This is a genomic window from Devosia crocina (genome assembly GCF_900116545.1).
Lineage (GTDB): Bacteria > Pseudomonadota > Alphaproteobacteria > Rhizobiales > Devosiaceae > Devosia > Devosia crocina.
Map to the genome: position 1 here is coordinate 1 of NZ_FPCK01000003.1, position 451794 is coordinate 451794.

The following is a 451794-nucleotide window of genomic DNA, read 5'->3' on the forward strand; positions in this document are numbered from 1 at the left end:
GCGCCTCCGAAAAAGCGCGATAGGTAGTGTACCTCTGAAAAACGTGCACCCATCGAAAGTCTATCAACTTCCACCAGAATTGCTTCCAGCTTCCGCTCGCAAGAACTTCGCCGGCCACGTTTCTCTTTCTTCTTTCTTCACAATGTCAAAGAACTGACCTTCACCCCAAAGGGCCGAACGTCGGTGAGGCAATCGCCCCGGATTTCCACCAACAAAACAAACCTGCATTCCGGTTGCCCGGCAGCACACCCGCCCTGTCAGATTGCACCGATCAGTGGGAACAACTCAAAGCCGTTCACGTCGTCAGTGCCGCGGTATTTAGTGAAGGTTTAAATCACTGTCAATACCACTTGGAGAAATTTCAGCACTGCCGAATTTCTGTATCGCTTAAGTCTCGAAATCTCTTTCGTTTTCAGCGACTTGCTTCCGTGCCCGCCGCCGTTTGGCGCCGCGCTCTTCAGCGATGAGCGGGTTATAGGGGCGGCCCGGGCGCCTGTAAATCCCCCCCATGACAAAAACGACATTTTCGCCGGAACAACCCGGCCGCGATGTGGAAAACTCGACTGAATTGCCAGAGATTGCAGTGCTTTCCTGCCGCCCCGCTTTTTTGCGCCTCCGCGGGCGCAATCGCTTCTTATAAAGACGCCCTCTTTGCTTCCTCTGGCAGAACACTCGCTCCGCTCTCCTCGCCAGGGCCCTGACTCGCAGTTTCGCCGCAATTGTTGGAGATAGGACGGGCATTGAAAAGGGCGGCGCGCCTCCTTAGTGTGCCGCACAATATTCGAACCGATGCGGCGCCGCCCCGGCGCCTGGGGGAAGACCACCAGAACGAAGGACGGCGCATTGAACGCTGCGCAACGAAATCGCCATGCGTCCCAGCTGCGGGCCAGCGGGTTCGAGGATGGGCCGGCGCTCACTCTCCAATCGACCGACGGGGAGATCCCCCAGGGTCGCGAGCTCAGCTTTGCCTGGCTCAGCGGCACGGTGATGACCGGGCTGACCAGTGTCCTTCTTATGGGCGCGGCGCTTTACGTCTCCTTTCAGGGCCAGGACACGTTCTCAACCGCTTACAAAGCCTTGCAGTTGGCCGCCCCGCGCCTCGAGCAGATTCTGCCCACCGACATGACCGCGAAATCCTCGCGCATTCGTCCTGTTGCCGAAACCCGGTCCGATCTCGAAATCGTCGAGGCGTCGATCCGCCAGGTGGTTGAGGGGCGCGAGATCATCCGCAATCAGCCTTTTACGCGCCTCAAGGCAACGCTGGCGACGACAGCCACCTCGTTGTCTGCCGATGCGCCCGCTTATGACCCTGTGGCCATTCTCAATGCCACCCAGCCGCTTCAGGCAGCAACGCTCGACCTCAATGCCGAGGTCTACGGCACCGATGTGGATGGCGAAGTTGCGGTTAAACAGGCCGACATGCCGCTCAGCTTCACCCCGGCCAGCGCCATCTCAGATGAAAATGCCGCCGATTTCGTGCGCGGCATGGCCGAAGCCACCTTCTATACCGAAGACGATGCGCCCCCGCCCACTCTGGCCTATGCCGCCATTGCCCCGAGCCTTGCCGAACTCGCGCCGGAAACCGGAAGCGCCTCGAGCCCGAGCGGCGTTGCAGAAAACGTCACAGTGGTGCCCAAGACCACCCTTGCGGCCAATAAAGGTCCCGGCCGCACCGAGCGCTTCCTCACCGTGCGCGAACTCGGGCCGCTCGCCGAAACCCTGGTGCGCAACGGGTTCAGCCGCGCCCAGGTGTCGATGGTGGAAAACACCCTTGCCAATCTCATTCCCTCTTCGGGTTTGCCCGCCGGCATTAGGCTGCGCATTCTTTATGGTGCGTTGAGCAGCGATTCCACCAGTCTCGTGCCCTACCGCATGTCGATCTACCGGCCTGAAGGCGCGCCGGGCGAGCAGCATATCGCCACGGTCGCCCTTAGCGACAATGGGCAATATGTGGTTGGCCTCCAGCCCGACTGGGTCGACTTTCCGCAGGAAGATATCGAGCAGATCAATGTGGGCAGCCTGCCCACCGTTTATCGCTCGATCTGGGAAACCGGCCGCAAGCACGATCTCGATGACGACACGATCGAGAGGATCATCGGCATGTTCGCCTATGACGTGGACATGACCAAGCGCATTTCCGCCGGCGACACGATCGAAATCCTTGAGACCCAGGACACGCCAGAGGCCAAGCCCGACCTGCTTTATGTCTCGCTGACCCTGGCCGGCACCAAGCGCCAGCTTTATCGCTTCGCCACCGAGGACGGCACCGTGGATTTCTTTGATCCCGATGGCGAAACCGGCAAGCGCTTCCTCAATCGCCGGCCTCTCGAAGGCGGGGGCACGCTGCGCTCGCGCTTTGGCTATCGCATCCATCCCATCTTCAAGACGCGCAAGCTGCATACCGGCGTCGATCTTGCCGCCCGCACCGGCACCCCGATCTATGCCTCGGGCGATGGCACGATTTCCTATTATCGCTGGCAGTCCGGCTACGGCAACAAGATCGAGATCGAACACGTCAACGGCTATGAGACGGCCTATGGCCACCTCTCGCGCTTCGTCGATGGACTGAGCGTCGGCAGCCGTGTGCGCCAAGGCCAGTTGATCGGCTATGTGGGCTCGACCGGCCAATCGACCGGTCCGCACCTTCACTTCGAGATCAAGATCAACGGCAATCTCGTCGATCCGCTTAGCGTCAAACTGCCCAAGGACAATGTGCTTGCCCCGCAATATCGCGACGCCTTTGCCCAGCAGATGGCGCAGATCGATGAGTTGATGGCGCGCAATGGCGAGCCGACCCAGGTTGCCGCCGCCAGCCGCTGACCCTAGCCTTCGCGCGCGACATAAACAGCAAGTTCAGTGCCGCCCGGTTCGCGAAAATGAAAGCGGCGCCCGCCGGGAAAATCGAACTGGGCGCGGGTAATCTCGCCGCCGGCCGCGCGGACCCGCCGTTCAGCATCGTCGAGATCGCTGGTGCGAACAATGGCCATAGTGGCCGCAACGCGTTCGGGCGCCCCGTCGACACCGCCATCGATGCCCGCGCCCTCGATGCCGTCATAGACAGGACCGTAGCTGGTGACGCCCCAGCCAAAAGCGGACTGGAAGAACCCGCTCGTTGCCGCCTTGTCGGTGGAAGGAAATTCGATATAGTCGATCTGGTCAGCCATGCCAGCCCCTTTGTTCTCTCTATGTTCTAATCGGGCGCGGAGCGGCAGGCAAGCGGTCAGCGCGGATTTTCTCGCCCCTTGCCGGGCGCGTCCTTGCCCCGCGCCTGCTGCCAGGGCCAGCGCCCCTCGATCTCGACTTCTAGCGACAGGCTCAGGAAGGTCCGGATCAGCACGATGCCGCCCAGCACAGCGAGGCTTTCGAGCGTGGGCTCTATGGCAACGGTGTTGATGATATCGGCAGCCACCAGCAATTCGAGGCCCAACAGGATCGAGCGGCCGAGCGAGGAGCGCAGGCGATGATAGGCGCTGGGCACGAGCTCAGCCTGCCGCCATTCACTAAGATAACGCAATCCGGCCACGACGGTCCCCGCGACGATCACGACAATCCCCGCAACCTCAATTGCGCGCGTCGTCCAATGGAGGATCTGCGAAAGCAAGTCGTTCATGTGCCACCCCGCCTTTTGCGGGCAACGCCAGCGGGCAAGGCGCGGTTGCCTGGACGAAGAAAAGGCCGGTCCGGGGACCGGCCTTTCTGTTCTAGGCGGCTTCTGTCACAGCGTTTTCGCCACCGGCCCGCAGCACGATGCCGGTCTCGTCGGCATCCACCAGAACCTGACCGCCATCGCTGACCCGGCCCGAAAGGATATCCTCGGCAAGGCTATCCTGCACCGCGCGCTGGATCACCCGCTTGAGCGGCCGGGCGCCATAGGCGGGATCATAACCCTCATTGGCGAGCCATTCGCGGGCACGCGGCGAGAGCACGAGGGCGATGTCGCGATCCCGCAGCAGCGTCTGGAGCCGGCTGAACTGGATATCGACGATTGATCCCATATGCTCGCGCCCGAGCCGGTGGAACAACAGGATCTCGTCGATCCGGTTGAGGAATTCGGGCCGGAACGAGGCTTTCACCATGTCGAGCACCTTGCCGCGCACCAGTTCCACCGAGTCTCCGTCCTTGAGGTCGACCAGATATTCGGCCCCAAGGTTGGAGGTAAGGATGATCACCGTGTTGCGGAAATCGACCGTGCGCCCCTGCCCGTCCGTCAACCGCCCGTCGTCGAGCACCTGGAGGAGAACATTGAACACGTCCGGATGCGCCTTTTCGATCTCGTCGAACAAAACGACCTGATAAGGCCTCCGCCGCACAGCTTCGGTGAGCACCCCGCCTTCGTCATAGCCGACATAGCCCGGAGGGGCGCCGATCAGCCGGGCGACCGAGTGCTTTTCCATGAACTCGGACATGTCGAGCCGCACCATGGCGGTATCGTCGTCAAAGAGAAACTGCGCCAGGGCCTTCGTCAATTCGGTCTTGCCCACGCCGGTTGGCCCAAGGAACATGAACGAGCCGATGGGCCGGTTGGGATCCTGCAGACCCGCGCGTGAGCGGCGAACGGCTTTAGCCACCGCAGCCACCGCTTCGCTCTGCCCGATCACCCGGTCGCCGAGCGAGGCTTCCATGTGAAGCAGCTTTTCGCGCTCCCCTTCCATCATCCGGTCGACCGGAATTCCGGTCCAGCGCGACACGACCTGGGCGATGTCGCTGGGCTCCACCGTTTCCTTGGCCATGACCGGGTCCGGCTGGCCGTCGCCATCAAGATCGTCGGCGGCCTTCAAACGCTTTTCGAGATCTGGAATGACGCCATAGGCAAGCTCACCCGCCTTGGCGAGATCGCCCTGGCGCTGCGCGATTTCGAGCTGGCTGCGGGCGGCATCGAGCTCTTCCTTGAGCTTGGTCGATCCCTGCAGCCGCTCCTTTTCCGCCAGCCATTTGGACGAGAGCGCCTGGGCCTGCTCTTCGAGCCCGGACAGATCCTGTTCGAGCCGGTCGAGCCGGGTCCTCGAGCCGTCATCGGTTTCCTTTTTCAAGGCCTCGCGCTCGATCTTGAGCTGCATGATGCGCCGGTCGAGTTCGTCGAGCGCTTCGGGCTTGCTGTCGACCGCCATGCGCAGGCGCGCCGCCGCCTCGTCCATGAGGTCGATGGCCTTGTCGGGCAGGAACCGGTCGGTGATATAGCGGTTCGACAGCGTCGCCGCGCTCACAAGCGCGGAGTCCGCGATGCGGATCCCGTGGTGCAGCTCGTATTTTTCCTTTAGCCCGCGCAAAATCGAAATCGTATCCTCGACCGTCGGTTCGGACACGAAGACCGGCTGGAAGCGCCGGGCCAGTGCCGGGTCCTTCTCCACATGCTTTCTATATTCATCAAGGGTCGTTGCGCCGACGCAGTGGAGCTCACCGCGCGCCAAAGCAGGCTTAAGGAGATTGGACGCATCCATCGCCCCATCGGCCTTGCCGGCGCCAACCAGGGTGTGCATCTCGTCGATAAAGAGAATGATCTGCCCTTCGGCCGCGGTCACCTCGTTCAGCACGGATTTGAGCCGCTCCTCGAATTCGCCGCGATATTTCGCGCCGGCGATCAAGGCTCCCATGTCGAGTGCGAGCAAGCTCTTGTTCTTGAGCGATTCTGGCACATCGCCATTGACGATGCGGATAGCGAGGCCCTCGGCGATTGCGGTCTTGCCAACGCCCGGCTCCCCGATCAGCACCGGATTGTTCTTGGTGCGCCGGCTCAGCACCTGAATGGCGCGGCGAATTTCCTCATCCCGGCCGATCACGGGGTCGAGCTTGCCCTCGCGCACATCGGCGGTCAGGTCGCGCGCATATTTCTTGAGCGCGTCATAGCTGTTTTCGGCCGATGCAGAATCGGCCGTCCGGCCCTTGCGGATCGCTTCGATCGCGGTATTGAGCCCCTGCGGCGTCACCCCGGCAGAAGCCAGGATCTTGCCGGCATCGGTGTCTTTTTCAACCGTCAGCGCCAGCAGCAGGCGTTCGGCCGTCACATAGCTGTCGCCGGCCTTCTGCGCGGCGCTTTCCGCCGTATCGAAAACGCGCGCTAGTTCGCGGCTGAGGTAAAGCTGGCCGGCATCGCCGGAAACCTTCGGGATTTTATTGAGCGCGGCTTCGACCCCGGCGCGAGCGGCCTTGGCATCGCCTCCGGCACGTTCGATCAGGCCTGAGGCCAGCCCCTGGTCGTCGTCGAGCAGCACCTTCAAGAGATGCACCGGCGCAAATTGCTGGTGGCCCTTGCCCAGCGCTGCGGTCTGCGCGCTTTGGATAAAGCCACGCGAGCGCTCGGTATATTTTTCGATATTCATTCAACTCTCCTTGTCTCGCCCGCCACCCGGCCCTTTTGGCACCGGCATGACGGCGGAAGTGTTGGTGAAGAAGCGCCTGACAGTGCCGTCGGCACGCTCCGTCATCGAAAGGATATATGGGGAGCATTTCGCCCCCAGCAATGGCCGGTCAACGCTATTCGGACTGTCGCACGACTGTCACTTTTCTTCTCCGCGCTATGATTCTCCTAATCTTTGGCTGCTAGAACGGGGACGATGATCAGCGTCGGCATCACGGGTTCAATCTAAGCGGTAGCCTGACACGTAATGAGTACCCGCGCTAAGGTGCATTCGCGCTCCAATCTTGCCTTTGTCGCTCTTGCAGCTTCCTTTGTTCTTGCGCTCGCCGCCTTTGGCTTGTGGGCGGCCAGCCGCATCGATGATCGCTCCATGGCGCGCGAGACCCGCGCCGTCCGCGTCGGCCTGGAAGAGATCCTGGATCGTATTCCCCTCGAGCAGGATACGTCGGCGATCTGGACCGAGTCCGTCGTCAATCTGCGCGCCAACAATGAGCCCTGGCTCGCCGAGAACCTGGCCGAGTGGGTCAGCGAATATTTCGGCCATGACCGGGTTTACCTCGTCGCTCCCGACGGCCAGCCAATGCGCGCAGTGCAAAATGGCGAACAGGTGCCGCTCGGCACCTATGGGGAGGATCAGGCCGTCATTGAGCCAATGATCCGCCAGTTGCGCCAGACCATGGCAAACGCGGCTGAAAGCGATCCCGCTGATTCCACCGCCGCAATCACCGGCCTTGGACTTATAGATGTACGCGTTATGCCTGATGGCCGTGCCGCTATTGTCAGCATGCGCCCCGTCCTGCCCAGCGACGCGACGCTGGTCCAGGCTTCGGGCGAAGAATATCTGCACGTCTCCATGATTGATCTTGGCGCCCGCATCGCCGAGGCCATCGGCACCAAGTTCGAAGTGGACGATCTGCGCTTCGAGCGCGAACTCGCCGCCGATCGCGGCCGCATCGCTGCCCCCGTGCTCGACAAGGCCGGTCGCATCGTCGGGTTCTTCTCCTGGCAGCCCTATGAGCCGGCGTTCCAGCTGATCTGGGAAACCGGTCCGGGCATGGTTTTGTGCGTGCTGTTTCTCGTGCTGGCGGGCACGTTGTTGATCCTGCGGCTCCAGCGCACCACGCGCCGCCTTAATGAATCCGAGGCCCAGGCGACCTTTTTTGCCTATCACGATCCGCTCACCCATCTGCCCAACAGGGCTCTCTTTGAGCAGGATCTCGCCCGCGCCCTGGCAAATGGCCGGCGCAATGGCTGCCGCGTCGTGCTCCACTGCCTCGATCTGGACCACTTCAAGAGCGTCAATGATACGCTCGGCCACCCTGCCGGCGACGCTCTCCTGGTCGAAGTAGCCCAAAGGCTCGGCGCTCTTGTGGGCGAACATGATCTGCTGGCCCGGCTCGGTGGCGACGAATTCGCTCTGATTCAGAAAAACGTCACCGATCTCGGGGATGCCCTCGGCCTCGCTCAGCGCATTGTCAGCAGCCTTGAGGAGCCCTTTGTTCTAGATGGACACGAGGTTCATGTCAGCGCCAGTGTCGGCCTCATGTCCGCCGACGACCCCCTGGTTTCGGCGCAGGACCTGATCGGCCGGGCCGACATGGCGCTCTACCAGGCCAAGAACGGTGGCCGCAATCGCTACATGCTTTATGCTGGCGAGCTCGGTGCCGCCGTTCGGGAGCGGCTTGCCCTTGAAGCCGATCTGCGGTTGGCCGTGCGCACCGGGGAAGGCCTTGAACTGGTTTATCAGCCGATCTTTTGCGCGCAGAGCCAGACCGTTCTTGGCGCCGAAGCGCTGATCCGCTGGCAGCACAAGGACAAGGGACGCCTCTCGCCCGCCATGTTCATCAAGCTTGCAGAGGAGCGCGGACTGATCCGCCAGCTCGGCCTCTGGGCCCTCGAAAAAGCCTGCCGCCACACGGTCGCCTCTTCTCTGCCTTGGGTCGCGGTCAATGTGTCGCCTATCCAGTTCCAGGACGAGCGCTTTGCCGAACGCATCTTCGATATTCTCGAAGCCACGGGTCTGCATCCGCGGCGGCTTGAAATCGAGGTCACCGAAGGCCTCTTGCTGCAGAACTCGCCGCAGGTGCAGGAAACCCTGCGCCTCCTGCGCGCCCGAGGCATACGCGTCGCGCTCGACGATTTCGGCACTGGCTATTCCTCGATCAGCTATTTGCGCACTCATGGCGTGGACAAGCTCAAGATCGACCAGTCCTATACGACGCAGCTCGAAAATAACGTCGAGATCCGCTCCATCGTGCGCTCCATCATTGATCTGGGACGTGCCATGAATATGAAGGTTACCGCCGAAGGCGTCGAAACCGAGGAGCAGCGCGAAATCCTGCTTGCCATGGGATGCAATCAACTCCAGGGCTATTTGCTTGCCCGGCCTATGGCTGCACCCGCGCTCGAAGCACTCCTCACGCAATCGGCCGAAATTGGTCCTCTGATCCTGCGGGCCTGACCCAAGCTTTTGCGGCCAGCAGGCGTCAAATCACGGAACAACCCTGAGGACCGATCATGCGCCTGCTGCTTGCCCTATCCGCTGCCCTTCTCGCCGCCGCCCCCGCCACCGCCGAGGTCGAAACCGATTTCGTCACCGCCAATCGCATCTTCGGCCAGGTCTCGGCGCCCGCCGTCACCGGGGATATTGCCGGTGAGTGGCTGCCGCTCACGACTCTTACCAATGCCATGGGCACCGATCCTGAACCCGGCCTTGCGGAGAGCGCCCTCGAGCGCTTCTGCGGCAACGATCCAATGCGCGGCGCCGTCATCACCGCCATCGACGAGGCCAGTTTCGCCATGACCGAACCCAATTCAGCGGATGAACTGACTTATCGCTTCGACTGGATCGGCGGCGCGCAATTCCACCGCAGCTTCGATCCCGAAGCCCTGTTCCGCCTCCGCCGGTTCGACACCATGGAGGGCGAGCGCGGCATGGAGATGCGCGCCCGCACGCTCGAAGCCCTGTCTCAGCCCACCGCCATCTACCGTATCGCGCCGGACCTGATGGCCATCGCCACCCCACAACGCGTCGAAATCTTCGGCCGCTGCCCGGCATGATGCTCAAGCTCCGCACCCTCGCCCTTCTTCTCGCCCTGGCAGTCCCTTCGGCGGCCATGGCCCAGAGCGCTGTGCCCGCTGCTGTGGGCCTGCTCGAAACATTTGGCGACACCGAAGACCTTGACGGCCGGTGGATCCTTGCCAATGGCACGGTGCTGATCGATCTCAACGCGCCGAGTGAAGACAAAATCCGGGCTGCCATGACCCGCTTCTGTCCCGAAGACAGTTCACCTGTCATGGCCATCGAAACCCTGCCCGAGGGGTTCAACCTCAGCCTGATCGACGCTCCGCCGGACCTTCACTGGCAGTATCGGCGCGACAGTTTCAGCGCCTTCACCAGAAGCATCGACCGCCCAAAATTCTACGCTGCCCTCGGCTACCCGCCAGATCGATCTCCGAGCGAAGAGGTGATCACCGCCAACGAGCGCAATAACGGGCCCGTCACCGTCCTCCGCCCCGGCCCCGATCTCCTCCTGATCACTCACCGCACCGGCTTCGACCTCCTGATCCGTTGTGATTCCTAGCGCGATGGCTCGGACGCGCCCTCTAGGATAAAGCTAAGAATAGGCAACGGGACTGGTTTTGTCCTTTGGCCCAAACAAGACCGCAACGGAGTTTAAGCATGTTCACGCATGTCATGATCGGCAGCAACGACATCGAGCGCGCCCGCACTTTCTACGACGCCACCTTTGCAGCGCTCGGCGGCAAGCCCGGCGAAGTGGATGCACGAGGCCGGCTGATCTATACCCACGAGGGTGGCCGCTTGATGATCACGAAACCAATCGACGGAAAGCCCGCGACTGTGGCCAATGGCGCGACCATTGGCATCGCTGCGGCAAGCCCCGATCACGTTCTGGCTTGGCACAGTGCGGGTACTGCGCATGGCGGCACAGCGATCGAGAGCCCGCCGAACGAGCGGCCAAACGGCGTTTTCGTTGCCTATCTCCGCGATCCCGACGGGAACAAGCTCTGCGCACGAACAGTGTAGGCCAAGAACAAGAAAAGCCTCGCGCAAGCACGCCTCAGGCGCGCTCCTAGGGACGGGCGCATCAAACGACCAGATAGGCCGCACCAACTAGCGACATTGCACCCGCATCGTCTGGCTGGCCGGGCAAGCAATAGGGGTCAAACCACCTCCCCATTCGAACGGCACCAGCTGGATGGGCGGAACACATCGGCGGAGACATATGCGCGTCAGGAGCCTGGCTGATGCACTCCCCCAGAAACAAAAAGCCGGGCATCAGCCCGGCTCTCGTGTTCTCTATTCCGCGGCGTTTGCCGTGCCGGCCGTCAGAAAGGCCGGCAATTCGCCAACGCTAGGCTGGTCGGCATTGGCCGGATCGGCTGGGGCGCCTTCGGCAGCGGTCGGGCGGCGGCGACGCGGGCGGCGTTCGCGCGGCTTGCGCGGGGCGGCCTCGCCTTCGCCGGCCGGCTGTGCGGCGATATCGCCCGCTTCGGCAGCCGGACGCTCGGCGCCATCCTCGGCGGCGGGCACCGGTTGAGCCGGGGTCGCAGCGACGTCCTCCTCCCCTTCGGGAGCGGGCGTTGCCTGCACCGGCTGGGGCGAAGAAAAGCGCGAGTTCATTTCCGAGACATCGTCATCGAACTCGTTGTCGTCCTGGCTCTGTCCCTCGCGCTGGCCATTCATGGCCTGCTGCGCCGAGGAGACGATGCGGAAATAATGTTCGGCGTGCTGCAAATAATTCTCGGCCATCACCGAATCGCCCGACGACTGGGCGTCGCGCGCCAGTTGCAGGTATTTTTCGGCGATATGGGCGGCATTGCCGCGAACCTTCACGTCCGGGCCATTGCTCTCGTAATTGCGCGAGAGCGGATTGACGTGCTTGCGTCCGCCGTTCCGGCCACGCTGCCGGTTCTTGTTCTGGTTTGGTCTCATCGGGTCGCTTTGTCTAACTCTGGTAGTGAAGCGTCACAATTTGGGCGGGCCGGGCCAATGCCCGGTCTGGCCCCACATCCCGCGTTCTACGCCAGAGGATGCGGTTATACTGGTTTCATGAAGACCGTCCGCGGTCGGGCAGCGCCCTCGGAAAAATCCGCCCGGATCATCCACTCGCCCCGGTCATCCGGACAAGCACGGCACTCGGCCGCAGGTTTGGAAATCGGGTGTGGTCGCCGCGGCGCTCATGATGCGCCATTGACAGCACGGTCAAACTAGCCGCTTCCGCCCGGTTTGACCAGCAAAAATTGGGCACCGGCCGCCGCCTAGGCTTTTGCCCCCTCCATGTGGTGCGCCGAAACCACACGATCAAGACCTGAAAGGTCCTTGTGAACCATCACCTTTGCAAACCCCGCCGCGGCAAAGAGCGCGGCAACGGCCTCGCTCTGATCGTAGCCGATCTCGACCATCACCTCTCCGCCCGGTCTCAGCCAGGATCCCGCTTCCGCCGCGATGATCCGATAAGGTGCCAACCCATCGGGCCCACCATCGAGCGCCAGGCGCGGATCGAAGTCTTTCACTTCCGCAGACAGGGTCTCGACAACGGCCGAAGATATATAGGGCGGATTGGAGAGGATGAGGTGGAATCTCTCTTCCTCCGACGCGGAGCCGCGAAGCGCCCCGAACCAGTCTCCCTGTTTCAGGGTCAACCGGCCCAAAACCCCATGCCGTTCGGCATTCCGTTCCGCAACCTCCAGCGCCCCCGGATTGATATCCGTCGCCACACCTTGCGCATCGGGCCGGTTGCTCAGGATCGAGATGGGAATGCATCCCGATCCCGTGCCAAGATCGAGCACCGCTCCCCCGTCGGGCAAAGCTGCAAGTGCAAGGTCGACCACGAGCTCCGTATCGGGTCGTGGCTCCAGCGTCGCCGCACTCAAGTCGAATGCGAGCCCATAAAATTCACGCTGGCCCATAATGCGTGCCACGGATTCACCGGAAACGCGACGTTTCAGCGTTTGAGCAAGGCTTTCTGCTAGCGAGATGCTAACCAAATCGCGCTCGTGCAGCATTAATTGCAGCACGTCGTAGCCGAGCCCGTGGCCCACCAGCAGCTTGGCATCAAGCGTTGGCGTGGGCACCCCGTGACGCGCCAGCTCGTCCCGCCACCGCCGCCACAGCGCGCCAACGGTGATCTCTTCGCTCAGCTGCCGCTCTCCATCGCGGCCAGCTGCGCAGCCTGATTTTCAGTGATCAGCGCCTCGATCAATTCGTCGAGCGCTTCACCCGCTATCACCTTGTCAAGCTTATATAAAGTCAGGTTGATGCGGTGGTCGGTTACCCGTCCCTGCGGGAAGTTATAGGTCCGGATACGCTCCGAACGATCTCCCGATCCCACCTGCCCCTTGCGCTCGGCCGAGCGGGCGCTGTCGCGCTCTTCGCGTTGCATTTCATAGAGCCGCGCGCGCAGCACCACCAGCGCTTGCGCACGGTTCTGGTGTTGAGATTTGAGGGCCGACGTCACGACGATGCCGGTCGGCAAATGGGTGATGCGAACGGCCGAATCGGTGGTGTTGACGTGCTGTCCGCCGGCGCCCGAAGCGCGCATCGTATCGATGCGGATATCTTCGTTTTTGATTTCAATATCAATGTCTTCCACTTCGGGCAGCACCGCAACCGTCGCTGCCGAAGTGTGGATCCGCCCCGAGGCTTCCGTCGCCGGCACACGCTGCACGCGATGCACGCCGGACTCATATTTCATCCGCGCATAGACGCCCCGGCCCGAAACATTGGCGATGATTTCCTTGAACCCGCCCATTTCCCCGGGGCTCTCTTCCATCACCGTGACTTTCCAGCCGCGCACCGAAGCATAGCGCTCGTACATGCGGAAAAGATCGCCGGCAAACAGCGCCGCCTCGTCCCCACCCGTGCCGCCGCGGATTTCCAGAATGATCGACTTTTCGTCCGCTTCGTCCTTGGGCAGCAGCATGACGCGGATCGACTGGGTCAGGGCTTCGATCTTTTCCTCGAGCTCCTCGAGTTCCGCGGCTGCCATCTCCGCCATTTCCCGGTCCGGACCTTTGGCGAGAGCTTCGGCTTCGGCCTTGTCTTTCAACGCTTTTTTGTAGGCGTTGATCTCCCCGACAATGGGAGAAAGGTCCGAGTGCTCCTTGGACAATTTGGCCAGCTCGTCCGGGCTCGCGCCGCCGGACAAGGCAGCTTCGATATACTGGAAACGGGTGGCAAGCGTATCGAGCTTGTCCTCTGGCAAAGCGGGCATTCGCGGTCTTTCATGCAATCAGCGATGAGGGGATAGCGGCGCGCGCCCGCAATCGCAAGCAGAACTAGGCTGGCGCTAACCCATGGGCAGGTTCTGACGGTCCACCCATTCCCGCAGCAATTCCCGGATCGTAACCCCATCCGAGCCAACGCTGAGCGCTGCCGCCACCGACTCCTGGATCGGCTTGAGGTCGAGATTGAGCACGAGTTCCTTAATCGGTCCGATCGAGGCAGGCCCCATCGACAGCCGGGTCATGCCGATCGCCATCAGCGCCAGTGCTTCCATCGGCCGCCCAGCCAGTTCCCCGCACATGGTCACCGATTTGTTGTGCCGGCGCGCGGCATCCACCACCAGCCGGATTGCGCGAAGGCGCGGCAGGGCGATGGGGTCGTAGCTCTTGGAAACCCTCGGATTTGCGCGGTCTGCGGCGGTCAGGAACTGAACCAGGTCATTGGAGCCGATCGAGACGAAATCGGCCTCGGGCATGATCTGGTCGAGCTCGAAAAGCAGCGATGGCACCTCCACCATCGCGCCCAATTCGAGCCGCGAAGGCACGAGCTCGCCGGCACGGCGCAGGCGATCCATTTCCTTTGAAACCACAAGCCTTGTCTGCCGGAACTCGAAGGTCTCGGTGACCATGGGTACCAGGATTTTAAGCGGCCGCCCCTGCGCCGCCATCAGCAGCGCACGGATCTGGGTGCGCAGGAGACCCGGACGGTCAAGACCGAGCCGGATGGAACGATAACCCATGGCCGGGTTTTCTTCGGCCATGGAGCGCAGATAAGGCACGACCTTATCCCCGCCGATATCGAGCAGGCGGAATACGATAGGGCGCTCTCCAGCGATTTCCAGCGCCTCGGAATAGAGCTCGACCTGCTCCTGCAGCCGCGGCAGCTTGCTCGCGATCATGAACTGCAGTTCGGTGCGAAAAAGCCCAACCCCGGTCGCCCCGGTGTCCTCGAGCATGGGCAGATCGGCAACGAGGCCGGAATTGTGCAGCAGCGTGATCTCGACCCCGTCGCGGGTCACGCTGGGCTTGTTCTTGAGCGCCGCATAATGCGCTCTCCGCCTGGCGGAAATCCGGACCTTGTCGACATAGGTCTGCTCGACATCGGGCGTTGGCCTCAGATGCACGGTTCCGGCGGAGCCATCGATGATGATGTCATCGCCGCTTTCGCACATGGAAACGATGGAATCCGCCTGACCAACGGCAACGATCCCGAGCGAACGGGCGACAATGGCGACGTGTGCCGTGGTCCCGCCCTCTTCGAGCACGAGGCCACGCAGCTTCTTGCGATCATATTCGAGCAGTTCCGCCGGACCCATATTGCGCGCGACGAGAATGGCATTGTCAGGCAGTTCGCGATGCGCCGGCTGGCTCGTATTGGTGAGGACACGCAGGAGCCGATTGGCCAAGTCGTCAAGATCATGCAAACGGTCGCGGATATAGGGATCGGTCTGGCGCAGCATGCGCGCGCGCGTGTCGTTCTGAACGCGCTCGACCGCCGCTTCGGCCGAAAGGCCGTTCTCTATCGCTTCGGTCAGCCGGTTCACCCAGCCCCGGTCGTTGGCGAACATGCGGTAGGTTTCAAGAATTTCGCGGTGATCTGAACTCGGCTGCATGTCGCCATGGTCGAGCATGGCATCGATCGACACACGCATGCTGGCCAGCGCCTTGTCGAGCCGGGCTTTCTCCTGATCCGTGTCGTCGGCGATGAAGTTGACGACCACGACACGCGGGTCGTGCAGCACCACCGTGCCGAGCGCGATTCCATCGGTGAAGCTTACGCCATTGAACATGCGGGGACGCCTGAGATCGATATCGGATCCGGGCTTGATCAGATTGTCGAAGTCCGAGGTGGCGATCATTTCGGCCAGGATTGTGGCCGTAGTCAGCATGGCCTCGGCTTCATCCTCGCCATAGTGGCGGCGCTCGGCGTTCTGGACCACGAGAACGCCCAGGGTTTGCCCGGCTCTGAGCACCGGAACACCGAGGAATGAATTATATTTGTCTTCGCCTGTTTCCGGTCGATAAGCGAAGCCCGGATGGCTGGGAGCATCGTCAAGGCTGAGCGGCTCGGCCTCCGAAGCGATCAGGCCCACAAGCCCTTCGCCTAGCCGCAGCGTGGTCATATGAACCGATTCGGCCTTGAGGCCCTTGGTGGCGAAAAGTTCGAGCGCACCATCGTCGCGCAGAACGTAGAACGAGCACACGTCGGCGCGCATATTGTCGGCGATCAGGGTCACGATCTTGTCGAGGCGCGCCTGCGAAGCCAAAGGCTCCGCCATGGTTTCGCGCAATTGCCGCAGCAGCACCCTTGGGCCGCCGATGGTCGTGACCATGCCAGTCTCCGGCGGCCCCGCCGAGCCGCCCCCCTTGATCGGACGCGGCCCCGTTCCCCCTCGAAACGAGATCAGGCGTCCTTCTTGTCCAATCCGTAATAGGTGTGCAGCGCCCGAACCGCAAGCTCGGCATATTCTTCATCGATCAGGACCGAGGTCTTGATTTCCGAGGTGGTGATCAGCTGGATATTGATCCCCTTGTCGGCCAGCGCCTTGAACATGGAGGAAGCGACACCGGCATGGCTGCGCATGCCCACGCCCACGACGGAGACCTTCGCGCCGCCCTTCGAGCCGGAAAGCCGGGCATATTCGAACTTGCCGCCGTTGTTTTCCAACGCCCGGACGGCCTTGTCGTATTCGCTGTCGGGCACGGTAAAGGTGATGTCGGTGGTTGCGCCATCATCGGCAATGTTCTGCACGATCATGTCGACGATGATGCCTTCATCGGCCAGCTGGCCGAAGATGGCGGCGGCCACGCCGGGCTTGTCCTTGACATCGCGCAAGGTGATCTTGGCCTCGGCCTTGGCGAGCGTCACGCCCGAAACGATCTGCTTTTCCATGATCTCATCCTCATCGCAAACAAGCGTGCCGGGAACACCGGGCGACCCATCGGGCGCGATCTGGGGCGCATTCGGGTCATCGAAACTGGAGCGCACCAGAAGGCGAACCTTGTGCGCCATGGCCATTTCCACCGAGCGGATCATCAGCACCTTGGCGCCGAGCGAAGCCATCTCAAGCATTTCCTCAAAGGAAATCTTGCTCATGCGCTGGGCCTTGGGGACGATGCGCGGATCGGTTGTGTAAACACCGTCCACATCGGTATAGATATCGCATCGATCCGCGCCGACTGCTGCGGCCACCGCAACAGCGGATGTATCCGAACCGCCGCGACCGAGCGTCGTCACCCGGCCGTGGGGCGAGATGCCCTGAAAGCCTGTGATTACAGGCACCCAGCCATCCTTCATGCGCTTGTCGAGTTCGCTCGGATCGATATCGGTTATCCGAGCCGCCCCATGGGCGTCATCTGTGTAGATTGGCACCTGCCAGCCGGCGAACGAGCGCGATTGGACGCCCATTTCCGCCAGGACGATCGCCATCAGGCCCGCCGTGACCTGCTCGCCCGAAGCAACCACCGCGTCGTATTCACGCGCGTCGTGGAACTTGCTGGCATCATTGACCCAGCCAACCAGTTCATTGGTCTTGCCCGACATGGCCGAAACGACAACGGCAACTTCGTTGCCGGCATCGATCTCGCGCTTCACATGGGCGGCAGAATGGCGGATACGTTCGATATTGGCCATCGAAGTGCCACCGAACTTGACAACGATACGGGCCACTGGCTTCCCCGGCTAAAGCATTGCCTGCAAAGGTGATCCCCACATCTGCGGCGCGGCAACGCGACAATTCCAAAGCGCCAACCGCCGAACCCGGCGGTACGCTTAGTGTTAGCGCGGGGGAATGCCACAAACCGCGCCGCCGATCAACTGGCTTCGCACCGCCCCGGCTGCGTCACCCCGCGCCTTGAACCAAGCCGTGGCTCGGGGTCATATGGAGCCAAAGGAGCCCACCATGTCTCAAACCACCATCAACGATGCCGAAGTCGCAAAATTCACGGCCATGGCCGAGGAATGGTGGGACCCCAAGGGTAAGTTCAAGCCGCTGCACAAGTTCAATCCCGTTCGCCTCGGCTATATCCGCGATCAACTGGTCCGCCATTTCGGCCGGGATATCTCGGGCATGCGGCCGCTCGAGGGCTTGCGTATCGTCGATATCGGCTGCGGCGGCGGCCTTTTGTGCGAGCCGCTGACCCGGCTCGGAGCAACCGTGACCGGCGTCGATGCGGCCGAGCGCAATATCGCCATCGCCAGGATACATGCCGAACAATCGGGCCTAACCATCGACTATCGTGCCACAACTTCGGAAGCGCTGGTTGCGGCGGGAGAACGCTACGACGTTGTCTTGAACATGGAAGTGGTCGAGCATGTCGAGAATGTGCCACTCTATATGAAGAGCTGCGCCGATCTCGTGGCCCCGGGCGGGCTGATGTTCACCGCTACGCTCAACCGGACAGCTCGCGCCTATGCCCTGGCCGTGCTCGGCGCCGAATATGTGTTGCGATGGCTGCCGCGGGGTACGCATGACTGGCGCAAGTTTCTAACGCCTGATGAAATCCGCAGCCAGTTGACCCGCAACGGGCTCACCGTGACCGATGAGACCGGAGTTGTCTTCCACCCTCTGGCTGATGAATGGAAACTCTCCCCCGACATGGGGATCAATTACATGATCCTCGCCGAGCGGCGGGCCTAGAAAAAAGCCACCGCCTCAGAATGCGGTGGCTGAAATGGTCAAGCCTTGATCAGATGGTCACGATCGACATTGAGCACCAGCGTTTCGCCCTCGACCCGGTCGATATGCTCGGGAAAGATATAGCGATCCCCAGCAAACAAGCCCTTGGCATCGAGGCGTACGAAGCCGTCCCGCAGCGCTTTTTCCTGGAATTCGCGCGGCAGGCCATCATCTGGATGAAAAACATCGGCGAGCAGCGAAGACATACGGTTCTCGCCCTCTTCGAGCACCGGGCTGACCCCTGCGGCGCCATTGCCGCCATTGGTTTCCGGATCATTATCGGTGGCGCGGAATGTATCGACCGTGCCGATTTCGTGCATGGCGCGGTCAACGACCTTCATGCCTTCATGAATGGTGTTAGGAATAGCTTGCATAATTTCCTCCATAACTTGCCCGACCAACGCGAGGATGGGCTGTGCCGTTCCGCCTGTCTCGTTTAGACTGCCGGTGAACCCCTCGGGGATATCGGCGTTGTTGAAGCTGGATCGCAAAGGCCTGATTTGATGAAGCGTGCTCTTTTTCTGCTCTCCACCCTCCTGTGCGGGGTGTCCGTCGCCACCGCTCAAGACAGCACCGGAGCAAATGACCAGAACGTCTTCGTCATGGGCGGACCGCTGACGCGCGACTATTTTTCGGACGCGCTGACCCCTTGGGACAATGTCTACGAATCCAATTTCTTTGCAGGCTTCGGCTACCAGCAGTTCCTGTATCAGTATGGCGTGTTCCACCTGGGCCTCGAAGGTGGCCTCGGCATCCGCGCCGGCGAAAGCGCCTCTCTCGAGCTTTGGGGTGGCGCTGTGGCGCGCCTTGAAGTGTTCAAGATGGGCGGGCTCAACATCACGCCCTCGCTGACCGCGGGTCTGTCGGTGGTCACCGATACGATCGGGGTAGAAACCGAAAGGGCAGCCGCAATCAATCGCGCGGTGCCAGTGCTTTACTACCTCGGCCCGGAAATTGCCGTGTCTCATGATGCGCTGCCGGACTACGAGGGCTTTGTCCGCATTCAGCACCGCTCCGGGGGCTTCGGCACCATTGCCGAGATCGACGGCTCCAACGCCGTTGCGGTGGGCTTGCGCTACAAGTTCTGATCCTTACGGCCGGACAGGCGCGGCGTTCAGAGTGCCGCGCCAATCCCGAAGACCGTAAAACCGTACCGTACGGTACGGTACTGAATATCCTTGATGCTGCCCTGGAATGGGTCTAAACAACATGGCGAATTTCCGGCTCCAACCGGCGACACTATCGAGGATCCGCCATGCCCGTTTATCGTTCCCGCACCACCACTCATGGCCGCAACATGGCCGGCGCCCGTGGCCTGTGGCGCGCCACCGGCATGAAGGATGGCGATTTCGGCAAACCCATTATTGCGGTGGTCAATTCCTTTACCCAGTTCGTGCCTGGTCACGTTCACCTCAAGGATCTCGGCCAGCTCGTTGCGCGCGAAATCGAAGCGGCAGGCGGCGTCGCCAAGGAGTTCAACACAATTGCGGTCGATGACGGCATCGCCATGGGCCATGACGGGATGCTTTATTCGCTGCCGAGCCGCGACATCATCGCTGACTCCGTCGAATACATGGTCAACGCCCATACGGCCGACGCCATGGTCTGCATCTCCAATTGCGACAAGATCACGCCGGGCATGCTGAACGCCGCCATGCGCCTCAATATCCCCGTCATCTTCGTTTCCGGCGGACCGATGGAAGCGGGCAAGGCCATCGTCAAGGGCAAGTTGCAGGCGCTCGACCTCGTCGATGCCATGGTGATGGCTGCCGACGATCAATATACCGACGAGGAAGTCCAGGCCGTCGAGGAAGCCGCCTGCCCCACCTGCGGCTCCTGCTCTGGCATGTTCACTGCCAACTCCATGAACTGCCTCACCGAAGCCTTGGGCCTTTCCTTGCCCGGCAATGGCTCGACCCTCGCGACCCACTCGGATCGCAAGCGCCTTTTCCAGGAAGCCGGGCACCTGATCGTCGATCTCGCCCGCCGCTACTACGAGCAGGACGACGAGACCGTCTTGCCGCGTTCGATTGCAACCAAGCACGCCTTCGAAAACGCCATGGCGCTCGATATCGCCATGGGCGGCTCGACCAATACCGTGCTTCATATCCTTGCCGCTGCCCATGAAGGCGGCGTCGATTTTACCATGGACGATATCGACGCTCTGTCGCGTCGCGTCCCGGTTCTCTCCAAGGTCGCGCCGGCCAAGAATGATGTCCACATGGAAGACGTCCACCGCGCCGGCGGCATCTTTGCCATCCTCGGCCAGCTCGACCGCGCAGGCTTGATCAATCGCAAGGAGCCCACGGTCCATGCCGCAACTATGGGCGATGCGATCGACAAGTGGGACATTTCACGCACTAATTCCGAGAGCGTGCGCCAATTCTATATGGCTGCACCGGGCGGCGTGCGCACGACCGAGGCCTTCTCGCAGTCCAATCGCTGGGCAGAGCTCGACACCGACCGCACCAATGGCGCCATCCGCTCGCCCGACAATCCATTCTCCAAGGATGGCGGTCTGGCCGTGCTCAAGGGCAATATCGCGCTCGACGGCTGCATCGTGAAGACCGCAGGCGTCGATGAATCCATCCTGAAGTTCACCGGCCCTGCCCGCGTTTTCGAAAGCCAGGATTCCACCGTCAAGGCGATCCTCTCCAACGAGATCAAGCCTGGCGACGTCCTCGTCATTCGATATGAAGGGCCCAAGGGTGGCCCGGGCATGCAGGAAATGCTCTATCCCACGAGCTATCTCAAATCGAAGGGCCTCGGCAAAGCCTGTGCCCTTCTTACTGACGGGCGCTTCTCGGGCGGCACATCGGGCCTCTCCATCGGTCACGCTTCGCCTGAAGCAGCCGAAGGCGGCGCCATCGGGCTCGTGCGGGAAGGCGACATGGTCGAGATCGACATCCCCAACCGCACGGTCAATGTGCTGGTTTCGGACGCCGAGCTCGCCACCCGCCGCGCCGAGCAGGACAAGATCGGCTGGAAGCCGGCCCAGCCGCGCAAGCGCAAGGTGACCACCGCCCTCAAGGCCTATGCTGCCCTCGTGACCTCCGCCGCCAAGGGCGCCGTGCGCGACACCAAGGCCATCGACAAGCTCTGGAACTAGAAGACGCGTGCTGTCTTCCCATCGTCGCCACCCGGCTTGTCCGGGTGGACCACCCCGCCATTTCGGGGATGAAATGATGCCCTTCGAGACAAAAGCGTGACAACACCGTCGTCCAGTGCTAAAGCCCCAGCCAGCCACTCAGCGGTCTGCCAAGATTTGCTGATCTGGTCAGGCTCGATAGCGGGGATTCCACCCTCCCTATCGGGCCGACCCAATCCCCTTTGACATCGCTGACGCTTGCCAGACCAGCCCATCGATTCAGGCTGTCTCAAAGCTTTGACGCGGCGGCGCTTCGAGCACAAAGAAGGGCGATGGCCTCGCAGCCACCGCCCTGTTCAGCGCCGAACCCGCGCCGTGCACTACCGCTTGGCAATGGCGTCCAGCGTTGCAAAATCCTCGTCACTGAGCGCGAATGCCGCGGCTGCAACATTATCCTCGAGATGCCTGACCTTGCCTGTACCCGGGATTGGCAGCACGACGGGCGAACGCTTGAGCAACCAGGCGAGCGCGATCTGGCTGCCGCTCGCGCCATGCTTGTCCATGATTGCCCGCGCCTTCTCATGGCCCTCGACGAGATCGCCACCGGCCAGCGGGAACCAGGGAATGAACCCGATACCTTCCTTTTCGCAGTAGTCGAGCACCGCTTCGCTCTTGCGATTGGCGAAGTTGTAAAGGTTCTGCACGGTCGCGACAGAGAAATACTGCTGGGCTTCCTTGATGTCGTCCACGCTCACCTCGGAAAGGCCCACGTGGCGGATAAGACCCTTCTTTTGCATATCGGCAATAGCGCCGAACTGATCCGCGCGCGGTGTCTTGCTGTCGATCCGGTGCAACTGCCAGAGGTCCAGTCGCTCAAGCTTCAGGCGGCGCAGGCTGGTCATCACGCCTTGGCGCAGAAACTCGGGACGGCCTAGCTGGTGCCACTCTTCGGGCCCCGTGCGGGTGAGGCCGCACTTGGTGGCAATGACCGAACCGCGATCGTAGGGCGCCAATGCCTCGGCGATCAGTTCCTCGCTGATATAGGGGCCATAGCTTTCGGCGGTATCGATGAAGTTTACATTGAGCTCTGGCAAACGCTTGAGCACTCTAATGGCTTCGTCGCGATCTTCCGGCGGTCCCCAGATACCCTTGCCGGTAATGCGCATGGCGCCAAAGCCGAGGCGGTTCACCTCTAGTTCGCCTCCGATGGCAAAAGTGCCCGCCAGGGCTGCGTCCAGTTGAGCCATTTCAGTCTCCTTGGATGTGAGCCGCTTGCAAATGCTGCAAGGCTCTAATTGTCTTCCCCAACGTCGGGGAGAGGCAGAAAGTCGACGCCGTCATCGATAAGCCCTGCAACTTCATCGCGCGTCGCCTCGCCATAGATTCCGCGCGCCTCCGCCTCCTCGAAGTGGATCTTGCGCGCTTCCTCGGCAAAGCGGTCACCAACATAATCGGCCTGGCTCATCACCGTCTGGCGGTAGTGCCGCAGCATCTCGCGGAACTTCTGCGCGTCGGGATGCGCCGCGGAGAGCTTCACCCGCTCCCCATCGGTTCGAGCGACAGCCGGCGCCATGGGCGCTTTTTCAACTTCGGCACCGCCGCACTGGGCGCAAGCGATAAGGCCTCGGGCCTTCTGCTCGTCATAAGCTGCGGCATTCTTGAACCAGGCATCGTAGCGATGCCCTTGTGAACACTGGAGTGTGTACTGGATCACGGTCTTGTCGTCTTCTGCTCGGCGCCAGAAATGCGCCGCTTGGATAGAGGTTGCGCCTAGTCTTGCAACGCTGGCGAGGCGAAGTCCCGTGCATTGGCAAGCGCCGGAATACGCTGGCGAGCCTCTACCACCGCCTGTGGGTCGATCTCGGCCACCAGCACGCCTGGCCTGTCATGATCGAGTTCGGCGATCACCTTGCCCCAGGGATCGACGATCAGCGAGTGACCATAGGTCGACCGTCCATTGGCATGGACGCCCCCTTGGGCTGCAGCAATGACATAGGACCCGGTTTCGATAGCCCTTGCGCGCAGCAGCACATGCCAATGAGCTTGTCCTGTCGGCACGGTGAACGCAGCTGGCACCGCCATCAGCGTGGCCCCTGCATTGGCAAGCGTGTTGTAAAGGCGGGGGAACCGCATGTCGTAGCAGATCGAAAATCCAAGCCGGAACTCGCCGAGCTCGGCTGTCACGGCACGCTCACCGCCCCTATAGGTCGCGCTCTCGCGATAGGCGTTAAGCCCTGCAATATCGGCGTCGAAAAGATGAATCTTGTCATATCGCGCACGCTGCTCCCCACCGGGGCCAAAAAGCACCGACCGATTGGCAAAGCGTCCATCCTCGAGCGGAATCGGCAAGGAGCCGATCTGGATAAACAAACCGAGGCGCCTGGCAAGCTCTCCCACCTTTGCCAATTGCGGGTGATCCACGAAGGGAGCCGCCACCGAACGCAACTGATCCCGGTTTTCGGGAAAGATCATGGTGACCTCAGGGGTCAGCACATAATCTGCACCCTGACCTGCCGCCTCTTCGAGGAGAGGCTCAAGAGCGGCAAGATTCTGATCGGGATCAAGACCCGAACACATCTGGATGGCGGCAATTTTCATGAAAAGAACTCAGAAACTGGAAAGTGCCGGAGGCAAGCGGAGCGGCCTGCCGCCGTTATTGCGCCAGAAGGGGATCGAGGCCACCGGCACGGTCGAGCGCAGCCATATCGTCATAGCCACCAACATGGGTCTCGCCGATAAAGATCTGCGGCACGGTGCGCCGGCCGTTGGCGCGCTGCGTCATCTTCTCCCGCAGGCCCGGATCGAGCACTGTGATCTCGGTATATTTGGCGCCCTTTTCGTTCAGCAGCGCCTTGGCAGCGTGGCAATAGGGACAGGTCGGAGTGGTGTAGATCTCGATATTGGCCATGGGGCTGGCTCCACATTGAATTGTCACCCTGCTTATATGGGCACTTCTTCGCCGCTGACAACGCGGGCAAAGGTCAGAACATCGACCGCCTCCACCCCGGCCCGCATCAGCGTCCTTGTGGCCGCCTTCACAGTTGCGCCCGTTGTATAAACATCGTCGATCAAAACGACGCGGCGCCCCTTGAGGCGCAGGAGCATATCGGGATGGACTGAAAAGGCGCCTTGCACATTGCGCGCTCGTCCGTCGCCGGAAAGCCCCACCTGGGAGCGCGTCTTGCGGTGCCGGCGCAGAAGGTGAGGATCAACCTCAAGGCAGAGGGTTCGGCCAAGGGCTCGGGCGAGAAGCAGGGATTGATTATAGCGCCGGAAGCGCATGCGGCTCGAGTGGAGCGGAACCGGCACCAGAAGCGGCGCTGCCCCCCAGAACTCGTGCCCTGCCATTTGCATCAGTCGCGCGCAGAATGCGGCGAGTTCGGTCCGATCGCCATATTTGAGGCGGCTGACAAGACCCTGCGCCACTTCCCCATAGCGAACCGCCGCCCGCGCCCGTGCGAATGGAGGCGCGTCGGCCAGGGCTTCTGCGCTCACGGCGTCTGGCCCCAACGCGATTTCGAAGGGTACGCCAAGGATCGGGCACAGCGGGGCGGTGATCGGCGCCAGCTTCGAAAAACAAGCAGCGCAAAGCCCGTGGCCAGCCTCGATCGGTGCAGTGCACACCGCGCAGGCAGGTGGATAGAGCTGATCGACCACAAGCCGCAGCGCATGGCGCCCCACATCGCGCACCAGGGCGAAAGACGTCCCGGCTTTGACTTCCCTTGTCCCGCTCTCCATAAGAACCATATTGCTTGAGGTTCCCGCCTTGGGCCAGCTCCTTTTCCGTGAGTCCGGCATGTCCCAGCCGCCCCGCCTCTTCGATCCTGCCCTGATTGGTAGCCATCTTGCCCGACGTCCGACACGCGACAATTTCGTGCGCGATCTGGTGTTCGAGGATCTGGCCGACCGGCTCGGCGCCTATATGCGGGATTTTGCCAAGGCCGTGCTGATCGCGCCCGATGTCGATCTGCTGCCGACGACGGTAGCGACCGCCTCGGGAGCTGTCGAGTTCACCCCGGTCGAGGCTTTTGGGGGAAGCGATTTTCCCGACCTGCCCGATGGCGAACTCGATCTTGTCGTCTCGCTGCTCCATCTTCAGGCGGTCAATGACGTTCCCGGCCACATGGCGCGCCTCCGCTCAAGGCTCAAGCCCGATGGCCTCTTGCTAGTCGCCATGCTTGGGGGCGAGAGTCTGACCGAATTGCGCGAAGCGTTTCTTGGAGCCGACATCGCCGTTTCGGGCGGCGCCTCGGCTCGCATTGCGCCCATGGCCCAGGTGCGCGATGCGGGCGGGCTCCTGCAGCGCGCCGGCTTTGCCCTGCCGGTTGCCGATGTCGAAACCCACACTGTGCGCTATGCCAATGCCTTTGCGCTGATGGCCGAACTCAGGGCGCTGGGCGCGGCAAACCCTTTGGTCGACCGCTCGCGCCGCCTTGCGACGCGAAGCCTTCTGACCGCTGCGGCAACTGCCTATCAGGACGCGGCGGGGGATGCCGATGGAAGAGTACGCGCTACACTCGAAATCATCTGGCTGGCCGGCTGGGTGCCACACGAGAGCCAGCAGAAGCCGCTCCGTCCGGGAAGCGCCAAAGTCAGTCTGTCGGACTTGCTCAAGAAGGATTAGAAGTGGACCTTGCCGGTCATATCGCCATCATTTCCGGTTCGCCCGGCTCGGGAAAGACCACGGTGGCCGAAGCGCTTGCCCACCTCCCCGGCTCTGCCAAGGCGCATATCCATTCGGACGATTTTTGGGGCAATATCAAGCACGGGCATATCCCGCCCTGGCTGCCCGAAAGCGACGCGCAGAACCGCATGGTCATGCAAATTGCGGCCGATGTCTCGGGCCATTATGCACGCCACGACTATCTTGCAGTCCTCGATGGCGTGGTGCGCCCGTTCTGGCTCCCCGCCTTTCTGGCGCTCGATCTGCCCGTGCACTATCTCGTCCTGCGACCAAGCCTTGAGGAAGCCGTTGCCCGCTGCACCTCCCGCGGCGGGGACAGCCTGACGGACGCAGCCGTCGTGACCGACCTTCATGGCCAGTTCGCTGACCTTGGCGATTATCAGCGCCACGTGATCGATACGATTGGGCTTGATCGCGCCGGGACGCTCTCACGGGTCATCTCGGCTCTCGAAAGCGGTGCTTACCGTCTCGAATAGTGCCGGGTAACAGCGTTTGCAGACGCCCCCTCACCCGTCTCGGCCTTCGGCCGATCCACCCTCTCCCCAAGAGGGAGAGGAATAAGTTCAGCGCTTCTGGTAAGCACCTCTTATTCTTCTCCCGCTCGGGGAGAAGGTGGCGCGCAGCGCCGGATGAGGGGGCGAACCAACCCGCTAAAAACACAAAAAAGCCGGCATCGCTGCCGGCCTTTTTAGCTTGACGACAGAATCCGCTTATGCGGCTTCTTCGTCGCTTTCGCTCTCGGCAGCGTCCGCCTTGGTGCGCTTGGGGCTCTTGGCAAGCTGCTTTTCGATGAGCTGCACGGCCTCGGTCAGGGTCAGCTTGTTGACCGAGCTGATTTCGCGGCTCATGCGATCCATGGCCTGCTCGAAGAGCTGGCGTTCCGAATAGCTCTGCTCGGGCTGATCATCGGACCGGTAAAGATCGCGCACGACTTCCGAAATCGCGATCAGATCGCCCGAATTGATCTTGGCTTCATATTCCTGAGCGCGACGCGACCACATGGTGCGCTTGACGCGAGCCCGACCGGTGACGGTCTCGAGGGCCTTGTTGACCTCGTCTTCTTCGGCGAGCTTGCGCATGCCGACAGACTTGATCTTGGCAACGGGTACGCGAAGGGTCAGCTTGTCCTGCTCGAAGCTGATCACGAACAATTCGAGCGTCAGGCCGGCAACCTCCTGCTCTTCGATGTTAACGATCAGACCGACGCCATGGGCCGGGTAGACGACATACTCACCCGTCTTGAACCCGAGTCGCTGCTGAGACTTCTTGGCTACCATAAGCTGGAACTCCTTTATGACGCCCCAATGACCGGTTCCTCGCGGCAAGGACCGGGCATCTCACTAACCTACCCGCTCAACGGGCCCTTTGGCAGTACGAACACCCACAGTCTTCGGTTCCGCTTTGTTCCGAAGCACCATGCAACAGATGATGTTGTGTCAAAAAAATCGTGCCTAGCGGCACGGTCTGGGTGAAGGGCTGAACTGCATTTACGAAGACCATAGCACAAAAAATCAGCAAAATCAAAAGGAACGAATCGGTGTCCGATTCATCCCCTTCAAATTGGCTGCGTCTTTATGACGGAACGGCAACAAAGCCCTGCCTGGGCCCAAGTTCTACCCTTTGCAGGCAGAACCAGCTGGCAGATCAGTCGCCTTCGCCGGGCGTTTCGGAGAAGTATTTTTCGAGCTTGCCGGTCTCGCCGTCCCGCTCCTTGGCCTCGGGCAAAGCATCGCGGCGCTCGGTCAGGTTGGGCCAGGCAGCCGAATACTTCCGGTTGAGTTCAAGCCATTCGTCAAGCCCGCTTTCGGTATCGGGACGGATCGCCTCGGCTGGGCATTCCGGCTCGCACACGCCACAGTCGATGCATTCATCGGGATGAATGACCAACATGTTCTCGCCCTCATAGAAACAATCGACCGGACAGACTTCGACGCAGTCGGTGTATTTGCAGGCGATGCAATTGTCGGTGACGATATAGGTCATGAAAGAAGCGGTCCTGAACGGCGCCGGGGGCATGGGGCAGCCCGTGCGGCAGTCTCAACGGCACGGTGCTAAACTCTTTTTCCGGCCCGTGCAAGGCGACAAGGCGGCACGGATTGGCGCGGCCATGCGTGCTTGCGCAAAGCCATTCCTCGGGCCCCTTCACTCCTCGTCAGGCTTGAGTGCGTCGGTTTCGCGCCGCTCTTTCTTGGTAGGTCGCCCCGTGCCTTGAGGGCGGCCGGCAATCGCAGCTTCAAAAGGGGAGCGTTCGGTCCGCGGCGGAGCGGGCGGAGAAATGTCTTCGTAAAGGCCCTGTGCTTCGCTGGCCGGTCCGCGCCGCGTCCCCGGATCGAGAATGCGCCAGACAAGAATCCGGCCATGGAGCGACATGGTCAGCACATCGCCCGCACCGACCTTGTGATCGGAGCGTTCGGTTCGTTCGGAATTGACGCGTATGGCGCCGGTTTCGATGAGCTTTTGCGCCAGGGTGCGCGATTTGACGGCGCGCGAGAAGAACAGGAACCGGTCGAGCCGCTCCTTGTGGGAGCCTGTCTCGCCCGGTCCTGCCAAATTCTACTCCGTCTTGCCGCGCAGGGCGGCAAGGGCAGCAAAGGGACTATCGGGATCGAAGGCCACCTTGCGCTCTTCGCGCGGCGGACGCTGGCGATTTTCATCGCGCGGACGCTGGTTGGCCGGGCGTCCACGCTGCTCGTTGTTTTTCGGACGCGCATTTGGATTGGGCGCTGACCCATCCCCTTCGGGACGACGCGGACCCTTGGGGCGCGAACGATCGGGACGCCCGCGGCCTTCCGACTTGCCTTCACCACCTTCGGCAGCGTCGGGCCGGCGATTGCCGGGACGGCGGCCATTGTGGTTGTTGTCATTGTGACGACGCCCACCGGGGAACCAGATTTCGTCGAATTCCGGCTCGGCAGGAGCTGTTGCTTCAGCGGTCTTGGCCTCGTCGACGACGCCCTCGTCGGCTGCGGGTGCCTCGGCAAGGGCCGGCTCTTCGGCCGGTGCCTGGGCGATCTGCGGCGCGTCTTCAGCAGGTGCTGCAATTTCGGTCGCATTGTCGGTCAAGACGGCCTCGAGTGCCGGCGCTTCCGCGCTGGCCTCAGCGGCAGGCGCTACAACCTTCGGGGTGCGGCGCACGCGATAGCCCAGCGAGGTTAGGATCGAGGCAAAGTCCTCGCCCGAACAGCCCAGAAGGCTCGTCATTTCGACGGTGACGCGGAACCCGTTGCCTTCGGCAGCGCCAGCGGGCGGCTCGCCCTGGAAGCGGGTCGGGTCGATCGCGATCAGCGGACGAATGATATCGGCGAGGCGCTCGAGAATGTCGACGCGAACGGCGCGCTTGCCCGCCACCTTGAAGCCGGCGATTTCGTAAAGGCGCGGATCGACTTCCGGATCGACGAGGAACGAGGTGCGGCCCGAGAGCACGATATGGGGGATGTCGGTGACGCCTGGCTGGCGAATGCCGCCATTCTTGAGCGCAAAGAGAATCAGCGCGAGTTCACGCGGCGCGGGCTTGAGCGAGAGCGGAACATAGATGTGGTAGGCGCCGAACTTGATCCCGAGCTTGCGCATCTTGCCGCGCACGTCCTGGTCGAGACCCTTCACATCGTCAGCGACCTGGGCGCGGGGCAGAAGGCCGAGATGTTCGAAGAGCTGGAAGGCGATGCCGCGGGCCGGACCATCGACGTCGGCCGGGGCTTCGAGAGCCATAACCTGTTCGAGCGTGGTGTTGACGTGGTGGCGCAGCCAGAGCGCGAGGCGATCCTGCACGCGTTCGAGATCGGGGCCGGTCAGGGATTCGTCGGCCAGAATGATGATGCGCGGACGATAAAGGCTGTCCCCTTCGGCAAGTTCTGCCACGACATCGCCGCGCCAGCGCAGGCGTCCGTCGGTCGCGAGGACGAATTCCTCGTTCGGCGCGCCGGCGAGGCGATCGGCACGATTGCGAATCTCGGGAGCCACGACCTGGTCCGCTGCGGAGCGAATACCCTTGGGGTCGAGGTCGCCATCGGAGCGGGCGAGGGTAAAGCGGAAGCCTTCGAGCGTGCCGAGAAGATGGCCTTCGAGCCTGACTTCGCCTTGGCTATTGATCTCGGGAGATACCATACGTTTGTCTTTCAGATGGCGGAGCAGCACGCTGGTGCGCCGGTCGACGAATCGCTGCGTAAGACGCTCATGCAGGGCATCACTCAGTCGATCCTCAATGTCTCGGGTCTTTTCGCGCCAATGTGAAGGGTCTGCAAGCCAGTTTTTGCGGTTGGCGACGAAGGTCCAGGTCCGAATCTGCCGAATTCGGTGGCTGAGCGTCTCGATATCGCCTTCGGCATTGTCGCAAAACCGCACCTGCTCGGCAATCCAATCGGCATTGACCGTTCCCTTTTGTCTCAAATCCGAGAAGATGCGCGTGACGATTTCGCCATGCGCAGCCGGAGAGATTCCCTGATAATCCGGGGTCTGGCAACATTCCCAGAGCAGTTTGACCGCTTCGTGGCCACGGGCCAGTGCACCGGCCTCGTTGCGGGACAGGAATTCAAGGGCAAGCTGGTCCGTTGCTATGGGCACCCGGGTCAAGGTCCGGTCGTCCGGAGTTTTTTCAAGGCTATCGCGCAGGCGGTCGATGGATGAAAAATCCAGCGCCGAATTGCGCCACTGCAACACTTTTACCGGCTCGAAGTCGTGCGTTTCGAGTTGAACGATCAGTTCTTCCTCGAATGCGTCGGTTCCTCCGGTCACGCCAAACGTGCCGTCGCGCTTGTGCCGGCCGGCGCGTCCGGCGATCTGACCGATCTCGGAGGGGGTCAGGGGACGGGTCTGGTGGCCGTCAAATTTGGTGTCGTCAGCAAAGGCGACATGGTGGATATCGAGATTGAGCCCCATGCCGATGGCGTCGGTTGCAACGAGAAAATCGACATCTCCATTCTGGTAGAGCTCGACCTGCGCATTGCGCGTGCGGGGGCTCAGGGCCCCCATGACCACAGCCGCTCCGCCCCGCTCGCGACGGATCAATTCGGCAATGGCATAGACCTGGCGCGCCGAGAAGGCGACGATGGCGCTGCGCCCCGGCTGGCGCGAGATTTTCTTGCTGCCGGCATACATGAGCTGGGAAAAGCGCGGCCGCTCGATAATTTCGGCATGCGGCAGGAGCTTGCGGATCACATTGGCCATGGTGCCCGAGCCCAGCAAGAGGGTCTCATGAAAACCGCGTGCATGAAGGATGCGATTGGTGAAGACATGGCCGCGATCGAAATCGGTCGCAGTCTGGATTTCATCGATCGCCACGCAATCGACGTGAATATCCATCGGCATGGCTTCGACCGTCGCCACCCAATAGCGGGGCTTGGCCGGTACGATGCGCTCTTCCCCGGTCACTAGGGCCACCGCCTGCTCGCCGACGCGCTCGACGATCCGCCCATAAACTTCGCGCGCCAGAAGACGCAGCGGCAGGCCGATCATCCCGGTGGGATGGGCCAGCATGCGCTCGATGGCAAAGTGGGTCTTGCCGGTATTGGTCGGCCCCAGAATAGCCTTGACCGACTGGGAAGCTGAAAAAGTCATCGCCGCTCTATGTAGGGTGCCCGAGGGCGCATGGCGAGGGGCTCGATGCATTGTGTCATGAATGCACGCTTTTTCCCATTCGGCGTCCGCGCCTTAATCTCTGGAACAGATCTGGAACGAACAGGGACAGAATCGGTTTCGAAGCATGGATCAGGTTTTGTTCTCACCCATATATGGTGTGAGCTTGGGCGCTTCGGCACTATGGGCAACGCAATCGACCTGATCGAGAGGCGTGATAGCCCCCTTGCGCTTCAACATTATTGAAAAGTGGTAAAATTCGTGCCGGTCGGCGGGTTTGCTAACGCGGAGCGAAAACAGGTGTCGAGATATTTTCTGTGCGCTTAATGGTTTGCTCCATGTGCTGCGCGATGCTCCATTCGCAAAATTAGTGGTTTTTCGTTTGACGTGTCGTTTCGGGACAGTGGGGAGAAGCCCCTCACCCTAACCCTCTCCCCATAGGGGCGAGGGGACTGGATCCAGTTGCACGCAGGGTCCGTTGATAGCCACAGTACTTGTCCCCTCGCCCCTTTGGGGAGAGGGCTAGGGTGAGGGGCCCTTGTGCTCGTGTCTCACCCCGGCACATGTTTCCCTCTCTCCGCCACCTCCATTAACGCCTGGATCACAGGGAGAACGAACAGGGTCAGAATCGGCAGCAACCGCAGTTTTCGCTCTTTGTTCCGCACCACATTTGGTGGGTCAGTGCGGGTGGAACCGTCAATGGGCATATCAGATGATCAAAAATTGCTCGTCACGGGTTTACCTCTATTACCAAAGACTTAATGCGCTCACGAAACCGCCCATTCCTGCCCAATGGTGAACGCAAATAAAAAGGGCGCCGAAGCGCCCTTAATCTTTATTGGCCCGAACTTTGGGACCGAAAACCTCTAAAATAAACGAAAAACCCTTTGACGGTTTCAGCCTGGCACAATGCGTCAGAACTCAGCTTTGACCAGCACCATCGAAAGATCGCCCATCGAAGTGCCGAGCAGAACGCGATAGGGAATGAAATAGCCGCTTTGCCCCAATGGCGCGTACCAAACGAGAATACGACTCTGATTGGCGAGATAATTGGTCATCTCGTTGCTCTGGTAGTGGCCTGATACCGGCTGATAGTTGAGCGAGCAGAGAACCACAGGCCCCTGATAACCCGTGCGTGGCGAAGTTGCTTGATCGGCGCTCACATAGCTCATGTCGAGATTGAAGCGTTCGACACCGGTGAAGATGCGCATGCGCCGCTCGCAGAGCCCCTTGTCGAGAGCATTACCCTTGAGCATGAAGGAGGAAACGAAATCGGTGACCCCGGTCAGGTGCCCCCGCTCGACCGGCACGCGGTCATATTCGGTTACGGGTGGCTCGACCTTGAAGGACGAGACGTTCTGGCCCGCATAGCCGACATCGACCGAGAAAGTTTCCCCGCCTGCCCGCGTCTCGATCCCAAAACTGTCTGAACGCAGGCTCGCTCCCGAGGAATTGCCCCTTGCAGTCACGCGCGCCGTGCCGCTTGCCACGACCGCGCCGAGCCCGGCAACATTGGCGGAAATGTCGATCTCATATTGACGGCCATCGTCATCGAGATCGACCTTGACTGCGGCGACATTGATGCCGCCAAGGGTAATAACATAGTTCGCCGTGGCATCGACGGGGGCGGCCTGAACCGGGGCAAGGCCGAGAAGGAGGCCGAGGGCGACAAGGCTGGTGCGGATCAAGATAGTCGTCTCGTTTCGTGAAAGCGGGCTTTAGGCGCGCGACTGCGAATCACCGGTAAAAGCTCAAGGTGCAGTCCACATGTGATGCTGGCAAGGCAATCGCGCCTGTTTGAGCTGGCTCGGCTTGACTGGAGAGGCCCTTTTCTATAGGACCGCGCCAGATTTCATCACAATCGAGGCCCGTAGCGGTTTTCCGCCACGCAGGACCTTTACACAAATAGGATCTCAAAAATGGCACGTCGCTGCGAACTCACCGGCAAGGGCGTTTTGATGGGCAACACCGTTTCGCACGCCCTCAACCGTCACCGCCGCCGCTTCCTTCCCAATCTGATCAACGTGACGTTGATTTCGGAAGCGCTGCAGCGCCCGGTCAAGCTGCGCATTTCTGCTGCAGCCCTGCGCTCGGTCGAGCACCGCGGTGGCCTTGATGCCTTCCTCGTCAAGCAGGATGACGCCGACCTGTCCCCGCTGGCCCTCGGCATCAAGAAGGAAGTGCGCGCCGCCCTCGCCGGCTAAGCGCCATTCGCGGAATTTCGAGGCCGTGCAGCCCCAGGGTTGCACGGCCTTTTTGTTGGGCGGTTGCTCAGCTATCCTCGACACCCTCTCCCCTGAAGGGAGAGGTCGGGGCGATAGCATGGGGTGAGGGGTTCAGCGCTGCGGCTCGAGCCGGAAAAATCACCCTCCCACCCTAATCCTCTCTCCTCATGGAAGAGGGGACTGTCTCGCTTGACGCCAAACCTTTGCCCGACTAGGGCATGACCAGCTCGCCCTTTTGCGAGGTCACAATCGCCGCCTCGGTCTATTGCCGAACAGCGGATAACAGAGGTGCATTCCCTTGCTAACTCGCTTTATTGCGGCCGTGGCCGCCATGGTCGTTGTCGTTGCAGCGTCCAATATCCTGGTGCTCTACCCCTTCGCGGTCGAACTCGGTTTGGTCAACCTGGCCGATCTCCTGACCTGGGGCGCCTTCACCTTCCCCTTCGCCTTTCTGATCACCGATCTGACCAATCGCTATGACGGTCCGCGCAATGCGCGCCTCGTCGTGCTGGTGGGCTTTTTGGTCGGCCTCTGCGTTTCCTTTTATCTTAGCTTCAATCCGCTACCTTGGGCTGAAAACAGTGCCTCGGCGACCACCCAGCGCATCGCGCTGGCCTCGGCTTCCGCCTTCGTTGTCGGTCAGTTGCTCGATATCAGCGTGTTTGCGAGGCTGCGCGCGGTGCGCGCATGGTTCGTGCCGCCGCTGGTGGGCTCGTTTCTGGGCTCGATGCTCGATACCGCGATCTTCTTCACGGTTGCCTTCGCCCCAATGCTTGCCGGCATCGATGCGCTCTTTGGGCTCGAAGACGGCTCTCTGGGCTTCCCGGCGCCTTTCCTTGGCATTGGCCCCGAAGTCCCGCTCTGGATCTCGCTGGCGGCTGGCGATTTCTCGGTCAAGTTCCTGGCAGCTCTCGTGCTGCTGGCGCCCTATAGGGCATTGATGGGCAAGTGGCGCCCGCTGCCACCGCTCGGCCGCACCACACTCGCCTAGCAGGACACCCGGATTTCGGCATAGCCGGTGGTGGCTTCGTCGCCACCGGAGGTCACCCCGATCATGCAGGCCGTGCCGACCAATGGAACGGCGCTACCTGATGGCACGGTCGTGCCATCGGTCAGGCTGATATAGCCATTGCTGACATTCATCACCCGCACGGTGGCATCCGTTCCGCACACGGGATACGCATCGCCCGAGGTCACAAGAATTCGCATGCCCGAGGGCAGGCAATCGCCATCGCTCTGGGCAGAAACGGCGGGGCCGGAAATCGGCGGCAAGCTCGCTGGCTGTCCGGCACCCGTGGCTGCGCCCCGCCAGTTTTCCTCAAGGATCGAAAGCCGGTTTTCGAGCGTCTCGATGGCTGCCTGACTTGCGCCGGCACTTTCGGCCACGGCAGAAGGCGAACTGCCTCCATCGCGTTGGACATATAGGTCAAGGCTGAGCCGCAACTGCGCAACGTCTGTCGAGAGTCGCACTATCTCGCGCCGCATATCGGAATAGACCCAGCCTGTCGCGGCAAGGGCCGCGACGCCGACGAGCGCGGCAACGGCAGCGATGGCGACGGGCGGTCGCATGGGACGGCGCCGGCGCCGGAGCGTTGGCGACGGCTGCGCATGCGCTGCCTCGCGCGAAACGCGCATATCCGGCGTTACCGCAATCGGCTCGGCCATCGAGGCAGGCTGCTCGCCCGGTTTGTCGTCCACCACTCGCTCCTTGGCCGTTTGGACCCGATTTTCGGCAGGTCCCATCAAACTGGGGCCGAACTAAGGACCAGCTTTATTGCACCGGCGTTGCAGCGGCGGGTTGCGGTGCCGGTTGTCCGCCGAACATGTTGCCGATCCCCGAGAAAAACCCGTTGACAGCTTCGCCTCGCGCCCTGATGGCAGCCTGCTCGGACGCCTGGCGGTCAGCGAGCGCCATCACATTGGACAGGGCCTGACTATCGGCAGCCTTACGTGCATCGAGCGCCGCATTCTGGATCACGGGCGGACAGGCACCCATCTCATCGAGCGGGCCGGACGCCATGGGATTGAAGACATAGCGCTGTTCACACACGTCCCAGGCGGGCGGCGCCTTGTTGATGTCAAAGAGGTCATAGCCCTCCTTGATGTTCTGCCAGAAGCTTAGATGCGGGCTCGACGCATGGGCGGCCAGGCTTGCCGAGGTCATCCGGAAGGGAAAAATCTGCACCTGGAAATTGGGATTGCCGCCCTTAAAGCTTTCCCGCGCCAGCGCATAGATCTCGGCCATGCCGGCATCGGTCATGGCATAGCATCCGACCGACTTGCAGTCGCCATGCACCATCAGGTGCGAGCCGGTACGCCCATGGGCGCGGTCGAACTTGTTGGGAAAGCCTGTATTGAAGGCAAGGAAGTAGTTCGACTTGGGATTCATCAGCCCCGGCGTAACCGTGTAGAAACCTTCGGGGCTTTGATAATCCCCTTCCTTCATCTTGGGGCCGAGTTCGCCCGAATAGGCGCAGATCGCATATGTCTTGAATAGCTTGTACTGACCCGAACTCGTCCGCTTCCAGACCTCGAGAATTTCCTCGGTCTTGAAGATGCGAATGACCATGGCCTCGCCTGGCGAGGAGCCCATGTCATGGAGCGCCTTCACCAGGGCAGGAGCAAGGGGAATGTTATGGCGATTGTCGCCACCCTTGACGAAGCCGGCACAGGCGGCAAGGCCGAAACCGACCCACACGATGATGAAAAAAGCCGCAAGGCGATGAAAGAAGCTGGCGATCACGACAAGGCCCGAACATTCCGCCCCGCGGGGCACATTGGTTAGCGCAGCTTGAAACGGCTGGGTGAACGAAGCCTTATCATGCCGCCCGTCGCATCGAAAAGCTGACGGTTTTCACGCAATGGTGTGCACGGCGAGCCATGTTGGAAGACACCGCACTCCTGCCCTGCCGCGCTACTTCCGCAAAAACCCTGGGGTCACGCCGGCGGGAAGTCTGAAGGGCGGAAGACCGAACGCGAAACTCCGCCTCATCCTTGATGGCGGAGTGAAAGGCCCCATGATCCCGCACAAGCTTCAGAAAGCAGCAGTGATGCCCGGCATGTTTCCCGGAAAAGACTAAATATTGGTCCCGATCGCGAGGAACTTCTCCCGGCGATGCTCGCGCGTTTCGAGCCGAGACTTGCCGGCGAATTCACTCAGAAAGTCCGAGATCGCGCCTCGGGTCGAATCCATCACCGAGCCATGGTGACGATGGGCGCCCCCGGTGGGTTCGGGGATGATGCCGTCGATAACGCGGAAGGAGAGGAGATCCTGGGCCGTGATCTTCTGGGCCGTCGCCATGTCCTGCGCCTTGGCGGCGTCGCGGAAGAGGATCGAAGCGCCCGCTTCGGGCGAAATTACCGAATAGATCGCGTTTTCCAGCATCAGCACGCGATTGGCCGTCGCAATGGCAATGGCGCCACCCGAGCCGCCCTCGCCGATGACGATAGCGATGTTCGGCACGCCGAGTTCGAGACCCTTTTCGGTCGAGCGGGCAATGGCTTCGGCCTGGCCGCGCTCTTCCGCACCAATGCCGGGATAAGCGCCGGCCGTGTCGACGAATGAGATCACCGGAATGTTGAAGCGGTCGGCCATGTCCATGATGCGGACGGCCTTGCGATAGCCCTCGGGATTGGCCATGCCGAAATTGTGCTTGAGGCGCGTCTCGGTGGAATTGCCCTTTTCCTGGCCCAGAATGGCGACGGACTGCCCGTTGAAGCGGCCGAAGCCGGCCTGCAGGGCGCCATCTTCACCAAACTTGCGGTCGCCGGCGAGCGGGGTCCACTCGGTGATCAGCGCATCGACATAATCGGAGAAATGTGGGCGCTGGGGGTGACGCGCCACCTGGGTCTTTTGCCAGGGGGTCAGCTTTTTGTAGATTTCCACCAGCGCTTCTTCGGCGCGGGCAGAAAGCCGGCTCACTTCCTCGTCGATGCTGACGGCCTGATCGGTCGCAGCGAGGGATTTGAGTTCGGCGATCTTGGCTTCAAGATCGGCAACCGGCTTTTCAAAATCGAGATAAGACTGCATCCCACCCGCCCGTAAGGGTCGTTGTTCTGACCCGGATTGTCATCTGGGCCACGGCTCTTGCGCCCTAAAGTGGCCGGAAAGTGGCGAGGGTTCAACGCCGAGTCAAGTTTTGCCCGCCAAATGCTTTGATTTTCTCCCGCGTTCCACAGGCTCGAACCTAGCCATTGGCAAGGGGGTGATGCGTTTCGACAAGCGTACGCAGCTTTTCGTCAAGGACATGCGTGTAGATCTGGGTCGTCGAAATATCGGAATGCCCCAAGAGCATCTGGACGACGCGCAGATCCGCCCCGCCTGCAAGCAGATGGCTGGCAAAGGCGTGACGAAGAACGTGAGGCGCAACGCGGGCTGAGGAAATACCGGCTCGCCCCGCCAGCGCCTTGAGATCGCGTCCGAAAACCTGGCGGGCCAGATGCCCGATTTCCCCCTTGGCCGGAAAGAGCCATGGTCCGGGCTCGAGCGTTGCGACCCAGGCACGGACCGCGTCGCGGGCCTTATCGTTCATGGGAACGATCCGCTCCTTCTGCCCCTTGCCGGTTACGGTGATGAAGCTGGAATCGCGCATCACCGCGGCGCGCTTGAGCGAGACCAGCTCCGAGACACGCAGCCCCGTGGCATAAAGCATTTCAAGTAAGCAATAGAGCCGGCGCGCGGCTTCCTGCTTGGCCGGGCTCGCCTCGGCATTGGCTTCCGCCTCGGCCAGCGACAAGAGCTTGTCGACCTCGGCAACCGAGAGCACCTTGGGCAGCGGCCGCCGCGTCTTGGGACTAGCCACAATGCGCGTCGGATCATCGCCGCGAAGGCCATCGGCGCACAAAAATTTGTGAAACTGCCGGATGGCGGAGAGGTGCCGCGCGCTCGAGGAAGCAGAAAGCCCCTCGTTCTTGAGCATGTCGAGATAGGCGGTGACAGTTTCGCGCGGACAATCGAGCAGGCTCTGCTTTTTGCCCGCCACAAAACCGGCATAGCTGGCGAGGTCCCGCCGGTAAGCGGCAATCGTATTGGCCGCCGCGCCCCGCTCGGCGCTCATCATTTCAAGAAAGGCGCCCACCAGGTGGCTCATTGGGCCGGCGCCTCGGCCGGCGTGCTGGTCACGTTCGGCGTCGGCAGGCCGGCAGGCCGGGTCGGAGCGGTCTCGCCCAACAACTCGCGCGTGGGAATGCGCACAGCCACTTCCTTGGGCTCGGGCTCGACAAAGGAAACCAGCGCGAACATCCCCGCATAGGCGAGGCCGCCAAGGAAAACGAGTGTGATCAAGAGGCGAAAAAGTGTCGGCATAAGCTTCCCGGTCGGCAATGGCAGCAAAACTTTGCCATAGAAAGGTTTCCGAGGGGTAGGCAAAATCGCGTTTGGCTTGACAGCGTGCATCCGGACCGGTTCAACCCCTCACAGAATTCGGAGGGCGAGTTGAGCAAAACGGACACTGGCGGGCGGTCGCAGCGCGCCAAGGCACTTGTTGAGCGCCTGGGCGATCGTCCGCTCGTGCTGGTGGGCATGATGGGGGCGGGCAAGACCACGGTCGGGCGCCGGATCGCGGCGCGTCTGGGCCGGCGGTTCCTCGACAGCGACGAAGAGATCGAAAAAGCCGCGCAAATGAGCATCCCGGAGATTTTCGCGCAGCGCGGCGAACCCGAATTTCGCGCCGGAGAAACCCGCGTCATTCAACGACTGCTAAAGGAAACCGATCTGGTCCTGGCAACCGGGGGCGGCGCTTTCGTCAACGGAGAAACACGGGCACTCGTCAAATCCGACGCAGTCTCGGTCTGGCTCAAGGCCGATCTTGATGTGCTGTTCGAGCGCGTGTCGCGCCGCTCCAACCGGCCGCTCCTGAAAACAGCCAATCCACGCCAAACACTCCAAAAACTGATCGACGACCGTTATCCCATCTATGCCGAGGCCGACGTGACCGTTCTCAGCCGCGACGTGCCGCAAGACAGCGTTGCTGCCGAAGTCATTGCAGCCGTGCTCCACCACCTTCGCTAGAGGCAGCGCCATGGCCGCGATTTCACACAAAGTTCACGTCGCTCTTGGCGAGCGTGCTTATGATATCCTGATCGGTCCGGACCTGCTGGACCATGCCGGAGCGATCCTTGCCGAGCGCTTTCCCGGCCGGCGCTTCGGCGTTGTCACCGACATCGAAGTTGAAAAGGCGCAACTGCCGCGCCTCCGCAGAAGTTTTGAAAAAGCGGGCCTTGGCTTCTCCGTCATCACAGTGCCGTCGGGCGAAAGCACCAAGAGTTGGCAGCATCTGCAAACGGTGGTGGAAGGTCTGCTTGCTGCCAAGCTCGAACGCAACGATCTCGTGATCGCGCTGGGGGGCGGGGTGATCGGCGATATCGCCGGCTTTGCCGCCTCCATCACCCGCCGCGGCATGGATTTCGTTCAGATGCCGACAACGCTTCTGGCCCAGGTCGACTCTTCTGTCGGCGGCAAGACGGGCATCAATTCGCCCCATGGCAAGAACCTCGTCGGCGCCTTCCACCAGCCCAAGCTGGTTCTGGCGGACCTGTCGACGCTCGACACCCTTTCCCAGCGCCAGTTTGCCGCCGGCTATGCCGAAGTGGTCAAGTATGGCCTAATCGACAGCCCCGACTTTTTCGAATGGCTCGAAGCGCATCAGGCTGAGATCTTTTCTGGCGGTCCGGCACGCGGGGAGGCCATCGCTCGCTGCTGCGCGCACAAGGCCCGCGTCGTCATCGAGGATGAAAAGGAAACCGGTGTTCGCGCGCTGCTCAATCTCGGCCACACCTTCGGCCATGCGCTGGAAAAGGACACCGGCTATTCCGACCGGCTCCTTCATGGTGAGGGTGTGTCGATCGGCATGGTGCTGGCCCATACTTTTTCCGCGCGCCAGGGCTTCGCGCCGGGGCAGGATGCCGGACGCATTGCCGCGCACTTGCACAAATCCGGCCTGCCTACCACATTGGCCGATATCCCAGGAACGCTGGGCTCCACCGACACGCTGATGCATGCCATCGCACAGGACAAAAAAGTCTCGCGCGGTGCGCTGACCTTCATTCTGACACGCGGCATCGGCAAGGCCTTCATCGAGAAAAACGTCGATCCTGACGCCGTCCGAACCTTTATAGAAGACATGCGCCCATGACCCTCACACTTTGGCTGACCACGGCTGGCATCGTGCTGCTGCTGGCCATGAGCTTTTTCTTTTCAGGCTCGGAAACGGCCCTGACGGCCGCCTCGCGGGCGCGCATGCACCAATTGGCACGCTCGGGCGACAAGCGCGCGATGCTGGTCGAAACGCTGACAAGCGAAAAGGAACGCCTGATCGGCGCGATCCTTCTGGGCAACAACATCGTCAACATTCTTGCCTCGACGCTGGCGGCGAGCGTTCTGATCGCCGTCTTCGGGGAGGCTGGCATCGCTTATGCAACTATCGCCATGACCGCGGCCGTCGTTATTTTTTCGGAAGTGCTGCCCAAGACTTTGGCGCTGATGCGTCCCGACGGCTTCGCGCTGGGCGTTGCACCCCTCGTGCGGATCATCGTAGTGATCTTTGCGCCCGTGACCCTTGCAGTCCAGGCCATCGTCAATTCCATCTTGCGCCTCTTCGGCCTTGATGCCAGCAATCAGACCGATATTTCCGGGCACGATGAAATCCGCGGCACGCTCGATCTTCTTCATTCCGAAGGCGGCGTCGTCAAGGATGACCGCGATATGCTCGGCGGCCTGCTTGACCTGCGCGACCTCGTCGTTAGCGACGTCATGGTTCACCGCACGCAGATGACTTCGCTTGACATCAATCTGCCGGTCGAAGAGTTCGTCAACGCGGTGCTTGAAAGCGCCTATACGCGCATTCCGCTCTACAACGACAATCCCGACGATATCGTGGGCATTCTGCACAGCAAGGATATGCTGCGCGCCGTGATGGCCGCCAAGGGCGATCTCACTCAGGTCAATGTGCGCGACCTGATCAACAAGCCCTGGTACATCCCGGAATCGACCCGCGTTCAGGATCAGCTGGCGAGCTTTCTCAAGGGCAAGTCGCACATGGCCTTGGTGCTCGACGAATATGGAGACCTCGAGGGTCTCGTAACGCTCGAGGACATCATCGAAGAAATCGTGGGCGACATCTCGGACGAACACGACGAGCCCGACGATGTCTCAGTCAGCGGCATCAACGCCCAGGCTGATGGCAGCTATATCGTAGATGCCAGTATCCCCATACGCGACATCAACCGCGCCCTCGACTGGAACCTGCCCGACGATCATGCCAACACGGTTGCCGGCATCGTGATCAATGCCGCCAAGATCATCCCCCAGCCAGGCGCTACCATTTCGGCGCATGGCTTCACCTTCCTGGTTCTGGAGCGCGATCGTCAGCGCGTCGCCAAGGTCAAGATTTCGGCTCAGCCGGAATAGCGGGCAAAACCTCGATATTGAGCGCATGGACGCGGTCCTTGAGCTCTTGATCCAGCACTTGAAAAATCGCGCGGTGTTGCGCCACGCGGCTCAAACCGTCAAGATTGCGGGTCGCGATTCTGACCCGGAAATGGGTCTCGCCCCCTTCGCGCCAGCCGGCATGGCCTCGATGCTTGTTCGATTCATCGATCACTTCGAGGCTAAGGGGCGAGAACTGCGCGGTAAGCTTTGCTATGATCGTGTCCCTTATGGTCATGGACAGGCTCCGTTCTAAGACTAATGGCTTTCACCTAGGTGCTATGAAACAGCAATCCAAGATATTTGATTCCATCCGCATCAGGCCGCGCCGGGAAGAAAAGCCCGAGCCAGCAGAATTCGTCTGCGAGTGGGAAGGCTGCGAAGAGGCCGGCGAGTTCCGTGCGCCCAAAGGCGCGCGCAGCAGCGGCGAATACCATCACTTCTGCCTCGAACACGTCCGCCACTACAACAAGGCGTTCAATTTCTTCGCCGGCATGAGCCCCGAGGAACTGGACGAGGCGCTTCATACCCCGCCCCAGGCGGAGTCGCGCTCGAGCTTTGCCACCGGCAATCCGCAGAACGCCCGCGCAGCCGGGCGCCAGGCGAGCACCCGCCCGGGCGACAAATATGGCGACCCGTTCGGCGTTTTCGCCCGCTATCGCTATCAGCAGAGCAAGCGCCCCGCGACCGAGCGGGTCAAGCCGCTCAACGAAAACGATCGCCGTGCCCTCGAGGCACTGGGCTTTTCCAAGCATGCCAAGTCCGACGAGATCAAGGCCGCCTACAAGAACCTGGTCAAGATCCACCACCCCGACGTCAATGGCGGCGACCGATCTTCGGAAGAAAAGCTGCGCACCATCATTGCGGCCTATTCTCACCTCAAGAAAATGGGCTTTGTCGTCCGCTAGGCCACCCTCATCGCTATGAGACTTTGGCTATCAGCACTCTTGCAATGCTGCTATAGAGCCGGGGGCGAATGCGCCTCCTGCCTTCACGAAAAATCCTTGATCCACGAGCCCTTGCCATGACCGAGTTCACCAATCTGCCCGACACCGAATATAAGGCCCGCGACCTTTTCGGCATCGATACCGATATGGTGGTCAAGGGTTACGGGGAGCGCACCGATCACGTGCCGCCGATCGATCCGGACTATCTTTTCGACCGCAACACCACGCTTGCGATCCTCGCAGGCTTTGCCTTCAATCGCCGCGTCATGGTCCAGGGCTATCACGGCACCGGCAAGTCGACCCATATCGAGCAGGTCGCGGCCCGCCTCAACTGGCCTTTGGTCCGCGTTAATCTCGACAGCCACGTGAGCCGGATCGACCTCGTCGGCAAGGATGCCATCGTTCTCAAGGACGGCAAGCAGATCACCGAATTCCGCGACGGCATCCTGCCCTGGGCCGTGCAGAACAATGTCGCCCTCGTTTTCGACGAATATGACGCCGGTCGCCCCGACGTGATGTTCGTGATCCAGCGCGTGCTCGAACAGTCGGGCCGCCTGACCCTCCTCGACCAGAACCGCGTGATCGTGCCCCACCCGGCCTTCCGCCTGTTCTCGACCACCAACACCATCGGCCTTGGCGACACGTCGGGCCTCTACCATGGCACCCAGCAGATCAACCAGGGCCAGATGGACCGCTGGAGCCTTGTGACGACGCTCAATTACCTGCCCCACGACAAGGAAGTCGGCATAGTTCTCGCCAAGAACAAAGCCTTTACCGAAACCGACAAGGGCAAGAAGATCGTCTCCAACATGGTGCGCCTTGCCGATCTGACGCGCTCGGCCTTCATCAATGGCGACCTCTCGACCGTCATGAGCCCCCGTTCGGTCATCACCTGGGGCGAGAACACGCAGATTTTCGGCGGCGATGTCGGCTTTGCGTTCCGCCTCACCTTCCTCAACAAATGCGACGAACTCGAGCGCCCCGTGGTCGCCGAATTCTACCAGCGTGTGTTTGGTGAAGACCTGCCCGAATCCTCGGCGAACCTGGCCGTGACGGCTTAACAAAAGGCCCCTCACCCGCCGCTTTGCGGCGACCTCTCCCCTATTGGGAGCGGTGGGAGTAAAACAAAGTCGCGCAGCGACACCTCTCCCTCTAGGGGAGAGGTCGGCCCGCAGGGCCGGGTGAGGGGGCCTTCCTTGCAACACGGACCAGTCGAGCCATGGCCCAGAACATCTATGATGATGCGGCCTTCTTCGAAGGCTATAGCCAGATCTCCCGCTCGCGGCTGGGCCTTGCCGGCGCGCCTGAATGGTCCGATGTCGAGGCTATGCTCCCGGACCTTGATGGCTTGAGCGTTCTCGATCTCGGCTGCGGCTTCGGCGCCTTTCCCCGCTATGCAATCGAGCGGGGTGCCGCCCGTGTCCATGGCGTTGATCTCTCGCAAAACATGCTGCGCGTCGCCCGCGAGCGCTCGGGCACCATGCCCATTACGTTTGAACAGGCCAACCTTGAGACCTACGAGCCGGAAGCCGGCGCGTTCGATCTCGTCTATTCAGCGTTGGCGATCCACTATCTTGCCGATTTTGATCGTTTCTGCGCCATGGTGGTCCGTGCCCTCGGCCCCGGCGGCGGCAACCTCGTCATAACCACCGAGCACCCGATCTGGGCCGCCCGCGCCGAACCCGATTTTCGAACCGACCCGGATGGTACACGCGTCTTCGCCATCACCGACTATGGTGTCGAGGGACAACGGACTTCGAACTGGATCACCGACGGCATCGTCAAGTATCATCGCAAGCTCTCGACCCTGATCATGACCATGCACCGCCATGGCCTGATGCTCAGAGCGATCGAGGAGTGGACGGCCACGGGTGAGCGCATTGCGCAAAATCCAGCCTTGATCGACGAAAAGACCCGTCCGCAACTTCTTCTGATGGCGGCGCATCGCGCTCCTGAGACCGACCGGAACTGACCATGGCACAGCCCCCGCGCAGCAAGCCCAACAAGCCCGACCAGACCCTGGCCTTCAAGACGGCCATGGGCGCGACGGTCCGTGCCATCGGTGCCAAGCCCGAGCTGGAGGTGACCTTCACCGCCGACCGGCCGCTTCTGACCTCCGACAAGGCGCGCATCGCCAACCTGCCGCGCCTGCCCACCAAGCGCGACATCGCCATCGCCCGTGGCCAGGGCGACGCCATGGCGATGCGTCTTGCAAGCCATAACCCTGAATCCCATCGCAAGCGCGCCCCCATGGATCCGCAGGCCCGTGCGGCCTTTGACGCGCTCGAGCAGGCGCGAGTCGAGTCACTTGGCGTCATCCGCATGCCCGGCATGAGCGGCAATATCCACGAAATGCTGGAAGACCGGCTGTTCCGCGCCAATTTCGCCGAAGTCGACGATAAGGCAGACGCGCCGCTCGCCGAGGCGCTGGGGCTGATGCTGCGCGAAAAGCTCGCCGGTGTGCCGGTTCCGCCCTCGGGCCACGCGCTTGTCGACCTCTGGCGCAAGGAGATAGAAACAAAGGCCGCGCCCTCGATCGAAAAGCTCCTCGCCACCTATGAGGACCAGGAGGAATTCTCAAAGGCGGTGCGCGCCGTCCTGCGCGATCTCAACCTGATCGCCGAAAGCGACATGGATGATCCCGACGCTTCCGATGAAGACGAAGCCAATGATAGCCAGCCCGAACAGGCGCAGGGCTCGGATCAATCACCCGAACAGGGTGAAGGCGAAAACGAGCAGTCCGAGGCCGAAGACGACCAGCAGGCCGGGGAAAGCGAAGAAACCGGCGATGTCGAAGGCATGGAAGCCGATATGGCCGACACCGACGATGATGCGGAAGCCGAGGCAGGCGAAGACGCACCCATGCCCCCGCCCGCAAAGGATGGCGGCGAGCGGCTTTCCAATCAGTTCAACTACAAGGTCTTCACCACAAAGTTCGACGAAATCGTCAAGGCCGCCGAACTCTGCCCGCCCGACGAACTCGACCAATTGCGGACCCTGCTCGACAAGCAGCTCGAAAATCTGGCCGGCGCCGTCGCGCGGCTTGCCAACAAGCTGCAGCGCCGCCTGATGGCCAAGCAGAACCGGAGCTGGCAGTTCGATCTCGAAGAAGGGCTCCTCGACACTGCGCGCCTGACCCGGGTCGTCACCGATCCGCTGCAGGCGCTGAGCTTCAAGGTCGAGAACGACACCGATTTCCGCGATACGGTCGTTACGCTTCTTATAGACAATTCCGGCTCCATGCGCGGCCGGCCGATCACCATTGCAGCCATTTGCGGGGACATCCTGGCGCGTACGCTGGAGCGCTGCGGCGTCAAGGTCGAAATCCTCGGCTTCACCACTCGCGCCTGGAAGGGCGGCAAGTCGCGCGAAGCGTGGTTGGAAGCCAATCGCCCGCCCAATCCAGGCCGCGTCAACGATGTCCGCCACATCGTCTACAAGGCTGCTGACGAGCCTTGGCGCCATGCGCGGCGCAATCTCGGGCTGATGATGCGCGAGGGCCTCTTGAAGGAGAATATCGACGGCGAAGCGCTCGAATGGGCGCGCAAGCGCCTGATGGCCCGCCCCGAGCAGCGCCGCATCCTCATGGTGATTTCCGACGGCGCGCCGGTCGATGATTCCACGCAATCGGTCAATGCCGGCAACTATCTCGAGGCGCATTTGCGCCAGGTCATCGAGGATATCGAAACCCGTTCGCCCATTCAGCTGGTTGCTGTTGGTATCGGCCACGACGTGACGCGCTATTATCGTCGTGCCGTGACCCTGCTCGATGCTGAGGAATTGGCGGGCGCCTTGACCGACGAACTCGCTGCTCTGTTCGACGAGGAATTGCCCGCCCAGGCCAGGCGCCGCGGCCGCTGATGGCCTCGCGCTGGGCTGCCGGCCTCCTCTGTGTCGCACTTGTGGCCCAGCCGGCCGCAGCCATCGACGTGACGGTCAGCGCAGCCCAGGTGACGCGCTTCAAGGGCGTCGACGTCGACGGACAGGTCGACAAATTGATATTTCGCGGCGGCCTGACGCTGCAAGCGCAGAACGACATGTTCGGCGGGCTGTCGAGCATCACCGTCACCGGACCCAACCAGTCGATCGCCCTTGTTACCGATCGCGGCCAGTTCGTCTCGGGCAAACTCGCCTATGATGAGGCCGATCGGCTCCTAAGCCTGATCGGCGTCACCATGGAGCCGATACAAAATTCGGGTGGGCAACCCCTGCCCCGTCAGTATGCGCGCGATGCCGAAGGCATGGACACCATCTACCGCGAAGGCGTACCGACCGCGGTGCGTGTCAGCTTCGAGAACCTCACGCGTGTCGCCGATTTCGCCATCACCGATGGACGCCCCGGCGGCCCGGCCCGTGAGATCGCCATCCCGCAATGGCTCACAGACCTGCGGACCAATCGCTCGCTTGAATCGATCTGCATCGCCCCTCCGGCCTCACCCATCGCCGGCTCGACGCTGCTTTTGACCGAAGAAGCGCTCGACGAGAACGGCAACCATCGCGGCCACTTTCTCGGCAACGCGGACAAGGGCCCGGTGACGTACGTCAATTCGCCCATAGTCAATCCGACCGACTGCGCCTTCCTGCCCAATGGTGACCTGCTGGTGCTCGAACGCGGTGTGGCTCTCTTCAGCTTCGTGATGAACCTGCGGCGCGTTCCGGCCGCCGAGGTGCGCCCCGGCAATTTGATGCGTGGGGAGTTGCTGCTCTCGGCCGAAGGCGGGGAGATCGACAACATGGAATCGCTGATGGTGCACACGAGCCCTGGTGGCGAAACCCGCATCCTCATCGGCTCGGACAACAATTTCAACGACTGGCAGCGCCAGATGCTGCTTGAGTTTGCGCTGCTGGATTAATACTTCGGCCACCCCCGCACTCCCCTCGCCCCTGTGGGAGAGGGACAGCAATTCTGCGTCCAGCAGGATTGCAGGGTGAGGGGTTATCTCCACACGCGCTGCGGCAGGTGAAAGCGCCATAACCCTAATCCCCCCTTCGGGCACCTTCTCCCGCCAGGGGAGCAGGAAATGCGGTGGTTGGGAAAGACCCCAACAAAAAAAGGGCTCCGGAAATCCCGGAGCCCAGAAACTTAAAATCAAATAAAAGCCCCGTGGCAGTGCTTGACCTTCTTGCCCGACCCGCAGGGGCATGGCGCATTGCGCGACAGACCCACGAGCAGCTTGGGATCGAGCGGGGGCAGCGCGCCAAGGTCGGAATCATCGCCCACCGCATCGTTTTCGCCGGTCTGCGGATCGATATGGGTGGTTTCGAGCGCCGCGGTGTCGATTGCCGGAGGCGGCTCGGGCTGGCGCATCTGGATTTCGATATGGCTCATCTGGGTCGTAACGAGTTCGCGCAGATTGGCCAGCAGGCTTTGGAAGAGCTCATAGGCTTCCTGCTTGTATTCGTTGAGCGGATCGCGCTGGGCGATGCCGCGCCAGCCGACGACCTTGGAGAGATGGTCGAGCATGACCAGATGCTCGCGCCAGAGCCCGTCAATCGACTGCAGCAGGATCGACTTTTCGACTTGGCGCATGACCTCGGGGCCGTATTTCGCGGCCTTATCTGAGACGACAGCGTCCGCTGCCTCGCGAATGCGGGTTTCAACCGTTTCCGCGTCAATGCCCTCCTCCTGGGCCCAGGCGCTCACCGGCACAGTGACATTGAGATAGGTCTTGGCAGCAGTTTCCAGCTGTTCGCTGTTCCACTGTTCGGGATAGGCGCGCGGCGGAATGGCCTTGGAGACGATGTTGTCGACCACATCGTGACGCATCTCGGTGATGGTCTCGCTGACATCCTCGGCATCCATGAATTCGAGACGCTGCTCGAAAATCACCTTGCGCTGATCGTTCATCACGTCGTCATACTTAAGGATGTTCTTGCGGATGTCGAAGTTGCGCGCCTCGACCTTGCCCTGGGCGCGTTCGATCGCTTTTGTGACCCAGGGGTGGGTGATGCTTTCGCCCTGCTCGAGGCCGAGCTTGCCCAGCATGGAATCCATGGATTCCACCGGGAAGATGCGCATCAGGTCGTCCTGCAGGGACAGGAAGAATTTCGAGTGCCCAGGGTCGCCCTGGCGACCGGAACGGCCACGCAGCTGGTTGTCGATGCGGCGCGATTCATGCCGCTCGGTGCCGATCACCATCAGGCCACCGGCCGCGAGCGCCTTTTGCTTTTCGTCGGCGATCTTGGCCTTGATCTCGGCAATCTTGGCCTCGCGCGCCTCGCCTTCAAGGTCCTTGGCTTCGCGCTCAATGCGCATTTCAAGGTTGCCACCGAGCTGAATGTCGGTGCCGCGGCCAGCCATGTTGGTGGCGATGGTGATCGCGCCCGGCAAGCCCGCATCGGCTACGATAAAGGCTTCCTGCTCGTGGTGACGCGCATTGAGCACGTTCATCTGCCCAACGTTCTTGGTGCGCAGGATATCGGCCAGCATTTCCGATTTTTCGATCGAGGTCGTGCCCACGAGCACTGGCTGGCCCCGCTCCTGGCATTCCTTGATCAGCTCGGCAATGGCATCGAACTTTTCCGCCGCCGTGCGATAGATCGCGTCGTCCTCGTCGATACGCTGGATCGGCAGGTTGGTGGGGATGGTGACCACGCCCAGGTTATAGATGTCGGCGAATTCTTCCGCTTCGGTCGCCGCCGTACCGGTCATGCCCGCCAGCTTCTTGTAAAGGCGGAAATAGTTCTGGAAGGTGATCGAGGCCAGCGTCTGGTTCTCAGACTGGATCTTGACGTTTTCTTTGGCTTCAAGGGCCTGGTGCAGGCCTTCCGAATACCGGCGGCCCGGCATCATGCGGCCCGAGAATTCGTCGATGATCACAACTTCCCCGCCTTGCGGGGTGTCGCGCACGATATAGTCCTTGTCGCGGCGGAAGAGCTTATGCGCCCGGAGGGCCGAATTGGCGTGGTGCACCAGTGCGACGTTTTCCACGTCATACATGGAGGCACTCTTGAGCAGCCCCGCTTCGGCAAGCGCCGCTTCAAGCTTTTCGACGCCCTGGTCGGTAAAGGTCGCGGCGCGATGCTTTTCATCGAGCTCGAAATCGCCTTCTCCGATGATGGGCATAAGGGCGTTGATCTTGATGTAGAGTTCGGACCGATCCTCGGACGGGCCCGAAATGATCAGCGGCGTGCGCGCTTCATCGACAAGGATCGAGTCCACTTCGTCGACGATCGCATAGGCATGGCCACGCTGGACCATCTGGGTGCGCGCATACTTCATGTTATCGCGCAGATAGTCGAAGCCGAATTCGTTGTTGGTGCCGTAAGTGATGTCAGCAGCATAGCTTGCGCGGCGCTCCTGGTCTGACAAGCCATGAACAATGATGCCGGTCGAAAGCCCGAGGAAGTTGTAGATCTGGCCCATCCAGCTCGCATCGCGCCGCGCCAGATAGTCGTTGACCGTGACCACGTGAACGCCATTGCCGGTCAGGGCATTGAGATAGACGGCCAGTGTTGCCACCAGCGTCTTGCCTTCACCGGTGCGCATTTCGGCAATGGCGCGATCGTTGAGCACCATGCCCCCGATCAGCTGCACGTCGAAGTGGCGCATGCCGAGTACGCGCTTGCTGGCCTCGCGCACGGTGGCAAAGGCAGGGACGAGAATGTCGTCCACCGTTGCACCCTTTTCGATCTGCGCCTTGAACTCGGCCGTACGGGCCCTGAGTTCGTCGTCGGTCAGCTTGGCCAGTTCGGGCTCGAGCGCGTTAATCGCTGCCACCTTGCCCTGATAGCGCTTGACCTGTCGGTCAGACGGCGACCCGAAAATTTTCCGGGCGAGCGCAGCAAGAGCCATTCGTTATCTTCCTTCAATTTCGACTTCGCGGCGAAGGGGGCGGGCGGCTTGCCTTGCGGGCGCCCACGGCCCCGTCTCGCCTCGTCACAACTGTTGGGAAGGCCTGTTGGCTCCCCGTGTGGATTGATCGGTGGAGAACAGGCGGGATCATGCCCGGCTCCACGCTTTGAAAAGCGGCTGAGATGTAAGAGTGGGGTCATGTCTTGTCAATGTGGGCGAAATGGGCGACACCTTGCCGGCCGGGCGCCGGGCGCCTCCCCTTCACCCATTGCGGAGTGCCGGAAACTGGCACAATTTGGCCCCCTTGTTGTGTGAGGCAACGTCCCACCGACAGCGGGCGACCCCACGCCCGATAGACAATCCGGTCGTTTCCGGCCGGCCAAGGAGATCCAGGACGCTCATGAAGACCCTTTCCTCGCCCCTGCTGCGCAGCCTTTGCCTTGCCGCCCTGCTTGTTGCCGCCCCGGCGGCCGGTGCTTTTGCCCAGGAGGCCGCTGCGCCCGAGGCGACGACCACCACCGCGGAGACGGCTCCCGATACGGTTGTCGCAACCGTCAGCGGCGAACCGATCACCGAGGCCGATCTCAGCTTTGCCGCCGAGGACCTGGCCCAGGATCTGGCGCAGATGCCGGCCGAAGAACGCCGCGCCTTTCTTTTGCGCGTCCTGATCGACATGAAGGTGATGGCCGGTGCGGCGCGCGAGGCCGGCATGGACCAGACCGAGCTTTTCGCCCAGCGCCGCAACTACCTTGAGGAACGCGCCCTGCGCCGCGCCTATTTCGCCGACGAGATCGCCGCCCAGGTGACCGAGGAAGCGGTCCGCGCCGAATATGACGCGTTTGCAGGCCAGTTCCAGCCGACCGAGGAAATTCGCGCCAGCCATATTCTGGTCGAGACCAAGGAAGAAGCCGACGCCATCGAGGCGGAACTGACCGCTGGCGGCGATTTCGCTGCCATCGCGGGTGAAAAGTCCATCGACCCCGGTTCAGGCGCGAATGGTGGTGATCTCGGCTTTTTCGGCCAGGGCATGATGGTGCCCGAGTTTGAAACCGCTGCCTTCGCCCTTGCCAATCCCGGCGACGTCTCCGAGCCGGTCCAGTCCCAGTTCGGCTGGCATATCATCAAGCTCGAGGAAAAGCGCATGAGCCAGCCGCCTGCCTTCGAGCAGGTTGCGCCGCAGGTTCAGCAGCAGGTTCTGATGCGTGCCTTCAACGACCGGGTCGAAGAGCTGATGTCCAACGTCACCATCGAAGTGGAAGATCCTGACCTCAAGGCGACGCTCGATGCGCAGGACGCCGCCCAGGCTGCAGCGCGCGAGGCTGCCGAAAGCGGCGCCGCGCAGCAGTAATCTTCCCGGACTTCAGAAGACATTCAGCCATCCGGTTCCGCCGGGTGGCTTTTTCGTGTCGGCAAGCGTGCGCCACCGCTACGCTGCCTCTGTTTCTGCCCGCCCAGACGAACCGTGCCTGTCCAATGCCGACTAACACAGGTTAACCGATCTGACCGTGCCCCTCGCCTCAAGACGGAACCTGCCTCCCCTGCTGAGGCTTTAGGACCTCAAGGGGCGGCGCGATCCGCTTCACAAAGCGTCAACAGGTCAGCGTCATGGTCAAGCCCTTCGTCATCAACAAGCCGGTTTTCTTCGGCTCCGTCATCATCATCGGCCTATTCGCCACCGTAGGGGTGGTCTTTCCCAGTCAGGCCGATGAGATTTTCGGGAGCTTGCAATCGAGCATTCTAACGAGCTTCGGCTGGCTCTACCTGCTGGCCGTTGGCATTTTCCTTGTCACCGTCCTGCTTCTTTGCCTCGGCCGTTTCGGCAGGCTCAAGCTTGGCCCTGACGACTCGACGCCGGACTTCAAATTCGTTTCCTGGATCGCCATGCTCTTTGCCGCCGGCATGGGGATCGGGCTGATGTTCTATGCGGTGGGCGAACCCATGACCCACTTCATGGTGCCGCCCACCGCCGAGCCGCGCAGCATCCCGGCGATGCGCGAAGCCATGAGCGTCACCTTCTTCCACTGGGGCATCCATGCGTGGGCCGTTTATGCCGTGGTGGGTCTGTCGCTGGCCTATTTCGGCTACCGCTATAATCTGCCGCTCACCATCCGCTCCGGCCTTTATCCGCTGCTCAAGGAGCGTATCAATGGGCCCATCGGGCACGCGGTGGACATCTTCGCCATTGTCGGCACCATGTTCGGCATTGCCACCTCGCTCGGCACCGGCGTGACCCAGATCAACGCCGGACTCTCCTATCTTCTTGGATTTCCGGTTGGCCCTATCGTTCAGCTGCCGCTGATCGCCGTGGTTACGGGTCTAGCCACCATTTCGGTCGTGACCGGCCTCGATAAGGGCGTGCGGATCCTTTCTGAAACCAACCTCGTCGTTGCCATTCTGCTGATGATGTTCGTGCTCTTCGTCGGCCCCACCGCCGAGCTGTTCCGCGACTTCGTGCAAAATCTCGGCCTTTATTTCGACCAGCTGGTTCTGCGCACCTTCAATATCTACGCCTATAATCCTACGCCATGGATCGATGCCTGGACGCTGTTTTACTGGGCCTGGTGGATTTCCTGGTCGCCCTTTGTCGGCATGTTCATTGCCCGGATCTCCCGTGGCCGGACCGTACGCGAATTCGTCTGCGCCGTGCTCTTCATCCCGGCTGGCTTCACCTTTTTCTGGATGACAGTATTCGGCAATACCGCGATTTTCATCGACACGGGGATAGCCGCAGGGGAACTTGGCCAGGCCATCGCCAATGATGTCTCGACGGGCCTGTTCGACTTCTTCACCTATCTGCCGTTCACCGGCATCACCTCGACCCTCGCCATTCTGCTGGTCGCGATCTTTTTCATCACCTCCTCCGATTCAGGATCGCTCGTGATCGACTCCATCGCCGCAGGGGGCGAGACCGAGACCACCACCGCGCAGCGTGTGTTCTGGTGCGTCATGGAGGGGGTCGTGGCGGGCAGTCTGCTTCTGGCGGGCGGCCTGGGCGCGCTGCAGTCGGCCACCATCGCCACCGCCCTGCCGTTCACCTTTGTCATGCTGGCTCTGGTGCTGTCACTGATTATTGGGATGAAGGCAGATCTTGCCCAGCAATATGCCCATGAGGTTCAACCAGGGGCCATTCCCGCCCAGCCCGGCGCGGGCCTCACCTGGCAGCGACGCCTGGCGCTTATGCTCAAAGCCCCGACCAAGCGCGAAGTGCTCGAATTCATGGGCAAGAAGGCCAGGCCCGCTCTCGATCAGGTCGCCGAGGAGCTGACCAAGCGCGGCCGCCCCGCCACGGTCGAGCAGGAACCGGACGGCTCCATGCTCCTGCGCTCGCCCGCCGAAGGCGTCCGCGACTTCGTCTATGGGATCAGCCTGGTGGAACTGCCTCTGGCCAGTTTCTCCCCGCTCGATACCAAGCGCGAGTTCCGCTATGAGGCGCGCACCTATTTTTCGAGCGGCGGCCGTGGATACGACATCATGGGCCTCTTGCCCGATCAGCTGATCGCCGATGTGCTGGTTCAGTTCGAGCGCTACCTTGCACTCGTCAATTCGCCCGATGTGCAACTGGTGCATGGCGCGCCCGAGCACCCGGCAGGCAGCTGAGCGATAAACCCGCGCAAGGCGGTGGGATCATCGGGCCCCTGCCTTGCGTCCCCCCAGCCTTTCGGGCAAACCCTAACCATCTCGTTTGCGTTGGAGCTTCTCCGCCATGGCCGCCCATCCGGTTTCCCCGCTTGCCCCCAAATCCTTTCCGGACCTGCCCGCCATCGAGGGCGTGCGCTTTGCAACGGCAGAAGCGGGCATCAAGTACAAGAACCGTACCGATGTTCTCCTGATGGCCTTTGACGAGGGAACCACCGCCGCAGGCGTCCTCACCCGGTCAAAATGCTCTTCCGCCGCGGTTGACTGGTGCCGCGCCAACCTGCCGGGCGGGCGGGCGCGTGGTCTCGTCGTCAACTCTGGCAATGCCAACGCCTTCACGGGCGCCAAGGGCAAGGAAAGCGTCCAGCTGACCGCCGACTACGCGGCAAAGGCGCTCGACTGCACTACGGCAGAGATCTTTCTCGCGTCCACCGGTGTCATCGGCGAGCCCTTGCCAGCCAGCAAATTCGAAGGCGTGCTTGACGAAGCGGCGACCCGCCTCACGCCGACGCCATGGATCGAGCCTGCAAAGGCAATCATGACCACCGACACCTTCCCAAAGCTTTCCGGCGCCGTGCTGGAGATCGATGGCGTCGAGGTCAAGATCAACGGCATCGCCAAGGGCTCGGGCATGATCGCGCCCGACATGGCAACCATGCTCTCCTTTGTGATAACCGACATGCCCGTCAGTGCCGACGTGCTTCAGGCGCTGCTTTCAAAGCATGTGCAGAAAAGCTTCAATTCGATCACGGTCGACAGCGACACCTCGACCTCCGACACACTATTGGCCTTCGCAACCGGCAAGGCCAATGTTGAGCCTCTTGAAAGCCTTGATGATCCTCGCGCCGAGATCTTCGGGCAGGCCCTCTTCGACGTGCTCTTCGAACTCGCCATTCTCACCGTGCGCGATGGCGAAGGCGCCACCAAGCAGGTTGCCGTCAATGTGGAAGGCGCCACCGACGATGCATCCGCCTTCCGCATCGCCAAGGCCATCGCCGACTCGCCTCTCGTCAAAACCGCCATTGCCGGGGAAGATGCCAATTGGGGCCGCGTCGTCATGGCCGTCGGCAAGGCGGGCGAACCGGCCGATCGCGACCGCCTTGCCATCCGCTTCGGCGACCTTCTTGTGGCCGAGAAGGGCGAGCGCGCCGCTGTCTATGATGAAGCGGCAACTTCGGCCTATATGAAGGGCGAGGAACTCGAAATCACCGCTTCGCTCGGGCTCGGCGAGGGCGAGGCTACCGTCTATACCTGCGACCTCACCCATGGCTATATCACCATAAATGGCGATTATCGCAGTTGAGATGATTGCCGTCCCTCACCCTAACCCTCTCCCCAGAGGGCCGAGGGGAAGCATCGCGTTAGGGACCCAATCTGTTCAAGACCACCAGCCCGGTCCCCTCGCCCCTTAGGGGATAGGGGACCGGGCTGGTGGGGCTTCCATCAAAACGGATCCATCATGTCCTTCCCTTCCGCTGAAGCCTTTGAACGTGCCGGCCTTCAAGCCTGGCCCGGAATCGAGGTGAAATGGGACGGCAATTGGGTGCGCCGCGCGGCCGGCGGCTACACCAAGCGCGCCAACTCAGCCCAATGCTTCGACCCTGATGACGACGCCGATGTCGAAGATCGCATTATCGGCGCCAGCTCCTGGCTCGTCGCCCGCGGACAAAAGCCCGTCTTCCGCATCACCCCGCTCTCCGCCCCAGCCCTCAGCGACGCGCTCGACGAGGCGGGCTGGGACGTGATTGACCAATCCCATCTTCTTGCCATGCCGCTCGGCACGCATGAACCGGATAGCGAGGGCAAGCTCTTCCCGCTTCTGGATCCAACCTTCCTCGCCGCTCAGCAAAAGCTGCAAGGACACGGCGAGGCCACCATGGCAGGCATGAAGGCGCTGCTCTCGGTCATGGCGGTTCCCGCCACCGGCATCGTCGTTTACCGAAACGGCGAGCCCGTCGCCTCCGGGCTGATGGCGATCGCCAGTGAGATCGTCGTCATCGGCAATGTCGTCACCGATCCGGCCCGCCGCCGTCAGGGCTTGGCCAGAGCCATGATGCGCACCGGCCTTTCGTGGGCACACGAAAGGGGAGCAAAAACCGCGGCCCTTAACGTTCAGGGCGATAACGAAGCGGCCCTAGCCCTCTACCGTGGGCTCGGGTTCACGCACCAATACGACTATCACTACCGCATTCCGGGAGCGCCCAAATGAGCGAAAAGCCCATCCTGCTCGTCGTTGCCTGCGCCCTTGTCGATGCCGACCGACGCGTGCTCATCGCCCAGCGCCCCGAGGGCAAGCATATGGCAGGCATGTGGGAGTTTCCGGGCGGCAAGGTCGAACCGGGCGAAACACCCGAAGCTGCCTTGATACGCGAACTGCGCGAGGAACTGGCCGTGGAAACCAAGGAGGCGTGTTTGGCGCCCTTGTCGTTTGCGAGCCATAGCTACGAGCACATGCACCTCTTGATGCCGCTCTATGTCTGCCGCCGCTGGCAAGGCACGCCCCAAACAAACGAGCACAAGGCGCTCAAATGGGTGCGTCCGCAGGCCCTGCGCGACTACCCCATGCCCCCCGCCGACGAGCCATTGATCGCCGCATTGTGCGATCTGCTTTAAGGATCGGCGCTGGAGATCGATCAGGAGTCTGCTCAGGCGGAGGAACCGGAGCGCAGCGTGCGTTCCGGCACGTAAGCACCGGAAGCGGAAAGAGCTGCCGTTTACAGGCCCGCATCAGCGGAACGGTCGATCTCAGTTCCGCGCCACGATCTTGTACTTGGCGCCCGCAGTCACAGGATCGCCCGGATAAAGCGAGTTGAGAATAAAGAACAGTTCACGCCCGCCCGGAATATTGGCCATCTGCCGCGCAAGCGTTTCCACAGTATCGCCGGGCTTGGCCGTGATCACCCGCACCGACATGTTGCGGATCTGATTGAGATCGGCTGCCTCTGTCCGCCTGAAGCTCTGGATCGTGCTTTCGGCGCCCTGCGCAAAGCGCGTGCTGTCCGATTTGGCGGCGAAAATGAAGCGGTAGACCGCCCCGTCGAGCCGCATCACCGCCACGCGGAAGAACCACTGGTCTGTCTGCGCCAGGCCCGAAGCCATGTCGATGCCATTATAGCTATGGGACTTGACCGTCTCGGACTTGAGCCCGGCGATCCATCCGGACTTGAGATAATCGGTCAATGCCATGTTTGGCTGCACATCGGCGCTATCGAAGCGCACGGCCTCGCCGTCGCCAGCCACGCCCACCACGGCGCTTTGCGCCACCTGCAGCGAATACCCCTGCGGCACCTCGAAGGTGAACCGGGAGGCCGCATGGATGAATCTATTGCCGACCACCGAGCCTTGCGAAGGGCTGTCGCCGAAGGCAATGCCAGAAATGGCGGCAAGATAGCCGTCTCGGTCAGTTTCGCCCACGCCCGATGAGCCAAAAAGCTGCCGCGCCGTATCGACGGCCGTCTGAATGCGAGCCGGGGTCGACGGATGGGACGAAAGGAAGCCATCATCCCCTGCCCGGTCACCTGCCGAAAAGGCCGCGAACCGGCTCATGACGCCGAGGAATCGAGCGGCAGCCTGCGGGTCGAAACCGGCCTTGCCGGCAAACTTGATCCCCTCGCGGTCCGCTTCCAGCTCCTGTGCCTGGCCGAATGCAGCCAGCGATTGGCGCGTGCGGTTGGCGGTGGCATCGGTCGAGGTGTCGCCACCAAAAATGCCGGTGATGACGCGATCAACGATCTGCGTCGTACGCGTCTTGTCCGTGCGCGCGCGCGCATGGCGCAGCGTCACGTGAGCGATTTCATGCGCCAGCACCGCTGCAAGCTCGCTCGTGTCCGATGCGAGCGCGAGGATCCCGCGCGTGACGTAGATATAGCCGCCGGGCAGGGCGAAGGCATTGACCTCGGAAGTGTCGAGAATGGTGACCTGGAACTGCGCATTGGGCTGGTCGGCAGCCGCAAGCAGCCGCCCGACGATGCGCGCCACCATGATCTCGGCCTTGCGATCGGAATAAACCCCACCATAGGCAGCGATGATACGCGGATGTTCGCGGCGCCCGATCACCACGTCATCGGGCTCGGTTCCCTCGGGCACCACCATGGGCGCCGGCATATCGCCGGTGCGGCTGACGGCAACCGACGAGCCGGTCAGCGACGAGCACGCCGACAGGAACAGGATCGACAGGGTAAGCGCTCCAAGGCGCATGGACTTTGACACAAGCGCCGTCATCGCGTCGCCAAAACCTCGATCTGCTCGGGATGGGTGATCTCGATGCGCGGACCATCCCGGTCGTCCACCCATCCACGGATCCGCACCAGCGCCCCTTCGAGCGCCAGCGGGTCAACTCCGTCGCCTTCGAAAAGGCGCAACGCCGGAGCCTCGATAACTGCGGTGAAGTCTTCTTTCCAGAACCGGCCGAAATTGAGGAAAACGCGAGAACTCCCGCGGTCGGCAAGCAACACCCTGCCTTCCACCAATTCGTAGTGGCCCGCGCGAAGCAACAATTCGTCCGGTCTGTCCGCCGCCCGCACGCTGTAATAGGGATTGGCCCAAATGCCAAGCCGTTCCACGCGCGCCTGGGCCTCTGCGGCCAGCAAGGGCGACAGGCAATTGCGGTTGTCCGGAAAGGAATAAACCCGCGCCAGTCCGCTCGCGACCATGAACAACTGCGCCCAGATCTCGCCGCCTTCGGCTTCGACGAAAACATGGGCGAGAACGCGCTCGTGCCGGTCGATCCTTTCGCCGCCAAAACCGAGCCGGATCGGCTTGTTCAATACCAGATCGGCAAGCGCACGCTGCGATTCAGGCGCCAGCGGCCAGGTTTCGAAATCCTCCCGGCCAAGCGGCAGCTTGGGCGCCTGTGTACCGATCATGCGTATCTTGCGGCCGTCCTCGAGCACGACCGTGTCGCCATCGGTCACCTCGACCACGAGACCCCCGTGGGACATGGTGAGCGCCTCGCATGCAGAAGCGGCGCTTGCCAGAAGCGCAAAGGCGGCTGTCGATAATAGCTTGGTCCCGCGCACGAATCTGCCCCTGCAACCCTTGATTCACCATAAGGGGGAATAAGGCAAAAAAGCATTACCTGAACGATGTGCCCCACCCTCACAAGCGCGAGAGATTGCCAAGCGCTCGAGCCTCCGTCAAAACATGAGCAAAAGGAGAGCCAGGATGAGCGAAACCGGAACGATCCGCACCGGCACGGCAGGCTGGGTCTTTGCTCCCTGGCGGGGGACCTTCTTTCCGCCCGGGCTCGTGCAGAAGCAAGAGCTTCACTATGCAAGCCGGCACCTGACCAGCATCGAAATCAACGCCACTTTCCGTGGTCGTCAGAAGCCGGAAAGCTTCAGCAAATGGGCCGCGCAAACACCGCAAGGGTTCCAGTTCTCGGTCAAGGGTCCGCAGCTGGTGACCCATATCAAGCGGCTCAAGAACTGTACCGACGCGCTTGGGAGTTTCCTTTCCTCGGGCCCTTTGGCACTCGGTAATCGGCTCGGGCCCTTTGTCTGGCAATTGCCGCCCAATCTTGCCTTTGACGCCGAAATCTTTTCGGCGTTCCTCGAACTTTTGCCGCACGATCTCGATGCCTATCTGGGCCTCGCGCAAAGGTCTGGCGGCGACGACAGCGAACTTTATCTTGAGCCGAATGGCAATACGAACTTCCGGCACGCCATCGAAACGCGTCACGCCAGTTTCGACACGGCAGAAGTCGACACTCTCCTGCGCAAGCATAATGTCGCTCGCGTCATCGCTGACACCCCGGACCATCCGCGTTGGGATCTCACGGCCGATTTCGCCTATTGCCGCCTGCAGGGGCCGGCACGAAGCGACGCTCAGGGATATGCAGCGGCAGACCTCGACAATCTCGCCCAAACTCTGGATGGCTGGCGAAAAAGCGGCGTGGACACTTACGCCTACTTCGTTCACGAAGACAAACTTCACGCGCCCGCCAACGCCTTGGATTTGGCGGCAAGGCTCGACATCACGCCTTACACCTGATCACGACACCGTGCGCCGCTGGCTTTCGCCACAAACCGGCACTAATCCCTTTCTCCGAAGCGTCACCCGAGACTTTCTATGGCCCTTGCCGCCTTTCGTCCCCTCGATAAACTCGCCGCCGGATTGGCTTTTCTTCTGGGCCTCGCAACCATCCTTGCCGCCCTGGCAAGCCAATATATAGGCGGACTTTATCCCTGCGAGCTCTGCCTTGAACAGCGCTTGGCTTACTATTGGGGTCTGCCGCTGCTGGCGCTGATCCTTGTGCTCTGGAACCGCCTGCCGCTGCCGCTCTGGTATGCGGGCATGTTCATCGTCACCGGCATTTTCGTCTGGGGCACCTATATGGGATCCTACCACGCAGGCGTCGAATGGGGTTTTTGGCCCGGCCCGACTGCCTGCTCGGGCGTGGGCGACAGCTTCAGCTTCGACCAGCTCAACGCCATGACCCCTGTGATCGGCTGCGACGTCGTCCAGTTCCGCTTTCTGGGCATATCGCTGGCAGGCTACAATGCGCTGATTTCGCTGATCATGGTGGCGCTGCTGATTGGGGCGATAGTGTTCCAGGCAAGGCGGAAAGGCTAGATATCGGCGTCACGCGGTTCGCGGGCGCTGTGTACAACGCGAACGATACGGACTTCGGTTGAGGTGACCCGATAGTATACGAGTTAGCGGCCAGCCGGCATGCGACGGTAGCCTTATGGCTTTTAGAGGAGAGCGTAACGAACGCTATCGGTGGAAAGCGACCTACAGGCAGCCTCGAGCTCGAAAATAAATGTCTCGGCACGCCGTAGATTATCGAGTGCGATAAAGTCGCCTATGTCTCTCAGATCTCGCAGTGCCCTGGGAGAAAAGACGACGCGCATCAGGCAGTTTTGCGATCTTGCGAGTATCGAGATTTTAGCTCATCGAAGACTTTATCAGCGTCGAGCCAGCCGTCTCGGTCCGCCTCCGCTTCAGCCGCGATCAGGCTTGATTCCAAGTCCCGTAGCCTTGCCTCGCGCTCCTGCACCAGACGCACGCCCTCGCGCAGGACTTCGCTCTTGGAATTATAGCGCCCGGTCTCGACAAGATCGGTCACTACCTTTTCAAGGTTCGCACCCAGATCCGCACTGATCGGCATAAATCATTCTCCCGCTGAACTGGCCCAATAATAGTTATTGGATCACCGTTCGGCAAGGATCACGGCTCGAGCTCGATGTCCCAATAAAGATAGTCGAGCCAGCTCTTATGCAGGTGATTGGGCGGGAAGGCTCGGCCATTGTTATGGAGATCATGCACCGTCGGGGCGAACGGGGCTTGATGGGGGAACATCTTGATCTCGCTCGGCAACCGGTTGGCTTTTCGCAGATTGCAAGGGGCGCAGGCGGCCACGACATTCTCCCAGGTCGTCAGCCCGCCCTTCGAGCGGGGAATGACGTGGTCGAAGGTCAGATCGTCACGCGAGCCGCAATATTGGCACTGGAAGCGATCGCGCAGGAACACGTTGAAGCGCGTAAAGGCGGGATGGCGCGCCGGCTTCACATAATCCTTGAGCGAAACGACGCTCGGTAGGCGCATCTCGAAACTTGGAGAGTGGATCACCGTGTCATAGAGCGACACGATGTTGACGCGTTCGAGAAACACCGCCTTGATCGCGTCCTGCCAGGACCATAGCGAGAGCGGATAATAGCTGAGAGGCCGAAAATCGGCGTTCAGCACAAGGGCGGGACAAGCCTCAGGCGACACATGTATGGTCACGTGAGTCTCCCGAAACGGGAAGCGGTGAAGTCCATAGCCCCACTATACTAAGCCCTTTGTGTCAGGCCTGTGAAGCGGGGATGAAAGACTTATTTTACTGTGACACGCCCGAGGAAACCGGAAATGAACTCCAGCCCGTCCGGCGAAATGCCGTGCCCGGTTCCGGGACTGACATGATAGCTGACATCATAGCCCGCATCGGTGAGGACGCCGGCGGCTTCCGCGCTGTGTTCGGGATGGACGACGTCGTCGCGATCGCCATGAACGAGACAGACCGGGGGCTTGGCCAACTCTGTGCCGCCAAAGCCTTTGGACGGCAGGAAAGCGCCGGCCACCCCGATCACACCCATCAACTTCTTGTCCGCAGGAAGCGAAAGCCCGACATGGAGCGCCATCATCGCGCCCTGGCTGAAGCCCCCAAGGATCGTGCGCTCGGGCGTTATCCCGGTTTGCGCCCAGAGGTCTTCGAGCAGTTCGATGACCACCGGCCGCGCCTTGATGATGCCGGTCTGCCGACTGGCCAGACGATCCCCGGACCAGTCGATGGCAAACCATTGATGGCCCGCTCCTGTCATCGTCGCCGGCTCGGGGGCATTGGGGGACAGAAACAGCGCGCCGGGCAAGAGGTGCTGCCAATGGGGGGCGAGGGCGATCAGGTCATTGCCGTCGCTGCCATAGCCATGGAGCAGGATCACCGCGCTATCGGGCGCTTCGCCATTGGCGGGAGCCATCATCGGCCCGGAAAGCTTGGTCACAGCAGAATTCCTTCCTTGTCGCGCAGGAGCGCAAAATAGCGCCAGAACAACAGCGCTGCCGCCGAGCGATGCGGCGACCAGCCTTGCGCAAGCCCGATCATCTCCTTGATCGTCGGGCGTGCGTCAAGGCCAAGCCCGTGATGGGCCGCCTTGAGAAGGGCGAGATCCCCGGCCGGGAAAATATCGGGATGCGCGGCGCAGAAAAGCAGATAGACCTCGGCCGTCCAGGGCCCTATTCCCTTGAGCGCCACCAGGGCCCTGATCGCGTCTTCGGCCGGCAAGGCATCGACCTCGGCAAAGTTGAGGCCTCCCGCTACAACTGTCTCGGCAACAGTGCGCACGGCCAGAAACTTGCCGCGCGAGAACCCGGCGCCGCGGACCGTTTCCTCGGAAAGCAGGAGATAACTTTGCGGCTCGAGAGCTCCCGGCAACTGTTCGAACCGCCCCCAGATCGCTGCGGCGCTCTGCACGGACAGCTGCTGGCCGCAGATCACCTTGGCCATGCCGGCAAAGCCCTTGGGATTGACGCGCGGCAAGACCGCCCCGACCCGCTCGCGCATGGGCAGCAATTGCGGCACCATGGCCATGAGATTGTCGAGATGGGCTGCGACCCCCTCGGCCGTGTCGATCCGCGGTGACGCGCCGGGCGCAAAGATGGTAGTGGCAAGAACCATGTCAGATAAACCGCAACTTCGTTTTGCCCCGAGCCCCAATGGACGCCTGCATCTGGGCCACGCGCTTTCAGCGCTCGTGACCTGGGCGGCCGCCGATCATTTCGGTGGCACGGCGCATTTGCGCATCGAAGACATCGACATCAACCGGTGTAAACCCGAATTTACCGAGGCCATTGTCGAGGATCTCCATTGGCTCGGCCTCTCTTGGCCCGAACCGGTGCTGGTCCAGTCCGAACGGTTTGCCCTTTATGCCGAAGCGGCCGATCGCCTGCGCCGGCGCGATCTCATCTATCCCTGTTTTTGCTCGCGCTCCGAAATCGCCGCCCGGGCCGAGGATAAGGATCCCGATGGCGCTCCGATCTATCCGGGCACCTGCAAGCATCTAACCAATGCCGAACGCATCATCCGCTTTGAGCGCGGCGATCCGGTTCAGTTCCGGCTCGACACAGAGCGGGCGATCGAAGAGACCGGCATGCTGACCTATACGGTCATCGGCCCTACGCTCGCCGATCGCCCGCAGATCCGCTATGCCCGTCCGCAGCGCTGGGGCGATGTGGTGCTCCAGCGCAAGGATATGGGCACCAGCTATCATCTCAGCGTCGTCGTCGACGATGCGGCCCAGGCGATCACCCATGTCACGCGCGGCCGCGACATGGAGGCAGCAACCGACATTCACGTGCTCCTGCAGATGCTTTTGGGATTTTCGACGCCGATCTACCATTTCCACCGCCTTCTTCTCGGCGACGATGGGCAGAAACTGGCGAAATCACGCAGCAGCCAGACCCTCGCCGACCTGCGCAGCGAGGGTTGGACAGCCGGCGATGTCAGGCGCGCAGTTGGGTTCTAGAGCCCAGCCCGACTTTTCGCGAACGGGCCGCTAAGCCGCCTTTTTCCCCCCGACAAGCGCCCCGACCGTTGCCGCCACGGCCGCTTCGAACGGCGTTTCGAAACCGTCCCCCAGGATCGCCCGAAGTCGCGGATCGACCAGTTCCATCTCGTTGTGCCAGAGATAGCGCATGCGATAGATATCGCGCATCACCGGGTTGAACAGTCCCACCGCCCGCAGCCCCCACCAGGCTAGTGGCGCAACCTTGACCTGGTGGTCGAGTGCCGTCTCGATAGCCGCCATGACCTGCCTATTGGTCACCCAGTGGCCGGCAAAGTGGAAATTCTCGAACCCGGCGAGGGTCTGCCGCCGTTCCGCCAAAACGGCAAAGGCACGCGCCAGATCGGGCAGATAGGCCCAGCTATGGCCCAGCTCCAGCGGGCCCATATGGTAGATCCGTCCCTTGCTCAGATCCATCAGCATGGCATCGCCGAACCATTCGCCATGGTTGCCGGGCCCGAAGAAATCACCCGCGCGCAAAATGATGGTCTGGAATTTTCCGGCTGCAGAGGCCTCTTTCAGCATGCCTTCGAGCCGCATCCGAATTTCACCGCGGGGCGCCTCGGCACTTTGCCGCAGGTCCGGGGTGATGCGCCGGTCTCCGGCCCGATAATTGTAGATCGTTCCGGGAAAGAGCAGCGTCTTGCCGCTCGTGCCCAAGGCGTCAATCACCACCTGCAACTGCCGTTCCGAGCGCCCATTGCCCCATTGGTCATAGCGCAGGTGCAAGGCATTGAGAACCACATCTGCATCGGCGATCGCGCCGCGAACCACCGCCACATCGTCGGCATCGCCGGCAATGAACCGCGTGCCGTCTACCGGCTTTCGATTTGTCCGCGCCAAGCCAGTTACCGTCCATCCCGCGTCGCGAAAGGCGATCATGGCGGCATGTCCAATATGCCCGTTGCTCCCCAAAACCGTGACGTTACCCTTGCTCATCAACTGTCTCCAAAACTTGCGGGAGATAGAATTGCCTGCTACGTCTTCTTATGGCGATCTGCCAATTTGCGAGATCGGATATTCAATCATGAATAGAGAGCCGGACTGGTCCTTGTGGCGCAGCTTTGCCGCCGTGATCGAGCATGGTTCCCTGTCTGGCGCCGCGCGCGCACTCAAATCAAGTCAGCCCACGATCGGCCGTCATGTCGAGCAGCTCGAGGACCAGCTCGGGCTCTCCCTATTCGAACGCAGCCTGACCGGCCTCAAGCCGAACGACACTGCGCTCAAACTCTATGGCCCCATAGCAAAGGCGCAGGCTGCGCTGGCGGAAGCCACCATGATGGCCGAAGGCGCGCAGGACGAAACCGGTGGCACCGTGCGGATCACGGCAAGCGCCATGATCTCGAACTATGTTCTGCCCGAAATTCTCGCTGCCATCCGCGCGCTCCATCCGCGCATCGCGCTTGAAATCGTGCCCTCCGATTCAGCCGAAAACATCCTCATGCGCGAAGCGGACATCGCCATTCGCATGTTTCGCCCCAACCAGCTCGAACTCGTGACCCGGCATCTGGGGGACCTCGCGCTCCACCCTGCGGCCCATGAAAGCTATCTTGCCCGGCGCGGCCGACCGCAGACAGCGGAGGATCTCTGGCATCACGATCTTCTCGGCTTTGATCGGTCCGACGCGATCATTACCCATGCGCGAAAGCTCGGCTTTCCCCTGACGCGGGACAATTTCGCGCTGCGTTCCGATGACCAACCGCACCTCTGGGAACTCATGCGCGCCGGCCTCGGCATCGGCTTTGCTCAGGACAAGCTGGTGTGCAAGACGCCCGGCATGGTGCTGCTGCCCATAGACCTCGCCATTCCGCCCTTGCCGGTCTGGCTGACGACACACCGGGAACTATATACTTCCCATCGCATTCGAGCCGTCTATGACGCCTTGGCGAGGGGCCTTTGCGCCTATATTGAGAACTGAACCGCCACGGAGCCAGAACCTATGCAGACCCTTCTCAATATCGGCATCGCGCTGGCGCTTCTGTTTGTGATCATCGTTCTGGGCATGGGCCTTTGGAACATGACCAAGGGCGGCTCGTCCAATACCAGCCAGCGTCTGATGCGTCTACGCGTCATGGGCCAGGCGCTCGCCATCCTGCTTCTGCTCGGCGCGCTTTTTCTGTTCGGCGGTCGCGGCTAGAAAAACACCATCTGGCCAGACGGCAAACCTTATCGTCACCACCGGGCTTGTCCCGGTGGTGCATGCATCGCAAAGATGGATCGCTGGAACAAGCCCGGCAATGACGGCGGAAGGGCCTACCCCACGTGCCGGCTTCATCTATGATGACCCCGGTCCGGTCCGAGGAGACAAACGCTGTTCCTGCCCCTCCACGACGTCAATCCGCATCGTCACGTCGACTTTCCCTACATCACCTATGGGCTCATGGGGCTCACCATTCTGGTGTTCCTGTTCCAGTCACTGCAGCCGCCGTCCGCCTTCAATGACACGGCCGCCGCCTTTGGCATGATCCCGATCGTCGTGCGGGATGTTTATCCCGCCCCACTCCCCTGGCTGCCCGATTGGGCAACTCTGGTCACCTACGCGTTTCTCCATGCCGACTGGCTGCATCTTCTGACCAATATGCTGTTTCTTTGGGTGTTTGGCGACAATATCGAGGACGCATTGGGCCATGTGCGCTTTCTCGTTTTTTACCTCGCCTGCGCGGTCCTCGCGGCCCTTGCCCATCTCCTGTTCAACTGGTCCGGCAATGGCCCGCTGATCGGCGCGTCGGGTGCGGTCGCCGGCGTCATGGGCGCCTATATCCTCCTTTATCCCCATGCGCGGGTTTTCGTTCTGGCCCGCATCGTCTGGCTCATTCCCCTGCCCGTTCCGGCCTTCTGGATGCTGGGGTTCTGGGTGGCGACGCAGCTCTTTTATGGCGTCATAGGATCGGACGAGCCCGTGGCCTGGTGGGCCCATATCGGCGGCTTCCTAGCCGGCATCATCCTTGCTCCGCTCATGCGCCGCCAGGGCGTTGCGCTCTTCGGGGGACGCTGAGACTTTCTTTACGTGCGTTGGCTAAGGTGCCTGCGTCTACTGTATTGCGTCAGGACCTTGCCCATGAATACCGATCTCGCCTCGAGCCTGATGACGGCGCGCACGGCCCAGACGCAGCATTCGATCCAGGTCGCGATCGTCAAGAAGCAGCACGACATGCAGACCCAGCTTCTCGACATGCTGCTCCAGCCCGCGCAGGCGGCCCTGCCGGCCGGCCAGGGCGCGCAGGTCGACAAGACGGCGTAATTTGGTTGGGTAAAATATTGAGGGCGAAGACCCCTCACCCTAACCCTCTCCCCAAAGGGGCGAGGGGACCAGGCTGGTGACTGTGAGCAGAACCTGCCTCACACTGGATCTTATCCCCTCGCCCCTTCGGGGAGAGGGTTAGGGTGAGGGGTAAAGGCCCATCAGCCTGGCCACCAATCTAAACCCCTCATCCAGCCCTAAAGGCCACCTTCTCCCCTCAGGGGAGAAGGAAGACAGAACTTACCCTCGCAATCCGATCAGTGCCTCGACCACGGCCTGGCCGTCCGGGCTGTGCCACTCTGCCGGACCCTGCAATACCGCTAGCTCGCATGCTTCGGGATCGAGCAATAAGGTTGCCGGCAGGCCGACGGCCACCGCCTCGCGCTTGAGGCGTTCGAAGGCAGCAAAACTGTTGTCGGCAAAAAGCGGCAGGTTTTCGAACTGTCCCTCGTCAAGGAACTCCTGCGCCTTGGCGAGCCCACCTTCCCCGATATCGAGATTGATCGGCACCACTTCGAACCTGTCCGAATTATACTGGGTCGCGATCGCATCGAGCGCGGGCATTTCCTCCCGGCACGGCACGCACCAGCTCGCCCAGAAATTGACGAGCAGCGCCTTGCCGGAAAAATCGGCCAGCGTCATGTCCGTCCCATCGGCGCTCTTGAAGGCCATGTCGGCATAGCCGCGACCCTCGCCTGTGCCGTTGACGGCAGCGAGCTCGCCCACCGCTGCCTTATCGATGATCTGCGCTGCCGCCGACTGCACGGGACAGGAGTTGGCCGAGGCGGCATTGCCGAGATAGGCCCACGAAGCTATAGCTACCGCCAAACCGGCACCTCCCAGCGCCACCACCGGCACCCAGTTCCGCCGGCCTTTTGGATTGGGTGCGCTGGTGTCCGACATGGTCTCTCCGAAAGGCAAAAGATGAGCAACAAGATGTGGGGTGGACGGTTTGCATCCGGCCCCGACGCCATCATGGAAGAAATCAACGCTTCGATCGGTTTCGACCAGCGCCTCTTCCGCCAGGATATTGCCGGATCAAAGGCCCATGCGACAATGCTTGCAGCAAGCGGCATTTTGACCGAGGCCGACCGCGACGCCATTTTGAGGGGTCTAGACGAGGTCGAGGCGGAAATCGAGAACGGCACGTTCAAATTCTCGCGCTCGCTTGAAGACATCCATATGAACGTCGAATCGCGTCTGCGCGAAAAGATCGGCGATGCCGCCGGGCGCCTCCATACCGCCCGCAGCCGCAACGATCAGGTCGCAACCGATTTTAAGCTCTATGTTCGCGACAGTCTCGATCATCTGGTCGCCCAGATCCACACGCTGCAGCTCGCTCTCGTCATCAAAGCCGAGGAAGAGGCCGAAACCATCCTGCCCGGTTTTACACACCTTCAGAACGCCCAGCCGGTGACCTTCGGCCATCATCTGCTCGCCTATGTCGAAATGCTGGGCCGGGATGCGGGCCGCCTTCTGGACGCGCGCCGGCGCCTCAATGAAAACCCCCTGGGCTCGGCCGCCCTTGCCGGCACACCCTACCCCATCGATCGCGACATGACCGCCACCGCGCTCGGCTTTGACCGGCCGACGGCCAATTCGCTCGATGCGGTTTCCGATCGTGACTTCATCCTCGAAACCCTTGCTGCATCCGCCATTTGCGCCATGCATCTGTCGCGTTTTGCCGAGGAAATGGTGATCTGGTCCTCGGCCCAGTTCGGCTTCATCCGCCTTTCGGACAAGTTCACCACCGGCTCCTCGATCATGCCGCAAAAGCGCAATCCGGACGCTGCCGAACTGGTGCGCGCCAAGATCGGCCGGATCCTCGGCGCGCTGAATTCGCTCCTCGTCGTCATGAAGGGCCTGCCGCTCGCCTATTCCAAGGACATGCAGGAAGACAAGGAAGTCGCCTTCGATGCGCTCGATGCGCTTTCGCTGTCGCTGGCGGCCATGACCGGCATGGTTTCGGACATGGTTCCGAACCGAGAAAAGATGCACGCCTCGGCCTCGGCCGGCTTTTCCACGGCGACCGACATCGCCGACTGGCTGGTGCGTGAATTGAACATCCCCTTCCGCGATGCCCATCACATCACCGGCGAGGTCGTCGCGCTTGCCGAAAGCAAGAATTGCGGTCTCGAAGGCCTCACCATCGAGGATTTCAAGACCATCGACAGCCGCATCGACAGCCGTATCCATAAGGTGCTGACCGTCGAAGCCTCGGTCGCGGCGCGAAAATCCTATGGCGGCACCGCCCCCATCAATGTCTTGGCCCAGGCCGCTCGCTGGAAGTCGACCCTGACCGGGGAGGAACACGAGCCCCGCGCGCTCTCGAAAAAGAAGCATGGCGGCCATGGCGATGGCGGTGTTGAATAAAGCGCCGAACTAGCCCAGATCTTTCCTTCTCCCCGAAATGGGAGAAGGAGCCCTGAATGCCCAAAACAAAGCGACAGATGCGCCTCACCCCGCGCCATGTCGCCTATCTCCAGCCCGACATAGTGGTCGAGGCCCTGCCCCCGCCACCCGAGGGCATGACGGAAGCGACCGAGGCCGATCATCGGGAAACCATCGCAGAATTCTTTGGCCCGGACGAGCACGAGGAAGTCTGGATCTTTGCCTATGGCTCGCTGATCTGGAACCCGGCCTGCGATTTCGTCGAAGTGCGCACCGGCCTCCTCCATGGCTGGCACCGCGCCTTTTGCCTCGGTTGGAACAACCGCTTTCGCGGTTCGGACGAGAATCCCGGGCTCATGCTCGCGCTTGATCGCGGCGGCTCGTGCAAGGGGGCGCTTTATCGCCTGCCTTCCGACGCACGCGACGAGAACCTCGTCAAACTCTTCGAACGCGAAATGGGCTGGAAGCCCACCGCCTTCCCCCCGCGCATGGTCACGGTGCGCTCGGGCGAGCGCAAGATCCGCGCCCTCACCTTCTGCATCGACCGCCATTCGGGGCGCTATGTCTCGGGCCTTTCGGAAGCCGAGATCGCCGATGTCCTGGCAAGCGCGGTGGGTAGCCGCGGCTCGATGGCCGAATATCTGTTTTCAACGGTGGAGCATCTCGAGCAGATGGGCCTTCACGATCCCCACCTCTGGCGCCTGCAGCATCTCGTCGCCACCCGCATCGAAGCGGTTTATGAGGCGGATCGAGAAGTCTGACTTTTGTTTTTTTGGGCTTTGGCTTAGGGGTTTTCCCGAAAGCCCACCCAGCACTCAGGCTGTCATCCCGGCGCAGGCCGGGACCCATCCTGAGATGCCGCAAATTACCCCGATCTCAAGATAGACCCCGGCCTGCGCCGGGGTGACATCGTGCGGTTGGAACAATCGAGGATGACGCCTTGGTCCACCACTTCAACCACCGCGACGGCACGCTTTTCGCCGAGGACGTCAATGTCAACGAGCTTGCCGAAAAGGTCGGCACGCCCTTTTACGTCTATTCGGCGGCAACGCTGCGCCGCCATGTCCGTGTCGTGCGCGAGGCCTTTGAGGGCATCCCGACGCTGATGGCCTATGCCATGAAGGCCAATTCCAACCAGGCAGTTCTTACGCTGATGGCGCGCGAAGGCTGTGGCGCCGACGTCGTCTCGGGCGGCGAACTGCAGCGCGCCCTTGCCGCCGGCATTCCTGCCGAAAAAATCGTCTTCTCGGGCGTCGCCAAGACCGTCGCCGAAATGCGCCAGGGCCTGACGGCCGGCATCAAGTGTTTCAACGTCGAAAGCGAGCCCGAGCTTGAACGGCTCTCCATGATCGCGTCCGACATGGGCCTGACCGCCCGCGTGTCGGTTCGCGTCAACCCGGACGTCGATGCGCGCACACATGCCAAAATCTCGACCGGCAAGAGCGAGAACAAGTTCGGCATTCCCTTTGGGCGCGCCCGAGAGGTTTATGCACGGATCGCGGCGCTTCCCAATATTGAGGCGGTCGGGGTCGACATGCATATCGGCTCCCAGATCACCGATCTCGAGCCCTTCGGCAATGCCTTTGGCCTCATGGCCGAACTCGTCGAGGCCCTGCGCGCCGATGGCCACACCATCCACCATGTCGATGTGGGTGGCGGCCTTGGCATTCCCTATAATCAGAACGAGGATGCCCCGCCGCACCCGTCCGCCTATGCCGCTATTGTCCGCGACAAGGTCGGCCAATTGGGTTGCAGCCTCGTCATCGAACCGGGGCGGCTGCTCGTCGGCAATGCCGGGATGCTCGTCACCAAGGTTGAATATGTCAAGGAAGGCTCGTCCAACTTCATCATCGTCGATGCTGCGATGAACGATCTGATCCGCCCCACCCTTTACGAAGCCCATCACGACGTTGAACTCGTCAACCAGTCCAATTTGCCGCCCATCACCGGCGACATCGTTGGCCCCGTCTGCGAAACCGGCGATTACCTTGCCAAGGGCCGCACCATTCCCGGCGTCAAGGAAGGCGATCTGCTCTCGATCATGAGCGCGGGGGCTTATGGGGCGGTGATGGCCTCCACCTACAATTCACGCCCCCTCGTCCCCGAAGTGCTCGTCGATGGGTCCCGCTGGCATGTCATCCGCCCGAGAAAGAGCATCGAGGAACTGCTGGCACTCGATTCTGTGCCGAGCTGGATTTGAACTCAATCCACCTAGTCTTCGCGCGCCTGACGCGCCAGCGACAGGACTTCCACCGGCCGCCCTTCGAGTGCGTCATCCACTTTGGCGAGCAGATCGGCCAGCGTAAATGGCTTGACGATCACATCGTAAACCAGTGCCTCGAGCCCATGCGCGCGTTCGCGCTGGTCGGCGAAGCCCGTCATCAGCACGATGGTCACATCGGGAAAGGCCGCGCCCACCTGCAGCGCCAGGGCGATCCCGTCCATCACCGGCATCTTGATATCGGACAAAAGCAGGTCGAAGCGCCCGCCTTCAGCTTCCATGGTTTCGGCGGCCAATCCACCATCTTCTTCGGCCACGACCTCGTGGCCCTTCATGGTAAGCGCACTCACCACGAAAGCGCGGACAGAAGGATCGTCTTCGGCGACGAGAATGCGGGCCATGGAATGTCTCCGGGGGCTGCGGGCCGGCTCGATGACGCCCCTAACGGGCCGCCACAGCGTCAATATAGGAACTTAGAACTCAGTGGTGAACCGCAGGCGCGTGCGCTTCAACAGGCGTTTCCACCGCATGCTCCTGGGCGTCGTGACTGCTGGCCCCATGGGGTGCGGCCGCATGATGCTCAGCCTCATGCCCTTCGGCCATAACCGGTTGCTGTGTCTCTGTGCCTTGGTCGGCTGCACGCGCGACTGCATCGGCATCCTCGCTGCCATTGGCGCCTGAACGTGCTCCGCCGAAGCTGAGGCGAACCCGCGAAGCGTCCGACGGGGGCAAGGGCAGACGCGTGTCAAAGGTTGCGCGTTCCCCCGCCATCAGATCGCGCACGCGCGGCGTGACGCTCCATTCATAAACTGCGTGCCCCGTATCATCGAGCAGGCTCACCAAAACCGGCGGCACCGAGACCGGCCGCGGCATCACGCCCACGATCTGCGCCGAGACGACCAGCACCGGCCGTCCATCGGCTATGGATCGGCTCGATTGCAGGTTCTCGATCTCGAGCCCCTGGACATTCACCCCAAGTCCGATCGAGGCATAAACCCCGGCCATGTCGGGAACGCGCTCGACGATCTGGACCCGGCCGAAATAGCCGCCGAGCACGATCAGCGCCAGCAGCGTTCCGCTGACGATCCGTGCCCCCAGACGCAGGCGCGCCATGGGCAGGCGCGACACCATGGCCCGCTGCCGCCGCGAAAATGCCTTTTGTCGCTCCTGCAGTTCGGCCGCCGATTGGCGCTTACTCCCTTTGGCGGGCAGGACCGGATCGCTCGAACCCGCTCCCTCTGGGCTGCTCGCCTGCTCTTCCTCGGCAAGGGCCCGGTCGAGCGCCTCTTCTTCGATGGCATCGAACAGCCGGTCCGATTCGGCATCGACCGGATCGACGATCCGCAGCTCCGGCTTGCGCGGGGTGACATCGGGCATCGCCGCCTGCTTCCAGGATTTCTGGCAATTTGCGCACTGCACCTTGCGACCCGCCGAGCCGATGGCTTCATAGGTCACCTGATATTGTGTCTGGCAGTTGGGGCAGGTGATGATCATGGAACCGGCTGATACGAGCAAGGCGTTGGCTCGACCCTAACCGGCACCGGGTTAAAACTCCTCAAATCCATGCCAGACCACAATTGTGCCGCTTTCCCCCGTCCAAAGCGGGTGCGATGCCGCCGAGACCGGCGACCACTGCTATGATGGCCCGGTCTTTGATTCGCCTTGCCTGGGCAAGACCACTGGACGAGCTGGGAGCACCCGTTCTTGATCGAATTCGCCGATGTCGGCCTGCGCTATGGCAATGGTCCGGAAATCCTCCGCGACCTCAACTTCTCTGTCGAGCCCGGCTCGTTCCACTTTTTGACCGGCCCCTCGGGCTCGGGCAAAACCAGCCTGCTGCGCTTGCTTCTGCTTTCGCTCAAGCCCAGCCGCGGCAAGGTCACCATGTTCAACGAGGACGTGGGCAAGCTCGACCGCGACAGCCTCCTTCAGATGCGCCGCCATATCGGCATCGTCTTTCAGGAATTTCGCCTCCTTGATCACCTGACGACCTTCGAGAATGTCGCTTTGCCGCTGCGCGTCCTTGGCCAGCCGGAAAGCGAATACCGGCCCAATGTCACTGAACTGCTCGAATGGGTCGGCCTTGGCGAGCGCATGCATGCGCTGCCCACTGTTCTCTCCGGCGGTGAAAAGCAGCGTGCCGCCATTGCCCGAGCCGTTATCGCGCGCCCCAAGATCCTGTTGGCCGACGAGCCGACCGGCAATGTCGATCCAGATCTGTCGAGCCGCCTCGTTCACCTCTTTGCCGAGCTCAACCGCACCTTGGGCATGACGATCATTCTGGCGACCCACGAACTGCCCTTGCTCGATCGCTTCTCCTATCCGCGCATGGTGCTCAACAAGGGGACACTGACCATCCATGACTAGGAGCCTGTTGTCTCGCCTGCCCAACTGGGTTCCCCTGCCCCGCCGCGCCGGCGCCGCACCCATCGTGCCGGAGCATTCGGTGGCCGGACGAACCCTGCTTTTGCTGATCACCATCATGGCGTTTCTGTCGGCCGTGACCCTGGGCGGGGTAGTTCTCGTGCAAAAGTCGGCCATCGCCTGGTCGGCCGATGTCGGACGCGAGATGACCATCCAGATCCGCCCGGTCGAGGGCGAGATCATGGAAAGCAATTTGCGCACCGCCGTCACCTTGGCGGAAACGACGCCCGGCGTCGCCGGAGCTCGCGCCCTCAGCATGGCCGAAAGCCAGGCTTTGCTGGAGCCCTGGCTTGGCGCCGGTCTTGACCTGTCCGCCATCGCCATTCCACGCCTGATCGTCGTTCAACTGGCCGATCCGGTCGACGCCGATATCGAGCAATTGCAGCGCAACCTGCAGGCGATCAATGGCGCAAGTCTTGATACCCATGCCGCCTGGCGCCAGCAGCTCAACACCATGGCTGGTACTGTCGTCGTCTCTGGCCTCCTGGTTCTTGGCCTTATCGGTGTCGCCACGGTTCTCGCCATCATCTTCGCAACGCGTGGTGCCATGGCGTCCAATCGTGAAATCGTGGATGTCCTTCATTTCATTGGCGCCTCCAATCGGTTCATCGCTGGCGAATTTCAGGGGCGGTTTTTGTCGATCGGTCTGCAGGGCGGTTTCTTGGGTGGTCTTCTGGCGGTGCTCTTCTTTCTTCTGATCGGCATGGCTGCCGGATCGGTCCTGCCGACCGAAGCGACCGCACAGGTCGGTGTGCTGTTCGGACAATTCGTTCTGGGGTTCGACGGACTGATCTTTATCGCACTTGTCGTGCCGGTGATCGCCGCCCTGACGGCCATCACTTCCCGCATGACCGTCCGCCGCTATCTCAGCGAAGCCTCGTGACGGGCGCGTTGCGCGCCTGAAACAGCCCTCCCGCCAAACCGCCTCTCGTCAGTGCGCGTTCGGCCCGCTATGGATGAGAAAACTGTGGCCGGAGGACTGTCGCCCATGAGAACCTTATTGCAGGCGATCCGCACGGCGCTGTTCTACCTCGTGTTCATCGGCCAGACCGCCATTATCGCCATCACCATTGGCCTCATAGCCCTTGTCGCCGGCCGCACCCGCTTCACCTGGGGCCTCGCCAAATACTGGTGCTGGTCCAACCTCCAGTTCCTGCGCTACATCGCCGGGCTCAGAACCGAGGTCCGCGGCGCTGAAAACATCCCCAAAGGCGGCTGTATCATCGCCAGCAAGCACCAGTCCGACTGGGATGTGTTTGCAATTTTCCCCCATACCGGCCGCCCCGCCTATATCGTCAAGAAGGAGCTGATGAGCATTCCTTTTTTCGGTTGGGCAGCCCGCTCGCTCGATTGCATCGCCATCGACCGCAAGAGAGGAGCGCAGGCCATTCCCGAAATGATGCGTCAGGCGCGCGCCGCCATTGACCGGGGCTGCCGCATCGTCATTTTCCCCGAAGGCACCCGAAAAGCACCCCTTGCGCCTGCCGATTACCGCCAGGGCATCGTGCGCATGTACTCCGAACTCAATGTGCCCGTCGTGCCCGTGGCGCTCAATTCCGGGCTCTTCTGGGGGCGCAATTCGCCCATCATCTGGCCCGGCCGCGCCGAGGCCGAAATCCTGCCGCCCATTCCAGCCGGCCTGCCGCTCGACGTTTTCACCGAACGCTTGCGCACGAGCATCGAAACCCATTCCGACGCGCTTTCGCTTGCCGCGATCGACAACGGCATTGCCCGCCCGCTCGACCCCACGCTGATCGAGCGTATCGAGGCGGCGCGGCAGCGCGCCAGACCCGACTCAGTTCAGCCATAAACCCTCGCTTATTTCGCCCTGCCGGGCAGCTTGACTGATTCGCGCATTTTGTTCTAATTTTGTTCTATTCCGGCAGGGAGGGATAAAATGCTGTCTTGGATCGATGCGGGCCTTGTTCCCTCTACCGGCCAATCTCGCCTCGGCCACTGGCAGGGCGTATCTGGGAAAATCTACTCGCTCGAAAGCCAGACAATCAGCGACTTCGTGCTGATGGACGGCGATCTTTACCTGATCGCACGGGGCAATAGCGTTCTTTGGGTCGGCTGCAGTGCCGATCTCGTCAGCGATCCGGCAAGCCGCGTGCGCTTCCGCGATGCCCTGGCACGCGCCGATGGCGTGTTCCGCCTCTCGCGCCCAGAGATAGACGATGCACGCCTGTCTCTCGTTGCCGATCTTGAAGGCGCCTTGCCGGCCCGGCTCGATCAGGCCGCCTGATCTTCGCTTTCGAGCCGCCGCGCCAGATCCATCAGCACCCGATCCTCGATACCGAGGCTTTCGAGATGACGCGCGGTGTTGATCACATAGTCGATATTGCGCCCCGAAATGCCGATCCCGGCCCGCACCATGGCCAATTGCTCCTCAAGGCTCAGCCTGCCCGCAAATTGCTCGTGCCTCTCATCGATCACGAAGGTCAGCGCTGATACGCGTCGCCCGTCTTCGAGCGCCACCGGCCGCATCACGTCCCGATAGACCTTGGTCACCTGCTCGCGCGCTTCAAGATATGCCCGGACGCTCGGCCAATCCGCGCCTGCGACCTCGAACACCATGCCCCTGACCGAGCCACCCCGCCGCAAACCGAAGACCAGCCCCGGCCGCTCGACCGTGCCCCTGTGGTGATGAGAGATGATCGAGAGCGAGCGATGTGCGCCCTTGAGCCGCCCCAGATGTGTCGCGACAAAGGGAAAGCCGGGGTTCCAGATCAGCGATCCATAGCCGAACACCCAGTGCGTTTGCCCACCACCCTCGTCCTCTGCCATCCTTGCCACCCGCCTTTCCTCTTGCCCGCCTGCACCGGAAAATCAATCAAAGTTCGGTCTCCGTCACAATACGATCCTTGTCAGGTCTAGTATGAACAAAGGCGAGAGCATGACGACCCGCTTTTGCTTTTGGCCCGCCGGGAGATAAAACCCACTCATGAAGAAGCGAATCATCATTCTCGGCGCCGTCATATTGGTCGTGGTCCTTGGGGCCAGCGCAGCCTGGCTCTATGCAGCAAGCCTTGTGCGCACGGAGGTAGAGCGGCTGGCGCTTGCCGATGGCGAAACCAGTCCGCAATTGACCTGTGGCACCATCGATATCTCCGGCTACCCGTTCGCTTTCGACATCGCCTGCGCCGATGCCGTGGTAGTTTCCGGCGACGTTATGGCGCGTGTGCCGGCCCTGCGGGTCAGCGCCATGGTCTACAACCCCACGCATCTGCTTGCCGGTGCCACTGGGCCCGCCGAAATCTCCGACGCCTTCACCGGGCAACGCACCGCCCTTGCCTGGTCGGGCCTCGAAGCGAGCCTGCGCCTGACCGGAATGCGCATCGCACGTCTTTCCGTCGTTGCCGACGATCTCGCCTGGACCGACATGCTCTTCGGTGACACCACCCTCGCGAGCAGTCCCCATGCCGAGCTGCACCTGCTCGACATGCCCGAGCTGTACGACGGGGATCGGCAGCTTGCCGCTCTCGCGCTTTACCTGCGCGCCGACGCGCTCGCCGTTCCGGGTCTTGCCATCGCAGGCACCGCCCTCGAAGTCGAGGCGGAGATGACGGGCCTGCCGGACGATCTCACGCGCCTCGGCGCGACGCCCTTCCTCCCCACCTGGCAACAATCGGGCGGCACGCTCAAGCTCGTGTCGATTCAGGCGCGCAACGATGAAGCCGATCTCACTGCCTCGGGCGAACTCGCCCTCGACGCGGCCGGCCGCCCCAACGGCACGATCACCATCGATTCCCAGGGCGTTGCCGAGCGCATCGGCCCCATGATCGAGGAACCCTTCCGCACCCTTGTTCTGGGCGTCCCTGGCGAAGACGGTCGCCACGCCAACCAGCTCAATTTCAACAACGGCACCCTGTCCTCGGGCCTTATCCCGATCACCTCGATCCCGCCGCTGTTCTGACTAGCACAGGCCCTACCCACCTCTCCCCTGAGGGGAGAGGTCGCCGCCAAGCGGCGGGTGAGGGGTTCAGAGTTACAGCTCATGCTGGGATGCTGAACCCCTCACCCTAACCCTCTCCCCTCAGGGGCGAGGGGACGATGGGCGCAATGGCGGTGCAAGGGCCAGCACAAATCTCAAAACTCCTGCGTCCCCTCGCCCCTCTGGGGAGAGGGCCAGGGTGAGGGGTACTTGGCGAATAAGTGCCCCGGCCTTCCCTGCCGCTCAGAATCCCAACGCGTCCATGTTGCCAAACCCCGGCAACTATTCTATAGACCCCTCCAATCCCAACAGAGACGAGTCTCTGGGCCGCTCTGGCGGCGCAACGATTTTGATTTCGGAGTACCGACCATGGCAGTGCCAAAACGAAAGACCTCGCCGATGAAGCGCGGCTTCCGCCGCTCGGCCGACGCGATTGCCAACCCAACCTATGTCGAAGACAAGGATTCGGGCGAGCTGCGTCGTCCGCATCACGTCGACCTCAAGTCCGGCATGTATCGCGGCCGGCAGATTCTCGCCGCCAAGAACTGAGCCTGAAAAGGCTGGCGGCGCGGGTGCGCTTGATCTGATACGGAAACGGCCGATCCTTGGCAAAAGGATCGGCCGTTTTCTTTTTCCCAAACCAATTCCCGCCGGCAAGAGCGGCATCAATCTGGAGAGCCTGCCATGACCACACGTGTTGAATCGGACACGATGGGCACCATCAATGTGCCGAACGACAAGTATTACGGCGCACAGACCGCTCGCAGCCTCGCCAATTTCGACATCGGCACCGAAAAGATGCCCAAGGAGATCGTCACCGCCTTCGCCATTCTGAAAAAGGCGGCTGCGATCACCAACGCAAAGCTTGGCCTGCTCGACCCCGCGCTGCGCGATCTCATCGTCGCAGCAGCCGACGAAGTCATCGAAGGCAAGCTCGACAATCATTTTCCGCTTGTCGTCTGGCAGACCGGCTCGGGCACCCAGTCCAACATGAATGTCAACGAGGTCATCTCCAACCGCGCCATCGAGATGGCCGGCGGCACCATGGGTTCCAAAAAGCCCGTGCACCCCAATGACCATGTCAATATGAGCCAGTCGTCCAACGACACCTACCCCACGGCCATGCACATCGCCGCGGTCGAAGCGGTCGTGAACTATCTCTTCCCTCGCGTCAAAATCCTGCGCGACACGCTCCATGCCAAGTCCGAAGAATTCATGGATGTGGTCAAGATCGGCCGCACCCACCTTCAGGACGCGACGCCCCTGACACTGGGCCAGGAAATGAGCGGCTGGGTCGCCCAGATCGACCTTGCGATCGCCTCGATCGAAGCGACCCTTCCGCAGTTGCGTGAGCTTGCCCTTGGCGGCACCGCCGTTGGCACTGGCCTTAACGCTCATCCCGATTATGCCGTCGCCGTTGCTGCCGAAATCTCGACCCTTTCCGGCCACGACTTCATCACTGCCCCCAACAAATACGCCGTCATGGCCGGCCATGACGCATTCGTCGGCACCTCGGGCGCCCTCAAGCAGCTCGCCGTAGCTTTCATGAAGATCGCCAACGACGTGCGCTGGCTCGCCTCCGGCCCGCGCTCAGGCCTTGGCGAATTGACGATCCCTGAAAACGAACCCGGCTCTTCGATCATGCCGGGAAAGGTCAACCCGACCCAGTCAGAAGCCATGACCATGGTCGTCGCCCATGTCATGGGCAATGACGCAGCCATCGGTTTTGCCGCCTCGCAGGGCAATTTCGAGCTCAACGTCTTCAAGCCCGTCATCGCCTACAATTTCCTGCAGTCCGTGCGCCTGCTTGCCGACGCCGCCAAGAGCTTCAACGACAACTGCGCCATCGGCATTCAGCCCGACCGCAAGCGCATCAAGCAGCTGGTCGATCAGTCCCTGATGCTCGTCACCGCGCTCAATCGCAAAATTGGCTACGACAACGCCGCAAAGATCGCCAAGACCGCCCACAAGAACGGCTCAACCCTGCGCGAAACCGCCATCGAACTGGGCCTGCTCACCGGCGAAGAATTCGACGCCGAGGTAAAGCCCGAACAGATGGTCGGCCCGCTGACGATCAAGAAGTAAGGCTGTCCGGCTACATCCCGGCCAAACGGCTATTTCGTCCCCTCGCCCCTGAGGGGAGAGGGTCAGGGTGAGGGGTTCGGTGTCACGGCAAAGGCCACGATGCCGAACCCCTCATACCCCGCTTCGCGTCACCTTCTCCCCTCAGGGGAGAAGGCTGGGCGACCACACCTACCCCCGTCGCGCCGCATCGATCGCGGCGACGTCGATCTTCTTCATGGTCATCATCGCCTCGAACGCGCGCTTGGCCTCTTCCCCGCCAGCCGTCATCGCTTCGGTCAGCGTCCTTGGCGTAATCTGCCAGGAGACGCCCCACTTATCCTTGCACCAGCCGCATTGGCTCTCTTCGCCGCCATTGCCGACGATGGCGTCCCAGTAGCGGTCGGTTTCTTCCTGGGTGTCGGTGGCGATCTGAAAGGAAAAGGCCTCCGAATGCTTGAACGCCGTTCCGCCATTGAGCCCGATGCAGGGAATGCCAAAGACCGTAAATTCCACCGTCAGCACCTGACCTTGCTTGTTCGACGGATTGTCGGCCGGCGCCCGGTTGACAGCCCCGACCCTCGTATCGGGAAATGTCCTGGCGTAAAAATTGGCCGCCTCTTCGGCCTCGCTGTCATACCAGATGCAGACTGTGTTCTTGGGGATGGACATATCGGTCTCCTCGGTTCCGGTTTCGGCCCCCGCGATAGTTCACCGCAAATCCGGGCCACTAGCAACGCGACGTTCATCGCTCTTGGATTTCGACACGCAAAGACGCTATGGAGGGGAATATCCTGGGCGTTCGCGCCTCAAGAAAACAGCTTGCGCAATTGCCCGCCAATTGAGGCATTAAAAGCGGAGCGAACGAAATTTTTGGATTCCGTTCGCTCGACACTTTCCCTTCAAAAGACGACAAAGTCTGTCGAGTAAAGGACTTATCGTGTCAGACCACAAGAACAGCGCCGTGACTGAAGCGGCCGCCATTCGCCTCGAAAACGTCGAAAAGACCTATGCGGCCCGCGGCGACAATGGCGCGGTCACGGCCCTGCATAGCGTCGACCTCGCCGTGCCCGAGGGAAATATCCTCGGCGTCATCGGCAAGTCCGGCGCGGGCAAGTCCACCCTCATCCGGCTCGTCAACGGCCTTGAACGCCCCACGACCGGCCGGGTGATCGTCCATGGCACCGACATCGCAGCGCTGTCCGAACGCGATCTGCGCGATCAGCGCCGCTCCATCGGCATGATCTTCCAGCATTTCAACCTGCTGTCGCGCCGCACCGCGTTCAACAATGTCGCCCTGCCTCTCGAAATCGCGGGCCTATCCAAAGCCGAGATCAGAAAGCGCGTCCTGCCGCTTCTCGACCTTGTGGGCCTTGCCGACAAGGCCGACCGCTATCCGGCCGAACTCTCCGGCGGGCAAAAGCAGCGCGTCGGTATTGCCCGGGCGCTCGCCACCAATCCGCGCGTGCTGCTTTCGGACGAGGCCACCTCGGCCCTTGATCCGGAAACCACCGCACAGATCCTGGCTCTCCTCAAGAAAGTCAACGCCGAGCTCAATCTCACCGTCCTCCTGATCACCCACGAAATGTCGGTGATCAAGGCTGTCGCCGATCGCGTCGCGGTCATCGATGGCGGCCGCATCGTCGAAGATGGCGAGACCTATGATGTCTTCACTCATCCCCGGCACGCAACGACACGGCGCTTCGTGTCCGAACTGACTGGCACGGCCCTGCCCGATCATCTTCTCGCCCGCATCGGCCCGATCCCCGCCCCAGACAAGCGCGCACTGATCCAGCTCACCTTCAAGGGCGAAGGCGCAAACCAGCCCTGGCTCTCCATCCTGACGCGAAAACTCGACATGGACCTCGGTATCATCCAGGCCAAGGTCGATCACATCGCTGGAAAACCCTTCGGAACCCTGGTGGTCAGCGCGGCGGCCGGTCGCGACCAATTGGTGGCCCTCCAGCGGGAAGCCGCAACACTTGGCCTTGAAACCGAGGTGCTCGGCTATGCTTGATATTCTGACCCCGCAAATGGCCAAGCTCTTCTGGGATGCCCTGGGCCAGACCTTTTATATGGTCGCCGTTTCCGGCCTCATCGGCACGCTGATCGGCCTGCCGCTCGGTGTGTTCCTAGCCACGAGCCAGCGCGGCGAGCTTTTTGCTGCCCCTGCCCTTAATGCCGCCATCGGCCTTGTGGTCAATGCCGCCCGCTCGACGCCGTTCATCATTCTCGTGGTTGCTATCGTCCCACTGACGCGCCTGATCGCCGGCACCTCGATCGGCACGGCTGCTGCCATCGTGCCGCTGACCATTGCTGCCGCCCCCTTTATCGCCCGCATCATCGAAGGCGCCATTCGCGGGGTCGACCAGGGGCTGATCGAAGCGGCGCGCTCGGTGGGCGCCAGCCCCATCCAGATCGTCCAGAAAGTTCTGCTGCCCGAAGCGCTGCCAGCCATTACCCTGGGCCTGACGCTGACCGTTGTCAGCCTCATCGGCTATTCGGCCATGGTCGGCGCGGTCGGCGGCGGGGGCTTGGGCGATCTCGGCATCCGCTTCGGCTATCAGCGCTTCATGCCTGATGTGATGCTGGCCGTCGTTCTCGTCCTCATCGTCATCGTCCAGGGCGTTCAGAGCCTTGGCGACTATCTGGCCCGGCGCTTCGACAAACGTTCGCGCCATTAACTCTTCCCCTCAACCAAGACGGATTGCTTTCATGACCATCAAGGCTCTTTCCTCCGCCGTTCTTCTCGCCACTGCGCTCCTGGCAACGCCCGCCCTTGCCGAGACCATCCGCATCGGCGCCACCCCCGGCCCCCACGCCCAGATCCTCGAAGCGGTCAAGCCGATCCTGGCCGAACAGGGCTATGAGCTCGAAATCCTCGAATTTTCCGACTACGTGATCCCCAACGAGGCTCTTGCCTCGGGCGATCTCAACGCCAATTCCTTCCAGCACCAGCCCTATCTCGACAACCAGGTGCGCGATCGCGGCTATGCCATCGAATCGGTCGCAACCACGGTTAATTTTCCGATCGGCATCTATTCGGACAAGGTCGAGAACATTGCCGACCTGCCCGAAGGCGCCAAGATCGGCATTCCCAACGACCCCACCAATGGCGGTCGCGTTTTGCTGCTGCTTGAAGACAATGGCCTCTTGGATCTGACCGATGGCGTCGGCACCGCCGCTTCCGTCGCCGATATCATCGACAACCCGAAGAATTTCGAGATCATCGAAGTCGACGCCGCCCAGCTGCCGCGTGTTCTGCCCGACGTCGATGCCGCCGGCATCAACACCAATTTCGCCGAACAGGCCGGTCTTGATCCGATCAACGACCCGATCCTGCGCGAAGACGCCAAGGGCCCCTATGTCAACGTCATCGCCGTGCGCAGCGAAGACAAGGACCAGCCCTGGGTCAAGGCCCTTGTCGATGTCTACCACTCCGACGAGATCCGCACCTTCGTCGAAACCACCTTCAACGGCGCCGTCCTCGCCAGCTGGTAATTTTGCCTGCTGCGGAAGAACGCACCTCGAACCCCTCGTCCACTGGCGAGGGGTTTTGTCTTGTTCCTGGCCCGGCTTTGGCCTCAAGGGTTTGATTTGCTGCCCACTTGCCTTAGGAAAAGGGCATGGCACGCCGAAGAAAAACCCCCCTGCGATATCTGCGCATACCGCTCGTGGTTCTTGCTCTGCTCGCAGCCATTCCTCTCGTGTTGACGCCGGTCTATCTTTTCGTCCAGCCCATTTCCGTGCCCATGCTGGAGCGCTACCTGACGGGGCGTCCGGTGGTGCGCACCTGGCGCGATATCGACGCCATTTCGGATCGCCTCAAGGCCTCGGCCATCCTTTCCGAAGATGGCCAGTTCTGCCGCCACTGGGGCGTGGACATCTCGGCCTTGCGGGCGGAAATCGATAATTATCTCAGGGGACAACGGGCGCGCGGCGCCTCGACGCTGACCATGCAGGTGGCGCGCAACCTCTTCTTGTGGAACGATCCCGATCCTCTGCGCAAGGCGCTCGAAGTGCCGCTGGCGCTCTATATCGATCTCGTCATGCCCAAAAAGCGGATCATGGAGATCTACCTCAACATCGCCGAATGGGGCCCTGATGGCGAGTTCGGGGTGGCCGCGGGCAGCGAGCGGGCCTTTGGGCGCGAGCCGCAGAATCTTGATTGGCGCACGGCAAGCCTGCTTGCCGTCACCCTGCCCAATCCCCTGGTGCGCAATCCCGCACGGCCCAATGCAGGGCTTCAACGCGTTGCCGGCATCGTCGAGCAACGCGCCAGGCTTTACGGCGAGCGGGCCAGTTGCGTGGGGAGCAGTGGGCGGCTGGCGCTTTGAGCCAGTAGCCTTTTCGTGCTTCTGCCCCCCAGGAAGGAAGGAAGTGTTCAGCCGGTCCAGCCCCTAAGCATCGTCTCCGCCGCCATGGTCCCGCACAATCTTGGTTTCCGGAGCGGGGGGTGCTTCATGAGGGCGGCCGAAATCGGCGGCCGCCGTTTCCTGTCCGGCATTGATGATCGAACGCCGAATGGCGCGGGTGCGCGTGAACATGGCTTCGAGCGAGTCGCCATCGCCATTGCGCACGGCGCGTTGCAGCACGGATAGATCCTCGAGGAACCGGCCCAGCATTTCAAGAACCGCATCGCGATTTGTCAGAAACACATCGCGCCACATGACGGGGTCGGATGCAGCGATGCGGGTGAAATCGCGGAAGCCGGACGCTGAAAACTTGATGACCTCGGACTGCGTCGCCGCTTCGAGATCGGCGACCGTGCCCACGATATTGTAGGCGACGAGATGCGGCACATGGCTCGTGATCGCCAGCACCATGTCGTGATGCGCCGCATCCATGCACTCGACATTGCTGCCCATGGCGCGCCAGAACGCGGCCAGGCGCGCGGTCTGGGCCTCGGGCACGTCCGACCCCGGCGTCAGCACGCACCAGCGCCCGGCAAAAAGCTCGGGAAAGCCTGCCGAGGGGCCGGAATGCTCCGTTCCTGCCAGCGGATGGCCGGGAATGAAATGAACGGTGGGTGGCAGATGGGGGGCAACGACCTTGACCACATGCTCCTTGACCGATCCCACATCCGACACGATTGCGCCCGGTTCGAGCGCCGGAGCAATGGCCTGGGCCAGCGTGTCATAGGCGCCCACTGGGGCACAAAGGATCACCAGATCCGCCCCACGCACCGCTTCGGCCGCATCGCGTGTATAGATGTCTCCAAGGCCCAGCGCGCGTGCTTCTTCAAGCGTTTCTTGCCGGCGCGTCATGACGGAAATGACGTCGACCAATCCCTGCCGCCGCGCGGCAAGCGCAATGGACGACCCGATGAGGCCGATACCGATCAAGGCAAGCTTGCGAAAATGAACGCTCATCGGCCTGCTCCCATCTCGGTCAGAATCCCGGCTACCCCGCGCATCGCCTCTTCCGAGCCAATCGAGATGCGCAAACCATTGGTGATGCCATAGGAGGGGCCAACCTCGCGCACCACATAGCCGCCTTTGAGCAAAGTCTCGAAGGCTTTGGCCGCAGCCGCGGCATCCTCGAAGAGCACGAGAATGAAATTGGCCTGGCTGGGCACGACGCGCATGGCATTGCCGTGCAATTGCGCGGTCAGCCACTCGCGCCAGCGGGCATTATGAGCACGCAAGTCCTCGTTGAACGCGACATCGCGCGTCGCCGCGGCCCCGGCCAGCTGGGCCGGAAGATTGACGTTGAAGGGCCCGCGAATGCGGTGAATGGCGTCCGTGACATGGTCGGGCGCCACCATCCAGCCGATGCGGGCGGCGGCAAGCCCCATCTTGGAAAAGGTGCGGACCATTACGACATTGTCCGCTTGGTCTACCAGCATCTGCCCCACCGAAAAATCGGCGGCGGTGACATATTCGGCATAGGCATTGTCGATGACAAGCAGGATATCGGGACGCAGCCCGGCATGAAGGCGGCGCATTTCGGCGTCGCTGAGATAGGTGCCGGTCGGATTGTTTGGATTGGCGAGCCAGACGATCTTGGTCCGCTCCGTCACCGCGGCCAGCAGCAGGTCGACATCGGCCGTGTAGTCGGTTTCTTCGGCCAGAACGATGCGGGCGCCGGCTGCCTTGGTGATGATGGGATAGACGGAAAAGCCGTAGCGGTTCATCACCGCCTCGTCGCCTTCCCCCAGATATGTCTGGGCCAGAAGGTGCAGGAGGTCATCAGAACCATTGCCGCAGATGATATGCGCCGGATCGATCCCGTGGATCTCGCCCAGGGCTTCGCGCAAAAGCCGGGAAGAGCCTTCGGGGTAGATTTCGAGATGCTCGGCCGCCGCGGCAAAGGCGGCAACGGCCTTGGGGCTCGCTCCGAGCGGGCTTTCATTGGCCGAAAGCTTGACCGCCTTGCTGCCCGGGGCGCCGGACTTGCCCGGCAGATAGGGCGCGATATCGAGAATGCCGGGCTGCGGCGTGGGGCGGTTCGGAGTGGTCATGACGCACTTTTCAGCAGGCAGGATAGGCCGCGCGGACCATATTCAAACCGGCCGGGAAAGGCAAAGGGTCTTCACCCCGACCGCGCCGTTGCCGGCGCCATGCCCGGCAGCCTGACATAGCGCTCGGCGCGCTTGCGCCGTGGAATTGCCGGAAACGCTTCCTTGCGGGCGCGCACGCAGATGACCCCGCTCATCGGAGGGCCGAAAATCCGCCCCAGCCCCTCGAAAAAGCGCGCAGAACGCAGCACCAGCGAGGATTGAACCGGCGGCATGAACAACCCGTCGCGCCAGGCTTCGGGCACAAAGGAATGGTCGCGCAGCAGCTTTTCGAGTTGCCCGCCCGAATAAGGATTGCCCTGGCCGAAAGGCGTCGCGTCGCGCTGCGCCCAGATGCCCCGCCGCCGCGGCACAACCACGATCAGGTGGCCATTGGGCGCCGTGACGCGCCAAAGCTCGCGCATCAGTTCCTCGGCATCGGCGACATGTTCGAGCGCATGGACAGCAATGGTCACATCGATCGCCGCATCGGTCAGCGGCATTTCGAGGGGGTCGCAAAGTACGGTTCGCGACGGGCCCTCGCGCGGCCAGGCCGAAGCGCCCTGGCGTGCCGGCATCAGCGCGATGACCCGCTCGGCAGGCTCGAGGGCGAAGCGCAGATAGGGGCTGGCAAAGCCGAGCCCCATGACCCTTTTGCCCGAGAGATCGGGGGTCAGGGCAATGATCTGCTCCCGCACCAATGTGCGGGTGATGCGCCCAAGGGGCGACTTGTAATAGCTGATCAGGCGGCCGACATCGCTTGTCATGCGAGGGACTTAGCCACAGGCCGCAGCGCTTGTCCAATGCTGCGGTTGTCATCGCTCCAGTGGGGCAATAGCTTGCCGGCACAACCAAGCGACACAGATTCTCAAGCACGGAGCCTTCTCATGGCCTTGATCGTGGATGTTTTTCCCGCCCGTTCGGACAATTACGGCTATCTTCTCCATGACGAGGCAACCGGCCGTACCGCCGCGCTCGATGCACCGGAAGCCGCAGCGATCCGCGCTGCGCTGACCCGTCGCGGCTGGACGCTGACCGACATCTTCATCACCCACCATCATATCGACCATGTCGAGGCCATTCCCGAGCTCAAGGCCGCCTTCGGCGCGCGGGTCGTGGGGCCACGGGGCGAGGCCGACAAAATCGAGGGTCTCGATGAGCTGGTGGGCGAAGGCGACACGGTCAGCCTTGGGGAAACCCGCTTCGATATCCTAGAAGCACCGGGCCATACGTTGGGCCACATCGTCTACCATGACGCTGCCGGCAAGCACCTGTTCTCGGCCGATGCGCTCTTTTCGCTCGGCGTGGGCCGCATGTTCGAGGGAACGCCGGGCCCGATGTGGGAAGGCGTCAAGCGGCTGCGCGCCCTGCCCGATGATACCCTGGTTTATTGCGGCCACGAATATACCCAGAGCAACGCCAAGTTTGCCTTGAGCATCGATCCGGACAATGCGGCACTCCAAGCGCGGGCGGCCGAGGTCGAGGCGCTGCGGGCCGAGGGAAAGCCCACCATCCCCTTCCGTCTTGGGGCGGACAAGAAGGCCAATCCTTTCCTCCGGGCCGATGCTCCGGAACTGGCGCGGTACTATGGCATTGACCCTTCGGACGTTGCAGCGGTGTTCGCCGCCATCCGCAAGGGCAAGGACGATTTTTGACGCCGACGCGCCTTTTCGGATACCAATTCGTTAACATCCTGTTAACGTCTGGCACGTGTCTTGCTACTTATGGAGCATGGGTCGATTGTCCTGTTCCAGAACGAGACAACTGACCCCGTTTGACACAGGCGAGGGTCCGAATGAGCGAAAGTGAAACACAGCGCAATCTTCTTCCGGTGCCCCAGGCACCGGCTGCCCGCCAGTCCTCGCTTTCGCAGGGCGCCCCGAGCGCCGCATTCGTCAGCCAGCTGATCGCCGGGCGCGATCGGCTCCCTCCGCAGCGCGAGCGGCGCCTCGCAAGCCTTGATCGGGCCGTCGGCGCCTATCGCATCGGCGCCGGCATGGCCGTCAAGCGCATGCCGGAAGGCTATCGCAAGACGATCCTTGCCTGAGCCGGTCAGCTCATCGACACATCGCGGCTGGCGCTGGTGATCGACACCGTGAACCCGGCCACCACATCGATCAGGCTCATGACCATGAGCAGGAAAAAGACCGAGCTCGAAGCCGCGCCCACCAGCAGGAATTCGATCAGAAACGCCACGAACACCACCATGGAGAGCATGTGCTCGACAATGGAGTTGCGCGCGATATTGGTCGATTTCAGCACCTCGAAAAACAGCATGACGATGCCGAGCACCAAAAGCAGGTCGCCGGCCGTGATCGCCCAGGGCATGCCCGAGGGCATGGGAACGGAAAACAGCCCTGCGCCCCAATTGATCGGATTGCCGCCGAAAAACAGAAACACCACGAGATTGTAGAGCACGAACGGCACGACCAGCAGCGGCACGATAAAGGGCGTGTTGCGCCGCGGCAGGGGATGGTTGGGCAGGACGACGGTTTCCGTCATGGCGGGCCTCCGGTTAGCGGATGAACCATGCCAGAGCTTGGTGTGCTCTGGAAGGGCCCAGCAGCCCCTTGCCCGGCTTCGGGCAAAGCGCTAGCAACAAGCCATGTATGACTTTTCAGCCGATAGCGCCGATTGCGCCCGTGCCATCGAGGCCGGTCTTTCCGATTATCTGACCGGCGCGCGGCTTTCCGGGCCCGGCCCGGCGGCCGATCGCGTGGTGGCAGCGATGCGCCATGGCGCGCTCGAAGGGGGCAAGCGCCTGCGGCCGCTTCTCGTGCGTCAGGCCGCTGCGATCTTTTCCCTGCCCAAGCCGGCAGCCTTGTCCACCGGGCTCGCCGTTGAAATGGTGCATTGCTATTCCCTGGTCCATGACGATCTGCCGGCCATGGACGATGACGATCTGCGCCGCGGCCGCCCCACCGTGCACAAGGCTTTTGATGAGGCCACCGCGATCCTTGCTGGAGATGCGCTGCTGACCCACGCCTTTGCGCTCTTGAGCGATCCGCTCTGCCATCCGGAAGCCGAGGTGCGGATCCGGCTCGTCTCGGAACTGGCGCTCGGCAGCGGCGCGGGCGGCATGGTGGGCGGACAGATGCGCGACATCGAGGGAGAAAAGGGCGGCTTTTCCCCCGGCGAGATATCGATCATGCAGTCGATGAAGACTGGCGCGCTGATCCGGGCGAGCGTGCGCATGGGCGCGATCCTGGGCGGGGCCGACCCGCGTGCGCTTTCCGCCCTTACCGCCTATGCCGAGGCCGCCGGCCGCGCGTTTCAGCTGGCCGACGACATTCTCGATGTCACTGCCACCCCCGAAACTATGGGCAAGGCTACCGGCAAGGATGCTGAGGCGGGCAAGCAGACACTGGTTTCAACGCTGGGCCTAGAGGGCGCGCGCAAGGTCCTCAACGATACGGTGACCGAAGCCATTCAGGCCCTGCGCACTTTTGGTCCCAAGGCTGACGGACTGCGCGCCACGGCTCGCTATTTCGCCAGCCGGGAGAAGTAACGTGGGAAATCTGCGTGCCGTCTGCATCGGCAAGGCCGAACGGATCGAGGGCTTTTCGCCGCTCACCGGCATCAACAAGCGCCCGGCCCCAGGTCCTGTCGCCATCGGGCGGGAGGGCATTGCACAGGACGCCATCCTCGACCGCAAGCACCATGGCGGGTTCGACCAGGCGATCTATGTTTACTTCCAGGCCGACTACGATTGGTGGGCGGGCGAACTCGGCTACGCTCCGGAGCCGGGACTTTTTGGCGAAAACCTCGTGATCGAAGGCCCGGCGAGCGCCGATACGGCAATCGGGGACCGCTTCAGGATCGGGGAGTGCCTTCTCGAAGTCACCTATCACCGCACCCCCTGCATGACCTTTGCCGCCAAGATGGGGGACAAGTTCTGGGCCAGGCGCTTCCATCGTGCCAACCGTCCGGGCGCCTATTGCCGCGTGCTGCAGCCGGGCACGGTGGAAAGCGGGCTTGCCGTCGAGCTTATCCCCTATGAGGGCGAACGCATCACCGTCTCGGACCTGATGGCATTCGACGTCACCAAGGATATCCCGCTCGATTTCATGCGCCGCGCGGTGACGACGCCCATCCGCGAAAAGACGCGGTTCAAATATGAAACGCGGCTGGCGGATTTGTTTTAGATACGAAACCTGTCATTGCCGTCACCACCCGGCCTGTCCGGGTGTCCAGGCGACCACAAGGTGGAATGCCCAGACGATCTCGGCAATGACGGCATACTGAGAGCACAAAGCAGAACATGAGCCTTGAATCCGTCCGCACCGACCTTGCTGCCCGCGCGCCCGACCTCAATGTCGAAGTGACCGGAGAGTCGACCGCGACCGTTCAGCTCGCGGCCGCCGTGCACGGGGTCGAGCCCGGCCAGATCGCCAAGACGCTCTGTATCCGCATCCGCGACGAGGAGGTGTTGCTGGTGACGCGGGGCGATGCACGGCTCGACAACCAGAAATCCAAGACCGCCTTTGGCGGGCGTCCGCGCATGCTCGGCTCGGAGGACGTGCTGCGCCTCACCAGCCATCCGGTAGGCGGGGTATGCCCGTTCGGTCTGCCCGCGCCGCTGCCGGTCTATCTCGACGCATCGCTCAGGATCTACGATGAGGTCATTCCCGCAGGCGGGGACACCCATGCCTCGGTTCGGCTCAGCGTCGGCCGGCTCGCGGAACTCTGCGGCAATCGCTGGGTCGATGCATGCCAGTTGCCCGACTGAGCGCAGACCTCGCAACCTTCATCAAGGCCAGGTTCTGCCTGACGCCCCTGCCCGTTCGACCGGACATCTCCCTTTACTGCCCGACGCCGCAAAGCGGGCTTATCGACTTTCTCGCCGCACACGGCCATGCCGGCCAGCCGCCCTATTGGGCTTATGCCTGGGGCGGCGGCGCGGCGCTGGCGCTCTATCTCCGGGATCGTCCCGATGCGGTTGCCGGCCGGAAAGTTCTGGATTTCGGCGCCGGATCGGGCCTAGTCGGCATCGCGGCGGCCAAGGCGGGCGCGTCAAAGGTCTGGACGCTTGACCCCGACCCTATCGCGCAATCGGCGATGGAGCTCAACGCCGAGGCCAATGGCGTCGCTCTCCAGCTCTGGGCGGAGACCGTCTTGCCGCCCGTCGACATCATCCTCGCCGGCGATGTGTTTTACGATGCCCGCGTTGCAAAGCTCACGCTGCCCATCCTTGCGGCTGCGGCCGAGGCCGGCAACGAGGTCCTTGTCGGCGACCCGTTCCGTCGCGATCTGCCTCTTGATCGGTTGCAGGTCCTCGCTCGATACGAGGTGCCCGATATGGGCAGTTCAGAGTTGGTGAAGGCGGGGGTTTTCAGCTTGCCTGGGCGCACCCCCTCCTAGCCTCCCCTTCTGGAGGGGGAGGTGAGATGGGGGGCTCTTGCCCGGGTCCAGCAAACCTCTTATATGCACCGCAAGCGAGGACGACCTCCCCCCAATTCCGGGCAATCGACACGGGACGGCCCGAAGACCAGGGGAAATCCCATGCGGACCACCGCAGATCGTATTCGTCACGCCATCAGCTTCGAAATCATCGGCATCCTGATCGCCACGCCGCTCGCCGCCTTCGCCTTCCACATGCATCCGGGCGACAGCGCCGTGATCGTTGTGGGCAGCGCCACGGTCGCAATGGGCTGGAACTATGTTTACAACCTGCTCTTTGACCACGCCATGAACCGCTTGCGCGGCACGACGCTCAAGACCCCGGCGCTGCGGGTATTGCATGCCGTGATGTTCGAGATCGGGCTTCTGATTATGCTCATGCCGCTGATCGCGCTCTATCTCGGCATTTCGCTGCTAGAGGCCTTCTTCATGGATATGGCCTTCGCGCTCTTCTACATGGTCTATGCGCTGGTGTTTAACTGGGCCTATGACCGCGTCTTTCCGCTCGCGGAGTGGCACCAAAAAGCCTGATTGCGGCACTAGGGCTTCGGCAAAACCGGCCACAAGGATCGACCATGCTGAAGCCACTTGCCCTTCTCGCCATTTCTCTGGGCAGCATTACTGCCGCCACTGCATCTTCGGGCGATGCCTGGGCCGAATTCGCTGCCGAGGTGGAAAAGGGCTGCCGCGCAGCGACGGCGGACTATTTCGCTGACCCAACGGTGATCGTTGATCCCTTCGGTAGCGAGAGCTTCGGCCTTGCGATCGTGTCGGGCGACACCGCCAGCATCGTTTGCGTCTTCGACAAGCAAACCAAGACCGTCGAAATCGGCGGCGAGCTCCCGGCCACCGTCACCCTAAAGGCTGCCGACTAGCTAGATTTGGCCCATCAGCTTGAGGGCGCCGAGCACGATGATCAGCATGGCGAGCCAGAAGATGCGGCGCTGATTGCGTCCGGTCATGACTGCCAGCTCCGCCAGCCGCGGGTCAGGCCATAGGCCACAAGTGTCGCGGCGGCGAGACCGGCATCGACTGGTCCCGCAGCAGCCGCCTCGGCATTGTCGGCGATGAACAGCGCCGAGACGCCGAGCGCGGCCTTATGGAAAAAGCTCACCTCCCAGATGCCGGCAGCGCGGCGGGGTCTGAGGGCCAGCATGAAATAAAGCAGCGAAAATACGCCATAGCCGAGCGCGCGCCAGAGTTCGATCCAGAGCGTTTCCGCCGGCACCGAGCCGAGGCTCCACAGCGCCTCGATCAGGGCAAAACCCGCAGCAATGCCGGCAAGGCCCATTAGCGCGCGCCCGATGCCATCGGCGATGCCGTCTATGCGATCAAAAGCCGCCATTACTCCGCCGCGTCCTGTCGTCCTGATCCGAACTTGCGCTCGATGTAATCGGCGACCATGACCTTGAACTGATCGGCGACATCTGCGCCGCGCAGGGTCGCGACCTTTTGGCCATCGACAAAGACGGGCGCTGCCGGCGTTTCGCCCGTGCCCGGCAGTGAAATGCCGATATTGGCGTGCTTGGATTCGCCGGGCCCATTGACGATGCAGCCCATCACCGCCACGGACAATGTCTCGACGCCGGGATAGCGCTCGCGCCATTCGGGCATGGACACATTGAGATGGTCCTGAATGTCCTTGGCCAGCGTCTGGAACGTGGTCGAGGTCGTGCGTCCGCAACCCGGGCAGGCGGCTACGACGGGCAGGAACTGTCGGAAGCCCATGGTCTGCAGCAGTTCCTGCGCGACCTTGACTTCGGTGGTGCGGTCGCCGCCCGGCTCAGGGGTAAGCGAGATGCGGATGGTGTCGCCGATCCCCTGCTGCAGCAAAATGCCGAGCGCGGCCGAGGAAGCAACGATCCCCTTGGAGCCCATGCCGGCCTCGGTCAGCCCCAGATGCAGCGCATAATCGCAGCGCGCCGCCAGATCCTGATAGACCGCGATCAGATGCTGCACGTCCGACACCTTGGTCGAAAGCAGGATCTGGTTGCGGCGCATGCCAAGCTCTTCCGCCCGCGCCGCTGAAAGGAGCGCGGACTGGATGATCGCCTCACGCTGCACCGCTGCCGCGGAGATCGGGTTGGCCGAAAGCGCATTCTCGTCCATCAGGCGCGTCAGCAGTTCTTCATCAAGCGAGCCCCAATTGACCCCGATGCGCACCGGCTTGTTGTAGCGGTTGGCGATCTCGATCAGGGTCGCGAACTGGGTATCGCGCTTGGCCTTGAAGCCGACATTGCCCGGATTGATGCGATATTTGGCGAGGGCTTCGGCGCAGGCCGGATGGTCGGTGAGGAGCTTGTGGCCGATATAGTGGAAGTCGCCGACGAGCGGCACATCGTAACCCATGACGGCCAGGCGATCGCGGATGATCGGCACGGCCGCCGCGCTCTCGTCGCGATCAACGGTGATGCGAACGATTTCCGAGCCGGCCCGCGCCAGCTGCATCACCTGGCGGACGGTGGCATCGATATCGGCGGTATCGGTATTGGTCATGGACTGGACGACCACGGGCGCACCGCCCCCGACCATCACGCCACCCACATCGACCCCGACTGACTGCCTCCGCGGCGCTGGACCGGCCATGTTCTTCCCCATTCACGCGTTTCTCCGAGATAGGCCTTCCTTTGTCCATGCGCAACTGAACAATGGCATGACGGTGTGCGGCAAAGCCGGAGAGGCTCGGCGCATAAATGTGATCGGCGCCATCTTGAACCGGGACGGGGCGGGGCCATTTACTGATCATGATGAACATGCTCCTCCCCCGCCTCATACTCTTCCGCAAGGAAGTCGTGCAGCTCTGGAAGGCTTTCTGGGCGCGCGAGACCCCGCTCTATCTGAAGGCGGCGACGCTGTTCGTTGCCTTCTACCTGATCAACCCGCTCGATATCCTGCCCGATTTCATTCCGCTCGTGGGCTGGGTCGACGATATCATCCTCGTGCCGCTGATGGTCAGCTGGATCGTATCCCGCCTGCCCGTTCCGGTTCCGGTTTATGCCGGCCGGCATGGCAAGACCGTCGATGGTCACGCGCGGCGGCTCTAGTCGCCAAAGATCTGGAAAGGCGCCCGCGGGGTGCCTTTTTGCTTTAGGCCCAAGTTGCCAGGCGACACCTCTCCCTCTGGGGGAGAGGTCGCCTCTACGCGGCGGGTGAGGGAGCCTTCAAAAGGCAATTCTAAGATCACGTACTCGCCGCCCGTGCATTGGCCTGCTTTACCAGCTCGTCGGGGATATCGTCGAAGCTGGCATAGTTCATGTTGTAAAGGCGCGAATAAAGCCCGCCCAGCGCCATGAGCTGGTCGTGATTGCCCTCCTCGATCTTCTCTCCGTTCTGCAGCACGATAATCCGGTCGGCGCCGCGGATGGTAGCGAGGCGATGGGCGATGACGAGGCCGGTTCGCCCTTCCAGCAACTTCTCTAGCGCTTTCTGGATCTGCCGCTCGGTATAGCTGTCGATATTGGCCGTGGCTTCGTCGAGAACCAGGATCTTGGCATCCGCCACGAGGGCGCGCGCGAAGCTGAGGAGCTGTCGCTGCCCCAGCGACAGGTTCGAGCCGCGTTGCTCGAGCTGGCTGTCATAGCCGCCCGGCAGGCGCTCGATGAAATCATGTGCCCCCACCGCCTTTGCCGCGGCGATCACGTCCTCGCGCGTGGCCGAGGCTTTGTTGTAGCGGATGTTTTCAAGCACCGTGCCGGTAAACAGGAACGGCTCCTGGAGAACCATCGCCACCTGTTCGCCAAGGCTCTCCTGAGTGACGTCACGCACATCGTGCCCCCCCACCAGCACCGCACCGCCCTGCACCTCATAAAAGCGATGGACCAGGGCCATGGCGCTGGTCTTGCCCGAGCCGGTGGGGCCGACAAGCGCCACCGTCTCGCCGGGATTGACCCGGAACGACACGTGCTTGAGCACCGCACGCTTGGGATCGTAGCCAAAGACCACATCCTTGAACTCGACCGATCCGTCCATCTCCGGCCCCAGCGTCAGGGCGCCGGGCTTATCGGTGATGGTGACCGGCAGATCCAGCACTTCGGTGATGCGGCGGCCCGAAGTCATGGCGCGCTGCATGATCGAGTATTGCATGGTCAGGGACCGGATCGGATCGAAAAAGCGCTGGATATAAAAGAGGAAAGCGACGATGACGCCGACCTGCAGCGATCCATTAAGGACCAGCGAGCCACCCACGAGCACGACGGTCGCCATGGAAATGCCGGTGAGGCTATCCACGATCGGCACCATCACCTGGGCGAATTTGCTGCCGGTCAGCTGCGTCTGCAGATTACCATAGGCCTTGTCGTCGTAGAGATCGAGATTGACCTGCTGGCGCTCGAGATTCTGCACCGTGCGCACGCCATTGATGCCCTCGGCCATGGCGCCATTGGTGAGCGAATTGGTTTCATGCGCGGCCCAGAAGGCACGCTTGGCCGGCGGCAGCCAGAAGATACGCACGATGAAAAGAATGGGCATGGTCAAAAGCGTCAGGAGCCCGAGCCAGGGGTCGAGCGTGAGCAGCACGATGACGATGCCGAACAGCAGCACCAGATCGCCCACCGAGATCACCGAGGTTTCCAAAAACTCCTGCATGGAATTGACGTCGCCCTGAAGCCGGCTCATCAGCCGGCCGACCTCGGTCTTGTCCATATAGCTCAGCGACACGCTTTGCAGCCGCGCCATCATGGCGCGGCGCATGTCGAAAAGAACGTTTTCCGCGACATGGCCAACCTGGGTCTCCTGCACATAGGAGGCGCCGAAATTGACGAGGACCGCGACCGCAAAGGCCGAAACCGCCCAAAGCAGGTTGGTGGTATTGCCGCCGGCTACCATGCCGCCATCGATAGCCCAGCCGATGATCAACGGGATGGCGAGCTGGGTCGCGGTAAACACCAGAACTGCCGCTACCGACAGATAGATCTTGAGCCGATAGGGTTTGACGAAGGCCCAGATGCGCCGCACGGTTTTCGGGTCATAAGCCTTGCCGAAAACCTCTTCCTCGATGCGGTGACTGCCCACCGAAGCGCGCGGCGGCCGCTGGCCGGGATAGCTGGCGCTGTCGCGTTCGTCGTCTTCGATCACGCTCATTGGGCAGCCTCCTCGTGGTCGAGATCGTCAGCAGGGCGGGTCTGAAGATCATAAAGCGCCTTGTAGCGCCCGCCCTGGGCGAGCAATTCGGCATGGGTGCCGCGCTCGGCCACTTCGCCGTTCTCGAGAAACAGGATCAGGTCCGCATGCATGAGCGAGGACAGGCGATGGGCGATGATGATGGTCACACGGTCGCTCGAATAGGCGCGGATGGCCGAGCGGATGCGATGCTCGGTGCCCGCATCGATGGCGGCGGTCGAATCGTCGAACACCATCACCGCCGGATGCAGTACGAGGCTGCGCGCGATCGAAAGGCGCTGCCGCTGACCGCCCGAAAGCGAGACACCGCGCTCGCCCACGACCGTGCCATAGTCGGTGGGCAGCCCCATGATGTAATTGTGCAGCTGCGCGCTTTCCGCCGCGCGCTCGATCTTGGTTTCCTTGGCCCAGGGATCGCCATAAGCAATGTTGTTTTCGATCGTGGTGGTGAACAAGAACGTGTCCTGCTGCACCACGGCCACCTGACGGCGCAGGGATTCGACCGTTACCTCGCGCACGTCCTGCCCATCGATGGTGATGCGGCCCGCGCTGACATCGTAAAAGCGCGGAATAAGATGGGCGATGGTGGACTTGCCGCTGCCAGGCGCACCGACAATGCCGATGGTCTGGCCTGCTTTGCCCTCGAAGCTGATGCCGCGCAGGGTCTCGTGATTGGCGCCGGGATAGGTGAAATGCACGTTCTCGAACCGCAGCGTGCCGTCACCGACCGCCAGCGGCTGGGCACCGGGTTTGTCCTCGATTTCGATGGCCTGGTCGATAAAGCCATAAAAACGCTGTCCGCAGGTATCGGCGCGGGCAAAGGAATTGACCATCATGCCCAGCTGGCGCACCGGCATCTGCAGAATGGTCATGAAGGTCAGAAAACTGGCCAAAGTGCCGACGCTGATCTCGCCTGCGATGACCTTGTTGCCGCCCACCCAGAGGACGAGCCCCATGGCGGCGAAAAAGGAGAAGGTCATCATCGACGTGTTCTTGACGCGCACCAGAACCCGCTCATGCGCCAGGTGCAAAGCCGACTTGGAGGCGGCGTCGAACTTGCCCAACTCATGCTTTTGCCCTGAAAAAGCGCGCACGACGCGAATGCCGCCAAGGTTCTCGTCCATCACCCGGGTCAGGACCGAAAGCTTTTGTTGCAGCACGAGCCAGGTTGCGCGCAGCGTGAGCTGCGCAACCGAGGAGCGCCAGGCGACAAAAGGCACGAAACTCAGCGCCAGCAGCCCCAGCACCACATCCGTCGTCAGCAGCATATAGGCGCCGGCCCCGATCAGCACCGTCAACAGGATCGTGCGTATGAAGCCGGTCGAAAAGAACATGCGCAGCCCATCGAGATCGAGCAGGCCGAGCGTGATCAGATCGCCCGAATGAATGCGGTCATGATAGGAATAGGAGAGCCTTTGGACCTTGTCGTAAAAGGCGAGCCGCAGCTCGTAGCCGACATGATGGCCCACCGATTCCGAAAAATAGTTCTGGGCGAGCGTAAAGAGCCCACGCGCCACCGACACCAGGAGCAGGGTGGCGGCTGTCCAGACTAGCGCCTGTTCGGCACCTTCCCCTGCTGTAACAAGGATATTTTGTGCCTGATCGACTGCCTGGCCGAGAAGCCGCGGGATCAGCAGCTGCAACACCGCCGCAATGATGGTGGCCCCGATGGCAAGGCCGGCCTGCCAATAGTGGCGGAGGGAAAACATCGTGATGCGCAAAAGCGGGCTCTGGCCTTTGCCAGAATGGACAGCAGCAACATGAGCCCGAGCATCGCCGCGCGAGCGCTCGCGGCCAGCCTTGAGGGTAGGCAAAGGAATATCCAGACTTAAAAATGAGGCCCGAAGGGGAGGCGGGAAACCGTCGACCGACGATCGGGCAAATCAATGCCTGCCTATAAAAAGCGCATTGGGGCTACCATTCAAGGTGCAAATTGCGCAAATTTCGCAAGTTTTCGGCGTCTGCTGCGGGATGAAGTGCTGCGGCACCGCCTTTCAAGCCGAAAAGGCCACGATACCTATGGTCGAGTGGCATGCACAAAGGATGGAGCGAAAGGTACCCCCACCTAACCTCCCCCTCCAGAAGGGGGAGGAATCTGCCGGTTCTTGTCGCGAGATCGAGGGCAACTCGATCTGTTCCCCCCTTCTGGAGGGGGAGGCTAGCAGGGGGTTAGCTCAGATTACGAAGATCGCCAAAAGATAGATCGTGAAAACAATTCTGATCATCCGCTCTACTCCAGCCGCACCAGTAGGTCCTTGGCGTCGATCTGATCGCCCGGCCGAACCAGCAGCTCCGCCACCACGCCATCGACTTCCGCGTGGATTGCCGTTTCCATCTTCATCGCTTCGATCGAGCACAAAACATCGCCCGCCTGCACGTTCTGGCCTTCCTTGACGGCAAGGGTCGAGATGACGCCCGGCATCGGCGCGCCGACCTGCTTGGGGTCGCCCGCCTGGGCCTTGGCGCGCGCCTTGACTTCGCCGGCCTTCAAGCGGTCCGGCACGGTGATGGTGCGCGGCTGGCCGTTGAGATCGAAGAAGACGCGGACTTCGCCCTTTTCATTGGTCGGCGCACGGCCGAGATAATTGACGACCAGCGTCTTGCCCTTTTCGATATCGACAAGCAGCTCGTCGCCTTCCTCGAGCCCATAGAAATAGACCGGCGTCGGCAAGACTTCGGTCGGCCCATAGCGGTCCTGGGTTTTTTCGAAGTCGCCATAGACCTTGGGATACATCAGATACGAGGCGAGCCGGAAGTCATCGACCGGCATGCCCACTTCATCCGAGATCTTCTTGCGCTCGGCCTCGAGATCGACATCCTTGAGATAGGAGCCCGGCCGCTCGGACAGCGGCGTGCGTCCTTTCAGAACCTTGCGCTGCAGCTTTTCCGGAAAACCACCCGGCGGCTGGCCGAGATCGCCGGCGAAGAAGCCTATGACGCTGTCGGGGAACGCGATGTCCTTGTCGGGATTTTCGACATCAGCGCGGGTAATGCCGGCCGAAACCATGGCCAGCGCCATGTCGCCGACGACCTTGGAGGACGGGGTCACCTTGACGATATCGCCAAACATCTGGTTGACGTCGGCATATGTCTCAGCCACCTCGTGCCAGCGCGTTTCAAGGCCCAGCGAACGCGCCTGCTCCTTGAGATTGGTGAACTGGCCGCCCGGCATTTCGTGGAGATAGACTTCCGAAGCGCCGCCCTTGAGATCGCTTTCGAAGGCGCGGTACTGCGTACGCACCGCTTCCCAATAAAACGAAATCTGCCGGATCGCCTTGGGGTCGAGCTGGGGATCGCGGCTGTCGCCTTCGAGCGCTGCGACCAGCGAGCCCAGCGTCGGCTGGGAGGTCGTCGAAGAGAGAGCGTCCATGGCCGCATCGACCGCATCGACCCCGGCCTCAACCGCTGCCAGCACAGTTGCTGCCGAAGCGCCCGAGGTGTCGTGGGTGTGAAGATGGATCGGCAGGTCCGTTTCGTTGCGCAGCGTTTCGATCAGCTTTTTCGCCGCGGCAGGCTTCAGCAGCCCCGCCATGTCCTTGATCCCAAGCACATGAACGCCGGCGGCTTCGAGTTCCTTGGCGAGACTGACATAATATTTGAGGTCATATTTGCTGCGATCGGGATCGAAGAGATCGCCGGTATAGCAGATGGCGCCTTCCGCCACCTTGCCTTCGGCCGCTACGGCATCGATCGAGACGCGCATGTTCTCGACCCAGTTAAGGCAATCGAAGATGCGGAAGATATCGACCCCGCCCCGCGCTGCCTGCTTGACGAAGAATTTGACAACATTGTCGGGGTAATTGGTGTAGCCGACGCCATTGCTGCCGCGCAGCAGCATCTGCGTCAGGATATTAGGCGCGCCTTCGCGCACCTTCGCAAGACGCTCCCACGGATCCTCGTTGAGGAAGCGCATGGACACGTCGAACGTTGCGCCGCCCCAGCATTCAAGGCTGAAAAGATTGGGAAGGCCGCGCGAATAGGCCTGCGCAATGCGGGTAATGTCGAAGGACCGCATGCGCGTTGCCAGCAACGACTGGTGCGCGTCGCGCATGGTCGTGTCGGTAAAGAGCACGCGGCCTTGGCTCTTCATCCACTTGGCTAGGCCGGCCGGACCATCGCGATCGAGCACCTGACGGCTGCCTTCGATTGCCGCGAGCGGCGGGAAATCGGGCACGAAGGGCGCAGCGGCATCGGCCGGGGGGCGCGGCCGGTCGCGCACTTCCGGGTGCCCGTTCACCGTCACGTCGGCGATATAGGAGAGCAGTTTGGTCGCCCGGTCACGGCGCGGCTTGAAGTTGAACAGCTCCGGCGTCGTGTCGATGAAGCGCGTCGTATAGCGGTTCTCGACGAAGTCAGGATGGGTGATGATGTTTTCGAGGAACGCCAGGTTGGTGGCAACGCCGCGAATACGGAATTCCCGCAAGGCGCGATGCATGCGGGCAATGGCTTCCTCGGCCGATGGCGCCCAGCAGGTCACCTTTTCAAGGAGCGGATCGTAGTAGCGGGTGATAACCGCGCCAGAATAGGCTGTGCCGCCATCAAGACGCACGCCAAAGCCTGTCGCGCCGCGATAGGCGGTAATGCGCCCATAGTCGGGAATGAAATTCTGTTCAGGATCTTCCGTCGTTACGCGGCACTGGATGGCATTGCCGTTGAGCCGGATGTTTTCCTGAAGCGGCACACCGGATTCAGGAGCGCCGATCACTGCGCCATCGAGCAGATGGATTTGCGCCTTGACGATGTCGATCCCCGTCACCTCTTCGGTGACCGTATGCTCGACCTGGATGCGCGGGTTGACTTCGATGAAGTAGAACTTGTCCGTATCGGCATCCATCAGGAATTCGACGGTGCCGGCGCCGCGATAATTGGCGGCACTGCCCAAGCGCACGGCGGCATCGGTCAGGTCCTTGCGGACCGCGTCAGACAAGTAGGGCGCCGGCGCGCGCTCGACGACCTTCTGGTTGCGCCGCTGCACCGAGCAATCGCGCTCGAAAAGATGGACGAGATTGCCATGGTCGTCGCCGATCAGCTGCACTTCGACGTGCCGCGCCCGCTCGATCAGCTTTTCAAGATACATCTCGTCCTTGCCGAAGGCTGCCTTCGCTTCGCGCTTGCCTTCCGAGACTTCATTGACAAGGTGAGCCTCGTCCATGATCCGGCGCATGCCACGCCCGCCGCCGCCCCACGACGCCTTGAGCATAAGTGGATAGCCGATCTCGGCGGCCATGCGCTTGACTTCATTCATGTCGTCGGGGAGCGCGTCCGTCGCCGGAACTACCGGCACGTCGGACTTGATCGCCATATTGCGCGCGGCAACCTTGTTGCCGAGATCGCGCATGGTCTGGGCACGCGGGCCAATGAAGATGATCCCCGCATCGTCGCACGCATCAACGAACTCTGGGGATTCCGAAAGGAGCCCATAGCCGGGATGGATCGCATCGGCGCCGGAAATGCGCGCGATGCGGATATATTCTTCGATCTGGAGATAGGCTTCGACGGGGCCCTTGCCCTTGCCAATCAGATAAGCCTCGTCGGCCTTGAACCGGTGCAGCGCCAGCTTGTCTTCCTCGGCATAGACCGCAACGGTCCTGAGGCCGAGCTCATTGGCGGCGCGAAACACGCGGATGGCGATCTCGCTGCGATTAGCGACGAGGATTTTCTTGATTGGCATCGATTTAAATTTCCGAGCAAGAGAGGACTGGGGCTCCCCTCCGGAGCCCGGCTCAGCACTGTCGGTAGCCAGGATGGCGGGCCATCCAAGCCGCCAAAGTCGGTCGTGTCAGCTTCTGGAGAGAATGCCCGCCAGATGGCTCATGTCGTAGCCGGCTTCAGCCGCCTGCGCGATGATGTCGGAGGCTTCCATCTGCCCGGATTGGCTCAGGGCCCAAAGCGTGGTCGAGCGCGTACCGGAGCGGCAGAAGCAGAATACGGGACCAGCACTCCCCTCGAGCGCGGCCTTGGTCTTTGCAACGAGTTCGGGGCTGACCCCGTCCCGGCCCAGCGGAATGGCATAATAGGCAAGACCTTCAGCCTTGGCTGCGGCTTCGATCTCTTCGCTCGCCGGCTGGTCGGGCGATTCGCCGTCGGGACGGTTATTGACGATGGCGGTAAAGCCCAGGGATTTGAGCGTTGCAACATCCTCGGGCATGATCTGTCCGGAAACGCTGACGTGATCGTTGATACGCTTCAAGTCCAAGTCGATACTCCCCGCTTTCGCCCGAAGGCTTTCCTCCTTCTTATATCCAAGCCAAAGCGCGGCATGCAACTGCTGCTTGGGTGGGATAGGGAAAGCTTATGCCCTCATGCCGCGTTTGCAACCTGACGGGCAGCAAGCGGGCTCGGGCGCCCCAGAAGATAGCCCTGGAAGGCCGAACAGCCGGCGCGGCGCAAGAGATCGAGCTGGATCTCGGTCTCCACTCCCTCGGCGATCACCTCCACATCGAGCGAGCGGGCGATGTCGCAAATGGCGGCAACGATCATCGCATCGATCCGGTTGTCCCCCAGATTGGCTACATAGGAACGGTCGATCTTGATGATGTCGAAGGCAAAGCCACGCAGATATTGCAAGCTGGCGTGACCGGCGCCGAAATCGTCGATCGCAACCTTGATGCCGCTGGCGCGCAAGGCTTCGAGATTGGCCTGCTCAATGGCGCCGGCCACAAGGGGCACGGTTTCGGTGATCTCGACGATCAGCCGGTCCGCAGCGGCGCCGCATTCGGCCAGCACATCGGCAAAGCGGCGGGCGAAATCGCCCCGCCTCAGCTGCGCTGCCGAAATATTGACCGCAACGGGCGTGCCGAGCCGGTCGAGATCGGCGCAGGCCCGATGGAGAACCCAATCGCCCAGCTTGTCGATCAGGTCACTCTCTTCGGCAATCGGCACGAACTGTGCCGGTGAAATGGTGCCGCGCACCGGGTGGCGCCAACGCACCAGCGCCTCGTGGGAACGAAGGCGCATCTGCCCGTCGAACACCGGCTGGTAATAGAGTTCGAGTTCGTCCATCAACAGCGCGGCGCGCAGTTCGCGCTCGATGAAACGGCGGTGCCGCTCGTCTCCGAGCATGTCGGGATCGAAGGCGACCACCTGGCGACGTCCCGCCTTCTTGCCCTGATAAAGCGCCAGATCCGCCTTGGCGATCAGATCGTCGACATCGCTGGCATCACGCGGGGCAAGGGCAATGCCGATGGTGGCCGAGAGGCTGGTGGGGCGGCCTGCGATATTGGCTGGCCGATCGAGCCGGCGCAGCAATTCCTCGGCGAGACGGCGCAACGCGCCTTCGCTATCGCAACCGGGCAAGGCAATGCCGAATTCATCGCCTCCGAGACGCCCGACAATGGCGCCCGGCATCACCTGGCCGACAAGCTTGGCCAGATGCACGAGCGCCGCATCGCCTGCCGCGTGGCCTGATCCGTCGTTGATGACCTTGAGATTGTCCATGTCGAGAAGCAGATAGCCCAGGACCTTGTCCGAGCCATGATAGACCTCGGCCCGCAGCGCCTGCATGAAATAGGCGCGGGCAAACACGCCCGTCAGGGCATCCCGGTGCACCAAAGCAAGGCCCGCCCGCATGGCGCGCGCGGCGGCGACAACGCGCAACCGCACCAGCCGGTGCCCCATGACGAGCCCTGCAAGTCCCGCCGTCGTAACGGTCAGTAGCGTCAGCGTGGGAACGGGATTGAACCCGTAGCTAGCAAGGCCGACAACCACCAGCGTCAGAAGCACGCCTGCCTGCACCAGGGCGACCTGACGATAGCCGGCCAGAATGGTATCGAGCTTTTCAACCTGCCCGATATCGCGCTCGGCCTCGCGCCTTGCGCGGGCAACCCGCTCCGGGCGCGAGATCGTGCGGCGGAGAAGAGCCCGGCTGCGCGCAGTGAATGGAGAAGTCATAGAAAACTAAGGGTCTAGCGGTCGTCGTCCACCCAATTCTATACCAGAAGAAGGGCAGTCTCTGTGACACTTGGACGACAAAGGGGTACGCTTTGCCTCCATGGTTTCGCCCGAGTTAACCTCCGTCAGGGCGCGCCGCCGGTCCAGGGCTCCCAAAGGTCGCGCCGATTGGCGACAAAGCGCTCGGCAACGCTTTCGACGCTCGCCTCGGGCTCGTTGAGCTGGGCAAGCAGTGTGTTCATTTCACTCAAGGGAAAGCTCACCCGCTGGAAATAGCCGGCTATGGCGGGCGCTTCGGCAAAGACCCATTCGGCCAGCGCCCCCACCACCATTTCGGAAGGGAAAGCGGAGGGCTGGGGCGAAGCGCATTCGATGCGCGCCAGGCACGCCATGGCCTCTTCCTTATATTCGCCCATGTCGAGCGCCCGGAATTCGACCTGGGCCAGCACGGCATTGGGCTGCCAATAGTAGAAAAAGAAGGTCTCGCGCCGGCTGACCGCTTCGGCGATCAGCGCGTCCATTTCAAAGCGATTGGCCGGCTCGACAAGTTCGGTGACGCCACCAAGCCCGTGAGCCTCGATCAGGTGGCGATTGATCACGGCGCAAGCCCAGTCGGCCGGGCAGGAAATAAAGCGCACCGGCTCGGTGCCCTCCCCTTCGGCAAGGCTGGCGGCAAGCTCAGCCACCGGCACCGACCCAGCGAATGCGCCATTGAGATAGCTGGGGGCGAACCAGCCTTCCATGGTGGCTTCGGCAAAGCTTGGCGCAGCGCTGCGCACCATCTGGCTCTGGATCGCCGCATTCCACACATCGGCCACCCGCGTCACCCACATCTCGGGAGCGATGGCGGGCTGGCCGGTCGAGCCCATGGACGAGGTCGTGGCCGCCAAATCCCCCGGCACGACGCGCACGGTGCAGCCAAAGGCCTCGGCCAGCACGCGGGCGTGGATCTCAGCCAGGAGAGCAGCCGAGGACCAGCTCATGCGCGCAATGGTCAGGTCCTGCGTGCCACATATCGGCGGTGGCGTGTCCGCTTGACTGGCCTCGTTCGACAGCGCCGGCACACCTGACTCGATGAGCCCCCCGCCATCCTGGGCACTGTCGAGCACGGTGATCTGGCCCAGGGCGGGCGCAGCGTAAAGGCAAAGGCTCATCAAGCCGGCTGCAAGGCTTCGTCCGCGCATGCTCAACCTCGTTCGACAGGGCGAGTCTATGCGCAATCACGCAGCGTTAAGCAACCGGCAGGCTTGGGCAAATTGCCTCACAACCCCCGGTGACTTTTGCTTTGGATTTATGCAACAGTCCAGCCAGCGGGGCGCGCGAGGCGCCCCCGGGATCCGCTGCCGCGCTCAAAGGAGGAGGCCATCAAGGCCACCGGGCCGGCAACGACAACAGAGGGACGTCCATGTTCAAGAATACCCTGACCCTGGCGGTCGCCGCCACCACCCTGTCCATCGCCGCTCCGGCCCTGGCCCAGGACAGCGGCGCCACCATCGGTTTCATCGGCGGCTTCACCGGCCCGATCGAATCGCTTACCCCGCCGATCTTTGCCGGCGCTCAGCTGGTCGTCAGCCAGGTCAACGAGCAGGGCGGCATTCTCGGCGGCGATCTGAGCCTCGTATCGGCGGACGGCGCATGCGATGCCACCGCTGCTGCCGCTGCTGCCGACCGCGTCATCAACACCGACAATGTCACCGCTGTGGTCGGCGCCCTCTGCACCGGCGAAACCATCGGCGCCTTTAACGGCTCGGGCCTTTCGGGCAATGTGGTCTTCGTCTCGCCCGCCTCTTCGGCTCCGGCCCTGACAACGCTCGAAGACAACGATCTGGTTTTCCGCACCACCCCCTCGGACGCTCTCCAGGGCGAGAAGATGGCCGCGCTGCTGCTCGCCAAGGGTCTGCAAGACATCGCCATCACCTATGTCAACAACGACTATGGCAAGGGTTTCGCCGATTCCCTGGCGGCCGCTTATGAAGCCGGCGGCGGCACCATTTCCGCCAATGTCGCCCACGAGGAAGGCAAGGCCGATTACCGCGCCGAGCTCGGCAATCTCGTTGCTTCGCAGAACCTTGTCGTCCTCGCCTATGCCAATGCTTCGGGCAACACCATCCTGCGTCAGGCTGTCGAGAGCGGTAATTTCACCACCTATGTGGGCGGCGACGGCATGGTGGGCGACGACCTGCTCAACGGCATCGACGCTTCGGCCGTTGAAGGCATGATCGCGACGCGCGCCGGTGCGCCGACCGGTGAATCCGTCGACATCTACAACGCTTTCACCGCCGATGGCTTCACCGCCAATGCCACCTATGCCCCCCAGGCCTATGATGCGGCCTTCCTGCTGGCGCTCGCCATCGAAAAGAACGGCACCACGGATCGCGAAGGTCTGTCGGCCGCGCTGCGCGATGTGTCCTCCGCTCCGGGCGAGATCATCCGCCCCGGCGAATGGGAAAAAGCCAAGGAGCTGATCGCAGCCGGTACAGACATCAACTACGAAGGCGCCGGCGGCTCGCTCGATTTCGACGAAGCCGGTGACGTCGACGGCATCATCGTCGAACTCGCCGTCGAAGGCGGCTCGTTCGTCGAAAAGGGCCTGATCGAGTAGTCTCGACCACGCTTTGCCACAAAGGGCCCGGGAGCAATCCCGGGCTTTTCTTTTTTGGAGTCCGCCATGTCCGATCCGGCCACACTTCGTTTTTACGCCAAGAATGCGAGCGCCTATGCCGACCATGCAACCGAGCCGACCGGCGCGCCGCTGACGGCCTTTCTTGCCGCCCTTCCCGCCCAGGCCAGGATACTCGAGCTTGGCTGCGGCAATGGCCGGGACGCCGCGCATATGCTGGCATGCGGGTTTGACGTCGAGCCCACCGACGGAACACCCGAGCTTGCGGCGGAAGCACAAAGACGCCTCGGGCGCCCTGTCGGTATCCTGCGGTTCGAAGAGCTCGAAGCCTTCGGGCGCTACCATGGCATCTGGGCCTGTGCGAGCCTCTTGCATGTCGAGGCGGCGCAACTGACTGCTATCCTCGCGCGCATCCGTCGCGCACTCAAACCCTCAGGCGTCTTCTGCGCCAGCTTCAAGGCCGGGAAGGGTGAGGGCCGCGACAGCCTTGGGCGGTACTACAACTATCCCTCGCCCGGAACGCTGCGCGCCAGCTACGGCGAGGCGGGATGGAGCGATGTGGCCTTCGTCGAACAGGAGGGCAGCGGCTATGACGGCAAGCCCACGACGTGGCTCTGGGTCACTGCGACCCGGCAACCGTGATCGCTAGTTTTGGCCCAAAACCTCGACAGAGATCCGGGGATCGTCGGTACGCGCTGCGATAGCGAGATGCTGGGCCTGGGTAACCTCGAGCACTTTGCTGGGACGATAGGCGCAGGCATTGAGCCCGCCGGCAAAGCGCAGGCTGGGATATAGGATGCCATCCTCCCCGCGCGCCCGGGCCGTTTCCCCGAAAAGCTGGCTGGCGCCATATCGCTCCGAATCGCCAAGGGCCGGATCGATGCTGCCGCAAAGGTCGATGAACCTGCCCTCAAGCCGCGCCATATAGACCCGGAACTGGCGCTCGACTGCCGGAACCCCTCTCGCATAGGCTTCCCGCCGCATGTGATGGGCCACCTCGGCTATGCCGGTCTCGATGCTGTCCGCGGCATACCAGGCGCCGAGATCGGGGCCGGAAAACCGCCCACCCTCGGGCGCCGCGTGCAAAAAGGCCGCCATGACGACCGACGAATTGGCCCGTCCGAACACCCACTCGCTCCGGGGCAGCCGCGACAGGCGCTCGACCACGAGCCGGTCGTTGGTCCAGCCAGCAAGCTCCATGACGGGCTCGAGATCAGCAGCGCGCGTCACCGTATCGAAAAGGCCAATGGGCGGAAAGCGCGACGGGATCAGCCGATAGCTCGGATGTGGCGCCAGTGCATGCATGGGCTCAGCGCCAGACGATATCTTGGGCGCGTGTTGGGGGAAATGTCACATCAAGCCCATTGGGCGCCATATAAAGCCCACCCCGCGCCGCATCGAGGAAGCGCCGCACCAGCATGATGCCATCGAGCGATCCCGCCGTGACCAAGGCAAGCGGCGCCTGCCCCCCGAAAAGCGGGGCACCATGGGGCCCCCGCAGCCAGGCAAGCTGCGCCGCGGTTTCGGCATGGAGGACGCCCAGAGCCTGATGAATGCCAAGAACGCCCGACAGCCGCATCAACGCATCGACATCGAGCGTGACATCCTTTTGCTCACGCGCCTGCCTCATCCAGTTGTGATAGGTCGAGCGACTGGGATAGCCCAGCACGAGCCGGCGCTGTTCTTCGGACAGTCCCCAGAGATCGGCGATGCTTGCAAAGGTGCGCAGGGCCGGCGCGCTGAGGCGCCGGCGATGAGCGGGATCGAAGCGCGCGCTGTCGAGCGCTGCGCTCTCGGGAATCAATGCGGCCTGACGTGCTTCACCAAAGCCAATGCCGGACATCTCGATCTCCTTCCCAATCAAGATAGTCCAAATTTGGACATTGTCAAGTTCTAGACTTTACCCTTCCCGTTTCACCACTTCCGGGATCAGCCCGCGTGGCGCAAATCTCAGGGCAATGGTGATCACGAGACCAAGCACGAAAACGCGCATCTGTGCCGAACGGGCTTCGATCTCGGGAATGGCGCCCCAGCCGAAATTGGTCGACCACATGCTCACAAGATCGAACACGGCCTTGCTCAGGGGCTCCGAGATGACCCAGATCAACCAGATCAGCACAGCGCCGAACAGCGCGCCCCAATTGTTGCCCGCGCCGCCCACGATCACCATGACCCAGATCAGGAATGTGTGGTTGATCGGCTGATAGCTCGAAGGATCGAAGATTTGCACGAAGCTGACCAGCATGGCGCCCCCAATGCCCATCAGCACCGAGCCGAACACGAAGATCTCGAGCTGGCGTGAGGTGACGTTCTTGCCCATGGAGGAAGCGGCGATGTGATTGTCGCGGATCGAGCGCATCATGCGGCCCCAGGGTCCGGCATAGGCGCGCGCGATCAGCCAGAGCACGCCCCCCAGCACCACGAGCGCCAGAACCAGGAACCCGGCACGCGCGGCGACCAAGGCCGACAGGTTATCCATGCCGCCCCCGGCAAGGTCCTGCGGCAGGGGCGTCGGCCAGGGAATGGGCGAGACGGTCAGGGTGCCGCGGGTCAGCCAATCCATGTTCTTGATCAGCGCCCGCAGGATCTCGGAAATACCGATCGTGGCGATGGCCAGATAATCGGTGCGCAGGCCCAGGCAGATCTTGCCCACGATGAAAGCAATGCCTGCGGCCAGCAATCCACCAAAAGCCCAGCCAAGCACAGGATGGCCGCCAAGGCCGCCGATCCAGCCGCCACCGGCGCTCGATTCGATATAGGCTGCGGCCGGATCGAGCTGGCTGCGATAAAGCACATAGGCGCCGAACCAGGCGATGACGGTCAGAACGGTCTTCCACTTGCCGGTGATGCCGATACGGTCAGCCTTGCGCGCCCCATAGACCAGCAGCGCCCCTCCGGCAAAGGCAAGCAGCGCCCGTCCGAGCAGGGCCGGACCATCCGAGCCCCAGAACACCGGATTGACCGGCGCGGAAATGAAGGTGACGGCCGCCCCGCCAACCATGAGAAAGCCCATAATGCCGAAGTTGAACAGCCCGCCATAGCCCCATTGGATATTGAGGCCCAGCGCGATCAGCGCATAGGCGGCAGCTTCCACGAGGCGCGAGGAGGTAAAGGGAAGGCCCATGACCCAGCCCACAAGCAGGATCAACACGAAAAGGCCGCCGAAAAGCGTGAGGGAACGCTGGATCATGACGAGGCTCCCTTGAAGATGCCGGTGGGACGCACAAGCAGCACGACGACCAGGATCACGAAGGCGACGGTGAGTTTATATTCGGTGGGCACGAGCGCCAGCGTTGCGGGCAGTTGCATCCACTCGGGCAGGACCGCATTGAGCGGGCGCAGCACCATGGTCCAGTTAAAGACCGCCAGCGATTCCGCAAATCCGATCAGCAGCCCCCCGGCAATGGCGCCATAGGCCTGTCCGAGGCCACCGACGATGGCAGCGGCGAAAATGGGAATGATGATGTTGAAGGCGAGGTCGGGCTTGAGCGTCACATCGAGCGCCAGCATGGTGCCGGCCATGCAGGCCAGCGCCCCGGCCACGATCCAGGTGACGCGCACGACAAGCGCGGTATTGATGCCCGAAACCTGCGCAAGATCGGCATTGTCGGCCATAGCGCGCATCGCCTTACCGAGGCGCGACCGCGTCAGGAACAGGTGCAGCGCCAGAACCGAAACAAAGGTCACGACGATCATGAAGACCTGCGGCTCGGTAATCACCAGCGGGCGGGTGGAGCCGATGGCGCTGAGATCGATGCGGAACACGTCCTTTGGCTCGTTCTGGAAGAAAGAATAGGAGCCGGCTCCGAAAAACAGGCGGATCAGGCCCTGCACCATCAGCGTCACGCCGATCGAGGCGATCAGCAGCGTCACCGGCTTGGCGCCACGCTTGCGCAGCGGGGCATAAAAGCCCTTGTCGATGCCGAGCGCCAGAATGGCAGCGAGCACCATGGCGATGGGCAAGACGACGAAACCGGTGGGAACGGGCGTGACGATGCCCCAGGCGGCAAAGGCCGAAGCAAGCAGAAAGGCGATAAAGGCGCCGCCTGTCATCAGTTCGGAATGGGCAAAGTGCGCAAAGCGCAGAATGCCGAAAATCAGCGTGATGCCGACCGCCCCGAGCGCATAGATGCAGCCCAAAACGAGGCCGGAAATGATCACCTGATTGGTAAAGAAGACGAGTTCGGTCATGCAGGGACCTCAACTAGGCTCGGCGCAGCCACCAGCCACCAACGCGTTCCCGCAAAAGGGGGAAAAGCGGGGCCGATCGAGCCAGGCGAAAGACGATATCGGATAGTGCGGGAGCGGACGCGCGCCGCAAGGCAAACGGACATGGTCAACCCCCAAGGAAACTTTTGGCGACTTCGGGATCGGCGATCAGCTCAGGGCCGGTGCCGGTAAAGCGGTTCTGCCCGCCTGCGAGCACAAAGCCCTTGCTGGCAAAGGCCAGCGCCTGGCGGGCGTTCTGCTCGACCATGAGGATCCCGACGCCTTCCTTGTTGACGCGCTGGATGGTCTCGAAAATTTCGATCACGTAACGCGGCGAAAGGCCGGCCGAGGGCTCATCGAGCATCAACAGGCTCGGCTTGCTCATCAGGGCCCGGCCCATGGCCACCATCTGGCGCTGGCCGCCCGACAGTTCTCCCGCTGGCTGCCGGCGTTTTTCGGCCAAAACCGGAAACATCCCATAAACCCATTGCATGGTCCGGGAAAAATCGTCGCGGCGGGTGAAGGCACCCATCTCCAGATTTTCCTCGACGCTCATCGAGGTGAAGACGTTCTTTTCCTGCGGCACGAAGGAAAGGCCCTTGGGCACGAGCTTGTCGGGCAGGGAATTGGCGATGTTCTCGCCCCCGAAATCGATCGTGCCACCGGTGACCTTAAGGAGGCCGAAAATGGCCTTGAGCGTCGTCGACTTGCCGGCCCCGTTGGGCCCGACGATGACGCCGATATCGCTCTTCTCGATCGCAATATTGACGCCATTGAGGATCGGCGCGCCGCCATATCCGCCCACGACGTGTTTGAGTTCGATCAGAGGCATCAACGGGTCTCCCCAAAAAGTGGGAACCGGTTTTTGGACAATGAGACCCGCACCTATGCGACCTCCACCGGCGTGCCGAAATAGGCTTCGACGATTTGCGGATTGGCGCGGATTTCGGCCATGGGGCCCTCGGCGATCTTTTCGCCCTGCGCCATGACGATCACGGGATCGCAGAGCCGGCCGATCAGGTCCATGTCGTGCTCGATCACGAAAAAAGTGTAGCCGAGCTCCCGGTTCATGCGCTCGATATTACCGGCAAGATCGTTGAGCAGGCTCTTGTTCACGCCGGCCGCAACCTCGTCGAGCAGCACCACCTTGGCATCCACCATCATGGTGCGGCCAAGTTCGAGCAGCTTCTTCTGCCCGCCCGACAGGTTTCCAGCCAGCTCATTGCGGACATGACCGAGCTTGAGGAAGTCGATCACATCGAGCGCCTTCTTGCGAACCTCGGTTTCCCGGCTCTTGACGAGCCCGGGCCGGAACCAGGTCGACACCAGATGCTCGCCCGGCTGGTCGCCCGGCACCATCATCAGGTTTTCGAGCGCCGTCATCTGCGAAAATTCATGCGCGATCTGAAAGGTGCGCAGCATGCCGATGCGAAAAAGCTGGTATGGCTTCATACCAGTGACATCAGCCCCGTCGAAGATCACCTGGCCGCTATCGGGCACGATATTGCCCGCAACCATGTTGAAGAGGGTCGATTTACCGGCCCCGTTGGGCCCGATCAGTCCTGTGATCGATCCACGCTTGACCGATAGCGAGCAATTGTTGACGGCCAGAAGGCCGCCAAAGCGTTTTGTGACGCTGCGAACGTCAATCACCAAATCGGTGGTCAATGAGCCGCCCCGAATTCCTGAAACGATGCCACCCGGTTGAATCCGGGCAAATTTGGGGCATCTGCTCACAACAGGACGGGCCGGTCAACGCGTGCAGCGCGCCAATGCGGACAAATATCCGCCAGCGGCGCCCTTTTTCCTCAGAACGGTTTAGGGAAAATCCGTTCAGTTGGCGAGATGAGCCAGAACCGCGTCGGCGGTCGAGCGATTGTTTGCCAGCGGCACGTCATAGAGGGTTGCGAGCCGCGTCAGCGCCTTGACGTCGACATCGTGCGGCTGGGCCGACATGGGATCGATGAAAAAGATCAGCATGTCGAGCCGCCCTTCGCAGATCATGGCGCCCAATTGCTGATCCCCGCCAAGCGGACCGCTTTTCAAAAGCGCGATCTCGAGACCCGTGGCCGCCTTGACCCGGCTGCCGGTCGTGCCCGTGCCCCACAGCTGATGCCGGGCCAATTTGGCCCGGTGCCGCTCGGCCCAGGCACACATGTCGTCTTTCTTGTCGTCATGGGCCACAAGACCGATCCGCGCCATGCTACACTTCCCTAATCCGGCATCAAGCGTCTGCGTTGGGGGCGCAAGGGCGCCCTGATCCTTGCTCAGAACGCTTCCCAATCCGCGGCGAGGGCGGTGTTGCCGACGACCCGCGGGGCAGCCGCGCGTTTAGGCCGTGCCTCAAGGCGCGGCGCCTCGACCGAACCGGACACCTGGAACACATCGACAATGCCGTCGAGTTCGCTGGCCTGGGCTTCGGTCTGCTCGATCGCGGCATTGGTTTGTTCGACAAGCGCGGCATTGTGCTGGGTCATCTCGTCCATCTGGCGGACGGCGATGGTCACTTCCTCGAGCGCCGATGACTGGTCGCGATTGGCCTGGGCGATGGTGTCGATCAGCGCCGCGCTTTCCTGCGTGCCGGCGAGAATATCGTGCAGCACTTCGGCCGCGCGCGCCACGAGCTGGGTGCCGCTGCGCACTTCGGCGGCGCTGGTTTCGATCAGCGCCTTGACCTCGGAGGAGGCATTGGCCGCCGACTGGGCAAGCCGCCGCACTTCGACCGCTACGACGGCAAAGCCCTTGCCCGCTTCTCCTGCCCGCGCCGCTTCCACCGATGCATTGAGCGCCAGGAGATTGGTCTGGAAGGCGATGTCGTCGATCATGCCGATGATGTTGGAGATCTTGGCCGACGAGGTTTCGATGGCGGCCATCGCGCCATTGGCCGCTGTGATCGCCTGACCGCCGGAGGTCGCGCTTTCCGCCACGCTGCGCGCCTTGTCGCTCGCCGTTGCGGCGCGCCGGGCGTTTTCCACGACAGCGGTTGAAAGCTGCTCGATGGCCGCAGTGGTTTCTTCGATCGTGGCGGCCTGGCGCGTCGTGCGATCGGCAAGATCGTTGGCGCCCGAGAGGATTTCACCCGTCGCTGTCTTGAGCGAGCGCGAGGTCTGCTGCAGCTGCAACACGATAGTGCTGAGCCGTTCGGCGACGCCATTGGTGTCGTGCTTGATCTGGTCGAATTCGGGATCGAGCGCTTCGGTCACGCGCGTGGTCAAATCGCCCCGTGCCACATCCTGGAGCACCGCGCCGGTAGCGGAAACAGCGGCGCGGATCTTGTCGCGTGCAGCAGCTTCGGAATCCTGGGCGTCCTGGGTGAGCTTGCCGAAATAGGCGGAAACCCCGATATCGATATCGAGCATGATGGCCTTGAGCACCGATACCAGCGCCGCGCTCATGGCGGCGACATCCTGCATCACCGCGGCGGGATCAGGCGGCACGCTGCGGCCGAACCGGCCCTTTTTCGGCGCAAGCGCCTCGCTCATATAGTCGGTAATGATGCCGGTCACGAGCGTCTCGACGATCAGGCTATAGCCCCCGATATGCCAGCGCGGCTCGAGGCCGATCTTGGCATGCATCAACCCCACGCGGCTGCTCGCCTCGTAATAGCTGCTGTCGAGATTGCCCGAGGCGATCGCTTGCCAGTGGCCCACCTGCTTGCCCTGGGCGCGATCCATCTGCTTCTTGCCATCGAAAAAGCGCGCCACGGCCGGAACGGTGGCGACATGGGCATAGAAGCGGTCAAGCGCCGGGCCGAGGTGCCTGTCGATATGGGGGCGGATGCGGGCGAGACGCTCCAGCGCCTCGGCGTCGAGCTGGACGAAATCGAGCCGCGATTGCAGCTGGGCGTGGGAGCTGGGCATGGTCAAGCCTTGAAAATTGGCGCCGGCGTCTGGTCAGAGTGATCCGCGGGCAAGTCCCAAGTCTTGATCTGGATCAACGTCCCGCCAGCATGGAACCTTTTGGTAAATTTGGGGTTTAAGAAGGTTATGCTGCGTCTCGGCGGTGCGAAAGCGGCTCTATCCTGCGGAACACATCGACGATATCGTCGAGCTTGGCGGCCTGGGCTTCGGTCTGCTCGATGGCGGCATTGGTTTGTTCGACGAGCGCGGCATTGTGCTGGGTCATCTCGTCCATCTGCCGGATCGCGCCGGCGATTTCGTCGAGCGCGCCCGACTGCTCGCGGCTGGCTCGGGCCATGGCATCGATCAAGCCGAAACTGTCCTGGGCTCCGTGCAGGATTTCGTCGAGCTTGCGCGCAGCAAGTTCCACCAGTTGTGCGCCGGTCCGCACCTCCCCGGCACTGGTTTCGATCAGCGCCTTGACATCGGCCGAAGCCTGAGCCGCCGACTGGGCAAGCCGCCGCACCTCGACCGCCACCACCGCAAAGCCCTTGCCGGCATCGCCTGCCCGCGCCGCCTCGACCGAAGCGTTGAGCGCCAGAAGGTTGGTTTGAAATGCAATATCGTCGATCAGCCCGATGATATTGGAGATCTTGCCAGAAGAGGCTTCGATCGCCGTCATGGCTCTCGTGGCTTGTCCCATCACCTTGCCGCCTTCGGTGGCGTCTTCGGCCAGAACCCGCGCCTTGTCGCTGGCGGAACTGGCGCGCCGGGCATTCTCACCCACGGTCGAGGCCAGTTGCTCCACCGCCGCCGAGGTTTCCTCGATGGTCGCAGCCTGGCGCGTCGTGCGCTCGGAAAGATCGTTGGCGCCAGCAAGGATTTCCCCCGTGGCGGTGCGCAGTGACGTGGACGCGGTGCGCAAGCCCCCAACAATGGTTTCGAGCTGGCCCAGCGACTGGTTGAAGGCCTGCCGCAAGCCCTCGTACTGGCCGGAAAAGCGCGCATCGATACGGCCACCGAGATCGCCATTGGCCATGCGCGCCAGGCTCTCGGTCAAAAGCGCGATGATCCCTTCGGCTCGTTTGCGCTCGGAGATGTCATTGGCGAACTTGACCACCTTGGTCACCCGGCCCGACGCATCGAAGATGGGATTGTATGAGGCCTGGATCCAGATTTCCTTGCCGCCCTTGCCAAAGCGCTGGAACTCGGCCGCGACGAACTCGCCTGCGCGCAGCCTTTGCCAGAACTGCTTGTAGTCCGCGCTCGCCGCATAGCCGGGTTCGCAGAACATGGCATGGTGCCGCCCCACGATCTCTTCGAAGCTATAGCCGACGGTATCCAGAAAATTCTCGTTGGCTTCGATCACCTTGCCTTCGAGATCGAAGGCGATCACGGCCTGGACGCGGGAAATCGCCGCGATCTGGGCGGCGTGATCCGCCGCCATCTGCTTTTGCCGGGTGATGTCGGTGGCGAATTTGATGATCTTGAACGGCTTCCCATCCCGTCCCAGCACCGGATTATAGCTGGCCTGGATCCACACTTCCCGCCCGCCCTTGGCAAAGCGCCGGTACGCCGCGGACTGGAAATGCCCCTTGGCGAGTTCAGCCCAAAAAGTCTTGTATTCAGCGCTTGCGACCAGATCCTGATCGCAGAACATCGAATGGTGCCGGCCCACGATTTCGGCGCGCTCGTAATCCATGGCCGCCAGGAAATTCTCGTTGGCCTCAAGAATTGTACCATCGAGCGCAAATTCGATCACGGCCTGGCTGCGCGACATCGCCGCGCATTTGGCTTCGAGATCGCGCTTCGAAGACCCCTGCAGAAATCTCGGAGACCACATGCTCTGCCTCACTTGTGGGGCAACGCCCCTTGTGCCCCTCACGATCAAGGTTGTGGCCAAGTCGTTAATAGACTACTAATTTTCAGCTGTAGACTATACTTAATCAGCCAGCAGCAGTTATCGACGGGACACTAGATGAGCAATATGCAACACTATTCAGCAGATGCTACGCACTTATTCTGACTTCCGCAGTAAGAGTGCTTTCTGCATCGAACCAATAGTGTTGCAGTGCCTTTTGAAGGCACCTTGTCCCAGGTCGCGAAAGGGGTACCGAGAGGTGCCCCTTTCACACTGCGCACCGTTGCTGCCACACGATAGGACACGAACAAGCGCGCTCCGGGACGAAAGGAGTCCCAGATCGTTTTACCCACGAATGTGCTGGTGACCGACGCATGGCTCAGCACCCCAAGGGCAAAGCAGCAGGCGTTGTGATGCCAGAGGCACTCACCCGAGCCAGATTGTCGGCCCCAACCTGCAATGTTCCTGCGTCATTGGTTCCATGCCACAACCTAGGTTAAGGCGCAGTAAACCTGTGCGTAACACAGACCGAAAACAAAAACGGCGCCCAGTGGGCGCCGCTTTCATGCATCGCTGCGTCAAGGGCCTAGAACTCGTCCCAGTCCGCCGAAATGGCGGCATTGCCCTGGCTCCGGAACGTCTGCGGTGCCGGTGCCCGGGGCGCGGCGCGACGCACCGGCGCCTCGCTTTCGGCGAGCGTAAAGGTATCGACCACCCGGTCGAGTTCGCCGGCCTGCGCCTCGGTCTGCTCGATGGCGGCATTGGTTTGCTCCACCAGCGCCGCATTGTGCTGGGTCATCTCATCGAGCGTGCGCACGGCGCTGCCCACTTCGTCGATCGCCCGCGCCTGCTCCTTGCTGGCTTTGGCAATGGTCTGCATCATCTCGGCATTGCGCGCCACGGCACCCAGCATGCTCTCGAGCCGCTGCGCAGCGGTAGACACAAGGCGCGAACCGCCCGACACTTCCTGCGCACTCTTTTCGATCAGTTCCTTCACCTCGGCAGAAGCCTGTGCGGCGGACTGAGCAAGCCGGCGCACTTCCACTGCGACCACGGCAAAGCCCTTGCCGGCCTCTCCGGCCCGCGCCGCTTCGACCGATGCATTGAGCGCCAGAAGATTGGTCTGGAAGGCGATGTCGTCGATCATGCCGATGATGTTGGAGATTTTCGAGGACGACTGGGTGATGCGCTCCATGGCGTCATTGGCCTGGCCCATGACGCTGCCGGCTTCCTCGGCTTCCTTGGAAACGCTCTGCGCCTGGTGGCCGGCCTCGCCGGCAAGATCGGCATTGCTGGCGACGGTGGAAGCCAGCTGCTCCATGGCGGCCGAGGTTTCCTCGATCGTCGCAGCCTGCTTGGTGGTGCGCTCGGAAAGATCGTTGGCGCCCGAGAGGATTTCGCCCGTCGCGACCTTGAGTGCGCGCGAGGTGGTGCGCAGCCGTCCGATCACTTCACTAAGCTTGTCAGCCACCCCATTGGTGTCGGCGCTCAGTTCGGCAAAAGCACCCTGATACTCTCCCGTCATGCGGTGAGTCAGGTCGGCCTGCGCCAGATGGGAAAGCACTTCGCCGGTTTCGCTCAGGCCCCGATCGACCGTTTCGACCAGCATATTGACGCTGGTTGCCAGGCTGTTGAGCTCGGCATCGGCAAATTGGGCATGGACGCGCTTGGAGAAATCCCCGGCAATGGCGGCATCCACGACTTCACCGAAGGCGGCCTGCAGCGCCACCATCATGTCGGTGCGCTCGATGCGGCGCCGCTGGGCGGCTGCACGCTCTTCCTCGGTCATCTCGGCCATCTTGAGCCCGTTCTGGCGGAACACCTCCACGGCCTTGGCCATGGCGCCCACTTCATTGTTCCGCTCAACATAGGGCACTGCGGTTTCAAGGTCCCCGGTCGCGATATTATCCATCACGCCGGCAAGCCGCGGCACGGGCGCTAGCAGCAGGCGCGACATGGCAAAACCGATCAGGCCGACGACCACCAGCACACCGGCGCCGACCTTGAGCAGCAGGAACAGCAACTGGCTGATCGTATTATCGACCTTGGCCCGATCGACACCGACATAAAGCGCGCCAATCGTTTGGCCTTCATGTCCTAGGATCGGCTGATAGGCCGTGTAATAGGCGGTGCCGAGAATCGTCGCTTCGCCGAAATAGCTTCGGCCCTCGCTGATCGCGGCATAGGCCGGGCTTGCGGAGCCCATGGTCGAGCCGATGATGCGTTCGCCGTCTACATCGACAATAGTCGTGCTCATGCGCACGAAATCCTGCTGCTCGGCATCCCAGCTGAAGATGGTTGCGGACTCGCCGGTCATGCGCACCACGGAATCGACGATGTCGTGATTGATGAAGAGGCGCGGCAAGGCCCAGGCGACAATCCCTTCGAGCTCACCGCTCTCGCTCCAACTTGCCTCGGTGCCGGGCATGCTGTTGGCCAGAATGGTCGCGGCGGCCCGCAGATCCGAATGCTGCTGATCGATGGCCTGTTCGCGCAATTGCGTGCCCAGGTTCATATAAACAGCCAGGATCATGGCTGCGGTCGAGAACACGATAGCCGTGACAACGAGCCAGACAATCGCAGTTGTGAGTTTGATGTTGGCGGCTATCGCTCTGATTTTCTTCAACATTGCTGTCCCCTCGCGCAGCGATTGTCCGCGCGCGCACCATTGGGGAAAGCTAACAGCGGGGTCTTAATCGTCCGTTATGCATGCCACAATCCTGCCCGGAACGAAAAAGGCCCGCTCACGGAGAGCGGGCCTATCAGCCTTCACGAGGGCAGGCAGGCTCAGAATTCGCTCCAGTCGTCTGCCTTGATCGCGGCATTGCCGCGACTGAGATATTCGCGCGCCGCGCGACGCAGTTGACCGGGCAATCCCTCTGGCCCAGGCTGGCCGGCCGCGGGACCGGGCCGCTGCTGGCGCTCACCGGTTGCAAAGATATCGACGATCCCGTCGAGCTTGATAGCCTGCGCTTCGGTCTGCTCGATCGAGGCATTCATCTCTTCGACGAGCGCGGCATTGTGCTGGGTCATTTCGTCCATTTGCCGGACGGCGGCATTGACCTCCTCGATGGAAGAGGCCTGCTCGCGGCTTTCGCGCGCAATGCCGGTCATCAGGGTGTTGGATGCCCGCGCCGCGTCCAGCATCGCCTCGAGCTTGGCCGCGGCATCGGTGACAAGGCGCGTGCCGCCCTGCACTTCAAGCGCGCTCTGCTCGATCAGGCTCTTGACGTCGGACGATGCACTGGCCGCCGACTGGGCCAGCCGCCGCACTTCCACCGCCACAACCGCAAAGCCCTTCCCCGCTTCCCCGGCCCGTGCCGCCTCGACCGAAGCATTGAGCGCCAGAAGATTGGTCTGGAACGCAATGTCGTCGATCATGCCGATGATGTTGGAGATCTTGGCCGAGGAAGCGGTGATCCGCTCCATGGCTTCTGTTGCCTCGACCATGACCTGGCCGCCTACCTCGGCCGACCGCGTCACATCGTCGGCAGCGGTGCTCGCCTCCTGAGCGCTCCGGGCATTCTGCAGCACGGTTACGGCCAGCTGCTCCATGGCGGCAGAGGTTTGTTCGATCGTTGCCGCCTGCTTGGTGGTCCGCTCGGACAGATCGTTGGCGCCTGAAAGGATTTCGCCTGTCGCCGCCTTGAGCGTGCCCGATGTCTGGCGCAACTGGCCCACGACATCGCCTAAGCGGTCGGCGACGGCATTGACATCGGCCTTGAGGCGGGCAAAGGCGCCCTTGAAGTCGCCCTCCATGCGATGGGTCAGATCCGTATTGGCGAGCGCCGAGAGGACCTTCCCCGTCTCGCCCACGCCGCGATCCACCGTTTCCACGAGACCATTGACCGAGCGGGCCAGGGCATTGAGCTCATCGTCGGGGAATTCGGCGTCCACCCGGCGCGAAAAATCGCCATCGATTGCAGCATCGACAACCGCGCCAAAGGAGCGCTGCAACTGCTGCATCATGGCGGCACGCTCGGCCTGGCCGCGCACGATCGCAGCCGCCTCCGCCTCGGTCATCTCCGCCATGCGCAGCCCGTTGTTGCGGAACACTTCGACGGCCCGGGCCATGGCGCCGATTTCGTCACGCCGCTGCGCGCCCTCGACCGCAACGCTGAGATCGCCATCGGCAAGACCATCCATGGTCTCGGTGAGTTTGGAAATCGGCCGGCTGATCGAGCGCGCAAAAAGGAACCCGAGTCCCGCGGCAATTGCCAGCAGCACGCCGCCGACCAGCAGCGTCATGTTGCGCATGCTCACGACAGGCGCGAAAACCTCTTCTTCGGGCTGCACCGCCGCCACCGCCCAGGTGACCTCACCCACCGAAACCGGTGCCGCGCGCACGACCATGGGCGCAGACCGGTAATCGGTGCTCATGCCCTCCCCGGTTTCCCCGGCAATGGCGCGCTCGACCACATCGGCCACGAGCGCCGTCGCCAGCACGTCGCTTTCGGGGCTGCGCAGGGATTCGCTGCGCAACAGGCCATCGGCACCTACGACCACCACCTCGCCGGTTTGTCCAAGACCCGACAGCCCTCCGACGCGCGCGCTCATCGGCTCGGGCGAAATGGCCAGCACCATCACCCCCGCATTCTCGTCCTTGTCATAGACCGGCATGGCCATGAAACTCTGGGCAAGCCCGGCCGGACCATAAAGAGTGAAATCGACAAAGGCCGCCTTGCCATCGGGCAGGTTCCGCGCCGCGGCGAAAGCCTGGCCGAGCCCAGACCCCGACAGGGCGGCATCGCTGACGGCATCGCCGGAAAAATCGTCGTTCTTGGCGACGGAATAAACCACATCGCCCGTCGCACTGATCAGCAGCACGTCGGAATAGCCGCGCTCCTGCTGCAGGGTGCGGAAGCCGGGATGGAACCGCTTGTGCGGCGCGTCGTAGCCGGCGCCCTTGATCCCGACGCTGTCGACGGACGAGCGGTCGGCGGGGTTGGGGTTGTCGGCGACATAGGCCGAATGCAGTTGCGCGGCGGCGCCATCGCCAAGCCCCATGCGCAATTCATCGAGCGCGCGCGTCAGGTTTTTGATCGCCGCCACCGTGTCGGAGCGCTGCACAAAGAGCCGGAGATCGACCTCAACGCCCGAATAGTAGTCGCTGACCAGGGCCCGCGCCGTGTCGAGCGAAGCCTGCATCGACTGCTGGCGCTGCGCCTCGACGGTATTGAGCCCGATCAGGTAGCTTGCGACGCCGACACCGGCACTGACCACCAGCGCCGAGCCCACTAGCGCCAGCGGCAGTTTCTGGGCAATTTTCAATTGCGGAAAAACGCGCATCCAAGCTCCTCCCCCGAGCCGTCCGATCGCCTCTCCCCAGGCAGCACTCCCGGCCCAAAGGGCTGGAGCGGATCGGAAAAATTCGACGCAAACGATATAGCTCTACGTTTAACCACTTATTACGCAGCAGGCATTTCTCCGGCGCAGCAAAAAGCCCGCAGCGCCTTTCGGCAGCGCGGGCTCCAAACTCTGCCGAAGGGGCGTGGCGATCAGGTCAGCGCGCCGATCACCGCTTCGATGCGCTTTTTCATCGTGCCCACGTCGAATGGCTTGATGATATAGTTGTTCACACCGGCCGAGATCGCTTCCTTGACCTGTTCGGCATCGGACCGGCCCGTGGCCATGATGAAGGGCATGGCCTGAGTGCGCGGGTGCTTGCGGATCACCTTGAGCAGCGTCAGCCCGTCGATATCGTCCATGTTCCAGTCGGAAATGATCAGGTCGACATTGGACTGCTCGAGCTTGCCCAAGGCGTCGCGGCCGGACTTGGCCTCGATGATGTCCTTGAAACCGAGCTGATTGAGAATGTACTTGCAGATGCCACGCATAGATTGCTGGTCATCAACGATCAGAACACTGACAGCACTGGCTTTGGGCACGGATCTAAACCTCTTATGCGCCGGGGCCCTTGAGCCCCGATATTGGATGCCATCCTAGGCAACAAGCGTTACAATTCTCTCAATCCGGCGTGCGGGTTTTGCCCCATTCACGCCGCGCTGCGCAGCCGCACCAGCGCATTGGCGAGCTTGCCTGCGATCTGTTCGATGGGCGCCTGCTCGACCACCGCGCCTTCTTCGAACGCCACCCGCGGCATGCCATAGACAAGCGCCGAAGCCTGGCTCTGACCCACCGTATAGGCTCCTGCATCGCGCATCAGCTTGAGCCCTCTTGCCCCGTCCCGGCCCATGCCGGTCAGGATGGCGCCGACAGCCATGGCGCCGGCCGTCTTGCTGACCGATTCAAACAGCACATCGACGCTTGGCCGATGCCCGCTCGCCAGTTCGTCCTGGCTCAGACGCGCCTTGAGCTGGCCCGAAGAGCGTTCGACGCGCAGGTGATAATCGCCCCGCGCCACATAGGCATGGCCGCGCTGGAGCACCATGCGGTCTTCCGCTTCCACCACCTTGAGTGCGCACAACTCATCGAGCCGTGCGGCAAAGCGGCCGGTAAAGCCTGCGGGCATGTGCTGGGCGATCACCACGGGCGGGCAATCGGCCGGCATGCCCGTCAGGACGGTGCGGATGGCTTCGACGCCGCCGGTCGAGGCGCCGATGGCGATCAGCGCGCCTTCGGGAGCAGCCGCGGTGCGCACCACGGTCTTGGGCGCCTCGATCCGCACCGCGGCACCGCGCACATCGGTGCGGGCGGCATTGCGGATCTTGTCGCGCAGGCTTGCCCCGAAAGCGTCGAGCCCGCCGGCAAATTCGGCGCTCGGCTTGGCCACGAAATCCACCGCCCCCAGTTCCAGTGCCAGCAGCGTTTCGCTAGCGCCCTTCTTGGTCAGGGTCGACACCATGACCACCGGCATGGGCCGCAAGCGCATCAGTTTTTCGAGGAAATCGAGCCCGTTCATATTGGGCATTTCGATATCGAGGGTCACGACGTCGGGATTGAGCTGCTTGATCTTTTCGCGCGCTTCGATCGGGTCGGTGGCCGTGCCCACGACGCTGATATCCCCATCGCGCGTCAGCATGCGGCTCAACACCTCGCGGATAAGCGCCGAATCGTCGACGACCAGAACCTTGATTGTCATGCTGCTTCTCGTTTGTTCATGCGCCGGGACTGGTAGATCGTCTTGCCCACCAGCCGAAAACCATCGCCGCCCGATCCCAGGTTTTCCGAATGGCCGATATATAAAAAGCCTTCCGGCGCGAGCATGGTGCCGAACCGGCCGAACACGGCGCCCTGGGTGGGCTTGTCGAAATAGATTGCCACATTGCGGCAGAAGATCGCGTCGAACGGCCCTTTCATGGGCCAGTCCGCGATTAGGTTGAGCGGCTTGAAGCTGATCAGCTCCCGCGCTGCCTGCGGCACCTGAATCGTGCCATCGCCCAGCCGCTGAAAGGGCTTTGCGCGCTCTGGACTAAGACCTGACAGCTCGTTTTCCGGATAGATCCCGCGCGCGGCCTTGGCGATCACGGCAGTGTCGATATCGGTGGCCAGGATCTTGAAGTCCCAGCTTTTCAGCCCCGGATGGGCGGCCAGAAGATCCATGGCGATCGTATAGGGCTCCTGCCCCGTCGAGCAGCCGGCCGACCAGATGCGCAGGCGCGAGCCTCGCGGGCGCGCGGCCAGCAATCCACCCACATAGGTGCGCAGATGATCGAAATGGTGATCCTCGCGATAGAACCGCGTCAGATTGGTGGTCAGGGCGTTGACGAAATCCTGCGCATCGCCAGCTGGAGCGCCTTTTTCCAGATGGTCGATATAAGCATCGAAGCTGTCGAGCCCCAGAGCGCGAACGATCTTTGAAAGCCTTGAAACCACCAGCGTGCGCTTGGCATCGCTCAGCGAAATACCAGCGACCTTATAGACCCTGGCCTTGATCCGGGCGAACTCGCGTTCGCTGAGAGAAATCTCTCCCTGATCCATGAAAACTACCCCGACTGCCCCCGCTCACTATCTGGACCTGCCGACTGTTGAGCGGTGCCGATTGTGGCCGGTTCATTCCTTAGATTGCGTAAATTCGCTTCGCGCCTTTGCCCTATATTTGCGCAAGGCAAGCAATGGCGGCCGACGCTTCAGAAAAGCTCGATATCGTCGACCGGCTGTGGCACCACGACGCGGCGCCGCGCCAGCGCCATTTCTTCGCGCGCGACATTGGCACCCATGTCGCTGTCGAGCCGCTTGACGAAGGCGCGGCCCGAATGGGGCTTGAACAGCACGCGGCGGGCAAAGGTACCGCCCAGATCCTCGCCGGCTGCCACATAGCCTTCATCGACAAGGAACTGACGGACGAATTCGATGTTCTTGGCCCCGACATCGTCGAGCGCCGAGTTGATTTTGCCCCCGCCAAACACCTTGATCTCGAGATTGGACTTCTTGCCTGACCCCATGGAGAGGACCTTGTTGATGAGCTGTTCCATGGCAAAGGCCCCATAGCGGGCTGAAGCGCCATAGCGGTCCCGGGCCGACCCGGATTGTTCGGCAAGCAGGAAATGGTTCATGCCCCCGACCTGGGCGGCACGGTCGCGCACACAGGCCGAAATGCAGGATCCCAGAACTGTCGAAAAGGTGACATCGGCCTGAGCGGAGACATGGCAGTCGCCCTGGTGAACCGTAGTGACGACGCCCCGGTCGAATTCGGGGGGCAGCGAATTGTTCTGGCCCATGGGTCGAGCGATACCTGTCTGCACGATTTTGTTCGGAGCTTAGCGTTAAGTCGTTATCCAAACGCTAACCACGAGGTGAGCCCTTTGCACAGTGCCGGTTTCGGCAAGGACCGTTTAGGATTTCCCGGTTAGATTCGGGCTGAAGTCTGAGGTTATGAACGTATGTCTTTGCAGAAACTTGCGAGAGAGCTCGACGAAACAGCCCGCCAGTCCGCTGCCATGTTGGAAGGCATAACCGAGGCCCTGGAACTGCTTTCGGATTCAAGTGTCGGCAAGGACGCCTCGGTCAAGCAGGCGCTGATGATGATCGTAACCGCCCTTCAGGGCCAGGATCGCATCGAGCAGCGCTGCCGCAACATGGCTCTGGCCGCCCGCCAGTTCTCGCTTCTGCCTCCCACTGCGCCTGAAAGCGTGTTCGACGAGATCTGGCAAAGCCTGACGCTGGACGAATTGCGGGTGCCGTCCCTGTCGGGCGTCGCCGCCAAGCAGGCGAGCGGAGAAGTCGAGCTCTTCTGAGCCCTTCAGTCTTCGATCCCAGCTGTCCGGCTCCCCTGCCCCGAGCGGCTCAGCCGGTCCTCGGTGAACTGGGACCAGACCGCGATAAAGAGCGCTGCCACGAGCGGCCCCAGCACGAAGCCATTGATGCCGAAGAGCGAAAGCCCGCCAATGGTCGAGATCAGCACCACATAGTCGGGCAGGCTGGTTTCCCTGCCGACGAGCAGAGGGCGCAGCAGGTTGTCGATCATGGAAATGACGAGCGCCCCTACCACCAGCAAGACGATCGCCTTGGTCATTTCCCCGCTAAAGCCGAGATAGGCAGCAAACGGCGCCCAGACCAGGCTTGCACCTACCGCGGGCAGAAGCGAGAGCACCCCCATGACAACGCCCCACAGAAGCGGCGCATCGATGCCCAGAAGCCAGAAGGTGATGCCCCCGAGCCCCCCCTGGATGACGGCGATCACGAGGTTGCCGCGCACCGTCGCCTTGACCACCGAAACGAACTTGGCCGCAATATGATCGGTCCTCTTGCGGTCGAGCGGCACCGCGTTGCGCATGGCCAGCGCTAGATTGCGGCCGTCCCGGAACAGAAAGAACAGCAGATACAGCATCAGCGCGAGGATGATGAAGACGTGCAGCGTGGTCTGGCCCACCCCATAGGCCCCGCTCGCAATATTCTGCGCCACCGAAGAAAGGCCCGAGGTCAGGCTCTGCTGGATATCCTCGAGCGTGCTGAGATTGAGATTGCCCAGCGCGTCGTCCGCCCAGTCCGGCAGCATGGCCTGGAACTGGTCGAGCGCGCCGGTCAGGGTCCAGTTGCTGTCCCGCACCTGCCGGTACAGCGCCCTGACCTCGGCGGAAAGCGATACGATCACCAGGCTTGCCGGGATCAGCACGACGCAGATGCAGGTGATGACGCTGATCACCGCTGCAATGCTGCGCCGCCCACCGAGGAGGCGCACAAGCCTTTGATGCACCGGATTAAAGAGAATGGCGAGGATCACCGCCCACAGGATTGCGCTATAATAGGGCAGCAGCAGCCAGCCGAACAGCAGGCTGATCGAAACAACAAGCGCGATGAAGCTGATGGTTTCGATAGTGGTTCTGGACACGGGCATCAGCTCTTTTCATGGGACGTGGCTTTCCGGCAGCAGCGATAGGTGGCCGCGTCAGCCGGGCCGCTCGACAAGACCGAACATTGGCCCGAAACCTCCGTGCCAGGAAAAGTCGTTGCGCCCCTGTTCCGGATCGTAAAGCCCGGTGCCGCGCCCACCATCGAGAAACAGCGCATTCGCGCACCCGAGGTGATCCCGAAAAAGCCGGGCAAAATCATGAAAATTGACGGCCCGGTCGCTGATGGCAAAGCGGATCAACCCGTTCTCGCACACGCCCACGCCGCTGCGCGGCCGGCGATCGGTCGAACCTTCGATAAAGGCGGGGTGCAGCGTGCCATCGATCACCAGCATCGGCCCCGACTGGGTGGCGAAGCGCACCGGCGGCCGGCGCTCGAGATAGGTTTCGGTCGGCAGGATCTGTGCGCCTTGGTCGGTCAGGAGAAAGACCCCATTTGGCTTTTTGTAGAAATTGGGAACGCCCGAGGGCGAGCCCGAAAGGTCGCGCAGATTGGGCGAGCGCAGCTCTTCTCCCGATTCCACATAAAGCCCCATGGGCGAAAAGTCGGACTGGTACATGCCCGCATTCATCGCGAAAACGAGGCGCTCGCCACTGCGCTCGAGCTGGTCGGAAACGGCGCTGAACGAGCGATAGGCGTCCCCTTCCGGATTCTGCCAGAAGAGACGCAGATCGGCTTGGGCCGGATCGACAGAACAGACCACAAAGCCAAGGCGATCGAAATCCTGGTGCTCGCAAGGGCTCGCCGCGCCCGGCTGCGCGAGGGTAACGAGGGCAACAAGCGAGAGCAGCAAGGCCGCAGCTCTAAGGAAAATTCTGGTCATGGTCATGCGCATTCCGCCCCGAAGTGGCAGCCCCACACGGCAGAACCATGCGGGGCTTTGGTCACTTCATCTTAGCGAACCTTGCGGCTACGCTCCAGAACCGGCTTGAAGCCTTCTTGCTCGAGGGCGCCGTCGGTCGGCTTTTTCTCGTTTTCGATGACGGTCATGCCTTCGTCGGCCGTTCGCGACTGGGGCCGGTTGGCCTGCGGATCGGGCTTTGCTTTCTTTGCCTTCAGCGCCTTTTGCGCATTGTTGACGAGGTCCGATTTCCCGTCCTTGGCGCGGCGGCGGGCGCTTTCCTTGTTGACGCGCTGCATGGCCGAGGCGAGGAGCGCACTCTTTTCCACGCTACCGCTATTGTCGGAGGCAGGTTTGGCCCCCTGCGGGGCGGCCTTGCCGCGCATTTCCCGCCTTTGCCGTTGGGCGATGGTCTGCGCCTTGTCGCGCGCTTCGCGCAGGCGCTTGGCGAGCGCCGAAAGATCTGTGTCCGATACCTGGCCGAGCGCAGGCTGCTTGGCCTGTTCGACCAGTTCGCTTTCATCCTTGGAGAGCAGGCGCTCTATGTCGCGGCGGCTTCGGCTCATGTCTGGCTCCTTTCGAATTGTCGCAAAGGGCAAACTGGAACCGCGCGGCGAAGGTTGCACCTGGGGCGCCGCCGGCGCGAAACCCCATGAAAGAAGGGCGCCGCGCGGCGCCCTCGGTCACTCGGACTGTCGGCTGGGCTCAGGCGTCGAGCTTGGCGCCCGAAACCACGGCGTGCAGGTCGATCAGCCCCACCATGCGGCTGTCATGGGTGACGATGCCATTGAGGAGTTCGGTGTCGATGGCATTGCCTTCGGGCACATTGTGGATGTCGTCGCGCGACACGGTCAGGATATCGCTCACCGCATCGACGAGAATACCGACCCATTTGTCGCCCACGCTCATCACCACCACGACATGGTTCTTGGTGGGCGAGGTCTGGCCATCGCCAAAGCGGGCCCGCAGGTCGAAAATCGGCACGATGGTGCCGCGCAGGTTTATGACCCCGCGCACGAAGTCGCGCGTGTTGGGCAGCGGGGTCGCCCCATTCCAGGCGCGGATCTCGCGCACCGTGGTGATTTCCACGCCATAGGTCTGCTCGCCAATCGAAAAGGCGATGAGCTGGAGGGTATTCTGGCCGACAACGGCCGACTTCTCCCCGGTTTCCTCACGCAGGCTAAGGGCTTCCATGTGTTGAACCTTTCTGCGGCCACAGGCCGGCTACTCACTCATGGCGGCTCTTGAGCCGCCTTTACTCACACTGGCCGTCAGGCCGCTTTTTGCTGGATATGGGTCACGCGCAGGCCCTGCACGTCCACGATCAGCGCAACATTGCCATCGCCAAGGATCGTGCCGCCGGCAATGCCTTCGACCTGCTCGAAATTCTCTTCGAGCGATTTGATGACCACCTGCTGCTGGCCGATGATGTCGTCCACCACCAGCGCCACCTTCTGGCTGCCTTCGCTTTCGCAGAGGACCACGAAACGCTCGTCGGGCTGCTTGGTGGAATGCATGGAAAAGCGCGCGGCAAGATCGATCACCTGCACATATTCCCCCCGCACCTGCAGCACCTGGCCGCCCGAAGGAACGCGCTCGAATGTGGCGCCCGAGCATTGCATGGTTTCAACGATCGAGGAGAGCGGCACCACATATGGGCTTTCCCCGACCTTGACCAGCATGACATCGAGCACGGCCAGGGTCAGCGGCAGCCTGAGCGTCATGCGCGAGCCCTTGCCGGTCCAGGAGCGGACATGCACCGAGCCGCCGATCTTCTTGATGTTGGACAGAACCACGTCCATGCCGACGCCGCGCCCCGAAATGTCGCTGACCGCATCGGCGGTCGAAAAACCAGGGGCAAAGATCAGCTGGTCGATCTGCTCGTCGGTGGGGGTGACGTCTGCGGCAACGAGCCCCTTGTCGCGGGCAAGCTGCAATACCTTTTCGCGGTTGATCCCATTGCCATCGTCTTCGACAATAATGAGGATATTGCCGCCGGCCTGCTCGGCCGAGAGGCGGATGGTGCCGATCTCGGACTTGCCGTTCGCCTTGCGCTTTTCCGGGTTCTCGATGCCATGATCGGCCGAGTTGCGGATCATGTGCGTCAGGGGATCGGACAATTGCTCGATCACCGTCTTGTCGATTTCGGTGTTCTCGCCGATCGTCTCGAGCTTGATCTTCTTGCCCGTCTTGGTCGCCAGTTCGCGCACGAGGCGCGGCATGCGGCTGAACACGGATTTGACCGGCTGGGCGCGGATCGCCATCACCGAATCTTGGAGGCCGCGCGTGGTCTGGGCCAGAACTTCGAGACCGCGGACAAGCTCGGTATAGCGGGCCCGCAGATTTTCATCCATCTGCTGGGTCAGCATGGACTGGGTGATGACGAGTTCGGAAACCATGTTGACCACGCGATCGACCTTATCGAGATCGACGCGGATCGACTGCACGCCGACGCTGCGATTGCCACCCTCTTCGCCGGTTTCGCCGGCCGCGGCTGCGGGCTTGGGCGTCTGGGGCGCGGGCTTGGGCGCCGCAATCGGGGCTGGCGCACGCACCGGCTCGGTGGCCTTGATCTCGTCGGCAAGGTCGGCAAAGGACAACGCGGACAACTCAGGCTCGGAAGCGGGAGGCTCCGGCTCCGGACGCACCGGCTCGGCCGCTGGCGCAACCGGCCTGGGCGCTGCGGCCATCTCGTCTTCGGTCAGGGCCAGAAGATCGGCAGGCTTGGGGCTCACGGCCGCCTTTGGCGCGGCCGGCGCGGCTGCGCGGGCTGCCGGCGGAACCACGTGGCCAAGCGGCACGATCTCGATGGAACAGTCGCCATCGACGAATTCAAAGACTTCGCGGATCGCCGCTTCCGTCAGGTCTGGCGCAAAAAGCGTGATTTCCCAGGAGCAATAGACCCCAAACGGCTCGAAATCGCTCAGGGGCGGAATATCGGCCATAACGGCGCGCACATTGATTTCGCCCAGGCTTGCCAGCTCGCGGAAGAGAAGAAGAGGATCGTTGGCGCGCGAATAAAGCTGGCGGAACGGCGTGAACCGCACTTCCCAATGCCCTGGCTCGATCGGCATGGGTGGCGCGTCGAACGCATCCACTTCCGCTTCGGCGGCAAGGGGGGCCGGCTCGTCCTCGTCCGCAAGCGCGAGATCGACGCGGACGGGGGTAAACTCGATATCGAATTCCTCGATGATCTCGCCACTCCACTCGTCGTCATCCGAGCCGCTCTGCCCGCGCGCGATCGCGTCGAAGCGCTGCTTTTCCTCCATGCCATAGCTGGCATCAAGTTCTTCCCCGGTCTGGGCGGCGTTGATGTGATCGGCCACGATATCGTTGGCGCGGATGCACAGGCTCACGACGTCGTCGGTCATCTCGACCCGGCCGTCGCGTACATAATCGAGCAGGGTTTCATAGGCATGGGCAAAGCCCACAAGGCCGGAAAACCCGAAAGCGCCGGCACCGCCCTTGATCGAGTGGATGGCGCGGAACACGGCATTGAGCCGGTCGGCATCGCGCTCGCCACCTTCGATCGCGGCGAACTGCTCTTCAAGCTCGTTCATCAGCTCCGAACATTCGTCGAAATAGGTGGCTTTGAAATCGTCCAGGTCGCTCATGGCGGCTTACCGGCTTTCGGCAAAGAGAAGTGTTAGTGGACCACGCGATTGATGACGCTGATCAGCTTGTCCGGATCGAAGGGCTTGACGATCCAGCCCGTGCCGCCGGCGGCCTTGCCCTGGTCGCGCTTGTCCTGCGATGTTTCAGTGGTCAGGATCAGGATCGGCAGACTCTGATACTGGCCCGAGGCGCGCACATTTTTGATGAACTCGATGCCGTCCATGACCGGCATGTTGATGTCGGTGATCACCACGTCGACATCGTGGCTCATCAGCACATCGAGCCCCTGCTTGCCGTCCTCGGCCTGCAGCACTTCGAAGCCGGCATTGCTCAGGGTGTGATGCAGCATGGCCAGGATAGTTCGAGAATCGTCTACGGTCAGAACGCGCAAGGTCATGGTTTCATCATCCCGGAAAACTGCGCGCCAAGCCCCAGTCGATCGATGGCGGCCAGCATGGCCGCGCTCGGCGCGTCTACAGCAAATTCATTATGGTTGCGGCGGGCGCTCTCGGCTGCGCTGATCAGCATCAAAAGCCCATTGGTGGACACGCGCTGCACCGCGCCTGCCATAAGGGTCACCGGGCCGTCTTCGATTGCGTCGATCAGCTTGTCGCGAATGCCATCCAATGCGTCGAGGTCGATGACCTCTGGCAAGGTAATCGCAATTCCATTCTGATGTGCCATAGCTGGCCTGCCCCCGGAGTTCGCTCCGCAGTCATATTCGAATGGAACGGTTTAAGAAGTGCTAACCCAAAAGCCCCGGAAATCGGGTGTTGCAGCGCCACCCAAGGGCTTGTACCTGTCCCATTCAGAAATCGGACAAAGATCATGACCAGCAAGATTGCCCTCACAGGGCTCGCCCGCGACCTCGCCGCCCGTGCCGACAGCGGCAAGCCGATCCGCGTGGGGGTCATCGGCTCGGGCGAAATGGGCACCGACCTCGTCACTCAGATGAGCCTGATGAAAGGCGTCGAGATGGCGGCCATCGCCACCCGCCGCCCCCATACCGCGCTTCATGCCATGCAGATCGCCTATGGCGACGAGAGCCATGGCGAGGTGGTCGACACCCCGACCCAGGTCGCAGCCGCCATCGAACGGGGCAAGATCGCCGTCACCTCTGCCGATACTCTCGTTGTCTCCGACAATATCGACGTCGTCATCGACGCCACGGGCAAGCCCGGCGTTGCCGCCGATTTCAGCCTCAAGGCGATGGAACACGGCAAGCACCTCGTGATGATGAATGTCGAAGCCGACGTGACCATCGGGCCCTATCTCAAGGCCGAGGCCGATCGGCTGGGCGTCGTTTATTCGGTCGGAGCGGGCGACGAGCCCTCCTCCTGCATGGAGCTGATCGAATTCGTTTCAGCGCTGGGGCTCGAGATCGTTGCCGCCGGCAAGGGCAAGAACAATCCGCTCAAGCATGACGCCGTTCCCGACGACTATCGCGAGGAAGCGACGCGTCGGAACATGAACCCGCGCATGCTGGTTGAATTCGTCGATGGCTCCAAGACTGCCGTCGAGATGACCGCCATTGCCAACGCCACCGGTCTGATGCCCGACATTCCGGGCATGCACGGCCCCAAGGCCGATCGCGACGACATGGCCAAGGTGCTGATCCCCAAGGCCGATGGCGGCATTCTCAATGGCTCCGGCGTCGTCGACTTCACCATCGGCAAGGGCGTGGCTCCCGGGGTATTCGTTATCGTCAAGGCCGAGCATCCGCGCATCATCGAGCGCATGGACGATCTTCATATCGGCCATGGTCCCTATTACGCGTTTTTCCGGCCCTATCACCTGACGAGCCTTGAAGTGCCGCTGACCTGTGCGCGCATCATGCTCACCGGCAAGCCGGACATGGTGCCCCTGCCCCGCCCCGTCGCCGAGGTCTGTGCCGTCGCCAAGCGCGACCTCCTGCCCGGCGAAGGTCTCGATGCGATCGGGGAGACCTGTTATCGCTCCTATGCCATGACCGCCGTCGACGCCCGTGCGGCAGGCGCCATTCCCGTGGGTCTGCTCGAAGGGGGCAAGGTCACGGCGCCCGTTGCCAAGGGCGCGTTGCTGACCACGGCCAATAGCCAGCCCGATACATCGACGCGGCTCTTTGCGCTGCGTCAGGCACAGGACAAGATGCTGGGCCTTTAGGCCCAGCACGATTTGATTCAGGTGCCCTTGATGGCGATCTTGCCCTTGCGGCCCGGCTCGCCGCTGGCTTTTGCGGCTGCGGCCACCTCGCTTATCGGATAGGCGGCTTCGATTTCGAGAACGAGCTTGCCGGCAGCAGCGTCTTTGACCAATTCGCCGAGAAGCTGACCGATCCGCTCGGGCTTGACCGGCGGCTTGGCGCCCCAGAACCCCTTGACGGTGATGCCACGGAAGAGGAGGTCGCTGGGCGAAATCTTGAGCGGCCGGCCGGTCATTGCGCCGAAGCTGACGAGCTCGGCCCCGTCCGAGGCAACGCTGAGCAATTGCACGGCCCCGTCGCCACCGAGGCAATCAATCGCCCGGATGACCGGCGCGCCATTCGTCAAAGCTCTGGCCTTGTCCTGCCAGCCTTCTTCATCGGTCGCGACGACGTTCTTGATGCCAAGATCGGCCATTTCGCCGACCGTCTCGCCCCGGCGCACAAGGCCCAGAACGTTGACTCCCAAAGCCGCGCCATATTGAGCCATCAGCTTGCCCACCGCACCGTTGGCCGCGTTCTGGACGATCCAGTCGCCAGCCTCTACGTCGAGCGTATCGAGCAGCATCTTAGCGCTGAGCGGCATCGACACCAATTGGCAGGCGGTTTCGTCGCTGACCCCTTCGGGCACCGGCACGAGGCGCGCTGCATTGGCCAGATAATATTCGGCCCAGGTGCCGTCCGCGCCCCCGGCAACCCGCTGGCCAACCTTCAGGTTCGTCACATCGGAACCGAGCGCCTCGACAACTCCGACCGCTTCGGTGCCCGGCACGGCGGGCAGTTCCGGCTTGAAACCATATTGGCCCGAAATCGTCATCAGGTCATGATTGTGCACTGGCGAGAGCAGCATTTTGACCAGAACCTGGCCTGGCCCGGGCTCGGGGCGCGACACATCCTTTGTTTTGAGGACGTCCTGGGGCGAACCGAATTGGGAATAAACAGCGCTCAGCATCATTGGCTCCTTGTTTCCGCCCTGAGATAGGCGCTTGTGCCGCCGCCGCAAGTTGCGTTTTGGCAAGTCCTTGACGCAGTTCGGAATTTCAACGCATTCTCCTTACGCCGGAGCCTGTCGGGCAGAACCAGAGGAGAATCATGCGCATCCTGTCTGTTCTTGCGGGCCTTGCCATTCTGTCGACCCCGGCCCTTGCACAGGAAGCGCCGGACCTGTCGCCAGGCTGCCTGCAACTGACCGAGACGCTGGGCGATTTTCTCAGCGCCACCGAAACGAGCGCGATCGAAAACCTTGATGACGGCTGCCGTTTCGTCGATGTTTATTTCAGCCTCGGGACGAGCTTGCGCGTCCGGATCGAGGAAGGGGCCATCATCGCGCCCGATCTCGAAGCGGCCCTGATCCAGGAGCGCCAGTTCGAAGAGGCTGAAATCATGCTTTCCGGCGTTCGCATCGCGCCGGATCTCGGCAGCCCGGTGGCCAATTACGTCAGCGAAATGCAGGTCGAGCCGCTTGAAGTGAGCATGCGCTACCAGTGGAATGTCGACACCGGCGAGACGATGATCAACGCGTTGTCGATTTCGAGCGCAACGCTTGGCAGTTGGGGGCTGACCGCAAAGCTTAGCGACATTCCCGATCTGGGCCTCGCGCGCACGGGCGCGGTGCCGGTGACCGGCGCGATCGAAGAACTGGTGATCGAAGCGGACGAGCAGAGCCTGATCCGCCTGTTTCTGGCGCCCATCCTGATCTATTCCCTGCCCTTTGACGAGGACCCGGTGCCCCATATCGAGGCGGGCAAGACCGACTATATCGCGGCAGTGCGGGCCGTGCCCGAGGCGAATATGGACGATTTGAGCAAGAACACGCTGAGCGCGCTTATCGACACCTTTCCCCGCGTCGAAGGCAAGTTCATCGTGAGTCTATTGGCAACTGACGCGCCCATGCGCCTCGAAGAACTCTTCAGCTGGGGCCCGGCGGATGTGACGCGCAAGCTCTCAAGCGTTCAGATTAAGGCGGCGATGGCTGACGAGCTCTGAGGCCCACAATCGAGGGTCTGCCAGCGCTTGTCACGGGCAAAAGGATTGGCTATTCCTGACTTGCATATTCAGGATTAGACATGACCGAAGCCATCGATCCCCGCGCCCTGCAACGCGTTCGCCATGACACGAGGCTGCGCCTCCTGACTGTCACTGCAGTCACCGACATCACGCCGTTGATGCGGCGCGTCCGGCTCGAGGGCGATATGACTGGCTTTGTGTCGCCGGCCCATGCCGACCATATCAAGGCTTTCTTTTTTCCCGAGGGTGTCACCCCGCTCCTGCCGCCGATGGGGCCCAATGGTGCCGAGTTCGAACCGGGCACGCGTCCTGAAATGCGCGATTACACGCCGCGCTACTGGAATGTGGAAGCCGGCTGGATCGAGCTTGATTTCGTGCTGCACGGAGATGGCCCTGCCTCGAGCTGGGCTGCCGATGTGGCAGTCGGCAAGACGCTGGTCATCGGGGGGCCGCGCGGCTCGATCGTCGTGCCCATGACCTTTGAATGGTATCTGCTGGTCGGGGACGAAACGGCGCTCCCCGCGATCGGCCGCCGGATCGAGGAATTGCCGGACGGTGCGCCGGTCGTTGCCGTCATCGAGGTCGATGCGCCTGTTGAGGAGCAACGGTTCGAAACCCGGGCCGATCTCGATCTGATCTATGTTCATCGCAATGGCGCCCCGGCCGGCACCACCAGCCTTCTCCTCGATAAGGTCCGGGCGCTCAACCTGCCGACGGGTGCGGCTTATGCCTATGTCGCGGGGGAAAGTGGGATGAGCAAGTCGGTCCGCCAGCATCTGGTCGAGGATCGGGGGTTAAACCCCGAATGGGTCAAGGCTGCCGGTTACTGGCTCCTCGGCACGGCCGACGCGCATGAGCCACATTGAGCCATAGTCCAACTCGATTGAGCTGCATCGCACAACAAGAAAGTGCCCCTAGCCTCCTCCTGGATTTTCGGCCAATCTGACGCTCTCTGGGGGGAGCTATGGACATTCTGGCAGCGGTCGGCCTTGTCTTTGTTGCAGCGCTCGCGCTCCTTGCCGCCTTCTGGCGGCGGGGTCGCGCCAAACACAGATCGCCCAAGGCAAAACCCTTATCCCTGCCGCCGCTTGCGCCCAAGAACCTTCCTCGGCGCAGCGCCCCGGATGCTGCCGACCAGCTACGCATCGTCATGCGCGCGCCCTTCACCAGGAAGCGGCTCATGTCTCGCGCCGAACTTGACGTGTTCCGCGCCGTCGAAACGCATTTACGAAAATGCGGGCCGGGATTTCGCCTGATGGCGCAGCCCAGCATGGGTGAATTTCTGTCTTCCCCGGACAAGGACGCCTATTTCTCGATCAACTCCAAGCGCGTCGACATGTTGGTGATCGATACGTTCGGCATGCCCGTGGTTGCCATCGAGCATCAGGGAAGCGGCCATTATCAGAACGACGCTCCGGCGCGCGATGCCGTCAAGCGCGAAGCCATACGCCGCGCCGGGATCGAATTCCTTGAAATCTTTGACTATCACTCGGCAGGTGAGATCGGCCGACTGGTGGGCGAGGCCATCGCCCGGAACAAACCACCAGCCTCGCCCAGCGCCATTCCACCGCGTCAGGCCAGCGATCGGGCTTAGGCGCGCTGCGTCCGGCTGATTACTTGGTCTTGGTCTCGCCCGGTGTCGGCGTTTCGGCTTCTGCCTGCAAGCGATCCATCAGGGCGCGCCACTCCTCATAGGCTGTTGCCTGGTCCGGCAGCGCTTCGCGCGAGCCCCCGTCTTTCACGAGCTGGTTCAACACCGCTTCGACCTTGGGGCCCTCGGCCTCGCAGGTGCCTGGCGCATCGAGCGCGGCAAAGGCCGGTTTGTAATACTGGTCGTCATAAGGGCCGACGGCGAGCTTGAGCTGGCCATAAGCGAGCAGATCTGCCGAATCGGTCAAAAGCGACCACTCCTCGTCAGTGATCTCGTAGCCCGCGCAATTGCTCGACACGACATTGGCGAGCACGACCTCTTTGAGGAAGGTTTTGGCCTCGGTGCCGGAATAGCCGGAGAGGTCGGGCAGTTGCACATAGATCTTGCCGTCTGCCGCCGTCTGACCCATCCCGGCCGCCAGGACGAGACCAACCATTATCATTTTCTTGAACATTGCGGGGTTCCTCACGCTCGAAGGGGCGGAAGGTGAGCGCGCTTCATGGAGAAATAACGGCAGTCTCGCCTTGGGGTTGACCACCGACATGCTGGACGGCCCGCGCGCCATTGGCGACGCCGCGCTCAAGGCAGGTTTCAAGATCGGCTTTTCCCATCAGGCCAGCGATGAAACCGGCGGCAAAGGCATCGCCCGCCCCGGTCGAATCGACCACCCGAACCTGTGGAGCCGGCCGGCTGATCGCAATGCCCGCCGCGCCCCCGCACGAGGCACCGAGCGCCCCGCGCTTGATCACCACCTGGCCGAACTGTTCGCCAAGCTGGCGCATCTGCCTTTCAGAATCGGCCTCGCCGGTCAGGAGCTGCGCCTCGCTTTCATTGGCAAAGAGCCAATCCGCCGTGCCTACCCAATCGAGAAAGTTCCGGGGTCCCACTTCGGCCAGAAACCCGGTCGAGGCCGGATCGATAGCGAGCGCCACATCCCGGGCGCGCGCCCGCTCGATCAGCGATTGCACCGCCGCCCGCGGTCCGGGCGCAAAAAAGCTGTAGCCTGAAATGACGACCAACCCGACCCCATCGAGCAGGTGATCGCCAAGATCTTCGGCCGAGAGGTTGAGATTGGCGCCACGATCGGTGAGAAAGCTGCGCTCGCCGTTCGGATCAACAAGCGTCACGAGCGTTCCCGAGGCGAGCATCGGGTCACCCACAAGGACTGGGGTCACGCCTTGGCGGAGAAACCGGGCTTCGTGCTCTCGCTTTTGTGCCGCGCCGACGCGCGCCGCAAACTTTACCGCAACGCCGCTCGCGCCAAGCCAGACGGCCTGGTTCGCGCCGGAGCCGCCCGGCTTGCTTTCGATCCTCGCGCGCCGGTCCGATCCGAGAACCAGAGGCCCCTCGGGACGGACGATGATGTCGGTCATGACATCGCCGACAACGAGAACCTTTGTGTTCATGCGCGGCGGACGGGCGGCTTGCCGGCCTGCACTTTTGCCAGCGCTACCGCGATGTCGCCGGCCACGCGCGCATTGTTCTTGACGAGCGCGATGTTGGACACGAGGGACTTTCCTTCGGTCAGCTCGAAGATGCGCTGGAGGAGAAACGGCGTCGTCGCCTTGCCGCTGATCCCTTTTTCATCTGCATCCGTCAGGGCCTTGGTGATAAAACCCTCTATGGCGCTGGCCTCCCAGGCATCTGCCTCGGGAATGGGATTGGCGATCAGCACGCCGCCCATGTCGAGGTCGGACTGGATGGCGAGCATGCGCGCTACGCTTTCGGCATCGTCAAAGCGATGATCGACGCCGAACCCGCTTTCGCGTGCCCAGAAGGCCGGGAAATGGTCGGTTCCGAAGCCCAGCACCGGCACGCCGTTGGTTTCGAGTACTTCGAGCGTCTTGGCGATGTCGAGGATCGACTTGGCGCCGGCACAGACGACGGCAACGGGCGTGCGCCCCAATTCCTCGAGATCGGCGGAAATGTCGAAACTGCTTTCGGCGCCGCGATGCACCCCGCCAATGCCGCCGGTGGCAAAGACCCTAATGCCGGCGAGCGAAGCGATCTGCATGGTGGTGGCAACGGTGGTTCCCGCGGTCGTGCCGCTGGCAAGGAGCGAAGCGACATCGCGCCGGCTGGCCTTGGCGGCCGCATGACCCTCCTGGGCAAGACGCTCGAGATCTTCGCCCGAAACCCCGACGCAAAGCCGTCCGTCCATTATGGCGATCGTTGCCGGCACAGCGCCGGTCGAGCGCACCACGTCCTCGACCTCTTTGGCCATGCTCAGATTTTGCGGATAGGGCATGCCATGGGTGATGATGGTGGATTCAAGCGCCACCACGGCCTTGCCGGCACTGAGCGCCGCCTTCACATCCGGCGAGATCGAAAGGTAAGCCTTGCCGCTCATGGAGCACCTCTTGCACATCGGTTGCGGCAGCGTAAACCTGCCATTCTTGCCTGCGCTTTTGCGCTCGCCGTCTTTTGCGGTCAAGCCCCACAAAACTTCTGTTTGGCGGGTCTTGTGGCGGAAAAAGAATGACTTTACGGTGCCATCCGATCAGAGAGGGAAAGGGCACTTCGCTGACCAGGTTTTTTGGTTTTGGCGCCTCGGACGCGCCTCGATTTCAGCCTCGTGCGAGGCAGATCGCAGCGAGCCTTGCGGGTGCCTTTTGGCGCCCTTGGTTTTTGTACCCGTTTTTACCGACACTCCAGCTTTCGGGCACTCAAAGATGAGCGCCCGGGCCTGATCGCGGCTTGCCGCATAGCCTGCCGCCTTGCGGCGCGAACCCATCCCTCGGACCGAGGGAACCGCCTTCACCGACTATTCATAGGAGCCTTTGAGGTATGAACAAGACGCTCGCCCTCGCCATTGGCGCTCTAGTGGCCGCAAGCCCTGCCCTCGCGCAGGAAGAAGCGGTCCTCAACGTCTACAATTGGTCCGACTATATCGCCGCCGATACCATCGCCAATTTCACCGCGGAAACCGGTATCCAGGTCAATTACGACGTTTACGACAACAACGAGATCGTCGATGCCAAGCTTCTGGCCGGCAATTCCGGCTATGACATCGTCGTTCCCTCAGGCAATTTCCTCGAGCGCCAGATCCGCGCCAACCTGATCCTGCCGCTCGACAAGTCCAAATTGACCAATCTGGGCAATCTCGATCCGGCCGTCATGGCGACCGCCGCAAGCCAGGATCCGGACAATGCCCATGCCGTGCCCTACATGATCAACACGATCGGGCTCGGCTACAACGTCGCCAAGGTGACCGAGGCGCTTGGGCCCGATGCAAATCTTGACAGCTGGGACATGCTGTTCGATCCCGAAACCGTGTCAAAACTTGCCGGTTGCGGTGTCGCCGTGCTCGATAGCCCCTCCGAAGTCATGGGCATCGCGCTTCACTATCTCGGCCTTGACCCCAATTCGGAAAGCGAAGAAGACCTCGCACAGGCCGAAGAGCTGATGAATGCGGTCAAGCCTTCGATCCGCTACTTCCACTCGTCCCAATATATCGACGATCTGGGCAATGGCGAGATTTGCCTCGCGCTCGGTTATTCGGGCGACATCTTCATCGCCGCCGACGCCGCCGCCAATGCCGGCCAGGGCAACGAGGTGACTTATGTCATCCCCGAGGAAGGCGCTGCGACGCTCTTTGACTTCCTCGCCATTCCCGCCGATGCGCCGCATCCGGACAATGCCCATAAGTTCATCGACTATATCTTGAAGCCCGAAGTTGTGGCCGAGATCACCAATTACGTGTTCTACGCCAACCCCAACCTGCCGGCGCTCGAATTCGTCGACGAGGAAGTCAAGTCCAACCCCGGCATCTACCCGCCAGCCGAAACCATCGAGAAGGCCTTTGTGATGAATGCGCATCAGCCTGAATTCGAAGAGGTCTTGACCCGCACCTGGACCCGCATCAAAACCGGCCAGTAATTTTCTCGGTCGGGGCGGCTTTTTCGAAGCTGCCCCGCCATTTGCTTTGAACGAGTGCGCCATGGCCAAAAAGTCCCAGCAACTTGCCGTCGACACCCGCCCATGGCGTGATCCGGGCAACAACAAGCCCTTCGTGCGGATCAAGAACGTCACCAAGAAATTCGGCGACGTGCTCGCCGTCCATGACGTTTCGCTCGACATCTATCGCTCGGAGCTCTTTTGCCTGCTGGGCGGATCGGGGTCGGGCAAATCGACCCTGCTGCGCATGTTGGCCGGCTTTGAATCGCCGTCCTCGGGCACGATCGAAATCGACGGGCAGGACATGACCGATGTCGCGCCCTATAATCGCCCCGTCAACATGATGTTCCAGTCCTATGCGCTCTTCCCGCATATGTCGGTCGAGCAGAACATTGCCTATGGGCTCAAGCGCGATCACCTGCCCAAGGGCGAGATCAACGATCGCGTCGCCGAGCTTTTGAGTCTCGTCAAGCTTCAGGATTATGGCCGGCGCAAGCCGCACCAACTCTCGGGCGGCCAGCGCCAGCGCGTTGCCCTGGCGCGCGCCCTCGCCAAGCGCCCAAAACTTCTGCTTCTCGACGAGCCGCTCGGCGCGCTCGACAAGAAACTGCGCGAGGAAACCCAGTTCGAGCTGGTGAAAATCCAGGAAAGTCTCGGCGTCACCTTTATCGTCGTGACCCACGACCAGGAAGAGGCGATGACGCTCGCAACCCGGATCGGCGTCATGAATCTCGGTGAAATCGCTATGATCGGCGAGCCGACCGACATCTACGAATTCCCCAATTCCCGCTTCGTTGCCGGCTTCATCGGCTCGGTCAACATGGTCGAAGGCGTCGTCACCGAGGACGAACCGGGCCATGTGCGTATCCGCTCGAGCGAACTGGGTTGCGACATCTATGTCGGGCACGGCGTCGACTGCGCGCCCGAACAGCTTCTCTGGTGGGCCGTGCGCCCTGAAAAGATGGTGTTGAGCCGGGAAAAGCCGCATACGGATCACGGCGCCAATGTCACCACCGGCACGGTCGAGGAAATCGCCTATCTCGGTGATATCTCGGTTTACCAGGTGGCGCTCGAAAGCGGCAAGCGCATCCGCGTCAGCCAGACCAACTCCATCCGCGGCAAACCCGACGCCATAACCTGGGAAGAAAAAGTCTACCTGTCCTGGGACGACCAAGCCGGCTCGGTGCTGACGGTATGATCTTTTCGCCCTCCCCCTCACCCGTCTTGGGCTGCGCCCGATCCACCCTCTCCCCGAGAGGGAGAGGAAGAGGCATCGCGTTCCGGGCTAGCTCCTCTTGTTCTTCTCCCTCTCGGGGAGAAGGTGGCGCGCAGCGCCGGATGAGGGGGCCGCAACCTCAAGAGTGGAGCAACACTTAATGACCACTCACGACCCCACCTATCCCCCGCCGCGGCGCCTGAAACCTTGGACCACAGTCGAGCGAGGCCTTGCCAAGGTCGGCATTTCAGGCCGCATGCTGGTGCTTGCCGCACCGGTCCTCTGGCTGCTGGTCTTTTTCCTTGTGCCGCTCGCCGTGGTCTTCGGCATTTCGCTGGCCACCAAGCAGTTCGGCCGCCCGCCTTATTCGCCGCTTCTGACCACCGAAGAAGGCACGGTGCAACTCACCCTGCACCTTTCGAACTACATTCGGCTTTTCACCGACAATCTCTATGTCGCCGCCTATCTCTCCTCGATCCGCATTGCGGCCATTTCGACGATTCTTACGCTGATCATCGGCTACCCGATGGCCTATGCCATCGCGCGCGCGCCGGACAAATGGCGCAACATCCTCCTGATGCTGGTCGTGCTGCCGTTTTTCACGTCCTTCCTGCTGCGCGTTTATGCGCTGACCGGATTCATGCGCGGCAATGGCGTCATCAACCAGTTCCTCGGGCTTTTCGGCATCGAGCCACTGGTGATGATGCAGACCGATTTCGCCGTCTATGTGGGCATCGTCTATACCTACCTGCCCTTCATGATCCTGCCGCTCTATACGACGCTCGTGAAGCTCGACGTGTCGCTGTTCGAGGCCTCGGCCGATCTCGGCGCGCGCCCCTTGCGCACATTCCTCTCGGTCACCCTGCCGCTGTCCATGCCCGGCGTCATTGCCGGATCGATGCTGGTCTTCATCCCGGCAATCGGCGAGTTCGTCATTCCCTCGCTTCTGGGGGGGCCAAGCACGTTGATGATCGGGCGCGTCCTTTGGGACGAGTTCTTTACCAACACCAACTGGCCGCGCGCTGCGGCTGTTGCCATGGCCATGCTGGTGGTCGTTGTCGTGCCCATCATGCTGCTGCAGCGGGCGCAAAGCTCGGTGGTGGAGAAGTAGCATGGGTCGCGGCTGGTTTCTCCCCATCGCAGCGGCGCTGGGCTTTTCCTTTCTTTATGCGCCCATCGTCTCGCTGGTCATTTTCTCGTTCAATGAATCGAGCCTCGTCACCGTCTGGTCGGGCTTTTCGACCAAGTGGTATGCCGCTCTTTTCAACGACCCGCAGCTCCTGGGGGCTGCCTGGCTGAGCCTGCAAATTGCAGCGGTTTCGGCCAGCATAGCCCTTGTCCTCGGGACATTGGCGGCCATTGCGCTGGTGCGCTTCCGCCGCTTCCGTGGGCGCACGCTGTTCTCCGGAATGGTCTCGGCACCGCTCGTCATGCCCGACGTGATTACCGGCCTGTCCTTGCTTCTGCTCTTTGTCGCCATGGAATCCCTGCTCGGCTGGCCACAGGGGCGCGGCATGCTCACCATCGTCATTGCGCACGCGACGTTCTGCACCGCCTATGTCTGCGTCGTCGTGCAATCGCGACTGTCCGATTTCGATCGGAGCCTTGAGGAAGCGGCCATGGATCTGGGCGCGTCCCCGGTTCGCACCTTCTTTGACGTCACCCTGCCGATCATTGCTCCGGCGCTGGTTTCCGGCTGGCTCCTCGGCTTCACGCTCTCGCTCGATGATCTTGTGATCGCAAGCTTCGTGTCCGGCCCGGGCTCGTCGACCCTGCCCATGGTCATCTTTTCCAAGGTCCGCCTCGGCGTCTCGCCTGACGTCAACGCGCTCGCCACCATCATCATCGGCATCGTCGCACTCGGAGTGCTTGCCGCAACCATCATCCAGTTGCGCAGCAAGCCGAAAAAACCGGCTTAGGATCGTTCCGGAAGTCGCCCCGGCAAACGTGAAACTTTTGTGACTGGACAGCTCTGAAAAAGGCGGGCAAGCTTTCCCCATGTTCAACCAACGTGAAGGAGGTGATCCAGTGTCTTATGAGCTTTTGGTTCTCGAGGATCTGGGAATGTCGGTGATGTCTGGGAGTGATCTTCGATAGCATCGCCTCCTGCAGGCCTCGAGGCCTGTAACTCAGGGAAGGGCTGCTCCGCGGGGCAGCCCTTTTCCTTTTCTGCGGCGGGGCATGGCGCGACGGGGCTTGACGGGGAGAGGCAAGCCATTGATACCGCTCACGACCATTCTTCTCGGAGACATGCCTTGTCCGCGGCCAATTTCGTTCTCACCCTATCCTGTGCCGACCGGCCGGGTATCGTTGCCGCCGTGACCACCGAATTGGCAGCGCTCGGCGCCAATATCGCTGAATCCAACCAGTTCTGGGATCGGGAAACCGGCCGCTTCTTCATGCGCCTCGCCTTCACTGCTCCGGAGGGCATGGGCCGCGACGGCATCGAAAAGGCGCTCAAATCGCCCATCGAGCGCTTCGACATGAAGACCGCTCTCAGCGACGAAAGCCGCCGCAAGAAAATCGTCGTGCTGGTCTCGAAATTCGATCACACGCTTCTTCACCTGCTCTACCAGATCCGTGTCCACTGGCTCGATGCCGACGTCGCCGCGATCATCTCCAACCATGTTGACGCGCAAAAGATCGCCGAAGATGCCGGGATACCCTTCCATCACCTGCCGGTGACGCGGGACACCAAACCCGATCAGGAAGCCAAGGTGCTTGAGATCGTCAAGTCGACTGGCGCCGACCTGGTCGTGCTCGCCCGCTACATGCAGGTGCTCTCGGACAATCTGTCGACGCGCCTTTATGGTCAGGTGATCAATATCCACCACTCGTTCTTGCCCAGCTTCAAGGGTGCAAAACCCTATCACCAGGCCCATGAGCGCGGCGTCAAGATCATCGGCGCCACCGCGCACTACGTCACGCCCGACCTCGACGAAGGTCCGATCATCGAGCAGGAAACCGCCCGCGTGACGCACGCCATGAGCCCGGACGATCTCGTCGCCGCCGGCCGTGACATCGAAAGCCGCGTGCTTGCGCGCGCGGTAAAGCTGCACCTCGAAAGCCGGGTGATGCTCAACGGCAAGAAGACCGTGGTTTTTGGATAGTTTTTTCGGCACCCGCCCATCGTTCCCTCTCCCCTGAGAGGAGAGGATTAGGGGGTCTGATTTTCGGGTCGGTCCGAAACCTTGAACCCCTCATCCGGCCCTTTGGGCCACCTTCTCCCCTCAGGGGAGAAGGGGAAGTAGGCAGCAACCACGCATTTAGGCCACTGCGTCCACCGGCAAGTCCTGAAGATCGAGTGAATCGGCAAGGCTCGTGCGGTCGAGCACAGCCCGCGTCGCCAGCGTCACCCGCTCGAAGACGTGGCGAATTTCGCAGGCCGCCTCGTCCTGGCAGTCCGCGCATTTGCGATAGGCGATCTTGGACAGGCATGGCAGCGGCGCGATCGGCCCATCGATCAGCCGCAGGATTTCACCATACATGATCTCTTCGGGAGCCTTGACCAGCTCATAGCCCCCCATGCGCCCGCGCCGGCTCGACACGAAGCCCGCCCGCTTGAGTTCGAGCAGGATCTGCTCGAGAAACTTCTTGGGTATCGCCTGATCGCGCGAAATTTCGCCGATCATCCGGCTTTCGCCCCGGCCCGCGCGAGCCAGCGCCACCAGGGCACGCAGCGCATATTTGGCCTTTTGCGAGATCATGGCTCAGGTCCTCGGCTCGGGCTTGACCGGCGGCACGGCGGGCGCGTCTTCGCTCTGCACGTCTTCTGAAGGCGCTTCGTCGTCCGGTGTTGCTGTCTCTGGGGTCGCCTCGGGCTCGATACCGGCCTCGGCCTCAGGCCCAGGCGCGTCGGGCCCCTCGCCACTTCCGGGTGGATCGAGCACCTCGATCCCGTCAGGCTGGTTCTCTGCCAATCCCGGCTGAGCAGGCTCGGCCGCCTCGATCGCTTCGACCGCCGCAGCTGCTTCTGCCGCATCTGTCGGTTCAGCCGCCTCTGCCGTTTCAACAGGCGGCAGGACGATCACCTCGTCCCCTGCCGCCGGCGTTTCGCTGGTGGTCGTCGTTTCATCCTCATCCGGCACGACAGGGTCGACCGGAACAAGTTCGGCGGCAGGAACGGAAGGCTCGCTCACCGGCTCGGCCGGGGGCGGCAATTCGATCACCGGCACCGCCTCCACCACCACTATAGGCGCGACATCAGGCACGGGCGAGAGAGCGTCGACCGGATGGACCGGCTCGGCCACCGCTTGAGCCTCTTCAACCACCTCGACCGGAGCGGGGCTAGGCGCGGCCGGTCCGAGGGCGGCTTCAAGAATGGCTGGCTCGGCCGGCTCAAGCGTTTCAGCGGCGATCATCGCGACCGGTGCAGCCGTCGACAGGCTCGCCGCCGCTTGCGCGAGCAGATTGTCGCCCGGCGGCAGGCGCGGTTCTTCCGGCTCGGGAGCTGCCGGCTGAGCGAGGGCCTCGCCACGGACGAGCTCGAGAATGCCCTTGCCGATCTCGCGTTCGCCGCGAATGACGGTTGTTGCGCCAAGCCCACGCAGGAAGTCCTCTTCCTCTTCGGAATAGGCCCGCGCGATGATGCTGATTCCGGGATTGAGTTTGCGGCCGCTTTCGCAAACCGTGCCGGCTTCGAATGCGTTGGAGATGGCAACCAGCAGGTTCCGCGCCGCACCGAGATTGGCGAGCTTAAGCACATCCTGGCGCGCCGCATTGCCATAAACGACTTCGAGGCCCGCCGCCCGGGCCGCCGCCACGTCTTGATCGGAATCCTCGATCACGACGACACTCTGGTTCGCCTGGCTGAGGCCGTCGGCCACGATGCGCCCCACCTGGCCATAGCCGACCAGCACCGTATGTCCAGTTGCGCTCACAGGTTCGCCTGTATCGTCGTCGGGACCATGGGCGCCCCGCTCGACGGCGGCTTCGGTCGGAATGTCGGTGGTCGCCGGACCCTTGGCCGCCATGGTCGGCTCGTGCGGCTCTGAGCGCGGCTCGGCCGGAGCAGGCCTTGTTCCGCCGAAACGGGCCTCGACGGCCGGACGCATCAGATCGCCGAGCCAGAAGACCACGGGATTAAGCACGATGGAGATCAGGGCACCGGCAAGGATCAGGTCCTGTCCCTCGGGCGGCATGATCGCAAGGCTCACGCCCATGCTGGCAAGGATAAAGGAAAATTCGCCGATCTGGGCAAGGGACGCCGAAATCGTCAGCGCCGTTCCCGCGGGTCGCCGGAACAACAGCACGATCGCGAAGGCGGCCAGCGACTTGCCGATGACGATGATGAACACGGTCGCAATGATCGCCAGCGGCTGACTCAGGATGATCGCGGGATCAAACAGCATGCCCACGGACACAAAGAACAGCACTGCAAAGGCATCGCGAAGCGGCAGCGTTTCATTGGCGGCTCTGTGGCTGAGCTCGCTTTCGGACAGGATCATGCCGGCAAAAAAAGCGCCCAGCGCCAGCGACACGCCGAACAGCACCGCCGACCCCAGCGCCACGCCCAGGGCGATGGCCAGCACGGCAAGGCGAAACAGTTCGCGGCTGCCGGTATGAGCGGTCAGGTGCAACCCCCAGGGGATGATCCGGCGGCCGACGACCAGCATGAAGCCGACAAAGGCGGCGACCTTCACGACGGTCAGCCCCAGAATGCCCCAGATGCCGATATCGACGCCCATGAGGCGGGTAACGAAGGACACGAATGGGTCGTGTACGCCAGTATCTGTGCCGTTGAGGCTGGCAATGGCGGGGATCAGCACCAGGGCAAGCACCATGGCGAGATCTTCAACGATCAGCCAGCCGACGGCGATCCGGCCCTTTTCGCTTTCGATCAGCCGCCGGTCCTGCAGCGCCTTGAGGAGCACGACGGTGGATGCAACCGATAGGGCAAGGCCAAAGAGCAGGGACGCGCCCAGGTCCCAGCCCAGCAACAGCCCGAGCCCCGCGCCGAGCGCTGTGGCAACGCTCATCTGCACTACGGCGCCCGGAATGGCGAGCGCCCGCACGCTCATCAGGTCTTTGAGCGAAAAGTGCAGGCCCACCCCGAACATGAGCAGAATAACGCCAAGCTCGGCAAGCTCCGCCCCTAGCGCCTGATCGGCGACGAAGCCCGGCGTGTAGGGCCCGACGAGAATGCCGGCGAAAAGATAGCCAACGAGCGGCGGCATGCGCAGCCGATTGGCGATCATGCCGAAGATATAGGCCAGCACCAAACCCGCGACGATCGTTGAGATCAGGGGGGTATCGTGGTGCATCGGCCTATCCTTCGGGGTCTAAAGTCTACGGCAATGATGGGGTATGGAGCTGCCCCGCGCAAGACGGAAAGACCCCGCAAGATCAATCCTTTGCCTCGAGGGACCAACCTCTTTCCCAACAACGGGACAAACCGGGCTGAACTGTGGCTTCAGCTGACAATGGTGATGCGCTCGGCTGCCCGTGTGATGCCGGTATAAAGCCAGCGCGCCCGCTCCTCGCGAAAGACGAAACTCTCGTCGAAGAGATAGACATTGTCCCATTGGCTGCCCTGCGCCTTGTGGACCGTCAGGCAATAGCCGAAGGTGAATTCGTCGAACTGGCGGCGCTCTGGCCAGCTCATGCTTTCTTCCTCGCCCGAGAAAAACGCCTTGTGGGTCAGGACGCGCGCTTCGCCCTTGCCTTCGTCATCGGCGAGGAGCAGCGACCATTTCCCGTTCGAGCGGCGCGTCACGTCGGTCGCGATCCAGATCTGTCCGTTGAGCAGTTTCTTTCGCGGATTGTTGCGGAGGCACACCATGCGGTCGCCCACAACCGGCTCGTGAAAGGGCAGGCCCTTCAATTCGCGCAGCCGGTCATTATAGGTCAGGCGCGTCTTGTTGCGGCCCACCAAGACCTGGTCGGCTTCGAGCACGGCATCCCGATCCACCTTGTCGCGTCCCACGACGATGCTTTCGCCATAGCGGCCATGATCGAGAGAGCCGCCCTCGCGCACCGCCATCGAAAGCTGGATGATCGGGTTGTCCGCCGCCTGCCGGTGGATTTCGGTGAGCATGATGTCGGGCTCTTCGGTGGTGAAAAACCCCGCTCCCTGCACTGGGGGCAGCTGGAAGGGGTCGCCCAGCACCAGAACCTTGACCCCGAAGGAGAGGAGGTCGGCGCCAAGCTGTTCGTCCACCATCGAAACTTCGTCGATGACGATCAGATCCGCATCCGCAGCCGGGCTTTCCGGATCGAGCACGAAGCGCGGCTCGCCCTCTTTCTCCGAGACGAGCGTGTAGATGAGCGAATGGATGGTCTGGGCGCCCTTGCAGCCGCGCTTGCGCATGACGAGTGCGGCCTTGCCGGTGAAAGCGGCGTATTTGACCGAACGGATGTCCTGCGCCAGATGCACGGCAAGCGTCGACTTGCCGGTGCCGGCCCAGCCGAACAGGCGAAAGACCTGCGGTCCGTTTTTGTCCTTGAGCCATTTGGACACCGCAATCAGCGCGGCGTCCTGCTGGCCCGACCAGACCGGAGCCATCAGCCGATCACCGTCTTGACGATGCCGACGCCCGCGATCTCGCCCTCGATGATGTCACCGCGCCCGACCGCACCGACCCCGGCCGGGGTGCCGGTCATGATGATGTCGCCCGCCTTGAGCGTCACGAGGCTGCTGAGATAGGCGATGGTTTCAGCCACGCTCCAGATCTGGTCCGAGAGATCGCCACGCTGACGCTCCTCTCCGTTGACCGAGAGCGTGATCGCGCCTTTTTCCGGATGACCGATGGCGCTCGCCGGCTCGATGGTGCCGATTGGGGCGGAATAGTCGAACCCCTTTGCCATCTCCCACGGACGGCCGGCTTTCTTGGCGATGGCCTGGAGGTCGCGGCGCGTCATGTCGAGGCCGCAGGCATAGCCATAAACATGCTCGAGCGCGTCGGCGACGGCAATGTCCGTTCCGTCCTTGCCGATGGCGACGACCAGTTCCACCTCATGGTGAAAGTCGGCGGTCTGCGGCGGATAGGGAATGGCGACACCGCCGACGACGACCGCGTCCGCGGGCTTGGCAAAAAAGAACGGCGGCTCGCGCTCGTCATTGCCCATTTCTCTTATATGCTCGGCATAGTTACGGCCCACGCAATAAACGCGGCGCACGGCATAAAGCCCGCCGCGCGCAATGGGGATCGAGACCGGCGCGTGTGGTTCGAACAAAAAGTCAGCCACGCGAAAACTCCTGGGCATAGGGGCCGATAAGGTCGAGATCGGTTTTGCTCAACCGATCCTGCGCAGAAAAGGACTGGTGCCAATAGGGGTAGAGCAGTGGCGGACGGCTGGCCGCGTCAAGGCGTTCCCGCTCCTCGAAGCTCAGCACCAGATCGGCCGCAGCCAGATTGTCGCGGAACTGCTTTTCATTGCGGCCCCCGATGATGACCGAGGTGACACCTGGCCGGCCAAGGAGCCAGGCGAGCGCTACCTGCGCGCCCGATACGCCCCTTGCTTCGGCGATGGCGACGATCTCGTCGATCACCCCATAAAGCTTGTCCCAGTCATAGACCGGCGGTTCGCGGAACCCGCCGACATGACGGCCGCTTTCCGGCTCGGTGTCGCGCCGATATTTGCCCGACAGCAATCCGCCGGCCAGCGGGGACCAGACAAGAACGCCCAGACCCTGGTCCTGCCCGATCGGCACCAGTTCGTATTCGGCGTCCCGGCTATGGAGCGAATAATGGATCTGCTGGGAAACGAAGCGCTCGCTCTGGCGCCGATCGGCCGCCATCAAGGCTTTCATGATATGCCAGCCCGAATAGTTCGAGCAGCCGATATAGCGCACGTGACCGTGGCGGACGAGGGTATCGAGCGCCTCCATCGTCTCTTCGATCGGGGTCATCCCATCCCACTCATGAACCTGATAGAGATCGATGACATCGGTCTTGAGCCGCTTGAGGCTCGCCTTGCATTGCTCGATGATATGGTGACGCGAGAGGCCGGTTTCGTTCGGGCCCGAGCCCATCTTGAACCGGACCTTGGTGGCGACGAGCGCCTTTTGCCGCCGACCGTTCTCTTTGAGGATATCGCCAAGGATTTCTTCGGAAACCCCGGCATTGTAGACATTGGCCGTGTCGTAAAGATTGATGCCGGCATCAAGGCACAGATCGACCTGCCGCGCCGCATCGGCCGCGCTGGTATTGCCGATCCGTTCATTGCCCCCGAACGTCATTGTGCCCATGGTCAGCACCGAAACCTTGAGACCGGACCGGCCGAGATAGCGATATTCCATCGAGCATTCCTCCTTTGTTCCGCCCAAGAGGGCTAAAGGGCAAAAGCAGTCGGGTCAATCGCTGCCGGACGATATTGCCAAAAAGGCCCTCTCGCCCGCTGGCGTCGCCGCCGACTTTTCTCTTGGAGGGAAAGATGGCCTTCGGCGGGACTGTGCCGGACTTTCAAACGCTGCTAGAGACGCGCAACGCTTCCGAAAGCCCATGCCTTGCGCTTCTCCAGTCTTGCCCTCCCGATCCTGCTCGTCGTCATTGGCATGATCTTTACACAAACCGGCGCCAGCTTCGCCAAACTGCTGTTTCCGCTTGTCGGGGCCAATGGGGCGACAGCCCTGCGGCTAACACTGGCAGCGCTGGTGCTGGTCTTGGTGTTTCGCCCCTGGCGCCATAGGCTTGAGCGGAAGCAATGGCGCGCCGTTCTTATGTACGGCGGCGTCATGGGGGCGATGAACCTCTTCTTTTATGCCGCGCTGGAACACATTCCGCTTGGCATTGCGGTGGCGCTTGAGTTCACCGGCCCGCTCGCAGTGGCGCTGTTTGGCGCTCGACGGCCGCTCGATTTCGCCTGGATCGCCCTCGCCCTTGCCGGCTTTGCTCTTCTCCTGCCCTGGACCGGGGTATCGGGAGACATTTCCCCGCTTGGCGTTTTCCTCGCCCTTTGCGCCGGCGCCTGCTGGGCGGGATATATCATCTTCGGTCAGCGCGCCGGCACGGGCGGTGGCCCGCATATCGCGGCCCTCGGTGTCGCGACGGCTGCCGTCATCGCGCTGCCCTTTGGTCTGGTCAGCGCCGGGCCGTTGCTGTTTGATCCAGCGATCCTGCCCCTGGGTCTCGCCGTGGCGCTTCTTTCGAGCGCCATTCCATACGCCCTCGACATGGTGGCCCTGCCCCATGTTCCCGCCCGGCTGTTCGGCATCCTGATGAGCGGGCAGCCCGCCTTTGCCGCCCTGTCGGGGTTGGTGGTGCTTGGTGAAGTGCTCAGCGCCGGCCAGATCGCTGGCATGTCGGCCATCGTTCTGGCTTCGATCGGGGCGACCATGACGATTGCCCGACCCAAAAATCCTTCCTCCGGGTGACTGGATTTTGCCGCCATGATGCGCATAGTGCTGCCCACAGGAGTGAGGTGCACCATGCTTTATGCCGTTCTGTGCTATAATGACGAAAAGGCCGTATCGGCCTGGACCGCAGAGGAAGATGCCGAGTGCATGGCCCGGCTCGGCGCAGTGCAGGAGCCCATGCGCGCCAATGGCCGTCTCGGTCCTGTGGTGCGGCTCCAGAACACGACCGAAGCCAAGACACTGCGCAAGACCAGCGGCGAGCCGGTCGTTTTCGACGGTCCCTTTGCCGAAACCAAGGAACAGTTCCTTGGCTTTTATGTCGCCGATTGCGAGACCATCGATCAGGCCGTCGATTTCGCCAAGGAACTGGCGATCGCCAATCCCGGTGTCGGGTCCTATGAAATCCGCCCGCTCCGCGTCTATCTGCCGAGCGCTCTCGCCGACGCTGCCGGGGTGAGCTAAGGCGCGCTCACGAGCAAGGGTGGCAGGCTGAGATAGCGTGTCGCCACCCGCTTGCGGGCGATGTCGGCCCAGACCGCGTCGAGCTGCTCGAGCGAAAGCCCGGCAGCAGCGGCCACATCATCACGCGGCACACCCTCGTTGAGCCCATAAAGGCAGAGATCCATGCGGTCATAGGGTAGGGAGAAGTAGAACTCTTCCTGGCTCTGCGCCATCGACCAGGTGTCGGTGGTGGGGGGTCTCACGCAGATGTTCTCGGGCACGCCGAGATGGGCCGCAAGTTGATAGACCTGGGACTTGTAAAGATGAGCGATGGGCTTGAGATCGGCCGCGCCGTCGCCATTTTTGACGAAGAAGCCCTGGTCGTATTCCAGGAGGTTCGGCGTTCCTATGACGGCATAGTTGAGCCGGTCCGCGTGATAATATTCCATCTGCTTACGGGTACGCTGCTTCATATTGGTTGCAGCGATGATGCCCTGATAGGCTTCGGCGGTGAGACGGATCTTCTCTGTTTCGCCTGTTGGCGCCTGGACGACGAGCGAGGAAACGGCAAAGCCGGCGCCAGCGAGCGGGTCGGCGATCACCACCTTGCAGGACCAATCGGTGCCATAGTCGGGCACGAGCGTGCGGATGAAGGTGTCGCGCCGATCGTAGCACCCCATGGCAGCGAGCGCGGGGCCGATGTCTTCAACTTCAGCGGCAAAGCCAAAGGTTTCGGCGACCGACCGGCCAAGCGCCAGGCTTTCGGGATCGGAGTCGTTTTCGGGCATGAAAAGACCGAAGACTCGCTCTGGCCCGACAGCCTTTACCGCCAGCGCCGCGCAGACGCTTGAATCGATGCCCCCCGACAATCCGAGCACCAGCCCCCGGCGCCTGAGGTCGCTGCGCAACTGGTTGCGCATGGCAGCGGTGATGCGCGCCACTTCGGCCTCGGCATCGATCACGAGGCTCTCAAGCGAAAATCCGCTCATTCAGGCTTTCTCCAGGCTTTCGGCGGCAAGGCGTCGGCTGACCTTGCCAGTCTTGCTGGTGGTCATGCCGATGCGGATCTCACACTTCAGGCGGCAGCGCTGCGCTGCTTGTTTTCGACATAGGCGGCGATGGCGCCGACGCTGTCGAGATTGGCCGGGACGATCTCGTTATCGGCCACCTTGATGCCGAAGCTCTGCTCGATGTGGAACACCAGTTCGAGCACGCCGGTCGAATCCACATAGCCATTGTCGATCAGCGACGTGTCATCCTCGATCGCCTGGCTCGTATCGCCAAAGAGGAAGTTGTCGATGATGAAGTCGCGGATAGTAGTCTTGATATCGCTCATGATTGGTCCTGACAGAAGAAAGGAGGTTATTCCGCCGCCACGGCGGCGCTGGTGCGGCCCGCGGAAAATTTCCGGTGCCAGATCTGGGTTGAGAGAATGCCGACATAAGCGGTGTTGTCGCGAAAGCCCTCGACGCCGGTTTCGCCGGCTTTGGCCACGAGCTTGGCCACGGCCTGCGGGTTGAAGAGGCCCGTCTCCGCAACGGCCGCGGGTGCAAGCAGTTCGTTGACATAGTCCCGCTTTTTCGAGGTCGCGAAAGCCTGGCTGTCGGGCGCCCGATAGGGTTGCTTGGTGCGCGACCCGATGCTGGGCGGCAGGAGATGGGCGGTCGCCCGGCGCAGGATGTGCTTTTCGACCAGACCCTTGAGGGTCATGCGCGGCGGCAGAAGCGAGGCCAGCGCCATCACGCGGTGATCGAGAAATGGAAAGCGTCCTTCGACGCCATGCGCCATGGCCATCCGGTCCCCCTGCGAGGCAAGGATATAGCCTGGCAGAAGGTACCGGCTTTCAAGATATTGCGCCTGATGCTGGGGATGCCAGCGCGCGAAGCGTGCCGGCAGCGTTTCGGCAAGCGCAGCGGCGGCGTCGTAGCCCTGCAATTGCGCCCGCAGATCTCCGGAGAAAAACACCTTGGCCGCCGCGGTCGAGCGGAAGCGCGGGCGGTGCGAGGCCAGGGGATCGCTCAAAAGCTCGGGTGTGACCCCGAAAAACGCGGTGAGATAGTCGGCCGACTGGTTCTGGAGACCCGGCAGATAGGGGTAGAGCCGCTTGAACAGCAGCGGCCGGCGCGTTGAGCCAGGCTGGCGCGCGGCGAAGCGGCGGACCTTGTCTTCCTTGAAAAGATCATAGCCGGCAAAGACTTCGTCGGCGCCCTCCCCGGTCAGCACGACCTTGATGCCCCGATCCTGAACGAGCCCTGAAAGCAGATAAAGCGGCGCCGGCGCCGTGCGCACGATGGGCCGCTCGGTATGGGCGATCACCTCGGGGAAAACCCGCGCAATGTCATCATTGCTGCAGGAGATGGCGGCATGCCCCGTCCCCAGCGCCTCGGCCATCACGGCCTGGAAAGCGGTTTCGTCATGTTCGGCGCTCTCGAATCCCACCGAAAAGGTCGAAAGCTGCTGAGGCGTGTGGCGCCTCGCCAGTGCGGCGGTAATGGCCGAGTCGAGCCCGCCCGAAAGATAGGCGCCCACCGGCACATCGGCCCGCATGCGAATGCGCGTGGCATCATCGAGGACGGCCAATACCTCTTCGGCGAGAGCGACCTCGTTTCGCGTGTCATAGCCTTCGCTCATATCGGGAAACTCGAAATCCCAATATCGTTCGAGCCGGGCAACCTCGCCTCCAACCACCATGAAATGGCCCGGCGGAAGTTCAAAAATGTCCTTGAAGCCGCTGCGCGGCGCCAGCGGCGCCCAGAGTGTGAAAATCTCGTCGAGCGCGAACGGATCGAGCGCAGCCTCGATCCCCGGCACGGCCAGGAGGGCCTTGATTTCGGACGCGAAAAATAGCCCTTCGGCGCGCTGAGCATAAAAGAGCGGCCGCACGCCAGCGCGGTCCCTCGCTAAAACAAGACGCCGCCGCGCTCCGTCCCAAAGGGCAAAGGCGAAATCGCCATTGAGCCGCTCGATCGCCCCGGTGCCGTGTTCGGCGTAAAGATGCAGGATGACCTCGGTATCGCTGCCAGTGCGAAACCGCCGCCCCCGCGCCTCGAGCTCGGCCCGCAACTCCACGAAATTGAAGATCTCGCCATTGAACACCAGCACCAGGTCCTCGAGCCCCATGGGCTGCTGCCCGTCCTCGAGCCCGACAATGGACAGGCGGCGATGGCCCATACCTATACCCTCCTGGCACCAGTGCCCCTCGGCATCGGGTCCGCGATGGGAAATGGCGTCGGTCATGTCATGGAGATAGCCTCGTCCCGTCTCCGGGGAAAAGCCCTCCGCTTTATATCCTACAAGCCCGCACATGGCCGTCTCAGCAAGTCGCAATGGCATCATAATAACGCGTTGCGCGGGGATCGGCGCGGCGGGGCCGGCATTATCTTAAAACGTTGTTAACGCGGGACTCCTATTGCAGCCGGTCGCCGTGAAGACGCGGCCAGGCCTCGCCTACAAGCCCGCCCAGCATGGCATCGCCCTCCCGCGCCGCCTTGAGCACCAGAGGGTCCCTTGCGGTGAACACGCAACGCGCCACGCTCGAAAAAACGGCACCGCGCTCCATCAGCGGCTCGATCAATCGTGGCTGCGCACGCCCCCCAATAGCGACTGCGCCGCGCTCCAAGGCGTCGACAAGCAGATGATCGAGCACCTGACCGGCCAGAGCACGCCGCGAAAACACCTGCAGCACCGCGGCCTCCCCCATGGGAGCCAGATGATAGATATAGGCCCCGGCGAACCGCCCGCCCGCATCCGTGACCACCTGCTGCACCGGCTCGCCGAAATCCTTCTTCTGGAGTGCATGGTCAAGCTGAAGCTCGAGACCCGCATCGGACCAGATCGGGTGCAAGGCATCTTCTCCTGCAAGTGCGCGCAGGGCCTCCATCATGCCGCCCCGGTCGGCATCGCGCCGGTGCATGCCCCGCGGCTTGAGGGGCAGTTCGGGCTGCGGCAAGAGCGGCTGACCCCGGCTTGCGGCCAGTTGCGCCAGCAGCCGGTCACCTGTCCGCGCAAGCGGCAGGCTGGGCCGGAGGAGACCGAGGCGCCGCCGCAGCCTGTGGCTCGCCGCTTCGACAGGGCGCAACACCCGTCGCCAGTCCAGACTATAAAAGGGCAGCACGTCGCCTCCCAGGCTGCGCCAAAGACCCGTGCTCACCGGATTGGCGCGGTCGCTGATGGTCAGGTCCTGCGCACCCTGAAATAGCCTGCGGCAAAGCCGGGCGCCCGCCGTGGGGTCGGAGAGGTCCGGACTGACGGCCAAGGAATGCCCGATCGCGGCGATCAGTTGCTGGTCGCCCAACTGCATGCGCTGGGTATAGGCGCCCAGAAATCCCAGGATTGCGCCATCGCTGCCGGCGTAAACAAGGCAGGTGATGTCCGGATGCCTGTCCGGCAGATCGAGCGATATCGTGCCCAGATAATCCCGCATTTCCGCGCTGGCCGTGGCGTCGCGCTTCTGGAACACGCGCACCAGCAGATCCGCCACCTCTTGCAGATCGGCGCGTTCAAGGGCCCGAATTTCGCCCATAGTCAAACTCCGTAGACACCGTCAGGCCCGGCAAACAGACATGCGTTCAACGGCGCTGCCTAGCATAAGCTGAAGCGTTCAAGCAGGATCACTCCCGGAGAGGTTAACGAACATCTTCTTAACTACACGGCCTGAAAGGCGCTGATCTTGGGGCCTCGTCCGTATAGATTGCAGTTGAACGCCGAGAACAGCAGCAATCTATGTATAAGCCGCTCCAGCCCGACAACACTGCTCCGCCCGCCTCCTCCGGGGGTGAGACCGCGCACGTCTATCGGGGTCCCGAGCGCCGCAAGTCTGCCCTGACCATTGCCGGTCTGATCAACAGCATCACCCCGGCTCTTCTGATGGGCTGGCTGCGCCGGTTCTGGATCGGCATTCTTGCCGTCGCCATGCTTGGCGCTCTGGCAGGGCTTGCTGCCGGCATGCTGATCCCGCCGCGCTATACCAGCTATTCCGATATCCTGCTCAATCCCAGCAGCCTGCAGATCGTGGCCGACGATCTTTATGCCAGCAATGTCCAGGGCGATGCGCAGCTGCTCGAGGTCGAAAGCAAGATGCGCGTCCTCGGCTCCACCAATGTGCTGGCCCGCGTCGTGCGCGATCTTGATCTGACCAACAATGCCGATCTGATGGCACCTGGCTTTTCGCTCTCGAGCCTGTTTCTCTCGGGCGGGAGCGGCATAGAGGAAGACCGCAACACCGCCGCGATCAGGGCGCTGTCCGAGCGCATCCGCATCCGCCGCGAAGAACGCTCCTATATCGTCACCGCCTCGGTCTGGGCCCATAGTCCCGAACAATCCGCCATTCTCACCCGGGCCCTCGTGAGCGCCTTTCTTGCCGAACTTGCCGAAGCCGAAGCCGATGGGGCGCGCAGCGCTTCGAGTGCGCTGGGCCTGCGGCTCGACGAGCTGCGCCGTGACGCCGAACAGGCCGAAGCCGCCGTCGCCGATTATCGCCGCGACAATGGCCTGCAGATCGTGGGCACGGATCAGCTGAGCACGCAGTCCGCCGTGCAGCTCAACGGCCAGATCGCAGCCGCTCGCGAAGCGCTTTTCGATGCCGAGGCCCGTTACAGTGCCCTGACCGCCGGCGGCCAGCAAGGCGGGGTCATCGCTGCCGCAGCGCAGGAATCCACGGTTCTTGCCAATATGCGCACCCAATATGCGACCACGCGTCAGCAAGTGGATTCGCTTGCCATCACCCTCGGCCCGCGCCATCCGAGCCTGACTACGGCCCGCGCCCAGCTCGCCACGCTTCAGGAAGAGATCAACCAAGAAACCAGCCGCATCGTCCAGGCGGCGCGGCAGGATCTCGAGCGCGCCCAGCGCCTCCTCGATCAGCTCAACCAGGCCGCGACCACCCAGATGGGCGCGGTGTTCACCGACGACCAGGCCCAGCTCGAACTGCGCCAGCTCGAACGGACCGCGGCCTCCAAGGTCACGATCTACGAAGCCTATCTCGACCGCGCTCAGGAAATCGCCGAGCGCAGCGAATTGAGCACCAACAATGTGCGGGTTATCTCCCCCGCCGTCCCCCCCATCAGCCGCAGCTATCCACCCCGGACCCTGATGCTGATCGGTGCCGGCTTTTTCGCCGGGGCGATGGCGGGCATCATGCTGGCCTTCGGTCTGGGTCTGAGGCGGCTCTACCTGGAAAGAAGGTCGCGGTTGGTCCATGCCTGAGGCCAGACAGCAGGGCGGAAGCGAAGCGACCAGCACGCTCGGTCACGTCCTGTTTTTGGCCGTCTTTACCTTCTACTGGATCACCCTGACCCCCTTTGTCGACCTGACCGGCGCAGCCGCGGTCGATCCCGTCGCCGGCAATTCCAACGCGCTTAACCAGCTCGTCGCGATACTGCTGTTCGGCAGTCTGACGTTGTTCTTCCTGACGCATCGCCGCGGCGTCAGCATCCTCGGCCACGTCTGGATTTTGGCACTGATCCTTCTCTGGGCCATCTTCACCTCGGCCACTGCGCTTCATCCTGACCTCGCGATCAAGCGAACGATTCTGGTGATGATGATCGTGTGCAATGCCGCGATTGTGCTTGTGCTCCCCCGCACGGTGGAGGATTTTGCGCGTCTTTCGGCGATCGTCCTCTTTGCCATGCTCGCCATGTGCTATTTCGGCGTCGCCTTCAGGCCCACGCTCGCCATCCATCAGGCCAGCGAAATCCGCGAGCCCATGCATGCCGGGCTTTGGCGGGGGCTCTTCAGCCACAAAAACAGCGCTGCTGCCGCAATGGTGCTTGCGGTCATCTTCGGACTTTTCATCGCCAGGAGCTGGTCGCGCCTTGCCGGCTGGGCCATCGTTGTTCTGGCTGCATTCTTTCTGTCACAGACCGGAGGCAAAACCTCGACACTAGTCCTGCCGGCCATCCTGATCCTCGGCTGGATTATCGAGCGCTTCCCCGCCCTGCGCTACCCTGTCATTCTGGGTGGCTTGGGCAGCTTCAATCTCCTTGCGGTCGGATCGGCCGTCTCCGAACCGATCCGGGACTGGGTCAGAGGTCTTGGGGTCGACGCCACGTTCAGCGACCGCGCCGATATCTGGCGCTTCGCCTTCGAGGCGATATCCGAGCGTCCAATCCTCGGTCACGGATTGCAGTCGTTCTGGCAGACTGACAATCTTGTTTATAGCGGCAGCACCGTCGAAACCTGGGCCGCAGCGGCCTTCAACGGCCACAATGCCTATATCGACACGGTGGTCGAGCTCGGCCTGCCGGGGCTCTTGCTGACGCTGATCTGGCTGATCTTCTTGCCCCTGCGCGACTATGGGCGGGCACAGCAATCGGACAATAACCCCGCCCTGACGCGGCTATTCATGCGCATCTGGCTCTATGCGGTCCTGCTGTCCTGCCTCGAAACGATCTACTTTCAAGGCGGAGGCGCCTTGTGGTTCTGCCTGCTGGTTTCGGTTTTTGGATTGCGCCTGCAAAGCTCGGCACAATTGGTCCCGGCGCGGTATCGGCAACCGTCCGCCTTTTTGGAAGCACGCCATGCTTGATGCGCTCGCCCACCGCATCGCCAATCAGCTCCTCAAGCGCCTGCCGGGCCCGCAAATCACTGTGGGCACCGGCACTCCCATCGTCAGCTTCACCTTCGACGACGTGCCTGACACGGCACTGAGTGCCGGAGCCCGGATTCTCGAAGCCCACGAGGCACGCGGTACATTCTATATCGCCGCCGGTCTTCTTGGCCGCGAGGAAGCCGACCGGCGCCTGATCGGGGCGGAGGGCTGCCGGGAACTCGCCCGGCGCGGACACGAGATCGGCTGCCACACCTTTGCCCATGGCAATCTGCGCGATCTCTCGCGCCGCGAGCTGACGAGGGATCTCGACAGAAACAGGGAGGCATTGGCCGAAATCGTGCCGGGTCCCGCCCCCCGCAACTTCGCCTATCCCTATAATTCGGCCGCGCTCCGGCATCGTCCCGCACTGTCCCAGCGCTTCCGTTCTGCCCGGGGCGGCGTCACCGGCATCAATCGCGGGCCGACCGACCGCACTTATCTGCGCAGCTTCCCCCTTCAGCAACCCGAGACCAGCGTGGGCCAGTTGCATGCGGTCATCGATGAACTGGTCAGGGCGCCCGGCTGGCTGATCTTTTTCGGCCACGACCTCGCAGAAACGCCAACCCCCTATGGTTGCACACCGCAAAGCTTCGAGGCGCTTGTGCGGCATGCGCGCGACAGCGGCTGCACCATTCTAACGATAGATCAGGCGCTCGACCGCTTCGCTGCCGCTGCCTGAACGGCTCAGCCGCGCAAAGCGGTCACGATTTCGGGCGCGATCCGGGTCCAGTCGTAGCGCAGCGCAACCCTTGCCTTGGCCGCCTCCCCCAGCTGTCCGAGCTTGCCCGAGCCGAGTGCCGCAACGACCGCCTCGGCAAATGCATCGACAGCGCCTGGCTCGACCTGAAAACCATTGACCCCGTCTTCCACAAGACCCTCGTAAAACTGCATGTCCCAGACAACAGGCGGCAGCGCCATGGCCATGGCCTCGACACAGGTGCCCGGCAGTCCCTCGTAAAACGAAGCGGAGGCATAGAGTCGCGACCGCGCAAGCCAGGACACCATGTCGCTGAACGGCACCGCGCCGGTAAAGATCAGGTTGTCCGGCAGGCGCTTTGCAAGCGCGGCCACCCCCTCCTCGTCCGGTCCATAGCCGACAACGGCGATACGGATGGCGGGATCGCGCTCGACGAGGCGTTCGATGATCAGCGGCAGGGACCGTCCGCCCTTGCGCGGCTCGATCCGGCCCGGGAAGATGACGTCGATATCCTTATCGGCCGCTCCCGCCTCGCTGGAAAAAGCCGAGAGGTCCACCCCATTGGGGATGATGCTGATGCGGCCGCCGGCCCGGTAATGCTCGAGTTCGCTCCGGCCCTGCTCGGTCAGGGTGATGATGTGGTCGGCGCGGCGGAACAGCGCCCTTTCCATCATCATCTTGATCCCAAGAGACGCCCGGCCGTAAGAGGAGGGGAAAAGCGTCTTTGGGTAGAACTGCCCGGACATGCCCAGATAGGTCGTATGGGCGGTAACCGCCAGCTTGACCCCGCGCGGTATGGCAAGCAACGGGATCAATGGCGGCACGTGGAGATTGACGAGCTCTACCTGTTCATCGCGCGCCATCTCGCTAAGCAAGCGCCGCACCCGAAGGCTCCAGCTCAGCAGACCCAGCCGCCCCTTGGGCATGGGCACGTGCTGGAGCCTGAAACCGGCGCCCGAGGCGATCCGCACATCGCCCCCGCCATGGAGCACGAGAACATCCCGGCCCGGATCGTGGGGCAGGTTAGCGAGAAAAGATTCGATGTAGCGGGCGATCCCGCCAACGCCCGCAAGCTGCGGATAAACCAGAACGATCACGCGCCGTCACCCTCGACCGCAGTGCTGAACTCACGGATGACGCGGTCCCAGCTGAAGCGCTGTTCCACCTCGGCGCGCGCCGCTTGCCCCAAGCGCTGCCGCAAGCCCGCATCGCCGAGAACGCGCCGCAGGGCCGAGGCAAGGCTTGCCGCATCAGGCGTGATCAGGAGCCCGGTTTCCTCGTGTCGCAGAATCTCGGGAATGCCGCCGACCCGGCTCGCGATCACCGCCCTGCCGGCTGCCATGCCCTCGACCACGGTCAGCGCAAATGGCTCCTGCCACACCGACGGCACCACGACCGCTTCGGCCTGGGCGTAAAGCGCCTCGAGCCGAGGCCGGTCGAGAAAACCGGTAAACGTCACCCGCTCCCCAAGCGCACCCGCCAGAGAACGGATTTTCTCCTCATAGGCTGTGCGCGGCGCATCGGCGAAAAACGAGGAGCCGGCGATCCTGAGATCGACAACGGGAAACTCCGCCGCGATCTGAGTGAACGCCTCAAGCAGAAGATGTGGCCCCTTTTCCTCGACGAGCCGCCCCGCAAAAAGCACGAATGGCCGGGCTTCGTCAGTGCCGGAAACCGCTGGCACCGCATCCGTGCCGTTGTGCACGGTCACAAAGCGTGCCGCATGGCGCGGAAAGGCGGCGGCTGCCTCGGCCCTCACATAGTCGGAAACGAACACCACGCGATCGGCCTTTTCAAGCGCCCGATCATATTGGCTGACCGGCCCGCGCGCCGTCAGATGCTCGTTATGCATGTGGAGCACCACGCGCTGGCCGCGTCGCTTGCGCAGAAACATCAGGGCAACGGGATCGTTCTCGATGATCAGCGTGTCGAAGTCGCGCGCAACCCGCTGCGCCCGCAGACTGTAGGAGAGCGAAGAAACCGCCTTGAAGAGGCTCCGCCGCAGCGAGCCGGCGTGGGCAAGCTGTTTGAGCCGATCGGCAGTCTTTTCGTGCCAATGCCACTTCATCCCGATATAGCGCACGCCGCCGACGCCCTCGACATCGGCGGGACGGGAGATGATGGTGAGTTCGCTCCCCTTCGGCTCCCATTCTTGCACCAGCCGGTGCACCCAATATTCCACCGCACCGCCCTTGACCGGCGGCATGGGCAGCATTTCGGGCATCAGAATGCCGATCCGGCGCGGACTAGCGGACATCGTAGACGCTCAGCGTATGTTCCACGATCACGTCCCAATCGTAGCGGGTGAGCTTTTGCGTCCAGTCCACCCGCTGGCCCTCAGGGGCAGCCAGCGCCCCGATCCTGTCGCTGAGCGCTGGGAGGTCGCCGAGCGGAAAATAGCATTCGTCCGGCAGATCGACCTCGAGATGCGGCGCGATATCGCTGACCAGCACCGGGCACCCCGCGGACATCGCTTCAAGCAGCACGATGGGCAGGCCTTCATGGCTCGAGGGCAGGACAAAGAGGCTCGCCGAGGCGTAAAGGGTCTGGATTTCGTCCCAGGGCCGGGGACCGAGCAGGTGAATATTGCCGTGCTCGGCCGCAACGCGCGCCAACTCCTCGGAATAGGCGGATTGATGATCCGCCCCGCCGGCAATCACGAGGTGAAGCCCGCCCCTGTCCTTGGCCGCAAAGGCCCGGATCAGATCGAGATGACGCTTTTCCGGCACCTGCCGGCCAACGGCCAGCACATAAGGAAAATCGAGCGGCGGCTGCGGCTCGCCCACCGGTACACTTGGCTTTACCCCATTGGGAATGCCATGGACGACCCGCCCACCGGCCCGTGACAGCTCGCCCGAAAGCGAGGTGGAAACCGCGATCACCTCGTGGGCGACGCGCAGGGCAAACCACTCCCCGAGCCGCAAGGCGAGCTTGGCGAACGTGCCCCATTTTTCTCGTTCATAGTCGCGTCCGTGATGGGTCACGACGACCCGCAGCCCCGCCAGTTTGGCAAGAGGCGTCATCAGGGCCGGCCCAATACCGTGAATATGGAGCACATCGGGGCGGCGCCGGATGGCCCAGAGCACGGCGGCAAAAGTGTTGGACATGGCCTCGAGCCGGGAACTGCGCAGCGACCAGAGCGGAGAGCGGCGCACGCCGCCCAGGATGCCCGGCTCCGGCGCATAGGGCAGGCGCTCAACCACTTCCACATCCACATCGCGGCGCGCCAGGCGCAGCGCCAGCTCGCGCACATGGGTTTCAATGCCCCCTTGTGCCTCCATGCTGCGCAGGCCCGCGATCATCACATAAGGCCGGTTGGCGCCGGCGGGCGATGCGCCTTGGAGAACCACGCGCTCGTCGGTATGGGCGGTCATGGCAGGCTTTGCTCCGTTTCAAGGTGCGGCGACACGGAAGGCTCATGCACCACCCGGCTCTCGATCCATTCACCGGGATCGCGCCGCGGCGCAAAAAAACCGAGCGGCAGGGCGGCGGCAACGAAGACCCAAACTGTGACGGCATAGACCCCGAGCGACAGGCTGCGATGCTTGAAGCTCATCACTCCGATGGCCGCCGCGATCGCCACAAGGCAGAGCCCGAGCGCCAGGAGCTTGTCGGGCACCAAAACCATGGTCAGGACCAGCCCGGCGAGGCCCGCATAGACTGCAGCCCAAAGCTTCAGTTCGCGGATCTCACGAACGACCTGGAACCAATGCGGCTTGCCCCAGGCGGCGCGCAGCACTTCGCCGATGCCGCGCAGATATTTGCTCTGCCAGCGCCGCAGCAACAGGGCATAGGCATTCATGCGATAGCCGAAATGCTGCACAAAGGGGATGTCGAGCCGATAGAGGGTAAAGCCTTGTGAGCGGAGCCGGACGGCCAGTTCGAATTCCTCGTAGCCATGCAGGTTCCTGTCCGAGAGGTGCCCGGCCGCCTCGATGGCGCTGCGCCGGTAAAGCCCGCCGCCGCTCAGCCGGTCCACGGCGCCGGCATGGTAGTCCTGGTGGTCGCGCGACTTGCGGCGGGCAAATTCGAGATTGTCGAGGTTCATTTCCTCGACCCGTCCGGCAACGCCGGCGGCCTGCGGATGGCTTTCGAGGAAGGCCTTGGCCGTCCCAAGGAATTCGGGGTCAAGCCGCATGTCCCCATCCATCAGGCAGAGATAGCGACCCTTGCTATACTGAAACCCCAATTGTGGGCCGAGACCGCAACTGGGCACTGCGCCAGGCCCGATCTGCACCACCTTGACCGGATAGCGCGCGGCGATCTCGACCGTGCCATCGCGCGAACCACTATCGGCAATGATCACCTCGTCGTCCGGACCGATCGCCTCGAGCACGCTCTCGATGGTGGCGGCGATGTTTTCAGCCTCGTTGAGGGTTTTGATGAGAACGGAAACGCTCATTTCGATGGCACCGGATCGAGGGGAAAACTCTTGGCGGCACGCCTGTCGCTTTCCGCCAGCCGCATCAGCACCAGCCAGGCGGCAATGCCGGTCAGCAATTCGGTGACATAGATGGCCCCGAACGTGCCATCGATGCCGTAGAGCCAGGTGGCGAGGATGATGGCGCCGCCGCCTAGGGTGACAGCACCATTAAAGATCAGCGCGCGAGGGCCATGGTGGCCGCTCGAGCCTAACGCTTCCACGGCCGTCACCCAAATCGCAACGAGGATGATGGTGGGCGCCAGGATCTGCGAGAAGATCGGCAGCGACACATATTCGGCCCCGAACAGCAGCGGCAGGAACGGCGCGATCACGACGATGGCGAGCGCGGTCAGCACGCTCAGCCCCACTGAAACCCAAAGCACCTTGCGGAACCGCCCCAGGGCCTGGTGGATGCCGCCCCGCGTCGCCGCAGCCGAACCGGGATAAACGAGCCGGTTGAGCGCATCGACGGACAGATAGGCATTGTCCACGATCCGCCGCGCCACCGCATAGCTTGCCACCACTTCGGGACTGGTCAGCGCCGTCAGCAAAAGCAGATCGACATTGCCGCGCAGCGTGCGCAGGACAAATGGGGTGGAAAACAGAATGCCGTTCCACATCTCTTCCCAACGCAGCACCAGACGCGGCGCCCCCAGCGGAACGATCGACCACACGGCAAAGACCGTCACCGCCAGCTGCGCAAAGAAAGCCCAGACGATCCATTCGGCAAGACTGTTCGCGCCAAAGACGATGCAGGCGAGCACTGCCGCGATCAAGCGGCTCAGCGCCAGCAGCACCACGTTGAGATTGGCCGAAAAGAAATTGGAATGGGCAATGAACACCTGCTCCACCACAAAGGTGATGCGCGCCAGAACCACATTGGTGGTCAGAAATAGCAGATAGAGCCCGAAATTGCTCCAGCCGTCGCTGGCCAGCGGATAGACCACCGGCAGGATGGCAAGCCCGGCCGCCATCAGCACGAGCCCCGTGCCGCCCGAAAGCAGGATATTGTGCCCCAGAAAATCGGGATAGAGCCTTGGCTCGCGCGCCACGCGGCGGATCAGCGCCTCGGTGCCCCCCAGCCCGCAAATGGCCATCGCAACTGCACTGACAGCGGTGACGGCGATAAAGACGCTGAATTCATCGACGCCCAGAAAGCGCGCGAGAATGGCAAAGGTCAGCAGCTGCGCCGCGCTCGAGATCAGCAGACTGCCGCTCGAGGCGATGTAGGAGAGCCCAAGAGGCAAGAGGGCTCGCAATTGCTGGAAGACAGGCATAGCGCTTGGCCAATTCAAAGGTTTGTCGAGCCGCTTATGGCATGGATGGTCCGGCGCCAGCCGGGCCAATGCCGATTTGAGTTAATGCGCACTTGTGCCGGACTGCACATGCGCAAGCTTTGTGTGGGCGACCCTGGGCTGCCCCAGAGCATCGGCAATCAGCTCGACGGGTGCGTAAAGTCCCGATCGGCGAAAAAGCAGAGAGATCTGCCGCTCCTGGCCATGGCCAAACTCGAAGGCAAGGCGGCCATCCGGCGCGAGATAATCGGGCGCTTCCGCAATCAGCCTCTGATGAATGGCGATGCCATAGGCTCCGGCATCGAAGGCTTCGCGCGGCTCGTTCTCAAGCAGATGCGCACTTTCCCCCTCGAGCTTGCCCGTCGAAATATAGGGGGGATTGCACACGATCAGATCGGCACGACGCCCCCTGAGCAATGGATCGACCCCGGCAAAGAGATCGCCCTGCCCGACCTGAACCCGCGCACCCAAACCGAGCCGCTCCACATTGCTTCGCGCCTGAGCCACTGTCTCATCGGTAAGATCGCTCATCAGCACTTCGGCGTCCGGCCTTGCATGGGCTATGGCAAGGCCCAGATTGCCCGATCCGCAGCACATGTCGATCACGAGCGGCTCGGCAGTGTCGGCAAGGAGCGCGAGAACCGTGCGCCCCAAAAGCTCGGTTTCTGCGCGCGGCGCCAGAACGCCAGGGCCGGCCAATAGAGAGATAGATAAAAATTGATGCAAGTTTTCAGCGCTCAACACTATCGTTCTCCCCTCATCCACTTAGATCACTCAATAGCGGGTAAGTTCCCGGACAAACAACGAAAGCATCGATCAGAGTTAATAGTCGGACACAGCCGCGATCTTGTTAACCCCATTGGCGATTTGCAGTCCCGCACCGCATGCGCCGGTGCTAAGAGCCAGTGTAAGATAAGGGCGACACGTTTCAGCATGACCATCCCGATGACACAGACAGAGGCACGGCGACGGCGGCGTTTCCGGCTGGCCAGTCGTGCCACTTTGGGCAACGGCATCGGTGCCTTTGAAGGGTTCGTCGCCGCGCTCCTGAGCCTGATGCTTTCCTATGCACATGAGCCGCTCCTGGTGCTGGCCACCGCGCTTGCAGCCGGCGCGACCTATGGCGTGCTCGCATCGGGTGCGGCCCGCAAGTTCCTTGCCTATTCCGACCTGCGCCAGCCCTTTGCGCTTCATGCCGCCCTCAGCTGGCCCGCTGCCGCGGCCGTGGCTTTCCTTGTGGCGCTCGCCGCCTCGCGCTGGAACCTGGCTTGGGGGCGCACCTTCTGGGTCTGGCTCTTCATCACCCCGGTTCTTCTGACCGCACTGCGCGTCGTGCTGTATCGGCAGCTCGCCAGGATGCTGGCTCAGGGCCAGCTGCAGGTGGAGCGTTTTGGCATTATCGGCGAGGCTGCGGCCGTCGCCAGGCTGCGCGCCGATCCCCGGATCTGGCAGCATGGCGGCCAGGTGGTCACGAGCCTCATCCTGCCCCAGGGCCTGTCATCGCCACTGCCCTCGCCCGAGGTCATTGCCAGCTTTGCGCGCAAGTGTATCGACAAGGGCTGCCAGCATGTTCTGCTGATCGGCGATCTCGATAATCTCGATGCTCTGAGCCAGATCGTGGCGCCCTGCCGGCCCTTTGCGCTCAATGTCCTTCTTTATCCGCGCTCGGTCATGCAGGAGCGCAAGATCGATCTCGTCGATATCGTGCCGCTCGCCTCGGTCAATTCCGTGCGCGTCCTGAGCACGCCGCTCAACGATAGCGGGCTGCTGCTCAAGCGTGGCTTCGACATCGTGCTTTCGCTGCTGATCCTGGTTCTGCTGTCCCCGCTTCTGCTTGGCGTCGCCCTTGCCATTCGCCTGACAAGCCCGGGCGCAGCGCTTTATCGCCAGGAGCGGCGCGGCTTCAACGGGCGCAATTTCTATATTTACAAGTTCCGCTCCATGCGCGTCATGGAAGATGGCCGCGCCATGCGCCAGGCCCAGACCAACGATCCGCGCATCACCCCCATCGGCCGCTTCATCCGCCGCACCAGCATCGACGAGCTGCCTCAGCTGATCAATGTGCTGCGCGGCGAGATGAGCCTTGTCGGGCCCCGTCCCCACGCCATTTCCCATGACGACGAACTCTCGGGCAAATTCGAACTCTATGCCCAGCGCCAGCGCATCAAGCCTGGCATTACGGGCTGGGCGCAGGTCAACGGCTATCGCGGCGACACCTCCACCCAGGACAAGATCGAGGGCCGCACGCTCCACGACCTCTACTACATGGAGAACTGCTCGCTGCTGCTCGATCTCTGGATCATCCTTCTGACCGTCTTTTCGCCGCGCACACGGCAGAATGCCCACTGAGCCCTATCCCGTAAGCACCAGCGATTCCACTTAACCATCTCTCCCGTCTCATAGGCCGAATGGCGCCATTCCATGTAAGATAAAGCCAGCCTAATCTTTGTCGCTAACCCTTCTCTTTTCGAGCCAGACCCCTTTGTCCGTCAGCTTCCAGACCATCGATGACACCAATTCGAGCGCAGCCGTCAGCCTGCTCGAAGAGGGCTTCCCCCATCATCGGGCCGGTTTCTGGCGCGATGCGCTCCTGCGCATGGCCGATTATGCGCGGCTGCATCAGTTTCATGGGCTCGGCACGATCATGACCGCAGGCGGTCAGCCCGCCGGCGTGCTGCTGACGCTGCCCGCCCGGCTCAGCGACGGCCGGTGCGTCGTCAATCTTTCAAGCTGGTATGTGCGCCAGAAATATAGCTGGCTTGCCCCACGCATGCTGCAGATGGCGACCAGCGATCCCACCCTGACCTATACCGATCTCACCGCATCGCACGATGCCGCCAAGCTCAATGCCGCCCTGGGCTTTCGCACCGTCACTTCAGCGACCGCCTTCTGTCTTGTGCCTTTCCTTGCCCTGCAGTTCGGGGGAACGGCGCGCATTATCCCTTGGAGCCCGGATACATCAGCGGATCTCGATCCGGCCCAGCGCGATATGCTGCGCTTTCACCGCGATCTCGATTGCCTCTGCGCGGTGCTCGAGGAGCCGGAGGGCACAAGCCCATTGATCTTCAATCGCGCCCGCTGGCGCGGTCTGCCTTGCGCCCGGCTTCTTCACGTCCGGCCCGGCCCGGTCAAACCTGCGCTCGGCGCCATGGGGCGTTTCCTTTTGCGCTCGGGCGTGCCGACCATGACCCTGCCAGCCACAGCCGATGGGGAATTGCCGATCCGCTGGCCGGGGCGCACCGACACACCGGTTCAGGTCAAGGGCGAGTGGCAGGGCGAGCGCGTCGATGCCGCCTATTCCGAAATGGCCTTTTTGCATTTGTGATCGAGGGGAATGAACATGGCTGAAAACGGCGTCGCCGAACGCGAAATCGAAACCGAAATCCTGTCCTATCTGGGCTCGAACTTTCCCGCGCTTCACAACTGCACGCTGGATACGCCCTTGATCGACTCCGGCGCGCTCGACTCGCTCGGCTTTCTAGAACTCATGATGTTTCTGAGCGAGAAATACGGCATCGAGCTGACCGATGGCGATTTCGATCCCAGCAATCTCGGCACTCCCGGCAACATCGTCGAATTCGTTAAGCGGAATATCAGGTGAACCACACGCCCTATCTGCTTCATCACCTGCTCGATGGCGAGGCCACCAGCGACGCCGTGATCCATGGCGAGCAACGTCTCACCCATGCGCAATTGACCCTGGCTGCCCGGCGCTGCGCCGCGCATCTGCGCGCAGCCGGCCTTTCGCGCGGCGACCGTGCCGTCATTTTCCTACCGCGCGGCATTGAGGAATGCTGGGCCATTTTCGGCATCAGCCAGGCCCAAGGGGTCTTCGTTCCGGTCAATGCGCTCCTCAAGGCGCCGCAACTGCGCCATATCGTCAACGATTGCGAAGCGCGCATCGTCGTTTCGACACGGGGGCAGGACGCCATTCTCGCCGAAGCACTCGGCGGCCTCGAAGGCGTGCGCGTGCTCTATGTCGAGGACATGGTCTCCACCGAGCCGGAAGGAGCGACGCCGCACGATGTCGCCATCGGCGAAGATCTCTGCGCCATCCTCTATACGTCGGGCTCGACCGGCATGCCCAAGGGGGTGATGCTCTCGCATCGCAACCTGCTGGCCGGCACGCGCATCGTGCGCACTTATCTTGGCATAACCAGTGCAGACCGGATCCTTTCGATCCTGCCCTTCAGCTTCGATTATGGCCTCAATCAATTGCTCACCGCCATCGAGCAGCGGGCCAGCATCGTCGTTTTCACCTTCCGCTTCGGCGACGAGATCGTCCGCGCCCTGCACGACCACGAGATCACTGGCCTTGCCGGCGTCCCGACGCTCTGGGCGATCCTGACCCAGGGCTCTCCGCTGCTGCGCAGTACCAGCCTGCCGCATCTGCGCTACATCACCAATTCCGGCGGCCGTGTGCCGAGCGAAAACGTCAGCGCCCTGCGCAATCTGCTCGGCGAGACCCGCATCTTCCTGATGTATGGCCTCACCGAAGCGTTCCGCTCCACCTATTTGCCGCCCGAAGAGATCGACAAGCGGCCCACCTCCATCGGCCGCGCCATCCCCGAATGCGAGATATTCGCGGTCAACCAGGATGGGCAGCGCACCCGGCCCGGCGAGCCGGGCATCCTGGTTCATCGCGGCCCCACGGTTTCTCTCGGCTATTGGCGCCGCCCCGAGGAAACCGCCCGGGTCCTGCGTCCGCACCCGTTCCTGTCTCCGCTCGAAGGCGGGGACACGGTCTGTTATTCGGGCGATCTCGTGGTCGAGGACGAAGACGGCTATTTCAGTTTTGTCGGGCGCAACGACGCCATGATCAAATCCTCGGGCTACCGCATCAGTCCCACCGAGGTCGAGGAAGCAATCATGGCGACCGGCCACTTCCAGCAAGTCGCCGTGATCGGCCTGCCCGATCCGGTCGCAGGCGAGAAGGTTCACGCGCTTGCCGTGCTGCGGTCCGAAAGCAGCGGCATCGAAACCAAGCCTGTTCTGCGTGAGCTCGGCCGGACGATTGCCACCTATATGGTGCCGCGTACCATCGAGCTGCTCGAAGCCCTTCCCACCACCCCCAACGGCAAGGTGGACTATAAGCTGCTGGTGCGCCAACGGAGTAGCAAGACCGATGCTTGATAAAGCCCCGCTTCCCCATGGCATGGACCTTGCTCACGAAAACTTCGCCGTTTCCGGTCCCGACCTGATCCTGGGCGGCGTCAGTGTCCGGGCCGTGGCCGAAGAGTTCGGCACCCCCGCCTTCATCTATGATGGTGGCGTCATGCGGCGCCACTATCGCGCTCTTGCCGAAACGCTGTCGGGCTTTGCCGCCGTGCATTATTCCGTCAAGGCCAATCCGCTCCGGGAGATCATCGCGCTTTTCCTTGCGGAAGGTGCAGGTGTCGAGATCGCGTCCGTGGGCGAATATCGCGCGGCCCGCGCGGCGGGTGCCCGTCCCGAACAGATCCTGTTTGCAGGTCCCGGCAAGCGCCAGCGCGAACTCGAAGAGGTGATCGGCGAAGGCATCGGCGAAATCCACCTGGAAAGCTTCGAGGAAGCCGAGCGCGTCGACCGGATCGGGGAAGCGTTGGGCAAGACCATCAAGGTGGGCCTCCGCATCAATCCCGTGCCCTCGGCTCAGGCCGGTGCCATGCGCATGGGCGGCAAGCCCACCGCTTTCGGGTTCTGCGAAGAAGACCTCGCCGAAACCATTGCGCGCATCGGCGGGCATGCCCATGTCGATCTCGTCGGCATCCATGTCTATGGCGGCTCGCAGATCCTCGATGCTCAGGGCCTCATCGACCAGTGGCGGCACGCCATCGGCATTGCCGCCGAAACGGCCCGGCTCCTCGGCCGTCCGCTCGAGACCATCGATCTCGGCGGTGGCCTCGGCATTCCCTACTATGCCGGAGAAAAAAGCTTCGACCTCGCCACGCTCAAGGCCGGCCTGCCGGATCTGGCGGCGCTTTTGGCTGCCGACCCGCTCCTTGCCGATGCACGCGTCGTGGTCGAACCGGGCCGCTTCATCGCCGGGCCGGGCGGCATCTATGTCGCCGAGATCAATGCGGTCAAGAACGCGCGCGGCACCCGTTTTGCCGTCACCGATGGCGGCATGCATCACCATCTCGCAGCGTCCGGCAATCTGGGACAGATCATCAAGCGCAACTATCCCATCCTTGCGCCCGCGCGCATGAACGATGCGGCCGTTGTAGCGACAACGGTTGTCGGCCCGCTTTGCACCCCGCTCGACACCCTGGGGCGCGACGTGATGCTGCCCGAACTCGGTGCGGGTGAGCTTGTTGCCGTGCTCCAGTCGGGGGCTTATGGCCCGACCGCCAGCCCCGGAAATTTCCTCAGCCATCCCCCGGCCGTCGAAGTGCTGGTGGAAGATGGGCGCGCCCACCTGTTGGAGCGCTGACGAAAGGATCCAGTCGCAGCGCCCCGTCCTAGGTAGATTTCCGTAAATCCCGCTTTGCAAATCGCACAAGGGTTTGAGGAAAATTAACCACGTTGCCTCTATGGTTGGGGCGAATGGGACAGGCGATGACCACGACACCTTTTGAGCATGACGACACGGACGCGCAGGAGCAGCCGTTTCTCGCGGCCCTGGTGCCGCACCTGCCGCGCATGCTGGCGGTGACCGGGGTTGCGCTTGCCGGAACGCTTGTGGCGATCCAGCTTTCCCCGCAGGATTTCCAAGCCCGGATCGCGCTTGCCCCGGCGCCGGGCACCCCGGTCGCGGAGCAGGTTGAACGGTTTTTCGCCCAGGAGCAGCTGGCGGACATCGTCTCGCGCATCCCGCCCGAACGCGTCAACGAAATGCGCCTGGCCGGTGGCGGCACGCTCGACAGCACCGCCTTGCTGCGCCAGCGGCTCAGCCTGACTTCCGCCCCCTCGGGGGAAACGCTTGATCTTACGGTGACTGCCGGCAATGCGACGCTCGCCCGCACCATTGCCGATGCAGCCGCCACCAGCTTCATGGTGCTGGCCGGCCCGCCGCCAGCTTTGCCCACCGCGCCTCCGGAAACACCGCAGTCGACCCCAGCCGCCGCCCCGGCCGACGCCACCCATATCCAGCTGCTGCAGCAAAAGCTGAGCCTTGCCTGGGAAGATCGTGTTCGCCTCGAAACTCGCGCTGAGCGCATTGCCCGGCTGGTGGATGACGGCAACTATGCCCTTCTCGCCATGGAAGCTGATGGCTTGCCCACGCTGGGGCAGAAACTTGCACAATTGGCCGATCTTGAAGCCGAGCGCGAAAAGCTCGCCATCACCTTCCTGCCGGCCCATCCCACCATGCGCGCTCTGCTTGACCAGATCGGGGACCTCTCGGCTGACGTTTCGAGCGAAGTCGATGCCCTTCTTGCGCTCACCCGCGCCGATAGTGCATCCGCACGCGATCTCGAAGTCGATCTTCGCGCCGAACTGGCCGCCGCCACCGCGCCCAAGCTCGTCGATGCCGATATCCTGACCGGCTCCACCGCCGCCTTGCCCGAAGCCAGCGTCTCGGCCCTGCCCCGCCCGATCCGCACCGACTTCGCCCTGGCGCTTGCCGGAGGCTTTGCTTTTCTCGGCCAGATCGGCGTTTTTGCGTTCCGCCGCCGTCCGCGCCCCGAAGAAGACAGCTTCGCCATGGCCGAACCGGCGCCCATCGCCGACCCTGTCGAGAGCCCCGGTCCCGCGCCCGTTGAGCCGGCCCTCGAGCCAGCTGTAACCAGCGAGCCCGCCTGGTACATGCCCGCCGCCGCGCAGCCGGTTGCAGTCGAGGCGCATTGGAGCGCAGCGGCCGAAAAGGCGCCTGCCGAAGCCCTGCCGCCCGCACCTGTCTCATCCGTAGAGCCCAGCAAGGCTGAAGCAAAAGCCGCGCGCAAGGCAAAGTCGCGCCTCAAGCTTGCCGAGAAAATCGCCGAAGCCAGCGTCATCGGTTTGCGCGCACCGGGTTCCGCCCTCGGCGGAAGGGAACTGGTCGCCCACCTGATCGGTCAGGAGCGACGGGTCGTAATGATCGATGCCGCAACGCGGCGCCGCACCACGGCGCCCGGCATCAGCGATCTCTCGCTCGGTCTTGCCGGCTTTGCGGACATCATCCATGGCAGCGGGCTCTATGAGGCAGCGCACATCCCTTGGGGTCGGCAGGCCCAGCTTGACCCCACCGCGCGCTCGGTCCGTATCCTCGTCGAGGCTCTGGCCCAGCTCTACGACGTGGTGGTGCTGGTCGTGGCCGACGAGGAAGGGCCCGGCAACGATGCGCTTCTCGGGCTTACCGATCTGACGCTCGACGTGGCCGAACTGGCCCCCGTGCTCAAGAAATCAGCCTAAAGCGACGGCGCCATGGCGCTGCCGGGCGCGGCGACATAGGTGGCCCGCGCCGCCTCCCCCACGAAATGCCAGAAGGCCCGGTCATGCGGCAGTTCTGCATTCCATTCTGGGTGCCAGCTGACCGCAAATACCGGGGCTGCCGAATGGCCCGCCGAAAACGCGGCGACATGGCCATCGCTCCCGTTCGCATTGGACACGAGCCCATCGCCGAGCTTGACAACCGGGGCGGCACTCCCTGCCGCCACCGTCAAGCTTGATGAAGCGGTGAACCGCTGCAGCACGCTGCCGGCAGCCGTCCTGACTGTCTCGGTTGCCTCGGGATCGAAAGCAGTATTCCCCGAAACATCACCCACCGTGCCGCCGAACGCCCTGTTGATGCCGGCAGAACCGCCTCCGGTGCCAAAAACCGGCCGGGCGGCATCGACCGCAGCAACGATCATGTCCGAGACGAAAGTGCTGTGGCGGGCACCATCCGTGCCGAACACCAGAAGCGCATCGAGCCGCAGGGCAAGAACCTTGGCCTCCTCGGTCCCGAGCCCCTCCGGCAGCAGCACCGGGACCGCGGCCGCATGCGCCATGATGGCCGCAACGCTGCGGGTCGTCAAAGTCTCTACGAAAAGGTCGCGATCGCGCGCGCTGCACGCCAACAAGCCGATGACGGGACGCTCTTTTACCATGACAGATGTTCCCGCAGTGCTGACCAGCGCTTTCCGTACGGCGACGGCTCCTGTTAGGGTAACGCCCGAACCACACGAAAAGTCGAAGGATGGCATGACTATCGAAGCAACGACGAACTCCGACATCGTGGCCTGGCTGGAAGAGAACCCGCAGATCGAGGTGCTCCACACCGCCGTTTGCGACCTGAACGGCATCATGCGCGGCAAGCGCATTCCCATCGATCAGGCGCGTCGCATCGTTGAAAACAGCCTGCGCATGCCGCTTTCGATCGTGGGCGTCGATGTCTGGGGCGAGGATATCGTGGGCAATCCCATGGTTTATCGCAGCGGCGACATCGACGGCATCTGCAGCCCCACCGGACGCGGCGCCCTGCCCATCAACTGGACGACCCGGCCGAGCGCGATGATCCCGCTCTGGATGTTCGAGGATACCAACACGCCCTTCCTCGGCGATCCCCGCCAGGCCTTGGCGCTTGTGCTGCGCCGCTATGCCGAGATTGGGCTCAAGCCAGTTGTCGCCACCGAGCTCGAATTCTACCTCGTCGATCCCGCGGCTGATTCCGCTCAGCCGCCCATTTCCCCCTATACCGGCAAGCGGCTCGATTCAGACGCCATTCTCTCACTCGAAGAACTCGAGGATTTCGGCGAGTTTTTCCGCGACGTCTATCTGCAATGCGAACAGCAGAACGTGCCCGCGGATACCGCCGTGGCTGAAAACGGCATCGGCCAGTTCGAGATCAACCTCCTCCATACCGATGACGGGCTCAAGGCCGCCGATGACGCTGTGCTCTTCAAGCGCATCGTCAAGGGCGTCGCCCGCAAGCACAAGCTTGTCGCCACTTTCATGGCAAAACCCTATGGCATGCGCTCGGGCAATGGTTTTCATGTCCATTTCAGTCTCAACGACATCGCCGGGAACAACGTGTTCGACGATGGCACCGATACCGGCTCGGAGGTCATGCATCACGCGGTCGGAGGCCTCTTGGCCGGCATGGCCGAATCCACGCTCCTCTTTGCGCCCCATTTCAATTCCTACCGGCGGCTGCGCCCCGACACCCATGCCCCGAGCGCCATCTCCTGGGGGTACGAGAACCGCACCACGGCCGTGCGCATTCCCGGCGGCAGTCCCAAGGCGCGCCGCATCGAGCACCGCGTTTCGGGGGCCGACGCCAATCCCTATCTCGTGCTCGCAGGCATTCTGGGCGCCGCCCTGGTCGGTATCGAGGATCAGATCAAGCCGCCCAAGCCGTTCAAGGGCCGCGCCTATTCCGAACGCCTGCCCAAGCTGCCGGCCGACTGGGCTTCGGCGGTCAATGCTTTCGAGGACGGCGACATGATCCCGCGCATTTTCGATCCTGCCATGCAATCGATGTTCGTCGCCTGCAAGCGCCAGGAGATCGCCGGCTTCGCCTCCCAGGTGACCGACCTTGAATTTTCTGCCTATCTGGAGGTTGTGTGATGGCCGAACAAGCCTATGCCGGCGACGGCTCCTACCCGCCCAGCTACTATGCCGCCTCGCGCAATATCCATCGCGTGCCGCTGCGCCTTGAAACCGATGTCGCTGCCGATATCTGCGTTCTCGGCGCGGGTTATTCCGGGCTGTCGACGGCGCTGCACCTGGCCGAGGCCGGGTTCAGGGTCGTCGTGGTCGAGGGCGCCAGTGTCGGCTGGGGCGCCTCGGGGCGCAATGGCGGGCAGATCGTCAATGGGCTCAATGCAAGCCTTGGCACCATCAAGCGCCGCTATGGCGGGGAGACCGCCGCCTTTGTGGGCTCGCTGGTGCAGGAGGGCGCCGGCATCATCTACGACTGGGTCGAGCGCTACGGCATCGACTGCGACCTCAAGCGCGGCAATATCTACGCTGCCTATACCGACCAGCACATGCGCGACCTCGAAGCCAAGAAACAGCTTTGGGCAAGCTACGGCATGAACGATCACGAACTGCTCGATCGCCACCAGATTCGCACCCATATCGGCTCGGAAGTCTATGCCGGCGGCATGATCGATCATTCCGGGGGCCATATGCACCCGCTCAATCTCGTGCTGGGAGAAGCGCGCGCTTTTGAAAGCCTCGGCGGGGTCATCTACGAGCATTCCCCGGTCGTGCGGGTCGATCAGGGCGCCGATAATGCCGTGATCTATACCGCCAAAGGCAAGGTGACGGCGAAGGCGGCGGTGATCTGCGGCAATGCCTATCTCGGTCATGTCGTGCCGGAACTGACCGACCGCGTCATGCCGGTTTCCACCCAGATGATGGCAACCGAGCCATTGGGGCGTGAGCGCGCCGAAGCGCTGTTGCCGACCGGCATGTGCGTCGAGGACGTGCGCTACATTCTCGACTATTTCCGTGTCTCAGCCGACCATCGCCTGATCTTTGGAGGGGGCGTCGTCTATGGCGGGACCGATCCCGACGATGTCGTGGCCAAGCTCCGGCCCAATCTCGATAAGGTTTTCCCCCAACTCAAGGACGTCAAAATCGACTATGCCTGGAGCGGCAATTTTGCGCTTTCCTTTTCGCGCGTGCCGCAGATGGGGCGCCTCGGCAACCGGGTCTATTTTGCCCATGGCTATTCCGGTCACGGCGTCACCGGATCGCACCTGTTCGGACGTATTCTCTCCGAGGCGATCCGGGGCGACATGACCCGGTTCGACACCTTTGCCGCCCTGCCCTGGATCCCCTTTCCGGGCGGGCGCATGTTCCGCGCGCAATATTCGACGCTCGGCTCATGGTGGTATGCGTTCAAGGACCGGCTGGGCCTCTAGGCCCATGTCGCGGTTCTGTCATCAAACTGCTCTAGGGCACCTTTCAAAAAGGTCAAAACATCGATGAACGCCCTGCACCAGAACGAAACCGTCCTCACCAACGCCCGGATCGTCCTTGCCGACGAGGTCTATACCGGCAGCCTGGCGATCAATGGCGGCCAGATAACCGATATCGGGGCGCCGAGTGCGCATGGGCAGGATCTCGATGGCGACTACCTGATCCCCGGTCTCGTCGAACTTCATACCGACCATCTCGAGACCCACTATGCTCCGCGCCCCAAGGTGCGCTGGAACCCGGTGGCCGCGGTGCAGGCGCATGACGCCCAGATCGCCGCTTCCGGCATCACCACGGTGTTCGACGCAATTCGCGTCGGGCTCGACGAAGATGCCGATATGGGCATGGACGAGCTGCGGATTCTCGCCGATGCGATCACGGCTGGGGTCGAGGCCAAGCGCTTGCGGGCCGATCACCTCATTCACCTGCGATGCGAAGTTTCGGCGCCCGATTGCCTCGAAAGCTTTGAAAAGATCATGGACCACAAGCTGGTGCGTCTGGCGTCGCTCATGGACCATGCGCCCGGGCAACGTCAGTTCGCCAGCCCCGATGCCTATAAGGTCTACTATCAGGGCAAGCTCAAGATGAGCGACAGTGAACTTGCAGACTTCATCGGCCGAAGATCTTATGAATCAGAGACTTACTCCGACAAATACCGCACGGCGCTTGCTGCTTTGAGCGCCGAGCGCAACATTGCGCTGGCCAGTCATGACGACGCGACCGCGGCCCATGTCGCCGAAGCGGTGGCTCTGGGCATCCGCATCGCCGAATTTCCGACAACGCTTGAAGCTGCACAGGCCTCGCGCGATGCGGGCATGGCGATCCTGATGGGCGGACCCAACGTCGTGCGGGGTGGCTCGCATTCGGGCAATGTGTCGGCGCGCGATCTGGCGGCGGCAGGCCTTCTCGATATTCTGTCTTCCGACTACATTCCCTTTTCCATGTTGCAGTCGGCATTCTGCCTTGCCGGCGAGGTGCCGGGGATAAGTTTGCCTCAGGCCATCGGCTTCGTCACGCGCCGCCCGGCAGAGGCAGCGGGCCTCCATGATCGCGGCGAGATTGTTGTCGGCAAGCGAGCCGATCTCGTGCATTTGCGCATCGAGGACGGCATCCCGATCGTCCTGACGGTGTGGCGCGAAGGGCGACGGGTGATATGAACGGCACTTTCGTCGCCGTCGTCGGCTCAAGCGGAGCGGGCAAGGACAGCGTCATGGCCTATGCCCGCGACCGTCTCCAGAGGGACGTCACGATCGTCCGTCGCGTCGTAACCCGCCCGGCAGACGGGGGCAGCGAAGACCATGACAGCATGACCATGGATCAATTCGTCGCCGCCGAAACCGAGGGGCGTTTCGCCTTGTCCTGGGAAGCCCACGGCCTGCGCTACGGCCTGCCGATCGGGCTTGAGGAAGACCTTCACGCCGGTCGCGTCGTCATCGCCAATCTTTCCCGCGCTGTCTTGCCCAGGCTCATGCTGCGCTACCCCAATGCGGTGGTGGTCGAGGTGACGGCCGATCCGCAGGTGATCGCCGAGCGACTGGCCGGCCGGGGTCGCGAAGACGCCGAAGACATCCAGCGGCGCATGGACCGCAGCGTCGGCGTGCGCATGCCTGCCAGCACGGTGCGGATCGACAATTCCGGGGCGCTGGAACAGGCCGGCGAGCAATTCGTGAGCTTGATCAGAGATTTGCTGCGGGTTGGAGTTTAGATTCCTGCGGTTAGCCCGATGACCGAGTAGCCTCATGGTGAGGTGCGCAGCAAAGCGGAGCCTCGAACCAGGTGGGCGTGGCGCTGAGGCATCGGGGCAAGCCCTCGTCCTTCGAGGCTTCGCTGCGCTGCGCGCCTCAGGATGAGGGCTACTGCTATTGCGGCGATGGGGTCTTCACACTACCAGCTCCATCCGCTCGGCAGGAAAACGACTGAGCGCGTAGGAGATCGCTTCTCCCTCGGGATCTACATCCACGGCTTCGGACACCAGCACGATGGCGCCGGGCGCGAGGGTGAGGGATTGGATTTCTTCGACATCGGCGTGGCGTGCGGAAATGCGGGTCGAGGCGCGGGAATAGTCGGTGATCCCATAGCTCCCGAACACCAGGGTCGTTGACCCCATCTGATTGATCCGGCTGGCAAAATCGGGAAAGCGGCGATAGCTCAGCCATGTGGTCGAGCGTGAGATCGGCACCCCATCGGCGACCGACATGCCCTCGGTGCGCACGACTTTTGCGCCGGGTTTGAGGCCAAGTGCGACGGCAACGCGGGCGGTTGCGTTCTCGATCCTGTCGCTGATGCTGACTGAGGTGAGGCTGGCGGCCTGCCCCTTTAGCCCCTCGCGAAAACGCGTGCGCTTGCCGATGGGATATGAGAGCCGGCGGATCGAGCGGACAAAGGTGCCTCGCCCCTGTTCCGCAACAACGACGCCTTCTTCGGCAAGCACCGCCAAGGCCCGGCGCACCGTGTGCCGATTGGCGGAAAAGCGTTGCGCCAGAAGAGCTTCGGTGGGAAGGCGGTCGCCATTGGCGAGTTTGCCGCCGACAATGTCAAGGCGGATGGCATCGGCGATCTGGCGCCAGAGGGCAACGCCGCCGGCAACGGAATGCATTTTTGTCATTGCAAATTCACATGGGAAGCGTAGAGCAGATTCAGTGAGCATAGTTGTCTAGTTTATTAGACAAATCGAGGCAAGCATGAAAACTGGTCTTTCCCCCGAGGCGACAGCGCGCAAGCACGCACTCGATGTTTTGGCGACGGCCCCGGCCAAGGCACTGGCCGAGCGCTGGGACGCCTATGGCGACAAACCCGAACACCAGCGCCTGCGCGGACCCGAAACCGGGCTCGTCATGGTGCGCGGGCGTGCCGGGGGCGGTGGAGCACCCTTTAATCTCGGCGAGACCACGGTCAGCCGCGCCAGTGTCAGGATTGTAACCGGGGAAGTGGGGCACGGGTATTGCCTTGGCCGCGATCTCGACAAGGCCGAGGCGATTGCGGTGATAGACGCCTTGCGCCAGCGCGATGCCAGCCGGATCGAGGCAGAAATTATTGCGCCGCTTGAAGCACTTGCGCTTGAAAACGACGCAACGCGGAAAAACGAGACGGCAGCGACACGGGTCGATTTCTTCACCATGGTCCGGGGGGACAATTGATGCTTTCCCACGATTTCGGCGCTGGATTTACCGAACCTGTGCGCGATGCGCAAAGCTGCTTCCGGGCCGTACTCGACGCCCTGGCGCACCCTGGAAAAGCGCAAAAACTGTTAGCATCCGGGCAACGTTTGGAGCCGCTTCAGGCGCAATTGGCTAGCATAATGTTGACCCTAAGCGACCACGACACGCCCATCTGGCTCTCGCCGGCGCTTCTTGAGGGTGATGTGTCAGGCTTTGTCGGATTTCACACCGGCGCACCGATCGTGGGCGATCCGGCAAGGGCAAACTTTGCGTTCGTGGCCCTTGGCGACCCCTGGCCGAAACTCGCCGAATGCAATCTCGGGACGGATGAGTATCCGGATCGCTCGACGACCATCGTGGCCGAAGTTCCGGCGTTAACCGGAGGCCCCAAGATGATGCTGGCGGGTCCAGGCATTGCCGGGACGCAAGAGTTTACACCGGCCGGCCTGCCCGAGGATTTTTCCCTCCAATGGAGCGAAAACCGCGCGCTCTTTCCGCGCGGGGTCGACCTGTTGCTGATTGCCGATGATCAGGTGATCGGCCTGCCGCGCTCGAGCCGGATCGTGGAGGGCTAAAATGTATGTAGCCGTCAAGGGCGGGGAAGCCGCCATCGCCAATGCCCATCGCCTCCTTGCCGATCGCCGCCGCGGCGACCGCACGGTGCCCGCGCTCCGGCTCGACCAGATCGTCGAGCAGCTAGGGCTTGCGGTCGATCGGGCCATGGGAGAGGGCTCGCTTTATGATCGGGAACTGGCCGCGCTTGCCCTTATCCAGGCGCGAGGCGATCTGATCGAGGCGATCTTTCTTGTCCGCGCCTATCGTACGACGCTGCCGCGCTTTGGCTATTCCGAGCCAATCGACACCGGAGCGATGAGGATCGAGCGGCGCATTTCCGCAACCTTCAAGGATCTTCCCGGCGGGCAGATGCTGGGGCCGACGTTCGACTATACCCATCGCCTCCTCGATCCCAGCATTGTCGGAGCGGATGCCGATGCGCCGATGCAACGGGAGGCCGGGGACGAAGAGGCACCACGGGTGACGGATCTTCTCGGGCGAGAGGGGCTGATCGAGGCCGATGGGGCCCTTGCCGAAGGTGAGGACGTGGGCGATCTGACGCGCGAGCCGCTCGACTTTCCGCTCAATCGCGATCTGCGGCTGCAGGCGCTGGCGCGTGGCGACGAGGGCTTTTTGCTGGCACTCGGCTATTCGACGCAGCGCGGCTATGGGCGCACCCATCCCTTTGTCGGGGAAATCCGCATTGGCGAGGTGGATGTGGAATTCGACATTCCCGAACTTGGTTTTGCCGTTAATCTGGGGCGTATCCGGGTGACCGAATGCCAGATGGTCAACCAGTTCAAGGGCTCGGCAAAGATCCCGCCGCAATTTACGCGGGGCTATGGGCTGGTGTTCGGGCAAGCCGAACGCAAGGCCATGGCCATGTCGCTGGTCGACCGGGCCTTGCGGGCAAAAGAGTTCGGCGAGGACATCGTCGCGCCGGCGCAGGACGAGGAATTCGTCATTTCCCACTCGGACAATGTGCAGGCGACGGGCTTCGTCGAGCATCTGAAACTGCCGCATTATGTGGATTTCCAGGCGGAGCTCGATTTGATCCGGCGGATGCGGGCGGAGTTCGAGGGGAAAAGGGAGGCGGCGGAGTGATGGGCGTTTTTCCAAATGACATTCCCTCTCGCGCCGTCACCACCGGGCTTATCCCGGTGGTCCATGCGGCGCCGCGGCATGCTGTGGATCGCCGGGACAAGCCCGGCAATGACGGCGCGTTTGGAATGAGCGTATTTTCCGACACGCGCAGAGGAATGTTCCTCTCCTCCTCGGGGAGAGGTGGCTCGGGCAAAGCCCGAGTCGGTGAGGGGGATGCCGCCACTCTTGCTGAGGCATCCCCCTCATCCGCCCCTGCGGGGCACCTTCTCCCCGAGGGGGAGAAGAATAAGAGGGCACCTGCTGCCTTGGAGAGCGTCCAATGAACGCCGTCGCAAATTACAATTTTGCCTATCTCGACGAACAAACCAAAAGAATGATCCGGCGGGCGATCCTGAAGGCCGTGGCGATCCCAGGCTATCAGGTGCCGTTTTCATCGCGCGAAATGCCCATGCCCTATGGCTGGGGGACGGGCGGGGTGCAGGTGACGGCTTCGATCATGGGGCCCGATGATGTGCTTAAGGTCATCGACCAGGGGGCGGACGATACGACCAATGCCGTGTCGATCCGGGCCTTTTTTGCCAAGGTGGCTGAGGTCAAGACCACCACGCATACCGCCGAAGCGACGATCATCCAGACGCGCCACCGCATTCCCGAGCGAAAACTCGAGGCGGGGCAGATCCTTGTCTATCAAGTGCCGATCCCCGAGCCACTGCGTTTTCTCGAGCCGCGCGAAACCGAAACGCGCAAAATGCATGCGCTCGAGGAATATGGGCTGATGCATGTCAAGCTTTACGAGGACATTGCCCGGCATGGGCGGATTGCAACGACCTATGCCTATCCGGTCAAGGTCGAAGGGCGCTATGTCATGGATCCCTCGCCGACGCCAAAATTCGACAATCCGAAAATGCACCGGAGCGAAGCGTTGCAGCTGTTCGGGGCCGGGCGCGAGCACCGGATCTATGCGGTGCCGCCCCATACCGATGTGGTGAGCCTCGACTTCGAAGATCATCCCTTCGAAATCCAGCAGTTCGAAAAGCCCTGTGCGCTCTGTGGGGCGGAAGGAGTTTATCTCGACGAGGTGATCCTCGATGACCGGGGCGGGCATATGCATGTGTGCTCGGATACCGATCACTGCGAGGAGCGGCGGGAGGCGGGGCTTATGGGCGTGATGGGGACGAAGGAGGCGGCGGAGTGATGCGCTTCGATCCTGCAACCAACCGCAGTCCCATTCCTCTCCCCCTCGGGGAGAGGTGGCTCGGCGAAGCCGAGTCGGTGAGGGGCATATCTCCACTCTCGCTGAAGCATCCCCCTCATCCGGCGCTGCGCGCCACCTTCTCCCCAAGGGGGAGAAGAATAGAGTCCGTGTTTGCCTCCTGCTCTGGAGCTTTCCATGTCTGACGAGCCACTCCTCCGCGTAAACAACCTGACCAAATATTACGGCGCCCGGCTCGGCTGCGCCGATGTCAGTTTCGAGCTTTATCCAGGTGAAGTCCTCGCCATCGTGGGCGAGAGCGGGTCGGGCAAGACAACCTTGCTCAATACGCTTTCGGCCAATCTCGAGCCGAGTTCGGGCGAGGCGCTTTATCGGATGCGGGACGAAACTTGGCGCGATATCTATGCGCTGTCCGAGGCCGAGCGCCGGTTTCTGACGCGGACCGATTGGGGGTTCGTGCATCAGAACCCGGCCGATGGATTGCGCATGAGCGTGTCGGCCGGCGCCAATGTCGGCGAGCGGCTGATGGCGGTGGGGGATCGCCATTATGGACGCATTCGCGACACCGCGCTCGATTGGCTCGGGCGCGTCGAGATTGCCGCGGACCGGATCGATGACCAGCCGCGCAGCTTTTCGGGCGGCATGCGCCAACGCTTGCAGATTGCGCGCAATCTCGTGACCGGCCCGAGGCTCGTCTTCATGGACGAGCCGACCGGTGGGCTCGATGTGTCGGTGCAGGCAAGGCTGCTCGATCTCGTGCGGCAGCTCGTGAGCGAGCTGGGGCTTTCCGCCATTGTGGTCACCCATGACCTGGCTGTCGCGCGGCTGTTGTCGCATCGCATGATGGTGATGAAAGGCGGGCACGTCATCGAAGCGGGGCTGACGGACCGGGTGCTCGATGATCCGCGGGAGCCCTATACGCAGCTGCTGGTCAGCTCGATCTTGCAGGTGTGACCCCCCTCATCCGGCGCTGCGCGCCACCTTCTCCCCGAGAGGGAGAAGAATAGGCCTCCACTCCCGCGACACATGCGGAGCCATTCCTCTCCCTCTCGGGGAGAGGGTGCCCGAAGGGCGGGTGAGGGGGAAACGCAACAATCAGAGATGTGTGACATGACCGCTTTACGCGTAAGAAATCTGGCAAAAACTTTCACCATGCATCTGCGCGGGGGGATCAGCCTGCCGGTGGTGGAGAATGTCACCTTCGATGTCGCCCCTGGCGAGTGCGTGGTGCTCGGCGGGCCATCGGGGGCTGGCAAGTCGTCCATTCTGAAAATGGTCTATGGCAATTATGGCGTTGACCGGGGCGCGGTCGAAATCGCGCATGAGGGCGCGATGGTGGACCTCGCCAGTGCCGATCCACGCACGGTGCTGACCTTGCGGCGCGATGCCATCGGCTATGTCAGCCAGTTCCTGCGTACCGTGCCGCGCGTGACCGCGCTCGATGTGGTAGCCGAGCCGCTCGTGGTGCGGGGTGTCGATAAGGTCGAGGCGCAGGGGCGGGCCGGCGAAATGCTCCATCGCCTCAACCTCCCCGAACGGCTCTGGGGGCTGCCGCCGGCGACGTTTTCGGGCGGCGAGCAACAGCGGGTCAATATTGCGCGGGGGTTCATCACCCATCATCCGGTGCTGTTGCTCGATGAACCGACCGCTTCGCTCGATGCGGTCAATCGCGCGGTGGTCGTCGACATGATCGCCGACAAGAAACGGGCGGGCGTTGCCATGCTCGGGATTTTCCATGACGAGGAGGTGCGCCAGGCGGTTGCCGACCGCATTGTCGATGTGACGGGCTTTGCCCCGCGCGCGGCAGCCTGAAGACATCGACGGTCACGGAACCGTCATCGATCTTACATGGGCGCGTTACGTGATGGCCTTAGGTGTCCCCCAACTTAACGGCGGGGGCGCCTCAGCATGCTCAAGATTTCACATGTGACACGCCGGTTCGGCGACAAGCTCGCTGTCAACGACGTGACGCTGGAAATCCCGCAAGGGCAGATGGTGGGCATTATCGGGCGTTCGGGCGCGGGCAAGTCGACGCTTCTGCGCATGATCAACCGGCTCAACGACGTTTCGTCCGGCTATATCGAATATGACGGGGTGAAAACCTCCGAATTGAAGGGCAAGGCCCTGCGCTCCTGGCAGCGCGACTGCGCCATGATCTTCCAGCAGTTCAACCTCGTGCCGCGGCTCGATGTCATCACCAATGTGATGCTCGGCCGGCTCAACGGTCGCAATCCGGTTTTGAACCTTCTCCAGATTTTTACCCCCGAAGAGCAGTTCGAGGCGCTCAAGGCGCTCGAGCGGCTCGATATAGCCCAGACTTCCATGCAATGGGCGCAGACGCTTTCCGGCGGCCAGCAGCAGCGCGTCGCCATTGCCCGCGCCCTGATGCAGAACCCCAAGATGATCCTGGCCGACGAGCCCATCGCCTCGCTCGATCCGCGCAATGCCCAGATTGTCATGGATAGCCTCCGCGACATCAATTCCGAAGGCATCACGGTCATCACCAACCTCCATACGCTCGATACCGCGCGCGCCTATTGCGAGCGCATCATCGGCATGAGCGCAGGGTCCGTGGTGTTCGATGGCACGCCCGACGAGCTGACGACCGATGTCGCGCGCGAACTTTATGGCGCCGATGGGCTCAAGGAAGCTTTTTCCGAGGCCATGACCTCGACGTCCCTGGCTCCGATCAAGGCGCCGGTTCTGCCCAAGACGCCGAGCAATGCGCAGCAGGCGCCCTAGCCCGACCACCTAGATTCATCCCCATTCAGCAGCCGCAAGACGCGGTCTGCCGAAGACTTGGCTCACTCAAGGAGACCTCTCGTGATCCGCAAACTGCTCCTGGCCTCCGTGGCCCTCTCGCTCTCGACCAGTGTTTTCGCCCAGGACAATCTTGTCCTGCGCATCGGCCTTGATGGCGGGGAAAACGAAGCCGACCAGCTGCGCCGTTCCGAATGCGTTGCCGAGCCGCTCAAGGCCGCAACCGGCGCTTCGGAAGTCCAGTTCTTCCCCTCGCCCGACTATAACGGCATCATCCAGGGTCTGCTGGGCGGCACCATCGACATCGCCATCATGGGCGCTTCGTCCTATGCCGCGATCGAGCTGCAAAAGCCTGACGCTGTCGATCCGGTGCTGGTTGCCCAGCAGCAGGACGGCTCGACCGGCTACTACACCATCATGGTCGCCCGCTCCGACAGCGACATCACCGATCTGGCGTCGAGCGAAGGCACAAAGCTCGGCTTTGCCGATCCCGATTCCACCTCGGGCTTCCTGATCCCCAACGTAGCCCTCCCCAATGATCTGGGCTCTTCCATCGAAGACTTCTACAGCGAAACCGGCTTTGGCGGCGGCCACGAAAACCTGGTGCTCGGCGTCCTCGACGGCACCTGGGATGTCGGCACCACCTTTGGTTCAGGCCAGGGCGAATGGAGCGAAGGCTACACCACCGGCAATCTGCGCATCATGGTCGACAAGGGTCTCCTTGACATGGATGACCTCGTGGAAGTCTGGAAGTCCCCGATCATCCCGAACGGTCCGCTGATGGTGTCCAATAGCCTCGCTCCGGAAGTCAAGCAGCAGGTCACCGACATGTTCATGGCCCTGCCCGAAACCGATTTCGACTGCTTCGACGCCTTCACCGCCGGCGGCTACACCCAGTTCGTCGAGGCCGATAAGGCCATGTACCAGACCATCATCGACGCCCGTCGCTCTGTGATCGGCAGCTGATTTTTTATCCTCGGTGGCGGCGCTGCGGCGTCGTCACCACCCTGTTCCCTCACGCGGTGTCACCCCGGCGAAGGCCGGGGCCCATCTCGAGATCTCAGGATGGACCCCGGCCTTCGCCGGGGTGACATCGAGCGTTTGGAAAGCTCTTGCCATGGCTGATGCCACCCAAGGTTCACACGGCCTTTCGCCAGCCACCGAAACCCTGTTGCGGCACTATCGCAGCCAGGTGATGACGCGGCGCGTCTACTCGCTGATTGCAGTCGCGGGCGTTCTGATCGCGCTGTTCCTGGCGATGAACTACGCCAATGCCGCCAATTCCGGGAAGTTCTTCGAACGGCTTCCCTTTATGTTCGATTTCATCAAGAATTTTCTGCCGCGCGATCCCTTCGAGATCTTTCGCGCCATGTTCGATCTGGAATCGCCCTATTTCGACGGTTCGGCCAAGTATAATTACACCGCCTCGCGGGTTTATCTGACCGACACCTTCTATATTCCGCATCTGATCTACCAGCTGATCGTGACGGTCAACATCGCCATCGTCTCGACCATCATCGGTGGATCGCTCGCCTTTGCGCTGTGCTTTTTCGCGGCCACCAATCTGGTTGGCGCTGGCGCCGTCCGCTGGTTCATGCGCCGCACCATGGAAGTGCTGCGTGCCTTCCCCGAAATCGTCATCGCCGGCATGCTGACCGCCATTTTATCGATCGGCCCGATCGCGGCCATCGTCGCCATCTCGCTCCACACGGTTGGCGCGCTGGGCAAACTGTTCTTTGAAGTGGTCGAAAATGCCGACATGAAGCCCGATGAGGGCCTCAAATCTGTCGGCGCCAGCTGGCTCGAGCGCGTGCGCTTTGCCATCGTGCCCCAGGTCATGCCCAATTTCGTCTCCTATGGCCTGCTGCGCATGGAAATCAATGTCCGCGCCTCGACCATTATCGGGGCTGTGGGCGGCGGCGGCATCGGGGAGGTGTTCCGCCTCTCGATCGGTCGCGACTATGCCGCCCAGACCTATGCCATCATCATCATGCTGCTCGTGACCATCATCGTCATCGACCAGTTCTCGGGCTGGCTGCGCCGCCGGCTGGTGGGCAATCAAGGCTTCAACTACGCCAAGGGGAGCGTCTAATCATGTCGGCGATCAGTGCTGCCGAGCGCAACCGGCTCGAACAGAAGTTCCCCGAAGTCTTCAAGACCTCGTTTCTCAAGCGCCATGGCCTGATCATCGGGCTCGCCGCAACCGCGCTCTATCTCGTCTTCTGCTGGTTCTTCTTCAATGTCGGTCCAGCCCTGTCGAACGGCAAATGGGACCGCGCTTCGATCTATGTGCAGGACTGGTATAGCTGGCGCGCCCAGCCGCGCCTGCGCTTTGGCGAGGATGGCTTGGTATCGGCGCAATGGTCGAGCCGCGGCCAATATCCGGCCAATGCTGAAATCGACTGGCTGACCCCGCACGCGGACGGTTCGATGACCGCCGTTTTCGATGGCGAGGCCAATCGTCTCGACATCACGACGGCTCAGGTGGATGTCTGGGTCGATGGCACGGCCTATCCCGTCACGATTACCGAAGACGGTGCTTTTGCCCCCGACAATGTGCCCGATTCCATCGTGCAGGACCGCAACAAGGTCTGGGTCCATTATGGTTTCGAGGGCCAGGCGGAAATCCGTGGCAATCAGGTTGCGGTGCAACGCCGCTTCTTTGGCTGGGCCAATTTCCTTTACGATCCCCGCTCGCCGCTTTGGGGGAATGACCTCTTTTCCACCATCGGGTTGGCCTTTTCCCCTGACCAGGTGGTGGAGGGCAAGCCCAACGTCCAGCTGATCTGGGAACAATGGCTCGGCAATCAGGCCTGGCAGCACGGCGATATTCTGACAAAGCTGTTCCAGACCCTGGTCATGGCTTTTGTCGGCACGCTGCTCGCAACGCTGTTCGCCTTCCCGCTCGCCTTTTTTGCGGCGCGCAACATTGTCCAGAACCGCCCGGCCAACTGGTTCATGAAGCGCTTTTTCGACTTCATCCGCTCGGTCGACATGCTGATCTGGGCGCTGTTCTTTACCCGCGGTTTCGGGCCCGGCCCCATTCCGGGCATTGCCGCGATCTTTCTCACCGATACCGGGGCCCTCGGCAAGGTCTATGCCGAGGCGCTCGAAAATGTCGACGACAAGCAGCGCGAGGGCATGAAATCGGTGGGCGCGAGCCCGGTTTCGGTCAACCGCTATGGCGTCGTGCCGCAGGTCTTGCCGGTCTTTGTGTCCCAGTCGCTTTACTTCTGGGAATCCAATACCCGTTCGGCAACCGTGATCGGCGCCGTGGGTGCGGGCGGCATCGGGCTCAAACTGCTCGAAACCATGGGCACCAATTCCGATTGGGACAAGGTCGCCTATATGGTGCTGCTGATCCTCTTCGTCGTCTTTCTTTTCGACAATATCAGCACAGCCATTCGTCAGCGCCTGATCGGCCCCGCGGCGCATTAAGTTCCTGGGGCCGCTGCGAGCCGGGCTTGGCGCCAGGTTGAACATGGCCCGCAACGAAAAATGCCCCGGCACGATGCCGGGGCAAGGTGGGCCGCCAGACAGGGCATGCGGCCATCAGGAGCTCAGGTCTTGGCGCGTTCGCCGCCTTCCTTGAGAGCAAGAAACTGCAGCGTCAGCGGCTCGATATTGTTCAGGATCCATTCGGCCATGGCTTCCTCTTCCGAAAGGTTCTGCCGCAAGGCCGAACCGGCCTCGGCAACGCCCGCTGCATCGCTGAGCGCCAGGAGCGAGCGATAGGCCGCGATTTCGTAGTTTTCGAAAGCATGGTTGGCAAAGCTGTTCTTAACGATCTCGTCGGGCGCAAAAGTGTGGCCGATCGAGGCCATGGTGCCGCCAAGGCTGAGCGCTGCGTCCTTGAGCGCGGAGCGATCGGCCCCAACCCGGTCCAGCACCTCTTCGAGCCGGGTGACCTGCGCCTCGGTTTCCCTGATATGGGCGTTGAGCCGCTCGGCGACCTGCGGATAGTTCTCGATTCGCTCCACCTGCGGGCGCATGATCGAAAGGGCCTGGTTCTCCATGGCATGGGCATTGCGCAGGCCGGTAATAAAGAGGTCTTGAGCTGCAGTCATGAATTGGATCCTTGAGAAGGTCTGAAAAATCAGGCGCCGAAGGCAAACACGATCATTGCGCCGGCAAGCACGAGAACGATCAGAAGCGGCACGTAAACGACGGGCCCAGCGAGCGGCGTGCGCTCGGTCGGCTCTGCCCTGTGGGGCTGGTCAAGGCTGGGTTTGTCGTGCGGCGAACTCATGGTTCTCTCTCGTCCGGTTGCAGGGCGAACGGCTCCGGTGGCCAAGAGATGCAAAGCAAACGAGACGCTAACCTGAGTTGTCTGGCCAGACGAACGCCGATTTAGTCCGCAAATCGAATGAAAAGATGCATCCTATTGCCCTTCGGTCTATTGTGCTGCCGCAAGGCAGGGGCGAGGCCTTCGCCTGTTGGTCCTTGCGCAACCAGGATGAGGTGAACGCATGGATTTCAGCGGCAAGCGGATCTTGGTGGTCGAGGACGATTACTATCTCGCGCACGACCTCTGCGACGACCTGCGCCGTCATCACGCCACCGTTCTCGGCCCCGCGCCGACCCCGTTTTATGCCTCTTCGCTCATGACCCATCGCAAGATCGATGGTGCGGTGCTCGACATCATGCTGCATCGCGACACCGTTTATGACCTTGCCGACAAGCTGCTGCAGCAGGGCACGCCGGTGGTTTTCGCTTCGGCCCTGGGCAACACAGAAATTCCCGGCCGCTTTCGCGACCTGCCGCATCTGCAAAAGCCGTTCTCGGTCAAGGATGTGCTCGGGGCGGTCGAGCAGATGGTGTTCTCTCCCCGCCACCATGTGCCCGCTGCCGCGGGTCCTATTGGGGAAGCGTCGGCGAGCGGAAGCCGCCCCCTGATGGGGCCTGTCGTTCGGGCGATGGAGAAGCTGATCCAGCGCCGCCTTCGGGCACGAGATAGCGCGCATTGAACCCACCGATCGTTTCGAGCCGCGGCTGATCGAGAATGGTCAGGTTCCGGCTCGACGTGCGGATGACCCCGTCGCGGCGCAGCGCCTGCAGCGTCCGGTTCACATGAACGCTCGACAGCGAAAGATATTCGGCGAGCCGCGGCTGGCTGAGGGGAAAATCGATCACACTGGTCTGGGGCGGCTGACTGGGGCTGAGGCGCCACTGCAGCTCCGCAATCAGATGCGCCATGCGCCCGAGCGCAGTGCGTGAGCCGAGCGAAACCAGGTGCTCTTCGCTGATCGCCTTATCGGTGGCGAGGGCTGCGAGCACGGCCATGGCGAAATCCTCCCGCCAGACGCCGGGACGGAGCAGTTCCTCGGCCTTGAGCGTCCACACCGTCATCGGCGTCAGCGCATAAAGGGAATTGGCCTGCGAGCGGCCATCGAGAAACTGATAGCTGCAAAGATCGCGGGGGACATGGAGCGATAGCATCTGCTTGGCATCGTGCTCGATCTCGCGATAGCGCGCCGCCCATCCGGTCCCGATAATGGCAATATCGACGCCCGTTGAGACTTTATCGCCACGCGCGATGCTGGTGCGGATCCAGGGCAGGCCCATGATGCGCGCAATCGTTTCCCCGCCCATCAGGCTCCCGGCGATCAGCTTGGACAGGAAATCCGCGTTCGGGCTATCCTGTTGTGCCTGCATCATCTTCTCCCCCGCGCCTTGTTCGTGAAACCAAGGCGACAACGGAAAAATGCCGCTTGGGTGCATTTGCCTGTCCTTAGGAGGGGAAGCAGCAGATTTCCGGGCCGTTGGGAGTGGAACAGCGTTAACCCAGGTTACCTTTTCGGAACAATGCAGCCTCCTCCTTGGACAAGAGAATGTCGCCTTTTGGGGGAGCTTAGTGGCGTCTTCCCCGTCGGATACACAGGATCAATCCGGCCGTCGCGAACCCGTTCCCCCGACACGAGCACGCCTAAGCCAGGTTAGGAGCGGGAGTGATCCAGGTTAGGCACCGAACGATCCCGCGGCGGCAGCGCTTGGCTGACTCGATCCAAGCAAGGAGCAAGACCATGCCTGATACCTTTGTCCGCGACGCCCAGACCCTCGTTGACCAGCACTATGCCGCCGGTCCCGACCGCATGAAGGAGGTGGTCGCTGAGGCGCTTCGCGCCGCCGCAACGAAGCATGCTGGCGCCGTTGGCGATCCGCGTGAAGCGCTCAAGCGCGAGCTCGAAACGCTGGAAAGCGCTTCCGAGCGGGGATCCGAATAGATCAGCCCGCCCCTGTCCGGTCATTGTCCACCTTGATCGGCTTGATCGAACCAAAGGCGGGAGCGGGATAGGTGTCCTGTTTGGGGGGCTGGGGCACCGGGTCGCCGGCCAGCGGATCCCGGGCGTGCTGACGCCGCATCTCGCCTTCCGCAAGGCGCTCTGCCACTTGCGGGTTCTGGCTCACGAGCGCTGCCGCCTTGATGGCGGGAATGCCAAATTCTTCGGTCAGGAAGGCAACTTCAGCCGGCTTGTCGAGGGGTCGTTTAAGACCCTTGTTTTCGCTCATCTTCGCTCTCCGGGCGCAAGGGGCGCCAGTTAAGGAAACGAATGAGAGCAGGGAAAAGTGTGATCCCGCCTTGATCAAGGTTAAGGGAAATTTCAGCGCGCAGCTGCGTTCACCTGTGATGGGAGGGGCATCGTCCACAACCGTGATGGCGCAAGGAACTTGGCCCAAGCGGTGCACATTGGGTCGCAGAGAGGTACCAATGCCAGCAGAAAACCAATTTCAGGGTCGACGCGTTCTGGTCGTCGAAGATGATTATCTGATCGTGACCGAACTGGTCGAATCCCTTCATGCCATGGGCGCCGAAGTGATCGGCCCCGTGCCGGACCTGCCCGGCGCCCACCGCATTCTCGAACGCGTTTCCAACATTGCGGGCGCCATTCTCGATGTGAGCGTCCAGGGCGAGCCAGTCTTTCCCCTTGCCGACGAACTCAAGCGCCGCGGCATTCCCTATATCTTTTCGACCGGCTACGACGAAAACGCCATTCCCCAGGCCTATCGGAGCCGTCCGCGCTTCACCAAGCCGGCCGATGATCGCCTCGTGTCCGAAACCATTCTCGCCGAGATCGAGGCCGCTTCGGCCGCCTGACCCGCGCTCCGGCGTGTTCGGCAATCCGGACACGCCTGCCCCAATGTTCGGAAAATCTGACAGATCAGTCGCACCTAAGCCCTGATTTCCGGGCTTTTTCGATTTGGCACGCGGCTTGCGAAACGACCTCCGATCTCTGGAGGTAGGCGTTTCGTGTCACTTGTGACGGTTTTGATTTTAGCGGCTGCAGGCAGCTTCTTGGGCTGGCGGCTTTCGGCATTGGGTGGCGTTGCAGGGCGGCTGCTGCCGGTTTTCGTGCCCGCGGGCCTGTTCGTGTCCTTTCTGTTCCACTGGCCTGTCATCACGACAGGCGGGGTGGTGACGGACATGCATGCCTGGGTGCCCTCGCTGGGCGTGGCGCTCAATCTGCGGCTCGATGGCTTCTCCTATCTCTTCACGCTTTTGATCACCGGCATCGGCTCGCTCGTGACACTTTATGCGGGCGCCTATTTCGCCGACGCGCCCGGTGAGCATCGCGCCCGCTTCATCTTCCTGATCCTGATCTTCATGACCGCGATGCTGGGCACGGTCCTGTCCGACAACCTGATCGTGATGTTCGTCTTCTGGGAAGCCACGAGCCTGACCTCGTTCATGCTGATCGGATTTGATGCCAGAAAGCCCGAGGCGCGCCGCGCCGCACTCCAGTCCCTTCTGATCACCGCAGGCGGCGGGCTCGCGCTGTTCGGCGCCATTTTGCTGATCGGGCTCGAGCTCGGCAGTTTCAGCCTCAGCAATGCCGCGACCAGCGCCGGACAGCTGGCCCAAAGCCCCTATCTCGCCGGCATTCTGGTGCTGCTGTTTCTGGGTGCCTTCACCAAATCGGCGCAGTTCCCGTTCCATTTCTGGCTACCGCAGGCCATGGCGGCGCCGACCCCGGCTTCGGCATATCTGCATTCGGCCACCATGGTGAAGCTCGGCATCTACCTTCTCGGCCGGTTCGACGCCGCCTTCGCCCAGGTGCCCGCCTTTGGGATCACGCTGGTCGTCGTGGGTTCGCTCACCATGCTGATCGCCGCGTTCAACGCCCTGCGCGCCACCGGCTACAAGGCGGTTCTCGCCCAGTCCACCGTGGCCTCGCTCGGCATTCTGGTGATGCTGATCGGGCTCGATGGCGAAGTCGCCGCCGTTGCGACGGCCGGCTTCATCCTGGCTCACGCGCTTTACAAGGCCGCGCTCTTTTTCTGCGCCGGCACCGCCATTCACGCCACCCATATCGCCGAATTGCGCAAGCTGGGCGGGCTCGTCCGCTTTCTGCCCTTTACTGCCGCGGCAGCGGTGCTTGCCAGTTTCTCCATGGCCGGCCTGCCGCCCTTTGTCGGCTTCATCTCCAAGGAATACCTGTTTGAAGCCCAGCTCGAAAGCGGCTGGAACGTCGTCCCTGTGGTGGTTGCCGTGGTGGTCAACGGCATCATGGTGGCCGTCGCCGGCGTCGTCTCGCTACGTCCCTTCTTTCTGGGCCGCGACAAGATCAGTAAGGTCGACCATGGGGAAACCCTGGGCCTGCTGTTCGGGCCGCTGCTTCTGGGCATTCTCGGCATCGTCATGGGCCTGATCCCCGGCCAGGTCACCCGGCACCTTGTCGGCCCCGCCGCGACCGCCCTTTATGGCGCGCCCATCGATACCAGCTTCTCGCTCTGGCACGGCATTACCCCGATGCTGTTCCTCAGCCTTGCCGCGGTCGGCCTCGGAGCCGTCCTCGCCTGGAAGTGGACACCGATCCATGATGCGCTGCGGGCTGCCGCCTGGACCCAGAAGATCGATGCAGACCGGATTTATCACAAGACCGTCGCCGCCATTCTCGGGATTGCCCGCGGCTCGACCCGCTGGCTGCAAAACGGAGACCAGCGGCGCTATACCGCCATCGTCCTTGCCATGCTTCTGGCCAGCTGCCTCTGGGTGATCTGGCGCACGGGCAGCTTCGCCCTGCCCGAATTCGACACCATCCTGCCGCTGCCCGCGCTTTTGCTGATTGCCGCCTTTGTCGGGGCCCTCGTCGCCGCGCAGGCGAATTCGCTGATCGCGGCGCTGATCGGGGTCGGCATTGTCGGCTATGGCTCGGCCCTGCTTTTCGTGCTCAACGGGGCGCCGGACCTGGCCTTGACCCAGTTCGCGGTGGAAACGCTGGTTCTGGTGGTGATCATGGCGGTGCTCCTGCGCCTGCCGACCCGCACCCAGACCACCCGCACCAAAACCGAGCACCGGTTCGACGCGGCGATTGCCATCGGCTTTGCCGGCATCGTCTTTATCGGTCTCGCCGCGATGCTCGCCATTCCGTTCGATGACCGGATCTCTCTTTTCTATGGCGAGACCAGCTACACCGAGGCCCTCGGGCACAACGTCGTCAACGTCATCCTTGTCGATTATCGCGCGCTCGACACCCTGGGCGAAACCGCCGTGGTGGCCTTTGCCACCATGGGCGCCTGGGCGCTCCTGCGCCGCCGTCGTACGGACAGGAAGGGCTGAGCCATGAACTCCATGATCTTTACGGCCAGCGCCCGCATCCTTTTCGCGCTGATGCTGGCCGCATCCATCTTCATTCTCTGGCGCGGCCATGACGAGCCCGGCGGCGGTTTTGTCGGCGGCCTCGTCGCCTCCATGGCCCTTGCCGTGGTGGCGCTGGCCGAAGGCGTGCCCCGGGCGCGCCGGATGCTGCGCATTCATCCCATGAGCCTTGCCGGGCTTGGGGTCTTTCTCGGCTTCGTCAGCGGCCTGCCGGGCCTGCTGATCGATGGCTCCTACCTGACCCACCAATGGGTCTTCTTCCCCAATGGCTTCAAGCTGGGGACCACCATGGTCTTCGACATCGGGGTCTATCTGGTCGTTCTGGGCGGCATGCTCGCCCTGGTTTTCCGTCTTTACGAGGATGCGCCGTGAATTTCGTCTACGCTGCCGGCATTTCCGCAATCATGGGCTGCGGCATCTATCTGCTGCTCTCGCGCCACACCATGCGCATCCTTCTGGGCGTGATGCTGCTTTCCGCCGGGGTCAATCTCGTCATTTTCCTGGCCGGGCGCATCGGCCCCAATCCCCCGCCCATCATCGAGGCAGGCAGCTATACGCTGAGCCCCGAGGCGGCCAATCCCCTGCCCCAGGCCCTGGTTCTGACCGCGATCGTCATCGGCTTTTCCCTTGTCGCATTCGCGTCGGCCCTGGCGCTCCAGACCTTCCGCACGAGCGGCACGCTCGACCAGCGCGAACTGGCTGACGCAGAAGCGCTCGGCTCGCCCTATGAGAGCAAGACGGAGGGTAGCCGATGAACCTTCTATTATCGCAAGCCCTGATCTGGCCGGTGGTGCTGCCGCTGGCCACCGCCGCGCTCTGTGCGCTGGCCTGGCACCGCCCCGCCATCCAGCGCTGGATCAGCCTTGGCGGGCTGACGCTCATGCTCGCCGCCAGCATCCTCCTGCTGGTCCAGGTCGAAACAGAGGGCACCCAGACGGTCGCCTTCGGCAGCTGGCCGATCCCCTTCGGCATCGTCTTCGTGGCCGACCGGCTCGGCGCCGCCATGGCGCTGATCACGGCGGTGCTGGCGCTCGCCATCGCTGTTTTCGGCCTCGCCGATATCCGGCGGCGCCAGGAGCATGCCGGGTTTCACCCGCTTTACCTGGGCATGATCGCCGGCGTCGCGGGCGCCTTTCTGACCGGCGACATCTTCAACCTCTATGTGTGGTTCGAGATCATGCTGATCACGGCCATGGGCCTGCTGGCCATCGACCGCACCCGCACCCAGCTCGACGGCACCATTAAATATGCCGTGCTCAACCTCCTGGGCACGCTCCTCTTCCTTTTGGCCGTCGCCATTCTTTATGGTGTCACCGGCACGCTCAACATGGCCGATCTCGGCCGGGTGCTCAGCGAAAGCGAACCCTCGGCAGCGCTGGCTCTGGTCGCGGCGATGTTTCTGGTCGCCTTTGGCATCAAGGCCGGCTACTTCCCGCTGTTTTTCTGGCTGCCGGCCTCCTATCACACCGCCTCGATCGTAGTATCGGCCATCTTTGCGGGCCTGATCACCAAAGTCGGGGTCTATGCCAGCTTCCGCGTCTTTACCCTGATGTTCTCGGTGGACGAGGGCGGCATTCGCGAACTTGTCGCGGTGATGGCCGCCGGCACCATGCTTTTCGGCGTGTTCGGCGCGGCGGTGCAGTGGGATATCCGCCGCATCCTCTCGTTCCACATCGTCAGCCAGATCGGCTACATGATGCTGGGCCTGGCCCTGGCGACCCCCGCCGCCATGGCCGGGGCGGTCTTCTATATCGTCCACCACATCATCGTGAAGGCTAACCTCTTCCTTGCCGCCGGGGCGATCTACCGGGCGACCGGCACCTATGACCTGCGCAAGGCCGGTGGCCTGATGGGCAGCCATCCCATCCTTGCCCTGCTCTTTGCCATTCCCGCCCTGTCGCTGGCCGGCATTCCGCCGCTTTCCGGCTTCTGGGCCAAATATATGGTGATCGACGCAGCCTTTGCCGACAGCGCGCACTGGCTGGCGGGCGTCGGGCTTTTCGTGGGTCTCCTGACGGTGTTTTCCATGTCCAAGATCTGGGTGGAAGCCTTCTGGAAGACCCCGCCCCTCGAGCGCAAGCACGCCCGGCGCGTGCCCATGGCCATGCTCGTGCCTATGGCGATCCTGGGCCTTGTCACCCTGACCATCGGCTTCGCCCCCGAACCTTTCGTCCTTTACGCCGATGCCACCGCAACGAGCCTCCTCGACCCCAAGACCTATATCGAGGCCGTGCTCGGACCGCAGGCTGGCCTTGATCTGGGAGAGCAGCAATGAAGCGAACCGGCTTTCTGTCTCGAGCCTGGGCGGCCCTGGTTCTCGCCGCAATCTTTATTCGGGAGCTGATCCTCTCCTCGATCGTGGTGGCGCGCACCGCCTTTGCCCGCGAGATCGACGTCATGCCCGCCATTGTCGCGGTGCCGCTCGATCTGCGCACCGATATGGGCGTCGCCTTTGTCGCCAATCTGGTGTCGCTGACCCCCGGCACGACCTCGCTCCACACCAGCGAGGACGGCAAGATCCTTTATGTCCACGCGCTCGATGTGCGCGACGAAGCCGAGGTTGTGAGCGCCATCAAGACCACGTTCGAAAAATGGGTCCGCAGAGTGGAGGGTGAGGCCTGATGACACTTCCCGACCTGATCAATTATGGCAGCTACGCGCTTCTTGTCGCGCTCTGCGTGCCGCTGCTGCTCTCGTTTTTCCGCATGCTGCGCGGCCCGGGCGTCGCCGATCGCTTTGTCGCGCTCGACATGCTCACCGGCATTGCCGTGGCCATGGCCGCGTTGGCCGCGATCGTTACCGGGCGCCGCGAATTTCTCGATGTCGCTTTCGGCCTTGCCGTTTTCGGCTTTGTCGGCACCTGCGCCCTGGCCGCCTTTCTCGAACGCAAGGGAGGAAACAAGCAATGACACTGGTGTTTCACATTCTCGCCCTGGTGCTCGTGGTGCTGGGCGTCGTTTTCATCTTTGCCGCCGCCGTGGGGGTCTCGCGCTTTCCCGATGCGCTCCAGCGCATGCATGCCTCGACCAAGGCGGGCACGCTCGGGGCCATCCTGATCCTGGGCGGCGCCATGGCAGCCCTGGGCTCGGAAGCGGCTGCCGTCGGCACCATGGCCATGCTCTTCATGCTTTTGACCGTGCCCGTCGCCGCCCATCTTCTGGGCCGCGCCGCCTATGTCTCGGGCGCCCCACTGCGCCTCGTCGTCGGCACCAATGCCCTGCTCGGCGTTCTTCAGCGCCAGGACGTGCCGCTTGAGGAGCGCACCGAATTCGTCGCCTATGCCCCCGGCCCCGCTCCAGTGGTTGTGCCCGAACCTGCAGACGAAAGCCTGCCTCCCCTCAGCGATGTGCGCCTTGCCCTGATTGCGCCCGATATCGCCCCGGTGCTCAGTCGCGCCCTTGCCATCCGCAACGCCAACAAAGTGCCGCTCAAAGCGATTGCCGTCGTCGACGACGCCTTCCTGCAAGCCACCGGCGATCCGCAGGGCGCCCGCCTCAAGGTGCGCGAAAACGTCGCCAAGGCGATCGAGGAAATGGAAACGCTGCTGCCCAAGAAGCGCTCCTTCTTCACCCTCTCCTACGAAGAAGGCGATCCGATGCGCCTCATTCCGGCGCGCGAGGATCTCGGCTCGCTTCTGGTTCTGCCTTGGCAGGGCTGGTGCCACCATGGCGTCGAACTGGCGACCCCCATGGCGACCGGCCGCCCCGAAGGGCTTCTGCGCCTTGCCGATCACCATGCCGGTGGCACGCTTTACCTTGGCCGCAAGGACAAGGCGACCGACCCCGTGGTCGCTGTGGCCGACGATGGCGGCGACGCCATCCTGGCCGGCACCGAATGGGCGCTCAGGGCCGGGCTCTGGAGCAGTCCGCAGCTGCTTCTTGTCGGCGTGGGCACCACCGCGCGGCGCGAGCTCTTCGCCGCCCTCGTTGCAGAGCACGACGCCAGGCTCGTCGACAAGTACTGTCAGATGGCAGCCGGCGCCAAGCTGCCGCCCGAGGCCGCCGGTGCCGATGCTCTCATCACCGCCACCCTGCCCCGGCCCAAGCGTGCCGACTGGTACGGCATGCACTGGCACCAGAGCATCGCACCGAATTGGGCCGGCGAAGTGCTGGTTGTTCCGTCGGGAGCCGAACGGCGCTAGACTGGCGTCATGGACCAATTACTCGACCCCAGCGCGGCCGCTCCGGCGACGGGCGGCCCCGCCGCAAAACCCTTGCGCCATCGCAACTGGTTGGGCCTGCCCTCCCTGCGGCTGACGACGCTTCTGCCCATGGCGCTTTCGGGCGTGGTCTTTGTGGTCACGCTTACCATCGCCTGGCTCGCTGCGGACCTTGCCAACCGGCAGAACACCGCTTCGCTCGCCGACAAGGCCCAGGTGTTCCTCGATGCCAGCGCCGGTCACTTCCCCCAGGGCGAGGCGCTGACCGAAACGGGAGTGCGCGACGCGCTCCGGTCTGCCCTTGCGGTCCGCACCATTCTAGGCGAGGAAGCCCTGGCCGCCGGCTGGTTCGACAATGGTGTCTTCACCGCCATGGTCGTACCCGAGGACGCCGCCGAGCGCCTTGAGCCGCACCTCGCCCAGGCGCTTGAACGCGGGCGCGGCAGCCCCTTCGATCTCAGCGACGATTCGCGGGGGGTTCTGACCCGGGTTTATGGTGAAGCCGGCGCGCCCATGGCCATTTCAGGCATTTTCGACACGACCGAACTGTCGCAGGCCAATGAAGCGGTGCACCAGGCTGCGCTGTTGCTGAGCCTGCTTCTGGCGCTAGCTACAGCCAGTGCCGCCTATGTGCTCGGCCGCGTTGCCATTTCCCCGCTCGTGGCTTTTGCCGGACGGCTTGCCGAAGGGGGCACCGACAGCGCCAAGCTGCTGGCCAGCCAATATCTGACCTCGGAAATCATCGAGCTTGAAACCATTCTGGCGCTGCGCCGGGAGGATGAAAAGACCCGCGAGGCCATGGCCCAGCGCTTGGCCCAGCTCGAACGCGACCAGGTTCTGGCGCGTCTGGCGGCAACCCTGGCCCACGAGGTGCGCAATCCGCTCAGCGGCATCCGCAATGCTTTTTCGACCCTGCGCCGCTTCGGCGACGACAAGGCCGTGCGCGAGGAAACGCTCGACATCATCGAAGGGGGCCTGGCATCCCTCCAGAGGCTGACCGATGTGACCCTCTCCACCTATCGGCGGCGATCCGGCGATGGCGTCATCACCGCCGCCGACATCAAGGACCTGGCGCTGATCATCTCGCCCCAGGCCAAGGAAAAGCATCTCGAACTGCTTTGGGAGATCCCGGACACCATCACCATTCTTGCCGATACCGACGCGGTTCGGCAGATGCTGGTCAATCTGCTGCTCAATGCCTGCAAGGCAAGCCCTGATGGCGGCCAGATCCGCGTGTCGGCGACGCGCGAACCCGATGGCGTGCGTATGCGCATTTCCGACCGGGGCGCGGGCTTGCCCGAAGGCGTGCGCCGGCATATCCAGGCCGGACTTTCCGCCGATGCATCAAGCACGCGCGAACTCGGGCTTTGGGTGGTGCATTCGCTGGCCGACGAATTGGGGGCCAGCGTTGCCCTCGAAAGCCGGGTCGGGGAAGGCACGACGGTCACCGTGCTGTTCCCGGCCGAAGGCGGCAAGGCGCGCGGAGGAGAGCCCGATGCACGCTAGTCCGTTGATCGCCATTGTCGAGGACGACGATGTTCTCGGCCGTTCGCTGCGCCAGCGCTTCGTGCTCGAAGGATTTCGCGTCAGCTGGTTCACCACCATTGCCGAAGCCCGCCGCGCCCTTTCGGGCCAGGCCATCGACCTCGTCCTCTCCGATATCCGGCTGCCCGACGGCGATGGCGGACAACTGATGGCCGAAGTGTTCGACGCCTATGGGGTCCTGCCCACGGTGTTCATGACCGCCTTTGTCGATATCGAGCAGGCGGTGCGCCTGATGAAGCGCGGCGGGCGTGACTATATCGAAAAGCCCTTCGATCTCGACCGGCTGGTGGAAAAGGTGCGCTCCATCCTGCCCGAAACGGCGGGCGAGGATGACGGCCCCTTCAGCAGCTTCGGCCTTTCCCCGGCAACCGCAGGCATTCGCAAGACGCTCGACAAGGTCGCCGATCTCGATGTGCCGGTGCTGATCCAGGGGGAAACCGGCACCGGCAAGGATGTGGCGGCCCGCTATCTGCACTCAGCCGGCGCCCGCAGCGCCCTTCCCTTTGTCGCCGTCAATTGCGCCGGCATTCCCGAAACCCTCTTTGACGGCGCGCTGTTCGGGCACGAAAAGGGTGCCTTTACCGGCGCTGTCGGCCGCCAGACGGGCCTTGTGGAACAGGCAGGCGAAGGCACGCTTTTCCTCGATGAAGTCGCCGAAATTCCCCCGACCCTTCAGGCCAAGCTCCTGCGCCTCATCGAAGCGCGCGAATATCGCCGCCTTGGGGGCAAGGAGACACTGACTACCCCGGCCCGCTTCGTTTTTGCCAGCAATCAGAATCTCGGCGAAGCCGTCGAGCGCGGCGAATTCCGCGAGGATCTTTGGTACCGCATGAATGTGGTGACGCTCGAAATGCCGCCCCTGCGCGCCCGGCCCGAGGAGATCGCGCCGCTGATCCAGCACCATATCGCCCGCGCCGCCCGCCGCATGGGGCGCCCGGTGCCCGCACTCGACCCCGACGTGCTCGCCGCCGCACGCGAGGATCGCTGGCAGGGCAATGTGCGCGAACTCGTCAATCGTGCCGAGCGCGCCGTCGCCCTGGGCGAGGACGAGCGCATCACGATGCGCGATTTCTGGCCCGACCGGCTGGCCCATGCGGTGGAAACCACGATTTCGGGCGAGGGTCAGCCCACGTTGAGTCAGGTGCGCGAGCGGGCCGAAAGCCAGCATATCGTGGCCGTGCTCGCCCAGTGCGGCGGCCGCATCCAGGAAGCAGCCAATCTGCTTGGCGTGTCGCGCACCACGCTTTGGGAAAAGATGCGCCGCTATGGCCTCGCCGCCGAGGGCGAGGAGACCTGAGCACACCGTTTCCGGCATAAAGACCGGCTCACAAGAGGCTGCCGCGTTTGCCCAGAAGGCTCAGAATCACCAGCGGAAAGACGGTGGTGATCAAGACGGTCACAAAGGCCATGGCCATGCCCAGCCCCACCGAGCCCTGCTCGAACTGGCGCCAGATATAGGTCGAGATCGTCTGCATCCCCACCGGAGCGACGATGATCGAAGCAACGAGCTCGCGCGTTGCCACCGCAAAGACCAGCAGCATCGAAGCAATCAGGCTCGGCAGGATCAGCGGCAGGAGGATGCGCCGGAAGGCGGTCAGCGGGCTGGCGCCAAAGACACGCGCCGCAGCCTCGAGATTGTCCCCCACCTGATGGAAGGCTGCCGTGGCATAGCGCACCGGCTGGGGCAGGAGAATGCAGCAATAGGCCAGCAGCAGGATCAGCGCGGTATTGTAGGGCGTCACCGGCAGCCACGGCTGGTTCCAGGCCAGGATCAGCCCCACGGCGACCACGATCCCCGGCAGCGCGTTGGGCAGGATCGTCAAGACATCGAGCACCTGGCGCCCGCCTATCCGCGTCTTGACCACGGCATAGGCGGAAAGCGCGCCCAAAAGCCCGGTCAGCAGCGCTGCGGCAACGCCCAGCGACAGGCTGGTGGTGAGCGCCCGCAAGGCGCCCGGTCCGTCCGAAAGGATGGCACCGAAATTGTCGAGGCCGAGATTGGAGAGTGCCAGCCCTCCCGACAAGGTACGGGACAGCGCGGTCATCAGAATGCCGAGCAGCGGCACAGCGGTTGCAAGAAAGCTCACGAGCCCAAAGGCCACGAGCACCGGCACGGTCCAGCCGCCCAGAGCCCGCTTTTCGAAGGCCTGCGGCTTGCCCGTCGTTGTCTGGTAGGAGCGGCGCGTCAGCACCCAGCGCTGCACCAGAAAGGCTGCAAAACTCAGAACCACCAGCACCAGCGACAAAATGGCGGCGCCCGGCAGGTCGATGGGCCAATCGGAAACGCGCAGGTCGATCCCGGTCACCAGCACGTCGAATCCGGCCCGCCGCCCGAGCGCTGCGGGAGTGCCATATTCCTCTATGGCGGCAGCAAAGACCAGCAGCAGGCTGGCGGCAAGGCCCGGGGTCGAGAGCGGCAGGGTGATGCGGAAAAAGGCCCGCCAGCTCGAGGCGCCGAACACCCGGCCCACATCGGCATAGCGCGAGCCCACGGTTTCCACGGTTCGGGAAACGGCGAAATAGATCACCGGAAAAGTGTTGAGCGTCATTACAAAGATGATGCCCCAGACCGAAAACAGGAACGGGGCGAGGTTGAACCCGAAGATCTGCTCGAGATAGCCGCGCGGCTGCAGCGTCATGACCCATCCCAGCGTGGCGATATAAGGCGGGATCATGAAGGGGACGAGCATCATCAGGTCCCAGAACAGCGCTCCGGGCACCCGGAACAGCGCGCGCAGCACCGCCAGCGGCACCGCGATCACCGCCGAAAGCACGACGACGCCGAGGCCCAGCAGCAGCGTATTGCCGGTCATGCGCAACAGCCTTGCATCGGCCAGCACATCGGCAAGGCGGGAAAAGGGGGCGGCCAGCGAGCCGCGCCCCAGTTCGGGAAAGATCGCCTGAAGCACGATAAAGGCGAAGGGCACGGCCACGACCACGACAAGGCCAATGGTTGCAATGGTGATGGCCGGATTGACCGGACCCATGCTCCTCGCCGGCATGCTCGTCTCGACTTCTTACTGGAAGGTGGCGGCAAAGCCCGCCAAGGTCGCCTCGCGGCCGGCATAGACCGCTTCGGTGTCGATGGTGAGGATGTTGAGGTCCTCGATCAGCGGACGGTCGGCTGCGATGTCGGCGCGCGCCGGCATCAGGTTGGTGGCGGCAACGATGGCCTGGCCTTGGTCGGACAGCATATAGTCGATGAACTGCTTGGCCTCGTCCTGGTTCTTGGACCAGTTGAGGATCATGGCCGGGCGCGGCGCGATCACGGTGCCCGAGGCGGGGAAGATCACTTCGATCGATTCGCCCTTGGCCTTGCCGTTGAGCGAAATGTAGTCCACCGCGCCGAACACGGCGGCCTTGGCGCCCTGCAGCACCGGATTGAGCGCTTCGGCATTGGCGCCGGCAACGATGGCGCCATTGGCGGCCAGCTCTTCGAAGAGTTCGGTGCCGCCCTGGGCCTCGAGCGCTGCAACGAGTTCGAAGGTCGCGCCGGACTGGGCCGGATCGGGCAGGTTCACGAGATCCTTGAATTCGGGCTTGGCCAGATCGGCCCATTCCGCGGGGCGCGGCGTGCCGCTATTAGGGTTCCAGGCGATGGCGAGCGCTGAAACGCCCTGGGCGACGGCCGTGTCGGTCTTGAGGAAGTCGGGCACGGTTTCGCTGTTGGGGCTGGCATAGGGCACGAGCCAATCGCGCGCGGCAAAGTCGGTTGCCGTATCCCAGGAGGCCGAGATCAGCACATCCACGACCGGATTGGCAGCTTCCGCTTCGATACGGGCCATCACCTGGCCGGTCGTGGCCTGAAAGAAATCGACCTTGATGCCGGTTTCTTCGGTAAAGCCGGCAGCCAGCTTCTCGATCAGCGAGGCGGGACCGGCGGTATAAACGGTCACATCGGCCTGGGCGGTACCGGCCATGGCAAGGGCAACGAGCGCGGCAAGGCCGGCGCGGCGGGTAGTGGTCAGCATTCTTGACGCTCCTAGGGGGTGGTGTTCGCCTCGGCCGGAAACCAGCGCAGGCGCTCGGAGATGATCTCCAGTCCGATGCGCTCCCCAAGGCGCATCGGAGAATTGGTGGTGACCTGAAGCGGCACCGGGGCGGCGCCGGTCACCAGCGACACGGAGGCGACATAGGCCGCGTCGCGATAATGCAGCGCCGTCACTTCGCCGGTGAGCCTGGCCTCTTCGGGCGCGCGCACGAGGAGCGCCCGGGGCGGGATCAGGACCTGGGCGGTTTCCCCGGCCGCATCGAGCGGTGCGCCGGCAAGCGCGAGCCCGGTGCCATCGACGGCCCAGCCATCGGCGGCACGGCGCATGGGCACGAGGCTGCCAAGGCGCAGGAATTCGGCGATCTTGGCGCTGCCGGGTTGCTCGACGAGCGCTGCGGGCGCGGCCAGTTGCGCGACGCGCCCGCGATCCATCACCGCCACCGCATCGGCAAGCGTAAAGGCTTCGCTTTGGTCATGGGTGACATAGATGGCGGTCAGGCCAAGCGAGCGGATCAGCCCGGCGAGTTCCCCCACCATGTTCTCGCGCAGCTCGCGATCGAGATTGGACAGCGGCTCGTCGAACAGCACGATGCGCGGTTCCGCGACAATGGCCCGGGCAATGGCGACGCGCTGCTGCTGCCCGCCCGAAAGCGCGCTGGGGCTGCGCCCGGCCAGGTGTTCGAGCCCGACGCGGCGCAGCGCTTCGCCTACGCGCCGTTCGATCTCGCTACGCCCAACCCGGCGCATTTCGAGCGGAAAAGCGACATTGCCGGCAACGCTCAGATGCGGCCAGAGGGCATAGTCCTGAAACACCATGCCCAGTCCCCGCCGCTCGGGCGGCAGGAAGACACCGGGTCCGGCAACCACCTGATCCTCGATCCGCACCTCGCCTGCGCTCGGCGCGAGCAGACCGGCAACAAGGCGCAACAGCGTGGTCTTGCCGCAGCCCGACGGTCCCAGAAGCGCCAGGGTCTGGCCCGCGGGCAGGTCGAGATCGATGCCGCGCAGGATCTGGGTATCACCATAATCGAGGCGCAGGTTCTGCGTCGAAACGGCGGGCTTGGCGGTAGGCGGCATGGCAAGTCTGGGTCTTTTCGCTCGGTGCGCCGGGCGATAGAGAACTTGCATGACGGTTTGACGACACTGGCCCGCGCCCCGCGCGGCTAGTCGAGGATAGCCTGCAAAAACTCTCGCGTCCGCTCCTCGCTCGGATCGGTAAAGAGTTCCTCGGGCGAGCCTTCCTCGCGGATCCGGCCCTGGTCGAAAAAGCAGACTCGATCCGAAACTTCCCGCGCGAACCGCATCTCGTGGGTTACGAGCAGCATGGTCAGGTCATGCTCTTCGGCGAGCTTGCCGATCACATTGAGCACTTCGCCCACGAGTTCGGGATCGAGCGCCGAGGTCGGCTCGTCGAACAACAGGATACTGGGCCGCATGGCGAGTGCCCGGGCGATGCCGACCCGCTGCTGCTGCCCGCCGGAAAGCTGATGGGGATATTTACCCGCCTGGTCGGCCAGACCCACCAGTTCCAGCAATTCCTCGCCACGCTCCCGCGCTTCCTTTCTGGAAAGCCCCAGCACCTTGACCGGCGCTTCGGTGATGTTGCGCAACACCGTCATATGGGGAAAGAGGTTGAACTGCTGGAACACCATGCCGAGCTGAGCCCGCATCTTGTGCAGATGCGCTTCGCTTGCCGGGACCAGAGCGCCGTCCGCCCCCTTTTCGTGCCAGAGCGGTTCCCCGCCCACGCTGACGATCCCCCCATCGATGCCTTCAAGCGTCATCAGGATGCGCAGCACCGTCGATTTGCCGGAGCCGGACGGCCCGATGATCGAGACCTTCTCGCCCTTTTTGACGGTGAAATCGAGCTCGCGCAGCACGGTAAGGTCGCCAAAACGCTTGATGACCTTGTCGAATTTGATGATCGGTTCGTCGTTCATTTCAAGGGGATCCCTTGCTTGGGCAGCCAGGTGTCGAGCAGGCGCACGCCGGCCGAGGCCACCAGTGTCATGATCAGATAGAGCGCACCCACCATGGTGAGCGGCACGAGATAGCTGAAGGTCCGGTCGCCCACGATCTTTGCGACATTGAGCACTTCGAGCACCGTCACCACCGAAAGCACCGGCACGTCCTTCATGATGGACACCAGGTAATTGCCCATGGAGGGCACGATGCGCGGAATGGCCTGGGGCACGACCACATGGGTAAAGGTATGGGCGGGAGTAAAATTAAGCGCCCGTGCCGCCTCCCGCTGGTCGGGGCCCACCGCCTCGATACCGGCGCGATAAACTTCGGACGTATAGGCGCTGTACTGGATGCCGAGCCCCAGGGCCCCGGTCAGAAAGGCCGGCAGGACGATGCCGTATTCGGGCAGCACATAGTAGAGAAAGAACAGCTGCACGATCAGCGGTGTATCGCGGATGAATTCGGTGATCACCTTGGCCGGCCAGGAGATAAGGCGCGAGGGCGCCGCCTTGAGTACGGCCCAGACGAGCCCGAGCCCCAGCGCGACAAGAAAGCCGAGCACCGTTGCCTGGATGGTCACGGTCAGCCCGATCCACAGGATCGGCAGGATGGAAATGGCAAAGGCCAGGGGACTGGACAGGTCCCATTCGTATCCGAACAACATGGGCTCAGCTCCTTGCCGTGCGCCAGCGGCTGACATAGGCCTCGAGCGTGCGCATCATGGCGGTCAGCACCAGCGCCATGCCGAAATAGGTCACGAGCAGCATGGAATAGATGGTGGTGCTGTCCTGGGTGAAATTGCGGATCTGCTCGGCCCGGAAGGTGAGATCACCGAGGCTGATCAGAGACACGAGCGCGGTGTCCTTCAGGTTCTGCACCGCCAGATTGCCGAACGAGGGCATCATCTCGGGAATGGCCTGGGGAATGGTGATGGTGCGCAGCGTCTGGCGCGGCGTGAAATTGAGCGCGCGGCCCGCTTCGTGCTGATCCTTGTGCACCGCCGCGATGGCGCCGCGCACCACTTCGGCGCCATAGGCCCCGATATTGAGGCTGAGCGCCAGCACCCCGGCAACCACCGGCGGCAGGCGCAGGTCGATGCCGATCGCCATGCCGGCGAGGGGCAGCGCGAAATAGAGCCAGAACAGCTGCACCAGCAGCGACGTGCCGCGGAACACCTCGATATAGGCAATCGAAATTGCCCGTATCGCGAGGTTCGAGCTGAGCTTGCCGATGCCGGCGCCGAACGCCAGGATGGCGCCGAAAACGGTGGAATATGCGGTCAGCTGGATCGTGACCCATGCCCCCTCCATCAGGGGGCCGAAATATTCGGTCCAGTGCATGAACGGTCCTTCGGACTATGTTGAAACGCGTCTTGGGCGGGCGCCGGAGCACCCGCCCGAGACAAGGCTTTTCGCGCTGGCCGCTTACTGAGCGGCGCAGAGCTCTTCGGTGGTGCGCTGAGCCGACCCGTCGACATCGGACTGGGTGAAGCCATAGCCGGTCAGGATCTCGGCCCATTCGGGCGTCGCCTTGACTTCGGCCAGCGCCTCGTTGACGGCATCGCGCAGCTCTTCATTGCCCGAAGCGAAGGTGAACCCGCCCCAGGAGCGCACTTCGGCCCCATCGATCACCGGATCGGTGAATTCGCTCGCCACTTCCACGCCGTCGTTCTGGTCGGCAAGGCCGCTCGCGGTCAGGCTCGTTGCCGCATAGGCATCGGCGCGTCCCGTCGCCACGGTCGAAATGGCGTCGGCATTGGCCGCAATGGTCACGAGATTGGCTTCATCAACGCCCAGCTTCTGCATCATCTCGAGCTGGTCGGCGCCCGCCATGATGGCGACGCGCAGCTCGGGATTGTCGGCAAAGTCGGAATAGGCGTGAATATCCTTGGGATTGCCGGCCGCCACCAGGAGGCCCTCGCCATAAGAGGTGTTGGGCTCGGAAAACAGCACCTGCTGGCACCGGTCGGGCAGGATCGCCATTTCGGCGGCCACCATGTCGAAGCGGTCGGCCTGAAGGCCGGGGATCAGCGAGGAGAAATTGGTGCTCACCCACTCGATGTTTTCAACGCCCAGCTTTTCCATGATGGCCTTGGCGACATCGGGTCCGGCCCCGAGCGCGGCGCCGGTCGGATCCACATAGCCGTAGGGAATTTCGTTCGCCACGGCGATGCGGATCGATCCCTGTTCCTGGATCTGGGCCAGCGAAGCGGCGCTGACGGCGGTGGATGCAAGAGCCGAAGCGGCGATGGCGGACAGCGCCATGACGGCGGTTTTACCGAAACTGGTCATGTGTGTTCTCCTTGAGAAGTGGTCTTGGGGCATGAAAAACCGGCTGCTGCCCATCCCTGCAGCCGGCGTGGGTTCAGGCGGCGGCGTGCAGCCGGGTTTCCGGAGCCTCGGCCCAGTCCTCGATCAGGCCCTTGTGGAGAGCCGCGATGGTGGCTTCGAACTGGTCCTGCTCGACGATCACCTGCAGGTCGACCTTGCGCAGCAGGTCATGAACGCCCAGCGGCTCGATGCCGGCCTGCCCCAGTGCCGCGATGGCCTTGGTGAGCACCTTGGGCGAGGACAGGTCACGCCCGATGGCGGAAACGAGGGCAACCTTGCGCAACGCGATCTCGGCCGTGGGGAAGCGGGCGAAAAGATCTGCCTCGACCCGCTTGATCGCCTTCATCGACCCCTTCAGATAGTGGATGATTGTGTTGGCATTGGAGGTCTTGGCGATGATCCAGACCTTGTGGCGCTTGAGCGCTTCGAGGATCTCGGCGTCATAGCCCTTCACCCCCACCATGTCCTGGTCGTAGAATTCGAAGGCGTAAACGTTCTTGAGCCCGGTCACGATCTCGACCCGCGAGGCTTCGGCCGCAAGATCGGCCCGGATCACCGTGCCGGGATGCTCAGGCTCGAAGGCGTTCTTGACGCGCAGGGGAATGCCGGCCTGGCGCAGGCTCTTGGCGGCACGCGGATGGATCGCTTCCATGCCCATATTGGAAAGTTGGTCGGCGACATCGTAATTGGTTTGCCCGATGACGCGCACCGCATCGGGTGAGACCAGCCGCGGATCGGCGCTGGAAAGATGAAATTCCTTGTGAATGATCGCTTCGCGCGCCTTGGTGACGACCGTCAGCCGCGACAGTGTCACTTCCGAATAGCCCCGGTCATAGGTGCCCATCAGCGTTTCGCTGCATTGGGCATAACCGGTCACGATCGGCAGTTCGCGCGCCAGGTCCACATCGGCCATGGCCCGCTCGATGGCTTCGTCGAGCGCGTAGTGTCCCGCCTCGCGCCAGCCGGTCAGGTCGATCATGCGCGCGCGCACACCCCTCAAGTTGAGCAGCAATGCGGTGTTGAAAGCTGAATGGGCTTCCCCCAGCGAAGCCAGCATTTCCCGCACCGTCAGCAGATGCTGCTGCAGCTGGAAATGGCCGAAGGAACAGAGCCGCTGCAGGTCGATCAGGCACGAGCGCACGCCCTCGACGCGTTCGCGCGCAAAGCGATTGGCCGATTGGCGCGCGCTTTCATCGGCAAAGATGCGCGCGTTATGCTCGTACATTTTGTCGGCAACCGCTGTCAGCGCGTCGCCCCAACCCCAGCCACTCTCTGCACTGGCAAAAAGGGCATAGACGCCTGGCTTGCCAGATTTCTTGTGTTCCAAAAGCTCGTCCGTCATGCCCGCATATGCCGAGACGACGAATATGCGCTGATAAAGCGCATCGCCCTGACGGTCTCCGATCAAGACGGTTTTCAGCAGTTCATCGGTACGGGACATGGAGGTGCCGCCGATTTTCTCGACGGTGTGGCGTGGGGTATCGATAGTCATGCAGTCTCCAGCCGCTCCCCTTTGGGGAGCAGAGCTATTGGTCTTGAACGGGCGAAGGTCCGGGTCGGCGCCTCAGCCGATCTTGCCCGCCTCGATCGCGATCGGGCCTTCGGGATCGCGCGAACTGAGAAAAGCGGGGCGCGGCGCCTTGGCGGCAAAGGGCGCCACCACCCGGTTGGACCAGGCATTGTAGACGAAGAAGGCGTTCGAGCGCGGGAAGGGTGTGATATTGCCGTTCGAGCCATGCATGGTGTTGCAATCGAACAGCACAACCGTGCCGGCCTTGCCCGAGGCATATTCGATGCCGTGCTCGCGCGCCATCTTGGCCAGCGCATCGTGCGAGGGCACACCGATTTCCTGCTTCTTGAGCGAGGTCTTGTGGTTGTCCTCGGGTGTCTCACCGGCGCAGGCGACAAAGCGCTTGTGGGTCCCCGGCATCAGCATCAACGGACCGTTGAGCGCATCATTGTCCGTGAGCAGGATCGAGGCCGAAATCGCCCGCATGCGCGGCATGCCGTCTTCGGCGTGCCAGGTTTCAAAATCCGAGTGCCAGTAGAATTCCTTGCCGGTAAAGCCGGGCTTGTAGTTGAGGCGCGACTGATGGAGGTAAACCTCGTCGTCAAGGAGGAAGCTGACCGCTCCGGCCACGCGCCGGTCACGCGCCAGCCGGTTGAAGAGCGCATTTTCCTCGTCGAGCCGGAACACTGTGCGCACTTCGTTCGAGCCGGGCTCGGTGATCACATTGTCTTCGGCGATCCCTGCCTCGCCCGAGCGCATATGCGCGCTTTCGCGCTGCAGCGCCGCGACCTCGGCCGGAGTGAACACATCACGCAGGATCAGAAAGCCGTTCTTTTCAAAGCTCTCGGTCTGGGCGCGGGTCAGCGGGGCTTCGGGCGTCCACTTGCCCCAGACGACAGGGTCCTTGCGATCGGTCCATTTTTCGTTCGGGAGGCGGGTTGGGTAGTCATCGTGATTGGCGGCGTCGAAAGCTGACTGTGTCATGGTCTCGCCTTTCAGTTCAGAGTTTGGGAATGACGCTCAGGCGTCTTCGGGTGCCGGGGCGTAGGAGCCATCCTCGCGGTGCACTTCCGTGCCGGTGACCGGCGGATTGAAGCAGCACGCCATCACCATCTCGCTCTTGGCCGAGAGGCGATGCTTATCGTTGAGATTGAGCGCGTACATCACGCCCGGCCGGATCTGGTGCACCGTGCCGGTATCGAGTTCCTCGATCTGACCCTCGCCCGAGATGCAGTAAACGCTCTCGAAATGGTGCTTGTAGTGGAACACATGGCTCGTGCCGGCATGGATGCGGGTGATGTGGAACGAAAAGCCCATCTGGTCGCCGGCCAGCAACAGGCGCGTGCTGTCCCAGCCATCGGCGTTGACAAGGCGATCGCCGAGGCGAGCGGATTCAAGATCACGAACGATCATGAGAGGTCTCCTATTCGGCTGCCGCGCGGCGCGACCCCAGGACCGCGTCGAACGCGCTTTCCATGATGTCGAGGCCAGCGGTCAGCTGTTCGAGGGAAATGGTGAGCGGACAGAGCACCTTGACCACTTCGTCAAAGCTGCCCGAGGTTTCGATGATCAGGCCCTTCGCGAAGCAGGCCTTGCAGATGGCGGCGGCATGTTCGCCCGAGCCGGCATCGATCCCCACCATCATGCCGCGCCCCTTGGTGCTCAGCCCATGGTCTTCGGCAATGGCGGCAAGGCGCTCGCCGAGATAACGGGCCTTTTCGCCCACTTCACTCATGAACCGGTCGTCGGACCAGAACTTTTCGAGCGCCGCGGCGGCGGTCACGAACGCATGGTTGTTGCCGCGGAACGTGCCATTGTGCTCAGCCGGCTTCCAGATGTCGTGCTCGGGCTTGATCAGCGTCAGGGCAAGCGGCAGCCCCATCCCCGAAAGCGACTTGGCCATGGTGACGATATCGGGGTCGAGCCCCATGCCGTCGAACGAGAAGAAGCCGCCCGTGCGCCCGCATCCGGCCTGGATATCGTCGATGATAAAGAGCGCGCCATGGCTGCGGGCGAGCGCCTGGACCTTCTTGAGCCATCCGGCCGAGGCGGCATTGAGCCCGCCTTCGCCCTGCACCGTTTCGACGATGATCGCGGCGGGCGCATCCACCCCGCTCGAGGGGTCGCTCAGCATGCGCTCAAGCAGGTCCGCCGTATCGATCTCGGGGCCATGGTAGCCATCATAGGCCGCGCGCGTCACGCCCGAGAGCGGGGTCGCCGCGCCGCCGCGATGCTTGCCATTACCGGTGGCCGCCAGCGCCCCCAGCGTCACGCCATGGAAGCCATTGGTGAAGGAGATGATATTGGTGCGGCCGGTCACCTTGCGCGCCAGCTTCATCGCCGCCTCGACCGCATTGGCTCCGGTGGGTCCGGTGAACTGGAGCTGATGCTTCATGCCGCGCGGCCGCAGGATCAGCCGCTCGAAACTGGCGAGAAACTGCTCCTTGGCATCGGTGAACATGTCGAGCCCATGCGCGATCCCGTCATTGGATACATATTCGATCAGCGCCGCCTTGAGATCGGGATCGTTGTGCCCATAGTTGAGCGAGGAGCAGCCGGAAAGAAAGTCGGTATAGGCCTTGCCATCGGTATCGTAGATGGTCGCACCCAGCGCGCGATCGAACACTTTGGGGAAGCTGCGGGAATAGGACCGGACACGGCTTTCGACGCGCTCGAAGGTGTTGATGGGCGTGATGGAAGTCGGCGTGGCCATGGAAAAACGTCTCCTGGACGTGGATAGTCAAAGGGAAAGGCTGAAAGGGATCAGGCGCTGGTCAGCGCCGCCGCCATCTCGGAATTGAAGGGGCCGATGCTGACGCCATATTCGCTGGCGTGCCGGCCGCCGAAATGAGCGTCCCGATCGAAATGCTCGGTCTGGCGCAGCTGCGCCTTGAGGCGTCGGGCAATGCCGGTAAAAAGCGCCCAGCTCGGTGCATTGTCATGCGTAATGGTGCAGGCCAGCTTTTCGACGCCCCGGCAGGCGGGCCGCGCCAACACATCGCCGACAAGACGCCGTCCGAGCCCCTGCCCGCGCGCCGCTTCACCCACGCAAATCTGCCAGACGAAAAGCGTGTCCTTCTCCTCGGGCGGGATATAGGCCGAGACCCAGCCGACCACCTGATCACCCATTTCGGCGATGGCGCAGGTGGAGGCGAAGTGGGACGCTTGCAGGAGATTGCAGTAGAGCGAATTGGTGTCGAGCGAACCCGACGCCGCGATCAGCGACCACACGGCCGCCCCATCGGTGCTGACGGGCGCCCGAATGGCGATCTCGGGATTGGCTATGGACTGCCGGTAAAGGGCACCGGCGTCGAACAGAGCTGAATTGCCGTAAATCATGGGAAGGAAAGTTAGCTTGTTAAAACTAAATTTCAACCCCACACCTGAAGAAAATGCCCCGGAACCGCCGCAAAACAGCCCAGATATGTGGGTTTATGTAGCGTTTACGGCTACTTGGACGGAGGGGAACTATGGCAGATTCTTATGCTTCTGCAGCAGGTTCCTTCGTTTCCAAAAAATAGTTTAGATGATGCTAAGGATTTCTCAGTGCGCTATCCCGCTTGGGTTGCACGCCCTCCGGCGGTACACTGAGCACGGGTGATTTGCGGAGCCTGGGATTGGAAGAACGGACGAAATCGGCTCTGACGGCCATGCGCAAGATCCTGCGCGCCACCGAGTCGAACGCCAAGCAATTGATGACCGAGACCGGCCTGACGCCCTCGCAGCTGATCTTCATGCAGATCCTCGATGGCCAGGCCGAAAAGAGTGCGGGACACGTGGCGAGCCAGATGGGTATTACCCAGGCCACCACCACCGCGCTCCTGCAAAAGCTCGAGCTTGCCGGCATGATCCAGCGTCGCCGCGGCGAACGCGATCGCCGTCAGGTGCTGCTCTCGCTGACCGAAAAGGGCCGCAAGGTGCTCGCCATCGCGCCCGATGGCGTCCATGCCCAGTTTCATCAGCAATTCTCCGCGCTCAAGGATTGGGAGCAGATCATGCTCATCGCCGCGCTCGAACGGGTGGCCGACATGCTGCACACCTCCGACCTCGACGCCGCCGCCATCCTCGACCATACCCCCGAGCTCGCACCCACCCGCACATCGGACGTGGAGTAGGCGCAAAAGCCTGCCGCCGGCCCCGAGGCGCTTTTCGGTCAGTATCTAGGCAACCAGGGGCAACCCGGCACGTCGGCACGGGGGCGGCAGACCGCATCTAGCTCCGCACGCCGTCGCGAACAAAAACCGCGCTGGCAAAAGCGGCCACGGCCTCGTTGTAGGCCTCCGCCCGTTCCAGCATGCCCATGTGATTGACCCCGGCAATCTCGATCAGCCGCCCTTCGGCTGCCTCTCCCACGATCGCCTGGCTCGCTTCTGGCTTGGTGACGATATCGGCGGCGCCGGCCACCGCCAGCACTGGCACCGGCAAATGGGCGAGCACGCCTGTTGCGTCCCAGCGGAACATGGCGAGATTGCCCCGGCAGATACTGCCTTGGCTATTGCGCGTCGAGAGCAGCGTCACATGCTCGAGCTGGCTGCGTGTGACATAGCGACCGAAGCCGATGCGGTTGCCCAGATGCGCCATGCCGCTGAGATAGCTCTGCCAGGCGCCCAGCCAGGCGAGCGGCTGAAGCAGGATGGTCAGCCGCATCAGCGGCTCGAGCACCGGCCAGCGCAGCGCCTGCATCAGCCGGGGCAGGATCATGGTGCGCAAAGGATTGGTATAGGTGGTGTTGAACAGCACCATGCCCCGCACCCTTTGGGCCACGAGATCGGGAAAGTCCCGCGCCAGCGTCTGGATGGTCATGCCCCCGATACTGTGCCCCACGAGCACGACCCCGGGCGCGCCCGAGCGCTCGATGATGAAGGCGAGACACGCAGCAAAGGTTTCGAGCGAGATCGGCCCGCGCGACCGGCCGAGCCCCGGCAGGTCCCACACGATCAGCCGGAAATGCTGCCCGAGCTGACGCTTGGCATAGTGCCAGATCGTGCTGTCCATGGACCAGCCATGGGTGAGGATGAGCGTCGGCCCATCGGCGCGGCCCAGCGTTTCGATAAAAAGCGTGGTGCCCATCGGTCCCGCGACCTCTTCGCCGGTGCCGCGCGCGGCCACCGATGGCTCGTCCCGGTCGGGCCGGGCCAGAAGCGGCACGACGACCAGCCGGCCCAGAAACGAGAAGCCGAGAAGCAGAAGGCCGGTCCAGAGCCGCCAGTCTTCGCGCAGGGGCTCGACATCGCCGTCGGCCCGTTCCACCAGCAGATGTCCGTCATACCAGCTCCAGAGCAGATAAACGGTCGCCGCCAGAAGCAGCAGCGAGACGAGCGTGGTCAGCACGCGGACGGGAAAAAAGAGGGGCAAGATCGGCTCCGGACGCTTGAGGCATTGGGGGCCAGCTTAATGGTCCTGACCCCACCCCGTTCCGGACTCGCGCTTTTGCCGCTCGAACCTTATCACGCCGCTATTTCCCCGCTCACCTGTCGAGCACCTGGGCCATGGAGGCGCCGATCTGCCCACCGGCATAATCGCCCCCGTAATCGCGCCGCGCCTTTTCCGCGAGTGCAACGAGCGCCGGCTCCGCCGCGACGCGCCGGCAAAGCGCCGCGGTCAAGGGCGCCGTGTCGTCCAAAAGCGCCCGGATGCGGCTGAAGCGCTCGCTCATCGTGGTCCAGAGCGTGGCCGTGATCACATCGGCAATGCCTGGCCCCTCGCCACCGAGGAGGTATCCCCCATCAGGCCCAAGGCCATGCCGGCGTCCGGTTTCTTCCCAAAAGCCCATCCATTTTTCGAGGCGCGGCACATAATCGGCCCAGCGCTCCTCGGTCCACATCTTCTGTCCGCCATTGAGCGTGATCTCGTCGATCACGTCATTGGCGTCACAGGTGATCTTGAGCGTCATGGCACGCAGTCCCGGATCCTGTGGTAGAAGGCCATGGATCTCGCCCAGGTACAGGATGATGGCCGGCATCTGGGCGATCGCGGTGCCCCGAACGGTGTCGATCAGCACCGGCGGCCCCATGAAAGGCACCGGCATATCGGCGATGTCACTCGCCATCAATTCACCGATCCTGTCGTCCCCGCCCTCGGTCCAGCTGGCCCCGGCATGGGCCAGCACCGCCCGCACGAACTGGCCGCGAAAGGGCACGGACCAATAAAGAAATTCATAGTCGGCCAAGGTCTGTCTCCAATTCGGTTTCCGCAAGCAGACAAACGCACCGCCCGCTGCTTCGTTCGCCCAAAGCGGAGGCCGGGGTTAAGACCGAAACCCCGCGGCCGCTCAAGCATTGAGCGGATCGTGTGATGATACGTGACAGAGGAGCGGGCTCACCGGAGGGTCAGCCCCGAGAAATACCGGAGACATGAGCGCCAACCGGCAGACCAGCGACAACACGGCCAGCGGCCACGGATCGGGCGCCCTCGATGCCGGGTCCACCAATGAGCTCGATCACATCCGCGGGGAAATCCGCGCCGAGATCAACCTGCTCAATAGCCGGCTCAACGCGCTGATTTCCTCGCAGTCCTTTCTCGTCATCGCCTATGGCGCCTCGCTCGGGGCCGGCTATGGCGATTGGAACGGGCTTTTCACGTTGACCCTGCCCCCGCTCTTTGCGCTTCTGGGCTTGGTATTGGTGCTCGAGGCGCGCCCCGGCCTTTTTGCCGCCCATGAGGCGATCGGTCATTGGCGGCATCGGGAAAACCAGCTGATCAACGATTATCCGGAGTTGCACCGGTTTACCCTTGCAACCGACGAAAAGAGCCGGCAGCGCATGGAATTGCGCCAGCACGCGGGGGGCTTGTTTTCCATTCGGGCGCCGCTGATCTTTACCATCGCCTGGCTCTTGTTCCTCGCCCTGCCCTTTCTTCTTTACTTCATGGGCTAGCTCAAGGAGAGCGCGGCACAAAAGCAAAGGGGCCGGCGAACCGGCCCCTTCCAGACAATGCACTGCGCTATGGCTTATTCGGCCAGGGCAAAGGTTTCGAGCTGTTCGGCATTGCTGGCATCGATCAGCACGCAATCCATGGAGATCTTCTCGTCCATGCCGGTCGAGCCTTCCTTGAGATACTTGTCGGCGAGTTCGACTGCCCACTGGGCCTGGCGATAGGCCGGCTGCAGCACGGTAGCGGTCACCTTGCCGGAGATGATGGCGTCACGCACATCGTTGGAGCCGTCAAAGCCCACCACGATCACATCGCTGCGTCCGGCAGCCTCGAGAGCGGCCAGCGCCCCCATGGCCATGGTATCGTTGCCGGCGATCACGCCCTTGATGTCGGGATTGGCCTGCAGGATCGATTCCATCTTGGTGAAGGCCTCGGTCTGGCTCCAATTGGCCGACTGCTGAGCAACCATCACGAGATCGGGATATTGATCGATCACGTCGTGATAGCCCGAGGAGCGGATACCGGCATTGGTGTCGGATTCTCGGCCGGTCAGCTCGACATAGTTGCCGGCTTCGCCCATGGCTTCCACGAAGGCTTCTGCGCCCAGCGTTGCACCCTGGTAGTTGTTGGAAACGATCTGCGCCACGGCAACGCCGGTGGCATTGATCTCGCGGTCGATCAGGAACGAGGGGATGCCCGCATCCTTGGCCTTCTGCACCGCAGCCACCGAAGCGTCGGCACCGGCATTGTCGAGAATGATGGCAGCAGCACCCGCCGCGATCGCCGAATCGATCAGCTGGTTCTGCTTGTTGGCGTCGTCGTCATGGGAGTAGACCTGGGTGGAATAACCCAGCTCTTCCGCCTTTGAGCGCGCGCCTTCCGCCTCGGCGGCAAAGAAGGGATTGTCGTGGCTGGGCGTGATGATCACGATCAGCTTGCCGTCCTGGGACATGGCGGGCACGGCCAACGCAATGCCAGCCATCGCACCCAGCGCCAGCGCGGCGAGTGTCTTTGCGAATTTCATCTGTGGTCCTCCAAAAGCCCTAGCGGGCAGGCAACGCAATGCAGTTTCATCTGCTTCGTATTTTTTGCGTTTATTGATGATTGCAGGGGAACGGGGAGGAGTCAACGAGATTGACGGATTAGGCACCTCCGAAATCAGCAAATTCGCAGCACTTGGGCGTTTAAGCGCCCAAATCTGCTCACCGGATGCTAGCAGAAATAGGCCTGGAGCGGGTGGCAGCGATCCCTGCCGAACACAAGAACGCGAAACGGAAAAAGCCGCCCGAAGGCGGCTTCCGCAACGGTGTGGCGAGGGGAGATCAGCCCTGCCGCGTGTTGGCCGCAAGGCGCCGCTGCAACTGGTCGAGCACCACCGCGGCGATGATCACCAGACCCTTGATCACCATCTGCCAGAACTCGGACACGCCCATCATCACCAGCCCGTCGCTCAGGACGCCGATGACGAAGGCGCCGATGATCGTGCCCCCGATCAATCCCCGCCCGCCCGAGAGCGAAGTGCCCCCCAGAACTGCGGCGGCGATGGCATTGAGTTCGAACGTATTCCCGCTCGCCGGGTGCGAGGCCACGAGCTGGGACGAGACGATCAGCCCGACCACCGCAGCGCAGAAGCCGGAGATCATGTAGACCGCGATCTTGACCCGGTCGACCCGCACGCCCGACAGCGCCGCGGCGCGCTCATTGCCGCCCACCGCATAGACTTTCCGGCCAAAAGGCGTGCGCTGCGCCACATAGGCGGCGACCAGCGCCATGATGATCAGGATGATCACCGAGACCGGCACGCCCAGCACCGTTCCCGATCCGATCACCGGAAAGCCCTGATTTTCCAGCTCCGGCCGGCCGACGAGGTTGGAAAAGGTCGCCCCGCCCGAAAGCAGCAGCGCCGCGCCGCGCGCCACATAGAGCGTGCCCAGCGTGGCGATAAAGGGCGCCACCCCCAGTTTGGTCACCAATAACCCGTTGATCGCCCCAATGGCCGTGCCCACAAGCAGAGAGATCAGCACCACTTCGATGACATTGGGATAGACGATGACGCCGAGCATGGGCAGGGGAATGCCATGCACCAAAAGCCCGCCCGCCACCATGCCGGTGAGCCCCACGATCGAGCCGACCGAGAGATCGATCCCCCCGGTCAGGATCACATAGGTCATCCCGATGGCAAGGATTGCGTTGATCGCCACATGCTTGGAAATGATCACTGCATTGGCGACCGAGACGAAATTGGGCGCCATCAGCGCAAAGAACAGCGTCACCGCGATCAGCGCGATAAACGTCCTGAGCTTGAGCACCAGCAGCAGTGCCGAGGCATTGCCCGCGGGCGCCGTCTTCAGGGTGGCGGAAACTGTGGACATGGGCTCCTCCCTGGAGCAGAAATTCTGGGGCCGTCAGGCCAGTTCGGGCTCGTCGATCTTGTGGGTGGATGCGCGCACCAGCGCTTCGTCGCTGGCCTCCTCCGCGCGCAGGTCGGCAGTGATCCTGCCATAGGCCATGACCAGGATCCGGTCGGCCACCGCGTGGGTCTCCTTGAGGTCGGACGTGGTATAGACGATGGCGAGCCCCTGATCGGCCAGGTCGCGCATGGTGGAAAACACTTCCGCCTTCGCCCCGATATCGATGCCGCGGCTGGGCTCGTCGAGCAGCAGCACGCGCGGCTGGGTCAGCAGCGACTTGCCGATCACCACCTTTTGCTGATTGCCGCCTGAAAGCGAAGTGATCGGGGCGTCGGGGCCCGCCGTCTTGATGTGAAGCTGGCTGATCACCTGGCTCAGGAGAGGCGTTTCTGCAGCCCGCGAAATGGAGAAGAAGCGGGTAAAGCGCCCCATGCTGGCAATGCCGAGGTTACCGCCCACCGACAGGTTCTGCAGCAGGCCGTCGCGCTGACGATCTTCGGGCACCAGCAGCAGCCCCGCCTTCATCCGCCGGTTGACCGAGCGGCCCGCAAGCTCCTCGCCCCCGAGCCGCACCGACCCCGTGGCGCCGGAACGCAGGCCGTAAAGGCTTTCGAACAATTCGGTTCGCCCCGCGCCCAAAAGCCCGTAGATCGCGGTAATCTCGCCGGGCCGGAAGGAGACCGAGACATCGTCCACCGCCAGGCCCTGGCCACGCCGCGGCAATGTCAGGTTTTGCACTTCCAGCAGCGGCGGGCCAGGAGGGGCGGCAGGCGGGCGCTTTGCCACCACCTCTCCTGCCCCCAGCATCTTTTCGATGATCCAGGGAATGCTGACCTCGGATCGCGGGGCCGAAGCGGCCAGCCGTCCATCGCGCAGCACGGTGAAATGATCACCGATGCGGATCAGTTCTTCGAGCCGGTGCGAGATATAGATGATGGCAACGCCGGCGCGCTTGAGTTCGCCGATCACCTTGAAAAGAACTTCGACTTCGGAAGCGGATAGAGCCGATGTCGGCTCGTCCATGATCAGCACCCGCGCGTCTTCCGCCAGGGCCTTCGCGATCTCGACGATCTGCTGTTCCCCGATCATCAGATCGCCCACCAGCGCATCGGGATCGATATCGTGCTCGAGCTTGGCGACCAGTTCTGCCGCGCGCCTTTTCTGCGCAGCCCGGTCGATGTGGAAGCCGGCTCTGGTGATGTCGCGACCAAGAAATATGTTCTCGGTCACCGAGAGATTGGGACAGAGATTGAGTTCCTGAAAGACGATACCGATGCCCTTTCCCGCCGCATCGCGAATGGAAGAAAAGCTCACCGGCTCGCCTTCCATCGTCAGGCTCCCCAGCGTCGGCCGCTCGACCCCGGCAAGGATCTTCATCAGCGTTGACTTGCCCGCCCCGTTCTCTCCGATCAGCACATTGACAGCGCCCGCATGAACATCGAAGTCAACGTCCTGCAGCGCAACCGTGCCGGGGAAAGCCTTGGTGATGTTGCGCGCCGAAAGAACGATCCCGCTCATGATCCCGCCTTTTCGAGCGAGATCGGCGTCACCAGAATACGATCGGAGGCGCTGGTCATGGTGATGGCGCCCGAAAAGGTAACCGTGTCGCCCACCGCGACAGCTTCGGCATTGGTGGCGAAATTGTCGAGCGCCAGCGCGGTCAGCGCCTTGCCGGCATTGGCATATTCGAGCTGGTTGGTGAAATCCTTAAAGGCGACGAAAGGCAAGGCATCGCGCACGCCATTGCCGCGGATCACCGGACCGATCTGGACCACCACCGGCTCCTCTACACCCTCGACCGCCACGTCCATCGTGCCGGCGCGCGATTCCGTGTTCTTGGCCAGGACGCGCCCCGTACCCGAGACGACGAAGCTCCACGGCGAGCCTTCGCCCGGCCGATAGCCATAGGTCTCGGCAGCCCCGGCGAAGTCGCCGGTGATGGCAGGCACGACCTCGTCTACCGGCCGCGCGGCTTCGCTGAAATAGGGAAGAACCTCGTCGGTCCAGATGCCATCGGCATAAGCCGCCGCATCGAAGCCGGCCGGAGCGTTTGCCTCCTGATCGGCGATCTGCACGATCTTGCAGCCGCTCAACGGCAGGGCCAAGGCCAGTACGATCCAGGCGATCCGGCGATCCATTGCGAACTCCTCCGCATATCGCCGACCATTCCGGTTCTTGCGATTATTTGCGATTTTCACATTGGTGCAACATACCGCATTCCCTTGTCAACGCGGAAATCCAGACCCCGTTCACCCCACCCCTAAACAACGAACCGTAAAAATTCGAAACCAACCCGCACAACGCGCATCTTCGCGGCTCCGGAAGCCATCCTACGTCAAAACAGGCGATGCCGTGCGACCGAAGCATTTGAACTTCCCCAATCCAAGCGTTCAACCCCCGCTGGGCGGCCGTGTCCTCATGCCGTCCTGCGACGTCGTCGACCTTGCCTGGATGATGATGCTTCGATACGAGGCAGGCATTGAGGAGCGACATGGCGTCGAGAACGAGAGCATATGTCTGGGAGGTCGGAAGCGCTGTTGCGGTGCTCGCCATCTACCTGCTTGTTCTTTTGGCCCCGCTGCACCAGGCTGCTGGCCTGCAACGCCAACTCTTGGCTCTTGGCTATGTCTCGACCGATACTGCCTCGGTTTGCGCGGCCCTGGCGCGCGACCAAAACGAGCGATCCGCTGTAAAGTGTGCTGCTGCGGGGATAGGCAAGAACGAGACCGCTGTGGATCCTGTGGTGCTTTCGCTGGAGTTCCGGCGTGTCGCCACACTCGTCAGTTACCTGGCTCGACAAACGCCCGGCTCCGCTGCACTCGAACGCTCACAGGGGCAACCCCGGGCACCTCCAGTTTCGGTCTGAACTCTTGCGGCGGCTCCCGGCTGCCGATCAGACACTCAATCCCTGGAGATCATGATGATACGCTCTTTCGCTCGCCTTGCCGTTGCGACCCTTCCTCTCGCCGCTATTGTCCCCGCCTTCGCCCACTCGACCCTGGAAGTCCAGCAGGCAGCTATCGGTAGCTCCTACAAAGCCGTGCTCCGCGTTCCTCATGGTTGCGGCACCGAGGCAACCCACACTGTTCGGGTGCAGATCCCGGAGGGGTTCTACAACGTCAAGCCCATGCCCAAGGCCGGCTGGACGCTTGAAACCGTGACTGGCCCTTACCAACAAAGCTACGACAATCACGGCACGACAGTGACTGAAGGCGTCCAGGAAATCGTCTGGTCGGGCGGCAATCTGCCGAATGACTGGTACGATGAGTTCGTCTTCCGTGGCAGCTTCGCCAGCACCCTTGAGCCAGGCACGTTTTATTTCCCTTCCATCCAGGAATGCGAAAACGGCGAGGAAGCCTGGATAGATGTGACCGGCGACAAAAATGCCCAGATGCCCGCACCAAGCCTTGAACTGGTGCCCGCGAAGGTCAGCGGCCACTAGCCCTCCTTATGGGGTGCGGTTCGCTGCACCCCGTCTTTTTTGGAAGAGGAGGTCGGGATGCGTTCACTGACCCGCTGCCGGCTGCTCGCCAGTCTGGTGCTTTGCCTTGTGCTTGTGGCGATAGCGCCCGCTTTTGCTCACGCTCAATTGCTCTCGACCCAGCCATCCGAAGACGTGGTGCTGGAGGTCGCGCCCGCAGCGATCGACCTGAACTTCAACGAACCAGTCACCCCGTTGACGATCAGGCTTATCGGGCCTGATGGCGGTGCCCGGGACCTGACCGAAGAGACCACAGGGGGAACGACCACCACGGTCACCCTACCGGCCGGTATTGCGGACGGCACCCACGTACTGAGTTGGCGTGTCGTATCGGCCGATGGCCATCCTATTGGCGGGTCACTCATTTTTTCTGTTGGCGCAGTGACCGGAGCAGCGGCCGTGGAGATGGCCTCGGACCCGGCGGTATCCTTCGCTCTATGGGCAACAAAGGCCTTGTTGTTCATGGCGTTGTTTGCTGGCGTAGGAGGCGCCGCATTCAAGTCGATCGCTCCACTGCCGGTCAGGGCAGGGTTTGCAGCATTGACCCTTGCGATCGCTGGCGCGGTGATCGCTCCCACGACCCTTCTTTTGCAGGGCCTTGACGCGCTCGGACTGACGATGGCGTCTGCGTTCGATGCCGACACTTGGGCTGCGGGCCTTTCGACATCTTACGGCGCAACGGTGATCGCGACTTCGCTTGCTTTCTTGCTTGCCGTCTACGCGCTGGTCAGCACAGCGCCCTGGGCCGGATATATTGGCCTGGCGGCATCCGCTATCGCTGCACTGTCGCTCGCTCTGAGCGGGCACGCAAGCGCTGCAGAGCCTCAGTGGCTAACGCGTCCGGCAGTGTTCCTGCATGTCGCGGGTATCTTGCTTTGGGCCGGGGCGCTGCTGCCGCTGTGGCATCTGCTTAGAGATCGCAGCAACGCCGCCGGCCAGTCACTGGCCGCTTTCTCGAAGATCATACCTTTCGCAGTGGCGCCACTGGTCCTGTCCGGCGCGGCACTGGCGGTGATCCAGCTCGGCCCTCCCGGTGAACGGTGGTGGAGCCCTTACGGCCTTATTCTGGGTGCAAAACTACTGCTTGTCGCGACGCTCCTCGGACTCGCGCTCTGGAATCGTCTTTGGCTCACCGCCCCCGCACTTTCCGGCGAGACGTCAGCGCAATCAAACCTGCGGCGCTCTATCGGCGTGGAACTCCTTATCATCGTCCTAATCTTGGCTCTGGTGGCCGGCTGGCGGTTCACGCCACCACCACGAGCTCTGGCCCCGATGACGGCAGCTACCGTAGCTGCCGACCCGATCGTGGAGCATCTGATCGATGGAAGCACCATGGCCATGGTCATGATCGATCCCGGAAGCGTTGGTACGGTTAGCTTCCAGGTGACGATCCTCGATCTGGAGCACAATCCCAAGGGCGCTCAGGCCGTGTCGGTCATCATCGCCAATTCCCAACTTGGCATCGAGTCGATCAGGCGCGAGGCAGTCGAGACCGATGGTATCTGGGCCATCCACGATTTCGCCATCCCGGTGGCTGGACACTGGCAGATCGAGGTCGGGGTGCGCGTGACACGCTTCGAACTCGCGCGGCTCCGTGGAGAGATAGCCATTCCGTGATGCGACGACCAACCCGGTGGGCACGCTCGATCTGGACCGCTCCCCCTTTCCCTGTGCGAACACAACGCGCTATCAGCCCTGCAGCGACTGCGATGTCGAAACCTGTCAGGTGCGCCATTTGATGCTGGACGTTCGCAACGCGATCGCCGACGTACTGGATGATACCAGTGTGAGCCAAATGGCGGCGCTCGGAGGCGCCGAAGCTCTGCCAGAGCTTCTTTCAGAATGAGGACCACTAAGTGAGCGCTGCCAGCAGATCGATCACCATTATAGGCGGTGGAGCCAGCGGGGTTCTGCTTGCTGCCCATCTGCTGCGTTCCGATGACCCCGACTTGCGGGTCACTCTTATCGAGAAGCAAGGCCGGTTCGGCCAAGGGCTCGCCTATTCCGCCCGTCTTCGTCACCACCGCGTCAACGTTCCCGCTCGGGGAATGAGCGCCTTCGCCGACGATCCCCATCACTTCTGGCGTTGGCTGCAGCGGCATGAACCCGGCAAGCACGAGAACGCTTTCGTCTTCGTGCCCCGGCGTTTGTATGGGGCCTATCTCGAAGACGTGCTGCGGGAAGCCGGCGCACGCATGCCGGGCCGGCTGCTCGTTTTAAGCGAAGAAGCTCTCGCGCTGAACGAAATGCCGGCTGGCGTTGAAACTCTTCTTGCCGACGGGTCGAGCATCCTCAGCCGCTGGGCTGCATTGGCGGTGGGGCACGAGACTCAGGCTGCGCGGGGCCTGGGCATAGCCGTGCGATCGGGGTCGGAACGCGACACCCCGCTCGATCCGGATGCCCGAGTCATGATCCTGGGCTCAGGCCTGAGCATGGTGGATGCCTGGATCTCGCTTGCAGAGGCCAACCACCGTGGGCCCATCACCGTCGTGTCGCGCAACGGTTTGTTGCCCACCGGGCATCGTGACATAGCGCCGATCAGCATCGATGCAGCCGACGTGCCGTTCGGCAGGAGCCTGACCTATCTCGCACGATGGTTTCGGGATCTTGTTCGTGACACAGAGGCCCGTGGTGGCGATTGGCGCAGTGTCGTCGATGGCCTCCGTCCCTACAACCAACGGCTATGGCAAAGCTGGCCGCAGCGGGAAAAAAGTCAATTCCTGCGCCATGTTAGACCGTGGTGGAACGTTCACCGCCACAGGCTGCCGCCTGATCTTCATGCCCGCCTGGCGCAAGCAGTCAACGAGGGGCAGGTTAAGCTCGTTGCTGCCGAATTCGTTGGAATCGAGCGCGTGGGCGACACTGTCCGCGCAACATTGCGGCCACGCGGCACTCATCAGCGGGAAATCATGCACGTCGAACGCGTCTATGACTGCGGCGGCGTCAGTGTTGACGTACGCGCCAGCAGCAATCCGCTTATCCAGCATCTGGTTCGCACCGGGGCGGCGCAAGCCGATGAGATGCATATCGGCCTTGCCATTGACGACCATTGTGCGCTGATCGACGCCGACGCCCGAGTCTCGCAACGGGTTCGTGTGGTGGGGCCCCTGACGCGCGGGCGCTTTTTCGAGATCGAAGCCGTGCCCGATATCCGGGTCCAGTGTCAGGTGGTGGCGGCGTCGCTTCTCGCCAGCTAGGGTTATTAGTCAAAGGCCCCCATGCAAAAAAGCGAGGCGCCCGGTGGGCGCCCCTCGTCCTCGTTGGGAAGGACTTACTCGTTGCCACCCCAGGCTTCGGGGTAGGTCGGCATGTCTTCGCAGCCGCACATGGCGTAGTGGAGCGGCGGCATGTTTTCGTTGATGTAGTCGTCCAGAACGTCCTGGGTGATGGCCGGCTGCGGCAGCACCCATTCAGGACCCGGGACTTCTTCGCCCTTGAGCGTCTGAACGGCAGCGATAATCGCCGTGCGCCACTGATAGCTCGGATAGGTCGGGGCGATGCCGGCAAAGCCGAGATCACGCCACTTCTGCAGATAATCCTGCTGGTCTTCGCCGGTGATCACCGGAATGTCCATGCCCTGATCTTCGAAGGCTTCGATGGCGGCAACGGCGGTAGCACCGGCATCCATCCAGACGGCATCGATATTGCCGCGCTGCAGGTAGTCTTCAACGATCGACTTGGTCTTGGCATTGTCGCCATCGGTGAATTCTTCACCGAGAATGGTGAGGCCAGCCTCTTCGAACATGTTGCGGGCACCCGAAGCGCGGGTTTCGAGCACGTCGACACCGGGCAGGATGCGGAGCATCAAGACGTTTCCGCCTTCGGGCACATTGGCGATGATGTGGTCAGCCGCCTGGATACCGAAGCCGTAGCCACCCACGGGGTGAACGAAGGTCACCGGGCAATCGGTGGTCACGCCACGGTCAAAGACGATGACCGGAAGACCGGCCGCGCATGCCTTTTCGACGGCCGGGGTCAGCGCGGCGGTCGAGTTGGGCGACACGATAAGGATGTTGCAGTCGCCGCCGGCGAGGAGGTCATCGATATCGGCGATCTGCTTGTCGTCGGAGCCTTCGGCGTCGACATGGGTGAAGGTGCCGATCTCGGGGTGAAGTTTCACCTCCTCGGTCATGTTGGTGTAGCCCACCACGCGCCAGGGATTGTTGACCCCGGCATTAGAGAAGCACACGGTCCACGGCGCGTCGGTTGCGAATTCTGATGTGTCCACCATCTCATTGCCAGCATATTGGCGGTAGATCTGGTCGGCTGGGCCATTGAAGGTGGCCGTCAGCTGTTCGCGCTGTTTGTCGAACTCGGCCGGGTCGTCGAAATTCGGCGCCTGGGCCGCTGCCGAACCGGTCATGAGACCGAGCACGGCAAAGGTTATGACAGTCTTGTTCACGTCTTTCCTCCCTTGTGATAGGTCAGTAGCGGACAGCTCCTCACCGCCCGCTATAGTTCATCGGCCCGACCGCTTGCGCTGATAGGTTGCCAGCGCGACCGCGCCAATGAGAATGAGGCCCTGAACCACGAGCCGGACGGGCTGCGCCAGCCCCAGCAGGTTGAGCAGGGTAAAGATGGCTTCGAGCGCCAGCGCGCCGGCGATCGTTGCGGGAACCGAGCCGCGGCCGCCCAGGAGCTGCGCGCCGCCGATCACCGCGGCGGTAATGGCCTGAAGCTCGAAGCCGGAGCCGATATCGACCGAAACGCCGGCCCGGCCGCCCAGGATGACGCCGGCCAGAACAGCGGTCAGCGCCGATACCACGAAGGCCGAAATGCGCACGCGCTCGACCGGCACGCCAGCCAGCCGCGCGGCCTGCGGATTGTCGCCCACGGCATGCAGCAGGCGGCCAAAATTGGTGCGATGAAGGCCCCACCAGAGAATGGCACCGAACCCGAAAAGACAGATCACCGCGATGGGCAGCAGCGTGATCACCGGCACGTCCGTGATGTTGTAGCGGCCGAAAAAGCGGAAGGTATCCGGCAGATAGCCGCGAGGGGCGCCGCCGGACCACATGAAGGCAACACCATTGAGCGTGATCATCATGCCCAGGGTGGCGATCAGAGAGGGAACCTTCAGATAGCTGACGACGAGGCCGTTGACCAAGCCGACCACGGCGCCGATCCCCAGCATCAGGGGGATGATCCAATAGGTGGAGTTGGGATCGTTGCTCGCCAGCATCGACGAGCCGATCACTGTCAACGTCATGATGGAGCCGACGGATAGGTCAAAGCCCCCAGATACGATGACGTAAAGTGCTCCGGCCGACAGGATCGCCAGCGCGGTGACGCGTTTGAGAAAATTCATGTAGCCGGTCGGCTCGCCGAAGGCCGGGTTCATGACGATGATGGCGAGGATCAGCGCCACGACCAGGACATAGACTGGGTTAAAGTGTGGCAGGCTGCGCTTTTTGGCTTCGGGGCGAGCGAGGGTTTGGTCGGTCATGCTACCGGCCTTTGCGAACGGGCGGCATAGAAGGCGACGGCGGCGACGATGATGATGCCGCGCAGCACTTGTTTGACGAAAGCGTCGACGCTGGCGACGTTGAAGATGGAGTCGATCAGCGAGAAGATGATGACGCCGGCCATGGTGCCCCAGATGCCGCCGCGACCGCCGGCCAGCACGGTGCCGCCGATGACGACGACGGCGATGGATTCAAGATCGTAGACGCCCTCGGCACCGATCCAGGGCGCGCCCGAGCGGAGGCGCGAGGCGAGGTAGATCCCGGCGATTGCCGCACAAAGCGAGCAGATGACGTGGGCGCCGATGACGACATTGGCCGTCTTGATGCCGGCAAGGCGCGCGGCGTCCTTGTTGCCGCCAACCGAATAGATGTCCGAGCCGAAGCGGGTGAAGCGCAGGACGAACCAGGCGAGCGCCGCCAAAGCGAACATGAAGAGCAGCGAATAGGGCACGATGCCCCAGGAACCGTAGGCGAAGATCTGGAACTCGGCGGGCACATTGCCGGCGAAGTTGTTGTAGTAGTAGGACAGCACGCCCTGGATGACCAGCGACATGCCAAGCGTTGCGATCAGCGGATTGACTTCCAGTTTGGCGATGACGATGCCGTTGATGAGGCCGACCACAGCACCCAGCGCCAGGACGGCTGCAACAGCCGGAAGCATCATGGCGGGATCCCCATTCATCACAACCGATGTGACGACAGCCGAGGCCGAGATGAGGCTTGCGACGCTGAGATCGATCGAGGCGACAAGGATCGCAAAGGTCTGGCCGATGGCGGTGATGCCAAGAGTGATCGAGCGGCCAAGGATGGCGACGAGGTTTTCAAGCGTCAGAAAGCGCGTCTGGCCTAGGGCAACGACGAGGACGACATAAATCAGGATTGCCGCGACGAGCAGAATGGTCGAGGCGTGGCGATCGAAGCGGAAGCGGCGGGGCGCCGTGGGCAAGGAGGCGTCGGTCATGCCGCGACATCCGTTTCGCCGGTGGCGGCGAGCATGAGTTCGGTTTCCGTCGCCGAGCGGCCGAATTCGCCGACGATGCGACCTTCGCGCATGACCAGGATACGGTCGGAGGCGCCAAGAATTTCGGGGAGGTCGGAAGAAACCATCATCACCGCTGTACCGGCGCGTGCGAGATCGCGCATCAGATGGTAGATGCTTGCCTTCGCATCGACATCGATGCCGCGGGTGGGTTCGATGAAGATCAGCACCTTGGGCTTGAGCGCCAGCCAGCGAGCCACAATGGCCTTTTGCTGGTTGCCGCCGGACAGGAAGCGCATTTCCTGCTCGTAGCTGGGGGCGCGCACTTTTATCCGGTCGAGCAAGGCGTTCATGCCGTCGACATCGGTGAAGCGATTGCGATCTGCGGTGCCGAAGAGATTGGCGAAGGCGCGTGCCGTCAGCATACCGTTGTCGCGCACCGATTGCATGAGGACGAGGGCGCTGGCCTTTCGGTCACCGGGCAACATGCCGATACCGGCGCGGATGGCGTCGCGGGGCGAGTTCAGTTTTACCGTCTCGCCGTCGAGCGTCATTGTGCCAGTGGCGAAAGACTTGGCGCCGAACAGCGCCATAGCGAGTGCGGTCCGCCCTGCCCCTTGAAGACCGGCAAAGCCGACGATTTCGCCGGCGCGCAGTTCGAGGTTGATGTCGCGCAGGGCGCTGTTGTTGCCACCGGCGACGGTGAGCACCGGCCGGCCGATTTCAGCTGGCGTGGCAGGTTCCGGGTAGTATTCAGAGATATCGCGGCCCACCATGGCGCGTACTACCGCTTCCGGTGCCGGCACTTGGTCGAAGCTGCCGGCCACTTCGCCGTCCTTGATCACCGTCACCCGATCGGCAATGCGCGTCACTTCGCGCATGCGGTGGGTGATGTAGATGATAGCAGTGCCCGAGGCGCGCAGTTGCTCGACGAGGGTGAAGAGAACCTCGCATTCGGCCTCGTTGAGCGCTGCGGTCGGCTCGTCCATGACGATGACCTTGGCATTGAGCGACACGGCCTTGGCGATCTCGACCATCTGCTGGCTTGCCACGTCGAGATCGGCCACGAGCGTGTCGGGCTCGATACGGTGGCGCACGCCGAAAAGTCCCAGCACGCGACGCGTTTCGGCCACCATGGCCTTGCTGTCGACGAGGCCATTGCGCAGCGGTTCGCGGCCGAGAAAGAGGTTTTGCGCCACGCTGCGCTCGGGCAGCAGGGAGAACTCCTGGTAGATCACCGAAATGCCAGCGAGGAGCGCCTGCTGCGGGTGGCTGAAATGCTTCGTTTCGCCATCGATCAGCACTTCGCCCGCATCCGGCCGATAAACGCCGGACAGGATCTTGATCAGCGTCGATTTGCCGGCACCGTTCTCCCCACAGAGCGCATGCACTTCGCCGCGGCCGCAAGCAAAGGACACGCCGCGAAGAGCTTTCACACCCGGAAAGGACTTGGTGATGCCGCGCATCTCAATGACCGGCGTGCCGCTCATGCCGCCAGCTCCCGGCCTGCAGCGTCCCAGGTGCTGCGGATAAAAGCGGCGCTTTCGGCGAACAGCGTATCGTAGTCCGGAAACAGCGGGCGCCACACGCGCGTCGCCGCGGCGATCGCCGGCAGCCCTGCGCCGAAGGCTTCAAGCGTTACCCAGCCATCATAGCCCGAGCGGCGCACCGCGCCAATTATGGCAGCAAAGTCGATGTGACCTCGCCCGGGGATGCCCCGATCGTTTTCAGAAATGTGGACGATGCCGACATGCGGCGCGACGATCTCGTAGGCCTCGACCTGGTCGCGGTCCTCGATATTGGCGTGAAAGGTATCGTACATGATCCGGCAGGCCGGATGATCAACCCGACGCGCATAGTCGCGGCACTGGGTCGTGGTGTTGAGAAAGTAGGTCTCGAAGCGGTTAAGGTGTTCAAGGCTGAGATAGATGCCGTGGCGCTCGGCGCGGGTCGCCAGCGCATGATGCGCCTCGGCGCCGTAGGAGAGCTCGCTTTCCGTGGGCCCGGCGCCAGTGAAGTGTCCAATCGGAGCGTGAATAGGGCCTCCGACGCTCTGGGCGCCCAGCGCAATGGCGCAATCGAGGGCCCAATCAAGGTGCTGGCGGCCTTTCGTTCTAGTTTCGGCGTCGGCTGAGATGGGGCTCCTATCGGGGCTAGGCACAATGGAGGTCGTGCAGCGCTCCAGGCCAATGGCGTCGAGTTCGCGCGCCAGCCAGGCATAGTGGCCCGTGTCGCCCGACAGCACCGGCACTTCCACGCCGTCATAGCCGAGTGCCTTGAGCTGCCGGATCGCCGGCAGGTGGGCTTCGGTCACGAAATCGGTCAGGCACAGCAGATTGATGCCGAGCTTCATGCTTTCTCCCCTCGATCCGGCGCTCCGGACCCGCCTGAGGTACGTGCAACAAGCATTGCAACCGATACTCTCGGCAAGAATCGAACGCAGCCGCAGCGGGCGTCGACCCAAACTCCTCCATTGCCTCTCTAGTCTTTATGGCAGCGCTTTTCGCCACTCTTATTGACTTAGAGGCATCCAACTCTCTAGCCTGAAGACCAGAAGCGGACGTGACGATCATTGCGCAGGAAAAAGCGCCGCGCGTTCGAATAAGATCACTGGTAGATTTTATACACGGGGGGAAGCCGTCACATGAACGCCGAAGCGCGCCAGAAGGCATTGTCACGTCCGGCCGTATTCACCGAACCCGGGGCGCTGATGTATGCCGGGAACTGCGCCGACCTTTTCCAGGCCGCGCTCGAGGGCAAGGTGACGCTAAATGCCTGGACGCGGCGCAAATATCCCGGCAAGCCGCTGGGCGACGCGCTGCCCCAAGTGCTTTCGGTTGGCGGCTGGGACGCGGCGCGTTCGCAGGACTGGGGGCTCAAGGAGCATTGCAACGAGGGTGTCAAGATAGCTTACCTGGCGCGCGGCTCGATGGTGCTCAAGGTTGACGGGCAGCGGCACGAATTGACAGAGGGGCAGATGTTCGTGGTGCGGCCCTGGCAGTTGCACCAGTTTGGCGATCCGCATGTCTCGGCCAGCCAGATCATTTGGGTGCTCTTCGATGTCGGTGTGCGCCGGCCGCACGAAGATTGGCTTTGGCCCGACTGGATGGCCTGGCCGGAGCGCGACACGGCGCGGCTGACGACGCTGCTGTCGCGCAACGAGCAGCATGTGCTTAATGCCAGTCGTGAGGTGGCACGAAGCTTTCACGATATAGCCGAACTCGTGGCAGGCAACGACATCACCGGCAGTGAAACGCGGCTGCGGCTGCTGATTTCGTTGATGCTCCTGCAGTTTACCGAGCAGCTGGAGCATCAGTCGCCAGTGCTCGACGAGGACCTAGCGAGCTCGAAACGCACAGTGCAGATCTTTCTCGATCGCCTGCCTCATGCGCTCGACGAGCAATGGACGCTCGACAACATGGCCACCGAATGCAGCTTGTCACGGACGCAGTTTTCTCAGCATTGTCAGGCACTAACCAACATGACGCCGGTGCGATACTTGCAGATGGTCCGTCTTGAAGCGGCTAAAAGATGGCTCTCGGAAAGGGCTACCGCCACTGTCACCGACATCGCGCTCGAGGCCGGATTCACATCAAGTCAGTATTTCGCCACCTGTTTCAAACGTCGCTTCGGCTTAACGCCTCAGGAGTGCCGCCGCTAGGATTGGTTTGCTAGCGGCGCAACGGTGCGGCCAGTTCAGCAAAGCATGATCTACGGCCCGACGATGTTCGCATGGCCTTTGAGCTTGACCCCGTGCTCGCGAAAGACATCAACGAAGCTGACGCAAACCGCTGAATATCCCCCCACATTGCAGATGCTTTGTGGCGAGACGATATCGGCGATCAGGATCCGCTCGTCGCCAAAGGAAGTAAAGATTACCTTGGGCGAGACATTGAGCGTTCGTCCGCCGCCCGCACACGGATGGGCCAGGCATGCCGGTCTGGCGCTCGACGCCACCGGGGTTGCCGCTCTCTGCCACCTGCTTGTTCTCTCGCCGTTCCGATGCTGGGCTCTTTGGCCCCTTGCTGCGTTAAGCAAGGACGACTGCTGCCCCGAGCGAAAAATGAGCGAACCTGATCCTCTTCCGCCCGCCTCCCTGCCCACGACACCCGCGGAGGCGACCAATGCGATGATCCACTATTATCGTGCCGAGATGGGCCGGCTCAACGCGTGGCGCTCGCGACTTGATCTGACGACCAACTGGGCGATCACCGTCGTCGCCGCCATGTTATCGGTGACGCTCTCTACGCCCACGGCCCACCACGGACTCGTCCTCTTTGCCATGGTCATCGTCACATTGCTTCTTGGCGTCGAGGCGCGGCGGTACCGCTTTTTCGATGTCTACCGCATGCGCGTGCGGCAGTTCGAACGGCACTATTTCGGGCAATTCTTCGGCCCCGAACAACAGGGCGGTCCCGAGCCATGGCTCCTGGTGCTGGCGCAGGACCTGCGCCACCCGAAATTTCGCATTACCTTTCAGCGCGCCTTGGGAAGGCGACTTCGCCGCAACTACATCTGGATGTTTCTGATCCTGCTCCTGGCTTGGCTTCTCAAAATCGCCTCTCCGGATCTGCAGTCCGGCGTTCATCTCGATCCGCAACGGCCCCTAGCCGTCTTCATCGAACAGGCATCGACCGGCCCGGTGCCCGGCTGGTTCACCTTTATTGCCGTCGCAAGCTTCTATTTTTTCTTGTTCTGGATGGTTCATTCCACGCGCGAACGCGGTGGCGATGAAGTCCGCGTCTAGAGCACGGGAAAAGCAGTCATGAGCCGTCTAGACGGACACGGCTTAGCCTCCAGCCCCTTGGAAAGGCGATGCAACGCGACGCCATGACAAATCCGCTCCCGATGCGGTGGCAGCTCCAGCTGTCTCGATGACTGATAAGTGGCGGAGAGAGAGGGATTCGAACCCCCGATAGAGTTGCCCCTATGCCGCATTTCGAGTGCGGTGCATTCAACCGCTCTGCCATCTCTCCGCGAGATCGAAAAGGAACGGGCTACGTTCCGGCCGGTCGATACGGGGCGGCTTATGGCATAGAGGAGCGAGGGCTGCAACACCCCATTTACTTCAGTGCCACACATAAATCGGCGCCGCACGCGCATCCTCACAACTTCGTGCGCACCCATCCCTGCGTTGCACAGCGGCGTTAGGGTGGAGCGATCATCACAACTCTAGAGGGAAAGACTTATGGTTACGCGACGCACCATCGTAGCTGGCTTGGCCGGCTTGCCTTTGGCTGGCATCGTCGGCAATCTTGCCGGCACCAGCTTTGCCCAGGACGCTCCCATGGCCGATACGATCTCCACGAGCGAGGGCGACCTCGTCATTCATCCCGTTGACCATGCAAGTCTTGTGCTCGAATGGAACGGCAAGGTCATCTATGTCGACCCGGTCGGCGGGGCCGCGCTCTATCAAGGTTTGCCCCCCGCAACGGCGATCCTGATTACCCACGGTCACGGCGACCATTTCGACGTGCCGACCCTCGAGGCCGTCGCGGGTTCTCTTCCGCTCGTGACCAATGGCGATGTGTTCGACAAGCTGCCTGAAAGCTTCAAGGCTAATGCAACTTCCCTTGCCAATGGCGAGAGCGGCGAGATCGATGGCATACCGCTCCGGGTCATTGCCGCGCACAACACGACGGAAGACCGGATGAACTATCACCCGGTGGGTGTTGGCAATGGTTATGTCCTGAGCTTTGGCGACATCGAGGTCTATGTGGCGGGCGACACCGAGCCGACCGAGGATATGCTGGCGCTGAGCGACATCGACGTTGCGTTCCTGCCCATGAACCTGCCCTATACGATGACGCCCGATCAGGCCGTCGAGGCGGTCAATTCCTTCAAACCCGCGATCCTTTATCCGTATCACTATGGAGAGAGCGACCTGTCGGTGCTTGAAACCGGGATCGGCGAGCATACCGAAGTGCGCTTGCGGAACTGGTATCCGAACGGCCAAAGCTAAGCGTTGCAGGCGCCCTCGACAACCGCGATGGCGCTTGACTCTTTCCCCCTTTTTCCCGATAAGCGCCCGATCCAATGCGCACTGGTCCCGACCGGTGCGCTGGTTTTGTTTGAAAACGCTGCTCGAGGCTGCCGGCCAAAACCTTGGCCTACATCCGTAAAAACCGCAGGCAGGCATGAGAGCCGCGGTGCCGCAGGGCGCGACAGAAAAGGGACCGGGCGCTTACTCCGTTCGGTTGTGCATATGACTTTTGCAGTCATCAAGACGGGCGGCAAGCAGTACAAGGTTGCTGCCAATGACGTCCTCAAGATCGAAAAGCTCGACGCTGAAGTTGGCGACATCGTCACCTTCGACGAAGTCCTGATGGTTGGCGACACCATCGGCGCGCCGTTGGTGGAAGGCGCCCTGGTTGCGGCCGAGCTCGTCGAGACCAAGAAGCAGAAGACCGTCATCATCTTCAAGAAGCGTCGTCGTCACAATTCGCGTCGCCGCAACGGTCACCGCCAGCTGTTGACCACGGTCCGCATCACCGAAATCCTGACCGGCGGCGCCAAGCCGACGATCCAGGCTGCCGCCAAGGCAGACACGACGGATGCCGTGACTGAAAAGGCTCCGGCCAAGAAGGCTGCGCCAAAGGCAGATGCTGCCGAGGCAACCGAGGCCAAGGCCGCGCCGAAGAAGGCTGCGCCCAAGAAGGCTGCTGCCGAAGGCGAAGCGGCTGAAAAGCCGGCAAAGAAGGCCCCGGCCAAAAAGGCCGCTCCCAAGGCCGATCAGGAATAAGAGGAAGCTAGACCATGGCACATAAGAAAGCAGGCGGTTCATCCCGCAACGGTCGTGATACCGCTGGCCGTCGTCTCGGCGTGAAGAAGTTCGGCGGCGAAGCCGTCGTCGCCGGCAACATCATCATTCGTCAGCGCGGCACCAAGTGGGCTGTCGGCACCGGTGTTGGCCTGGGCAAGGATCACACGATCTATGCTCTGGTCGATGGCAGCGTCGCGTTCCGCACCCGCGCGAACAATAAAGTACACGTGTCTGTCATCCCGGCAGAGGCCGCCGAATAACCCGGCAGGCTTGACAAACCCGCCGGTGACCAGTTCCCCGGCAGCGTTTGGCAACACACCAGAGCTTGAGAGGGGAACCGGTCAGCCGGTTCCCCTTTTCGTATTCTGGAGCACCACGATGACCGCCCTCAAGGACCGCCTGCCCACGACGCTGACCACCGCGCGCCTGACGCTTGTCGAGCCGATCATGGCGCATGCTCCGGACATTGCGAAACTGGCAAATAACGAGCGCGTACATAGGGTTATGTCCCGTCTGCCCTTTCCCTATACCGAGGACGATGCGCGCTTTTTCATTGAAGAGGTCGTGCCGAGCCCCGAGGAAAAATGCTTTGCTATCAAAGCGGGTGAAAAGCTGATCGGGATCATCGGTCTGCGCATGGAGGCTGAGGCACTGCCCGAGCTTGGCTATTGGCTGGGCGAGCCGTTCTGGGGGCAGGGTTTTGCTACCGAAGCGGGTGAAGCGATGGTTGCGGCAGCGCGCGCAGGAGGGGCCCAAGGGCTGCGATCGCGTGCGCTTCTGGTCAACACCAAGTCGCGAAAAGTGCTCGAAAAACTGGGGTTCCGGGAAATCGGGGAAGGTACGGACGAAAAAGGCACGCTTGAGGGCCAGAGGGTCATGTTCATGCGGCTGGAGTTCGAGAAGAGATGACCGTTCTCGAAACCGAAAGACTGATTATGCGCGCGCCGCGTCTCGAGGATGCGCCCTGCTATACGCTGGGCATCAGCGAATTTGCGGTTGCCCGGTGGCTGACGCCCGTGCCGTGGCCGTTCACGCTCTCGATGGCGCAGGATTTTTTGCGCGCGGCGCCGGAGGCGAGGCCCGAAAAGGCACTCTTCATCGTCGAGCACAAGCGCAAGGGCCTGATCGGCTGCGTGATGCTGGCGAGCGAACTCGGCTTCTGGATTGCCCGGCCCCATTGGCACAGAGGATATGCGACCGAGGCGGCGAGCGCCCTGATCGACTGGCATTTCGATGGCACGCGCCAGGAGACAATTCGTTCGAGCGCTCACCGCAACAATTTGGCTTCGCTCCGGCTCAAGGCGCGGCTCGGCTTTGTCGCAACGGGAAAGGAGCTGCGCTTTTCCCAGGCGCTGCAGCATAATGTCGAGCACGTCACGACCGCACTGAGCCGGACGGACTGGCAGGCCCGCAAAGCCGACAGGAGTGCGGCGAGTTGGGTCGGCGTTGGCGAGCGTCAGGGGAGCGCACCGATGATCGCGCCCGAGGCGGTGCCATGATGCTGCCCATCATCGAAACGGACCGCCTGATCCTGCGGGCGCCACGTCCGCAGGATGCAAGTGCCATCGCGCGATATCTCAATGACTTCGAGGTGGCGGGAAATCTCGCGCGCGTGCCCTTCCCCTATACCCTTGCCGATGCCGAGGCCTGGCTCAGGACCCGACACACCGACATGGCTGTCGAGGACGCCAATTTCACCATCGAGCTCAAGGGGCGCGGCTATGTGGGCCATGTCGGGTTTCATCCCGGACCAGATGGGCCCATCATCGGCTATTGGCTGGGAAAACCCTTTTGGGGTCAGGGCATCATGACCGAGGCGGCCGCGACAGCGCTTGACTGGTTTTTCGAGGCCAGCAAGGCGCCGGTAGTTTATTCGGGCGTTTTTCATTTCAACCACGCTTCGCTCGCGATCCAGCACAAGCTCGGATTTACGCAAACCGGACGAAGCTGGTTGCTCTGCCTTGCGCGCGACGCCGAGGTGGAGCATATCGACACACAATTGACGCTTGGCGTCTGGAAGGCACGACGCACATGAAATTTCTCGATCAGGCCAAGGTCTATATCAAGTCCGGTGACGGCGGCGGTGGCGCTGTCAGCTTTCACCGTGAAAAATTCATCGAGTTCGGCGGTCCCGATGGCGGCAATGGCGGGCGCGGCGGCGATGTCGTGGCGGTCTGCGCCGAAGGGCTCAACACGCTGATCGACTTCCGCTATCAGCAACACTTCCGTGCGCCGACCGGCATTCACGGCATGGGCAAGAACCGGGCTGGCGCCAATGGCGAAGACATCGTGCTGCGCGTGCCCAAGGGCACCCAGATCTTTGAGGAAGACCAGGAAACCCTGATCGCCGATTTCACCGAGATCGGCCAGCGGGTGGTCCTGCTCAAGGGCGGCAATGGCGGGTTCGGCAATGCCTATTTCAAGACCTCCTCGAACCAGGCGCCGCGCCATGCCAATCCCGGCCAGCCAGGCATGGAAAAAGGCATCTGGCTGCGGTTGAAGCTGATCGCCGATGCCGGTCTTGTCGGCCAGCCCAATGCCGGCAAGTCGACATTTCTGGCAGCGGTTTCGGCGGCCAAGCCGAAAATCGCCGATTATCCATTCACGACCCTTCACCCCAATCTCGGTGTCGTCAAAGCGGGCGAACGTGAATTCGTGCTGGCTGACATTCCGGGCCTCATCGAAGGGGCGAGCGAAGGCATCGGTATCGGCGACCGGTTCCTGGGCCATATCGAGCGCTGCGGCGTGCTGATTCACCTGATCGATGGGACCAATGAGGACGTGGCCCATGTCTACGAGGCGGTGCGCTACGAACTGGGCGCCTATGCCGATGTGCTGGCGAATAAGCCTGAAATCGTCGTGCTCAACAAGGTCGACGCGCTTTCGCCAGAAGAGTTGAAGGATAAGGTGAAGGCGCTCAAGAAGGCCAGCAAGGCTGAAGTTCACGCCATTTCCGGCGCGACCGGCGAGGGCGTCGAAAAAGTGCTCTATTCCGTGCTTGCGGTGATCGACGAGAGCCGGGCGGAAGAAGCGGCCCTCCATGCGCCCAAGACGGAAGAAAAATGGACGCCTTGATCTCCCCCTCATCCGGCGCTACGCGCCACCTTCTCCCCGAGAGGGAGAAGAATGGCGGCAAACTCCACTCCCTGTTCCTCTCCCTCTCGGGGAGAGGTGGCCTGGCCTACGGCCGGGTCGGTGAGGGGGATGCCTCCCTTTGACCAACGCACTTGCCCCCTATCGCCGCATCACCATCAAGATCGGCTCGGCGCTGCTGGTCGATAAAGCCGGCAAGCTCAGAAAATCCTGGCTCGACGATCTGGCAGCCGACATTGCCGCGTTGAAAGCCGAGGGGCGCGACATCGTCGTCGTGTCCTCGGGCGCCATTGCGCTTGGGCGGGGGCTGCTGGGGCTGTCTGCGGTGTCGCTGACGCTCGAACAATCGCAAGCGGCGGCAAGTGCGGGGCAGATTGCCCTGTCGCAGGCTTGGGCCGAGGCGCTGGGGCGGCATGGAATCGTCACCGGGCAGATCCTGATCACGCCCAACATCACCGAAGAGCGTCGTTATTATCTCAATGCGCGCACGACGGTCACGACCCTGCTCGGGCTCGGCGCCATCCCGATCTTCAACGAAAACGACAGCGTCGCCACTGCCGAAATCCGCTATGGCGACAATGACCGGCTCTCGGCGCGCGTCGCCACCATGATCGAAGCCGATTGCCTGGTGCTGCTGTCCGATATCGACGGGCTCTATACCGCGCCTCCCGCCAGGGACCCGGACGCAACCCATATTCCCGTTGTCGAAGCGATCACCCCGGCGATCGAAGCCATGGCCGGCGGCGCGGCGAGCCACCTTTCACGCGGCGGCATGACGACCAAGGTAGAAGCGGGCAAGATCGCAACCCTTGCCGGCACAGCGATGATCATCGCCAAGGGCACGGAGAACCATCCTCTGCAAGCCCTGACCGAAGGCGGACGGCATACGCTTTTTCACCCGGCCCGTTCGCGGGCCCAGGCGCGAAAACGTTGGATCATGGGCACGTTGAACGTCGCTGGAACATTGCAGGTCGATGCCGGCGCGGCGGGCGCGCTCAAGAACGGGCGCTCGCTCCTGCCGATCGGGATCACCAGAATTACCGGCGCGTTCGAGCGCGGCGATACACTGGCGGTGCTCGATCCCGATGGGCGGGAAATTGCCCGGGGCCTTGCCGGGCTCGATAGCGAGGATGCCCGGCTCGTCATGGGCAAGCGCAGCAACTCGATGGTGGAACTGCTCGGCAGCGGCAATCGGAGCGAAATGATCCACCGGGACAATCTGGTGCTGACCGGGGCAATGGAGGAATGGGCCTATGATCGCAGCTGACGTGACTTCAACGGATCTGGCCACCATCATGCTCGACCTCGGGCGGCGGGCCAAGGCTGCTTCATCCAAACTTGCCACGGCAAGCGCCGAGCGCAAGCACGCGGCGCTGATCGGGGCGGCCGAGGCGGTGCGCATGCGCAAGGCCCAGATTCTTGACGCCAATGCGCTCGACATGGACAACGCCGTCCAAAAGGGCATGACAAAAGCCTTTCAGGACCGGTTGCTGCTGACCGACGGACGGCTCGACGCCATTGTCGATGCCCTGCGCGCCATTGCCGAACTGCCCGATCCGGTCGGGGCGATCATCAGCGAATGGGACCGGCCCAATGGGCTGCATATCGAGCGCGTGCGCACCCCGCTCGGGGTCATCGGCGTCATTTATGAAAGCCGGCCCAATGTGACGGCAGATGCCGGTGCATTGTGCCTCAAGTCCGGCAACGCGGTTATCTTGCGTGGCGGGAGCGACAGCGTCTATTCCTCGCGCGCGCTGGTCGAGTGCCTGCGGCTTGGGCTCAAGCAGGCCGGCCTGCCCGAGGATGGCGTGCAACTGGTCCCAACGACCGACCGCGCCGCAGTCGGGGAAATGCTCGGCGGGCTCGATGGCGCAATTGACGTGATCGTCCCGCGCGGCGGCAAGTCGCTGGTGGCGCGCGTCCAGTCCGAAGCGCGGGTGCCGGTCTTTGCCCATCTCGAAGGGCTGGTGCATGTCTATATCGACCGCTCCGCCGATCTCGATAAGGCCGTTTCCGTGACGCTCAACGCCAAGATGCGGCGCACCGGCATTTGCGGAGCAGCCGAAACGCTGCTCGTGCACAAAGATGTCGTGCCGACGCACCTCAAGCCCATCATCGATGCGCTTCTGGCCAAGGGCTGCGAAATCCGAGGCGATGCGATGGTGCAGTCCTTGATTGTGGAAGCAAAGCCGGCGACGGAAGAAGACTGGAAGACCGAATACGAAGACGCGATCATCTCGGTCAGGGTCGTCGAAAGCCTTGAAGCGGCGATCGCCCATATCGAACACTATTCGAGCCACCACACCGAGGCGATCATCGCCGAGGACCCGGCAGCGGTCGAAAAATTCTTCAACGAAATCGACAGCGCCATCCTGATGCACAATGCCTCGACCCAGTTTGCCGATGGCGGTGAATTCGGGTTTGGCGGCGAAATCGGGATTGCGACGGGCAAGATGCACGCCCGCGGGCCGGTGGGAGTGGAGCAGCTGACGAGTTTCAAATATCGCGTGCGCGGCGACGGGCAGTTGCGGGCGTGATGAGAAGCGGCCATTCTTTGATGCCTAGGCTCTTGCGCCCCCTCTCCCTCTGGGGGAGAGGGAGGGGTGAGGGGGCCTTAAGTAGAACTTTGGCACCAACTAGGCCCCCTCACCCGCCGCGTCGCGGCTACCTCTCCCCCAAAGGGAGAGGTGAAGAGTGACTGCAATCGCCCGCATTTCCGGCGTGACCAGCCTGCCGCATTCGGCCGCAGGCATGCGAATTGGCCTGTTTGGCGGCAGCTTCAATCCCATCCACCAGGGCCACGTGCTGGTGATGGAGGAGACGCTGCGCCGCCTGGAACTCGATGCACTCTGGGTGCTGGTAACTCCAGGCAACCCGCTGAAAAGCCACGCCGAGCTGGCGCCGCTCTCCGAGCGTGTTCTGAATGCCAGGGAGATGATCAAGAATCCGCGTATCAAGGTTACGGGGTTCGAGGACGAAAAAAACTTTCGCTTTACCTGGCAGACGCTTGCTTTTCTCAAGACCACCCTGCCCGACCGGCGCTTCGTCTGGATCATGGGGGCCGATAGCCTGGCCGATTTTCACCGCTGGGAGCGCTGGCACGACATCGCGCGCCTCATGCCGATCGCGGTCTATGCAAGGCCCGGATCGTCGCGACGCGCCTTGGCTTCGCGTGCCGCGCTGGCCCTTGCGCCCGGGCGGATCGACGGGGAGGACGCCCCGACGCTTGCCGGGCTGCGCCCGCCTGCCTGGGTCTATCTGCACGGACGCCAATCGAGCCTGTCTTCGAGCGCCATTCGCGCGGAACGGAAGAATTGAGCCCTGATCTTGCGAAAAAGACTCCAAAAGCGCATATTGGGCGGAATGATCGTTGTCTTGAACAGGAACTGACGGCTTGCCGTTTGCCAAGACGCTGAAATATTCCGATCAACAACCAAGGATGCTGATCCAACGCATGACCCATGCACACGCATGGGCGGAAGGCCGTTTCTGATGGCCACGCCCAACAACACCGTGACGACCAAGGATGCCCCAGTGGCCACTCCTGCTCTTTCCGTCGTCGACCTCATTCTCAACACGCTCGATGATGCCAAGGCCGAGGAAACCGTCTCGGTCGACATCACCGGCAAGTCCTCGCTCGCCGATCACATGATCGTCACCTCGGGCCGTTCCCAGCGCCATGTGGGCGCGGTGGCCGACCAGATCATCAGCGCCTTGCGCGACAACGGCTTCGGCAAGCCGCGGGTCGAAGGCCTGCCCCATTGCGACTGGGTCCTGGTCGATACCGGCGATGTGATCGTCCACATCTTCCGCCCCGAAGTGCGCGAGTTCTACAACATCGAAAAGATGTGGCAGGCCGATTTCGCGGCCGACGCCCACTGATCGAGCGCCCGCTGGAATAAGCCTATGCGCATAGCCATAGCCGCCGTGGGCCGGATGAAGTCCGGCCCCGAGCGCGAGCTTGTGTCCCGCTATCTCGAACGTGCCCAGCAGAGCGGCAAACCGCTCGCCCTGACCGGCTTTGATGTTTCTGAACTCAGTGAATCGCGTGCCGGCTCCGCCGCGGCGCGTAAGGTCGAGGAAGCCAAGGGCCTCCGCGCAGCCTTGCCGGACGGCGTTCTCGTCATGCTCGACGAGCGCGGCAAGGGGATCGGTTCGGACGCCTTTGCCCAGACCATCGCGCGTTGGCGTGACGATGGGCGGCCGGCGGTCTCCTTCGTCATCGGGGGAGCCGATGGCATCGATCCCGATTTCGTGCGCAGCGCCGACCTGGCCTTGAGTTTTTCGCCCATGGTCTGGCCCCATCAACTGGTGCGCATCATGCTGGCCGAACAGCTCTATCGCGCCACAACCATTCTCTCGGGTCACCCTTATCACCGCGGCGATTGACATGGTCTGCCACAATTTCAGCGTTTCCCGACTCTAGGTGAGCCACGGAGGCTTTGCGGCAAACATGGTTAAGCACTGTTAACCTGTGGTTTTCCACCCGCTTGCTAATCTCGCGAACAGTGATTCGGGCGACCCCGCCGTGGTGGCGCCAGCATTGGGGAGTTGCCATGCCGCTTGGGCTGGACAGCACTGTCAGAGCCATGCTTGGCGGCCTTGTGCTGACAGGAGCTCTCGTCTTGCCGCTCTTGGCTCAGACCGAGGCCCAGGCACCTGCTGAAACCCCGACAAGCGCGTCCGAACCGGCTGCCCCTGCTGCTGAGCCCACCGAGCCGGCCACCTCTCCACAGACCAGTGAGGCCACCGCAGACGAGCCGGCTTCTGCCGAAAGCCGCGCCGCCGATCTCGCCGAAGTCGAAGCCTCGCTCGAGCTCAGCCGCGAGCGCATCGACGCGCTCAAGGCCGAGATCGCCGAGATGGAGGGCGATCGCACGCGGCAGAACGCTGCCCTGATCGCCGCCGGACAACGCGTCAAGCTCGCCGAAATTGAAGTCGCCGATGTGGAAGAGCGCCTGTCCAACCTGATCGTTGACGAACTCGACGTGCGCGGACGGCTCGATGGCGCCGATGCCGAGATCGCCAACGTTCTCGCAGCGCTCGAGCGTATTTCGCTCAATCCACCCCCGGCTCTGATCGTTGATCCCACCGATGCTCTGGGTTCGGCACGTGGCGCCATGCTGATTGCCGCCATCGTGCCGCAGCTGCGCGCCCGGGCCGATGCCGTCGCCGCCGATCTCAAGGCACTGATGCTCATCAAGGATCAGGCGCTTGCCGAAGAGGCAACGCTCAAGGCCAACTATGCCGTGCTCGAGGAAGAGCAATTGCGCATCGCCACCTTGATCGCGGCGCGCAAGCAGGGAATCGAAACCGCGGGAGCGGCACTTTCCGCCGAGGAGCAGGCGGCCGTTGACCTTGCCGAACGCGCCAGCACCCTGCGCGAGCTGATTGCCGCCCTTTCGGCCCGGGCCAACCAGACTACATCGCCCACCGCGCCGGTTGACCCGGACCTGCCGCAGCTGTCCGCAGAGGCCATTGCGCTGGCCTTTGCCAACACTGCCCGCACAGAGCCGGCCGTGCCCTTTCAGTTAGCCCAGGGCTATCTTGCCCAACCCGCCAATGGTGTGACCGTGGTGCAATTCGGCGCCGGTGACGGCTTTGGCGGCATTTCGCAGGGCCAGTCGATCGTCACCCGCGCCGATGCCCAGGTGGTCGCTCCCGCCGATGGCTGGGTGCTCTACAAGGGGCCCTATCTCAATTACGGCCAGATCGTCATTCTCAATACGGGCCAGGGTTATACTGCACTCCTCGCCGGGCTTGATACGATCTCGATCGATATCGGTCAGTTCGTGCTGATGGGCGAGCCGCTCGGCACGATGGGATCACGCACAATTGGACGGACGGTGACGACCAATGCTGGCAACGCCCAGCCGACGCTTTATATTGAACTGCGACAGAACAACGAACCCATCGACCCCGAAGGCTGGTGGGCAGAGAACGAACAGACGGGATAAATCCATATGCGCTTGACCACCTTTCGCGCCGCCGTCCTCGGTGTGGCGCTGCTCGTGCCGGCCGTCGGGCTGATTGCACAGGATCAGCCGGCACCAGAAGCGCCGGTGGAAGAGCCCAATCCTAGTGGCGAACAGCCCGAGCCATCGGCGGAAGAGCTCGACCGGGAGCCCCGCGACCCCCTTGAAATCTATGCCGATCTCAACCTTTTCGGCGAGATCTTCGATCGCATCCGCGCCGAATATGTTGATCCGCCGGATGAGGAAGAACTGATCCGCGCTGCGATCCAGGGCATGCTTTCCTCGCTCGATCCGCATTCGGGCTATCTGCCGCCCGCTGATTACGACGAAATGCGCCAGGATACATCCGGCCAGTTTGGCGGACTCGGTATCGAGGTGACAATGGAAGACGGCGTGATCAAGGTGATCTCGCCGATCGACGACACCCCAGCCGCGCGCGCCGGCATTATGGCCAATGACTATATCATCGAACTCGACGGCGCCTCGATCCAGGGCCTGACGCTCGATGAAGCCGTGGGCAAGATGCGCGGGCCTATCGGCACCGACATCACCGTGACAGTTGCACGCGAGGGCGTCGACCAGCCCCTGACCTTTGAATTGACCCGCGACACCATCGCCATGCGCGCCGTGCGCTGGAGCATGGAAGGCGACGTGGCTATCGTGCGTCTCTCGCGCTTTTCGGCTCAGGCCTATATCGGCATCGAGAACGCAATCAAGGAAATCTACGAAGAGCGTGACGGCGCCGCACCGGAAGGCATCGTGCTCGACCTGCGCAACAACCCTGGTGGCCTTGTCGACCAGGCGGTCTTTGTCGCCGACGCCTTCCTCAAGCAGGGCGCCGTCGTGCTGACCCGCGGCCGCACCGAAAGCGAAAGCGCACGGTATGACGCTCAGCCCGATCCGCTCGACGAGCAGCTTGCCGATGTTCCCATGGTTGTGCTGATCAATGGCGGCTCCGCATCGGCTGCCGAAATCGTGGCGGGTGCCCTGCAGGATCACAAGCGCGCCACCCTTGTGGGCACGCGCTCCTTTGGCAAGGGTTCGGTGCAGTCGATCATCTCGCTTGGCCCCGACGGCGCCATGCGCCTGACGACCGCCCGCTACTATACGCCCAATAATCGCTCCATCCAGGCGCTCGGCATCACCCCCGACATCGAAATCCGTCAGGTCGTGCCCGAGGAGTTCCAGGGCCGCGATGAGATCGTGGGTGAGGCGGGTCTTGCCGGTCACATTACCATCGAGGGTCAGGAAGAAAGCACAGCCGGCTCTTCGGTCTATGTGCCCCAGGAAGCCGCCGAAGATGCCCAGCTGCAATATGCGATCAAGCTGATCACCGGCGAGGAAACCGACGAGGCTTTCCCTCCCGTGGCCGAGTAAAGCCCAACGCATGCTAAACTCAAGGCGCTCCGGCCTGATTCGCCGGGGCGCCTTTCTTGTGAACCCCTTGTTCGGGCCGGATCGCCGCCATGGCCAATGACCTTTCAACGCCCCTGACCGGTCGCAAGCAGCGGGCGCAAAGCCGCCTCGGGCGTCCGCATCTTCCTCTTGCCCGTATCTTCTTCGGTCTGATCGCCATAATCGTCATTGGCGTGGTGGCGCGGCTGATCCTGGTCGAGGACCCGATGGGTGGGCGACCCAGCATGGAAGCAGGGATCGTCGAGACGCGCGTGGGCAACAGCGTCGCTGACAACAGCGCCACGGGCCCTGCAACGATCACTGCGGATCCGCACCAGACCCTGGCGCATAACACGACGGCGCCGGCCCTCATGCCGCAAGAGGCATCTACCGTCCCGCTCGAAACGGCAAGCGGCGGCTCGCTTGCTCTCGTGCCGGACCTTGTGGAAGAAACTGCCAATGGCCCCATTCCGCGCATGTCCGGCGCCGGTGAGCGGCCGTTCGACGCCTATCGCTATACCGCAGGTGCTGTTGGTACCGGCCCGCGCATCGCGCTGATCGTGACGGGCCTCGGCATCAACGAACAGGGCTCGCTCGATGCCATTGCTCAATTGCCCGATCTCGTCACTCTGGCCTTCGCTCCATACGGCAAAGCCTTGGAAAAGACGGTCGGAGTGGCTCGTGGCGGCGGTCACGAGGTCATGCTCGAAGTGCCGCTTGAACCCTTTGACTACCCTCAAAACGATCCGGGTCCGCACACCCTCCTTACCGGGGAACCGCCGCGGCAAAATCTCGATAAGCTCTTCTGGCTCATGGCCCGATTTGGCGGCTATTTCGGTGTCATCAATAATATGGGCGCCCGCTTCACCGCCTCGGCGGCAGATTTCAACCCGATCATGGAAGAGCTCGGCGCACGCGGCCTGGGCTATATCGACGATGGATCCTCGAACCGATCGGTGTCTCAGCAGCTGGCAGGATCCAATGAGGTGCCCTATGCGCGGGCTCGGATATTGGTGGACGCCAACCCCGCGCGTGCATCCATTCTCTCCACGCTCGCCAGCCTTGAAACGGAAGCACTGGAACATGGCAGTGCAATCGGTATTGTCAGCGCATTGCCCATTTCCATTCAGACGATCTCTGAATGGTCGGCCGAACTCGATGCCAAGGGCATCGAACTGGTGCCCGCCAGCGCGTTGATGCAATAGAGACCGATCATGCCAGCACTTGCCGACCGTGACGCCCTGCCCTATCGCGACTGCGTAGGCATCGCGCTGTTTAACCCCCGCGGCGAAGTCTTCATCGGCCGGCGCAGAAGCGAGACCGATCCGGAAAAGACAGCTCAGACCATCGAGGCTCCCTGGCAGATGCCGCAGGGCGGGATCGACAAGGGCGAGGACCCGCTACGGGCGGCACTGCGCGAACTCCACGAGGAAACCTCGGTAAGATCGGTCAGCCTTCTTGCCGAAGCACCGGAATGGATCCTTTACGATCTGCCCGATGAAGCGATCGGCAAGGCGCTCGGCGGCAGATATCGCGGCCAGCGCCAGCGCTGGTTCGCCTTTGCCTTTACTGGCCATGACAGCGAAATCGACGTCGAAGCGCCTGGCGGCGGCAAGTTCAAGGCCGAGTTCGACGCGTGGCGCTGGGAGCGCCTGTCGCGCACGCCATCCCTGATCGTGCCGTTCAAGCGCGACGCCTATAACCAGGTAGTCGCCGCCTTCGCCGATATTCCGCAGCGCTTTTCCTGAGAGATAACCAATGAAGACCATTGGCCTTGTGGGTGGGATGAGCTGGGAATCGACCGCGCATTACTACCGCATCCTCAATTCCGAAGCGGCCAGGTGCCTAGGCGGGCTTCATTCGGCCCCGCTCTTGATCCATTCGCTCGATTTTGCTGGCATTGCAGCCCTCCAGACGGAGGGAAAGTGGGACGAGGCTGGCGCCGTGCTCAATGACTCTGCGCGACGGCTTGCAGACGCCGGAGCCGAAGTGATCGGGCTTGCGACCAACACCATGCACCTTGTGGCCGATGCGATGATGGAAGGGGTTTCAGCGCCCTTTGTCCATATTGCCGAGCCGACAGCCGATGCGCTGCTCGAGGATGGTCATGCGACCATCGGGCTTCTCGGCACGCGCTTCACCATGGAAATGGGTTTTTATCGCGAGCGGCTCGAGGCGCGCGGAATGACGGTGCTGGTTCCGGAGGTCGACCGGACCAATCTCAACGCCATCATTTTCGAAGAACTCTGCCGCGGCATCGTCCGCGACGAATCGCGAAAGACCTATGTCGAGGCCATTGGCAGGCTGGCCGCGCGGGGTGCCAGTGCAGTTATTCTCGGCTGCACCGAAATCGGCATGCTGATCGACGATAGCGTCAGTCCGATCCCGACCTATGACACGACGGATCTGCATGCCAAGGCGCTCGTGAGTGCCGCGTTGGCGTGAGGCAATTTACTCTCACAAACGTTTTCTCGATCGCGTGTCATCCCGGCGAAGGCCGGGATCCATCTCGAGATCTCAGGATGGGCCCGGCTTTCGCCGGGGTGACAATCGAAGACCGGGATGGGTGAATTCGAATAAACCGTTGAAAGCAAAAAAGGCTGCCTTGCGGCAGCCCTTCGTGATCTTCGGGAGCCGGCGCGCCTTAGTGGATGTGAGCGCCGTTGAGCTGTTCGGCTTCGAGGGCCAGATTGAGCAGGCCACTAACGAAGAGCTGGGCATAGGACTTGTCGTCGGGCGTTTCGGCACGCGAGAGTTCTTCCTCGGCCGCCTTGATCTGGGCCTGGAGGTCGGCGTGATCGAATTCGGAGAAGGGCACGGATTCTTCGGCAAGGATCGTCAGGCCTTCGGGCGAGACATCGGCAAAGCCGCCGCGAACGAAAAAGATCTCGGCGGAATTGTCGCCGGTCACGGTGATGAACCCGGCACGCAGCGTCGTCATGAAGGGAGCATGGTCCGCCATGACCGTGAAATAGCCTTCGGTGCCCGGCACTGTGACCGACTGGACGGTCTGCGACACGAGCAGGCGTTCGGGCGATACGATCTCGATCTTGAGGCCTTCAGCCATGATTTTGGTCCCTTAGCAGAGAAAACCCGAGGAAACGGGCCTGTGCGCCGGGCCCGCCGCAAGCGGCGGGCCCGAATTGCGAAAGCTTAGGCAGCCTGGGCTGCGAGCTTCTGGGCCTTCTTTACGGCGTCTTCGATGGTGCCGACCATGTAGAAGGCGGCTTCCGGCAGGTGATCGTAGTCACCCTTAACAAGACCTGCGAAGCCCTTGATGGTGTCTTCGAGCTGGACGAAGACGCCGGGCGAGCCGGTGAACACTTCGGCCACGTCGAACGGCTGGCTCATGAAGCGCTCGATCTTGCGGGCGCGGGCCACGGTCAGCTTGTCTTCTTCGGAGAGCTCGTCCATGCCGAGGATCGCGATGATGTCCTGAAGTGCCTTGTACTTCTGGAGGATCGCCTGAACCTGACGGGCAACTTCGTAGTGCTCGGCGCCAACGACGTTGGCGTCAAGGATACGCGAGTTGGACGCCAGCGGATCGACGGCCGGGTAGATGCCCTTTTCCGAGATCGCACGGTTGAGAACGGTCACGGCGTCGAAGTGGGCGAACGAGGTCGCCGGCGCCGGGTCGGTCAAGTCGTCGGCGGGCACGTACACGGCCTGCACCGAGGTGATCGAACCCTTGTTGGTCGTGGTGATGCGTTCCTGCATCGCGCCCATGTCGGTCGCCAGCGTCGGCTGGTAACCCACGGCGGAGGGGATGCGGCCAAGCAGAGCCGACATTTCGGCGCCGGCCTGGGTGAAGCGGAAGATGTTGTCGACGAAGAACAACACGTCCTGACCTTGGTCGCGGAAGTTTTCAGCGATGGTCAGACCGGTCAGTGCTACGCGGGCACGGGCGCCCGGGGGCTCGTTCATCTGGCCAAACACAAGGGCGCACTTGGAGCCGGCGGACGAACCACCGTTTTCGTGCGGGTCCTTGTTCACGCCCGACTCGATCATCTCGTAATAAAGATCGTTGCCTTCACGGGTACGCTCGCCGACGCCGGCAAACACCGAATAGCCACCATGGGCCTTGGCGACGTTGTTGATCAGTTCCTGGATCAGAACCGTCTTGCCAACGCCAGCGCCGCCCATAAGGCCGATCTTGCCGCCGCGTGCATAGGGAGCGATCAGGTCGACGACCTTGATGCCGGTCACGAGAACCTGCGATTCAGGGTTCTGTTCGGCAAAGTTGGGCGCGTCCTGGTGAATTTCGCGCCTGGTTTCGCCAACGATCGGGCCGGCTTCGTCGATCGGCTCGCCGATAACGTTCATGATGCGGCCGAGCGTGCCTTCGCCCACCGGAACGGTGATGGCGGTGCCCAGATCGGTGACCGACGCACCGCGGACCAGACCTTCGGTCGTATCCATGGCGATGGCGCGCACGGCGTTTTCGCCGAGGTGCTGGGCAACTTCCAGAACCAGGCGCTGGCCATTATTGGTGGTTTCAAGCGCATTCAGGATGGCGGGCAGGTGATCGTCGAACACCACGTCAACGACGGCGCCAATAACCTGCGAAACGCGACCGGCTTTTGCTTCTGCCATTTGTTCGTCCTCGCTGAGGGGTTAGAGCGCTTCCGCGCCCGAGATGATTTCGATGAGTTCTTTGGTGATCTGGGCCTGACGCTGGCGGTTATAGCTCAGCTGCAGCTTTCCGATCATTTCGCCGGCATTGCGGGTCGCATTGTCCATGGCGGACATCTGCGCACCGTAGAACGAGGCGCTGTTTTCGAGCATGGCGCGGAAGACCTGCACGCTGATATTGCGCGGCAGAAGATCTTCGACGATCGCTTCTTCGCTCGGCTCGTATTCGTAGATGACGGCGGAGTTGTTGACGATCTCGCCTTCGCCTTCGACGTGCTCGATCTTGGCCGGGATGATCTGCGTTGCGGTCGGAACCTGGCTGATCACCGAGTTGAACTTGGCAAAGAACAGGGTCGCGACGTCGAATTCGCCGGCGGCAAACAGAGCCTGGACCTTCTGGCTGACTTCGCTGGCTTGGGCAAAGCCGATGCTTTTGACGTCACGATAGCTGATCGTCTCGATGATCTTGTCGGCGAACTGGCGCTTTAGGATATCGTGACCCTTGCGGCCAACGGTCAGGAACTTGACGGTCTTGCCTTCAGCCAGGAGCTTGTTGGCGTGATCGCGCGCCAGACGCGCGATCGAGGAATTGAAGCCGCCCGCCAGTCCACGCTCGCCGGTGGCAACGATCAGCAGATGCACCTGGTCCTTGCCATTGCCGCCAAGAAGCACGGGAGCATCGGACTGGCCATCGTAAACGGCAGCCAGGCTCGACAGCACCCGGCCCATGCGCTCGGCATAGGGACGTGCAGCTTCCGCAGCATCCTGGGCGCGACGCAGCTTTGCCGCCGCCACCATCTGCATGGCCTTGGTGATCTTCTGGGTCGATCTCACCGAGTCGATCCGGTTCTTTAGGTCCTTTAGCGACGGCATTGCCTGTCGTCTCCTTCAGGCTTCAAGCCGCGTAGGTCTTCTTGATGTCATCCAGCGCCGTCTTGAGCTTGGCACGGGAATCGTCGCTCAGAGCCTTTTCCGCAGCAATGGTGCCGAGCAGATCGGCATGCTTGGCGCGCAGGTTGCTCAGGATGTGCTTTTCGAAATCCTGGACCTTGTTGACCGGAACGGTGTCGAGATAGCCCTGCCCACCGGCAAAGATCACCGCAACCTGCTCTTCGGTCTTGAGGGGGGAGAACTGGGGCTGCTTGAGCAATTCGGTCAGGCGTGCACCGCGGTTGAGGAGGCGCTGCGTTGCCGCATCGAGGTCCGAGCCGAACTGGGCAAAGGCCGCCATTTCGCGATACTGGGACAGTTCGCCCTTGAGCGAGCCCGCAACCTGCTTCATCGCCTTGACCTGGGCCGAGGAGCCGACGCGCGACACCGAGAGACCCACGTTCACGGCCGGGCGGATACCCTGGAAGAACAGGTTGGTTTCAAGGAAGATCTGGCCATCGGTGATCGAGATCACGTTGGTCGGAATATAGGCGGACACGTCGTTCGCCTGGGTTTCGATGACCGGCAGAGCGGTCAGCGAGCCAAGGCCGTGCTCTTCGTTGAGCTTGGCGGCGCGTTCGAGCAGGCGGCTATGGAGATAGAACACATCGCCCGGATAAGCTTCGCGGCCCGGCGGGCGGCGCAGCAGGAGCGACATCTGACGGTAGGCAACGGCCTGCTTGGTCAAATCGTCATAGGCGATCACGGCATGCTTGCCATTGTCGCGGAACCATTCGCCGATCGCGCAGCCGGTGAACGGGGCGATGTACTGGAGCGGGGCTGGATCCGAAGCGGTCGCTGCGATCACGACCGAATACTGCATGGCGCCGGATTCTTCGAGCTGGCGCACGAACTGGGCAACCGTCGAGCGCTTCTGGCCGATGGCGACGTAGATGCAGAACAGCTTTTCCGTGTCGGAAGCATTGGCGTCATGCGCCGGCTTCTGATTGAGGAACGTGTCAAGAATGATGGCGGACTTGCCGGTCTGACGGTCACCGATGACGAGCTCGCGCTGGCCACGGCCGATCGGGATCAGCGCATCGATCGCCTTGAGGCCGGTCGACATCGGCTCGTGCACCGACTTGCGCGGCAGAATGCCGGGCGCCTTGACGTCGACGCGGCGACGCTCGGTGTGCTCGATCGGGCCCTTGCCGTCGATCGGGTTGCCAAGGCCATCGACCACGCGGCCGAGAAGGCCCGGACCAACCGGAGTATCAACGATCGCGCCGGTGCGCTTAACGACATCGCCTTCCTTGATGGCGCGGTCGGAGCCGAAGATCACGACGCCGACATTGTCGGTTTCAAGGTTGAGAGCCATGCCCTTGACCCCGCCCGGGAACTCAACGAGCTCACCGGCCTGAACGTGGTCGAGGCCATAGACACGGGCAATGCCGTCACCGACGGAAAGCACCTGACCGACTTCGGAAACCTGGGCTTCCTGGCCGAAATTCTTGATCTGGTCCTTGAGGATCGCAGAAATTTCCGCGGCTTTGATGTCCATTTATCCGACCTCTTTCATGGCGACTTTCATCGCGGCGAGCTTTGTCTTGATTGAAGAATCGATCATCTGGCTGCCGACCTTCACCTGAAGGCCACCAATCAGGGTGGGATCGACGAATTGATTGAGCGTCACGGCCTTGCCCAGCTTGGCCTTGAGCGTTTCGCTGAGGGCCGATGCCTGTTCGGCGCTGAGCGGCGCGGCCGAAGTCACGTCCGCCGTGGTTTCACCGCGTGCGGCTGCAGCCAGCTCGCGGAAACCGACGATGATGGCATCAAGCGCGAAAAGGCGGCCGTTCCGCGCAACGAGACGCAGGAAATTGGCGACCAGCGGATTGACCTGGGCCTTGGCAAGGATCGCGTCGAGCGCGCTGGCCTTGGCATCGCCGGAAATCACCGGGGAGCGCAGATAGCGCGAGAAATCGTCGCTTTCACCGATCAGGCGGGAAATATCGGAAAGGCCGGTTTCGACCGATGCCAGTTGATTCTCGCTCTGCGCAAGATCGAACAGCGCCGACGCATATGGCCGCGCGATCTGGGTAAGCACTGAATTCTGCGCTGCCAATGTCGCTTCACCCTCTGTGTGTGGCTGCCTGCAGCTCCGAGCCGCGGCAACTTTTTGTAACGTTTGGGACGTGTCCGGAAACAAGGGCCCAAGTCGGACTACCCCTAGCCGGACCCCTTTAAAAGTCGGCTCGCTCTAACACAAGCCAAGCGCCCCATGCAAGGCTGGCAGACAGGATTCAGCGGGAGCGAAAATGTCGCAGTCTGATCGCGTCGGCCGATGGACGCGGGATGCGTTCATTGCCGGCAAAAAACCAGGCGAAAAGCGCACCTAAAGAATGCGAGGCTGGGCCGGCTACTACTGTGGGCCGGCACCTCACATGAAGCTCATCGGATCGATGTCGATCTGGACCTTGATATCCCCTCGCGCCTTTTCGGCGCTGGCGAGCCAGAAGCGGACATAACCCGAGAGGTCGAAATCCTTGCCGGACTGGGCAAGGAGACGCACCCGATGGCGGCCGCGGATCATGGCGACGGGGGCATCGGCCGGACCGAAAAGGCGAATGCCTTCGGCCATGGGTGCTGCCGATAGCAGCGTCCTGGCGAAATTGGTCGCGTTGTCATGGTCGCCTGCCGAGACAATCAACGCTGCCAAGCGCCCGAAAGGCGGCATGCCGCCGGCTTCACGCGCCAAAAGCTCCTGCGCGTAAAAGGCCTCGCGATCGCCCGACACCATGGCTTTCATCACCGGGTGATCGGGATGGTAGGTCTGAAGGAACGCCTTGCCATGCCGGCTGGCGCGGCCGGCGCGGCCTGCCACCTGAGTGAGAATTTGAAAGGTTTTTTCGGCGGCCCGCGGATCCCCATGAGCAAGGCCGAGATCGGCATCGAGCACGCCGACCACCGAGAGCTTTTCGAAGTGATGGCCCTTTGAAACCAGTTGTGTGCCGATGATCAGGTCATATTCGCCCCTTTCGACCTCAGCAAAGCGCTCGCGCAGCTGCGCGTGGCTCCCCATGTCAGTCGAGAGCAGCACGCGCCGTGCATCGGGGAAGCGCGCCGCGGCCTCCTCGGCGACGCGCTCGATACCGGGCCCGACCGGTACGAGGCTATCGAGCTGACCGCATTCCCCGCAGCTCTTGGGGGTGCGCGTTTCGTGGCCGCAATGGTGGCACATCAGGACGCCGCGGAACCGGTGTTCGACCATCCAGGCGGAGCAATCGGGGCATTTATACTGGTGCCCGCAGGCGTTGCAGAGCGTCAGCGGAGCATAGCCGCGCCGATTGAGGAACAAGAGCGCCTGTTCGCCCCGGTCGAGCGCTGCAAACACTTCGCGCGCGAGGCTGGGCGCGATCCAGCTGCCTTTTTCCGGCCCGTCGGTGCGCATGTCGATGGCGGTGATGTCGGGCATCGCCGCCTCGGCAAAGCGGCTTTCCAAGCGGATGTGGGCATAGCGCCCCTGATTGGCATTGTTGCGCGACTCGACCGAGGGGGTCGCCGAAGACAGCACGACGCGCGCCTGCGAGAACTGCGCGCGGACCACCGCCATGTCGCGGGCGTGATAGGTGAAACCATCCGATTGCTTGTAGGCGCCGTCATGCTCCTCATCGAGCACCAGCAGCCCAAGCTCGCGAAACGGCAGGAACAGGGCGGATCGGGCGCCGACCACGGCGCGCACCGTGCCTTCGAGCACGCCGCGCCAGACTTTTGCGCGCTGGACCGGGGTCATGTCCGAATGCCATTCGGCCGGCTTTGTGCCGAAGCGGCGGGTGAACCGATCGATAAAGGTATTGGTGAGCGCAATTTCGGGCAAGAGGATCAGCGCCTGCCGTCCGGCGCACAGGGTGTCGGCGACTGCCTCGAAAAACACCTCGGTCTTGCCCCCGCCGGTGACGCCATCGAGAAGCGCGACGCCGAAGCGGTGCGGATCGAGCGCCAGGATATTGCCAAGAGCTTGCATCTGCTCGGCATTCAACGTTGCCGGAGCTGCGGCCGGGTCAGGCGGCAGCACGACAGGCGGCGCCGGAATCGCGAGCTTTTCGAGCGCCCCTGCCCGCTCAAGACCGTCTATGACCGACGTGGAAACGCCGGTTGCGCCGATCAGGGCCGGCTTGGGCCAGGCCATGTCGTCCAGCAGCGCATCGAGCACCCGCAACCGGGCCGGGGTGAGCTTTTCCGGCTCTATGCCGGTGCGGCGATAGGCGATGACCGGTTTGGGCGGATCGAGCGCTTCGGGCGAGCGCAAGACGCCTCGCAGTACCTGACCCGGTGTGGCCAGGGTATAGCGCGCCACCCATTCGACGAGCTTGAGCAGTTCTTCCGAAAGCGGGGGAACCTCCGGGCGAAACTCTATGTTTCTCAGACGGTTATGGCCAACCGCGTCCTTTGGCTCGCCCCAGACGACCCCGAGGATAAGTCGCGGACCGAGGGGCACGGCGACGATGGATCCGCGCATGACAGACATGCCCGGCGGGACGCGGTAGGAATAGGGACCTTCCACCGCCACGCCGACCATGACCGCTACGATGCTATCGGGACCATACATGTTTGTGCGCGTTCCGTTCTCATGCTCCTTAGATAGGATCACCAGGCGATTCGGCTAGATCGCCCGAAACGAAGACGCGTGATGAGCCAAGTTTACGCTCTTTTTGGGCGCCGCGGATAAGATGAGGACATGACCGACAGCGCTTTTGCCACCGATGCTTTTGTTCAGGCCCAGATTGCGGGGTGGATGCGCGAGCTGGGCTCGGTCAAGCGCCTGGCGCCCAAGACGCTGGAGGCTTATGGGCGGGATCTCGGCCAGTTCATGAGCTTTCTCGCGGGTCATATGGGCGGATCTATCTCCTTGCAATCGCTCCGGGAATTGCGCGCCGCCGATATTCGCGCCTTTATGGCGCAGCGGCGCGAGGAGAGCCTTTCCTCGCGTTCGCTGGCGCGGGTTCTGTCGGCGCTCAAGAGCTTTTTCGCCTTTCTCGAACGCGAGGGAGTGTTGGCAACGGAAGCGTTCAATGCCCTGCGGACGCCGAAGATTCCGCGCTCGCTGCCCAAGGCGCTGAGCGTTGTCGAAGCCAGGCAAGCCATTGTGGCGACTGATGAATTAGAAGACAAGCCATGGGTGGCGGCGCGCGACATGGCCGTCATTTCGCTGTGCTATGGCGCAGGCCTGCGGATCGGGGAAGCGCTGGCGCTGACCAAGGGCGATCTCGAGGCCGAAGTGATGCGGGTGACCGGCAAGGGCGGGCGCGTGCGCATGGTGCCGCTGATCGCGCCGGTGCGGCAGGCGATCGAGCAATATCTGCAGCTAAGCCCTTATAAACTCTGGCCTGAAGACCCCTTGTTCCGTGGCGAAAAGGGCGGAGTGCTGTCGCCGCGGCTGATCCAGAAGCGGATGGTGCAACTGCGCTCCGCGCTTGGCCTGCCGCCATCGGCGACCCCGCACGCGCTGCGCCATTCCTTCGCCACTCATCTTCTCGCCAAGGGCGGCGATCTGCGCGCGATCCAGGAATTGCTGGGCCATGCGAGCCTTTCGACCACCCAAATCTATACTGCCGTCGACAGCGAACGGCTGCTCGAAAGCTATATCATGGCGCATCCACGCAATATGTAACCACATGCGGTGAAACTGCCGTCAAAAGGTGCTGTTCGGTTAGCATCTGGTGAGCATTTCGGGCCATCGAAACGCCTCTTTGACAGCATGTGTGGACGATCAAGGCCCTGCCCGGCCTTGCTCTCGCGTCTGCAATGACTGATTTTGCCTTGGAACCGTAACGGCGCGTACGCCCGATTGGCACCATGAGCACATCTCCATCCTCCACCCCGGCTTCAACGGCGGGGATAGATCTTTTCGGCTATGGTCTCGCCTTTTTCGGGGCGGCGCTGTTTTCCACCAAGGGCATCTTCATAAAGCTCGCCTTTGCCGAGGGTGCGACGATCGAGGCGACGCTGGCATTGCGCATGATGCTGTCGCTGCCGGTTTACCTTGCTTTCATGGCCGTCCTGCTGATCCGCAATCCGCGCCTCCGTCCGCTCCTGACGCCGGGGCGCCTATTCGGCGCCATGGCGGTCGGTTCGCTGGGCTATTATGTGTCGAGTTATCTCGATTTTGCGGGTCTTGCTTTCGTGTCCGCCCAATATGAGCGGCTGGTGCTGTTCACCTATCCTTTTTTCGTGCTGCTGTTCGGCGTCTGGTTTTTCGGCGACCGGATGAATTGGCGGCTCGTACCGGCCATGCTGATCAGTTATGGCGGACTTCTGGTGATCTTTACCTGGAACCTCTCGGTCCAGCCCGATGGCCTGCTGATCGGCACGATGCTGGTGCTCGGCTCGGCCCTGACCTTCGCCTTTTACCAGCACCTTGCCAAACGGCAGATGCTGGTTCTGGGCTCGATGCTGTTTACCTGCATCGGCATGTCCACGGCCGCCGTGCTCGCGATCGGCCAAAGCCTGATCGCGGATGGCATCGAGACCTATCGCGCCTTCAGCCCGGACCTGTGGATGATCGGCATCATGCTCGGCGTCTTCGGCACGGTGCTGCCATCCTTTCTGCTCAATGGCGGCATTTCCCGCATCGGCGCACGGGCAACCTCAGCCACGGCATCCTTTGGTCCGATTGTAACAATCGTACTCGCCGTCTTTGTTCTGGGCGAAGAGTTCACTTTTATCCACGCCATCGGAACGGGGCTCGTGCTGCTTGGAAGCTGGCTTTTTGCCCGCACCGACCGGCACAGCCGCCAGGATCGGAAATAATTCGATGCACCAAAGTTTTCGGCTGCCACAAAGCCGCTATAGTCTGCCGATCACATGGCGGTGAACCGGAGAGACAAAGATGCGCACCTTTCGTCACGTCCTGGCGGGCAGTCTGCTCGGCCTCGTGCTGATCAATGGTACAGCCGTGCCGAGCCTGGCCCAAAGCAGCCAAAACCCTGGCGTCACCGATATCGATTTTGGTGACGACAGCTCGGATTGGGCCAAGGATGGCGAATGCGACGATCCGCGCTTTGAAGGTCCCGGCACGGCCGACGAGCTGGTGGATGCGGATCTGATGAAGGACGCGACCGACTGCCGGGCGGCTTACGAGGCGGGCACGGTCACCCTGCGCGTTCCCGCCGATCCCCCGCCGCCCCCACCCGTCGTCTTCACCCCGCTCGACCAGCCCGATGCCGACGCGATCGATTTCGGCGACGATAGCTCGGAATGGGCGCGCGACGGGGAGTGCGACGATCCCCGCTTCACCGGGCCCGGCACGGCGGCCGAACTCGTCGAAGCCGACCGCATGAAGGATGCCACCGATTGCCGCGCAGCTTTCGAGGCGGGAACCGTGACGCTGATCGAGGAGAAGGAGGCCGAGCCTCCCAATGAAGGCGCTGCAACACCGCAAAACCCGGTGAGCCGCAGCATCGACGATATCGAGTTTGGCGACGATAGCTCGGAATGGGCACGCGATGGCGAGTGCGACGATCCCCGTTTCACCGGCCCCGGCACGGCGGCCGAGCTCGTCGAGGCGGACCGCATGAAGGACGCCACCGATTGCCGCGCAGCCTTCGAGGCGGGCACCGTGACCCTGCGCGACGAGGAAACGGAGGCGCAGCCCCCCCTCAGCGCAATCGACTTCGGCGATGATTCCTCCCACTGGGCACGCGACGGGGAATGCGATGATCCGCGCTTTACCGGACCCGGCGTTGCCGGAACGACGCTTGACGAGGACATCAAGCGCGACGCCACCGATTGCCGCGCAGCCGTGGAAGCGGGTACCGCCACCTATACTGGCGAGCGCGAAGCAGCCGAATTCGATTTCGGTTCGGATTTTTCCCGCTGGGCCAATGACGGTGAATGCGACGACCTGCGCTTCGAAGGCCCCGGCACCAACAAGAAACTGCTTGCCGAAGACCTGATGGGCGACGCCACCGACTGCAGGACGCTTCTGGAGGAGGGCAAGGTCTCGATCCGGCTGGTTTATACGCCCGAATATGCGGCCGGTGCGCCCTATGACAGCAGCGGCATCGATTTTGGCGACAATTCCTCGAGCTACAGCAATGACGGAGAATGCGACGATCCGCGCTTCGAAGGTCCGGGCACCGCAACGACGCTGCTCGACAGCGACCGCCTGGCCGACGCCGATGATTGCCGCGAGGCCTATGAAGCGGGCACGGTGGTGCTGATCGAGAGCGAGCGCGACTAGGTTTCTTGCCCAGCCTTCAAGCTGGGCGCTCCGCTGCTGCCGGGCCTCTGCGCGGCAGCAGCTAGGCTGCCTGACCGGCAGCGTAGCCGGAAGCCCAGGCCCATTGAAAATTGTAGCCGCCGAGCCAACCGGTGACATCGACCGCTTCGCCGACAAAATAAAGGCCCGGTACCTCGCGGGCCATCATGGTCTTGGCATCGAGCCCGCGCGTCTCGACGCCGCCCAGCGTCACTTCGGCGGTGCGATAGCCTTCCGAGCCCACCGGCTTCAGCGTCCAGTTCTTGACCTGGTCGGCTGCGGCCATGAGCTTTTTGTCCGAAAGATCGCCGATCATGCCTTTTTGGCTGATCATGTCGCCCGCGAGCTGGGCAAGGCGTTTGGGAAGCCGGGCCGACAGGATCGTCTGGATATGCAGCTTGGGCTGGGTCTTGCGGGCCGATTGCAAGAACTCGAGTGCGTCGAGCTCGGGCAGGAGATCGACCGAGATCGTGTCGCCCTCGCGCCAATAGGACGAGATCTGGAGGATCGAGGGGCCGGACAGGCCCCGATGGGTGAAAAGCAGCGCTTCCTGAAACCGCGTTTTGCCGTGGCCGACCACCGCCTCGGTGGAAACGCCAGCAAGCGGCTTGAGCTGCTCCAGGGCCCCTTCCTCGAAGGTCAGGGGCACAAGGGCGGGCCGTGTATCGGTGACGGCAAGGCCGAACTGCTTGGCAAGGCCATAGGCAAAGCCGGTTGCGCCCATTTTGGGGATCGACTTGCCGCCCGTGGCGACGACGAGGCTTTCACAGGTGACATAGCCATCGCCCACCAGCGCGCGAAAGCCGGTCTCGGTTTTTTCGACCGATCCGACGGCGCGGCCAGTCCAGATGGCGGCACCAGCCGCGCGCAGATCATCGATCAGCATGGACACGATCTGGGTCGCCGGACCATCGCAGAACAGCTGGCCAAGCGTCTTTTCGTGAAAGGCGATGCCGCGCTTTTTGACGCGCTCGACGAACATGTCGGGCGTGTAGCGCGACAGGGCCGAAAGGGCAAAGCGCGGATTGGACGAGAGGAACCGCTCCCGGCCCAGGACATGGGTGGCATTCACATTGGTGAAATTGCAGCGCCCCCCGCCCGAGATGCGGATTTTTTCGCCGGGATTGCGCGCATGGTCGACAACCAGCACCCGCCGCCCGCGCCGTCCCGCTTCGATGCCCGCCATGAGCCCGGCCGCGCCGGCGCCAAGAATGATGATGTCGAAATCGGTCATGGAAGGCCCTTGGTGTCTCTGTGGCGCACTCGCACCACAGCGCTGCCCGGGAAGATGATCCGCGAGCCATTTTGGAAGGGATATGCGCCGCAACCGGGCTCGGGATCAAGAGCGCGGACGCCTTTGTGAGGGCTGAAGCACCCCCAAGCAAATCGTCTGCGGGATCATTGATCTCTTTCCTATAAGCGAGTATGACAAGTCCTGCTGTTCACTCAACTGCATATCGTCGTCATGCGCTTTTTCGGCCACATAGCCGTGTTCATGGCCTCCCGGTCGTCCACCGGGGGCGTGCTTGCCATGACCAAATCCACCAAAACCGCCTGACGCTTTTCCCTGGGTTCCGCTCCCGCCAGGGAGAGGCCTCAAAGCACTGACCGCGATGGCTGGCATCGCGCGGGGGCGGACATGGTAAGGGACCGGAGTTCCAAATATGGGTTATCGCGTCGCAGTCGTCGGGGCCACGGGTAATGTTGGCCGCGAAGTTCTCAACATCCTCGCCGAGCGCAAGTTTCCGGCCGACGAGGTCTTTGCCCTCGCCTCGTCCCGTTCGATCGGCAAGGAACTCAGCTTTGGCGACAAGATCCTCAAGACGCGGGATCTGCAGCATTTCGACTTCTCGACCGTCGATTTCGCCATCATGTCGGCGGGCGGCTCGATCTCCAAGGAATGGGGTCCCCGCATCGCTGCGGCCGGCGCCATCGTGATCGATAATTCCTCCTATTGGCGCTATCATTCGGATGTGCCGCTGGTGGTACCCGAGGTCAATGGCCATGTGCTCGAGCGCTGGCTGGCGGACCCCAAGCGCACCGGCATCATCGCCAATCCTAATTGCTCGACGGCCCAGCTCGTGGTCGCGCTCAAGCCGCTCCACGATGCGGCAACCATCAAGCGCTGCGTGGTCTCGACCTATCAATCGGTTTCGGGCGCCGGCAAGGAAGGCGTCGACGAGCTCTGGAACCAGACCAAGGGCATTTTCGTCAACGATTCCCCGAGCCCGCAGAAGTTCACCAAGCAGATCGCCTTCAACGTCATTCCCCATATCGATGTGTTCATGGAAGACGGCTACACCAAGGAAGAGTGGAAGGTGCTGGCCGAAACCAAGAAGATCCTCGATCCCAAGATCAGGGTTACCTGCACCGCCGTGCGTGTGCCGGTCTTCGTGGGCCATTCCGAAGCGGTTAATCTGGAATTCGACAAGCCCCTTTCGGCCGACGAGGCACGCGATATCCTGCGCGAGGCGCCGGGGATTGCCGTGCTCGACAAGCGCGAAGCTGGCGGCTACGCGACGCCAGTCGAAACCGTGGGCGAATATGACACCTATGTCAGCCGGATCCGCGAAGACGTGACGGTGGAAAACGGACTGGCGCTCTGGGTCGTGTCCGACAATCTGCGCAAGGGCGCCGCGCTCAACACCATCCAGATCGCCGAAACCCTGATCGAAAAGGGTTACAAGGCCCGCGCCCTGGCTGCCTGAATTCTGGCCCCGGCCTGGCTTCTTCCCTTGGAGAGGTCAGGTGGGGCGATCTTTGCCACATGGCTCGTACGCGCCATCAGCGCTTGAGGCGGCGCCTGACTGGGCATAGAAGCGATTGGCCATGCCCATTCGCCACATTCTCCTTGCCCTTCTGGTTGTTGCCATCTGGGGCTTCAATTTCGTCGTGATCAAGCTCAGCGTCGAGGCTCTGCCCCCGATCCTGGCGGCTGCCCTGCGCTTTGCAGCGGCCGCCTTTCCCGCCGTTCTCTTTGTCCGGCCGCCCAAGGCGCCGGCCTGGATCGTGATTGGTTTCGGCATCAGCTTCGGCTTTGCCCTTTATGCCTTTCTCAACATTGCCATCGCCTGGGGCATGCCGGCGGGGCTCTCCTCGCTGGTGCTGCAGACGCAGGCCTTTTTCACCATGGCCATGGCGTTTCTGTTTCTGGGCGAGAGGCCCCGGCGGTTTCAAATCATCGGGGCGGCAGTGGCCTTCGGCGGCATCGGCGTCATCGCGCTCGAACGGCTCGAGGGTGCCGGCTTCGTGCCGCTTCTGATGGTGGTGCTGGCGGCAGCGGCCTGGGGCCTTGCCAATGTGCTGACCAAAAAGGCAGGCAAGGTGAATGCGGTGTCCTTCACCGTCTGGGGTTCGCTGGCCGCCCCGCTTCCGCTCCTGGCGCTGTCGCTTGCGGCCGAAGGCGGAGATACGATCCTTGCCGCGCTCGCGGGATTTTCACCGTCCGACGCGGCGCTGATCGCGTTTCTGGCCTATCCCGCAACGCTTCTGGGTGGCGGAATCTGGAGCTGGCTCCTCGGCCATCATCCCGCTTCCACGGTTGCGCCCTTTACCCTGCTAGTGCCGATCACCGGGCTTTTGTCGGGTTATCTCGTGTTTGGCGAAACCATCACCCCCGTCGAGATTGCCGGAGGGGCGCTCGTTATTCTGGGATTGATCGTGACGCTGCTGAAATCGCGCCTGCCCGAGCCGCGCGTAAGGCTCGACTGAGCGGGGGCCGCCCACCCCTGCCGGGATCGGCGGCCGCCCACACGGGTCTAGTTGACCAGTGATTCCACCGGAGCCACAGCGTCGCCTTCGAGCGGAGCCGTGCTCATCGGCTCGGGCACGCCCAGGGGATCAGCGCCAAGGGGTGCCGGTGCGCCCAGCGGGTCGGCGCCGGTGGCCTCAGGCGAGGGAACCGCGCTCGGCTGCAGCGTGTCGAGCTGTTCTGGGGTGAGGCCCCCTGTGGAATCGGTGTCGGCGGCAGCAAATTCTTCCTGGGTCAGGTCGGGCCAGATCACCGAAAGCTCTTCATAGCTCAGCATCCCATCGCCATTGGTGTCGACATCGGCAAAGGTCAGGGGCACCTGCGCCAGGGCGGGGGTGGCGAGAAAGCCTGTGGCCACAAGGCCGATCGCGAATTTATGCATAGTCTACTCCGGGAGGATGTGGCGCTTCAGCAGCACCGGGAACGCGAGGCCACCCCAGGGAGGAGTGGGGTGGCCAGCGAGAGGAAGCTGGAGGCCTAGTTGGCCGGAGCCGCACCACTGAGGGCTGCATATTGCTCCGGCGTCAACTCGCCGGTGCCATCGACATCGGCTGCCGCAAAGGCTTCTTCGGTCAGATCAGGCCATGCCGCCTGCGCCTCGACAAAGGAAACGCCGCCGCTCATATCGGTATCGACCGATGCGAAATCGGTGGCTGCCTGCGCAAAGGCTGCGCCGCTCATGCCAAGAACGATCAGGGAGGAAAGGACGATCTTCTTCATGGGATTGCTCCATGCTCGGGAAAAGGCGAAACCGGAAATTCCGTTTCCGACGGGACGCTCTCCGGCGGCCCATGACCGAGAGACTGACGGGGCAATGTGTCGGTCGACCGACCACACAAAGGCGTGATCGGACAGAAGTCGGGGCGATTTCGGGGCTGCCTCACAAGCCCGAAGCGCACGTATCAGAGAGTAAAGAAGCGATCGATAAGACGAGTTCTCAAGTCATTTGGGATGACAATTGATCACGATTGGAACGCGCCAAGTCCGATTTTGCGACGAAAGCGGGGCTTGGGCCGTTTTGTTTGCCGTTCAATTGGGCAAAAGCGAAAAAGCATCGAACAGCGGTGGCGGCTGCTTTCTAGACCAAAAAAATGCCCGGCAGAGCCGGGCATGGATGGTGCTGAAGACTGGGTCCAGTCAGAGGGCGGGGCGGATGAAATCGCCGCTTTCGTCCATCACCCAGAGCTCACCGGAGGAAATATCGAACCAGGCACCATGGATGGCAAGCTGGCCCTCTTGTTCGAGCGCGGCGACATAGGGGAAGGTGCGCAGGTTGCGGATGGAGTTGCGGATCGAAATCCGCTCCATCGCGGTCTGGCGTTCGCTGGCCGTCAGAAGATCGTTCTGCCCCAGCTGGCTCGGCAACTCGCCCAGCATGCTCATCCACTTGCCGATGAAATCGCCGGAGTCGAGCGGCTTCATGGCCGGATCGAGCGCCGCCTTGATGCCCCCGCAGCGGCCATGGCCCATCACCACGATGTTGGCGATGTTGAGCCCCTTGATGGCGAACTCGATCGCGGCGGACGTCCCGTGCTGGCCACCATCGGGCTGGTAGGTGGGCACGAGATTGGCCACATTGCGCAGGACGAACATTTCGCCCGGTCCCGCATCAAAGATCATTTCCGGCGCCGCGCGGCTGTCGCAGCAGGCGATCATCAATGTGGTTGGGGTCTGGCCGGCCGAAGCAAGGTCGCGATAGCGGTCCCGTTCGCGCGAATAGCGACCGGACATGAAATTGGCGTGGCCGTCGAGCAGGTGCTGAGGAAAGCTGTGCATGCTTTTTCGATTAGCGCTAAGAGGCGGCAGAATCAATCGCCGCGCACGGGCGTGGAGTCATAGGGGATATGCATGCTCATCTACCGCTATCTGACCGGGGAAGACGATTCCGCTTTCTGCCACAAGGTCACCAAGGCGCTCTCCGAAGGCTGGCAACTCTATGGCGACCCCAGCTATGCCTTCGACCCCCTGAGCAAGAAGATGCGCTGCGCGCAGGCGGTCACACGCGTCGCCCGCGACCAGCCCTATGACCCCGACAAGAAGCTCGTCGATTTCTAGGATTTTCGTCCGGGGGCGTGGCTGAGCTGGCCCCTTCCCCGGCCTGCCAGTCGAGCATAGCTCTCAAGGGATCTTCGCCATGCGCTCCACTGGAGCAAATGCGGTTACCCTGGATGGGGCCTGGGCCAAGGTCTAGCGGCGCTGGAGCCGTTCCAGCGCCAGGTGCTGCAGCAGGATTGTTGTCGTGCCATCGATGATTCGGCCATCGGAGAGGGCGGCAAGGGCGTCGGGGATGGCCAGTTCGACAAGTTCGATCTCTTCTCCCTCTTCGGCAAGGCCACCGCCAGCGTGGCGGCGGGTTGTCGCGTCATATTCACCGATGAAGAGGCTCACCCGTTCCTTGAGCGAGCCGGGCGAGAGATAGCAATCCCGGATATGGCGGATGTTCTGGGGAGCATGGCCGGTTTCCTCCTCGGCCTCGCGCCGAACGCAGGCAAGGGGATCGTCACCCTCGAGAAGCCCCGCGCAGGCTTCAAGGATAAAGCAGTTTTCATCGCCATTGGCGAGAACCGGATAGCGGAACTGGCGCACCAGAAGCACGGTGTCGCGGCCGGGATCGACAAGGAGGATCGAAGCAGCGTCGCCGTGATCATAGACTTCGCGCGTCATGGGCGTGACTGTCCCATCATCGCGGCGATAATCGATCCTCGTGCTGGTCAGCCGCCCCCAACCCTGGGCCAGAAGCTTGGTCTCGATGACGGTGATCTTGGAAGAAGACATGGGCGCGCCCGGTATGATGTGTGGCTTGGTCTAGCACTCGCTCAGCTGCGCGCCAAAGCACAAAGAGCGCACGGCAGGGTGCGCGCGCAGGACACGTAGAGCGAGTCTGCCACAGCAAATTCCCACGAGCGGCCCGCGCCCATTCTGTGCGATAGGCGAACAAAGTGCGCTATTCGCCAAGGCAGGTAGCGAAAAGCCTGAAACTGCTTTGATTCGGTAATATATGCGGGCTAGAAACCCTCGAACTATTCCAAACTGGACGACCCCACGCGTCCCAAATTCCTGGCCCCGGAAACCCAATGTCCGTCAGAGCTCGACCCACGTCCCCGCACCTGCAGATCTATCGCTGGACCATCACCATGGCCATGTCGATTCTTCATCGCATGACCGGCATCGCCAATTATGCCGGGATGGCCTTGCTGGCGATCTGGCTGATTGCCGCCGCCATGGGGCAGGAGCCGCTGATGGCGCTTAACTTCATCTATGGCAGCTGGTTCGGACAGATCGTGCTGTTCGGATTTTCCTGGAGCCTTGTGCACCATATGTGCGGGGGCCTCAGGCACTGGGTGTGGGACTTCGCCGCGATGATGGAGCCGGGACAGCGCGAGGCCATGGCCTGGGCGACTATCGCCGCTTCGGTGGTGATCACCCTTTTGATCTGGACCGTCTTTGTGTGGGCAGCCTGAACATGCGCGAAACCATTATCACCCGCGAACAAGTCGCCAATCCCCGCACCCATTACGGTGACGCCAAAGCCTCGACGCGCCACTTCATCACCCAGCGCGTGACCGGACTGATCAACGTCGTTTTTCTTGGCTTCCTGCTCTTTATTGTGGTGCGCCTCGCCGGGCAGGATCGCGCCGACATGGTCGGCGTGATCGGCAATGGCTTTATCGGCATCCCCTTCGCCGTGCTGATCGGCATCGTTGCGGTCCACATGCGCAATGGCATGCGCGATACGCTCGAGGATTACCTTCATGGCCGCATGTATAGCCTTGCCATGATGCTCAATACGCTCTTTTGCCTGATCGTCGGCCTTGCCGCGATCGGCGCCATCGTCAAAATCGTCTTCTGGGGTTGATCACCATGGCTCAATACGAACTGATCGACCACGAATTCGACGTGGTGGTGGTCGGCGCCGGTGGCGCAGGCCTGCGCGCGACCCTGGGCATGGCCGAGCAGGGCTTCAACACCGCCTGCATCACCAAAGTTTTCCCGACGCGCTCGCATACCGTGGCAGCCCAGGGCGGCATTGCGGCTTCGCTCCAGAACATGGGGCCCGATAGCTGGCAGTGGCACATGTACGACACCGTCAAGGGATCGGACTGGCTGGGCGATAATGACGCCATGGAATATCTGGCGCGCGAGGCGCCGGCCGCGATCTATGAACTGGAACATTATGGTGTTCCGTTCAGCCGCACCCAGGATGGAAAGATCTATCAGCGCCCGTTTGGCGGCCACATGACCGAATTCGGCGATGGCCCGCCGGTGCAGCGCACCTGCGCCGCGGCTGACCGCACGGGCCACGCGATCCTCCACACGCTCTATGGCCAGTCGGTCAAGAACGACGCGCAGTTCTTTATCGAATATTTCGCGCTCGATCTGATCATGGGCGAGAATGGCGAATGCCAGGGCGTCATCGCCTGGAAGCTCGACGACGGCACGCTCCATCGCTTCCGCGCCAAGATGGTGGTGCTGGCGACCGGCGGATATGGCCGCTCCTATTTTTCGGCGACTTCGGCCCATACCTGCACGGGCGACGGCAATGGCATGGTGGCCCGCGCCGGCCTGCCGCTGCAGGACATGGAATTCGTGCAGTTCCACCCCACCGGCATCTATGGCGCTGGCGTTCTCATTACTGAGGGTGCACGTGGCGAGGGGGGATATCTCACCAACTCCGAAGGCGAGCGTTTCATGGAGCGCTATGCGCCTAACGCCAAGGATCTTGCCTCGCGGGACGTCGTTTCGCGCTGCATGACGCTCGAAATCCGCGAAGGGCGCGGGGTCGGTCCCAACAAGGACCACATCTATCTCCACCTCGATCATCTCGATCCGAAGGTGCTGCATGAGCGCCTGCCAGGGATCACCGAATCGGCAAAGATCTTTGCCGGTGTCGATCTCACGCGCGAGCCGATCCCGGTCCTGCCGACCGTCCACTACAATATGGGTGGCATCCCGGCCAATTATCATGGCGAAGTGCTCAACCCGACGGCGGACGATCCCAACCGCATCGTGCCGGGCCTGATGGCTGTGGGTGAAGCCGCCTGCGCCTCGGTGCACGGCGCCAATCGTCTGGGCTCCAATTCCCTGACCGATCTTGTGGTTTTTGGCCGCGCTGCCGCGATCCGCGCTGGGCAGGTTCTCGACAAGTCGTCGCCTGTGCCCGGCATCAATGCTGCCGAGGATGCCAAGATTCTCGCGCGCTTTGACCGCCTGCGTAACGCCAATGGCTCCCAGCCGACCGCAAAGCTGCGCGACGAAATGCAGCGCACCATGCAGGCCGATGCCGCCGTGTTCCGCACCGACGCTTCGCTCAAGAACGGCGTCGAAGCGATGAGCGAGATCTATGGGCGTCTCCATGACGTCAAGGTTTCCGACCGCTCGCTGATCTGGAACTCCGATCTCGTTGAAACGCTCGAACTCGAGAACCTGATGGCCTGCGCCATGGCAACGGTTGTGTCGGCCGAAGCGCGCCATGAATCGCGCGGCGCTCACGCCCATGAGGACTTCCCCAATCGCGACGACGTGGAATGGCGCAAGCACACGCTGGCGCTGGTCGATATCGACACCGGCAAGGTCGAATTGTCCTATCGCCCGGTGATCACCGACCCGCTCACCCCCCTTGATCAAGGCGGCATCGATCTCAAGAAGATCGCCCCCAAGGCGCGCGTCTACTAAGGCTCGGACCATGTGCGAACAATGCCAGGGATTTGACGACGAGGATGTGGATGCGTTGGCGGCAGCTTTTGTGGCTCGCCGGGCGGCAACCCAAAAGTCTGCGGCAACGTCGCACGCGCTCCTTTATCGCAGGGCGCCTGTTGTCCCGGCCACCAAGGAAAAGCCCAATGGCTAACAAGGCTCTTGCCGTTTTGGCTCTTTCATTCGTCTCGGTCGCGCCAGCTTTTGCTGCCGCGCCCACTGCCGGGCAAAAGGACGAGTTTTACCGGGTCTGCATGGGTATCGCCCAGGACGCGGCACTTTGCGGATGCAAGGCGGATGCGGCCATGACCCTGATCGACGAGCGCTTCATGAATGTGGTCATCGCCTCGATGAAGGGCGGCTCGCCCGCCGCCGCCGATTACAACGCCTACAACACCTATGTCGCCAAATCGAACCAGGTTTGTAAGCCGAACTATTGATTTTTTGGGCTTTGACCCAGAGCCCTGACGACACTGAACTGAACAGCCTTTCGGACGACCCACGCGTCCGCCTCTGAAGGAACAAAAGAATGGCCGAACTGACGCTTCGCAAGGCCGACCAGCCGCAAAAGGGCAAGACCTGGCCCAAACCCGAAGGGGCGACGCGCCTCCGCGAATTCCATGTCTATCGATATGATCCGGATAAGGCCGACAATCCGCGGATCGACACCTATTTCGTCAATCTCGACGATTGCGGCCCGATGATTCTCGATGCGCTGCTCTATATCAAGAACAAGGTCGATCCGACCCTGACGCTGCGCCGCTCCTGCCGCGAAGGCATTTGCGGATCGTGCTCGATGAACATCAACGGGCTCAACACGCTGGCCTGCACCAAGGGCATGGATGATTCCACCGGCCCCGTGAAGATCTATCCCCTGCCCCACATGCCGGTGGTCAAGGATCTCGTCCCGGACCTGACGACCTTTTACGCCCAGCACCGCGCGATCGAGCCCTGGCTCAAGACGACTTCGCCCACGCCGGAAAAGGAATGGACGCAGTCGGTCGAAAACCGCGCCAAGCTCGACGGGCTTTACGAGTGCATCCTCTGCGCCTGCTGCTCGACCTCGTGCCCGAGCTATTGGTGGAACGGGGAAAAATATCTCGGCCCCGCCGCGCTTCTCCAGGCCTATCGCTGGCTGATCGATTCGCGCGACGAAACCACGTCCGAGCGCCTCGATAATCTTGAAGACCCCTTTAAGCTCTACCGCTGCCACACGATCATGAACTGCGCCAAGGTCTGCCCCAAGGGCCTCAACCCGGCCAAGGCCATCGCCCAGATCAAGAAGATGATGGTGGAACGCAAGGCAGCCTGATCCCCAGCGATGCAGGGCGCAAAAAACCCGCGGCGCAGGCTGCGGGTTTTGTTTCGGCAATCTTGCGCCTACTGCGCTTGAGGGTTTTGTAGGGGGGTGACACCAGGGTCAGGGCATCGGGCTGGCGGCGTGCTAGAACTTCCAGCCCACCCGCACGCCGAAATTGGAGAGGCCGGCATTGGCCTCGCACCAGTCATTGTTGGACGTGTGCTCATAAGTGACGGTGGCGGTGACATTGTCCGAGAGATTGGCCCCGATGCCGAAGCGCTCGTAGAAATTGACGCGGCAGCCGAAATTCTTCTGCGGTGGCGGCGCGCCGACCAGCGCGCCATTATGGATGGCCGCCCCGAACGTGCCTTCAAGATAAAGCGGCGTGTCGAAAATGGGCAATTGCCAGGTCAGGCCGGCGTGAAGCAGGCTTTCCTTGCCGCCCAGATGAATGGTCGTGCCGATTTCGGGCCGGGGCGAGCCGATCCAGCGAAAGGCGTCGATCTCGGGCGAGGTGAACAGCACATCGAAGCTGACGCTGCGCAATTCGGTGAAACGCCATTCATTGACGAGAAAAGGCAGGGCCGCGTGGTGGACATCATAGGATTGCAGCCCGAACCGCAATTCGTCGACGACCCCGGCAAGGGGATGCGGATCGTAAAGGCTCTGCGCTCCGGCCGGAACGACGCCTAGTCCAAGCATTGTGATCAGGAGGATACGCCGCACAACTCTCTCTCCGGTTTCAGGCACTCTAGCACATTCAACGGCAAACGCACGCCTTCTGTCCCCGGCGACTGCGCCAAATGAATGGCAGAGTTCGCGGCTCTGGGGGTGGAAGTTCATCGGTATATACCGATATAGGGGCGACGTGCTTTATGGAGTTGCCCATGTCCCCCCCGTTCAAACTCTCGCTTCAGGATCTTGCCCCCATTGCCCAGGGCAGTTCTACGGCAGAAGCCATGGGCGAAACGGTCAAGCTGGCCACGGCCGCGGACCAGCTGGGCTACCATCGGCTCTGGTATGCCGAACATCATGGCATGCCCTCGATCGCCTCCTCGGTGCCTGAAATCCTGATCGGCAGCGCGGCCGCAGCGACCAAGGGCATTCGCGTCGGCTCGGGCGGCGTCATGCTGCTCAACCATGCGCCCCTGCGCATCGCCGAAGCCTATCGTACGCTCGAAGCGCTCCATCCCGGCCGGATCGATCTGGGCCTGGGACGGGCGCCAGGTGGCGATGGCTATGCCATGCGCGCGCTGCGCTCAGGCGGCGGCGAGGAGTTTTCGCAATATCTTGCAGAGCTCATGGCCTTTGACGAAGACAACTTTCCCCCCGACCACCCGTTTTCGCGCGTGCCGGTTTCGCCGGGCGGCATAACGCTGCCGCCAAAATGGCTGCTGGGCTCTTCGGGTGCCAGTGCCCAGGCTGCAGGGCAGATCGGTTTCGGCTATGCCTTTGCCGCTCACTTTTCCCATACTCCGGCCGCACCGGCCTTTGCCGCCTACCGGGCAGCTTTCGAGCCTTCTCTCGATTTTCCCGCGCCCAAGACCATTCTCTGCCTGTCGGTGATCGCAGCGCCGAGCGAAGAGGAAGCCAGGTTCATCGCTACCTCGCAGGCGGTGAGCTGGGCGCTGTTCGTGACGGGGGAGCAACGCCAGCTGATGCCGCCCGAGGAAGCCAGCGACAGGCTGAGCACGCTGACCCCGCAACAGCAGCAGGTGATCGCCCATCAGGGCAGTCTCTGGATGGTCGGCAGCGCCGAACGCATGGCCGAAGAGATCACGCAAAAGGCCATTGCGGCGGGAGCCGACGAAGTGATGATCACGACGACCATCCACTCCTATGCCTTGCGCCGACGCTCTTTCGCGCTTCTGGCCGAGGCGCTTGGCGTTGCGCCGCGCGTGGAAGCGGGCACGGCATGAAAATAAAAAGGCCCGGCTGCACCCCGGGCCTTTTCGTTAACTTCGGTTAGTTCAGCGCCGAGCGCGACACCAGCTCGCACGCGCCATCGGGTGCAACGCGCAGAGCCAATTGCTGACGGTCGAGTTCGGCAAACCAGGCGTTCCAGGAGACGGGGCTCATGCCATCGTCGATCGAGCCGCCATGGCTGCGCACGAAACGCAGCAAAAGCTGGGCTTTTTCGCCGCCGAAGCGGTTGCGGACACGGGCGATAGCCGGCGTTCCATGGCGGTCGCACACCCAGTTCTGGATGTCGCTGTGGCGCGTCAAAGTATGCGTATCAGACATTCTGGCCTCCTCCTCAGGCTTATGATCGGCAGATTTCGCCGTTATCACCCCAATGAACAGGGTCCTCCTGCGGTTCCCTGGGGCGCATCAATTCTCCATAGGCTCGGTGACAAGCTTGAGACGCTGCATTTCCTCCCATGAAAAATAATAGAGCCGCTCAGGCGGTGTATCGAGGGCATGGAGCCAGAGGGCCGGATCGACCCCCATATCAGTGAGATAGCGGGTGATGCGGGCGGTGGTCGACTGCGCGTCGGACATCGCAATGCCTGCAACGGCCAGGGCATCGGCGGCACCATCACCAAGGCTGGCCGCATAGATCTGGTGCACCCCGATGGCCGATTGAGGCTCGCCGAAGCGCTCGGCGCCCCCGGCAAAGACCAGCGGACAGGAGGAGGCGCAAAGGCTTCCGGCAGGGACCATGGTGGCAAGACCCTTTTCGTGAACGAGACTGCCGATCTCCAGGGCGTCCATCACCGATCCTCCGGGCGAATCGAGAACCACAGTTTCCACATATTCGCCGCGCGCTTCAATCTCGGCCGCAAACCGTTGGGCCGAGCCGACATCGATCGTTCCGGTCAGGCGCAGCTCGCCATTTTGCCCAAGATCCATGGCGAGCGGAGACTCAAGAAGATCGGGACTGGTGGTGACCGGCGGCATGGGATGCCCATCGGGGCCATCGAGTGGCTGCGCCGGCGGGAGAATCGGCTGCAGGCTCGGGCCCGGCAGCACCGGCTGGTTCTGCGTCAACTCGCGGAAATCGACAAAGAGAACGCTGGCCGTGCCGGCCAGCATGGCAAAAAAGGCAAAGCGCAGAATAGCGCCATCATCGATGGCGGCCAGCCGCTGGACAAGGCCGGGGCTCGTTGATGCTGCGCGCTGGTTAGCCTCTGTCTTCATGCCGGGCGCGGCCCGTCCGTGCGCTTGCGCTGGGCAGCTTCGATGGGCGTAACGGTGCTCTCTTCCGCCGCTGGCCGCTCTGCCGCTGTTTCAGGCTGCGGCTCGGGCGTATCGGGCTCGGCCGGTTCTGCCTTGCTGGGAGCGATCTCGATGCCCGCCGCTTCCATCTGCCGGTAAAGCGCCATGGCGCGCAGCATTTCGGCCGCCGTGATGTTTTCCGCCGCTTCGAGCGATTCGGAATCGCGCCGCATGGCATCGTTGACGATCATCAGCACCAGCACCAGAACGACCGGCAGGAGATCGATGGAAATGGCGCCGGCCCAGGAGGGAATAAAGTCCTGCCAATAGCGCAAGACTGCTTCGGCGCTCGAAAGGGGCACGAAGCGGCGCTGTTCGACCGCTGGCGTGCCGAGAATCTCATCGGCTGCCGCCGAAAGCGCCGACGATTGCGCCGCGACCGAAGCGCGCACGGTTTCCATCACCTGATCCTGCCGGACGGCAAGATCGGCCGAACGTCCATCGGCCACGGGCGCGATGAACCCGGCCGAAAGATCGGCGGCGGCGCGCTTGACCGAGGGGGCGACATCGGTCTGCTGCAGCGCCGCGATCACGGCCGAGAGCTGCACCGCCTCGCTCTGGAAAGCATCGGCGCGCGGCTCGACCGCACCGGGGGTCGATACTAGTTCGCGCATGGTGGCGAGCCGGGTCGAGCCATCCTCGAACAGCCGGGCCACCTCATCGCGCGAGCCGGTGATGGTGGCGGCGAGCTGGTTCATCTGCGCGCCCATCTGGGTGAGCAATTGCACGACGCTTCCCGAACCCATGGAGCCGGTCAGCGCGCCCGATTCCCGCTCGTCGGCGGCAAGGCCCGAAAAGCGTTCGGCGGCCCGCTGCACATCGGGCAGCAGGCTTTGCGCGGCCAGCGCATTGGCATGGGCCTGGTCGAGATCCTCGGCATAGCCCTGAAGCGTCACGGCCATGTGCTGCTCGGTGGCGGCCGAGCCGGCCAGCGCTGCGGCATTGAGCCAGGAGCTCATCGCCATGATCATCAGGCAGCCGATCGCCATGGTAAGAAAAAGGCCCAGCCGCTGCACGCCCGAGGTCACGAGCGGAATGAACCGCATCATGAAGGTCCAGAAGGCATAGATGGCAACCGAAACGGCGGCCGAATAAATGATGGCGGCGAAAAACACGAAGCTCGCCGAGCCATCGAGAAGGCCCCGCACGCCGAGATAGGTGTAAACCCCCGAGGCGAGCGCCAGCACCGCTAGCGAGAACCGCGTCATGGTTTCGATGCCGCGCACGGTTTCGTTGAGCCGGAAGGCATTGGGCTTGAGCTGCATAAATGTCCCCACAAAACGGCGCGCAAAGGCCACTTAAGCAAATCCTAACACGGCGATCCCGGCAAGAACGAGGCGCAGGGCGAGACGGTTAACGGGCGGGCGATGACACTAGCGTGATAAAGGAGGCAAAGCGGCATGCCCCTTGAACACGGCTGGGATAACCGGCTAGGGCAAGAAAGCAACGGAGGAGCGAACCGATGACCAGAAAGCTGCGCTGGGGGATCTTGTCGACAGCCAATATCGGCATGGCCAAGGTGACCCCCGCCATTCAGCAGGCGGACAATTGCGAGGTGCTGGCCATCGCCTCCCGCGATGGCGACACGGCACGGGCGGCAGCTGGCAGGCTCGGCATTGCCCGGGCCTATGGCTCCTACGAGGAACTGCTTGCCGATCCCGAGATCGACGCGATCTACAATCCCCTGCCCAATCACCTGCATGTCCCCATGACCCTGGCCGCGGCGCGGGCGGGCAAGCACGTGCTGTGCGAAAAACCCATCGCCATCACCGCCGCCGAAGGCGAGCAGTTGCGCCAGGTGCCGGAGGGGATCTGCGTGATGGAAGCCTTCATGATCCGCTTCCACCCGCAATGGCACCGGGCGCGCGAGATCATCCGGTCGGGTGAACTGGGCGAGGTGCGCACCATCAACGCGCTTTTCTCCTATTTCAATGCCAATCCCGACAATGTCCGCAACAAAGCCGATATCGGCGGCGGCGGCATTCTCGATATCGGCTGCTATCCGGTCACCACAGGCCGTTTCCTGTTCGAAGGCGAGCCCGAGCGCGTCGTTTCGTTGGTCGAGCGCGATCCCGGCTTCGGCACCGATCGCCTCGCCAGCGCCATTCTTGATTTCGGGATGGGCAGGCGGCTGACCTTTACCTGTTCGACCCAGCTCGTGCCGCATCAGCGCGTTCAGGTGTTCGGCACCAAAGGCAAGCTCGAGATCGTCATTCCCTATAACGCTCCGCCAAACGAGCGCACAGCGATCACCATCGATACCGGCGCTCCGATCGATGGCTCGCTGGCCCGGCGCGAAATCCTGCCCGCCTGCGATCAATATACCGAACAGGCCCGCGCCTTTGCCGAAGCGGTGCTGGGCAACAAACCCCTGCCCTATGGGATCAAGGACGCCATCGCCTCAATGCGGGTGATCGACGCGCTCTTTGAGAGCGAGCGGACGGAGGGCTGGGCGCGGGTGAACCGCGGCTGACCGCTTGCGTTCCCCTTTCAGCTGCCATCATGGCGCAAGGCGAGGAGACTACGATGACCGACGGAGTGCTGGTAACCGGGATTTCCGGCTTTCTGGGCGGCCATGTGGCGCTGCAGCTGCTTGCTGCCGGCTACCGGGTGCGCGGCAGCGTTCGCGACCTCGGCAAGGAAGGCAGGGTGCGCGATACGCTTGGCCGCGCAGGCGCGGATCTTTCCCGGCTCGAGGTCGTGGCGCTCGATCTCCTGAGCGACACCGGCTGGCGCGAGGCAATGGCGGATATGCGCTTTCTTCAGCATACCGCCTCGCCCTTTTTGCTGAAGACTCCCAAAGATCCCGGCGAATTCGTGCGGCCCGCGGTCGAGGGAACGCGCCGCGCCATCGAAGCCGCTCTTGCAAGCGATATCGAGCGCGTGGTCCTCACCTCCTCGATCGCTGCCATCCAATATGGCCATGCCGATTATGGGAGAGCGCTGAGCGAGACCGACTGGACCGATCCCGCCAGTCCGACAACCAGCGCCTATGCCCGCTCCAAGACCCTGGCCGAACAGGAGGCCTGGCGCCTGATGGACGCGGCGGGGCGGCACGGGGATCTTGCGGTGGTCAATCCCGCCGCCATTCTCGGCCCCCTGCTTGACGAAGATCCCGGCACGTCCTCGGTGCTGGTGAAACGCCTGCTCGATGGCCGCCTGCCGGCCGTACCGAAACTGGCCATGTCGATCGTCGATGTGCGCGACGTGGCGGCGCTCCTGGTCGATGCCATGACCAATCCGGCCGCCGGGGGCGAGCGCTGCATCGCTTCGGAAGGCACCTATTGGATGAGCGACATCGGCGCCATGCTGCGCCCCGCCTTTCCCGACCGGCGCATTCCGACCGGGGAACTGCCGACATGGCTGATCCGGCTGGTTGCCCTGTTCGATGGCGACCTGCGCGACAACATGCACGAGATGGGACAGATGAAGCGCCTCGTGGGCACAAGAGGCGCCGAACGGCTCGGCCGGCCGCTTATTTCCGCCACTGACGCCGCCGTCGCCACCGGCCAGAGCCTTGTCCGCTTCGGCCTCGTCTAGCCTCTTGCCTCCACCCCATCCCTGTCTCATATAATGAGCCGGATGGGGCTGTAGCTCAGTTGGGAGAGCGCGTCGTTCGCAATGACGAGGCCAGCGGTTCGATCCCGCTCAGCTCCACCATTCCGTCAATGTTGTAGTTTTCACGAATAATTCCAACGCCTTACGACAAGCCGCCAACAGCGAAGTACCCCGCTTCGTACCCCATCTGCGTACCCCAAGGCATCGATCTATTTTGTCGAGGGCGACTGCCGCTCTCATGGTTCCACGACCAACCAGGCTATGGCATGCATCAGCTCAAACCGTTGGGTTGACTTCTGGCTGCTGTTCCGGCGTCTCCGGCTTGGAGCCATCCTCAGGCATTGGACGTTCACCGCTGGAAGGGGGCGTGATTGGCAGCAGATGTGCAAAGACACGGATTGCACTCCGGTTCTCAAGCACGTCTAACAAGCGAGATTGGATGTTCCGAGTCCGATCGGCATCATCCACCCATCCCTGTGGGGAATAGGCGCCCTTTAGGATTTGGATCTGGTCTACAGGAGTTCTAACTACTTTGGACATCTCCGAGAGAAGGTAGGCCAAGTCGGTGTTGGCCTTATCGATCAAGTCAGGAACCCTCTCCGGCGTCTTCCACGAGAGATCGCTGAGGGTGGCCATGAGAGTGGCATACCTCTCCAGAACCTTCGGCTTGTTGTGAAAGTGAACCGGCACCATGTTCAGCCCGGAGACGTACTCGGTTGCCAGATTGTTGCGACGGTGTCTCATCAGAACCGCAAACAGCTCCATACGTGCTTGACGGGATAAGCTGTATTGCTGGTACCAGAGCGTGATTAGAACAGCCACGATAGGGCCAGCGAAGGTAGCAGCAACAATAGCGAAGGTGGAACCGTCCATGTGAACTCCTGTATTCACCCTTCAAAATACTGCAAAAATTCAAGCCGCCAAGATCAATGTTTCCGTTCCCCCAATCCCCCCTCTACCCCCCCAAAGCAACAACGTAAGCTGAACAACACGCGATTTATCCTCAGCGGTCCGGCATGATCATTAGACCGTGCCCACGCATTTTAGATTTGGGAACGCAGGGGATTGCTCGGGCGAGCATCTCCGCCCCAGGCACCGGAGACCTACTGCCGTAGCTAAAAGGCAGGCAGTAGGTCACTTGCTCGTAGCTAAAGCTGGCGGAAGTAGCGGGCGACAGGCCAACGGACAAAGCCCGCTCTCTCGTAAGCCGCTCTGGCCGCTGCATGGCCCGGGTCATCCCCAGTTTCCACCATCACCATCTTGAGCCCCCGCTGCTTGATGATGTCAAAGGAGAACTGCAGTAGAGCCGCAGCGATGCCCCGTCGATGGAACGTAGGGTCTACGGCCATAATCCGTACCTCGCCCATTTGATCGAGCGAGTGAAACGCCAAGCCCACCCAACCAACCACGGTGTCCTCAAGCAGAGCTACCCAAACATTATCGGCATCCTGCTGGAGTATGCGCTCGACGTCAGACCGCTGCCGAACCGCCCATCCGTCTGGAAAAAAGTTATCGTAGACGTAAGGCTGCACGACAGGGCGCATGGCGTCGAACACCGGCCCCCATGCCCGAAGAGAAAGTTGGACGATCTGGGTTTCTTGGTCAGCCTTAAACCGTTCAATTCGTATTTCCATTGTCACAGCTCCCGTATGGACGTGAAAAAGCAAACCCGCACGAAGCAGGTCATAATGCGATTTCAAGCTCCTTAACGGAGACGGACGTTGGCGAACGAGGGCATTGCACCACCTTCCAGACGCTCCCATGATCTAACGCCCCGACGAACAAATCAACCTCCCACCCAGAACCCTTGCCCCAGCCGTTCTGGTTCGCTCAGGTGTACCGTTTTCGAACCGGCCAGAACTTGGTTCGCAAAATACCACTTGACCAGTCAAAGCGAACCGCTACAAACCGAACCAGTCAAATCGAACTGGAGAGGTTTCGACATGCTGGTGAGGGCCTACCTTCGAGCATCGACCAAAGAGCAGGACGCGGGGCGGGCCAAGGCTGACCTCGTGGACTTCTGCCAAGCCCGTGGGCTGACCATCGCGGCCACCTACGAGGAGAACGAGAGCGGGGCATCCCTCCACCGCCCGCAGCTCTTCCGCCTGCTGGAGGACAGCCATCCCGGTGACGTGCTTCTCATCGAGCAAGTGGACCGCTTGAGCCGCTTGACGGAAGCGGACTGGGACAAGCTCAAGGGCATGATCAAGGACAAGGGCGTTCGTGTCGTAGCTCTCGACCTTCCCACCTCGCACATGATGATGACGAGCGACGATGGCTTCACCAGCCGCATGTTCGACGCCATCAACTCAATGTTGCTGGACATGCTGGCTGCGATAGCGCGAAAGGACTACGACGACCGGCGCAGGCGACAGGCGCAGGGCATCGCCAAGGCGAAGGCAGAGGGCCGCATGAAGGGCCGTCCCGAGGACGCCACGCGAAACGAAGCCATCATCGCCATGCTCCGTAGCGGGCAGAGCTGGAACACCATCGTAGGGGCGACGGGCGCTTCTCGCTCCACCCTCTCCCGCCTCGCGCAACGCATCAAGGCCGGTGAGACCAACCCCAACCAGACCGCACCGGGCGCTTGAGCTTCCTCGGGTGTTTGTCAGGATGAAGACGCCGCTCCGGATGCGGGGTGGCTACATTGAAGGTATGTGCATGAACGTCACCATCAGGATGAAGCGGAAAGCCGAGGTGAAAGGGAGGGTGTCCACCCCCAACTACGAAGCCGCCTATTGCCGTGTCGTGGGCTGCCAGAACCCCGCCAGAGCGGCCACGGGGGAAGGTCTCGACAACCGCTTTTGTCGCCCCCACGCGGAGCATTACGCCCGCCACGGGAGCCCCTACCGGAAGTCCTACACCGCTCCCGAGGTTCGCCCCTACCGCAAGGCGGCTGCCCACTGGATCAAGGCGAATGCGAGTGACCCATGGATCGTGAACGCCTTGCAGCGTGTCCGTGGTCTCTATGCCACCGCTGGGGGTCATGTAGAGGCTTTCAGGCTCCGTGGCCTCCCACCCGAGGAGCGGGCCAAAGCGGCTTGGGCGAGGCTGCGGAAGGCGGGTGTAGACCCTGTGAAGGTCTTGGCCGATGTGCTGGCGGTGGAGATGATCATCAGGGATGACCCACAGGCCGACCACAAGCGGGAGTTCAAGGAGGTTCAGGCGGCCAAGCTGGTCCACCGGATGGCTTCTGGGACCCACAAGCGATGGGGTGAGGGAGCAAGCGCCACGGAGCTTCACGTCTTCCCGAGGTCGCGTGGGAGGGTTCTCCGACATCTTGGGAAGGATGCGCTGGAGGTGGGAGAGCTGGTCGTGGACCACCACCAAGACGCCCTGCCCAAGGCCCCTGTCCCGAAAGAAGCCCAACGATGATGGAAACGCACATGGACGATGAAGAGACCAGCGCGGTACTGGAACACGAAGCCACGGCTCGACTGCTGGAGCTTGAGCAGTTGTGGAAAGCTCCGGTGGGCGAGATGCCAGACCGCGTTCCACTCGCCGACCTCGAGGTTATCGAGGTGTTGTTCCAGCCCCGCACGATGAGCGAGAAACATCTCGATGACCTGAAACGGGCTATCAAGTCGGTCGGCGCTTTGGAGCCTTTGCTCGTGCTGCCGGTGGGGAACCGGCTGATCGTCGTGGACGGACACCACCGCCGGGAGGCTTATGAGTTGGTCGACTTCGCGGAGCCGGTGCCCGTCACCTACTTCCGCGGCAGCCCAAGGCAGGCCATGTTCGAGGCAGTACGCGAGAACTCGATGGCGAAGCTGCCGATGCACAACAGGGAGAAGCAGGACTACGCATGGAAGCTGGTTCTCGTTGGGGACAGCAGCAAGAACGAAATCAGCGTGGCCACCGGCGTCTCAACCTCGCAAGTGGCGAACATGAGGAAGGCTCGAAGCCTGCTCAAGGATGATGCCTTCGAGCATAAGTCTTGGTTCCGCGCCCGGAGAGCGGCGCAGGGCAAGGGTCAGCTCGAAGTTGATGTTGAGGAGATGAAGGAGCGGCAGGCGCTGGACTGGGCCAACCGGATGGCGAAGGAGTTCACCACGAAGATGGCAACCCATCCAGAAATCGCGGCAATGGCGTTGAACATCTACTTCGGGCGCAAGCTACCGGAGCTGTACCATGAGCTGCGGTCCTTCATGGCCGAGGACATGGAGTTCGAGGAGTGGGACGAGAACCATTCCGACTTCTGACCTATCCAACCCTTAGGGTGTACAATTTGTACAGGGATGGGATAGGAGGCGTTCATCGGCGCTCTACGTTCCCGTCCCAGCCCAGCCTTCGCTTGGCGGCAGGGTGATCTATCTCAAGGTCCACCCCTGCCTGCTCCGCCCGTAGCCGAGCATAGCCCCTAACAACCTTCTCTGCGAACTCGTACCATCCAGCCCGGTTCGCGGTGAGGATGCCAGCGTAGCTCGACTGCTTGAGGTTGTTCATCCGGTTGTTGAACTTATCGCGGGGAAGTGGACTCTTCCCAAGGCGTGTCATGATGCGCTGGTAGGACTGGTAGATGTCGGTGCTTCGGCGTTGCAGTTCATGCCCATCAGCCACTGCGAACAAGACCGTCTCGTAGTCGTTGGTGTACTTCCGCGTGGCGGTCTCGTAGGGCTGCTTGAGCTTCATCTCCATGGCATCGCTGGCATCACTCATCGCTTTCTCGAACAATTCGCCCGTTACCTTCCCTCCGTTCTCCGCCTCGAACACCCTCCAAAAGAGCTTCTCGGATATGAGGTGGACGTAGTGCGGGAAGCCGTCCGAGATTTTGGCAATGCGGTACTGGGTCGTGTCGTCGATTTCCACGCCGAGACGGTCAGCGGCTCCCGCGATGATTTCCAGTCGTGCGTCGTAGGGAAGGCGGTCCAAGCTCACCGTGTGAAAGTAACGGTCCGCACTGCCATGCGCGGACATCAAGGCATCCACGCTATCCCCAATGCCGCAGAAGATGAAGCGGGCGGGGATGTGCTTGTCCGAAACCTGCTTGATGAAGTTGGCGAAGTTCTCCTGCTCTTGCTGGTCCTTGACCTGATCGAACTCGTCGATGACCACAACCAGGTCTCCCTCGATCTTGTCCGCGAGAAGAGCAACGACCCGAACGGCTTCGTTCACTGACGTGGGCGGGGGCGCTACTCCTTCCTGCTCCGTGATCTTTCCAGTGCCAAGGAAGCCACCAAGGTTGAACCCGAGGCTACCCTCCCGAATAACCTTCTCAAGGCCGGGTCGTCGTCCTGCTACCTCCTCTATGAGGTCCCGGATGATGCTGGTGAAGCCGTTGCTTTGGTCGCACCCCAAGAGGATTGGATCGCTCTTCGTGGAGAGCGAGAACGCAGCGGTCTGGGCCAAGGACGACTTCCCAACGCCTCGGAAGCCGTGGATCAAGACATGGCGTCCACCGGCGTAAAGAGCCTTCCTGATGCCGTCCAGTTGTTCCGCGCGGCCCCTCAAGAACTCCTCGGACTGGAGCGGTCGGGATGGTGACAACACCATGTCGAGCAGCTTGCCGAAGTCCGGCTCTCGCTGGGTGATTACTGGACGAAGGCCGATCAGCTCTTGGGTCATGCTGCCAATGTAAAAGGATTCTTTTGCCTCACAAAAGGAAATCGCTCTCGTCCACAAGCCATCACGATGAGGTACTTCGTTGACAACATGAGGCGATCATGTCCTCCCGCCACGTCCTCCGCATTGCTGGCTCAAGCTGGTTCTGGGAGCCTCACCGCCTCCACGCAACGCCTTGCCTGCTCCATGGCTGGTCCACCGGAGTACAGCCCCAAGGTCATTCCCTCCCGTTTGTGGCCCACTACGGCAGAGATGATGTGCGGTGGTTGGTCCGCTTGTTCGGCTTTCGTGATGAACCACCGTCGGAAGGAGTGGAAGTTGGCCAAAGCCCTTCTGCGCCCCTCGCGTTCGTCTCCGATGCCGAGAGAGCGGCGATAGGCGGTGAAGTGCATTGTCGCCTTATAGGACCTCTCCTTGAGTGGACTGGACGGCGGAGGCCACTCCGGAAAGATGGGCTCGTCCATTCCCTTGCCTGATGTCCTTCGCGCGATGATGTCGACCAATTGAGAATGGATTGGCACCTTGCGGGTAGAGGTTTCCCTCTTCTGCGGCTTGAACTCGAATACGCCTCCCTGACAGTCCCGCACTCGGAGCGAAACGATCGGGTCGAGACGGCAGCCCGTTAGGGCAGCTATGCGCACGAGGTCTCGCATCTCCGGCGCTGCTGGTCCGGTCAGGAGTTTGATCATCTCTTCGTCGGTGAACGGACGCTCCTTCTCGTCATGCTGAACCTTCGGCTCCGCAAGAACCAATCCCTGCCAGACGTTGGTCTGAACCTCTTCGCGGCGCTCCAGCCATTGCCAGTACCGCGACAAGCGCCGCAAGTACTTGTTCAACGTCACGGGAGAGAGCTTTGGCTCCAGCGCCTGGAGATCGTCAACGAAGCGGACAGCGGCCTTCTTGGTGGGGAAGGACTGGAGGTATGGGTCTATGGCGTTCTCCCGACACCAGCGCTGCAGCAAAGCGATAGCTCTCGTGTCATCTCCCAAGGTGCGCGGCTTCACCGTGAGCTGTCCCATGTACTGGTCATGGAAGCGGTCCAGAGGTGTTGCCTTGCCCGCTACGATCTTCATGAACTCCGAAGCTTGGCGTTGAGCATGAGGGGCGTACACGGGAGCTTCCTCGCCCGTCACAGGGTCGGATGTGGTGGCAACCTCGCGGCCCAGCAATTGATCGACAGTGACGCTGACTGCCGTGTCTACCTCCTCAACATCGAGGTCAGTCGTGGCATTGAGCCTCTGACGGCGCAGCTCTTCGGCAAGTGCCCTGATGTCGTCTCCACCACCCGCTTGGGCGAACGAGGCCATTATCTCGCGGACGATGGGCCACTTGAGCTGGTTGGCCACCCTCAAACTATCGGTGTTCAACTGCCGTTTGACCCGAGTGGACCCGACTTGGGAAACGAGCCGCTTGGGCACTGCGACGCTGACCCGCCATTTGCCCCGGTGCTGCTCCAAGTACTGCCTATCGTTCACTGCTGATCGTGCCACCCGGAACGCCTCTCGTACCCCAGTTCGTACCCCAACCGCGTACCACCAAGCCTATGTAATGTCATCAAGTTCTTGATCAAGAATATGAAATTGGCAGTCAGAGGTGTTCCCCGCTCAGCTCCACCAGTTCCTTTTTCCGATCACATTTTTTCTGGCCCCGAGCACTGGGGGAACCGGGGCGGGTTGGGCTCGTTTGAGCTTACCTGCCAAGCGAGGTGCTGACATGCCGCGGTTTTTCTTTAATCACCGGACCAGCAAGGACGAGAACGAGGTCGATATCGAGGGGCTGCAATTGCCGACCCTGAACGATGCGCTCGAAGAGGCGTCCTTTGCGGCCCGCGGGGCTGTGGCACTGGCCGATGAGCCGGTGCGCGGCGAATTCATTATCGAGGACGAGGGACGGGTGCCGCTGGCGCGCGTGCCCTATGCGGCCGAGGAGCCGGACGGGGACGCTGCTTACCCGGAAACAGACGGCGATACCGCGTCCTAGAAGTCGCTGGTCAGGCCCTTGATTTCCCAGTCGCCATAGCGGCCGGGCTCAAGCCCGCCCCGGCCACCCTTTTCCTTGGGCGCAAGGGCGCTTGCCTGGTCAATGCCTGCTCGCCGCGCCTTGGCCTCCGCCAGCGCGCGCTGCGCCGCAGGCGGAAGGACACGCAAGGCTTCTTCAGGCGCGTCAGCCGGCTCGGGGGTCTCGTTCTTTGTCATGAGCCTTCTCCAATTCAGACCGGTTATGCGCTTGCGCGGAACCCTTGGACACCCAACATAATTGGGCAAACAGAGATCTTAAAGGGGTTCAGATGTTCAACACCGTTCGCACCTTTGCCCTGATCGCGGCGATGACCGCGCTGTTCATGGTGGTTGGCTATTTCATCGGCGGCACCGGCGGCATGATGATCGCCTTTGCTTTTGCCGCCGTGACCAACCTGTTTGCCTATTGGAATTCGGACAAGCTGGTGCTGCGCATGCAGAACGCGGTGCCAGTGGCTCAGAGCCAGGCGCCCGAGCTTTACGACATGGTCGATACCTTGTCCAAGCGCGCCGGAATCCCTACCCCGGCGGTTTACGTGATCCAGTCCGACCAGCCCAATGCCTTTGCCACCGGGCGCGACCCCAACAATGCCGCGGTAGCGGTTTCGGCCGGGCTCCTGCGCCATCTCGACACGCGCGAAGTCGCCGGCGTCGTGGCGCACGAACTGGCCCATATCCGCTCGCGCGATACCCTGACCATGACGGTGACGGCGACGCTTGCCGGTGCCATTTCCGCGCTTGCCCAGTTCGGCCTATTTTTCGGCGGCGGCAACAATCGCGACAATCCGCTGGGCGGCATCGGCACATTGCTGATGGTGTTTCTCGCTCCGCTTGCCGCCATGCTGGTGCAGATGGCGGTGAGCCGCACGCGCGAATACGAGGCCGATCGCGATGGCGCCGAAATTTCGGGCGATCCGCTCGCCCTTGCCTCGGCGCTCAACAAGATCGCCACCTTGGCCGGGCGGCAGGTCAATGTGGCGGCCGAACGCAATCCTGCTCAGGCGCATATGTATATCATCAACCCACTCTCGGGCGCCCGGATGGACAACCTGTTTTCCACCCATCCCGATACCGGCAACCGGATCGAGGCGCTGCGCAGGCTTGCAGGAGAGATGCGGCTGGACGATAAGGGCGCAAGATCCGCGCCCCGCCCGCAGCCCGCTTCGCGCGGCACGACCGGCAGCGGCGGCTGGCGGGTTCCGAGTGCCGGCCGCGGCGACAACAATAGCGGCCTGCGCGGTCCCTGGGGGTAAGGTGCTGGGCGGAAACCCGCCTCAGGCGCCACGATAAGGTTGCCGATGTGACGAAAGCAAAGGATCCGGCGGGGCTCAGCCTTCGTCTCGTTGCCGCAAAGCGGCTGCAGGCCGTGCTCAAGGGCGAGCACTTTGCGCCCCTCCAGGCTGGCGATCTCGCCGATGGGCGCGACCGGGCGCTGGCCAACCGGCTGATCACCACGGCCCTCCGGCGCCATGGCCAGATCAATGCCATGCTGGGCGAACTGCTGGAAAAGGGCATGCCGCCGCGCTCGGGCACGTTTGAGGCGGTGCTGCGCCTGTCGCTCGCTCAATTGGTTTTTTTGCCCGATATCGGTGCGCATAGTGCACTGTTTCTGGCGGTGGAAGCGATCAAGCGGGATAGCAAGGCGCGGCATCTTTCGGGCCTGATGAATGCCGTGCTGCGCCGGGCGCAGGGCAATTCGGCGCGTTTCGCGCTGCTTGACGACACACTGCTTCTGCCCGAAACGACCCGGCAAAAATGGGAAAGCGCCTATGGCACAGAGGCCGTCGGACGCTTCACCGATGCCCTGATCGATGGCGCACCGCTCGACCTGACCTTGCGGGAAGTGGATCCCGATGTGATCGAGGCGCTGGGCGCCACCCAGCTCGCCGGTCCCTCCGTGCGGCTCGAAACACGCGACCGGCCCGTCGATGCCCTGCCCTTCTTTGAGGACGGCCGCTGGTGGGTGCAGGATGTGGCCTCGGCCATTCCGGCGCGGCTCATCAAGGCGCAGGCGGGTGGAAGCGTGCTCGATCTTTGTGCCGCCCCCGGCGGCAAGACAGCGCAACTCTGCCAGTCAGGCTACAGCGTGACGGCGCTCGACAGCGACGCGACACGGCTCGAGCGGCTCAAGGCCAACATGGAACGGCTCGGTTTTTCGCCCCTGGTGCTGGAAGGCGATGCAGCCAAGTTCGCCGCGCCCGAACCCTTTGACGGCATCGTGCTTGATGCGCCCTGTTCGGCAACGGGCACGTTCCGCCGCCATCCCGAAGTGCTCTGGCAGCGCAGCGCCGCCGACATCGCCGGCCGCGTGCAGTTGCAGCGCAGCCTCTTTGCGAACGCCGTACGCTTGCTGTCACCGGGTGGAAGTCTTGTTTATTGCGTCTGTTCGCTCGAGCCCGAAGAGGGTGAGGCGGTCGCCGAATGGGCGCTCGCTGCGCTTAGTGGGATCGAGGCCGATCCCATTGCCCCCGGCGAATTGCCGGGGCTGGAAATGACCATCAATGCCCGGGGCGAGGTGCGTGCCCTGCCCTCGATGGCGCCGGGCGGCGTTGCCGGTGGCATGGATGGTTTCTTTGTGGCGCGTTTCCGCCGCACGAGCTAAGTCTTAAGCGGCCCAGCGGTTTTCCAGATCGATTTTCCGCCTGCAAGACACCGCAGAGCTTTCGGTCTGGGCAAATCAGGATGGAGCGACTAGAGGCTGATGGGTGCGGCGCCCCGCCGCATCCAGGGATCGATAGACCGTGAGTGAAATGGGCAGCAACCACCCTGCCCGCGTTGGACTTGGGCGCGGAGGCGGGAATTGAGCGGCGAGATCCTGGGGATCGCCCGCAGGTTCGGCCTGCGCCTTGCCGACAGAATCGTGACCACTCCGGTGACCCGCTGGACCTGGCAGGGTCTGGCCGAGCAGGGCTATGAAGGCGAGTTGCCCGATTTCCGTCCCGCCGATGGCGATGCCGTGCGCGAAATGATGACGGGGCGGTATCTTCTTGCCTCAAAACTCGTCGAGACCGGCGGCACTTCGCCCTTTGCCGTCGATACCGAATATTCGGACTGGTGGAACAATCTTCAGGGCTTTTCCTGGCTCCGGCACTTCCGCGATGTGCGCGATCCTGGCGAAAAGCTCTTTGCCCGCACCCTCGTGCTCGACTGGATCGGACGCGAGGGGAGTTTCGATGCCGACAGCTGGACCCTGACCCTCACCGGCCAGCGGGTGCTTAACTGGCTCCGCCATCTGCCGCTGCTGCTCGATGGCGCGACGCCCGATCAGGCTAAGACCATTCAGCGTAGCCTCGGAACGCAAGTGCAGAGCCTGCGCGTGCGGGGACATCTGGCGGCCGATCCGGTCGAGCGCATGTTTGCCGCCATGGGCCTGTTGGGCGCCGAATTGTGCGAACCCGCCGAAAAGGCCGATGTCGAACAGCGCCTGCGCCAGCTCGATGGCGCGCTTGCGGAACAACTGGACACCGACGGGCTCCACAAGAGCCGCAATCCACGCGTTCAACTCACCCTCCTCAGTGAGTTGACCAGCCTGCGTCAGGCCGCATCGCGCCATGGCAGCCCAACCTTTGCCTCGCTCTCCAATCGCATCGATCGCATGCACGAGGCGCTCGACGCCCTGACGCTGTCGAGCGGCGAGCCGGCCTACTTCAATGGCTGCGGGCAGGTACCCCACGACATTCTTGTGGCCGTGCAGGCCAGCGGCCCCGCCGCCAACCGGCGCTCGCAGATCCTTGGCGGCTACGGAATCCTGCGCTCGGGTCCTTCGGTCATTATCGCCGATTCAGGATTGCGTCCGCCCGACAAATTCGACGAGGAAGCCCATGCCGGCGCCCTGGCTTTCGAATTTTCTCACGGCAGCGAGCTGATCCTGGGCTCATGCGGCCCGGCGCCCACCGACATGGCCGAAACGCGCGACCTCTTCCGCCAGTCGATTGCGCATTCCTCGCCCACCATCGACGACGAGGACAGCTATCAACCCAGCCGCCGCAGCCGGGGCGCCATCCTTCCGGATATGGAGCTGGTGCCGAGCGAACATATGCTGGTGCTGGCAACGGCCGGTTACGAGCAGCGCTTCGGCGTCGAGATCGAACGGCGGTTGACGCTTCTGGGCGATGGTTCAACACTTGTCGGCCAGGATCGTATCGTCTCGCGCGGGGAGCCCAAGGGGCACCTCGGTATCCGCTTTCATCTGGCGCCAGGTATCGCCGTCCACGCCCCGGTCGGCGAAGGCATGCGCCGGCTGACCCTGCCCAATGGCTCGGTCTGGAGCTTTCTCTGGGAAGGCGCGAACCTTCGCCAGGACGACAGCGTCCGCCAGTCCTCCTATCTCGGGTTCAACCGCACCCTCCAGCTCATTCTCGAAGCGGAAGTGGCCGAAGGGCTCGAGATCGGCTGGATTTTCACACGGGAACACTAGTCCTCACTCCTCAACGATCGCCTCTTCCTTGAGGGAAGAGCTGGGATAAGGGATCAGTCTCTCGACAAACCTCGATGCTGGACCCCTCATCCGATCCCTCGGACCACCTTCTCCCCTCGAGGGGAGAAGGAAGACCGCCTTGGACTCCGCCGTCACTTCGTGCTAGCGGAGCCGCAATTCAATTCTCCAGTTGGGCACGGTTTCATGAGCAAGACGGTCACGGTCGGGCGGGCACTGCTTTCAGTTTTCGACAAGTCGGGCATGGCGGACTTTGCCCGCGGCCTTTCCGAGGCCGGTGTGGAACTGGTGTCCACCGGCGGCACGCACAAGCTCATCAGCGAAACCGGTCTGCCGGTGCGCGAAATCGCCGACCTTACCGGCTTTCCCGAAATGATGGATGGCCGGGTCAAGACGCTCCATCCCAAGGTGCATGGCGGGCTTTTGTCGGTGCGCGACAATGCCGAGCATCAGGCCTCCATGTCCGAGCACGACATCGGCGCCATCGACCTCGTTGCCGTCAATCTTTATCCCTTTGAAAAGACCGTCGCTTCGGGCGCTAGCTATGACGAGATCATCGAGAACATCGACATCGGTGGCCCCGCCATGGTGCGCTCTGCCGCCAAGAACCACGCCTTTGTGACGGTCGTCGTTGACCCCAACGACTATCCCGCCATTTTGGAAGCCATCCGCAATGGCGGCATCCCGTTCGAACTACGCCAGAAACTCGCGGCAAAAGCCTACGCCCGCACCGCCGCCTATGATAGCGCCATCTCCTCCTGGTTCGCCCGGGAGATCGACTTCGCCGACGTCAGCTATCGCAGCTTTGCCGGAAGCTTGCGCGAAGTCATGCGCTATGGCGAAAACCCGCACCAATGGGCCGCCTTTTACGCCACCGGCGAAAACCGCCCGGGCGTTGCAACGGCGAACCAGGTGCAGGGCAAGACGCTCTCCTACAACAATATCAACGACACCGACGCCGCCTTCGAACTGGTCTCCGAATTCGATCCCAACGAGACTGCTGCCGTTGCCATCATCAAGCACGCCAATCCCTGCGGCGTCGCCACCGGCGCCGATCTCGTCGAAGCCTATAGGAAGGCTCTCCGCACCGACCCGGTCTCTGCCTTCGGCGGCATCGTCGCCACCAATCGGGAGATCGACGCCGAGACGGCTACCGAGATCGTCAAGGTTTTCACCGAAGTGATCGTCGCCCCCTCCGCCACAGCGGAAGCGCAAGAGATCATCGCCGCCAAGAAGAACCTGCGCCTCCTGCTGACCGGTGGTCTCGCCGACGCAAAAGCCGAGGGCCTCGTCGTCAAATCCGTTGCCGGGGGCCTTTTGGTGCAGAGCCGCGACAACCAGAATGTCGACGATTGCGATCTCAAGGTCGTCACCAAGCGCGCCCCGACCGAAGCGGAACTCGCTGACCTCAAACTCGCGGCAAAAGTCGCAAAACACGTCAAATCCAACGCCATTGTCTATGTGAAAGACGGCGCCACGGCCGGCATCGGCGCCGGCCAGATGTCGAGGGTCGATTCCGCCCGCGTCGCCCATCGCAAGTCGATCGACGCCGCCGAGGCAGCGGGCCTCGAGGGTGCACTGACGGCGGGGTCGGTCGTCGCCTCCGACGCTTTCTTCCCCTTTGCGGATGGCCTCGAAGCCCTCGTCGCCGCCGGCGCCACTGCCGTCATCCAGCCCGGTGGTTCGATGCGCGACGACGAAGTCATCGCCGCCGCCGATGCTGCCGGGATTGCCATGGTCATGACCGGGATGCGGCATTTCCGGCATTGAACTGCAGATAAAACCCCCTCATCCGGCCCTTTGGGCCACCTTCTCCCCGAGAGGGAGAAGAATAGAGGTGCTCGCCAAAGACACGATGCCATTCCTCTCCCTCTCGGGGAGAGGTGGCTCGGCGAAGCCGGGTCGGTGAGGGGGATTTTCCATTTCAGGCGTCCAGCCGTCCCCCTTCCGGTAAGACCTTCTTGACGCCCCTCTGGCACACTCCTTGCCGCCGGCAGTGACCCCGGCATGAGGACATTTCATGCGGCTGGCGGTTCCAACCGATCTTCATGGCTTGCTGTCGACCGGGCTTTTGCGCTCGGTGGGATCGCTCGGCATCAAGGTTGCGACCGCCGGGCTGACCTACATCACCTATGTCGTCCTCTCGCGCACCATGACCGAGAGCGAATACGGTCACTTCGCTTTTGGCCTGGCGCTGGCGACTGTTCTCGCCATCCTTGCCGGCATGGGCCAGTCGACCGCCATCCTGCGCCTTTGGCCGCAATTGCGCGGGCGCGGGGAAAACCGCGATGCCGAGGCTGTCGTCGCCGCTGGCTCCGCCATCACCATCGGGGCAAGCCTTGTCGTTGCCGGTCTCCTTTGTGTCGTCGCCGTCTTCAGCATTCCCTTTCTGCCGCCACGCGAAACGGTTAATCATTTTATCGGCGCCGCTTTCCTCGTCCTGCCCATGGCGCTGGCCGAGTACAATTCCTCCGTGCTGCGCGCCCAGAATTCGCTTTGGACCGCGCTTGTGCCGCGCGACATCATCTGGCGCCTTGCCTTGCCGCTCGCAGTGATCGGGCTCTTTGCCATGGGCGTGGTGCTGAGCGGGCCGGATGCCCTGACCCTTTCAGCAGCTCTTCTGATCGGTGCCCTTGTGCTTCAGGCCTGGCTGGCCTTGCGCCGCTGCTATGTCGTGCTGCCGCGCCTTGCTCCCGTTCGCGCCCATTGGCAGCGCTGGGGCAAGCTCAGCAAATGGCTGCTGCTCGGCGCCCTGATCGAAACCTTTACCCTTAATGCCGACGTGATCCTTGTCGGCCTTATGCTCGATCTTGAAAGCTCGGGGCTCTATTTCAACGCCTTCCGCACCGCCGGATTGATGACGCTCTTCACCTTTGCCATTGAACTCGTGATCGCCCCCATGGTGGCCGAACACTATCACGCTGGCGCCATGCGCAAGGCCCAGGCCATCACCGCTCTTTGCGCCTGGGCGGGGTTCGTCTTTTCGCTCCTGATCTTTGCCCTCTTTCTCGGCTTTGGCGATTTCATTCTTTCGCTCTTCGGTCCGGCCTATGCCGAAGGGAGCCTCGTCCTCGTGCTTCTAGCGCTTGGACTTCTGTTCGACGCGGCCACCGGCCCCTCGAAAATCGTGATGATGATGACGGGCCACGAGCGTGCCTATGTCGCCATTTTCGGCGCCATCATGGGACTTGGCTTTCTGGTTCAAATCGTCGTCATCCCCATCTGGGGCATTGTCGGCGCCGCCGCGGTCAATATGGGCGCGCGCATCATCGCTCAGATCGCCATAGCCCTTTGGTGCCGCTATCGGATCGGGCTCGACACTAGCCTTTTGGGCGCCCTGGCTGTCCCGCGGCTCACCGATGCCGCGGCCCGCTAGACCGTACCCGTGAGTACGGTTCTTCTTGACCAAAAACCCGGTTCGGGATTAGAACCGATCCAAACTTCCATTCCTGGCCCCTCGGAAAATTACACGCAAATGACCAAGGCTCGCACGCTTTACGACAAGATCTGGGACGACCATCTGGTTCAGAACAATCCGGACGGCACGAGCCTTCTTTATATCGACCGCCACCTCGTTCACGAAGTGACGAGCCCCCAGGCTTTCGAAGGCCTCAGGATGAATGGCCGCAAGGTACGTCATCCCGAGCGCACCCTGGCTGTGGTCGATCACAACGTACCGACCACAGATCGCTCGCTGCCCAATCCGGATCCGGAAAGCGCTACCCAGATCGCAGCGTTGGCCGACAACACGCGCGAATTCGGCATCGAATATTACGACGCGTTCGACAAGCGTCAGGGCATCGTCCACATCGTTGGCCCCGAGCAGGGCTTTACCCTGCCGGGCATGACCATTGTCTGCGGGGACTCTCACACCTCGACCCACGGCGCGTTTGGCGCGCTGGCCCACGGCATCGGTACGTCCGAAGTCGAGCATGTGCTGGCGACCCAGACGCTTCTGCAGCAGAAGGCCAAGAACATGCTGGTGCGTGTCGACGGCCAGCTGCCCCCCGGCGTCACCGCCAAGGATATCATTCTTGCCATCATCGGCGAGATCGGCACGGCTGGCGGCAATGGCCACGTCATCGAATTTGCCGGCGAAGCCATCCGTTCGCTTTCGATGGAAGGCCGCATGACGGTCTGCAACATGACCATTGAAGGTGGCGCCCGCGCCGGCCTCATCGCTCCCGATGAAAAGACTTTTGCCTATGTCAACGGCCGCCCACGTGCGCCCAAGGGCGCTGCTTGGGACATGGCCCTCGACTACTGGAAGACGCTCTATACCGACGAGGGCGCCCATTTCGATAAGGTCGTGGTGCTCGACGCGGCAAAACTCCCGCCGATCGTGTCCTGGGGCTCTTCGCCCGAGGACGTGATCTCGATCACCGGCGCCGTGCCCAATCCCGACGACATCCCTGACGAAACCAAGCGCGCCTCGAAGTGGCGGGCCCTCGACTATATGGGCCTCAAGCCCGGCACGCCGATCACCGAGATCAAGCTCGATCGCGTCTTCGTCGGCTCCTGCACCAATGGCCGCATCGAAGACCTGCGCGCTGCAGCTGCCGTTGTTGGCGATCGCAAGGTCGCCGCGCATGTCTCGGCCATGGTCGTGCCGGGCTCGGGCCTCGTCAAGGAACAGGCGGAAGCCGAAGGCCTCGACGTCGTCTTCAAGAATGCCGGGTTCGAATGGCGCGAGCCGGGCTGCTCCATGTGCCTTGCCATGAACCCGGACAAATTGAAGCCCGAAGAGCGCTGCGCCTCGACCTCGAACCGCAATTTCGAAGGCCGTCAGGGTTTCAAGGGCCGCACCCACCTCGTTTCCCCCGCCATGGCCGCTGCCGCCGCCATTGCCGGCCACTTCGTCGATATCCGCGAGTGGAAGCACTGAAACTCAGTCACCGTCATTGCCGGCCATCCTCGGACATGTTCCGGGGACCGGGCAATCCATATCCCGGCTGACGCTGAAGCATGGATCACCCGGACAAGCCGGGTGATGACGATGGAAGGGAGACGTTTCGGATGAGCACATCGCAGATCGATTGGCACGACCGCTTCGCCCCGACCCTCGATGACATCGAAGCCATGGCCAGCAAGGCCCTGGCTGAACTCCCCGAGCCATTCAAATCCCTTGCCGCTGACGTCACCTGTTCGGTGGCCGAATTCGCCGAGGACGACATCCTCGCCCATTTCGAGATGGAAAGCCCGTTCGAGCTCATGGGCCTTTTCACCGGTATTGGGCTGACCGAAGACGGCGCCGTGCCCCAGACCGGGCAGATGCCCAATACGGTCTTTCTTTATCGTCGCGCCATTCTCGATTATTGGGCCGAAAACGACGACAACACGCTGGGGGAAGTCGTGACCCACGTCTTGATCCACGAACTCGGCCACCATTTCGGCTTTTCCGACGAGGACATGGAAGCCATCGAAGCCCGCGCCGACGCGGAAGAGTGAGCGGGCTCAGTACCGTCACCTCCGGCCTGGCGCCGCGATTGACCGCTCTAAATACTCCGCCCGTCATTGCCCGGCTTGTCTGGGCAATCCATCTCCGGTGGTGCCCGATCGACCTAAGTGCCGAAACAAAAATCCCCGCTTTCGCGGGGATTGTCTCGGTTCGCTAGGATCAAAAACTCAGCTCTCGACCACCACATTGGGCGGCGAGGCGGGTTCGTTGACCGGAGCATATTTGCTTAAGAGCGGCATCTGGCTGAGGGAAAACAGCACGGTCAGCGGCATGACGCCCCAGACCTTGAAGGCCACCCAAAAATCGGTCGAGAAATTGCGCCAGAGGATTTCATTGATCACTGCGAGCACGAAAAAGAACACGCCCCAATTCAGCGTCAGGCGCCACCAGCCCTCGGGTCGGAGCTTGTAAACTTCGCCGAAGACATACTTGAGCAGCGACTGGCCAAAGAGCAGTCCACCGAGCAGCACCGAGCCGAAGAGCACATTGGTGATGGTCGGCTTGACCTTGATGAAGGTGTCGTCCTGCAACCACAGCGTCAGCCCGCCGAACACCAGCACCACGGCGCCGGTAACCAGCGGCATGACCGCGATTTTCTTGAGGATCACCCAGCTCAGCGCCAGCGAAATGGTCATCGCGCCCATGAACCAGGCCGTGGCGACAAAAATGTCGGCGCGCGCATTGGCGATGAAGAACACCACCAAGGGCCCCAGTTCGAGGGCGAGCTTGGTGACTTGCGGACGCAGCTCGTCCCAACTGACGTCTGCTTCGGCTTTTTCGGTCATTGATCGTTCCATGGCATATCCCGCCACTGTGATGGCACCCGCCCCGCGATGCAAGCGATAGGCGCCAAGAATGGTCAGATTTTGGCGGCGGGGAGCGCTGACTTAGACCAACCCCTCACCCTAACCCTCTCCCCGAAGGGGCGAGGGGACTGGTCCGGCGGTCTTGAACGGAAAGTGCCCCAGACGCGATGCAATCCCCTCGCCCCTTCGGGGAGAGGGTTAGGGTGAGGGGCATCTTCAACCCAGCATCACTCCTCCCCCGCAATGGCCCGGGCGAAATCGCGCGCTGCGAATGGCTCGAGATCGTCGACACCCTCGCCGACGCCGATGAAGTGCACCGGCAGCCCAAATTTGCGGGCGATGGCCACCAGAATGCCGCCGCGGGCGGTGCCATCGAGCTTGGTCATCACAAGCCCCGTCACCCCCGCGCGTTTTCCAAAAATCTCGACCTGTTTCAGCGCATTTTGTCCGGTCGTCGCATCGAGCGTCAAAAGCGTTGCGTGCGGCGCGCTGGGGTCGACCTTCTTGATGACGCGGATGACTTTTTCGAGTTCATCCATCAGCTCTTCGCGGTTTTGGAGGCGCCCGGCGGTATCGATGATCAACACATCGCGCCCTTCGGCCCTCGCCTGGGTAACCGCATCGAAAGCAAGGCCCGAAGCATCGGCACCTGCGGGCTTGGCGATGACAGGCGCGCCCGTGCGCTGGCCCCAGACCTGCAACTGCTCGATGGCTGCGGCCCGGAACGTGTCGCCGGCGGCCAGCATGATCGACTTGCCTTCGGCCGCGAACTTTTGCGCCAGCTTGCCGATGGTCGTCGTCTTGCCCGAACCGTTGACCCCGATCATCAGGATCACGAAGGGTTTTTGCGCCGTGTCGACGGCAAGGGGCCGCGCGACCGGCCCTAGAACCTTTTCGACCTCTGTAGCGAGCACCGAGCGCACATCGCTGCCGGAGATTTCGCGATCGAAGCGATCGCGCCGTAGCGTCTCGGTGATGGCCATGGCTGTTTCGAGCCCGAGATCGGCCTGGATCAGGACGTCTTCGAGCTCGTCGAGCGTCGCCGCATCGAGCTTGCGCTTGGTAAAGACCGAGGTGATGGAACTGGTTAGATTGTCCGAGGAGCGCCGAAGACCCGTCGTCAGCCGCGAGAACCAGCTCTGGCGTGGCGCTTCGGCTGTTGCCGGCGCCGGGATGATCGGTTGGCTATCCGCGATCTCGGCGGCACGCTCTTCGATTTCCTCGACATAGTCGGGCGTCGTCTCGGGCGGGCCGGGCGGCGGCAGGTCTTCCTCCGGCGCCGGCGTTTCGGTTTCCGGCTCGGGCGTCGGCGGCACGGCATCGGGCGTTATCGGTAAAGGCTCGAGAGGCGTCTCCGGCTGCGTTTCGGCTGGCGCAGGAGAGGGATCGGGCTCGGTGCCGAACAAGCGTTTGAAAAAACCCGATACCTTATCGCTCATCGTCTACCCTTGGTCTGTCACGCACGCGTGGTTGGAGGCGCTAGTAACTTCACCCACGAGCCCATCAGGGCCAAAATCGGTTACCGAAACGGTAACGAGTTCGCCCGCCTTCACATCCGCAACGCGGACCGGCAAAAATTGTTCGGTGCGACCGATGCCGCCGCGCTCCATCAGCACGCTTTCCGTCCGGCCTAGCCGGGTGGCGCAAAGGGCGGCAAACTGGCGCTCGCCCGCCATGCGCAACCGGCGCGTGCGATCCCGCGCCACCGCCTTGTCCACCTGCGGCATGCGCGCGGCAGGGGTGCCGGGGCGGGGGGAGTAGGAGAAGGCATGAATATAGGTCAGCCCGGCTTCAGCGATGAAGCGCAGCGAATTTTCGAACATCGCCTCGGTTTCAGTCGGAAAGCCGGCAATGATGTCGGCGCCTAAAACGATTGCGGGCCGGATGGCGCGGAGTTTTTCGACCACTGCCAGCGCGTCGTCCCGCAAATGTCGCCGCTTCATGCGTTTGAGAATGAGATCGTCGCCGGACTGCAAGGACAAATGCAGGTGCGGCATGAGCCGCGCTTCGGCCATGGCCTCATAGAGCGCGGGGTCGGCTTCGATCGAATCGATCGATGAAATGCGCAAGCGCGGCAGGTCCGGCACGTGCCGCAGGATCGATTGCACCAGCATGCCCAGCGTCGGCGCGCCCGGCAGGTCGGGACCATAGGAGGTGATGTCGACGCCCGTCAGCACCACCTCGCGATAACCATTGCCGACCAATCGCTTGATCTGCTCGACGACCAGACCCATCGGCACCGAACGCGACGGGCCGCGGCCAAAGGGGATGATGCAGAAGGTGCAGCGATGATCGCAGCCGTTCTGCACCTGAACGAAAGCGCGCGTGTGCCCGTCCATGCCCTCGATCAGGTGGCCGGCCGTTTCCCGCACGCTGCCGATATCGTTGACCTGACATTTGTCGTTGAGGGGAACGCCGAAAACCAGTGGCGCGTAGCTTTCGGCCTTGAGCTTGTCGTCGTTGCCAATGACAAGATCGACCTCGTCCATGTTCCCAAACGTGCGCGCCTCGGTTTGGGCGGCGCAACCCGTGACGATGATCCTGGCTGCGGGGTGCTCGCGCCTTGCCTTTCGCACTGCTTGCCGCGCCTGTTTGACCGCCTCGGCGGTCACTGCGCAGGTGTTGACGATGATGGCATTGTCGAGCCCGGCCTTTTCCGCCTCCGCCTTCATCACCGCGCCTTCAAAGGCATTGAGCCGGCAGCCGAATGTCAGCGTCTCGACCGTCATCAAGCGGCCTTGCTGCGCGTCCAGGCGCCGGATGCAGGATCAAATTCACCGCGCCATTCGAACTCGGCAGGGCCTGTGAGTGTGACGCGATCGTCGGCTTGCCATTCGACCACGAGATCGCCGCCCGGCAGGGTCACGGTAGCCTTGCGCGCGGTCCGGCGCGTCCGCGCGCCATTGACCAGTGCCGCGCAGGCCGCCGTACCACAGGCCTCGGTAAGGCCCGCACCACGCTCCCAGACGCGCAGGATGATCTTGTCCGGCTCGACCACCTGGGCGATGCCGATATTGGCGCGTTCGGGGAAAATCGGATGGTTTTCAAGCAGCGGCCCGAACCGGTCGAGCGCATAAGACCAGACATCGTCCTTGACCCAGAAGGTGGCGTGCGGATTGCCGATCGACATCACCGAGGGCGAATGGAGGACAGGCGCGTCGATCGGCCCGATCTGCAGTTCGATCGTCCTTGTGTCGGCAAATTCTTCGGCGAGGGGAATATCATACCAGGCAAATTTCGGCGTGCCCATGTCGACGGTGACGAGCCCGGTTTCCGCCTCTTCACCAAACAAAATCCCGGCCACGGTCTCGAAGGTAAACCGCTGGCGTCCCTGTTCGGCGCTCAGGAATTGCACCACGCAGCGCATGCCATTGCCGCAGGCCTGGGCGCGAGAACCGTCGGAATTGATGATCTCGACATAATTGGCCGTGCCGGGCATGCGCGCGTCATGGATCGCCATGATCTGGTCGAACCTGGTTTCAACCCGGGCATTGATCGCGATGGCAGCTTCGGGCGTGACGCGATCTTTGCGGCCGCGCATGTCGGCGACGATAATCTGGTTGCCCAGCCCGTTCATCTTGAGAAAGGGTGCGTTGCTCAAAGCCAAAGCCCATGTCTTGTTCCGGCCTTATATGGCGGAACTGACATGGAATTGCCAGTGCATGGGCGGCATGAGAGCGTCCTGACACATGCTGTCGCCGTGGAGGGGGAAAAGACGATATGAGCGAACGCGTTTCATCCCGCATTGCCGAGGCCGTAGCGGGCTTGCCCTTGAAGCCTCATCTGCGGGTTCTCGAGATCGGCTGCGGCCCGGGCGTCGCTGCGCGGCTCGCTAGCCGGCAGCTGACAAGAGGCATGATCCTCGCCATTGATCGCTCGCAAAAGGCCATCGATCAGGCCTGCGCCGGTTCAACGGAAGAGCTGGCGACCGGGCGTCTCGATTTCCGCTGTGTCGCCGCCGAGGATTTCACGCTTGCGCCGGACGAGCAAAAATTCGATCTCGCTTTTGCCATGCGTGTCGGCGCGCTCGATGGCCGCCATCCCGAACTTGAAAGACAGGCGCTCGGGCGGATCAAGGCGGCTCTCAGCCCCGAGGGCATTCTCATCATCGATGGCGCTGCGCCTATCGCCGCTGCTGATTTGCCGGACTTTTCTTGACTCGCTAGTGCTTCTGTCATAAACGCCCCCTGTTCATCAGGCATTTGCTCCTGACCAGCCGACCGGGGCCCCTTACGGGTTCCACGATCCCGGAGGCCAACATCCGCCAGCGCGTTGCGCCCGCGGGTGGGTTTTGCATTTGGCCTTTTGGCACTTATCTCTCCGGGGGCTGATCCTCGTGAGCGAGAAGGACAAAATATGTTTGAGAGCTTAAGCGACCGGCTTGGCAAAATTTTCGATGGCCTTCGTGGACGCGGCGCGCTGAACGCTGCCGATGTCGATGCGGCCATGCGCGAAATCCGCCGGGCGCTGATCGAGGCCGACGTTTCGCTCGAAGTCGTCCGCGCTTTTGTCGAACAGGTGCGCGAGCGGGCCGTCGGCGCCGAAGTTACCCGCTCGGTGACGCCGGGCCAGCAGGTCGTCAAAATCGTCAATGACGAGCTGGTCCAGGTTCTGGGCTCGGACGCCGTCACCATCGATCTCAATGCCCCAGCCCCCGTCACCCTCCTGATGGTCGGTTTGCAGGGCTCGGGCAAGACGACGACCACGGCAAAAATCGCCAAGCGTCTCAAAGACCGCCAAAAGAAACGCGTTCTTCTCGCCTCGCTCGATACCCGCCGCCCCGCCGCCATGGAGCAGCTGCGTGTGCTTGGGCAACAGGTTGGCGTCGATACCCTGCCGATCGTCCAGACCGAAACCCCGGTCGAGATCGCCCGCCGCGCCGAGCGCGAAGGGCGTCTAGGCGGTTATGACGTCCTCATTCTCGATACTGCCGGCCGCACCCATATCGACGAAGAGCTGATGGTTGAAACGGTCTCCATCAAGGAGATCGCAAAACCCCACGAAATCCTCCTTGTCGTCGACGCCCTGACCGGCCAGGACGCGATCAACGTCGCCCGCTCGTTCGACACGCGCCTCGATGTCACCGGCATCGTCATGACCCGTGTCGATGGCGATGGTCGCGGCGGTGCGGCGCTCTCGATGCGTGCCGCGACCGGCAAGCCGATCAAGCTGATCGGCGTCGGCGAAAAGATGGATGCGCTCGAGGATTTCCATCCCGCGCGTATCGCCGACCGGATCCTGGGGATGGGCGACATCGTTTCGCTCGTTGAAAAGGCCGCGGAACACGTCACGGCCGAAGACGCCCAGAAGATGGCGCAAAAGCTCAAGAAGGGCAGCTTCGATCTCGACGATCTGCGCGCCCAGCTTTTGCAGATGAAGAAAATGGGTGGCATGGGCGGCCTCATGGGCCTCCTGCCTGGCGCAGGTCAGCTGAAAAAGGCCATGGCCGGCTCCAATGTCGATGAAAAGGTCTTTGACCGCCAGATCGCCATCATCAACTCCATGACCAAGAAGGAACGGGCCAATCCCGACCTTCTCAATGCTTCGCGCCGCAAGCGCATTGCGGCCGGCGCCGGTGTCGACGTTTCTGAAATCAACAAGCTTTCCAAGCAGCACCGCCAGATGGCGGACATGATGAAGAAGGTGTCCAAGGGCGGCATGGGCGCTCTCGGCGGGATGTTCGGCGGCAAGATGGGCGGCATGCTCGGTGGCATGCCCGACCTCTCGAAGATGGACCCCAAGCAGCTCGAGCAGATGGCCCGTCAGGCCGGCATCAATCCCGAGCAATTGAAGGGCCTGCCCTCGGCCGAGCTGCCAGCGCAAAAGGCGCTGCCGGCCGATGTCAACGCCCTGCTGAAATCCTCCGGCGGCCCGGCTTTGCCCGGTCTCGGCGGCGCCCCCCGTTTCCCTGGCCTTCCGGGCCTGGGCAAAAAGAAATAACCCAAACTTAGAACATCAACCCCAGGAACTAAAATGTCCCTCAAGATCCGTCTTGCCCGTGGTGGCAGCAAGAAGCGCCCGTTCTACCAGATCGTCATCGCCGACGCGCGCAGCCCGCGCGATGGTCGTTTCATCGAAAAGATCGGCACCTTCAACCCGCTTCTGGCCAAGGACGCTGAAAACCGCATCGTGCTCAACACCGAACGCGCCCAGCATTGGGTTTCCGTCGGTGCCCAGCCGACCGACCGCGTCCTGCGCTTCCTCGATGCTGCCGGTATCGTCAAGCGCGACGCCCGCAACAACCCGAACAAGGGCGAACCCGGCACCAAGGCCAAGGAACGCGCCGAAGAAAAGGCTGCCAAGGCCGCTGCTGCTGCCGAGGGTTCGGCAGAGTAATTTTGGGATCTTGGTCCTCTAAATGCGAAAGCCCCGGTGGAGACACCGGGGCTTTTTCGTATGCTCTATCTCTCGTTTCACGTCCATGCCGGGCTCGTCACGGCAATCCATACGCATCATGAGATGGACCAGCGGGACAAGCCCGGTGGTGACGATGGAAAAGTGAGTGAGGCGCTACGCCTTGAGCTTGCTCAAGATCGCCGCGCCCATTTCTTCCGTGCCAACCGTCTTGCGGTTGTCCTGGGCGATATCGCCAGTGCGCAGGCCATCGCTGAGCACGGCCGAGATGGCGCCTTCCACCTTGTCGGCCAGTTCGATCATGTTGAACGAATAGCGCAGGGCCATAGCCAGCGAGGCGATCATCGCAATCGGGTTTGCAATGCCCTGACCAGCAATGTCAGGGGCCGAGCCGTGGACGGGCTCGTAAAAGGCCTTGCGCTTGCCGGTCGTCGGATCCGGCGCGCCGAGCGAAGCGGATGGCAGCATGCCGAGCGAGCCGGTGAGCATGGCCGCAACGTCGGACAGAATGTCGCCAAAGAGGTTGTCGGTGACCATCACGTCGAACTGCTTCGGCGTGCGCACCAGCTGCATCGCGGCATTGTCGGCGAGGATGTGGTGGAGTTCGACGTCGGAATAGTCCTTGGCAACGCCCTTGACCACCTCGTCCCAGAGGACGCCCGACTTCATGACGTTCTTCTTGTCGGCCGAGTGCACCTTGTTCTTGCGGGTGCGGGCGAGATCGAAGGCAACACGGGCGATCCGGTCGATTTCGTAGGTCTCGTAGACCTGGGTGTCGATGGCGCGCTTCTGACCTTCGCCGAGATCGGTGATGGTCTTGGGTTCGCCGAAATAAACCCCGCCGGTCAATTCGCGCACGATCAGGATATCGAGGCCTTCCACCAGTTCGCGCTTGAGCGAGGAGGCATCGGCCAGCGCCGGATAGCAGATGGCGGGGCGAAGATTGGCGAAGACGGCCAGTTCCTTGCGCAGGCGCAGGAGCGCGGCTTCCGGGCGGTGCTCATAGGGCACGTCGTCCCACTTGGGGCCGCCCACCGCGCCGAAGATCACGGCGTCGGCGGCCTTGGCCTTGGCGACGTCTTCGTCGGTGATGGCGGTCTGGTGCTGGTCATAGGCGGCGCCGCCGGCAAGACCGCGATCGAGCGAGAAGTCGGTCAGGCCCTCGGCATTGGTCCAGGCGATGATCTTTTCGACCTCGACCATGATTTCGGTGCCAATGCCGTCGCCCGGCAAAAGAAACAGGGAATGGGTGGCCATGGTCGCAAACTCCTCGCCGTACTGGTGGGTACACCTTGGCGCGCACATAGCTTTATTTTGGCTTTTCGCGCAAGGGCGGCCAAAACAAAACAGCGCCTCCCGAGGGGAAGCGCTGGCAGATTGTTGCGAGACCGGTCTGTCTTAGCCGTGACTGGTCGCCGCACCGATCCGGGCCGTTACCTCGATCTCGATCTTCATGCCTTCCTCGATCATGTCGACGATCAGCATGGAGGCGGCAGGGCGGATGTCCTTGAAGACGGGCCCGACTGCAGCGACCACTTCGTCGACATAGGACCGGTCGCCCAGATAATAAACCACCCGCACCGTGTCCGCGATCGAAGAGCCGGCCTCCTTGAGCGCCTTGTCGATCGTGGCAACGGCGTTTCGGGCCTGCTCGCCGACGCTTTCAGGCATGGTCATGACCGCATAATCATAGCCCGTCGTGCCCGACACGTAGACCGTATCCTCGTGGCGCACGGCACGGGAATAGCCGAACGTGGTTTCAAAAGGCGAACCGGTGGAAACGCGCTGCACCATGATCGCCTCTCAGAGCCAGGGACGTTCGGAAGCCATTCTTCCCTCGAACGAGGAGATGGCCGGGTCGGACTTGAGCGTGCCCGCTATATCGTCGAGACCTTCAAGCAGGATGTGCTTGCGCGCTGGATCGATATCGAAGTGCAGCGTGCCGCCATCGGGGCCCTTAATGGTCTGGGCTTCGAGGTCGATCGTCAGCGTCGCATTAGAGCCGCGCTCGGCATCGTCCAACAACAGCTTGAGCTGCTCGGGCGAGACGACAAGCGGCAGGATGCCGTTCTTGAAGCAGTTATTGTAGAAAATATCGGCGAAGCTGGTGGAGATCACGCAGCGGATGCCGAAATCGGCCAGCGCCCAGGGGGCGTGCTCACGGCTCGAGCCGCAGCCGAAATTGTCGCCCGCGATGATGATCTTGGCCTGCCGGTAAGCGGGCTGGTTCAGGACGAATTCGGCATTTTCCGAGCCGTCTTCATTATATCGCATCTCGGAAAACAAGGCGACGCCGAGGCCGGTGCGCTTGATGGTTTTCAGATATTGCTTGGGGATGATCATGTCGGTGTCGATATTGATGATCGGCAGCGGCGCCGCGACACCCGTCAATGTGGTGAATTTTTCCATCGGAAAACCTCGCTTTGCCTTGGGTCTTTGCTGCAAAGCGGGGGCCGGGTCAAGTCGGCTCGGGGATAAACCGTTCGGCGCTTGACCGTACCGGCCTTCACTCTTTACTGCTGTGAGCCGACCGGTCGCGGATGCAAACTTGTGCGGGAGTTAGCTATGCATGGGCCTGCGATAAAGACATCACGCGATGACGAGGCCAAGGCTTACCAGCCCACTTCGCGCCAGCTGCTGCAGGCGCTCGAAGCCATGGCAGGGGTGGGATTTTGCACCCTCTCGCTGGCCGATGGAACGGTGCAGGCCTCTGACGGACTGCACCTTCTGACGGGCACGCTGGACCATGTGGGCCAGCCAGTGACGCTGGATTTCATCGGATCGCGCACCCATCCCGATGACCGGGAAAGCCTGGTCGAAAACTTTCACCTGTTGATGCGCGATATCATGCCGTCCCGGCGCGACATGCGGCTGCTGCGCGAGGACGGCACGGTGCGGCGGCTCGAAATGCGATTCGAGCGGCTGATCGATGACGAGCGCCGGCCGGTGGGCTGGATCATCTGCGTGCTTGACCGAAGCGAGGAGGAAAGCCTGCGCCACATGCTGGCCCAGGCCCGCCGGCGTCTGCGCACCGTGCTCGACCAGATCGATGTGGATCTGGCCTGGTTCAGTTCGCTCGATGGGCGGTTCGTCGAGCGGGTCAAGCAGTCGGGCAATCCGCACTTGCCGCAAGCCCCGCTCTTTACGCTCGAGAGCTGGTTCGACACGGTTCATCCGGACGACCGCCCGATCGTGCTTGAAGGACTTGAGCGGGCCGAGGCCGATACCAGCGTTATCCGCATCGAGATTTCACCGGGGCACTATGTTCCGGTGCGCACAATCCGCAAGCCGGTGCTGAACGAAGCCAACCAAGCCGAAGAATGGTTTGGCCTGACAAGTCTCGTACAACCGGGCACCGGCGGGCTCGATCCCGGCGAGATCGCTGCCGACCCTTCGCTGAACGGCCCGCTGCTCCGGGGGGCACGCAATCTCCTGGGCTGGACCATTCCGGTTCTCGCCCAACAGTCGGGAATCTCGGCCTCCACCATCATGCGGATCGAAGAATCCAGCGCCCCGATGACCGAGATCGCCCGGCGCAGCACCGCAGAGCGGCTGATCGGGGCGCTGACGGGCGCCGGCCTGACCTTTCACCGGACACTGACGGGGAAACTGGCGATTTCGCTGTGATTGCTGACAACCATAAGGCTAAAATTGCCTGTGATCCTCTAAGTATTAACCCAGATCAGTTCATTCACAAGCGCTGGAGAAACTTTTCGTGCACACAGTATCGGTGCTGCCGCGCAGTCGGCTCATCGTATCTGTCAGCCGCGGTTGGTGAATGGCGCTTGAATTCAAGGGTATCGGGCAAGGTGTTGCACGTCGGCTGAGGACGCATTGGAAGCACTTCAGCCGGGATGAAGCGGGCAATTTCGTGCTGCTTGCAGCCTTGGTCCTGCCGGTTCTGATCGGCAGCAGCGCGCTGGCTATCGAATATGGCATGGGGCTTGTCACGCGATCGCAAAATCAGCGGGTCGCCGACATGTCGGCCTTTGCCGGCGCCCTGCGCTATACCGGCGATAGGTCGGAAACGGCCATGACCGATGCCGCCCTGCAGATTGCAGCACTCAACGGGATCGAGCCAGACAAGGTCACGGTCAGCCTCGTGCCCTCTCCGCGCGGGGAGGGCGAAGCGGTGCAGGTCGATATCCATGCCGCGCAACCTATTCTGCTCGGCACTATCCTGGGCGCCGACAATACGCTCGAAATCAAAACCAAGGCCTTTGCCGCCCTCGGGTCGGAAGGGGAAGGCGCCTGTATCATCGCGCTTGATGGAAGACAGTCGGGCGTCGTCCTCTCCGGTGGAACCAGCCTTTCGGCCAGCACCTGCTCGGTCGCTTCCAATGCCAGCGTGCAGGTACCGTGCGGCACCAGCATCATCGCCGAGGCCGTTTACTACGACACGGCGCCACCCAACCAGGGCTGCAGCGGCATCCGCTCTCCAGATAACGGCCCGGGTAAGATCAGCAAACAAGCGACTCCCGATCCCTTGTCGGGGCACGCAGGCATAGCGGCAGCCACGGGCCGCATGAGTGCGGTCGCGACCTTGCCGAATATCGTCCTTCCTCCCACGAGCGGCGGACCCGATATTACGTTCGGCTACAATGTCCAGGCCGAGGTTGCGGCCAAGGTTGCACAGGCCGGCTGCGCACTAGGCACGACCCCGGCCTATTCGGGCGAGTGGATCGTCAATTGCCCGGCAACCGGCACTCAAAAGTTCGGAACCATCCGCGTCACCGGCAAAAGCCTTGCCTTCAACGTCAGCGGGCAGCCCGGCAAGCGCTACGAGTTTTCCGGTGGGATCGTGGTGGAGAGCGGCGCCAAGGCCAGCTTTCCTCCTGGCACCTATGTCGTAGCCAAGGGCATTTCTGCATCCGGAGGTTCGACAGTCAGCTTCGGTGCCGGCACCTTCATGATCGGTCCCAATGCATTTCCCTGCTCGTGGGACTCCAGCAATCACAGCATCTGTTCGGCGGCGAACCTTTCCTTTGCCGGCCCGAGCACCTTCGTGCTGGCTTCAGGCTTTTATACCGGTGGTGGAGCGCGTCTTGTTTTGGGCGCAGGAGACGACAACCTTTTCGATCTCGGCCGTGCTGCCAGCGGCAATTCGGTCATGCTTGGCGGAGGCGCCTATACCGTCATGGGCGATGCCATCCGCCGCCCTGAAGCTTTCCGACTGCGGGGGCACTTTAACGGCGGCGGAGGCGGCAGTTGCACCGTGGTGAGCGCGGCCCCCCAGCACGACATCGATGGCAGCGTCATGCTTTCGGGCGGAGTCATCCTGGGCGCGGGTGTCTATACGGTCAATGGCTCGCTCCTGCTCGGCTCAACGGGCGGGGGCGGCGCCAGTTGCCAAGGCCGGACCGTGAGCGTTGAAGCTATCGATGTGACCATCACCGTTTCGGGGAAAACCGGGGTTGCTTCCGGCAATTGCGCGGGAACCGCGTTCTGCGTTTCTGCCGGCTATTCCAATGTGGTCTTCCGGGCCCCGACAAGTGGCCCCACCAAGGGAATGGCGGTTCTGGGTCCGGCTGATGGCCGCACGGCCGGCGCTTCGCTGGTGGCCGGTGCCAGCAATGCCCGCATCTCAGGCGCGTTTTATTTTCCCACAGGACCGATCGTCATGGGCGGTGGCTCGAGCCTGGGCGGAGGCGGTGGAGATTGCCTGCAATTGATCGGCTCACGCATCGCCCTTTCCGGCGGCGCCAACGCTGCCTCCAATTGTCTCGAGGGAGGCCCAGGTGGGACCAACAAGAAGGTGTCCCTCATCCAATGAACCACATTAGCGGGAAACGAACTGGGCGCTTCGTGCGCGACGAGCGCGGCGTTTCAGCCCTCGAATTCGCGCTTGTCGCTCCCATCATCTTCGCGCTTTTGGCTGTCGTGGTAGATTTCGGCATGCTGGTGCAGACCCGCGCAAATATGGAAACCGCGCTCTCCTCGGCCATGTCGTTCGGCCTGGCACGAGGGCAGGATGTGGACGCGGCAGAGGCAGCCGGCTACGCCGCCAGTCTTGCCGATATCGCCTCCACCCAATTGGGCGAGGACACCGCACTCAATGTGACGCTCAACCGCAGCTTCATCACGACGCGTGGCCGGGGCTCCGCTGGCCAGACCGGCTCGGCCAATGCGGTCAGTCTCTGCTATTGTCCAGAGCGGAAACCAAGCGGCATCGATTGGGGCACGAGCCGGATCTGCACTGCGCCCTGCCCGAACGGAGGCCATGCTGGGCTTTTCCTCGCCATCAAGGCTGCCCGGCCCTATCGGCCGCTCTTTCTGGATTATGGCCTCGTCTCGGACGGGCAGATCGTGATCGAAACACTGGCCGGGCTGCGATGACCGGTTTTTGGCGCAATCGCGACGGAGCCAGCATCGTGGAGTTCGCGCTCCTGATCGGGCCATTCATGCTGGTGCTGTTCGGGGTGGTCGAGATCAGTCGCGCACTCTGGACGCGCCAGGCGCTTCAGGACATCGCCACCGCCACGGCGCGATGCGTTGGCGTGCTACAGGCCGAGTGCGCCGATGACGACGGCTTCAGCCGCGCGCGCACGGAGACATTCATTGCCGGGGCGGCCAGTGGGCGCGCGGTGCGAATGGACGCAGGGGCAACAGACATCGGAAGGGGGGTGGCATGCGACGGGCTCTCGGACGCCGTAGCCGTTAGCCTGCGCGCCCACTTCGATTCGGTTTTCCCCTTTGCCCAGGCGCTCGATTTTCACGTCCGCGCCTGTTTTCTCGATTGGTCTGCTATCTGATTTCCATTCGCCCCGCCGCCCGGGCGAAACCTTCGGCGATGGCGATGCGCATGGCTTCTCGCGCGCGGGCCGGGTCGCGCTCGGAAATAGCTGCGGCAATATTGCGGTGCACCAGCACGGTTTGCACCAGCGCTTCGGGTTCGTTGACCGGGGAGGAAATGGTGAATGCGGCGGTCAGTGCCATTTCCACAAGCGCGCTGATCGAGGCCATGAAGGGATTGCCGGATGCACCGGCCACGGCCTTGTGGAACTCCAAATCATGCCGGGCGAAATCCTCCGGGGTTTGCGCCGCTTCCATCCGGTCGACTGCGTCGAGAAGGGCCTGAGCCTCTTCGTCCGTACGCCGTTCGGCCGCAAGCGCTGCCGCCTCGATCTCGATGCCGATGCGCACCTCGGCCAGTGCCTGCAAGAAGGTGACATCAGGCCCGAGCTCGAAATGCCAGGCGAGCACGTCGGCGTCAAAGAGGTTCCAGCGATTGCGCGGCAGGACACGGGTGCCGATGCGCGCGCGCGCCTCGATCAGGCCCTTGGCCGCCAGCGTCTTCAAAGCCTCGCGCAGCACCGTGCGGGATACACGGAACTGATCCAGCAGATCCGTATCCGGTGGCAGGATGGTGCCTTCCTCATACTGACCTGAGACGATGGCGAAGCCGAGGTCCCACAGCACATCCGAATGCAGGTTCCGCGCCAGGTTGCGGCCCGAAAGGGCGGCGATAAGGTCGCCGGAATGACGCGCCCGGCCGCCAGATCGATCCATGCTGAGGCACTCCCCGCGTCACTTGCTCGGGCGACCTAAGCACAGGCGCATAAGTATGACAATATTGCTGTGGGCGCAGGCTGGACAGCGCCGCCCGCCCTCGCCATGGTGCGCACAACCGATTTCCTTCACCCTGCGGATGCCGCCATGACCGAAAAAGTCCAACTCGAAGCCGTTCTTGCCCAGGTCGATGCCGGGCTCGACCAAAGTCTTGAGCGGCTGTTCGAGCTGTTGCGCATCAAGTCGATTTCCACAGATCCTGCCTTCGCTCCCGAATGCCGGAAGGCTGCGGATTGGCTGGCGCGCGAACTGACCGATCTTGGCTTTGCCGCGACCGCCCGACCGACGCCGGGCCACCCAGTGGTCGTTGCTCATGGTCCAGACCAGGCTGGTCCTCATGTGCTTTTTTATGCCCATTACGACGTTCAGCCGGTCGATCCGCTGAACCTTTGGAATTCCGACCCGTTCGATCCGCAGATCCGCGAAGATGCTGCGGGCCGGAAAATCATCGTAGCGCGCGGCGCTTCGGACGATAAGGGTCAGATGATGACCTTTATCGAGGCCTGCCGCGCCTATAAGGCGGTGACCGGCAGCCTTCCCGTCCGCGTGTCGCTGATGCTCGAAGGCGAGGAGGAATCCGGTGGCAAGAACCTTCCGCCCTTCATGCGCGAGAATGCCGAGGAGCTCAAAGCCGACATCGCGCTCGTTTGCGACACCGACATGTGGGATCGGGAAACCCCCTCCATCACCACCATGCTCCGCGGCCTTGTGGCCGATGAAGTGGTCGTGACCGCTGCCGACAAGGATCTGCATTCGGGCATGTTCGGTAACGCGGCGCGCAATCCCAACCAGGTGATCGCCGAGATCATTGCGAGCCTGCGCGCGCCAGACGGGTCCGTGACCCTGCCTGGCTTTTACGATGACGTGGCTGAAATCTCGCCCGAGCTCAAGGCCCAGTGGCAGGGTCTGGGGTTCAGCGAAGAGGCGTTTCTCGGCGGGGTCGGCCTGTCGGTGCCGGCGGGCGAACAGAACCGCTCGATCCTCGAAATGCTTTGGGCGCGCCCGACCTGCGAAATCAACGGCATGAGCGGAGGCTATACCGGAGACGGGTTCAAGACCGTCATCCCCTCACAAGCCTCGGCCAAGATCTCGTTCCGCCTCGTTTCAGGCATGGACCCGCAAAAGATCCGCGCCGCCTTCCGCGCCCATGTCGAAAAGATGATCCCGGCCGATTGCTCTGTTGAATTCATCCCCCATGGCGGCTCGCCCGCGATCACCGTGCCGGCAGACGGAGCGTTTCTCCAGAAGGCATTGGCGGGTCTTTCGGCCGAGTGGGGAAAGGAAGCCGTAATCACCGGTTCGGGTGGATCGATTCCGGTCGCGGGCGACTTCAAGTCGATCCTCGGCCTCGACACGCTGCTTATTGGTTTTGCCCAGGTCGACGATCAGATCCACAGCCCCAACGAGAAGTATGATCTCCAAAGCTTTCACCGCGGCATCCGCTCCTGGGTGCATGTGCTGGCAGCTTTGGGAGAGTAGGCTGTTCATCGCCATTACTCACGTCGTTATTGCCCGGCTTGTCCGGGCTATCCAGTCTTGAGGGGCATAGACCACCGGGAGGAGCCCGGCGGTGACGGTGGGGAAGGGTTGAGGGCCGCCGACAGCAGCGCGTTCAGGCAAAAACCAGCGCGATGATCGCCAGCACGGCAGGCAGGGCCTGGATGAATAGGATTTTCCGGCTGGCCGTTGCGGCGCCGTAGATTCCGGCGACCGCGACGCAAGCGAGGAAAAACAGCTTGATCTGCCACGCGAAAGCCGGATCAGGGTGAACCAGACCCCAGACGAGGCCGGCCACGAGGAAACCGTTGTAGAGCCCCTGATTGGCGGCCAGCACCTTGGTCTCACGCGCAAATTCGGGCGTGAGACCAAAGGCTTTCTGTCCGCGCGAGCTGGTCCACCAGACCATTTCGAGGAGAACGATATAGACGTGAATGAGGGCGACGAGCCCGGTCAGAACATTGGCCACCAGCATCATGGCTGCGCCCCCCCCTAGAAATCAGGCGTCCACCGCCACATCGAGCGCCAGTTCCACCATGTCCGTGAGCGAGGTCTGGCGCGCCTCGGCGTCGATTTCCTCGTGGGTGATGAGGCAGTCGGTCATGGTGCAGATGGTCAGCGCCTTGACCCCGAACCGCGCCGCCAGCGTATAGAGCACAGCGGCTTCCATTTCGACGCCGATCACGCCGTGATCGGGCAGCTTGTCATATCCGGCAAACCCATCGGCGTGATAAAAGATGTCCGAGGACAGCATATTGCCGGCGTGGAACCGCAGCCCCCTGGAGTCGGCCTTGTCCGCTGCCGCGCGCAAAAGTCCGAAATCGGCGATAGGGGAGAAATTGAAGGCTCCGAACCGTCCCTTGACGATGGAGCTGTCGGTCGAGGCGGCCTGGGCCAGGATCACATCGCGCACCTTGACCTTGGTGTTGAGACCGCCGCAGGTGCCGACCCGGATCAGCGATTTGACGCCATAGGTGTTGATCAGCTCGTGCACATAGATGGCGAGCGAGGGCTGGCCCATGCCGCTAGCCTGCACCGAAACCGGCTTGCCCTTCCAGGCGCCGGTATAGCCGAGGCAATTGCGTACCGAATTGACGAGCCGGGGCGCCTCGAGAAAAGTTTCGGCGATCCATTTGGCGCGCAGCGGGTCCCCCGGCAGCAGCACCGCTTCGGCATAATCGCCAGGCTTTGCATGATTGTGCGGGGTCATGAGCGCTCCTCGTTCTGCCTTATCGTGCCGAGCTTTGCCAGCCGGCACGGCACTTGACAATCCTTTGCCGGGGGAACGCGGTGTTCGGGCGCCGCATTGTGCTTGCAAAGAACAAGGAGGCAGCCATGTCCGACAAGATCGAAGCCAAGGTGACCCACCGTTTCCGCGCCAGCCCCGAGCGGGTCTTCGATGCCTTTGTCGATCCCGCCTTCACCCGGCGCTGGCATTCGGCCTGGCTGCGCCGCAATGGTCTCGCCGGTATCCTGACGCGCACCGAGATCGATCCGCAGGTGGGCGGCGCCTTTATGCTGGCCGATGATCGCGACGGCCAGGAAGCGCGGCACTGGGGCAGGTTCACCGAACTCGAGCGGCCTACCAAGATCGGCTTCACCTTCATCGTAGACGAAAGCGAGGAGGAGGAACCGGGCACCGTGACCATGATCATCGAACCCGAACCCAATGGACCGGGCAGTATCGTGACGCTCTACAACACCATGGATGCGCAATGGGAAGAATGGCTGGCTCAGACCGAGCGGGGCTGGATTGCCCTCCTCAATGGTCTTGAGGACGTCATCGAGCGGCGCGACATTCCCGCGCCGGTGTGAGTGGCCTCCGGCGGCACGCCATAGATTGCTTGACGCCACATCCTGCTCGCCCCATCTACTCGTTTCCATCAGGAACAGCGGAGACAGACATGGTCGCCAAGATTTTCATCGACGGAGAAGCCGGAACTACGGGGCTGCAGATCCGTGAGCGCCTGGCTGGCCGCCGCGACCTCGAAGTGCTCTCCATCGCGCCGGAAAAGCGCAAGGATCAGGACGAACGCAAGCGTCTGCTTAACGCTGCCGATGTCGCTATCCTTTGCCTGCCCGACGACGCTGCCAAGGAAAGCGTCCGTCTGATCGAGAACGATACGACTCGCGTAATCGACGCCTCGACCGCGTTTCGGGTCGATCCGGACTGGGCTTACGGCTTTAGCGAAATGGAAAAGGGCCAGAGCGAAAAAATTGCCAAGGCCCGCTTTGTCGCCAATCCCGGCTGCTGGCCACAGGGGCTGATCGCTGGCCTGCGCCCGCTGATTGCGGCAGGTCTCGTGCCCGCTGATTTTCCGGTGATCTATCACGGCATTTCCGGCTATTCCGGTGGTGGCCGCCAGATGATCGAGGACTATGTCGCCGAGGGCAGCAAGGCGAGCCAGTTCATGCCCTATGGACTGACGTTCCAGCACAAGCACGTGCCGGAAATGACGCTTTATACCGGGCTGACGCGCGAGCCGCTGTTCGAACCCGTTGTCGGCAACTTTGCGCAAGGCATGACGACGGCGCTGCCGCTGCAACTGGGTACGCTCGACAAGGTGCCGACCGGAGCCGAAATCCACGCCGCGATCGCCGACCATTTCGCCGCCATTCCCGACAGCTTCGTCAGGGTGGCGCCTTATGACCCTGCTCTGGGCAAGACCCCGGCGCTCGATCCACAGGCCCATAACGGAACCAATACCTTGACGCTCCACGTCTTTGCCAATGACGCACGCGCCCAAGCGGTCGTTGCTGCCGTCTACGATAATCTCGGCAAGGGCGCATCGGGCGCCGCGGTGCAGAACCTCAATCTGATGCTCGGCGTTTCCGCGGCCGAGAGCCTTGCCGCCTAAGGAGGCCGCCATGAGCGACTATACGATCCGCCGTGAAGAAGGCCCCACACGGGGCCGCTATGTCATCGATCTCGCGCCCGGCGCCGAGGCCGAGATGACCTATAGCAAGGATGGGAACGGGCCCATGGTCATCACCCATACCGGCGTGCCCCCCGCGTTCGAAGGGCGTGGCATAGCCGCCCGCCTCGTTAACGCCGCCATAGCTGATGCACGCGACCAGGGGTTCAAGATCACCCCGGTCTGCTCATATGTGGTCGCACAATTCCGCCGGCACCCGGAATGGTCGGATCTGTTGGGTTAGACGGGGTTCTATGACGATATAGGACCGCTTCCGGGTGATGTGATCCTGCTTGACCCGCTCCCGCCCCAGCTTCGCTATGAGGCTGTCCACCCTCTCCTCAAGAGAGAGCAACAGGCACAGCGTCTGTTCAGGCGCGGGCTGTTTTTCTCCCGCTTTGGGAGAAGGTGACGGCAGGTTCCGGATTCGCCACGGTGAGTTCTGTTCGGGTCAGAGACAGCATTCGCTCTCTATGGCGCCATAGCATCTCTCCATAGCACGCACTTAGCCGAACCTAGACCGATATTCGGCCCGTGCTGTGCTAGAGACCTGCGCGCTCAAGGGCGGGAAGCAGTTGCGTTGCGATCGCCGCTTCAGTGAGTGGTCCGACATGCTTGAAGATGATGGTGCCCGATCGGTCGACCACAAAGGTTTCCGGCACGCCATAGACGCCCCAATCGATCGAAACGCGCCGGTCCCGGTCGGCTCCTATGGCGTCATAGGGATTGCCGAGTTCGGCAAGAAACGCCCGAGCGTTCTCTGGAACGTCCGAATGGTTGATGCCGAAGAGCCGTACCCCGGTGTCCGCCTTGAGCCGTTCGAGCAGCGGATGTTCGTCGCGGCACGGAATGCACCATGAGGCGAAGACATTGACCACCGTCGGCGCGCCGGAAAGCGATGCGGTGGCAAATCCCGGCACATCGAGCCCCTCAACGGCGGCCAGGGTGAAATCGGGCGCCGGCCGGTCGATCAGAACGGAGCGCACGAGGCTTGGATCACGGTCTATGGTGAGGGCAAAGACCGCAACAAGGCCGGCAAGCAGAACAAGCGGCACGGCGAAAAGCAGTTTTTTCATGGGTTGGCGTTGTCCGCTCGCCGTGTGTCGCCCAGCTCTTCCAGCCGCCGCGTGGTGCGCCGGGCAGCAACGACGGTCCAGCTGATCACCAGAGCCAGGGTCACAAAGACCCCGGCATAGGCGGCGAGGATGAACTCGGCATGATCCCCCAGCGCAATCATCGGCTTTCTCCCCGCGCCGCGCGGCGTTCGAGGGTGGTCACCCGTCGCCGACGGACTTCGGTATGCATGCCAACAAGCTGCAGCACCGCGAATAACAGCGTGAAGGCAAAGAACATCACGAAAAGGGGCGTGAGGATTTCCGGCGGCATGGTTGGTCCATCAGCGCGGAAAACGCTCGCCGGCTGGTGCAGCGTCGACCACCAATCGACCGAAAACTTGATGATGGGAATATTAACGGCGCCAACAAGGGTGAAAACGGCCACAACCCGCGCGGCGCGCAGCTGATCGTCGAACGCACGCCAAAGCGCGATAATGCCGAAATAGATAAACAGCAGTACGAGCGTCGAGGTCATCCGCCCGTCCCATTCCCAGAACGTGCCCCAGGTCGGACGCCCCCAAAGCGCGCCGGTAAAGAGCGCCATGGCGGTGAATGTCGCACCAAGCGGCGCGGCCGCCTTCATGGACACATCGGCCATGGGATGGCGCCAGATCAGCGTGCCGAGGGCCGAGGCAGCCATGGTGGCGTAAACGAACTGGCTCAGCCAGGCGCTGGGCACGTGCACATACATGATGCGCACCGTGTCCCCCATATACTTCTCGGCGGGCGAGACGAAGAAGGCGAAATAAAGCCCGGCAAGAAACAGCACCAGCGACAACCCAGCCAAAGGCCAGACTAAAGGGCGGGTCCACTGGACGAACTGACCCGGATGGGCCAGCCGGTTCCAAAAAGTCATTTTTTGAACGGCGTCCGTCGCCATGGGCAGAATAGACCTCATCCTGAGCCGTGGAAGGGGGCAGGCCCTCCCTTCTGATCGCTGGCATGCCGCGATGGGGCAAGCGCTCTCTAATCTTCCCCCCAGTCTATCGCAAGCGCGGCAGCGAAGGGAGAGAGCGTGGCAACAGTGAGACTGAGTGCCGCAAGCAACAAGGCGGCGACCTGCGCCTGGTCAGCCCCGCCGCTCGGCGATATGGCGCCCACACCGAAGATCAGCACAGGGACCGAAAGCGGCGCGATCAGGATCGGCGCGAGCAACCCGCCGCGCCGCGTGGCTACGGTTAGAGCGGCCCCGATGGCTCCGAAACCAGCCAGGGCGGGCGTCCCCAAGAGCAGCGACAGGAGGGTGCGCCAGAACGTTTCTGCGTCCATGGCGAGGAGCAGCGCCAAGGCGGGCGAAGCAAGGATCAGCGGCAAGGCCGCCGTCAGCCAATGAGCAATCACTTTTGCGGCAACAATGGCCGCAAGCGGCAGATCGGCCAGGCGGTAGAGCGCCAGCGTACCGTCGTCCCGGTCCGGGCCGAAAAGCTTCTCAAGCCCGAGCAACATGGCAAGAAATGCCGCGATCCAGATTACACCCGGCGCGATGCGCGACAGAAGTGCCTTGTCCGGCCCCACTGCAAACGGCACCACCGCCCCGACAATGACAAAGAACAGAACCAGCGTCAGCATCTCTCCGCCGCCGCGAAGACTAAGCCGCAACTCGCGCTTGAGCATCGCGGCGAAGGCGCTCATCGGGCAGCGCCCAGCGTCAGCACCGGCAAGCCGGGAACTGCGATCGGATCATGCGAGGCGATCACCGCCATTCCGCCCTGGCCCAGATGCTCGCGCACAAGTTCGCCGAGCAGAACCTGCCCTTCGGCATCGAGGGCGGAGCTGGGCTCGTCGAGCAGCCAGACAGGACGCGCCGAGACCAGAAGGCGGGCGAGCACCAGGCGCCGCTGCTGGCCCGCCGAAAGATAGGCGGCATCGAGCCGGGCCTGGCGCACGAGCCCCACGCGCTCGAGCGCGGCATCGACCGGCACGGCCGGGTTGCCATTGAGAGTGCGCCAGAAGCCAAGGGTTTCGCGCGCCGTCAATCGGGGCCGCACCGCGTTGCGATGGCCGCAATGGTGGAACGCAGGCCCCTCCTCCTCATTATGTCCTTGAAGAACAACCGATCCGGAAAGCGGCGGCAAGAGGCCGGCAAGGGTCAGCAACAGGGTCGATTTGCCGGCTCCGTTGGGTCCGCGCAGCAACAATCCGGTGCCGGCCGGGACGGAAAGATCGATGGCTTGAGCCAAGGGCATGTCGCCCCGGCCAACGGCAAGCGCGGCGGTCTCGAGACGGAGTAAAGAATGCACTTGCCCGGGCGTCATGACCCCATCTCGTATTGAAGCCTGGGCAAGACTGGCAAGCGATTTTCTATGTGATTATATCTTGCCTAGATTAGACTCATTCCAGCAAGGCGCGGTTCCCCGAAGGCCCCACTGCACTCGGAAGCCCGCCAACAGCAGCAAAAGGGCGGAGCAAAGTGGCCTCTAAAGACAGCTTCAAGTCAAAGTCGACCCTGACGGTCGGCGGCAAGACCTATACCTATTTCTCCATTCTTGAAGCCGAGAAGAACGGGCTCCCCGGCGTTTCCAAACTGCCCGGCTCGATGAAGGTCGTGCTGGAAAACCTGCTGCGTTTCGAGGACGACCGCACGGTCAAGAAGGCCGATATCGAGGCGATCGCCGCCTGGCTCGTATCGCGCACGAGCGAATACGAAATCCAGTATCGCCCCGCCCGCGTGCTGATGCAGGATTTCACCGGTGTCCCCGCCGTGGTCGACCTTGCCGCCATGCGCGATGCCACAGCCAAACTCGGTGCCGATCCGCAAAAGATCAATCCGCTCGTGCCTGTCGATCTCGTGATCGATCACTCGGTGATGGTCGACAGCTTCGGCACGCCCCTTGCCTTCCAGCAGAATGTCGAACTCGAATATGCCCGCAATGGCGAGCGCTACGAATTCCTGCGCTGGGGCCAGTCGGCCTTCGACAATTTCCGCGTCGTTCCCCCCGGTACCGGCATCTGCCACCAGGTGAACCTCGAATATCTGGCCCAGACTGTCTGGACCAAGGACGAGGATGGGGAGACCATTGCCTATCCCGATACGCTCGTGGGCACTGATTCGCACACCACTATGGTCAATGGTCTTGCCGTTCTCGGCTGGGGCGTCGGTGGCATCGAGGCCGAGGCTGCCATGCTGGGTCAGCCCATCACCATGCTGATCCCCGAAGTCGTCGGCTTCAAGCTGACGGGCAAGATCAACGAAGGCATCACCGCTACCGATCTTGTGCTGACCGTCACCGAAATGCTGCGCAAGAAGGGCGTGGTCGGCAAGTTCGTCGAGTTCTACGGCCCCGGCCTTGATGATCTCAGCCTCGAAGACCAGGCCACCATCGCCAATATGGCGCCCGAGTATGGCGCCACCTGCGGCTATTTCCCGGTTGATGCCGATACGCTGAAATTCCTCTCGACCACGGGCCGCGATCCCGAGCGCGTGGCACTGGTTGAAGCCTATTCCAAGGCCCAGGGCATGTTCCGCACCACGGACACGCCCGATCCGGTCTTTACGTCGACTCTCGAGCTTGATCTCTCGACCGTCGTGCCTTCGCTTTCCGGCCCCAAGCGCCCACAAGACCGCGTGGCACTTCGCGATGTGACCCGCGCCTTCGACGCGGCGCTGCCCGAATTGAGCGGTGGCCGCATCGAGCGCACCCGCCTGCCCCAGGACAAGCAGGAAAGCCGCTATGTCGATGAAGGGGCAACCGGGGTCGACGATATTCCCGAAGAAGCCATGTACCCGGTCAAGGACGCGGACTACTCCATCACCGATGGCTCGGTGGTGATCGCCGCCATTACCTCGTGCACCAATACGTCCAATCCGTCTGTGCTGGTGGCCGCCGGTCTCGTTGCCCGCAAGGCGCGTGCCCTCGGGCTCGATTCCAAGCCCTGGGTCAAGACCTCGCTCGCTCCCGGGTCGCAGGTGGTGACCGACTACCTGACCGCCTCGGGTCTGCAGGAAGATCTCGATGCCATCGGCTTCAACCTCGTCGGCTATGGCTGCACCACCTGTATCGGCAATTCCGGCCCCCTGCCCCAAGCGATCTCCGACACGATCAACGAGAACAAGCTCGTTGCCGCCTCTGTCCTCTCGGGCAATCGCAATTTCGAGGGCCGCGTGAACCCCGATGTGCGCGCCAATTACCTTGCCTCGCCCCCGCTGGTCGTCGCCTATGCCCTCCTTGGCACGCTCAATGTCGATATCACCACCGAGCCGCTCGGTACGGGCAAGGATGGCCAGCCGGTCTACCTGAAGGATATCTGGCCCACCAATCACGAGATCGCCGAGATCGTACGCGAGCACGTCAATGCCGACATGTTCCGGGCCCGCTATTCGGACGTCTTCAAGGGCGACGAGCTCTGGCAGGGCATCGCGGTTGAAGGCGGGGAAACCTATGGCTGGAACAGCACGTCGACCTATGTGCAGAACCCGCCCTATTTCGAAGACCTGACCATGGAACCCAAGCCGGTGACCGATGTCGTGTCGGCCCGCGTGCTTGCCCTGTTCCTTGATTCGATCACGACCGACCACATCTCTCCGGCTGGTTCGTTCAAGTCGGGCACGCCGGCTGGCCAATATCTGATGGACCGTCAGGTCGCCCCCAAGGATTTCAACTCCTATGGCGCCCGACGCGGCAACCATGAAGTCATGATGCGCGGCACCTTCGCCAATATCCGCATCAAGAACATGATGCTCGATGGCGTCGAGGGCGGTTTCACTCGCGGCCCCGATGGGTCGCAGATGCCGATCTACGACGCAGCCATGGCCTACCAGGCCCAAAACACGCCGCTTGTCATCTTTGCCGGCAAGGAATATGGCACCGGCTCCTCGCGCGATTGGGCAGCCAAGGGCACGAACCTCCTTGGCGTGAAGGCGGTCATCGCACAAAGCTTCGAGCGCATCCACCGCTCCAACCTGGTGGGCATGGGTGTTATTCCCCTCCAGTTCAAGGAGGGCGAAAGCTGGCAGAGCCTTGGTCTCGACGGCCGCGAAACGGTCGACATCACTGGTGTCGAAACCATCGTGCCGCGCGCCATCGTGCCGGTGAAAATCACCCGCGCCAGTGGGGAAAGCTTTACCATCGAGACGCGCTGCCGCATCGATACAGCCAACGAGCTCGACTATTTCCGCAGCGGCGGCATCCTCCACTACGTGCTGAGGAGCCTGGTGGCGGCTTAGCGCGCAAACATGAACGACGAATGGCGGCCTTCCAGGGGCCGCCATTTGAACCCCAGCGTGCACCATCCCCGTCGACCGGGCTTTTCATCGCCATAAGAGGTGCTGACCTCGGTTCGTGACCGTTCGGCTCATTCACCACATCGAGGCCATTCCCGCTCCTCTCACCCGCTTTTGACTGGCGAGTCCGGCGCTGGTCGGCTTACAACATCACCATGTTCAGCCGCCCCCTTTTCGCCTCAATTGCTGGCGCCGCTCTCCTCTTCGGCTTGTCCGCCGTGACATCGGCCGAAACGATTCATTTCGAGCCCAAGGCCGTGGTTGAATTGTTTACGAGCCAGGGCTGCGCCTCCTGTCCGCCTGCGGATGCCTTGCTGACCAGCCTGGCCGATAGCGAGGACGTGGTGGCTCTCGCCTACCATGTCGATTACTGGGACTATGTGGGCTGGAAGGATACCTTTGCGCACGAGGCCTATTCGGACCGGCAGCGGGCCTATGCCAAGAGCTGGGGCTCCTCGCGCATCTATACGCCGCAGATTGTGGTCAACGGCACCAGAGCGGTAGTGGGGTCCCGCCGCAACGAGGTGCAGGACGCAGTCGACAAGGCGCATCTGCCCCTGACCATGGACGTCGCGCTGACGGACACGATGCTCAAGGTTTCGGTGCCTGCCGATCCCTCCTTGTCAGACGCGGTGATCTGGCTCGTGACCTATGTGGACCGGGCCGATGTGAAGATCGACAGCGGCGAAAACGCCGGCAAGTCCATGGTCTATACTCAGGTGGTCACCGGCCGCCAGATGATGGGCATGTGGGAAAGCGACACCGGGGCGGAACTGAAACTCCCCTTGAGCGAAGTGCTCGCCACGCCCGGTGCTGGCCTTGCCGTGATCGTCCAGCAAGAGCGCTCCGGCCTGCCCGGCCTGATCCTGGCCGCGGCAGCCTACGAGCCCTAAGAGCGGTTCTCGCTAAAAACGCCCGATCTTGTCAGCCGCCAACATTGCAAGCTTATCGGTAATCCATCCTGCCGCTGCATGGACCACTCGGACGCGTCCGGTGGTAACGAAGAGGGATAGTCCACAACTGCCTCGCTAACGCAGAGCCAAGCCGACAAAAAACGCCTGCTCCGGGGGCATGGAGCAGGCGTGACTGACAGGTCAATTAGGAGGCTGACAACCGAACGTCATGGTTTGGGGGCTCGGTCGGTCCGGTTGCCAGCCGCTGGAGGCAATGGTTGGAAAGTGCCGGTGCAATAGGGCGTCAGAAGGGACGAATCGTGGCCGAAATTGGGTATTTCGCTGCCTCTTGCCAAGGGTGTGGAATGGGTCGATCATGACTGTCCGATGACAATTTCCCCAAGGGAGGTCGCGTGCAGGGTCGTCCACCAGCCGGTCAGCCGGCCAATCTTTCACTGGTTCATGCGGCGGAGACGCCCAGCCAGCCCTCCCGCCCCGTTCAGCCCATCGTCGCCTTTGACCGTCGCGAACTGATGCAGATCCTGGGCGTTTATGGCCGCAAGGTCGGCTCGGGCGAGTGGCGCGACTACGCCATGGATTTTCTGAAGGACCGCGCGCTGTTCTCCATCTATGCGCGTGTGTCCGAACGCCCGCTCTTTGTGGTCGAGAAGAACCCCAAGCTGCGGGCGCGCCAGGGTCAGTACATGATCACCAATCAGCAGGGCCGCATCCTCAAACGCGGCCACGACCTCGCCCAGGTGCTTCGCGTCCTCGACCCTGATCTGGCCGTGGTGGGATGAGCCTGCGCATCCGATATTTGGGCTAGCAATAAGTTCATAGCCGTATCCGCAGTATCAGAAAGTGATTAGCGCTGATCCCTTAGTTGCGGTCAGGCGGAGCGCTCCCGTTTCTTGTGCCGGCGCCTTGGCTCGCATTGTCTTGCCTGTGCCGGGCGGTCCGACCACCAGCGTGAGCATAGCTATTGGCTAAAGCGCTTTTTGCAAGTGCACGATGTCGTGCCAACGGTCGAATTTTAGCCCTACCGACTTGTAATATCCCACGCGCTCAAAGCCGAACTTTTCGTGGATGGCGATGGAATTGGCAGTATCGGCGGTGCACACGGCCAGCATCTGCTTGAAGCCATGCTGTTTCGATTGCTCGAGAAGCGCCGTCAGCATGGCCCTGCCAAGGCCCTTGCCGGTTGCAGCGGGATCGAGATAGATCGAATCCTCGCAGGTAAACCGATAGGCGGCGCGAGGACGGTAGAAGCTTGCATAGGCATAGCCCAGAACCTTATCGGTGCCCTCTGCGATGATCACCGGATGGCCCAGCTTCAGCAGCCCCGCATATTTTTCAGCGATCGCTTCCTCGCCCGGCGCTTCGGTATCGAAGGTGATGGCGGTGTTCTCGACATAGTGCCGGTAGATGGTGGTGATGGCGGGAACATCGGACCAGCGGAAGGGGCGGAGAGTAAATTCGGACATGACAGCGCACAAAGAAAAGGACCGCAGCCTTTGTAAGCTGCGGTCCGATTTCCCGTCCAACCAAATTCCTTGATTCTTACATCAAGGAACCTGTCGTCTATTCGCGATTGCCGAACAGGCGCAGCAGCATCATGAACAGGTTGATGAAGTCGAGGTAAAGCGAAAGCGCGCCCATGATGGCGTTCTTGGCCAGAACGTCGGCACCATAGGAAGCCGAATAGCTTTCCTTGATCTTCTGCGTGTCATAGGCAGTCAGGCCCGTGAAGATCAGCACGCCGACCACCGAGATGATGAAATCCATCATCGAGGACTGCATGAAGATATTCACGATCGAGGCGATGATGATGCCGATCAGGCCCATCATCAGGAAGTTGCCCATGCCGGTCAGGTCACGCTTGGTGGTGTAGCCGTAAAGGCTCATCGCGCCGAAAGTGGCGGCGGTGATAAAGAACACCTTGGCGATCGAGGCGCCGGTATAGACAAGGAAGATCGAGGAGAGCGACAGGCCCATCACGGCCGCGAAGGCCCAGAACACGGCCTGCGCCGCCCCGGTCGAGAGCTTGTTGATACCAAAGCTCAGCACCAGCACGAAGGCGAGCGGGGAGAGCATGATCACCCAGGCGAGCGGGCTTGCATAAAGCAGTTCGGCATTGGCCGGGCTCGACATGGCCCATTGGCTGGTGAAGTAGGCCACAAGGCCGGTTACCACTAGCCCGAGGCCCATGTAATTGTAGACGCGCAGCATGTAGCTGCGCAGGCCCTCGTCAATGGCCAAGGCCGAGCCGGCCCGCGCATTGAGGGTCTGACGGTCATATTCAGCCATTCAAATTCCCTTTCCCTTGGAAATAGGCGGCGTCTTCGCCGCCCGGGGCAATTGGCATTTGCCACTTGGCTGCAAATATGGAGTCGTGTCTGTTGATTTACAAGGCAAAACGGACCAGTGCGACATCGGGGACTGGTCCTTGCCCGCGTTTATGCTAGGATTCGGCCGACCAATCCTGCCGCACCCGACAGGGAGGACGCCATGCCCCGGCTTTTCACCGGCCTCGAAATTCCGGTCGACGCCGCCTTCAGCCTCTCGCTCAAGCGTGGCGGACTCACCGGCGCCCGCTGGATCGACCCGGAAAATTACCACATCACGCTGCGCTTTATCGGCGATGTCGACAACGGCATGGCCGACGAGATCGCCGACAATCTCGATTATCTCAGCCAGAGCCTGCGCTTTCCGGTGCGGCTGACCCATCTTGGCACCTTTGGCGGAGACAAGCCCCGCGCGCTTTACGCCGGGGTGGAACCGAGCGAGGCGCTGACCCGGCTCCAGGCTGCGCACGAGCGCATGCTGCAGCGCTCGGGCATGCCGGCAGAGGGACGCAAATTCGTGCCGCATGTGACCCTGGCGCGCCTTCGCGGCACATCGGCGGCCGATGTCGCCCGCTTTATCGCCGAAGCGGGGCGCTTCGAGCCGATCAGCTTTCCGGTGCCACGCTTTGTGCTCTATTCGAGCCGGGATTCGGTTGGGGGCGGGCCCTATGTGGTGGAACAGAGCTATCCCCTGCCCGCGTGAGCCCGGATCACGCAAGCGTTAGCCGCGCCTTAACCGAGATCGTTGAAAGCCACCATTCCGGGCGGCGTGATGCCAAATTGCCGCCGCCTTTGACCCGCAATTGAAGCGAATAACGCCTCAAACGAGCGGGGTTTGACGGCTTGGTAACCATGTTTGCGCATGCTGGGCGGACAGCGTCCCGCGGACAGTCAGCACAAAGAGGATGAAAGTGGCAAGAAACACGATGACCGGCAGCCTGGTACTTGGGCTCGCGGCAACTGCGATTATGGCCTTTGCGATCCCCGCCCAGGCGCAGCAGGCCACCCAGCTCGGCACCTTCAACGCCTGGACCGCCTGGCAGGCGACCGATGCCAGCGGCCAGATCTGCTATGTTTCCGCACAGCCCCAGAAGTCCGAGCCGGCCGGCGCCAATCGCGACCCGATCCATTTCATGATCATTCATCGCAAGGGCCTTGGCACCAAGAACGAGGTTCAGACCCTGATCGGCTATCCTTTCAACGCGACCGCGGCCAATGCCAGCGCAAGCGTCGATGGCAAGTCCTATCCCATGGTGACCGAAGGCTCGGCCGCCTGGCTGGCCTCGACCGGCGATGAAGCCGGTTTTGTTTCCGCCTTCAAGGCCGGCAGCCAAATGGTTGTGCGCGGCACCTCCCAGCGCGGCACCAACACCGTCGACACCTATTCGCTTTCCGGCGCCACTGCCGCCATGAACGCGATCGACGCGGCCTGCCAGTAGCCGGGATTTGCTCCCACCCCTTCGATAGACCATAAGAGGGCGACGGATCCGTTCCGTTGCCCTCCATCTGCCCCGAGCTCACAACATGACCCGTCCTCAAGCCTGCCTTCTTGCTCTTGCCCTGGCTGTTGCCGCTGTTAGCCCGGCTGCGGCGCAATCGGCGCGGGTCCTCGGGGATTTCCGCGACTGGTCGAGCTATGCCGCCGATGACGGTTCAGGCACCATCTGCTTTGCCATGACCCGCCCCAAGAGCACCGAACCCTCGAGTGCAGCCGGGTCCGACGCTTATGTCTATGTCACCAATCGTCCCGGAGAAGACGTAGTCAGCGAGTTCAATGTCGTGGCCGGCTACACTTTCCAGACAGGGTCCCTCGCTTCGGTCAGCGTCGGTGGTCAAAGCTTTGCGCTCTTTACTCAAGGGGACGCCGCCTGGCTCGACGATGCCGGCCAATCCGCCGCCCTCGCTGCCGCTATCCGCGCCGGCTCGACCCTGAGCGTCGAAGGCACCAATGCGACCGGCGCGCGTGTCGTCCAGTCCTATTCGCTGTCAGGCGCCACGGCTGCCCAGCAGGCGATTGGTGCCGAGTGCTGATACAGAGCACCTGAACCACCACCCGCGACAATCCGTCACACTTTCCAATTGCCTAACCGGCCAATCCGGATAATCTTCCCTTTGGGAGGAGGTCCGCCGGAGGGCGGTTGCGGACCGGACAGGGGGCGTTGCAGCTCCCCACAAGAGCTGGCCGGAAACCGGGGCGGGCCTCGAAACTTTTCGAGGAACGGTTTTCATGGATCTGGCACTTTGGCTGATCGTCGCCTGCGGCGGTTTGTCTATCGTTTATGGCGTGGTCACGACGCAGCAGCTTCTCGCCGCTGACGCTGGATCTGCGCGCATGCAGGAAATCTCCGCCGCCGTGCGCGAAGGCGCTTCGGCTTATCTCAAACGCCAATATACCACCATTGCCATTGTGGGCGCGGTGATCTTGGTTGCCGCCTGGCTGCTGCTCGGACCGCATGCGGCTGTCGGGTTCCTGATTGGTGCGGTGCTTTCGGGCGCCGCCGGTTTCATCGGTATGAATGTTTCGGTGCGCGCCAATGTGCGCGTCGCCCAGGCCGCCATATCCTCGCTCGGCAAAGGGCTCGATCTTGCCTTCAAGTCCGGCGCCGTGACGGGGCTGCTCGTCGCCGGCCTCGGTCTTCTCGGTGTGACGCTCTATTTCCTCGTCCTGACCTATATGGGCAATGCGCCCACGAGCCGCGTCGTCATCGATTCGCTCGTTGCGCTCTCCTTCGGTGCTTCGCTGATCTCCATCTTCGCCCGTCTCGGTGGCGGCATCTTCACCAAGGGTGCCGATGTCGGCGGCGATATGGTGGGCAAGGTCGAAGCTGGAATCCCCGAGGACGACCCGCGCAATCCCGCTACCATCGCCGACAATGTCGGTGACAATGTTGGCGATTGCGCCGGCATGGCGGCCGACCTCTTTGAAACCTATGTGGTGACCATTGTCGCGACCATGGTTTTGGCCTCGATCATCCTGCCCGAAGCGCTCAAGCTGACCGGCATGGTTCTGCCCATCGCCATCGGTGGGGCCTGCGTCATAACTTCTATCATCGGCACCTACTTCGTTAAGCTCGGGTCCGACAACAACATCATGGGTGCGCTCTATAAGGGTGTCATTGCCACCGGCGTTCTCTCCCTTGTCGCGCTCCTGCCGGTTCTCTGGCTGCTGTTCGGCGACATGAACCTGACCATCGAAACAGCGGGCAAGGTTTTTACCCCCTGGCAGCTTTTCTGGTGCGGCGTGACCGGCCTCGTCATCACCGGGCTGATCATCGTCATCACCGAATATTACACTGGCACCAACCGCCGCCCGGTCAACTCCATCGCCGAAGCCTCCGTCACCGGTCACGGCACCAATGTCATCCAGGGCCTTGCAGTCTCGCTGGAATCGACTGCCCTGCCCGCCCTGGTCATCATTGCCGGCATCATCGTCACTTATTCACTGGCCGGTCTTTTCGGTATCGCGGTGGCCGTTGCCACCATGCTGGCGCTCGCCGGCATTATCGTGGCGCTCGACGCTTTCGGCCCTGTTACCGACAATGCCGGCGGCATCGCCGAAATGGCTGGCCTCGATAAGGAAGTGCGGCACAATACCGACGCGCTCGATGCCGTTGGCAACACTACCAAGGCGGTCACCAAGGGCTATGCCATTGGTTCGGCCGGCCTTGGTGCCCTTGTGCTCTTTGCCGCCTATACCGAGGATCTCAAGCATTACTTCGCGGATTTGGCGGTCAGCTTTGACCTCGCCAACCCTTACGTTGTTGTCGGTCTCCTGTTCGGTGGGCTTCTGCCGTTCCTGTTCGGCGGCATGTCGATGACGGCGGTGGGCCGCGCGGCCCAATCCGTCGTTGTCGAGGTGCGGCGGCAATTCCGCGAAAAACCGGGCATCATGGCCGGCACCGACAAGCCCGATTACGGTCGCGCCGTCGACATGCTGACCAAGGCGGCCATCAGGGAGATGATCGTCCCGAGCTTGCTTCCCGTGCTCTCCCCGATCATCGTCTATGTCTCAATCCTCTATATCGCGGGCCAGGCTAACGCCTTTTCCGCGCTTGGCGCCATGCTCATGGGCGTGATCGTCACGGGTCTTTTCGTCGCTATCTCCATGACCGCAGGCGGCGGCGCTTGGGACAATGCCAAGAAAAGCTTCGAAGACGGGTTTACCGACAGCCACGGCATAAAACATTTCAAGGGCTCGGACGCCCACAAGGCCTCCGTTACCGGTGACACCGTGGGCGACCCCTACAAGGACACGGCCGGCCCGGCCGTCAATCCTATGATCAAGATCACCAATATCGTCGCCCTGCTGTTGCTCGCCGTGCTGGCCAATATGGGAGGTTGATAGCGCACGGGTTTCTCAGGGTCAGCCGATCCTCATGGCCTTCACGCCGTCACCACCCGGCTCGTCCGGGTGGTCCATGCGGCAGGACGAATTGTTCTGAATGGTCCGGTCGCGACGACGTACAATAAAGTGCGCAGTCTGGTTTTCACCGGAGGCGACGGGGATCGGCCGGTTGCACTGGGCTGGCAGCTGCCCTCAGGATGCTTCGGCCAGTGCCTCTTCGCACTGCAGCATGTCGTTCAATGCTGCGGCCGAGATCGGGGGCGAAAAAAGAAAGCCCTGAACTTCCGATACGCCCTGGGCACGAACGAGCGCGAGCTGGTCTTCGGTCTCCACTCCTTCGGCCGTGGTCGACATGCCGAGCGACTGGCCAAGCCCGATCACCGCGCGGATAATCGCCTGGCTGTCCGGACGGCTGATGAGATCACGCAAAAAGGACCGGTCGATCTTGATCTTGTCGAAGGGAAAAGAACGCAGATAGGAGAGCGAGGAATATCCGGTGCCGAAATCATCCATGGAAATGCGCACGCCCATGGCCCGCAAGTCATGGAGCGCCTTCAATGTGCTTTCGCTTTCACCCAGAAGCAGGCTTTCGGTGATCTCGAGTTCAAGCCGTCTGGGATCGAGCCGCGCATTGGCCAGCGCCCGGCGCACCTGGGTTACAAGATCCCGCTGCCGGAACTGAACCGGCGAAAGATTGACCGCAACCCGCACCCCATTGGGCCAGCTCGCCGCAGTCATGCAGGCCTGATTGAGCACCCATTGGCCGATCGCAGAGATCAGGCCGGTATCCTCGGCCACCGGAACGAACTCGGCCGGCGATATCGTGCGCCCCTCGAAATCCCAGCGCAACAGCGCTTCAACGCAAGTGACGCGATTCTCCGCCAGTCCCAGAAGCGGCTGGTACATCAGCCGAAATTCGTTGCGGCTGAGCGCCAGGCGCAAGCCGGCTTCGATCGAGCGGCGCTGCTGCAGCTCGGCATCCATCCCCGTTTCAAAGAAATGATAGGTCGACCGCCCCTCGCTTTTGGCCCGGTAAAGCGCCAGGTCCGCGTTCTTGACCAGCGTATCGGTGGTCGTGCCGTCGCCCGGTCCCACCGCAATGCCGACGCTGGCGCCGATCTCGATCTGCTGGCCCTTGATGTTCATGGGCGCGCACATGGACTTGATGATGCGGTCAGCCACCCGCGCGGCAGCCTCGGGGCTGTCGATCGGGCGCAGCAGCAACGCAAATTCGTCCCCGCCCAGCCGTGCCAGGAGATCGCTTTCCCGCGTCGTGCCCCAAAGCCGCACAGCTGCCTGCTTGATGACCTCGTCCCCGATCGAATGGCCGAGCGTGTCGTTGACCGCCTTGAAATGATCCAGGTCGATATACAGCACTGCAGCCATTTCGCCTCGGTGCAGCCCCGCCTCCGTGCCGGCCATCTGCTCCAGGAACTCGATACGATTGGGCAGGTCGGTCAGCGCATCGTGCCGGGCAAGGTGATGGATCCGCGCCTCGTTCTGGCGCTGCTCGGTGATATCCTCGTGGGTCGAGACCCAGCCCCCATCCTTCATCGGATGGTGCTGCATCATGATGATGCGATTGTTCAATTCGTGGATGGTCTTGCCATATTCGCGCTTGGCGATCACCTCACGTCGCCAGGTGATATAATCTTCGCGCGTATTGCCAGCGCTCATGCCCATATCGAAGAGATGCCCCAAAATGTCTTCGAGCTGGGTGCCTGGCCGCAGATACTCGCTGGGCAGGTTATAGATCCGGGCATAGGGCTCGTTGCAGATCACGAGCCGTCCCTTGGCGTCCATCATGCAAAGGCCGATGGAAATGTTGTTCACGGCCGCATCGAGCCGGATATTTTGCCGCTCAAGTTCGAGCTTGCGCTTCTGCACCGTTTCCGAGCGCTGGATCTCGTCGGTGACATCCTCATGCGTCACCACCCAGCCTAGCTGGTCCGAATAGACATGGGCGGTTTCCACGATCCGCCCGCCATAAACCACTTCCTGGTTTTTCGAGCGCGCGCCGCTGCGGTTGTTGAGCAGCTCGCTTGAATAGTGTTCGTAGAATTGCTCGGGCGTGTGCTCGGGATGGTTGCCCAGCTTGTGCGAGAGATGCACCACATCTTCCAGCGTCATCCCCTTGTGGATGGCATCCGCCGAAAATCCGTAGAAATCGCGATAATGCTTGTTCCACATGACGAGGCGGAACTGCGGAGACCAGACACAAAACCCATAGGGGATGTTCTCGAGCGCCGCGTCGAGCAGCAGCGCGTCGGCGACTTCCCCAGTCGTGCCGGCGTCCATCTCCCCCATCAAACCCTCTGTCGCCTCCCCAAATGACGCTTTTATGAAGCTAAGTGCGGGCTGATTAACGCGGGCTTAAATCAATCAGGCGTCAGAGGAAATCATTGCTTTCTGCAAAGTGCTGGCTGGCCTGGAGGGTTGTCGAGCAGCACCTCGATTGCGGCCGCTCCCGCCTCCGGAGAAAGCGCGCCCATATCGAGGCGCAGGTCATAGGTTTTGCCTGCGTGAACAGCGGACTGCCAGTGCAGAACAGGCGGCGGCGCCTCGCTGCCACTAAGGTAGAAGCCGCCGCGCGGATCGGCATTGCGACGCCGCATGATCTCATCGATCGCGCAATCGATCCCGACGATCAGCGCCCCGGCTGGGCCCAACATTTTCGCCGCCATGTCAAAAATGCCGAGCGGTTCGGAATAATGCTCGTGCAGCCCGAGATCGGCGACAACATCGAAGCCAGCTTGGGAATGAGCGATGATCGATCCGAACAAAAGCCGGTAAAGCGCCGCGACGACCGGCTCTAGATCGGGCCGCTCGCCCCCGGGGCGCAGGCCGATGCCGGGCATGAGCGCTGGGGGAAGTGTCGCTGCGACTGCATCGACGCCGAGATTGATCCAGCGTCCCGGGATCCTGACCTGGATGGCGTGGGCAAGACTGGACTTGCCCGAGCGCGGTGCTCCGTTAAGAAGGAGAATGCGACCGGGCGAGCCTGAAAGATCCGCCCGGTCCGCTGACATCAGGAGCGGGCCTTATTGTTGCGCGCAGCCCAGGTCTTGAGGCGCAGGCCATTGAGACGAATGAAACCGGCGGCGTCCTTGTGATCATAGGCCACCGCACCTTCTTCGAAGGTCACAAGGTCCATGGAATAGAGCGAATGCGGAGAGGACCGCGCGATGACGCTTGCCGAGCCCTTGAACAGTTTTACGCTCACTTCGCCCGTCACGTAGTCCTGGCTCTTGTCGATCAGCGCCTGAAGCATCTCGCGCTCAGGTGAGAACCAGAAGCCGTTATAGATCAGCTCGGCATATTTGGGCATCAGCTCATCCTTGAGATGGGCTTCACCGCGATCGAGCGTGATCGATTCGATGCCGCGATGCGCCACGAGCAGGATGGTGCCGCCCGGCGTTTCATAAAGGCCGCGCGACTTCATGCCGACAAACCGGTTCTCGACGAGATCGAGGCGGCCAACCCCATGCTTGCCGCCGAGCTCATTGAGCTTGGTCAGCAACGCAGCCGGCGAAAGCTTTTCGCCATTGATCGAGATCGGATCGCCCTTTTCGTAGCCGATGGTGATGATCTCGGCTTCGTCTGGCGCTTTTTCCGGGTCGGTGGTGCGCTGTGGCACATAATCAGGGAAAGGCACCGCGGGGTCTTCCAAAACCATGCCCTCGGACGAAGTATGCAGAAGATTGGCATCGACCGAGAACGGCGCCTCGCCGCGCTTGTCCTTGGCGATCGGAATCTGATTGCGCTCGGCATAGTCGAGCAGCTGGGTGCGGCTGCGAAGGTCCCATTCGCGCCAGGGCGCGATAACCTTGATGGATGGATCGAGTGCATTGGCGGTCAGTTCGAACCGGACCTGGTCATTGCCCTTGCCGGTCGCGCCATGGGAAATGGCATCAGCGCCGGTTTCCTGGGCGATTTCGACGAGACGCTTGGCGATCAGCGGCCGGGCAATGGAGGTACCGAGCAGGTACTGGCCCTCATAGACCGTATTGGCGCGGAACATGGGAAACACGAAATCCCGCACGAATTCCTCGCGCAGATCCTCGATGCGAATGTCCTTGATGCCGAACATCTCGGCCTTTTTGCGCGCCGGTTCGAGCTCCTCGCCCTGGCCGAGATCGGCGGTGAAGGTCACCACCTCGCAATCATAGGTTTCCTGCAGCCATTTGAGGATGATCGATGTGTCGAGGCCGCCCGAATAGGCCAGCACGACTTTCTTTACTTCATTTGCCATTGTCGCATCTCGGTAGGGGTGGCCGAAGCGGCCCGAAATCGGCCGCACCCTAGTCAGAGGCAGGCTTTGGTGCAATTGTCCGGCTCAAGATTCTTGAGTAGCGCCATGCCCGCCTTTGTCCCCGAACTTTCCGTGATCCTGACCTTTGCGATTGCCGGATTTGTTTTGGCCGTAACGCCGGGACCCGACATGGCGCTTTTCGTTTCCCGGACCATGAATTTTGGCCGCGCCCATGGCTTCGCGGCCGTTTTGGGTACGAGCACTGGTATTGCGGTCCACACCGCGCTCGTCGCCTTTGGCATTTCGGTGTTGATCGTGGCCGCGCCAACGGCGTTCTGGGCGCTCAAGATCGTCGGCGCGCTGTATCTCGTCTGGCTGGCAATCCAGGCGATCCGCTCGGGCGGCGGCCTGCTGGTGACCCGCGCTGCCGGTAAGCAGCCAAGCCTGTTGCAAAGCTATTTCACTGGCCTTGCCATCAACCTCACCAATCCCAAGGTGGCGCTGTTCTTCGTGACCTTTCTGCCCCAATTCATTTCGGCCGATGACCCGGCTGCTGCCAGCAAGCTCCTGTTTCTCGGCGTCGAGTTCATCGTGGTTTCCCTGCCTGTCGTCATCGCCACCGTGCTGTTTGCCGAATGGCTGACCACGACGTTGCGCGACAATCAGTGGGTAACCAAGGCATTGAACTGGAGCTTTGCGGCTGTGTTCATAGCCTTTGCGGCAACCATTCTCCTGGCTGAAGGCAAGAAGTCTTGAACTATCGTCACGTCTTTCACGCCGGCAATTTTGCCGACGTGGTCAAGCACACTATCCTGACGCGCATCCTCGCCTATCTGATGCGCAAGGACGCGCCGTTTCGCGTTATCGATACCCATGCCGGTGTTGGGCTTTATGACCTCAAGGGCGCTGCGGCCGAAAAGACCGGAGAATGGGTCGAAGGCATTGGCCGGTTGATTCACGTGAAACTCCCGACCGAGGCGGCTAGTCTGATCGCTCCCTACCTTGAAGCGGTTTGGGCGCAAAACCCCGATCGCAATTTGCGATTTTATCCCGGCTCGCCAATAATCACGCGCCAGATGTTGCGCGGGCAAGACCGGCTGATGGCACTCGAACTCCATCCAACAGATGTCGAGGCCCTGCGCGAAAACTTTGCCGGCGACTTTCAGACCCGGGTCACCCATGTCGATGGCTGGCAGGCACTCGGCACGCATCTGCCACCCAAGGAAAAGCGCGGTCTCGTCCTGATTGATCCGCCCTTCGAAGAGAAGGGCGAATTCGAGCGCATGGCGCAGAACCTGATCAAGGCGCATAAGCGCTGGTCAAGTGGGCTTTACGTGCTGTGGTATCCGATCAAGGATGGCGCCGAAGTGGAACGCTTCGTCAAATTGCTCAAGTCGTCTGGCATTCCCAAGATCCTGCGACTTGAAGTCACCATTCGTCCTGCCTCGACCCCACCGCGGCTCCATGGCACTGGCATGATCGTCGTCAATCCACCCTATGTTCTCGAAGACGAGATGCGGGTGCTGTTGCCTGTTCTCGCTGAGCAACTCAGCGAGGAGGGCCGAGGGCGGCACCTCATCGAGTGGATCGCCGGGGAATAGTGCAGCCGGAGGAACTCCCCTGCCCCGCTGGCGTTCATCCGCTTCTCGCCGAAAGGGGTCAAAGCCGCATGGACGTCATCCGCATCATTCTGTCTGTGATTATTCCGCCCATCGGGGTGTTTCTTCAGGTCGGGCTGGGCCTTCATTTCTGGCTCAACATCCTGCTTACCCTGCTCGGGTATTTCCCCGGTCTCATTCACGCTGTTTGGGTCATCCTGCGCAAATAGGTTTAGTCCCGCCGCTTACGCACGCCACGACGCTCCCGCGTCATCCGCGTGGGCGCATGAAAACCAGGCGGCTTGTCTTTGACCCACGTGACAAAGGCGGCGATCTCGGGATCGGCTTGGAGGCTTTCGATATCGGCGAGGCGCTTGGCGAGTTCCGTTTCGGAGAAGCGCGCGTGGATGGCGCTGTGGCAAATCTGATGCAGACGCACCGTGCCCATATGGATGCCGCCCTTGAGCCGGGGGATCAGGTGATGCCGGCTGGACTTGGCTTCAGGCGGGATGATCCGTCCGCAAAGCGGGCAGATAGGAGCTTGCCGCCGGGCCGCCAAAGCCTCGGCCGCAGCGATGGCAGCCTCGACCCTGCGGGCCGAGGGCTTCATCAGACGCCGGCGAGGGCGTCCCGGTCTTTCTTGGAAAGCCGCTCGCTCTCGCTCTTCAATTGCCCACAGGCGGCAAAGATGTCGCGGCCGCGCGGGGTGCGCACCGGCGAAGCATAGCCGGCGCGATTGACGATATCGGCAAAGCGCTCGATACGGCTCGAGGGCGAGGTACCGTAGTTCGAACCCGGCCAGGGATTGAACGGGATAAGGTTAATCTTGGCGGGAATGCCCGCCAGGAGCCGCACCAGTTCCTTGGCCTCGGCGTCGCTATCGTTGATGCCGTCGAGCATGACATATTCAAAAGTGATGCGGCGGGCGTTCGACAGCCCGGGATACTTTCGGCAGGCCTCCAGAAGCTCTTTCAGCGGCCACTTCTTGTTGATCGGCACCAGGACATCGCGCAGATCATCGCGCACGGCGTGGAGCGAAATGGCAAGCATGACGTCGATCTCGCGGCCGGTCGGCTCGATATAGGGCACAACCCCCGAGGTCGAAAGCGTGATGCGGCGCTTGGAGATGGACATGCCATCGCCCGCCGAGGCGATCAGCAGCGCCTGCTTGACGTTGTCGTAATTATAGAGTGGCTCACCCATGCCCATCATCACGATATTCGTAATGGCGCGGGTTTCACCGCCCGGCACGAGGCCGCCGTCATCGGGTCGGGACCCGCCCGGAAAATCGCCGAGACGTTCGCGGGCCATCAGGATCTGCCCCAAAATTTCGCCGGCCGTCAGGTTCCGGACGAGTTTTTGCGTGCCTGTGTGGCAGAAGGAGCAGGTGAGCGTACAGCCGACCTGGGAAGAGACGCAAAGCGTGCCCCGGTCGCTCTCCGGAATATAGACCGTTTCGACTTCGACCGCAGGCATGTTCGGATTCTGCGGATCACGAAAGCGGAACAGCCATTTGCGTGTGCCATCCATCGATACCTGTTCGGTGACGATCTCCGGCCGATCGAGAATGAACGTATTGGACAGTTTCTGACGAACGGGCTTGGCCACATTGGTCATGCGGTCGAAATCGGTAACCCCGTTGACATAGAGCCAGTTCCAGAGCTGGCTGGCCCGCATGCGGCCTTCCTTCTCACCGACCACCCCGTTGGCGATCAGCGTCTCGGCAAGCTGCGCCTTGGAGAGGCCAATCAGCGACGGCCGCGCCGCCGCCTGAGGGCGGATGGCAGTCGAATGGTCAAGGTTCAGCGCAACGCTCATGGCAGCTCAAAGCAATCCGGAAATAAGGGAAGTCCGCGGCCAATAGCATGGAACCGCGGAAAACCAAAGTCACGCCCGCGGGAGGCGGGTCTGCTCAGCCAGCAAGGCTGGAGGCAGGCTAGATGCCTGCCCGCATGACTGCGGGATAGATATAGTAGCCGATGATCGACTGAAGAAAGAAGATCAGGAGAAAGGCGACAAGCGGAGACAGATCAAGGCCCGAAAAATTGGGCAGCATCCGCCGGATCGGCCGCAGCACCGGCTCGGTTAGCTGGTTCAGCACGCGCCAGACCGCTTCAACAAACTGATTGCGGGTATTTATGACGTTGAACGAGATCAGCCAGCTCATGATGATCATGATCAGCAGGACCCACCAGTAGAGCTGGAGCAGGATCAGGATAATGTCGAGAACGGCGCGCATGGGCGTCTCCGCGAGAAAAGTTCCGTTGTATCTAGTGGGTTGATCACCCCGCCACAAGGGCATGGGATGCCACACCCCGAAAAGTCGGAGCCCCGCACCGGGCAAGCGATACGGGGCCCAAATGACTGACTATCCGGTATGCAATACACGGTTCCGGACACGCTCCTTACTGCATGAACCGTGCCAGACCAGGTGGGCCCACGAAACGGGGTTCAGATATTAAGTAATTGTAAAATAGAAGATTTTTGAGGGGAGAAGCTTTGCAAAATGCGAAGCGCTCTTGCACTTTGCAAAAAAGTCCAACCCGCTTCAGCCAATATCCTTGATCGGCTTCCAGGTGATGAAACGCCAGATATAGATGACAACCGCAAGCACGACGACGCCGGTTGAAACAGGGTCGATATAAGCTTCCACGGCATGGTAGTTCTCGTGCAGCAGGAGGCCTGCCGCGGTCAGAATGCCGGTCCAGATCAGGCTGCCCAGTGTCGAGATGACGAGGAAGCGGCCAAAAGGCATTTTCGCCAGCCCTGCCGGTACGGAAATCAGCGTGCGAATGGCCGGCATCAGGCGGCCGGCAAAGACGGCGAGCGATCCGTGACGCTCGAACCAGTGTTGCGCCTTGTCGATGTCGTCTTCGCTCAGCGTCGCGAAACGCCCGAACCTGTTGCAAAGCCAGGTAAAGCGCGCCAGCCCGAGCAGCCGGGCCACGACATACCATGCACTTGTGCCCAAGACCGAACCCACCGTTCCGGCGATCAAAACGCCCATGGTGCTCAGATCGCCATTGGCGGCGACATAGCCGGCGAAGGGCATGATCAGTTCGGAGGGGATGGGCGGAAAAAGATTTTCCGCAACCATCAGAAGAAAGATCCCCAGATAACCCCAGTCGGTGATGAAGCCGATGATGAAGTCGCTCATGGGGATTTCTCCAAAACCATCCCACCGGACCTCGTCCCTGCGGAAAGGCAGGACCAGCTGGCAGGCCTCAAAAAACGAAGCAGGCTATGGTCAGTTCCTCCCCCCTTTCGAGGGGGAGGTCAGGAGATGGTCGGCTCAGGCCGATTTGGCGGCGCGGCTCATGCGCTTGCGATCGTTCGGATCGAGCCAGATCTTGCGCAGGCGGATCGACTTGGGCGTCACCTCGACGAATTCGTCATCGGCGATGTAGCCAAGCGACTGCTCGAGCGTGAGCTTCTTGGGCGTCGTCAGGCGCACCGCTTCGTCCTTGGAGGTCGTGCGGATATTGGTGAGCTGCTTGCCCTTGAGAGCGTTGACCTCGAGATCGTTTTCGCGATTGTGCTCCCCGATGATCATGCCTTCATAGATGTCGACGCCGGCATCGATCAGCATGGATCCGCGATCTTCAAGGTTCCACAGCGCGTAAGCCACCGATTGTCCGGTGCCGTTGGAGATGAGGACGCCGGTGCGACGGCCGGGCAGTTCGCCCTTGAACGGCACGAAGGAATGGAACAGGCGGTTGAAGATGGCCGTGCCACGGGTGTCCGAAAGCAGTTCCGGTTGGTAGCCGATCAGAGAGCGGGTGGGCACCAGCAGCTGGATACGGGTACGGCCGACGCCTGAGGGGCGCATGTCGGTCAATTCGCCCTTGCGCTCGGTCAGCTTCTGCACGACAGCGCCGGTATGTTCATCATCGACGTCGATGATGACTTCTTCGACCGGCTCCATGCGCTGGCCGTTTTCTTCCTTGAACAGCACCTTCGGGCGGCCGATAGTGAGCTCGAAGCCTTCGCGGCGCATGTTTTCGATCAGAACGGCAAGCTGAAGTTCGCCACGACCGGCAACGTCGTAGGAATCGTTGTCGTCCCCGGGCGTCACCTTGATCGCGACGTTACCCTCTGCTTCGCGCATCAGACGTTCACGAATGACGCGGGACTGCACCTTGTCGCCTTCGCGACCGGCGAGCGGTCCATCATTGATGCGGAAGGTAACCGACAGGGTCGGAGGATCGATCGGCTTTGCAGCAATCGGCTGGGTAACCGAGGTTGCACAGAGCGTATCGGCAACGGTCGAGGTCACAAGACCGGCTATGGCAACGATATCGCCAGCTTCCCCGATATCGACCGGCGTACGCTCGAGACCACGGAATGCGAGGACCTTTGAGACACGTCCCTTTTCAACTTCCTTGCCCTCGCGGTTGAGGGTGTGGATGGGATCGTTGGCCTTGACCGAGCCGGAAGTGATGCGGCCGGTCAGGATGCGGCCAAGGAACGGGTTGCGTTCGATGGTCGTCACCAGCATGCGGAACTCGCCCTCTTCCACGCTCGGCTCGGGCACATGGGCCACGACCTTATCGAGAAGCGGGGCAAGGCTTTCCTTGGGACCGGTGGGATCTTCGGCCATCCAGCCCTGCTTGGCCGAACCGTAAAGGACCGGGAAGTCGAGCTGTTCGGAGGTGGCATCGAGCGCAACGAAAAGGTCGAAGACCTCGTCGAGCACTTCAAGGTGGCGCTCGTCCGACTTGTCGATCTTGTTGATGGCAACGATCGGACGCAGGCCCTGGGCCAGCGCCTTGCCAAGGACGAACTTGGTCTGGGGCATCGGGCCTTCGGCCGCGTCGACGAGAATGACGACGCCGTCGACCATGGAGAGGATGCGCTCGACTTCGCCGCCGAAGTCGGCGTGACCGGGCGTGTCCACGATATTGATGCGGGTATCCTTCCACATCAACGAGGTTACCTTGGCCAGAATGGTGATACCGCGCTCGCGCTCGATATCATTGCTGTCCATCGCGCGCTCTTCGACGCGCTCGTTTTCACGGAAAGAGCCGGATTGCTTGAGCAGAACGTCGATCAGGGTGGTCTTACCGTGGTCAACGTGGGCGATTATGGCGATATTGCGCAGGGACATGGGCACCGGGGCGTTGGGCATGGTCCAGCGGCAGCAAGGGGGCAAACGGCCAAAACATGCAGGAAACAGGAAACGCCAGCTGCAGTCGGGCAGTCTGGCGCTTTTCGGTGCGGCTCATATAGAAAAACACCGCCCTTAACAAGCGCTCCCGGTGCAAGGGGGGATTGCGCCTATCGATCCGTCTGTCGTCCCGCTCGCCGATACCGCGTCTTTTCCCCTGTTGTGCCAGCCCCTTGGAGCCCCGGCTGATTTGAGCAAACGTTTCAGTCCGAGCGCACTTTACCGCTTGACGAGACCGGGGCCTTTGCTTTCTGCCTCATGCTGTTTTCAGGAGACATGCCCATGCGTCAATCTTTGGCTGCGGTGCTTTCATCCCCGAGGTGGGAGCGCTTCATCGTCGCCATCATCGTGCTCAATTCCCTGGTTTTGGGGCTGGAGACCGATCCGGGCATCATGGCCTCCTTCGGGCCGATCCTGATCGGCCTCGATACCCTCGTCCTGGGCATATTCGTGATCGAGATCGCGTTGCGCCTTTTTGCTTTTGGACCACGCTTTTTTCGCGATCCCTGGAGCATTTTCGATCTGACCATCGTGGTTATCGCGCTGATCCCGGCAAGCGGCCCGTTCCAGATCCTGCGCGCCTTGCGCATCCTGCGGGCCCTGCGGCTGATCTCGGTCATTCCGTCCCTGCGCCGCGTAGTAGGCGGATTGATCGCGGCGCTGCCGGGCATGAGTTCGATCATCGTGCTCATGGCCATGCTGTTCTATGTTGCCGCCATCATGGCTACCAACCTGTTCGGCGCGACCTTCCCCGATTGGTTCGGATCGCTCGGCGCCTCGCTTTATACCCTGTTTCAGGTGATGACGCTCGAAAGCTGGTCAATGGGCATCGTCCGGCCGGTGATGGAGGCCCATCCTGCCGCCTGGCTTTTTTTCATCCCGTTTATACTGCTCTCCACCTATGCGGTGCTGAACCTGTTTATCGGTGTCATCGTCTCGGCCATGCAGGGGGAAAGCGAAGCGGAAGCCTCGACCGAGCGTCAGGCGCTGCAAAGCGAGAATGCCCAGATCCTGGCGGAGATCAGGGCCGTCAGAGCCGAACTGGCCGCCCTGCGGCAGGAGCGGTAGAAAAGCAATGGGCGGGATTTCTCCCGCCCTTGTCACATCCGCTTACGAGCCGGACCTGGCTCTCTCGATCGAATCAAGAATGACCTTGGTGGCATCGGCCAGATTGCCGATCCGGTCGATCTTGGCCCACTTGCCGGGCTCGAGATCCTTGTAGTGGGTGAAAAAGTGTTTGATGCGCTCGAGCTGGATCTCGGGGAAATCCTCGATATCCTTGACCCCGTCATACATGCGGGTGAGCTTGGAAACCGGCACGGCGATGATCTTTTCGTCCTGCCCGCCATCGTCTTCCATGAAGAGCACGCCGACCGGGCGCGAGCGCACGACCGAGCCTGGAACGAGCGGACGCGAATTCATCACGATCACATCGAGCGGATCGCCATCGCCGCACAGCGTATGGGGCACGAAGCCGTAATTGCCGGGATAGCGCATGGGCGTATAAAGGAAGCGATCGACAAACAGCGCGCCGCTGTCCTTGTCGATTTCATACTTGATCGGCTCGCCGCCAAGGGGAACCTCGATGATGACATTGAGGTCGTCGGGCGGGTTCTTTCCGGTAGGGATCGCGTCGATATTCATCTGGCTCAACTGTCTGGTTCGTCAGGGAAGGCGCAACGGGAGGCGTTCTGCCGACAATGCGGCGCAAAGGCAAGCCGTAAAACAGCTTGCAGCCTGCCCCTCCCCTTTCGTCCTATTTGACGGTGAGCACCGGCACGCTCGAATGGGCCAGCACTTCGGCCGCCTGGCTGCCCAGCAGCAAGCGCCCGAAGCCGCGCCGGCCATGCGAGCCCATGACGATCGTATCGGCCTTTTCCGCTTCGAGAGCGGCCATGATCGCGTCGGCAGGCTTTTGGCGCGGCATATAAAGGGTTCGCGCTTCAATGTCCGCCGCGTCTGCCTTGGCTCTTGCCGCTGCCAGAAGCGTCTTGGCCTCCTTTGCATAGGTTTCCTCGAGCTGCACGATGATCGAACTTGCATCGATCGCCCCGAACCCTCCAGCCCCCATGCCGGTGGAAACCGGATCGGTGGCAGTCACGATGATCACACGGGCAGCGTTGAGCCGTGCAAGCATCAGTCCGGCGTCGAGGGCCTTGTCACCCGAGAGGCGAACCATCAGTGGCGATTAGGATGGATTTGAACATGATTGCTCTCCTTGCTGGGTCCACACTAGCCCGAGCAAGCCGGTCGGCAATTGATCCTGATCATCTAGGGCGTAAAATCAGCCCCTATGCGTCACTGGCTTCGCCGGCAACGCGCTGGCCGCGAACCTGATTGCGCAACACGGTACGATCCCGGCTCGACACCCCGATCAGTTCGGCAATACGCCAGACCATGTTGTCTTCGAGCTCGTGATTCTGCTTGTCGGTAAACACCACGGTCCACATCATGCGAATGATTTCAACCCGCTCTTCCATGGGCAGTTGCGTGATGCCGGTGGTGAAGCGGTAAAAATCCACTGCCTCGGCGTCGCGCTCGGCAGCCTGCTTGATCAGGCGATCCACACTGGGCTCATCGAGATCGTAGCGGTCCATCAGGACACCGCGGATCGTGGCGCGTTCTGCATCGGTCATGCTGCCATCGACCGCGGCCAGATGCACGAGCAGCGCCGCCACCGAAAGCTTGGGATCATTGCTGTCAGCGGGCGGTTCCGATTTCTGGAACAGACGGGTCAGAGCCTCGAACATGGCGGTCAGCCTCTTGTACGGGGTGGAGGAATCACGAAGGTGCGGATGCGCCGGGAGGCAGCGGGCCGACAGTGAAGCAAAATGGGTGTTTCGCTCAATGGCTGCCACCCACTCTCACGAGCTCTTGACCACGCCTGATGCTGCAGCGCCACACCGATTCCTCCACAGGGAACGGAAAATGGACTCGACTCTTGTGTTCCTCTGAGTCACCATGTTCCCGTTTTGTTCATGTAGCGGTTTGCACCATGCAGTCCCCCGATCGCCAACAGCGCCTTGCCGCGCTGCGGGAAACCATTGCTGATATCGAGCGCAAGCCGGCTTTGGCGGAGATGCGAACCCGGTCTTTTGACACAGGGAAAGGCGGGTTTCCCCTTTTGCCTGGTGGGCTGCTGCAGGAGGTTTTTACCGACACCATGCGCAATGGCGGCGCCAGCCTCGGCTTTGCCCTGGGACAGGCACGATCGCTGCTGACGCCCAGGCGCGGGGCCGTGCTCTTCCTGCAGCTGGCCACTGACGGGCAGTTTTTCGGCATTCCCTATGGTCCGGGGCTTGTCTCGTTCGGTTTTGACCCCGCTCAGCTCGTGCTGGTACGGGCCTCGGATATGAAGGACCTGCTCTGGGTGGCCGAAGAAGCGCTCGCCTGCCGGGCTGTTGCCGGCATCATCGCCGATATCGGAGGCAATCCCGAGCCGCTCGATTTCACCGCCAGCCGAAGATTGAGCCTGCGCGCCGTAGAAGCTGGCACTTCGCTCTTTCTCCTGCGCTATGGCACTGGCCGGGAGGCTAGTGCCGCCCATCTGCGCTGGCATCTGGCTCCGCACCGATCTGGCCGGCAACCCTTTGATGAGCGGGCTCCGGGCCCTCCTCGCTGGGCCCTGACCCTCGAAAAAGGCGTGACACTCGATCAGCATACGCAATTTTTGCTGGAATGGACTGAAGATGGCTTTGCAACGATCCCTGCTGAGCCCGGCCGCAAAAGCCGGAATGGAGCGCCGCTTCCTCTCGCTCTTCCTGCCCAATTGGCCAACGGATTATCTCAAACGGCGTGAGCCCGGGCTCGGTGGCCCCCTGGCCCTTTATGAAAAGGTCAAAGGTGGATTGAGACTGGCAGCCATGGATACCGAGGCTGCAGCAAGCAGTCTACGCATCGGCCAAAGCCTTGCGGACGCACGCGCGCTGGTGCCGCGCTTGATCGTGAAAGAGATCAACCGGCCCGTGCTGGAAGCAGGTTTTGCCGATCTGGCCGACTGGCATTCAAATACCAGCCCGCTGGTTTCCGTGCTGACCGATCTCAATCCCTTTGGTGACCTTATTCTCGATGTAACCGGCGTGCCGCATCTTTTCGATGGTGAAAAAGCCATGCTCGACATGGTGGTCAACCGGTTGGGGCGCCTGGGCTATACTGCCTCGGGAGCGATTGCTCCGACCATCGGGGGCGCATGGGCCGCGTCGCACTTTGCGCCTGGCCGGATCATTTCGCCGGCAGGGTTGGCACGTTTCATGGATGCTCTTCCCGTTGCAGCTCTGCGGCTCAATGCCGATCAAGTTGCCACTCTGACGCAAATGGGACTGACCACGATCAGCCAAGTGCGCCACCGTCCGCGCAGACGCCTGCAAGCTGTGCTTGAACAATCTTTTCTGATCCGGCTCGACCAGGCCTATGGCCATGTCGAAGAGCGGATGACGCCACGCCTGCCAGCAGTTGAGCAGTTCGTCGAACGACGATTTTTCGAGCCAATCTCGCTTCTCGACGATGTGCTCGGCATTGCCGAAAACCTCGCAGAACGCCTTTGCGCCCAGCTGGAAACTCATGGTCTTGGCGCGCACACCTTTCACCTGTTTCTTTATCGCGTCGACCACAAGGTGATGACGCTGTCGCTGAATGCGGCGCGGCTGACCCGGGATGCTTCCCATATCGCCAGTCTTTTCCGCCACCGCGCCGAAAAGCTTGAAAGTGAGAATTACGATCCGGGCTTCGGTATCGATCTGGTCCGGCTTGCCGCCAGTTCGCTCGACAAACTCAATGCCGCTCAACTCGGCGCTTTTGATACCGAAAATGGTGCCGAAGACATCGACCGCCTGGCGGACCGTCTGGGCAGCCGATTGGGCTCCGATGCAGTTCTCAAGATCGATTTTGTCCAAAGCCATATCCCCGAGCGGGCGACACGCCTCATACCGGCTTTGACGGCCGAGCTTTCGACATTCCGCGACTGGCCAAAACAGAGAAGGCCGATGCGCCTCCTCCCCTTGCCTGAACCGGTTAGGATCAATGCTGAAGTCCCCCATGGCTTGCCCGCTTCCATGATCTGGCGTCGCCGAACCTATCGGTTAGTCAAGGGCGCAGGCCCCGAACGCATTGGTGCTGAATGGTGGCGAAGCCGCAAAAGGCTGGAGCTTGTTGAACCCGAGGAGGCCAAAGAGCCTGAACAGGGGGAAAAGCCCCAACAGGTACCCTATATCCCCAACCTTACTCTCTTCGATCCATCTGCCGATACGCGCGATTACTATCTTGTCGAAGACGAGGATGGACACCGCTACTGGGTTTTCAGGCTTGGCTTTTACAGCAATGATATTGGGGCGAGCTGGTATCTGCATGGGTTTTTCCCATGAGCAATGTCGTTGCGCTGGCGCCAAGAAAAACCTCGGACGTCTTCAGGCAAGACCCGCCCGCCTATGCCGAACTGGTCACCACCAGCAATTTTTCCTTTCTGCGCAGCGGCTCGCACCCGGAAGAGCTGGTCTCGGGCGCCATGCATTTGGGCATGACGGCTCTAGGGCTCTGCGATCGCAACACTTTTGCCGGCGTCGTCCGCGGCTATGTGGCCGCAAGGGACACAAGGGAAAAAATCAATCCCGGCTTTCGCTACCTGGTCGGGGTGAGACTCGCCTTTGCCGATGGCACCCCTGATATCATTGCCTATCCCAGCGATCGCATTGCCTACGGGCGGCTCTGCAAGCTGCTGACCATCGGAAATCAACGCGGCGAAAAAGGCAGTTCCAAGCTCTTTTTAAAGGACCTTTTCGGATCGGCAGATCCTGCCTCATCCATCCTTCATGGTCCAAACGAGGATTTTTCCCAAGGCCAGCTTTTCATTCTCGTTCCCGACGAAAGCAATTGGGGGCTGACGGAAGAAACGCTCGATCATCTCTGCCGCAGGGCAATTGGCCGGGTCTGGGTATCGGGCACACATCGCTTTGATGGGGAAGATCGCGCCCGGCTCAACCGCATCGATCTCCTGGCAAGACGGCATGGCGCGCGCATGATTGCCAGCAACGATGTCGCCTATCATGAACCGGATCGACGCATGGTACTGGACGTCGTCACGTGTATTCGAGAGCATGTCACCCTGCACCAGGCAGGTTTCCGGCTTTCAGTGAATGCCGAGCGGCACTTGAAGCCGGCAGCCATCATGGCGCAGCTCTTTGCCGAATACCCCGATGCGATCGCCCAGACGCAGGTATTTATCGGCCGCATTCATTTCACGCTGGATCAGCTCAAATACAACTATCCAGAAGAAACGATCGGCAATGGCGAAACGGCTCAACAAACCCTTGAGCGCCTGACCTGGGCAGGCGCAAAAAATCGCTTTCCGCAAGGGCTGACAGAAAAGCTCAAGGCCGACCTTTGGCGAGAGCTTTGCCTTATCGCCTATAAGGGTTACGCCGCCTACTTTTTGACGGTCGAGGATATCGTCCGGTTCGCGCGTCATGATCGCAAGATCATGTGTCAGGGCCGCGGTTCGGCCGCCAATTCGGCCGTGTGCTTTTGCCTCGGGATAACCGAAGTCAATCCCACCGAGCGAACCCTCGTCTTTGGCCGCTTCATTTCCACCGAACGCGACGAGCCACCCGATATCGACGTCGATTTCGAGCACGAACGGCGCGAAGAGGTAATGCAATATGTCTACCATAAATATGGGGGACGGCGGACGGGTTTGACCGCCAATGTCATCTCCTATCGCTCAAAAAGCGCCATCCGTGAAACAGCGAAGGTTTTTGACGTTTCGGAAGATACGATCAGTGCCTTCAACCAGCTCCATTGGGGGTGGGGATCCGGGGTCGATCTGAGAAGCGTCGCCACGATCGGCCTTAATCCCGACGATCCTGTCCTCGCCCAGATGTTCGAGGTCATCAAGGTGCTACGCGGTTTTCCGCGTCACCTCAGCCAGCATGTGGGCGGCTTTGTCATTACCCGCGACAGTCTTGAGAGCATGGTGCCCATCGGCCGGTCAGCCATGGATACACGCTCCATCATCGAATGGAACAAAGACGACATCGATGCTCTTGGCATCCTCAAGGTCGATATTCTGGCGCTTGGCATGCTCTCCTGCTTGAGACGGGCTTTCGAACTTTTGCATGTCCACTACCAGAAATCATATCAGCTGACAGATCTGCTGGCGGAAGAGACGGGTGAAGGGCCGCTCGACAAGTCGCGCGTTTATGCCATGACCCAGCGTGCCGATACGATCGGCGTCTTCCAGATCGAAAGCCGGGCGCAGATGACGATGCTGCCGCGCCTCAAGCCCAACCGGTTCTATGATCTGGTTATCGAGGTAGCCATCGTGCGCCCCGGGCCCATTCAGGGTGGGATGGTCCACCCCTATCTCAGGCGCCGTGAGGGCACGGAAGAATGGACGCCGACGCCCGGCGACGAACTCGATGAAGTGCTCAAGGAAACGCTGGGCATCCCCCTCTTTCAAGAACAAGCCATGCAGATGGCCATCAAAGGCGCCGGCTTTTCTGCTGGCGAGGCCGATCAACTGCGGCGGGCCATGGCGGCGTGGCGTCGCAACGGCAAGATCGGCATTTTCGAGGAAAAATTCATCACCGGCATGATGAACCACGAGCGAGGCTATAGCCGGGAATTTGCCGAGCGTTGCTTCTCCCAGATAAAAGGCTTTGCTGAATATGGCTTTCCTGAAAGCCATGCCGCAAGCTTTGCTCTGCTTGTCTATGCCTCGTGCTGGCTCAAGTGCCATTACCCCGATGTCTTTGCCTGCGCCCTGCTCAATTCCCAGCCCATGGGTTTTTATGCGCCCAGTCAGATCGTTCGGGATGCCATCGAACATGGCGTTGAGATGCTCGATATCGACGTCAACCATTCCGATCTTGAAAGCGTACTCGTTCAAGCCAGTCGAAACACGCGCGACGCCATCTGGCCGCGGCACGCCGACATGAAGGACGATATCCTTTCCCAAAAAGCGGTCCGGCTTGGGCTCAACTTCATCGAAGGACTGCCGGAACCCGATATCAATCGCATTGTCGCCCGGCGGGGAAGCGAGGGCTATGCATCCATTCGCGATCTCTGGCTCCGAACGGGCGTTCCTGTTGCGAGCCTTGAAAAGCTCGCCAAGGCCGATGCATTTTCGTCCATGAACCTTAATCGGCGTGAAGCTCTTTGGGCGGTCAGAAGTCTTGTCGGCACGCATGGTGCCGATACATTGCCGCTTTTCCAGGCTTCCGGACCCGTTGAGACAGAAAGGGATGAACCCGCCGGCCTGCCCTTGATGGGGCCTGGCGAGGAGGTGGTGCACGACTATGCAACGCTCTCGCTCTCGCTTAAGGGCCATCCGGTGCAGTTCATGCGCCAGATGTTGAATGAGCGAGGAACGACGCGGGCGCAAAACCTGACTAAGGTCACGCCTGGCCACCGGATCGAGGTCGCGGGGCTGGTGTTGGTGCGACAGCGGCCGGGAACGGCAAGCGGGGTCATCTTCGTTACGCTCGAAGATGAAACGGGCGTTGCCAATATCGTGGTCTGGCCCAAGCTCTTCGAGAATGAAAAAACGCGCAAAACCCTGCTCTCGAGCCGCATGCTGGCAGTTCGCGGCCAGGTGCAGCGGGAGGGGCTCGTCATTCACATCATCGCCGAAAATCTGGAGGACCTGACCCCGGCTCTGCTCGATCTTTCCCATGGCAAGGACTTTGGCGACAAGATCATTGCCCGGGCCGATGAAGGCAAATCAGGACCGCCAGGCAGCCAGAGCCGCGACCGCTTGGCCATCCGCGAAATCGAAATGGCACGGCGCCGGGCCTATGCGGCCATGCCCAAGGGCCGGAACTTCCACTGATCAGTGCAATAACGCATTGATCTGGCGAGCCAGATCCACATCATTTTGCGTCACACCACCGGCATCGTGGGTCGAAAGGCCGATTTCAACCCGGTTGTAGCTATTGGACCAGTCCGGATGATGGCCGGCCTTCTCAGCCAGGAGCGCAACCCGGCTCATGAACCCGAACGCCTCGACGAAATTCTTGAACCGGAAAACCTGAACGAGGCGCCCCGCATCCCCATCCACCGTCCAGCCGCTCAATTCGCTTCCGGCAACTGCCAGAGCCTCAGCATCGAGCTTTGCAACCATGGTCCATCCTCCCTGTGCTGATCAACCCCGCAGAACCGCCAGGGTTCACACCAAAGGTACACCGAAAGGGAGAAAAACTGGTGCCGCAGAAGGGACTCGAACCCCCGACCCCATCATTACGAATGACGTGCTCTACCAACTGAGCTACTGCGGCACCGGCCGGGCACGAGCCCGGCGGGATGGGCGGTCTTTTACTGTCGGTTTTCCGCCTGCGCAAGAGGCAAGGCCTGTGCTTGTTGCGCGATTTCCGCCACGGGCTCGGAAGACGGGACCGGGATAGCCGCGGAACGGGCATGGCCAGTCACCGGAATCTTCCATTCGAATGCATCGAGCTTGCCGGTCACCGGCGAGACCGGCTCCCATTCGTCACTCACAAGGCCATCGGCTGTCCAGGCCGGGTCCCGCGCCGCGCGCAACCCACGGGCCAGCCACTCGCGCGCCTTGCCCTGGTCGCCGTTTTCGCCCGCTTCGATCTCGGCCATCAGCGAGGCGACGCCCTCGCTCAGGTCCGGGCCGGCATAGGGCATCAGCACATCGCGTGCCAGCGGCCAATCATAGGCATCAATAGCGGCCCGGGCCAGCGCCATGGCCGCAGCACGATGCTCTGGCGGAGTGTCGATGATCTCGCGCATGCGCTTGAGCCGCTCCACCGCCGAGGCGCCTGGATGGGAATAGGCATAAAGCGCGGCGATATCGGGATGGCCCGTTGCGCGCCAGATGCGCCGCAAGAGGCTCATGGCCTTGCGGCTTTCCCCCTGATTGATGTGGATGCGGGCCGCGATCAGCGCCGCAGGCACGAAATCGGGGAGGAGCTTGAGCGCGGTCAAGGCGTGTTCGAGCGCGCCCAGGGGATTGCGGGTTTCCGCTTCCCGTGCGCGTGCGGTTTCGATCACCGCCTGGCGGCGCCGTTTCCGGGCGCGGCTTTCGCGATTGGGCGGCGTTTCGGCATTGACCATGGCCACGGCCTCCGCCCATTGGCCTCGCCCCACGAGATCGTCGAACACGGCCTCGGTGGCCCAGGTGCTTTCCGGGGAGAGCGACAGCGCCTTGCGGGCAAAGGTCAGCGCCGCGTCGGGGTGCTGCTGGGCCCGCGCCTGATCGTAAAGCCCGGTCAAGGCGGCAAGCGCTGTCTTGTCGCTGGCGATCAGAGCCCGATAGTGCTCGCGCGCCGCCGGCATGTCGCCGATGGCAAGATCCGCACGGGCTTCAAGAAGCTTTGCCGCGCTGTTTTCGGGCAAGCGAGCCTGCGCTTCGCGCGCCAGAAGTCGCGCCCGGGCCGGATCGCCGGCCTGAAGGGCGATGACGGCATCGGAAAGCGCTTCGACCCCCTGCTCCCGGCGCCGCAGCTTGCGCCGGCGTGCCATGGCCCGCGGGGCACCGATCAGGCGGCGCACCACCGCCCAGACGAGAATGACGAGAGCGGCCGCCAAAAGCAGCAAGACCACAGCCGTGCCGAGCCGCGGCTGCATGCGTTGGCCGGCCAGTTCCAGTGTCAATGTACCTGGCAAGGCCATCAGCCAGGCGGCAAGGGCGGCCAGGACCAGACTGCCGATGATCCAGACGGCAAGGCGAATCATGCGCCGCTCCCCCCAGTCAAAGCGGCCTGGCGGAGACTGACGAGAAAGCCTTGGGCGGCAGCCTGGTTCTCGATCTCTGCGGCAACCGGTCCGGCGGCCGCGCGCATTGGCGCGGGCAGAGCATCGAGCTCTGCCTTCGCGGCGATGAAGTCGGCGCAGGAAATGGCGCCTTCTAGCCGGGCGACCACCGCCTCGGGGCTGTCACCTTCCACCGCCTCGGTCGGACGAATGGCAATGATGCCCCGGAACCAGTCGGTTGCCGCGTCCTGCCAGCCGGCATCGGCACTGACAGGACGGCCGGCGAGAATATCGGGCAGAACGGCGTTGAAGTCGCGCGCCACCAGGTCAGGCCGTTTAAGGCCAGTCATGGCATTGGCCAGCACCGGCTGTGGCACGCTCAAGTCCGGCAGCGCCTGGCGCAGGGCCGCCAGTTCGGCATCATAGGCTGTGCCGGTGGCGAAGGCAGTTTCAAAGCCTGAGACGACCAGCGGCAAGCGGACCTGTCCAGCCTCGGCTGCGGTGCCCGCACTGACATCGGCTTCAAGCGCCGCGATCTGGCTTGCAACGCTGCCCAACTCTGCCTGCGACTGCGTGGTTGCTTCGCGCAAAGCGGCGAGCTCGGCTTCCAGATTGGCGATCGCGGCAGCATTGTCCCCATTTGGATCGGTTTGATCTTGCGGGGGTACTGCCAGCGCGTCGACACGGGCAGAAAGTGCGGCAATCTCGCTCGCAAGTTGCTCGCTTGCCGCTGTATCCTGTGCGGGAGCATCAGTCTCGGCCGGCAAGTCGGCAACTCGGGCCGTTAATGTCGCCAGCTCGCTTTGGAGGGTCGAGGTCACGGTTTGGAGTTCCGGCACACTCCGCGACAGCGTGGCAATGCGCGGATCCTCCGGCTGCGGCGCGGCTGGCGCAGCTGGCCAATAGCCCAACAGCGCCAATGCATAGGCAGCGCCAAGCCCTGCAAGGCCGCCCACAAGTCCTGCAAGCCAGGCTCCACCTGCGGCGCCTTCGGATTGACCGGCGGCAGCCGCTTTCGCGGCGGAGGATGTTGGATTTGGGTCCGGCTTCGGCGGCGGTAGGGGCTGCGTTTTTGCGTCGGGTTTGGATGTGTCGCTTGCCAGTTTTCCGGCCTGGGCCGACATTTCCTTGTCGTCCTTGCTTCCAAGCGGACGCGCGGTACCTTCGAGCACCGGAGGCTTGACCGCACCGGATCGGGCTCCTGGTGTCCGAGGGCCCTCGGCGCCACCATTGTCTTTCGGATCAGCCATGTGCCCTCCTTTGCCTTTTTTCGATCATGACCCAGTTTGTTCGCGGGCAAAAGCCAGTGCCAACGTCATCATCGCTTCTTCGTCTGGACGATCGGCCAGATGCACTCGAGTAAAGTGGTGCTCAAGCAATGGTTGCGCCACATTTTCCGAAAGACAGATCAGCGCCAGGTCGCGGCGTTTGGACACGCTGAGTTGCGAATCAATCAGCTGGCAGAAAACTTCCGCCGTACGGCGCGAATAAAACAGCACCGCTCCGATCGCGCCTGCCTCGATCTCGGCCAGCCGCTGAGGGGAAAACGCGGTTTCAGCCACCATGTCATAGACCGTGGTCGTCACCACCATGATGCCGTGCGGCGTCAAAGCGCGGGCAAGATCGCCGCTCAAGTGCCGGCCCGCTGGATAAAAGACCGGTCCCGAAATGCGCGACAGCGCGATACTGGTAGCGAGCTTTTCAAACGTGCCGCCTGCGCTCGACACATCGGCAAAGCCCAGCATCTTGGCTTCATGCGCCGTGCGATCGCCCACCGCGTGAACCGGCAGGTGCAGCACCTGATCGAGCACGCCGCGATCCTCGAGAGCGCGTAGGGCATTGGTGCTCGTCACCGCCACCGCGGCGAATCCGGACAGCGGCGGCAGGCTGAATTGGAGCGTTTGGCGCGTCAGAAGCGGCTCGGCCACTCCCTCGATATCAAGAGCTGCGAGACGGTCGATGGTGGCTTGGGCATCCGGCTCCGGCCGGGTCACGAGCATCCGCATCTATGCCATCCACTGCCGGACCCAGTCGGGACCGGCTTGATGGAGAAGATCTTCCCCGATCCTGCGGCCCAGCGTCTCCGGGTCATTGCCGCTTCCTTCGGCCCGGAAGCTGGTTTGCCCATCAAGGCTCAAAATCTCGCCCTGTAGCGTCAGGTGATCGCCCGAAACTGAAGACAGGGCGCCGACCGGCGTGCGGCACGACCCGTCGAGCACTGCCAGCATGGCACGTTCGGCTGCGATGGTTCGATGGGTCGGAGCGTGATCGAGCGCTTCGACGAGATCAGCACTGCGCTGGTCTGCGGAGCGGATGGCAAGCCCGATGGCCCCCTGAGCCGGCGCGGGCATGAAGCTTTCGGTATCGAGGATCGCGGTTGCCCGATGCGCCTCCTGCAAGCGGTTGAGCCCCGCCATGGCCAGCAGCGTTGCATCGGCAACCCCGCCGAGAAGCTTGTTGAGACGCGTATGCACATTGCCACGAAACGGCACGATCACGAGGTCAGGACGAATGCGCAGCGCCTGTGCCGCCCGGCGGATCGAGGATGTGCCGAAAACAGCGCGCTTGGGCAGGTGATCAAAGGATTGCACCTTGACCGACAAAAAGGCGTCACGCACGTCCTCGCGCTCGAGAAAGGCGGCGAGCCGCATGCCTTCGGGCAGCACGCTCGCCACATCCTTGCTCGAATGAACCCCGATATCGATGCGGCCCGAAAGCAGGGCTTCATCGATTTCCTTGGTAAAGACACCTTTGCCGCCGATGCTCGACACAGGAACATTGGACGCCTGGCTGCGATCGCCGCCGGTGGAAAACACATCGATTTCGATCGCGTCTTCCTCGACCCCATGTCTCTGGCAAAGCAGGCTGCGCACCAGCTTGGCCTGCGCAAGGGCCAGCGGGCTGCCGCGTGTTCCGATCCGGGCGAAGGGGGCTGACGATTGCATTCTGGCTCCGTCCTAGTATAGCCAATGGACAGTTTTTGCGAGGGACGCTTGGTTCCCTTGGGCAAGGGAGTAGACCAGTTCGTCGTGACCGGGCAAGCGCAAGCCATCATCCTCGGCATCGAGACCAGCTGCGATGAAACCGCCGCCGCCATAGTGGTGCGGGATCAATCCGGCCGCGGCACCATTCGTTCCAATGTAGTGCGCAGCCAGCTCGATGAGCATGCCGCCTTTGGTGGCGTCGTGCCCGAACTGGCAGCGCGCGCCCATGTCGAATGGCTCGACCACATCATCGCCCAGGCGATCCAAGAAGCTGGGATCGAGCTTTGCGAGATCGACGCTGTTGCCGCAACCGCCGGTCCCGGCCTGATCGGGGGCGTCCTTGTGGGGCTCACCACTGCCAAGGCGCTCGCAGCCTCTCTCGACAAGCCCCTGATCGGGGTCAATCATCTCGAAGGCCATGCGCTGACGGCCCGTTTGACCAATGGTGTCGCCTTTCCCTATCTGATGCTGCTTGTATCCGGTGGCCACAGCCAGTTCGTGCTGGTGCGCGGCGTCGGCGATTACGAGCGCTGGGGTGGCACCATCGACGATGCGCTCGGGGAAGCTTTCGATAAAGTCGCCAAGCTGCTCTCGCTCGGCCATCCGGGCGGTCCGGCGCTAGAGCACACCGCGCGGCTCGGCGATCCCAAGCGCTTCAAGTTTCCACGGCCGCTGCTTCGGGAAGATCGGCTCGATTTTTCCTTTTCCGGGCTCAAAACCGCTGTCCGTCTTCAGGCCGAGGCCTTGGCACCCCTGAGCGACCAGGATGTCGCCGATATCGCAGCGAGCTTCCAGGATACGGTGGCCCATATCGTGGGTTATCGCGCCCGCCAGGCGCTCGAGCGGTTCAGCACGCTCTTTCCCACCGAGCCGATCCGGCTGGTCGTCGCCGGCGGCGTTGCCGCCAATCGCCGGATCGCCGAAACGCTTGAAACACCCTGCCACGAATTTGGCGCCGAACTGATTGTACCGCCCATCGCGCTTTGTACCGATAATGGCGCCATGATCGCCTGGGCCGGTGCCGAACGCCTCGCCTTGGGGAGCAGCGATTCGCTCGCGATTGCCGCCCGGCCGCGTTGGCCGCTTCAGGACGAGACCATGCAGGTGAAACGCCATGGCACTTGAAACCGTCGCCGTCTTTGGTGCTGGCGCCTGGGGCACGGCACTGGCCCAGGCCTCTGCCATGGCTGGACGGGAAGTGAGCCTGATCGTCCGCACCGAGGCGCAAGCCGATGCAATCAATGCTTCCCATGCAAACGAGGTCGCCCTGCCCGGCCAGACCCTGCTTCCGGCCATCACCGCGAAAACAGATGTAAGCGATGCTGACATCATCATTCTCGCTGTGCCTGCGCAGGCAACGCGAACACTGCTTACATCGCTTGACCCCCATCTTTTATCCGAAAAACCCGTGATCCTTTCGGCCAAGGGGCTCGAAGTAGGGACATTGGCGCGGCAGAGCGAGATCCTTGCCGACATGGCACCGCGCGCCATCGGTCATGTGCTCTCGGGTCCGAGCTTTGCCGGCGACGTCGCCGCCGGACGGCCCACAGCCGTAACCCTTGCGGGCGACGATGCAAATCTGACCTCGGACCTTGCCGCAGCACTGGCCGGACCGAGCTTCCGCCCCTATGCGGCCGATGATCGGATCGGGGTTGAAGTGGCCGGTGCGCTCAAGAACGTTTATGCCCTCGCTTGCGGTGCCGTTGAAGGCGCCCGGCTTGGCGCCTCTGCCCGATCCGCCCTGATTGCACGGGCCTATGCTGAAATGGCCCGCATGGTCCACGCTCTCGGGGGCTCGGCCCACACCCTGACCGGACTGGCCGGCCTTGGCGACCTTACGCTCACCTGCACCTCCATCCAGTCACGCAATTATCAGTTTGGTATGGCGCTCGGCGCCGGAGGCCGGACCCAAGAGATCCTTGCCGGCGGCGCCAAGCTCGCTGAGGGAGTTGCCACCGCGCCGGTTGCCGCAGCGCTCGCGCGCAGCCTCGACGTCGACGCTCCGCTGATCGACGCAGTCGATGCCGTGGTGGCGGCGCGCGCCGATATTGCTACCGTGGTCGCGGGCCTCATGGCTCGCCCGCTCAAAAGGGAACATTGAACATGCTCTATGCCATGATTGCCAAGGACGCCGCGGGTGCCCTGCAAAAGCGTCTGGACACCCGCCCCGTGCATCTCGACCACCTCAATTCGCTGGGCAAGAAACTGGTCTTTGCCGGCGCTCTTCTTGGCGATGGCGATCAGCCGGAAGGTTCGATCGTCGTGTTCGAAGCCGAGACCCTGGAAGAAGCACAGGCTCTTGCTGCCGCCGACCCCTTCGTGCCGGCCGGTGTATTCGAAAGCTATGAAGTCAAGCGCTGGCGCATCGCCATCAACACCACTGGCGTGGAGTTCTAAGCTCCATGGCCTATTGGCTGATGAAGTCCGAACCCGATGTTTTCTCTTTTGACGATCTCGTCGCCAAGACCGCGAGCGGTGAAGCGGAAGAGTGGCATGGCGTGCGCAACTATGCGGCGCGCAACAATATGCGCGCCATGGAAATCGGCGACGAGGCGTTTTTCTACCACTCCAATATCGGCAAGGAGATCGTCGGTATCATGAAGGTTGTGGCCAGGGCCCACCCGGATTCGACCGCCGACCTCAACGCCAAGGGCGAGGTCGTGTGGGACTGCGTCGATGTTCAGTCGGTTAAGCCGTTTCCCCGCCCGGTCGGGCTTGCAGAGATCAAGGCCACACAAGCCCTTTCAGACCTCGAACTTGTCAAGCTCTCACGGCTTTCGGTGTCCAAGGTCAGCGAAGCGGAATGGAAACTGCTCTGCAAGATGGGCGGGCTCTAAGCCGCTGCCAGGCGGCCCAGGCCAAATGGATTCACGTGAAACGCCGGTTCAGTCTCTCGGCACGAAGGTGAATTCGGCTTCGTTGCCGCCTGCCGGATCATCGCTGACATCGATCGCGAGGCCGGCTTCATCGAGGGCGGCAAACCATTCGTCCCAGCTGACGAGCTGGAATCCGTCGATCCGGTCCGGTCCCTCGTTGCCATCGGCATTGAGCTCATACTGTCCGAAGGTCAGCTGCAGCACAGTGCGAGTGCCCGTTCCTTCCGGGGTTTCCATCAGCACCGGATTGCCGCCACGCGCTTCAGCCCATTCGCGGATCTCCTGGCGGTCGGTCAGAACTTTGGGCATGGCGCTCTCCTTTGTTTTCGCGTCAAGCTCAATCCAGCGCCGCCTGCAAGGTTCCTTGCCACGCTTGACCGTTTGCGTGACGGCGCAAGCCTGCTAAGGGTGCAGACCGGAAAGACGCTGGGGAACACAATGCCTGCGCCAGACAAGAAAATCCTGATGGGCAAGATCGGTGCTGCTCACGGCATCAAGGGCGAAGTTCGCATCACCACCTATACTGGCGACCCCGAAGCCATTGCGAGCTATGGCCCGCTTGAAACTGATCGCCCGGGTCTGAGCGTCACCATCGAAAGTGCGCGGCTCAACAAGACGGTTCTCGTGGCGCGCCTCAAGGGCGTGCGCGATCGCAATACGGCAGAGCTTCTTAATGGCGTGTCGCTCTTTATCGACCGGGAACAATTGCCCGATCCTGATGACGAAGACGATTTCTACCATGCTGATCTGATCGGTCTTGATGCGCGGCTTGAAAGCGGTGTGAGCATCGGGGCAGTTTCCGCCCTTTTGAATTATGGTGCCGGCGATCTCATCGAAGTTCGCGATCCGCGCTCAGGTGATACGTTTCTTTATCCCTTCACACGCACCGTCGTGCCGACCGTCCGTGTGAGCGAGGGCTTTCTGGTCATTGCCCCACCGCTCGATGCCGAACCGGGCGAGGAAGAGCCAGACTGATCGGGCAGACCATGTTTTCGGCCGATATCATCACCCTTTTTCCCGACCTTTTCCCAGGACCACTCGGCGCATCCGTTCTGGGGCGCGGCATGGCGGATGGGCTCTGGACGCTTAAGGCCCACCATCTGCGCGACTTTGCAACCGATCGGCACCGCACCGTCGACGATACCCCATCGGGCGGCGGCGCCGGCATGGTGCTCAAGCCCGATATCCTGGGCAAAGCCATCGACACGATTGCGCCTGCCAGCGACCCTCGCCCGCGTATTCTGATGTCGCCCCGCGGCAAGCCGCTGACCCAAAGGCGCGCCCATGAGCTTGCCACCGGCGCGGGCGCCGTCATCGTGTGCGGTCGGTTCGAAGGCGTTGACCAGCGGGTGATCGATGCACGCCACCTCGAAGAGATCTCCATCGGCGACTATGTGCTGGCTGGCGGAGAAGTCGCCGCCATGGTTCTGCTTGAAGCGGTCGTCCGCCTGATCCCTGGCGTTCTTGGTGCGCTCGACAGCCGGGACGAGGAGAGCTTTGAAAACGGGCTGCTCGAATATCCTCATTACACCCGTCCGCAGAACTTCGAAGGCCGGGAAATTCCTGCAATCCTGACTTCGGGTGACCACGCCCGGATCGCCCGGTGGCGGCACGAACAATCGCTTGCACTGACCAAGGCCCGGCGGCCGGATCTGCTGAAGAGCTGACGAGAAGGCCTCAGGGTGAGGGCTGCTGAAACTGCCGCCTCGCGCCCAAATCCCCTAGACTTCCGGCCCATTTTCCCCTATGAGCCGCCCATTCGCGCGCCAGGGATCGGACCTGTCGTGCGACAAGATCAAAAAGACTACCCCTCCGTTACAACCAAGACCGGGTGACACAGTCGCCCCACGATAAGATCAGAACGGATCGTAAAATGAGCAGCATTATCGAACAGCTCAACGCCGAGCAGGTCGCCCTGCAGGCGTCCAAGCGCGAACTCCCCGAATTCACCCATGGCGATACTGTCAAGGTGTGGGTCAAGATTCGCGAAGGCGACAAGGAACGCCTCCAGGCCTATGAAGGCGTCGTGATTGCCCGCTCCGGCGGCGGCATCATGGAAAGCTTCACCGTGCGCAAGATTTCGTACGGCGAAGGCGTGGAACGCGTGTTCCCGATCTACTCGCCCAATATCGCTTCGGTCGAAGTGATCAAGCGCGGTAAGGTCCGTCGCGCCAAGCTCTACTACCTGCGTGATCGTCGCGGTAAGTCGGCTCGTATCTTCGAATCGACGAACGCCCGTACCCGCAAGATCGAAGCCGGCGAACGCGAAGCAGCTCAGGCCGCTCGTGAAGCCCGCGAAGCCGAAAAGATCGCTGCTGCAGAAGCCTTCGCTGCCGAACAGGCTGCCAAGGACGCTGAAGCTGCGGCCGCCGCTGCTGCTGCCGAGCAGGCCGCTGCCGCTGAAGGCGAAGCCAAGAGCGAATAAGCCGGAAGCGGCCCAGCCGCTTTTGTCTTCGAGCAATATCAAGGCCCGGCCCTTATGGTGCCGGGCTTTTTATATGGCTCTGTTGGTCCTGACAGGGGCCGTCAGCAGGGCAGAGGCTTTAGCCGATTTCGGCTTTACCCCTCCGCCTCGCCTGTCCATAAGGACCGGGATTTTACCGCTGGGAATAGAATTGGAGCGCCAATGACCCTTTCCGTTGTCACCTGGAACATCAACTCTGTTCGCCTGCGCATCGACATGGTTCTCGACTTCCTGCGCCAGTACCAGCCCGATGTTCTGATGCTGCAGGAGATCAAGTGCACCAATGACCAGTTCCCTCGCAACGCCTTCATCGAGAACGGCTATCCCCACATGGCCGTTCATGGGCAGAAGGGCTATCACGGCGTTGCCATCGTCTCTAAATTTCCCCTCACCGACATTTCGAGCCGCGTTTTCTGCGAGATCCCTGAGTCGCGCCATGTCTCCGCTCTTGTCGATCTTGGTCACGGTCCCTTTACGCTCCACAATTTCTACATTCCGGCCGGCGGTGATGAACCTGACCCCGAGATCAATCCCAAGTTCAAGCACAAGCTGGGTTTTCTCTCTGAGCTCAAGATCTGGTTCAATGAACCGATGTTCCAGCGCGGGCAGTTGATTGCAGGCGATTTCAATATCGCCCCGCATGAGAACGATGTGTGGAGCCATAAGCAACTGCTCAAGATCGTAAGCCACACTCCGGTCGAGACCGAAGCGCTCGATGCGCTTCTCACCGGCGGCCACGGCTGGGTCGACCTCGTGCGAAAGCACGTGCCCTATGACCAGAAGCTCTATTCCTGGTGGAGCTATCGCAGTGCGGATTGGAACGCCTCGGACAAGGGCCGGCGCCTCGATCATATCTGGTCGACGGGCGATGTCGCCGAACGCTCGGTCTCAGCCGAAATCATCCGCCCTGCCCGTGGCTGGACCGACAAACCCAGCGACCACGTGCCGGTGATTGCCCGCTTTGCGAGGCCGTAGGGTAGAGCAAATCAGTCTTCCCCCTGAGGTGATCGCCACCAGAGAGGCTTGATAAGCCCGTGTGGCGCACCTCACCATGGGGACGAACGGCGATTAGCGCTCCTTCATCTTGCGTTTCAGCGGATCGAGCGCCGTCAGGTAGCCACTCAGTTCGCGCTCGATCCTCTGCGCAGCCTTCTGCGCCAGATCGGGATATTGCCGCATGAGCTTGAGGAAAGCCGAGCGCGGGACAAACAGCAGATCGCAATCGGTCACGGCAGTGATCGTTACCGGACGCGGTTTGTCGAGAAACAGCGCCATGGGGGATATGATGCTGCCCGGTTCGGACAGTGCATAGGGCTTGCCGGCTTCGACACCCTCGTTGCGTGCCTTGAGCGTGCCCTCGATTAACACATGAGCGCCCTGCGGCACGGTGCCAGCCTTGTAGATGACCTCGTCGGCCTCGGCATGGCGGCGATCGCTGGCAAAACCCAGCATGCGCCGCTGCTCGTCATCGCACATATTGAAGAAATCGGCGCGCCCAAGAATGGCGGCCGCATCGTCCATTCTCATCGCCAACCGACCCGGATGCGCCCCGCTCGCCGGCGGCAATCCGGCGAGTCAACAGCTTTTCTATAGGCCAGTTTGCGTCTGGATTGAACACCCAAGCGTAACGCGGTCAGGGAACGAGCCGATATCCCCCATCTTCTGTCACCAAAAGCCGCGCATTGGAGGGGTCGCGCTCGATCTTCTGCCGCAAACGATAGATGTGGGTTTCAAGCGTATGGGTGGTCACGCGGTTATTGTAGCCCCAGACTTCCTTGAGCAGCACATCGCGCGTGATGGTCTTGGGCCCCTGGCGATACAGATACTTCAGGATCGAAGTTTCCTTGTCAGTCAGGCGAACCTTGGTGCCTTCCGTCGTCTCGAGCGTTTTGGCAGCGGGCTGGAAACTATAGTGACCGATGGTGAAGACCGCGTCTTCGCTCTGGTCGTGCTGGCGAAGGGCGGCGTTGATACGCGCCAAGAGCACCGGAAAGCGGAAGGGCTTGGTCAGGTAGTCATTGGCGCCGGAATCGAGCCCTTTGATTTCGTCGGCTTCCGTGTCGTGCCCCGTCAACATCAGCACCGGGCTCTTATAGCCCTCCTCACGCATCAACTTGACGGCATCGCGGCCATCCATGTCAGGCAGGCCCACATCGAGAATGGTCAGCTCGACATTGTTCTCGCGCACGGCCTTGAGAGCATCATTGGCGTTGCCGGCTTCGATGATGTCGAATTCCGGCTGGCCCTTGAGCTGATCGACCAATGTTTCGCGAAGATCCGCATCGTCGTCCACAACAAGGATGCGTCGCTTGTTCATTATCGTCTCCGGTATTTTGCTTTGCGGACCCAAGATCACAGGATTGCGACCTGCCTTGGACCCGACAATCACAAGGGCGTTATTCAGCTTCTAATAACGTGAGGCCGAAGAGAAAAGTTGCAGACCACGAGCCTTGGTTGCGCAGTCACACGGATGCCGGACGCCGACCGAAGAGGGCCGAACCGACCCGGACATGCGTCGCGCCCATGGCGATGGCCGTCTCGAAATCGCCGCTCATCCCCATTGAGAGCTTTTCGACACCCGCAGTTTTCGCGAGTTCCGCCATTTGCGCGAAATAGGGGCCTGCCGGTTGCCCGTCTGGTGGGATGCACATGAGGCCCACAATCTCCAGCCCATGCACCGTTCGGCAGCGCCGGACGAAATCGACTGTCTCGCTAACCGAGATGCCAGCCTTCTGCGGCTCCCCACCGATATTGACCTGAACGAAACATGGCACCTTGCGCCCTGCCCGTTCCATTTCTGCCGCCAGCACGCCGGCGAGCTTGTCCCGGTCCACCGATTCGATGATATCGAAAAGGGCTACAGCCTCGCGTGCCTTGTTGGATTGCAGCGGCCCGATCAGGTGCAACTCCACCCCGTCGAACTCGGTGCGCAGCTCTGGCCATTTGCCTTGGGCTTCCTGCACCCTGTTTTCTCCGAACACACGCTGCCCGGCCTGGAGAAAGGGCCGGATCGCTTCGGCGTCGAAGGTCTTGGACACCGCAACGAGTTCGACCTGCTCGGGTGGCGCGCCGAACCGGCCGCGGGCCTTCTCCATGCGGGTGCGGATATAGTCCAGCGCCGAAGTGCCAGTGTTGAGGTGATCGGCCATATGAAGGCCCCGTTTCTGTTGACCTTGAGGGGGATTTCTGGTGATGGTCCGGGTAGCCAAAAACCCCGAAAAGCGCAAGCGGGCCCGCTCTTTGCGGGTCATGGGACGATAACTTGCAAGGACGACAGACGTGAGCGGCGAACGCTACAATCCGCGCGAAAGCGAACCGAAATGGCAAAAGGTCTGGGACGATGCGAAAAGCTTCGTGACGTCCAATGACGATCCGCGCGAGCCCTACTACGTCCTTGAGATGTTCCCCTATCCATCCGGCCGGATCCATATGGGTCACGTCCGCAACTATTCCATGGGCGATGTCGTCGCGCGCTATCATCGCGCCCGCGGCCGCAACGTGCTCCACCCCATGGGCTGGGATGCTTTCGGCCTGCCGGCGGAAAACGCCGCAATCGAGCGCAAGACCCATCCAGGCACCTGGACCTACCAGAATATCGAGGCGATGAAGGCGCAGCTCAAGTCGATGGGCCTTGCCATCGACTGGACACGCGAAATCGCCACATGTTCGCCCGAATACTACCAGCACCAGCAGTCGATGTTCATCGACATGCTCGAAGCTGGCCTCGTCACGCGAAAATCCTCCAAGGTCAATTGGGACCCTGTCGACATGACCGTGCTCGCTAATGAGCAGGTGATTGACGGCAAGGGCTGGCGCTCCGGAGCCGTAGTTGAGCAGCGCGAGCTGACCCAGTGGTTCTTCAAGATCTCCGATTTCGCCGAGGACCTGCTCGAAGCGCTCGATACGCTCACCGAATGGCCTGAAAAAGTGCGCACCATGCAGCGCAACTGGATCGGCAAGTCCGAGGGCCTGCGGCTCCTGTTCGAGCTGGAGCCGACTGAAAAGACCGATGTGACCAGCATCGAAGTTTTTACGACCCGGCCCGACACGATCTTCGGTGCCTCTTTCGTCGGGCTGTCGCCCGATCATCCACTGACCACTGCCCTGGCGGCCAGCAATGCAGATCTGGCTGAGTTTGTGGCCGAGTGTCACCGCCACGGCACCGCAACAGAAACGCTGGAGAAGGCCGAGAAGCAAGGTTTCGACACGGGCCTGCGCGTCAAGCATCCTGTGATCGAAGGGCAAACCCTGCCCGTTTATGTCGCTAACTTCATCCTCATGGACTACGGCACCGGGGCAATCTTCGGCTGTCCGGCGCATGATCAGCGCGATCTTGATCTCGCGCGCAAATATGGGCTGTCGGTCAAGCCGGTGGTTCTCCCGCCCGGCGCTGATCCCGAGACCTTCTCGGTTGCAGATGAAGCCTATGTTGACGCTGGTAACATCTTCAATTCCGCCTTTCTTGACGGCCTTTCGATTGACGACGCCAAGCGCAAGATTGCCGAGTATTTTGGCGCGCGGCAGGTCGACGGCAAGTCTCAGGGCACTGTCGAGACCAACTATCGCTTGCGCGATTGGGGTATCTCGCGTCAGCGCTATTGGGGCTGCCCGATACCGGTAATTCACTGTGAGGTTTGTGGCACGCTTCCGGTGCCGAAAAAGGACCTTCCAGTAAAACTCCCCGAAGACGTCACCTTCGACAAGCCGGGCAATGCGCTTGATCACCACCCCACCTGGAAACACGTGCATTGCCACCAGTGCGGTGCTTCTGCGCGGCGTGAAACCGATACCATGGACACTTTTGTCGACAGCTCCTGGTACTATACGCGCTTCACCGCGCCGCACGCGGAAACGCCCACAGTCCCGGCCGTCGCCAATCGCTGGCTGCCGGTCGACCAATATATCGGGGGTGTCGAGCACGCGATTCTGCACCTGCTCTATTCGCGTTTCTTTACCCGCGCCATGAAGGCCATGGGCCATGTCGATGTCAGCGAACCCTTCAAGGGTCTTTTTACGCAGGGCATGGTGACGCACGAGACTTACAAATCGCAGTCCGGCGAGTGGGTAAACCCCACGGAGATCGCGATCGAAACAAATGGCGAAGCACGAACCGCCAAGCACATCCGCACTGGCGATCCGATCAGCATCGGTTCTGTCGAAAAGATGAGCAAGTCCAAGAAGAACGTGGTCGATCCCGACGAGATCGTTGCCACCTATGGTGCCGATACCGCCCGTTGGTTTATGCTCTCTGACTCTCCGCCGGAACGTGACGTGCAGTGGACCGAGGCCGGGGTCGAGGGCGCCAGCCGGTTCCAGCAACGCATCTGGCGCCTTGTCAATGAGACGATCGAACTCACAGCATCGCCTGCCGCATCCGTAGACGTCCAGGACGCAGGCGCGCTCGCCTTGCGCCGTATCATCCACCGCTCGGTTCATGGTGTAGCCGGCGATATCGAAGGCCTGCGCTTCAACCGCGCCGTGGCACAAATCTATGAACTCACGAACGCGCTGACCAAGGCATTGGCGTCGTCGCCCTCACCTGCCGTCACTGCTGCACTGCGCGAAGGCGCAGAGAAGCTGACAATACTTCTCAGCCCGATGATGCCGCACCTTGCCGAAAGCTGCTGGTCGCTTATGGGCATGCATGGCCTGGTCGCAGATGCGTCCTGGCCCGATGTCGACCCTGCCCTATTGGTCGACAACGAAGTGACCATGCCGGTGCAGATCAATGGCAAACGACGTGCGGAAATTTCAGTGGCCAAAGGCACGCCGGCCGCTGAAGTCGAACGTCTGGTCTTGTCACTGGAAGAAGTCACGCGCATTCTCGAAGGCAAGGCGCCCAAAAAGATCGTTGTTGTGCCAGACAGGATCGTCAATGTCGTGGTCTAGGCTCAAGCCCCTTGTTGTCACGACTGCGCTCTTGCTTGCGAGCGCAGCCGTTGGAGCCTGTTCTTTCCAGCCGGTCTATTCGGGTCGGCTGGCGGAAAACGCCCGCCTGGAGCTTGCCTATGCGAGTCCGGCGACACGGCTGGAGCAGATCGTCTATCAGGATCTGGCGTTCCGCTTGGGAGAAGTAGAGAGCCCAACCGCACCACTCGTCAGCGTGACAGTCAGCGCTGGCCTCTTCGAGCCATTCCTCAGCGCTACCGCCGACCCCAACAAGCTGCGAGAAGCCAATATAGTTGGTGTGCTGACCATCACACCGCGTGATGGAAAAGGAGGCGCGCCCATAACCATCACCCGCTCGGCCCGTGCTCAATATACTCATAGCGGCCAGGTTACGGCAGATAAGGCATCCGAGATCGAGGCGCAGGAGCGTGGTGCCCGCGCAGTGGCCCAGTCCTTGCGCCTTGCTGTACTTGCGGCTCTGGGGAGCCAATGACGGCTCTCAAAGCACATGAGGTTGCGCGTTTTCTCGCGCGGCCTGATCTTTCCGAGGGCATTTTCCTGGCCTACGGACCAGATGGTGGGCTTGTGCGCGAAACCGCGCAACGGCTGATCCGCTATCTCAGCGGCGAAGATCCGGCCGCTGCGAATGTCACCATTTTCGATGGTCCGGAACTGGACGCAGAACCCGGGCGCCTGATTACCGAGGCACGCAGCGTCTCACTCTTTGGCGGGAAACGCATCATACGCGTTCGCAGTGCCGGCAAGGCTCTGGTGATGCCGCTTACGGAACTCCGCGACGATCCCGGGGGCACGGCTATTGTCCTCGAGGCTGGCAATCTGACGCCGCGCGACGCGTTGCGTGCGCTGGTCGAAGCGGCCAGGCTCGGCCGCGCCCTTCCCTGCTATCCCGATACCGACGAGACGCTCACCAACCTCATGCGGGAGAGTTTCAACCAGAGCGGCATTCGGATCGACACCGATGTGATTCCGACATTGCGCGACATCCTGGGGAATGATCGGGAAATCACCCGCAGAGAGCTAGAAAAGCTGACTCTTTACGCCGCGGGCACCAAAACATTGACGCGGGAAGACGTCCTTACCCTCTGCGCTGACAATGGCGCTCTCGCTATTGATGCCATCTTGGATGCGACCGGCGGTGGCCACGCGGAAAAACTGGAAATGGCGCTCAATCGGGCTTTGGCCGCGTCGATCAATCCACAGCAGCTCCTCGCCATGCTGACCAGCCACTTTGCCGCCCTAAGACGCTGGCGTGTGGACGTCGACAACGGCAAGTCGGCACGCGCCGTTCTCGACAGCGCCCGTCCAAAGCCCCACTTTTCACGTATTGGCCAGATGGAGCAGCAATTGCGCCTTTGGTCCGAGCCGGCGTTGGCCATGGCCGCCGATCGCCTTCTTCAGGCAACCAGCGATACGAGACGAAAACCGGCGTTAAGCGAAACCGTTCTGAGGCGCACAACGCTGGCGCTTTGCATGATGGCAGCGACCCACTAGCTGTGTTTCACGTGGATCACTCCCACTTGGCGCCTAGTTGAACTGTCCGGTCAGCTTGTGGCAAAGCGCGTCGAGCTGCTCGAGTGTCTTGTAACGGATTTCGACCCGGCCACCCCGCTCGGAATGGCTAAGCGACACCGACAATCCCAGCACATCGGAAAGTTTGCGCTCAAGCGCTACGGTGTCCGCATCGCGGTACGGTTCTTCCAACGGCTTTTTCTTGGCAGGAACATCGCGTTGCTGGCTCAAAGCCTCAGCTTCGCGCACAGAAAGACCCCGATCTACAATCTGACGCGCAAGATCTGACGGATCTGTCACAGTAATCAGTGTTCGGGCGTGACCGGCCGTCAACGTGCCGCTCGACACCATGCCACGGACATCTTCAGGGAGCTTGAGGAGGCGCAGAGTATTGGCGACATGCGAGCGGCTCTTGCCGATCACCTGAGCCAGGTCCTGCTGGGTGTAATCGAACTGCTCGATCAACTGCCCATAGCCCATAGCCTCTTCAAGTGGATTCAGGTCAGCGCGCTGAACATTTTCGATGATTGCAAGTTCGAGTGCTTCCTTGTCATCGACTTCGCGAACAATGACTGGCACATCGTGAAGCCCAGCCTTCTGTGCTGCCCGCCAGCGGCGCTCTCCAGCAATCAGCTCGAAAATATTGGGATCATCCGTCGGTCGCACCAGCAAGGGCGACATTACGCCCTTTTCGCGAATAGAATTTGTGAGTTCTTCCAGCTGGTCCGCATCGAACGTCCGGCGTGGATTGGCGCGGTTGGCGATGATGAAGTCGACAGGCAGACGTTTACCGGAGGATCCCGTATCTGTGACACGTGACGCTTCTAGGGTCGCCATATCCCCGATCAGTGCTGCAAGCCCGCGGCCAAGACGTGTTGGTTTATCGGTCATCACGCCGCTCCTATGCTGCAACCAAACGCCGCTCACGGCGAATAACCTCGGTAGCCAAACGCAAATAGGCTTGGCTCCCAGCGCATTTCAGATCGTAAAGCAGCGCTGGTTTGCCGTAAGACGGCGCCTCAGATAGCCGCACATTTCGGGGGATCACTGTGTCATAGACCAGCTCTCCCATTTCGCTGCGCACATCGGCCAGAACCTGTTCAGAGAGGTTGTTGCGCTTGTCGAACATGGTCATGACCACGCCCTGAATCGACAATCTTGGATTCAGTGTCGATCGAATCTGTTCGATTGTCTGCAGCAGCTGACTCAAACCTTCCAATGCGAAAAATTCGCACTGCAAGGGAACAAGCACTGCATCGGCGGCCACCAGCGAATTGACGGTGAGTAGGTTGAGCGAAGGTGGACAGTCGATGAGGATATAGCTCACCTCCTGGTCATTGATCCGCATGTCTTCCATGGCTTTGAAGGCGGCACGCAGTTTGTGCGCGCGGTCACCCTGGCCCGCGATCGTTAGTTCGACGCCCAAAAGGTCCATGGTAGAAGGGACGATAGCCACGTTGGGGACGGTGGTCATGATCGCGGCTTCAGCAACAGATGCCTCCCCGACCAAGATATCGTAGGCCGAGATTTCTCGGTCGTGCCGTGATATACCAAGACCCGTCGACGCGTTGCCCTGCGGATCCAGATCGACGATCAGCACACGCTCGCCAATCGCTGCAAGTGCAGTAGCGAGGTTTATGGCTGTGGTCGTTTTTCCGACGCCGCCTTTTTGATTTGCCAAGGTCAGGATACGGGGTGCCAAGAGAAGGCCTCCAGATTAGCCGCTAAGACACAGGTTTCCTGCAAAGATTCCTGAGAGTTAGAATCACGCCGGACGGATCGGTGTCACTCCTTGCTATTAACACGTCGTGCTCCCATAAGGCATCCGCCTCACGGATTTCATCAACATGTTCCCGGCCTTTGTGAAGGATGGCGCGTGTTTGCACACCGAAAAAGGGCGCCATCCAGGCGCAAAGCTGCGGCAAGGCGGCCAGCGCTCGGGACGTGATAACATCCGGAACTGGTGTTTCACGTGAATCAACTTGGTCGCTTCGTCTACCGATAACAGTGACGTTGAGATCAAGTTCGCGCGCAACGGTTCTGAGAAAGCTTACTTTGCGAGCAGTCGGCTCAATCAAGGTAAAATGCCGCTCTGTTCCCTTCGATGCGATCGCCAATGGCAGAGCCGGAAATCCTCCTCCACTGCCGAGGTCCAGAAACTCCCGGTCAGTGCCCTCGAGGTAACGCAGCAATTGAAGACTGTCGGCAAAATGGCGCGTCCAAACGTCAGTCAGTGTTTCACGTGAAACAAGATTCTGCACAGCCTGCCATTTCGCCAGCAAACGAGCAAAGGATTCCAGGTCGTGTGTGACTTTGTCCAGTGGTCGACTGAGCAGTGCTGCATACGGCTGAACGGCGTCTTTGTTACTCATCAACTCGCCTTTTGCAACCAACCCCGACGAAGTACGGCAAGGAGCAAGGTCACAGCTGCGGGAGTCATCCCGTCCATGGCTTGCGCTTGCGCTATCGTCTGGGGACGAAACTGCGTCAACTTCTGTCGCAGCTCGTTGGAAAGGCCTGGGATGCTCGCATAATCGAGATCATCGGGAATCTGGCGCTGTTCGTCCCGTCGCATAGTTTCTATGTCGTTCTGCTGCCGATCAAGATACACCGCATATTGCGCATCGATGCTGAGCTGTTCCCGAGCATCCTCTGCCACGCTCGTGAGCTCTGGCCACAATCTGATTACGTCACCCCAGCTTACTTCGGGATAGGAGAGCAGTTCAAAAGCGCTGCGCTTTTTTCCATCCTCGTTCACCGCAATACCAGCTTTCCGCGCGGCGTTCGGCGATGTCTGCAGCGCACGAAGCACTGTACGCCCATGCTCCAGCTGCTGAGTCTTGTGGGAAAAAAGCGACTGTCGCTCCTCACCGACCAAGCCCTTCTCAATCGCCAGAGGGGTCAAACGCTGATCCGCATTATCCGCTCTCAAATGCAGTCGGAATTCGGCCCGGGATGTAAACATGCGATAGGGCTCCGACACCCCCCGCGTGACGAGATCATCCACCATCACGCCGAGATAGCTTTCTGTTCGAGACAGAATCAGGGGCTCGGCACCGCGACCCGCAAGCGCAGCATTGGTGCCTGCCAGAAGACCTTGAGCCGCAGCTTCTTCATACCCAGTGGTACCATTGATCTGACCAGCCAAATAGAGCCCTGGCAGCCGCTTTGTCTCCAGCGTTGGCCGAAGCTCTCGGGGATCAACGTAGTCATACTCGATCGCATAACCTGGGCGGACAATTCTGACATTTTCCAACCCCGGCATGGAGCGCAGGAAACGTTCCTGGACATCGACTGGCAGAGAAGTAGACAGGCCATTAGGGTAAACAGTGTCCTCGTTTAAGCCTTCGGGTTCCAGGAAGATCTGGTGGCTTTCCCGATCGGCGAAGCGGACAATCTTGTCCTCGATCGAAGGGCAATACCGCGGACCGCGGGATTGAATGCGACCGGAATACATCGCCGAGCGATGAAGATTGTCGGCGATAATCTTGTGCGTGTCGGCAGTCGTTCGCGTAATGTGACAGGAGACCTGCTGATTGGTGATTTCCTTGGTCAGCGCTGAGAAAGCCTCTGGTGGGGCGTCGCCAGGCTGCTCTTCCAGGACGGAATAATCGATCGAGTTTTTGTCGAGGCGGGCTGGTGTACCCGTCTTGAGCCGGCCGAGTTGCAGTTCCAGCGCTTCGAGCCTTTTGGACAAACCCAGCACCGGCTTCTCGCCGACACGCCCGGCGGGAACCGTTTCTTCACCACGGTGAATAAGACCCCGGAGGAAAGTGCCTGTGGTCAGAACCGCTGCCTTGGTGGAAAAGACGCGGCCGTCAAGCAGGATCACACCCCTCACCACGCCGTTGTCGACCACTAAGTCGTCAACCTCGCCCTCGATCACATCAAAATTGGGCTGCCCCATGATTGCGGCCTGCATGGCATTGCGATAGAGCTGCCGATCAGCTTGGGCGCGGGGACCCCTGACTGCTGGGCCTTTGCGACGGTTAAGCACACGGAACTGAATGCCCGCAGCATCCGCCACGCGGCCCATCAATCCATCCATGGCGTCGATCTCGCGCACCAGATGGCCCTTGCCCAGACCGCCGATTGCAGGATTACAGCTCATTTCGCCAATCGTTGCGATCCGGTGGGTGATCAGCGCGGTTGGTACGCCCACACGGGCCGAGGCAGCTGCGGCTTCACAGCCGGCATGTCCACCACCCACAACGATTACTGCATAGTCGGTCATCGCGTTCTCGCATTCCCGCTGGAGTCGCGGTCGAATTTATGATGTGCTCATACAGCGTCTGGCGCCCGCTGAAAACCACAGAGCGTTTCACGTGAATCACGGGAAGCTGAATCCAGCCTCTTGCGTGTTTCACGTGAATCATTTGCCGATGCAAAAACTTGAAAACAGGCGGTCAAGGACCTGCTCAGTGTCCACCCGTCCTATGATTCGTTCAAGTGCCAGGCTTGCCTGCCGCAAGGCTTCTGCAGCGAGTTCCCACTGGGAGATCCGCAGTTCGGCATCGCCTAAAGCTTCCAGGGCAGCCTCCAGCCCCAGGCGGTCCCGTTCGTGACTGATGAGCGAGGGTTCTGAACCCGTCAACGTCTCTCCAAGGTTTTGCAGTCGGCTCATCAACTCGCCAATCCCCTGCCCGGTCGTAACCGACAGCGATAGATCGGAATCTAGCTGACCACCAGGCAGATCTGCCTTTGTTGCAACTTTCAGGACTTTGCCATTGACCTCAGGCAAATCTATCTCGGGTACATCAGGTGCTTGGAGCCAAAGGAGAATGTCGGCTTCCGCCATAGCCCTTTCGGCCCGTCTGATACCTTCAGCTTCAGCCCGGCTGTCGGTGTCACGCAGCCCTGCAAGATCAAGGAGGATAAAGAGCTGCCCACCGATGTCGAGCGGTACTTCTCGTACATCGCGCGTCGTTCCGGCCTCATCAGACACAATGGCCACATCTGATCGAGACAAAGCATTGATCAGGCTCGATTTGCCAGCGTTCGGTGCACCGGCAAGTGCCACTCGGATGCCTTCACGAACAATCCGCCCACTTCGCAGACTTGCAAGCCCATCCTGTATCGATGCCTTGAGCACGGCCAGGTCGCCGGAAAAAGTCGCCGGCAGGTCGTCAATGACATCACCTTCATCTGAAAAGTCCAAGCGCGCCTCGATCTCGGCGCGGAGGTCGAGAAGCGACTGACGCCAATTTTCTATTTTTTCCGTTAACCGTCCGTCATATCGGGCGAGCGCCTGCTGCCGCTGTTTCTCGGTTTCGGCTGTGAGAAGATCCCCGAGGCCTTCAACGGCAACAAGATCAAGTTTGCCATTTTCAAAGGCGCGTCGTGTGAACTCACCAGGTTCGGCCAATCGCAACCCGGCATCGGCCAGTGCCTGCAAAATGGCTTTGATCCCAGCGGGCGAGCCATGCACGTGAAACTCCGCGCAGTCTTCGCCGGTAAAGCTTCGAGGTCCAGGGAACCAGGCGACCAGACCCTGATCGAGCTGCCGTTCAGCGCTACCGATGCGGCGCAGGGCAAGCGTCCGCGGCAAAGGCAGCGGTCCGGCCAAAGACATAAAAGCCTCCCGGACTCGCGGGCCCGAGAGGCGGATAACAGCAACACCCGATGGCGGCGCGCCCGAGGACAGCGCCATGATCGTGTCAGCAGCGTTCATGAGAGAAGATCAGGTGTTCATGGAATCAAAGAAGTCCGAATTCGTCTTGGTCTGGCGCACCTTATCCATGAGGAATTCCATGGCATCGATCGTCCCCATCGGGTTGAGGATACGGCGAAGCACATACATCTTCTTGAGAATATCGGGCTCAACCAACAATTCTTCCTTGCGCGTGCCCGACTTGGTGATGTCGAGCGCGGGGAAGATGCGCTTGTCGGCGACCTTGCGATCAAGGATGATTTCCGAGTTGCCCGTGCCCTTGAACTCTTCGAAGATCACTTCGTCCATGCGGCTGCCGGTGTCGATCAACGCAGTCGAGATAATGGTCAGCGAACCGCCATCCTCGATATTGCGGGCAGCGCCGAAGAAGCGCTTGGGGCGCTGAAGCGCATTGGCGTCGACACCACCAGTCAGCACCTTGCCCGAACTTGGCACCACGGTGTTGTAGGCGCGACCGAGACGGGTGATGGAATCGAGCAGGATGACAACGTCACGCTTGTGCTCGACAAGACGCTTGGCTTTTTCGATCACCATCTCAGCGACCTGAACGTGGCGGCTGGCCGGTTCGTCGAAGGTGGAGGAGATGACTTCGCCGCGCACCGAGCGCTGCATGTCAGTCACTTCTTCCGGACGTTCGTCGATCAGGAGAACGATAAGATAACATTCCGGATGATTGGTGGCGATCGATTGTGCAATATTTTGCAACAATACGGTCTTACCGGTGCGTGGAGGCGCGACGATCAGCGCGCGCTGGCCCTTGCCGAGCGGCGCGACCAGATCGAGCAGACGTGCCGACCGATCCTTGAGAGTAGGATCGGGCAGCTCCATGCGGAGCCGTTCTTCAGGGTAAAGGGGGGTAAGATTATCGAAGTTAACCTTGTGGCGCACGGCCTCGGGATCTTCGAAATTGATGGTGTTGACCTTGAGAAGCGCGAAATAGCGCTCGCCTTCCTTGGGAGAGCGGATTTCGCCCTCAACCGTGTCGCCAGTCCTGAGCCCAAAGCGACGGATCTGGCTGGGGCTGACATAGATGTCGTCAGGTCCGGGAAGGTAATTGGCATCGGGAGAACGGAGGAAGCCGAAGCCGTCGGGCAGAACTTCGACCACACCCTCGCCGACGATGTCGATGTCCTGAGATGCCAGTTCCTTGAGGATGGCGAACATCAACTCTTGCTTGCGCATTGTCGAAGCGTTCTCGACCTCGAGTTCTTCGGCGAACGCCAGCAATTCGGCCGGAGATTTGGCCTTGAGCTCGCTGAGCTTGATATTCTGCATGGATTCGATGGACCCTTGGGGTAAATCGTAGAGGCGGGAATTTTTGGAGAGAGCACCGGGCGGCAACAGAATCGGCCGCGCCTAGAAAGGATGCGTGATGGCTTCCTGTAGCGTGATCGCGGGCCCTGTTCAAGACGAAACGTCCCGCCCCGGCGCTTTTTGGCAGATTCACGTGAAACGTCCTGATCCGTTTCCGCCTAAAACGGTTTGACGATCACCATGATGACGATGCCGATCATCAAAAGCGTCGGCACCTCGTTGGCAATACGGAAGTAGCGCTGCGGCTTGGTGTTCTCGTCCCGGCCAAAGCGTTTGACGTGGCCCGCGAGGATCCCGTGCATGGCAGTTAACACAAGCACGAAAGCCGCCTTGCTCCAGGTCCAGCCCGAGCCCCAATCGGCGGCGCCCAGATGCACCAGCGTCAGACCGAAAACCCAGCTGGCGATCATGGCCGGCGTCATGATCGCGCGCAAAAGCCGGCGCTCCATCACCTTGAAGGTCTCGGACTGTACCGAACCCTTTTCTGCCACCGCGTGGTAAACAAAAAGCCGCGGCAGATAGAGCATGCCGGCCATCCAGGCGATGACGGAGATGACATGCAGCGCCTTGGCCCATTCATACATATGTTCAGCCCTTTTTGACTAGTTCGACGAGACGCTCGACATGAGCGATCGGCGTTTCCGGCACGATACCGTGACCAAGATTGAAGATATGAGGGCGGTTAGCAAACGCCTCCTTGATTTCGATCACGCGCTTTTCCATGGCCGCGCCGCCCACAACGAGTCGCAAGGGATCAAGATTACCTTGGACCGGCAGGTCCTTCGGCAGCGTGCTGTCGGCGAAATCGAGTGGGGTAGCGTAATCGAGACCAAGCGCATTCACCCCCGTGCGTTCGGCATAGCGCTTGAGATTGCCGGCTGCCCCGCGTGGGAAGCCAATGATCGGGGCATCGGGGATCCGCCGGCGCACGCCCGCGATAATCCGGCGATTGGGTTCGATCACCTGCGTGTTGAATGCCGCATCGTCGAGATTGAGCGCCCAGCTTTCGAAAAGCTGCACTACATCCGCGCCGGCCACGAACTGCGCCACCAGGTAATCGATGCTCGTTTCGACCAGGACATCCATCAGCCGGGCAAAAGCGCCGGGATGCTCAAGTGCGAAACGCCGCGCGACCCACTGGTCCGGCGAACTGCGTCCATTGAGCATATAGGTTGCAACCGTCCAGGGAGAGCCGCAGAAGCCGATCAGCGTCTTTTCTGGAGCAAGGGCCGAGCGTATCCGCGTTACCGCCTCCAGCACAGGCGCCAGATGCTCCAAAGCCCTTTCGCGGCTGAGCCCATCGATGCCCTTGAGGCCGATCGGCTCGAGGATTGGTCCTTCACCCACTTCAAAGCGAACGTTCTGGCCCAAGGCATCCGGGATCACGAGAATATCGGAAAACAGGATTGCAGCATCGAGGTCGAACCGGCGCAGCGGCTGCAGCGTCACTTCGGTGGCAAGTTCCGGATTATAGCAAAGATCGAGAAAGCCCCCGGCCTTGGCCCGGGTTTCGCGGTACTCAGGCAGATAGCGTCCAGCCTGCCGCATGATCCATATCGGCGGGGTGTCCTGACGCTCACCGAGCACCGTTGCCAGCATTCTTTTCTTGGCCACCGTCTTGTCCTTTCAGTCCCTTCAAAAACCCAAAAGAGACTCTTTGTCTTCCTATCTTCTTCTTTATGGCGGTGTTTAGCTGGAATTCCTGGTCCTCCACAATCTCGCCTTGTGGCGTCACTTGCGCGCAGCACAGCGTTAACGCTCTGTTAAGATTTGTGGCATGCCTGCTTCGGCAGCGCTGTTAACGGAGTTTAATGAAGCCTTAATCAGGTGACTCCCGAGTCAAGAACTTGTTTAGACCTGTGGAGACCGGAGTCGAAAAGCCTCCGGTGCCAAATCAAGTTGTCCCCACAGATTCCCCCAGCCCGCACCGGCGAGGCGCGGAAAGGAATTGTTAACTTCCTCGGGGCCAGGTCGAACAAGTCTGCGCTTGCGTAAAACTTGCGAGTCTTTCCCCCAGTTCGGCCTTGAGCTGGGGATGACAGTGTGGAAAAACTTGAGCCATGCTGATCCTTGCTTCCACCAGTCAGACCCGCAAAGCCTTGATGGAGAAGGCAGGTTTGGTCTTCATGGCCATCGCGCCCGAGGTCGATGAGCGCGCCGTCGAAGCGCGTGCTTTAGGCGAAGGGGCCGATGGTCGCGACCTTGCCGGCCTTCTTGCCCGCGCCAAGGCCGAGGCGGTGTCGCGCCGCTATCCCGATGCTCTCGTGATCGGCGCCGATCAGACGCTGAGCCTTGGCACCGAGCTCCTGCACAAGCCCGTCGATCGCGAAGATGCCGCGCGCCAGCTCGATCATCTCGCCGGCAAGACGCACCGGCTTCATGCCGGCATCGCCCTTGTCCGGGAGGAACGCCTCGTGTGGTCGGATCTGCAGACGGCCGAATTGAGCATGCGCGCTTTTTCGCCTGCCGAGCGCGACGCTGTGCTCGATCTTGAAGGAGAGGCTGCCCTTTCCTCGGTCGGCGGCTACCGTCTCGAGGGCCCGTCCATTCGGCTCTTTGAAGCTATCACCGGCGATTATTTCACCATTCTGGGCCTGCCGCTCCTGCCCTTGATTGCAGCGCTGCGCGACATCGCCCCCGATCTTTTGTCCCTCAAGGCGTAACCGTTCGTGACCACCAAGGCATTCGTTATCGGCCACCCCATCGCTCATTCGCGCTCGCCGCTGATCCACGGAACCTGGCTGAGCCAATTGGGGATCGACGGCACTTATGAAGCCATTGACGTGGCCCCTGCGGCGCTTCCCGCATTTTTCGAGCGGCTGCGTGCGAACGAGTTTGCTGGCGGCAATGTCACCATTCCTCATAAGGAAGCAGTGTTCAGCCTATGCGACAGCGTTGACGCCCTCGCCCGCAAGATTGGGGCGGTGAACACGCTTGTGGTCCGGCAGGGGCGCGTTCACGGCTATAACACCGATTATCTGGGCTTCCTCGGCAATCTCGATGCCAATGCACCTGGCTGGTCGGATGGAGCCAAAGACAGTCTTGTTATCGGTGCAGGCGGGGCCGCACGCGCTGTTCTTGTGGCGCTTGCGGAAAGGCGCGGCGGTACTGTCCATGTGCTGAACCGAACCCTTGCCAATGCCCAGGCGCTGGTCGACGAGCTCGGCGCTGGGCACTTCCAGGCGCACGGGTTCGATGCTTTTCCCGCCCTGGCGCCGAAGATTGGCCTTGTGGTCAATACCAGCTCGGTCGGGATGCATGGCAGCCGGTTCGATTGGCTCGACCTCGGCCAGCTCGATCAAAACACCCTGATCTCCGACATTGTTTATTCCCCGCTCGTTACCCCGCTCCTTGCCGATGCAAAGGCACGGGGTCTGCCGGTGGTCGATGGGCTCGGCATGCTCCTTCATCAGGCGGTGCCCGGCTTTGCCGACTGGTTCGGTATAAAGCCCACGGTTACCGCGGAACTGCGCGCCAGGATCGAAGCGACGCTGGACCATTGACCATGTGGCGGATCGGGGTCACAGGATCGATCGCGACCGGCAAGAGCACGCTGCTGGCCGCTTTTGCCCGCGAGGGTATCCCGACACTTTCCGCCGACGCGGTCGTCGCCAAACTCTATTCCGGAGCTGCCGTTGCTCCGGTTTCACAGCTGTTTCCGGGCGTCGAGGTCGATGGCCGGATCGATCGGCAGGCTCTTGCCGCGCGCCTTGCGCAGGATCCTGCCGGCTTCAAGGCACTGGAAGCGGTTGTCCATCCCCTGGTGCGGAAAGAGATCGCAGCCTTTCTCGATAACCACGAACAACGTGGGAGCATTGCTGCTGTCGTCGAGGTCCCGCTGCTTTTCGAGAGCGGCTATGATTATGGCTTTGATGCCATTGCCGTCACGTTCGTGGACGAAGCCACCCAGCGCCAGCGCATCATGGCCCGTCCGGGCATGACCGTGGAAAAGTACGAGGCGCTTCTTGCCCGGCAGATGCCGCAGGACGAAAAGAAGAAGCGCGCCACCTATCTTTTCGACACCGCGCGTCCCCGCCGGGAAATCGACGCCATGGTTGCGGCGCTGATGGCAGCCATAAGGGCCAGAGAGGCAAAGCCATGATCCGCGAAATCGTGCTCGATACGGAAACCACGGGCCTTTCGCACGCCGAAGGCGATCGCCTCGTGGAAATCGGCTGTGTCGAGCTGATCAATCACATCCCCTCGGGCCAGACCTTTCACGTCTACATCAATCCCGAGCGCTCCATGCCCGAAGAGGCATTCCGCGTTCACGGGCTGAGCGAAGAATTTCTCCGCGACAAGCCCGTGTTCAAGGCCGTCGCCGATGAATTCCGCGACTTTGTCGATGGTGCCCGGCTGATCATCCACAACGCCCCTTTCGACATGGGATTTCTCAATGCTGAACTGGGTTGGGCCGGTCTGCCGACCCTGAGCAATGACGTGATCGATACGGTCATGCTGGCGCGCAAGAAGCATCCCGGGGCGCGCGTCAGCCTCGATGCGCTCTGCAAGCACTATGGCATCGATAATTCCCGCCGCACCTTGCACGGCGCCCTGCTCGACAGTGAGATTCTCGCTGAGGTCTATCTCGAGCTGATCGGCGGCAAGCAGGTGAGCCTGGCCTTGATGGCCGAGGCCGAGGGTGACGGCAGTGAAGGCTTGGCGACGCGGGTCGCCGCCCTGCCCCGCCCGGTGCCGCTGCCGCCCCGCATCCGCCCCGAGGAAGCCACCGCACATGAGGCGTTCATCGCCAAGATGGGCGAAAGCGCCATCTGGGCGCAATATGCTGAACGCGCAGCGGCAGAGTAGCGTCTTATTCCTGCCAAACCCTTCACGCTGCCGCAAAGGGCGATGGCGTGCCCGCAAGCACTGACTTATCCAACAAAAAACCCCAGCTCGCGCCGGGGTTCTCCAGTTCGCCAAAACTTGAATTCAGTTCGGCTTGACCTCGGCATCGGCCGGGGCGCCGTCCTGCTGCTTGGCAGCGAGCGCGGCAAGGTTCTGGCGATAGATCGCCATGAAGTCCACCGGCTCCATCATCAGCGGCGGGAAGCCGCCTTGCTGGGTCACGCTGGCAAGCACCTGGCGGGCAAAGGGGAAGATCAGGCGCGGGCACTCGACCATCAGCAGGGTCGATAGCTGCGCCTCGGGGATGTTCTTCATCCGGAACACGCCGCCATAAACCAGTTCGACATTGAAGAGCACGGTTTCTTCGCGATTGGCCTTGGCCTTGAGGTTCAGCTCCACAGCATAGAGCTCGTCGGTCTGCTTCTTGACGCCCACCGAGATCGACACGTTGAAGGCCGGATTGCCGCCACCGGCCAAGATGGAGCCGGGGGCACCCGGATTTTCGAAGGACAGATCGCGGATATATTGACCCACGAGGTTCATGCTGGGGGCATTGCCGGGCTGCGGCGCGGCTGCGTCCTGATTTTCTTCGGCCATGTCAGGTCCTTCTTGAGATGGGGAGAGCGTTCCTTGGCCGGCTGGCTAGCATCTTTGCCACAGGCGGACAAGCAATCACGGGGATCAAGCGCTATTTGCGCTGCCAGTCGTCGTCATCAAGATCGATGGTCGAGGGCGCATCGATCCGCGTCGGCGTGTCATTAACCGGATAAGTACGATAGGTGGCCGTCGTCTGCACGACACGCACATTGCGCGTTAGGGCTCGGTACAGCCACTTGCGCACTGGAGGGACAAGCAGCGCCAGGGCAATAGCATCGCTCATGAACCCGGGGATAATCAAAAACACCGCGGCTATGGCCAGCACCATGCCATCGAACAGTGCCTCGCCCGGAACCGTGCCGGTGCTGACATTGGCGCGCATGCGGTTGAGCACGCCCAGCCCCTGCTGGCGCAGAACGATGATCCCGAGCAAGACCGCCGCCACGATCAGCACCAGGGTCGGCACCACACCGATAAAGCGGCCCACAACGATGAACAGGGCAATTTCGGCCAGGGGCCAGGCCAGAAGCAGAAGAGGAGCAAAGCGGAGCAAGGCAGATCCTTTGCAGCATTTATCGCGGCAAATTGCACCAGGCCGCATGTGAACTGGTTTTGGGCTAAAGCTTTTCCTATATATAGGAAACAGACACGCGCTCGGCGAGCGCTCCACCGCCCTTTTTGGGCGCCCCGCTATTCAGGTGCACCTTTTCATGGACGAATTTCTCGATCTGCCCACCCTCATTGCCATCGTGGTAGCAGTCTTCGTGCTATTTCGCCTGCGTTCGGTTCTGGGAACGCGGACCGGCAATGAACGCCCGCCGATCGATCGGAGCCGCTCGACGCCCACCGAAAAGAACGCCAATGCCGATGAAACGGTGGTGCCGATTCGCCCGCGCCCAGCCGATGCCCCCAATCTCGATGACGAGCGCCGCGCCCGCAAGCTCGAGGCCGAGATCGAACAGGCTTCCGCCGGAAATGCCGATCTTGCCCAAGGCCTGCGCGCCGTATCGGAAGCAGACCCCACCTTTACGCCCAAGTCATTCCTTGAAGGCGCCAAGCAGGCCTACGAGATGATCGTCACCGGTTTTGCCGAAGGCGATCGCCAGACGCTCAAGAACCTTCTCGACAAGGATGTTTATGACAGCTTTGCCCGCGCTATCAGCGAGCGCGAGGCGGCCGGGCAAAAGAACGATTTTACCTTCGTCGGCCTGCCCAAGATTGCCATTGTCGGCGCCGAATACGACAAGAAGAACGTGCTTGTGACCGTCGATTTCCACGCCGAGGTGGTGTCCGCCATCCGCGACAAGGATGGCAACCTCGTCGAGGGCAATGCCGACCAGGTCCAGACCATCGCCGACGAGTGGACCTTTGCGCGCAATCCCAAATCGCGCGATCCGAACTGGAAGGTCATTACCACGAGCCAGCTCGACTGATATCCCGGCAGGCGCTCCAATATGTCCAAGCGCGACCCTAAGCGCCTGCCGCATGACTTTCACCTTTGGACCAAGGTCTCGGAAACCGTCGAGCCCCTGCGTCGCAAGGGGCTCCTCAAACTCGGCTCCGGTCCCCTGCCCCTTCCTGAGCCCGAACCGGCTCCCGCCATCAAGGCGCCGCCCAGGCGAGGCCGGCCCAAAGAACCGTTTCTTCCGCCCTACCAGGCGCCCAGCCAGCCCGCCCGCGTAATCGACCGGGAGGTCGATCCGGCGATCCACAAGAAAGTCCGGCGCGGCCGTATCGATATCGATGGAACGATCGATCTTCATGGCATGACCCAGGCGCAGGCGCGCGAAACCCTGCGCCGCTTCATCGGGTCCCGTGCGGCCCGCGGTGACCGCACGCTGCTTGTCATCACCGGAAAAGGGGCAAAAACCGAAAACGACTACATTGCCGCCATGACCGAGCGGGGCATCCTGCGCACCATGCTGCCGATCTGGCTTTCCGAACCGGGTCTTTCGCATCTGATCTCGGGCTGGAGTCTTGCCGCCCGCGGACATGGTGGCGAAGGCGCCTGGTATGTACGCCTGAGGCGCCCGTGACTCCGCTCGGCGCCAAATTGCGGGCATTGCGCGAAGCGCGTGGCATTTCCCTCAAGGAAATGGCGGCAGCCCTCAGCGTTTCGAGCGCCTATCTGTCCGCGCTCGAACACGGCAAGCGCGGCACTCCCACAAGCTTCCTCCTCCACCGCATCATCGCCTTTTTCAATATCATCTGGGATGAAGCGGAGGAACTGCAGCGCCTGGCCGAGATTTCCGATCCCAAAGTGACGATCGATACTGGCGGCCTCAACCCCGAAGCCACGGAATTGACCAATCGGCTGCGCGACAATATCGACCGATTGGAGCCGGAAGACTTGCGATTTCTGCGGGATGAGCTGGTCAGACGGAGCGGGCCGAAGCGGTAGGCGCGCCTTCACCCATCGGCTCCACATCTACAAAAAGGTGGACCACCCGGACAAGCCGGGTGGTGACGATGCTGTCGGAGCTCGATCTCCGACCAAGTCATTGCCCGATTTATCCGGGCAATCCAATCTGTTCTAGTGCCACGAAGGCCCTAGAGCACGAACTTGCTCAGGTCCGTATCGCCGGCGAGAACACCCACCTTCTCCCGCACGAAATCGGCGTCGATGGTGATGGTCTGCCCCGCCTTGTCGGGCGCATCGAAGGAGATTTCCTCGACCAGCCGCTCCATCACGGTCTGTAGCCGCCGCGCGCCGATGTTCTCGACCGATGAATTAACCTTGACCGCCGCATCCGCAATGGCCTCGATCGCATCGGTGGTGATCTCCAGCGTCACCCCCTCGGTCGACATCAGCGCCACATACTGACGCACAAGGCTTGCCTCGGTGTCGTTGAGGATGCGGATGAAATCTTCGCGTGTCAGCGCTTTCAGCTCCACGCGGATTGGCAGGCGGCCCTGCAATTCGGGCAAGAGGTCGCTGGGCTTGCTCACATGGAAGGCGCCCGAAGCGATAAAGAGAATATGGTCGGTCTTGACCGGCCCATGTTTGGTCGAGACGGTCGTCCCTTCGATCAGCGGCAGGAGATCGCGCTGCACGCCTTCGCGTGAGGGCCCGCCCTGCACGCCGCCTTCGCGCGCGGCAACTTTGTCGATCTCGTCGATAAAGACGATGCCGTGGTTTTCAACGAGTTCGATCGCCTCGGCCTTGAGCTGTTCCTGATCCAGGAGCTTGTCCGCCTCTTCGGCCACCAGCGGTTCATACGCCTCCTTGACCTTGATCTTGCGCTTGACCCCGCGCCCGCCCATGGCCTGCTTGAACATGTCCGACAGGTTGATCATGCCCACGCCCCCCTGCATGCCGGGGAAATCGAATCCCTGCGGCGCAGTGGGCGTCATCTCGATCTCGATGTCCTTGTCGTCGAGTTCGTTGTTTCTGAGCTTGTTGCGGAAGCTGTCACGCGTCGAGGGCGTGGCCGACGTGCCGACCAGCGCGTCAAGCACCCGCTCCTCGGCATTGTGATGGGCCTGGGCCTGCACATCGCGACGGCGCTTGTCGCGGAGAACGGTGATCCCGGCTTCTACGAGATCGCGCACGATCTGCTCGACGTCACGGCCGACATAGCCGACTTCGGTGAATTTGGTGGCTTCGACCTTGACGAAGGGGGCTTGAGCGAGGCGCGCGAGACGGCGCGAAATCTCTGTCTTGCCAACTCCGGTCGGCCCGATCATCAGGATGTTTTTCGGCGTTACTTCCCGACGCAATTCGGGAGAAAGCTGCTGCCGGCGCCAGCGATTCCGCAGGGCCACCGCAACAGCGCGCTTAGCATCGTGCTGACCGACAATATTGCGATCGAGCTCCGAAACGATCTCGCGCGGCGAAAAATTGGTTTCACTCATTGTTTTATCACTTTCGATTGGTGCCTCACTGTTGGATCGGGTCCCGATCCAGGAAGCGCACCATCAGGTGTTCGTCCACATATCGACCGTTCACGAAGAGGTAGCGGGGCTCGGTCGCATAGGTTGCAAAGCCCAGCTTTTCGTAAAGGCGAATGGCCGGCTGGTTTTCCGACCAGACGCCAAGATGGACCTGGATCACGTGCTGCCGCGCATGCTCGACAAGGTGTTCGACGAGCGCGCGCGCCATTCCGGTGCCCCGATGCTCGGGCCGCACATAAACCTGAAGCATCCAGCCGCGATGCCGTTCTTTGGCGCTTCCGCCTTGTTCGAATGCGTTGATGCCGCCCAGCGAGCCGTCGGGCAGCACCGCGCCGAAAACCGTCAAAGAATCGAGCATCTGGGCGATCTCGCCCATCGACGTCTGCTCGAAAGCTTCGGCTGAGGACAAGAATGCTTCTGGATGATTGAACAGAGCCTCGTGGCGGATCGCGCGGTAAGAGTCGAGGTCGTCTGGGTTGAGGCGCCGGATGGAGTAGGTCACGGGCTCAGAGCTCGATGCTTTCGACCGTCACATTGCCGTTGGTGTAGACGCAAATCTCCTCGGCGATCTTCATGGCGCGGCGCGCGATCTCTTCGGCATCGAGCTCGGTCGCCTGATGCAGGGCAAGAGCCGCAGAATGCGCGTAATTGCCGCCCGAGCCGATGGCGATAACGCCGTGATCGGGAGTCAGAACGTCACCATTGCCGGTCAGCACCAACGTGTCGGTCTTGTCGGCCACGATCATCATGGCTTCGAGCTTGCGCAAATAGCGATCGGTGCGCCAATCCTTGGCCAGCTCAACGGCGGCGCGCATCAGTTGATCGGGATATTGCTCGAGCTTGGCTTCGAGACGCTCGAAAAGGGTAAAGGCATCCGCGGTCGATCCGGCAAAGCCGCCGATCACCTTGCCACCCGCGAGGCGCCGCACCTTCTTGGCGCCATGCTTCATCACGGTGGGGCCCATGGAAACCTGGCCATCGCCGGCCACCACGACCTTGCTGCCCTTGCGCACGGAAACGATCGTCGTCCCGTGCCAGCCGGGGGATTGCTGTTCACTCATTGGGGAAATTACTCCGAACTGTTGTCTGATATTTAGGAACCACCCGATCGATTGCAACCGGGCGAAACCCACCTCTCCTCTGCAGGAGAGATCGACGTGCAGCGGCAGGAGGGGGCACCTCTGATCCCTTTCGCTTTCGAAGAGAGATGGCTCGGCGAAGCCAACTCGGTGAGGTTGCGCTCCCACTGTCCCCTAACCCAATCTTCACGCCCCTCTGCATATCTGCTACGGAGCCGCCGACCTTCGGAGACACCCCATGCGCACCGCCACCATCGCCCGCCAGACCAACGAGACCGAAATCTCTGTCTCGATCGATCTCGATGGCACCGGCACGCACAAGATGAAGACCGGGGTCGGTTTCTTCGACCACATGCTCGACCAGCTCTCCCGCCATTCGCTGATCGATATGGACATCACCTGCAAGGGCGATCTCCACATCGACGCCCACCATACGGTCGAAGATGTCGGCATTGCCCTCGGCCAGGCGATCAGCCAAGCGATCGGCGACAAAAAGGGCATCCGCCGCTACGCCTCCTGCGATTTGCCCATGGACGGCACCCTGACCCGCGCCGCGCTCGATGTCTCGGGCCGGCCCTTCCTTGTCTTCAAGGCCGCGTTCAGCCAGGGCAAGATCGGCGAGATCGACACCGAACTCTTTCGTGAGTTCTTCCAGGCCTTCGCCATTAACGCCGGCATCACGCTGCATATCGAAAACTTCTACTTCGACAACAATCACCATCTGGCCGAGTCCATGTTCAAGGCCGTGGCCCGCGCCCTGCGCGACGCCCTAGAGATCGATCCCCGCCAGGCCGACCGCGTGCCGAGCACCAAGGGTACGCTGTAAGACGGCCCCGCTCCTTTTGCTACCGTCACTATCGGGCTTGTCCCGGTGGTCCATGCGGCGGTGAGATGGATTACTGGGACAGGCCGGCAGTGACGGCGGGTAAAGCGATAGTGCCAATTGGCGTCCACTCGCTCACCCCGCCCCTCGAGACTTCGCTTGGCTACGCACCTCAGGATGAGGTCTTGGGCCCCCCGCCCTTCCCCCTTTGCCTTTTTTGCACTAAGTGGACCTCATTCCGTCCTGGGAGTGCCCCCGTGACCCTTTATGCCCTCTACCGTTCCGTCGATGATCCCACTGCCCTGCCCGTGGCGGTCAGCGAGCGCTTCTCCTGGTTTGCTGCTCTCCTGCCCCCGGTTCATGCGCTGGTCCATAGGCTCTGGGCACATCTAAGTTTCTTCCTTCTGGCCCTTGTCGCCATCGTCCTTGCCGCACCTTTTATCGGCGCCGATGCGGGCACGGGGCTCTACGCCGTTCTCGCCATCGCCTGCGGCTTCGCCGCCCCCGGAGCGCGCCGCCGCAGCCTGCAGCGGAGTGGCTTTGTTCCGCTCGGCCATCGCTTTGCCCGGGATATCGATACCGCCCGCATTGCAGGATTTGAGGTGCGCTCATGAGCACGGTCGCCATCATCGATTATGGCGCGGGCAATCTGCGCTCCGCCGCCAATGCCTTTGAACGCGTGGCCGCAGCGCTGGCGAATGGAACCGAGATTCTGGTTACGGCCGATCCCGAGCGCGTGCGCAAAGCCGATCGGATCGTCCTGCCCGGCGTCGGCGCCTTTGCCGATTGCAAGGCGGGGCTCGATGCAGTCTCCGGCATGGCCGAGGTTCTTGAGGACCGCGTGATCGGCAACGGCACGCCCTTTCTCGGCGTCTGCGTCGGCATGCAGCTTCTGGCGAGCGAAGGCCGCGAGAAACTGGTCACGCAAGGCTTGGGCTGGATTCCCGGCGCCGTCGAAAAGATCGTGCCCGCGACCCAGGCGCTCAAAATCCCGCACATGGGCTGGAACACGATCGCAGTGACCCAGAACCATGCCCTTCTTGACGGCATTCCGGATGGTCCGGATGGGCTCCACGCCTATTTCGTCCATTCCTATCACTTCCGCACGGACGATCCCGCCCATCTGGTCGCCACCACCGATTATGGTGGGCCCGTCACTGCCTGCATCGGCCGCGACAATATTTTCGGCACGCAGTTCCACCCGGAAAAATCACAGGCGCTGGGGCTGAAGCTGATCGAGAATTTCCTGGGATGGATGCCGTGAAGATGGCCAAGGTCACCCTCTATTCCTCTCCTCCTCGGGGAGAGGTGGCTTGGCCAAGCCAGGTCGGTGAGGGGGATGCCGCCACGTTCGCTGAAACATTCCCCTCATCCGGCGCTGCGCGCCGCCTTTTCCCCGAGCGGGAGAAGAACAAGAGTTTGTGCCGGAGCCAGATATGATCCTCTTCCCCGCCATCGACCTCAAGGACGGCCAGTGCGTGCGCCTCAAGCTCGGCGACATGAACCAGGCAACCGTCTTCAACGACGATCCCGCTGCCCAGGCCAAGAGCTTCGAAGACCAGGGCTTTGATTATCTCCACGTCGTTGACCTCAACGGCGCCTTTGCCGGCGAAAGCGTCAATGGCGCGGCGGTCGAGTCCATCCTCAAGACCGTGAACTTTCCCGTTCAACTTGGCGGCGGCATCCGCACGCTCGAGCATATCGAGAGCTGGCTCGACAAGGGGCTTGCCCGCGTCATTCTCGGCACGGTCGCGGTGCGCGATCCGGAGCTTGTGAAGGAAGCTGCGAAAAAATGGCCCGGACAGGTGGCGGTGGGTACCGATGCCAAGGGCGGCATGGTTGCCGTCGAAGGCTGGGCGGAAACCTCGGAACTCTCGATCATCGAACTCGCCAAGCGTTTTGAAGGCGCTGGCGTCGCGGCCATCATCTATACCGATATCGACCGCGACGGCGTCCTCGCCGGCATCAACTGGGACTCAACGCTCGAGCTGGCGCGCGCCACCTCCATTCCCGTCATCGCTTCGGGAGGCCTCGCCTCGATGGACGATATCGAGCGCATGACCCGCCGGGAATACCAGATCCTCGAAGGCGCCATTTCCGGCCGGGCGCTCTATGATGGCCGCATTGATTCACGTGAAGCATTGGCGCGTTTGAAGGCGGCATGATGCAGGCTCGGCAGAAGCGCTTTCCCTGGCTCGGCCACTTCGTGGTCTTCTGCCTGATCGGCGTCTTCTCCCTTTTGCCTGTTATCTGGCTCGCCGTGGTCAATGCCCAAAACCCCGGCGCGCAGATCGGGCTCGCTGACCTCGCCGCCGGGTGGGGCGTCCTCGGATGGCTTGTGATGACACCCTTTGTCCTCGGCCCGATCCTTTTTTTGATTTGGGCGCTGGTGGCCGGCATTCACCTGGTTATCTACCTGCGTCGCCTGAAGGGTCAGCCGCAATGAGTGCGACGAAGGGATTTCCGTGGCGGACCTATCTCGCCGTTTTAGCCGTGATTGTGCTCTTTGCGGCCGCCCCGCTCCTCTCTGTCTATTTCACCTATCTTGTGGCTGACGCCAATGGCTGCACCGTCAACGAAGCCACCACGCATCCCTGCATCGTCTGGGGCACGGATTGGGGTGAGCTGCTTTATGCAACGGGCGTCATGGGCTGGTTCATGCTGGCGACCATTCCGCTCGGCGGCGGTGCGCTGATCGTCTGGTTCGTCATTCTTCTTATTCATTACTTCGCCTGGCGGCAGAAAAGCGGAACGCCATGACCCTCAAGACCCGTATCATCCCCTGTCTCGACGTTGCCGGCGGCCGCGTCGTCAAGGGCGTCAATTTCGTCGATCTCGTGGATGCCGGCGATCCCGTCCAGGCGGCCATGGCCTATGACGCGGCCGGAGCGGACGAGCTGACTTTTCTCGACATCACGGCGAGCCATGAAGGCCGCGACACGATCTTCGATGTCGTCGCGCGCACCGCTGAACATTGCTTCATGCCGGTCACCGTCGGCGGTGGCGTTCGCACGGTGGAGGATATCCGCAAACTGCTCCTGGCCGGCGCCGATAAGGTCGCCATCAATTCCGCAGCCGTCAGTGATCCCGATTTTATCGCGCGCGCCGCCGACAAGTTCGGCAATCAGTGCATCGTGGTTTCCGTCGATGCCAAACAGCGGCTCAAGGGGCGCGTTGGCGGCGACAATCGCAGCGAATGGGAAATCTACACCCATGGCGGACGCAAGCCCACCGGCATCGATGCGGTGGAATTTGCCGCCCGCATGGTCGAGCGGGGGGCCGGCGAACTGCTGGTGACCTCGATGGATCGCGACGGCACCAAATCCGGTTTCGATCTCAGGCTGACCCGCACCATTGCCGATGCGGTCGAGGTGCCGGTGATCGCCTCGGGCGGCGTTGGCACGCTGCAGCACCTTGTCGAAGGTGTGGAAGAGGGGCACGCCAGCGCTGTGCTCGCCGCCTCGATCTTCCACTTCGGCACTTTTACGATTCCCGAAGCCAAGCGCTATATGGTCGAGCACGGCATCGCCATGCGCATGGATGCCAATGCCGCTTGAGCCTCGAAACTGATGCCGTCACTGCATCTCACCCCGGCAAAGCCGGGGATGGCAAGCAGTGATTGGGGAGACAAAATGACCCTTGAAGATCTCGAAGCCCGCATTGCCCAGCGCGCCGCCGCCTCCCCCGAGGAGAGCTACACGGCGAAACTGATCGCCCGCGGCATCAACAAGGCGGCACAGAAAGTGGGCGAGGAAGCGACCGAAGCGGTGATCGCCGCGGTGACCGGCGACCGGACCGAACTCGTCAAGGAATCGGCTGACCTGCTCTATCACCTCCTGGTGGTGCTGAAGGCGGCCGACATTCCCCTGCGCGAAGTGATGAGCGAACTCGACAGGCGCACCGCCCAAACCGGGCTGGCCGAAAAAGCATCCCGCACGGATCAGAGCTGATGGCGCCGCGCTCTCCCGCTCTCGACCCCTATCATCATTTCACCAAGGCCGAGTGGAGCAGGCTGCGCGATGGCCAGCCCATGACGCTTGATCAAAGCGACATTGATCGCCTGCGCGGCCTGACCGATCCGATCTCACTCAGCGAAGCCGAGGAGGTCTACCTCCCGCTCTCGCGCCTCCTCTCCTACTATGTCGAGGCCATTCAGGGCCTGCACAACGTCCAGTCCCGCTTTCTCCAAACGCCCCATGGACACAAGGTGCCCTTTATCATCGGCGTGGCAGGATCTGTGGCAGTCGGGAAATCGACCACCGCCCGCATCCTCCAGACGCTGCTTTCCCGCTGGCCCTCGACCCCGCGCGTCGATCTCGTCACCACCGACGGGTTCTTGTATCCCAATGCGGTCCTCACCCAAAAAGGCTTTCTCGAGCGCAAGGGCTTTCCCGAAAGCTACGACCGCGCGCGCTTCGTCAATTTCTTGGCCGAGGTCAAATCCGGCAAGGCGAATGTCAAGGTGCCGGTCTATTCGCACCTCGTCTACGACGTGCTCCCGGGAGAGGAGGTCACCATCGACCGGCCCGATATTCTGATCGTCGAGGGGCTCAACATTCTTCAGCCCGGCGAATTGCCCAAGACCGGACGGCCGATCCTTTTTGCCTCCGACTTCCTCGATTTCTCGGTCTATATCGACGCCGACAATGACGATCTCGAAGACTGGTTCATGCAGCGCTTCTTCCGCCTGCGCGAAACCGCCTTCCAGGACCCCTCCTCATTCTTCCGCCGCTTCGCCGAAATGAGCGAAGAAGAGGCCGGCACCTTTGGCCGCAAGGTCTGGCGCTCGATCAATCTGCCCAATCTCGTTGACAATGTCCTGCCGACGCGAGGCCGCGCGGATCTAATTCTCAAAAAGGGCAAAGATCATCTCATCGAGAATGTTAGCTTGCGGCGCGTGTGATGCGCCCTGCTCGCTCGACCTCGTTCTTTAAGGCTTGCTTGCGCTACGCACGTCCCGAGAACGTCTTAGAACCAATGGAGGCGAAAGAGCCCCTCACCCTGACCATCTCCCCGAAGGGACGAGTGGATGATGGGCGAATGACCAGTGCAAAAGCCGGAGCATGACTTCACGGTTCCTGCGTCTCCTCGCCCCTCTGGGGAAAGGGTCAGGGTGAGGGGTCTTAGACCATCACCAACCGAAATTGAGACCTCAATACGTCCCCGGCTGCGGCTGGGTCAAAACGATCAGATTGCCGTCGGGGTCGCGCAATTTCGCAGTCTTAAAAAAATCCCCGATCGCTTTTGACACCGGCTTGATGCCGTGCATGTCGAGACGGCCCAGTTCTTCGGCGATATCGTCGACGATCAGCATCAGCACGCTCGCGCCTGCCCGGTCGGCATCGCTTGCCACATGCACCCAGCCCCCGCCGGGTAATTTCCACTCTGCAGCGCTTTGCATCGGTCGGGCATCGGCCGAGCGCCCGAACAGATATTCATACCAGACGAGCGACTCGGGCAGGTTCTCGACGGCAATGCTGGCCAGCGCATTGGAAATGGTCATTCGGGGTCCGTTCGGTGCTTCGCGGGATAGCCTAGAGTTTTGTGGCGATTGTGTCGATTGTGGTCCGCCGGGCAAATGGGCTCACGCAGTTGGCGCGCGCCTGCCACACTGATATAGGCGGACGGAGCCTGTTTGGGAGAGTGCCGATGAGCCAGTTGAGGACCGTGGTTGCCGGAGCCGGGGGCCGCATGGGCAGTGCCAATATCAGGGCCGTTGCCGGAAGTGCTGGTCTTGAGCTTGTCGGTGCCGTGGACCGTCCGGGCACAGCGTCGATCGGCAAAGATGCCGGGAGCCTCGCCGGCATCGAGCCACTCGGCATTCCCGTTACCGACGATATCGCTCCCTTTCTCGACACGTCCGATGTCATTATCGATTTTTCTGCGCCCGCGGCCAGCGTGGCCCTTGCCCGGCATGCGGCGAGCCGCGGCCTCGTGCATCTGATCGGCACGACCGGTTGTTCCGAAGCCGACGAGGCAGCCATCGCCGACGCCGCGGCCCAAGGGGCCCGTATCGTCAAGTCCGGCAATTTCTCCCCCGGCATGGTGGCGCTTGCCGCCCTGGTGGAAAAGGCTGCGGCGGCGCTTGCCGACTACGATATCGAAGTGCTCGAAATGCACCACAATCTCAAAGTCGATGCACCCTCCGGCACGGCGCTGATGCTGGGCGATGCGGCAGCCAGGGGCCGGAATATTTCGCTTCGGGACCATTCGGTGCGCGTGCGTGACGGCCATACCGGGCCCCGCGAAGCAGGCACGATTGGTTTTGCGACCCTGCGCGGCGGCAATGTCATCGGGGACCATACCGTCATTCTCGCCGGTCCGTCCGAGCGTATCGAACTCACTCATCGTGCGCAGGACCGCACCATCTATGCCAATGGCGCCGTGCGCGCCGCGCTTTGGGCGGCACAGCAGCCGGCCGGACTTTATTCCATGGCCGACGTTCTCGGCCTCAACGACTGAACGCAAGGGACTGACACAATGAGCGGCACGCTGATCCTGGTTCGCCATGGCCAGAGCGACTGGAACCTGAAAAATCTCTTCACCGGCTGGCGCAATCCGAACCTGACCGAAAAGGGCGAGGGAGAAGCGCGGGCTACCGGCCAGGCGCTCAAGGCTGGCGGCTATGCGCCCCATCTCTTTTACACCTCGGCCCTGCGCCGCGCTCAGCATACGCTCGATCTCATTCTTGAGGAGATGGGCATCCTCAACGTCACCATCACGCGCAACGTCGCGCTTAATGAGCGCGACTATGGTGATCTTTCGGGCCTCAACAAGGATGATGCGCGCGAAAAATGGGGCGAGGAACAGGTCCATATCTGGCGGCGTTCCTACGATGTGCCCCCGCCGGGCGGTGAAAGCCTCAAGGATACGGCAGACCGCACCCTGCCCTATTACGAGTCCGAGATCCTGCCCCAGCTCAAGGCCGGCAAGACCGTGCTGATCGCAGCGCACGGCAATTCCCTGCGTGCCCTTGTCATGGCTATCGAAGGGCTGACGCCTGACGAGATCCTGGCTCGTGAAATCGCTACCGGCGAACCCACGGTCTATCGCATCGGCCCCGATGGCAAGCTCGTCGAGCGCATCATCCTTTAAGTTCATGCGAGGGCGGGGTGATGATGCCGCGGCGCCTGTCATGGCCAAGGCTCATCGCCTGCCCGTCGCGTGGCTCGACATAGAGCTTGAGCACGAGCACGCGCAGCACTGCATAGACCGGTGTGGCCAGCGCAATGCCGATAATGCCAAAGAGAGCACCCATGATTGCCATGATGCTCAGCGACCAGGCCGGTGAAAGCTTGATGATGCGCTGTTGCAGCATCGGGGTGAGGATATAACCCTCCAGATTCTGGATCAGCAGCAGTCCGATCCCCCCCAGGATCAAAACGTTCATCCCCTGCCCGGCCAGGGTCAGCAGCACCGGCACCGCCGAAAAGATTGGCCCTAGAAACGGGATGAAGTTGAGCACGCCCGAAAGCAGCGCCAGCACCAGCGCATTGGGTACGCCAAGCGCCCAGAGCAAAAGTCCCACCAGCGTGCCGATCAGTACCATGACGGCCAGCTGGGTCACCATCCATCCGCGCAGGGCCGAGCCTGTCTCCGTTAGCGCGCTGAGGAGTCGCGGCCGGTGATGCTGCGGCAAGAGCAGCAGGAAGCCGTCCCGGTACGTGGCCGGGTTGATGGCGAAGAAGAGCCCCAGAAACACCACCACCACGACATTGCTGAGCACGCCCACCGTGCCGCCGAAAAACGAGCCGGCCTGCGAGACCACCCCGCCCGGATCGGGGAGCAGGTTCTGCATGATGTTTTCGAGTTCGGAGCGGCTGAAATTATCGAGAAGCCCGGATTCGAGCGCCAGCCCATAAAGCCGCATCACTTCCTTGGAAAGAATGCGCAGCACTTCCTGGATCGAGAGAACCAGGCTCACCCCGCCCATCGAAAGGGCGATCAGCACACCTGCAAAGATGGCGATGCTGACAATGGTCAGCAGCAGCGAGCGTGGCGCTGGCACAAGTTTTTCGAGGCCCCGCACCGCCGCATCGAGCACGCAGGCGACCAGCACGCCCGCAAAGATGATCAGGAGCGTGTGCGACAAGAACCAGGCCAGAACCAGCGCTGCCGCGATAAGGACACCAGTAACGATGGCGCGCGTTTCGGCCGGCATGGCTGTTTCCCTCGGATTCGATCCCAGGGGCCAAAGCCTTGCGGGGGAGAAACGTTCCCCTCAGGCCCGATTCACGTGAAACTCTGTCTCGGCCGCGACTACTCCCGCTTCCCAGCCGAGAATGGCGCGCTTGCGCGGCACGCCCCAATGATAGCCGGTCAGCGCCCCCGAAGTGCCCACCACCCGGTGGCAGGGTACGACGAAGCTGATCGGGTTCTTGCCCACCGCTGCCCCAACGGCGCGCGAAGCTGTGGGCCGCCCGATACGCTGAGCAACCTGGGAATAGGTCGCCGCCTTTCCGCATGGGATCTGGAGCAGGGTTTCCCAAACCTGCACTTCGAAGTCGGTGCCGATCAGCACGACCCGCACCGGCTGGTCGGGCGACCAGCGGCTGGGCTCGAAGATCGATGCGACGAGTGGCGCCACCTGCGCGTCGTCTCGGCTGAAGCGAGCACGCGGCCAGCGCTGGGCCAGATCCTGAAATGCGTCCTCGACGCTCGTTTCCGCATCCGCAAAGCCGAGCCCGGATATTCCGTATTCCGTGGCGGTGACGACAGCCAGCCCAAAGGGCGACGGAGCCACGCCCCAGACCATGTCGATCCCCGCGCCCCCGGCCCGAAACACTCCGGGCGGCATGGCCTCATAAGTCACAAACAGGTCATGAAGGCGTGAGGTCGAGGATAGCCCTACTGCATAAGTCGTCTCGAGCACCGAGACCTGATCGCGCAACAAGGACTTGGCATGGTTGAGCGCCACGGCTTGGGCAAAGCTCTTGGGGCTGAGCCCGCACCAGCGCCGGAAAAGGTCGGTCAATTGCCGCTCGGTCAAACCCAGGGCTCGGGCGAAGCGGGCCAGGTCGGTAGCATCGGGTCCGTGTTCGCTCAAGTAGCGGATGGCAGCGCGAATGGTGTCGTAGTCGCTGGCCGGTGCGAGGTGTGCAAGCTGGTTCATGGCCGGATCTTTCCGTTGGTCCTGCCCCTTCTAGCGCCGGGCTGAACTGTGCACGACCCGCTTTTGACGCTCAGGCGCGCCGGGCCCGCCGCAGGGCCTGCCCGAAGGCACGGGCAAAGCTCGACTTGTCGGTCAGCGCCATAAAGGCCCCGATCTCGATCGTGTCCGCTCCGGTCTGAAGGTGAACGGCGGTGGTTCGCTCGTTCTCGTCCCGCTGCAACACGAGGCGCACCGTTTTGGGATCGAAACGGCGCAACTGCCGCGTCTCGCTTGGCCCTGCCATGGTGATCTCCACCTGATCGGGCCACACCGTGATCTGCTCTTCCAGTTGCGCCCGGCGCGATTGACGCACCGAAAGCACCGTCAGTCCCGCTCCCGCAAGGGCAAAGCCGGCGAGACCGGGCACGAGAAAATCGGGTACAGCAAGGAGGAATGGCGTTGCGACGATGCCGGCAAGCGCCAGTGCGAGCCAGCCGCCAGCCATACGCAAAGACCGCTCCGGACGGAGCGTTGCGGAAAACAGGGGACTGGTTGTGGTGCTGGTTTGCATTGGCATGTTCGACTCGCCCAGAAATATTGGCAGAGATTCGAGGGCGAGAGAATGCCAGGTCCTAAAAAAGTGAAGACGCTCACCCGCGCCGAGGCGGAAGCCATCTTCGAGCGCTTCCACGCCATCGAACCTGAACCCAAGGGCGAACTCGACTATGTCAACGCCTTCACCCTCCTTGTCGCCGTGGTTCTATCGGCCCAGGCCACCGATACCGGCGTCAACAAGGCGACGCGGGCGCTGTTCGAGCTTGCCCCGTCCCCCGCCGCCATGGTCGCGCTCGGGGTCGAGCGGATCACCGAATTGATCCGCACCATCGGGCTCTATCGCGGCAAGGCTAAAAACGTCTTCGCGCTGTCCCAGATCCTGATCGAAACGCATAACGGGGAGGTGCCGGCCGAGCGTGAGGCACTCGAAGCCTTGCCGGGGGTCGGGCGAAAGACCGCCAATGTCGTGCTCAATATCTGGTTCAAGCAGCCCACCATCGCCGTGGACACCCATCTTTTCCGCGTCGGCAACCGCACCGGCCTAGCCCCCGGAGCCACCCCGCTGGCGGTCGAGCTGGCACTCACCAAACAGGTACCGGAGCGCTTCATGCTCCATGCCCACCATTGGTTGATCCTTCATGGCCGCTATATCTGCAAGGCCCGCAAGCCCGAATGCTGGCGCTGCCCGATTGCGGAATGGTGCCGGTACGAACCCAAGACACCGCTGCCAGGAAGGGGCCTCTCCTAGCTCCCATAGCCGCGCGCCATGGCGGCAGCGAAGATCGGGATCAGCAGCAGCACGCCGGCTTGCAGATGGATGAAGCGGCGGCTGGCGGCGATTTCCCCCGCTGGTGGCGCGAATTCCAACACCCCTTCCCCGGCCTTGACCCAGCGCCGGATGGCGATGGTCGGCTGGATGGTCAGCAGACCCATGATGGCGAAAGCCCCCATCTTGCCCCAAAAGGCGTGATTGCCGAGATAATACATGGGATCGACGCCGCCAAAGATGACGCGCAGAATGCCGATGACGATGACGAGCCCGGCAACGCCACCATAGGCGGCATCGATACGGGCAAGCTGGCCGATGCGCGCTCCCGAAAGGCCAGTGCGCAACAGCGTGAATTCGGCGGCGAACAGCATCACCAGCGTAAAGACCGCCAGATGGTGCGCCGAGGCCAAAATCAGGTTCCAGTCCATACTGCGCACCTCCGCGACAGTGTTGACGCTGCTCACATCTATTTCCTATATGTGAACAATGTCAACTTACACCAACGCGCCCTATCACCACGGCAATCTGCGGCAGGCCCTCCTCGAAGCCGCGCTGATCATCCTCGAGAAAGAAGGGCAGAATGGGCTTGGACTGCGCGATCTTGCCCGCGCCGTCGGTGTATCGGCCGCCGCGCCCTACCGTCATTTCGACTCGCGCGCGGCGCTGCTCGAAGCTCTCGCTGTCACCGGCTTCCAGCGCTTTTCTGCAGCCATGGAGGCAGTAGCTTCAACCGAACCGGCCCAGCCCATGGCCGCCATGGGCAAAACCTATGTGCTCTTCGCGCTCGATAATGCCAATCTGTTCCGGCTGATGTTCTCGCCCGAACTCAAGAGAGACAATCGCCCGGGCCTGCGCATGGCCGCGGATGCCGCCTTTGACACCCTGCGCCAGGCGGTGGGCGGCGACCAGCGTTCCGGCCGCATCAAGGCGCTCGCCGCCTGGGCCAAGGTGCATGGCCTTGCCATTCTTCTGCTGGACGGCCAGATCGCCCTGCGCGCCGGAGAAGACACCGAGGCGTTGATTGCGGAGATCATCGGGGGGTTGTGAGTCAGGGCGGAAGTGACCCCCACCTAGCCCCCTCCAGAAGGGGGAGGGATCTGCCGGTGGCTCACATATGTCGAGGCAAGAGCTGATCTGTCCCTCCCCCGTCTTGAGGGGTAGGCTAGGTGGGGGTCCTCGTCGCGCGCCAAATCCCGGAAACATTGCCCTCATGCAGCTCATGGGGTAAACCCGCCGCGGTTCTCCCTTTCCGGCCGGATTTCTCATGACCCAGACCCGCTTCGACGTGCTGACGATAGGCAACGCCATTGTCGATATCATCGCACCCGTGGAGCCTGGATTCATCGAGCGCGAGGGCATGAAGGAAGGGATCATGCACCTGATCGACACCGATCGGGCTGAAGATCTTTACAGCAAGATGCCGCTTGGCCGGCAGCAGATTTCGGGCGGCTCGGCGGCCAATACGGCAGCTGGCGTTGCCTCGCTCGGCGGCCGTGCAGCCTTCATCGGCAAGGTGGCCGACGATCCCCTGGGCGATGTCTTCGCCGCCGATCTTGACGCCATCGGCGTGCACTACAACACCACCCGCCTCAAGAATGGCGCGCTCACCGCCCGCTCGATGATCTTTCTTTCGGAAGCCGAGCGCACCATGAATACCTATCTCGGCGCCTGCCACGAACTGACCGAGCGCGACATCCATCCCGATGAAATCGGCAGCGCTGCCATCACCTATATGGAAGGCTTCCTGTGGGATCCGGTGGAAGCCAAGAAGGCTTTCGTCCTTGCCGCCCATTATGCCCACAAGCACGAGCGCGCCGCCGCCTTCACCCTGTCCGATCCCTTTTGCGTCGATCGCTATCGCGCCGAATTCCTCGATCTGATCCGCTCCAAAACCATCGACTATGTCTTTGCCAATGTGCACGAGCTGATGTCGCTTTATGAAACGCAGGATCTGGGCACCGCTGTCCGCGCCATTGCGCAGGATGCCGAATTGGCTGCCATCACCATGGGCGCCGAGGGTGCTATGGCGGTATACAATGGCGAAGTTGTCTCGGTTCCTGCCTTTCCCATAGACAAGGTCGTGGATGCCACCGGCGCCGGCGATCTGTTCGCCTCGGGTTTCCTCCTCGGCATGGCGCGTGGGCAAACGCTCGAATCCGCCCTCAAGACCGGGTGCCTCGCAGCGTCGGAAGTGATTTCGCACATCGGAGCTCGCCCCCAGCTCGATCTCGCCGATCTGAGCAAAGAGCATGGCTTGGTCGGATGAATCCGTTCAGGCGCGCTGATTGAGTAACCCTCACCCTGAAGCGCCTTGCACGGCAAAGCCTCGAAAGGCGAGGATGTGCCACCATGTTCCGGTGCCACGTCCTCGTGTTTCAGGGGTCGGCTTCGCCCCCACCTCACGGTGAGGACCGCTGGTCTAGCGAGCCAGGCGTGGATTTTAGCCCAGTGTTTCCCGCATCTGAGCCAAGGCGTCCACCGTTGATCCCGTCGGGCGGAACTCGAGCCCGACGTATCCATCATATCCCTGTTCCTGCAGCCATCTGAGCGGCCGGATCAGATCAAGTCCGCCGCTGCCCGGCTGATTGCGGCCGGGATGATCGGCCAAATGCACATGGGCAATATGCCGGGCGCGATCCCCGATCACCTCTTCGGGCACTTCGCCCATCACCATCGAATGGTAGAGATCATAGGTCAGCCCGATTTCCGGTCGGTCGACCGCATCCATGATATCGAGTGCTTCACGCGTGCTGGTCAGATAATAGCCGGGATGGTCCACGCGATCGTTGAGCGGTTCGAGCCCGAGCCTGATGCCGGAGCCTTGGAGGATATCAGCCGAGCGGCTCATGGCGCGCGTCAGTGCCGCACGCTGCTGTTCCCGCCCCACGCCCGCCAGCAGCGGTCCTGATTGGCAGATCAGCACCTTGGCCCCGAGCGCCTTGGCGACGTCCCGGCTCTTTTCCAGCCCGGCAAGAAACCGGTCATGATCGCTTTCGCGTGTCAGCTCGGCAAAGGGCTCCGCCACGATCCCGGCCAGCGGCAGCCCGGTTTCGCCCAATGCCGTCCTGATGGTGTCGAGATCCTTGCTCGACCAGAGCCAGAATTCGACGGCGTCTAGCCCGGCGGCTTTTGCAAGGCGAATGCGCTGGGCCGGATCGTCGGTTTCCGGCACGAAGAGCATGTCGATACAGGCTGAAAACCGCATCAGGCGAGCCGCGTGCCGGTGCCGGCCATTTCGGCCAGAATGGCCCGCGCAGCGGCCTGCGGATCGGGCGCTTCCACAATGGGCCGGGCTATGACCAGATGGGTGGCGCCGACGGCCAAAGCCTCGGCGGGGGTCATCACCCGCTTCTGGTCGCCGCTGGCGCTGCCCGCCGGACGAATGCCGGGAGTCACGATTGCCATCTTGGGACCAAGAATCGTTCGCACCATTTCCGCTTCATGGCTCGATGCGATAATGCCGCCGATCCCCTCCTCGCGCGCCTGCTGCGCCCGCAACGCCACAAGCCCTGCCGTGTCCCGCTCATAGCCGGCGTCTCGCACATCGGCATCATCCATCGAAGTCAGCACCGTTACCCCCAAAACGCAGAGTTCCGATCCCGCGGCCGCCTTTGCGGCAGCTCGCATGCATTTGGGATAGGCGTGGACGGTGAGCATCGCTGCGCCGGTTTCGGCAATGGCAGCAACGCCCTTCTCGACCGTGTTGTCGATATCGAGCAGCTTTAGATCGAAGAACACCTTCTTGCCCGCCGCAATCAGCGCCTTGCCCAAGGCAAAGCCGTCGGCGCCATAAAAGCACTGATAGCCGATCTTGTAGTGGGACACCGCATCGCCGAGCGCCGACACGATCTCTTCGGCTCGGGCCCGCGTCGACACATCGAGTCCCACGATCAACTGGCCGGCCATGGCAATTTCCTTTCGATGCTGGTTCCTTGCTGGGTCGCATATCGGGAGAGGCCGGGCAAGGCCGTTTTCCCTGTCCTATGATGCCATAGCAGCTTGCGCCCGTTCTGCTATGGCGGCATAAGACCCTGAAATTCTCCTTGCACGCCAGTATCCTTATGCAGCAACAGGCCCTTTCAACTCTTGTCGCCTGGATGCGGCTCGATTCCGCAATTTCCGCCTTTCACCTGCGACTCAAGCAGCAGCACGGCATCACTGGATTGCAACTGGCCGTGCTCCATACGCTGGCCGAGCGCCCGCACATGGCCCTCGCCGCCCTGCGCAAGGGGCTCGACATGCATGCCGCAACCCTGGGTCAATCGATCGACGAACTGCGCCGCCTCGAGCTTTGCATCGTGCGCACCGATCCGCGCGATCGCCGGGCCAGGCTCGTCGCGATCACGCAAAAAGGTCTCGACCTCGTTGCTGAAGTCCCCCTTGCCGGCCCCAACCGGCTGCGCCAGCTGGAAACCGACCCGGCCCGCCTCGACCGCCTCACCGAGGCCCTCGCCGATGCCCTTGAGCTTTTCGCGCTGGCCGAGAAGAAAAGCTAGGCTATCCTTGCTGCGCTTCTTGTTCTCGGCGCTCCGGTCAGCCGGAATCAACAACCCTCTTCAGGCCCCACCACCGATCCGGAACATCCTCCATCGCCATCCAATCGCTTCGGAGTTGCCTTGTTTCCGGATCAAACAAAAACCCGTTGCCACCGCCCTGGTGTCCAAACCGGTTCTGGTCCTCGCTGCGGGCGATCGCGCGCTGACCGAAATGGCATTTAAGCAGCGTGCCCACCGCGCCGTGCCCACAAAAGATCACCGGAAAATCCGGGGGCACGCTCTGTAGCGCAGTCAGCACCGTGCCGACGATGCGCCTCTGAGCATCGGCTGCCTTTTCCCAGCCATCGATGCTGCAATCGGGTTCGGCAAAAAAGCGGTCTGCGGTTATCTCGAAAAGGGCGGAAGGAAGAAAGCCGGTGGCGCTTCTGTCGTTCTCACCCATCAGGTGATCGGGCATGACCGGCGTGCCCGCCTTGGCCGCAAGCAGTTCGGCCAGCTCCAGCGCCTTGGTTTCCCGGCTCGAAAAGATCAGCGTGCCCGGCGGCACGATATACCGATCGGCAAAGGCTTCGGCCCGCGCCCGCCCCTCGGGGGAAAGGCTCCAGAGCGGAATGGGAACGGCGGGGTCAATCCGGACCTGCGGGTGGGTCAGATAGAGCGCCGCCATCTCTACCCTCGCGAAAACTGGGTCAGTTCGGTGACCATCTGCTCGACCTTGCGGCGGATAGCCGGCTCCGTGGGGTCGCCATGCTCGTCGAAAGCCGCTTCCGCCGGTCCGATCCCCAAAAGCGTCGGCACCACCAATGTGCCCACCTTGGTCAGCGATTCGCGCAGGTGGCTGAGGCCCCAGATCGTCCCATATTTGCCCGAGCTCACCCCGCCGACACCGAAGACGGCGTGACGGAAGGGGCTCGGCTTTTGCCGGCTGAGCCAGGTGATGGTGTTGACCAGAAGCGGGCTCAGCCCGCCATTATATTCGGGCGAAGCGATGAAAACGATATCGTGGCTGCCCCAGAGTTCGGCCAGGTCGGCCGCCGCATCCGGCACCGCGTCCTTTTCCAGATCTTCATTGAAGATCGGCATGGGAAACTCACCAAGTTCGAGATCGGTTACGCTGACCCCCGCCTCGCGCAGCGCGCGCCCCACATGGTGCTGCAGCACGCGATTATACGAGCCCTTGCGGATCGATCCGGACAAGGTAAGTGCCGTCTTCATGGTGTCCCCGAAATCATCTCAACCGTGTCGAGACTGGCCCGGCTCTCTCATGGGGGCAAGCGAATTTACGCTTCGAACATCTTCTTGAGCTTGTCGAAGAACCCGCCCGATTGCGGGCTTGTGTCCTGCGTTTCGAGTTCGGCGAACTCTTCAAGCAATTCGCGCTGGCGACGCGACAGGTTCTGCGGCGTCTCGATATCGAGCTGCACATAGAGGTCGCCGATATCTTTGCTGCGCAGCACCGGCATGCCCTTGCCCTTGAGGCGCACGCGCTGCCCCGGCTGGGTGCCCGCCGGCACCTTCACCTTGGCCCGCGCATTATCGAGCGTCGGTACCTCGAATTCGCCGCCCAGGGCCGCCGTCGTCATCGAAATGGGCACGCGCGCATAAAGATCGGCGCCATCGCGCTGGAACAGGTCATGGGGCTTGACCGAGATGAAGATGTAGAGATCGCCCGGCGGTCCGCCCCGCACGCCTGCTTCGCCTTCATTGGCGAGCCGGATGCGCGTGCCGTCCTCTATCCCGCGCGGGATATCGACCGAAAGCTTGCGGTTCTGCTGCCGCCGGCCCTGGCCGCCGCAATCGGTGCACGGCTGGTCCATCATCTGTCCGCGGCCCTGACACACGGGGCAGGTACGCTCGATGGTGAAAAAGCCCTGCGCCGCCCGCACCTTGCCATGACCGTTGCACTGCCGGCAGGTATGCGTGCCCGTGCCCGGCTTGGCGCCCGACCCTTCGCAAGTGTCGCAGCCCACCAGCGTTGGCACGTCTATCTCGACCGTACGGCCTTCAAAGCTTTCCTCAAGCGCGATCTCGAGATTATAGCGCAGGTCCGATCCGCGCAGTTTCGAGGCTCCGCCGCCGCCACGACGCCCGCCCCCGCCCATGAAGTCCCCGAAAATGTCCTCGAAGATGTCGGACATGGACGAGGAAAATTCTGGGCCAAAGCCATGGCCGCCGCGTCCGCCGCCATTTTCGAAAGCGGCGTGGCCAAACCGGTCATAGGCCGCGCGCTTCTGCGCGTCCTTGAGCGTGTCATAGGCCTCGTTGATTTCCTTGAACTTGTTTTCCGCTTCCGCGTTACCGGGATTGCGGTCGGGATGGAATTGCATGGCGAGCTTGCGATAGGCGCTTTTCAGCGCCGCTTCGTCGGCGCCCTTCTGGCAGCCGAGCACTTCGTAGAAATCGCGTTTGGCCAAAAATCTTCTCCAAAACGGCAGGTCGCGTTTTCCCGCGCCCCGCTTGCATTCATGTTCCGCCCCTAAATGGCAATCGACCCCACGACCCGCAAGGGGTCTGGGGCCGGCAAGCTGCGAAACCACGTCACGGCTGCTTTAGCAAGAGTGCGGCCACGGGGCAATGTTGGGGAGGATTCACGTGGAACACTTCGAACCGGCCGCAAGGCAAATCCGGTCCAGTGGACGGGATTTAGGTGAGAAGGCCATGAGAGCTAAGCTCGAATGGCACGAAGCCGCCTCACGCTCGTCTCTCTTCCCTTCTCCCCTTGCGGGAGAAGGTGCCCGAAGGGCAGATGAGGGGTAAGGGAATGTACGACTCGCTTCCCTGCGGAGAACAGAGACCCCTCACCCTGGAAATCTGCTGAACGCAGATTTTCTGCCCCTCTCCCGGGGCGAGGGAACCCGAGCAACGCGTCCACCCCCCAAAACAAAAGAGCCCGGTGCTTCCACCGGGCCCTCTTCACTCCGTGACAAAAATCACTTCTTGTCGTCGTCCTTGACCTCTTCGAAGTCGGCGTCGACGACGTCGTCATCTTCTTCGTCGCGCGTGCCGTTGGCCTTGGCTTCGGCTTCGGCTTGCGACGCCTTGTACATGGCTTCACCGAGCTTCATCGAGGCTTCGGCGAGAGCCGAGGTCTTTTCCTTGATCGCTTCCGGATCATCGCCCTCGAGCACACCCTTGAGATCGCTGATCGCGGTCTCGATGGCGCTCTTGTCCTCGGCCGAAACCTTGTCGCCATAGTCCTTGAGCGACTTTTCGGTCGAGTGGATCAGCGATTCGCCCTGGTTCCGGGCTTCCACCGCTTCGCGCTTGCGCTTGTCGGCTTCGGCATTGGCTTCGGCGTCCTTGACCATCTTTTCGATGTCGGCGTCCGACAGGCCACCCGAGGCCTGGATGCGGATCTGCTGTTCCTTGCCGGTGCCCTTGTCCTTGGCGGACACGTTGACGATGCCGTTGGCGTCGATGTCGAAGGTCACTTCAATCTGCGGCACGCCGCGCGGTGCGGGCGGAATGCCGGCAAGGTCGAAATTGCCCAGCAGCTTGTTGTCCGCGGCCATTTCGCGTTCACCCTGGAACACGCGGATGGTCACGGCCGACTGGTTGTCTTCGGCGGTCGAGAAGGTCTGCGATTTCTTGGTCGGAATCGTCGTGTTGCGATCGATGAGACGCGTGAAAACGCCACCAAGAGTTTCGATGCCCAGGGACAGCGGGGTCACGTCGAGCAGCAAGACGTCCTTGACGTCGCCCTGGAGGACGCCGCCCTGGATCGCAGCACCGAGCGCCACGACTTCGTCGGGGTTGACGCCCTTGTGGGGCTCCTTGCCGAAAAGCTGCTTGACCGCTTCCTGCACCTTGGGCATGCGGCTCATGCCGCCCACGAGCACGACTTCGTCGATCTGGCTGGCCGAAACACCGGCATCCTTCATCGCCTGCTTGCAGGGCTCGATCGTGCGGCTGATCAGGTCATCGACCAGCGATTCGAGCTTGGAGCGCGAGAGCTTGAGCGTCAGGTGCTTGGGGCCCGAAGCATCTGCCGTGATGAAGGGCAGGTTGATTTCGGTCTGGGTCGAAGACGAGAGTTCGATCTTGGCCTTTTCGGCAGCTTCCTTGAGGCGCTGCAGCGCGAGCTTGTCGGAGCGCAGGTCGATGCCCTGCTCCTTCTTGAACTCGTCGGCGAGATAGTCGACGAGACGCATGTCGAAGTCTTCGCCACCGAGGAAGGTGTCGCCATTGGTCGACTTCACCTCGAAGACGCCATCGCCGATTTCGAGGATGGAAACGTCGAAGGTACCGCCGCCAAGGTCATAGACCGCGATGGTGCCGGAATTCTTCTTGTCCAGACCATAGGCGAGCGCAGCCGCGGTCGGCTCGTTGATGATGCGCAGCACATCGAGGCCGGCAATCTTGCCGGCATCCTTGGTCGCCTGGCGCTGGGAATCGTTGAAGTAGGCGGGAACGGTGATCACGGCCTGGGTGACGGTCTCGCCGAGATAGGCTTCGGCGGTTTCCTTCATCTTCTGGAGCACCATGGCCGAGACCTGCGACGGCGAATACTTGTCGCCGGAGGCTTCGACCCAGGCATCGCCATTGTCGGCGCGCGTGATCTTGAAGGGCACGAGACCCTTGTCCTTTTCCACCATCTTGTCGTCATAGCGACGGCCGATCAGGCGCTTGACGGCGAAAAGCGTATTCTCCGGATTGGTTACGGCCTGGCGCTTGGCTGGCTGCCCGATCAGGCGTTCGCCATCCTTGGAGAAAGCAACCATGGACGGGGTCGTCCGGGCGCCTTCAGCATTTTCGATGACTTTGGGATTGCTGCCATCCATGACGGCGACGCAGCTATTGGTTGTACCGAGGTCGATACCAATGACTTTTGCCATAAAACTAGCCTCTCTTCACAGCGAACCCTTTGGTGAAGCCCTTTTTGCAAAGCAGCTTCTCTGCCCCAAAGGGGCCGGGTCCCTCGTAGGTTGATTTGCCCCGTCGCCGGGGCCTCGGGGGCTATATAGGGGGGGGCGGGGAGGGCTTCAAGCGCGCCAAAGGCTGAAAAGAACTTGTGCCGGGAAAGAAAGGGGGCTGCCCCCGGAAAGGGCAGCGCCCGCGCCTTGTCAGTCGGTCAGCGTGTAGCTGCCGAGCGTGCAGATATCGATCTCATATTCCTCGAGCATGCCGCCTTCGGCTGTCTCGAAGCGGAAGTCGTAAAGACACTGGTCGGAGCCGTCATAGATATAGGTGGTGGCCTGATAACCCGATTCGAGAATGCCGGTGTCCCCCAGCAGGTCATCGCCCCAGTCCGAGGTATTGCTCGGTGCGGCATAAAAATAATGCAGCGTATGCGATGAATCGTTGATCAGGGTGAATTCGATGTTCTGTGCAGCCGCCGGCAGTGAGCCGGCAACCAGCGCCAGGGCGGCGATCGCGCCCAGCAGTTTGGTGTTCATGGAAGGTGCCCTCAAGCCGGGCACACCTGCGCCCGGACAACTTTATCTGCCATGCCGGCCCCGAGGCGCCAAGAGCCTTGTTGGGGAGGCGATATCCCGGCTTTCACCAGCCTGCCCGCGCGTATAAAACCAGCCCATGTTCACGCCCGGCACCGTGCTCCTGCACGACAACCTTTCCCCTGACGGCAAGAGCCTGCTGTTCTGCGATCCGCGGGAAATCCTGATTGCCCATACGCCGGAAGAAGCGCGCGCGGCGCTCGGCCGCATCGAGGCGGCCGGTCGGACGGGGCTGTGGGCCGCTGGCTATTTTGCCTATGAGCTGGGCTTTGTTTTCGAAGAAAGGCTGACCGCGCGCCTCGGGGCGCCAAGCGCAACGCCGCTGCTCTGGTTCGGGATCTACGATAGAACCCGATCCTTAGATCCGGCGCTGCTCGAAGACGCTCCCCAGGGCGCTGCAATCGGATTGGAGCCCGAAACCGGCTTTTCCGACTACGCGGCCGCCTTCAGACGGGTGAAAAGCTATATCGCGGCGGGCGATACCTATCAGGTCAACCTCACCCTGCGCGCCCGCTTCACGCTCGAAGGCGATCCGCTTGGCCTCTATGTCCGGCTCGCCCAGGCGCAAAAGACCGCTTATGGCGCCTTTATCCACGCCGGGGATCACCATGTGCTGTCCCGTTCGCCCGAACTCTTTGTGTCCTCGGTTGATGACACGCTCTTTGCCCGCCCGATGAAGGGGACCATGCCCCGTGCTCCGCTCGCCAGCGAGGACGCGGCGGGACGCGCTGCCCTCGCCGGAGACGAAAAGAACCGCGCGGAAAACCTGATGATCGTTGACCTCCTGCGCAACGATCTTGGCCGCATCAGCGAGATCGGCTCGGTGCGGGTCACAGACCTTTTCACCGTCGAAACCTATCCCACCCTCCATACCATGACCTCGGGCATCACGGCCAAACGCCGCGCCGGTATCGGGCTGCCCGAGACAATTGAAAATCTCTTTCCCTGCGGCTCGATCACCGGTGCGCCCAAACTGCGCGCCATGGAGATCATCGACGAAGTGGAACCGGGGCCACGTGGTCTTTACACCGGTTCCATCGGCTATATTGCGCCGGGCGGCGATTTCACCTTCAACGTTGCCATCCGCACCGCTGTCATCGATGCTGCCGGACGGGGCACGATCGGCATTGGCGGGGGTATCGTTGCCGACAGCGTGGCCGAGGCCGAATACGAGGAGGCCCTTCTCAAAATGCGCTTTCTTGCGGATCCCGCCCCGCCCGTGACACTGATCGAGACCCTCAAATGGTCGCCCGGCGAAGGCTTCGTGCTCCTTGGTCGCCACATTGCCCGGCTTCTCGCCTCGGCCGCCTATTTCGGCCTTCCCTGTGACGGGGCCGCAGCAACCACCCGCCTTCTCCAAGAAAGCGCTGCCTGGACCGGTCCCATGCGCGTCCGCCTGACGCTCTCCGAAAAAGGCATCGACATCGCCGCCGTCCCCTTGCCTCCCAACCGGGAAAAATTCCGCTTCCTCATTGCCGAAGAGAGGCTGCAATCGAACTCGGTCTGGCTTGCGCACAAGACCACCAACCGGGCGTTCTATGACGAGCCGCGCATCGCAGCGCATGAGGCGTATGGCGTCGACGAAGTCGTCTTTCTGAACGAGCGCTCCGAGCTGACCGAAGGCTCCATCACCAATCTCTTCATCGAGCGCGACGGCACGCTTCTGACGCCGCCGCTCTCGTCCGGTCTCCTCCCCGGCACCCTGCGCGCCGAACTGGTCGAGACTGGACAAGCCCGGGAAACCATTCTCACTCTTGCCGATCTGGCAACGGCCGAGGCAATCTTTCTTGGCAATTCCGTGCGCGGCCTGTTGCGCGCCGAACTCTTTCAACCCGGAGCGCGCCCATGACGATCACCATCAGCCCCGAAGACGTCCTCGTTGTCGTCGATGTGCAATACGACTTCCTGCCCGGCGGCAATCTTGCGGTGTCGGGGGGCGACGAGATCGTGCCGCTGATCAACGCGCTCGCCAAAAAGTTCAAGAACGTGGTCCTCACGCAGGACTGGCACCCCGCCGATCACATCTCCTTTGCAAGCCAGCACGAGGGAAAAGCCCCCTTCGAGACTGTCGAGCTCGACTATGGCACCCAAGTGCTCTGGCCCGACCATTGCGTCTGGCAAACCCACGGCGCCGAGCTGTCGAAGGATCTCGACATCCCCCATGCTCAGCTCATCATCCGCAAGGGTTTCAACCGCGCCATCGACAGCTATTCCGGCTTTCAGGAAGCGGACCGCGAAAACCTAACCGGTCTTGCCGGCTACCTCAACGAGCGTGACGCCGGCCGCCTCTATCTTGTTGGCCTCGCCACCGATTTCTGCGTGGCCTGGACCGCCCTCGATGGCGCTGCTGGCGGTTTCGATGTCACCGTCATCGAGGATGCGACCCGCGCCATCGATTCCAACGGCTCGCTCGAAAAAGCCTGGGCGGATATGGCGGAAGCAGGTGTTGGCCGGATCATGAGCCGGGAGATTCTGGGCTAGGCCGCCCGGCCACGAGAGCGCTCGAATGGGGCAACCCCCCTCACCGACTCGGGCTTTGCCCGAGCCACCTCTCCCCGAGAGGGAGAGGAATGGCGCTGTGCACGCGGAGACACCTCTTATTCTTCTCCCCCTCGGGGAGAAGGTGGCCCGAAGGGCCGGATGAGGGGGAACTATCTGCCTTCCCAAACCAAAGGGGCGCCCAATCGAGCGCTCCTTTGAACATCGAACTAAACAGCCTTATCCACACCCTCAGGCGCCGGTCCGGCCCCGCCGCCCTTGGCGACACCCACCATGGCCGGCCGCAACACGCGTTCGCCGATAGCAAAGCCTTCCTGGACCACCTGCACCACCGTCCCCTCGGGCACCTGCGGGTTCGGCACTTCGAACATGGCCTGATGCTTGTTGGGGTCGAACTTCTGGCCGGCAGCTTCGATCGGCTTGACGCCATGCTTGCCCAGAAGCCGCTGCATCTCGCGCTCGGCCAGTTCGAGCCCTTCGATCAGGCTCTTGAGCGTGCCTTCGGCGGTTTCCCGCGTTTCCGCGGGGATCACCAGCAGCGCCCGGCTCAAGGCATCGGTTGCGCTCAGCATGTCGCGCGCAAATCCGGCAATGGCATAGGATCGGGTGTCGGCCACGTCGCGTTCGGTGCGCTTGCGCAGGTTTTCCATTTCCGCATGGGTGCGCAAGACGCGATCCCGCAGCTCGGCATTCTCGGCCCGCAGGGCCTCGACGGGATCGACCTCTGGCGTTTCGATTTCCGGGATTTCGGTCTCCGGCGTTTCGCCCTGGGCGGCGTTCTCGTCGCTCATCATTTCTGCTGAAACCTTTTTTGACTGCTTTTCGCCCTCGCATATCGGCCAAGGCGACGGCTTTTTCAATAGTGGAACCGGCTAGCGCGGTTTGCGGGCCATCAGGCGCGTGACCACATTGGCGGTATAATCGACCACCGGCACGATGCGCGCATAATTGAGCCGGGTCGGCCCGATGACGCCGAGCACGCCGACGACCTTATCGTTCGCATCCTTGTAAGGGGAAAGAATGACCGAGGAGCCGGACAGCGAAAACAGCTTGTTTTCCGAGCCGATAAAGATGCGCACGCCCTGCGCCGCCTCCGCATCGCCCAGCAGCTCGAGCAGCCCGTCCTTGCTTTCGAGCTCGTCAAAAAGCTGCCGCATGCGCTCCAGGTCATCGCTCGCCATGGCATCGTTAAGGAGGTTCGCCCGCCCCCGCACGATGATTCGCGGCGCTGCCGCCGGGCTGTCCTGCACCAGCGTGGCGATCCCGTCATCGACCAGCTTCTGGGTGAGTTCATCGAGTTCGGCCCGCTGCTCGAGGCGCCTTTGGTCGAGCAGCGTGCGCGCTTCGGCCAGGGTGCGCCCGACGACATAGTGCGCCAGGTAATTGCTCGCCTGGCTCAGCGCTGCGGCAGTGAAGCCGGGCGGCAGTTCGAGAATGCGGTTTTCCACCTGCCCGTCTTCGCCCACAAGGATTGCCATGGCGCGGCTATTGTCGAGCCGCACGAATTCGACATGGCGCAGGATCATGTCGGCTTTGGTGGCGATCACGAGGCCCGCCCCCTGGCTCAGGCCCGAAAGCAGCGCGCTGGCTTCGGTCAGCAGATCGTCGATCTGCCCGCGCCGGGCATTGCCCTCGATATGCTGGGCGATGCTGCGCCGCTCCGCTTCGTTGACGGCACCCACTTCGAGCATGGCATCGACGAAAAACCGCAGGCCCTGCTGGGTTGGGGCGCGGCCGGCCGATGTGTGCGGCGCCGCGATCAGCCCGAGATCCTCGAGATCGGCCATGACATTGCGCACCGAGGCGGGGGAAAGCTCCACCTGCAGGAGCCGCGACAGGTCGCGCGAGCCCACCGGCATGCCGGTATCGAGATAGCGCTCCACCAGCCGCCGGAAGATTTCCTGGCTGCGGGCATTGAGGACGCTCAAAAACTCGTCTTGGGAATAAACCATGGCGTTTTGAATGAAATCTTCCGCTTTAACCTTGCTCCCTCATTTAGGCGCTCAGTGCAAGGCCACCAAGCGCCCGGGCGCTTGTTCGGCGCGGCGAGGAAGGTTAAGAGGCGGTAAAGACAACAACCAAGTGGATAGACAATGCGGCCTTCCGGACGCGCCCCGTCTGATATGCGGGCAGTCACCATCGAACGCAATGTCGCCATGAAGGCCGAAGGCTCCTGCCTCGTCGCCTTCGGCAATACCAGGGTTCTGTGCACCGCCTCGGTCGAAACCAGCCTTCCCGGCTGGCTGCGAGGCAAGGGTCAGGGCTGGGTCACCGCCGAATATGGCATGCTGCCCCGTGCCACCGGCTCGCGCACGCGCCGCGAGGCGACTGCCGGCAAGCAAACAGGCCGCACCCAGGAAATCCAGCGCCTCATCGGCCGTTCGCTCCGCGCCGTGGTCGACCTCGCCAATCTTGGCGAAGCTCAGATCACGCTCGATTGCGATGTGCTCGAAGCCGATGGCGGCACGCGCACGGCGTCCATCACAGGTGCCTATGTCGCGCTGGTCGATGCCATCAGGTGGATGGAAGAGCGCAAACTGACCAAGGGCGAAGTGCTCAGGGATGCGGTTGCAGCTGTGTCCTGCGGCATCTATCGCGGCACAGCGGTGCTCGATCTGGATTATCTGGAAGATGTTGAAGCCGAGACCGACGCCAATTTCGTCATGACCGGCTCGGGCAAATTCGTCGAAATCCAGGGCACCGCCGAAGGCGCGCCCTTTGATCGGGATGAACTCGAGGCGTTGATGAACCTTGCCGGCAAGGGCATTTCCGAACTTTCCGAACTGCAGAAGGCGGCGCTTTCTGCATGAGATTTTCATTGTTCAAGAAGTCCCCTTCATCGGGCTCGTTGGGCCACCTTCTCCCCGAGAAGGAGAAGAATGGTCCGGCAGGCACCTCTTATTCCTCTCCCTCTGGGGGAGAGGTGGCTCGGCGCAGCCGAGTCGGTGAGGGGGCGTTCAAAACGGACACTTGCGCCATCTGGAACGACATTCAACGCGCCCTGGAGAGCAAATGACCATTCCAAAACTCCGCCGCGGTGATCGTCTCGTGCTTGCCACGCATAATGCGGGAAAGCTCAAGGAATTCCAGGAGCTCTTCGCTCCCTTTGGGCTCGAACTGGTTTCGGCCGGCGACCTCGGCCTACCCGAGCCGGAAGAAAACGGGACGACTTTCGCCGAAAACGCGCGCACCAAGGCCCATGCCGCAGCCCGCGGCGCCAATATGCTGGCGCTCTCGGACGATAGCGGCATTTGCGTCGACGCCCTTGATGGCCAGCCCGGCGTTTATACGGCCGACTGGGCCGGGGTCCCGCGCAACTTCGCCAATGCCATGCAGCGGGTGGAGGCTGAACTCCTGAGCAAGGGCGCCACCACGCCCGAGCAGCGCACCGCCTCCTTCAACGCCACGCTCTGCCTCGCCCATCCCGATGGCCGCGACGTCCTCTATGTCGGCAAATGCGACGGTGTTCTCGTCTGGCCGCCGCGCGGCACGCAGGGCCATGGCTATGATCCCATGTTCCAGCCCGAGGGCTTCGACATCACCTTTGGGGAAATGGCTGCCGAAGCCAAGCATTCCTGGGCTCCGGGCGGAAAGGGCCTCTCCCACCGCGCCCGCGCCTTCGCTCAGTTCGTGGAGAACCAGATTGAACAGGGCTGAGGGCTCTTTTTTTATGCTGGCACCCCCACCTGGCCTCCCCCTCGAACAGGGGGAGGAACAGTTCGGTTCTGGCCGTGATCTGCGTAGGCCACCGGCAGATCCCTCCCCCTTCTGGAGGGGGAGGCTAGGTGGGGGTCTTGGCACCGTCTGGCGCGAGGGATCACCGTCATGACCAATCCCAATGACCTCTTTGGCGTCTATGTGCATTGGCCCTTTTGTGCCGCCAAATGCCCCTATTGCGATTTCAATTCGCACGTCCATCGTGGCGCTTTTGACGAAGATGCTTTTGTCGAGGGCTACAAGCGTGAGATCGCCCATATGGCCCGGCTCTCGCCCGGGCGTCTCGTGCAGTCGATCTTCTTTGGCGGCGGCACGCCGTCGCTGATGTCGCCCAAAGCGGTCGAGACGATCCTTGATGCCATTGCCGGCGCCTGGCAGGTCGATTCGCGTGCCGAGATCACGCTCGAAGCCAATCCGACCTCGGTCGAGGTCGAACGGTTCAAGGGGTTTCGCTCTGCCGGCATTAACCGTGTTTCGCTCGGCGTCCAGTCGCTGCGCGAAGGCCCGCTGGCCGAACTCGGCCGCCGCCACACCGTCGATGAAGCCATCGCCGCCGTCCGCATCGCGCAATCGGTGTTCGAGCGCTCGAGCTTTGATCTGATCTATGCACGCCCCCGTCAGACGCTCGAGGATTGGGAAGACGAACTCAAGGAAGCCATCTGGCTCGCCCGCGGTCATCTCAGCCTTTACCAACTCACCATCGAGCAGGGCACGCGCTACTTCGACCTCTTCAACGCCGGCAAGCTCCAGATGCCCAACGAGGATCTGGCGGCCGATTTTTACGAGCTGACCCAGGAATTGACGGCTGCAGCGGGCATGCCGGCCTATGAAATTTCCAACCACGCCGTGCCGGGCCAGGAATCGCGTCACAACATGCTCTACTGGCGCTATGGCGAATATGCCGGGATCGGTCCCGGCGCCCATGGACGTCTTCTCGTCAACCACGAGCGCCACGCCACGGCCGCAGAGAAAATGCCCTTCGAGTGGCTCAAACTCGTCAACGAGTTCGGCCACGGCATGACGACCGACGATGTTTTGACCTGGGAAGAACAGGGCGACGAATATCTCGTCATGGGTCTCAGGCTCAAGGAAGGCATTTCCCCGTCCCGCTTCATGTCGATCTCGGGCCGTTCCATAGCAGAAAAGCAGATCGACGCGCTCAAGGGTTATGGGTTTGTCGAAACCCTGCCCAACGGCAATATAAGGGTGACGGAGAAGGGCTTTCCGGTGCTCGATGCGGTCGTTGCGGATCTGGCGGCTTAATCGCTCCCCTCATTGGGCGCTTCGCGTCACCTTCTCCCCAAGAGGGAGAAGAATAGGAGGTGCTGGCCGAAAACGCAGACCCTTTCCTCTCCCTCTTGGGGAGAGGGTGGCTCGGGCAAGGCCCGAGACGGGTGAGGGGGACTACAACTTCGGCCCATCCACTGTCGTCGCCGCCCCTCCTCCGATCCTCTTCATTACCAGCGCATATTCGGCCCGGCCATTGGAGAGGAACCGGAACTGTCCGTCCCGCCCATTAAAGCCTGCTGGCGAGGTCAGGAGGGAGGGATTGTAGGGCGGTGTCGCGAGCGAAAGCGTGTTGACGTTGGCAAGGATGGTTGCCGTATAGGCGATGGTTGCGAGCGGATGCGGGCGGGCGTTGAACCGGGCTGCATAATCGGCAGCGATGGCATTAGAGCCCGCTTCGTCGATCGCCGGATAAAGCGCGCCATTGAGCCCCGGTGCGCCAAGAATAGTGGCGTCCCCCGCCCAATCGGCCGAGCCGACGATCTGCACCATGTCGTTGGTTACGCCAGCACTTGCAAGCGCCTGGGCGAAGGCGGGAGCGCTGGTGCGTTCGGGAATGAAAAACGCGTCGATCATGCCACGATCGATCTGGCTTTTGGCCTGGGCGACGATCTGCGCCGCTTCGCTGGCGTCGGAAAACGTATAGACCGGGCCGGGCGCAAACCCAGCGGCAATCGCCTGCTGGCGGAAGGCGGTCGCAAGCGCTTCGCCATAGGGCGTTGCCGGAAACGCTCCAGCGAGGCCGCGTCGTCCCTCGGCCTTGAGATAGGAAATGGCCCGCTTCATTTCCATCTCCGGCAGCACCGAAAGCAGGTACACCCCTCCCCCCGCCGCCTGGCCATTGGTCGAAAATCCGATAAGGGGCACTCCGGCAGATCGCGCCACGGCCCCCGCAGCCGCGACCTGATCGCCGCGCAGCGGTCCGATGATCAACCGAGCGCCGCCGGCAAGAGCAGCGTTTGCGGCGTTGGTCGCGCCCGCTACGCTATCGCCTGTATCGCGCAGAGTGATGGTGATGTTCTCGGCGATATTGGGATTGGCCTCGACAAAGGCGATAGCGAGTTTCGATGCATTGGCAAGCGACCTGCCGATATCGGCGAGCGACCGGTCTCCGCTGAGCGGCAAAAGGAGAGATACCGGCACCGGACCCCGTCCAAACACCTCGCCTTTGGCGGTTGGCATCGGCATGGTCTGGCTGGGAGGCGGAGCCGCGTCGTTCCCGGTGGGCCATCCCAGGCTTCGCGATCCGAGCTGCAGCGTACCCGGTGCGCAGGAGGCCACAACGAGACCAAGCGCGAGAGCCAAAACCCCGCACTGCCCAATGGCATTGTTTTGGCGTTTCGCCATCAAACCCGCCTTAAATGCTCACCATCGGTTAACAAAATCACCGCATTTCGTTAAGCAAGTCTCAACCCCCAAGGGAGCTGCCGGCGTGAGCGAGAACAAGAGCGAATATTTCATTGCCGGCACATCATTTACCGCCCCGCCCCTGGCGGCTGGACTTTATGTCGTCTCGACCCCGATCGGCAATCTGCGCGACATCACCCTGCGCGGTCTCGAAACCCTGGCCGCAGCTGGCCTCGTTCTCTGCGAGGATACGCGCACCTCAGCTAAACTTTTGGACCACTTCGGCATTCGCGGAAAACGTCAGGCGCTCCATGAACACAATGAGCGCGCCAAGGCCGAAGACATCGTCAATCGCATTGCTGGCGGCGAAGCCATTGCGCTGATTTCTGACGCGGGCACGCCGCTGCTTTCGGATCCCGGCTTTCCCCTCATCCGCGCCATGGCAGAAGCGGGCCTGCCGGTTTTTCCCATTCCCGGCGCTTCGGCGCTCTTGTCGGCCCTCGTTGTTGCTGGCCTGCCGACAGACGCTTTTGCCTTTCACGGGTTTTTGCCTCCCAAGGCGGGTGCCAGACGTAACGCTCTGACAAAGCTAGTGGATTCACGTGAAACACTGGTCTTCTACGAGTCGCCGCGCCGGCTTGACGCGACGCTGTCGGCTATGGCCGAAGTTTTTGGCGACCGGCAGGCGAGCGTTTCGCTGGAGCTGACCAAGCGGTTCGAGCGCACCTTTCGCGGCACGCTGATTCAGTTGGCAGAGCAGTTTTCCGGCGAGGAAACCAAGGGCGAGGCGGTCGTTTCCGTTGCTGGTGCCGCCGAGCCCAGCGCCCCCGCCGCCGAGTACTGGCAGGCCGCCCTGCTGGAGGAAATGGGGCAAAAGCCCGTGCGTGGCGCGGTGGATGAAATCGCTGCTCGTTATGGCCTCAAGCGCAAGGAGGTCTACGATGCAGCCCTCGCCCTCAAGGCCCAGCAATAAACGGCAAGTCGCCGAACGGGACGGGCAGCGCGGCGAAGCGCTCGCAGCGCTTTTCCTGCAGCTCAAATTCTATCGCCTGCGCGATCGCCGCTACAAAACCCCGGTGGGGGAGATCGATCTCGTGCTCGAGCGAGGATCGACACTGGTCTTTGCCGAGGTCAAGATGCGGAGCAAATGGGAGCGCGCGGACGAGGCGCTGGAGGCGGTCAATGTCTCACGCATCGTGCGCGCCGCCGAGTACTGGCTTGCGCGTCATCCAGAGGATCGGGAAAAGTCCTGCCGGTTCGACGTGATTTTCCTTGCGCCCGGTCGCTGGCCGCGCCATCTGATCAACGCCTTCGATGCTGGTTGACCCCGAAATCCTCATGGGTGAACCGGCCGTGCCACGACCTCGTCCTTCGACAGGCTCAGGATGAGGTCTACTGAAAAGCAGGGACAAAATGCTCAAAGTCGCCGTCCAGATGGACCACGTCTCAACCATCAATCCGCGCGGCGATTCCACCTTCGCCATGATGCTCGAGGCGCAGGCGCGCGGTCACGAACTGGTGCATTATACGCCCGATTCCCTGTCCCTGCGCGGTCATGTGGTCAGTGCCCTTGTCCAGCCGATCACCGTAACCGACGCGGAAAAGGGTCAGCATTTTACGCTTGGTGAAGCCCGGCGCGAGGATCTCTCGACCCAGGACGTGCTGCTGATGCGGCAGGACCCGCCGTTCAACATGAACTACATCACCATCACTCATATTCTCGAGCGCCTTCACCCCAAGACATTGGTGGTCAATCCGCCAGCCGCGGTGCGCAATGCGCCGGAAAAAATCCTCGTCACCGATTTTCCAGAACTGATGCCGCCCACGCTCGTGACGCGCGACCGCAGTGAAATCCAGGCCTTTCGCCGGGAGCACGGCAACATCATCGTCAAGCCGCTCTACGGCAATGGCGGCGCAGGGGTTTTCTTCATTCAGGAGGGCGATCACAATCTCGCCTCGCTGATCGAGCTGTTCGAGCTTAATTATCCCGAACCCTTCATGATCCAGAAATATCTTCCGGACGTGCGCAAGGGCGACAAGCGCATCATCATCATCGATGGCGAGCCGGTCGCGGGCCTTAATCGCATTCCGGCAGAGGGAGAGGCTCGCTCCAACATGCATGTCGGCGGCCGCCCCGAATTGTCCCCGCTCACCGAGCGCGAAAGGGAAATCTGCGCGACCATCGCGCCCGCGCTCAAGGAGCGCGACATGATCTTTGTCGGGATCGACGTCATCGGCGACTACCTCACCGAGATCAACGTCACCTCACCCACCGGCATTCGCGAGATCAAGCGTTTCGGCGGGCCTGACATCGCCGTGATGATCTGGGACGCCATCGAAAAGCGGCGTGAATAATTTGGGGAGCGGCGGCATGAAGACGATCGTCCTGACTGCCGCCGCAGCCAAGCAATTCGACGGCCTGCCCGCCGCAGCTTCGGGCATCGAGGTGATTGCTCTTCAGGAAATCGAAGAGGGGAAACGCCTGATTGATCGGAAAACCGCAGCATGTGTCAGCGATGTGCTAAACGTACCTTTCGAGTGGTTGACCCCCTGACCGCCTCTTGGCGACCCGGAGCAAATCCCCTAGTGCTGGAGCTTTAAGGGCTCGGGGCGATCCATGGATTTTTCGGCATTTCTGGTTGCCTTCGCAACGCTGTTTGCGACGGTGGGCGTCGCCGATATCGCCTTTATCTTTGCAGCGCTTACCAAGGATAATACGCCTGCCCAACGTCGCACCTTCGCGACGCGCGGCGTCGTCATCGCGCTGCTGATCCTGCTGTTCTTCGCTTTTCTCGGCAATGCGATCCTCGATGTGTTCGGCATCACCATCCCGGCCCTGCGCACCGCTGGGGGTGTTTTGCTGCTCCTCATTGCCATCGACATGGTCTTTGCCCGCCATTCGGGTGGCACGGGCACGACGGACGAGGAAGAAACCGAAGCGCGCAAGGCCCACGATATTTCGGTCTTCCCGCTCGCCATGCCGCTTCTTGCCGGCCCCGGCGCGATCAGCGCCGTCATTCTTTTGACGACCGGCGCCACATCGGACGCCGAATTCTGGCTCGTGATTGCGGCCATCATCGTCATTCTGGCGCTGGCCTGGCTGACGCTGCTTGTCGCCATTCCCATCCAGCGCCTCCTGGGACTGACCGGGCTCTCAGTCGTCTCCCGCGTCGTCGGCATTCTTCTGGCAGCCCTTGCCGTGCAATTCGTCTTCGACGGGGTCAAGGCTTCGGGCTTACTCGGCAGCTAGGCGCAGTTCCCGAGTCTAAGAGGAGCCCGGGAACGGGACCTATTTCTGGAACTGGCAGCGCCCGGTCGAAGACAGCGCTGCGATGGCGCGCGGGTCGCATCCGGTGGACAGGAACATCAGCCAGTCCTGTGTCGTGCCGTAGAAGACGTTCCGATCCACTTCGCCCCGCACGCCCGGCACAACCCCGGTCTGGGTATATTGCCAGAAGGTCCAGGGGCGGTTCTTGTAGCGCTCGTGTGGCTCGGCAGCGGTGGAGCGCAGCCAGAACGTATTGGGCAGGTAAACGTCTTCCAGAATGTCGCGGTGGAAGTTCATGTCGGTGTAAATGATCGGCAGCTTGCCGGTGTGGCGCTCCATGGCGGTCAGCATCACCTGGATGCGCTCGAGCGCGTCGGCCTTGTTCGGATGCACCTTGCAGCTGGAATGATTGTTCCATTCGAGATCGAGCACTGGCGGCAGTGCAGCTGGATCGGCAGGCACGTTTTGCACGAACCAAGCTGCCTGATCGGCAGCGGAGGAACACCAGGTCATGAAATGATAGGCGCCACGCGGCATGCCGGCATCGCGCGCCCGTTGCCAGTTCACGCGGAAATTTGGGTCGAGATAATCCTTGCCCTCGGTCGCCTTCATGAACACGAAATGCGTACCCGCTGCACGAGCGCGGGCGAAATCGACATTCTCCTGATAGCGGGCGACGTCGATCCCCTGGATGGGCATGCTGCGGGCCCGGTCCACGCCTGCATGCGGCCGGTTGTCACCGGGGATGGCACCATAAAGTCCCCCGCCTGTGGCGCAGGCTGCCAGCGCCGTCACGGCCAGACCCATTACGGCGTGGCGCAGGAGAGCGGAAACAGAGGCGGGCAGACGAAAGGCTCGGGCCATCAACACACTCGAAACTACAAAGCAAATCTGCCTTTTTATTCAACATAAGGCGGTTAATGGAAGTTTAGGGTAATCAATGTGGCAGCAAGCATGGTTAATTAGCCATCTTTCGTTCGCTCTACGTTCTTGACTCATCTTGCTCTTCTGCTAGCGTTCGGGAAGGTCGGGGGCCAAATTCATGGTAACGCGGGTCGGAACGGTTGCCTTTCAGGGCATCGAGGCAGTGCCGGTCGATGTCCAGGTGCATATCGGACCGGGTCTGCCAAAGCTGCTGGTCGTAGGGCTGCCCGACAAGTCGGTAAAGGAAGCAAGCGAACGCGTGCGCGCCGCGCTCTACGCTTCAGGCCTGGGCCTGCCGCCAAAGCGCATCACCATCAATCTCGCTCCGGCAGACCTGCCCAAGGAGGGCAGCCATTACGATTTGCCGATCGCGCTCGGCGTTATGGCAGCCATCGGTGCCATTCCCAAGGATGCGCTCGACAATTATCTTGTGCTGGGCGAACTGGGGCTTGATGGCCGTATCGCCCATGTCGATGGGGTTTTGCCCGCAGCAATCGCCGCTCATGGACGGGACATGGGCATTGTTTGCCCCACTGCCTCAGGACCGGAAGCCGCCTGGGCCGGCGAAGATATCGACATCATCGCGGCCGACAGTCTTCTCGCGATCGTCAATCATCTTGTTGGCCGCCAGCTGCAGCCGCGACCAAGGCCAGGTCAACGCCTCTTGGAGCCCGGCAGCCTGCCCGATCTTGCCGATGTGCGCGGGCAATCCATCGCGCGGCGCGCGCTTGAAGTCGCAGCCGCAGGTGGGCACAATCTCCTTCTGGTCGGGCCACCTGGAGCGGGCAAATCCATGCTGGCCCAGCGCCTGCCATCCATTCTCCCCCCGCTCAGCCCTCGTGAACTCCTCGACATTTCCATGATACAGTCGATTGCGGGCGAATTGAGCGGCGGCACCTTGTCGGACCGGCGGCCATTTCGCGCCCCGCATCATTCGGCATCCATGGCGGCCCTGGTCGGCGGCGGCCTCAAGGTACGGCCGGGCGAAGCAAGTCTGGCGCATAACGGCGTCCTTTTTCTCGACGAACTGCCCGAATTCGCGCCCAATGTGCTCGACAGCTTGCGCCAGCCTCTTGAAAGCGGCGAGACCGTGATCGCGCGGGCCAATGCCCGTGTCACCTATCCCAGCCGCTTCCAGCTGATTGCTGCCATGAACCCGTGCAAATGCGGCCTCGCCGGCACACCGGGCCATGTCTGCAAGCGGGGCAGCGCCTGTGCGGCCGACTATCAGGCCCGGATTTCCGGACCGTTTCTTGATCGTATAGACATCCGTATCGATGTCCCCGCCGTTTCAGCGAGCGAAATGATGGTGCCCATGAGCGCCGCCGAAAACTCGCAAACGGTGGCCGAGCGCGTTTCCCGGGCGCGGGAGCATCAGCGGCGGCGCTTCGAAGCGGCAGGTCAGCCGCAGATTCTCACCAATGCCGCAGCCAGCTCTACCCTGATCGAAAAGCTCGTCGAGCCCGATCGGGAAAGCCAGGCACTGCTGCTGCAGGCGGCGGAGCGGTTCAATCTGTCTGCCCGCGCCTACCATCGGGTGCTCAAGGTCGCGCGAACCCTGGCTGACCTTGCCGGTGCTGAAAAGGTGGCACGGCCGCATATCGCTGAAGCCCTCGGCTATCGCATCAACTTCGGTGCCGCCTGAGGAGATTTCCATGCGTCACCGCATTTCCGCTGGCGTGCTCGCCTTTCGCGAAAACGAGGTGCTGCTTGTTCGGCACTATCGCCCCGGCCAGCACGACTTCTGGGCCGGCCCCGGTGGCGGAGTGGAGGGCAGCGAGGAACTTTGGCAAGCCGCCGAGCGGGAAGCGTTCGAAGAGACCGGCCTACGCGTCCGCGCTCATACGCTCGCCTATATCGATGAACTGGTTGACGACTGGGGCCGCATCGTAAAATTCTGGTTTTTGGCCGATTACATTGCTGGAGAGATCAATGTTTCCGCCAACCCTGCGGAAGATGAAGCGATCAACCAAGCCGGCTGGTTTTCACTCGATGCGCTGCCCATGGGGCACGTGTTTCCCGAGATCATCCGAGAGCAACTGCAACACGATCGTATCGCTGGCCGTTTCCCTATAAAGCTGCCGCTGCGCCGGTCGATATTTTGAAGCTGTTTCGAAGTGGGCGGTCGCCCTTGCCGAGGCGTGTTTCACGTGAATCCTCGCGAGCCTTCTGCCTTCTGCCTTCTGCCTTCTGCCTTCTGCCTTCAGCCTTCAGCCTTCGCCCTCTTGCGGCCGATGCTCCCGGGTCCAGCTTTGGCGCCACTCCCGCTCGAGAACGGCGCGGCGTTTGCCGTAGCGGTGCTCGGTGATCACGAGATTGACAATGCGATCGGTGCGAAAACTCCTGAAATCCTGCCGCAACAGGCACCAGGCGGCGATCGTCTGCTTGCCTTCGTAGAACGCAAGGCCCACCGGCCACAGAGTGCGGCTGGTAGCGCGCCCCTGTTCGTCTTCGTAGTCTATGGTGACCGCGCGCTCCATGCGCATGGCAAGACGGATGTCGGCGAGCACGGGGATCGGCTTGCGGCTGCCCCAGATCGCTACCGGCCACAGCGCCGTATCGCTGATCCGGTCGCGCAGATCCTCAGGTGATGCTGTGGCGATCTTGGCCAGCGCGTTGCGTGCTGCGGCACCAAGTCCATCATCTGGCTGCGTTTCGACCCAGCGCGCGCCAAGGACCAACGCTTCGAGCTCTTCGGGCGAAAACATCAGTGGCGGCAGAAAAAAGCCGGGCTTGAGCATATAGCCCACGCCGGCTTCGCCATCGATCGGGGCGCCGAGCCCAATAAGAGTCTGGATGTCGCGATAAAGCGTGCGGATCGATACGCCCTGCTCTTCCGCCAGCGCTGCTGCCGTGACCGGACGGCGGTGGCGCCGCAAGGCGTCCATGATCGAAAACAGGCGTTCGGTTTTGTCCATGGGCGTCCCCTCCCTGAAACAAAGGAGGAACGAATTGCCACATTCCGCAGCCAAAATCCACTCTCATCGCTGCATGTGGAGAGCATAAGACTAGCAAAAGTGCTGTGCCACGCCTGTGACACAGCACCGGGTTCAAACACCAATCCCTTGGGGATCAGCGGATCTCGATGTCGCACCAGTGGCTATAGGGCCGATCGGGCGAATGGATGACGTTGGGAAAGTGCGGATTGTGCACGGCATCGGCAAAGCATTGATCCTCAAGGCAGAACCCTGAATGCTTCTGGTAGATCTTGCCACCCAGTCCAGGCACAGGAATGTCGGTCCAGACCCCGTTGTAAACCTGCAGGCCCGGACGATCCGACCAGAGCCGGAGCGTTAGATCCTTGTCCGGCGACGTCACGGTTGCAATGGGATCGCTGTGCTTGCGGCCACTGTCGAGCACCATGCCGATATCGTAATCGACAGGAGCGCCCGAACCGTCACGCATGGTGCGTGGGCGGCGCAGATCATAGGGTGTGCCGCGCGATGGCAGGATGGCGCCGGTCGGAGCAAGATCGGCACCAAGCTCGGTATAGGCGCTGGAATTGACCTGAATCTCATGGTCGAGCACGCTGTCGGCCGTGCCGAGGTTGAAGTACTGATGCTGGACGAGGCTGATCGGCGTTGCGCGATCTGTCGTGGCGGTCAGTTCAAGGCGCAGGCGGTTCCCAGACAGGCTATAGGTTGCGGCAAAATTGACATTGCCCGGATAACCCATCGCGCCATCGGGCGAAAAATGGGTGAACCGCACCGCATTATTGGCGCTGTCGGCCTGCCCGGACCAGACCTGGCGGCCAAGACCGGCAGGACCCCCGTGAAGATGCAGATCGCCCTCGTTGGCCGGCAGCGTATAGGTTGCGCCATCGAGCTCGAAACTCGCACCCTTGATGCGATTGGCAACGCGCCCGGCCAGTGCGCCGAAATGCGGGCTATGGAGTGGATAGGGTTCAAAGCTGTCGAATCCAAGAACGACGCTGCGTTCGCCGCCGGCAACTGGCACACGCCAGTCGCGCACGGCCACACCGAACCCGATGATGTCGACCACAACGCCCGTATCGCTGACCAGGCGGAACTGGTCGACCCGCTTACCCTCGTGCTCGCCGAAAGTGGTGACTTCGATAGCCATGCATTTCCCCTTAGGACCGCTTGGGGCGGAGCTGTAGCCTTATTTGACGGGTTTCGGCAACGCCGCTCTTGACCTTTGACCCAGCTCCGCAAACTCTGTGAGCAAGCAAAAACTCCCAAATGGAGGCGAAGTGAACGAGGAGGCTGCACGACGCAGGGTAACGGTCCATGATGTGGCACGCGCCGCGGGTGTATCCCTGGCCACGGTGGACCGGGTGCTCAACGGCCGCCCCGGGGTTCGCGCCGCAACAGCGGAAAAGGTCGGCGAAGCGATTGCTGCGCTTGGTTTTTCGCGCGATCTAAACGCCTCGCTCATGGCCCGAGCGCGCGATCTCAAGGTGGTTTTCTTTATCCCCGATGGGGGCAATGAATTCATGGACAGTCTTGCCGAGGCTGTCGAGCGGCGCGTTGGCTCCGCGCTTGCCGATCGCATGCACCTGTCCACCCGGCGCATCCGTGCGCTCGATACCGGCGCGCTCGCTGCCGGGCTCGATGGCCTTGACCCCGCACATTGCGATTGTGCCGTGATCGTGACGAGCGAAGAGCCCGAGATCGTTGCTGCCGTCGACTCTGCCACCCGTCGCGGCATCGCCGTGATGACGCTGGTGTCCGACCTGCCGGGTACCAGCCGCCAGCACTTCATCGGCATCGATAACGTTGCAGCCGGACGCACGGCAGCCTCGTTGCTGGGACGCTTTCTTCCTCAAGGCGGTACTGTGGCGGTGATCGCTGGATCACTCCACCTGCGCGACCACGCCGAGCGACTGGAAGGGTTCCGTTCGGTGCTCGAACGCGATTTTTCCCAAGTGACGCTTCTCGGACCCTATGAGAGTCACGACAATCCCGAAACCACGCAAAGCCTGGCAACTGAGCTCGTCGACAAGCAAACCCAGCTTTCCGCTATCTACAATCTCGGTGCGGGGAATGCAGGCCTGGTTTCCGCCCTCGAAGCCTCGGACCGCGTGGGTGAGGTCCGCGTCATCGTCCACGAACTGACCGCTCCCACGCGTCGGGGCCTTCTTTCCGGAGCGATCGACGTGGTGCTCGATCAAAATCCGGACGGTGAAATCCGCGAAGCCGTCACAGCGGCTCGGGTGCTGGCTTTGGGGCCAGGTCGCGCCTTTGCCACTCACCCAATTGAAATTGGCATTTTCCTGCGCGACAATCTGCGCTAAGCATCGCCTATCAACAAAGCGGTGCGCCCGAAAACGGGAACGGAGGAGGTTCACAAATGGCCGTATCATTGTCTGAGGTACGTGCCTCATGACCTATCTCGGCATCGATATCGGTACATCAGGGGTCAAGGCATTGCTGATCGACGGGGATGGTCGCGCCCTCGGCGAGGCTTCTGCTCCGGCGGTCGAGCCGGTGCGTCCCCATCCTGGATGGTCCGAGCAGAACCCGCGCGACTGGTGGGACGCAACACTTGCCGCCGTCGATAAGCTGCGCTCTTCACATCCCGACCAGCTGTCCGCCGTGCGCGGCATCGGGCTTTCCGGCCATATGCATGGCGCAACGCTTCTTGGGAGAAATGACGAGGTTCTCCGCCCCTGCATTCTCTGGAACGATGGCCGCTCTGCCGCTGAATGCCAGGAGATGGAAACAGCGCTCCCGAACCTGCGTCAGCTCGCCGGCAATATCGCAATGCCCGGCTTCACCGCGCCTAAATTTGCCTGGGTCCGCAAGCACGAACCGGAAATCTATGAGCGTATCGAAAAAGTCCTTTTGCCAAAGGCCTATGTTCGTCTGCTCTTGACGGGCGAACACGTCGAAGACATGTCCGATGCCGCTGGCACGCTCTGGCTCGACGTCCAGAAGCGCGATTGGTCCGACGAACTGCTCGGTGTGACCGGCCTCTCCCGCGATCACATGCCGCGTCTTGTCGAAGGCTCCGCACCCTCGGCTCAACTCAAACGCGACCTCGCGCAGCGTTGGGGTATGGAAGGCACCGTCACAGTCGCCGGTGGCGCAGGCGACAACGCTGCCGCTGCCTGCGGCATCGGCGCCATTCGCCCCGGTGAAGGCTTTGTGTCGCTCGGCACCTCGGGCGTGCTTTTCGTCTCCAACGAAACCTTCAGCCCCAATACCGAGGGCGCCGTCCACGCCTTCTGCCACGCCATCCCCGACACCTGGCACCAGATGGGCGTCATTCTGTCGGCCACTGATTCGCTCAACTGGTTGAGTCGCATCACCGGCAAGAAGCAGGCCGAGTTGGCGGGGGAAGCTGAAGCCCGGTTCAAGGGCCCCGCTGAAGCGATCTTCCTGCCCTATCTTTCGGGCGAGCGCACGCCGCACAACAATGCCGGCGCCCGCGGCTCCTTCACAGGTCTCAGCCAATCCACCGACGCCGCCGAAATGGCTCAGGCCGTCATGGAAGGCGTGACCTTTGCCATGCGCGATTGCCAGCGCGTGCTGGCCGATGCCGGCACCTCCATCAATCGCCTCCTGGCGGTCGGCGGCGGCTCGAAATCGGCGCTTTGGCTGAAAATGCTGGCCACCAATCTCGACATTGAAATCGCCCTGCCCGAGGACGGCGACTTCGGTGGCGCGCTGGGCGCTGCCCGTCTTGGCCTTTGTGCCGCGACTGGCGCTGATCCGGCCGAAATCATGACCATGCCGCCAATTAAGACAACCATTGCGCCCGACAAGAACCTGTCGGCCGCCTATTCCGATCAATATGCGCGCTACCGCGCACTCTACCCCGCCATCGAGGAGGCACGTCAGTGAGCGATTTTTTCAAGGGACTGGAACAGGTCAAGTTCGAAGGCACAGGCAGCAAAAATGCCCTGGCCTATCGGCACTACAACAAGGACGAAATGGTCGCCGGCAAGCGGATGGAAGACCATATCCGCCCCGCCATTGCTTACTGGCACACCTTTGCCCAGGAAGGCGGCGATCCGTTTGGTGGGCGCACCTTTGACCGTCCCTGGTTCGACAAGGGTATCGAGGGTGCTAAGCTCAAGACCGAAGTGGCCTTCGAGTTCTTCAACCTGATCGACGTTCCCTTTTTCGCGTTCCACGATGTCGACGTGGCGCCGGAAGGCGACACGCTTGAGGAGAGCAACAAGAACCTGCGCGTGATCGGCGACCTGATTGCCGAAAACATGCAGAAGTCGGGCAAAAAACTGCTCTGGGGCACGGCCAACCTTTTCTCGAACCGCCGCTATATGGCGGGCGCTGCCACCAACCCAGATCCGGCTGTGTTTGCCTATGCAGCCGGTCAGGTAAAAGCCGTGCTCGAACTCACCCATGAACTGGGCGGCGAGAACTATGTGCTGTGGGGCGGTCGCGAGGGCTATGAAACCCTCCTCAATACGAAAATTGGCCAGGAACAGGACCAGATGGCCCGCTTCCTCCATCTCGTGATCGAACACGCCGAAAAGATCGGCTTTACCGGGCAGATCCTGATCGAACCCAAGCCTCAGGAACCGAGCAAGCACCAATATGACTATGACGTCGCAACGGTCTATGGCTTCTTGCAGAAGTACGGCCTCGAAAAGAAGGTGAAGTGCAATATCGAGGTCGGCCACGCATTCCTTGCCGGTCACTCCTTCGAGCACGAACTGGCCGTTGCCTCCTCGCTCGGCATGCTCGGCTCGGTCGACGCCAACCGCAACGACCTGCAGTCCGGCTGGGATACCGACCACTTCCCCAACAATCCCGGGGAAATGGCGCTGGCTTTTTATTACATCCTCAAGCAGGGGGGCCTCGGCAAGGGCGGCTTCAATTTCGACGCCAAGGTGCGCCGTCAGTCGCTCGACCCGGCCGACCTCTTGCACGGCCATATCCTCGGGCTCGATACTCTGGCCCGTGGTTTGAAGGGTGCTGCGGCTCTGATCGAGGACGGCGAGTTCGATAAGCTTCTCGATGATCGTTATGCCGGCTGGAATGAGGGCATGGGCGCCGACATTCTCGGCGGCAAGCTGAGCCTTGCGCAGATCGCCGACAAGGTCCACGCCGAAACCATCAACCCGCAGCCCAAATCAGGCCGCCAGGAATATCTCGAAAACCTGGTCAACCGGTTCGTTTAAACCGCCGTACCCATTCCTCTCCCCATTGGGGAGAGGGTGGATCGGGCGTAAGCCCGAGACGGGTGAGGGGGTGCTGACCAACGCCCCCTGGACACTCGCAACGGTCATCCCCTCATCCGGCGCTGCGCGCCACCTTCTCCCCATTGGGGAGAAGAATAGAAGGTGCACCATGCCCACCATCACCAATCCCATCCTCCCCGGCTTCAACCCGGATCCCTCGATCCTGCGCGTCGGCGAGGACTATTATATCGCCACCTCCACTTTCGAGTGGTTTCCAGGTGTGCAGATTCATCACTCCAAGGATCTCGCCAATTGGGAGCTCGTGACCCGGCCGCTCAATCGCAAGAGCCAGCTCGACATGCGCGGCGATCCCGATAGCTGCGGCGTCTGGGCGCCCTGTCTCACCTATGACGGAGAAAAGTTCTGGCTGGTTTATACCGACGTCAAAAGGAAGGATGGCTCCTTCAAGGACGCGCACAATTACATCGTCTGGTCCGACACGATCGAGGGGCCCTGGTCCGACCCGATCTATATCAATTCCTCGGGTTTCGACCCTAGTCTTTTCCATGATGACGACGGCAAAAAATGGTTCGTCAACATGCTATGGGACCATCGCACGCGGCCGCTGAAATTTGCCGGCATTGCCTTGCAGGAGTTCGATGCCGCCGCCGGCAAGCTCGTTGGCCCGGTCAAGAATATCTACAAGGGCACGGACCTGAAGCTCGTCGAGGGCCCGCATCTTTATAAGCGGAACGGGTGGTATTACCTTCTCACCGCCGAGGGCGGCACGGGCTATGACCATGCCTGCACCTTTGCGCGTTCGCGCACGATCGATGGCCCTTACGAAACCCATCCGGACCAGTATGTTCTGACCTCCAAGGACGCCCCGCTCGCCGCCATCCAGCGCGCCGGCCATGGCGATCTCATGGAAACCCCGGAGGGCAAGACCTACCTCGTCCATCTCGGCGGTCGCCCGACCACGCAGGAACGGCGTTGCGTGCTTGGACGCGAAACGTCCATCCAGGAAGCCTATTGGGGCGAGGACGACTGGCTTTATGTCAAGAACGGTCCGGTGCCCTCCCTCCATGTCGAGGTGCCCGGCACGCGCGACGAGGCCAAATATTGGGCCGAGCAGCGCTACACGTTCGAAGATGGACTCCATCAGGATTTCCAGTGGTTGCGCACCCCGGAGACCGATCGCATCTTTTCGACCGAGACCGGCAAGCTGCGGCTCTTCGGGCGCGAATCGATCGGCTCCTGGTTCGAGCAGGCGCTTGTTGCCCGCCGGCAAACCCATTTTTCCTATGACGCCGAAACGGTTCTCGACTTCAAGGCCACGGACGAGCGGACCATGGCGGGCCTGACAGCCTATTACGGACGCTACAATTTCTTCTATCTGGCAGTGACTGCGCACGCCGATGGGCAGCGCGAACTGTTGCTGATGAGTTCGGAAATGTCCTGGCCCAACGGCAATCTCAATTTCCCGGCAGCGCCGGTGCAGATTCCGAATGACGGCAAGGTCAAGCTCGCGCTCACCATTCGCGGCAGGCGGCTCCAGTTCTTCTATGCCCTTGCAGACGATGAATTACAGGCCATCGGCCCGGTATTCGACGCCTCCATCCTTTCGGATGAATGCGGCGGCCACCAGGCCCATGGCAGTTTTACAGGCGCCTTCGTTGGCATGGCGGCGCATGATCTCAATGGTACCGCAAGCCCGGCCGATTTTGATTATTTCGTCTATCGCCCGCAGCACGATCCTTCGGATCGGTATGAGGTGGAGAGCTTGCTCTAAATCGGCCTGTCGAGCCTCCATAACTGCCCGGCTTGGCGGAAAAGCCGGGCAATCACAGTCGTCCGTAGAAATTGAGCGCATCACGAAGTGCCGAATGGGGGCGACATTCTGTCGCAGGCGGGGTAGTGTTGGCCCGTTAGCGGTCGCAGGGCTTGCGTCTCGCGCCGGTCACGCGCCACACGCACCTGCCTGCGGCCCTCCCCAAGGAGGATTTGTCATGGCTCAAATGCACGTCATGGCCGGCGCCGGCGACAAGCTGGACATGCCGGTCATCAAGACCATCTCCATTGCCGACCTGATGACGGCGCTCAAACGCGGCGCCGAGGATTTCTGGGCCAAGCCTAGTCATTATTTTCTCCTCATGCTGATCTATCCGATTGTCGGCATCGTGCTCACCGTCTGGATGAACGGCTTCCAGACCTGGCCACTGCTCTATCCCTTGATCGGCGGTTTTGCCCTGATCGGGCCAGTCGCGGCGCTGCCGCTCTATGAAATCTCGCGGCGTCGCGAAATGGGCGAAGAGCCGAGCTGGCGGGACGCGATGGGCGTTGTGCGCTCGCCGGCCATGGGCAGCATTCTGGCCGTTGGGGCCATGCTGTTCTTTTTGTTTACGCTGTGGCTCGCGAGTGCCCAGGCGCTTTATGAAACCCTTTTCGGCTCGTCGCCGCCGCAAACCTTTCAGGGTCTTTTTGCCCAGGTCTTTTCTGAGCCGGGCGGCCTGACCCTTGCCATAATCGGAACGGCGGTGGGGGCGTGCTTTGCCCTTGTGGTGCTCTGCACCTCGGTGATCGCCTTTCCCTTGTTGCTCGATCGCGATGTCGGGGCCTATGTGGCGGTCGAAACCTCCATCCGTACGGTGCTGAACAACCTCGTGCCCATGCTTGTCTGGGGCGTCATCGTGGGTGCGGCGGTTTTCTTGGGCGCGCTGACACTTTTTGTCGGTCTTGCCATGGTCCTGCCCATTCTGGGCCACGCCACTTGGCACCTCTACCGAAAAACGGTCGCGCCCGCCTCGTTGCTGCGGGGCATGCCGGAAGCCTAGGGACAATCCGCGTAAAGCGCACGCGGACCGGTTGGCTTGGGCGCCACAAGGTCATAAGGTCGGCGACTTGTTTGCCCCGTTTTGCCTGAGCTCATGGACCAGACCCCTATCGAGGCCCCGACCAGCGCCGTGACGGCGGGGCTGACGCCCATGATGGCCCAGTATTTCGAGATCAAGGCGGTCAATCCGGGCTATCTGCTGTTCTATCGCATGGGCGATTTCTACGAGCTCTTCTTTGAAGACGCAGAAATCGCCAGCGCCGCGCTGGGCATCGTGCTGACCAAGCGCGGCAAGCATCTTGGCGAGGACATCGGCATGTGCGGCGTGCCGATCCACGCGGCTAATGACTATCTCAACAAGCTGATCAAGCTCGGCCATCGCGTCGCTATCTGCGAGCAGGTCGAGGACCCGGCAGAAGCCAAGAAGCGCGGCAGCAAGTCCGTGGTCAAGCGCGACGTCGTGCGCCTTGTTACCCCGGGCACGCTGACCGAGGATGATCACCTCGACGCCCGTTCCGCCAATTATCTTGCAGCGCTCGCCATGGTACGCCATGGCGACACCGATTTCGCACTGGCCTGGGCCGATATTTCTACCGGGGAAACCTTTGTCGCCGATCTTTCGGCAGAGCGCCTTGCCGACGAACTGGCGCGGATTGGTCCCGCCGAGCTGCTCTTGACCGATCAGACGCGGCAGGCGCTGGTCGAGCGGCATCTGTTTGCCCCGGCCTGGGCTGAGATCGCGGCAAGTCTGGCGCCTGAGATCGCCGACAGCGAAGCGGCGGCCGAAGTGCTGCGCCGCACTTTTTCGAGCGATGTGTTTGATCCGAGCATCCTGTCGCGCGCCGGGCGTGCGGCCTTCGGGAGCCTTGTCGGCTATGTCGCGCAAAGCCAGAAGGGCCGCTCCGCCCCCCTGCGCGCGCCCGTTCTTCAGGCCTCCGACGCGGTCATGGCGATCGACGCGGCGACGCGCTCGAGCCTTGAAATCCTCATTACCCAACGCGGCCAGGCCAAGGGATCCTTGCGCCAGTCGATCGATTTGACGGTCACCGCGCCCGGCGCGCGTCTGCTTGCCAATCGCCTTGCAGCGCCGCTGCGCGACGGGCGCGCCATCAACGATCGGCTTGATGCCGTCGCTCGGCTCGTTGACGATTCGCTTCTGCGTGCCCGCCTCCGGACGAGTCTGAAGGCAGCACCCGATCTGGCGCGGGCGCTGTCGCGGCTCTCGCTCGAACGGGGCGGCCCGCGCGATCTGGCCGCCATCGGCAAGTCAGTCGCGGCCGCGCTCGCCCTGTCCGAGGATCTGGCGACCCAGCCTGATCTGACCCCTGTTCTCAACCGTCTCTGCACGACGCTGGCCGCGGCGCCGCGGGGGCTTGCGAGCGAACTCGCTCTGGCGCTCGACGACGAACTGCCGCTTCTTGGTCGTGATGGCGGTTTCGTCCGGACCGGCTATGACGCAACGCTCGACGAGGAGCGGGCCCTCGGGTCAGAAACGCGGGCCGTGGTGGCGGCTCTTCAGGCGCGCCTGATGGACGAGACCGACGTGCGCTCTCTCAAGATCAAGCACAACGGCGTTCTCGGCTATTTCGTCGAGGTTCCCGCGAGCCACGGCCAGAAACTGCTTGAAGCCCCGCATCGAGAAATCTTTATTCATCGTCAGACGCTGGCCAATGCCATGCGCTTCACTACAACCGAACTGGCCGAACTCGAAGGGCGTATCGCCAAGGCCAATGACGCGGCCCTTGCCATCGAGACGAGGATTTTCACCGCGCTGCGCGACGCGGTTTTGGAGCGAACGGGCGAGTTGCAGGGATTGGCCGATGCATTGGCCGAACTCGATGTCACCGCCGCTCTCGCCGAAGTGTCCGCCACCCGCTTTTATTGCCGGCCACAAGTGGATGATAGCCTTGCTTTCGCCATTGTCGGGGGGCGCCATCCGGTCGTGGAACAGATGGTGCGGGCCGAAGGCCAGAGTTTTGTGGCCAATGATGCCGATCTCTCGGGCAGCGAGGCGTTGGGCGGGGGCAAGCTCTGGCTCGTGACGGGCCCCAATATGGGTGGTAAGTCGACCTTTCTGCGCCAGAACGCGCTGATTGCCATTCTTGCGCAGATGGGGTGCTTCGTGCCGGCGGAAAGCGCCCATATCGGGGTGGTCGATCGGCTGTTTTCCCGGGTCGGCGCCTCGGACGACATTGCCCATGGCCGCTCGACCTTCATGGTCGAAATGGTCGAAACTGCTGCCATTCTCAACCGCGCGACCCGTTACAGCCTCGTCGTGCTCGATGAAATCGGCCGGGGCACGGCGACCTTTGACGGGCTCTCGATCGCCTGGGCGTCGGTGGAGGCGCTGCACGAAACCACCGGCTGTCGCGCGCTTTTTGCGACGCACTTTCATGAATTGACAAGTCTTGCCAAGACATTGTCGCGCGTTGCCAATGTGACCATGAAGGTGCGCGAATGGGAGGGCGAAGTGGTGTTCCTCCATGAAGTCGGCCCGGGCGCTGCCGATCGCTCCTATGGCATCCAAGTGGCGCGGCTGGCGGGGCTCCCTGCCCCGGTCATCCAGCGTGCGCGACAAGTGCTTGACGTTCTCGAACAGCGCTCCGCCGGCACTGCATCTTCCAAGGACAAGGCCAGCGTGCTAGACGATCTACCGCTCTTTGCCCATCACCCAGCCCCCGCACCAAAGAGCCAGGACCCCATTCACGAAGCGCTCGACGCTGTCCGACCCGACGACATGACCCCCAAGCAAGCCATCGAGACGCTCTACGAGTTGAAGAAATTACGCGATGACGCTCGCAGACGCTGACGCCAAACCGCGAAAGCCGCACTTTGCGCTGAAGACCGCCGAGATCCTTCTCGCCGAGCTCGAAGCCCTGATGGGGGATCAACCGGCCAAGTCCCCTGCGGTGCGCAACGCTGTTCTCGCCCATATGCGTGAAACGCTGGCCGAAGCGCGAAAGAGTGCGGAAGCTGAACTGATCGCCACAAACAAGGGCACGCGCTGCGCGCAAAACCTGTCGGCGGCGCAGGACGAAATCATCACCGCGGTCTATCTTTTCGCCATCACCCACGTTTATCCGGTCGACAATCCCTCGGGCGCCGAAGCCATCGCACTTTCGGCCGTGGGTGGCTATGGAAGGGGGACGCTGGCGCCTGGAAGCGATATCGACCTGCTGTTCATCCTGCCCTATCGGCAGACGCCTTGGGGCGAGCAGGTCACCGAATATATCCTTTATATGCTCTGGGACCTCGGCCAGAAGGTCGGCCACGCCGTGCGGTCGGTCGAAGAATGTATCCGCATGGCCCGCGCCGACATGACCGTGCGCACCGCAACCCTTGAAGCGCGCTATCTGACCGGCGACCGGAGCTTGTTCGCCAATCTGGTCAAGCGCTTCGAAACCGAGATCATGCCGAAGACCGGCCCCGAATTCATCGCCGCCAAGATGGCCGAGCGCGATGAGCGCCATCGGGTAATGGGCAATACGCGCTATGTGGTCGAGCCCAATATCAAGGACGGCAAGGGCGGCTTGCGCGACCTCAATACGCTCTTCTGGATTGGGAAATATTTCTATCAGGTCAAGACCAGTCATGAGCTGGTCGCCAAGGGCGTTCTGAGCGAAGCCGAATACCGCCTTTTCAGCCGCGCCGAAGATTTCCTCTGGGCCGTTCGCTGCCATCTCCACTATGTCACCGGCCGCGCCGAGGAAAAGCTGACCTTCGACGTCCAGCCAGACCTCGCCAACCGCATGGGCTATGCCGAACGGGTCGGCATGCTCGGGGTCGAGCGCTTCATGAAGCGCTATTTCCTGGTCGCCAAGGATGTCGGCGATCTCACTCGCATCATCTGCGCGAGCCTTGAATTCCGCCATGCCAAGGACATGGATCTCGTCGGCCGGGTTCTGGCGCCATTCCGCGCCGGTAAATCGCGGATCAAGGGCGAGCCCGATTTCGTCGTCGACACCGGGCGCCTCAATCTCGCTGCCCCGGACGTTTTCGAGAAGGACCCGGCAAACCTGATCAGGATGTTCATGGTCGCGGGCCGCGAGGAATTGCTGTTCCACCCCGATGCCATCAAGGTTATCCGCAATAGCCTGGGATTGATCGACAACCGGTTGCGCAACGATCCCAAGGCCAATGCGCATTTCCTCCAGATCCTGACGAGCCCGCTCTATGTCGAGCGCATCCTGCGGCAGATGAACGAGAGCGGGGTGCTGGGCAAATTCGTGCCCGATTTCGGCAAGATCGTCGCCCTGATGCAGTTCAATATGTATCACCACTATACGGTGGACGAGCATTTGATCCGCTCGGTGGGGGTCATGGCCGATATCGCCAATGGCGGCCTGCGCCAGGAATTGCCGCTGACCCACGAGCTCCTGCCCCAGCTCAACGACACCCGCCTCCTCTACGTCGCGCTTTTTCTCCATGATGTCGCCAAGGGTCGCCCGGAGGACCATTCGATCGCGGGGGCGCGTATTGCGCGAAAGCTGTGCCCGCGTTTTGGGCTTAATCCGGCCGAAACCGACACGGTCGCCTGGCTGATCGAATATCATCTGCTGATGAGCGAGATCGCCCAGGCCCGCGATATTCAGGACCCGGAAACCGCCAAGGCCTTTGCCGATGTGGTGCAGTCGCCGCAACGCCTGGCTCTCCTGATGATTCTGACCGCCTGCGATATCCGCGCCGTTGGCCCCGGCACCTGGACGGGCTGGAAGGGCTCGCTCCTTCGCGCGCTCTATTACGCGACCGAGCCGCTGCTGTCGGGTGGCCATAGCCAGGTCAGTCAATCCGATCGCGTCAACGAGGCGCGCGAGGCGCTGGCCGCAGCTCTGAGCAAATGGGACGCGGCGGATATCGAGACCTATTCCGCGCGGCACTACGACCATTATTGGCTGCGCGCCGAGCCGGAATTGCAGATCGAACATGCCCGCATGATCAGGCAGGCCGACGAGACCGGGCAGGCCTTTGCCGGCTCGATCCGCGTCAAGGCGTTCGAAGGCATCACCGAGGTCAGCTTCTATACCCCCGACCATCCGCGCCTCCTGTCGCTGATCGCGGGCGCCTGCACCATGCAGGATGCTTCCATCATCGGGGCCCAGATCTTTTCGACCCGCGATGGCCGCGCTATCGACACGTTCAGGCTCCGCCGCTCCTTTACCTCTGATGAGGACGAGAAGGTTCGCGCGACGCGCATCATCGACACGGTCAAGCAATTGCTCCAAGGCAAGCGTACGGTCTTGATCGATCTAGGCAAGGAATCGCGCCACAATCGGAGGTTGAAGCCCTTTGCCCTGCCTGCTCAGGTATCGGTCTCGAACGCGATCTCGGAAAAATTCACGGTGATCGAGGTTTCGGGGCTCGATCGCATTGGCCTTCTTTATGCGCTGACCCGCGAAATTTCCGACCTCAACCTCACCATCGGCTCGGCCCATATCGGCACTTATGGCGAGAAGGCGGTGGACGTCTTTTATGTCACCGATCTGACGGGGCAGAAGATTCACGTGAAACAGCGCCAGCGCCGGATTTACGGCGCGCTGATGGACGTGTTCGAACGCCGCTCAGAGGATAAGAAGATTGCTAATGGCTAGGGTTTGGCGATCCGCACCCCCTCCTAGCCTCCCCCTCCAAAAGGAGGAGGGATCTGTCACTGGCTCACGGAGAGCGCGACAAGAACCGCTCTGTTCCTCCCCCTTCTGGAGGGGGAGGTTCGGTGGGGATGCCTTGCGCCCCGGAGTGGCCGACAGTTGAGCCTCTTCCGGAATTTCCTCTCGGTCAGCGTCTGGACCCTGGTCTCGCGCATTGCAGGCCTTGTGCGCGACGTCTTGATGGCGGCCGTGCTCGGTGCCGGGCCGGTCGCGGACGCGTTCTATGCCGCCTTTCGGTTTCCCAATCTTTTCCGGCGCCTATTTGCCGAAGGGGCGTTCAATACCGCCTTTGTGCCGATGTTCTCGGGTGCTCTTGAGCAACAGGGTGACGAAGGCGCCAAGCTCTTGGCCGGACGGATCATGAGCTGGCTTGTGGCCATGCTGGTTGTTGTGACCATCGTGGTCGAGATCTTCATGCCCCAGATCATGATCGCCTTCGTGCCCGGCTTTGTCGATGATCCGGAAAAGTTCGAGCTGACGGTTCTCCTGACCCGGATCATGTTTCCCTATCTCGCCTGCATGTCGCTGATGGCGGCTTATGGGGCGATCCTCAATTCGCTGGGACGGTTCTTTGCCGCCGCCTTTGCGCCGGTGCTTCTGAACCTCGTCAATATCGCGGTGATGATTCCGCTCGCGACCTTCTGGGTGCAGGATCCAGCCAATGCCACGGTCTGGGTTTCCATCGCCACCATGGCGGGGGGCCTTGCCCAGCTCTGGCTCGTCTGGGCTGCGATCGAGCGTGCCGGCTTTCGCCCGAAGTTTCAGCTACCCCGGCTTGATCCCGAAGTGCGGCGGTTCTGGGTTCTGGCGATCCCGGCGATCCTGACCGGCGGCATTACCCAGATCAATATCTTTGTCGGCACCATCATCGCCTCGGGCGCGAACGATGTGATTTCCATTCTCAATTATGCCGACCGCCTTTACCAGCTGCCGCTCGGCATGATCGGCATTGCCATCGGCACGGTCCTCCTGCCTGAGCTCAGCCGACACCTCAAGGGTGGACGGGACGTGGAAGCCAAGGCGAGCCAAGCCCAATCTCTGTTTCTGTCCATGCTGCTTTGCGTGCCCGCGGCCGCAGCCCTTGTGGCGCTTGCCGAGCCGATCGTGCGGGTGCTGTTCGAGCGGGGCGAGTTCGACGCATCTGCCACGCGCCAGACCGCCGAGGCGCTGATTGCTTTTTCAGCGGGGCTTCCCGCCTATGTGCTGATCCGGGTTCTGCAGCCGGGCTTTTTTGCCCGCGAAGATACCGTGACGCCGACGGCGTTCGCTGCGGTCAGCGTCGCGGTCAATATCGCCGTCTCCATCTGGCTGTTTCCAAGCCTGCTTCATGTCGGCATCGCCATTGCAACGGCGTCTTCGGCCTGGATCAACGTCTTGCTGCTTGGCACGACGCTGGCGCTTCGCGGCCACTTTTCCCTGCCGCGCGATCAATGGTGGAACAATTTCATGGTGGTGCTGATCAGCGCTGCCATGGCGCTGACGCTCTATTTTCTTGCCGAACGGGGCGCAACGCATCTGATGAGCGGGGCTCCCTTCTGGCGTCAGGCCGGGGCTTTGGCTTTGCTGATCCTTTATGGCGTCGCCTTCTATTTCACCCTCATCCACATCACCGGCACGCAGCGTCTGGGGATGCTTTTGAAGCGCCTGCGGCGGCGCGGGTGATGGTTTCCAATTCATCCCCACGCGTATAAAACAGCGCGTAGGCTATCCAAACGGCGTGTTTCATATGCATTTTACTCCCCGCGTCTTTTCGGGAATCAAACCGTCCGGCGATCTGCACCTGGGCAATTATCTCGGTGCCATCCGCCGTTTTGTGCCGCTGCAGGAGACGCATGAGACCATCTATTGCGTGGTCGACATGCATGCGATCACCGTCTGGCAGGATCCGGAAGACCTCAAGCGCTGGACCTATGAGATTGCGGCGGCCTATATCGCGGCAGGGGTCGATCCGGCCAAATCGATCATCTTCAATCAGAGCCAAGTGGTCGAGCATGCCGAGCTGAGCTGGATCTTCAACTGCGTGGCGCGCATGGGCTGGATGGCCCGCATGACCCAGTTCAAGGACAAGGCCGGCGAAAACTCCGAAGCCGTCTCGCTCGGGCTGTTTGCCTATCCATCGCTGATGGCGGCGGACATTCTGCTTTATAAGGCGACGGCCGTGCCGGTCGGGGACGACCAGAAGCAGCATCTCGAGTTGACCCGCGACATCGCCAAGAAGTTCAACCACGACTTCAAGAAGCAGATCAAAAGTCTCGGCCACAAGGGCGACTTCTTCCCTATCACCGACACATTGGCGACCGGTCCGGCGATGCGCGTCAAGTCGCTCAAGGATGGCGCCAAGAAAATGAGCAAGTCGGACGCGTCCGATCTTTCGACCATCTACATGATGGACGATGCCGACCTGATCGCCAAGAAGATCAAGCGCGCGACGACCGATGCCGATGCCTTGCCGAGCGAGGCTGAAGGTCTTGTCGGGCGTAACGAGGCCGAAAACCTCGTCGGAATTTATTCGGCCCTCTCCAATCGCAGCGTCGAGGATGTGCTGAGCGAATTTGGCGGTCAGGGCTGGGGCGTGTTCAAGCCGGCGCTCGCCGATCTGTCTGTCGCAAGACTTTCGCCCATTGCCGAAGAGATGAAGCGCCTGGTTGCCGATCGCGGCGAGATGGACCGGATCCTCCGCGATGGGGCCGAGCGGGCGCGGGCCATCGCCCAGCCGATCATGGCCGATGTGCGCCAGATCGTCGGCTTTGTTCGCTGAGCACCGGAGGCGCCCATGTATGATACCGAATACAAGCGCAAGTTTCTTGTCGTCATCGACGAGACCGAGGAATGCGACCGCGCCCTGACCTTTGCCGCCTTCCGCGTCAAGCGCACGGGCGGCACGGTGGTGCTGGTGACCGTCATTCCCAAGCCCGAATTCATCGGCATGGGGGTGGAGGATGTGCTGCGCGCCGAGGCGGTGGAGGAAGCCGAACGCAATCTCGACGCGCGTCTGGCGCGTATCAAGGAGATCGGTGATGTCCGGGCCGAATCGGTGATCCGCGAAGGCAATGGTCCCGAACAGATCGAGCAACTGATCGACAAGGACCACGGCATTGCCATTCTGGTGCTGGCCGCCTCGAAGTCGACCGAGGGCCCCGGCCCTCTCGTCACCCACTTTGCCGCCCGCGCCAATGCGCTGCCCATTCCGCTCACCATCGTGCCGGGTCGCATGAGCGATGAAGAGATCATCGCCATCTGCTGATGCGCGTTTCTCCCCATGGGCACGTGCCGAAGCACGGCGCCACTTTCCTTTCGCCTCAGAGACTGCCAGGACCATGACCGACCACGAGCTTCCCAAGACCCGCAGCGGCGAACCCCGGGCCTTTTTCGGCCGCCGTTCGGGCAAGAAGCTGCATGGGGGGCAACAGGCCATGGTGGAAGAGGCCTTGCCTGCGCTCGAGATCGCGCTTGCAGATCGCTTGGATCCCAAAAGCCTGTTCCCCGAAGCCCAGCGCCTCGTGATCGAGATCGGCTATGGAGGCGGCGAGCATCTGGCCCGCAAGGCACAGGAAGAGCCCCAGACCGGCTTTATCGGCTGCGAAGTTTTTACCGGTGGCATCGGCAAGATGGTGCAGGCGATCATGGCCCATGACATCGCCAATGTGCGCCTGTTCACCGACGATGCGCTCAAGCTGCTCGTCACCCTGCCCGATGCCAGCATCGACGCGGTTTATCTGCTTTATCCCGATCCCTGGCCCAAGTCGCGCCACCACAAGCGCCGATTCGTTTCGCCTACGACGCTTGGCGAACTGGCGCGCGTCATCCGGCCCGGCGGGCATTTCCACTTCGCAACCGATATCGAAGACTATGCCGACTGGACCCTAGCCCACATCGTGCGCGAACCGTCCTTCAGCTTCGCCCCTTCAGGCCCCGGCAGCTGGCACCAGCCCTATCCCGGCTGGCAGCCGACGCGCTATGAGCAAAAGGCGCGGCGCGAAGGACGCATGATCAGCTTTTATTTCACCTTCGATCGGGTCTAGGAGCGCGCCATGCGGGTCATCATTCTGGGCGTTGGGGCGATAGGGGGGGCCATGGCAGTGGCGCTGAGCGCTGGCGGTGTGGAGGTGATCGGCATAGCGCGCGGCAAGCAGTTGGACGTCATCAGGGCCGATGGCCTGACCCTGCGCACCCCTGGTGGCGATACGCACCAACGCTTTCCCGTGGTTGCGGGCCCCCAGGAGATCGAGTGGCGCGCCGACGACGCGATCCTCCTGACGGTCAAAACCCAGCATTCGGTGGAAGCGCTCGAGAGCCTTCGCGCCGCCGGGGTCACTGGCCAGCCGGTCTTCTGCGTTCAAAACGGCATCGTCAATGACGACCTCGCCCTGCGGCTCTTTCCGCATGTCTATGGCGTAATGATCGAAATGCCGGTCACATTCGCGACACCGGGCGAAGTGGTGGCCTATTATACCCCTGCCCTGGGTCTTGCCCATATCGGGCGCCACGGAGCCGGAGACGATGCCGCCGGACAAAAGCTGCGGCGTCTCTTTGAGCGCGCAGGCTTTGCTGCTTTCGTTCACGAAGACCTCGGGCCCCTCCGCTACGCCAAGCTGCTCACCAATCTGGCTAATGCCATCGACGCTGTTATGGGCGGTGGCGAACCGGCGCGCCCCTTTGTGGCAGCGGCACGCCTGGAAGCGCGCGCTGTCTATGCCAAGGCGGGCATTGTTCCGGCCGATCTCGCTTCAGCAAGCAATGGCGTTGAGCTTACGCTTGGCAAGGTGCCTGGTGCGCCTGCGGGCGGATCGTCCTCGGCCCAGTCTCTGGCAAGGGGCGCCGGCTCCATCGAAACCGATTATCTTAACGGTGAAATCGTGCTGATGGGGCGCAAGCTCGGCGTCCCGACTCCGGTCAATGCCTGGTTTGCTGCGCGCGCCCACACCATGCTGCGGCGCGGGGAAGCGGCTCGGTCGGTCGCCCTCGCAGAAGTCCGCGCCGCGCTTCCGGGCGTGGGGTACTAGCTGCCGGCGCCACGCGTCCGGAACCCTTGGCGGCACTCCGGCCAGCTACGGTGCGAATTCAAGCTCGATCCCGTTTGGCCGCCGCTGGGTCACCCTCCCCTCCCAATGGGCTGCGGCGCTGGGAATTTCGAGCGTCACTTTCTCGGGCAGGTCATTTGGGGGTGTTACAGACACTTCCGCGCCTTTGTCCCAGAGAGCCCTGACCGTGCAGCTGATGACCGACCGGCGATTGTTGAAGACGAGTTTTCCCGCCTTCAGCACGCGCCGCCGTTCGACTTCGATCGTGGTGGCGCCGGTTGCACCCCGCCAGCTGATCGCGCGGTTGCGCCCTCCCCGCTTGGCTTCATAAAGCGCCTCGTCCGCCTTGAGCAGCAAGCGGTCGAGGTCGTCGGTGCTTGGATCGAGCGTGGCGATGCCGAAGCTGGCCGAGGCGATCAGCGGCGGGTGGCTGCCGGGAAAGCGCAGATCGAGAATGGCGTGGCGCAGCTTTTCGGCGACGGCCATGGCGGCATGCCCATCGGCGTCGGGCAGCAGGATGGCAAATTCTTCGCCCCCCAGACGCCCGAAGATATCGCTCTGACGCAGGTGCTGGGTCACGGCAGCGGTGACGGCCTTGAGCACGGTGTCGCCTGCGGCATGCCCATAGGTATCGTTGATCGCCTTGAACTTGTCGATGTCGAACGTGACGGCGCTGAGCTGGGTCCGGTGACGTCGCGCCAACGCTACGAACCTGAGCGCGTCTTCCTTGAAGGCGCGGCGTGTGGCAATGCCAGTCAGCCCATCGGTGGTGGCGAGCCGGCGCAATTCAAGTTCACTCATGGCGACCTGAGCGAGCCCCTGCAAAATAGCCTCTTCTCGCTCGGAGAAATCCCGGGGCTGGCTGTCGATGGCGCAAAGCGTCCCGATGTGGTGCCCATCATGCGTCGTCAGTGGAACGCCTGCATAAAAGCGCACGCCCCGTGGAGCGGTCACCAGAGGGTTGTTCTGAAAGCGCGGATCCTGACTGGCATCGGTAATCACAAGTGGCCGGCCATTGGCGACGACATGTCGGCAGAAGCTGATATCGCGTGGAACCTCTCCTTTGTCATTTCCTTGGGCGGCTTTGAACCACTGACGATGGGCGTCGATCAGTGAAACGATGGAGGTTTCCACGCCGAAGACAAGCCGTATCAGCGTCGCGATGCGGTCAAAAGCCGGCTCGGCTGGTGTGTCGAGGATGTCGTAGCGTTCGACTGCGGCCAGTCGCGCTTCCTCTGCTTGCAAGGACGGGGATGGTGCTTGTGTCACGGCTGACATGGGGGACTCCGAACCAGCATTGGGTAAGCCTAGACAAGGCAAGGTTTCATTCATCCTAACCTTTAGCTAAGCTTTGTGCCTTTCCTTCGGCAGGCTCGCCTCATCCCGCCGGACTTGCGTTTGCACGCATCAGGGTCTATATGAGGCCAACATCATTGCTCTCATTCAGAGGGTGGGTGCCGCAACCGGCCCCGCTCTTTTTGCTTATTGGGACGGGAATTGACCTTCGATCTCACCGAAAAGCGCTTCATCAAGGAAACTGGCCTCGAGGCGCGCATTGCCCGCATCGTCGAGCCGGTCGCCAACGATCTCGGCTACGCCCTCGTGCGGATCAAGATTACGCCGGAAAACGGCTGCACGCTGCAGATCATGGCCGAGGACAAGAACGGGCGCTTCAACATCAACGATTGCGAAGCGCTTTCCAAGGATCTCTCGCCGGTTCTCGATGTCGAGGATCCGATCGATCGTGAATATCATCTCGAGGTGTCTTCCGCCGGCATCGACCGGCCCCTCGTGCGCAAACGCGATTTCGAGCGCTATCTCGGCCATGAAGCCAAGGTTGAACTGCTTGACATGATCAATGGCCGCAAGCGCTTCCGTGGCGATATCCTGGCCGTGGATGACGAAGGCGTCACCATCCGCCTGCCCGATGCGCCGGGCGGCACAAATCCCGACCACAAGCTGAGCTTTGCAACCATTGCCGAAGCCAAGCTCGTGATGACCGACAAATTGATGGACATGGCACGCGCCGATCAGGAACTGCATCCGATCGACGATGACGAGACCGAAACGGTCGAATATGCAGATGCCGACAATGACGACGACACTGCCGGGTCCGAGGACACGGATGGCGTGAATACTCCCGAGGAGACCAAATAAATGGCCGTTAGTGCGAATCGCCTTGAGCTTTTGCAGATTGCCGATGCCGTCGCTCGCGAAAAGTCGATCGACCGCATGGTGGTGATCGAGGCCATGCAGGACGCCATGGAAAAGGCCGCCAAGGGCCGCTATGGCGCTGAAACCGAGATCAAGGTCGAGATCAATCCGCGTTCGGGTGAAACCCGTATGTGGCGTCTGCTCGAAATCGTCGAGGATGTTGAAGAGCCGTCCCGGCAGGTCAACCTCAAGCTCGCCCAGGTCAAGAACCCGACTGCCAAGATTGGCGACTTCCTGACCGAGCCCCTGCCCCCGATGGAATTCGGCCGCATCGCCGCCCAGTCGGCCAAGCAGGTGATCGTGCAGAAGGTGCGCGACGCCGAGCGTGACCGCATGTTCGAGGAATATACCGGCCGTGTCGGCGAGATCATCAACGGTTCGGTCAAGCGCGTCGAATACGGCAATGTGATCGTCGATCTCGGACGGGGCGAAGCGATCATCCGTCGCGACGAATTGATCCCGCGCGAAATGTTCCGCTATGGCGATCGCGTGCGCGCCTATATCTACGACGTGCGCCGCGAACAGCGCGGACCGCAGATTTTCCTGTCGCGCACCCATCCCCAGTTCATGGCTAAACTGTTCATGCAGGAAGTGCCTGAGATTTATGATGGCGTGATCACCATCCGCTCGATCGCTCGCGATCCAGGCTCGCGCGCCAAGATCGCCGTGACCTCCAACGACTCCTCGATCGACCCGGTCGGCGCCTGCGTCGGTATGCGTGGTTCGCGGGTTCAGGCGGTCGTTGCCGAACTTCAGGGCGAAAAGATCGACATCATTCCCTGGACCGACACCATTGCCGATCTCGTGGTGTCGGCGCTGCAGCCGGCTGATGTCGCCAAGGTCGTCCTTGACGAACAGGCCGAGCGCATCGAAGTCGTCGTGCCCGACGAACAGCTCTCGCTCGCCATCGGCCGCCGTGGCCAGAACGTGCGCCTCGCTTCGCAACTGATCGGCTGGGATATCGACATCCTGACCGAGCAGGAAGAATCCGAGCGCCGTCACAAGGAATTCACCGAACGCTCGACCCTGTTCATGCAGGCTCTTGACGTTGACGAGATGGTTGCCCAACTATTGGCTTCGGAAGGCTTTTCCTCTGTCGAGGAGCTGGCCTATATCGAACCGGGCGAAATTGCCTCGATCGACGGATTCGACGAGGAAACCGCCGGGGAAATTCAGAACCGCGCTGCCGAATATCTCAACGAGATCGAACGCAAGTTCGACGAGGAGCGCGTCGCTCTTGGCGTCGAGGAAGAGCTCTACGACATTCCTGGGCTCAACGCGGCCATGCTCGTCGCGCTCGGCAAGGACGGGGTCAAGTCGGTGGAAGACTTTGCCGGTTGCGCTGCCGACGACCTCGTCGGCTGGACCGAACGCAAGGACGGGGAAACCAAGCGCTTCGAAGGAACCTTCAAGGACTTCCCCGTGAGCCGCGAAGAGGCCGAAGACATGATCCTGCAGGCGCGCCTGCGTGCCGGCTGGATCACCGAAGAAGAAGCAGCCGCCGAGCCGGGCGGTGAAGCCGAGGAGGAGGCGGTCTGAGGACCGCCTTCTTGAGGTGATGTCTTGCCCCGGCGCGTCGAAACTGTAAGGACCTGTGCTCTCACCCGGCTCGAAAAGCCGGTCGAGGACCTGATCCGCTTTGTGCTGGGGCCTGATGGCACCATCGTTCCCGATACCGAGGCGCGCGCCGAGGGTCGGGGCGTGTGGATCAGCCTTAGCCACCAGGCTGTTGCCGAGGCGGTGCGCAAGAAAGCTTTTGCGCGCAGCCTCAAGGAAAATGTCGCCGTGCCGCCGGATCTGGCCGATCTGACCCGGCTGCGCCTCGAACAGCGATTTGCCTCGGCCCTCGCCATGGCGCGCAAGGCCGGACAATTCACCTCCGGCGGCATGAAGGTGAAGGCCGCGATCGAAGCGGGACAGATCATCGCCCTCCTCAGCGCCACCGATGGTGCCGATGATGGCAAGAACAAGATGCTGGGGGCTCTGCGCGCCCTCAATCACGCCCGTCGAGAGGGCAGCGCAGCCGGCGCCCAGGTGCCTCATTTCGAATTGCTCTCAAGCACGCAATTGGGTTTGGCACTTGGACTAGAAAATGTGATACATGCTGCCCTCATGACCGGGGCGGCAGCCCAATCGGCACTGGAAAAGGCCAATAGACTGGCCCGCTACACTGCCAATCCGCTGGAGAAGAACACCGACCGCCCTGCGGCGTCCGGTGTGCTTTTGCCCGTGGAACAGGACGAAAGACGATAGGAACACATGGCTGATAACGACGACAAGCGTTCTGACGATACTGGCGCCAAGAAGACGCTGACCCTCAAGGGCGGTCCGGGTCTCGGGAATCGCGCCGGCACGTCGCGCGGTCCCTCGCGCTCGACGGTGGTCGTGGAAAAGCGCACCCGCGTGGTGTCCAAGCCCGGCGCACCGGCTGGTGGGCCGCCCGCTGGCGGTGGACGTCCCCAGGGTGGGCGTCCCGGCCAGGGCCGCCCCATGCAGAATCAACAGCGTGCCCCGCTGGGTCTGTCGGCTGCCGAAGCCGAAGCCCGCCGCCAGGCCCTGGCTCTGGCCGGAGCCCGCGCTGCAGAAGACAAGGAGCGCTTCGCTGCTGAAGAAGCCCGCCGGATCGAGGACGACAACCGTCGCCGCCAGATCCGCGAGGAAGCTGCGCGCCAGGAAGAAGAGCGCCGTCAGGCCGACGAGGCTCGCCGCACCGAGGAAGAGGCTGCGGCCCGTGCCGCCGCCGCCCAGCCGCGTGAGCCCGAACCCACCCGCGAACCCTATGTGCCGGCCAGCCAGCGCAATCCCGGCCCGAGCCAGGTGCGTACTGTCGCCGGCCGTCCGGGCCAGGCGAGCCGTCCCCAGCGCAATGAGCGTCCGGCCGTGCGCCCCGAGGGCGACCGTTCGGCACGTCCAGCCGGCGATCGTCCAGGCGGCGAGCGCCGCCCGGCCGGTGCCGCGGGCGCGCGTCCCGGTGCCCCCGGCGCCCGTCCCGGTTTCGACCGTCGCCCTGGTGGCGCCGGCATGGCTCCGATCGGCAATGTGCCCCCTGCTCCGCCCAGCGAAGCCGATGGCCGCCGCATGCGCACCGGCGCGCCCCAGCACCGCCCGACCACCGAAGCGGAACTGGAAAATGCCCGCCGCGCTTCGCGCGCACAGCCCGAGCGCCCGACCCGCCGCAGCGGCGATGATTCCAACGCTCGCGGCCGTCTGACGCTGTCGAGCGCCACGACCGAGAACGATCGCGATCGCGGTCCCTCGCTTGCGGCCATGAAGCGGCGTCGCGACAAGAAGATGGGCCGCAACCAGCAGGATGCGCCCAAGCTCAGCCGCGAAGTGGTCATTCCGGAAGTCATCACGGTGGGCGAACTCGCCAACCGTATGGCTGAACGCTCCGTCACCGTCATCAAGATGCTGATGCAGCAAGGCCAGATGGCCAAGATCACCGATGTTCTCGATGCCGATACGGCTGAACTGATCGCCAGCGAACTCGGCCACACCGTCAAGCGTGTTTCGGAGGCCGACGTCGAAGAAGGTCTCTTCGACATCCCATCCGACGATAAGGCCGAGGATCTGACCGATCGTGCGCCGGTCGTGACCATTATGGGTCACGTCGACCACGGCAAGACCTCGCTGCTCGACGCGATCCGCGAAGCCAATGTGGTTTCGGGCGAAGCCGGTGGCATCACCCAGCATATCGGCGCTTATCAGGTCGAAAAGAACGGCACCAAGATCACCTTCCTCGACACCCCGGGCCACGAGGCGTTCACCGCCATGCGTGCCCGCGGCGCCCAGGCGACCGATATCGCGGTTCTGGTGGTGGCGGCCGATGACGGCGTGATGCCCCAGACCATTGAATCCATCAAGCACGCCAAGGCGGCCGGTGTTCCGATCATCGTGGCCATCAACAAGATGGACAAGCCGGAAGCCAATCCCCAGCGTGTGCGCACCGAACTGCTTCAGCACGAAGTGTTCGTGGAATCGATGGGCGGCGAAGTGCTCGATGTTGAAGTTTCGGCCAAGACCCAGGCCGGTCTCGACAAGCTGCTTGAAACCATCCTCCTGCAGGCCGAAGTGCTCGAGCTCAAGGTCGCCCGTGATGGTCGTGCCGAGGGTATCGTCGTTGAAGCCAAGCTTGATCGCGGCCGCGGCGCCGTGGCCACGGTTCTCGTCCAGCGCGGTACGCTGCGCGTCGGCGATATTCTCGTGGCCGGCACCGAATTCGCCAAGGTTCGAGCGCTGATCAACGACAAGGGCGAGCAGGTCAAGGAAGCCGGTCCTTCGGTTCCGGTGGAAGTCCTCGGCTTTACCGGCGTGCCCTCGGCCGGCGATCGCTGCTCGGTCGTTGAAACCGAAGCTCGTGCCCGCGAAGTCACCGAATACCGTCAGCGCGCCATCCGTGAGAAGACGGCTGGCGGCGGCGCCACCAGCCTCGAGCAGATGATGAATCAGCTCAAGGCCTCGGGCATCGCCAAGTTCCCGCTGATCATCAAGGGTGACGTGCAGGGTTCGGTCGAAGCCATCGTGGCCAGCCTTGAAAAGCTCGGCACCGACGAGGTTTCCGCGCAGATCCTGCATCAGGGCGTCGGTGGAATCACCGAGTCGGATGTAACCCTGGCGACAGCTTCGAAAGCCATCATCATCGGCTTCAACGTTCGCGCCAACAAGCAGGCCGCCGATCTCGCCACGCGCGAAGGCATCGAAATCCGCTACTACAACATCATCTACGACCTCGTGGATGACGTGAAGAATGCCATGTCCGGTCTTCTGGCGCCTGAGCGTCGCGAAACCTTCATCGGCTATGCGGAAATCCTCGAAGTCTTCCAGATCACCAAGGTGGGCAAGGTTGCCGGCTGCCGGGTCACCGAAGGCATCGTCGAGCGTGGCGCTGGGGTGCGTCTCCTCCGCGACAACGTCGTCATCCACCAGGGCAAGCTCAAGACGCTCAAGCGCTTCAAGGACGAGGTCAAGGACGTTCAGACCGGCCAGGAATGCGGCATGGCCTTCGAAAACTACGAAGACATTCGCCAGGGCGACGTCATTGAATGCTTCCGCGTCGAGACGGTTCAGCGCTCGCTCTAAGGGTGATACCGGAAAAGATCTGAAAGGGCGCAGCGCGAGCTGCGCCCTTTTCGTTCAGCCTCTGCTGACGCAATCTGACGGCGGTTTGGTCTCCTCTGCCTCCATAGGAGAACAGATATGCAGCCCATCACCATCATTCTGACCGACCGCTATTCCGATTGGGAAATTGGCCATCTTGCAGGTCTGGGGGGCGCGTTCTTCGGAGCCGATCTTCGCTTCGTTTCGCCCTCAGGGGGCGCCCTGCGCTCGGTTGCCGGGCTGCCTCTCAGCGAAACGGCGCGCTTCGAGCCGCAAGAAAGCGGCGTCGTCGTGATCTGCGGCAGCCCGGTCTGGGAGGGGCAGGGCGCCCCCGACATCGGTGTCCCTTTACGCCAAAGCCTTGCCAATGGCTGCGTCCTTGCCGGCATTTGCGGCGGCACCATTGCCTTGGCGCGGGCCGGCCTTCTGGATGAGGTCGCCCATACCTCCAACGGCCCCGGCTATCTCGACCAGTTGGTGCCAGGCTACCGCGGCCAAAGCCGCTACGTCGATCAGAGCGGGGCGCTACGCGACGGAAACCTCATTACGGCCCCTGCCCCCGCGCCAGCCAGCTTTGCCTATGAGGTGCTCGTCGCAGCCGGTCTTGACCGCGCAGCCGCCCAGCAGATCCCCGATATGCTGGCACGTGAACACCAAGCTTGAAAGGAATCGGCAAAGAGCTCGCTGCGGCAGTCACCGTTGCAGCGCTTCGCTGCCGCGCAAAGAAAAGAGCCCGCCCCTTTTGCAAGGAGCGGGCCCAAGGTGCCGGAAGCGGGTGACTACGGTTTGAACCGCGGCCGGCAGTGGCTTTGGAGGATCGAGATGGGAACCCAGGAGGTTCCTGCCCTGATCATCCACCAGCATGATTGCACCGACATTGTGCGTTCCCGATGAACGCACCGCGGCAGAATCATGCGTTGATGACGGTGACGCGCGTGCCCGAGGGAACGCGAGCATAAAGATCGATAATGTCCTGGTTCATCAGGCGGATACATCCCGAAGAGACATTGGTCCCGATCGTATAGGGT

The 451794-nt window shown here is 62.1% G+C and carries 454 protein-coding genes, 3 tRNA genes and 1 pseudogene (1 of these 458 only partly in view); 243 read left to right on the forward strand and 215 right to left on the reverse strand.

Annotated elements, in window-relative coordinates; genetic code table 11:
• Window positions 1–843 precede the first annotated feature (843 nt).
• Window positions 844–2820: a peptidoglycan DD-metalloendopeptidase family protein gene (locus BM364_RS13115; protein ID WP_175528603.1), complete on the forward strand. Its 1977-nt coding sequence runs from the start codon at window positions 844–846 to the stop codon at window positions 2818–2820.
• A 2-nt stretch (window positions 2821–2822) separates the two neighbouring features.
• Here BM364_RS13115 and BM364_RS13120 read toward each other — a convergent pair whose 3' ends face one another.
• The 3 genes from BM364_RS13120 to clpB form a co-directional block, all read right to left on the reverse strand.
• A complete protein-coding gene (locus tag BM364_RS13120; protein ID WP_092425378.1) occupies window positions 2823–3164 on the reverse strand; it encodes a VOC family protein in 342 nt (113 codons plus the stop codon).
• A gap of 56 nt (window positions 3165–3220) precedes the next feature.
• A complete protein-coding gene (locus tag BM364_RS13125) occupies window positions 3221–3610 on the reverse strand; it encodes a DUF1622 domain-containing protein (protein ID WP_092425380.1) in 390 nt (129 codons plus the stop codon).
• A 91-nt stretch (window positions 3611–3701) separates the two neighbouring features.
• Window positions 3702–6317: an ATP-dependent chaperone ClpB gene (gene clpB, locus BM364_RS13130; RefSeq protein WP_092425381.1), complete on the reverse strand. Its 2616-nt coding sequence runs from the start codon at window positions 6315–6317 to the stop codon at window positions 3702–3704.
• A gap of 285 nt (window positions 6318–6602) precedes the next feature.
• On the opposite strand from clpB, the gene BM364_RS13135 reads away from it, so the two are divergent.
• The 4 genes from BM364_RS13135 (at window position 6603) to BM364_RS13150 (ending at window position 10403) form a co-directional block, all read left to right on the forward strand.
• Window positions 6603–8816: a putative bifunctional diguanylate cyclase/phosphodiesterase gene (locus BM364_RS13135; RefSeq protein WP_092425383.1), complete on the forward strand. Its 2214-nt coding sequence runs from the start codon at window positions 6603–6605 to the stop codon at window positions 8814–8816.
• Window positions 8817–8872: 56 nt separating this feature from the next.
• Entirely contained in the window at window positions 8873–9415 is a 543-nt protein-coding gene (locus BM364_RS13140; RefSeq protein ID WP_092425384.1) for a hypothetical protein, read from the forward strand.
• Complete coding sequence (locus tag BM364_RS13145; protein WP_092425386.1) at window positions 9412–9939, forward strand: hypothetical protein; 528 nt, start codon at window positions 9412–9414, stop codon at window positions 9937–9939. Before BM364_RS13140 ends, BM364_RS13145 begins: the two co-directional genes overlap by 4 nt.
• Before the next feature lie 98 nt (window positions 9940–10037).
• Complete coding sequence (locus BM364_RS13150; protein ID WP_092425388.1) at window positions 10038–10403, forward strand: VOC family protein; 366 nt, start codon at window positions 10038–10040, stop codon at window positions 10401–10403.
• A 273-nt stretch (window positions 10404–10676) separates the two neighbouring features.
• Here BM364_RS13150 and BM364_RS13155 read toward each other — a convergent pair whose 3' ends face one another.
• The 5 genes from BM364_RS13155 to BM364_RS13175 form a co-directional block, all read right to left on the reverse strand.
• Entirely contained in the window at window positions 10677–11312 is a 636-nt protein-coding gene (locus BM364_RS13155) for a DUF4167 domain-containing protein (RefSeq protein ID WP_092425389.1), read from the reverse strand.
• Between the two features lie 326 nt (window positions 11313–11638).
• The gene (prmC, locus tag BM364_RS13160) at window positions 11639–12520 is read right to left on the reverse strand and encodes a peptide chain release factor N(5)-glutamine methyltransferase (protein ID WP_092425391.1); all 882 of its coding nucleotides are present in this window, start codon (window positions 12518–12520) and stop codon (window positions 11639–11641) included.
• Window positions 12517–13593, reverse strand: coding sequence for a peptide chain release factor 1 (prfA, locus tag BM364_RS13165; protein ID WP_092425392.1), 1077 nt, complete (start codon window positions 13591–13593; stop codon window positions 12517–12519). The genes prmC and prfA overlap by 4 nt, the downstream gene beginning before the upstream one ends.
• A gap of 75 nt (window positions 13594–13668) precedes the next feature.
• Window positions 13669–15936, reverse strand: a complete 2268-nt coding sequence (ptsP, locus tag BM364_RS13170) for a phosphoenolpyruvate--protein phosphotransferase (RefSeq protein ID WP_092425394.1) — start codon at window positions 15934–15936, stop codon at window positions 13669–13671.
• Window positions 15937–16007: 71 nt separating this feature from the next.
• The gene (locus BM364_RS13175) at window positions 16008–17273 is read right to left on the reverse strand and encodes an aspartate kinase (RefSeq protein WP_092425396.1); all 1266 of its coding nucleotides are present in this window, start codon (window positions 17271–17273) and stop codon (window positions 16008–16010) included.
• A gap of 232 nt (window positions 17274–17505) precedes the next feature.
• Here BM364_RS13175 and ubiG point away from each other — a divergent pair, with 232 nt between their 5' ends.
• Entirely contained in the window at window positions 17506–18243 is a 738-nt protein-coding gene (gene ubiG / locus BM364_RS13180; RefSeq protein WP_092426325.1) for a bifunctional 2-polyprenyl-6-hydroxyphenol methylase/3-demethylubiquinol 3-O-methyltransferase UbiG, read from the forward strand.
• Between the two features lie 38 nt (window positions 18244–18281).
• Here the strand turns inward: ubiG and BM364_RS13185 are convergent, their stop codons facing one another.
• On the reverse strand, window positions 18282–18656 hold the full coding sequence (locus tag BM364_RS13185; RefSeq protein ID WP_139232592.1) for a hypothetical protein: 375 nt from the start codon (window positions 18654–18656) through the stop codon (window positions 18282–18284).
• 129 nt (window positions 18657–18785) lie between these two features.
• Between BM364_RS13185 and BM364_RS13190 the strand changes: the two genes are divergently transcribed.
• Window positions 18786–19370, forward strand: coding sequence for a hypothetical protein (locus BM364_RS13190; protein WP_092425399.1), 585 nt, complete (start codon window positions 18786–18788; stop codon window positions 19368–19370).
• A 167-nt stretch (window positions 19371–19537) separates the two neighbouring features.
• Window positions 19538–21391: a dihydroxy-acid dehydratase gene (gene ilvD / locus BM364_RS13195; protein ID WP_092425401.1), complete on the forward strand. Its 1854-nt coding sequence runs from the start codon at window positions 19538–19540 to the stop codon at window positions 21389–21391.
• Between the two features lie 359 nt (window positions 21392–21750).
• Here ilvD and BM364_RS13200 read toward each other — a convergent pair whose 3' ends face one another.
• Genes BM364_RS13200 through BM364_RS13220 form a run of 5 tightly spaced genes read right to left on the reverse strand, consistent with a single transcriptional unit; the run spans window position 21751 to window position 25117 of the window.
• Window positions 21751–22617, reverse strand: coding sequence for an aldo/keto reductase (locus BM364_RS13200; protein WP_092425403.1), 867 nt, complete (start codon window positions 22615–22617; stop codon window positions 21751–21753).
• 44 nt (window positions 22618–22661) lie between these two features.
• Window positions 22662–23084, reverse strand: a complete 423-nt coding sequence (locus tag BM364_RS13205; RefSeq protein WP_092425404.1) for a DUF1178 family protein — start codon at window positions 23082–23084, stop codon at window positions 22662–22664.
• 56 nt (window positions 23085–23140) lie between these two features.
• Window positions 23141–23968, reverse strand: a complete 828-nt coding sequence (locus tag BM364_RS13210; protein WP_092425406.1) for a carbon-nitrogen hydrolase family protein — start codon at window positions 23966–23968, stop codon at window positions 23141–23143.
• 55 nt (window positions 23969–24023) lie between these two features.
• On the reverse strand, window positions 24024–24278 hold the full coding sequence (gene grxC, locus BM364_RS13215; RefSeq protein WP_092425408.1) for a glutaredoxin 3: 255 nt from the start codon (window positions 24276–24278) through the stop codon (window positions 24024–24026).
• A gap of 32 nt (window positions 24279–24310) precedes the next feature.
• Entirely contained in the window at window positions 24311–25117 is an 807-nt protein-coding gene (locus BM364_RS13220) for a ComF family protein (RefSeq protein WP_175528605.1), read from the reverse strand.
• A 49-nt stretch (window positions 25118–25166) separates the two neighbouring features.
• Here BM364_RS13220 and BM364_RS13225 point away from each other — a divergent pair, with 49 nt between their 5' ends.
• Both BM364_RS13225 and BM364_RS13230 read left to right on the forward strand, forming a co-directional pair.
• On the forward strand, window positions 25167–25994 hold the full coding sequence (locus tag BM364_RS13225) for a methyltransferase domain-containing protein (protein ID WP_092425411.1): 828 nt from the start codon (window positions 25167–25169) through the stop codon (window positions 25992–25994).
• A gap of 2 nt (window positions 25995–25996) precedes the next feature.
• Entirely contained in the window at window positions 25997–26530 is a 534-nt protein-coding gene (locus BM364_RS13230; RefSeq protein WP_092425413.1) for an ATP-binding protein, read from the forward strand.
• Between the two features lie 234 nt (window positions 26531–26764).
• On the opposite strand, the gene BM364_RS13235 is transcribed toward BM364_RS13230, so the two are convergent.
• The 5 genes from BM364_RS13235 to BM364_RS13255 all read right to left on the reverse strand — a co-directional run bounded on the left by BM364_RS13235 (window position 26765) and on the right by BM364_RS13255 (window position 33313).
• Entirely contained in the window at window positions 26765–27331 is a 567-nt protein-coding gene (locus BM364_RS13235; protein ID WP_092425415.1) for a CarD family transcriptional regulator, read from the reverse strand.
• A 367-nt stretch (window positions 27332–27698) separates the two neighbouring features.
• On the reverse strand, window positions 27699–28037 hold the full coding sequence (gene fdxA, locus BM364_RS13240) for a ferredoxin FdxA (protein ID WP_092425416.1): 339 nt from the start codon (window positions 28035–28037) through the stop codon (window positions 27699–27701).
• 159 nt (window positions 28038–28196) lie between these two features.
• Complete coding sequence (locus BM364_RS13245; protein ID WP_092425418.1) at window positions 28197–28604, reverse strand: RNA-binding S4 domain-containing protein; 408 nt, start codon at window positions 28602–28604, stop codon at window positions 28197–28199.
• Window positions 28605–28607: 3 nt separating this feature from the next.
• Entirely contained in the window at window positions 28608–31607 is a 3000-nt protein-coding gene (locus BM364_RS13250) for a helicase-related protein (RefSeq protein WP_092425419.1), read from the reverse strand.
• Window positions 31608–32539: 932 nt separating this feature from the next.
• On the reverse strand, window positions 32540–33313 hold the full coding sequence (locus BM364_RS13255) for a DUF3108 domain-containing protein (RefSeq protein ID WP_175528606.1): 774 nt from the start codon (window positions 33311–33313) through the stop codon (window positions 32540–32542).
• A 231-nt stretch (window positions 33314–33544) separates the two neighbouring features.
• On the opposite strand from BM364_RS13255, the gene rpmB reads away from it, so the two are divergent.
• Both rpmB and BM364_RS13265 read left to right on the forward strand, forming a co-directional pair.
• Complete coding sequence (gene rpmB, locus BM364_RS13260) at window positions 33545–33829, forward strand: 50S ribosomal protein L28 (RefSeq protein WP_092425424.1); 285 nt, start codon at window positions 33545–33547, stop codon at window positions 33827–33829.
• Between the two features lie 319 nt (window positions 33830–34148).
• The gene (locus BM364_RS13265) at window positions 34149–34841 is read left to right on the forward strand and encodes a queuosine precursor transporter (protein ID WP_244542878.1); all 693 of its coding nucleotides are present in this window, start codon (window positions 34149–34151) and stop codon (window positions 34839–34841) included.
• On the opposite strand, the gene BM364_RS13270 is transcribed toward BM364_RS13265, so the two are convergent.
• From BM364_RS13270 to BM364_RS18885, 5 genes are all read right to left on the reverse strand, one after another.
• Window positions 34838–35548, reverse strand: coding sequence for a hypothetical protein (locus tag BM364_RS13270; RefSeq protein WP_139232593.1), 711 nt, complete (start codon window positions 35546–35548; stop codon window positions 34838–34840). The genes BM364_RS13265 and BM364_RS13270 overlap by 4 nt on opposite strands.
• A 73-nt stretch (window positions 35549–35621) precedes the next feature.
• A complete protein-coding gene (locus tag BM364_RS18530; protein WP_175528607.1) occupies window positions 35622–36593 on the reverse strand; it encodes a L,D-transpeptidase family protein in 972 nt (323 codons plus the stop codon).
• Between the two features lie 333 nt (window positions 36594–36926).
• On the reverse strand, window positions 36927–37880 hold the full coding sequence (locus BM364_RS13280) for an acetyl-CoA carboxylase carboxyltransferase subunit alpha (protein WP_092425429.1): 954 nt from the start codon (window positions 37878–37880) through the stop codon (window positions 36927–36929).
• 157 nt (window positions 37881–38037) lie between these two features.
• Window positions 38038–38940 carry a site-specific tyrosine recombinase XerD gene (locus tag BM364_RS13285; protein WP_092425430.1) on the reverse strand — a complete coding sequence of 301 codons (903 nt, stop codon included), beginning with the start codon at window positions 38938–38940 and terminating at the stop codon, window positions 38038–38040.
• On the reverse strand, window positions 38937–39155 hold the full coding sequence (locus BM364_RS18885; protein ID WP_425284894.1) for a hypothetical protein: 219 nt from the start codon (window positions 39153–39155) through the stop codon (window positions 38937–38939). The genes BM364_RS13285 and BM364_RS18885 overlap by 4 nt, the downstream gene beginning before the upstream one ends.
• Window positions 39156–39284: 129 nt before the next feature.
• Between BM364_RS18885 and BM364_RS13295 the strand changes: the two genes are divergently transcribed.
• The 3 genes from BM364_RS13295 to BM364_RS13305 are packed head-to-tail and all read left to right on the forward strand — an operon-like array spanning window position 39285 to window position 42257.
• Window positions 39285–39860 carry a shikimate kinase gene (locus tag BM364_RS13295; RefSeq protein WP_092426327.1) on the forward strand — a complete coding sequence of 192 codons (576 nt, stop codon included), beginning with the start codon at window positions 39285–39287 and terminating at the stop codon, window positions 39858–39860.
• Window positions 39861–39870: 10 nt separating this feature from the next.
• Window positions 39871–40983 (forward strand): 3-dehydroquinate synthase, encoded by a 1113-nt coding sequence (gene aroB / locus BM364_RS13300; protein WP_092425432.1) that lies wholly within the window; start codon window positions 39871–39873, stop codon window positions 40981–40983.
• A complete protein-coding gene (locus BM364_RS13305) occupies window positions 40980–42257 on the forward strand; it encodes an HlyC/CorC family transporter (RefSeq protein ID WP_092425434.1) in 1278 nt (425 codons plus the stop codon). Before aroB ends, BM364_RS13305 begins: the two co-directional genes overlap by 4 nt.
• On the opposite strand, the gene BM364_RS13310 is transcribed toward BM364_RS13305, so the two are convergent.
• Window positions 42232–42513: a BolA family protein gene (locus BM364_RS13310; RefSeq protein ID WP_092426328.1), complete on the reverse strand. Its 282-nt coding sequence runs from the start codon at window positions 42511–42513 to the stop codon at window positions 42232–42234. The two genes, BM364_RS13305 and BM364_RS13310, sit on opposite strands and share 26 nt — an antisense overlap.
• Before the next feature lie 43 nt (window positions 42514–42556).
• Here BM364_RS13310 and BM364_RS13315 point away from each other — a divergent pair, with 43 nt between their 5' ends.
• From BM364_RS13315 to BM364_RS13335, 5 genes are all read left to right on the forward strand, one after another.
• Entirely contained in the window at window positions 42557–43183 is a 627-nt protein-coding gene (locus BM364_RS13315) for a J domain-containing protein (RefSeq protein ID WP_175528608.1), read from the forward strand.
• Between the two features lie 116 nt (window positions 43184–43299).
• A complete protein-coding gene (gene cobS, locus BM364_RS13320; RefSeq protein WP_092425438.1) occupies window positions 43300–44283 on the forward strand; it encodes a cobaltochelatase subunit CobS in 984 nt (327 codons plus the stop codon).
• Between the two features lie 158 nt (window positions 44284–44441).
• On the forward strand, window positions 44442–45194 hold the full coding sequence (locus BM364_RS13325; protein WP_092425439.1) for a class I SAM-dependent methyltransferase: 753 nt from the start codon (window positions 44442–44444) through the stop codon (window positions 45192–45194).
• 2 nt (window positions 45195–45196) lie between these two features.
• A complete protein-coding gene (cobT, locus tag BM364_RS13330; RefSeq protein WP_092425441.1) occupies window positions 45197–47083 on the forward strand; it encodes a cobaltochelatase subunit CobT in 1887 nt (628 codons plus the stop codon).
• The gene (locus BM364_RS13335; RefSeq protein ID WP_092425442.1) at window positions 47083–48075 is read left to right on the forward strand and encodes an esterase-like activity of phytase family protein; all 993 of its coding nucleotides are present in this window, start codon (window positions 47083–47085) and stop codon (window positions 48073–48075) included. Before cobT ends, BM364_RS13335 begins: the two co-directional genes overlap by 1 nt.
• Before the next feature lie 236 nt (window positions 48076–48311).
• On the opposite strand, the gene secA is transcribed toward BM364_RS13335, so the two are convergent.
• On the reverse strand, window positions 48312–51017 hold the full coding sequence (secA, locus tag BM364_RS13340; RefSeq protein WP_092425444.1) for a preprotein translocase subunit SecA: 2706 nt from the start codon (window positions 51015–51017) through the stop codon (window positions 48312–48314).
• Window positions 51018–51417: 400 nt separating this feature from the next.
• On the opposite strand from secA, the gene BM364_RS13345 reads away from it, so the two are divergent.
• The 5 genes from BM364_RS13345 to mutT all read left to right on the forward strand — a co-directional run bounded on the left by BM364_RS13345 (window position 51418) and on the right by mutT (window position 57266).
• Window positions 51418–52365 (forward strand): peptidylprolyl isomerase, encoded by a 948-nt coding sequence (locus tag BM364_RS13345; RefSeq protein ID WP_092425446.1) that lies wholly within the window; start codon window positions 51418–51420, stop codon window positions 52363–52365.
• Window positions 52366–52622: 257 nt separating this feature from the next.
• On the forward strand, window positions 52623–54614 hold the full coding sequence (locus BM364_RS13350) for a BCCT family transporter (RefSeq protein WP_092425447.1): 1992 nt from the start codon (window positions 52623–52625) through the stop codon (window positions 54612–54614).
• A 106-nt stretch (window positions 54615–54720) separates the two neighbouring features.
• Window positions 54721–55956 (forward strand): bifunctional glutamate N-acetyltransferase/amino-acid acetyltransferase ArgJ, encoded by a 1236-nt coding sequence (gene argJ / locus BM364_RS13355; protein WP_092425449.1) that lies wholly within the window; start codon window positions 54721–54723, stop codon window positions 55954–55956.
• 156 nt (window positions 55957–56112) lie between these two features.
• A complete protein-coding gene (locus BM364_RS13360) occupies window positions 56113–56862 on the forward strand; it encodes a GNAT family N-acetyltransferase (RefSeq protein WP_092425450.1) in 750 nt (249 codons plus the stop codon).
• Complete coding sequence (gene mutT / locus BM364_RS13365; RefSeq protein ID WP_092425452.1) at window positions 56859–57266, forward strand: 8-oxo-dGTP diphosphatase MutT; 408 nt, start codon at window positions 56859–56861, stop codon at window positions 57264–57266. The genes BM364_RS13360 and mutT overlap by 4 nt, the downstream gene beginning before the upstream one ends.
• Before the next feature lie 132 nt (window positions 57267–57398).
• Here mutT and BM364_RS13370 read toward each other — a convergent pair whose 3' ends face one another.
• The gene (locus BM364_RS13370; RefSeq protein WP_175528609.1) at window positions 57399–58874 is read right to left on the reverse strand and encodes a M48 family metalloprotease; all 1476 of its coding nucleotides are present in this window, start codon (window positions 58872–58874) and stop codon (window positions 57399–57401) included.
• Entirely contained in the window at window positions 58871–59671 is an 801-nt protein-coding gene (locus BM364_RS13375; RefSeq protein ID WP_244542879.1) for a thermonuclease family protein, read from the reverse strand. The genes BM364_RS13370 and BM364_RS13375 overlap by 4 nt, the downstream gene beginning before the upstream one ends.
• Window positions 59672–59816: 145 nt before the next feature.
• On the opposite strand from BM364_RS13375, the gene BM364_RS13380 reads away from it, so the two are divergent.
• The gene (locus BM364_RS13380; protein WP_092425455.1) at window positions 59817–60644 is read left to right on the forward strand and encodes a DUF72 domain-containing protein; all 828 of its coding nucleotides are present in this window, start codon (window positions 59817–59819) and stop codon (window positions 60642–60644) included.
• A gap of 78 nt (window positions 60645–60722) precedes the next feature.
• Window positions 60723–61226, forward strand: a complete 504-nt coding sequence (locus BM364_RS13385; RefSeq protein WP_092425456.1) for a disulfide bond formation protein B — start codon at window positions 60723–60725, stop codon at window positions 61224–61226.
• Window positions 61227–61348: 122 nt separating this feature from the next.
• Here BM364_RS13385 and BM364_RS13390 read toward each other — a convergent pair whose 3' ends face one another.
• The 5 genes from BM364_RS13390 to BM364_RS13410 all read right to left on the reverse strand — a co-directional run bounded on the left by BM364_RS13390 (window position 61349) and on the right by BM364_RS13410 (window position 63810).
• Entirely contained in the window at window positions 61349–61507 is a 159-nt protein-coding gene (locus BM364_RS13390) for a type II toxin-antitoxin system RelE/ParE family toxin (RefSeq protein WP_092425458.1), read from the reverse strand.
• Window positions 61507–61764, reverse strand: coding sequence for a type II toxin-antitoxin system ParD family antitoxin (locus tag BM364_RS13395; protein WP_092425460.1), 258 nt, complete (start codon window positions 61762–61764; stop codon window positions 61507–61509). The genes BM364_RS13390 and BM364_RS13395 overlap by 1 nt, the downstream gene beginning before the upstream one ends.
• 59 nt (window positions 61765–61823) lie before the next feature.
• Entirely contained in the window at window positions 61824–62381 is a 558-nt protein-coding gene (locus tag BM364_RS13400; protein ID WP_092425462.1) for an HNH endonuclease, read from the reverse strand.
• Window positions 62382–62470: 89 nt separating this feature from the next.
• Window positions 62471–63136: an alpha/beta hydrolase gene (locus BM364_RS13405; RefSeq protein ID WP_092425463.1), complete on the reverse strand. Its 666-nt coding sequence runs from the start codon at window positions 63134–63136 to the stop codon at window positions 62471–62473.
• Window positions 63133–63810 (reverse strand): DNA-3-methyladenine glycosylase family protein, encoded by a 678-nt coding sequence (locus BM364_RS13410; protein WP_092425465.1) that lies wholly within the window; start codon window positions 63808–63810, stop codon window positions 63133–63135. Before BM364_RS13410 ends, BM364_RS13405 begins: the two co-directional genes overlap by 4 nt.
• Between BM364_RS13410 and gluQRS the strand changes: the two genes are divergently transcribed.
• On the forward strand, window positions 63809–64657 hold the full coding sequence (gene gluQRS / locus BM364_RS13415; protein ID WP_092425466.1) for a tRNA glutamyl-Q(34) synthetase GluQRS: 849 nt from the start codon (window positions 63809–63811) through the stop codon (window positions 64655–64657). The genes BM364_RS13410 and gluQRS overlap by 2 nt on opposite strands.
• Window positions 64658–64687: 30 nt before the next feature.
• Here the strand turns inward: gluQRS and BM364_RS13420 are convergent, their stop codons facing one another.
• Complete coding sequence (locus BM364_RS13420) at window positions 64688–65635, reverse strand: NAD-dependent epimerase/dehydratase family protein (RefSeq protein ID WP_092425468.1); 948 nt, start codon at window positions 65633–65635, stop codon at window positions 64688–64690.
• Window positions 65636–65723: 88 nt separating this feature from the next.
• On the opposite strand from BM364_RS13420, the gene BM364_RS13425 reads away from it, so the two are divergent.
• The 4 genes from BM364_RS13425 (at window position 65724) to BM364_RS13440 (ending at window position 67937) form a co-directional block, all read left to right on the forward strand.
• Window positions 65724–66614, forward strand: coding sequence for a LysR family transcriptional regulator (locus BM364_RS13425; protein ID WP_092425469.1), 891 nt, complete (start codon window positions 65724–65726; stop codon window positions 66612–66614).
• A gap of 21 nt (window positions 66615–66635) precedes the next feature.
• Window positions 66636–66833, forward strand: coding sequence for a twin transmembrane helix small protein (locus tag BM364_RS13430; RefSeq protein ID WP_092425471.1), 198 nt, complete (start codon window positions 66636–66638; stop codon window positions 66831–66833).
• Window positions 66834–67076: 243 nt separating this feature from the next.
• Entirely contained in the window at window positions 67077–67691 is a 615-nt protein-coding gene (locus BM364_RS13435) for a rhomboid family intramembrane serine protease (RefSeq protein ID WP_244542880.1), read from the forward strand.
• A 63-nt stretch (window positions 67692–67754) separates the two neighbouring features.
• A complete protein-coding gene (locus BM364_RS13440) occupies window positions 67755–67937 on the forward strand; it encodes a hypothetical protein (protein ID WP_092425475.1) in 183 nt (60 codons plus the stop codon).
• A 240-nt stretch (window positions 67938–68177) separates the two neighbouring features.
• On the opposite strand, the gene BM364_RS13445 is transcribed toward BM364_RS13440, so the two are convergent.
• On the reverse strand, window positions 68178–68840 hold the full coding sequence (locus BM364_RS13445; RefSeq protein ID WP_092425477.1) for a TlpA family protein disulfide reductase: 663 nt from the start codon (window positions 68838–68840) through the stop codon (window positions 68178–68180).
• A gap of 21 nt (window positions 68841–68861) precedes the next feature.
• Here BM364_RS13445 and argH point away from each other — a divergent pair, with 21 nt between their 5' ends.
• From argH to lysA, 3 genes are all read left to right on the forward strand, one after another.
• Window positions 68862–70310, forward strand: coding sequence for an argininosuccinate lyase (gene argH / locus BM364_RS13450; RefSeq protein WP_092425478.1), 1449 nt, complete (start codon window positions 68862–68864; stop codon window positions 70308–70310).
• Between the two features lie 56 nt (window positions 70311–70366).
• On the forward strand, window positions 70367–71089 hold the full coding sequence (locus BM364_RS13455) for a gamma-glutamylcyclotransferase (RefSeq protein WP_092425480.1): 723 nt from the start codon (window positions 70367–70369) through the stop codon (window positions 71087–71089).
• Window positions 71090–71268: 179 nt separating this feature from the next.
• A complete protein-coding gene (gene lysA / locus BM364_RS13460) occupies window positions 71269–72528 on the forward strand; it encodes a diaminopimelate decarboxylase (protein ID WP_092425482.1) in 1260 nt (419 codons plus the stop codon).
• An 11-nt stretch (window positions 72529–72539) separates the two neighbouring features.
• Here the strand turns inward: lysA and BM364_RS13465 are convergent, their stop codons facing one another.
• Window positions 72540–72950 (reverse strand): response regulator, encoded by a 411-nt coding sequence (locus BM364_RS13465; protein ID WP_092425484.1) that lies wholly within the window; start codon window positions 72948–72950, stop codon window positions 72540–72542.
• Between the two features lie 79 nt (window positions 72951–73029).
• Window positions 73030–74043, reverse strand: coding sequence for an MJ0042-type zinc finger domain-containing protein (locus BM364_RS13470; protein WP_092425486.1), 1014 nt, complete (start codon window positions 74041–74043; stop codon window positions 73030–73032).
• A gap of 210 nt (window positions 74044–74253) precedes the next feature.
• Here BM364_RS13470 and BM364_RS13475 point away from each other — a divergent pair, with 210 nt between their 5' ends.
• From BM364_RS13475 to BM364_RS13490, 4 genes are all read left to right on the forward strand, one after another.
• A complete protein-coding gene (locus BM364_RS13475) occupies window positions 74254–74916 on the forward strand; it encodes a cell division ATP-binding protein FtsE (protein ID WP_092425488.1) in 663 nt (220 codons plus the stop codon).
• Entirely contained in the window at window positions 74909–75856 is a 948-nt protein-coding gene (locus BM364_RS13480; protein ID WP_244542881.1) for a cell division protein FtsX, read from the forward strand. The genes BM364_RS13475 and BM364_RS13480 overlap by 8 nt, the downstream gene beginning before the upstream one ends.
• A gap of 105 nt (window positions 75857–75961) precedes the next feature.
• Window positions 75962–76783, forward strand: coding sequence for a lysophospholipid acyltransferase family protein (locus tag BM364_RS13485; protein ID WP_175528610.1), 822 nt, complete (start codon window positions 75962–75964; stop codon window positions 76781–76783).
• Window positions 76784–76870: 87 nt separating this feature from the next.
• Window positions 76871–77218, forward strand: a complete 348-nt coding sequence (locus tag BM364_RS13490; RefSeq protein ID WP_092425492.1) for a hypothetical protein — start codon at window positions 76871–76873, stop codon at window positions 77216–77218.
• Here the strand turns inward: BM364_RS13490 and BM364_RS13495 are convergent.
• Window positions 77206–77760 (reverse strand): gamma-glutamylcyclotransferase, encoded by a 555-nt coding sequence (locus BM364_RS13495; protein WP_092426333.1) that lies wholly within the window; start codon window positions 77758–77760, stop codon window positions 77206–77208. The genes BM364_RS13490 and BM364_RS13495 overlap by 13 nt on opposite strands.
• Window positions 77761–77917: 157 nt before the next feature.
• Between BM364_RS13495 and BM364_RS13500 the strand changes: the two genes are divergently transcribed.
• The 3 genes from BM364_RS13500 (at window position 77918) to fumC (ending at window position 80992) form a co-directional block, all read left to right on the forward strand.
• On the forward strand, window positions 77918–78889 hold the full coding sequence (locus tag BM364_RS13500) for a DUF2125 domain-containing protein (protein WP_092425493.1): 972 nt from the start codon (window positions 77918–77920) through the stop codon (window positions 78887–78889).
• A 387-nt stretch (window positions 78890–79276) separates the two neighbouring features.
• Window positions 79277–79456: a 50S ribosomal protein L32 gene (rpmF, locus tag BM364_RS13505; protein ID WP_092425495.1), complete on the forward strand. Its 180-nt coding sequence runs from the start codon at window positions 79277–79279 to the stop codon at window positions 79454–79456.
• Between the two features lie 135 nt (window positions 79457–79591).
• Complete coding sequence (gene fumC / locus BM364_RS13510; RefSeq protein ID WP_092425497.1) at window positions 79592–80992, forward strand: class II fumarate hydratase; 1401 nt, start codon at window positions 79592–79594, stop codon at window positions 80990–80992.
• Between the two features lie 168 nt (window positions 80993–81160).
• On the opposite strand, the gene BM364_RS13515 is transcribed toward fumC, so the two are convergent.
• Window positions 81161–81640, reverse strand: a complete 480-nt coding sequence (locus BM364_RS13515; protein WP_092425499.1) for a VOC family protein — start codon at window positions 81638–81640, stop codon at window positions 81161–81163.
• Between the two features lie 268 nt (window positions 81641–81908).
• Between BM364_RS13515 and BM364_RS13520 the strand changes: the two genes are divergently transcribed.
• The 4 genes from BM364_RS13520 to BM364_RS13535 all read left to right on the forward strand — a co-directional run bounded on the left by BM364_RS13520 (window position 81909) and on the right by BM364_RS13535 (window position 85305).
• Complete coding sequence (locus BM364_RS13520) at window positions 81909–82985, forward strand: methionine ABC transporter ATP-binding protein (protein ID WP_244542882.1); 1077 nt, start codon at window positions 81909–81911, stop codon at window positions 82983–82985.
• A 16-nt stretch (window positions 82986–83001) separates the two neighbouring features.
• Window positions 83002–83652: a methionine ABC transporter permease gene (locus BM364_RS13525; RefSeq protein ID WP_210186450.1), complete on the forward strand. Its 651-nt coding sequence runs from the start codon at window positions 83002–83004 to the stop codon at window positions 83650–83652.
• A 31-nt stretch (window positions 83653–83683) separates the two neighbouring features.
• Window positions 83684–84469, forward strand: coding sequence for a MetQ/NlpA family ABC transporter substrate-binding protein (locus BM364_RS13530; protein WP_092425503.1), 786 nt, complete (start codon window positions 83684–83686; stop codon window positions 84467–84469).
• 125 nt (window positions 84470–84594) lie between these two features.
• Window positions 84595–85305, forward strand: coding sequence for a biosynthetic peptidoglycan transglycosylase (locus BM364_RS13535; RefSeq protein ID WP_211198889.1), 711 nt, complete (start codon window positions 84595–84597; stop codon window positions 85303–85305).
• Window positions 85306–85368: 63 nt separating this feature from the next.
• On the opposite strand, the gene BM364_RS13540 is transcribed toward BM364_RS13535, so the two are convergent.
• The 3 genes from BM364_RS13540 to BM364_RS13550 form a co-directional block, all read right to left on the reverse strand.
• On the reverse strand, window positions 85369–86340 hold the full coding sequence (locus tag BM364_RS13540) for a prephenate/arogenate dehydrogenase family protein (RefSeq protein ID WP_092425505.1): 972 nt from the start codon (window positions 86338–86340) through the stop codon (window positions 85369–85371).
• Complete coding sequence (locus tag BM364_RS13545) at window positions 86337–87431, reverse strand: pyridoxal phosphate-dependent aminotransferase (protein WP_092425507.1); 1095 nt, start codon at window positions 87429–87431, stop codon at window positions 86337–86339. The genes BM364_RS13540 and BM364_RS13545 overlap by 4 nt, the downstream gene beginning before the upstream one ends.
• A 71-nt stretch (window positions 87432–87502) precedes the next feature.
• Window positions 87503–88234 (reverse strand): class I SAM-dependent methyltransferase, encoded by a 732-nt coding sequence (locus tag BM364_RS13550; RefSeq protein ID WP_092425508.1) that lies wholly within the window; start codon window positions 88232–88234, stop codon window positions 87503–87505.
• A gap of 120 nt (window positions 88235–88354) precedes the next feature.
• On the opposite strand from BM364_RS13550, the gene gloB reads away from it, so the two are divergent.
• Both gloB and BM364_RS13560 read left to right on the forward strand, forming a co-directional pair.
• On the forward strand, window positions 88355–89122 hold the full coding sequence (gene gloB, locus BM364_RS13555; RefSeq protein WP_092425510.1) for a hydroxyacylglutathione hydrolase: 768 nt from the start codon (window positions 88355–88357) through the stop codon (window positions 89120–89122).
• Between the two features lie 140 nt (window positions 89123–89262).
• Window positions 89263–89514: a hypothetical protein gene (locus tag BM364_RS13560; RefSeq protein WP_092425511.1), complete on the forward strand. Its 252-nt coding sequence runs from the start codon at window positions 89263–89265 to the stop codon at window positions 89512–89514.
• 5 nt (window positions 89515–89519) lie between these two features.
• Here the strand turns inward: BM364_RS13560 and BM364_RS13565 are convergent, their stop codons facing one another.
• Window positions 89520–89969: a hypothetical protein gene (locus tag BM364_RS13565; protein WP_092425513.1), complete on the reverse strand. Its 450-nt coding sequence runs from the start codon at window positions 89967–89969 to the stop codon at window positions 89520–89522.
• 103 nt (window positions 89970–90072) lie between these two features.
• Between BM364_RS13565 and BM364_RS13570 the strand changes: the two genes are divergently transcribed.
• The 6 genes from BM364_RS13570 to BM364_RS13595 all read left to right on the forward strand — a co-directional run bounded on the left by BM364_RS13570 (window position 90073) and on the right by BM364_RS13595 (window position 93742).
• A complete protein-coding gene (locus tag BM364_RS13570) occupies window positions 90073–90975 on the forward strand; it encodes a polyprenyl synthetase family protein (RefSeq protein ID WP_092425515.1) in 903 nt (300 codons plus the stop codon).
• 1 nt (window position 90976) lies between these two features.
• Window positions 90977–91612 carry an MOSC domain-containing protein gene (locus tag BM364_RS13575; RefSeq protein WP_175528611.1) on the forward strand — a complete coding sequence of 212 codons (636 nt, stop codon included), beginning with the start codon at window positions 90977–90979 and terminating at the stop codon, window positions 91610–91612.
• 116 nt (window positions 91613–91728) lie between these two features.
• Window positions 91729–92196, forward strand: a complete 468-nt coding sequence (locus BM364_RS13580; RefSeq protein ID WP_092425518.1) for a YbaK/EbsC family protein — start codon at window positions 91729–91731, stop codon at window positions 92194–92196.
• Window positions 92178–92828, forward strand: coding sequence for a class I SAM-dependent methyltransferase (locus BM364_RS13585; RefSeq protein WP_092425520.1), 651 nt, complete (start codon window positions 92178–92180; stop codon window positions 92826–92828). The genes BM364_RS13580 and BM364_RS13585 overlap by 19 nt, the downstream gene beginning before the upstream one ends.
• A 141-nt stretch (window positions 92829–92969) precedes the next feature.
• Window positions 92970–93398, forward strand: a complete 429-nt coding sequence (locus tag BM364_RS13590) for a PACE efflux transporter (RefSeq protein WP_092425521.1) — start codon at window positions 92970–92972, stop codon at window positions 93396–93398.
• 44 nt (window positions 93399–93442) lie between these two features.
• A complete protein-coding gene (locus tag BM364_RS13595; RefSeq protein WP_092425523.1) occupies window positions 93443–93742 on the forward strand; it encodes a hypothetical protein in 300 nt (99 codons plus the stop codon).
• Window positions 93743–93825: 83 nt separating this feature from the next.
• Here the strand turns inward: BM364_RS13595 and BM364_RS13600 are convergent, their stop codons facing one another.
• Together BM364_RS13600 and ispG are read right to left on the reverse strand one after the other, a co-directional pair.
• Window positions 93826–94212 (reverse strand): hypothetical protein, encoded by a 387-nt coding sequence (locus BM364_RS13600; protein WP_092425525.1) that lies wholly within the window; start codon window positions 94210–94212, stop codon window positions 93826–93828.
• Window positions 94212–95453: a flavodoxin-dependent (E)-4-hydroxy-3-methylbut-2-enyl-diphosphate synthase gene (gene ispG / locus BM364_RS13605; protein WP_175528612.1), complete on the reverse strand. Its 1242-nt coding sequence runs from the start codon at window positions 95451–95453 to the stop codon at window positions 94212–94214. The genes BM364_RS13600 and ispG overlap by 1 nt, the downstream gene beginning before the upstream one ends.
• A gap of 158 nt (window positions 95454–95611) precedes the next feature.
• Here ispG and BM364_RS13610 point away from each other — a divergent pair, with 158 nt between their 5' ends.
• Complete coding sequence (locus tag BM364_RS13610; RefSeq protein ID WP_092425529.1) at window positions 95612–95911, forward strand: YkvA family protein; 300 nt, start codon at window positions 95612–95614, stop codon at window positions 95909–95911.
• Window positions 95912–96047: 136 nt separating this feature from the next.
• Here the strand turns inward: BM364_RS13610 and BM364_RS13615 are convergent, their stop codons facing one another.
• The 6 genes from BM364_RS13615 to BM364_RS13645 all read right to left on the reverse strand — a co-directional run bounded on the left by BM364_RS13615 (window position 96048) and on the right by BM364_RS13645 (window position 107059).
• Window positions 96048–97946, reverse strand: a complete 1899-nt coding sequence (locus BM364_RS13615; RefSeq protein WP_092425531.1) for an ABC transporter ATP-binding protein — start codon at window positions 97944–97946, stop codon at window positions 96048–96050.
• Window positions 97943–99694: an ABC transporter ATP-binding protein gene (locus BM364_RS13620; RefSeq protein ID WP_092426336.1), complete on the reverse strand. Its 1752-nt coding sequence runs from the start codon at window positions 99692–99694 to the stop codon at window positions 97943–97945. The genes BM364_RS13615 and BM364_RS13620 overlap by 4 nt, the downstream gene beginning before the upstream one ends.
• A 521-nt stretch (window positions 99695–100215) precedes the next feature.
• The gene (pyc, locus tag BM364_RS13630; protein WP_092425534.1) at window positions 100216–103656 is read right to left on the reverse strand and encodes a pyruvate carboxylase; all 3441 of its coding nucleotides are present in this window, start codon (window positions 103654–103656) and stop codon (window positions 100216–100218) included.
• Window positions 103657–103764: 108 nt separating this feature from the next.
• Window positions 103765–104181 carry a protein tyrosine phosphatase family protein gene (locus BM364_RS13635; protein ID WP_092426338.1) on the reverse strand — a complete coding sequence of 139 codons (417 nt, stop codon included), beginning with the start codon at window positions 104179–104181 and terminating at the stop codon, window positions 103765–103767.
• A 104-nt stretch (window positions 104182–104285) separates the two neighbouring features.
• Window positions 104286–105875, reverse strand: coding sequence for a putative bifunctional diguanylate cyclase/phosphodiesterase (locus BM364_RS13640; protein ID WP_092425536.1), 1590 nt, complete (start codon window positions 105873–105875; stop codon window positions 104286–104288).
• A 125-nt stretch (window positions 105876–106000) separates the two neighbouring features.
• A complete protein-coding gene (locus BM364_RS13645; RefSeq protein ID WP_092425538.1) occupies window positions 106001–107059 on the reverse strand; it encodes a glycine betaine ABC transporter substrate-binding protein in 1059 nt (352 codons plus the stop codon).
• A gap of 221 nt (window positions 107060–107280) precedes the next feature.
• Between BM364_RS13645 and BM364_RS13650 the strand changes: the two genes are divergently transcribed.
• Together BM364_RS13650 and BM364_RS13655 are read left to right on the forward strand one after the other, a co-directional pair.
• Window positions 107281–108477, forward strand: a complete 1197-nt coding sequence (locus BM364_RS13650; RefSeq protein WP_092425540.1) for an ABC transporter substrate-binding protein — start codon at window positions 107281–107283, stop codon at window positions 108475–108477.
• A gap of 66 nt (window positions 108478–108543) precedes the next feature.
• Entirely contained in the window at window positions 108544–109137 is a 594-nt protein-coding gene (locus BM364_RS13655) for a class I SAM-dependent DNA methyltransferase (protein WP_092425541.1), read from the forward strand.
• A 3-nt stretch (window positions 109138–109140) separates the two neighbouring features.
• Here BM364_RS13655 and BM364_RS13660 read toward each other — a convergent pair whose 3' ends face one another.
• The 15 genes from BM364_RS13660 to BM364_RS13730 all read right to left on the reverse strand — a co-directional run bounded on the left by BM364_RS13660 (window position 109141) and on the right by BM364_RS13730 (window position 127049).
• Entirely contained in the window at window positions 109141–109800 is a 660-nt protein-coding gene (locus BM364_RS13660; RefSeq protein WP_092425542.1) for an RES family NAD+ phosphorylase, read from the reverse strand.
• 4 nt (window positions 109801–109804) lie between these two features.
• A complete protein-coding gene (locus BM364_RS13665; RefSeq protein WP_092425543.1) occupies window positions 109805–110338 on the reverse strand; it encodes an MbcA/ParS/Xre antitoxin family protein in 534 nt (177 codons plus the stop codon).
• Between the two features lie 57 nt (window positions 110339–110395).
• Entirely contained in the window at window positions 110396–111685 is a 1290-nt protein-coding gene (locus BM364_RS13670) for a branched-chain amino acid ABC transporter permease (protein ID WP_092425545.1), read from the reverse strand.
• Window positions 111682–112686, reverse strand: coding sequence for a branched-chain amino acid ABC transporter permease (locus BM364_RS13675; RefSeq protein ID WP_092425547.1), 1005 nt, complete (start codon window positions 112684–112686; stop codon window positions 111682–111684). Before BM364_RS13675 ends, BM364_RS13670 begins: the two co-directional genes overlap by 4 nt.
• Window positions 112687–112831: 145 nt before the next feature.
• Window positions 112832–113536, reverse strand: a complete 705-nt coding sequence (locus tag BM364_RS13680) for an ABC transporter ATP-binding protein (RefSeq protein ID WP_092425548.1) — start codon at window positions 113534–113536, stop codon at window positions 112832–112834.
• A gap of 53 nt (window positions 113537–113589) precedes the next feature.
• Window positions 113590–114372 carry an ABC transporter ATP-binding protein gene (locus tag BM364_RS13685; protein ID WP_092425550.1) on the reverse strand — a complete coding sequence of 261 codons (783 nt, stop codon included), beginning with the start codon at window positions 114370–114372 and terminating at the stop codon, window positions 113590–113592.
• A gap of 165 nt (window positions 114373–114537) precedes the next feature.
• Entirely contained in the window at window positions 114538–114906 is a 369-nt protein-coding gene (locus tag BM364_RS13690) for a methylglyoxal synthase (RefSeq protein WP_092425552.1), read from the reverse strand.
• 65 nt (window positions 114907–114971) lie between these two features.
• Complete coding sequence (locus tag BM364_RS13695; protein ID WP_244542883.1) at window positions 114972–116564, reverse strand: globin-coupled sensor protein; 1593 nt, start codon at window positions 116562–116564, stop codon at window positions 114972–114974.
• 124 nt (window positions 116565–116688) lie between these two features.
• Window positions 116689–118386, reverse strand: a complete 1698-nt coding sequence (locus BM364_RS13700; protein WP_092425554.1) for a methyl-accepting chemotaxis protein — start codon at window positions 118384–118386, stop codon at window positions 116689–116691.
• A 604-nt stretch (window positions 118387–118990) separates the two neighbouring features.
• Window positions 118991–121033: a methyl-accepting chemotaxis protein gene (locus BM364_RS13705; protein ID WP_175528613.1), complete on the reverse strand. Its 2043-nt coding sequence runs from the start codon at window positions 121031–121033 to the stop codon at window positions 118991–118993.
• A gap of 158 nt (window positions 121034–121191) precedes the next feature.
• Window positions 121192–123693, reverse strand: a complete 2502-nt coding sequence (locus BM364_RS18685) for a methyl-accepting chemotaxis protein (protein ID WP_244542884.1) — start codon at window positions 123691–123693, stop codon at window positions 121192–121194.
• A 209-nt stretch (window positions 123694–123902) separates the two neighbouring features.
• The gene (locus BM364_RS13715) at window positions 123903–124292 is read right to left on the reverse strand and encodes a response regulator (RefSeq protein ID WP_092425555.1); all 390 of its coding nucleotides are present in this window, start codon (window positions 124290–124292) and stop codon (window positions 123903–123905) included.
• 107 nt (window positions 124293–124399) lie between these two features.
• A complete protein-coding gene (locus BM364_RS13720) occupies window positions 124400–125446 on the reverse strand; it encodes a protein-glutamate methylesterase/protein-glutamine glutaminase (RefSeq protein WP_092425557.1) in 1047 nt (348 codons plus the stop codon).
• Window positions 125443–126285, reverse strand: coding sequence for a CheR family methyltransferase (locus BM364_RS13725; protein ID WP_092425559.1), 843 nt, complete (start codon window positions 126283–126285; stop codon window positions 125443–125445). The genes BM364_RS13720 and BM364_RS13725 overlap by 4 nt, the downstream gene beginning before the upstream one ends.
• Window positions 126286–126434: 149 nt before the next feature.
• The gene (locus tag BM364_RS13730; RefSeq protein WP_210186441.1) at window positions 126435–127049 is read right to left on the reverse strand and encodes a chemotaxis protein CheD; all 615 of its coding nucleotides are present in this window, start codon (window positions 127047–127049) and stop codon (window positions 126435–126437) included.
• A 138-nt stretch (window positions 127050–127187) separates the two neighbouring features.
• On the opposite strand from BM364_RS13730, the gene BM364_RS13735 reads away from it, so the two are divergent.
• Window positions 127188–127541: a hypothetical protein gene (locus tag BM364_RS13735; protein ID WP_092425563.1), complete on the forward strand. Its 354-nt coding sequence runs from the start codon at window positions 127188–127190 to the stop codon at window positions 127539–127541.
• A 5-nt stretch (window positions 127542–127546) separates the two neighbouring features.
• Here the strand turns inward: BM364_RS13735 and BM364_RS13740 are convergent, their stop codons facing one another.
• The 7 genes from BM364_RS13740 to BM364_RS13770 all read right to left on the reverse strand — a co-directional run bounded on the left by BM364_RS13740 (window position 127547) and on the right by BM364_RS13770 (window position 133795).
• Window positions 127547–128635 carry an AI-2E family transporter gene (locus tag BM364_RS13740; protein WP_244542885.1) on the reverse strand — a complete coding sequence of 363 codons (1089 nt, stop codon included), beginning with the start codon at window positions 128633–128635 and terminating at the stop codon, window positions 127547–127549.
• Window positions 128636–128692: 57 nt separating this feature from the next.
• Window positions 128693–129484, reverse strand: a complete 792-nt coding sequence (locus BM364_RS13745; RefSeq protein ID WP_092426345.1) for a phosphodiester glycosidase family protein — start codon at window positions 129482–129484, stop codon at window positions 128693–128695.
• A gap of 65 nt (window positions 129485–129549) precedes the next feature.
• Window positions 129550–130062, reverse strand: coding sequence for a hypothetical protein (locus tag BM364_RS13750; protein WP_092425567.1), 513 nt, complete (start codon window positions 130060–130062; stop codon window positions 129550–129552).
• Window positions 130063–130201: 139 nt separating this feature from the next.
• A complete protein-coding gene (locus BM364_RS13755) occupies window positions 130202–130690 on the reverse strand; it encodes a chemotaxis protein CheW (protein ID WP_092425569.1) in 489 nt (162 codons plus the stop codon).
• Window positions 130691–130767: 77 nt separating this feature from the next.
• Window positions 130768–133110 (reverse strand): chemotaxis protein CheA, encoded by a 2343-nt coding sequence (locus tag BM364_RS13760; RefSeq protein WP_092425571.1) that lies wholly within the window; start codon window positions 133108–133110, stop codon window positions 130768–130770.
• A 32-nt stretch (window positions 133111–133142) separates the two neighbouring features.
• Window positions 133143–133508 carry a response regulator gene (locus BM364_RS13765; RefSeq protein ID WP_092425573.1) on the reverse strand — a complete coding sequence of 122 codons (366 nt, stop codon included), beginning with the start codon at window positions 133506–133508 and terminating at the stop codon, window positions 133143–133145.
• Complete coding sequence (locus BM364_RS13770) at window positions 133505–133795, reverse strand: STAS domain-containing protein (RefSeq protein WP_092425575.1); 291 nt, start codon at window positions 133793–133795, stop codon at window positions 133505–133507. The genes BM364_RS13765 and BM364_RS13770 overlap by 4 nt, the downstream gene beginning before the upstream one ends.
• 144 nt (window positions 133796–133939) lie before the next feature.
• Here BM364_RS13770 and BM364_RS13775 point away from each other — a divergent pair, with 144 nt between their 5' ends.
• Window positions 133940–135253, forward strand: coding sequence for an NAD(P)H-dependent oxidoreductase (locus tag BM364_RS13775; protein ID WP_092425576.1), 1314 nt, complete (start codon window positions 133940–133942; stop codon window positions 135251–135253).
• A gap of 17 nt (window positions 135254–135270) precedes the next feature.
• Here the strand turns inward: BM364_RS13775 and BM364_RS13780 are convergent, their stop codons facing one another.
• On the reverse strand, window positions 135271–136242 hold the full coding sequence (locus BM364_RS13780; RefSeq protein WP_092426346.1) for a zinc-binding dehydrogenase: 972 nt from the start codon (window positions 136240–136242) through the stop codon (window positions 135271–135273).
• Window positions 136243–136382: 140 nt separating this feature from the next.
• On the opposite strand from BM364_RS13780, the gene BM364_RS13785 reads away from it, so the two are divergent.
• The 3 genes from BM364_RS13785 to BM364_RS13795 all read left to right on the forward strand — a co-directional run bounded on the left by BM364_RS13785 (window position 136383) and on the right by BM364_RS13795 (window position 138891).
• Entirely contained in the window at window positions 136383–137276 is an 894-nt protein-coding gene (locus tag BM364_RS13785; RefSeq protein WP_092425578.1) for a hypothetical protein, read from the forward strand.
• Window positions 137277–137356: 80 nt separating this feature from the next.
• Window positions 137357–138163, forward strand: coding sequence for a siderophore-interacting protein (locus BM364_RS13790; protein WP_092425580.1), 807 nt, complete (start codon window positions 137357–137359; stop codon window positions 138161–138163).
• Between the two features lie 98 nt (window positions 138164–138261).
• Window positions 138262–138891 carry a DUF2726 domain-containing protein gene (locus BM364_RS13795; protein WP_092425582.1) on the forward strand — a complete coding sequence of 210 codons (630 nt, stop codon included), beginning with the start codon at window positions 138262–138264 and terminating at the stop codon, window positions 138889–138891.
• 19 nt (window positions 138892–138910) lie between these two features.
• Here BM364_RS13795 and BM364_RS13800 read toward each other — a convergent pair whose 3' ends face one another.
• From BM364_RS13800 to BM364_RS13810, 3 genes are all read right to left on the reverse strand, one after another.
• Window positions 138911–139384 (reverse strand): hypothetical protein, encoded by a 474-nt coding sequence (locus BM364_RS13800; protein WP_175528614.1) that lies wholly within the window; start codon window positions 139382–139384, stop codon window positions 138911–138913.
• 61 nt (window positions 139385–139445) lie between these two features.
• Window positions 139446–140354: a carbohydrate kinase family protein gene (locus tag BM364_RS13805; protein WP_092425584.1), complete on the reverse strand. Its 909-nt coding sequence runs from the start codon at window positions 140352–140354 to the stop codon at window positions 139446–139448.
• Complete coding sequence (locus BM364_RS13810; RefSeq protein WP_092426348.1) at window positions 140351–141298, reverse strand: pseudouridine-5'-phosphate glycosidase; 948 nt, start codon at window positions 141296–141298, stop codon at window positions 140351–140353. Before BM364_RS13810 ends, BM364_RS13805 begins: the two co-directional genes overlap by 4 nt.
• Before the next feature lie 437 nt (window positions 141299–141735).
• Between BM364_RS13810 and BM364_RS13815 the strand changes: the two genes are divergently transcribed.
• The 5 genes from BM364_RS13815 (at window position 141736) to purU (ending at window position 147171) form a co-directional block, all read left to right on the forward strand.
• Window positions 141736–142827 (forward strand): polyamine ABC transporter substrate-binding protein, encoded by a 1092-nt coding sequence (locus BM364_RS13815; protein WP_092425586.1) that lies wholly within the window; start codon window positions 141736–141738, stop codon window positions 142825–142827.
• Window positions 142828–142888: 61 nt separating this feature from the next.
• Complete coding sequence (locus tag BM364_RS13820) at window positions 142889–144043, forward strand: ABC transporter ATP-binding protein (protein ID WP_092425587.1); 1155 nt, start codon at window positions 142889–142891, stop codon at window positions 144041–144043.
• Window positions 144044–144221: 178 nt separating this feature from the next.
• A complete protein-coding gene (locus BM364_RS13825) occupies window positions 144222–145172 on the forward strand; it encodes an ABC transporter permease subunit (protein WP_092425589.1) in 951 nt (316 codons plus the stop codon).
• A 1-nt stretch (window position 145173) separates the two neighbouring features.
• Window positions 145174–145980 (forward strand): ABC transporter permease subunit, encoded by an 807-nt coding sequence (locus tag BM364_RS13830; protein WP_092425590.1) that lies wholly within the window; start codon window positions 145174–145176, stop codon window positions 145978–145980.
• Between the two features lie 336 nt (window positions 145981–146316).
• A complete protein-coding gene (purU, locus tag BM364_RS13835) occupies window positions 146317–147171 on the forward strand; it encodes a formyltetrahydrofolate deformylase (RefSeq protein ID WP_092425592.1) in 855 nt (284 codons plus the stop codon).
• Window positions 147172–147327: 156 nt separating this feature from the next.
• On the opposite strand, the gene BM364_RS13840 is transcribed toward purU, so the two are convergent.
• The 5 genes and pseudogenes from BM364_RS13840 to BM364_RS13860 form a co-directional block, all read right to left on the reverse strand.
• The gene (locus BM364_RS13840) at window positions 147328–147768 is read right to left on the reverse strand and encodes an RrF2 family transcriptional regulator (protein WP_092425593.1); all 441 of its coding nucleotides are present in this window, start codon (window positions 147766–147768) and stop codon (window positions 147328–147330) included.
• A 777-nt stretch (window positions 147769–148545) separates the two neighbouring features.
• Window positions 148546–150324: pseudogene (locus BM364_RS13845) on the reverse strand (cation:proton antiporter domain-containing protein); the annotation flags it as partial.
• A gap of 149 nt (window positions 150325–150473) precedes the next feature.
• Window positions 150474–151565: an ATP-dependent DNA helicase gene (locus BM364_RS13850; RefSeq protein WP_092425596.1), complete on the reverse strand. Its 1092-nt coding sequence runs from the start codon at window positions 151563–151565 to the stop codon at window positions 150474–150476.
• On the reverse strand, window positions 151565–152266 hold the full coding sequence (locus BM364_RS13855) for a fumarylacetoacetate hydrolase family protein (protein ID WP_175528615.1): 702 nt from the start codon (window positions 152264–152266) through the stop codon (window positions 151565–151567). The genes BM364_RS13850 and BM364_RS13855 overlap by 1 nt, the downstream gene beginning before the upstream one ends.
• The gene (locus tag BM364_RS13860; RefSeq protein ID WP_092425599.1) at window positions 152241–153302 is read right to left on the reverse strand and encodes an aldo/keto reductase; all 1062 of its coding nucleotides are present in this window, start codon (window positions 153300–153302) and stop codon (window positions 152241–152243) included. The genes BM364_RS13855 and BM364_RS13860 overlap by 26 nt, the downstream gene beginning before the upstream one ends.
• A 207-nt stretch (window positions 153303–153509) precedes the next feature.
• On the opposite strand from BM364_RS13860, the gene BM364_RS13865 reads away from it, so the two are divergent.
• Together BM364_RS13865 and BM364_RS13870 are read left to right on the forward strand one after the other, a co-directional pair.
• Window positions 153510–154376, forward strand: a complete 867-nt coding sequence (locus tag BM364_RS13865) for an EamA family transporter (protein WP_244542886.1) — start codon at window positions 153510–153512, stop codon at window positions 154374–154376.
• A 54-nt stretch (window positions 154377–154430) separates the two neighbouring features.
• Window positions 154431–154820: a YciI family protein gene (locus tag BM364_RS13870; RefSeq protein ID WP_092426351.1), complete on the forward strand. Its 390-nt coding sequence runs from the start codon at window positions 154431–154433 to the stop codon at window positions 154818–154820.
• Here the strand turns inward: BM364_RS13870 and nadE are convergent.
• From nadE to BM364_RS13890, 4 genes are all read right to left on the reverse strand, one after another.
• The gene (nadE, locus tag BM364_RS13875; protein ID WP_092425601.1) at window positions 154817–155788 is read right to left on the reverse strand and encodes an NAD(+) synthase; all 972 of its coding nucleotides are present in this window, start codon (window positions 155786–155788) and stop codon (window positions 154817–154819) included. The genes BM364_RS13870 and nadE overlap by 4 nt on opposite strands.
• An 86-nt stretch (window positions 155789–155874) precedes the next feature.
• A complete protein-coding gene (locus BM364_RS13880) occupies window positions 155875–156135 on the reverse strand; it encodes an acyl carrier protein (protein ID WP_092425603.1) in 261 nt (86 codons plus the stop codon).
• A gap of 26 nt (window positions 156136–156161) precedes the next feature.
• Complete coding sequence (gene asnB / locus BM364_RS13885; protein ID WP_092425605.1) at window positions 156162–158105, reverse strand: asparagine synthase (glutamine-hydrolyzing); 1944 nt, start codon at window positions 158103–158105, stop codon at window positions 156162–156164.
• A gap of 100 nt (window positions 158106–158205) precedes the next feature.
• Window positions 158206–159321 (reverse strand): hypothetical protein, encoded by a 1116-nt coding sequence (locus BM364_RS13890; RefSeq protein ID WP_092425607.1) that lies wholly within the window; start codon window positions 159319–159321, stop codon window positions 158206–158208.
• A 200-nt stretch (window positions 159322–159521) separates the two neighbouring features.
• On the opposite strand from BM364_RS13890, the gene BM364_RS13895 reads away from it, so the two are divergent.
• The 3 genes from BM364_RS13895 to BM364_RS13905 are packed head-to-tail and all read left to right on the forward strand — an operon-like array spanning window position 159522 to window position 163066.
• Window positions 159522–161003, forward strand: coding sequence for a GumC family protein (locus BM364_RS13895; RefSeq protein WP_092425609.1), 1482 nt, complete (start codon window positions 159522–159524; stop codon window positions 161001–161003).
• Window positions 160996–162324, forward strand: coding sequence for an O-antigen ligase family protein (locus BM364_RS13900; RefSeq protein WP_092425611.1), 1329 nt, complete (start codon window positions 160996–160998; stop codon window positions 162322–162324). The genes BM364_RS13895 and BM364_RS13900 overlap by 8 nt, the downstream gene beginning before the upstream one ends.
• The gene (locus BM364_RS13905) at window positions 162317–163066 is read left to right on the forward strand and encodes a polysaccharide deacetylase family protein (RefSeq protein WP_092425613.1); all 750 of its coding nucleotides are present in this window, start codon (window positions 162317–162319) and stop codon (window positions 163064–163066) included. The genes BM364_RS13900 and BM364_RS13905 overlap by 8 nt, the downstream gene beginning before the upstream one ends.
• Window positions 163067–163071: 5 nt before the next feature.
• On the opposite strand, the gene BM364_RS13910 is transcribed toward BM364_RS13905, so the two are convergent.
• The 6 genes from BM364_RS13910 to BM364_RS13935 form a co-directional block, all read right to left on the reverse strand.
• A complete protein-coding gene (locus BM364_RS13910) occupies window positions 163072–164181 on the reverse strand; it encodes a glycosyltransferase family 4 protein (protein ID WP_092425615.1) in 1110 nt (369 codons plus the stop codon).
• Window positions 164178–165341, reverse strand: coding sequence for a glycosyltransferase family 4 protein (locus tag BM364_RS13915; protein ID WP_092425616.1), 1164 nt, complete (start codon window positions 165339–165341; stop codon window positions 164178–164180). The genes BM364_RS13910 and BM364_RS13915 overlap by 4 nt, the downstream gene beginning before the upstream one ends.
• Window positions 165331–166458 carry a glycosyltransferase family 4 protein gene (locus tag BM364_RS13920; RefSeq protein WP_092425618.1) on the reverse strand — a complete coding sequence of 376 codons (1128 nt, stop codon included), beginning with the start codon at window positions 166456–166458 and terminating at the stop codon, window positions 165331–165333. Before BM364_RS13920 ends, BM364_RS13915 begins: the two co-directional genes overlap by 11 nt.
• Entirely contained in the window at window positions 166455–167486 is a 1032-nt protein-coding gene (locus tag BM364_RS13925; RefSeq protein WP_092425620.1) for a glycosyltransferase family 2 protein, read from the reverse strand. Before BM364_RS13925 ends, BM364_RS13920 begins: the two co-directional genes overlap by 4 nt.
• Window positions 167483–168784 carry a lipopolysaccharide biosynthesis protein gene (locus BM364_RS13930; protein WP_092425621.1) on the reverse strand — a complete coding sequence of 434 codons (1302 nt, stop codon included), beginning with the start codon at window positions 168782–168784 and terminating at the stop codon, window positions 167483–167485. The genes BM364_RS13925 and BM364_RS13930 overlap by 4 nt, the downstream gene beginning before the upstream one ends.
• Before the next feature lie 81 nt (window positions 168785–168865).
• The gene (locus tag BM364_RS13935) at window positions 168866–169546 is read right to left on the reverse strand and encodes a N5-glutamine methyltransferase family protein (protein WP_425284897.1); all 681 of its coding nucleotides are present in this window, start codon (window positions 169544–169546) and stop codon (window positions 168866–168868) included.
• A gap of 201 nt (window positions 169547–169747) precedes the next feature.
• Here BM364_RS13935 and BM364_RS13940 point away from each other — a divergent pair, with 201 nt between their 5' ends.
• From BM364_RS13940 to BM364_RS13965, 6 genes are all read left to right on the forward strand, one after another.
• Window positions 169748–171151 (forward strand): exopolysaccharide biosynthesis polyprenyl glycosylphosphotransferase, encoded by a 1404-nt coding sequence (locus BM364_RS13940; RefSeq protein ID WP_175528616.1) that lies wholly within the window; start codon window positions 169748–169750, stop codon window positions 171149–171151.
• A gap of 97 nt (window positions 171152–171248) precedes the next feature.
• On the forward strand, window positions 171249–172127 hold the full coding sequence (locus BM364_RS13945) for a hypothetical protein (RefSeq protein WP_139232595.1): 879 nt from the start codon (window positions 171249–171251) through the stop codon (window positions 172125–172127).
• A gap of 15 nt (window positions 172128–172142) precedes the next feature.
• Window positions 172143–172403: an acyl carrier protein gene (locus BM364_RS13950; protein WP_244542888.1), complete on the forward strand. Its 261-nt coding sequence runs from the start codon at window positions 172143–172145 to the stop codon at window positions 172401–172403.
• Complete coding sequence (locus BM364_RS13955; protein WP_092425629.1) at window positions 172400–173935, forward strand: AMP-binding protein; 1536 nt, start codon at window positions 172400–172402, stop codon at window positions 173933–173935. The genes BM364_RS13950 and BM364_RS13955 overlap by 4 nt, the downstream gene beginning before the upstream one ends.
• Window positions 173928–175214, forward strand: a complete 1287-nt coding sequence (locus BM364_RS13960; RefSeq protein WP_092425631.1) for a type III PLP-dependent enzyme domain-containing protein — start codon at window positions 173928–173930, stop codon at window positions 175212–175214. The genes BM364_RS13955 and BM364_RS13960 overlap by 8 nt, the downstream gene beginning before the upstream one ends.
• A 125-nt stretch (window positions 175215–175339) precedes the next feature.
• Complete coding sequence (locus tag BM364_RS13965; protein WP_139232596.1) at window positions 175340–177112, forward strand: GumC domain-containing protein; 1773 nt, start codon at window positions 175340–175342, stop codon at window positions 177110–177112.
• On the opposite strand, the gene BM364_RS13970 is transcribed toward BM364_RS13965, so the two are convergent.
• Window positions 177109–177789, reverse strand: coding sequence for a gamma-glutamyl-gamma-aminobutyrate hydrolase family protein (locus tag BM364_RS13970; RefSeq protein ID WP_175528617.1), 681 nt, complete (start codon window positions 177787–177789; stop codon window positions 177109–177111). The genes BM364_RS13965 and BM364_RS13970 overlap by 4 nt on opposite strands.
• 94 nt (window positions 177790–177883) lie before the next feature.
• Here BM364_RS13970 and BM364_RS13975 point away from each other — a divergent pair, with 94 nt between their 5' ends.
• From BM364_RS13975 to phnN, 4 genes are all read left to right on the forward strand, one after another.
• Window positions 177884–179248, forward strand: a complete 1365-nt coding sequence (locus BM364_RS13975; RefSeq protein ID WP_092425634.1) for a glutamine synthetase family protein — start codon at window positions 177884–177886, stop codon at window positions 179246–179248.
• A complete protein-coding gene (locus BM364_RS13980) occupies window positions 179248–180552 on the forward strand; it encodes an NAD(P)/FAD-dependent oxidoreductase (protein WP_092425636.1) in 1305 nt (434 codons plus the stop codon). The genes BM364_RS13975 and BM364_RS13980 overlap by 1 nt, the downstream gene beginning before the upstream one ends.
• Before the next feature lie 63 nt (window positions 180553–180615).
• Window positions 180616–181764 carry an alpha-D-ribose 1-methylphosphonate 5-triphosphate diphosphatase gene (locus BM364_RS13985; protein ID WP_092425637.1) on the forward strand — a complete coding sequence of 383 codons (1149 nt, stop codon included), beginning with the start codon at window positions 180616–180618 and terminating at the stop codon, window positions 181762–181764.
• Window positions 181761–182312, forward strand: coding sequence for a phosphonate metabolism protein/1,5-bisphosphokinase (PRPP-forming) PhnN (gene phnN / locus BM364_RS13990; protein WP_092425639.1), 552 nt, complete (start codon window positions 181761–181763; stop codon window positions 182310–182312). The genes BM364_RS13985 and phnN overlap by 4 nt, the downstream gene beginning before the upstream one ends.
• Before the next feature lie 174 nt (window positions 182313–182486).
• On the opposite strand, the gene phnF is transcribed toward phnN, so the two are convergent.
• Entirely contained in the window at window positions 182487–183212 is a 726-nt protein-coding gene (phnF, locus tag BM364_RS13995; RefSeq protein WP_092425641.1) for a phosphonate metabolism transcriptional regulator PhnF, read from the reverse strand.
• Window positions 183213–183288: 76 nt separating this feature from the next.
• On the opposite strand from phnF, the gene phnG reads away from it, so the two are divergent.
• The 10 genes from phnG to phnE (BM364_RS14050) all read left to right on the forward strand — a co-directional run bounded on the left by phnG (window position 183289) and on the right by phnE (BM364_RS14050) (window position 192835).
• Complete coding sequence (phnG, locus tag BM364_RS14000) at window positions 183289–183744, forward strand: phosphonate C-P lyase system protein PhnG (protein ID WP_092425643.1); 456 nt, start codon at window positions 183289–183291, stop codon at window positions 183742–183744.
• Window positions 183744–184340 carry a phosphonate C-P lyase system protein PhnH gene (gene phnH, locus BM364_RS14005; RefSeq protein ID WP_092425645.1) on the forward strand — a complete coding sequence of 199 codons (597 nt, stop codon included), beginning with the start codon at window positions 183744–183746 and terminating at the stop codon, window positions 184338–184340. The genes phnG and phnH overlap by 1 nt, the downstream gene beginning before the upstream one ends.
• A 1-nt stretch (window position 184341) precedes the next feature.
• The gene (locus BM364_RS14010) at window positions 184342–185424 is read left to right on the forward strand and encodes a carbon-phosphorus lyase complex subunit (protein WP_092425647.1); all 1083 of its coding nucleotides are present in this window, start codon (window positions 184342–184344) and stop codon (window positions 185422–185424) included.
• 319 nt (window positions 185425–185743) lie between these two features.
• Window positions 185744–186619 carry an alpha-D-ribose 1-methylphosphonate 5-phosphate C-P-lyase PhnJ gene (locus tag BM364_RS14020; protein ID WP_092425651.1) on the forward strand — a complete coding sequence of 292 codons (876 nt, stop codon included), beginning with the start codon at window positions 185744–185746 and terminating at the stop codon, window positions 186617–186619.
• Between the two features lie 195 nt (window positions 186620–186814).
• Complete coding sequence (gene phnK / locus BM364_RS14025; RefSeq protein ID WP_092425653.1) at window positions 186815–187591, forward strand: phosphonate C-P lyase system protein PhnK; 777 nt, start codon at window positions 186815–186817, stop codon at window positions 187589–187591.
• A gap of 156 nt (window positions 187592–187747) precedes the next feature.
• A complete protein-coding gene (phnL, locus tag BM364_RS14030; protein ID WP_244542890.1) occupies window positions 187748–188449 on the forward strand; it encodes a phosphonate C-P lyase system protein PhnL in 702 nt (233 codons plus the stop codon).
• Between the two features lie 96 nt (window positions 188450–188545).
• Complete coding sequence (phnC, locus tag BM364_RS14035) at window positions 188546–189379, forward strand: phosphonate ABC transporter ATP-binding protein (protein WP_092425656.1); 834 nt, start codon at window positions 188546–188548, stop codon at window positions 189377–189379.
• Window positions 189380–189460: 81 nt separating this feature from the next.
• The gene (gene phnD, locus BM364_RS14040; protein ID WP_092425658.1) at window positions 189461–190363 is read left to right on the forward strand and encodes a phosphate/phosphite/phosphonate ABC transporter substrate-binding protein; all 903 of its coding nucleotides are present in this window, start codon (window positions 189461–189463) and stop codon (window positions 190361–190363) included.
• A 151-nt stretch (window positions 190364–190514) separates the two neighbouring features.
• The gene (phnE, locus tag BM364_RS14045) at window positions 190515–191489 is read left to right on the forward strand and encodes a phosphonate ABC transporter, permease protein PhnE (protein WP_092425660.1); all 975 of its coding nucleotides are present in this window, start codon (window positions 190515–190517) and stop codon (window positions 191487–191489) included.
• 2 nt (window positions 191490–191491) lie between these two features.
• On the forward strand, window positions 191492–192835 hold the full coding sequence (gene phnE / locus BM364_RS14050) for a phosphonate ABC transporter, permease protein PhnE (protein WP_092425661.1): 1344 nt from the start codon (window positions 191492–191494) through the stop codon (window positions 192833–192835).
• A gap of 122 nt (window positions 192836–192957) precedes the next feature.
• Here phnE (BM364_RS14050) and BM364_RS14055 read toward each other — a convergent pair whose 3' ends face one another.
• Both BM364_RS14055 and BM364_RS18545 read right to left on the reverse strand, forming a co-directional pair.
• A complete protein-coding gene (locus BM364_RS14055; RefSeq protein WP_092425663.1) occupies window positions 192958–193464 on the reverse strand; it encodes a ferritin-like domain-containing protein in 507 nt (168 codons plus the stop codon).
• A 29-nt stretch (window positions 193465–193493) separates the two neighbouring features.
• Window positions 193494–193646 carry a hypothetical protein gene (locus BM364_RS18545; RefSeq protein ID WP_175528618.1) on the reverse strand — a complete coding sequence of 51 codons (153 nt, stop codon included), beginning with the start codon at window positions 193644–193646 and terminating at the stop codon, window positions 193494–193496.
• Window positions 193647–193866: 220 nt separating this feature from the next.
• Here BM364_RS18545 and BM364_RS14060 point away from each other — a divergent pair, with 220 nt between their 5' ends.
• Entirely contained in the window at window positions 193867–194364 is a 498-nt protein-coding gene (locus tag BM364_RS14060) for a response regulator (protein WP_092425665.1), read from the forward strand.
• Here the strand turns inward: BM364_RS14060 and BM364_RS14065 are convergent.
• Window positions 194255–195052, reverse strand: a complete 798-nt coding sequence (locus tag BM364_RS14065) for a Crp/Fnr family transcriptional regulator (RefSeq protein WP_210186443.1) — start codon at window positions 195050–195052, stop codon at window positions 194255–194257. The two genes, BM364_RS14060 and BM364_RS14065, sit on opposite strands and share 110 nt — an antisense overlap.
• A 368-nt stretch (window positions 195053–195420) precedes the next feature.
• On the opposite strand from BM364_RS14065, the gene BM364_RS14070 reads away from it, so the two are divergent.
• The gene (locus BM364_RS14070; protein WP_092425668.1) at window positions 195421–195621 is read left to right on the forward strand and encodes a hypothetical protein; all 201 of its coding nucleotides are present in this window, start codon (window positions 195421–195423) and stop codon (window positions 195619–195621) included.
• A 1-nt stretch (window position 195622) separates the two neighbouring features.
• Here BM364_RS14070 and BM364_RS14075 read toward each other — a convergent pair whose 3' ends face one another.
• Window positions 195623–195907 carry a hypothetical protein gene (locus BM364_RS14075; RefSeq protein WP_092425670.1) on the reverse strand — a complete coding sequence of 95 codons (285 nt, stop codon included), beginning with the start codon at window positions 195905–195907 and terminating at the stop codon, window positions 195623–195625.
• Window positions 195908–196106: 199 nt separating this feature from the next.
• Here BM364_RS14075 and BM364_RS14080 point away from each other — a divergent pair, with 199 nt between their 5' ends.
• The 10 genes from BM364_RS14080 (at window position 196107) to BM364_RS14125 (ending at window position 205996) form a co-directional block, all read left to right on the forward strand.
• Window positions 196107–196493, forward strand: a complete 387-nt coding sequence (locus BM364_RS14080) for a response regulator (RefSeq protein WP_092425672.1) — start codon at window positions 196107–196109, stop codon at window positions 196491–196493.
• 153 nt (window positions 196494–196646) lie between these two features.
• Window positions 196647–198956 carry a hydrogen gas-evolving membrane-bound hydrogenase subunit E gene (gene mbhE, locus BM364_RS14085; protein ID WP_244542891.1) on the forward strand — a complete coding sequence of 770 codons (2310 nt, stop codon included), beginning with the start codon at window positions 196647–196649 and terminating at the stop codon, window positions 198954–198956.
• Between the two features lie 3 nt (window positions 198957–198959).
• Window positions 198960–199367 (forward strand): MnhB domain-containing protein, encoded by a 408-nt coding sequence (locus BM364_RS14090; RefSeq protein WP_092425674.1) that lies wholly within the window; start codon window positions 198960–198962, stop codon window positions 199365–199367.
• Complete coding sequence (locus tag BM364_RS14095) at window positions 199364–199750, forward strand: sodium:proton antiporter (RefSeq protein WP_092425676.1); 387 nt, start codon at window positions 199364–199366, stop codon at window positions 199748–199750. The genes BM364_RS14090 and BM364_RS14095 overlap by 4 nt, the downstream gene beginning before the upstream one ends.
• Window positions 199747–201270: a Na+/H+ antiporter subunit D gene (locus BM364_RS14100; RefSeq protein ID WP_092425678.1), complete on the forward strand. Its 1524-nt coding sequence runs from the start codon at window positions 199747–199749 to the stop codon at window positions 201268–201270. Before BM364_RS14095 ends, BM364_RS14100 begins: the two co-directional genes overlap by 4 nt.
• Window positions 201267–201617, forward strand: a complete 351-nt coding sequence (locus BM364_RS14105; RefSeq protein WP_092425680.1) for a Na+/H+ antiporter subunit E — start codon at window positions 201267–201269, stop codon at window positions 201615–201617. The genes BM364_RS14100 and BM364_RS14105 overlap by 4 nt, the downstream gene beginning before the upstream one ends.
• On the forward strand, window positions 201617–201904 hold the full coding sequence (locus BM364_RS14110; RefSeq protein ID WP_092425682.1) for an MrpF/PhaF family protein: 288 nt from the start codon (window positions 201617–201619) through the stop codon (window positions 201902–201904). Before BM364_RS14105 ends, BM364_RS14110 begins: the two co-directional genes overlap by 1 nt.
• Window positions 201901–203136, forward strand: coding sequence for a monovalent cation/H(+) antiporter subunit G (gene mnhG / locus BM364_RS14115; RefSeq protein WP_210186444.1), 1236 nt, complete (start codon window positions 201901–201903; stop codon window positions 203134–203136). Before BM364_RS14110 ends, mnhG begins: the two co-directional genes overlap by 4 nt.
• A gap of 9 nt (window positions 203137–203145) precedes the next feature.
• A complete protein-coding gene (locus BM364_RS14120) occupies window positions 203146–204660 on the forward strand; it encodes a sensor histidine kinase (protein ID WP_092425684.1) in 1515 nt (504 codons plus the stop codon).
• Entirely contained in the window at window positions 204650–205996 is a 1347-nt protein-coding gene (locus tag BM364_RS14125) for a sigma-54-dependent transcriptional regulator (protein WP_092425686.1), read from the forward strand. The genes BM364_RS14120 and BM364_RS14125 overlap by 11 nt, the downstream gene beginning before the upstream one ends.
• 28 nt (window positions 205997–206024) lie before the next feature.
• On the opposite strand, the gene BM364_RS14130 is transcribed toward BM364_RS14125, so the two are convergent.
• The 12 genes from BM364_RS14130 to ectA form a co-directional block, all read right to left on the reverse strand.
• Complete coding sequence (locus BM364_RS14130; RefSeq protein ID WP_092425688.1) at window positions 206025–207701, reverse strand: ABC transporter permease; 1677 nt, start codon at window positions 207699–207701, stop codon at window positions 206025–206027.
• A 15-nt stretch (window positions 207702–207716) separates the two neighbouring features.
• A complete protein-coding gene (locus BM364_RS14135) occupies window positions 207717–208670 on the reverse strand; it encodes an ABC transporter substrate-binding protein (RefSeq protein WP_092425689.1) in 954 nt (317 codons plus the stop codon).
• 11 nt (window positions 208671–208681) lie between these two features.
• Entirely contained in the window at window positions 208682–209767 is a 1086-nt protein-coding gene (locus tag BM364_RS14140; RefSeq protein ID WP_092425691.1) for an ABC transporter ATP-binding protein, read from the reverse strand.
• Window positions 209768–209853: 86 nt separating this feature from the next.
• The gene (gene ehuA, locus BM364_RS14145) at window positions 209854–210630 is read right to left on the reverse strand and encodes an ectoine/hydroxyectoine ABC transporter ATP-binding protein EhuA (protein WP_092425693.1); all 777 of its coding nucleotides are present in this window, start codon (window positions 210628–210630) and stop codon (window positions 209854–209856) included.
• Window positions 210627–211319 carry an ectoine/hydroxyectoine ABC transporter permease subunit EhuD gene (gene ehuD / locus BM364_RS14150; protein WP_092425695.1) on the reverse strand — a complete coding sequence of 231 codons (693 nt, stop codon included), beginning with the start codon at window positions 211317–211319 and terminating at the stop codon, window positions 210627–210629. Before ehuD ends, ehuA begins: the two co-directional genes overlap by 4 nt.
• Before the next feature lie 4 nt (window positions 211320–211323).
• Window positions 211324–211995, reverse strand: coding sequence for an ectoine/hydroxyectoine ABC transporter permease subunit EhuC (ehuC, locus tag BM364_RS14155; RefSeq protein WP_092425697.1), 672 nt, complete (start codon window positions 211993–211995; stop codon window positions 211324–211326).
• 84 nt (window positions 211996–212079) lie between these two features.
• Entirely contained in the window at window positions 212080–212946 is an 867-nt protein-coding gene (ehuB, locus tag BM364_RS14160) for an ectoine/hydroxyectoine ABC transporter substrate-binding protein EhuB (RefSeq protein WP_092425699.1), read from the reverse strand.
• A 73-nt stretch (window positions 212947–213019) separates the two neighbouring features.
• Complete coding sequence (locus BM364_RS14165) at window positions 213020–214477, reverse strand: aspartate kinase (protein ID WP_092425701.1); 1458 nt, start codon at window positions 214475–214477, stop codon at window positions 213020–213022.
• Between the two features lie 72 nt (window positions 214478–214549).
• The gene (thpD, locus tag BM364_RS14170; RefSeq protein ID WP_092425703.1) at window positions 214550–215479 is read right to left on the reverse strand and encodes an ectoine hydroxylase; all 930 of its coding nucleotides are present in this window, start codon (window positions 215477–215479) and stop codon (window positions 214550–214552) included.
• Window positions 215480–215515: 36 nt separating this feature from the next.
• Window positions 215516–215908, reverse strand: coding sequence for an ectoine synthase (locus BM364_RS14175; RefSeq protein WP_092425705.1), 393 nt, complete (start codon window positions 215906–215908; stop codon window positions 215516–215518).
• Between the two features lie 10 nt (window positions 215909–215918).
• On the reverse strand, window positions 215919–217208 hold the full coding sequence (gene ectB / locus BM364_RS14180; protein ID WP_092425708.1) for a diaminobutyrate--2-oxoglutarate transaminase: 1290 nt from the start codon (window positions 217206–217208) through the stop codon (window positions 215919–215921).
• Window positions 217209–217258: 50 nt separating this feature from the next.
• Window positions 217259–217870: a diaminobutyrate acetyltransferase gene (gene ectA, locus BM364_RS14185; protein ID WP_244542892.1), complete on the reverse strand. Its 612-nt coding sequence runs from the start codon at window positions 217868–217870 to the stop codon at window positions 217259–217261.
• 242 nt (window positions 217871–218112) lie between these two features.
• On the opposite strand from ectA, the gene BM364_RS14190 reads away from it, so the two are divergent.
• Window positions 218113–218610, forward strand: a complete 498-nt coding sequence (locus BM364_RS14190; protein WP_092425712.1) for a MarR family winged helix-turn-helix transcriptional regulator — start codon at window positions 218113–218115, stop codon at window positions 218608–218610.
• A 97-nt stretch (window positions 218611–218707) separates the two neighbouring features.
• Here the strand turns inward: BM364_RS14190 and BM364_RS14195 are convergent, their stop codons facing one another.
• Window positions 218708–219850 carry an alpha/beta fold hydrolase gene (locus tag BM364_RS14195; protein ID WP_092425713.1) on the reverse strand — a complete coding sequence of 381 codons (1143 nt, stop codon included), beginning with the start codon at window positions 219848–219850 and terminating at the stop codon, window positions 218708–218710.
• A 112-nt stretch (window positions 219851–219962) separates the two neighbouring features.
• Window positions 219963–220664 carry a glutathione S-transferase gene (locus BM364_RS14200; RefSeq protein ID WP_092425715.1) on the reverse strand — a complete coding sequence of 234 codons (702 nt, stop codon included), beginning with the start codon at window positions 220662–220664 and terminating at the stop codon, window positions 219963–219965.
• A 184-nt stretch (window positions 220665–220848) separates the two neighbouring features.
• Here BM364_RS14200 and BM364_RS14205 point away from each other — a divergent pair, with 184 nt between their 5' ends.
• The gene (locus BM364_RS14205; protein ID WP_092425717.1) at window positions 220849–221370 is read left to right on the forward strand and encodes a hypothetical protein; all 522 of its coding nucleotides are present in this window, start codon (window positions 220849–220851) and stop codon (window positions 221368–221370) included.
• A gap of 74 nt (window positions 221371–221444) precedes the next feature.
• Here the strand turns inward: BM364_RS14205 and BM364_RS14210 are convergent, their stop codons facing one another.
• From BM364_RS14210 to BM364_RS14225, 4 genes are all read right to left on the reverse strand, one after another.
• Window positions 221445–222350, reverse strand: coding sequence for a D-ribose ABC transporter substrate-binding protein (locus BM364_RS14210; RefSeq protein ID WP_425284908.1), 906 nt, complete (start codon window positions 222348–222350; stop codon window positions 221445–221447).
• 340 nt (window positions 222351–222690) lie between these two features.
• On the reverse strand, window positions 222691–223740 hold the full coding sequence (locus BM364_RS14215) for an ABC transporter permease (protein ID WP_092425720.1): 1050 nt from the start codon (window positions 223738–223740) through the stop codon (window positions 222691–222693).
• 33 nt (window positions 223741–223773) lie between these two features.
• Window positions 223774–225297: a sugar ABC transporter ATP-binding protein gene (locus tag BM364_RS14220; protein ID WP_092425722.1), complete on the reverse strand. Its 1524-nt coding sequence runs from the start codon at window positions 225295–225297 to the stop codon at window positions 223774–223776.
• Window positions 225294–225917: a DUF2291 family protein gene (locus BM364_RS14225; RefSeq protein WP_092425724.1), complete on the reverse strand. Its 624-nt coding sequence runs from the start codon at window positions 225915–225917 to the stop codon at window positions 225294–225296. The genes BM364_RS14220 and BM364_RS14225 overlap by 4 nt, the downstream gene beginning before the upstream one ends.
• 353 nt (window positions 225918–226270) lie before the next feature.
• On the opposite strand from BM364_RS14225, the gene BM364_RS14230 reads away from it, so the two are divergent.
• From BM364_RS14230 to BM364_RS14250, 5 genes are read left to right on the forward strand one after another with little or no spacing between them, the layout of a single operon-like run.
• A complete protein-coding gene (locus BM364_RS14230; protein ID WP_092425725.1) occupies window positions 226271–226645 on the forward strand; it encodes a hypothetical protein in 375 nt (124 codons plus the stop codon).
• A 54-nt stretch (window positions 226646–226699) separates the two neighbouring features.
• Window positions 226700–227221: a YcnI family copper-binding membrane protein gene (locus BM364_RS14235; protein WP_092426358.1), complete on the forward strand. Its 522-nt coding sequence runs from the start codon at window positions 226700–226702 to the stop codon at window positions 227219–227221.
• 57 nt (window positions 227222–227278) lie between these two features.
• The gene (locus BM364_RS14240) at window positions 227279–228877 is read left to right on the forward strand and encodes a copper resistance CopC/CopD family protein (RefSeq protein ID WP_092425727.1); all 1599 of its coding nucleotides are present in this window, start codon (window positions 227279–227281) and stop codon (window positions 228875–228877) included.
• A gap of 16 nt (window positions 228878–228893) precedes the next feature.
• Entirely contained in the window at window positions 228894–229106 is a 213-nt protein-coding gene (locus BM364_RS14245; RefSeq protein ID WP_092425729.1) for a hypothetical protein, read from the forward strand.
• A 10-nt stretch (window positions 229107–229116) separates the two neighbouring features.
• Window positions 229117–230457, forward strand: a complete 1341-nt coding sequence (locus BM364_RS14250) for an FAD/NAD(P)-binding protein (RefSeq protein ID WP_092425731.1) — start codon at window positions 229117–229119, stop codon at window positions 230455–230457.
• Window positions 230458–230531: 74 nt separating this feature from the next.
• Here BM364_RS14250 and BM364_RS14255 read toward each other — a convergent pair whose 3' ends face one another.
• Genes BM364_RS14255 through BM364_RS14275 form a run of 5 tightly spaced genes read right to left on the reverse strand, consistent with a single transcriptional unit; the run spans window position 230532 to window position 236057 of the window.
• Complete coding sequence (locus tag BM364_RS14255; RefSeq protein WP_244542893.1) at window positions 230532–231662, reverse strand: substrate-binding domain-containing protein; 1131 nt, start codon at window positions 231660–231662, stop codon at window positions 230532–230534.
• 57 nt (window positions 231663–231719) lie between these two features.
• Complete coding sequence (locus BM364_RS14260; protein ID WP_092425733.1) at window positions 231720–232706, reverse strand: ABC transporter permease; 987 nt, start codon at window positions 232704–232706, stop codon at window positions 231720–231722.
• Window positions 232703–233686, reverse strand: a complete 984-nt coding sequence (locus BM364_RS14265) for an ABC transporter permease (protein ID WP_092425734.1) — start codon at window positions 233684–233686, stop codon at window positions 232703–232705. Before BM364_RS14265 ends, BM364_RS14260 begins: the two co-directional genes overlap by 4 nt.
• On the reverse strand, window positions 233683–235194 hold the full coding sequence (locus tag BM364_RS14270; RefSeq protein WP_092425736.1) for a sugar ABC transporter ATP-binding protein: 1512 nt from the start codon (window positions 235192–235194) through the stop codon (window positions 233683–233685). The genes BM364_RS14265 and BM364_RS14270 overlap by 4 nt, the downstream gene beginning before the upstream one ends.
• Window positions 235191–236057: a sugar phosphate isomerase/epimerase family protein gene (locus BM364_RS14275; RefSeq protein WP_092425737.1), complete on the reverse strand. Its 867-nt coding sequence runs from the start codon at window positions 236055–236057 to the stop codon at window positions 235191–235193. Before BM364_RS14275 ends, BM364_RS14270 begins: the two co-directional genes overlap by 4 nt.
• Window positions 236058–236348: 291 nt before the next feature.
• Here BM364_RS14275 and BM364_RS14280 point away from each other — a divergent pair, with 291 nt between their 5' ends.
• Window positions 236349–237365: a helix-turn-helix transcriptional regulator gene (locus tag BM364_RS14280; RefSeq protein WP_092425739.1), complete on the forward strand. Its 1017-nt coding sequence runs from the start codon at window positions 236349–236351 to the stop codon at window positions 237363–237365.
• A 50-nt stretch (window positions 237366–237415) separates the two neighbouring features.
• Here the strand turns inward: BM364_RS14280 and BM364_RS18235 are convergent, their stop codons facing one another.
• Window positions 237416–237661 (reverse strand): hypothetical protein, encoded by a 246-nt coding sequence (locus tag BM364_RS18235; RefSeq protein ID WP_139232598.1) that lies wholly within the window; start codon window positions 237659–237661, stop codon window positions 237416–237418.
• Window positions 237662–237767: 106 nt separating this feature from the next.
• Between BM364_RS18235 and BM364_RS14285 the strand changes: the two genes are divergently transcribed.
• Window positions 237768–238451: a DUF2270 domain-containing protein gene (locus tag BM364_RS14285; protein WP_092425741.1), complete on the forward strand. Its 684-nt coding sequence runs from the start codon at window positions 237768–237770 to the stop codon at window positions 238449–238451.
• 139 nt (window positions 238452–238590) lie between these two features.
• Here BM364_RS14285 and BM364_RS14290 read toward each other — a convergent pair.
• Window positions 238591–238680, reverse strand: a tRNA-Ser gene (locus BM364_RS14290).
• A 212-nt stretch (window positions 238681–238892) separates the two neighbouring features.
• Here BM364_RS14290 and BM364_RS14295 point away from each other — a divergent pair.
• The 17 genes from BM364_RS14295 (at window position 238893) to BM364_RS14375 (ending at window position 253375) form a co-directional block, all read left to right on the forward strand.
• Window positions 238893–239666, forward strand: coding sequence for an MBL fold metallo-hydrolase (locus tag BM364_RS14295; RefSeq protein ID WP_092425742.1), 774 nt, complete (start codon window positions 238893–238895; stop codon window positions 239664–239666).
• A gap of 243 nt (window positions 239667–239909) precedes the next feature.
• Window positions 239910–240446 carry a 50S ribosomal protein L21 gene (rplU, locus tag BM364_RS14300; RefSeq protein ID WP_092425744.1) on the forward strand — a complete coding sequence of 179 codons (537 nt, stop codon included), beginning with the start codon at window positions 239910–239912 and terminating at the stop codon, window positions 240444–240446.
• Window positions 240447–240460: 14 nt separating this feature from the next.
• Window positions 240461–240727: a 50S ribosomal protein L27 gene (gene rpmA, locus BM364_RS14305; RefSeq protein WP_092426362.1), complete on the forward strand. Its 267-nt coding sequence runs from the start codon at window positions 240461–240463 to the stop codon at window positions 240725–240727.
• Between the two features lie 118 nt (window positions 240728–240845).
• The gene (locus BM364_RS14310) at window positions 240846–241376 is read left to right on the forward strand and encodes a GNAT family N-acetyltransferase (protein WP_175528620.1); all 531 of its coding nucleotides are present in this window, start codon (window positions 240846–240848) and stop codon (window positions 241374–241376) included.
• Window positions 241373–241966 (forward strand): GNAT family N-acetyltransferase, encoded by a 594-nt coding sequence (locus BM364_RS14315; protein WP_092425748.1) that lies wholly within the window; start codon window positions 241373–241375, stop codon window positions 241964–241966. The genes BM364_RS14310 and BM364_RS14315 overlap by 4 nt, the downstream gene beginning before the upstream one ends.
• On the forward strand, window positions 241963–242502 hold the full coding sequence (locus tag BM364_RS14320; protein ID WP_092425749.1) for a GNAT family N-acetyltransferase: 540 nt from the start codon (window positions 241963–241965) through the stop codon (window positions 242500–242502). Before BM364_RS14315 ends, BM364_RS14320 begins: the two co-directional genes overlap by 4 nt.
• Window positions 242499–243542: a GTPase ObgE gene (gene obgE / locus BM364_RS14325; RefSeq protein ID WP_092425751.1), complete on the forward strand. Its 1044-nt coding sequence runs from the start codon at window positions 242499–242501 to the stop codon at window positions 243540–243542. Before BM364_RS14320 ends, obgE begins: the two co-directional genes overlap by 4 nt.
• A gap of 139 nt (window positions 243543–243681) precedes the next feature.
• Window positions 243682–244827, forward strand: a complete 1146-nt coding sequence (gene proB, locus BM364_RS14330) for a glutamate 5-kinase (RefSeq protein ID WP_092425752.1) — start codon at window positions 243682–243684, stop codon at window positions 244825–244827.
• Window positions 244814–246097 carry a glutamate-5-semialdehyde dehydrogenase gene (locus BM364_RS14335; protein ID WP_092425754.1) on the forward strand — a complete coding sequence of 428 codons (1284 nt, stop codon included), beginning with the start codon at window positions 244814–244816 and terminating at the stop codon, window positions 246095–246097. Before proB ends, BM364_RS14335 begins: the two co-directional genes overlap by 14 nt.
• Window positions 246098–246281: 184 nt before the next feature.
• The gene (locus BM364_RS14340) at window positions 246282–246878 is read left to right on the forward strand and encodes a nicotinate-nucleotide adenylyltransferase (RefSeq protein ID WP_342028861.1); all 597 of its coding nucleotides are present in this window, start codon (window positions 246282–246284) and stop codon (window positions 246876–246878) included.
• A gap of 174 nt (window positions 246879–247052) precedes the next feature.
• Window positions 247053–247442: a ribosome silencing factor gene (gene rsfS, locus BM364_RS14345; protein WP_175528621.1), complete on the forward strand. Its 390-nt coding sequence runs from the start codon at window positions 247053–247055 to the stop codon at window positions 247440–247442.
• A 24-nt stretch (window positions 247443–247466) separates the two neighbouring features.
• Window positions 247467–247949, forward strand: a complete 483-nt coding sequence (rlmH, locus tag BM364_RS14350; protein ID WP_092425758.1) for a 23S rRNA (pseudouridine(1915)-N(3))-methyltransferase RlmH — start codon at window positions 247467–247469, stop codon at window positions 247947–247949.
• 167 nt (window positions 247950–248116) lie between these two features.
• Window positions 248117–249517 carry a murein hydrolase activator EnvC family protein gene (locus tag BM364_RS14355; protein WP_092425760.1) on the forward strand — a complete coding sequence of 467 codons (1401 nt, stop codon included), beginning with the start codon at window positions 248117–248119 and terminating at the stop codon, window positions 249515–249517.
• A gap of 6 nt (window positions 249518–249523) precedes the next feature.
• Complete coding sequence (locus BM364_RS14360) at window positions 249524–250912, forward strand: S41 family peptidase (RefSeq protein ID WP_092425762.1); 1389 nt, start codon at window positions 249524–249526, stop codon at window positions 250910–250912.
• Window positions 250913–251001: 89 nt separating this feature from the next.
• The gene (locus BM364_RS14365) at window positions 251002–252135 is read left to right on the forward strand and encodes a divergent polysaccharide deacetylase family protein (RefSeq protein WP_092425764.1); all 1134 of its coding nucleotides are present in this window, start codon (window positions 251002–251004) and stop codon (window positions 252133–252135) included.
• Between the two features lie 9 nt (window positions 252136–252144).
• Window positions 252145–252678: an RNA pyrophosphohydrolase gene (locus BM364_RS14370; RefSeq protein WP_092425766.1), complete on the forward strand. Its 534-nt coding sequence runs from the start codon at window positions 252145–252147 to the stop codon at window positions 252676–252678.
• Between the two features lie 10 nt (window positions 252679–252688).
• A complete protein-coding gene (locus BM364_RS14375; RefSeq protein ID WP_092425768.1) occupies window positions 252689–253375 on the forward strand; it encodes an aspartate/glutamate racemase family protein in 687 nt (228 codons plus the stop codon).
• Between the two features lie 199 nt (window positions 253376–253574).
• Here BM364_RS14375 and BM364_RS14380 read toward each other — a convergent pair whose 3' ends face one another.
• The 6 genes from BM364_RS14380 to BM364_RS14405 all read right to left on the reverse strand — a co-directional run bounded on the left by BM364_RS14380 (window position 253575) and on the right by BM364_RS14405 (window position 261038).
• Window positions 253575–253997 (reverse strand): F0F1 ATP synthase subunit epsilon, encoded by a 423-nt coding sequence (locus BM364_RS14380; RefSeq protein WP_092425769.1) that lies wholly within the window; start codon window positions 253995–253997, stop codon window positions 253575–253577.
• A gap of 86 nt (window positions 253998–254083) precedes the next feature.
• Window positions 254084–255523, reverse strand: a complete 1440-nt coding sequence (gene atpD, locus BM364_RS14385) for a F0F1 ATP synthase subunit beta (RefSeq protein ID WP_092425771.1) — start codon at window positions 255521–255523, stop codon at window positions 254084–254086.
• Between the two features lie 21 nt (window positions 255524–255544).
• The gene (locus BM364_RS14390) at window positions 255545–256435 is read right to left on the reverse strand and encodes a F0F1 ATP synthase subunit gamma (protein ID WP_092425773.1); all 891 of its coding nucleotides are present in this window, start codon (window positions 256433–256435) and stop codon (window positions 255545–255547) included.
• 22 nt (window positions 256436–256457) lie between these two features.
• A complete protein-coding gene (gene atpA, locus BM364_RS14395; RefSeq protein WP_092425775.1) occupies window positions 256458–257993 on the reverse strand; it encodes a F0F1 ATP synthase subunit alpha in 1536 nt (511 codons plus the stop codon).
• Entirely contained in the window at window positions 257994–258554 is a 561-nt protein-coding gene (locus BM364_RS14400) for a F0F1 ATP synthase subunit delta (protein ID WP_092425777.1), read from the reverse strand. It lies immediately after the preceding gene.
• Between the two features lie 315 nt (window positions 258555–258869).
• Window positions 258870–261038 (reverse strand): primosomal protein N', encoded by a 2169-nt coding sequence (locus tag BM364_RS14405; protein WP_092425779.1) that lies wholly within the window; start codon window positions 261036–261038, stop codon window positions 258870–258872.
• Between the two features lie 129 nt (window positions 261039–261167).
• Between BM364_RS14405 and BM364_RS14410 the strand changes: the two genes are divergently transcribed.
• From BM364_RS14410 to BM364_RS18550, 3 genes are all read left to right on the forward strand, one after another.
• Window positions 261168–262100, forward strand: a complete 933-nt coding sequence (locus BM364_RS14410) for a tyrosine recombinase XerC (RefSeq protein WP_092425781.1) — start codon at window positions 261168–261170, stop codon at window positions 262098–262100.
• A gap of 185 nt (window positions 262101–262285) precedes the next feature.
• Window positions 262286–263239: a DMT family transporter gene (locus tag BM364_RS14415; protein ID WP_092425782.1), complete on the forward strand. Its 954-nt coding sequence runs from the start codon at window positions 262286–262288 to the stop codon at window positions 263237–263239.
• Between the two features lie 79 nt (window positions 263240–263318).
• Entirely contained in the window at window positions 263319–264671 is a 1353-nt protein-coding gene (locus BM364_RS18550) for a hypothetical protein (RefSeq protein ID WP_175528622.1), read from the forward strand.
• Between the two features lie 61 nt (window positions 264672–264732).
• On the opposite strand, the gene BM364_RS14425 is transcribed toward BM364_RS18550, so the two are convergent.
• Entirely contained in the window at window positions 264733–265923 is a 1191-nt protein-coding gene (locus BM364_RS14425; RefSeq protein WP_092425784.1) for a BaiN/RdsA family NAD(P)/FAD-dependent oxidoreductase, read from the reverse strand.
• A gap of 430 nt (window positions 265924–266353) precedes the next feature.
• On the opposite strand from BM364_RS14425, the gene BM364_RS14430 reads away from it, so the two are divergent.
• Together BM364_RS14430 and BM364_RS14435 are read left to right on the forward strand one after the other, a co-directional pair.
• Window positions 266354–267397 (forward strand): aspartate-semialdehyde dehydrogenase, encoded by a 1044-nt coding sequence (locus BM364_RS14430; RefSeq protein WP_092425786.1) that lies wholly within the window; start codon window positions 266354–266356, stop codon window positions 267395–267397.
• Between the two features lie 121 nt (window positions 267398–267518).
• The gene (locus BM364_RS14435; RefSeq protein WP_092425788.1) at window positions 267519–268400 is read left to right on the forward strand and encodes an EamA family transporter; all 882 of its coding nucleotides are present in this window, start codon (window positions 267519–267521) and stop codon (window positions 268398–268400) included.
• A 47-nt stretch (window positions 268401–268447) separates the two neighbouring features.
• Here the strand turns inward: BM364_RS14435 and BM364_RS18555 are convergent, their stop codons facing one another.
• The 3 genes from BM364_RS18555 to BM364_RS14450 all read right to left on the reverse strand — a co-directional run bounded on the left by BM364_RS18555 (window position 268448) and on the right by BM364_RS14450 (window position 270216).
• Entirely contained in the window at window positions 268448–268822 is a 375-nt protein-coding gene (locus tag BM364_RS18555; protein WP_092425790.1) for an EF-hand domain-containing protein, read from the reverse strand.
• Window positions 268823–268917: 95 nt separating this feature from the next.
• On the reverse strand, window positions 268918–269160 hold the full coding sequence (locus tag BM364_RS14445; RefSeq protein WP_092425792.1) for an EF-hand domain-containing protein: 243 nt from the start codon (window positions 269158–269160) through the stop codon (window positions 268918–268920).
• A gap of 417 nt (window positions 269161–269577) precedes the next feature.
• Entirely contained in the window at window positions 269578–270216 is a 639-nt protein-coding gene (locus BM364_RS14450) for a carbonic anhydrase (protein WP_092425794.1), read from the reverse strand.
• A 72-nt stretch (window positions 270217–270288) separates the two neighbouring features.
• Between BM364_RS14450 and BM364_RS14455 the strand changes: the two genes are divergently transcribed.
• Window positions 270289–270495: a DUF1737 domain-containing protein gene (locus BM364_RS14455; RefSeq protein ID WP_092425796.1), complete on the forward strand. Its 207-nt coding sequence runs from the start codon at window positions 270289–270291 to the stop codon at window positions 270493–270495.
• A gap of 132 nt (window positions 270496–270627) precedes the next feature.
• On the opposite strand, the gene BM364_RS14460 is transcribed toward BM364_RS14455, so the two are convergent.
• A complete protein-coding gene (locus BM364_RS14460; protein WP_092425798.1) occupies window positions 270628–271215 on the reverse strand; it encodes an NUDIX domain-containing protein in 588 nt (195 codons plus the stop codon).
• A gap of 299 nt (window positions 271216–271514) precedes the next feature.
• Here BM364_RS14460 and sdhC point away from each other — a divergent pair, with 299 nt between their 5' ends.
• The 5 genes from sdhC to BM364_RS14485 all read left to right on the forward strand — a co-directional run bounded on the left by sdhC (window position 271515) and on the right by BM364_RS14485 (window position 275446).
• Window positions 271515–271901 carry a succinate dehydrogenase, cytochrome b556 subunit gene (sdhC, locus tag BM364_RS14465; RefSeq protein ID WP_092425800.1) on the forward strand — a complete coding sequence of 129 codons (387 nt, stop codon included), beginning with the start codon at window positions 271515–271517 and terminating at the stop codon, window positions 271899–271901.
• Between the two features lie 2 nt (window positions 271902–271903).
• On the forward strand, window positions 271904–272296 hold the full coding sequence (sdhD, locus tag BM364_RS14470) for a succinate dehydrogenase, hydrophobic membrane anchor protein (protein WP_092425801.1): 393 nt from the start codon (window positions 271904–271906) through the stop codon (window positions 272294–272296).
• A 5-nt stretch (window positions 272297–272301) separates the two neighbouring features.
• Entirely contained in the window at window positions 272302–274113 is a 1812-nt protein-coding gene (sdhA, locus tag BM364_RS14475; RefSeq protein ID WP_092426366.1) for a succinate dehydrogenase flavoprotein subunit, read from the forward strand.
• A gap of 167 nt (window positions 274114–274280) precedes the next feature.
• On the forward strand, window positions 274281–274574 hold the full coding sequence (locus tag BM364_RS14480; protein ID WP_092425803.1) for a hypothetical protein: 294 nt from the start codon (window positions 274281–274283) through the stop codon (window positions 274572–274574).
• Between the two features lie 89 nt (window positions 274575–274663).
• Complete coding sequence (locus tag BM364_RS14485) at window positions 274664–275446, forward strand: succinate dehydrogenase iron-sulfur subunit (RefSeq protein WP_092425805.1); 783 nt, start codon at window positions 274664–274666, stop codon at window positions 275444–275446.
• A 132-nt stretch (window positions 275447–275578) separates the two neighbouring features.
• Here BM364_RS14485 and BM364_RS14490 read toward each other — a convergent pair whose 3' ends face one another.
• Window positions 275579–276160 (reverse strand): acyloxyacyl hydrolase, encoded by a 582-nt coding sequence (locus BM364_RS14490; RefSeq protein ID WP_175528623.1) that lies wholly within the window; start codon window positions 276158–276160, stop codon window positions 275579–275581.
• 161 nt (window positions 276161–276321) lie between these two features.
• Here BM364_RS14490 and BM364_RS14495 point away from each other — a divergent pair, with 161 nt between their 5' ends.
• On the forward strand, window positions 276322–277353 hold the full coding sequence (locus BM364_RS14495) for an LLM class flavin-dependent oxidoreductase (protein ID WP_092426368.1): 1032 nt from the start codon (window positions 276322–276324) through the stop codon (window positions 277351–277353).
• Between the two features lie 46 nt (window positions 277354–277399).
• Here BM364_RS14495 and BM364_RS14500 read toward each other — a convergent pair whose 3' ends face one another.
• The 3 genes from BM364_RS14500 to BM364_RS14510 form a co-directional block, all read right to left on the reverse strand.
• On the reverse strand, window positions 277400–277678 hold the full coding sequence (locus BM364_RS14500) for a hypothetical protein (RefSeq protein WP_092425809.1): 279 nt from the start codon (window positions 277676–277678) through the stop codon (window positions 277400–277402).
• A gap of 87 nt (window positions 277679–277765) precedes the next feature.
• Window positions 277766–278575 carry a COG3904 family protein gene (locus BM364_RS14505; protein WP_244542895.1) on the reverse strand — a complete coding sequence of 270 codons (810 nt, stop codon included), beginning with the start codon at window positions 278573–278575 and terminating at the stop codon, window positions 277766–277768.
• Window positions 278572–279918 (reverse strand): hypothetical protein, encoded by a 1347-nt coding sequence (locus BM364_RS14510; RefSeq protein ID WP_092425810.1) that lies wholly within the window; start codon window positions 279916–279918, stop codon window positions 278572–278574. The genes BM364_RS14505 and BM364_RS14510 overlap by 4 nt, the downstream gene beginning before the upstream one ends.
• 197 nt (window positions 279919–280115) lie before the next feature.
• On the opposite strand from BM364_RS14510, the gene BM364_RS14515 reads away from it, so the two are divergent.
• The 3 genes from BM364_RS14515 (at window position 280116) to BM364_RS14525 (ending at window position 282313) form a co-directional block, all read left to right on the forward strand.
• Window positions 280116–281126: a Gfo/Idh/MocA family protein gene (locus BM364_RS14515; protein ID WP_092425812.1), complete on the forward strand. Its 1011-nt coding sequence runs from the start codon at window positions 280116–280118 to the stop codon at window positions 281124–281126.
• A gap of 53 nt (window positions 281127–281179) precedes the next feature.
• The gene (locus BM364_RS14520; protein WP_175528624.1) at window positions 281180–282193 is read left to right on the forward strand and encodes an SDR family oxidoreductase; all 1014 of its coding nucleotides are present in this window, start codon (window positions 281180–281182) and stop codon (window positions 282191–282193) included.
• 44 nt (window positions 282194–282237) lie between these two features.
• Window positions 282238–282313 (forward strand) — tRNA-Ala (locus BM364_RS14525).
• A gap of 174 nt (window positions 282314–282487) precedes the next feature.
• Here the strand turns inward: BM364_RS14525 and BM364_RS14530 are convergent.
• Both BM364_RS14530 and BM364_RS14535 read right to left on the reverse strand, forming a co-directional pair.
• Window positions 282488–283084, reverse strand: a complete 597-nt coding sequence (locus tag BM364_RS14530; protein ID WP_092425816.1) for a DUF6680 family protein — start codon at window positions 283082–283084, stop codon at window positions 282488–282490.
• A gap of 275 nt (window positions 283085–283359) precedes the next feature.
• Window positions 283360–283845, reverse strand: a complete 486-nt coding sequence (locus BM364_RS14535; RefSeq protein WP_092425817.1) for a GNAT family N-acetyltransferase — start codon at window positions 283843–283845, stop codon at window positions 283360–283362.
• A gap of 309 nt (window positions 283846–284154) precedes the next feature.
• On the opposite strand from BM364_RS14535, the gene BM364_RS14540 reads away from it, so the two are divergent.
• The 3 genes from BM364_RS14540 to BM364_RS14550 all read left to right on the forward strand — a co-directional run bounded on the left by BM364_RS14540 (window position 284155) and on the right by BM364_RS14550 (window position 286413).
• On the forward strand, window positions 284155–284802 hold the full coding sequence (locus tag BM364_RS14540; RefSeq protein WP_092425819.1) for a recombinase family protein: 648 nt from the start codon (window positions 284155–284157) through the stop codon (window positions 284800–284802).
• 70 nt (window positions 284803–284872) lie between these two features.
• Window positions 284873–285586 carry a hypothetical protein gene (locus BM364_RS14545; RefSeq protein ID WP_244542896.1) on the forward strand — a complete coding sequence of 238 codons (714 nt, stop codon included), beginning with the start codon at window positions 284873–284875 and terminating at the stop codon, window positions 285584–285586.
• Window positions 285587–285597: 11 nt separating this feature from the next.
• Window positions 285598–286413 (forward strand): ParB/RepB/Spo0J family partition protein, encoded by an 816-nt coding sequence (locus tag BM364_RS14550; protein WP_175528625.1) that lies wholly within the window; start codon window positions 285598–285600, stop codon window positions 286411–286413.
• 52 nt (window positions 286414–286465) lie between these two features.
• Here the strand turns inward: BM364_RS14550 and BM364_RS14555 are convergent, their stop codons facing one another.
• Both BM364_RS14555 and BM364_RS14560 read right to left on the reverse strand, forming a co-directional pair.
• On the reverse strand, window positions 286466–287776 hold the full coding sequence (locus BM364_RS14555; protein ID WP_092425823.1) for an ATP-binding protein: 1311 nt from the start codon (window positions 287774–287776) through the stop codon (window positions 286466–286468).
• A 131-nt stretch (window positions 287777–287907) separates the two neighbouring features.
• Window positions 287908–289263 carry a DUF6538 domain-containing protein gene (locus tag BM364_RS14560; protein WP_092425825.1) on the reverse strand — a complete coding sequence of 452 codons (1356 nt, stop codon included), beginning with the start codon at window positions 289261–289263 and terminating at the stop codon, window positions 287908–287910.
• A gap of 223 nt (window positions 289264–289486) precedes the next feature.
• On the opposite strand from BM364_RS14560, the gene BM364_RS14565 reads away from it, so the two are divergent.
• Window positions 289487–289753 (forward strand): DUF6894 family protein, encoded by a 267-nt coding sequence (locus BM364_RS14565; protein ID WP_092425827.1) that lies wholly within the window; start codon window positions 289487–289489, stop codon window positions 289751–289753.
• Here the strand turns inward: BM364_RS14565 and BM364_RS14570 are convergent.
• Window positions 289750–289968, reverse strand: a complete 219-nt coding sequence (locus BM364_RS14570) for a DUF1674 domain-containing protein (RefSeq protein ID WP_092425829.1) — start codon at window positions 289966–289968, stop codon at window positions 289750–289752. The genes BM364_RS14565 and BM364_RS14570 overlap by 4 nt on opposite strands.
• 92 nt (window positions 289969–290060) lie before the next feature.
• Between BM364_RS14570 and htpX the strand changes: the two genes are divergently transcribed.
• From htpX to BM364_RS14605, 7 genes are all read left to right on the forward strand, one after another.
• Entirely contained in the window at window positions 290061–291044 is a 984-nt protein-coding gene (gene htpX / locus BM364_RS14575; RefSeq protein WP_092425831.1) for a zinc metalloprotease HtpX, read from the forward strand.
• A 47-nt stretch (window positions 291045–291091) separates the two neighbouring features.
• Window positions 291092–292393, forward strand: a complete 1302-nt coding sequence (locus BM364_RS14580; protein ID WP_092425832.1) for an RsmB/NOP family class I SAM-dependent RNA methyltransferase — start codon at window positions 291092–291094, stop codon at window positions 292391–292393.
• A 198-nt stretch (window positions 292394–292591) separates the two neighbouring features.
• Window positions 292592–294208, forward strand: a complete 1617-nt coding sequence (locus BM364_RS14585; RefSeq protein WP_092425834.1) for a heparinase II/III family protein — start codon at window positions 292592–292594, stop codon at window positions 294206–294208.
• Window positions 294209–294412: 204 nt separating this feature from the next.
• On the forward strand, window positions 294413–295996 hold the full coding sequence (gene purH / locus BM364_RS14590) for a bifunctional phosphoribosylaminoimidazolecarboxamide formyltransferase/IMP cyclohydrolase (RefSeq protein WP_092425836.1): 1584 nt from the start codon (window positions 294413–294415) through the stop codon (window positions 295994–295996).
• 250 nt (window positions 295997–296246) lie between these two features.
• Window positions 296247–297602, forward strand: coding sequence for a lipopolysaccharide biosynthesis protein (locus BM364_RS14595; protein ID WP_092425838.1), 1356 nt, complete (start codon window positions 296247–296249; stop codon window positions 297600–297602).
• A gap of 99 nt (window positions 297603–297701) precedes the next feature.
• Window positions 297702–299111: a 3-isopropylmalate dehydratase large subunit gene (leuC, locus tag BM364_RS14600; protein ID WP_092425839.1), complete on the forward strand. Its 1410-nt coding sequence runs from the start codon at window positions 297702–297704 to the stop codon at window positions 299109–299111.
• Between the two features lie 131 nt (window positions 299112–299242).
• Window positions 299243–299674, forward strand: coding sequence for a metallopeptidase family protein (locus BM364_RS14605; RefSeq protein ID WP_092425841.1), 432 nt, complete (start codon window positions 299243–299245; stop codon window positions 299672–299674).
• A gap of 177 nt (window positions 299675–299851) precedes the next feature.
• On the opposite strand, the gene BM364_RS14610 is transcribed toward BM364_RS14605, so the two are convergent.
• From BM364_RS14610 to dapF, 4 genes are all read right to left on the reverse strand, one after another.
• A complete protein-coding gene (locus BM364_RS14610; RefSeq protein WP_092426373.1) occupies window positions 299852–300481 on the reverse strand; it encodes a septation protein A in 630 nt (209 codons plus the stop codon).
• Between the two features lie 236 nt (window positions 300482–300717).
• A complete protein-coding gene (gene ftsY / locus BM364_RS14615) occupies window positions 300718–301929 on the reverse strand; it encodes a signal recognition particle-docking protein FtsY (RefSeq protein WP_092425842.1) in 1212 nt (403 codons plus the stop codon).
• Between the two features lie 3 nt (window positions 301930–301932).
• The gene (gene mtaB, locus BM364_RS14620; protein WP_092425844.1) at window positions 301933–303219 is read right to left on the reverse strand and encodes a tRNA (N(6)-L-threonylcarbamoyladenosine(37)-C(2))-methylthiotransferase MtaB; all 1287 of its coding nucleotides are present in this window, start codon (window positions 303217–303219) and stop codon (window positions 301933–301935) included.
• Complete coding sequence (gene dapF / locus BM364_RS14625) at window positions 303219–304067, reverse strand: diaminopimelate epimerase (RefSeq protein WP_244542910.1); 849 nt, start codon at window positions 304065–304067, stop codon at window positions 303219–303221. The genes mtaB and dapF overlap by 1 nt, the downstream gene beginning before the upstream one ends.
• 143 nt (window positions 304068–304210) lie before the next feature.
• On the opposite strand from dapF, the gene BM364_RS14630 reads away from it, so the two are divergent.
• The 3 genes from BM364_RS14630 to rpsP all read left to right on the forward strand — a co-directional run bounded on the left by BM364_RS14630 (window position 304211) and on the right by rpsP (window position 306826).
• Window positions 304211–304648, forward strand: coding sequence for a class I SAM-dependent methyltransferase (locus BM364_RS14630; protein ID WP_092425848.1), 438 nt, complete (start codon window positions 304211–304213; stop codon window positions 304646–304648).
• A 198-nt stretch (window positions 304649–304846) separates the two neighbouring features.
• Complete coding sequence (ffh, locus tag BM364_RS14635) at window positions 304847–306430, forward strand: signal recognition particle protein (RefSeq protein ID WP_092425850.1); 1584 nt, start codon at window positions 304847–304849, stop codon at window positions 306428–306430.
• A 33-nt stretch (window positions 306431–306463) separates the two neighbouring features.
• Window positions 306464–306826, forward strand: coding sequence for a 30S ribosomal protein S16 (rpsP, locus tag BM364_RS14640; protein WP_092425852.1), 363 nt, complete (start codon window positions 306464–306466; stop codon window positions 306824–306826).
• Window positions 306827–307000: 174 nt separating this feature from the next.
• Here rpsP and leuB read toward each other — a convergent pair whose 3' ends face one another.
• The 3 genes from leuB to leuD form a co-directional block, all read right to left on the reverse strand.
• Window positions 307001–308101: a 3-isopropylmalate dehydrogenase gene (gene leuB / locus BM364_RS14645; RefSeq protein WP_092425854.1), complete on the reverse strand. Its 1101-nt coding sequence runs from the start codon at window positions 308099–308101 to the stop codon at window positions 307001–307003.
• 141 nt (window positions 308102–308242) lie between these two features.
• A complete protein-coding gene (locus tag BM364_RS14650; protein ID WP_092425856.1) occupies window positions 308243–308638 on the reverse strand; it encodes a RidA family protein in 396 nt (131 codons plus the stop codon).
• A 9-nt stretch (window positions 308639–308647) separates the two neighbouring features.
• Window positions 308648–309253 carry a 3-isopropylmalate dehydratase small subunit gene (gene leuD / locus BM364_RS14655; protein WP_092425857.1) on the reverse strand — a complete coding sequence of 202 codons (606 nt, stop codon included), beginning with the start codon at window positions 309251–309253 and terminating at the stop codon, window positions 308648–308650.
• 156 nt (window positions 309254–309409) lie between these two features.
• On the opposite strand from leuD, the gene BM364_RS14660 reads away from it, so the two are divergent.
• From BM364_RS14660 to BM364_RS14675, 4 genes are all read left to right on the forward strand, one after another.
• Window positions 309410–310471: a PAS domain-containing protein gene (locus BM364_RS14660; RefSeq protein WP_092425859.1), complete on the forward strand. Its 1062-nt coding sequence runs from the start codon at window positions 309410–309412 to the stop codon at window positions 310469–310471.
• A gap of 151 nt (window positions 310472–310622) precedes the next feature.
• On the forward strand, window positions 310623–312617 hold the full coding sequence (locus tag BM364_RS14665; protein WP_092425860.1) for a pilus assembly protein TadG-related protein: 1995 nt from the start codon (window positions 310623–310625) through the stop codon (window positions 312615–312617).
• On the forward strand, window positions 312614–313180 hold the full coding sequence (locus BM364_RS14670; protein ID WP_092425862.1) for a TadE/TadG family type IV pilus assembly protein: 567 nt from the start codon (window positions 312614–312616) through the stop codon (window positions 313178–313180). The genes BM364_RS14665 and BM364_RS14670 overlap by 4 nt, the downstream gene beginning before the upstream one ends.
• Window positions 313177–313596, forward strand: a complete 420-nt coding sequence (locus BM364_RS14675) for a TadE/TadG family type IV pilus assembly protein (protein ID WP_092425864.1) — start codon at window positions 313177–313179, stop codon at window positions 313594–313596. The genes BM364_RS14670 and BM364_RS14675 overlap by 4 nt, the downstream gene beginning before the upstream one ends.
• On the opposite strand, the gene BM364_RS14680 is transcribed toward BM364_RS14675, so the two are convergent.
• Window positions 313589–314353, reverse strand: a complete 765-nt coding sequence (locus BM364_RS14680) for a FadR/GntR family transcriptional regulator (RefSeq protein ID WP_092425865.1) — start codon at window positions 314351–314353, stop codon at window positions 313589–313591. The genes BM364_RS14675 and BM364_RS14680 overlap by 8 nt on opposite strands.
• Window positions 314354–314500: 147 nt before the next feature.
• On the opposite strand from BM364_RS14680, the gene BM364_RS14685 reads away from it, so the two are divergent.
• Window positions 314501–315892, forward strand: coding sequence for a M20/M25/M40 family metallo-hydrolase (locus BM364_RS14685; RefSeq protein WP_092426375.1), 1392 nt, complete (start codon window positions 314501–314503; stop codon window positions 315890–315892).
• A gap of 133 nt (window positions 315893–316025) precedes the next feature.
• Here BM364_RS14685 and BM364_RS14690 read toward each other — a convergent pair whose 3' ends face one another.
• Both BM364_RS14690 and deoD read right to left on the reverse strand, forming a co-directional pair.
• Window positions 316026–316388, reverse strand: a complete 363-nt coding sequence (locus BM364_RS14690) for a DUF1304 domain-containing protein (protein WP_092425867.1) — start codon at window positions 316386–316388, stop codon at window positions 316026–316028.
• 21 nt (window positions 316389–316409) lie between these two features.
• Entirely contained in the window at window positions 316410–317120 is a 711-nt protein-coding gene (deoD, locus tag BM364_RS14695) for a purine-nucleoside phosphorylase (RefSeq protein WP_092425869.1), read from the reverse strand.
• Window positions 317121–317245: 125 nt separating this feature from the next.
• Between deoD and BM364_RS14700 the strand changes: the two genes are divergently transcribed.
• The 3 genes from BM364_RS14700 (at window position 317246) to BM364_RS14710 (ending at window position 319069) form a co-directional block, all read left to right on the forward strand.
• Entirely contained in the window at window positions 317246–317725 is a 480-nt protein-coding gene (locus BM364_RS14700; RefSeq protein WP_139232599.1) for an SRPBCC family protein, read from the forward strand.
• Window positions 317726–317814: 89 nt separating this feature from the next.
• Window positions 317815–318768, forward strand: coding sequence for an N-acetyl-gamma-glutamyl-phosphate reductase (gene argC, locus BM364_RS14705; protein WP_092425872.1), 954 nt, complete (start codon window positions 317815–317817; stop codon window positions 318766–318768).
• 10 nt (window positions 318769–318778) lie between these two features.
• Complete coding sequence (locus tag BM364_RS14710; protein WP_092425873.1) at window positions 318779–319069, forward strand: GNAT family N-acetyltransferase; 291 nt, start codon at window positions 318779–318781, stop codon at window positions 319067–319069.
• Between the two features lie 298 nt (window positions 319070–319367).
• Here the strand turns inward: BM364_RS14710 and BM364_RS14715 are convergent, their stop codons facing one another.
• The 5 genes from BM364_RS14715 to ccmA all read right to left on the reverse strand — a co-directional run bounded on the left by BM364_RS14715 (window position 319368) and on the right by ccmA (window position 322195).
• Window positions 319368–319901 (reverse strand): DsbE family thiol:disulfide interchange protein, encoded by a 534-nt coding sequence (locus tag BM364_RS14715; RefSeq protein WP_092425875.1) that lies wholly within the window; start codon window positions 319899–319901, stop codon window positions 319368–319370.
• Window positions 319898–320062: a heme exporter protein CcmD gene (gene ccmD / locus BM364_RS14720; RefSeq protein ID WP_092425876.1), complete on the reverse strand. Its 165-nt coding sequence runs from the start codon at window positions 320060–320062 to the stop codon at window positions 319898–319900. The genes BM364_RS14715 and ccmD overlap by 4 nt, the downstream gene beginning before the upstream one ends.
• Window positions 320059–320796, reverse strand: coding sequence for a heme ABC transporter permease (locus BM364_RS14725; protein ID WP_092426377.1), 738 nt, complete (start codon window positions 320794–320796; stop codon window positions 320059–320061). The genes ccmD and BM364_RS14725 overlap by 4 nt, the downstream gene beginning before the upstream one ends.
• Window positions 320797–320906: 110 nt before the next feature.
• Window positions 320907–321572 carry a heme exporter protein CcmB gene (gene ccmB / locus BM364_RS14730; protein WP_092425878.1) on the reverse strand — a complete coding sequence of 222 codons (666 nt, stop codon included), beginning with the start codon at window positions 321570–321572 and terminating at the stop codon, window positions 320907–320909.
• Window positions 321569–322195 (reverse strand): heme ABC exporter ATP-binding protein CcmA, encoded by a 627-nt coding sequence (gene ccmA, locus BM364_RS14735; RefSeq protein WP_092425880.1) that lies wholly within the window; start codon window positions 322193–322195, stop codon window positions 321569–321571. Before ccmA ends, ccmB begins: the two co-directional genes overlap by 4 nt.
• Before the next feature lie 155 nt (window positions 322196–322350).
• On the opposite strand from ccmA, the gene acnA reads away from it, so the two are divergent.
• The 3 genes from acnA (at window position 322351) to BM364_RS14750 (ending at window position 326854) form a co-directional block, all read left to right on the forward strand.
• The gene (gene acnA, locus BM364_RS14740; RefSeq protein ID WP_092425882.1) at window positions 322351–325104 is read left to right on the forward strand and encodes an aconitate hydratase AcnA; all 2754 of its coding nucleotides are present in this window, start codon (window positions 322351–322353) and stop codon (window positions 325102–325104) included.
• 212 nt (window positions 325105–325316) lie between these two features.
• The gene (locus BM364_RS14745) at window positions 325317–326054 is read left to right on the forward strand and encodes a DUF1223 domain-containing protein (protein ID WP_092425884.1); all 738 of its coding nucleotides are present in this window, start codon (window positions 325317–325319) and stop codon (window positions 326052–326054) included.
• Window positions 326055–326467: 413 nt separating this feature from the next.
• Window positions 326468–326854 carry a DUF2794 domain-containing protein gene (locus tag BM364_RS14750; protein WP_425284900.1) on the forward strand — a complete coding sequence of 129 codons (387 nt, stop codon included), beginning with the start codon at window positions 326468–326470 and terminating at the stop codon, window positions 326852–326854.
• 54 nt (window positions 326855–326908) lie between these two features.
• Here BM364_RS14750 and BM364_RS18890 read toward each other — a convergent pair whose 3' ends face one another.
• From BM364_RS18890 to BM364_RS14765, 3 genes are all read right to left on the reverse strand, one after another.
• Window positions 326909–327031, reverse strand: coding sequence for an AAA family ATPase (locus tag BM364_RS18890; protein WP_092425886.1), 123 nt, complete (start codon window positions 327029–327031; stop codon window positions 326909–326911).
• A gap of 9 nt (window positions 327032–327040) precedes the next feature.
• Entirely contained in the window at window positions 327041–327538 is a 498-nt protein-coding gene (locus BM364_RS14760; RefSeq protein WP_092425887.1) for a GNAT family N-acetyltransferase, read from the reverse strand.
• Between the two features lie 97 nt (window positions 327539–327635).
• The gene (locus BM364_RS14765; RefSeq protein ID WP_092425889.1) at window positions 327636–328361 is read right to left on the reverse strand and encodes a Bax inhibitor-1/YccA family protein; all 726 of its coding nucleotides are present in this window, start codon (window positions 328359–328361) and stop codon (window positions 327636–327638) included.
• 201 nt (window positions 328362–328562) lie between these two features.
• On the opposite strand from BM364_RS14765, the gene thpR reads away from it, so the two are divergent.
• The 4 genes from thpR to BM364_RS14785 all read left to right on the forward strand — a co-directional run bounded on the left by thpR (window position 328563) and on the right by BM364_RS14785 (window position 332741).
• A complete protein-coding gene (gene thpR, locus BM364_RS14770) occupies window positions 328563–329102 on the forward strand; it encodes an RNA 2',3'-cyclic phosphodiesterase (RefSeq protein ID WP_092425890.1) in 540 nt (179 codons plus the stop codon).
• Between the two features lie 223 nt (window positions 329103–329325).
• Window positions 329326–329838 carry an invasion associated locus B family protein gene (locus BM364_RS14775; protein ID WP_139232600.1) on the forward strand — a complete coding sequence of 171 codons (513 nt, stop codon included), beginning with the start codon at window positions 329326–329328 and terminating at the stop codon, window positions 329836–329838.
• 85 nt (window positions 329839–329923) lie between these two features.
• Window positions 329924–330430 (forward strand): invasion associated locus B family protein, encoded by a 507-nt coding sequence (locus BM364_RS14780; protein WP_092425893.1) that lies wholly within the window; start codon window positions 329924–329926, stop codon window positions 330428–330430.
• Between the two features lie 196 nt (window positions 330431–330626).
• Window positions 330627–332741 carry a sodium-translocating pyrophosphatase gene (locus BM364_RS14785; RefSeq protein WP_092425895.1) on the forward strand — a complete coding sequence of 705 codons (2115 nt, stop codon included), beginning with the start codon at window positions 330627–330629 and terminating at the stop codon, window positions 332739–332741.
• A 195-nt stretch (window positions 332742–332936) separates the two neighbouring features.
• On the opposite strand, the gene BM364_RS14790 is transcribed toward BM364_RS14785, so the two are convergent.
• The 3 genes from BM364_RS14790 to BM364_RS14800 all read right to left on the reverse strand — a co-directional run bounded on the left by BM364_RS14790 (window position 332937) and on the right by BM364_RS14800 (window position 336996).
• Entirely contained in the window at window positions 332937–335051 is a 2115-nt protein-coding gene (locus tag BM364_RS14790; protein ID WP_092425897.1) for an EAL domain-containing protein, read from the reverse strand.
• 92 nt (window positions 335052–335143) lie between these two features.
• A complete protein-coding gene (locus tag BM364_RS14795; RefSeq protein ID WP_092425898.1) occupies window positions 335144–335773 on the reverse strand; it encodes a phosphotransferase-like protein in 630 nt (209 codons plus the stop codon).
• Complete coding sequence (locus tag BM364_RS14800; protein WP_092425900.1) at window positions 335773–336996, reverse strand: argininosuccinate synthase; 1224 nt, start codon at window positions 336994–336996, stop codon at window positions 335773–335775. Before BM364_RS14800 ends, BM364_RS14795 begins: the two co-directional genes overlap by 1 nt.
• A 105-nt stretch (window positions 336997–337101) precedes the next feature.
• On the opposite strand from BM364_RS14800, the gene BM364_RS14805 reads away from it, so the two are divergent.
• The 3 genes from BM364_RS14805 to BM364_RS14815 all read left to right on the forward strand — a co-directional run bounded on the left by BM364_RS14805 (window position 337102) and on the right by BM364_RS14815 (window position 338824).
• Window positions 337102–337752 (forward strand): LysE family translocator, encoded by a 651-nt coding sequence (locus BM364_RS14805; RefSeq protein WP_092425901.1) that lies wholly within the window; start codon window positions 337102–337104, stop codon window positions 337750–337752.
• The gene (locus BM364_RS14810) at window positions 337749–338597 is read left to right on the forward strand and encodes a 23S rRNA (adenine(2030)-N(6))-methyltransferase RlmJ (RefSeq protein ID WP_092425903.1); all 849 of its coding nucleotides are present in this window, start codon (window positions 337749–337751) and stop codon (window positions 338595–338597) included. The genes BM364_RS14805 and BM364_RS14810 overlap by 4 nt, the downstream gene beginning before the upstream one ends.
• A gap of 68 nt (window positions 338598–338665) precedes the next feature.
• On the forward strand, window positions 338666–338824 hold the full coding sequence (locus BM364_RS14815; protein WP_092425905.1) for a YqaE/Pmp3 family membrane protein: 159 nt from the start codon (window positions 338666–338668) through the stop codon (window positions 338822–338824).
• A 2-nt stretch (window positions 338825–338826) separates the two neighbouring features.
• Here BM364_RS14815 and BM364_RS14820 read toward each other — a convergent pair whose 3' ends face one another.
• The 5 genes from BM364_RS14820 to typA form a co-directional block, all read right to left on the reverse strand.
• Entirely contained in the window at window positions 338827–339204 is a 378-nt protein-coding gene (locus BM364_RS14820) for a restriction endonuclease (protein WP_092425907.1), read from the reverse strand.
• A complete protein-coding gene (gene rlmN, locus BM364_RS14825) occupies window positions 339204–340412 on the reverse strand; it encodes a dual-specificity RNA methyltransferase RlmN (RefSeq protein WP_092425908.1) in 1209 nt (402 codons plus the stop codon). The genes BM364_RS14820 and rlmN overlap by 1 nt, the downstream gene beginning before the upstream one ends.
• 118 nt (window positions 340413–340530) lie before the next feature.
• Window positions 340531–340833 (reverse strand): YggT family protein, encoded by a 303-nt coding sequence (locus tag BM364_RS14830; RefSeq protein ID WP_092425910.1) that lies wholly within the window; start codon window positions 340831–340833, stop codon window positions 340531–340533.
• Between the two features lie 309 nt (window positions 340834–341142).
• Window positions 341143–341751 carry a DedA family protein gene (locus tag BM364_RS14835; RefSeq protein ID WP_092425911.1) on the reverse strand — a complete coding sequence of 203 codons (609 nt, stop codon included), beginning with the start codon at window positions 341749–341751 and terminating at the stop codon, window positions 341143–341145.
• A gap of 135 nt (window positions 341752–341886) precedes the next feature.
• Complete coding sequence (gene typA / locus BM364_RS14840; protein ID WP_092426380.1) at window positions 341887–343701, reverse strand: translational GTPase TypA; 1815 nt, start codon at window positions 343699–343701, stop codon at window positions 341887–341889.
• A 342-nt stretch (window positions 343702–344043) separates the two neighbouring features.
• Here typA and BM364_RS14845 point away from each other — a divergent pair, with 342 nt between their 5' ends.
• Window positions 344044–344829, forward strand: a complete 786-nt coding sequence (locus tag BM364_RS14845) for an ion transporter (protein WP_092426382.1) — start codon at window positions 344044–344046, stop codon at window positions 344827–344829.
• Between the two features lie 42 nt (window positions 344830–344871).
• Here BM364_RS14845 and ppa read toward each other — a convergent pair whose 3' ends face one another.
• The 3 genes from ppa to BM364_RS14860 all read right to left on the reverse strand — a co-directional run bounded on the left by ppa (window position 344872) and on the right by BM364_RS14860 (window position 346511).
• A complete protein-coding gene (ppa, locus tag BM364_RS14850; protein WP_092425913.1) occupies window positions 344872–345405 on the reverse strand; it encodes an inorganic diphosphatase in 534 nt (177 codons plus the stop codon).
• Between the two features lie 112 nt (window positions 345406–345517).
• Complete coding sequence (locus BM364_RS14855) at window positions 345518–345940, reverse strand: universal stress protein (protein WP_092425914.1); 423 nt, start codon at window positions 345938–345940, stop codon at window positions 345518–345520.
• A gap of 112 nt (window positions 345941–346052) precedes the next feature.
• The gene (locus BM364_RS14860; RefSeq protein WP_092425915.1) at window positions 346053–346511 is read right to left on the reverse strand and encodes a tellurite resistance TerB family protein; all 459 of its coding nucleotides are present in this window, start codon (window positions 346509–346511) and stop codon (window positions 346053–346055) included.
• 245 nt (window positions 346512–346756) lie between these two features.
• Here BM364_RS14860 and BM364_RS14870 point away from each other — a divergent pair, with 245 nt between their 5' ends.
• From BM364_RS14870 to BM364_RS14880, 3 genes are read left to right on the forward strand one after another with little or no spacing between them, the layout of a single operon-like run.
• Window positions 346757–347560 (forward strand): ImuA family protein, encoded by an 804-nt coding sequence (locus tag BM364_RS14870; RefSeq protein WP_092425918.1) that lies wholly within the window; start codon window positions 346757–346759, stop codon window positions 347558–347560.
• Entirely contained in the window at window positions 347451–349121 is a 1671-nt protein-coding gene (locus BM364_RS14875; RefSeq protein WP_092425920.1) for a Y-family DNA polymerase, read from the forward strand. The genes BM364_RS14870 and BM364_RS14875 overlap by 110 nt, the downstream gene beginning before the upstream one ends.
• Entirely contained in the window at window positions 349118–352582 is a 3465-nt protein-coding gene (locus BM364_RS14880; RefSeq protein WP_092425921.1) for an error-prone DNA polymerase, read from the forward strand. Before BM364_RS14875 ends, BM364_RS14880 begins: the two co-directional genes overlap by 4 nt.
• Here the strand turns inward: BM364_RS14880 and BM364_RS14885 are convergent, their stop codons facing one another.
• The 6 genes from BM364_RS14885 to hemC all read right to left on the reverse strand — a co-directional run bounded on the left by BM364_RS14885 (window position 352583) and on the right by hemC (window position 357413).
• Window positions 352583–352873: a 4a-hydroxytetrahydrobiopterin dehydratase gene (locus BM364_RS14885; RefSeq protein ID WP_092425923.1), complete on the reverse strand. Its 291-nt coding sequence runs from the start codon at window positions 352871–352873 to the stop codon at window positions 352583–352585.
• Window positions 352874–352951: 78 nt separating this feature from the next.
• Window positions 352952–353027 (reverse strand) — tRNA-Thr (locus BM364_RS14890).
• Between the two features lie 37 nt (window positions 353028–353064).
• Window positions 353065–354450 carry a heme biosynthesis protein HemY gene (locus tag BM364_RS14895; protein ID WP_092425924.1) on the reverse strand — a complete coding sequence of 462 codons (1386 nt, stop codon included), beginning with the start codon at window positions 354448–354450 and terminating at the stop codon, window positions 353065–353067.
• Window positions 354447–355718: a COG4223 family protein gene (locus BM364_RS14900; RefSeq protein WP_092425926.1), complete on the reverse strand. Its 1272-nt coding sequence runs from the start codon at window positions 355716–355718 to the stop codon at window positions 354447–354449. Before BM364_RS14900 ends, BM364_RS14895 begins: the two co-directional genes overlap by 4 nt.
• Window positions 355719–355742: 24 nt before the next feature.
• Window positions 355743–356474, reverse strand: a complete 732-nt coding sequence (locus BM364_RS14905; RefSeq protein WP_092425928.1) for a uroporphyrinogen-III synthase — start codon at window positions 356472–356474, stop codon at window positions 355743–355745.
• Window positions 356475–357413, reverse strand: coding sequence for a hydroxymethylbilane synthase (hemC, locus tag BM364_RS14910; RefSeq protein WP_092425930.1), 939 nt, complete (start codon window positions 357411–357413; stop codon window positions 356475–356477). It lies immediately after the preceding gene.
• 105 nt (window positions 357414–357518) lie between these two features.
• On the opposite strand from hemC, the gene tsaD reads away from it, so the two are divergent.
• The 4 genes from tsaD to BM364_RS14930 are packed head-to-tail and all read left to right on the forward strand — an operon-like array spanning window position 357519 to window position 360289.
• Complete coding sequence (tsaD, locus tag BM364_RS14915; RefSeq protein ID WP_244542912.1) at window positions 357519–358577, forward strand: tRNA (adenosine(37)-N6)-threonylcarbamoyltransferase complex transferase subunit TsaD; 1059 nt, start codon at window positions 357519–357521, stop codon at window positions 358575–358577.
• Entirely contained in the window at window positions 358567–359553 is a 987-nt protein-coding gene (locus tag BM364_RS14920; RefSeq protein ID WP_092425934.1) for an NAD(P)H-dependent glycerol-3-phosphate dehydrogenase, read from the forward strand. Before tsaD ends, BM364_RS14920 begins: the two co-directional genes overlap by 11 nt.
• Before the next feature lie 2 nt (window positions 359554–359555).
• Window positions 359556–359849: a YciI family protein gene (locus tag BM364_RS14925; RefSeq protein WP_092425935.1), complete on the forward strand. Its 294-nt coding sequence runs from the start codon at window positions 359556–359558 to the stop codon at window positions 359847–359849.
• Between the two features lie 5 nt (window positions 359850–359854).
• A complete protein-coding gene (locus BM364_RS14930) occupies window positions 359855–360289 on the forward strand; it encodes an EVE domain-containing protein (RefSeq protein ID WP_092425937.1) in 435 nt (144 codons plus the stop codon).
• A 48-nt stretch (window positions 360290–360337) separates the two neighbouring features.
• On the opposite strand, the gene BM364_RS14935 is transcribed toward BM364_RS14930, so the two are convergent.
• A complete protein-coding gene (locus tag BM364_RS14935; protein WP_092425938.1) occupies window positions 360338–360637 on the reverse strand; it encodes a hypothetical protein in 300 nt (99 codons plus the stop codon).
• A 129-nt stretch (window positions 360638–360766) separates the two neighbouring features.
• Here BM364_RS14935 and rimM point away from each other — a divergent pair, with 129 nt between their 5' ends.
• The 4 genes from rimM to BM364_RS14955 all read left to right on the forward strand — a co-directional run bounded on the left by rimM (window position 360767) and on the right by BM364_RS14955 (window position 363767).
• Window positions 360767–361303: a ribosome maturation factor RimM gene (gene rimM, locus BM364_RS14940; protein WP_092426384.1), complete on the forward strand. Its 537-nt coding sequence runs from the start codon at window positions 360767–360769 to the stop codon at window positions 361301–361303.
• 11 nt (window positions 361304–361314) lie between these two features.
• Complete coding sequence (gene trmD, locus BM364_RS14945) at window positions 361315–361995, forward strand: tRNA (guanosine(37)-N1)-methyltransferase TrmD (RefSeq protein ID WP_092425940.1); 681 nt, start codon at window positions 361315–361317, stop codon at window positions 361993–361995.
• A 206-nt stretch (window positions 361996–362201) separates the two neighbouring features.
• Window positions 362202–362753, forward strand: a complete 552-nt coding sequence (gene rplS, locus BM364_RS14950; protein ID WP_092425942.1) for a 50S ribosomal protein L19 — start codon at window positions 362202–362204, stop codon at window positions 362751–362753.
• Window positions 362754–362954: 201 nt separating this feature from the next.
• Entirely contained in the window at window positions 362955–363767 is an 813-nt protein-coding gene (locus tag BM364_RS14955; RefSeq protein WP_092425943.1) for an exodeoxyribonuclease III, read from the forward strand.
• Window positions 363768–363860: 93 nt separating this feature from the next.
• On the opposite strand, the gene BM364_RS14960 is transcribed toward BM364_RS14955, so the two are convergent.
• From BM364_RS14960 to BM364_RS14970, 3 genes are all read right to left on the reverse strand, one after another.
• Window positions 363861–364313 carry a Crp/Fnr family transcriptional regulator gene (locus BM364_RS14960; RefSeq protein ID WP_175528626.1) on the reverse strand — a complete coding sequence of 151 codons (453 nt, stop codon included), beginning with the start codon at window positions 364311–364313 and terminating at the stop codon, window positions 363861–363863.
• Between the two features lie 112 nt (window positions 364314–364425).
• Complete coding sequence (locus BM364_RS14965) at window positions 364426–365109, reverse strand: response regulator transcription factor (RefSeq protein ID WP_092425947.1); 684 nt, start codon at window positions 365107–365109, stop codon at window positions 364426–364428.
• Window positions 365110–365254: 145 nt separating this feature from the next.
• Window positions 365255–365941 carry a YggS family pyridoxal phosphate-dependent enzyme gene (locus tag BM364_RS14970; protein WP_092425949.1) on the reverse strand — a complete coding sequence of 229 codons (687 nt, stop codon included), beginning with the start codon at window positions 365939–365941 and terminating at the stop codon, window positions 365255–365257.
• A 130-nt stretch (window positions 365942–366071) separates the two neighbouring features.
• On the opposite strand from BM364_RS14970, the gene leuS reads away from it, so the two are divergent.
• The 3 genes from leuS to holA are packed head-to-tail and all read left to right on the forward strand — an operon-like array spanning window position 366072 to window position 370193.
• Window positions 366072–368681, forward strand: coding sequence for a leucine--tRNA ligase (gene leuS, locus BM364_RS14975; RefSeq protein WP_092425950.1), 2610 nt, complete (start codon window positions 366072–366074; stop codon window positions 368679–368681).
• Entirely contained in the window at window positions 368668–369174 is a 507-nt protein-coding gene (locus tag BM364_RS14980; protein ID WP_092425952.1) for a hypothetical protein, read from the forward strand. The genes leuS and BM364_RS14980 overlap by 14 nt, the downstream gene beginning before the upstream one ends.
• On the forward strand, window positions 369171–370193 hold the full coding sequence (gene holA / locus BM364_RS14985) for a DNA polymerase III subunit delta (RefSeq protein WP_092425954.1): 1023 nt from the start codon (window positions 369171–369173) through the stop codon (window positions 370191–370193). The genes BM364_RS14980 and holA overlap by 4 nt, the downstream gene beginning before the upstream one ends.
• Window positions 370194–370226: 33 nt before the next feature.
• Here the strand turns inward: holA and BM364_RS14990 are convergent, their stop codons facing one another.
• From BM364_RS14990 to hemE, 8 genes are all read right to left on the reverse strand, one after another.
• Window positions 370227–371102, reverse strand: coding sequence for a ParB/RepB/Spo0J family partition protein (locus BM364_RS14990; RefSeq protein WP_092425956.1), 876 nt, complete (start codon window positions 371100–371102; stop codon window positions 370227–370229).
• 10 nt (window positions 371103–371112) lie between these two features.
• Entirely contained in the window at window positions 371113–371913 is an 801-nt protein-coding gene (locus BM364_RS14995) for a ParA family protein (RefSeq protein WP_092425958.1), read from the reverse strand.
• Window positions 371914–371935: 22 nt separating this feature from the next.
• Complete coding sequence (gene rsmG / locus BM364_RS15000; RefSeq protein WP_092425960.1) at window positions 371936–372583, reverse strand: 16S rRNA (guanine(527)-N(7))-methyltransferase RsmG; 648 nt, start codon at window positions 372581–372583, stop codon at window positions 371936–371938.
• Window positions 372583–374445, reverse strand: coding sequence for a tRNA uridine-5-carboxymethylaminomethyl(34) synthesis enzyme MnmG (mnmG, locus tag BM364_RS15005; RefSeq protein ID WP_092425961.1), 1863 nt, complete (start codon window positions 374443–374445; stop codon window positions 372583–372585). The genes rsmG and mnmG overlap by 1 nt, the downstream gene beginning before the upstream one ends.
• Before the next feature lie 138 nt (window positions 374446–374583).
• Entirely contained in the window at window positions 374584–375882 is a 1299-nt protein-coding gene (mnmE, locus tag BM364_RS15010; protein ID WP_092425963.1) for a tRNA uridine-5-carboxymethylaminomethyl(34) synthesis GTPase MnmE, read from the reverse strand.
• A gap of 9 nt (window positions 375883–375891) precedes the next feature.
• The gene (gene rho / locus BM364_RS15015) at window positions 375892–377157 is read right to left on the reverse strand and encodes a transcription termination factor Rho (protein WP_035084758.1); all 1266 of its coding nucleotides are present in this window, start codon (window positions 377155–377157) and stop codon (window positions 375892–375894) included.
• Between the two features lie 197 nt (window positions 377158–377354).
• Window positions 377355–377780 (reverse strand): protoporphyrinogen oxidase HemJ, encoded by a 426-nt coding sequence (hemJ, locus tag BM364_RS15020; protein ID WP_092425965.1) that lies wholly within the window; start codon window positions 377778–377780, stop codon window positions 377355–377357.
• 4 nt (window positions 377781–377784) lie between these two features.
• Window positions 377785–378795 carry a uroporphyrinogen decarboxylase gene (hemE, locus tag BM364_RS15025; RefSeq protein WP_092426386.1) on the reverse strand — a complete coding sequence of 337 codons (1011 nt, stop codon included), beginning with the start codon at window positions 378793–378795 and terminating at the stop codon, window positions 377785–377787.
• A gap of 461 nt (window positions 378796–379256) precedes the next feature.
• Here hemE and BM364_RS15030 point away from each other — a divergent pair, with 461 nt between their 5' ends.
• Genes BM364_RS15030 through dnaQ form a run of 4 tightly spaced genes read left to right on the forward strand, consistent with a single transcriptional unit; the run spans window position 379257 to window position 382005 of the window.
• Window positions 379257–379859, forward strand: a complete 603-nt coding sequence (locus tag BM364_RS15030; RefSeq protein ID WP_092425967.1) for a Maf family protein — start codon at window positions 379257–379259, stop codon at window positions 379857–379859.
• A 6-nt stretch (window positions 379860–379865) separates the two neighbouring features.
• Window positions 379866–380699, forward strand: a complete 834-nt coding sequence (locus tag BM364_RS15035; protein ID WP_092425968.1) for a shikimate dehydrogenase — start codon at window positions 379866–379868, stop codon at window positions 380697–380699.
• A gap of 2 nt (window positions 380700–380701) precedes the next feature.
• Window positions 380702–381298 carry a dephospho-CoA kinase gene (gene coaE, locus BM364_RS15040; protein ID WP_092425970.1) on the forward strand — a complete coding sequence of 199 codons (597 nt, stop codon included), beginning with the start codon at window positions 380702–380704 and terminating at the stop codon, window positions 381296–381298.
• Complete coding sequence (gene dnaQ, locus BM364_RS15045) at window positions 381298–382005, forward strand: DNA polymerase III subunit epsilon (RefSeq protein ID WP_092426388.1); 708 nt, start codon at window positions 381298–381300, stop codon at window positions 382003–382005. Before coaE ends, dnaQ begins: the two co-directional genes overlap by 1 nt.
• A 123-nt stretch (window positions 382006–382128) precedes the next feature.
• On the opposite strand, the gene secB is transcribed toward dnaQ, so the two are convergent.
• Window positions 382129–382641 (reverse strand): protein-export chaperone SecB, encoded by a 513-nt coding sequence (gene secB / locus BM364_RS15050; RefSeq protein ID WP_092425972.1) that lies wholly within the window; start codon window positions 382639–382641, stop codon window positions 382129–382131.
• Window positions 382642–382732: 91 nt separating this feature from the next.
• A complete protein-coding gene (locus tag BM364_RS15055; RefSeq protein WP_175528627.1) occupies window positions 382733–383194 on the reverse strand; it encodes an FxsA family protein in 462 nt (153 codons plus the stop codon).
• Between the two features lie 157 nt (window positions 383195–383351).
• On the opposite strand from BM364_RS15055, the gene BM364_RS15060 reads away from it, so the two are divergent.
• The 3 genes from BM364_RS15060 to BM364_RS15070 are packed head-to-tail and all read left to right on the forward strand — an operon-like array spanning window position 383352 to window position 385042.
• Entirely contained in the window at window positions 383352–384074 is a 723-nt protein-coding gene (locus BM364_RS15060; RefSeq protein ID WP_092425975.1) for a Tim44/TimA family putative adaptor protein, read from the forward strand.
• Window positions 384075–384095: 21 nt separating this feature from the next.
• Window positions 384096–384677 carry a Smr/MutS family protein gene (locus BM364_RS15065; RefSeq protein ID WP_092425977.1) on the forward strand — a complete coding sequence of 194 codons (582 nt, stop codon included), beginning with the start codon at window positions 384096–384098 and terminating at the stop codon, window positions 384675–384677.
• Window positions 384674–385042: a helix-turn-helix domain-containing protein gene (locus BM364_RS15070; protein WP_092425979.1), complete on the forward strand. Its 369-nt coding sequence runs from the start codon at window positions 384674–384676 to the stop codon at window positions 385040–385042. Before BM364_RS15065 ends, BM364_RS15070 begins: the two co-directional genes overlap by 4 nt.
• Before the next feature lie 149 nt (window positions 385043–385191).
• On the opposite strand, the gene hslU is transcribed toward BM364_RS15070, so the two are convergent.
• Genes hslU through hslV form a run of 3 tightly spaced genes read right to left on the reverse strand, consistent with a single transcriptional unit; the run spans window position 385192 to window position 387596 of the window.
• Window positions 385192–386496, reverse strand: a complete 1305-nt coding sequence (gene hslU / locus BM364_RS15075) for an ATP-dependent protease ATPase subunit HslU (protein ID WP_092425980.1) — start codon at window positions 386494–386496, stop codon at window positions 385192–385194.
• 25 nt (window positions 386497–386521) lie between these two features.
• Entirely contained in the window at window positions 386522–387037 is a 516-nt protein-coding gene (locus BM364_RS15080; RefSeq protein ID WP_092425982.1) for a GNAT family N-acetyltransferase, read from the reverse strand.
• A 4-nt stretch (window positions 387038–387041) separates the two neighbouring features.
• Window positions 387042–387596: an ATP-dependent protease subunit HslV gene (gene hslV, locus BM364_RS15085; protein ID WP_092425984.1), complete on the reverse strand. Its 555-nt coding sequence runs from the start codon at window positions 387594–387596 to the stop codon at window positions 387042–387044.
• Window positions 387597–387852: 256 nt separating this feature from the next.
• Here hslV and hisB point away from each other — a divergent pair, with 256 nt between their 5' ends.
• The 9 genes from hisB to coaA all read left to right on the forward strand — a co-directional run bounded on the left by hisB (window position 387853) and on the right by coaA (window position 393340).
• Window positions 387853–388440: an imidazoleglycerol-phosphate dehydratase HisB gene (hisB, locus tag BM364_RS15090; protein ID WP_092425985.1), complete on the forward strand. Its 588-nt coding sequence runs from the start codon at window positions 387853–387855 to the stop codon at window positions 388438–388440.
• A gap of 254 nt (window positions 388441–388694) precedes the next feature.
• A complete protein-coding gene (locus tag BM364_RS15095; protein ID WP_175528628.1) occupies window positions 388695–389051 on the forward strand; it encodes a DUF2628 domain-containing protein in 357 nt (118 codons plus the stop codon).
• Entirely contained in the window at window positions 389048–389701 is a 654-nt protein-coding gene (gene hisH / locus BM364_RS15100) for an imidazole glycerol phosphate synthase subunit HisH (protein ID WP_092425989.1), read from the forward strand. The genes BM364_RS15095 and hisH overlap by 4 nt, the downstream gene beginning before the upstream one ends.
• 172 nt (window positions 389702–389873) lie before the next feature.
• On the forward strand, window positions 389874–390602 hold the full coding sequence (gene hisA, locus BM364_RS15110) for a 1-(5-phosphoribosyl)-5-[(5-phosphoribosylamino)methylideneamino]imidazole-4-carboxamide isomerase (RefSeq protein ID WP_092425993.1): 729 nt from the start codon (window positions 389874–389876) through the stop codon (window positions 390600–390602).
• Window positions 390599–390883, forward strand: a complete 285-nt coding sequence (locus BM364_RS15115) for a hypothetical protein (RefSeq protein ID WP_092425994.1) — start codon at window positions 390599–390601, stop codon at window positions 390881–390883. The genes hisA and BM364_RS15115 overlap by 4 nt, the downstream gene beginning before the upstream one ends.
• Window positions 390880–391197 (forward strand): hypothetical protein, encoded by a 318-nt coding sequence (locus BM364_RS15120; protein WP_092425996.1) that lies wholly within the window; start codon window positions 390880–390882, stop codon window positions 391195–391197. The genes BM364_RS15115 and BM364_RS15120 overlap by 4 nt, the downstream gene beginning before the upstream one ends.
• The gene (gene hisF, locus BM364_RS15125) at window positions 391194–391994 is read left to right on the forward strand and encodes an imidazole glycerol phosphate synthase subunit HisF (protein ID WP_092425997.1); all 801 of its coding nucleotides are present in this window, start codon (window positions 391194–391196) and stop codon (window positions 391992–391994) included. Before BM364_RS15120 ends, hisF begins: the two co-directional genes overlap by 4 nt.
• 75 nt (window positions 391995–392069) lie before the next feature.
• The gene (locus tag BM364_RS15130) at window positions 392070–392387 is read left to right on the forward strand and encodes a phosphoribosyl-ATP diphosphatase (protein WP_092425999.1); all 318 of its coding nucleotides are present in this window, start codon (window positions 392070–392072) and stop codon (window positions 392385–392387) included.
• Window positions 392387–393340 (forward strand): type I pantothenate kinase, encoded by a 954-nt coding sequence (gene coaA / locus BM364_RS15135; protein ID WP_092426001.1) that lies wholly within the window; start codon window positions 392387–392389, stop codon window positions 393338–393340. Before BM364_RS15130 ends, coaA begins: the two co-directional genes overlap by 1 nt.
• Before the next feature lie 249 nt (window positions 393341–393589).
• On the opposite strand, the gene BM364_RS15140 is transcribed toward coaA, so the two are convergent.
• The gene (locus BM364_RS15140) at window positions 393590–393940 is read right to left on the reverse strand and encodes a VOC family protein (protein ID WP_092426002.1); all 351 of its coding nucleotides are present in this window, start codon (window positions 393938–393940) and stop codon (window positions 393590–393592) included.
• A 146-nt stretch (window positions 393941–394086) separates the two neighbouring features.
• Here BM364_RS15140 and dapB point away from each other — a divergent pair, with 146 nt between their 5' ends.
• Together dapB and BM364_RS15150 are read left to right on the forward strand one after the other, a co-directional pair.
• Window positions 394087–394899, forward strand: a complete 813-nt coding sequence (dapB, locus tag BM364_RS15145; RefSeq protein ID WP_092426004.1) for a 4-hydroxy-tetrahydrodipicolinate reductase — start codon at window positions 394087–394089, stop codon at window positions 394897–394899.
• 18 nt (window positions 394900–394917) lie between these two features.
• Complete coding sequence (locus BM364_RS15150; RefSeq protein ID WP_092426005.1) at window positions 394918–395532, forward strand: 2,3-bisphosphoglycerate-dependent phosphoglycerate mutase; 615 nt, start codon at window positions 394918–394920, stop codon at window positions 395530–395532.
• Here the strand turns inward: BM364_RS15150 and BM364_RS15155 are convergent.
• From BM364_RS15155 to BM364_RS15165, 3 genes are all read right to left on the reverse strand, one after another.
• Window positions 395522–396598 carry an AI-2E family transporter gene (locus tag BM364_RS15155; RefSeq protein ID WP_092426007.1) on the reverse strand — a complete coding sequence of 359 codons (1077 nt, stop codon included), beginning with the start codon at window positions 396596–396598 and terminating at the stop codon, window positions 395522–395524. The two genes, BM364_RS15150 and BM364_RS15155, sit on opposite strands and share 11 nt — an antisense overlap.
• A 60-nt stretch (window positions 396599–396658) precedes the next feature.
• On the reverse strand, window positions 396659–397549 hold the full coding sequence (locus tag BM364_RS15160) for a methylated-DNA--[protein]-cysteine S-methyltransferase (RefSeq protein ID WP_092426015.1): 891 nt from the start codon (window positions 397547–397549) through the stop codon (window positions 396659–396661).
• Between the two features lie 70 nt (window positions 397550–397619).
• Complete coding sequence (locus BM364_RS15165; RefSeq protein WP_092426017.1) at window positions 397620–398105, reverse strand: DUF2244 domain-containing protein; 486 nt, start codon at window positions 398103–398105, stop codon at window positions 397620–397622.
• Between the two features lie 63 nt (window positions 398106–398168).
• Between BM364_RS15165 and nth the strand changes: the two genes are divergently transcribed.
• Complete coding sequence (nth, locus tag BM364_RS15170) at window positions 398169–398831, forward strand: endonuclease III (protein ID WP_244542898.1); 663 nt, start codon at window positions 398169–398171, stop codon at window positions 398829–398831.
• Here nth and BM364_RS15175 read toward each other — a convergent pair.
• Entirely contained in the window at window positions 398828–399316 is a 489-nt protein-coding gene (locus BM364_RS15175) for a DUF2214 family protein (protein WP_210186446.1), read from the reverse strand. The genes nth and BM364_RS15175 overlap by 4 nt on opposite strands.
• Before the next feature lie 22 nt (window positions 399317–399338).
• Between BM364_RS15175 and BM364_RS15180 the strand changes: the two genes are divergently transcribed.
• Window positions 399339–399899, forward strand: coding sequence for a TetR/AcrR family transcriptional regulator (locus tag BM364_RS15180; protein WP_092426021.1), 561 nt, complete (start codon window positions 399339–399341; stop codon window positions 399897–399899).
• 217 nt (window positions 399900–400116) lie between these two features.
• Window positions 400117–401118 carry an adenosine kinase gene (locus tag BM364_RS15185; protein WP_092426023.1) on the forward strand — a complete coding sequence of 334 codons (1002 nt, stop codon included), beginning with the start codon at window positions 400117–400119 and terminating at the stop codon, window positions 401116–401118.
• Between the two features lie 174 nt (window positions 401119–401292).
• On the opposite strand, the gene BM364_RS15190 is transcribed toward BM364_RS15185, so the two are convergent.
• Together BM364_RS15190 and pyrF are read right to left on the reverse strand one after the other, a co-directional pair.
• Complete coding sequence (locus BM364_RS15190; RefSeq protein ID WP_092426025.1) at window positions 401293–402060, reverse strand: hydroxypyruvate isomerase family protein; 768 nt, start codon at window positions 402058–402060, stop codon at window positions 401293–401295.
• Window positions 402057–402758 (reverse strand): orotidine-5'-phosphate decarboxylase, encoded by a 702-nt coding sequence (gene pyrF, locus BM364_RS15195; RefSeq protein WP_092426027.1) that lies wholly within the window; start codon window positions 402756–402758, stop codon window positions 402057–402059. Before pyrF ends, BM364_RS15190 begins: the two co-directional genes overlap by 4 nt.
• 137 nt (window positions 402759–402895) lie before the next feature.
• Between pyrF and BM364_RS15200 the strand changes: the two genes are divergently transcribed.
• Window positions 402896–403348, forward strand: a complete 453-nt coding sequence (locus tag BM364_RS15200; protein ID WP_139232601.1) for a MarR family winged helix-turn-helix transcriptional regulator — start codon at window positions 402896–402898, stop codon at window positions 403346–403348.
• 37 nt (window positions 403349–403385) lie between these two features.
• Here the strand turns inward: BM364_RS15200 and BM364_RS15205 are convergent, their stop codons facing one another.
• From BM364_RS15205 to BM364_RS15225, 5 genes are all read right to left on the reverse strand, one after another.
• A complete protein-coding gene (locus BM364_RS15205) occupies window positions 403386–404015 on the reverse strand; it encodes a histidine phosphatase family protein (protein WP_092426031.1) in 630 nt (209 codons plus the stop codon).
• Window positions 404016–404017: 2 nt separating this feature from the next.
• A complete protein-coding gene (locus BM364_RS15210; RefSeq protein ID WP_092426033.1) occupies window positions 404018–404563 on the reverse strand; it encodes an NADPH-dependent FMN reductase in 546 nt (181 codons plus the stop codon).
• Window positions 404564–404628: 65 nt separating this feature from the next.
• Window positions 404629–405762 (reverse strand): molecular chaperone DnaJ, encoded by a 1134-nt coding sequence (gene dnaJ, locus BM364_RS15215; protein WP_092426034.1) that lies wholly within the window; start codon window positions 405760–405762, stop codon window positions 404629–404631.
• Window positions 405763–406278: 516 nt separating this feature from the next.
• Window positions 406279–408183, reverse strand: coding sequence for a molecular chaperone DnaK (gene dnaK, locus BM364_RS15220; RefSeq protein ID WP_092426036.1), 1905 nt, complete (start codon window positions 408181–408183; stop codon window positions 406279–406281).
• Window positions 408184–408411: 228 nt separating this feature from the next.
• Window positions 408412–408744, reverse strand: coding sequence for a hypothetical protein (locus BM364_RS15225; RefSeq protein ID WP_092426038.1), 333 nt, complete (start codon window positions 408742–408744; stop codon window positions 408412–408414).
• A gap of 136 nt (window positions 408745–408880) precedes the next feature.
• Here BM364_RS15225 and pabB point away from each other — a divergent pair, with 136 nt between their 5' ends.
• Together pabB and pncA are read left to right on the forward strand one after the other, a co-directional pair.
• A complete protein-coding gene (gene pabB, locus BM364_RS15230; RefSeq protein ID WP_092426040.1) occupies window positions 408881–410650 on the forward strand; it encodes an aminodeoxychorismate synthase component I in 1770 nt (589 codons plus the stop codon).
• Window positions 410647–411282, forward strand: a complete 636-nt coding sequence (gene pncA, locus BM364_RS15235; RefSeq protein ID WP_092426042.1) for a bifunctional nicotinamidase/pyrazinamidase — start codon at window positions 410647–410649, stop codon at window positions 411280–411282. Before pabB ends, pncA begins: the two co-directional genes overlap by 4 nt.
• A gap of 227 nt (window positions 411283–411509) precedes the next feature.
• Here the strand turns inward: pncA and grpE are convergent, their stop codons facing one another.
• Both grpE and hrcA read right to left on the reverse strand, forming a co-directional pair.
• On the reverse strand, window positions 411510–412136 hold the full coding sequence (gene grpE, locus BM364_RS15240; RefSeq protein ID WP_280140655.1) for a nucleotide exchange factor GrpE: 627 nt from the start codon (window positions 412134–412136) through the stop codon (window positions 411510–411512).
• 36 nt (window positions 412137–412172) lie between these two features.
• On the reverse strand, window positions 412173–413252 hold the full coding sequence (hrcA, locus tag BM364_RS15245; protein ID WP_092426046.1) for a heat-inducible transcriptional repressor HrcA: 1080 nt from the start codon (window positions 413250–413252) through the stop codon (window positions 412173–412175).
• Between the two features lie 141 nt (window positions 413253–413393).
• Here hrcA and rph point away from each other — a divergent pair, with 141 nt between their 5' ends.
• The 3 genes from rph (at window position 413394) to hemW (ending at window position 416280) form a co-directional block, all read left to right on the forward strand.
• Entirely contained in the window at window positions 413394–414110 is a 717-nt protein-coding gene (rph, locus tag BM364_RS15250; protein WP_092426048.1) for a ribonuclease PH, read from the forward strand.
• Between the two features lie 202 nt (window positions 414111–414312).
• On the forward strand, window positions 414313–414957 hold the full coding sequence (locus tag BM364_RS15260; RefSeq protein WP_092426053.1) for a non-canonical purine NTP pyrophosphatase: 645 nt from the start codon (window positions 414313–414315) through the stop codon (window positions 414955–414957).
• Between the two features lie 168 nt (window positions 414958–415125).
• The gene (gene hemW / locus BM364_RS15265; RefSeq protein WP_092426055.1) at window positions 415126–416280 is read left to right on the forward strand and encodes a radical SAM family heme chaperone HemW; all 1155 of its coding nucleotides are present in this window, start codon (window positions 415126–415128) and stop codon (window positions 416278–416280) included.
• Window positions 416281–416421: 141 nt separating this feature from the next.
• On the opposite strand, the gene BM364_RS15270 is transcribed toward hemW, so the two are convergent.
• Window positions 416422–417651, reverse strand: coding sequence for a penicillin-binding protein activator (locus BM364_RS15270; RefSeq protein ID WP_092426057.1), 1230 nt, complete (start codon window positions 417649–417651; stop codon window positions 416422–416424).
• Window positions 417652–417736: 85 nt separating this feature from the next.
• Between BM364_RS15270 and rsmI the strand changes: the two genes are divergently transcribed.
• From rsmI to BM364_RS15295, 5 genes are all read left to right on the forward strand, one after another.
• Complete coding sequence (gene rsmI / locus BM364_RS15275; protein WP_092426059.1) at window positions 417737–418624, forward strand: 16S rRNA (cytidine(1402)-2'-O)-methyltransferase; 888 nt, start codon at window positions 417737–417739, stop codon at window positions 418622–418624.
• Complete coding sequence (locus BM364_RS15280; protein WP_175528629.1) at window positions 418593–418976, forward strand: YraN family protein; 384 nt, start codon at window positions 418593–418595, stop codon at window positions 418974–418976. The genes rsmI and BM364_RS15280 overlap by 32 nt, the downstream gene beginning before the upstream one ends.
• 88 nt (window positions 418977–419064) lie before the next feature.
• Window positions 419065–420006, forward strand: a complete 942-nt coding sequence (gene gshB / locus BM364_RS15285; protein ID WP_092426062.1) for a glutathione synthase — start codon at window positions 419065–419067, stop codon at window positions 420004–420006.
• Between the two features lie 16 nt (window positions 420007–420022).
• Window positions 420023–420205 (forward strand): helix-turn-helix domain-containing protein, encoded by a 183-nt coding sequence (locus BM364_RS15290; RefSeq protein WP_092426064.1) that lies wholly within the window; start codon window positions 420023–420025, stop codon window positions 420203–420205.
• Window positions 420206–420268: 63 nt separating this feature from the next.
• On the forward strand, window positions 420269–420901 hold the full coding sequence (locus BM364_RS15295) for a MarC family protein (RefSeq protein WP_092426066.1): 633 nt from the start codon (window positions 420269–420271) through the stop codon (window positions 420899–420901).
• A 39-nt stretch (window positions 420902–420940) separates the two neighbouring features.
• Here BM364_RS15295 and BM364_RS15300 read toward each other — a convergent pair whose 3' ends face one another.
• A complete protein-coding gene (locus tag BM364_RS15300) occupies window positions 420941–421783 on the reverse strand; it encodes a glycoside hydrolase family 25 protein (RefSeq protein WP_092426067.1) in 843 nt (280 codons plus the stop codon).
• A gap of 178 nt (window positions 421784–421961) precedes the next feature.
• Here BM364_RS15300 and BM364_RS15305 point away from each other — a divergent pair, with 178 nt between their 5' ends.
• A complete protein-coding gene (locus BM364_RS15305; RefSeq protein ID WP_092426069.1) occupies window positions 421962–423488 on the forward strand; it encodes a YifB family Mg chelatase-like AAA ATPase in 1527 nt (508 codons plus the stop codon).
• Between the two features lie 10 nt (window positions 423489–423498).
• Window positions 423499–423948 (forward strand): NUDIX domain-containing protein, encoded by a 450-nt coding sequence (locus BM364_RS15310; RefSeq protein WP_139232602.1) that lies wholly within the window; start codon window positions 423499–423501, stop codon window positions 423946–423948.
• Between the two features lie 105 nt (window positions 423949–424053).
• Here BM364_RS15310 and BM364_RS15315 read toward each other — a convergent pair whose 3' ends face one another.
• Together BM364_RS15315 and BM364_RS15320 are read right to left on the reverse strand one after the other, a co-directional pair.
• The gene (locus BM364_RS15315) at window positions 424054–424761 is read right to left on the reverse strand and encodes a helix-turn-helix transcriptional regulator (protein WP_092426072.1); all 708 of its coding nucleotides are present in this window, start codon (window positions 424759–424761) and stop codon (window positions 424054–424056) included.
• Between the two features lie 154 nt (window positions 424762–424915).
• On the reverse strand, window positions 424916–425926 hold the full coding sequence (locus BM364_RS15320; protein ID WP_092426074.1) for an aldose epimerase family protein: 1011 nt from the start codon (window positions 425924–425926) through the stop codon (window positions 424916–424918).
• Between the two features lie 130 nt (window positions 425927–426056).
• Here BM364_RS15320 and BM364_RS15325 point away from each other — a divergent pair, with 130 nt between their 5' ends.
• The 12 genes from BM364_RS15325 (at window position 426057) to BM364_RS15380 (ending at window position 443437) form a co-directional block, all read left to right on the forward strand.
• Window positions 426057–427100: a LacI family DNA-binding transcriptional regulator gene (locus BM364_RS15325; protein WP_210186447.1), complete on the forward strand. Its 1044-nt coding sequence runs from the start codon at window positions 426057–426059 to the stop codon at window positions 427098–427100.
• An 88-nt stretch (window positions 427101–427188) separates the two neighbouring features.
• Window positions 427189–428652, forward strand: a complete 1464-nt coding sequence (gene xylB / locus BM364_RS15330; protein ID WP_092426077.1) for a xylulokinase — start codon at window positions 427189–427191, stop codon at window positions 428650–428652.
• Window positions 428649–429956 (forward strand): xylose isomerase, encoded by a 1308-nt coding sequence (gene xylA, locus BM364_RS15335; protein ID WP_092426079.1) that lies wholly within the window; start codon window positions 428649–428651, stop codon window positions 429954–429956. Before xylB ends, xylA begins: the two co-directional genes overlap by 4 nt.
• A 169-nt stretch (window positions 429957–430125) precedes the next feature.
• Complete coding sequence (locus BM364_RS15340) at window positions 430126–431748, forward strand: glycoside hydrolase family 43 protein (protein ID WP_092426081.1); 1623 nt, start codon at window positions 430126–430128, stop codon at window positions 431746–431748.
• A gap of 217 nt (window positions 431749–431965) precedes the next feature.
• Window positions 431966–432790 carry a DUF2189 domain-containing protein gene (locus tag BM364_RS15345; RefSeq protein WP_092426083.1) on the forward strand — a complete coding sequence of 275 codons (825 nt, stop codon included), beginning with the start codon at window positions 431966–431968 and terminating at the stop codon, window positions 432788–432790.
• 93 nt (window positions 432791–432883) lie between these two features.
• Window positions 432884–435598, forward strand: a complete 2715-nt coding sequence (gene mutS / locus BM364_RS15350) for a DNA mismatch repair protein MutS (protein WP_092426085.1) — start codon at window positions 432884–432886, stop codon at window positions 435596–435598.
• Window positions 435579–438377 (forward strand): [protein-PII] uridylyltransferase, encoded by a 2799-nt coding sequence (locus tag BM364_RS15355; protein WP_092426087.1) that lies wholly within the window; start codon window positions 435579–435581, stop codon window positions 438375–438377. Before mutS ends, BM364_RS15355 begins: the two co-directional genes overlap by 20 nt.
• A 156-nt stretch (window positions 438378–438533) precedes the next feature.
• Window positions 438534–440096 carry a murein biosynthesis integral membrane protein MurJ gene (murJ, locus tag BM364_RS15360; protein ID WP_175528630.1) on the forward strand — a complete coding sequence of 521 codons (1563 nt, stop codon included), beginning with the start codon at window positions 438534–438536 and terminating at the stop codon, window positions 440094–440096.
• 64 nt (window positions 440097–440160) lie between these two features.
• Window positions 440161–441192: a tryptophan--tRNA ligase gene (trpS, locus tag BM364_RS15365; RefSeq protein ID WP_092426091.1), complete on the forward strand. Its 1032-nt coding sequence runs from the start codon at window positions 440161–440163 to the stop codon at window positions 441190–441192.
• Window positions 441193–441207: 15 nt separating this feature from the next.
• The gene (locus BM364_RS15370; protein WP_092426092.1) at window positions 441208–441678 is read left to right on the forward strand and encodes a universal stress protein; all 471 of its coding nucleotides are present in this window, start codon (window positions 441208–441210) and stop codon (window positions 441676–441678) included.
• A gap of 73 nt (window positions 441679–441751) precedes the next feature.
• Window positions 441752–442456 (forward strand): tRNA (guanosine(46)-N7)-methyltransferase TrmB, encoded by a 705-nt coding sequence (trmB, locus tag BM364_RS15375; protein WP_092426094.1) that lies wholly within the window; start codon window positions 441752–441754, stop codon window positions 442454–442456.
• A gap of 9 nt (window positions 442457–442465) precedes the next feature.
• Window positions 442466–443437, forward strand: a complete 972-nt coding sequence (locus BM364_RS15380; RefSeq protein WP_092426096.1) for a ketopantoate reductase family protein — start codon at window positions 442466–442468, stop codon at window positions 443435–443437.
• A 45-nt stretch (window positions 443438–443482) separates the two neighbouring features.
• On the opposite strand, the gene BM364_RS15385 is transcribed toward BM364_RS15380, so the two are convergent.
• Window positions 443483–444733: a sensor domain-containing diguanylate cyclase gene (locus BM364_RS15385; protein WP_175528631.1), complete on the reverse strand. Its 1251-nt coding sequence runs from the start codon at window positions 444731–444733 to the stop codon at window positions 443483–443485.
• A 219-nt stretch (window positions 444734–444952) separates the two neighbouring features.
• On the opposite strand from BM364_RS15385, the gene rimP reads away from it, so the two are divergent.
• The 5 genes from rimP to BM364_RS15410 all read left to right on the forward strand — a co-directional run bounded on the left by rimP (window position 444953) and on the right by BM364_RS15410 (window position 451429).
• Window positions 444953–445612, forward strand: a complete 660-nt coding sequence (gene rimP / locus BM364_RS15390; RefSeq protein ID WP_092426100.1) for a ribosome maturation factor RimP — start codon at window positions 444953–444955, stop codon at window positions 445610–445612.
• Complete coding sequence (nusA, locus tag BM364_RS15395) at window positions 445613–447208, forward strand: transcription termination factor NusA (RefSeq protein WP_092426102.1); 1596 nt, start codon at window positions 445613–445615, stop codon at window positions 447206–447208.
• A 24-nt stretch (window positions 447209–447232) separates the two neighbouring features.
• On the forward strand, window positions 447233–447922 hold the full coding sequence (locus BM364_RS15400) for an RNA-binding protein (protein WP_092426103.1): 690 nt from the start codon (window positions 447233–447235) through the stop codon (window positions 447920–447922).
• Window positions 447923–447928: 6 nt separating this feature from the next.
• Complete coding sequence (gene infB / locus BM364_RS15405) at window positions 447929–450748, forward strand: translation initiation factor IF-2 (RefSeq protein WP_092426105.1); 2820 nt, start codon at window positions 447929–447931, stop codon at window positions 450746–450748.
• Between the two features lie 117 nt (window positions 450749–450865).
• Complete coding sequence (locus BM364_RS15410) at window positions 450866–451429, forward strand: DJ-1/PfpI family protein (protein WP_092426107.1); 564 nt, start codon at window positions 450866–450868, stop codon at window positions 451427–451429.
• A 247-nt stretch (window positions 451430–451676) separates the two neighbouring features.
• Here the strand turns inward: BM364_RS15410 and BM364_RS15415 are convergent, their stop codons facing one another.
• Window positions 451677–451794: the final stretch of a L,D-transpeptidase gene (locus tag BM364_RS15415; RefSeq protein ID WP_092426109.1), read on the reverse strand. The gene runs 533 nt beyond the window's last position; 118 of the gene's 651 nt are visible here — the last part of the coding sequence; its start codon lies off the right edge, out of view; it ends in the stop codon at window positions 451677–451679.

Bases quoted from the DNA above. Each gene is read 5' to 3' on its own strand.
- BM364_RS13120 (WP_092425378.1), bottom strand. From the start codon at position 3,164: ATGGCTGACCAGATCGACTATATCGAATTTCCTTCCACCGACAAGGCG.
- BM364_RS13125 (WP_092425380.1), bottom strand. From the start codon at position 3,610: ATGAACGACTTGCTTTCGCAGATCCTCCATTGGACGACGCGCGCAATT.
- clpB (WP_092425381.1), bottom strand. From the start codon at position 6,317: ATGAATATCGAAAAATATACCGAGCGCTCGCGTGGCTTTATCCAAAGC.
- BM364_RS13135 (WP_092425383.1), top strand. From the start codon at position 6,603: ATGAGTACCCGCGCTAAGGTGCATTCGCGCTCCAATCTTGCCTTTGTC.
- BM364_RS13140 (WP_092425384.1), top strand. From the start codon at position 8,873: ATGCGCCTGCTGCTTGCCCTATCCGCTGCCCTTCTCGCCGCCGCCCCC.
- BM364_RS13145 (WP_092425386.1), top strand. From the start codon at position 9,412: ATGATGCTCAAGCTCCGCACCCTCGCCCTTCTTCTCGCCCTGGCAGTC.
- BM364_RS13150 (WP_092425388.1), top strand. From the start codon at position 10,038: ATGTTCACGCATGTCATGATCGGCAGCAACGACATCGAGCGCGCCCGC.
- BM364_RS13155 (WP_092425389.1), bottom strand. From the start codon at position 11,312: ATGAGACCAAACCAGAACAAGAACCGGCAGCGTGGCCGGAACGGCGGA.
- prfA (WP_092425392.1), bottom strand. From the start codon at position 13,593: ATGCCCGCTTTGCCAGAGGACAAGCTCGATACGCTTGCCACCCGTTTC.
- ptsP (WP_092425394.1), bottom strand. From the start codon at position 15,936: ATGGTCACGACCATCGGCGGCCCAAGGGTGCTGCTGCGGCAATTGCGC.
- ubiG (WP_092426325.1), top strand. From the start codon at position 17,506: ATGTCTCAAACCACCATCAACGATGCCGAAGTCGCAAAATTCACGGCC.
- BM364_RS13185 (WP_139232592.1), bottom strand. From the start codon at position 18,656: ATGCAAGCTATTCCTAACACCATTCATGAAGGCATGAAGGTCGTTGAC.
- BM364_RS13190 (WP_092425399.1), top strand. From the start codon at position 18,786: ATGAAGCGTGCTCTTTTTCTGCTCTCCACCCTCCTGTGCGGGGTGTCC.
- ilvD (WP_092425401.1), top strand. From the start codon at position 19,538: ATGCCCGTTTATCGTTCCCGCACCACCACTCATGGCCGCAACATGGCC.
- BM364_RS13200 (WP_092425403.1), bottom strand. From the start codon at position 22,617: ATGGCTCAACTGGACGCAGCCCTGGCGGGCACTTTTGCCATCGGAGGC.
- BM364_RS13210 (WP_092425406.1), bottom strand. From the start codon at position 23,968: ATGAAAATTGCCGCCATCCAGATGTGTTCGGGTCTTGATCCCGATCAG.
- grxC (WP_092425408.1), bottom strand. From the start codon at position 24,278: ATGGCCAATATCGAGATCTACACCACTCCGACCTGTCCCTATTGCCAC.
- BM364_RS13220 (WP_175528605.1), bottom strand. From the start codon at position 25,117: ATGGTTCTTATGGAGAGCGGGACAAGGGAAGTCAAAGCCGGGACGTCT.
- BM364_RS13225 (WP_092425411.1), top strand. From the start codon at position 25,167: ATGTCCCAGCCGCCCCGCCTCTTCGATCCTGCCCTGATTGGTAGCCAT.
- BM364_RS13235 (WP_092425415.1), bottom strand. From the start codon at position 27,331: ATGGTAGCCAAGAAGTCTCAGCAGCGACTCGGGTTCAAGACGGGTGAG.
- fdxA (WP_092425416.1), bottom strand. From the start codon at position 28,037: ATGACCTATATCGTCACCGACAATTGCATCGCCTGCAAATACACCGAC.
- BM364_RS13250 (WP_092425419.1), bottom strand. From the start codon at position 31,607: ATGACTTTTTCAGCTTCCCAGTCGGTCAAGGCTATTCTGGGGCCGACC.
- rpmB (WP_092425424.1), top strand. From the start codon at position 33,545: ATGGCACGTCGCTGCGAACTCACCGGCAAGGGCGTTTTGATGGGCAAC.
- BM364_RS13280 (WP_092425429.1), bottom strand. From the start codon at position 37,880: ATGCAGTCTTATCTCGATTTTGAAAAGCCGGTTGCCGATCTTGAAGCC.
- BM364_RS13285 (WP_092425430.1), bottom strand. From the start codon at position 38,940: ATGAGCCACCTGGTGGGCGCCTTTCTTGAAATGATGAGCGCCGAGCGG.
- BM364_RS18885 (WP_425284894.1), bottom strand. From the start codon at position 39,155: ATGCCGACACTTTTTCGCCTCTTGATCACACTCGTTTTCCTTGGCGGC.
- aroB (WP_092425432.1), top strand. From the start codon at position 39,871: ATGGCCGCGATTTCACACAAAGTTCACGTCGCTCTTGGCGAGCGTGCT.
- BM364_RS13305 (WP_092425434.1), top strand. From the start codon at position 40,980: ATGACCCTCACACTTTGGCTGACCACGGCTGGCATCGTGCTGCTGCTG.
- BM364_RS13310 (WP_092426328.1), bottom strand. From the start codon at position 42,513: ATGACCATAAGGGACACGATCATAGCAAAGCTTACCGCGCAGTTCTCG.
- BM364_RS13315 (WP_175528608.1), top strand. From the start codon at position 42,557: ATGAAACAGCAATCCAAGATATTTGATTCCATCCGCATCAGGCCGCGC.
- cobS (WP_092425438.1), top strand. From the start codon at position 43,300: ATGACCGAGTTCACCAATCTGCCCGACACCGAATATAAGGCCCGCGAC.
- BM364_RS13325 (WP_092425439.1), top strand. From the start codon at position 44,442: ATGGCCCAGAACATCTATGATGATGCGGCCTTCTTCGAAGGCTATAGC.
- cobT (WP_092425441.1), top strand. From the start codon at position 45,197: ATGGCACAGCCCCCGCGCAGCAAGCCCAACAAGCCCGACCAGACCCTG.
- BM364_RS13335 (WP_092425442.1), top strand. From the start codon at position 47,083: ATGGCCTCGCGCTGGGCTGCCGGCCTCCTCTGTGTCGCACTTGTGGCC.
- secA (WP_092425444.1), bottom strand. From the start codon at position 51,017: ATGGCTCTTGCTGCGCTCGCCCGGAAAATTTTCGGGTCGCCGTCTGAC.
- BM364_RS13345 (WP_092425446.1), top strand. From the start codon at position 51,418: ATGAAGACCCTTTCCTCGCCCCTGCTGCGCAGCCTTTGCCTTGCCGCC.
- BM364_RS13350 (WP_092425447.1), top strand. From the start codon at position 52,623: ATGGTCAAGCCCTTCGTCATCAACAAGCCGGTTTTCTTCGGCTCCGTC.
- argJ (WP_092425449.1), top strand. From the start codon at position 54,721: ATGGCCGCCCATCCGGTTTCCCCGCTTGCCCCCAAATCCTTTCCGGAC.
- BM364_RS13360 (WP_092425450.1), top strand. From the start codon at position 56,113: ATGTCCTTCCCTTCCGCTGAAGCCTTTGAACGTGCCGGCCTTCAAGCC.
- mutT (WP_092425452.1), top strand. From the start codon at position 56,859: ATGAGCGAAAAGCCCATCCTGCTCGTCGTTGCCTGCGCCCTTGTCGAT.
- BM364_RS13370 (WP_175528609.1), bottom strand. From the start codon at position 58,874: ATGACGGCGCTTGTGTCAAAGTCCATGCGCCTTGGAGCGCTTACCCTG.
- BM364_RS13380 (WP_092425455.1), top strand. From the start codon at position 59,817: ATGAGCGAAACCGGAACGATCCGCACCGGCACGGCAGGCTGGGTCTTT.
- BM364_RS13385 (WP_092425456.1), top strand. From the start codon at position 60,723: ATGGCCCTTGCCGCCTTTCGTCCCCTCGATAAACTCGCCGCCGGATTG.
- BM364_RS13390 (WP_092425458.1), bottom strand. From the start codon at position 61,507: ATGCGCGTCGTCTTTTCTCCCAGGGCACTGCGAGATCTGAGAGACATA.
- BM364_RS13395 (WP_092425460.1), bottom strand. From the start codon at position 61,764: ATGCCGATCAGTGCGGATCTGGGTGCGAACCTTGAAAAGGTAGTGACC.
- gluQRS (WP_092425466.1), top strand. From the start codon at position 63,809: ATGTCAGATAAACCGCAACTTCGTTTTGCCCCGAGCCCCAATGGACGC.
- BM364_RS13410 (WP_092425465.1), bottom strand. From the start codon at position 63,810: ATGGTTCTTGCCACTACCATCTTTGCGCCCGGCGCGTCACCGCGGATC.
- BM364_RS13420 (WP_092425468.1), bottom strand. From the start codon at position 65,635: ATGAGCAAGGGTAACGTCACGGTTTTGGGGAGCAACGGGCATATTGGA.
- BM364_RS13425 (WP_092425469.1), top strand. From the start codon at position 65,724: ATGAATAGAGAGCCGGACTGGTCCTTGTGGCGCAGCTTTGCCGCCGTG.
- BM364_RS13430 (WP_092425471.1), top strand. From the start codon at position 66,636: ATGCAGACCCTTCTCAATATCGGCATCGCGCTGGCGCTTCTGTTTGTG.
- BM364_RS13435 (WP_244542880.1), top strand. From the start codon at position 67,077: ATGGGGCTCACCATTCTGGTGTTCCTGTTCCAGTCACTGCAGCCGCCG.
- BM364_RS13440 (WP_092425475.1), top strand. From the start codon at position 67,755: ATGAATACCGATCTCGCCTCGAGCCTGATGACGGCGCGCACGGCCCAG.
- BM364_RS13445 (WP_092425477.1), bottom strand. From the start codon at position 68,840: ATGTCGGACACCAGCGCACCCAATCCAAAAGGCCGGCGGAACTGGGTG.
- argH (WP_092425478.1), top strand. From the start codon at position 68,862: ATGAGCAACAAGATGTGGGGTGGACGGTTTGCATCCGGCCCCGACGCC.
- BM364_RS13455 (WP_092425480.1), top strand. From the start codon at position 70,367: ATGCCCAAAACAAAGCGACAGATGCGCCTCACCCCGCGCCATGTCGCC.
- BM364_RS13465 (WP_092425484.1), bottom strand. From the start codon at position 72,950: ATGGCCCGCATTCTCGTCGCCGAAGACGATCCTTCTGTCCGCGCTTTC.
- BM364_RS13470 (WP_092425486.1), bottom strand. From the start codon at position 74,043: ATGATCATCACCTGCCCCAACTGCCAGACACAATATCAGGTGACCTAT.
- BM364_RS13480 (WP_244542881.1), top strand. From the start codon at position 74,909: ATGACTAGGAGCCTGTTGTCTCGCCTGCCCAACTGGGTTCCCCTGCCC.
- BM364_RS13485 (WP_175528610.1), top strand. From the start codon at position 75,962: ATGAGAACCTTATTGCAGGCGATCCGCACGGCGCTGTTCTACCTCGTG.
- BM364_RS13490 (WP_092425492.1), top strand. From the start codon at position 76,871: ATGCTGTCTTGGATCGATGCGGGCCTTGTTCCCTCTACCGGCCAATCT.
- BM364_RS13495 (WP_092426333.1), bottom strand. From the start codon at position 77,760: ATGGCAGAGGACGAGGGTGGTGGGCAAACGCACTGGGTGTTCGGCTAT.
- BM364_RS13500 (WP_092425493.1), top strand. From the start codon at position 77,918: ATGAAGAAGCGAATCATCATTCTCGGCGCCGTCATATTGGTCGTGGTC.
- rpmF (WP_092425495.1), top strand. From the start codon at position 79,277: ATGGCAGTGCCAAAACGAAAGACCTCGCCGATGAAGCGCGGCTTCCGC.
- fumC (WP_092425497.1), top strand. From the start codon at position 79,592: ATGACCACACGTGTTGAATCGGACACGATGGGCACCATCAATGTGCCG.
- BM364_RS13515 (WP_092425499.1), bottom strand. From the start codon at position 81,640: ATGTCCATCCCCAAGAACACAGTCTGCATCTGGTATGACAGCGAGGCC.
- BM364_RS13525 (WP_210186450.1), top strand. From the start codon at position 83,002: ATGGCCAAGCTCTTCTGGGATGCCCTGGGCCAGACCTTTTATATGGTC.
- BM364_RS13530 (WP_092425503.1), top strand. From the start codon at position 83,684: ATGACCATCAAGGCTCTTTCCTCCGCCGTTCTTCTCGCCACTGCGCTC.
- BM364_RS13535 (WP_211198889.1), top strand. From the start codon at position 84,595: ATGGCACGCCGAAGAAAAACCCCCCTGCGATATCTGCGCATACCGCTC.
- BM364_RS13540 (WP_092425505.1), bottom strand. From the start codon at position 86,340: ATGAGCGTTCATTTTCGCAAGCTTGCCTTGATCGGTATCGGCCTCATC.
- BM364_RS13545 (WP_092425507.1), bottom strand. From the start codon at position 87,431: ATGACCACTCCGAACCGCCCCACGCCGCAGCCCGGCATTCTCGATATC.
- BM364_RS13550 (WP_092425508.1), bottom strand. From the start codon at position 88,234: ATGACAAGCGATGTCGGCCGCCTGATCAGCTATTACAAGTCGCCCCTT.
- gloB (WP_092425510.1), top strand. From the start codon at position 88,355: ATGGCCTTGATCGTGGATGTTTTTCCCGCCCGTTCGGACAATTACGGC.
- BM364_RS13560 (WP_092425511.1), top strand. From the start codon at position 89,263: ATGAGCGAAAGTGAAACACAGCGCAATCTTCTTCCGGTGCCCCAGGCA.
- BM364_RS13565 (WP_092425513.1), bottom strand. From the start codon at position 89,969: ATGACGGAAACCGTCGTCCTGCCCAACCATCCCCTGCCGCGGCGCAAC.
- BM364_RS13570 (WP_092425515.1), top strand. From the start codon at position 90,073: ATGTATGACTTTTCAGCCGATAGCGCCGATTGCGCCCGTGCCATCGAG.
- BM364_RS13580 (WP_092425518.1), top strand. From the start codon at position 91,729: ATGAGCCTTGAATCCGTCCGCACCGACCTTGCTGCCCGCGCGCCCGAC.
- BM364_RS13585 (WP_092425520.1), top strand. From the start codon at position 92,178: ATGCCAGTTGCCCGACTGAGCGCAGACCTCGCAACCTTCATCAAGGCC.
- BM364_RS13590 (WP_092425521.1), top strand. From the start codon at position 92,970: ATGCGGACCACCGCAGATCGTATTCGTCACGCCATCAGCTTCGAAATC.
- BM364_RS13595 (WP_092425523.1), top strand. From the start codon at position 93,443: ATGCTGAAGCCACTTGCCCTTCTCGCCATTTCTCTGGGCAGCATTACT.
- BM364_RS13600 (WP_092425525.1), bottom strand. From the start codon at position 94,212: ATGGCGGCTTTTGATCGCATAGACGGCATCGCCGATGGCATCGGGCGC.
- ispG (WP_175528612.1), bottom strand. From the start codon at position 95,453: ATGGCCGGTCCAGCGCCGCGGAGGCAGTCAGTCGGGGTCGATGTGGGT.
- BM364_RS13610 (WP_092425529.1), top strand. From the start codon at position 95,612: ATGATGAACATGCTCCTCCCCCGCCTCATACTCTTCCGCAAGGAAGTC.
- BM364_RS13615 (WP_092425531.1), bottom strand. From the start codon at position 97,946: ATGAGCGTGATCGAAGACGACGAACGCGACAGCGCCAGCTATCCCGGC.
- BM364_RS13620 (WP_092426336.1), bottom strand. From the start codon at position 99,694: ATGTTTTCCCTCCGCCACTATTGGCAGGCCGGCCTTGCCATCGGGGCC.
- pyc (WP_092425534.1), bottom strand. From the start codon at position 103,656: ATGCCAATCAAGAAAATCCTCGTCGCTAATCGCAGCGAGATCGCCATC.
- BM364_RS13640 (WP_092425536.1), bottom strand. From the start codon at position 105,875: ATGACTTCTCCATTCACTGCGCGCAGCCGGGCTCTTCTCCGCCGCACG.
- BM364_RS13645 (WP_092425538.1), bottom strand. From the start codon at position 107,059: ATGCGCGGACGAAGCCTTGCAGCCGGCTTGATGAGCCTTTGCCTTTAC.
- BM364_RS13650 (WP_092425540.1), top strand. From the start codon at position 107,281: ATGTTCAAGAATACCCTGACCCTGGCGGTCGCCGCCACCACCCTGTCC.
- BM364_RS13655 (WP_092425541.1), top strand. From the start codon at position 108,544: ATGTCCGATCCGGCCACACTTCGTTTTTACGCCAAGAATGCGAGCGCC.
- BM364_RS13660 (WP_092425542.1), bottom strand. From the start codon at position 109,800: ATGCATGCACTGGCGCCACATCCGAGCTATCGGCTGATCCCGTCGCGC.
- BM364_RS13665 (WP_092425543.1), bottom strand. From the start codon at position 110,338: ATGTCCGGCATTGGCTTTGGTGAAGCACGTCAGGCCGCATTGATTCCC.
- BM364_RS13670 (WP_092425545.1), bottom strand. From the start codon at position 111,685: ATGATCCAGCGTTCCCTCACGCTTTTCGGCGGCCTTTTCGTGTTGATC.
- BM364_RS13675 (WP_092425547.1), bottom strand. From the start codon at position 112,686: ATGACCGAACTCGTCTTCTTTACCAATCAGGTGATCATTTCCGGCCTC.
- BM364_RS13680 (WP_092425548.1), bottom strand. From the start codon at position 113,536: ATGCCTCTGATCGAACTCAAACACGTCGTGGGCGGATATGGCGGCGCG.
- BM364_RS13690 (WP_092425552.1), bottom strand. From the start codon at position 114,906: ATGGCGCGGATCGGTCTTGTGGCCCATGACGACAAGAAAGACGACATG.
- BM364_RS13695 (WP_244542883.1), bottom strand. From the start codon at position 116,564: ATGCCCAGCTCCCACGCCCAGCTGCAATCGCGGCTCGATTTCGTCCAG.
- BM364_RS13700 (WP_092425554.1), bottom strand. From the start codon at position 118,386: ATGTGGTCTCCGAGATTTCTGCAGGGGTCTTCGAAGCGCGATCTCGAA.
- BM364_RS13705 (WP_175528613.1), bottom strand. From the start codon at position 121,033: ATGTTGAAGAAAATCAGAGCGATAGCCGCCAACATCAAACTCACAACT.
- BM364_RS18685 (WP_244542884.1), bottom strand. From the start codon at position 123,693: ATGCGCGTTTTTCCGCAATTGAAAATTGCCCAGAAACTGCCGCTGGCG.
- BM364_RS13720 (WP_092425557.1), bottom strand. From the start codon at position 125,446: ATGACAATCAAGGTTCTGGTCGTCGACGATTCGGCGCTTATCCGCGAG.
- BM364_RS13725 (WP_092425559.1), bottom strand. From the start codon at position 126,285: ATGGATCAGGGAGAGATTTCTCTCAGCGAACGCGAGTTCGCCCGGATC.
- BM364_RS13735 (WP_092425563.1), top strand. From the start codon at position 127,188: ATGTCTTTGCAGAAACTTGCGAGAGAGCTCGACGAAACAGCCCGCCAG.
- BM364_RS13745 (WP_092426345.1), bottom strand. From the start codon at position 129,484: ATGACCATGACCAGAATTTTCCTTAGAGCTGCGGCCTTGCTGCTCTCG.
- BM364_RS13750 (WP_092425567.1), bottom strand. From the start codon at position 130,062: ATGAGCCGAAGCCGCCGCGACATAGAGCGCCTGCTCTCCAAGGATGAA.
- BM364_RS13755 (WP_092425569.1), bottom strand. From the start codon at position 130,690: ATGGAAGCCCTTAGCCTGCGTGAGGAAACCGGGGAGAAGTCGGCCGTT.
- BM364_RS13760 (WP_092425571.1), bottom strand. From the start codon at position 133,110: ATGAGCGACCTGGACGATTTCAAAGCCACCTATTTCGACGAATGTTCG.
- BM364_RS13765 (WP_092425573.1), bottom strand. From the start codon at position 133,508: ATGACCTTGCGCGTTCTGACCGTAGACGATTCTCGAACTATCCTGGCC.
- BM364_RS13770 (WP_092425575.1), bottom strand. From the start codon at position 133,795: ATGGCACATCAGAATGGAATTGCGATTACCTTGCCAGAGGTCATCGAC.
- BM364_RS13775 (WP_092425576.1), top strand. From the start codon at position 133,940: ATGACCAGCAAGATTGCCCTCACAGGGCTCGCCCGCGACCTCGCCGCC.
- BM364_RS13780 (WP_092426346.1), bottom strand. From the start codon at position 136,242: ATGCTGAGCGCTGTTTATTCCCAATTCGGTTCGCCCCAGGACGTCCTC.
- BM364_RS13785 (WP_092425578.1), top strand. From the start codon at position 136,383: ATGCGCATCCTGTCTGTTCTTGCGGGCCTTGCCATTCTGTCGACCCCG.
- BM364_RS13790 (WP_092425580.1), top strand. From the start codon at position 137,357: ATGACCGAAGCCATCGATCCCCGCGCCCTGCAACGCGTTCGCCATGAC.
- BM364_RS13795 (WP_092425582.1), top strand. From the start codon at position 138,262: ATGGACATTCTGGCAGCGGTCGGCCTTGTCTTTGTTGCAGCGCTCGCG.
- BM364_RS13800 (WP_175528614.1), bottom strand. From the start codon at position 139,384: ATGGTTGGTCTCGTCCTGGCGGCCGGGATGGGTCAGACGGCGGCAGAC.
- BM364_RS13805 (WP_092425584.1), bottom strand. From the start codon at position 140,354: ATGAACACAAAGGTTCTCGTTGTCGGCGATGTCATGACCGACATCATC.
- BM364_RS13810 (WP_092426348.1), bottom strand. From the start codon at position 141,298: ATGAGCGGCAAGGCTTACCTTTCGATCTCGCCGGATGTGAAGGCGGCG.
- BM364_RS13815 (WP_092425586.1), top strand. From the start codon at position 141,736: ATGAACAAGACGCTCGCCCTCGCCATTGGCGCTCTAGTGGCCGCAAGC.
- BM364_RS13820 (WP_092425587.1), top strand. From the start codon at position 142,889: ATGGCCAAAAAGTCCCAGCAACTTGCCGTCGACACCCGCCCATGGCGT.
- BM364_RS13825 (WP_092425589.1), top strand. From the start codon at position 144,222: ATGACCACTCACGACCCCACCTATCCCCCGCCGCGGCGCCTGAAACCT.
- BM364_RS13830 (WP_092425590.1), top strand. From the start codon at position 145,174: ATGGGTCGCGGCTGGTTTCTCCCCATCGCAGCGGCGCTGGGCTTTTCC.
- BM364_RS13840 (WP_092425593.1), bottom strand. From the start codon at position 147,768: ATGATCTCGCAAAAGGCCAAATATGCGCTGCGTGCCCTGGTGGCGCTG.
- BM364_RS13850 (WP_092425596.1), bottom strand. From the start codon at position 151,565: ATGGCTCCGGTCTGGTCGGGCCAGCAGGACGCCGCGCTGATTGCGGTG.
- BM364_RS13855 (WP_175528615.1), bottom strand. From the start codon at position 152,266: ATGCCCAGGAGTTTTCGCGTGGCTGACTTTTTGTTCGAACCACACGCG.
- BM364_RS13860 (WP_092425599.1), bottom strand. From the start codon at position 153,302: ATGGAATATCGCTATCTCGGCCGGTCCGGTCTCAAGGTTTCGGTGCTG.
- BM364_RS13870 (WP_092426351.1), top strand. From the start codon at position 154,431: ATGCTTTATGCCGTTCTGTGCTATAATGACGAAAAGGCCGTATCGGCC.
- nadE (WP_092425601.1), bottom strand. From the start codon at position 155,788: ATGAGCGGATTTTCGCTTGAGAGCCTCGTGATCGATGCCGAGGCCGAA.
- BM364_RS13880 (WP_092425603.1), bottom strand. From the start codon at position 156,135: ATGAGCGATATCAAGACTACTATCCGCGACTTCATCATCGACAACTTC.
- asnB (WP_092425605.1), bottom strand. From the start codon at position 158,105: ATGTGCGGGCTTGTAGGATATAAAGCGGAGGGCTTTTCCCCGGAGACG.
- BM364_RS13890 (WP_092425607.1), bottom strand. From the start codon at position 159,321: ATGGGCGAAATTCGGGCCCTTGAACGCGCCGATCTGCAAGAGGTGGCG.
- BM364_RS13895 (WP_092425609.1), top strand. From the start codon at position 159,522: ATGTATAAGCCGCTCCAGCCCGACAACACTGCTCCGCCCGCCTCCTCC.
- BM364_RS13900 (WP_092425611.1), top strand. From the start codon at position 160,996: ATGCCTGAGGCCAGACAGCAGGGCGGAAGCGAAGCGACCAGCACGCTC.
- BM364_RS13905 (WP_092425613.1), top strand. From the start codon at position 162,317: ATGCTTGATGCGCTCGCCCACCGCATCGCCAATCAGCTCCTCAAGCGC.
- BM364_RS13915 (WP_092425616.1), bottom strand. From the start codon at position 165,341: ATGTCCGCTAGTCCGCGCCGGATCGGCATTCTGATGCCCGAAATGCTG.
- BM364_RS13920 (WP_092425618.1), bottom strand. From the start codon at position 166,458: ATGACCGCCCATACCGACGAGCGCGTGGTTCTCCAAGGCGCATCGCCC.
- BM364_RS13925 (WP_092425620.1), bottom strand. From the start codon at position 167,486: ATGAGCGTTTCCGTTCTCATCAAAACCCTCAACGAGGCTGAAAACATC.
- BM364_RS13930 (WP_092425621.1), bottom strand. From the start codon at position 168,784: ATGCCTGTCTTCCAGCAATTGCGAGCCCTCTTGCCTCTTGGGCTCTCC.
- BM364_RS13940 (WP_175528616.1), top strand. From the start codon at position 169,748: ATGACACAGACAGAGGCACGGCGACGGCGGCGTTTCCGGCTGGCCAGT.
- BM364_RS13950 (WP_244542888.1), top strand. From the start codon at position 172,143: ATGGCTGAAAACGGCGTCGCCGAACGCGAAATCGAAACCGAAATCCTG.
- BM364_RS13960 (WP_092425631.1), top strand. From the start codon at position 173,928: ATGCTTGATAAAGCCCCGCTTCCCCATGGCATGGACCTTGCTCACGAA.
- BM364_RS13965 (WP_139232596.1), top strand. From the start codon at position 175,340: ATGACCACGACACCTTTTGAGCATGACGACACGGACGCGCAGGAGCAG.
- BM364_RS13970 (WP_175528617.1), bottom strand. From the start codon at position 177,789: ATGGTAAAAGAGCGTCCCGTCATCGGCTTGTTGGCGTGCAGCGCGCGC.
- BM364_RS13975 (WP_092425634.1), top strand. From the start codon at position 177,884: ATGACTATCGAAGCAACGACGAACTCCGACATCGTGGCCTGGCTGGAA.
- BM364_RS13980 (WP_092425636.1), top strand. From the start codon at position 179,248: ATGGCCGAACAAGCCTATGCCGGCGACGGCTCCTACCCGCCCAGCTAC.
- BM364_RS13985 (WP_092425637.1), top strand. From the start codon at position 180,616: ATGAACGCCCTGCACCAGAACGAAACCGTCCTCACCAACGCCCGGATC.
- phnN (WP_092425639.1), top strand. From the start codon at position 181,761: ATGAACGGCACTTTCGTCGCCGTCGTCGGCTCAAGCGGAGCGGGCAAG.
- phnF (WP_092425641.1), bottom strand. From the start codon at position 183,212: ATGACAAAAATGCATTCCGTTGCCGGCGGCGTTGCCCTCTGGCGCCAG.
- phnG (WP_092425643.1), top strand. From the start codon at position 183,289: ATGAAAACTGGTCTTTCCCCCGAGGCGACAGCGCGCAAGCACGCACTC.
- phnH (WP_092425645.1), top strand. From the start codon at position 183,744: ATGCTTTCCCACGATTTCGGCGCTGGATTTACCGAACCTGTGCGCGAT.
- BM364_RS14010 (WP_092425647.1), top strand. From the start codon at position 184,342: ATGTATGTAGCCGTCAAGGGCGGGGAAGCCGCCATCGCCAATGCCCAT.
- BM364_RS14020 (WP_092425651.1), top strand. From the start codon at position 185,744: ATGAACGCCGTCGCAAATTACAATTTTGCCTATCTCGACGAACAAACC.
- phnK (WP_092425653.1), top strand. From the start codon at position 186,815: ATGTCTGACGAGCCACTCCTCCGCGTAAACAACCTGACCAAATATTAC.
- phnL (WP_244542890.1), top strand. From the start codon at position 187,748: ATGACCGCTTTACGCGTAAGAAATCTGGCAAAAACTTTCACCATGCAT.
- phnC (WP_092425656.1), top strand. From the start codon at position 188,546: ATGCTCAAGATTTCACATGTGACACGCCGGTTCGGCGACAAGCTCGCT.
- phnE (WP_092425660.1), top strand. From the start codon at position 190,515: ATGGCTGATGCCACCCAAGGTTCACACGGCCTTTCGCCAGCCACCGAA.
- phnE (WP_092425661.1), top strand. From the start codon at position 191,492: ATGTCGGCGATCAGTGCTGCCGAGCGCAACCGGCTCGAACAGAAGTTC.
- BM364_RS14055 (WP_092425663.1), bottom strand. From the start codon at position 193,464: ATGACTGCAGCTCAAGACCTCTTTATTACCGGCCTGCGCAATGCCCAT.
- BM364_RS18545 (WP_175528618.1), bottom strand. From the start codon at position 193,646: ATGAGTTCGCCGCACGACAAACCCAGCCTTGACCAGCCCCACAGGGCA.
- BM364_RS14060 (WP_092425665.1), top strand. From the start codon at position 193,867: ATGGATTTCAGCGGCAAGCGGATCTTGGTGGTCGAGGACGATTACTAT.
- BM364_RS14065 (WP_210186443.1), bottom strand. From the start codon at position 195,052: ATGCAGGCACAACAGGATAGCCCGAACGCGGATTTCCTGTCCAAGCTG.
- BM364_RS14070 (WP_092425668.1), top strand. From the start codon at position 195,421: ATGCCTGATACCTTTGTCCGCGACGCCCAGACCCTCGTTGACCAGCAC.
- BM364_RS14075 (WP_092425670.1), bottom strand. From the start codon at position 195,907: ATGAGCGAAAACAAGGGTCTTAAACGACCCCTCGACAAGCCGGCTGAA.
- BM364_RS14080 (WP_092425672.1), top strand. From the start codon at position 196,107: ATGCCAGCAGAAAACCAATTTCAGGGTCGACGCGTTCTGGTCGTCGAA.
- BM364_RS14090 (WP_092425674.1), top strand. From the start codon at position 198,960: ATGAACTCCATGATCTTTACGGCCAGCGCCCGCATCCTTTTCGCGCTG.
- BM364_RS14100 (WP_092425678.1), top strand. From the start codon at position 199,747: ATGAACCTTCTATTATCGCAAGCCCTGATCTGGCCGGTGGTGCTGCCG.
- BM364_RS14105 (WP_092425680.1), top strand. From the start codon at position 201,267: ATGAAGCGAACCGGCTTTCTGTCTCGAGCCTGGGCGGCCCTGGTTCTC.
- BM364_RS14110 (WP_092425682.1), top strand. From the start codon at position 201,617: ATGACACTTCCCGACCTGATCAATTATGGCAGCTACGCGCTTCTTGTC.
- mnhG (WP_210186444.1), top strand. From the start codon at position 201,901: ATGACACTGGTGTTTCACATTCTCGCCCTGGTGCTCGTGGTGCTGGGC.
- BM364_RS14120 (WP_092425684.1), top strand. From the start codon at position 203,146: ATGGACCAATTACTCGACCCCAGCGCGGCCGCTCCGGCGACGGGCGGC.
- BM364_RS14125 (WP_092425686.1), top strand. From the start codon at position 204,650: ATGCACGCTAGTCCGTTGATCGCCATTGTCGAGGACGACGATGTTCTC.
- BM364_RS14130 (WP_092425688.1), bottom strand. From the start codon at position 207,701: ATGCCGGCGAGGAGCATGGGTCCGGTCAATCCGGCCATCACCATTGCA.
- BM364_RS14135 (WP_092425689.1), bottom strand. From the start codon at position 208,670: ATGCTGACCACTACCCGCCGCGCCGGCCTTGCCGCGCTCGTTGCCCTT.
- BM364_RS14140 (WP_092425691.1), bottom strand. From the start codon at position 209,767: ATGCCGCCTACCGCCAAGCCCGCCGTTTCGACGCAGAACCTGCGCCTC.
- ehuA (WP_092425693.1), bottom strand. From the start codon at position 210,630: ATGAACGACGAACCGATCATCAAATTCGACAAGGTCATCAAGCGTTTT.
- ehuD (WP_092425695.1), bottom strand. From the start codon at position 211,319: ATGTTGTTCGGATACGAATGGGACCTGTCCAGTCCCCTGGCCTTTGCC.
- ehuC (WP_092425697.1), bottom strand. From the start codon at position 211,995: ATGCACTGGACCGAATATTTCGGCCCCCTGATGGAGGGGGCATGGGTC.
- ehuB (WP_092425699.1), bottom strand. From the start codon at position 212,946: ATGACCAGTTTCGGTAAAACCGCCGTCATGGCGCTGTCCGCCATCGCC.
- BM364_RS14165 (WP_092425701.1), bottom strand. From the start codon at position 214,477: ATGACTATCGATACCCCACGCCACACCGTCGAGAAAATCGGCGGCACC.
- thpD (WP_092425703.1), bottom strand. From the start codon at position 215,479: ATGACACAGTCAGCTTTCGACGCCGCCAATCACGATGACTACCCAACC.
- BM364_RS14175 (WP_092425705.1), bottom strand. From the start codon at position 215,908: ATGATCGTTCGTGATCTTGAATCCGCTCGCCTCGGCGATCGCCTTGTC.
- ectB (WP_092425708.1), bottom strand. From the start codon at position 217,208: ATGGCCACGCCGACTTCCATCACGCCCATCAACACCTTCGAGCGCGTC.
- BM364_RS14205 (WP_092425717.1), top strand. From the start codon at position 220,849: ATGAGCGCCAACCGGCAGACCAGCGACAACACGGCCAGCGGCCACGGA.
- BM364_RS14210 (WP_425284908.1), bottom strand. From the start codon at position 222,350: ATGGCTGGCATTGCGTTGGCCGTGCCCGCCATGTCCCAGGACGGCAAG.
- BM364_RS14215 (WP_092425720.1), bottom strand. From the start codon at position 223,740: ATGTCCACAGTTTCCGCCACCCTGAAGACGGCGCCCGCGGGCAATGCC.
- BM364_RS14220 (WP_092425722.1), bottom strand. From the start codon at position 225,297: ATGAGCGGGATCGTTCTTTCGGCGCGCAACATCACCAAGGCTTTCCCC.
- BM364_RS14225 (WP_092425724.1), bottom strand. From the start codon at position 225,917: ATGGATCGCCGGATCGCCTGGATCGTACTGGCCTTGGCCCTGCCGTTG.
- BM364_RS14230 (WP_092425725.1), top strand. From the start codon at position 226,271: ATGGCGTCGAGAACGAGAGCATATGTCTGGGAGGTCGGAAGCGCTGTT.
- BM364_RS14235 (WP_092426358.1), top strand. From the start codon at position 226,700: ATGATACGCTCTTTCGCTCGCCTTGCCGTTGCGACCCTTCCTCTCGCC.
- BM364_RS14240 (WP_092425727.1), top strand. From the start codon at position 227,279: ATGCGTTCACTGACCCGCTGCCGGCTGCTCGCCAGTCTGGTGCTTTGC.
- BM364_RS14260 (WP_092425733.1), bottom strand. From the start codon at position 232,706: ATGACCGACCAAACCCTCGCTCGCCCCGAAGCCAAAAAGCGCAGCCTG.
- BM364_RS14265 (WP_092425734.1), bottom strand. From the start codon at position 233,686: ATGACCGACGCCTCCTTGCCCACGGCGCCCCGCCGCTTCCGCTTCGAT.
- BM364_RS14270 (WP_092425736.1), bottom strand. From the start codon at position 235,194: ATGAGCGGCACGCCGGTCATTGAGATGCGCGGCATCACCAAGTCCTTT.
- BM364_RS14275 (WP_092425737.1), bottom strand. From the start codon at position 236,057: ATGAAGCTCGGCATCAATCTGCTGTGCCTGACCGATTTCGTGACCGAA.
- BM364_RS14280 (WP_092425739.1), top strand. From the start codon at position 236,349: ATGAACGCCGAAGCGCGCCAGAAGGCATTGTCACGTCCGGCCGTATTC.
- BM364_RS14285 (WP_092425741.1), top strand. From the start codon at position 237,768: ATGAGCGAACCTGATCCTCTTCCGCCCGCCTCCCTGCCCACGACACCC.
- BM364_RS14295 (WP_092425742.1), top strand. From the start codon at position 238,893: ATGGTTACGCGACGCACCATCGTAGCTGGCTTGGCCGGCTTGCCTTTG.
- rplU (WP_092425744.1), top strand. From the start codon at position 239,910: ATGACTTTTGCAGTCATCAAGACGGGCGGCAAGCAGTACAAGGTTGCT.
- rpmA (WP_092426362.1), top strand. From the start codon at position 240,461: ATGGCACATAAGAAAGCAGGCGGTTCATCCCGCAACGGTCGTGATACC.
- BM364_RS14310 (WP_175528620.1), top strand. From the start codon at position 240,846: ATGACCGCCCTCAAGGACCGCCTGCCCACGACGCTGACCACCGCGCGC.
- BM364_RS14315 (WP_092425748.1), top strand. From the start codon at position 241,373: ATGACCGTTCTCGAAACCGAAAGACTGATTATGCGCGCGCCGCGTCTC.
- BM364_RS14320 (WP_092425749.1), top strand. From the start codon at position 241,963: ATGATGCTGCCCATCATCGAAACGGACCGCCTGATCCTGCGGGCGCCA.
- obgE (WP_092425751.1), top strand. From the start codon at position 242,499: ATGAAATTTCTCGATCAGGCCAAGGTCTATATCAAGTCCGGTGACGGC.
- BM364_RS14335 (WP_092425754.1), top strand. From the start codon at position 244,814: ATGATCGCAGCTGACGTGACTTCAACGGATCTGGCCACCATCATGCTC.
- rsfS (WP_175528621.1), top strand. From the start codon at position 247,053: ATGGCCACGCCCAACAACACCGTGACGACCAAGGATGCCCCAGTGGCC.
- rlmH (WP_092425758.1), top strand. From the start codon at position 247,467: ATGCGCATAGCCATAGCCGCCGTGGGCCGGATGAAGTCCGGCCCCGAG.
- BM364_RS14355 (WP_092425760.1), top strand. From the start codon at position 248,117: ATGCCGCTTGGGCTGGACAGCACTGTCAGAGCCATGCTTGGCGGCCTT.
- BM364_RS14360 (WP_092425762.1), top strand. From the start codon at position 249,524: ATGCGCTTGACCACCTTTCGCGCCGCCGTCCTCGGTGTGGCGCTGCTC.
- BM364_RS14365 (WP_092425764.1), top strand. From the start codon at position 251,002: ATGGCCAATGACCTTTCAACGCCCCTGACCGGTCGCAAGCAGCGGGCG.
- BM364_RS14370 (WP_092425766.1), top strand. From the start codon at position 252,145: ATGCCAGCACTTGCCGACCGTGACGCCCTGCCCTATCGCGACTGCGTA.
- BM364_RS14375 (WP_092425768.1), top strand. From the start codon at position 252,689: ATGAAGACCATTGGCCTTGTGGGTGGGATGAGCTGGGAATCGACCGCG.
- BM364_RS14380 (WP_092425769.1), bottom strand. From the start codon at position 253,997: ATGGCTGAAGGCCTCAAGATCGAGATCGTATCGCCCGAACGCCTGCTC.
- atpD (WP_092425771.1), bottom strand. From the start codon at position 255,523: ATGGCAGAAGCAAAAGCCGGTCGCGTTTCGCAGGTTATTGGCGCCGTC.
- BM364_RS14390 (WP_092425773.1), bottom strand. From the start codon at position 256,435: ATGCCGTCGCTAAAGGACCTAAAGAACCGGATCGACTCGGTGAGATCG.
- atpA (WP_092425775.1), bottom strand. From the start codon at position 257,993: ATGGACATCAAAGCCGCGGAAATTTCTGCGATCCTCAAGGACCAGATC.
- BM364_RS14405 (WP_092425779.1), bottom strand. From the start codon at position 261,038: ATGTATGGTCCCGATAGCATCGTAGCGGTCATGGTCGGCGTGGCGGTG.
- BM364_RS14410 (WP_092425781.1), top strand. From the start codon at position 261,168: ATGACCGACAGCGCTTTTGCCACCGATGCTTTTGTTCAGGCCCAGATT.
- BM364_RS14415 (WP_092425782.1), top strand. From the start codon at position 262,286: ATGAGCACATCTCCATCCTCCACCCCGGCTTCAACGGCGGGGATAGAT.
- BM364_RS18550 (WP_175528622.1), top strand. From the start codon at position 263,319: ATGCGCACCTTTCGTCACGTCCTGGCGGGCAGTCTGCTCGGCCTCGTG.
- BM364_RS14425 (WP_092425784.1), bottom strand. From the start codon at position 265,923: ATGACCGATTTCGACATCATCATTCTTGGCGCCGGCGCGGCCGGGCTC.
- BM364_RS14430 (WP_092425786.1), top strand. From the start codon at position 266,354: ATGGGTTATCGCGTCGCAGTCGTCGGGGCCACGGGTAATGTTGGCCGC.
- BM364_RS14435 (WP_092425788.1), top strand. From the start codon at position 267,519: ATGCCCATTCGCCACATTCTCCTTGCCCTTCTGGTTGTTGCCATCTGG.
- BM364_RS18555 (WP_092425790.1), bottom strand. From the start codon at position 268,822: ATGCATAAATTCGCGATCGGCCTTGTGGCCACAGGCTTTCTCGCCACC.
- BM364_RS14445 (WP_092425792.1), bottom strand. From the start codon at position 269,160: ATGAAGAAGATCGTCCTTTCCTCCCTGATCGTTCTTGGCATGAGCGGC.
- BM364_RS14450 (WP_092425794.1), bottom strand. From the start codon at position 270,216: ATGCACAGCTTTCCTCAGCACCTGCTCGACGGCCACGCCAATTTCATG.
- BM364_RS14455 (WP_092425796.1), top strand. From the start codon at position 270,289: ATGCTCATCTACCGCTATCTGACCGGGGAAGACGATTCCGCTTTCTGC.
- BM364_RS14460 (WP_092425798.1), bottom strand. From the start codon at position 271,215: ATGTCTTCTTCCAAGATCACCGTCATCGAGACCAAGCTTCTGGCCCAG.
- sdhC (WP_092425800.1), top strand. From the start codon at position 271,515: ATGTCCGTCAGAGCTCGACCCACGTCCCCGCACCTGCAGATCTATCGC.
- sdhD (WP_092425801.1), top strand. From the start codon at position 271,904: ATGCGCGAAACCATTATCACCCGCGAACAAGTCGCCAATCCCCGCACC.
- sdhA (WP_092426366.1), top strand. From the start codon at position 272,302: ATGGCTCAATACGAACTGATCGACCACGAATTCGACGTGGTGGTGGTC.
- BM364_RS14480 (WP_092425803.1), top strand. From the start codon at position 274,281: ATGGCTAACAAGGCTCTTGCCGTTTTGGCTCTTTCATTCGTCTCGGTC.
- BM364_RS14485 (WP_092425805.1), top strand. From the start codon at position 274,664: ATGGCCGAACTGACGCTTCGCAAGGCCGACCAGCCGCAAAAGGGCAAG.
- BM364_RS14495 (WP_092426368.1), top strand. From the start codon at position 276,322: ATGTCCCCCCCGTTCAAACTCTCGCTTCAGGATCTTGCCCCCATTGCC.
- BM364_RS14500 (WP_092425809.1), bottom strand. From the start codon at position 277,678: ATGTCTGATACGCATACTTTGACGCGCCACAGCGACATCCAGAACTGG.
- BM364_RS14505 (WP_244542895.1), bottom strand. From the start codon at position 278,575: ATGAAGACAGAGGCTAACCAGCGCGCAGCATCAACGAGCCCCGGCCTT.
- BM364_RS14510 (WP_092425810.1), bottom strand. From the start codon at position 279,918: ATGCAGCTCAAGCCCAATGCCTTCCGGCTCAACGAAACCGTGCGCGGC.
- BM364_RS14515 (WP_092425812.1), top strand. From the start codon at position 280,116: ATGACCAGAAAGCTGCGCTGGGGGATCTTGTCGACAGCCAATATCGGC.
- BM364_RS14520 (WP_175528624.1), top strand. From the start codon at position 281,180: ATGACCGACGGAGTGCTGGTAACCGGGATTTCCGGCTTTCTGGGCGGC.
- BM364_RS14530 (WP_092425816.1), bottom strand. From the start codon at position 283,084: ATGGACGGTTCCACCTTCGCTATTGTTGCTGCTACCTTCGCTGGCCCT.
- BM364_RS14535 (WP_092425817.1), bottom strand. From the start codon at position 283,845: ATGGAAATACGAATTGAACGGTTTAAGGCTGACCAAGAAACCCAGATC.
- BM364_RS14540 (WP_092425819.1), top strand. From the start codon at position 284,155: ATGCTGGTGAGGGCCTACCTTCGAGCATCGACCAAAGAGCAGGACGCG.
- BM364_RS14545 (WP_244542896.1), top strand. From the start codon at position 284,873: ATGAACGTCACCATCAGGATGAAGCGGAAAGCCGAGGTGAAAGGGAGG.
- BM364_RS14550 (WP_175528625.1), top strand. From the start codon at position 285,598: ATGGACGATGAAGAGACCAGCGCGGTACTGGAACACGAAGCCACGGCT.
- BM364_RS14555 (WP_092425823.1), bottom strand. From the start codon at position 287,776: ATGACCCAAGAGCTGATCGGCCTTCGTCCAGTAATCACCCAGCGAGAG.
- BM364_RS14565 (WP_092425827.1), top strand. From the start codon at position 289,487: ATGCCGCGGTTTTTCTTTAATCACCGGACCAGCAAGGACGAGAACGAG.
- BM364_RS14570 (WP_092425829.1), bottom strand. From the start codon at position 289,968: ATGACAAAGAACGAGACCCCCGAGCCGGCTGACGCGCCTGAAGAAGCC.
- htpX (WP_092425831.1), top strand. From the start codon at position 290,061: ATGTTCAACACCGTTCGCACCTTTGCCCTGATCGCGGCGATGACCGCG.
- purH (WP_092425836.1), top strand. From the start codon at position 294,413: ATGAGCAAGACGGTCACGGTCGGGCGGGCACTGCTTTCAGTTTTCGAC.
- BM364_RS14595 (WP_092425838.1), top strand. From the start codon at position 296,247: ATGCGGCTGGCGGTTCCAACCGATCTTCATGGCTTGCTGTCGACCGGG.
- leuC (WP_092425839.1), top strand. From the start codon at position 297,702: ATGACCAAGGCTCGCACGCTTTACGACAAGATCTGGGACGACCATCTG.
- BM364_RS14605 (WP_092425841.1), top strand. From the start codon at position 299,243: ATGAGCACATCGCAGATCGATTGGCACGACCGCTTCGCCCCGACCCTC.
- BM364_RS14610 (WP_092426373.1), bottom strand. From the start codon at position 300,481: ATGGAACGATCAATGACCGAAAAAGCCGAAGCAGACGTCAGTTGGGAC.
- ftsY (WP_092425842.1), bottom strand. From the start codon at position 301,929: ATGAGCGATAAGGTATCGGGTTTTTTCAAACGCTTGTTCGGCACCGAG.
- mtaB (WP_092425844.1), bottom strand. From the start codon at position 303,219: ATGACGGTCGAGACGCTGACATTCGGCTGCCGGCTCAATGCCTTTGAA.
- dapF (WP_244542910.1), bottom strand. From the start codon at position 304,067: ATGAACGGGCTGGGCAACCAGATTATCGTCGCCGACATGCGCGGCCGC.
- BM364_RS14630 (WP_092425848.1), top strand. From the start codon at position 304,211: ATGAGCGAACGCGTTTCATCCCGCATTGCCGAGGCCGTAGCGGGCTTG.
- ffh (WP_092425850.1), top strand. From the start codon at position 304,847: ATGTTTGAGAGCTTAAGCGACCGGCTTGGCAAAATTTTCGATGGCCTT.
- rpsP (WP_092425852.1), top strand. From the start codon at position 306,464: ATGTCCCTCAAGATCCGTCTTGCCCGTGGTGGCAGCAAGAAGCGCCCG.
- leuB (WP_092425854.1), bottom strand. From the start codon at position 308,101: ATGGCCACCCATTCCCTGTTTCTTTTGCCGGGCGACGGCATTGGCACC.
- BM364_RS14650 (WP_092425856.1), bottom strand. From the start codon at position 308,638: ATGGTGCAGCGCGTTTCCACCGGTTCGCCTTTTGAAACCACGTTCGGC.
- leuD (WP_092425857.1), bottom strand. From the start codon at position 309,253: ATGGAAAAATTCACCACATTGACGGGTGTCGCGGCGCCGCTGCCGATC.
- BM364_RS14660 (WP_092425859.1), top strand. From the start codon at position 309,410: ATGCATGGGCCTGCGATAAAGACATCACGCGATGACGAGGCCAAGGCT.
- BM364_RS14665 (WP_092425860.1), top strand. From the start codon at position 310,623: ATGGCGCTTGAATTCAAGGGTATCGGGCAAGGTGTTGCACGTCGGCTG.
- BM364_RS14670 (WP_092425862.1), top strand. From the start codon at position 312,614: ATGAACCACATTAGCGGGAAACGAACTGGGCGCTTCGTGCGCGACGAG.
- BM364_RS14675 (WP_092425864.1), top strand. From the start codon at position 313,177: ATGACCGGTTTTTGGCGCAATCGCGACGGAGCCAGCATCGTGGAGTTC.
- BM364_RS14680 (WP_092425865.1), bottom strand. From the start codon at position 314,353: ATGGATCGATCTGGCGGCCGGGCGCGTCATTCCGGCGACCTTATCGCC.
- BM364_RS14685 (WP_092426375.1), top strand. From the start codon at position 314,501: ATGACCGAAAAAGTCCAACTCGAAGCCGTTCTTGCCCAGGTCGATGCC.
- BM364_RS14690 (WP_092425867.1), bottom strand. From the start codon at position 316,388: ATGATGCTGGTGGCCAATGTTCTGACCGGGCTCGTCGCCCTCATTCAC.
- deoD (WP_092425869.1), bottom strand. From the start codon at position 317,120: ATGACCCCGCACAATCATGCAAAGCCTGGCGATTATGCCGAAGCGGTG.
- BM364_RS14700 (WP_139232599.1), top strand. From the start codon at position 317,246: ATGTCCGACAAGATCGAAGCCAAGGTGACCCACCGTTTCCGCGCCAGC.
- argC (WP_092425872.1), top strand. From the start codon at position 317,815: ATGGTCGCCAAGATTTTCATCGACGGAGAAGCCGGAACTACGGGGCTG.
- BM364_RS14710 (WP_092425873.1), top strand. From the start codon at position 318,779: ATGAGCGACTATACGATCCGCCGTGAAGAAGGCCCCACACGGGGCCGC.
- BM364_RS14715 (WP_092425875.1), bottom strand. From the start codon at position 319,901: ATGAAAAAACTGCTTTTCGCCGTGCCGCTTGTTCTGCTTGCCGGCCTT.
- ccmD (WP_092425876.1), bottom strand. From the start codon at position 320,062: ATGATTGCGCTGGGGGATCATGCCGAGTTCATCCTCGCCGCCTATGCC.
- BM364_RS14725 (WP_092426377.1), bottom strand. From the start codon at position 320,796: ATGACTTTTTGGAACCGGCTGGCCCATCCGGGTCAGTTCGTCCAGTGG.
- ccmB (WP_092425878.1), bottom strand. From the start codon at position 321,572: ATGAGCGCCTTCGCCGCGATGCTCAAGCGCGAGTTGCGGCTTAGTCTT.
- ccmA (WP_092425880.1), bottom strand. From the start codon at position 322,195: ATGACGCCCGGGCAAGTGCATTCTTTACTCCGTCTCGAGACCGCCGCG.
- BM364_RS14745 (WP_092425884.1), top strand. From the start codon at position 325,317: ATGTTCAGCCGCCCCCTTTTCGCCTCAATTGCTGGCGCCGCTCTCCTC.
- BM364_RS18890 (WP_092425886.1), bottom strand. From the start codon at position 327,031: ATGCTCACGCTGGTGGTCGGACCGCCCGGCACAGGCAAGACAATGCGA.
- BM364_RS14760 (WP_092425887.1), bottom strand. From the start codon at position 327,538: ATGTCCGAATTTACTCTCCGCCCCTTCCGCTGGTCCGATGTTCCCGCC.
- BM364_RS14765 (WP_092425889.1), bottom strand. From the start codon at position 328,361: ATGGCTGAATATGACCGTCAGACCCTCAATGCGCGGGCCGGCTCGGCC.
- thpR (WP_092425890.1), top strand. From the start codon at position 328,563: ATGCCCCGGCTTTTCACCGGCCTCGAAATTCCGGTCGACGCCGCCTTC.
- BM364_RS14775 (WP_139232600.1), top strand. From the start codon at position 329,326: ATGACCGGCAGCCTGGTACTTGGGCTCGCGGCAACTGCGATTATGGCC.
- BM364_RS14780 (WP_092425893.1), top strand. From the start codon at position 329,924: ATGACCCGTCCTCAAGCCTGCCTTCTTGCTCTTGCCCTGGCTGTTGCC.
- BM364_RS14785 (WP_092425895.1), top strand. From the start codon at position 330,627: ATGGATCTGGCACTTTGGCTGATCGTCGCCTGCGGCGGTTTGTCTATC.
- BM364_RS14790 (WP_092425897.1), bottom strand. From the start codon at position 335,051: ATGGGGGAGATGGACGCCGGCACGACTGGGGAAGTCGCCGACGCGCTG.
- BM364_RS14795 (WP_092425898.1), bottom strand. From the start codon at position 335,773: ATGTCAGCGGACCGGGCGGATCTTTCAGGCTCGCCCGGTCGCATTCTC.
- BM364_RS14800 (WP_092425900.1), bottom strand. From the start codon at position 336,996: ATGGCAAATGAAGTAAAGAAAGTCGTGCTGGCCTATTCGGGCGGCCTC.
- BM364_RS14805 (WP_092425901.1), top strand. From the start codon at position 337,102: ATGCCCGCCTTTGTCCCCGAACTTTCCGTGATCCTGACCTTTGCGATT.
- BM364_RS14815 (WP_092425905.1), top strand. From the start codon at position 338,666: ATGGACGTCATCCGCATCATTCTGTCTGTGATTATTCCGCCCATCGGG.
- BM364_RS14820 (WP_092425907.1), bottom strand. From the start codon at position 339,204: ATGAAGCCCTCGGCCCGCAGGGTCGAGGCTGCCATCGCTGCGGCCGAG.
- rlmN (WP_092425908.1), bottom strand. From the start codon at position 340,412: ATGAGCGTTGCGCTGAACCTTGACCATTCGACTGCCATCCGCCCTCAG.
- BM364_RS14830 (WP_092425910.1), bottom strand. From the start codon at position 340,833: ATGCGCGCCGTTCTCGACATTATCCTGATCCTGCTCCAGCTCTACTGG.
- BM364_RS14835 (WP_092425911.1), bottom strand. From the start codon at position 341,751: ATGAGCGACTTCATCATCGGCTTCATCACCGACTGGGGTTATCTGGGG.
- typA (WP_092426380.1), bottom strand. From the start codon at position 343,701: ATGTCCCTGCGCAATATCGCCATAATCGCCCACGTTGACCACGGTAAG.
- BM364_RS14845 (WP_092426382.1), top strand. From the start codon at position 344,044: ATGCGTCAATCTTTGGCTGCGGTGCTTTCATCCCCGAGGTGGGAGCGC.
- ppa (WP_092425913.1), bottom strand. From the start codon at position 345,405: ATGAATATCGACGCGATCCCTACCGGAAAGAACCCGCCCGACGACCTC.
- BM364_RS14855 (WP_092425914.1), bottom strand. From the start codon at position 345,940: ATGGTTCGCCTCTCGGGTGACAAGGCCCTCGACGCCGGACTGATGCTT.
- BM364_RS14860 (WP_092425915.1), bottom strand. From the start codon at position 346,511: ATGTTCGAGGCTCTGACCCGTCTGTTCCAGAAATCGGAACCGCCCGCT.
- BM364_RS14870 (WP_092425918.1), top strand. From the start codon at position 346,757: ATGCAGTCCCCCGATCGCCAACAGCGCCTTGCCGCGCTGCGGGAAACC.
- BM364_RS14875 (WP_092425920.1), top strand. From the start codon at position 347,451: ATGGCTTTGCAACGATCCCTGCTGAGCCCGGCCGCAAAAGCCGGAATG.
- BM364_RS14880 (WP_092425921.1), top strand. From the start codon at position 349,118: ATGAGCAATGTCGTTGCGCTGGCGCCAAGAAAAACCTCGGACGTCTTC.
- BM364_RS14885 (WP_092425923.1), bottom strand. From the start codon at position 352,873: ATGGTTGCAAAGCTCGATGCTGAGGCTCTGGCAGTTGCCGGAAGCGAA.
- BM364_RS14895 (WP_092425924.1), bottom strand. From the start codon at position 354,450: ATGATTCGCCTTGCCGTCTGGATCATCGGCAGTCTGGTCCTGGCCGCC.
- BM364_RS14900 (WP_092425926.1), bottom strand. From the start codon at position 355,718: ATGGCTGATCCGAAAGACAATGGTGGCGCCGAGGGCCCTCGGACACCA.
- BM364_RS14905 (WP_092425928.1), bottom strand. From the start codon at position 356,474: ATGCGGATGCTCGTGACCCGGCCGGAGCCGGATGCCCAAGCCACCATC.
- hemC (WP_092425930.1), bottom strand. From the start codon at position 357,413: ATGCAATCGTCAGCCCCCTTCGCCCGGATCGGAACACGCGGCAGCCCG.
- BM364_RS14920 (WP_092425934.1), top strand. From the start codon at position 358,567: ATGGCACTTGAAACCGTCGCCGTCTTTGGTGCTGGCGCCTGGGGCACG.
- BM364_RS14925 (WP_092425935.1), top strand. From the start codon at position 359,556: ATGCTCTATGCCATGATTGCCAAGGACGCCGCGGGTGCCCTGCAAAAG.
- BM364_RS14930 (WP_092425937.1), top strand. From the start codon at position 359,855: ATGGCCTATTGGCTGATGAAGTCCGAACCCGATGTTTTCTCTTTTGAC.
- BM364_RS14935 (WP_092425938.1), bottom strand. From the start codon at position 360,637: ATGCCCAAAGTTCTGACCGACCGCCAGGAGATCCGCGAATGGGCTGAA.
- rimM (WP_092426384.1), top strand. From the start codon at position 360,767: ATGCCTGCGCCAGACAAGAAAATCCTGATGGGCAAGATCGGTGCTGCT.
- trmD (WP_092425940.1), top strand. From the start codon at position 361,315: ATGTTTTCGGCCGATATCATCACCCTTTTTCCCGACCTTTTCCCAGGA.
- rplS (WP_092425942.1), top strand. From the start codon at position 362,202: ATGAGCAGCATTATCGAACAGCTCAACGCCGAGCAGGTCGCCCTGCAG.
- BM364_RS14955 (WP_092425943.1), top strand. From the start codon at position 362,955: ATGACCCTTTCCGTTGTCACCTGGAACATCAACTCTGTTCGCCTGCGC.
- BM364_RS14960 (WP_175528626.1), bottom strand. From the start codon at position 364,313: ATGGACGATGCGGCCGCCATTCTTGGGCGCGCCGATTTCTTCAATATG.
- BM364_RS14965 (WP_092425947.1), bottom strand. From the start codon at position 365,109: ATGAACAAGCGACGCATCCTTGTTGTGGACGACGATGCGGATCTTCGC.
- BM364_RS14970 (WP_092425949.1), bottom strand. From the start codon at position 365,941: ATGGCCGATCACCTCAACACTGGCACTTCGGCGCTGGACTATATCCGC.
- BM364_RS14980 (WP_092425952.1), top strand. From the start codon at position 368,668: ATGTCGTGGTCTAGGCTCAAGCCCCTTGTTGTCACGACTGCGCTCTTG.
- holA (WP_092425954.1), top strand. From the start codon at position 369,171: ATGACGGCTCTCAAAGCACATGAGGTTGCGCGTTTTCTCGCGCGGCCT.
- BM364_RS14990 (WP_092425956.1), bottom strand. From the start codon at position 371,102: ATGACCGATAAACCAACACGTCTTGGCCGCGGGCTTGCAGCACTGATC.
- rsmG (WP_092425960.1), bottom strand. From the start codon at position 372,583: ATGAGTAACAAAGACGCCGTTCAGCCGTATGCAGCACTGCTCAGTCGA.
- mnmG (WP_092425961.1), bottom strand. From the start codon at position 374,445: ATGACCGACTATGCAGTAATCGTTGTGGGTGGTGGACATGCCGGCTGT.
- mnmE (WP_092425963.1), bottom strand. From the start codon at position 375,882: ATGAACGCTGCTGACACGATCATGGCGCTGTCCTCGGGCGCGCCGCCA.
- rho (WP_035084758.1), bottom strand. From the start codon at position 377,157: ATGCAGAATATCAAGCTCAGCGAGCTCAAGGCCAAATCTCCGGCCGAA.
- hemJ (WP_092425965.1), bottom strand. From the start codon at position 377,780: ATGTATGAATGGGCCAAGGCGCTGCATGTCATCTCCGTCATCGCCTGG.
- hemE (WP_092426386.1), bottom strand. From the start codon at position 378,795: ATGCTGGCAACGGTGCTCGGTGAGCGTCAGGACACCCCGCCGATATGG.
- BM364_RS15030 (WP_092425967.1), top strand. From the start codon at position 379,257: ATGCTGATCCTTGCTTCCACCAGTCAGACCCGCAAAGCCTTGATGGAG.
- coaE (WP_092425970.1), top strand. From the start codon at position 380,702: ATGTGGCGGATCGGGGTCACAGGATCGATCGCGACCGGCAAGAGCACG.
- secB (WP_092425972.1), bottom strand. From the start codon at position 382,641: ATGGCCGAAGAAAATCAGGACGCAGCCGCGCCGCAGCCCGGCAATGCC.
- BM364_RS15060 (WP_092425975.1), top strand. From the start codon at position 383,352: ATGGACGAATTTCTCGATCTGCCCACCCTCATTGCCATCGTGGTAGCA.
- BM364_RS15065 (WP_092425977.1), top strand. From the start codon at position 384,096: ATGTCCAAGCGCGACCCTAAGCGCCTGCCGCATGACTTTCACCTTTGG.
- hslU (WP_092425980.1), bottom strand. From the start codon at position 386,496: ATGAGTGAAACCAATTTTTCGCCGCGCGAGATCGTTTCGGAGCTCGAT.
- hslV (WP_092425984.1), bottom strand. From the start codon at position 387,596: ATGAGTGAACAGCAATCCCCCGGCTGGCACGGGACGACGATCGTTTCC.
- hisB (WP_092425985.1), top strand. From the start codon at position 387,853: ATGCGCACCGCCACCATCGCCCGCCAGACCAACGAGACCGAAATCTCT.
- hisH (WP_092425989.1), top strand. From the start codon at position 389,048: ATGAGCACGGTCGCCATCATCGATTATGGCGCGGGCAATCTGCGCTCC.
- hisA (WP_092425993.1), top strand. From the start codon at position 389,874: ATGATCCTCTTCCCCGCCATCGACCTCAAGGACGGCCAGTGCGTGCGC.
- BM364_RS15115 (WP_092425994.1), top strand. From the start codon at position 390,599: ATGATGCAGGCTCGGCAGAAGCGCTTTCCCTGGCTCGGCCACTTCGTG.
- BM364_RS15120 (WP_092425996.1), top strand. From the start codon at position 390,880: ATGAGTGCGACGAAGGGATTTCCGTGGCGGACCTATCTCGCCGTTTTA.
- hisF (WP_092425997.1), top strand. From the start codon at position 391,194: ATGACCCTCAAGACCCGTATCATCCCCTGTCTCGACGTTGCCGGCGGC.
- BM364_RS15130 (WP_092425999.1), top strand. From the start codon at position 392,070: ATGACCCTTGAAGATCTCGAAGCCCGCATTGCCCAGCGCGCCGCCGCC.
- coaA (WP_092426001.1), top strand. From the start codon at position 392,387: ATGGCGCCGCGCTCTCCCGCTCTCGACCCCTATCATCATTTCACCAAG.
- BM364_RS15140 (WP_092426002.1), bottom strand. From the start codon at position 393,940: ATGACCATTTCCAATGCGCTGGCCAGCATTGCCGTCGAGAACCTGCCC.
- dapB (WP_092426004.1), top strand. From the start codon at position 394,087: ATGAGCCAGTTGAGGACCGTGGTTGCCGGAGCCGGGGGCCGCATGGGC.
- BM364_RS15150 (WP_092426005.1), top strand. From the start codon at position 394,918: ATGAGCGGCACGCTGATCCTGGTTCGCCATGGCCAGAGCGACTGGAAC.
- BM364_RS15155 (WP_092426007.1), bottom strand. From the start codon at position 396,598: ATGCCGGCCGAAACGCGCGCCATCGTTACTGGTGTCCTTATCGCGGCA.
- BM364_RS15160 (WP_092426015.1), bottom strand. From the start codon at position 397,549: ATGAACCAGCTTGCACACCTCGCACCGGCCAGCGACTACGACACCATT.
- BM364_RS15165 (WP_092426017.1), bottom strand. From the start codon at position 398,105: ATGCCAATGCAAACCAGCACCACAACCAGTCCCCTGTTTTCCGCAACG.
- BM364_RS15180 (WP_092426021.1), top strand. From the start codon at position 399,339: ATGTCAACTTACACCAACGCGCCCTATCACCACGGCAATCTGCGGCAG.
- BM364_RS15185 (WP_092426023.1), top strand. From the start codon at position 400,117: ATGACCCAGACCCGCTTCGACGTGCTGACGATAGGCAACGCCATTGTC.
- pyrF (WP_092426027.1), bottom strand. From the start codon at position 402,758: ATGGCCGGCCAGTTGATCGTGGGACTCGATGTGTCGACGCGGGCCCGA.
- BM364_RS15205 (WP_092426031.1), bottom strand. From the start codon at position 404,015: ATGGCGGCGCTCTATCTGACCCACCCGCAGGTCCGGATTGACCCCGCC.
- BM364_RS15210 (WP_092426033.1), bottom strand. From the start codon at position 404,563: ATGAAGACGGCACTTACCTTGTCCGGATCGATCCGCAAGGGCTCGTAT.
- dnaK (WP_092426036.1), bottom strand. From the start codon at position 408,183: ATGGCAAAAGTCATTGGTATCGACCTCGGTACAACCAATAGCTGCGTC.
- BM364_RS15225 (WP_092426038.1), bottom strand. From the start codon at position 408,744: ATGAACACCAAACTGCTGGGCGCGATCGCCGCCCTGGCGCTGGTTGCC.
- pabB (WP_092426040.1), top strand. From the start codon at position 408,881: ATGTTCACGCCCGGCACCGTGCTCCTGCACGACAACCTTTCCCCTGAC.
- pncA (WP_092426042.1), top strand. From the start codon at position 410,647: ATGACGATCACCATCAGCCCCGAAGACGTCCTCGTTGTCGTCGATGTG.
- hrcA (WP_092426046.1), bottom strand. From the start codon at position 413,252: ATGGTTTATTCCCAAGACGAGTTTTTGAGCGTCCTCAATGCCCGCAGC.
- rph (WP_092426048.1), top strand. From the start codon at position 413,394: ATGCGGCCTTCCGGACGCGCCCCGTCTGATATGCGGGCAGTCACCATC.
- BM364_RS15260 (WP_092426053.1), top strand. From the start codon at position 414,313: ATGACCATTCCAAAACTCCGCCGCGGTGATCGTCTCGTGCTTGCCACG.
- hemW (WP_092426055.1), top strand. From the start codon at position 415,126: ATGACCAATCCCAATGACCTCTTTGGCGTCTATGTGCATTGGCCCTTT.
- BM364_RS15270 (WP_092426057.1), bottom strand. From the start codon at position 417,651: ATGGCGAAACGCCAAAACAATGCCATTGGGCAGTGCGGGGTTTTGGCT.
- BM364_RS15280 (WP_175528629.1), top strand. From the start codon at position 418,593: ATGCAGCCCTCGCCCTCAAGGCCCAGCAATAAACGGCAAGTCGCCGAA.
- gshB (WP_092426062.1), top strand. From the start codon at position 419,065: ATGCTCAAAGTCGCCGTCCAGATGGACCACGTCTCAACCATCAATCCG.
- BM364_RS15290 (WP_092426064.1), top strand. From the start codon at position 420,023: ATGAAGACGATCGTCCTGACTGCCGCCGCAGCCAAGCAATTCGACGGC.
- BM364_RS15295 (WP_092426066.1), top strand. From the start codon at position 420,269: ATGGATTTTTCGGCATTTCTGGTTGCCTTCGCAACGCTGTTTGCGACG.
- BM364_RS15300 (WP_092426067.1), bottom strand. From the start codon at position 421,783: ATGGCCCGAGCCTTTCGTCTGCCCGCCTCTGTTTCCGCTCTCCTGCGC.
- BM364_RS15305 (WP_092426069.1), top strand. From the start codon at position 421,962: ATGGTAACGCGGGTCGGAACGGTTGCCTTTCAGGGCATCGAGGCAGTG.
- BM364_RS15310 (WP_139232602.1), top strand. From the start codon at position 423,499: ATGCGTCACCGCATTTCCGCTGGCGTGCTCGCCTTTCGCGAAAACGAG.
- BM364_RS15315 (WP_092426072.1), bottom strand. From the start codon at position 424,761: ATGGACAAAACCGAACGCCTGTTTTCGATCATGGACGCCTTGCGGCGC.
- BM364_RS15320 (WP_092426074.1), bottom strand. From the start codon at position 425,926: ATGGCTATCGAAGTCACCACTTTCGGCGAGCACGAGGGTAAGCGGGTC.
- xylB (WP_092426077.1), top strand. From the start codon at position 427,189: ATGACCTATCTCGGCATCGATATCGGTACATCAGGGGTCAAGGCATTG.
- BM364_RS15340 (WP_092426081.1), top strand. From the start codon at position 430,126: ATGCCCACCATCACCAATCCCATCCTCCCCGGCTTCAACCCGGATCCC.
- BM364_RS15345 (WP_092426083.1), top strand. From the start codon at position 431,966: ATGGCTCAAATGCACGTCATGGCCGGCGCCGGCGACAAGCTGGACATG.
- mutS (WP_092426085.1), top strand. From the start codon at position 432,884: ATGGACCAGACCCCTATCGAGGCCCCGACCAGCGCCGTGACGGCGGGG.
- BM364_RS15355 (WP_092426087.1), top strand. From the start codon at position 435,579: ATGACGCTCGCAGACGCTGACGCCAAACCGCGAAAGCCGCACTTTGCG.
- trpS (WP_092426091.1), top strand. From the start codon at position 440,161: ATGCATTTTACTCCCCGCGTCTTTTCGGGAATCAAACCGTCCGGCGAT.
- BM364_RS15370 (WP_092426092.1), top strand. From the start codon at position 441,208: ATGTATGATACCGAATACAAGCGCAAGTTTCTTGTCGTCATCGACGAG.
- trmB (WP_092426094.1), top strand. From the start codon at position 441,752: ATGACCGACCACGAGCTTCCCAAGACCCGCAGCGGCGAACCCCGGGCC.
- BM364_RS15380 (WP_092426096.1), top strand. From the start codon at position 442,466: ATGCGGGTCATCATTCTGGGCGTTGGGGCGATAGGGGGGGCCATGGCA.
- BM364_RS15385 (WP_175528631.1), bottom strand. From the start codon at position 444,733: ATGTCAGCCGTGACACAAGCACCATCCCCGTCCTTGCAAGCAGAGGAA.
- nusA (WP_092426102.1), top strand. From the start codon at position 445,613: ATGGCCGTTAGTGCGAATCGCCTTGAGCTTTTGCAGATTGCCGATGCC.
- infB (WP_092426105.1), top strand. From the start codon at position 447,929: ATGGCTGATAACGACGACAAGCGTTCTGACGATACTGGCGCCAAGAAG.
- BM364_RS15410 (WP_092426107.1), top strand. From the start codon at position 450,866: ATGCAGCCCATCACCATCATTCTGACCGACCGCTATTCCGATTGGGAA.